421 protein-coding genes, 7 tRNA genes, 1 other RNA gene and 5 pseudogenes (1 of these 434 running past the window's edge) are annotated in these 461,373 nt (G+C 49.5%); 219 read left to right on the forward strand and 215 right to left on the reverse strand.

Annotated elements, in window-relative coordinates; genetic code table 11:
• On the reverse strand, nucleotides 1-117 hold the start of the coding sequence (locus SIB41_RS05470) for a TIGR04168 family protein (RefSeq protein WP_413361416.1). 729 nt of this gene lie to the left of the window's left edge; the window shows 117 of its 846 coding nt (coding positions 1-117); its start codon is at nucleotides 115-117; the stop codon falls past the left edge of the window.
• A gap of 64 nt (nucleotides 118-181) precedes the next feature.
• On the opposite strand from SIB41_RS05470, the gene nadA reads away from it, so the two are divergent.
• Entirely contained in the window at nucleotides 182-1,174 is a 993-nt protein-coding gene (gene nadA / locus SIB41_RS05475) for a quinolinate synthase NadA (RefSeq protein WP_413361067.1), read from the forward strand.
• A gap of 176 nt (nucleotides 1,175-1,350) precedes the next feature.
• Here nadA and SIB41_RS05480 read toward each other — a convergent pair whose 3' ends face one another.
• On the reverse strand, nucleotides 1,351-2,061 hold the full coding sequence (locus tag SIB41_RS05480) for an esterase (RefSeq protein ID WP_413361069.1): 711 nt from the start codon (nucleotides 2,059-2,061) through the stop codon (nucleotides 1,351-1,353).
• 928 nt (nucleotides 2,062-2,989) lie between these two features.
• Between SIB41_RS05480 and SIB41_RS05485 the strand changes: the two genes are divergently transcribed.
• A complete protein-coding gene (locus SIB41_RS05485) occupies nucleotides 2,990-3,781 on the forward strand; it encodes an ABC transporter ATP-binding protein (protein WP_413361071.1) in 792 nt (263 codons plus the stop codon).
• Nucleotides 3,782-4,417: 636 nt separating this feature from the next.
• Here the strand turns inward: SIB41_RS05485 and SIB41_RS05490 are convergent.
• Together SIB41_RS05490 and SIB41_RS05495 are read right to left on the reverse strand one after the other, a co-directional pair.
• A complete protein-coding gene (locus tag SIB41_RS05490; RefSeq protein WP_413361073.1) occupies nucleotides 4,418-4,729 on the reverse strand; it encodes a thioredoxin family protein in 312 nt (103 codons plus the stop codon).
• A gap of 318 nt (nucleotides 4,730-5,047) precedes the next feature.
• Nucleotides 5,048-6,799, reverse strand: a complete 1,752-nt coding sequence (locus SIB41_RS05495; RefSeq protein WP_413361076.1) for an ABC transporter ATP-binding protein — start codon at nucleotides 6,797-6,799, stop codon at nucleotides 5,048-5,050.
• Nucleotides 6,800-7,299: 500 nt separating this feature from the next.
• On the opposite strand from SIB41_RS05495, the gene trpD reads away from it, so the two are divergent.
• The 8 genes from trpD (at nucleotide 7,300) to SIB41_RS05535 (ending at nucleotide 17,411) form a co-directional block, all read left to right on the forward strand.
• On the forward strand, nucleotides 7,300-8,355 hold the full coding sequence (gene trpD / locus SIB41_RS05500; protein WP_063403933.1) for an anthranilate phosphoribosyltransferase: 1,056 nt from the start codon (nucleotides 7,300-7,302) through the stop codon (nucleotides 8,353-8,355).
• Nucleotides 8,356-8,385: 30 nt separating this feature from the next.
• The gene (gene carA, locus SIB41_RS05505) at nucleotides 8,386-9,525 is read left to right on the forward strand and encodes a glutamine-hydrolyzing carbamoyl-phosphate synthase small subunit (protein WP_413361080.1); all 1,140 of its coding nucleotides are present in this window, start codon (nucleotides 8,386-8,388) and stop codon (nucleotides 9,523-9,525) included.
• Between the two features lie 73 nt (nucleotides 9,526-9,598).
• Nucleotides 9,599-9,955 carry an STAS domain-containing protein gene (locus SIB41_RS05510; protein ID WP_081215514.1) on the forward strand — a complete coding sequence of 119 codons (357 nt, stop codon included), beginning with the start codon at nucleotides 9,599-9,601 and terminating at the stop codon, nucleotides 9,953-9,955.
• Nucleotides 9,952-10,359 (forward strand): Mini-ribonuclease 3, encoded by a 408-nt coding sequence (locus SIB41_RS05515; RefSeq protein WP_011130030.1) that lies wholly within the window; start codon nucleotides 9,952-9,954, stop codon nucleotides 10,357-10,359. The genes SIB41_RS05510 and SIB41_RS05515 overlap by 4 nt, the downstream gene beginning before the upstream one ends.
• A gap of 14 nt (nucleotides 10,360-10,373) precedes the next feature.
• Nucleotides 10,374-11,981: a 23S rRNA (guanosine(2251)-2'-O)-methyltransferase RlmB gene (rlmB, locus tag SIB41_RS05520; protein ID WP_413361083.1), complete on the forward strand. Its 1,608-nt coding sequence runs from the start codon at nucleotides 10,374-10,376 to the stop codon at nucleotides 11,979-11,981.
• 44 nt (nucleotides 11,982-12,025) lie between these two features.
• Nucleotides 12,026-12,322 carry a DUF1816 domain-containing protein gene (locus SIB41_RS05525; RefSeq protein ID WP_413361085.1) on the forward strand — a complete coding sequence of 99 codons (297 nt, stop codon included), beginning with the start codon at nucleotides 12,026-12,028 and terminating at the stop codon, nucleotides 12,320-12,322.
• A gap of 36 nt (nucleotides 12,323-12,358) precedes the next feature.
• Nucleotides 12,359-13,819: an Asp-tRNA(Asn)/Glu-tRNA(Gln) amidotransferase subunit GatA gene (gatA, locus tag SIB41_RS05530; protein ID WP_413361088.1), complete on the forward strand. Its 1,461-nt coding sequence runs from the start codon at nucleotides 12,359-12,361 to the stop codon at nucleotides 13,817-13,819.
• 76 nt (nucleotides 13,820-13,895) lie between these two features.
• Nucleotides 13,896-17,411: a DNA polymerase III subunit alpha gene (locus SIB41_RS05535; RefSeq protein WP_413361091.1), complete on the forward strand. Its 3,516-nt coding sequence runs from the start codon at nucleotides 13,896-13,898 to the stop codon at nucleotides 17,409-17,411.
• A 3-nt stretch (nucleotides 17,412-17,414) separates the two neighbouring features.
• Here the strand turns inward: SIB41_RS05535 and SIB41_RS05540 are convergent, their stop codons facing one another.
• From SIB41_RS05540 to SIB41_RS05555, 4 genes are all read right to left on the reverse strand, one after another.
• A complete protein-coding gene (locus tag SIB41_RS05540; protein WP_413361094.1) occupies nucleotides 17,415-17,885 on the reverse strand; it encodes a PAM68 family protein in 471 nt (156 codons plus the stop codon).
• Between the two features lie 36 nt (nucleotides 17,886-17,921).
• Nucleotides 17,922-18,191 (reverse strand): 30S ribosomal protein S15, encoded by a 270-nt coding sequence (gene rpsO / locus SIB41_RS05545; protein WP_011130024.1) that lies wholly within the window; start codon nucleotides 18,189-18,191, stop codon nucleotides 17,922-17,924.
• A gap of 58 nt (nucleotides 18,192-18,249) precedes the next feature.
• Entirely contained in the window at nucleotides 18,250-18,927 is a 678-nt protein-coding gene (gene ruvA, locus SIB41_RS05550) for a Holliday junction branch migration protein RuvA (protein ID WP_413361418.1), read from the reverse strand.
• A gap of 1,282 nt (nucleotides 18,928-20,209) precedes the next feature.
• Complete coding sequence (locus tag SIB41_RS05555; RefSeq protein WP_413361096.1) at nucleotides 20,210-21,124, reverse strand: DMT family transporter; 915 nt, start codon at nucleotides 21,122-21,124, stop codon at nucleotides 20,210-20,212.
• Nucleotides 21,125-21,346: 222 nt separating this feature from the next.
• On the opposite strand from SIB41_RS05555, the gene SIB41_RS05560 reads away from it, so the two are divergent.
• Nucleotides 21,347-22,159: a CsgG/HfaB family protein gene (locus tag SIB41_RS05560; protein WP_236069647.1), complete on the forward strand. Its 813-nt coding sequence runs from the start codon at nucleotides 21,347-21,349 to the stop codon at nucleotides 22,157-22,159.
• A 261-nt stretch (nucleotides 22,160-22,420) separates the two neighbouring features.
• Here the strand turns inward: SIB41_RS05560 and SIB41_RS05565 are convergent, their stop codons facing one another.
• The 5 genes from SIB41_RS05565 to SIB41_RS05585 all read right to left on the reverse strand — a co-directional run bounded on the left by SIB41_RS05565 (nucleotide 22,421) and on the right by SIB41_RS05585 (nucleotide 24,382).
• Nucleotides 22,421-22,798, reverse strand: coding sequence for a hypothetical protein (locus SIB41_RS05565; RefSeq protein ID WP_413361099.1), 378 nt, complete (start codon nucleotides 22,796-22,798; stop codon nucleotides 22,421-22,423).
• On the reverse strand, nucleotides 22,798-23,079 hold the full coding sequence (locus SIB41_RS05570; RefSeq protein WP_413361101.1) for a hypothetical protein: 282 nt from the start codon (nucleotides 23,077-23,079) through the stop codon (nucleotides 22,798-22,800). The genes SIB41_RS05565 and SIB41_RS05570 overlap by 1 nt, the downstream gene beginning before the upstream one ends.
• A gap of 119 nt (nucleotides 23,080-23,198) precedes the next feature.
• Nucleotides 23,199-23,531 carry a DNA methyltransferase gene (locus tag SIB41_RS05575; protein WP_413361104.1) on the reverse strand — a complete coding sequence of 111 codons (333 nt, stop codon included), beginning with the start codon at nucleotides 23,529-23,531 and terminating at the stop codon, nucleotides 23,199-23,201.
• A 384-nt stretch (nucleotides 23,532-23,915) separates the two neighbouring features.
• Nucleotides 23,916-24,167 (reverse strand): hypothetical protein, encoded by a 252-nt coding sequence (locus SIB41_RS05580; RefSeq protein ID WP_413361107.1) that lies wholly within the window; start codon nucleotides 24,165-24,167, stop codon nucleotides 23,916-23,918.
• Nucleotides 24,167-24,382, reverse strand: coding sequence for a CCRG-2 family RiPP (locus tag SIB41_RS05585; RefSeq protein WP_413361109.1), 216 nt, complete (start codon nucleotides 24,380-24,382; stop codon nucleotides 24,167-24,169). Before SIB41_RS05585 ends, SIB41_RS05580 begins: the two co-directional genes overlap by 1 nt.
• 640 nt (nucleotides 24,383-25,022) lie before the next feature.
• Between SIB41_RS05585 and dnaG the strand changes: the two genes are divergently transcribed.
• From dnaG to SIB41_RS05600, 3 genes are all read left to right on the forward strand, one after another.
• A complete protein-coding gene (dnaG, locus tag SIB41_RS05590; protein WP_413361111.1) occupies nucleotides 25,023-27,077 on the forward strand; it encodes a DNA primase in 2,055 nt (684 codons plus the stop codon).
• A gap of 345 nt (nucleotides 27,078-27,422) precedes the next feature.
• Nucleotides 27,423-27,677 carry a hypothetical protein gene (locus tag SIB41_RS05595; RefSeq protein WP_011130019.1) on the forward strand — a complete coding sequence of 85 codons (255 nt, stop codon included), beginning with the start codon at nucleotides 27,423-27,425 and terminating at the stop codon, nucleotides 27,675-27,677.
• A gap of 39 nt (nucleotides 27,678-27,716) precedes the next feature.
• Nucleotides 27,717-28,013, forward strand: coding sequence for a hypothetical protein (locus SIB41_RS05600; RefSeq protein ID WP_011130018.1), 297 nt, complete (start codon nucleotides 27,717-27,719; stop codon nucleotides 28,011-28,013).
• 428 nt (nucleotides 28,014-28,441) lie between these two features.
• Here SIB41_RS05600 and SIB41_RS05605 read toward each other — a convergent pair whose 3' ends face one another.
• Nucleotides 28,442-29,716 carry a Y-family DNA polymerase gene (locus tag SIB41_RS05605; protein ID WP_063403921.1) on the reverse strand — a complete coding sequence of 425 codons (1,275 nt, stop codon included), beginning with the start codon at nucleotides 29,714-29,716 and terminating at the stop codon, nucleotides 28,442-28,444.
• A 64-nt stretch (nucleotides 29,717-29,780) separates the two neighbouring features.
• Between SIB41_RS05605 and SIB41_RS05610 the strand changes: the two genes are divergently transcribed.
• Both SIB41_RS05610 and SIB41_RS05615 read left to right on the forward strand, forming a co-directional pair.
• Nucleotides 29,781-29,954 carry a hypothetical protein gene (locus SIB41_RS05610; RefSeq protein ID WP_413361115.1) on the forward strand — a complete coding sequence of 58 codons (174 nt, stop codon included), beginning with the start codon at nucleotides 29,781-29,783 and terminating at the stop codon, nucleotides 29,952-29,954.
• A gap of 291 nt (nucleotides 29,955-30,245) precedes the next feature.
• The gene (locus tag SIB41_RS05615; protein ID WP_413361118.1) at nucleotides 30,246-30,719 is read left to right on the forward strand and encodes a hypothetical protein; all 474 of its coding nucleotides are present in this window, start codon (nucleotides 30,246-30,248) and stop codon (nucleotides 30,717-30,719) included.
• 113 nt (nucleotides 30,720-30,832) lie between these two features.
• Here the strand turns inward: SIB41_RS05615 and SIB41_RS05620 are convergent, their stop codons facing one another.
• The 4 genes from SIB41_RS05620 to SIB41_RS05635 all read right to left on the reverse strand — a co-directional run bounded on the left by SIB41_RS05620 (nucleotide 30,833) and on the right by SIB41_RS05635 (nucleotide 33,246).
• Nucleotides 30,833-31,309, reverse strand: a complete 477-nt coding sequence (locus SIB41_RS05620; protein ID WP_413361420.1) for a LexA family protein — start codon at nucleotides 31,307-31,309, stop codon at nucleotides 30,833-30,835.
• Between the two features lie 181 nt (nucleotides 31,310-31,490).
• Nucleotides 31,491-31,829, reverse strand: coding sequence for a cupin domain-containing protein (locus SIB41_RS05625; RefSeq protein WP_413361121.1), 339 nt, complete (start codon nucleotides 31,827-31,829; stop codon nucleotides 31,491-31,493).
• Between the two features lie 345 nt (nucleotides 31,830-32,174).
• Entirely contained in the window at nucleotides 32,175-32,435 is a 261-nt protein-coding gene (locus SIB41_RS05630; protein WP_063421693.1) for a 2TM domain-containing protein, read from the reverse strand.
• Nucleotides 32,436-32,793: 358 nt separating this feature from the next.
• Nucleotides 32,794-33,246 (reverse strand): 23S rRNA (pseudouridine(1915)-N(3))-methyltransferase RlmH, encoded by a 453-nt coding sequence (locus SIB41_RS05635; protein ID WP_413361422.1) that lies wholly within the window; start codon nucleotides 33,244-33,246, stop codon nucleotides 32,794-32,796.
• Between the two features lie 193 nt (nucleotides 33,247-33,439).
• Between SIB41_RS05635 and SIB41_RS05640 the strand changes: the two genes are divergently transcribed.
• Both SIB41_RS05640 and SIB41_RS05645 read left to right on the forward strand, forming a co-directional pair.
• Nucleotides 33,440-33,661, forward strand: coding sequence for a hypothetical protein (locus tag SIB41_RS05640; RefSeq protein ID WP_413361123.1), 222 nt, complete (start codon nucleotides 33,440-33,442; stop codon nucleotides 33,659-33,661).
• Between the two features lie 719 nt (nucleotides 33,662-34,380).
• Nucleotides 34,381-35,181 (forward strand): gonadotropin-releasing hormone-like protein, encoded by an 801-nt coding sequence (locus tag SIB41_RS05645; protein ID WP_413361126.1) that lies wholly within the window; start codon nucleotides 34,381-34,383, stop codon nucleotides 35,179-35,181.
• Between the two features lie 545 nt (nucleotides 35,182-35,726).
• Here SIB41_RS05645 and SIB41_RS05650 read toward each other — a convergent pair.
• On the reverse strand, nucleotides 35,727-36,101 hold the full coding sequence (locus SIB41_RS05650) for a DoxX family protein (protein WP_413361128.1): 375 nt from the start codon (nucleotides 36,099-36,101) through the stop codon (nucleotides 35,727-35,729).
• 532 nt (nucleotides 36,102-36,633) lie between these two features.
• On the opposite strand from SIB41_RS05650, the gene SIB41_RS05655 reads away from it, so the two are divergent.
• Nucleotides 36,634-36,987 (forward strand): rhodanese-like domain-containing protein, encoded by a 354-nt coding sequence (locus tag SIB41_RS05655; RefSeq protein WP_413361424.1) that lies wholly within the window; start codon nucleotides 36,634-36,636, stop codon nucleotides 36,985-36,987.
• Nucleotides 36,988-37,722: 735 nt separating this feature from the next.
• On the opposite strand, the gene SIB41_RS05660 is transcribed toward SIB41_RS05655, so the two are convergent.
• The 4 genes from SIB41_RS05660 to SIB41_RS05675 form a co-directional block, all read right to left on the reverse strand.
• A complete protein-coding gene (locus tag SIB41_RS05660; protein ID WP_413361130.1) occupies nucleotides 37,723-37,923 on the reverse strand; it encodes a hypothetical protein in 201 nt (66 codons plus the stop codon).
• A gap of 269 nt (nucleotides 37,924-38,192) precedes the next feature.
• On the reverse strand, nucleotides 38,193-38,630 hold the full coding sequence (locus SIB41_RS05665; RefSeq protein WP_413361132.1) for a hypothetical protein: 438 nt from the start codon (nucleotides 38,628-38,630) through the stop codon (nucleotides 38,193-38,195).
• 22 nt (nucleotides 38,631-38,652) lie between these two features.
• Nucleotides 38,653-39,129 (reverse strand): pentapeptide repeat-containing protein, encoded by a 477-nt coding sequence (locus SIB41_RS05670; protein WP_063407051.1) that lies wholly within the window; start codon nucleotides 39,127-39,129, stop codon nucleotides 38,653-38,655.
• 232 nt (nucleotides 39,130-39,361) lie between these two features.
• Nucleotides 39,362-40,351, reverse strand: coding sequence for a DMT family transporter (locus SIB41_RS05675; protein WP_413361134.1), 990 nt, complete (start codon nucleotides 40,349-40,351; stop codon nucleotides 39,362-39,364).
• Nucleotides 40,352-40,935: 584 nt separating this feature from the next.
• Here SIB41_RS05675 and SIB41_RS05680 point away from each other — a divergent pair.
• From SIB41_RS05680 to SIB41_RS05740, 13 genes are all read left to right on the forward strand, one after another.
• Nucleotides 40,936-41,316: a YraN family protein gene (locus SIB41_RS05680; protein ID WP_413361136.1), complete on the forward strand. Its 381-nt coding sequence runs from the start codon at nucleotides 40,936-40,938 to the stop codon at nucleotides 41,314-41,316.
• Between the two features lie 251 nt (nucleotides 41,317-41,567).
• Nucleotides 41,568-42,923 carry an NADP-specific glutamate dehydrogenase gene (gene gdhA / locus SIB41_RS05685; RefSeq protein ID WP_413361138.1) on the forward strand — a complete coding sequence of 452 codons (1,356 nt, stop codon included), beginning with the start codon at nucleotides 41,568-41,570 and terminating at the stop codon, nucleotides 42,921-42,923.
• A gap of 149 nt (nucleotides 42,924-43,072) precedes the next feature.
• Entirely contained in the window at nucleotides 43,073-43,327 is a 255-nt protein-coding gene (locus SIB41_RS05690) for a hypothetical protein (RefSeq protein WP_413361140.1), read from the forward strand.
• Between the two features lie 310 nt (nucleotides 43,328-43,637).
• The gene (gene rsmA / locus SIB41_RS05695) at nucleotides 43,638-44,480 is read left to right on the forward strand and encodes a 16S rRNA (adenine(1518)-N(6)/adenine(1519)-N(6))-dimethyltransferase RsmA (protein WP_413361142.1); all 843 of its coding nucleotides are present in this window, start codon (nucleotides 43,638-43,640) and stop codon (nucleotides 44,478-44,480) included.
• Nucleotides 44,477-45,436: a 4-(cytidine 5'-diphospho)-2-C-methyl-D-erythritol kinase gene (gene ispE, locus SIB41_RS05700; protein WP_413361144.1), complete on the forward strand. Its 960-nt coding sequence runs from the start codon at nucleotides 44,477-44,479 to the stop codon at nucleotides 45,434-45,436. Before rsmA ends, ispE begins: the two co-directional genes overlap by 4 nt.
• Nucleotides 45,433-45,786 carry a DUF3082 domain-containing protein gene (locus SIB41_RS05705; RefSeq protein ID WP_011129998.1) on the forward strand — a complete coding sequence of 118 codons (354 nt, stop codon included), beginning with the start codon at nucleotides 45,433-45,435 and terminating at the stop codon, nucleotides 45,784-45,786. The genes ispE and SIB41_RS05705 overlap by 4 nt, the downstream gene beginning before the upstream one ends.
• Nucleotides 45,787-45,989: 203 nt before the next feature.
• Complete coding sequence (locus tag SIB41_RS05710) at nucleotides 45,990-46,973, forward strand: pyruvate dehydrogenase complex E1 component subunit beta (protein WP_011129997.1); 984 nt, start codon at nucleotides 45,990-45,992, stop codon at nucleotides 46,971-46,973.
• A 3-nt stretch (nucleotides 46,974-46,976) separates the two neighbouring features.
• A complete protein-coding gene (gene secD / locus SIB41_RS05715; protein WP_413361146.1) occupies nucleotides 46,977-48,464 on the forward strand; it encodes a protein translocase subunit SecD in 1,488 nt (495 codons plus the stop codon).
• A 3-nt stretch (nucleotides 48,465-48,467) separates the two neighbouring features.
• A complete protein-coding gene (gene secF / locus SIB41_RS05720) occupies nucleotides 48,468-49,547 on the forward strand; it encodes a protein translocase subunit SecF (RefSeq protein WP_413361148.1) in 1,080 nt (359 codons plus the stop codon).
• A complete protein-coding gene (locus SIB41_RS05725; RefSeq protein WP_011129994.1) occupies nucleotides 49,540-49,800 on the forward strand; it encodes a hypothetical protein in 261 nt (86 codons plus the stop codon). The genes secF and SIB41_RS05725 overlap by 8 nt, the downstream gene beginning before the upstream one ends.
• A gap of 1,196 nt (nucleotides 49,801-50,996) precedes the next feature.
• Nucleotides 50,997-51,236, forward strand: coding sequence for a Nif11-like leader peptide family natural product precursor (locus SIB41_RS05730; protein WP_413361150.1), 240 nt, complete (start codon nucleotides 50,997-50,999; stop codon nucleotides 51,234-51,236).
• Between the two features lie 522 nt (nucleotides 51,237-51,758).
• Nucleotides 51,759-52,832 carry a class I SAM-dependent methyltransferase gene (locus SIB41_RS05735; protein ID WP_413361152.1) on the forward strand — a complete coding sequence of 358 codons (1,074 nt, stop codon included), beginning with the start codon at nucleotides 51,759-51,761 and terminating at the stop codon, nucleotides 52,830-52,832.
• Between the two features lie 96 nt (nucleotides 52,833-52,928).
• Entirely contained in the window at nucleotides 52,929-53,249 is a 321-nt protein-coding gene (locus tag SIB41_RS05740; protein WP_011129990.1) for a hypothetical protein, read from the forward strand.
• A 17-nt stretch (nucleotides 53,250-53,266) separates the two neighbouring features.
• Here the strand turns inward: SIB41_RS05740 and SIB41_RS05745 are convergent, their stop codons facing one another.
• Nucleotides 53,267-53,539 carry a hypothetical protein gene (locus tag SIB41_RS05745; protein ID WP_413361154.1) on the reverse strand — a complete coding sequence of 91 codons (273 nt, stop codon included), beginning with the start codon at nucleotides 53,537-53,539 and terminating at the stop codon, nucleotides 53,267-53,269.
• Between the two features lie 54 nt (nucleotides 53,540-53,593).
• On the opposite strand from SIB41_RS05745, the gene SIB41_RS05750 reads away from it, so the two are divergent.
• Nucleotides 53,594-53,848 carry a DUF6439 family protein gene (locus SIB41_RS05750; protein ID WP_011129988.1) on the forward strand — a complete coding sequence of 85 codons (255 nt, stop codon included), beginning with the start codon at nucleotides 53,594-53,596 and terminating at the stop codon, nucleotides 53,846-53,848.
• Nucleotides 53,849-54,028: 180 nt separating this feature from the next.
• Nucleotides 54,029-54,334, forward strand: coding sequence for a DUF3104 domain-containing protein (locus tag SIB41_RS05755; RefSeq protein ID WP_413361156.1), 306 nt, complete (start codon nucleotides 54,029-54,031; stop codon nucleotides 54,332-54,334).
• 647 nt (nucleotides 54,335-54,981) lie between these two features.
• On the opposite strand, the gene SIB41_RS05760 is transcribed toward SIB41_RS05755, so the two are convergent.
• A complete protein-coding gene (locus tag SIB41_RS05760) occupies nucleotides 54,982-55,452 on the reverse strand; it encodes an ATP-binding protein (RefSeq protein WP_413361158.1) in 471 nt (156 codons plus the stop codon).
• Nucleotides 55,453-55,516: 64 nt separating this feature from the next.
• On the reverse strand, nucleotides 55,517-56,233 hold the full coding sequence (locus SIB41_RS05765; RefSeq protein WP_413361160.1) for a GUN4 domain-containing protein: 717 nt from the start codon (nucleotides 56,231-56,233) through the stop codon (nucleotides 55,517-55,519).
• A gap of 39 nt (nucleotides 56,234-56,272) precedes the next feature.
• Between SIB41_RS05765 and mnmH the strand changes: the two genes are divergently transcribed.
• From mnmH to SIB41_RS05785, 4 genes are read left to right on the forward strand one after another with little or no spacing between them, the layout of a single operon-like run.
• Entirely contained in the window at nucleotides 56,273-57,373 is a 1,101-nt protein-coding gene (gene mnmH / locus SIB41_RS05770; protein ID WP_413361162.1) for a tRNA 2-selenouridine(34) synthase MnmH, read from the forward strand.
• 25 nt (nucleotides 57,374-57,398) lie between these two features.
• Nucleotides 57,399-57,752 (forward strand): photosystem II reaction center protein Psb28, encoded by a 354-nt coding sequence (psb28, locus tag SIB41_RS05775; RefSeq protein ID WP_011129983.1) that lies wholly within the window; start codon nucleotides 57,399-57,401, stop codon nucleotides 57,750-57,752.
• Between the two features lie 34 nt (nucleotides 57,753-57,786).
• Nucleotides 57,787-58,869 carry an AI-2E family transporter gene (locus tag SIB41_RS05780; RefSeq protein ID WP_413361164.1) on the forward strand — a complete coding sequence of 361 codons (1,083 nt, stop codon included), beginning with the start codon at nucleotides 57,787-57,789 and terminating at the stop codon, nucleotides 58,867-58,869.
• Nucleotides 58,866-59,867, forward strand: coding sequence for an AI-2E family transporter (locus SIB41_RS05785; protein ID WP_413361166.1), 1,002 nt, complete (start codon nucleotides 58,866-58,868; stop codon nucleotides 59,865-59,867). Before SIB41_RS05780 ends, SIB41_RS05785 begins: the two co-directional genes overlap by 4 nt.
• 853 nt (nucleotides 59,868-60,720) lie before the next feature.
• On the opposite strand, the gene glnA is transcribed toward SIB41_RS05785, so the two are convergent.
• Nucleotides 60,721-62,142, reverse strand: a complete 1,422-nt coding sequence (gene glnA, locus SIB41_RS05790) for a type I glutamate--ammonia ligase (protein ID WP_011129980.1) — start codon at nucleotides 62,140-62,142, stop codon at nucleotides 60,721-60,723.
• 572 nt (nucleotides 62,143-62,714) lie between these two features.
• Here glnA and SIB41_RS05795 point away from each other — a divergent pair.
• Nucleotides 62,715-63,899: a pyridoxal-phosphate-dependent aminotransferase family protein gene (locus SIB41_RS05795; RefSeq protein ID WP_413361168.1), complete on the forward strand. Its 1,185-nt coding sequence runs from the start codon at nucleotides 62,715-62,717 to the stop codon at nucleotides 63,897-63,899.
• Here SIB41_RS05795 and SIB41_RS05800 read toward each other — a convergent pair.
• On the reverse strand, nucleotides 63,841-64,332 hold the full coding sequence (locus SIB41_RS05800) for a nucleoside deaminase (RefSeq protein ID WP_413361426.1): 492 nt from the start codon (nucleotides 64,330-64,332) through the stop codon (nucleotides 63,841-63,843). The two genes, SIB41_RS05795 and SIB41_RS05800, sit on opposite strands and share 59 nt — an antisense overlap.
• A gap of 102 nt (nucleotides 64,333-64,434) precedes the next feature.
• On the opposite strand from SIB41_RS05800, the gene SIB41_RS05805 reads away from it, so the two are divergent.
• Nucleotides 64,435-65,847 carry a pyridoxal phosphate-dependent decarboxylase family protein gene (locus SIB41_RS05805; RefSeq protein ID WP_413361170.1) on the forward strand — a complete coding sequence of 471 codons (1,413 nt, stop codon included), beginning with the start codon at nucleotides 64,435-64,437 and terminating at the stop codon, nucleotides 65,845-65,847.
• A gap of 87 nt (nucleotides 65,848-65,934) precedes the next feature.
• Here the strand turns inward: SIB41_RS05805 and SIB41_RS05810 are convergent, their stop codons facing one another.
• From SIB41_RS05810 to SIB41_RS05825, 4 genes are all read right to left on the reverse strand, one after another.
• Complete coding sequence (locus SIB41_RS05810) at nucleotides 65,935-67,533, reverse strand: YcjF family protein (RefSeq protein WP_413361172.1); 1,599 nt, start codon at nucleotides 67,531-67,533, stop codon at nucleotides 65,935-65,937.
• Nucleotides 67,530-67,844 carry a carbamoyl-phosphate synthase subunit L gene (locus SIB41_RS05815; protein WP_413361174.1) on the reverse strand — a complete coding sequence of 105 codons (315 nt, stop codon included), beginning with the start codon at nucleotides 67,842-67,844 and terminating at the stop codon, nucleotides 67,530-67,532. Before SIB41_RS05815 ends, SIB41_RS05810 begins: the two co-directional genes overlap by 4 nt.
• Before the next feature lie 253 nt (nucleotides 67,845-68,097).
• The gene (lspA, locus tag SIB41_RS05820) at nucleotides 68,098-68,595 is read right to left on the reverse strand and encodes a signal peptidase II (protein ID WP_413361176.1); all 498 of its coding nucleotides are present in this window, start codon (nucleotides 68,593-68,595) and stop codon (nucleotides 68,098-68,100) included.
• Nucleotides 68,592-69,164 carry a biotin transporter BioY gene (locus SIB41_RS05825; protein ID WP_413361178.1) on the reverse strand — a complete coding sequence of 191 codons (573 nt, stop codon included), beginning with the start codon at nucleotides 69,162-69,164 and terminating at the stop codon, nucleotides 68,592-68,594. Before SIB41_RS05825 ends, lspA begins: the two co-directional genes overlap by 4 nt.
• 56 nt (nucleotides 69,165-69,220) lie before the next feature.
• Between SIB41_RS05825 and SIB41_RS05830 the strand changes: the two genes are divergently transcribed.
• Nucleotides 69,221-69,460, forward strand: coding sequence for an NAD(P)H dehydrogenase assembly family protein (locus tag SIB41_RS05830; RefSeq protein WP_413361180.1), 240 nt, complete (start codon nucleotides 69,221-69,223; stop codon nucleotides 69,458-69,460).
• On the opposite strand, the gene SIB41_RS05835 is transcribed toward SIB41_RS05830, so the two are convergent.
• The gene (locus SIB41_RS05835) at nucleotides 69,457-70,824 is read right to left on the reverse strand and encodes a M16 family metallopeptidase (RefSeq protein WP_413361182.1); all 1,368 of its coding nucleotides are present in this window, start codon (nucleotides 70,822-70,824) and stop codon (nucleotides 69,457-69,459) included. The two genes, SIB41_RS05830 and SIB41_RS05835, sit on opposite strands and share 4 nt — an antisense overlap.
• The gene (locus SIB41_RS05840; protein WP_413361428.1) at nucleotides 70,728-71,924 is read right to left on the reverse strand and encodes a M16 family metallopeptidase; all 1,197 of its coding nucleotides are present in this window, start codon (nucleotides 71,922-71,924) and stop codon (nucleotides 70,728-70,730) included. Before SIB41_RS05840 ends, SIB41_RS05835 begins: the two co-directional genes overlap by 97 nt.
• 61 nt (nucleotides 71,925-71,985) lie before the next feature.
• On the opposite strand from SIB41_RS05840, the gene SIB41_RS05845 reads away from it, so the two are divergent.
• The 11 genes from SIB41_RS05845 (at nucleotide 71,986) to SIB41_RS05895 (ending at nucleotide 83,219) form a co-directional block, all read left to right on the forward strand.
• A complete protein-coding gene (locus SIB41_RS05845) occupies nucleotides 71,986-72,780 on the forward strand; it encodes a phycocyanobilin:ferredoxin oxidoreductase (RefSeq protein WP_413361184.1) in 795 nt (264 codons plus the stop codon).
• Between the two features lie 20 nt (nucleotides 72,781-72,800).
• Nucleotides 72,801-73,685, forward strand: a complete 885-nt coding sequence (locus SIB41_RS05850; protein WP_413361430.1) for an HlyD family efflux transporter periplasmic adaptor subunit — start codon at nucleotides 72,801-72,803, stop codon at nucleotides 73,683-73,685.
• Nucleotides 73,685-74,854 (forward strand): ABC transporter permease DevC, encoded by a 1,170-nt coding sequence (gene devC, locus SIB41_RS05855; protein ID WP_413361186.1) that lies wholly within the window; start codon nucleotides 73,685-73,687, stop codon nucleotides 74,852-74,854. The genes SIB41_RS05850 and devC overlap by 1 nt, the downstream gene beginning before the upstream one ends.
• A 42-nt stretch (nucleotides 74,855-74,896) precedes the next feature.
• Nucleotides 74,897-75,586, forward strand: a complete 690-nt coding sequence (locus SIB41_RS05860; protein WP_413361188.1) for a DevA family ABC transporter ATP-binding protein — start codon at nucleotides 74,897-74,899, stop codon at nucleotides 75,584-75,586.
• 37 nt (nucleotides 75,587-75,623) lie between these two features.
• Nucleotides 75,624-75,779 (forward strand): hypothetical protein, encoded by a 156-nt coding sequence (locus SIB41_RS05865; protein WP_011129965.1) that lies wholly within the window; start codon nucleotides 75,624-75,626, stop codon nucleotides 75,777-75,779.
• A gap of 102 nt (nucleotides 75,780-75,881) precedes the next feature.
• The gene (locus SIB41_RS05870) at nucleotides 75,882-76,814 is read left to right on the forward strand and encodes a glycosyltransferase family 2 protein (RefSeq protein WP_413361190.1); all 933 of its coding nucleotides are present in this window, start codon (nucleotides 75,882-75,884) and stop codon (nucleotides 76,812-76,814) included.
• Nucleotides 76,815-76,954: 140 nt separating this feature from the next.
• Nucleotides 76,955-77,674, forward strand: coding sequence for a 30S ribosomal protein S2 (gene rpsB / locus SIB41_RS05875; protein ID WP_011129963.1), 720 nt, complete (start codon nucleotides 76,955-76,957; stop codon nucleotides 77,672-77,674).
• Between the two features lie 82 nt (nucleotides 77,675-77,756).
• Nucleotides 77,757-78,413, forward strand: a complete 657-nt coding sequence (gene tsf, locus SIB41_RS05880; protein WP_413361192.1) for a translation elongation factor Ts — start codon at nucleotides 77,757-77,759, stop codon at nucleotides 78,411-78,413.
• A gap of 23 nt (nucleotides 78,414-78,436) precedes the next feature.
• Nucleotides 78,437-79,648: a hypothetical protein gene (locus SIB41_RS05885; RefSeq protein WP_413361194.1), complete on the forward strand. Its 1,212-nt coding sequence runs from the start codon at nucleotides 78,437-78,439 to the stop codon at nucleotides 79,646-79,648.
• Complete coding sequence (gene recG, locus SIB41_RS05890; protein WP_413361196.1) at nucleotides 79,597-82,137, forward strand: ATP-dependent DNA helicase RecG; 2,541 nt, start codon at nucleotides 79,597-79,599, stop codon at nucleotides 82,135-82,137. Before SIB41_RS05885 ends, recG begins: the two co-directional genes overlap by 52 nt.
• Nucleotides 82,138-82,460: 323 nt before the next feature.
• Complete coding sequence (locus SIB41_RS05895) at nucleotides 82,461-83,219, forward strand: M15 family metallopeptidase (protein ID WP_413361198.1); 759 nt, start codon at nucleotides 82,461-82,463, stop codon at nucleotides 83,217-83,219.
• Here the strand turns inward: SIB41_RS05895 and SIB41_RS05900 are convergent.
• On the reverse strand, nucleotides 83,174-84,970 hold the full coding sequence (locus tag SIB41_RS05900; protein WP_413361199.1) for an NADPH-dependent assimilatory sulfite reductase hemoprotein subunit: 1,797 nt from the start codon (nucleotides 84,968-84,970) through the stop codon (nucleotides 83,174-83,176). The genes SIB41_RS05895 and SIB41_RS05900 overlap by 46 nt on opposite strands.
• 96 nt (nucleotides 84,971-85,066) lie before the next feature.
• Between SIB41_RS05900 and glyS the strand changes: the two genes are divergently transcribed.
• Entirely contained in the window at nucleotides 85,067-87,232 is a 2,166-nt protein-coding gene (gene glyS, locus SIB41_RS05905) for a glycine--tRNA ligase subunit beta (protein ID WP_413361201.1), read from the forward strand.
• A 17-nt stretch (nucleotides 87,233-87,249) separates the two neighbouring features.
• On the opposite strand, the gene chlP is transcribed toward glyS, so the two are convergent.
• Nucleotides 87,250-88,656, reverse strand: coding sequence for a geranylgeranyl reductase (chlP, locus tag SIB41_RS05910; protein WP_011129956.1), 1,407 nt, complete (start codon nucleotides 88,654-88,656; stop codon nucleotides 87,250-87,252).
• A 109-nt stretch (nucleotides 88,657-88,765) separates the two neighbouring features.
• Here chlP and SIB41_RS05915 point away from each other — a divergent pair, with 109 nt between their 5' ends.
• The 7 genes from SIB41_RS05915 to ccsB all read left to right on the forward strand — a co-directional run bounded on the left by SIB41_RS05915 (nucleotide 88,766) and on the right by ccsB (nucleotide 95,264).
• Complete coding sequence (locus SIB41_RS05915; protein WP_063420122.1) at nucleotides 88,766-89,497, forward strand: M15 family metallopeptidase; 732 nt, start codon at nucleotides 88,766-88,768, stop codon at nucleotides 89,495-89,497.
• Nucleotides 89,498-89,642: 145 nt separating this feature from the next.
• Nucleotides 89,643-91,445 (forward strand): translational GTPase TypA, encoded by a 1,803-nt coding sequence (typA, locus tag SIB41_RS05920; RefSeq protein WP_011129954.1) that lies wholly within the window; start codon nucleotides 89,643-89,645, stop codon nucleotides 91,443-91,445.
• Between the two features lie 8 nt (nucleotides 91,446-91,453).
• Nucleotides 91,454-91,843, forward strand: a complete 390-nt coding sequence (locus SIB41_RS05925; RefSeq protein ID WP_413361203.1) for a DUF309 domain-containing protein — start codon at nucleotides 91,454-91,456, stop codon at nucleotides 91,841-91,843.
• A gap of 51 nt (nucleotides 91,844-91,894) precedes the next feature.
• The gene (locus SIB41_RS05930; protein ID WP_413361205.1) at nucleotides 91,895-92,332 is read left to right on the forward strand and encodes an LptA/OstA family protein; all 438 of its coding nucleotides are present in this window, start codon (nucleotides 91,895-91,897) and stop codon (nucleotides 92,330-92,332) included.
• The gene (gene lptB / locus SIB41_RS05935) at nucleotides 92,329-93,057 is read left to right on the forward strand and encodes an LPS export ABC transporter ATP-binding protein (RefSeq protein WP_413361207.1); all 729 of its coding nucleotides are present in this window, start codon (nucleotides 92,329-92,331) and stop codon (nucleotides 93,055-93,057) included. The genes SIB41_RS05930 and lptB overlap by 4 nt, the downstream gene beginning before the upstream one ends.
• Nucleotides 93,054-94,268 (forward strand): LptF/LptG family permease, encoded by a 1,215-nt coding sequence (locus SIB41_RS05940; protein WP_413361209.1) that lies wholly within the window; start codon nucleotides 93,054-93,056, stop codon nucleotides 94,266-94,268. Before lptB ends, SIB41_RS05940 begins: the two co-directional genes overlap by 4 nt.
• A 39-nt stretch (nucleotides 94,269-94,307) precedes the next feature.
• Complete coding sequence (gene ccsB, locus SIB41_RS05945) at nucleotides 94,308-95,264, forward strand: c-type cytochrome biogenesis protein CcsB (RefSeq protein ID WP_036915410.1); 957 nt, start codon at nucleotides 94,308-94,310, stop codon at nucleotides 95,262-95,264.
• Nucleotides 95,265-95,349: 85 nt separating this feature from the next.
• Here ccsB and rpe read toward each other — a convergent pair whose 3' ends face one another.
• On the reverse strand, nucleotides 95,350-96,033 hold the full coding sequence (gene rpe, locus SIB41_RS05950; RefSeq protein ID WP_011129948.1) for a ribulose-phosphate 3-epimerase: 684 nt from the start codon (nucleotides 96,031-96,033) through the stop codon (nucleotides 95,350-95,352).
• 212 nt (nucleotides 96,034-96,245) lie between these two features.
• Here rpe and glpX point away from each other — a divergent pair, with 212 nt between their 5' ends.
• From glpX to pgl, 5 genes are all read left to right on the forward strand, one after another.
• On the forward strand, nucleotides 96,246-97,250 hold the full coding sequence (gene glpX / locus SIB41_RS05955; RefSeq protein WP_011129947.1) for a class II fructose-bisphosphatase: 1,005 nt from the start codon (nucleotides 96,246-96,248) through the stop codon (nucleotides 97,248-97,250).
• Between the two features lie 31 nt (nucleotides 97,251-97,281).
• Nucleotides 97,282-98,592 carry a glutamyl-tRNA reductase gene (locus SIB41_RS05960; RefSeq protein WP_063397801.1) on the forward strand — a complete coding sequence of 437 codons (1,311 nt, stop codon included), beginning with the start codon at nucleotides 97,282-97,284 and terminating at the stop codon, nucleotides 98,590-98,592.
• Nucleotides 98,593-98,715: 123 nt separating this feature from the next.
• Complete coding sequence (locus tag SIB41_RS05965; RefSeq protein WP_011129945.1) at nucleotides 98,716-100,011, forward strand: glucose-1-phosphate adenylyltransferase; 1,296 nt, start codon at nucleotides 98,716-98,718, stop codon at nucleotides 100,009-100,011.
• A 176-nt stretch (nucleotides 100,012-100,187) separates the two neighbouring features.
• Nucleotides 100,188-101,606, forward strand: coding sequence for an NADP-dependent phosphogluconate dehydrogenase (gndA, locus tag SIB41_RS05970; RefSeq protein ID WP_413361432.1), 1,419 nt, complete (start codon nucleotides 100,188-100,190; stop codon nucleotides 101,604-101,606).
• A gap of 10 nt (nucleotides 101,607-101,616) precedes the next feature.
• The gene (gene pgl / locus SIB41_RS05975; protein ID WP_063397799.1) at nucleotides 101,617-102,327 is read left to right on the forward strand and encodes a 6-phosphogluconolactonase; all 711 of its coding nucleotides are present in this window, start codon (nucleotides 101,617-101,619) and stop codon (nucleotides 102,325-102,327) included.
• 347 nt (nucleotides 102,328-102,674) lie between these two features.
• Here pgl and SIB41_RS05980 read toward each other — a convergent pair whose 3' ends face one another.
• Nucleotides 102,675-103,055 (reverse strand): hypothetical protein, encoded by a 381-nt coding sequence (locus tag SIB41_RS05980; RefSeq protein ID WP_413361211.1) that lies wholly within the window; start codon nucleotides 103,053-103,055, stop codon nucleotides 102,675-102,677.
• 159 nt (nucleotides 103,056-103,214) lie between these two features.
• On the opposite strand from SIB41_RS05980, the gene SIB41_RS05985 reads away from it, so the two are divergent.
• Nucleotides 103,215-103,784: a CIA30 family protein gene (locus SIB41_RS05985; protein ID WP_413361213.1), complete on the forward strand. Its 570-nt coding sequence runs from the start codon at nucleotides 103,215-103,217 to the stop codon at nucleotides 103,782-103,784.
• 263 nt (nucleotides 103,785-104,047) lie between these two features.
• Nucleotides 104,048-104,443 carry a hypothetical protein gene (locus SIB41_RS05990; RefSeq protein ID WP_413361215.1) on the forward strand — a complete coding sequence of 132 codons (396 nt, stop codon included), beginning with the start codon at nucleotides 104,048-104,050 and terminating at the stop codon, nucleotides 104,441-104,443.
• 11 nt (nucleotides 104,444-104,454) lie between these two features.
• Here SIB41_RS05990 and ilvD read toward each other — a convergent pair whose 3' ends face one another.
• Genes ilvD through SIB41_RS06005 form a run of 3 tightly spaced genes read right to left on the reverse strand, consistent with a single transcriptional unit; the run spans nucleotide 104,455 to nucleotide 107,101 of the window.
• Nucleotides 104,455-106,125, reverse strand: a complete 1,671-nt coding sequence (gene ilvD, locus SIB41_RS05995) for a dihydroxy-acid dehydratase (protein ID WP_413361217.1) — start codon at nucleotides 106,123-106,125, stop codon at nucleotides 104,455-104,457.
• Between the two features lie 40 nt (nucleotides 106,126-106,165).
• Nucleotides 106,166-106,459, reverse strand: a complete 294-nt coding sequence (locus SIB41_RS06000) for a hypothetical protein (protein ID WP_011129938.1) — start codon at nucleotides 106,457-106,459, stop codon at nucleotides 106,166-106,168.
• A 24-nt stretch (nucleotides 106,460-106,483) separates the two neighbouring features.
• On the reverse strand, nucleotides 106,484-107,101 hold the full coding sequence (locus tag SIB41_RS06005) for a uracil phosphoribosyltransferase (RefSeq protein ID WP_063397794.1): 618 nt from the start codon (nucleotides 107,099-107,101) through the stop codon (nucleotides 106,484-106,486).
• Here SIB41_RS06005 and SIB41_RS06010 point away from each other — a divergent pair.
• A complete protein-coding gene (locus SIB41_RS06010; protein WP_413361219.1) occupies nucleotides 107,100-107,696 on the forward strand; it encodes a pentapeptide repeat-containing protein in 597 nt (198 codons plus the stop codon). The two genes, SIB41_RS06005 and SIB41_RS06010, sit on opposite strands and share 2 nt — an antisense overlap.
• A gap of 26 nt (nucleotides 107,697-107,722) precedes the next feature.
• Nucleotides 107,723-108,856, forward strand: coding sequence for a GTP-binding protein (locus tag SIB41_RS06015; RefSeq protein ID WP_413361434.1), 1,134 nt, complete (start codon nucleotides 107,723-107,725; stop codon nucleotides 108,854-108,856).
• A 24-nt stretch (nucleotides 108,857-108,880) separates the two neighbouring features.
• Here SIB41_RS06015 and SIB41_RS06020 read toward each other — a convergent pair whose 3' ends face one another.
• The 3 genes from SIB41_RS06020 to SIB41_RS06030 are packed head-to-tail and all read right to left on the reverse strand — an operon-like array spanning nucleotide 108,881 to nucleotide 111,839.
• Complete coding sequence (locus SIB41_RS06020) at nucleotides 108,881-109,735, reverse strand: glycine betaine ABC transporter substrate-binding protein (RefSeq protein WP_157859934.1); 855 nt, start codon at nucleotides 109,733-109,735, stop codon at nucleotides 108,881-108,883.
• A 50-nt stretch (nucleotides 109,736-109,785) separates the two neighbouring features.
• Nucleotides 109,786-110,640 (reverse strand): ABC transporter permease, encoded by an 855-nt coding sequence (locus SIB41_RS06025; protein WP_413361221.1) that lies wholly within the window; start codon nucleotides 110,638-110,640, stop codon nucleotides 109,786-109,788.
• Between the two features lie 56 nt (nucleotides 110,641-110,696).
• Entirely contained in the window at nucleotides 110,697-111,839 is a 1,143-nt protein-coding gene (locus SIB41_RS06030) for a quaternary amine ABC transporter ATP-binding protein (protein ID WP_413361436.1), read from the reverse strand.
• Between the two features lie 332 nt (nucleotides 111,840-112,171).
• On the opposite strand from SIB41_RS06030, the gene SIB41_RS06035 reads away from it, so the two are divergent.
• From SIB41_RS06035 to SIB41_RS06060, 6 genes are all read left to right on the forward strand, one after another.
• A complete protein-coding gene (locus SIB41_RS06035) occupies nucleotides 112,172-113,014 on the forward strand; it encodes a class I SAM-dependent methyltransferase (protein WP_063397790.1) in 843 nt (280 codons plus the stop codon).
• Nucleotides 113,015-113,058: 44 nt separating this feature from the next.
• A complete protein-coding gene (locus tag SIB41_RS06040) occupies nucleotides 113,059-113,886 on the forward strand; it encodes an SAM-dependent methyltransferase (RefSeq protein WP_413361224.1) in 828 nt (275 codons plus the stop codon).
• A 549-nt stretch (nucleotides 113,887-114,435) separates the two neighbouring features.
• Nucleotides 114,436-114,744 (forward strand): hypothetical protein, encoded by a 309-nt coding sequence (locus SIB41_RS06045; protein ID WP_413361226.1) that lies wholly within the window; start codon nucleotides 114,436-114,438, stop codon nucleotides 114,742-114,744.
• Between the two features lie 475 nt (nucleotides 114,745-115,219).
• Nucleotides 115,220-115,585, forward strand: coding sequence for a hypothetical protein (locus SIB41_RS06050; RefSeq protein WP_413361228.1), 366 nt, complete (start codon nucleotides 115,220-115,222; stop codon nucleotides 115,583-115,585).
• Between the two features lie 538 nt (nucleotides 115,586-116,123).
• Nucleotides 116,124-116,315, forward strand: coding sequence for a hypothetical protein (locus SIB41_RS06055; protein WP_413361230.1), 192 nt, complete (start codon nucleotides 116,124-116,126; stop codon nucleotides 116,313-116,315).
• Nucleotides 116,316-116,367: 52 nt separating this feature from the next.
• Nucleotides 116,368-117,078 carry an SDR family NAD(P)-dependent oxidoreductase gene (locus SIB41_RS06060; RefSeq protein WP_413361232.1) on the forward strand — a complete coding sequence of 237 codons (711 nt, stop codon included), beginning with the start codon at nucleotides 116,368-116,370 and terminating at the stop codon, nucleotides 117,076-117,078.
• Between the two features lie 409 nt (nucleotides 117,079-117,487).
• Here SIB41_RS06060 and SIB41_RS06065 read toward each other — a convergent pair whose 3' ends face one another.
• The 3 genes from SIB41_RS06065 to SIB41_RS06075 all read right to left on the reverse strand — a co-directional run bounded on the left by SIB41_RS06065 (nucleotide 117,488) and on the right by SIB41_RS06075 (nucleotide 120,390).
• Complete coding sequence (locus tag SIB41_RS06065) at nucleotides 117,488-118,000, reverse strand: hypothetical protein (RefSeq protein WP_011129926.1); 513 nt, start codon at nucleotides 117,998-118,000, stop codon at nucleotides 117,488-117,490.
• Between the two features lie 543 nt (nucleotides 118,001-118,543).
• Nucleotides 118,544-119,323, reverse strand: coding sequence for an SIMPL domain-containing protein (locus SIB41_RS06070; RefSeq protein WP_413361234.1), 780 nt, complete (start codon nucleotides 119,321-119,323; stop codon nucleotides 118,544-118,546).
• An 887-nt stretch (nucleotides 119,324-120,210) separates the two neighbouring features.
• Nucleotides 120,211-120,390, reverse strand: a complete 180-nt coding sequence (locus tag SIB41_RS06075) for a hypothetical protein (protein WP_413361236.1) — start codon at nucleotides 120,388-120,390, stop codon at nucleotides 120,211-120,213.
• Nucleotides 120,391-120,405: 15 nt separating this feature from the next.
• Here SIB41_RS06075 and SIB41_RS06080 point away from each other — a divergent pair, with 15 nt between their 5' ends.
• Together SIB41_RS06080 and SIB41_RS06085 are read left to right on the forward strand one after the other, a co-directional pair.
• The gene (locus SIB41_RS06080) at nucleotides 120,406-120,573 is read left to right on the forward strand and encodes a DUF4278 domain-containing protein (protein ID WP_071818067.1); all 168 of its coding nucleotides are present in this window, start codon (nucleotides 120,406-120,408) and stop codon (nucleotides 120,571-120,573) included.
• A gap of 256 nt (nucleotides 120,574-120,829) precedes the next feature.
• A complete protein-coding gene (locus tag SIB41_RS06085; protein WP_413361238.1) occupies nucleotides 120,830-121,240 on the forward strand; it encodes a hypothetical protein in 411 nt (136 codons plus the stop codon).
• A gap of 768 nt (nucleotides 121,241-122,008) precedes the next feature.
• Here the strand turns inward: SIB41_RS06085 and SIB41_RS06090 are convergent.
• Together SIB41_RS06090 and SIB41_RS06095 are read right to left on the reverse strand one after the other, a co-directional pair.
• Complete coding sequence (locus tag SIB41_RS06090) at nucleotides 122,009-122,287, reverse strand: hypothetical protein (protein ID WP_413361240.1); 279 nt, start codon at nucleotides 122,285-122,287, stop codon at nucleotides 122,009-122,011.
• 341 nt (nucleotides 122,288-122,628) lie between these two features.
• A complete protein-coding gene (locus SIB41_RS06095) occupies nucleotides 122,629-122,811 on the reverse strand; it encodes a hypothetical protein (protein ID WP_413361242.1) in 183 nt (60 codons plus the stop codon).
• Nucleotides 122,812-123,021: 210 nt separating this feature from the next.
• On the opposite strand from SIB41_RS06095, the gene SIB41_RS06100 reads away from it, so the two are divergent.
• The gene (locus SIB41_RS06100) at nucleotides 123,022-124,245 is read left to right on the forward strand and encodes a glycosyltransferase (RefSeq protein WP_413361244.1); all 1,224 of its coding nucleotides are present in this window, start codon (nucleotides 123,022-123,024) and stop codon (nucleotides 124,243-124,245) included.
• 297 nt (nucleotides 124,246-124,542) lie between these two features.
• Here SIB41_RS06100 and SIB41_RS06105 read toward each other — a convergent pair whose 3' ends face one another.
• Nucleotides 124,543-125,844, reverse strand: a complete 1,302-nt coding sequence (locus SIB41_RS06105) for a cation:proton antiporter (RefSeq protein WP_413361246.1) — start codon at nucleotides 125,842-125,844, stop codon at nucleotides 124,543-124,545.
• A 596-nt stretch (nucleotides 125,845-126,440) separates the two neighbouring features.
• Here SIB41_RS06105 and SIB41_RS06110 point away from each other — a divergent pair.
• From SIB41_RS06110 to SIB41_RS06125, 4 genes are all read left to right on the forward strand, one after another.
• On the forward strand, nucleotides 126,441-131,177 hold the full coding sequence (locus tag SIB41_RS06110; protein WP_413361248.1) for a 2-oxoacid:acceptor oxidoreductase family protein: 4,737 nt from the start codon (nucleotides 126,441-126,443) through the stop codon (nucleotides 131,175-131,177).
• Nucleotides 131,178-131,553: 376 nt separating this feature from the next.
• A complete protein-coding gene (purS, locus tag SIB41_RS06115; protein ID WP_413361250.1) occupies nucleotides 131,554-131,862 on the forward strand; it encodes a phosphoribosylformylglycinamidine synthase subunit PurS in 309 nt (102 codons plus the stop codon).
• 7 nt (nucleotides 131,863-131,869) lie between these two features.
• Nucleotides 131,870-132,523 carry a phosphoribosylformylglycinamidine synthase subunit PurQ gene (gene purQ, locus SIB41_RS06120; protein WP_413361438.1) on the forward strand — a complete coding sequence of 218 codons (654 nt, stop codon included), beginning with the start codon at nucleotides 131,870-131,872 and terminating at the stop codon, nucleotides 132,521-132,523.
• Nucleotides 132,524-132,529: 6 nt separating this feature from the next.
• Nucleotides 132,530-133,507, forward strand: coding sequence for a S66 peptidase family protein (locus tag SIB41_RS06125; protein WP_413361252.1), 978 nt, complete (start codon nucleotides 132,530-132,532; stop codon nucleotides 133,505-133,507).
• 59 nt (nucleotides 133,508-133,566) lie between these two features.
• On the opposite strand, the gene fba is transcribed toward SIB41_RS06125, so the two are convergent.
• From fba to hisA, 18 genes are all read right to left on the reverse strand, one after another.
• Entirely contained in the window at nucleotides 133,567-134,640 is a 1,074-nt protein-coding gene (gene fba, locus SIB41_RS06130) for a class II fructose-bisphosphate aldolase (RefSeq protein ID WP_063403851.1), read from the reverse strand.
• Between the two features lie 120 nt (nucleotides 134,641-134,760).
• Entirely contained in the window at nucleotides 134,761-135,870 is a 1,110-nt protein-coding gene (locus tag SIB41_RS06135) for a Gfo/Idh/MocA family protein (RefSeq protein WP_063403850.1), read from the reverse strand.
• A gap of 9 nt (nucleotides 135,871-135,879) precedes the next feature.
• Nucleotides 135,880-136,248 (reverse strand): hypothetical protein, encoded by a 369-nt coding sequence (locus tag SIB41_RS06140; protein ID WP_413361440.1) that lies wholly within the window; start codon nucleotides 136,246-136,248, stop codon nucleotides 135,880-135,882.
• Between the two features lie 44 nt (nucleotides 136,249-136,292).
• On the reverse strand, nucleotides 136,293-137,174 hold the full coding sequence (accD, locus tag SIB41_RS06145) for an acetyl-CoA carboxylase, carboxyltransferase subunit beta (protein ID WP_413361255.1): 882 nt from the start codon (nucleotides 137,172-137,174) through the stop codon (nucleotides 136,293-136,295).
• A gap of 187 nt (nucleotides 137,175-137,361) precedes the next feature.
• On the reverse strand, nucleotides 137,362-138,174 hold the full coding sequence (locus tag SIB41_RS06150) for a prepilin peptidase (RefSeq protein WP_413361257.1): 813 nt from the start codon (nucleotides 138,172-138,174) through the stop codon (nucleotides 137,362-137,364).
• A 385-nt stretch (nucleotides 138,175-138,559) separates the two neighbouring features.
• Complete coding sequence (locus SIB41_RS06155) at nucleotides 138,560-139,462, reverse strand: phosphoribulokinase (protein ID WP_011129911.1); 903 nt, start codon at nucleotides 139,460-139,462, stop codon at nucleotides 138,560-138,562.
• A 97-nt stretch (nucleotides 139,463-139,559) separates the two neighbouring features.
• Entirely contained in the window at nucleotides 139,560-140,633 is a 1,074-nt protein-coding gene (gene leuB / locus SIB41_RS06160) for a 3-isopropylmalate dehydrogenase (protein WP_413361259.1), read from the reverse strand.
• Between the two features lie 37 nt (nucleotides 140,634-140,670).
• Nucleotides 140,671-141,714 (reverse strand): UDP-3-O-(3-hydroxymyristoyl)glucosamine N-acyltransferase, encoded by a 1,044-nt coding sequence (gene lpxD / locus SIB41_RS06165; protein ID WP_011129909.1) that lies wholly within the window; start codon nucleotides 141,712-141,714, stop codon nucleotides 140,671-140,673.
• Nucleotides 141,715-141,770: 56 nt separating this feature from the next.
• Complete coding sequence (gene proB, locus SIB41_RS06170; protein ID WP_413361261.1) at nucleotides 141,771-142,856, reverse strand: glutamate 5-kinase; 1,086 nt, start codon at nucleotides 142,854-142,856, stop codon at nucleotides 141,771-141,773.
• Nucleotides 142,853-143,362 carry a YqeG family HAD IIIA-type phosphatase gene (locus SIB41_RS06175; RefSeq protein ID WP_011129907.1) on the reverse strand — a complete coding sequence of 170 codons (510 nt, stop codon included), beginning with the start codon at nucleotides 143,360-143,362 and terminating at the stop codon, nucleotides 142,853-142,855. The genes proB and SIB41_RS06175 overlap by 4 nt, the downstream gene beginning before the upstream one ends.
• A gap of 5 nt (nucleotides 143,363-143,367) precedes the next feature.
• Nucleotides 143,368-143,904 carry a DUF3727 domain-containing protein gene (locus tag SIB41_RS06180; protein ID WP_011129906.1) on the reverse strand — a complete coding sequence of 179 codons (537 nt, stop codon included), beginning with the start codon at nucleotides 143,902-143,904 and terminating at the stop codon, nucleotides 143,368-143,370.
• A 20-nt stretch (nucleotides 143,905-143,924) separates the two neighbouring features.
• Nucleotides 143,925-144,410, reverse strand: coding sequence for a Holliday junction resolvase RuvX (gene ruvX / locus SIB41_RS06185; protein WP_011129905.1), 486 nt, complete (start codon nucleotides 144,408-144,410; stop codon nucleotides 143,925-143,927).
• A complete protein-coding gene (locus tag SIB41_RS06190; RefSeq protein ID WP_413361264.1) occupies nucleotides 144,410-145,444 on the reverse strand; it encodes a hypothetical protein in 1,035 nt (344 codons plus the stop codon). The genes ruvX and SIB41_RS06190 overlap by 1 nt, the downstream gene beginning before the upstream one ends.
• Before the next feature lie 58 nt (nucleotides 145,445-145,502).
• Nucleotides 145,503-146,669 carry a F420-0:Gamma-glutamyl ligase gene (locus tag SIB41_RS06195; RefSeq protein ID WP_413361266.1) on the reverse strand — a complete coding sequence of 389 codons (1,167 nt, stop codon included), beginning with the start codon at nucleotides 146,667-146,669 and terminating at the stop codon, nucleotides 145,503-145,505.
• 81 nt (nucleotides 146,670-146,750) lie between these two features.
• Nucleotides 146,751-147,320 (reverse strand): thylakoid membrane photosystem I accumulation factor, encoded by a 570-nt coding sequence (locus tag SIB41_RS06200; RefSeq protein ID WP_011129902.1) that lies wholly within the window; start codon nucleotides 147,318-147,320, stop codon nucleotides 146,751-146,753.
• A 32-nt stretch (nucleotides 147,321-147,352) separates the two neighbouring features.
• Entirely contained in the window at nucleotides 147,353-149,029 is a 1,677-nt protein-coding gene (locus tag SIB41_RS06205; protein ID WP_413361268.1) for a DUF3685 domain-containing protein, read from the reverse strand.
• A gap of 71 nt (nucleotides 149,030-149,100) precedes the next feature.
• Nucleotides 149,101-149,565 (reverse strand): Fur family transcriptional regulator, encoded by a 465-nt coding sequence (locus tag SIB41_RS06210; RefSeq protein WP_063406673.1) that lies wholly within the window; start codon nucleotides 149,563-149,565, stop codon nucleotides 149,101-149,103.
• Nucleotides 149,566-149,630: 65 nt separating this feature from the next.
• Complete coding sequence (hisA, locus tag SIB41_RS06215; protein WP_413361270.1) at nucleotides 149,631-150,398, reverse strand: 1-(5-phosphoribosyl)-5-[(5-phosphoribosylamino)methylideneamino]imidazole-4-carboxamide isomerase; 768 nt, start codon at nucleotides 150,396-150,398, stop codon at nucleotides 149,631-149,633.
• 118 nt (nucleotides 150,399-150,516) lie between these two features.
• Here hisA and SIB41_RS06220 point away from each other — a divergent pair, with 118 nt between their 5' ends.
• The gene (locus SIB41_RS06220) at nucleotides 150,517-151,422 is read left to right on the forward strand and encodes an NAD-dependent epimerase/dehydratase family protein (RefSeq protein ID WP_197524593.1); all 906 of its coding nucleotides are present in this window, start codon (nucleotides 150,517-150,519) and stop codon (nucleotides 151,420-151,422) included.
• On the opposite strand, the gene SIB41_RS06225 is transcribed toward SIB41_RS06220, so the two are convergent.
• Complete coding sequence (locus tag SIB41_RS06225) at nucleotides 151,391-151,960, reverse strand: CDP-alcohol phosphatidyltransferase family protein (protein ID WP_011129897.1); 570 nt, start codon at nucleotides 151,958-151,960, stop codon at nucleotides 151,391-151,393. The genes SIB41_RS06220 and SIB41_RS06225 overlap by 32 nt on opposite strands.
• Nucleotides 151,961-151,992: 32 nt before the next feature.
• On the opposite strand from SIB41_RS06225, the gene SIB41_RS06230 reads away from it, so the two are divergent.
• Complete coding sequence (locus SIB41_RS06230; protein WP_041384304.1) at nucleotides 151,993-152,463, forward strand: CBS domain-containing protein; 471 nt, start codon at nucleotides 151,993-151,995, stop codon at nucleotides 152,461-152,463.
• Nucleotides 152,464-152,582: 119 nt separating this feature from the next.
• On the opposite strand, the gene SIB41_RS06235 is transcribed toward SIB41_RS06230, so the two are convergent.
• Nucleotides 152,583-154,112, reverse strand: a complete 1,530-nt coding sequence (locus SIB41_RS06235; protein WP_413361273.1) for a hypothetical protein — start codon at nucleotides 154,110-154,112, stop codon at nucleotides 152,583-152,585.
• A 744-nt stretch (nucleotides 154,113-154,856) separates the two neighbouring features.
• Here SIB41_RS06235 and SIB41_RS06240 point away from each other — a divergent pair.
• A complete protein-coding gene (locus SIB41_RS06240) occupies nucleotides 154,857-155,936 on the forward strand; it encodes a transporter substrate-binding domain-containing protein (RefSeq protein ID WP_413361275.1) in 1,080 nt (359 codons plus the stop codon).
• Between the two features lie 27 nt (nucleotides 155,937-155,963).
• Here SIB41_RS06240 and SIB41_RS06245 read toward each other — a convergent pair whose 3' ends face one another.
• Together SIB41_RS06245 and SIB41_RS06250 are read right to left on the reverse strand one after the other, a co-directional pair.
• The gene (locus tag SIB41_RS06245) at nucleotides 155,964-156,497 is read right to left on the reverse strand and encodes a hypothetical protein (protein WP_063420327.1); all 534 of its coding nucleotides are present in this window, start codon (nucleotides 156,495-156,497) and stop codon (nucleotides 155,964-155,966) included.
• A gap of 394 nt (nucleotides 156,498-156,891) precedes the next feature.
• Nucleotides 156,892-157,110, reverse strand: coding sequence for a ribbon-helix-helix domain-containing protein (locus tag SIB41_RS06250; RefSeq protein ID WP_011129892.1), 219 nt, complete (start codon nucleotides 157,108-157,110; stop codon nucleotides 156,892-156,894).
• Nucleotides 157,111-157,286: 176 nt separating this feature from the next.
• Between SIB41_RS06250 and SIB41_RS06255 the strand changes: the two genes are divergently transcribed.
• The 3 genes from SIB41_RS06255 (at nucleotide 157,287) to SIB41_RS06265 (ending at nucleotide 159,121) form a co-directional block, all read left to right on the forward strand.
• On the forward strand, nucleotides 157,287-157,892 hold the full coding sequence (locus SIB41_RS06255; protein WP_413361278.1) for a PCC domain-containing protein: 606 nt from the start codon (nucleotides 157,287-157,289) through the stop codon (nucleotides 157,890-157,892).
• The gene (locus SIB41_RS06260) at nucleotides 157,889-158,146 is read left to right on the forward strand and encodes a DUF6737 family protein (protein ID WP_413361280.1); all 258 of its coding nucleotides are present in this window, start codon (nucleotides 157,889-157,891) and stop codon (nucleotides 158,144-158,146) included. The genes SIB41_RS06255 and SIB41_RS06260 overlap by 4 nt, the downstream gene beginning before the upstream one ends.
• A gap of 90 nt (nucleotides 158,147-158,236) precedes the next feature.
• On the forward strand, nucleotides 158,237-159,121 hold the full coding sequence (locus SIB41_RS06265; protein ID WP_413361282.1) for a GNAT family N-acetyltransferase: 885 nt from the start codon (nucleotides 158,237-158,239) through the stop codon (nucleotides 159,119-159,121).
• 73 nt (nucleotides 159,122-159,194) lie between these two features.
• On the opposite strand, the gene SIB41_RS06270 is transcribed toward SIB41_RS06265, so the two are convergent.
• A complete protein-coding gene (locus SIB41_RS06270) occupies nucleotides 159,195-159,533 on the reverse strand; it encodes a c-type cytochrome (RefSeq protein WP_011129888.1) in 339 nt (112 codons plus the stop codon).
• A gap of 350 nt (nucleotides 159,534-159,883) precedes the next feature.
• Here SIB41_RS06270 and pstS point away from each other — a divergent pair, with 350 nt between their 5' ends.
• Nucleotides 159,884-160,867, forward strand: coding sequence for a phosphate ABC transporter substrate-binding protein PstS (gene pstS, locus SIB41_RS06275; RefSeq protein ID WP_413357614.1), 984 nt, complete (start codon nucleotides 159,884-159,886; stop codon nucleotides 160,865-160,867).
• A 167-nt stretch (nucleotides 160,868-161,034) separates the two neighbouring features.
• Here pstS and SIB41_RS06280 read toward each other — a convergent pair whose 3' ends face one another.
• Nucleotides 161,035-161,244: a hypothetical protein gene (locus tag SIB41_RS06280; protein WP_413361442.1), complete on the reverse strand. Its 210-nt coding sequence runs from the start codon at nucleotides 161,242-161,244 to the stop codon at nucleotides 161,035-161,037.
• A 26-nt stretch (nucleotides 161,245-161,270) separates the two neighbouring features.
• Entirely contained in the window at nucleotides 161,271-161,954 is a 684-nt protein-coding gene (locus tag SIB41_RS06285) for an SDR family oxidoreductase (RefSeq protein ID WP_413357616.1), read from the reverse strand.
• Nucleotides 161,955-162,259: 305 nt separating this feature from the next.
• Between SIB41_RS06285 and SIB41_RS06290 the strand changes: the two genes are divergently transcribed.
• Complete coding sequence (locus tag SIB41_RS06290; protein ID WP_413357618.1) at nucleotides 162,260-162,841, forward strand: rhomboid family intramembrane serine protease; 582 nt, start codon at nucleotides 162,260-162,262, stop codon at nucleotides 162,839-162,841.
• A gap of 283 nt (nucleotides 162,842-163,124) precedes the next feature.
• On the opposite strand, the gene SIB41_RS06295 is transcribed toward SIB41_RS06290, so the two are convergent.
• The 3 genes from SIB41_RS06295 to SIB41_RS06305 form a co-directional block, all read right to left on the reverse strand.
• Entirely contained in the window at nucleotides 163,125-169,940 is a 6,816-nt protein-coding gene (locus tag SIB41_RS06295; protein ID WP_413357620.1) for a beta strand repeat-containing protein, read from the reverse strand.
• Nucleotides 169,941-170,339: 399 nt separating this feature from the next.
• Nucleotides 170,340-170,993: an endonuclease III gene (nth, locus tag SIB41_RS06300; protein ID WP_413357622.1), complete on the reverse strand. Its 654-nt coding sequence runs from the start codon at nucleotides 170,991-170,993 to the stop codon at nucleotides 170,340-170,342.
• 162 nt (nucleotides 170,994-171,155) lie between these two features.
• The gene (locus SIB41_RS06305) at nucleotides 171,156-171,503 is read right to left on the reverse strand and encodes a phenylpyruvate tautomerase MIF-related protein (RefSeq protein WP_063413951.1); all 348 of its coding nucleotides are present in this window, start codon (nucleotides 171,501-171,503) and stop codon (nucleotides 171,156-171,158) included.
• A gap of 981 nt (nucleotides 171,504-172,484) precedes the next feature.
• Here SIB41_RS06305 and SIB41_RS06310 point away from each other — a divergent pair.
• The 3 genes from SIB41_RS06310 to SIB41_RS06320 all read left to right on the forward strand — a co-directional run bounded on the left by SIB41_RS06310 (nucleotide 172,485) and on the right by SIB41_RS06320 (nucleotide 175,350).
• On the forward strand, nucleotides 172,485-173,267 hold the full coding sequence (locus SIB41_RS06310) for a helix-turn-helix domain-containing protein (protein ID WP_413357624.1): 783 nt from the start codon (nucleotides 172,485-172,487) through the stop codon (nucleotides 173,265-173,267).
• Nucleotides 173,267-174,325, forward strand: coding sequence for an ABC transporter ATP-binding protein (locus tag SIB41_RS06315; protein WP_413361444.1), 1,059 nt, complete (start codon nucleotides 173,267-173,269; stop codon nucleotides 174,323-174,325). Before SIB41_RS06310 ends, SIB41_RS06315 begins: the two co-directional genes overlap by 1 nt.
• 446 nt (nucleotides 174,326-174,771) lie before the next feature.
• Nucleotides 174,772-175,350 carry a ferritin gene (locus SIB41_RS06320; RefSeq protein WP_413357626.1) on the forward strand — a complete coding sequence of 193 codons (579 nt, stop codon included), beginning with the start codon at nucleotides 174,772-174,774 and terminating at the stop codon, nucleotides 175,348-175,350.
• A gap of 105 nt (nucleotides 175,351-175,455) precedes the next feature.
• Here the strand turns inward: SIB41_RS06320 and SIB41_RS06325 are convergent, their stop codons facing one another.
• Entirely contained in the window at nucleotides 175,456-175,737 is a 282-nt protein-coding gene (locus SIB41_RS06325; RefSeq protein WP_413357628.1) for a hypothetical protein, read from the reverse strand.
• Nucleotides 175,738-175,747: 10 nt separating this feature from the next.
• A complete protein-coding gene (locus SIB41_RS06330) occupies nucleotides 175,748-176,344 on the reverse strand; it encodes a helix-turn-helix domain-containing protein (protein ID WP_063397747.1) in 597 nt (198 codons plus the stop codon).
• Between the two features lie 760 nt (nucleotides 176,345-177,104).
• Here SIB41_RS06330 and SIB41_RS06335 point away from each other — a divergent pair.
• A complete protein-coding gene (locus tag SIB41_RS06335) occupies nucleotides 177,105-177,275 on the forward strand; it encodes a hypothetical protein (protein ID WP_169189915.1) in 171 nt (56 codons plus the stop codon).
• A 457-nt stretch (nucleotides 177,276-177,732) separates the two neighbouring features.
• Here the strand turns inward: SIB41_RS06335 and SIB41_RS06340 are convergent, their stop codons facing one another.
• From SIB41_RS06340 to SIB41_RS06350, 3 genes are all read right to left on the reverse strand, one after another.
• Entirely contained in the window at nucleotides 177,733-178,839 is a 1,107-nt protein-coding gene (locus SIB41_RS06340) for a chlorophyll a/b binding light-harvesting protein (RefSeq protein WP_413357630.1), read from the reverse strand.
• Nucleotides 178,840-179,849: 1,010 nt separating this feature from the next.
• Nucleotides 179,850-180,383, reverse strand: coding sequence for a ferritin (locus tag SIB41_RS06345; RefSeq protein WP_011129874.1), 534 nt, complete (start codon nucleotides 180,381-180,383; stop codon nucleotides 179,850-179,852).
• A 525-nt stretch (nucleotides 180,384-180,908) separates the two neighbouring features.
• Nucleotides 180,909-181,592, reverse strand: coding sequence for a peroxiredoxin-like family protein (locus tag SIB41_RS06350; RefSeq protein WP_413357632.1), 684 nt, complete (start codon nucleotides 181,590-181,592; stop codon nucleotides 180,909-180,911).
• Nucleotides 181,593-182,060: 468 nt separating this feature from the next.
• On the opposite strand from SIB41_RS06350, the gene SIB41_RS06355 reads away from it, so the two are divergent.
• Nucleotides 182,061-182,318, forward strand: a complete 258-nt coding sequence (locus SIB41_RS06355) for a hypothetical protein (RefSeq protein ID WP_063413963.1) — start codon at nucleotides 182,061-182,063, stop codon at nucleotides 182,316-182,318.
• Nucleotides 182,319-183,393: 1,075 nt separating this feature from the next.
• Nucleotides 183,394-184,113, forward strand: a complete 720-nt coding sequence (gene msrA, locus SIB41_RS06360; protein WP_413357634.1) for a peptide-methionine (S)-S-oxide reductase MsrA — start codon at nucleotides 183,394-183,396, stop codon at nucleotides 184,111-184,113.
• A 426-nt stretch (nucleotides 184,114-184,539) separates the two neighbouring features.
• Here the strand turns inward: msrA and SIB41_RS06365 are convergent, their stop codons facing one another.
• The gene (locus SIB41_RS06365) at nucleotides 184,540-185,787 is read right to left on the reverse strand and encodes a TolB family protein (protein WP_413357636.1); all 1,248 of its coding nucleotides are present in this window, start codon (nucleotides 185,785-185,787) and stop codon (nucleotides 184,540-184,542) included.
• A 132-nt stretch (nucleotides 185,788-185,919) separates the two neighbouring features.
• On the opposite strand from SIB41_RS06365, the gene SIB41_RS06370 reads away from it, so the two are divergent.
• The 3 genes from SIB41_RS06370 (at nucleotide 185,920) to SIB41_RS06380 (ending at nucleotide 186,619) form a co-directional block, all read left to right on the forward strand.
• Complete coding sequence (locus SIB41_RS06370; RefSeq protein ID WP_169189876.1) at nucleotides 185,920-186,087, forward strand: hypothetical protein; 168 nt, start codon at nucleotides 185,920-185,922, stop codon at nucleotides 186,085-186,087.
• Nucleotides 186,088-186,117: 30 nt separating this feature from the next.
• Nucleotides 186,118-186,531, forward strand: coding sequence for a hypothetical protein (locus tag SIB41_RS06375; RefSeq protein ID WP_413357638.1), 414 nt, complete (start codon nucleotides 186,118-186,120; stop codon nucleotides 186,529-186,531).
• Nucleotides 186,532-186,545: 14 nt separating this feature from the next.
• Nucleotides 186,546-186,619, forward strand: a tRNA-Pro gene (locus SIB41_RS06380).
• 571 nt (nucleotides 186,620-187,190) lie between these two features.
• Here the strand turns inward: SIB41_RS06380 and SIB41_RS06385 are convergent.
• The 3 genes from SIB41_RS06385 to SIB41_RS06395 all read right to left on the reverse strand — a co-directional run bounded on the left by SIB41_RS06385 (nucleotide 187,191) and on the right by SIB41_RS06395 (nucleotide 189,499).
• Complete coding sequence (locus SIB41_RS06385; protein WP_236065991.1) at nucleotides 187,191-187,508, reverse strand: hypothetical protein; 318 nt, start codon at nucleotides 187,506-187,508, stop codon at nucleotides 187,191-187,193.
• Between the two features lie 868 nt (nucleotides 187,509-188,376).
• Nucleotides 188,377-188,715, reverse strand: coding sequence for a hypothetical protein (locus SIB41_RS06390; RefSeq protein ID WP_063419438.1), 339 nt, complete (start codon nucleotides 188,713-188,715; stop codon nucleotides 188,377-188,379).
• A 340-nt stretch (nucleotides 188,716-189,055) separates the two neighbouring features.
• On the reverse strand, nucleotides 189,056-189,499 hold the full coding sequence (locus SIB41_RS06395) for a hypothetical protein (RefSeq protein ID WP_413357640.1): 444 nt from the start codon (nucleotides 189,497-189,499) through the stop codon (nucleotides 189,056-189,058).
• A gap of 723 nt (nucleotides 189,500-190,222) precedes the next feature.
• Here SIB41_RS06395 and SIB41_RS06400 point away from each other — a divergent pair.
• Nucleotides 190,223-190,558 carry a hypothetical protein gene (locus SIB41_RS06400; RefSeq protein ID WP_205909572.1) on the forward strand — a complete coding sequence of 112 codons (336 nt, stop codon included), beginning with the start codon at nucleotides 190,223-190,225 and terminating at the stop codon, nucleotides 190,556-190,558.
• 1,551 nt (nucleotides 190,559-192,109) lie between these two features.
• On the opposite strand, the gene SIB41_RS06405 is transcribed toward SIB41_RS06400, so the two are convergent.
• Entirely contained in the window at nucleotides 192,110-192,316 is a 207-nt protein-coding gene (locus SIB41_RS06405; RefSeq protein ID WP_413357642.1) for a hypothetical protein, read from the reverse strand.
• Between the two features lie 834 nt (nucleotides 192,317-193,150).
• On the opposite strand from SIB41_RS06405, the gene SIB41_RS06410 reads away from it, so the two are divergent.
• The 4 genes from SIB41_RS06410 (at nucleotide 193,151) to SIB41_RS06425 (ending at nucleotide 197,446) form a co-directional block, all read left to right on the forward strand.
• Nucleotides 193,151-194,341, forward strand: a complete 1,191-nt coding sequence (locus tag SIB41_RS06410; RefSeq protein ID WP_413357644.1) for a tetratricopeptide repeat protein — start codon at nucleotides 193,151-193,153, stop codon at nucleotides 194,339-194,341.
• Nucleotides 194,342-194,722: 381 nt separating this feature from the next.
• Entirely contained in the window at nucleotides 194,723-195,367 is a 645-nt protein-coding gene (locus SIB41_RS06415; RefSeq protein ID WP_413357646.1) for a hypothetical protein, read from the forward strand.
• Between the two features lie 888 nt (nucleotides 195,368-196,255).
• Nucleotides 196,256-197,158: an oxidoreductase gene (locus tag SIB41_RS06420; RefSeq protein WP_413357648.1), complete on the forward strand. Its 903-nt coding sequence runs from the start codon at nucleotides 196,256-196,258 to the stop codon at nucleotides 197,156-197,158.
• A gap of 93 nt (nucleotides 197,159-197,251) precedes the next feature.
• Nucleotides 197,252-197,446 (forward strand): hypothetical protein, encoded by a 195-nt coding sequence (locus SIB41_RS06425; protein ID WP_041384296.1) that lies wholly within the window; start codon nucleotides 197,252-197,254, stop codon nucleotides 197,444-197,446.
• Nucleotides 197,447-197,690: 244 nt separating this feature from the next.
• Here SIB41_RS06425 and SIB41_RS06430 read toward each other — a convergent pair whose 3' ends face one another.
• The 4 genes and pseudogenes from SIB41_RS06430 to SIB41_RS06445 form a co-directional block, all read right to left on the reverse strand.
• Nucleotides 197,691-198,098 (reverse strand): DCC1-like thiol-disulfide oxidoreductase family protein, encoded by a 408-nt coding sequence (locus SIB41_RS06430; RefSeq protein ID WP_413357650.1) that lies wholly within the window; start codon nucleotides 198,096-198,098, stop codon nucleotides 197,691-197,693.
• Nucleotides 198,099-198,171: 73 nt separating this feature from the next.
• Nucleotides 198,172-198,591, reverse strand: a complete 420-nt coding sequence (locus SIB41_RS06435; RefSeq protein ID WP_063403280.1) for a DUF3119 family protein — start codon at nucleotides 198,589-198,591, stop codon at nucleotides 198,172-198,174.
• A gap of 236 nt (nucleotides 198,592-198,827) precedes the next feature.
• Nucleotides 198,828-199,336: pseudogene (locus SIB41_RS06440) on the reverse strand (DUF6790 family protein).
• Nucleotides 199,337-199,501: 165 nt separating this feature from the next.
• Nucleotides 199,502-199,951, reverse strand: a complete 450-nt coding sequence (locus SIB41_RS06445) for a GNAT family N-acetyltransferase (protein WP_236069638.1) — start codon at nucleotides 199,949-199,951, stop codon at nucleotides 199,502-199,504.
• Nucleotides 199,952-200,048: 97 nt separating this feature from the next.
• Here SIB41_RS06445 and SIB41_RS06450 point away from each other — a divergent pair, with 97 nt between their 5' ends.
• Together SIB41_RS06450 and SIB41_RS06455 are read left to right on the forward strand one after the other, a co-directional pair.
• The gene (locus SIB41_RS06450) at nucleotides 200,049-201,488 is read left to right on the forward strand and encodes a glutamate decarboxylase (RefSeq protein ID WP_413357653.1); all 1,440 of its coding nucleotides are present in this window, start codon (nucleotides 200,049-200,051) and stop codon (nucleotides 201,486-201,488) included.
• Nucleotides 201,424-202,383 carry a hypothetical protein gene (locus SIB41_RS06455; protein ID WP_413357655.1) on the forward strand — a complete coding sequence of 320 codons (960 nt, stop codon included), beginning with the start codon at nucleotides 201,424-201,426 and terminating at the stop codon, nucleotides 202,381-202,383. The genes SIB41_RS06450 and SIB41_RS06455 overlap by 65 nt, the downstream gene beginning before the upstream one ends.
• A 178-nt stretch (nucleotides 202,384-202,561) precedes the next feature.
• Here the strand turns inward: SIB41_RS06455 and SIB41_RS06460 are convergent, their stop codons facing one another.
• The gene (locus tag SIB41_RS06460) at nucleotides 202,562-203,092 is read right to left on the reverse strand and encodes a DUF2808 domain-containing protein (protein ID WP_413357657.1); all 531 of its coding nucleotides are present in this window, start codon (nucleotides 203,090-203,092) and stop codon (nucleotides 202,562-202,564) included.
• Nucleotides 203,092-204,345 (reverse strand): glutathione S-transferase family protein, encoded by a 1,254-nt coding sequence (locus tag SIB41_RS06465; protein WP_413357659.1) that lies wholly within the window; start codon nucleotides 204,343-204,345, stop codon nucleotides 203,092-203,094. Before SIB41_RS06465 ends, SIB41_RS06460 begins: the two co-directional genes overlap by 1 nt.
• Before the next feature lie 265 nt (nucleotides 204,346-204,610).
• Here SIB41_RS06465 and gorA point away from each other — a divergent pair, with 265 nt between their 5' ends.
• A complete protein-coding gene (gorA, locus tag SIB41_RS06470) occupies nucleotides 204,611-205,972 on the forward strand; it encodes a glutathione-disulfide reductase (protein WP_413357661.1) in 1,362 nt (453 codons plus the stop codon).
• Nucleotides 205,973-206,182: 210 nt separating this feature from the next.
• Here the strand turns inward: gorA and SIB41_RS06475 are convergent, their stop codons facing one another.
• Nucleotides 206,183-207,292 (reverse strand): calcium/sodium antiporter, encoded by a 1,110-nt coding sequence (locus tag SIB41_RS06475; RefSeq protein WP_413357663.1) that lies wholly within the window; start codon nucleotides 207,290-207,292, stop codon nucleotides 206,183-206,185.
• Nucleotides 207,293-207,699: 407 nt separating this feature from the next.
• Here SIB41_RS06475 and pyrC point away from each other — a divergent pair, with 407 nt between their 5' ends.
• Nucleotides 207,700-208,770 (forward strand): dihydroorotase, encoded by a 1,071-nt coding sequence (gene pyrC / locus SIB41_RS06480; protein ID WP_413357666.1) that lies wholly within the window; start codon nucleotides 207,700-207,702, stop codon nucleotides 208,768-208,770.
• A gap of 132 nt (nucleotides 208,771-208,902) precedes the next feature.
• On the opposite strand, the gene SIB41_RS06485 is transcribed toward pyrC, so the two are convergent.
• A tRNA-Leu gene (locus tag SIB41_RS06485) sits at nucleotides 208,903-208,988 on the reverse strand.
• A gap of 107 nt (nucleotides 208,989-209,095) precedes the next feature.
• Here SIB41_RS06485 and SIB41_RS06490 point away from each other — a divergent pair.
• The 3 genes from SIB41_RS06490 to trpA are packed head-to-tail and all read left to right on the forward strand — an operon-like array spanning nucleotide 209,096 to nucleotide 210,528.
• Nucleotides 209,096-209,302, forward strand: coding sequence for an NAD(P)H-quinone oxidoreductase subunit L (locus SIB41_RS06490; RefSeq protein WP_413361446.1), 207 nt, complete (start codon nucleotides 209,096-209,098; stop codon nucleotides 209,300-209,302).
• Between the two features lie 4 nt (nucleotides 209,303-209,306).
• Nucleotides 209,307-209,654, forward strand: a complete 348-nt coding sequence (locus SIB41_RS06495; protein WP_041384294.1) for a DUF3007 family protein — start codon at nucleotides 209,307-209,309, stop codon at nucleotides 209,652-209,654.
• A 46-nt stretch (nucleotides 209,655-209,700) separates the two neighbouring features.
• A complete protein-coding gene (trpA, locus tag SIB41_RS06500; RefSeq protein ID WP_413357668.1) occupies nucleotides 209,701-210,528 on the forward strand; it encodes a tryptophan synthase subunit alpha in 828 nt (275 codons plus the stop codon).
• Between the two features lie 134 nt (nucleotides 210,529-210,662).
• On the opposite strand, the gene SIB41_RS06505 is transcribed toward trpA, so the two are convergent.
• Nucleotides 210,663-211,034 (reverse strand): AbrB family transcriptional regulator, encoded by a 372-nt coding sequence (locus SIB41_RS06505; RefSeq protein WP_011129843.1) that lies wholly within the window; start codon nucleotides 211,032-211,034, stop codon nucleotides 210,663-210,665.
• Between the two features lie 102 nt (nucleotides 211,035-211,136).
• On the opposite strand from SIB41_RS06505, the gene SIB41_RS06510 reads away from it, so the two are divergent.
• A complete protein-coding gene (locus SIB41_RS06510; protein ID WP_011129842.1) occupies nucleotides 211,137-211,406 on the forward strand; it encodes a YciI family protein in 270 nt (89 codons plus the stop codon).
• On the opposite strand, the gene SIB41_RS06515 is transcribed toward SIB41_RS06510, so the two are convergent.
• Nucleotides 211,382-211,759 (reverse strand): c-type cytochrome, encoded by a 378-nt coding sequence (locus SIB41_RS06515; RefSeq protein ID WP_413357670.1) that lies wholly within the window; start codon nucleotides 211,757-211,759, stop codon nucleotides 211,382-211,384. The two genes, SIB41_RS06510 and SIB41_RS06515, sit on opposite strands and share 25 nt — an antisense overlap.
• A 404-nt stretch (nucleotides 211,760-212,163) precedes the next feature.
• On the opposite strand from SIB41_RS06515, the pseudogene SIB41_RS06520 reads away from it, so the two are divergent.
• A pseudogene (locus tag SIB41_RS06520) lies at nucleotides 212,164-212,565 on the forward strand (Nif11 domain/cupin domain-containing protein); the annotation flags it as partial.
• Here the strand turns inward: SIB41_RS06520 and SIB41_RS06525 are convergent.
• From SIB41_RS06525 to SIB41_RS06545, 5 genes are all read right to left on the reverse strand, one after another.
• On the reverse strand, nucleotides 212,528-213,058 hold the full coding sequence (locus tag SIB41_RS06525; RefSeq protein ID WP_413357672.1) for a phosphate-starvation-inducible PsiE family protein: 531 nt from the start codon (nucleotides 213,056-213,058) through the stop codon (nucleotides 212,528-212,530). The pseudogene SIB41_RS06520 and the gene SIB41_RS06525 sit on opposite strands and share 38 nt — an antisense overlap.
• Nucleotides 213,059-213,087: 29 nt before the next feature.
• Nucleotides 213,088-213,372 carry a hypothetical protein gene (locus SIB41_RS06530; RefSeq protein WP_413357674.1) on the reverse strand — a complete coding sequence of 95 codons (285 nt, stop codon included), beginning with the start codon at nucleotides 213,370-213,372 and terminating at the stop codon, nucleotides 213,088-213,090.
• A 5-nt stretch (nucleotides 213,373-213,377) separates the two neighbouring features.
• Nucleotides 213,378-213,695 (reverse strand): hypothetical protein, encoded by a 318-nt coding sequence (locus tag SIB41_RS06535; protein ID WP_063414013.1) that lies wholly within the window; start codon nucleotides 213,693-213,695, stop codon nucleotides 213,378-213,380.
• On the reverse strand, nucleotides 213,695-214,066 hold the full coding sequence (locus tag SIB41_RS06540; protein ID WP_011129836.1) for a YkvA family protein: 372 nt from the start codon (nucleotides 214,064-214,066) through the stop codon (nucleotides 213,695-213,697). The genes SIB41_RS06535 and SIB41_RS06540 overlap by 1 nt, the downstream gene beginning before the upstream one ends.
• A 110-nt stretch (nucleotides 214,067-214,176) precedes the next feature.
• Nucleotides 214,177-215,103, reverse strand: coding sequence for an RNA polymerase sigma factor RpoD/SigA (locus SIB41_RS06545; protein ID WP_413357676.1), 927 nt, complete (start codon nucleotides 215,101-215,103; stop codon nucleotides 214,177-214,179).
• Nucleotides 215,104-215,342: 239 nt separating this feature from the next.
• On the opposite strand from SIB41_RS06545, the gene SIB41_RS06550 reads away from it, so the two are divergent.
• Both SIB41_RS06550 and SIB41_RS06555 read left to right on the forward strand, forming a co-directional pair.
• The gene (locus SIB41_RS06550) at nucleotides 215,343-215,813 is read left to right on the forward strand and encodes a DUF2214 family protein (RefSeq protein ID WP_413357678.1); all 471 of its coding nucleotides are present in this window, start codon (nucleotides 215,343-215,345) and stop codon (nucleotides 215,811-215,813) included.
• 5 nt (nucleotides 215,814-215,818) lie between these two features.
• Nucleotides 215,819-216,451, forward strand: coding sequence for a peptidase (locus tag SIB41_RS06555; protein ID WP_413357680.1), 633 nt, complete (start codon nucleotides 215,819-215,821; stop codon nucleotides 216,449-216,451).
• Nucleotides 216,452-216,498: 47 nt separating this feature from the next.
• On the opposite strand, the gene hisIE is transcribed toward SIB41_RS06555, so the two are convergent.
• Nucleotides 216,499-217,167, reverse strand: a complete 669-nt coding sequence (hisIE, locus tag SIB41_RS06560; RefSeq protein ID WP_413357682.1) for a bifunctional phosphoribosyl-AMP cyclohydrolase/phosphoribosyl-ATP diphosphatase HisIE — start codon at nucleotides 217,165-217,167, stop codon at nucleotides 216,499-216,501.
• A gap of 1,064 nt (nucleotides 217,168-218,231) precedes the next feature.
• Here hisIE and SIB41_RS06565 point away from each other — a divergent pair.
• Nucleotides 218,232-218,717, forward strand: coding sequence for a 6-carboxytetrahydropterin synthase (locus tag SIB41_RS06565; RefSeq protein WP_063419415.1), 486 nt, complete (start codon nucleotides 218,232-218,234; stop codon nucleotides 218,715-218,717).
• Nucleotides 218,718-218,766: 49 nt separating this feature from the next.
• Here SIB41_RS06565 and clpB read toward each other — a convergent pair whose 3' ends face one another.
• From clpB to SIB41_RS06620, 11 genes are all read right to left on the reverse strand, one after another.
• Entirely contained in the window at nucleotides 218,767-221,358 is a 2,592-nt protein-coding gene (gene clpB / locus SIB41_RS06570; RefSeq protein ID WP_413357684.1) for an ATP-dependent chaperone ClpB, read from the reverse strand.
• 429 nt (nucleotides 221,359-221,787) lie between these two features.
• Nucleotides 221,788-222,003, reverse strand: coding sequence for a Nif11-like leader peptide family natural product precursor (locus SIB41_RS06575; protein WP_063397712.1), 216 nt, complete (start codon nucleotides 222,001-222,003; stop codon nucleotides 221,788-221,790).
• A gap of 198 nt (nucleotides 222,004-222,201) precedes the next feature.
• Nucleotides 222,202-222,561 (reverse strand): plastocyanin, encoded by a 360-nt coding sequence (petE, locus tag SIB41_RS06580; protein ID WP_413357686.1) that lies wholly within the window; start codon nucleotides 222,559-222,561, stop codon nucleotides 222,202-222,204.
• A gap of 34 nt (nucleotides 222,562-222,595) precedes the next feature.
• Nucleotides 222,596-223,597, reverse strand: a complete 1,002-nt coding sequence (locus SIB41_RS06585; protein WP_413357688.1) for an NAD-dependent epimerase/dehydratase family protein — start codon at nucleotides 223,595-223,597, stop codon at nucleotides 222,596-222,598.
• Nucleotides 223,594-224,652, reverse strand: a complete 1,059-nt coding sequence (hemE, locus tag SIB41_RS06590) for a uroporphyrinogen decarboxylase (RefSeq protein ID WP_011129824.1) — start codon at nucleotides 224,650-224,652, stop codon at nucleotides 223,594-223,596. The genes SIB41_RS06585 and hemE overlap by 4 nt, the downstream gene beginning before the upstream one ends.
• A gap of 109 nt (nucleotides 224,653-224,761) precedes the next feature.
• Nucleotides 224,762-227,032 carry a 1,4-alpha-glucan branching protein GlgB gene (gene glgB / locus SIB41_RS06595; RefSeq protein ID WP_413357691.1) on the reverse strand — a complete coding sequence of 757 codons (2,271 nt, stop codon included), beginning with the start codon at nucleotides 227,030-227,032 and terminating at the stop codon, nucleotides 224,762-224,764.
• 100 nt (nucleotides 227,033-227,132) lie between these two features.
• Complete coding sequence (locus SIB41_RS06600) at nucleotides 227,133-227,900, reverse strand: DUF3887 domain-containing protein (RefSeq protein WP_413357693.1); 768 nt, start codon at nucleotides 227,898-227,900, stop codon at nucleotides 227,133-227,135.
• Nucleotides 227,855-229,498, reverse strand: coding sequence for a CocE/NonD family hydrolase (locus SIB41_RS06605; protein ID WP_413357695.1), 1,644 nt, complete (start codon nucleotides 229,496-229,498; stop codon nucleotides 227,855-227,857). Before SIB41_RS06605 ends, SIB41_RS06600 begins: the two co-directional genes overlap by 46 nt.
• Nucleotides 229,488-229,754 (reverse strand): hypothetical protein, encoded by a 267-nt coding sequence (locus tag SIB41_RS06610; RefSeq protein ID WP_011129820.1) that lies wholly within the window; start codon nucleotides 229,752-229,754, stop codon nucleotides 229,488-229,490. The genes SIB41_RS06605 and SIB41_RS06610 overlap by 11 nt, the downstream gene beginning before the upstream one ends.
• Before the next feature lie 66 nt (nucleotides 229,755-229,820).
• Entirely contained in the window at nucleotides 229,821-230,225 is a 405-nt protein-coding gene (locus SIB41_RS06615; RefSeq protein ID WP_413357697.1) for a DUF4332 domain-containing protein, read from the reverse strand.
• Nucleotides 230,215-230,694 carry a Ycf51 family protein gene (locus SIB41_RS06620; RefSeq protein WP_011129818.1) on the reverse strand — a complete coding sequence of 160 codons (480 nt, stop codon included), beginning with the start codon at nucleotides 230,692-230,694 and terminating at the stop codon, nucleotides 230,215-230,217. The genes SIB41_RS06615 and SIB41_RS06620 overlap by 11 nt, the downstream gene beginning before the upstream one ends.
• Nucleotides 230,695-230,759: 65 nt before the next feature.
• Here SIB41_RS06620 and SIB41_RS06625 point away from each other — a divergent pair, with 65 nt between their 5' ends.
• Genes SIB41_RS06625 through SIB41_RS06660 form a run of 8 tightly spaced genes read left to right on the forward strand, consistent with a single transcriptional unit; the run spans nucleotide 230,760 to nucleotide 240,913 of the window.
• On the forward strand, nucleotides 230,760-235,196 hold the full coding sequence (locus SIB41_RS06625; protein WP_413357699.1) for a translocation/assembly module TamB domain-containing protein: 4,437 nt from the start codon (nucleotides 230,760-230,762) through the stop codon (nucleotides 235,194-235,196).
• Nucleotides 235,197-235,200: 4 nt separating this feature from the next.
• Nucleotides 235,201-236,115, forward strand: a complete 915-nt coding sequence (locus tag SIB41_RS06630; protein WP_413357701.1) for an ROK family protein — start codon at nucleotides 235,201-235,203, stop codon at nucleotides 236,113-236,115.
• A 34-nt stretch (nucleotides 236,116-236,149) separates the two neighbouring features.
• Entirely contained in the window at nucleotides 236,150-237,466 is a 1,317-nt protein-coding gene (locus SIB41_RS06635; RefSeq protein WP_413357703.1) for a glutamate-5-semialdehyde dehydrogenase, read from the forward strand.
• Nucleotides 237,433-237,846 carry a dihydroneopterin aldolase gene (locus SIB41_RS06640; protein WP_413357705.1) on the forward strand — a complete coding sequence of 138 codons (414 nt, stop codon included), beginning with the start codon at nucleotides 237,433-237,435 and terminating at the stop codon, nucleotides 237,844-237,846. Before SIB41_RS06635 ends, SIB41_RS06640 begins: the two co-directional genes overlap by 34 nt.
• A 21-nt stretch (nucleotides 237,847-237,867) precedes the next feature.
• A complete protein-coding gene (locus SIB41_RS06645; protein ID WP_413357707.1) occupies nucleotides 237,868-238,488 on the forward strand; it encodes an esterase/lipase family protein in 621 nt (206 codons plus the stop codon).
• A 58-nt stretch (nucleotides 238,489-238,546) separates the two neighbouring features.
• Nucleotides 238,547-239,248, forward strand: coding sequence for a hypothetical protein (locus SIB41_RS06650; protein ID WP_063403242.1), 702 nt, complete (start codon nucleotides 238,547-238,549; stop codon nucleotides 239,246-239,248).
• A 46-nt stretch (nucleotides 239,249-239,294) separates the two neighbouring features.
• Nucleotides 239,295-239,807, forward strand: a complete 513-nt coding sequence (locus SIB41_RS06655) for a hypothetical protein (RefSeq protein ID WP_413357710.1) — start codon at nucleotides 239,295-239,297, stop codon at nucleotides 239,805-239,807.
• A 20-nt stretch (nucleotides 239,808-239,827) separates the two neighbouring features.
• A complete protein-coding gene (locus tag SIB41_RS06660) occupies nucleotides 239,828-240,913 on the forward strand; it encodes an alpha/beta hydrolase (protein WP_413357712.1) in 1,086 nt (361 codons plus the stop codon).
• A gap of 850 nt (nucleotides 240,914-241,763) precedes the next feature.
• Here SIB41_RS06660 and SIB41_RS06665 read toward each other — a convergent pair.
• The 8 genes from SIB41_RS06665 to thrS all read right to left on the reverse strand — a co-directional run bounded on the left by SIB41_RS06665 (nucleotide 241,764) and on the right by thrS (nucleotide 253,497).
• Entirely contained in the window at nucleotides 241,764-243,365 is a 1,602-nt protein-coding gene (locus SIB41_RS06665; protein ID WP_413357714.1) for an NCS2 family permease, read from the reverse strand.
• A gap of 677 nt (nucleotides 243,366-244,042) precedes the next feature.
• A complete protein-coding gene (locus SIB41_RS06670) occupies nucleotides 244,043-244,714 on the reverse strand; it encodes a hypothetical protein (protein WP_413357716.1) in 672 nt (223 codons plus the stop codon).
• A gap of 138 nt (nucleotides 244,715-244,852) precedes the next feature.
• On the reverse strand, nucleotides 244,853-245,296 hold the full coding sequence (locus tag SIB41_RS06675) for a hypothetical protein (RefSeq protein WP_413357718.1): 444 nt from the start codon (nucleotides 245,294-245,296) through the stop codon (nucleotides 244,853-244,855).
• Nucleotides 245,297-245,300: 4 nt separating this feature from the next.
• A complete protein-coding gene (locus tag SIB41_RS06680; RefSeq protein WP_413357720.1) occupies nucleotides 245,301-247,448 on the reverse strand; it encodes a M3 family metallopeptidase in 2,148 nt (715 codons plus the stop codon).
• Nucleotides 247,449-247,451: 3 nt separating this feature from the next.
• Complete coding sequence (locus SIB41_RS06685; protein ID WP_063399344.1) at nucleotides 247,452-249,023, reverse strand: NAD(P)H-quinone oxidoreductase subunit 4; 1,572 nt, start codon at nucleotides 249,021-249,023, stop codon at nucleotides 247,452-247,454.
• A 56-nt stretch (nucleotides 249,024-249,079) separates the two neighbouring features.
• Entirely contained in the window at nucleotides 249,080-250,030 is a 951-nt protein-coding gene (gene thrB, locus SIB41_RS06690) for a homoserine kinase (RefSeq protein WP_413357722.1), read from the reverse strand.
• A gap of 14 nt (nucleotides 250,031-250,044) precedes the next feature.
• On the reverse strand, nucleotides 250,045-251,106 hold the full coding sequence (glk, locus tag SIB41_RS06695; RefSeq protein WP_413357724.1) for a glucokinase: 1,062 nt from the start codon (nucleotides 251,104-251,106) through the stop codon (nucleotides 250,045-250,047).
• A gap of 468 nt (nucleotides 251,107-251,574) precedes the next feature.
• Entirely contained in the window at nucleotides 251,575-253,497 is a 1,923-nt protein-coding gene (thrS, locus tag SIB41_RS06700) for a threonine--tRNA ligase (protein WP_413357726.1), read from the reverse strand.
• A gap of 470 nt (nucleotides 253,498-253,967) precedes the next feature.
• Between thrS and SIB41_RS06705 the strand changes: the two genes are divergently transcribed.
• Nucleotides 253,968-254,135, forward strand: coding sequence for a hypothetical protein (locus SIB41_RS06705; protein ID WP_413357728.1), 168 nt, complete (start codon nucleotides 253,968-253,970; stop codon nucleotides 254,133-254,135).
• 73 nt (nucleotides 254,136-254,208) lie between these two features.
• Here the strand turns inward: SIB41_RS06705 and SIB41_RS06710 are convergent, their stop codons facing one another.
• From SIB41_RS06710 to SIB41_RS06720, 3 genes are all read right to left on the reverse strand, one after another.
• The gene (locus SIB41_RS06710) at nucleotides 254,209-254,814 is read right to left on the reverse strand and encodes a glycoside hydrolase family 104 protein (protein ID WP_063414075.1); all 606 of its coding nucleotides are present in this window, start codon (nucleotides 254,812-254,814) and stop codon (nucleotides 254,209-254,211) included.
• A gap of 320 nt (nucleotides 254,815-255,134) precedes the next feature.
• Nucleotides 255,135-256,148, reverse strand: a complete 1,014-nt coding sequence (gene trpS, locus SIB41_RS06715; protein ID WP_413357730.1) for a tryptophan--tRNA ligase — start codon at nucleotides 256,146-256,148, stop codon at nucleotides 255,135-255,137.
• A gap of 3 nt (nucleotides 256,149-256,151) precedes the next feature.
• On the reverse strand, nucleotides 256,152-256,754 hold the full coding sequence (locus SIB41_RS06720) for a hypothetical protein (RefSeq protein ID WP_413357732.1): 603 nt from the start codon (nucleotides 256,752-256,754) through the stop codon (nucleotides 256,152-256,154).
• 220 nt (nucleotides 256,755-256,974) lie between these two features.
• On the opposite strand from SIB41_RS06720, the gene SIB41_RS06725 reads away from it, so the two are divergent.
• The 11 genes from SIB41_RS06725 to SIB41_RS06775 all read left to right on the forward strand — a co-directional run bounded on the left by SIB41_RS06725 (nucleotide 256,975) and on the right by SIB41_RS06775 (nucleotide 268,714).
• Nucleotides 256,975-258,342 (forward strand): YcjF family protein, encoded by a 1,368-nt coding sequence (locus tag SIB41_RS06725; protein ID WP_413361448.1) that lies wholly within the window; start codon nucleotides 256,975-256,977, stop codon nucleotides 258,340-258,342.
• A 157-nt stretch (nucleotides 258,343-258,499) separates the two neighbouring features.
• Complete coding sequence (gene psbA / locus SIB41_RS06730; protein ID WP_011129798.1) at nucleotides 258,500-259,576, forward strand: photosystem II q(b) protein; 1,077 nt, start codon at nucleotides 258,500-258,502, stop codon at nucleotides 259,574-259,576.
• 284 nt (nucleotides 259,577-259,860) lie between these two features.
• Nucleotides 259,861-260,724: a metal ABC transporter substrate-binding protein gene (locus tag SIB41_RS06735; protein WP_157859929.1), complete on the forward strand. Its 864-nt coding sequence runs from the start codon at nucleotides 259,861-259,863 to the stop codon at nucleotides 260,722-260,724.
• Nucleotides 260,724-261,521 carry a metal ABC transporter ATP-binding protein gene (locus SIB41_RS06740; RefSeq protein WP_011129796.1) on the forward strand — a complete coding sequence of 266 codons (798 nt, stop codon included), beginning with the start codon at nucleotides 260,724-260,726 and terminating at the stop codon, nucleotides 261,519-261,521. Before SIB41_RS06735 ends, SIB41_RS06740 begins: the two co-directional genes overlap by 1 nt.
• Nucleotides 261,518-262,387: a metal ABC transporter permease gene (locus tag SIB41_RS06745; protein ID WP_413357735.1), complete on the forward strand. Its 870-nt coding sequence runs from the start codon at nucleotides 261,518-261,520 to the stop codon at nucleotides 262,385-262,387. Before SIB41_RS06740 ends, SIB41_RS06745 begins: the two co-directional genes overlap by 4 nt.
• A gap of 225 nt (nucleotides 262,388-262,612) precedes the next feature.
• Nucleotides 262,613-262,909: a hypothetical protein gene (locus SIB41_RS06750; RefSeq protein ID WP_413357737.1), complete on the forward strand. Its 297-nt coding sequence runs from the start codon at nucleotides 262,613-262,615 to the stop codon at nucleotides 262,907-262,909.
• 22 nt (nucleotides 262,910-262,931) lie between these two features.
• Entirely contained in the window at nucleotides 262,932-263,651 is a 720-nt protein-coding gene (locus SIB41_RS06755; protein ID WP_011129793.1) for a class I SAM-dependent methyltransferase, read from the forward strand.
• Between the two features lies 1 nt (nucleotide 263,652).
• Nucleotides 263,653-264,810 carry an NAD(P)/FAD-dependent oxidoreductase gene (locus SIB41_RS06760; RefSeq protein WP_413357740.1) on the forward strand — a complete coding sequence of 386 codons (1,158 nt, stop codon included), beginning with the start codon at nucleotides 263,653-263,655 and terminating at the stop codon, nucleotides 264,808-264,810.
• On the forward strand, nucleotides 264,801-265,895 hold the full coding sequence (locus SIB41_RS06765) for a type III polyketide synthase (protein ID WP_413357742.1): 1,095 nt from the start codon (nucleotides 264,801-264,803) through the stop codon (nucleotides 265,893-265,895). Before SIB41_RS06760 ends, SIB41_RS06765 begins: the two co-directional genes overlap by 10 nt.
• Before the next feature lie 405 nt (nucleotides 265,896-266,300).
• The gene (locus SIB41_RS06770; RefSeq protein ID WP_413357744.1) at nucleotides 266,301-266,603 is read left to right on the forward strand and encodes a Nif11 family protein; all 303 of its coding nucleotides are present in this window, start codon (nucleotides 266,301-266,303) and stop codon (nucleotides 266,601-266,603) included.
• Between the two features lie 887 nt (nucleotides 266,604-267,490).
• A complete protein-coding gene (locus SIB41_RS06775; protein ID WP_413357746.1) occupies nucleotides 267,491-268,714 on the forward strand; it encodes a DUF4336 domain-containing protein in 1,224 nt (407 codons plus the stop codon).
• On the opposite strand, the gene SIB41_RS06780 is transcribed toward SIB41_RS06775, so the two are convergent.
• Nucleotides 268,704-269,054, reverse strand: coding sequence for a DUF760 domain-containing protein (locus tag SIB41_RS06780; RefSeq protein WP_011826503.1), 351 nt, complete (start codon nucleotides 269,052-269,054; stop codon nucleotides 268,704-268,706). The two genes, SIB41_RS06775 and SIB41_RS06780, sit on opposite strands and share 11 nt — an antisense overlap.
• A gap of 15 nt (nucleotides 269,055-269,069) precedes the next feature.
• Nucleotides 269,070-269,690 carry a signal peptidase I gene (gene lepB, locus SIB41_RS06785; RefSeq protein WP_011129786.1) on the reverse strand — a complete coding sequence of 207 codons (621 nt, stop codon included), beginning with the start codon at nucleotides 269,688-269,690 and terminating at the stop codon, nucleotides 269,070-269,072.
• Between the two features lie 89 nt (nucleotides 269,691-269,779).
• Between lepB and menD the strand changes: the two genes are divergently transcribed.
• The 7 genes from menD to SIB41_RS06820 all read left to right on the forward strand — a co-directional run bounded on the left by menD (nucleotide 269,780) and on the right by SIB41_RS06820 (nucleotide 276,858).
• Nucleotides 269,780-271,567 carry a 2-succinyl-5-enolpyruvyl-6-hydroxy-3-cyclohexene-1-carboxylic-acid synthase gene (gene menD / locus SIB41_RS06790; RefSeq protein ID WP_413361450.1) on the forward strand — a complete coding sequence of 596 codons (1,788 nt, stop codon included), beginning with the start codon at nucleotides 269,780-269,782 and terminating at the stop codon, nucleotides 271,565-271,567.
• A 5-nt stretch (nucleotides 271,568-271,572) separates the two neighbouring features.
• Nucleotides 271,573-272,466 carry a 1,4-dihydroxy-2-naphthoyl-CoA synthase gene (menB, locus tag SIB41_RS06795; RefSeq protein WP_063406170.1) on the forward strand — a complete coding sequence of 298 codons (894 nt, stop codon included), beginning with the start codon at nucleotides 271,573-271,575 and terminating at the stop codon, nucleotides 272,464-272,466.
• 21 nt (nucleotides 272,467-272,487) lie between these two features.
• Nucleotides 272,488-272,907 carry a L,D-transpeptidase gene (locus tag SIB41_RS06800; RefSeq protein WP_413357748.1) on the forward strand — a complete coding sequence of 140 codons (420 nt, stop codon included), beginning with the start codon at nucleotides 272,488-272,490 and terminating at the stop codon, nucleotides 272,905-272,907.
• 2 nt (nucleotides 272,908-272,909) lie between these two features.
• Nucleotides 272,910-273,065, forward strand: a complete 156-nt coding sequence (locus SIB41_RS06805) for a L,D-transpeptidase (protein ID WP_413361452.1) — start codon at nucleotides 272,910-272,912, stop codon at nucleotides 273,063-273,065.
• A gap of 59 nt (nucleotides 273,066-273,124) precedes the next feature.
• Nucleotides 273,125-274,624, forward strand: coding sequence for a glycogen synthase GlgA (glgA, locus tag SIB41_RS06810; protein ID WP_413357750.1), 1,500 nt, complete (start codon nucleotides 273,125-273,127; stop codon nucleotides 274,622-274,624).
• A gap of 120 nt (nucleotides 274,625-274,744) precedes the next feature.
• Nucleotides 274,745-275,461 carry a hypothetical protein gene (locus tag SIB41_RS06815; protein WP_413357752.1) on the forward strand — a complete coding sequence of 239 codons (717 nt, stop codon included), beginning with the start codon at nucleotides 274,745-274,747 and terminating at the stop codon, nucleotides 275,459-275,461.
• Nucleotides 275,461-276,858, forward strand: coding sequence for a UDP-N-acetylmuramoyl-tripeptide--D-alanyl-D-alanine ligase (locus SIB41_RS06820; RefSeq protein WP_413357754.1), 1,398 nt, complete (start codon nucleotides 275,461-275,463; stop codon nucleotides 276,856-276,858). The genes SIB41_RS06815 and SIB41_RS06820 overlap by 1 nt, the downstream gene beginning before the upstream one ends.
• Before the next feature lie 26 nt (nucleotides 276,859-276,884).
• Here the strand turns inward: SIB41_RS06820 and glmU are convergent, their stop codons facing one another.
• From glmU to SIB41_RS06840, 4 genes are all read right to left on the reverse strand, one after another.
• Nucleotides 276,885-278,225, reverse strand: coding sequence for a bifunctional UDP-N-acetylglucosamine diphosphorylase/glucosamine-1-phosphate N-acetyltransferase GlmU (glmU, locus tag SIB41_RS06825; protein ID WP_413357756.1), 1,341 nt, complete (start codon nucleotides 278,223-278,225; stop codon nucleotides 276,885-276,887).
• 454 nt (nucleotides 278,226-278,679) lie between these two features.
• Nucleotides 278,680-279,627 (reverse strand): MnmC family methyltransferase, encoded by a 948-nt coding sequence (locus SIB41_RS06830; protein ID WP_413357758.1) that lies wholly within the window; start codon nucleotides 279,625-279,627, stop codon nucleotides 278,680-278,682.
• The gene (gene aroA, locus SIB41_RS06835; protein WP_413357760.1) at nucleotides 279,602-280,927 is read right to left on the reverse strand and encodes a 3-phosphoshikimate 1-carboxyvinyltransferase; all 1,326 of its coding nucleotides are present in this window, start codon (nucleotides 280,925-280,927) and stop codon (nucleotides 279,602-279,604) included. The genes SIB41_RS06830 and aroA overlap by 26 nt, the downstream gene beginning before the upstream one ends.
• 147 nt (nucleotides 280,928-281,074) lie before the next feature.
• Nucleotides 281,075-282,640 (reverse strand): UbiD family decarboxylase, encoded by a 1,566-nt coding sequence (locus tag SIB41_RS06840; protein WP_413357762.1) that lies wholly within the window; start codon nucleotides 282,638-282,640, stop codon nucleotides 281,075-281,077.
• Nucleotides 282,641-282,704: 64 nt separating this feature from the next.
• Between SIB41_RS06840 and SIB41_RS06845 the strand changes: the two genes are divergently transcribed.
• From SIB41_RS06845 to sds, 5 genes are read left to right on the forward strand one after another with little or no spacing between them, the layout of a single operon-like run.
• The gene (locus SIB41_RS06845) at nucleotides 282,705-283,436 is read left to right on the forward strand and encodes a 2-phosphosulfolactate phosphatase family protein (RefSeq protein ID WP_413357764.1); all 732 of its coding nucleotides are present in this window, start codon (nucleotides 282,705-282,707) and stop codon (nucleotides 283,434-283,436) included.
• Between the two features lie 42 nt (nucleotides 283,437-283,478).
• Nucleotides 283,479-284,300, forward strand: coding sequence for a carbon-nitrogen hydrolase family protein (locus tag SIB41_RS06850; protein ID WP_011129774.1), 822 nt, complete (start codon nucleotides 283,479-283,481; stop codon nucleotides 284,298-284,300).
• 4 nt (nucleotides 284,301-284,304) lie between these two features.
• The gene (locus SIB41_RS06855) at nucleotides 284,305-285,399 is read left to right on the forward strand and encodes an N-acetylmuramoyl-L-alanine amidase (protein WP_413357766.1); all 1,095 of its coding nucleotides are present in this window, start codon (nucleotides 284,305-284,307) and stop codon (nucleotides 285,397-285,399) included.
• Nucleotides 285,396-286,202 carry a glutamate racemase gene (gene murI / locus SIB41_RS06860; RefSeq protein ID WP_413357768.1) on the forward strand — a complete coding sequence of 269 codons (807 nt, stop codon included), beginning with the start codon at nucleotides 285,396-285,398 and terminating at the stop codon, nucleotides 286,200-286,202. Before SIB41_RS06855 ends, murI begins: the two co-directional genes overlap by 4 nt.
• A 22-nt stretch (nucleotides 286,203-286,224) precedes the next feature.
• A complete protein-coding gene (gene sds / locus SIB41_RS06865; RefSeq protein ID WP_413357770.1) occupies nucleotides 286,225-287,196 on the forward strand; it encodes a solanesyl diphosphate synthase in 972 nt (323 codons plus the stop codon).
• Nucleotides 287,197-287,201: 5 nt separating this feature from the next.
• Here the strand turns inward: sds and SIB41_RS06870 are convergent, their stop codons facing one another.
• A complete protein-coding gene (locus SIB41_RS06870; RefSeq protein WP_413357773.1) occupies nucleotides 287,202-287,879 on the reverse strand; it encodes an HAD family hydrolase in 678 nt (225 codons plus the stop codon).
• A gap of 967 nt (nucleotides 287,880-288,846) precedes the next feature.
• Here SIB41_RS06870 and acs point away from each other — a divergent pair.
• Nucleotides 288,847-290,823 carry an acetate--CoA ligase gene (gene acs / locus SIB41_RS06875; RefSeq protein ID WP_413357775.1) on the forward strand — a complete coding sequence of 659 codons (1,977 nt, stop codon included), beginning with the start codon at nucleotides 288,847-288,849 and terminating at the stop codon, nucleotides 290,821-290,823.
• Nucleotides 290,824-290,835: 12 nt separating this feature from the next.
• Here the strand turns inward: acs and SIB41_RS06880 are convergent, their stop codons facing one another.
• Together SIB41_RS06880 and SIB41_RS06885 are read right to left on the reverse strand one after the other, a co-directional pair.
• Nucleotides 290,836-291,564, reverse strand: coding sequence for a DUF1350 family protein (locus SIB41_RS06880; RefSeq protein ID WP_413357777.1), 729 nt, complete (start codon nucleotides 291,562-291,564; stop codon nucleotides 290,836-290,838).
• Complete coding sequence (locus tag SIB41_RS06885) at nucleotides 291,561-292,022, reverse strand: peroxiredoxin (protein WP_063399568.1); 462 nt, start codon at nucleotides 292,020-292,022, stop codon at nucleotides 291,561-291,563. Before SIB41_RS06885 ends, SIB41_RS06880 begins: the two co-directional genes overlap by 4 nt.
• Nucleotides 292,023-292,063: 41 nt before the next feature.
• Between SIB41_RS06885 and SIB41_RS06890 the strand changes: the two genes are divergently transcribed.
• The 4 genes from SIB41_RS06890 (at nucleotide 292,064) to SIB41_RS06905 (ending at nucleotide 295,238) form a co-directional block, all read left to right on the forward strand.
• Nucleotides 292,064-293,011, forward strand: coding sequence for a 3'-5' exonuclease (locus SIB41_RS06890; RefSeq protein ID WP_413357779.1), 948 nt, complete (start codon nucleotides 292,064-292,066; stop codon nucleotides 293,009-293,011).
• A 362-nt stretch (nucleotides 293,012-293,373) separates the two neighbouring features.
• Nucleotides 293,374-294,033 carry an alpha/beta family hydrolase gene (locus SIB41_RS06895; protein WP_413357781.1) on the forward strand — a complete coding sequence of 220 codons (660 nt, stop codon included), beginning with the start codon at nucleotides 293,374-293,376 and terminating at the stop codon, nucleotides 294,031-294,033.
• 128 nt (nucleotides 294,034-294,161) lie between these two features.
• Complete coding sequence (locus tag SIB41_RS06900) at nucleotides 294,162-294,740, forward strand: peptide deformylase (RefSeq protein ID WP_413357783.1); 579 nt, start codon at nucleotides 294,162-294,164, stop codon at nucleotides 294,738-294,740.
• Between the two features lie 252 nt (nucleotides 294,741-294,992).
• Nucleotides 294,993-295,238, forward strand: a complete 246-nt coding sequence (locus tag SIB41_RS06905) for a hypothetical protein (RefSeq protein WP_011826536.1) — start codon at nucleotides 294,993-294,995, stop codon at nucleotides 295,236-295,238.
• A 337-nt stretch (nucleotides 295,239-295,575) separates the two neighbouring features.
• Here SIB41_RS06905 and SIB41_RS06910 read toward each other — a convergent pair whose 3' ends face one another.
• A complete protein-coding gene (locus SIB41_RS06910; protein WP_413357785.1) occupies nucleotides 295,576-295,863 on the reverse strand; it encodes a hypothetical protein in 288 nt (95 codons plus the stop codon).
• 840 nt (nucleotides 295,864-296,703) lie between these two features.
• Here SIB41_RS06910 and SIB41_RS06915 point away from each other — a divergent pair.
• From SIB41_RS06915 to SIB41_RS06965, 11 genes and pseudogenes are all read left to right on the forward strand, one after another.
• Nucleotides 296,704-297,987, forward strand: a complete 1,284-nt coding sequence (locus tag SIB41_RS06915) for a hypothetical protein (protein WP_413357787.1) — start codon at nucleotides 296,704-296,706, stop codon at nucleotides 297,985-297,987.
• Nucleotides 297,944-298,144, forward strand: a complete 201-nt coding sequence (locus SIB41_RS06920) for a hypothetical protein (protein ID WP_413357789.1) — start codon at nucleotides 297,944-297,946, stop codon at nucleotides 298,142-298,144. The genes SIB41_RS06915 and SIB41_RS06920 overlap by 44 nt, the downstream gene beginning before the upstream one ends.
• A gap of 81 nt (nucleotides 298,145-298,225) precedes the next feature.
• Nucleotides 298,226-298,357 carry a hypothetical protein gene (locus SIB41_RS06925; protein WP_413357791.1) on the forward strand — a complete coding sequence of 44 codons (132 nt, stop codon included), beginning with the start codon at nucleotides 298,226-298,228 and terminating at the stop codon, nucleotides 298,355-298,357.
• Nucleotides 298,358-298,591: 234 nt separating this feature from the next.
• Entirely contained in the window at nucleotides 298,592-298,798 is a 207-nt protein-coding gene (locus tag SIB41_RS06930) for a hypothetical protein (protein ID WP_413357793.1), read from the forward strand.
• Nucleotides 298,795-312,714: a clostripain-related cysteine peptidase gene (locus tag SIB41_RS06935; RefSeq protein WP_413357795.1), complete on the forward strand. Its 13,920-nt coding sequence runs from the start codon at nucleotides 298,795-298,797 to the stop codon at nucleotides 312,712-312,714. The genes SIB41_RS06930 and SIB41_RS06935 overlap by 4 nt, the downstream gene beginning before the upstream one ends.
• A gap of 332 nt (nucleotides 312,715-313,046) precedes the next feature.
• Entirely contained in the window at nucleotides 313,047-313,187 is a 141-nt protein-coding gene (locus tag SIB41_RS06940; RefSeq protein WP_413357797.1) for a hypothetical protein, read from the forward strand.
• Entirely contained in the window at nucleotides 313,184-318,445 is a 5,262-nt protein-coding gene (locus SIB41_RS06945; RefSeq protein WP_413357799.1) for an SUMF1/EgtB/PvdO family nonheme iron enzyme, read from the forward strand. The genes SIB41_RS06940 and SIB41_RS06945 overlap by 4 nt, the downstream gene beginning before the upstream one ends.
• A gap of 294 nt (nucleotides 318,446-318,739) precedes the next feature.
• Complete coding sequence (locus tag SIB41_RS06950; protein WP_413357801.1) at nucleotides 318,740-318,928, forward strand: hypothetical protein; 189 nt, start codon at nucleotides 318,740-318,742, stop codon at nucleotides 318,926-318,928.
• A 671-nt stretch (nucleotides 318,929-319,599) separates the two neighbouring features.
• Nucleotides 319,600-329,349: pseudogene (locus SIB41_RS06955) on the forward strand (clostripain-related cysteine peptidase); the annotation flags it as partial.
• A gap of 1,062 nt (nucleotides 329,350-330,411) precedes the next feature.
• Nucleotides 330,412-332,064: pseudogene (locus SIB41_RS06960) on the forward strand (leucine-rich repeat domain-containing protein); the annotation flags it as partial.
• 1,032 nt (nucleotides 332,065-333,096) lie between these two features.
• Nucleotides 333,097-333,756, forward strand: coding sequence for a dockerin type I domain-containing protein (locus SIB41_RS06965; RefSeq protein WP_413361454.1), 660 nt, complete (start codon nucleotides 333,097-333,099; stop codon nucleotides 333,754-333,756).
• A 224-nt stretch (nucleotides 333,757-333,980) separates the two neighbouring features.
• Here the strand turns inward: SIB41_RS06965 and SIB41_RS06970 are convergent, their stop codons facing one another.
• From SIB41_RS06970 to SIB41_RS07015, 10 genes are all read right to left on the reverse strand, one after another.
• Complete coding sequence (locus tag SIB41_RS06970) at nucleotides 333,981-334,196, reverse strand: hypothetical protein (RefSeq protein WP_413357803.1); 216 nt, start codon at nucleotides 334,194-334,196, stop codon at nucleotides 333,981-333,983.
• Nucleotides 334,193-334,984 carry a hypothetical protein gene (locus SIB41_RS06975; protein ID WP_413357805.1) on the reverse strand — a complete coding sequence of 264 codons (792 nt, stop codon included), beginning with the start codon at nucleotides 334,982-334,984 and terminating at the stop codon, nucleotides 334,193-334,195. Before SIB41_RS06975 ends, SIB41_RS06970 begins: the two co-directional genes overlap by 4 nt.
• The gene (locus SIB41_RS06980; protein WP_413357807.1) at nucleotides 334,971-337,418 is read right to left on the reverse strand and encodes a DUF3854 domain-containing protein; all 2,448 of its coding nucleotides are present in this window, start codon (nucleotides 337,416-337,418) and stop codon (nucleotides 334,971-334,973) included. The genes SIB41_RS06975 and SIB41_RS06980 overlap by 14 nt, the downstream gene beginning before the upstream one ends.
• Nucleotides 337,415-337,660: a hypothetical protein gene (locus tag SIB41_RS06985; protein ID WP_413357808.1), complete on the reverse strand. Its 246-nt coding sequence runs from the start codon at nucleotides 337,658-337,660 to the stop codon at nucleotides 337,415-337,417. Before SIB41_RS06985 ends, SIB41_RS06980 begins: the two co-directional genes overlap by 4 nt.
• Nucleotides 337,661-337,749: 89 nt before the next feature.
• Nucleotides 337,750-338,031: a hypothetical protein gene (locus tag SIB41_RS06990; protein WP_413357809.1), complete on the reverse strand. Its 282-nt coding sequence runs from the start codon at nucleotides 338,029-338,031 to the stop codon at nucleotides 337,750-337,752.
• A gap of 227 nt (nucleotides 338,032-338,258) precedes the next feature.
• Nucleotides 338,259-338,331: transfer RNA gene (locus SIB41_RS06995), tRNA-Ala, on the reverse strand.
• A gap of 61 nt (nucleotides 338,332-338,392) precedes the next feature.
• Nucleotides 338,393-339,016, reverse strand: a complete 624-nt coding sequence (lexA, locus tag SIB41_RS07000; protein WP_063395477.1) for a transcriptional repressor LexA — start codon at nucleotides 339,014-339,016, stop codon at nucleotides 338,393-338,395.
• 135 nt (nucleotides 339,017-339,151) lie between these two features.
• Nucleotides 339,152-340,108: an ornithine carbamoyltransferase gene (gene argF / locus SIB41_RS07005; RefSeq protein WP_413357810.1), complete on the reverse strand. Its 957-nt coding sequence runs from the start codon at nucleotides 340,106-340,108 to the stop codon at nucleotides 339,152-339,154.
• Nucleotides 340,109-340,162: 54 nt separating this feature from the next.
• Nucleotides 340,163-342,040 (reverse strand): ATP-dependent zinc metalloprotease FtsH, encoded by a 1,878-nt coding sequence (gene ftsH, locus SIB41_RS07010; RefSeq protein ID WP_413357811.1) that lies wholly within the window; start codon nucleotides 342,038-342,040, stop codon nucleotides 340,163-340,165.
• 997 nt (nucleotides 342,041-343,037) lie between these two features.
• Nucleotides 343,038-343,205 carry a hypothetical protein gene (locus tag SIB41_RS07015; protein WP_413361559.1) on the reverse strand — a complete coding sequence of 56 codons (168 nt, stop codon included), beginning with the start codon at nucleotides 343,203-343,205 and terminating at the stop codon, nucleotides 343,038-343,040.
• Between the two features lie 247 nt (nucleotides 343,206-343,452).
• On the opposite strand from SIB41_RS07015, the gene SIB41_RS07020 reads away from it, so the two are divergent.
• The 3 genes from SIB41_RS07020 (at nucleotide 343,453) to SIB41_RS07030 (ending at nucleotide 346,475) form a co-directional block, all read left to right on the forward strand.
• The gene (locus SIB41_RS07020; protein WP_413357813.1) at nucleotides 343,453-344,109 is read left to right on the forward strand and encodes an SOS response-associated peptidase; all 657 of its coding nucleotides are present in this window, start codon (nucleotides 343,453-343,455) and stop codon (nucleotides 344,107-344,109) included.
• Nucleotides 344,110-345,108: 999 nt separating this feature from the next.
• A complete protein-coding gene (locus tag SIB41_RS07025; protein WP_413357815.1) occupies nucleotides 345,109-345,867 on the forward strand; it encodes a potassium channel family protein in 759 nt (252 codons plus the stop codon).
• Between the two features lie 347 nt (nucleotides 345,868-346,214).
• A complete protein-coding gene (locus tag SIB41_RS07030) occupies nucleotides 346,215-346,475 on the forward strand; it encodes a hypothetical protein (RefSeq protein ID WP_413357817.1) in 261 nt (86 codons plus the stop codon).
• Nucleotides 346,476-346,624: 149 nt separating this feature from the next.
• Here the strand turns inward: SIB41_RS07030 and ribD are convergent, their stop codons facing one another.
• The 5 genes from ribD to SIB41_RS07055 form a co-directional block, all read right to left on the reverse strand.
• A complete protein-coding gene (ribD, locus tag SIB41_RS07035; protein ID WP_413357819.1) occupies nucleotides 346,625-347,719 on the reverse strand; it encodes a bifunctional diaminohydroxyphosphoribosylaminopyrimidine deaminase/5-amino-6-(5-phosphoribosylamino)uracil reductase RibD in 1,095 nt (364 codons plus the stop codon).
• Nucleotides 347,720-347,722: 3 nt separating this feature from the next.
• A complete protein-coding gene (locus SIB41_RS07040) occupies nucleotides 347,723-348,211 on the reverse strand; it encodes a DUF3122 domain-containing protein (protein WP_413357820.1) in 489 nt (162 codons plus the stop codon).
• Nucleotides 348,212-348,340: 129 nt separating this feature from the next.
• A complete protein-coding gene (locus SIB41_RS07045; RefSeq protein ID WP_413357821.1) occupies nucleotides 348,341-350,854 on the reverse strand; it encodes a GH116 family glycosyl hydrolase in 2,514 nt (837 codons plus the stop codon).
• 103 nt (nucleotides 350,855-350,957) lie between these two features.
• Nucleotides 350,958-351,542 carry a calcium-binding protein gene (locus SIB41_RS07050; protein ID WP_413357822.1) on the reverse strand — a complete coding sequence of 195 codons (585 nt, stop codon included), beginning with the start codon at nucleotides 351,540-351,542 and terminating at the stop codon, nucleotides 350,958-350,960.
• A gap of 459 nt (nucleotides 351,543-352,001) precedes the next feature.
• Nucleotides 352,002-352,274, reverse strand: a complete 273-nt coding sequence (locus SIB41_RS07055; protein ID WP_063403502.1) for a hypothetical protein — start codon at nucleotides 352,272-352,274, stop codon at nucleotides 352,002-352,004.
• Between the two features lie 89 nt (nucleotides 352,275-352,363).
• Between SIB41_RS07055 and cbiE the strand changes: the two genes are divergently transcribed.
• Nucleotides 352,364-353,659 carry a precorrin-6y C5,15-methyltransferase (decarboxylating) subunit CbiE gene (gene cbiE / locus SIB41_RS07060; protein ID WP_413357823.1) on the forward strand — a complete coding sequence of 432 codons (1,296 nt, stop codon included), beginning with the start codon at nucleotides 352,364-352,366 and terminating at the stop codon, nucleotides 353,657-353,659.
• Here cbiE and SIB41_RS07065 read toward each other — a convergent pair.
• From SIB41_RS07065 to pheS, 3 genes are all read right to left on the reverse strand, one after another.
• A complete protein-coding gene (locus SIB41_RS07065) occupies nucleotides 353,656-354,183 on the reverse strand; it encodes a DUF192 domain-containing protein (protein WP_413357824.1) in 528 nt (175 codons plus the stop codon). The two genes, cbiE and SIB41_RS07065, sit on opposite strands and share 4 nt — an antisense overlap.
• Nucleotides 354,180-355,088, reverse strand: a complete 909-nt coding sequence (locus SIB41_RS07070) for an NAD(+) kinase (RefSeq protein WP_063403353.1) — start codon at nucleotides 355,086-355,088, stop codon at nucleotides 354,180-354,182. The genes SIB41_RS07065 and SIB41_RS07070 overlap by 4 nt, the downstream gene beginning before the upstream one ends.
• Nucleotides 355,089-355,190: 102 nt before the next feature.
• Complete coding sequence (gene pheS / locus SIB41_RS07075) at nucleotides 355,191-356,198, reverse strand: phenylalanine--tRNA ligase subunit alpha (RefSeq protein ID WP_413357825.1); 1,008 nt, start codon at nucleotides 356,196-356,198, stop codon at nucleotides 355,191-355,193.
• A gap of 88 nt (nucleotides 356,199-356,286) precedes the next feature.
• Here pheS and surE point away from each other — a divergent pair, with 88 nt between their 5' ends.
• The gene (gene surE, locus SIB41_RS07080) at nucleotides 356,287-357,096 is read left to right on the forward strand and encodes a 5'/3'-nucleotidase SurE (protein WP_413357826.1); all 810 of its coding nucleotides are present in this window, start codon (nucleotides 356,287-356,289) and stop codon (nucleotides 357,094-357,096) included.
• A gap of 277 nt (nucleotides 357,097-357,373) precedes the next feature.
• Here surE and SIB41_RS07085 read toward each other — a convergent pair whose 3' ends face one another.
• From SIB41_RS07085 to SIB41_RS07105, 5 genes are all read right to left on the reverse strand, one after another.
• Entirely contained in the window at nucleotides 357,374-357,538 is a 165-nt protein-coding gene (locus SIB41_RS07085) for a Nif11-like leader peptide family natural product precursor (protein WP_413357827.1), read from the reverse strand.
• Nucleotides 357,539-357,569: 31 nt separating this feature from the next.
• Nucleotides 357,570-359,195, reverse strand: coding sequence for a sulfatase-like hydrolase/transferase (locus tag SIB41_RS07090; protein WP_413361456.1), 1,626 nt, complete (start codon nucleotides 359,193-359,195; stop codon nucleotides 357,570-357,572).
• Entirely contained in the window at nucleotides 359,117-359,302 is a 186-nt protein-coding gene (locus tag SIB41_RS07095) for a hypothetical protein (protein WP_413357829.1), read from the reverse strand. Before SIB41_RS07095 ends, SIB41_RS07090 begins: the two co-directional genes overlap by 79 nt.
• Nucleotides 359,303-359,324: 22 nt before the next feature.
• A complete protein-coding gene (locus tag SIB41_RS07100; protein ID WP_413357831.1) occupies nucleotides 359,325-359,756 on the reverse strand; it encodes a sulfatase-like hydrolase/transferase in 432 nt (143 codons plus the stop codon).
• A gap of 74 nt (nucleotides 359,757-359,830) precedes the next feature.
• Nucleotides 359,831-360,394 carry a DUF3611 family protein gene (locus tag SIB41_RS07105; RefSeq protein WP_413357833.1) on the reverse strand — a complete coding sequence of 188 codons (564 nt, stop codon included), beginning with the start codon at nucleotides 360,392-360,394 and terminating at the stop codon, nucleotides 359,831-359,833.
• 45 nt (nucleotides 360,395-360,439) lie between these two features.
• Between SIB41_RS07105 and SIB41_RS07110 the strand changes: the two genes are divergently transcribed.
• The 6 genes from SIB41_RS07110 to SIB41_RS07135 all read left to right on the forward strand — a co-directional run bounded on the left by SIB41_RS07110 (nucleotide 360,440) and on the right by SIB41_RS07135 (nucleotide 364,350).
• Nucleotides 360,440-361,372 carry a bifunctional riboflavin kinase/FAD synthetase gene (locus SIB41_RS07110; RefSeq protein ID WP_413357835.1) on the forward strand — a complete coding sequence of 311 codons (933 nt, stop codon included), beginning with the start codon at nucleotides 360,440-360,442 and terminating at the stop codon, nucleotides 361,370-361,372.
• Between the two features lie 175 nt (nucleotides 361,373-361,547).
• Entirely contained in the window at nucleotides 361,548-362,609 is a 1,062-nt protein-coding gene (locus tag SIB41_RS07115) for a thiamine phosphate synthase (RefSeq protein ID WP_413357837.1), read from the forward strand.
• On the forward strand, nucleotides 362,606-362,818 hold the full coding sequence (gene thiS, locus SIB41_RS07120) for a sulfur carrier protein ThiS (RefSeq protein ID WP_011129741.1): 213 nt from the start codon (nucleotides 362,606-362,608) through the stop codon (nucleotides 362,816-362,818). The genes SIB41_RS07115 and thiS overlap by 4 nt, the downstream gene beginning before the upstream one ends.
• 25 nt (nucleotides 362,819-362,843) lie before the next feature.
• Complete coding sequence (locus SIB41_RS07125; protein WP_063414575.1) at nucleotides 362,844-363,821, forward strand: DUF1517 domain-containing protein; 978 nt, start codon at nucleotides 362,844-362,846, stop codon at nucleotides 363,819-363,821.
• Nucleotides 363,822-363,949: 128 nt separating this feature from the next.
• Entirely contained in the window at nucleotides 363,950-364,117 is a 168-nt protein-coding gene (locus SIB41_RS07130) for a hypothetical protein (RefSeq protein ID WP_011129739.1), read from the forward strand.
• Nucleotides 364,118-364,182: 65 nt separating this feature from the next.
• Nucleotides 364,183-364,350, forward strand: a complete 168-nt coding sequence (locus tag SIB41_RS07135; protein ID WP_011826567.1) for a hypothetical protein — start codon at nucleotides 364,183-364,185, stop codon at nucleotides 364,348-364,350.
• On the opposite strand, the gene larB is transcribed toward SIB41_RS07135, so the two are convergent.
• The 4 genes from larB to era all read right to left on the reverse strand — a co-directional run bounded on the left by larB (nucleotide 364,344) and on the right by era (nucleotide 367,896).
• Nucleotides 364,344-365,027, reverse strand: coding sequence for a nickel pincer cofactor biosynthesis protein LarB (larB, locus tag SIB41_RS07140; RefSeq protein WP_413357839.1), 684 nt, complete (start codon nucleotides 365,025-365,027; stop codon nucleotides 364,344-364,346). The genes SIB41_RS07135 and larB overlap by 7 nt on opposite strands.
• Nucleotides 365,024-365,458: a TIGR03792 family protein gene (locus SIB41_RS07145; protein ID WP_011129736.1), complete on the reverse strand. Its 435-nt coding sequence runs from the start codon at nucleotides 365,456-365,458 to the stop codon at nucleotides 365,024-365,026. The genes larB and SIB41_RS07145 overlap by 4 nt, the downstream gene beginning before the upstream one ends.
• Complete coding sequence (gene trmD / locus SIB41_RS07150) at nucleotides 365,455-366,687, reverse strand: tRNA (guanosine(37)-N1)-methyltransferase TrmD (protein WP_413357841.1); 1,233 nt, start codon at nucleotides 366,685-366,687, stop codon at nucleotides 365,455-365,457. Before trmD ends, SIB41_RS07145 begins: the two co-directional genes overlap by 4 nt.
• Nucleotides 366,688-366,864: 177 nt before the next feature.
• Nucleotides 366,865-367,896, reverse strand: coding sequence for a GTPase Era (era, locus tag SIB41_RS07155; RefSeq protein ID WP_413357843.1), 1,032 nt, complete (start codon nucleotides 367,894-367,896; stop codon nucleotides 366,865-366,867).
• Here era and SIB41_RS07160 point away from each other — a divergent pair.
• Nucleotides 367,867-368,388, forward strand: a complete 522-nt coding sequence (locus SIB41_RS07160) for a hypothetical protein (RefSeq protein WP_011826571.1) — start codon at nucleotides 367,867-367,869, stop codon at nucleotides 368,386-368,388. The two genes, era and SIB41_RS07160, sit on opposite strands and share 30 nt — an antisense overlap.
• Nucleotides 368,389-368,520: 132 nt before the next feature.
• Here SIB41_RS07160 and SIB41_RS07165 read toward each other — a convergent pair whose 3' ends face one another.
• The 9 genes from SIB41_RS07165 to SIB41_RS07205 all read right to left on the reverse strand — a co-directional run bounded on the left by SIB41_RS07165 (nucleotide 368,521) and on the right by SIB41_RS07205 (nucleotide 376,702).
• On the reverse strand, nucleotides 368,521-369,372 hold the full coding sequence (locus SIB41_RS07165; RefSeq protein ID WP_413357845.1) for a bile acid:sodium symporter family protein: 852 nt from the start codon (nucleotides 369,370-369,372) through the stop codon (nucleotides 368,521-368,523).
• A gap of 53 nt (nucleotides 369,373-369,425) precedes the next feature.
• A complete protein-coding gene (locus tag SIB41_RS07170) occupies nucleotides 369,426-369,590 on the reverse strand; it encodes a hypothetical protein (RefSeq protein WP_413357847.1) in 165 nt (54 codons plus the stop codon).
• A gap of 21 nt (nucleotides 369,591-369,611) precedes the next feature.
• Nucleotides 369,612-369,905, reverse strand: a complete 294-nt coding sequence (locus tag SIB41_RS07175; RefSeq protein WP_413357849.1) for a carbohydrate porin — start codon at nucleotides 369,903-369,905, stop codon at nucleotides 369,612-369,614.
• Nucleotides 369,902-370,792, reverse strand: a complete 891-nt coding sequence (locus SIB41_RS07180) for an MFS transporter (RefSeq protein WP_413357851.1) — start codon at nucleotides 370,790-370,792, stop codon at nucleotides 369,902-369,904. Before SIB41_RS07180 ends, SIB41_RS07175 begins: the two co-directional genes overlap by 4 nt.
• 114 nt (nucleotides 370,793-370,906) lie before the next feature.
• Nucleotides 370,907-371,647: a Bax inhibitor-1 family protein gene (locus SIB41_RS07185; protein WP_011129731.1), complete on the reverse strand. Its 741-nt coding sequence runs from the start codon at nucleotides 371,645-371,647 to the stop codon at nucleotides 370,907-370,909.
• Nucleotides 371,648-371,723: 76 nt separating this feature from the next.
• Nucleotides 371,724-372,695, reverse strand: a complete 972-nt coding sequence (locus SIB41_RS07190) for a PhoH family protein (protein ID WP_413357853.1) — start codon at nucleotides 372,693-372,695, stop codon at nucleotides 371,724-371,726.
• Between the two features lie 8 nt (nucleotides 372,696-372,703).
• On the reverse strand, nucleotides 372,704-373,072 hold the full coding sequence (gene rpsP / locus SIB41_RS07195) for a 30S ribosomal protein S16 (RefSeq protein WP_413357855.1): 369 nt from the start codon (nucleotides 373,070-373,072) through the stop codon (nucleotides 372,704-372,706).
• A gap of 81 nt (nucleotides 373,073-373,153) precedes the next feature.
• On the reverse strand, nucleotides 373,154-374,647 hold the full coding sequence (gene ffh, locus SIB41_RS07200; RefSeq protein WP_413357857.1) for a signal recognition particle protein: 1,494 nt from the start codon (nucleotides 374,645-374,647) through the stop codon (nucleotides 373,154-373,156).
• Nucleotides 374,648-374,716: 69 nt separating this feature from the next.
• Nucleotides 374,717-376,702 (reverse strand): IMS domain-containing protein, encoded by a 1,986-nt coding sequence (locus SIB41_RS07205; protein ID WP_413357859.1) that lies wholly within the window; start codon nucleotides 376,700-376,702, stop codon nucleotides 374,717-374,719.
• Nucleotides 376,703-376,806: 104 nt separating this feature from the next.
• On the opposite strand from SIB41_RS07205, the gene pdhA reads away from it, so the two are divergent.
• On the forward strand, nucleotides 376,807-377,898 hold the full coding sequence (gene pdhA, locus SIB41_RS07210) for a pyruvate dehydrogenase (acetyl-transferring) E1 component subunit alpha (protein WP_063403366.1): 1,092 nt from the start codon (nucleotides 376,807-376,809) through the stop codon (nucleotides 377,896-377,898).
• A 61-nt stretch (nucleotides 377,899-377,959) separates the two neighbouring features.
• Here the strand turns inward: pdhA and SIB41_RS07215 are convergent, their stop codons facing one another.
• Together SIB41_RS07215 and SIB41_RS07220 are read right to left on the reverse strand one after the other, a co-directional pair.
• A complete protein-coding gene (locus SIB41_RS07215; protein ID WP_063399595.1) occupies nucleotides 377,960-378,901 on the reverse strand; it encodes an RpoD/SigA family RNA polymerase sigma factor in 942 nt (313 codons plus the stop codon).
• 112 nt (nucleotides 378,902-379,013) lie between these two features.
• Complete coding sequence (locus tag SIB41_RS07220) at nucleotides 379,014-380,615, reverse strand: NAD(P)H-hydrate dehydratase (protein WP_413357861.1); 1,602 nt, start codon at nucleotides 380,613-380,615, stop codon at nucleotides 379,014-379,016.
• 50 nt (nucleotides 380,616-380,665) lie between these two features.
• Between SIB41_RS07220 and mnmA the strand changes: the two genes are divergently transcribed.
• A complete protein-coding gene (mnmA, locus tag SIB41_RS07225) occupies nucleotides 380,666-381,895 on the forward strand; it encodes a tRNA 2-thiouridine(34) synthase MnmA (RefSeq protein WP_413361458.1) in 1,230 nt (409 codons plus the stop codon).
• Nucleotides 381,896-381,899: 4 nt separating this feature from the next.
• Here the strand turns inward: mnmA and SIB41_RS07230 are convergent, their stop codons facing one another.
• Nucleotides 381,900-383,375, reverse strand: coding sequence for an apolipoprotein N-acyltransferase (locus SIB41_RS07230; protein WP_413357863.1), 1,476 nt, complete (start codon nucleotides 383,373-383,375; stop codon nucleotides 381,900-381,902).
• 584 nt (nucleotides 383,376-383,959) lie between these two features.
• Between SIB41_RS07230 and SIB41_RS07235 the strand changes: the two genes are divergently transcribed.
• Nucleotides 383,960-384,583: a class I SAM-dependent methyltransferase gene (locus tag SIB41_RS07235; RefSeq protein WP_413357865.1), complete on the forward strand. Its 624-nt coding sequence runs from the start codon at nucleotides 383,960-383,962 to the stop codon at nucleotides 384,581-384,583.
• Between the two features lie 103 nt (nucleotides 384,584-384,686).
• Here SIB41_RS07235 and SIB41_RS07240 read toward each other — a convergent pair whose 3' ends face one another.
• The gene (locus SIB41_RS07240) at nucleotides 384,687-384,815 is read right to left on the reverse strand and encodes a hypothetical protein (protein ID WP_413357867.1); all 129 of its coding nucleotides are present in this window, start codon (nucleotides 384,813-384,815) and stop codon (nucleotides 384,687-384,689) included.
• A 71-nt stretch (nucleotides 384,816-384,886) separates the two neighbouring features.
• Between SIB41_RS07240 and SIB41_RS07245 the strand changes: the two genes are divergently transcribed.
• The 3 genes from SIB41_RS07245 to sodX all read left to right on the forward strand — a co-directional run bounded on the left by SIB41_RS07245 (nucleotide 384,887) and on the right by sodX (nucleotide 386,449).
• A complete protein-coding gene (locus SIB41_RS07245; RefSeq protein WP_413357869.1) occupies nucleotides 384,887-385,519 on the forward strand; it encodes an FKBP-type peptidyl-prolyl cis-trans isomerase in 633 nt (210 codons plus the stop codon).
• An 89-nt stretch (nucleotides 385,520-385,608) separates the two neighbouring features.
• Nucleotides 385,609-386,082 (forward strand): superoxide dismutase, Ni, encoded by a 474-nt coding sequence (sodN, locus tag SIB41_RS07250; protein WP_413357871.1) that lies wholly within the window; start codon nucleotides 385,609-385,611, stop codon nucleotides 386,080-386,082.
• A gap of 10 nt (nucleotides 386,083-386,092) precedes the next feature.
• Nucleotides 386,093-386,449, forward strand: coding sequence for a nickel-type superoxide dismutase maturation protease (gene sodX / locus SIB41_RS07255; protein WP_413357873.1), 357 nt, complete (start codon nucleotides 386,093-386,095; stop codon nucleotides 386,447-386,449).
• A gap of 20 nt (nucleotides 386,450-386,469) precedes the next feature.
• Here sodX and SIB41_RS07260 read toward each other — a convergent pair whose 3' ends face one another.
• The 6 genes from SIB41_RS07260 to SIB41_RS07285 form a co-directional block, all read right to left on the reverse strand.
• On the reverse strand, nucleotides 386,470-387,150 hold the full coding sequence (locus tag SIB41_RS07260) for a hydantoin utilization protein A (protein ID WP_413357875.1): 681 nt from the start codon (nucleotides 387,148-387,150) through the stop codon (nucleotides 386,470-386,472).
• Between the two features lie 652 nt (nucleotides 387,151-387,802).
• Nucleotides 387,803-388,708 carry an indole-3-glycerol phosphate synthase TrpC gene (gene trpC / locus SIB41_RS07265; RefSeq protein ID WP_413357877.1) on the reverse strand — a complete coding sequence of 302 codons (906 nt, stop codon included), beginning with the start codon at nucleotides 388,706-388,708 and terminating at the stop codon, nucleotides 387,803-387,805.
• A 63-nt stretch (nucleotides 388,709-388,771) separates the two neighbouring features.
• Nucleotides 388,772-390,241 (reverse strand): dihydrolipoyl dehydrogenase, encoded by a 1,470-nt coding sequence (gene lpdA / locus SIB41_RS07270; RefSeq protein ID WP_413357879.1) that lies wholly within the window; start codon nucleotides 390,239-390,241, stop codon nucleotides 388,772-388,774.
• Between the two features lie 5 nt (nucleotides 390,242-390,246).
• Nucleotides 390,247-391,074 (reverse strand): TrmH family RNA methyltransferase, encoded by an 828-nt coding sequence (locus SIB41_RS07275; RefSeq protein ID WP_413357881.1) that lies wholly within the window; start codon nucleotides 391,072-391,074, stop codon nucleotides 390,247-390,249.
• A gap of 31 nt (nucleotides 391,075-391,105) precedes the next feature.
• A complete protein-coding gene (locus SIB41_RS07280; protein ID WP_413357883.1) occupies nucleotides 391,106-391,354 on the reverse strand; it encodes a hypothetical protein in 249 nt (82 codons plus the stop codon).
• 36 nt (nucleotides 391,355-391,390) lie between these two features.
• Nucleotides 391,391-391,474, reverse strand: a tRNA-Leu gene (locus tag SIB41_RS07285).
• 158 nt (nucleotides 391,475-391,632) lie between these two features.
• On the opposite strand from SIB41_RS07285, the gene murA reads away from it, so the two are divergent.
• The 5 genes from murA to SIB41_RS07310 all read left to right on the forward strand — a co-directional run bounded on the left by murA (nucleotide 391,633) and on the right by SIB41_RS07310 (nucleotide 396,035).
• The gene (murA, locus tag SIB41_RS07290; protein WP_413357885.1) at nucleotides 391,633-392,937 is read left to right on the forward strand and encodes a UDP-N-acetylglucosamine 1-carboxyvinyltransferase; all 1,305 of its coding nucleotides are present in this window, start codon (nucleotides 391,633-391,635) and stop codon (nucleotides 392,935-392,937) included.
• Nucleotides 392,938-392,960: 23 nt separating this feature from the next.
• Nucleotides 392,961-393,042: transfer RNA gene (locus SIB41_RS07295), tRNA-Leu, on the forward strand.
• Nucleotides 393,043-393,050: 8 nt separating this feature from the next.
• Nucleotides 393,051-394,232, forward strand: a complete 1,182-nt coding sequence (locus SIB41_RS07300; RefSeq protein WP_413361460.1) for an aspartate aminotransferase family protein — start codon at nucleotides 393,051-393,053, stop codon at nucleotides 394,230-394,232.
• On the forward strand, nucleotides 394,233-395,474 hold the full coding sequence (locus SIB41_RS07305) for a bifunctional folylpolyglutamate synthase/dihydrofolate synthase (protein WP_413357887.1): 1,242 nt from the start codon (nucleotides 394,233-394,235) through the stop codon (nucleotides 395,472-395,474). It abuts the gene before it with no gap.
• Between the two features lie 21 nt (nucleotides 395,475-395,495).
• Nucleotides 395,496-396,035 carry a pentapeptide repeat-containing protein gene (locus SIB41_RS07310; protein ID WP_413357889.1) on the forward strand — a complete coding sequence of 180 codons (540 nt, stop codon included), beginning with the start codon at nucleotides 395,496-395,498 and terminating at the stop codon, nucleotides 396,033-396,035.
• 11 nt (nucleotides 396,036-396,046) lie between these two features.
• On the opposite strand, the gene SIB41_RS07315 is transcribed toward SIB41_RS07310, so the two are convergent.
• From SIB41_RS07315 to SIB41_RS07325, 3 genes are all read right to left on the reverse strand, one after another.
• Nucleotides 396,047-397,387, reverse strand: coding sequence for an FAD-binding oxidoreductase (locus SIB41_RS07315; protein ID WP_413357891.1), 1,341 nt, complete (start codon nucleotides 397,385-397,387; stop codon nucleotides 396,047-396,049).
• A gap of 496 nt (nucleotides 397,388-397,883) precedes the next feature.
• Complete coding sequence (locus tag SIB41_RS07320; protein WP_413357893.1) at nucleotides 397,884-399,137, reverse strand: amidohydrolase family protein; 1,254 nt, start codon at nucleotides 399,135-399,137, stop codon at nucleotides 397,884-397,886.
• Nucleotides 399,134-399,568, reverse strand: a complete 435-nt coding sequence (locus SIB41_RS07325; RefSeq protein WP_063403386.1) for a DUF4359 domain-containing protein — start codon at nucleotides 399,566-399,568, stop codon at nucleotides 399,134-399,136. Before SIB41_RS07325 ends, SIB41_RS07320 begins: the two co-directional genes overlap by 4 nt.
• Before the next feature lie 39 nt (nucleotides 399,569-399,607).
• Between SIB41_RS07325 and SIB41_RS07330 the strand changes: the two genes are divergently transcribed.
• The 6 genes from SIB41_RS07330 (at nucleotide 399,608) to ftsZ (ending at nucleotide 405,092) form a co-directional block, all read left to right on the forward strand.
• Nucleotides 399,608-399,680 (forward strand) — tRNA-His (locus tag SIB41_RS07330).
• Nucleotides 399,681-399,984: 304 nt separating this feature from the next.
• Nucleotides 399,985-401,427, forward strand: a complete 1,443-nt coding sequence (gene miaB, locus SIB41_RS07335; RefSeq protein WP_413361462.1) for a tRNA (N6-isopentenyl adenosine(37)-C2)-methylthiotransferase MiaB — start codon at nucleotides 399,985-399,987, stop codon at nucleotides 401,425-401,427.
• A gap of 40 nt (nucleotides 401,428-401,467) precedes the next feature.
• Nucleotides 401,468-402,529, forward strand: coding sequence for a D-alanine--D-alanine ligase family protein (locus tag SIB41_RS07340; RefSeq protein WP_413357895.1), 1,062 nt, complete (start codon nucleotides 401,468-401,470; stop codon nucleotides 402,527-402,529).
• A 48-nt stretch (nucleotides 402,530-402,577) separates the two neighbouring features.
• Nucleotides 402,578-402,988 (forward strand): hypothetical protein, encoded by a 411-nt coding sequence (locus tag SIB41_RS07345; RefSeq protein WP_063419611.1) that lies wholly within the window; start codon nucleotides 402,578-402,580, stop codon nucleotides 402,986-402,988.
• Nucleotides 402,985-403,794 (forward strand): cell division protein FtsQ/DivIB, encoded by an 810-nt coding sequence (locus SIB41_RS07350; RefSeq protein WP_413357896.1) that lies wholly within the window; start codon nucleotides 402,985-402,987, stop codon nucleotides 403,792-403,794. Before SIB41_RS07345 ends, SIB41_RS07350 begins: the two co-directional genes overlap by 4 nt.
• A gap of 194 nt (nucleotides 403,795-403,988) precedes the next feature.
• Entirely contained in the window at nucleotides 403,989-405,092 is a 1,104-nt protein-coding gene (gene ftsZ, locus SIB41_RS07355) for a cell division protein FtsZ (RefSeq protein WP_413357898.1), read from the forward strand.
• Between the two features lie 14 nt (nucleotides 405,093-405,106).
• Here the strand turns inward: ftsZ and ffs are convergent.
• Nucleotides 405,107-405,203, reverse strand: an RNA gene (ffs, locus tag SIB41_RS07360) — signal recognition particle sRNA small type.
• A 43-nt stretch (nucleotides 405,204-405,246) separates the two neighbouring features.
• Between ffs and panB the strand changes: the two genes are divergently transcribed.
• A complete protein-coding gene (panB, locus tag SIB41_RS07365; protein WP_413357900.1) occupies nucleotides 405,247-406,065 on the forward strand; it encodes a 3-methyl-2-oxobutanoate hydroxymethyltransferase in 819 nt (272 codons plus the stop codon).
• 73 nt (nucleotides 406,066-406,138) lie between these two features.
• Here the strand turns inward: panB and hemW are convergent.
• A pseudogene (gene hemW / locus SIB41_RS07370) lies at nucleotides 406,139-407,251 on the reverse strand (radical SAM family heme chaperone HemW); the annotation flags it as partial.
• Between the two features lie 49 nt (nucleotides 407,252-407,300).
• On the opposite strand from hemW, the gene SIB41_RS07375 reads away from it, so the two are divergent.
• From SIB41_RS07375 to SIB41_RS07400, 6 genes are all read left to right on the forward strand, one after another.
• The gene (locus tag SIB41_RS07375) at nucleotides 407,301-408,470 is read left to right on the forward strand and encodes a PIN/TRAM domain-containing protein (protein WP_413357902.1); all 1,170 of its coding nucleotides are present in this window, start codon (nucleotides 407,301-407,303) and stop codon (nucleotides 408,468-408,470) included.
• Between the two features lie 30 nt (nucleotides 408,471-408,500).
• Entirely contained in the window at nucleotides 408,501-409,172 is a 672-nt protein-coding gene (locus SIB41_RS07380; RefSeq protein ID WP_063403393.1) for an ATP-dependent Clp protease proteolytic subunit, read from the forward strand.
• Nucleotides 409,173-409,263: 91 nt separating this feature from the next.
• A complete protein-coding gene (locus SIB41_RS07385) occupies nucleotides 409,264-409,866 on the forward strand; it encodes an ATP-dependent Clp protease proteolytic subunit (protein WP_011826624.1) in 603 nt (200 codons plus the stop codon).
• 104 nt (nucleotides 409,867-409,970) lie between these two features.
• Nucleotides 409,971-410,966, forward strand: a complete 996-nt coding sequence (ilvC, locus tag SIB41_RS07390) for a ketol-acid reductoisomerase (RefSeq protein ID WP_413357904.1) — start codon at nucleotides 409,971-409,973, stop codon at nucleotides 410,964-410,966.
• Nucleotides 410,967-410,968: 2 nt separating this feature from the next.
• Nucleotides 410,969-411,961 (forward strand): adenosylcobinamide-phosphate synthase CbiB, encoded by a 993-nt coding sequence (gene cbiB / locus SIB41_RS07395; RefSeq protein WP_413361464.1) that lies wholly within the window; start codon nucleotides 410,969-410,971, stop codon nucleotides 411,959-411,961.
• A gap of 8 nt (nucleotides 411,962-411,969) precedes the next feature.
• Nucleotides 411,970-412,167, forward strand: a complete 198-nt coding sequence (locus SIB41_RS07400; protein WP_041374865.1) for a hypothetical protein — start codon at nucleotides 411,970-411,972, stop codon at nucleotides 412,165-412,167.
• A 10-nt stretch (nucleotides 412,168-412,177) separates the two neighbouring features.
• On the opposite strand, the gene SIB41_RS07405 is transcribed toward SIB41_RS07400, so the two are convergent.
• Together SIB41_RS07405 and SIB41_RS07410 are read right to left on the reverse strand one after the other, a co-directional pair.
• Entirely contained in the window at nucleotides 412,178-412,936 is a 759-nt protein-coding gene (locus SIB41_RS07405) for a sugar transferase (RefSeq protein ID WP_413357906.1), read from the reverse strand.
• 30 nt (nucleotides 412,937-412,966) lie between these two features.
• Nucleotides 412,967-414,199, reverse strand: coding sequence for a glycosyltransferase (locus SIB41_RS07410; RefSeq protein ID WP_413357908.1), 1,233 nt, complete (start codon nucleotides 414,197-414,199; stop codon nucleotides 412,967-412,969).
• A gap of 90 nt (nucleotides 414,200-414,289) precedes the next feature.
• Between SIB41_RS07410 and SIB41_RS07415 the strand changes: the two genes are divergently transcribed.
• Both SIB41_RS07415 and SIB41_RS07420 read left to right on the forward strand, forming a co-directional pair.
• The gene (locus SIB41_RS07415) at nucleotides 414,290-414,532 is read left to right on the forward strand and encodes a hypothetical protein (protein WP_011129688.1); all 243 of its coding nucleotides are present in this window, start codon (nucleotides 414,290-414,292) and stop codon (nucleotides 414,530-414,532) included.
• 78 nt (nucleotides 414,533-414,610) lie between these two features.
• Nucleotides 414,611-418,285: a hydantoinase B/oxoprolinase family protein gene (locus tag SIB41_RS07420; protein ID WP_413357910.1), complete on the forward strand. Its 3,675-nt coding sequence runs from the start codon at nucleotides 414,611-414,613 to the stop codon at nucleotides 418,283-418,285.
• Between the two features lie 108 nt (nucleotides 418,286-418,393).
• Here SIB41_RS07420 and SIB41_RS07425 read toward each other — a convergent pair whose 3' ends face one another.
• The 5 genes from SIB41_RS07425 to SIB41_RS07445 form a co-directional block, all read right to left on the reverse strand.
• Nucleotides 418,394-419,236 (reverse strand): DUF4912 domain-containing protein, encoded by an 843-nt coding sequence (locus tag SIB41_RS07425; RefSeq protein ID WP_413357912.1) that lies wholly within the window; start codon nucleotides 419,234-419,236, stop codon nucleotides 418,394-418,396.
• Between the two features lie 330 nt (nucleotides 419,237-419,566).
• A complete protein-coding gene (locus tag SIB41_RS07430) occupies nucleotides 419,567-420,211 on the reverse strand; it encodes a TVP38/TMEM64 family protein (protein WP_413357914.1) in 645 nt (214 codons plus the stop codon).
• Nucleotides 420,212-420,267: 56 nt separating this feature from the next.
• A tRNA-Ser gene (locus tag SIB41_RS07435) sits at nucleotides 420,268-420,352 on the reverse strand.
• A gap of 27 nt (nucleotides 420,353-420,379) precedes the next feature.
• Entirely contained in the window at nucleotides 420,380-422,536 is a 2,157-nt protein-coding gene (locus SIB41_RS07440) for a ComEC/Rec2 family competence protein (protein WP_413357916.1), read from the reverse strand.
• A gap of 126 nt (nucleotides 422,537-422,662) precedes the next feature.
• Entirely contained in the window at nucleotides 422,663-423,691 is a 1,029-nt protein-coding gene (locus SIB41_RS07445) for a Fe(3+) ABC transporter substrate-binding protein (RefSeq protein ID WP_413357918.1), read from the reverse strand.
• A 689-nt stretch (nucleotides 423,692-424,380) separates the two neighbouring features.
• Between SIB41_RS07445 and SIB41_RS07450 the strand changes: the two genes are divergently transcribed.
• The 5 genes from SIB41_RS07450 (at nucleotide 424,381) to SIB41_RS07470 (ending at nucleotide 427,899) form a co-directional block, all read left to right on the forward strand.
• The gene (locus tag SIB41_RS07450; protein WP_413357920.1) at nucleotides 424,381-424,560 is read left to right on the forward strand and encodes a hypothetical protein; all 180 of its coding nucleotides are present in this window, start codon (nucleotides 424,381-424,383) and stop codon (nucleotides 424,558-424,560) included.
• Between the two features lie 437 nt (nucleotides 424,561-424,997).
• The gene (locus SIB41_RS07455; protein WP_413357922.1) at nucleotides 424,998-425,438 is read left to right on the forward strand and encodes a DNA methyltransferase; all 441 of its coding nucleotides are present in this window, start codon (nucleotides 424,998-425,000) and stop codon (nucleotides 425,436-425,438) included.
• A gap of 491 nt (nucleotides 425,439-425,929) precedes the next feature.
• Nucleotides 425,930-426,154 (forward strand): hypothetical protein, encoded by a 225-nt coding sequence (locus SIB41_RS07460; protein ID WP_413357924.1) that lies wholly within the window; start codon nucleotides 425,930-425,932, stop codon nucleotides 426,152-426,154.
• Between the two features lie 743 nt (nucleotides 426,155-426,897).
• Complete coding sequence (locus SIB41_RS07465; protein ID WP_413357926.1) at nucleotides 426,898-427,563, forward strand: Fe2+-dependent dioxygenase; 666 nt, start codon at nucleotides 426,898-426,900, stop codon at nucleotides 427,561-427,563.
• Between the two features lie 96 nt (nucleotides 427,564-427,659).
• On the forward strand, nucleotides 427,660-427,899 hold the full coding sequence (locus tag SIB41_RS07470) for a hypothetical protein (RefSeq protein ID WP_413357928.1): 240 nt from the start codon (nucleotides 427,660-427,662) through the stop codon (nucleotides 427,897-427,899).
• A gap of 352 nt (nucleotides 427,900-428,251) precedes the next feature.
• Here SIB41_RS07470 and SIB41_RS07475 read toward each other — a convergent pair whose 3' ends face one another.
• Both SIB41_RS07475 and glyQ read right to left on the reverse strand, forming a co-directional pair.
• The gene (locus SIB41_RS07475; protein WP_413357930.1) at nucleotides 428,252-429,865 is read right to left on the reverse strand and encodes an iron uptake porin; all 1,614 of its coding nucleotides are present in this window, start codon (nucleotides 429,863-429,865) and stop codon (nucleotides 428,252-428,254) included.
• Between the two features lie 153 nt (nucleotides 429,866-430,018).
• Nucleotides 430,019-430,921 (reverse strand): glycine--tRNA ligase subunit alpha, encoded by a 903-nt coding sequence (gene glyQ, locus SIB41_RS07480; protein WP_063434946.1) that lies wholly within the window; start codon nucleotides 430,919-430,921, stop codon nucleotides 430,019-430,021.
• A gap of 205 nt (nucleotides 430,922-431,126) precedes the next feature.
• Between glyQ and SIB41_RS07485 the strand changes: the two genes are divergently transcribed.
• Complete coding sequence (locus SIB41_RS07485; protein ID WP_413357932.1) at nucleotides 431,127-431,804, forward strand: TVP38/TMEM64 family protein; 678 nt, start codon at nucleotides 431,127-431,129, stop codon at nucleotides 431,802-431,804.
• A 382-nt stretch (nucleotides 431,805-432,186) separates the two neighbouring features.
• On the opposite strand, the gene SIB41_RS07490 is transcribed toward SIB41_RS07485, so the two are convergent.
• Together SIB41_RS07490 and SIB41_RS07495 are read right to left on the reverse strand one after the other, a co-directional pair.
• Nucleotides 432,187-432,447, reverse strand: a complete 261-nt coding sequence (locus SIB41_RS07490) for a hypothetical protein (protein WP_413357934.1) — start codon at nucleotides 432,445-432,447, stop codon at nucleotides 432,187-432,189.
• Between the two features lie 126 nt (nucleotides 432,448-432,573).
• Entirely contained in the window at nucleotides 432,574-434,898 is a 2,325-nt protein-coding gene (locus SIB41_RS07495) for a tetratricopeptide repeat protein (protein WP_413357936.1), read from the reverse strand.
• Nucleotides 434,899-435,752: 854 nt separating this feature from the next.
• Between SIB41_RS07495 and SIB41_RS07500 the strand changes: the two genes are divergently transcribed.
• On the forward strand, nucleotides 435,753-436,193 hold the full coding sequence (locus SIB41_RS07500) for a hypothetical protein (RefSeq protein ID WP_413357938.1): 441 nt from the start codon (nucleotides 435,753-435,755) through the stop codon (nucleotides 436,191-436,193).
• A gap of 970 nt (nucleotides 436,194-437,163) precedes the next feature.
• On the opposite strand, the gene SIB41_RS07505 is transcribed toward SIB41_RS07500, so the two are convergent.
• From SIB41_RS07505 to hisF, 3 genes are all read right to left on the reverse strand, one after another.
• Entirely contained in the window at nucleotides 437,164-437,550 is a 387-nt protein-coding gene (locus SIB41_RS07505) for a hypothetical protein (protein ID WP_205909611.1), read from the reverse strand.
• A 42-nt stretch (nucleotides 437,551-437,592) separates the two neighbouring features.
• Complete coding sequence (ubiE, locus tag SIB41_RS07510; protein ID WP_413361466.1) at nucleotides 437,593-438,294, reverse strand: bifunctional demethylmenaquinone methyltransferase/2-methoxy-6-polyprenyl-1,4-benzoquinol methylase UbiE; 702 nt, start codon at nucleotides 438,292-438,294, stop codon at nucleotides 437,593-437,595.
• Nucleotides 438,295-438,439: 145 nt separating this feature from the next.
• Nucleotides 438,440-439,210 carry an imidazole glycerol phosphate synthase subunit HisF gene (hisF, locus tag SIB41_RS07515; protein WP_413357940.1) on the reverse strand — a complete coding sequence of 257 codons (771 nt, stop codon included), beginning with the start codon at nucleotides 439,208-439,210 and terminating at the stop codon, nucleotides 438,440-438,442.
• Between the two features lie 56 nt (nucleotides 439,211-439,266).
• On the opposite strand from hisF, the gene SIB41_RS07520 reads away from it, so the two are divergent.
• From SIB41_RS07520 to SIB41_RS07530, 3 genes are read left to right on the forward strand one after another with little or no spacing between them, the layout of a single operon-like run.
• The gene (locus SIB41_RS07520) at nucleotides 439,267-439,485 is read left to right on the forward strand and encodes a DUF2862 domain-containing protein (protein ID WP_041374878.1); all 219 of its coding nucleotides are present in this window, start codon (nucleotides 439,267-439,269) and stop codon (nucleotides 439,483-439,485) included.
• Nucleotides 439,486-439,495: 10 nt separating this feature from the next.
• Nucleotides 439,496-440,449, forward strand: coding sequence for a chlorophyll synthase ChlG (chlG, locus tag SIB41_RS07525; RefSeq protein ID WP_063403423.1), 954 nt, complete (start codon nucleotides 439,496-439,498; stop codon nucleotides 440,447-440,449).
• On the forward strand, nucleotides 440,446-442,422 hold the full coding sequence (locus SIB41_RS07530; RefSeq protein WP_413357942.1) for a transglycosylase domain-containing protein: 1,977 nt from the start codon (nucleotides 440,446-440,448) through the stop codon (nucleotides 442,420-442,422). Before chlG ends, SIB41_RS07530 begins: the two co-directional genes overlap by 4 nt.
• A 6-nt stretch (nucleotides 442,423-442,428) precedes the next feature.
• On the opposite strand, the gene SIB41_RS07535 is transcribed toward SIB41_RS07530, so the two are convergent.
• Nucleotides 442,429-443,784, reverse strand: a complete 1,356-nt coding sequence (locus tag SIB41_RS07535; RefSeq protein WP_413357944.1) for a 16S rRNA (cytosine(967)-C(5))-methyltransferase — start codon at nucleotides 443,782-443,784, stop codon at nucleotides 442,429-442,431.
• Nucleotides 443,784-444,185 carry an MGMT family protein gene (locus SIB41_RS07540; RefSeq protein ID WP_413357946.1) on the reverse strand — a complete coding sequence of 134 codons (402 nt, stop codon included), beginning with the start codon at nucleotides 444,183-444,185 and terminating at the stop codon, nucleotides 443,784-443,786. Before SIB41_RS07540 ends, SIB41_RS07535 begins: the two co-directional genes overlap by 1 nt.
• Here SIB41_RS07540 and trmH point away from each other — a divergent pair.
• Nucleotides 444,184-444,873 (forward strand): tRNA (guanosine(18)-2'-O)-methyltransferase TrmH, encoded by a 690-nt coding sequence (gene trmH / locus SIB41_RS07545; protein WP_063414443.1) that lies wholly within the window; start codon nucleotides 444,184-444,186, stop codon nucleotides 444,871-444,873. The genes SIB41_RS07540 and trmH overlap by 2 nt on opposite strands.
• Nucleotides 444,874-444,924: 51 nt before the next feature.
• On the opposite strand, the gene SIB41_RS07550 is transcribed toward trmH, so the two are convergent.
• From SIB41_RS07550 to SIB41_RS07565, 4 genes are all read right to left on the reverse strand, one after another.
• On the reverse strand, nucleotides 444,925-445,149 hold the full coding sequence (locus tag SIB41_RS07550) for a hypothetical protein (RefSeq protein WP_413357948.1): 225 nt from the start codon (nucleotides 445,147-445,149) through the stop codon (nucleotides 444,925-444,927).
• Nucleotides 445,150-445,212: 63 nt separating this feature from the next.
• Nucleotides 445,213-446,028, reverse strand: coding sequence for an ABC transporter permease (locus SIB41_RS07555; protein ID WP_063434945.1), 816 nt, complete (start codon nucleotides 446,026-446,028; stop codon nucleotides 445,213-445,215).
• A 43-nt stretch (nucleotides 446,029-446,071) separates the two neighbouring features.
• Nucleotides 446,072-446,917 (reverse strand): sensor histidine kinase, encoded by an 846-nt coding sequence (locus tag SIB41_RS07560; protein ID WP_413357950.1) that lies wholly within the window; start codon nucleotides 446,915-446,917, stop codon nucleotides 446,072-446,074.
• Between the two features lie 171 nt (nucleotides 446,918-447,088).
• Nucleotides 447,089-447,220: a hypothetical protein gene (locus SIB41_RS07565; RefSeq protein ID WP_268873944.1), complete on the reverse strand. Its 132-nt coding sequence runs from the start codon at nucleotides 447,218-447,220 to the stop codon at nucleotides 447,089-447,091.
• A 76-nt stretch (nucleotides 447,221-447,296) separates the two neighbouring features.
• Here SIB41_RS07565 and SIB41_RS07570 point away from each other — a divergent pair, with 76 nt between their 5' ends.
• Complete coding sequence (locus tag SIB41_RS07570) at nucleotides 447,297-448,628, forward strand: hypothetical protein (RefSeq protein WP_413357952.1); 1,332 nt, start codon at nucleotides 447,297-447,299, stop codon at nucleotides 448,626-448,628.
• An 11-nt stretch (nucleotides 448,629-448,639) separates the two neighbouring features.
• On the opposite strand, the gene lepA is transcribed toward SIB41_RS07570, so the two are convergent.
• Together lepA and SIB41_RS07580 are read right to left on the reverse strand one after the other, a co-directional pair.
• A complete protein-coding gene (gene lepA / locus SIB41_RS07575; RefSeq protein WP_413357954.1) occupies nucleotides 448,640-450,454 on the reverse strand; it encodes a translation elongation factor 4 in 1,815 nt (604 codons plus the stop codon).
• 807 nt (nucleotides 450,455-451,261) lie between these two features.
• On the reverse strand, nucleotides 451,262-452,752 hold the full coding sequence (locus SIB41_RS07580; RefSeq protein ID WP_413357956.1) for a malate:quinone oxidoreductase: 1,491 nt from the start codon (nucleotides 452,750-452,752) through the stop codon (nucleotides 451,262-451,264).
• A gap of 76 nt (nucleotides 452,753-452,828) precedes the next feature.
• On the opposite strand from SIB41_RS07580, the gene SIB41_RS07585 reads away from it, so the two are divergent.
• A complete protein-coding gene (locus tag SIB41_RS07585; protein WP_011129633.1) occupies nucleotides 452,829-453,074 on the forward strand; it encodes a NifU family protein in 246 nt (81 codons plus the stop codon).
• A 52-nt stretch (nucleotides 453,075-453,126) separates the two neighbouring features.
• Here SIB41_RS07585 and SIB41_RS07590 read toward each other — a convergent pair whose 3' ends face one another.
• Together SIB41_RS07590 and SIB41_RS07595 are read right to left on the reverse strand one after the other, a co-directional pair.
• On the reverse strand, nucleotides 453,127-454,116 hold the full coding sequence (locus SIB41_RS07590) for a DUF3137 domain-containing protein (RefSeq protein ID WP_413357958.1): 990 nt from the start codon (nucleotides 454,114-454,116) through the stop codon (nucleotides 453,127-453,129).
• Entirely contained in the window at nucleotides 454,116-454,622 is a 507-nt protein-coding gene (locus SIB41_RS07595) for a LemA family protein (RefSeq protein ID WP_413357960.1), read from the reverse strand. Before SIB41_RS07595 ends, SIB41_RS07590 begins: the two co-directional genes overlap by 1 nt.
• 1,107 nt (nucleotides 454,623-455,729) lie before the next feature.
• Here SIB41_RS07595 and SIB41_RS07600 point away from each other — a divergent pair.
• A complete protein-coding gene (locus tag SIB41_RS07600; protein WP_413357962.1) occupies nucleotides 455,730-456,134 on the forward strand; it encodes a replication protein in 405 nt (134 codons plus the stop codon).
• A 391-nt stretch (nucleotides 456,135-456,525) separates the two neighbouring features.
• Here SIB41_RS07600 and SIB41_RS07605 read toward each other — a convergent pair whose 3' ends face one another.
• Nucleotides 456,526-457,668: a fatty acid desaturase gene (locus SIB41_RS07605; RefSeq protein ID WP_063419704.1), complete on the reverse strand. Its 1,143-nt coding sequence runs from the start codon at nucleotides 457,666-457,668 to the stop codon at nucleotides 456,526-456,528.
• 893 nt (nucleotides 457,669-458,561) lie between these two features.
• On the opposite strand from SIB41_RS07605, the gene SIB41_RS07610 reads away from it, so the two are divergent.
• The 3 genes from SIB41_RS07610 to SIB41_RS07620 all read left to right on the forward strand — a co-directional run bounded on the left by SIB41_RS07610 (nucleotide 458,562) and on the right by SIB41_RS07620 (nucleotide 459,603).
• Nucleotides 458,562-458,810, forward strand: a complete 249-nt coding sequence (locus SIB41_RS07610) for a Nif11-like leader peptide family natural product precursor (protein WP_413357964.1) — start codon at nucleotides 458,562-458,564, stop codon at nucleotides 458,808-458,810.
• A 135-nt stretch (nucleotides 458,811-458,945) separates the two neighbouring features.
• Nucleotides 458,946-459,185 (forward strand): Nif11-like leader peptide family natural product precursor, encoded by a 240-nt coding sequence (locus tag SIB41_RS07615; protein ID WP_413357966.1) that lies wholly within the window; start codon nucleotides 458,946-458,948, stop codon nucleotides 459,183-459,185.
• A 166-nt stretch (nucleotides 459,186-459,351) separates the two neighbouring features.
• Nucleotides 459,352-459,603 (forward strand): Nif11-like leader peptide family natural product precursor, encoded by a 252-nt coding sequence (locus tag SIB41_RS07620; RefSeq protein ID WP_413357968.1) that lies wholly within the window; start codon nucleotides 459,352-459,354, stop codon nucleotides 459,601-459,603.
• Between the two features lie 17 nt (nucleotides 459,604-459,620).
• Here SIB41_RS07620 and SIB41_RS07625 read toward each other — a convergent pair whose 3' ends face one another.
• From SIB41_RS07625 to SIB41_RS07635, 3 genes are all read right to left on the reverse strand, one after another.
• Nucleotides 459,621-459,926, reverse strand: a complete 306-nt coding sequence (locus SIB41_RS07625; protein WP_413357970.1) for a hypothetical protein — start codon at nucleotides 459,924-459,926, stop codon at nucleotides 459,621-459,623.
• A gap of 138 nt (nucleotides 459,927-460,064) precedes the next feature.
• Nucleotides 460,065-460,241, reverse strand: a complete 177-nt coding sequence (locus tag SIB41_RS07630; RefSeq protein WP_413357972.1) for a hypothetical protein — start codon at nucleotides 460,239-460,241, stop codon at nucleotides 460,065-460,067.
• 76 nt (nucleotides 460,242-460,317) lie between these two features.
• Complete coding sequence (locus SIB41_RS07635; protein ID WP_413357974.1) at nucleotides 460,318-461,232, reverse strand: hypothetical protein; 915 nt, start codon at nucleotides 461,230-461,232, stop codon at nucleotides 460,318-460,320.
• Nucleotides 461,233-461,373: the final 141 nt, after the last annotated feature.

Genomic DNA, 461,373 nt, shown 5'->3' on the forward strand with positions numbered 1-461,373 from the left:
GACCAACTTGAGATCACCTTCGCTGAGATCACCTACAAACAACACAGCATCTGGCTGAAGTTCAGTCAGTAAGTTCTGATCATCAGGTGTCCATACACCATGGAGGTCTCCAACAATGGCGAGGCTCTGGTGTGACGTGGCAAATGTCTAGGCTATGGCCATACTGCCCTAGATGGTCCGAATGACCGCTGTTTGCACCGCCAAGACGGTCTCTCCAGTGCCATCAACTAGGAAAGAATTAAAGGGTGCCATTGCTGAACTACGCAAAAAACGCAATGCCGTGATCCTGGCTCACTACTACCAGGATCCAGAGATCCAAGACATCGCCGATTTCATTGGGGACTCCCTGGAACTATCACGTAGAGCTGCTAGCACAAATGCTGATGTAATCGTGTTCTGCGGGGTTCACTTCATGGCTGAAACAGCAAAGATTCTGAGCCCGGAAAAAATTGTATTGCTACCAGATCTCGAAGCGGGGTGCTCCCTTGCTGATGACTGCCCAGCCGATGAGTTTGCTGCTTTCAGAGACAAGCACCCAGACCACATTGTGGTGAGCTATATCAACTGCACAGCTGCTGTTAAGGCCCAAAGCGATCTGATCTGTACAAGTAGCAACGCTGTAGAACTTGTAAATCAATTACCGAAGGATCAACCAATCCTTTTTGCTCCAGATCAAAACTTGGGCAGATGGGTTCAAAAGCAGAGCGGCAGAAAACTGACGATCTGGCCTGGACGCTGCATGGTGCATGAAACATTCAGCGAAGAAGCTCTACTGAAATTAAAAATCATGCACCCCGAGGCAAAGGTAATAGCCCATCCGGAGTGCCTAGAAAATTTACTAGAGTTGGCGGATTATATTGGCTCAACGAGCAAATTACTTGAATTTACCGAGATAAGTTCATGCACAAAATTTATCGTGCTAACAGAGCCAGGAATCCTACACCAGATGAAATTGAAGAACCCAAAAAAAGAATTTATGGATGTTCCAGGTATTGACGGATGTAGTTGCAATGAATGCCCATATATGCGATTGAATACATTAGAAAAGCTATGGAGCTGCTTAAGCACAATGAAGCCATCAATAGAAATCGAAGAGGGGGTACGTCAAAAGGCTTTTATTCCTATTCAACGAATGCTAAACATGAAAGAAACACAGGAGGCTAGTGAACATTAATTGTTCACTGTAAAGCTGAAGGTCAACACAACAAGAGAGAACTCTGAGAAATAATTCTTATTAGTTTTATGATAGTGTGGAAAAAACTAGCCAATACTGCGAAATGAAAAGAAGACAAGAATATTTAATTATTTAAGTATTCAGGAAAATACTACGGAAACTAAAGCCTTCATGCCTTAGGCATATCCCATAGCGGAAGGCCACCATTGTTCTATTCGCTCTATTGAGCCATACCAAGTAGCGCCAAAGAGGCCTCCGTGGGCTGTGTCATTGAGAACAAGATTTCGAGATTGAGTAAGAAGTGCGGAGCTGACAGGGACTAAGCCGTCTCCCTCTAATAGAGGATCATCTGAGATGCTGCGATATGAGTTAGCTGCGGTATACCTGGCAAACTGGCTGGCATTTGGACTATCGAGTGATAATCGACCAGCAGTAGAAAAATAATCTACATGATCAGCATAAAAACAAGCTGGATAGAGAGTATTAACCTGGGACCGCAGAGGGGTGGCACGAACAGCTTGATGCGGACTACCTAGTGTTATAAGTCGATTGCATGATTTATGTCCACTATAAACACGACCAGAAAAGGGATGATCTCCGAGATAAAGGCGAAGCATGACACCACCCGAACTATGACCTATAAGTGTCACCTTTCCTGTATGGGATCGAGACTGAAGGTCTTGAACAATTGCGTCCACTCGATCAAGGAGTCTGCGCCAACCAATGGACCATGAAGTGAGCAGCCAGTCATATTTAGAAGAAGGTACGACATTTACAATCAAACCTTGATTGTTCTGAATCCAGCTAGCCAAAGAGGCATAGGCCTCATCTGTGATCAAGAAACCGCCTAGGATTAAAACAGGTTGATTGGGATCAACAGTTTGCATGGAGTAAACTTAAGACGCAGAGGGAGTGATGCATGAGATAAGATCACAATAGCAAACTGGATAAAATATTTAAACAGATGAGGACAGTAGAGTATAAGTAAACATAGAAATAAGAATAAAAAATCAAAGGCAATCAAATTTGATCGTGGTAAAGGCCAAGGGTTGCACCTCCAAATATTAAAATAGCGATAATTAGGGGGAAGATCATAAAGCTTTTATCGTGAAATGGGAGTTGAAAGATTAAAATCATAAATCCAACCAAAGCTGAAGTAAAATATCCAATAGCAGAAGCCGTGAGTAGGAAATCTGAGATTGGGAGACTCAGGCCAGGAACGGCTAGAATCCTACGAACAGACTTTAAACCATAAACAAAAGTAAGTATTGTGATAAGCAACATTAACCCTAGCAAGATCCACCATAAAGACTGTTGATTATAAAGAATCAACCATGAATAACAAGAAAGGAAGAATGTGGTCAAAGTAATGAGGCGATAGAAAACTGTCTGTTTCATTAGTTGACTTTATTTTCAAACATTCTATGTGAAAAGAAGAGAATATTCAAATACAAGTTAAATTCAATAGAAAGGTATCCTTAGGATATTATCGCATGGATAAGCAGGTAAAGCTTTGTAGATAGAAGTCATATGGCGTTCGGATAAGAGCTACATCTCTAAGGGAATGGAGTGAAAAGGTTATAATGTGAAAAATGATGTGGAAGAGAGAGTAAAAAGCAAATAAAAAATTGCCTTACCATACAAATGGTAAGGCTGTTAAGAGAATGGCTTATATAACTATGTGATTATAGCGCGAGCTAGAAGTCAAAGATTATTTTTGCATAGAAACAACTAAGACAGCAGTTGCTTGACTGAAAAGAAAGAAAGAAGATAATGAAGGGGCAAGGGAGTTTTAGAAATTTTGCTCTAAAGCTAATGAAAGATGAAAACCCATGGCTGGAAATTAAGGACGTAGAGGCCTGGCTTGGCCCTACCCAAGTTTTTAGAAACCTCTCCTTAACATTGAAGCAAGGAGAAAACACGGCAATCCTGGGGCCAAATGGATCTGGCAAAACAGCACTGGTAAAATTAATCACACGAAATATATATCCGATCGTAAAAAGGGGCTCTACGCTAAAAATCTTTGGTAATCAAACAATTAAGTTAAATCAGCTTCGTTCGCGTATAGGGGTGGTTTCCACTGACCTGGAGGGAAGAACACCAGATTATATTAGTGCTAAGGATGTTGTGTTATCTGGACTTTATGGCTCAATAGGAATTAACCGTAACCGTAGCCCGAACGAAAAAGAGATCAAAAAAGTACAGAACCTTATTTCAGAGCTTGGACTTGAAGACATCGATGTAAGATCATTCGGTCAATTATCAGATGGAGAAAGGAGGCGACTATTAATCGCTAGGGCAATGATAAATGAACCTGAAGTTTTAATATTAGATGAACCTACAAATGGACTGGATCTAAAATCAAGGCACCAGTTACTAAAATGCATTCGCAGCTTGTGTAAAGGCAAAACTACGATCATTCTAATAACACATCGAGTAGAAGATATAGTAAAAGAAATTGAAAGAATCATATTCCTAAAGAAAGGAGCAATCATTCGCGATGGAGAGACTAATGATCTACTACAATCAGAACCACTAGAAAAACTCTATGAAACACCGCTTGAAATTATTTATGTAAATGGATATTATCAAATCATTCCGGGTTAGTTTGTAAACATTTAATGGCATATAATAATGTTTTTTAGCATTAAGCTGCTTATAAAATAACAGGAACGCTATATTATTAGAGTTTAAATAAGTAATGAGGTTGTTTTTTTGACAAATTAGATTAGAATTTAAGCGATCAAGCCATAATTAATATAATTAATAAACTTATGATAAAGATTGCTAGTATTGTCTGCCAGCGTAATCTAAATGTTGAACTTAAGGTAGTCCTTCTTGATAGATGACGTTGCCTATTACTAGTATTTGCCCCTAATGGAGTTCCACAGTTCATGCAAACCAACCGACCGGCAAGCGAACGGTCGGCCCTAAACATAGAGCCACCACAAGATCTACAGGATTTAGAGCTCATAAATTAATATAAAAGAGTCAATAATAAAGGTTATCGATGGAAGAAAAGAAATACATCAAAGAGAGATTTTATTACAGAGGGAGAAAGACAAATGACATGGACATAACATACAAAAAGAAAAGTACATGTGAAGAATTCGGCTAACCACAACGTGAGTTTACTAGTGATAAGCTAAAAAATAAATAAAAGTTCTAATTGTCATGTAAGGCAAATGCATATATCTAAGTAGCTAACAAGATAAGTATCAATTATTAAATAGAGTAGATGTATCAGTTGATTTCAATTGAGGACAGTCTGTTGCGAAAATCTCCCTTTGGCATTCCTCCTTTAAGTTCACCATGGATTGTAAATTCGCCTTCTGGATCACTAACGATCAGGTAAGTAGGCCACCCCATGCCTACTTTATTTGGGTATTGGGCAAGAAGCAATCGCCGGTAGCGGCGATAAACATCTGTATCCTGAAGCATGACATTCACAAAGGAATAGCCAAGCTCATTACTGACTGACTCATCGTAATGACTCATACGGTGACAAGTGCCACAATCCTCTGAGCTGAACTTTAAAACTGTGATTGATCCCATGATGCTCGGTTGACAATGAGTAGCTACATAATAGGCTACCATAAAATATAAAGTTAAGTGAAATGCAGGTTTACCAAAAATTTCTTAAATTAAGGAAAGCCAAATCAATGGTGGCTAATCATATTAAGGTAAAATGATTTTATCATCACGACTATCTAGAGCTTAATTTGCATAGCTCTATAGTCTAAAAGAAAATAGCAACACTACCAGTCTTATTAGAGCACTGTGCGTTAAAAAATCATTGGATTTATATTAGCAAAGTGCAAACTGTCTTTCCATTGTTATGAGCCCATATCATTGATAAAAGCTTTAATTTGCTTAGGCAACGGCTTCCATTTGATCACTAGCTTGCTCCCGTTCCCAAAGGCTGCGGTATGGTCCCTGGACAGCAAGTAAGTCAGTGTGATGGCCTTGTTGCACCAGCCGTCCTTGTTCGATCACAAGAATTCGATCGCAGGCAGCGGCCGCAGAAAGCTGATGGCTAATCATCAGGATTGTCTGATTCTGTTGGGCACGAATCGAACTCAGGATTGACGCAGCTGTTTTGTTGTCCACACTGGCTAGAGCGTCATCAAGAACCACAACAGGAGCCTCCACTAGAAGTGCTCTGCCAAGAGCAGTTCGTTGACGTTGCCCGCCACTGAGAGTGATGCCTCTTTCGCCTACAAGCGTTTCCAATCCATCCGGGAAGCCCCTGATGTCATCCATCAGTCGGGCCTGCCTAGCAGATTTTTCAACTCGCTCCATAGAGGCCTGAGGATCGCCGTAACGAAGGTTGTCGGCGAGGCTGCTGGTGAAGAGATAGCCCTCTTGCGGAACAAGTGCCACATTGCTTCGCAGATCCTCGAGCAGCAAATCATTGACATCATGGTTGTCAATGAAAAGTTGCCCCCTTGGAACTTCCACCATCCTTCCGAGAGCTCTTGCCAGGGTCGTTTTCCCACATCCCACTGGCCCCACCACGGCGACGAGTTCACCTGGATTGATCACAAAGCTCAGTCCCGACAGCGAGTCGGTCTTGCTTTTGTCATAACGAATCCGCAGTTCACGTGCTTCGATTCGACCTTTGAGCGGCGTCTCCAGGCTTAATGGTGTGGTTGGGTTGCGAATCATCGGGATACGCTGCAGAAGCTCTTCCACACGCTCCAAGCTCACCTGTCCGGTCTGGAACGTGTTGAGGGTGAAACCAAGTAGTGCAGTAGGAAAAACTAAGCGCTCTACAAAAAGGATCAAGGCCACCAATCCGCCGATGCTGAGGGTGCCTTGTTCCAGTTGACCGCTGCCAAGTGCCAAAAGTAGGAGCAATGAAACCGAGGAGATTCCACCCAGCAAGGGGAAGAGGGTGCTGCGAGTTCGTGCCAGGCGAATAGCACTATCTTTATAGGTATTGTTTCGCTCAGCGAAGGCATCCTGTTCAGGTTGCTCCTGGCCATAGATCTTGATGGCACTTATGCCTGAGAGATCCTCCTGGATCAGTTCGCTGAGACTTGATAGAGCTTCCTGCTGGCGTTTTTGTTGCCGCATCATTCGCCCCCCAAACAGGCGCACAGTGCCAAGCATTACTGGATAGAGAGAGATCGCGGCCAGGGTTAAGCCTGGGTCGATGGCCAGCATCGCGGGAAGAGTGAAGCAGTAAGCCAACACAGTGTTGGTAAGGCTAAGAATCGCGAAGCCAAGTAGACGACGAATGTTTTCAACATCGCTGGTTGCGCGGCTGATGACTTCACCACTACCGGTCTCCTGCACCCAGCCTGGTTCCTGCCTAAGCATGTGGTCAAAGATGCGCTGGCGCAGGTCCACCTCCACTTGGCGACCGACACCGAAAACCAGTTGCCTAGACACCAAACGCACGATGCCCATGATGCTGGCGAGAATCACAATCCAGCTGGCCTGACGCATCACGTCAGTGATGGCAAAGCCTTCTTGGAGATCATCAATGATGCGCCTCACCTCTAGGGGGATGATGACGCTGACAATGTTCACCACCACGAGAGCCATTGCACCCATCAGCACAGTGCGGCGATGGGGCTTTAGATAACGACCAATGAGATCGAGGCGAAATGCTGCCATGCAGGTATCGCTACATGGTTCAACCTATGCAGCCAGTTTGATGAGCGAGCCTAGAGGGATTCTTGAAACATTGCGATCACAGATCCTTAGCTAATGCGCATTAGAACCATCCAATCCAGGTGAATGCTGGCGATTAAGTAACGTTGCTGCTCACTAACGAACGAGCTCCGGATGTCAATCTGGTCTCTATGCCCTGATTGTTGATTCGATTCATCGTCCTTCAGGGGTGCAAGATTTTTAGTGTGAATGTCTCAAGATCCTTAAGTTTTTGGGATTGAATGACGCAGCGCTAAATGCCTGAGACCTTTAGCCTTGGCGCTAGTTGCAGCAATCAGAAATTCGTTCCTATCCAGCTTCAATAGCGCCGTTTGGATGGATCAGAGGTCTTTCTTGCTGTTCTCTTGTAGAAATTCTCGCCAGTAGCAAAGTTTTAGGGGATAGTGGTGTTGTCCCCATCACCCAGCCCGGAGTGCTTTGCACCCGGGTTTTTTTCTGCTCCGATGCCTACTTCAGCTACTGCCTCTTCCTCTTGGTCGCAAATCCTCGAGATGTTGCTCGAGGGACAAAACCTTCCTGAGGTGGAAGCAACTGCCTTGATGGAGGCTTGGTTGGCGGAACAACTAACCCCTGTGCAGACCGGTGCGTTTCTAGCGGCTTTGCGAGCCAAGGGGGTAACAGGAAATGAGTTATCAGGCATGGCCCAGGTTTTGCGAGGTGCTTGTCCCTTGCCTTGCCCATTGCCAGACATCCCTATGGTCGACACTTGTGGAACAGGTGGCGACGGTGCAGACACCTTCAACATCTCAACCGCAGTGGCGTTTACTGCTGCCGCCTGCGGGGCGAATGTGGCTAAGCATGGCAATCGCAGTGCAAGTGGCAAAGTCGGTTCAGCAGATGTTCTTGAGGGCCTGGGTCTACAGCTCAAGGCCCCTCTTGTCTCCGTGGTGGAGGCCCTGGTTGAGGTAGGCGTCACATTTTTATTTGCCCCAGCCTGGCACCCCGCTTTGGTCAACTTGGCCCCGTTGCGGCGCAGCCTTGGAGTGCGCACCGTGTTCAATCTTCTGGGTCCACTGGTGAATCCTTTGCAACCAAATGCCCAGGTTCTCGGGGTAGCTAAGGCTGAGCTGCTCAATCCAATGGCGGAAGCATTGCAACGGCTTGGCTTGCAGCGGGCCGTTGTTGTCCATGGTGCTGGAGGCCTTGATGAAGCGTCTTTGGAGGGAGCCAATGCAATGCGTTTACTTGAGAATGGTCACTTGCGACAAGCATCGATCGATTCGGCAGAACTCGGGCTTACTAGAGCTCCTTTGCAGGCTCTCCAGGGTGGTGATTTGGCAACAAATCAAGCGATTCTTTCCGCTGTACTTCAGGGAGGTGGCACCGCCCCTCAACGGGATGTGGTGGCATTGAACACAGCCCTAGTGCTCTGGGCTGCTGGCCTACAAGATGATTTACGAGCAGGTGTTTCTACTGCAAAGACTTGCCTGCAGGAAGGCCTCCCCTGGCAACGGCTAGAAGGGCTCCGCATGGCACTTGATCATCAAATTGGAGAATGAGACTGCGATGACTTCGGGATCCTTCTGCTGATGATTGCTTCATCGCGAAATTCGGCGCTCTTGATGCTTGCTGATGGCACGGTGCTTGAGGGGGAGGCCTTTGGTCATCGCGGTAACGCGATGGGCGAAGTGGTTTTCAACACCGGCATGACGGGCTACCAGGAAGTCCTTACGGATCCCAGTTACTCCGGTCAGTTGGTCACATTCACCTATCCAGAGTTGGGCAACACAGGCGTAAATCTTGATGATCAAGAATCATCCCGGCCTCATGCAAGGGGTGTCATCGCCCGTCAACTCTCCCCAACGCCAAGCAGTTGGCGTTGCCAACAGTCGCTGCAGACTTGGCTTGAGGAGAAAAGAGTTGTTGGTATCTCAGGTGTTGATACCAGGGCGCTTGTGAGACATCTGCGCGAGGTCGGAGCCATGAATGGGGTCATAAGCAGCAATGGTTCCACCCCTAAGCAGCTGATGGAACTGTTGCAGCAGGCTCCATCGATGGAGGGATTAAACCTTGCAGATCAGGTCTCAACGAAAGATCCATACCGCTGGAGATCAACTTGTGCTGTGGGCTTTGATCAAAGGTTGAAGCAACAAATTGATTCGCCCTATCGCGTTGTCGCAATTGATTTCGGTATCAAGCGGGCCATACTCGACCGTTTGGTCGCTCACGGTTGTGAGGTCACCGTCCTGCCGGCCAGTTCAGATTTAGCCACCGTATTGAGTTCACAACCCGAGGGCGTGTTTCTATCTAATGGACCTGGTGACCCTGCTGCCGTGACTGGTGGCATTGCCCTGGTTAAAGATCTTCTCAATAAGGTTGATATCCCCCTGTTTGGCATTTGCCTGGGTCATCAGATTATTGGGCTTGCCATGGGTGGCCGTACTTTCAAATTGGCCTATGGCCATCGCGGGCTCAACCATCCCTGCGGCACAACGGGGCAGGTGGAGATCACCAGTCAAAACCATGGATTCGCACTTGACGCCTCGTCTCTGTCACAGGTCAGCGTGGTTGTGACCCATCTCAATCTCAATGACCGCACTGTTGCCGCGATAGCGCATCGGGATCGACCTGTTTTTGGTGTGCAATACCACCCGGAGGCGAGTCCTGGTCCTCATGATGCAGACCACCACTTCGCTCACTTTGTTGAGCTGATGGCAGATCGTCGCTGAAGCGTGGTGCGGATCACTCAGTATCACTACACTTCGTGCCATTGCGTCCCGGGGGACTGGTCCCATCACAGAATTGCAGCGACTGACCGTTTCTCTAAGAGGGGGGTTTGAACGTCGGCAGGGTTGTCTGGTGTTCCAGTTCACTGGCCAGCTAGACGCTTATTCCGAGAAGCAGTTCATCACCTACGTAGAGGATGTGCTCTTGGCCAATGCTGCTCCTTTGGTTATTGACCTGAACAAGATTGACTTTCTTGACTCTTCTGGCCTAGGGGCTTTGGTTCAAACTGCCAAGAAGTGCACCGATGCCAAACGGTCATTTGCCCTGGTGGGCAATGCAAGGGTCGTCCAAACTGTGAAACTTGTGCGGCTTGAGGATTTTCTCCACCTGGCAGTTGATCTGCGTACGGCTTTAAATCAGTTGAAAGCTTGAACAATTGGATTCGTAGTCAGTCAGCGATTGGCGGTGCTAATGAACTGGGACCGTTGCAGTTGGCTTGGCTTGGTGATGCTGTTTGGGAATTGCATCAGCGTCTGCGTCATTGTTACCAACCTGGCAGATCTGAAGATCTACACCGAGCTGTTGTTGACGAGGTTAAGGCCGCTGCTCAGGCAGAAGCTCTGCTTCGCTTAGATCCGCATCTTTCAGATCTTGAGAAGGATTTGGTACGGCGAGGTCGTAACAAATCCGGACGAGGACCACGCCGTGGAGATGCAGCGACCTACGGCAAGGCCACAGGGTTTGAGACAATGGTTGGCTGGCTCTTTTTGCAGAATCCGGCGCGGCTTGCGCAGCTCTTGGATCAACTGGAGGAGACCGAACACGACTTGCTATAGCTTCTTCTCTTCTTATGAGCTCCCGCTTTGATCGCCGTTCAGGCAACCCCCCTCGTGGTGGTCGTCCTAGAGGAGGTCGTCCTGGTGGGATCCGACGGGATGGCGATGGGGTTTCTGGTCGATCTGCTTACGGAAGCCGCTCTTCCGGCAGCCGCCCATCGGGTGGTCGTTCCTCTGGACCGCGAGGGGTGTATCGCTCCAGGCCTGATGGAGAAGCTGGTGATAGCTCTTCAAAAGTATTCAATGGTGAAGGCTCTGGGCAGGGCCGTTTTAACCGTGATCGTTCTCGCTCTGAGCAGGGGCGTTTTAGCCGGGATCGGCCTCGCTCTGAACAAGGGCGTGCAAGTGAAACTGACAGAAAAGAGGCTCGTCGATTTCGTGATGAGAGACCATCACGACGTCGCAGCGATGAACGGCAAGGGCGACGTCCCTCCTTGGGAGAACGTTCACGTCCTGCAGACAGGCAGTTGCCTTCAAAAAGATTCGATCCATCTACTTCGGATCGCGTTCCAGAGGCAGAAACATTTGGACCTGCTGCTGCCGATGATTTGCTTTGGGGACGTCATGCCAGCCAAGCTGCTCTGGAAGCTGGGCGCCCGATTCATCGCATCTGGTGCACATCAGATTTACGAAGCGCACCAAGGTTTTTGCAATTGCTTCGTGAGGCCAAATCCTCAGGAGTACTGGTGGAAGAAGTTACCTGGGCTCGTCTCGGTCAACTCACAGGTGGTGCTGTGCATCAAGGAATTGTTCTGCAAACTGCTGCAGCGGAGACCCTTGATTTGCAAAGTCTGATCGAGGGATGTGCGGGTCTTGGGGAATCGCCCCTTTTACTTGCCCTCGATGGCCTAACGGATCCCCACAATCTTGGCGCCATTATTCGATCTGCAGAGGCTCTTGGCGCCCATGGAGTTGTTCTCCCACAACGACGAAGTGCTGGTCTCACTGGTTCGGTGGCCAAGGTTGCAGCAGGCGCTTTGGAGCATCTACCAGTAGCGCGTGTCGTGAATCTCAATCGCTCTTTAGAAGCACTGAAGCAGGCGGGATATCGAGTTATTGGCCTGGCGGAGGAAGGGGACATCACCCTTCCAGATGTCGATCTAGACGGACCTTTAGTGATCGTAACGGGATCAGAGAAGCAGGGGATCTCTCTCCTAACTCGTCGCCATTGCGATCAGCTTGTACGCGTTCCATTACGGGGGGTTACTCCCAGTCTGAATGCCTCTGTTGCTACTGCGATGTGTTTATACGAGGTTGCCCGTCGTGGCTGGATGAAGGGGGTTCATGGCCAAACTCCATCCCCCAGGATCGTGCGGCCTCAATGCCCTTTGCCGGTCATCTCTTGCGACTCCATTTCCGTGGAGTCAGAACCCACTGCCAAGACCAATCATTCGCCAATCAATCAGCCAGATGAGATTGAGCGGTTTGGGGAGGCTTTGCCGTCCAGCTTGGCTAACCAGCAACTTTGTTCCAAAGATGATGAACCACCGATGGATCGCCAAATAGGGGATTTGCAGGCAGAAAGAACTTCGATTGAGGATGAGGATTTGCTGACCAGTCAGGATTGCAATTTTGACGTTCGTGAGGATCAATCACCTGATGAAGAGAGTGTTCAGCGTTGATCCAAAATTTCCTTGGCAGCCGACAGCGGAACACCAATTGGAACATGACGAGGCAAAATAATGCTCATCCGCAAACCTCAATCATGGGCTCATTGATTAGGCCCCTGCGTAGCCTCGTCAATGGCTTTGGTTTGGCTTGGTGGGCCAGGGTTGAAACCCGTGAACCAAATGTCACCTATTGGTTCGGCCCTTTTTTGACCCGAAAGAATCTTGAGGTCAAGCTATCGACCTTCGTTGCGGATCTCTCTTTTGAGGGACCTGCGTCTGTGAATCACACCCTCGTGCGTTGTCGTCGCGTTGAGCCGCTGACGATCGCAGTCGAAGGCTGGTCAGACGGCTGATAGCGTCGCTGCTGCACAGCACAGCACCGCAAGCCGATGGCGATCGCTGAATGGCGTCAGCAACTAAAGCTCGGCGAGGTTTCCGCCAGGGAACTCACAGATCACCAACTTGCTCGTATCGCAGTGGTGGATCCCACTCTGCACGCTTTTCTGGATATCACAGCAGATCGAGCTCGTGCCGATGCCGATCGCATCGATGAGGCCTTGGCTGCGGGTGAGTCTCTGCCACCTCTGGCTGGTGTGCCTTTGGCAATTAAGGACAACCTCTGCACGAAAGGAATACGCACCACCTGTTCCAGTCGAATGCTGGAAACCTTTGTGCCGCCCTATGAATCCACCGTCACTGAGCGCCTCTGGCAGGCCGGTGCTGTGCTTCTCGGGAAAACAAATCTCGATGAGTTCGCCATGGGTAGCTCGACCGAGACATCTGCGTTTGGGGCTACATCCAATCCCTGGGATATCACCCGTGTGCCGGGTGGCAGTTCTGGTGGCAGTGCAGCAGCTGTTGCGGCAGGTGAATGCATGGCTGCCTTGGGTTCGGATACTGGGGGCTCAATCCGTCAGCCCGCTTCATTTTGTGGAGTCGTAGGCCTTAAACCCACCTATGGCCGTGTCAGTCGTTGGGGTTTGGTGGCTTTTGCCAGTTCTCTTGACCAGGTTGGACCATTCACGACCAACGTGGCCGATGCTGCTGAGCTTTTACAAGTGATCGCAGGATCTGATCCTCGTGACTCCACTTGTCTCAATGTTGCTGTGCCCGATTATTGCTCTGCCCTTTCGCAACCAATGTCTGGGGTACGCATCGGCTTGATTCGTGAGTGCTTTGACCAAAACGGCTTGGATGCGCAAGTGAAGAGAACAGTTTTGACAGCGGCAGAGAAGCTGCAATCCTTGGGAGCGGAACTGGTTGAGGTGAGTTGCCCACGCTTTAGCGATGGCATCGCCACCTATTACGTGATTGCCCCATCGGAGGCTTCGGCCAACTTGGCGCGTTACGACGGGGTGAAGTACGGCTACCGAGCTGAAGGAGCTGATGCTCTAGCCGCGATGACAGCCCGAAGTCGCGCAGAGGGTTTTGGTAGCGAGGTGCAGCGACGCATCCTGATCGGCACCTATGCCCTCTCGGCTGGTTACATGGATGCTTACTACAAGAAAGCCCAGCAGGTCCGCACATTGATCCGTCAAGATTTTGATGCGGCATTCCAAACGGTCGATGTGCTGCTGACACCCACATCACCTACCACTGCATTCCAAGTCGGTGCCCACGCTGATGATCCACTTGCCATGTACCTGGCTGACCTGCTGACGATCCCAGCCAACCTGGCTGGCTTACCTGCCATCAGTCTTCCCTGTGGATTCGATGACGATGGCCTTCCGATCGGGGTGCAGTTGATTGCAAATGTGCTGGAGGAGTCACGCCTCCTACAAGTGGCTTTTCACTATGAGCAAGCAGCAAACGTGATGGCAAATCACCCGCAGGGAAACTTCATTCCCTAAACGATCTATTGCACTAGATGCAGCGTTTGGCTACATGAACAACCCTGCATCTTGCGCCTCCTCCTAGGCTGGGGGCATGGCATTCGTTCCTCTTCACAACCACAGCGACTACAGCCTTCTGGACGGAGCTACACAGCTTCCCCAGATGGTGAAGCGAGCCAAGGAGCTAGGCATGCCCGCTCTGGCACTCACCGACCACGGTGTGATGTATGGCGCCATTGAACTGCTGAAGCTTTGCAAGAACGCTGAGATCAAGCCGATCATCGGCAATGAGATGTATGTGATCAACGGGTCTATTGAGGATCCGCAACCGAAGAAGGAGCGTCGTTATCACCTGGTGGTGCTTGCTAAGAACGCTGTTGGCTATCGCAATCTTGTGAAACTCACCAGCATTAGCCATCTGCGTGGCATGCGCGGCCGAGGCATCTTTGCAAGGCCATGCATTGATAAAGAACTGCTGAAGGCCTATAGTGAGGGGTTAATTGTTGCCACCGCTTGTCTTGGTGGGGAGATTCCTCAAGCCATCTTGCGCGGTCGCATTGATGTAGCAAGGGATGTGGCCCGTTGGTACCAGGAGGTCTTTGGCAAAGACTTCTATCTCGAAGTTCAGGATCACGGCTCGCCGGAAGACCGAATCGTCAATGTAGAGATTGTGAACATCGCCAAAGAACTAGGGATTGAGCTGATTGCGACCAATGACGCCCATTACCTCAGTAAGAACGATGTGGAGGCCCATGACGCCCTGCTTTGTGTGCTGACAGGCAAGTTGATCAGTGATGAGAAGCGTCTGCGCTACACAGGTACTGAATACATCAAGTCTGAACAGGAGATGGGACGGCTATTCGCCGATCATCTCGAACCTGATGTACTGCAAGAGGCTATTGCCAACACAGCAGCCGTTGCCGAAAAAGTAGAGGAATACTCAATCCTCGGTAGTTATCAGATGCCTCGTTTCCCGATTCCTGAAGGACATAGCGCCGTGAGTTATCTACACGAGGTCTCTGAGCAGGGGCTACGGCAAAGGTTGAAACTGGCAACGACAGATCCAATTGATGACCATTACGGCGAAAGGCTCACCTATGAGCTGGGCGTGATGGAACAGATGGGCTTCCCCACCTATTTCCTGGTGGTATGGGATTACATCCGCTTTGCACGTGAACAGGGCATTCCAGTAGGACCAGGGAGGGGGTCAGCAGCTGGCTCACTCGTGGCATATGCCCTTGGTATTACCAACATTGACCCTGTTCAAAACGGATTGTTATTTGAGCGATTCCTTAATCCTGAGCGTAAGTCGATGCCTGATATTGACACTGATTTCTGTATTGAACGTCGTGGTGAGGTGATCGACTATGTCACGCGTCGTTACGGCGAAGACAAGGTTGCTCAAATTATCACTTTTAACCGAATGACATCCAAGGCCGTCTTGAAGGATGTAGCCCGGGTGCTTGATATTCCCTATGGAGATGCCGATCGACTTGCCAAGCTTATTCCCGTAGTAAGGGGAAAGCCTGCAAAACTAGCTGCGATGATCGGCAGCGATTCGCCGAATGCTGAATTCCGTGAGAAGTATCAGAACGATCCAGTAGTTACAAAATGGGTCGATATGGCGATGCGCATTGAAGGTACAAATAAAACCTTTGGCGTTCATGCCGCTGGAGTCGTCATTGCTGCTGAGCCCCTAGATGATCTTGTACCCCTTCAGCGCAATAACGATGGACAGGTAATTACTCAATACTTCATGGAGGATGTGGAGTCGATGGGGTTATTAAAGATGGATTTTCTTGGGCTCAAGAATCTCACCATGATTGACAAAACACTTGAGCTTGTTGAAGTCAGCAATGGAGAGAGAATTGATCCTGATCAATTGCCATCAGAGGATCCTGAAACTTTTGCCTTACTTGCAAGAGGAGATCTTGAGGGCATCTTTCAACTTGAATCGACTGGGATGAGACAGATTGTGCGTGACCTTCGCCCCTCATCTCTTGAAGATATCTCCTCAATTTTAGCTTTGTACAGACCAGGTCCTTTGGATGCCGGATTGATTCCAAAATTTATCAATCGGAAACATGGTCGAGAGGCAATTGATTTTGCTCATGCTGCCCTTGAACCAATCCTTAAGGAGACTTACGGGATCATGGTTTATCAGGAGCAGATCATGAAAATTGCCCAGGATCTTGCTGGCTATTCTCTGGGCGAAGCTGACTTGCTACGGCGTGCAATGGGCAAGAAAAAGGTTTCAGAGATGCAGAAACATCGCAGTATTTTTGTTGAAGGAGCAAGTCGAAGTGGTGTTGATCAGAAGATCGCTGATGAGCTTTTCGACCAAATGGTTTTATTCGCCGAATATTGCTTCAACAAGAGTCACTCAACAGCTTATGGCGCTGTTACTTATCAAACTGCCTATTTAAAGGCACATTATCCAGTTGCCTATATGGCGTCATTACTGACAGTCAATGCTGGCGCTAGTGACAAGGTGCAGCGCTATATCTCGAATTGCAATGCGATGGGAATTGAAGTGATGCCGCCAGATGTGAATGCTTCAGGGATTGATTTCACCCCTGCTGGTGATCGCATCTTGTTTGGTCTTTCTGCTGTGAGAAATCTTGGCGATGGTGCAATCAGGCAGCTAATTGCCAATCGCGATGGTGATGGCCCCTTTGTCTCCCTTGCCGATCTCTGTGATCGTCTGCCCTCCAATGTTCTGAATCGTCGCGGGTTGGAATCTCTTATTCATTGCGGAGCCCTAGATGCCATAGACCCTGAATCGAACCGGGCCCAGTTAATTGCCGACTTGGAGCTTCTGATCCACTGGGCTGCTTCTCGTGCCCGTGATCGACTCAGTGGTCAGGGCAACCTATTTGATCTTGTAGCTGGAGCAGCAGACGAGCAAACGTCTGCTGAGCTGAGCACTGCACCCAAGGCAGCACCGGTTACCGACTACCCACCGACTGAAAAGCTGAGACTTGAAAAAGAGTTGGTTGGTTTCTACCTTTCGGATCACCCTCTCAAGCAGCTCACTGCGCCAGCTCAATTGCTAGCGCCCATTGGTCTTGCCAGCCTTGAGGATCAGCCTGACAAGGCGAAGGTCAGTGTGATCACGATGCTGACGGAGATGCGCCAAGTCACAACCCGCAAGGGCGATCGCATGGCAGTTCTCAAGATTGAGGATCTCACCGGTAGTTGCGAAGCTGTGGTGTTCCCCAAGAGCTATGCCCGTCTATCAGATCACCTCATGTTGGAAGCGCGACTGCTCATCTGGGCCTCTGTTGATCGTCGCGACGACCGTATCCAATTGATCATTGATGATTGCCGCGCCATCGATGACCTACGACTGCTGTTGGTGGAGTTGATGCCTGATGAAGCCTGTGACATCACTGTGCAGCACAAGCTTCGGGAATGTCTCCATCAGCATCGCCCAGCCAAGGATGAATTTGGTGTGCGAGTGCCCGTGGTGGCAGCGGTTCGCCAGGGTCCCCAGGTGCGTTACGTATGCCTAGGTCATCAGTTCTGCGTTCGAGACGCTTCTGCTGCACTCAGTTCCCTTCAACAGCAGGCATTCAAAGCTCGATGCAGCGACCGACTATTTGTCTGATGTTTATCCGGAATCCTTTGGCTTGGTCTCTGATTTTGAGCCAGGTTGATTAGCTTTGCTTGAATCGCGCATTCTTCCTATGTTGCGACCAATGTGTTCCAGTCCAAGCAGGCTGCCTGGGGCATCTTCCCAGCTGGCAGATAGAACCCCATAACTCAGTCCTATCAAGCCAACGAGGAAACAGGCTGCTGAAGTGATCAGCGTGATGAATGGTGAGATATCAGCAATGCCACGGCTCACAATCAGATAACTAACTACAAAAACACCCATCCCTGCAGCTGTAGGCAGACCCGAGGCGAAGATCACGCGCCGCAGCATGCGATTTGCCACTGGCTTTGGAATAGCCTGCTGACTGCTGGAAGTCGCTTTTGGTTTCTTGATCTTTGGCGATTTGGATCCCTTTTGGAGCAGGCTTTTGTTGGCCGTTCCGCTCTTTTCTGGCTCGAAAGGCATAGCTTTGCTTCGTTCGGCCATCTGCTTAAGAATTAGAGGGAAATCGCCAAAAGGGATTTAACCGCGGATGCCTAGTTTGGTGATCAGGCCGTTGTAGCGCTGTTCACTTTTTCCGCGTACATAACTAAGCAGGCGCTTGCGACGACCAATCATCTTGAGCAGTCCCTGACGGGATGAGAAGTCGTGCTTGTTCTCCTGCAGGTGCGAGCTGAGCTTTGTAATCCGCTCGCTAAGCATTGCCACTTGCACCTCCACAGACCCCGTATCGGTGCCATGGGTTTGGTTGGCATTGATCAGCTGTTGCTTTTCTGTTGTATCGAGCGACATGCTTGGCGTTTTGCCCTAAGAGACCAAAAAAACAATCTAACTCTTTGAGGACCATTGTTTAGGCAGCTTCCTGACTAAGCCAGCGCAGGCTTGCTCTCAGCCAGGCGTCAGTGTCGTCGATGGTGGGGACAGACTCAGGCATGTCACTGGCTCCTATTGCAGCACCGCTGGCCACAGCCCTTATGGCACGGCGTATTTCAAGATCTTCGTAGCCAAGGCCCCCGAGGGTGATCTGTAGCTCATGCAGACTTGAATCCTTGAGCTGATGCGAATCGATCACACCATTGTCCCCCAGGGACATTCCAGGATCACGACAACTAAATTCAGCCAACTTTGTGCGCAATTCCACCGCAAGACGTTCGGCAGTGCGCTTGCCTACACCTTGAGCCTGACAAAGCTTGCGTAGGTCTCCCTGCACAATCGCCTCTACAAGTTCTCCGGTCTGACATTCCTCTAGAAGAGCGAGAGCCATCTGGGGCCCCACGCCGCTGACACCAATCAAGGTACGAAACATGTCCCGTTCTCGTCGTTCCGGGAAGCCAAACAAGCTGGATCCATCATCACGCTGCACCTGATGGATCCAGAGGATGAATGTGTTTTGCCCGTGCTCCATTTCGCTGAGATGGCGCGGTGCAATCTGAACCTCGTAACCAACACCAGCACATGCCAGAACGACTCCTTGCCGAGTCCCTTGCTGCCAGGCTTCTACCTTTTGCCCTTGCAGCCAGCCAATCATAAGGTTGCTCTTGATGTCATCCATGCTGCCTGATCTGTCCAGCCTCTGCTTGATTGTTCGAGGATCTGCTCAGAGCTTCTGGAGCTTGTTTTGCTTTGCGTAACCGGTCTAAAACTCAATTCCTGCAATGGTTATCAGTAGCCTCGCCAGTGGATGTCCGCCAGAAGCCTTGGTCCTACAGATTGAGCTGCTGCAAACCGCTATTACCAGCCTCCTAGATCTTAAGAGGAGGAGTTCAGCAGATAGGAGTGGAGTGCATGTTGACAAGCGAGATAAGAGTCATCTAAGTGAGAATTGGGTCTTGGGGGGTAATGGGTGACTTTGCTTAACAGCTACCTAGTGATTCACTACCTGCAGAAAGTTCGTTAAATAATTTCTAGAGCATTTTTTAAAAAGGGTAAATTGTATCTGCCTGTCTATTTATGACCATCTTCAGAAGAGAAGCCCAAACTGTCTACTCAAAGAAGAACTAGAACCTGAATACCGTTTCACCTATAGGCTTGACGAGGTTAGACAAGCTCATCTACTGAGTAAAGCTAGACTCAATAGACCCCATTGAATTTGGAAAAGTATAATCTACAAGTTCTGGATCTCTCTTTCAGGCTTTCACCCTTCTCCTTATTCCAACCTTTACCCTTAATGATTGAGTCTTTTGCGGGATGATAGCTATACAAGACCTCTAGCTTACTTCTACGCTCGTTTATCTTGTGGTCATTTATTGATACTGGGATTTGAGTTAAAATCCATGCAACCAATAAACCCATAAAGATTCCGTCTCTTTTAGATACAGGTCACTAGATTATCTCCTCACATGGCCTATCATTAGAAGACCTAGCAGAAACACCTAATGACAGACGAAGAAACGAGGAACTCTCAGTACTGGGAAGAAAGATCCGAGGAACTCTCAAATGAAGTTGAAAGGTGTTAGTGGTGGAATAGATAGTGTTCCATTTGAGCTAAAATCTAATGCCCAAAAAGATTCAGGGACTTCAGCAAAGAAAGCATTAGAGGACTTGGATGGTCAAGTTAAGAAAGATTCTGGGTTCAAGACCCACGGTGGGAGTAGTTTCTAGGTTGTTCTGACCCCATTTTAGGACCAGGAAAAGGGTTACTAGACTCCCCTACCAGCCTTGACTGCCTACGACACGTTTCGACGTCTTAAAAGTGACGACTCCTAATTCTCATCAGGTTCTCCTAGGCGTGCACTTATAAGGTGTTTTTACAGAAATTGCCACCCATCGTTTACAACTCCATCAACAAGACTGATGTCGCTATCTTGTTTTCATTTTGATTGCTTTGGGATATTTTCTTGTCTGCTTCTGAAGCTGATGAGTGTTGCTCCCAGTACCAACAGAGCTCCAATCACGAACCAGCCATCAACAGGTTCAGCAAACAGCAGTACACCCCAGAGAGTTGCGAACAAAACTTGGAAATAGCCAATTGAACCTGCTGTAGCTGCTGGTAAAAGAGTTAATCCCTCGGTAATCCAGATTTGCCCAAGTTGGGTAAATAGGCCAATACCCAGTATCCAGAGCCAATCGATTCCAAGTGGCAAGACTCCCTGATTCCCGAGGAAGAGCAAGGCTATTGGTACTGATGTCAATGGAAAGTAGAAAACGATCACAAGTTGATGTTCCTGCTTGGAAAGCTCACGTACGCAGACGTAGGCCAGAGCTGTAAATAGAGCACCAGAAAGTGCAATAGAGACAGATAAAGGGGAGTAACCGGTGAAGCTTGTGCCAAGCCATGCGGGTTTTAAAACCAGGGTGATCCCCAACCAACCAAGAAATACTGCTATGCCAATACGAGGATGGATTCTTTCTCTTAAAAACATCCATGCCGCTAACGCAACAAAAGTTGGATAGGTGTATTGCAGAACAGTTGCTGTGGCAAGGGGTAAGGACGCCAAGGCGTCAAATACACAGAACAATGCCGCTGTGCCCAACAGCCCTCGCAATAACAACAACCTTTTACGGTGTCCCCAGGGGGAAACCCCAACCCGACTGAGCATGAACCGAGTAATTGCCAGGCTGATCAGAGATCTTGCAAATAAAATTTCTGCGACAGGCAAACGACCACCAAGGTGTTTGACGCAAACGGTCATCAAGCTGAAGGCCAGAGCGGCGAGCAGGAGTGATTTGAATCCACGCCATTGGCTGTTTGTCTGCGCTTGGTTGTTACCCTGCATCGACATCATTCATCTCATCCGCAGAACTGAGGCAATGGCATAGTCAACAACACAAGAGAAGAGGCCATCCCTGAAAGCCATTGCAGCAAGGAAAGACCAGCAACAGGATTGAGATCGTCATGTCATTCCAAATTGGTGATGGCAAGTCGCGTTGCTTTACGAGAAGCAACCCACTCTCCTAATTCTTTTTAAATTGCTCGACTGTAGAAATCTCTAATGGATTCAAAAGCCGTGAAACTCTCCTCCTTTGGTGTTGCAGCAGCAGTGGCTTCCTTTGTGTTTGTTCCAGTAACCGCCTGGGCTGGCCCAACGGTTTCTGTACCTGACTTTAAAAACCAGGTAGGCAGGTTGTCTTGGTGGAGCCCGCGTGTGAGCCGTCAGCTCGCGGATGCTCTTTCCAATGAACTAGCCCTTGCTGGTGGACTAACAGTCGTGGAACGGCAGAATCTCAAGGCCGTCCTCTCAGAGCAAGAGCTTGCCGAGTTGGGGATTGTGCGAAACGACGGAAACGCCGCACGTAGCCGTCAAATGCGTGGCGCCCAATATTTGATTATGGGGCGTGTGAGTGGCTACGAAGATGGGGTTGAAACAAAGCAATCTGGAAGTGGGATGCGCTTTATGGGTTTTGGAGGCTCGAAGACTGTTTCGGAATCCAAGGCTTATGTTTCCATCGACCTACGGGTGGTGGATTCCTCCACTGGAGAGGTTGTCGGTGCGCGAACAGTAGAGGGGCGTGCGACCAGCACAGCTAAACAGAAAGGCTCCGGCGGATCTTTGGCTCCCTTGGCTGGGCTTGTAGGAGGTGCAACCGGAGCAAGAGGGGCAGGGGCCTATGGCCTTGCGGCTGCAGGCACTTTTAGTTATGAAGAATCATCCAGCGAAAGTAATCGCACTCCCGCAGCAAAAGCCATTCGCGCAGCTCTCATTGATGGTGCTGATTATGTGAATTGCCTATTGGTGATTCGTGATGGCTGTTTGGCGTCTTATCAGCAGCAGGAATCAATTCGACGCTCTAATACACGTGATGTGCTCCAACTCGATTGATCTCGATCAAAGTTTTGTCGTTTTGCGGCAGGGCTGATTACGCCGTTTGCGCTGCCAATACAGAGAGGACGATTTTGAAGAGGTTTTGAGTTCTTATTGATCTCCTTTTCTTCAGTCTACAATTGGGATCCGAAGGGATAATACCCTTCAATCCCAACTCTGTCCCAACCAGACCTCTAGGACCTCCTACTGACTAAAGATCTGAAGTTCTATTCATGACAGACAATGATAAAGGTTTGATAGGTAAAAGTTATCAGTGGATTACTTTTTATCCTGACAATCCCTATTCTCCAATTCCTCTATCTTCTTACGTCTCTTGAAATAGTATCCCAGTTTCCTTATCTTATCATCAGTCTCATCCTTATCTTCGTTTGAGTTACCATACTGGACACCTAAAAACCAAAAGATAATGGGACTAAACCCCAATGTCTCCCAGTAGTAGAAGACACAGAAGAGAGTAACCCCAACACTAAACAACATCACCCCAATAGACACTTTATTCCTGTTTTTTAATTCCTTCCACAATTTACTAGGGTCTTGAAATTCAGGTGTTATAGAACCTTTTGTCAATTCCTTCACATAATAGTCATTGTTCTGTTTCCTTAGTCTGTCAATCTCTTCTCGAATGTCATCGACCATCAGTCACCTCCTTTATCAACACTTGGATTGACCATCAATCTCCACCTTAACACTTCCTTGTGTTTCTCCTTCCCTCTTTGAACGAACCAACCATAACTACAACCAAAAAGAAAGAAGATAAGTTTAGTGATTCCTAACTCCTCCCAACTATAACCAATGAAGAATAAAACAAGGAGTAGGATGAACCACTTCATATAGTTATAAATCCTAAGTTCATTTTCTAAATCTCTCAACTTCTTCTTTTGTTGATGAGGAGAAAGATGAAGAGGTGGTTCTGTCATCAGTCATCTCCTGATGGTTGTTGGTTATTAGTTGTCCAATCTATCGTTTGAATAAGTCTTTGTCTTTTCTCCTCTATCTTTTCCTTCTCCTCATTAGTCCTCCTCCATTCCTTATCCATCTACTCAACCAATCCAAATTCCTTCAACCATTCATAAGTAATCCAATCTTCCTCCTCCTTTGATTGGTTTAGACATTCATCAGTTTCGAGATAGGGATTGATGACAATATTGTAATCAGAAATAGTTATAGTTACCGTCATCAGTTTATCTCTTATCTTAATGTTGATGTAACTACACTCATCAAGAACACGAAACAACAAACGAAGATTACCAACGAGACTCCTTACACCAACAGAGACTGATCCCTCATCGAATTCCATCCCTTTACTACTTTCAATAATCCTGTCCCGTTTTTCAGTTACCCAATCCTCTCTATGATTCATTTCTCTCATTCCAATCTTTTACTGTTCTTTCTTCAGTGTCAGTCATTAGGTGTCAATCCTCTCAAAATAGTCTAATCATTTCTAGAGGATTCAACCAGAAAATAATTTCAAACGAAAAGAAGGTTAGTGACGCAAGAAAGGTCCACGACTATTACGACCACCTTCAATGTTTAGAAAGTGTCTACAGTGTCTGGTCTCGTCAAACAAATCCTTCATCTTCTTGTCCCACTGTTTTGTCTTTCTCTCCCGTTGGTAATCAAAATAGTTCTCTATGTTATCTCTACAAACATTTATCTTATGGTTCCTTACTGACTGTGGGATTTGAGTAATTATCAAGACAAGGAAGAGACCCATATAAATCCAATCTCTTTTTGTTATTGATGAGTTCATTGGTTATTTAGATTGGCGTAGGTTGTTGAGACAAAACTGGCCAGGATCGGGTCCTATTACTATTGAATCCCAGGGATTGGGTCCTATTCCCTGTCTTGACTTCTTCCAATCTTTGAGTGACATCCCAGAACCTGAACCTTCTGGACCATTTCCTTTCAAATTAGTCCCTTCACCAGGAACCATTATTCCACCACTAACAATTTTCAACTCGTCTGTTGAGAGTTCCTCGTTGATGTCTTCGTTTGGCTTAGTCATTAGGAATAACTAGTGATGATGACGTCTTTCAGTTTATATCCATTCCTCTTCTTCCAATCTTTGAGTGTCTCACCAGAACCAGAACCTTGTGGAGAAGGAGAAGGAACATCAGAAGGAAGAGTGGTTTTTACTTCACAGTTCATAAGACCACCACTAACACTCTTCAACTCATCAGTTGATAGTTCCTCGTTGATTTCTTCGTTGGGTTCAGTCATTAGGTGTTAATACTCTAAAATTAGTCTAATCATTCTTAGAGGTTTATACCAGAAAAAATAAAATAAATCTCTGAAGGGTCTTATCATATGTAGTCTGACCATTTTTACTCCGTAGTCCCCCATTCAGAAGTTAGACATACCGTAGAAAAAGGTTCTAATACCTAAACATATCCCGTTCCATTCCAACCTGACTCTTCTTCTGTCCCAACCGGACCTCTAATCCCTCGTACTGACTAAAGATCTGAAGTTCTCTCTGAACTCAATAGTGGTTTATACAGTCTTTTCACAATGATTCAACTCTATTCTTAGTACAATAGTACTGTGAGTATCCTATTTCTTCCGTTGATGGTTTCCTAGCCTCTGTTTATCGTGATCGGTCTCATATTCGTCCACTCCTGTTCAATCATGACCACCTAGATCAAACTTATAGAAACCTGTTCACCACTTAATTCACACAAACTCACTGGTACATAATTAGATTTATTCTAACTCTGTTCCAACCTCTAAAATCATCAAAATCCTAGCTATGTAAAGAAAGTCATCAATTCTTATTGATCTCGGCCTTGCTTGTCGTATGGATTGATTTTGCTGATCATGTTCTCTTCTCGACCTCTCACGGCGCAACCAGCAAAATAAGGTCATGCCCGTCCCCCGTCTTCACCCGCGCACGATCGAGGCCGTCAAGGAGCGTGCCGACATTGTTGATGTCGTTGGCGAACATGTGGTTCTAAAAAAAAAGGGCCGTGAATTCGTAGGGATCTGTCCGTTCCATGACGACAGCAAACCATCGATGACGGTCTCGCCAGCGAAGCAGTTTTATTACTGCTTCTCTTGTGGAGCTGGTGGAAACTCGATCAAGTTCCTGATGGAGTTTCAGCGCCAGAGTTTTGGTGATGTGGTGCTGGAGCTTGCTCGCAAGTATCAACTACCTGTTGAGACGGTCGAGGGGCCCCAGCAGGAACGACTACGTCAGCAGCTCTCTCGTCGAGACAAGCTTCATCGTGCGCTTGCATTGGCGGCCGGTTGGTTTCGTGGCCAGCTGCGTACGCCAGTTGGTGCAAGTGCGCTGAATTACCTCACTGAGAAGCGGGGCCTTAGTGAAGTCACCTTGGAATCCTTCGGACTTGGCTATGCCCCTGAGCAATGGGATGGTTTACTCAAGCACCTCCAGCAGGTGGAAGGTTTGTCTGCTGAATTACTGGAAGCCGCCGGGCTTGTTGTGGCGCGCAAGGGGGGAGGAGGTTTTTACGATCGTTTTCGTCATCGTGTGATGGTGCCGATCCACGACCGCCAGGGAAGGGTGATTGGTTTCGGTGGACGCAGTCTTGATGGCTCAGAGCCGAAGTACCTCAACTCTCCTGAGACAGACGTGTTCGAGAAAGGCAAGCATTTGTTTGGACTGGATCGAGCGGCGAATGCCATCCGTAAGGATGACCGGGCTGTGGTAGTCGAAGGATATTTCGATGTCATTGCATTGCATGCTGCAGGTGTCACCAATTCAGTGGCCTCCTTAGGCACTGCTTTGAGTAGTCAGCAGATCACCCAGATCTGCCGTTGCAGCGAAGGGAAGCGGATCGTGCTTAATTTTGATGCTGATGGAGCCGGTGTTCGTGCTGCGAACCGAGCCATTGGCGAAGTTGAACAACTGGCTTTGCAAGGCCAGTTGGAATTACGAGTGCTTCATTTGCCTTCTGGCAAAGACCCCGATGAATTTCTCAAAGATCATGGTGCTGGCGATTACAGGGCTCTATTAGATCAGTCACCTCTTTGGCTTGATTGGCAGATTCAACAGGTGTTGGAGGGCCGTGATTTAAGTCAAGCGGATCAGTTTCAGCAAGCAGTGAGTGGCCTGGTTGCATTGCTCGGCAAGTTGCCCCAGTCGGCCGTACGGACCCACTACCTGCAACAGGTTGCCGAACGCTTGAGCGGTGGGCAGGGCCGGTTGGCCTTGCAGTTGGAGGAAGATCTGCGCCAACAAGTGAAAGGGCAGCGCTGGCATGGCCGCTCAAGTCGCCATGAGCAACCTGGCGAGGCCAGTCAACGGGAGCGCAGCGAGGCGGAAATCCTGAGGTTATATCTCCATTGCTCAAATCATCGGGCTGCCATTCGCAGGGAGTTACGACAGCGAGAGCTGGAGGATTTTGCCTTACAACATCACCGTTTGCTTTGGGCGGCGATCACTGATTTGGAGGAAACCAATCTTGGTGCAGGACGTTTAGAGGCGATCAGTCGTGGAACTGACTCTGGTCATGATTTGGAGGATATTGAGTTACCACGGCTGCTTACCGATCAGTTGCTCCTGGAGAACAGTGCTCTAGTCGCTCGTCTTACCCCGTTATTAGAGCCTGGCGAGGTTCATTTGGCGGCTATGGCTAAGCCACTGCTTCAGCTCCGGGGCACAGCAGCGGCTCTAGAACGCCAGAAATCCCTCAAGCGTTGTCGTCATCTTCTTGAGGCCTGGGGTGGTCAGCGTCTTGAAACTCTTGAGCGTTGTATTGCTGCTTTGATTCAAGAAGAGCGACAGCAACCTACTGAATCAGTCGATATGGAAAAGCGTATCGAAGCAATGTTTGAGGAGCTCAACAGCGATGCGTTGCGTTTCCAGGAGCTTTATTACAGCGAGCGCAAGCATATTGGTCACTTAGATCAGCAGCGGTGTGGTGGCTTCTCAGGCCAGGATGTCATTCCGGCTTAGGTCATCAGTCTGTGGATGCGCTTCACAAGCCAATCGGCGATATCAAAGAACTTGTTGTCTTGATTGACCATCACGATTCCTGCTTGCATCTTGTCGCTGATCTTTTCTAGCTTTTGAATGCACCGCTCAGCGAGGCTTTACCATCTACATTTCAGTCCATTAGCAACAGCTACGCAGGTCAGCGAATCCTTTGTAGGGCTGTCAGATAAGGCGTCAAGTTGTGGAGCTTAAAGATGAAACTCACTTGTCATTCTAAGCAGATGGTTGTCTCTACGGCGGTGTACTGAGGCCTTTTAACTGCAGCATGGCTCTTTAAACTGATGATCTCTTCTTAAATTTGATGGCATGAGCTTCTACGAAGCGATTTGGCACGGTGAGGGCATTGGTGATGGAGGTGATTTAGAGGAGTCTCTCCAGGCTTATATCGTGGTAAAACCTGAAGATGGCGACTGGACAGAAGCCTGTGCGAAGGACGGGGCGAATCCGCATGTGGATCACTACTCTTCCTTCGACGCTTATCTTGATAATGCCGATGCAATCGAGACGATTCCGGTAACCCCGGCGATGATTGCAGGAGCTGTACAACAACTTTCCTCATGATCGCTGTTTTAATCCAAAGGTTGCTGCGATTAGCCTCTGATGAGTGACGTCCCTATTGCCTTTGCTGGTTGCACGCCGGTGAATCATCTCTGGCCTCAGCTTGTTGAACGGCTGGGAATGGATAAATCAAAACGCGCAGTGCGTCAGGCGCTTGATTTGCAGGGCATGCAAGGTCATGCTGCAACTTTGCCGGTGCTTTTGGTTGAAACTTGTGGGGTCGCCTTGGCTAGTACTGAACTGCTGCGTCATCAGACCGGCCTCGCTTGCCATGGTGAGCGCATGGTATTGCTGTTGAATCGTCGCGAAGAGGAGGTGCAACTTCTGCAGCAATTTTAAAATGCATGCACCCCCTAATGATCAAATAACAAAACCTCTCTTCTTCATTGTATATCTGTAGATCAGTTACTCTGCCTTGAGATTATTTTAATGGCGTTCAGTCACCTGTGCAGACTTTGCGGTAAATCTGTTGAGATTACTGAAGCATTTGCCAAGAGTATTCAGCGAACGGGATGGTCTTCAATAATTTGCTCTACTTGCCTGGCTCATGAAACCACGCACTTGTTGCCTTCTAGGCCATCAGCCAGGCTCTCATTTGTTCGTCTAATAACCAAGACTTTTTTCATAGTAACTTTTCTATTTATCCTCACTTCTTTCTTCTCTGCATGGCGCATTCTTTATGGATTGGAGATGTGGATGGAACCGAGCAAATCAAATCCAGCCCAATCCACTAACTAATGAGATCTGTTGACATTCAATTCTAAATTTCAGGCCAGCACCAACGGCACGTCATTGAGGCGAGTTGTGGCCGCGCGGCTGAGTTGATGACGACGCATGCTCCATCCTGGCTGCATGCCACAAACAGCCCAACTCACGGTTCCGCTGCCGTAACGGTGATTAAGTCGGTCGACGGTGTTCATTAGTCGATCGCGACGATGCTGCTCATCGGCATGAACTGCTACCAACAGGTGTTGTTGCAGATGGTCTGCGCTCTGTAGGTTTTGCATCAGCACCCCGGCTTTGTTTAAGCGGCGATGGGGCCGGTAGATTCGCTCTACTAGTGGCAAGGCTGCTGCTAGCAAGATTGCAGTGTCGTTGCTTGGCAAATCCAGTTGGATGGTAGCGGCTTGGCTGTAAAACGATGGCGCAAATGGGCTGGTACGTGTGAATACGGTGAGGATCCCGGCCCGTTGCTGTTGTCGTCGCAGTTTTTCACTGGCGCGCACCACGTAGCTTGCGATTGCCTGACGTAATTCCTCTAGGTTGGCGATTGGTCGGCTAAAACTGCGGCTAACGCAGGTTTCCTGTTTTGATGTTGGGGCTAGGGCTAGAGGAAGGCAGGCATAACCTTGTAATTCTCGTTGTAGGCGTATGCCTACAACGCCGCAGCGGGCATGAAGTTGGCTCCGTGGCATATCGCGCAATTGCCGGGCATTGGTTACGCCTCTAAGTCGGCACCAATGGGCCAACTTGCGACCGATGCCCCATACATTTTCGATAGCGACGCTCTCGAGCCATGTATCTGGATCACTAGCGGTGAGTAGGTTGAACACTCCAGCGTGAGCCGGTATGGCCTTGGCCAGGTGGTTGGCAAGTTTGGCCTGACCTTTACTGGCGCCAAGTCCGATTGCTATCGGTAGGCCCAGGTTGCGATGCACCTGGGCCCGTAGTTGACGGGCCCAGGGCTTTAGGTTGTCATCAGAGGGACCATTGATGTAAGCAAAGGCTTCATCAATCGAGTAAATCTCCAGCTCCTCACAATGGGCTTCCAGCAAGCTCATCAGTCGTTGGCTCATATCGCCGTAGAGGGCGTAGTTGGAGCTGCGCACGACAACGCCAAGTCGGTCCAATTTGTGACGGACCTTGAAATAGGGCGTGCCCATGCTGATTCCGAGAGCACGCGCTTCGGAGCTGCGAGCAACAATGCAGCCATCGTTGTTGGAGAGCACGACCAGAGGACGACCGATCAGCGAGGCGTCAAGGCTTTGCTCACAGGAGGCATAGAAATTGTTGCCGTCGATCAGAGCCGTGACCCGAGACATGGCACTGAAGAGAAGCGAGCGAAACCATACCCTATCCTAGTACAGAGATACTAGCGCCTGTTTGATGGCGAGAACGTGCTTTGCTGTGAGAGCCAGTCGCAATGGTTGTCGTCAATGTGGCGAGGAGAATGTCAATGCAGACTGGCGGCCAATCATTACTTTGATTGGTTGTTTGGCTGCATTGGTCTTGCTTGGCTGCATCAAGGTTTCCAACCTCAAGCCTGTCGTTGTGACCTAGAAACCTTTTGCGATAGAGGATGCTGGCTCAATGGCCGGCTAGGCGTAGCTGAATCCCTAACAATGTCTACAAAAAGTCGTCTATGACGTCTTAGCTGAACCTGGCCACATAGGTTGATTCCATGTTATGAGCAACCGCATCGGTCGGGTCTTTTGTAAAACCAACAAGACCAAAGGATTTGCAATGGCACCAACTCTAAGCAAGCATCAGAAAGATATTATGCAGAGAATCAATAAGGAAACCTTCTCTGAATGGCTATCAAGAGGAGATAGGCAAGAGATCAGAGAGTTGATGGAAGAGGTCTGGATCGAATGGCTTTGCAAGGAAGATGATCAGTTCCGCGAACGTTACTATGAGCTTCAATCACAGGGTGATTGCGAATGGCTCAATATCAGAGAAGAAATCTTAGCTGTGCATGGCCATGTTGAGTCTCCAGAAGGAGCCTCAGAGCTTCAGCAAAAAGCGATTAAAGCCAATGGTATTAAACACTTACATGATTGGTTTGCATTTGTAGATGAATGTGTTCACGAGTATCTGGAAGATCTTGGCTGGGCAAGGGGGCCGGAGGAGAAATCCCTGAATTACTCCCACACCTCTGTTTCTGATTGGGTTTCCGATCAAGAGGCAAATGAACAACAAGAAAGGCGTCAATGGCTTGGTCAGTTGACCGACACGTTATGGGATTTCAAAGGCTCCTCTCATTGTTATTGGTCTGATCGCATCCTTGCCTTACGCGATCTGGGTGAACAAAAGTCAGCCATTTGATCCACCAAACTTGCCTATCTCTATATACGATTTAAAGGCAATATCTTTAAAGGTGAGCAACAACACTATTGCTATGCCGGGCAGCCTTATTCATCGTCTTGCCTATTTTGAGCCTATTCATGTAGGCGTTGTGTTGAGTGGGATATTTGCTGCGCAGGGTTGAGGCTATGAATGGAATGCACTGCCACACCCCAGATTTGCACGTCACCGAAGCGGGCCAGATCCAGCGGTGGGTAATTGGAATGGGCGGCTTCTAGACGCAGTACACCACGGTGGCGGACAAGTTGTTTGAGTGTGAAGGCACCATCAAGAATCGCCACCACGATGTGACCGGGGCGTGCATCTAGGCTGCGGTCGACAACCAAGAGGTCGCCATTGTGGATGCCAACACCTGTCATTGAGTGGCCGCTAACACGCAGGAAGAAGGTGCTAGCCGGATGACGAATCAACTGTTCGTTGAGGTCGATACCGATCTCGATATAGTCCTCAGCAGGGGAGGGGAAGCCTGCCGCCACGTGCTCACTCGCTAATGGCAGGATCTGCTGCTTCCGCTCGGAGCGCAAATGAAGAAGAGGCTCGCTGAACTCCATCGCGACGTCGGGCATCAACCTGATAGTACACCCGTTCCAGTGGGTTGATTTTCTGATTTGGCTTGATAGGGGTGTGTCCCCAGGCGGTAGCAACCTCTTTACAGGATCGCTCGTGCTTGATCGAGCTGCTCTGTAGCACCTGCCAGCTTTTAAGTTTTAAGCGCTGTCTAAGGAACCTTTCTCAAAGGGCTTTCGTTTTCACCTGAACAGTCATCGGAAGATGCTTGCTGCCTGCATAAAAAACGAGAACAACAGTGTCTTTTGGACCAAGACTTTTCCCGGTATGAACTGTATTCACTGTCTCAATCAGCGCAGCTCCCTGATTGAAAAGGCGTGTCGTTCCATCTTGAAGAGTTAGCTGAAGCGTGCCTTGAAGGATTACTCCTGCACTGATAACTGGGTGGGTATGCAATGGCAGGGTGACTCCGGCTGGAATCGTGATACGCAGAACTGTGATTTCAGCGTTGCTGGTTGGATAATCGGGAAGAAAGTTTCCATCCCATTGCTTAGTGCTTTTCACAAGTGTTTCAATCTTAATACCAAGATCCTTGCTATATTTAGCATTATCATGTGCATTTAAGGACGTTGATAAAATGGTCGAAACCACAATAATTGCCAGTGGCGCAAGCAATAGTCTTTGCATGATCAATTAAAAAGGTGTAGACGCAAGAAGATTAGGGACTTAGCGTCATAGGCTGCATCAATGAAACACGTTTGATAGTCATTAGCTGGTCAGAGAAAGATTCGATCGCAGAAGCATTTAGGTCTTAATATTCCTCAAACCATAACTCACTTATCATTCTGGGCATTCACTTAACTGAAGCCAATTGAAAAAGATAGGTGTATATAATAGTATTGATTTAAATCAACTGCGGCGCATCTCTGCCTCGATCTCTTCTGTGCTGAAGTCTCTCTCTGGATGAGCAAGCTTCCAAGACTGAACAGCAAGAGAAATGCCCCATCCAAAAATAGGCCAAATGGGCCAGAAGTAGCCCATGCCAGTTACCAACCAAATAACAATCAGAGCAAGGTTCACAGTGAAATAGGTTTGAACCTGTCTCTTCAGTGCCCTTTTCTTCCTGAGTTGTGATAATGCTTTTTTGCGCAAAATTTCGTCATCAGGCATATCAAAAGACCTCTATTGATCATTAGATGGACAATAACCAGCTTAAAGTCAACTGCAAGCTTGGTCAGTTCAAAGTAAATATTAGTGACATGAACTTGAACAGCATCCTATTTTGAGGTTCTAATATTAGTTCGTTAACTAAGAATTAACAGACGCCCAGGCTGGCAACTGATAAAGAATGGGAGGATGGTTGGATTTCATTCTGGAGAGAGTGTTGTGGCATATATTACTGAAGCAATCTGACATTTGAGAATCCTCATTGTCTTAAACTGATTTCCTTTTCAGTGTGCTCAAGAGTGATCGCATTAATCGAAAGCAGCTGTTTTATCAGTGATCGCAATTCAGATCTGCAGAATCGTTAGCTCCTGTGGTATTTACCTCCTTGCAGGATGGTCTTTGCTCGGTAGAGCTGCTCCACAAGCAACAAGCGAGCAAGTTCATGAGGAAGCGTCATCGCAGACAAACTGAGCTGCCATTGGGTTGAGTTTTTCAGCTCTGCTGATAGCCCATCAGCGCCACCAATCACAAAGGCAAGACGTTGAGAGCCATATTGTTCAAGGCGTTTAGCAAAGGACACTGAAGTCAGCGCTTCCCCTTCTTCGCTAAGAGGAACCAGCACTTCGTTGCTATTGAGTGCGGCCCTGATCGCTTCCGCTTCTCGCGGCATAGATGCATCACGAACCTCTGTGATAATCAAGCCTGGTAGGCGTTTTTGATACATCGCTAGGCCGTCTTGGATCCAGCCTCTGCGTACCTTGCCAACGGCGATGATTCTAAACGCACAGTTTCTCAAGAACCGTTGCAGCAACATCACTCTCCATGATGCTCGGTTATAAGCGCTGTTCAACAGATCCCCAGAAGAGAATGTTACTTGAAGTGCTTCAGGCGCAATCCCGCAGAGCGAAGCAGCGCATAGAAGGCCGGCAGTGGCGCAATCGATTAGGACAAGTCAGAACAGCATCTAATGGTTTGCTAAAAGGTCGATATCGTCTACGGGGAGAAGGGTGAGAAAGCTCTGGGTGCAGTGGCAGGAGCTCTATGCGAAGGAGTGGTCACAATGGTTGGCTTGGCCTTTATTTGCAAATGGGATCTGGGTGATGCTCGCCGGAGGCAGCAGTGGCTGGTTTTTGCCTGTTTTTTTAATCTGGTGGGTCGCTTGTGATCACACAGTCCCTCCCTGGAGGAAATGGCGAAAGAAACAACTGGCAAAGAAGGAAAGGAAGTAGACAGCCACATCAAGCGCTCTCCATTCGCAAGCGGAGTATTCCCTGGAGTTAGAGATCGATGAGCTAGGTCACACTTTCATTTGAACGAGATCACCTCCAGAGCGAGTGATCAGCGAGAAGCTAAATGCATCGAAGGCAAACAACCTTCTCAACCAGAGTAAAACAATGTCCATGGAACGCCACGATCAAGAACTAAGCCTTTATCAACTGAAAGCCATCTCTGCAGGCATTATTCTTAATAATTATATTGGTTTAGATATGGATCTAACTGTAGACAGATGCAATATGGGAAGACCTTCGTGTCATAAGCTGCCTAGCACATGGAAGCATCCTCGGTACAATATTCAAGGCAAAGTACATAAGCGATATGAAGAGTGGACGGCAATTAATTTGAATTAGCGATTGGTTATTGAGATGATTACAAAGGATTCATCTTAAGCAAAAAAAAATTACAGGGAGTAGAGTTCAAAGCAAGTAGCAAATAAATCCAATTAGATTTAAAAATAAAAGGAGCCAATCCTTAGCAACACTTATGGAATAGATTCATGAAGAATTGATGCACCAATACAGTTTTAAAAAACAGACATTTGGGCATAAACCCCTGATATCAATAAAGCTCAATAGACCATTGGATAAAGATTAACATGAATGATTCAACTGTCTCTAAACTAGTTATTCTTATTTTCGCTTGATAAGAGTAATATTGATATCGATAGGCGATGAACTGGTTAGAATCAGCATCGAGCAAATTAATTGCCTGCATAAAGATAATAAAACTAATGGTAATAGAAGTATTTACAAACAAGGCCATTCACATAGTTCTCAAACATTTTCTCAACATCAGTGGTAGAAGCTGTAATCTATTGTCAAGCCAAAAGGCACCTATGACAGCAAGCATCATGAAGCAAGAAGACTTCCTGTTTGACCACTTCAGACTTAGTCAACAACAATTAATCTCTTATAAGATTTTCTGGGTTGATCGTTGGTTAAATTATTGTTGGGATGATGTGCTGGTAAGGATCGGTGGACTTGACCTTCCTTCTATTGGCAGAGCGTATAAATCTCCCCCTCCAGCACAACTACTGCTGTTGTCGAATGGCCAGAAAATAGAACTTTTTGACCGAAATAAAGACTACCTCTTGAGATCTATTCTTGAGGATAGTAGAGGAGATATTGGCGCGATTGATTTCAATAGGCAGTGGCTTTCTGAAAACTCTAATAATAAGGAATTAGAAGCGATTGCAAAGCAATGGCATGCTTTTCTAAAAGAAGAATGTAATGACGTGATTGAAGAACAAGAGAATGAGGGCATCAGACTAATCACATCCTCATTACCTTTAACAATAAGAAATTTAGAATTTGCCAAGCAAGAAAAAGAACAACACTGGGATTGGGAAATAAGCAACGGATTGATCATGCTTACTTGTAGCGAAGATCATTTTAATAACACCGTCAAGCCTTATTTAGATAGTGGTCAGGCAGACTACCTGGATTCTAATTCAGGTCCTGTACTAGGTTGATTCGACTGATCTGGCAAACTAAATCAAAAGCATTAGTATTTATCATGATATCAAGTCAATAAAAAAGCAGGGATCAAAACCACGAAGCATTACTGAAAACCTAAAAGAGTGGTTAAAAGTGAAGATCATCATGCCAAAATAAAGAATGGGTCAACAAAGAAAGGATTGGCATATGGTTTCAATATGTAGTCTTACCATTAAAACAAGCCTTTTGAATAAACAAAACAGATCTCGCCTGCTAAATTAGACGGGAATAAGAATAAGATTAATATTAAGAGATTCATGTTTATAGTACCTGAACTTGCTGTGACAGAGTTGATCATCAGGCAGAACAAGACACCTTTAAATTAAAAATTAAATGCTTAAGACTTTTAAGCATAGAGCTGCTAATAAGGCAGACTGATGTTGTCGTTAAAGCTATTGGATAGTTTCTATTCAGCAAAGCTATATAAGCTTTTATTTAACCTGACCAGATAAAAAAGAGTTATTAATATGAATAATAGATGAACAACAAAAAAGCCATACTTTAATGTTCATCAGCAAAATTATCTTTCGATGAATTTTGGTCTGGTCAAGGCCAGAGCAAGGCCACCAATTAAACCAAGATTCATAAATAGTGCTTTAGGCTGAAAGGGGAATGCATGGAAGATGACTGTCGTAGGCACAAGAAAAATAAGTAATAGTGATGCTCCAAGTTTTTGACTCTGGCCAAATAGAAGAAGTACTGAGCCAACAATAAGGCAGGCAATTGCTGCCAACAACAAGAAGGGTGCTAATGATTCAGGGATCCCTTGCCCTGAGATTACTTCAACTACTGATGAGAACTTGGTAATCTTTGACGGAACTGCGACAACAAAAACAGCGGATAAACAAAGCCTGCCGATGAAATCAACTAACTTCCATACATGTGGTTGAGGCATTGGTCTGATTGGTTCTTTGCTAATTATCTACGAATGATGTTGTACTGGCCTAATTGGTGTGGATTCCTTACAAAAAGGCATTCATGAAAGCAATCCTGATGGATTGAGAGCTATCTGCAATGAACATGAGCGAGTTCAAGACTAGACGCGTCTACTGATTTGATCACTCAACGCGTTTGGTCATCAGAGACAGCTAAAGGCTTGGATGAAGCACCCACTAGATCCAATCTCTGCAATTACAATGGTCTGATAGCAGCAAGAGCAGTGGAAGGAGTACTCTTCAGCAAAAGATGAACAACCTACAGGCTGCTAAGAGGCACAGTAATGTCATGAATATGATCTTCTTAGACTTGACTGTGAGACACTGATGTGATTCCCTTTAAGGGTTGGCCATGGTCTCAGTGGTAAACCTTGGTAAGGCAGATTAATAGTGATTGCATTACATCAAACTGCAATAAAGGATCATCCGTACCAATGGCGATCAAAGTGGAACGAGATGAACGAAACTCACATCGAAGCCAATCATTTAACAATGAATCAGCCCACTCCAACCCCTATTTCTGCAAAGGATCTGCATCGCTGGTTGAGCGACTCCTCCTCTCTACCAATCTGTGTGGATGTGAGAGAAGACCAGGAGCTTGAGTTAGCCCCATTCCCAGCCGATGTACTGCATTTACCGCTGAGTCGATCTTCTGATTGGATCGAAACTCTGCCTCAACTATTACCAAACGACCGTCCTGTCGTCTTGATTTGCCATGCTGGCATACGCAGTTGGAACTTCGGCACCTGGCTTTTAGAGCAGGAGATTAGTTATCAGGTCTGGAATCTAGAAGGCGGAATCGACGCGTGGAGCATCAATGTCGACTCAAGCGTGCCCCGCTATTAAGCAAGGGTTCAAAACAAATGCAAAGCTCGTGATTGATATAGAACTACGCTGACATTTATTCGAACCTAGGAATTAACTAAAGAATTATCAGCTTACTCGATCTGTACAGATGTTGAAAAGTTAAAAACCGGTCTGATCACTATCTATGCTAGGAATAGCCATGCAAAAAGACGAAAAATTATAATAGCTCATCTAGAAAGATGGGCAGTCATCAATTGCAAATGTTGGCAGGTGAAGACCATCTCAAATTGACAATCAGGATGGAAAAACCATTTTTGAGCTCAAAGAGAAGTCTAATTTGCGGGTGAAGCGGTTGATTGAACAAGATTGGGGATATAAAAAGGATCCGACCTATTCATAAAGACTTAGGTAGAAGAGACTGAAAGGATTATATCTAAATGAAGAGCCTTAGAAAACGATAGGTTGAATCATTCTTGGCATGTCTGCACAAGAAATTATTGATTTATCACATAAACAATTTGTCATTAGTGATTCAAAGAAAATCTTCCTGCCCTCTATAATCTTTATAGGCTAAGATCATAGTTTTAGGAACTTAGTCATCAACATCATGCAGCGACATTATTATTAGTGAATGGGCTTTCAAATCGATCTATTGCATTGTCTGCTTGCCTAGCATTAACAGCAACGGCAAAAGGTGACCGCCTTTCAGATTGGCATCTCCACAGGCAAGTGTTATTGCTTTGACGATGGAAGCAGCTGAAAGACTTAAATAAACTAGAATGAGTCTTGATTCCAATTCTTAATCAAACTGCCGAAAAACTCCCTTTGGCCTGTAGTGAGTTCAAATTGTTTCTTTACGGGGGTTGCTAGGGACATCCGCATTGATGGAATTGCTGTTACCGCTAAAACTGCATCAAGAACGACACGAAACAATCCAGTGGAAACGAAAACAATCAAACCAGTCTTTGACTTCATCGGTTAGGGTTCAAATGAAAAGAGGTAAAAGAAAATCTCAAAGCAAAGGTTCTGGAGTTAACAATTTAGATCTAAACCCTTTTCTGCTCTAGATCAACCCTTCAGATGAAGGGTTCTATCGTTGAATGTTGCCTTCTCTCGTTAATGAGACTTTTACCTAAGCCCTCTTTGAAGATGCCCTTTGCATCGATCATTGTCTTAAGAAAAGATATGCAGGCTAAGCACTTTCTTCACGGGACTTGATCAAGCCGGATTTAGTTCTAAGACGATCAAATCTCGTCTTCGTCTTCGTCTTCGTCTTCGAGAAGCAGCTGCCCGAAAGCAACATAAAGACTCTCCTCTGTGCTGCCAGGCTTCAGCGGGGGTGTCTTGGCAACGGTCGTTATACCTTTTCTGGCGGAGGAGGATCTGTCGAGGGGGTTCATTTCGCCTTGTTGTTGGCGGACTCCTTCAGCCGACTCCTGAGTCTGACGTTTGGCTTCGGCGGCCTTAAGGCGGGCCATCAAGTGAGGAGGAACTGTGCCATCAGGGCTCACCTGCATCAATTCCTGGAAGAGGGCCTGGGGATCGTCTTCGGTTTCGATGCGATGACGACGTTTGCTTGCTCGAGGCTCTGCTGTACTTGAAGCAACTGGTGTTGGCAAGGGCCGGGGTAACTGGCGACCCAGTTCACGTAGACGTTCAAGACTGCGGGGATCAAAACTCATCGGAGTGGTTGGCGTGGAGTATTTAGCTGCAGCCCAGGCTGTCTGCCGTATTGCGACCTGTGATCGGGTTGGTTCCCTCCGCCACCTCACAAAGCGTTGTGAGAGCATCGCCTCGCAGGGGCACATTGGTGAAGTCGGCACCTGTAATGGTCACGTTTTTGAAGCGGGTGTTGAAGGCGAAGGCGTCCTCAAGCACTGCATTGGTGAGATCAGTTCCATCAAATATGGCGGAATCAAGTGTGGAGTCTCGCAAGTTGGTGTTGCTGAGGTTGGCATCGTGAAGCTTGGCTCCAAAAAGGGTGGATCCTTCTAAATCACTCCCAGATAGATTGGCCTCTCGCAGGTTGGCAAGATTAAATGTGTCACCTCGCAGATCTTGGTTCGAGAAATCTGCATTGACCAACACCTGTTGGGAATGATTCATGATTGCCCAACTGGGTTGCAATGGCAATAGAAGTAGAAGGGCAGCAGCAGAAAAGCCAAGTAGTCGAGCGAACATTGGGTTAGGGGTTAAATAGTTAAACCATAGGTCCATAGGTAGAGGAATGATGGCTCTTGAGAAAGAAATTTGCTGAGCTACGCATCCGCATCCCCATAAAAGCTTCTACGAGTGCTATCAACATTTACCCATGAATCATCCAAGTAGATAATTTATCAGGTTAATCGAATAAAATAAATCCTATAGCCAATACCAAAAAAATAAAAGACTGTTTAAGGATTTACTATTGAGATTATTGCCTACCTACTAATTTACGGGTTGGCTTCCACTCACTCGCAAAGACTGCAAGCGCTAGAATCAACAGAGAAGCATAGGCACTTGCTGAAAGCTTATTCTGCAGGAAAACAACCCCTAGAAAAACTCCTACTAAAGGAACTAGATAGTTAACGAAGCCGGCAAATGTAGCTCCAGCAAGACCAACAAGACGAACATACAACACATAAACCAGACCTCCAGCAAAAGCACCCTGAGCAACCATTGCTAGTACCGCATTACTCTCTATAGGGTGATGTGTCAAAGGTTGGCCAAGCAAAAGCAGTAAAGCTCCTAACTCGATGGCACCACAAAGGAGTATATCTCTTGCTATTTTTATCGGAGTACCCATCTCTGACAGGGTTCTAATCAATACAAGACTAATGGAAAAGCTGAGTGCAGCGGTTAAAATTGCTGCACTTCCAAGTAGGCTGTTGCCTTGTTGAGACTGGCCAACCTGAGGCCATAACAACACAACAACACCTGCAAAACCAAGGGCAATACCAATAAACTTTCCTCTCGTAACTGGCTCACTGCGAACAAAAACAACAACTAAAATAAGAGTAAAGATTGCTACGAGTGACATCAGGATCGCGGCAATAGCACTGTTGACATGTTGCTGACCCCAGACAACAAGGAAGAAAGGAAGAGTTGCTTCAAAGAAGCCAATCATAATGATTTGACGCCAATAACTTATCTTTGAAACCGGATTATCATGAGCTTCAGGCAAGATCAACAAGAATCCACTCAGTGTTAGGAAGCCAATCGTCGCTCTAAGCCATGAAACTGCTTGAGGAGTGAAGACTTCTAGAGCAAGATCATTAAGTAAGAACTGAGATCCCCAGATTAGAGCAATTAAGATGAGAAGTACATATCGAAATCGAGATCCCTGGATTTGATTTGTCTGTCCCATCGAATTTCTCTCTATATATTTTATCATTCTACTGCCATAATAAGCATCCCAGTTCATCTGCTTAAGGCTTCTTAGCTCAATCACTTGAGCATGATCAATAGGGTCATCTGCAAACCATTTGCTTATTAGCCAAAGCTTGTAATAACAACAAGCATAAGAATACCGTTATTCAACTTATCTTATTTACAAATTTAGCATTGAGGTTCATTCATGTTGCTTTGCATTAGGACTTAACTCGAACTGCTGCCAGCAAAATTCCTCAATCGCTTCAATTTAGAAATCCCCAAATGGAGATAACTCTTCAAAAACAAATCGTTCAATCAATTCTCTGATAAATATTTTTTTTCAAATAGTCTCAAAGATGCAATTCTATCAAACAAGGCAATCTCCCGGCGAATCAAAAAGTGGATTGAATAGATTTTAAATAAAGCACAATCTAAACCTTGTCAGCAATAAAAAATCACTAGTCTTGCCTGTCATATTGAGTTTAGCTGTAAAGTAATGATTCTACCTATCACTTTAATAAGCAATAATTGGGGCATCATTCTCTTGAACTTTTCGCGTTGAATTCATACATGCTGCTTTGTGTGTTGGTACAGCATCGATGCATGGGTGGAATTCTCATGTGAATGCAGCAGCAAATGATGGATTCAACCGGGAAGGGGTGTTGGGGCGAAGAGCGGGTGTTACGCCTCCTACAAAGACGCGGATGGCAGTTGGTGAGCCAACGTTGGTCATGTCGCTATGGCGAGTTAGATCTTGTGGTTGAGAAGCAGCAACGGCTGCTGGTTGTGGAAGTAAAGTCTCGTCGTTCTCGTGGATTAGATCATTGGGGATTGTGTGCCTTTAACAAAGGAAAGCAACTGCGATTGATGCGTGCGATTGGATGTTGGCTGGCAACTCATCCTTACTTCGCTGAACACAGCTTGGAGTTGGTGTTGGCATTGGTGCCCTTACCGCCGAGTCAAAACACACTCAATTGGATTCGAATTGACGACCTTGACATTGATGCTGCTGACTAAAGCAACTGTATTCTTCATCTCTTGAAGACAGATTGCTGACAGTTCCTTAACTTCCTCAACTGTTTGCTATGCGGATAAAATGCATCATAAAACTGGATCAAGCTGTTGTCTGTTTATTGCCAAGTTTTTCATGATTCCTGAGAATGCCTTGGTCATACTTTTAAGCTAATCTGGATAATATTCTGTATTAAAGTCACTTTAGGCGCTTGCCATGAAATCATACTAAATGACTTCTTGAGAAAGGACAGCTGATGTCTGATGCTACTAGCCATGAGATAGATCATTTCATGAAAGGTCTGATGAAGAGAAATCCTGGAGAGCCTGAGTTTCATCAAGCCGTCCATGAAGTTGTTGAAACTCTAATTCCTTTTATTCTTTCCAACCGTGTTTACAAAGATGCACAGATTCTGGAGCGGATGACGGAACCTGACCGCGTCGTCATCTTCCGAGTCTGCTGGGAAGATGATTCAGGCAATATCCGCACAAATCGAGCATGGCGTGTACAGTTTAATAATTCCATTGGCCCTTATAAAGGTGGAATACGTTTCCATCCCAATGTCACCTTGAGTGTACTGAAATTTTTAGGTTTTGAACAGACCTTTAAAAACAGTCTTACTGGTCTGCCGATGGGTGGAGGGAAGGGTGGATCTAACTTTAATCCTAAAGGTAAAAGTGACCGAGAGATAATGCGATTTTGTCAATCTCTGATGATTGAACTTCATAGACATATTGGTGAAGACACAGATGTACCTGCTGGTGATATCGGAGTCGGTTCTCGTGAAATTAGTTATATGTTCGGTCAGTACAAGCGCCTTGAAAATCGGTTTAGTGGAATCTTGACTGGCAAGGGGCTGTCATTCGGTGGAAGTCTTGTTCGTACTGAAGCGACGGGTTACGGATGTGCTTATTTCTGTGAAAATATGCTCAATCATATAGAGGACTCTCTCGTTGACAAAATATGTTCCATCTCCGGTTCTGGAAACGTAGCCCTCTACGCAGTTGAAAAGGCCATTGAACTAGGAGCCAAAGTTGTTACTCTTTCTGACTCAGATGGTTTTGTACACGTCCCAAACGGCATTAATCTCGAGATGCTTGCGTTTGTCAAAGAGCTAAAGACTGTTCGCCGTGGGCGAATCCATGAATTTGCTAACCACTACAAAGGCGTTGATTTTTACGCAGGAAAGCGTCCATGGAATGTTCCCTGTGATATTGCCTTCCCTTGTGCTACTCAAAATGAGATTAACCGTGCAGATTCACAGGAACTGATCAACAATGGTGTCAAAGCAGTTGTTGAAGGTGCGAACATGCCAACCAATCTTGACGGCATTCATGAATTTCGTCATGCAAAAGTAATACTTGCTCCTGCCAAGGCTGCAAATGCTGGGGGTGTCGCAGTCTCTGGCCTTGAGCAGAGTCAGAATGCATTGCGTCTATCTTGGAGTCGTGAAGAGGTCGATCAACGCTTAAAGTCAATTATGTTGGAAATTCACTCCAAATGTGTTCAGCATAGTCATAAATACGAAGACTACACTGATTACATTACAGGAGCCAATATTGCAGGATTTACGAAAGTTGCTGATGCAATGCTGGCTTATGGAATTGTTTGATTTTATATCAGTGAATACATATGATTATGTTCGGCTGAGGTCGAATCAAAAGGGACAAGCAAAGTTTCATGATTTTTACACTCTGTGTATCGGGTTGATGATGATGATAGAACTTTAATGATCTCTCTTTTTCGTTGTGCCTGCATAGATTGCAAAAAACCAATAAAAATACAGATTTCCTTGAAGTCGTTATTAGATGTGACCGTCAATATCGAAACACACTCGATTGGATTCAAATTGACGACCTTGACATTGATGCTGCTAATAAAAGCAACTCAATGGATCAACAGGGTTGTGTTGATTTTTTTAGCTTGAATCAGAATTGGACGGTAAAACCAGCAGAAGCTCTCCAATCGATATTTCGGTTGGATGAATCCCAGATTTCAACGCCACCACGTGCATAGACCTTGAATCATGTGGAGCCAATGTTGTTAGTGGTGTAATCGAGCCCGGATTCCAAAAGCACTCCATTTTGATCGTCTTGGTGGGATGAGCAGGAAAGGGTGTTGTCGGTCTATAGATGAAGCCAATTGTTTGAGCTGAGTTGTTTTGATGCCAATCAAGAATCCATGCAGTGCGCAGACTTGGAACAATCAGGGATCTATCGCCGCTTTTGATTGGAACAGCGAGTTTGACTCCGAGTTTTGTCTGCAGCTTTTTTTGATCTTCAATCAATTGCGCCGCCCTCTATACCGATTGGTGCAAAGTTGAGGGATGGCCTTTTCCGGACATCACGCTCGCAAGCGCTTTGCTCAACACTGGCTAATCGATGCCGCTGTGTTGACTCAGATTCTCGATGCAGCTGATATTCAACCAGATGATCGTCTGCTGGAGGTAGGTGCTGGTCGTGGAGCACTCACTGAAAGGTTGCTGGCCTCTTCTGCCTCTGCTGTTCATGCTGTTGAACTTGATCGCGATCTGGTCTCTGGGTTGAAGCAGCGTTTTGCGGATCAAGCCCGCTTCAGCTTGCAAGAAGGTGATGTGTTGTCTGTTCCATTGACTCTTGCTGATGGCCGTGCTGCGACCAAAGTGGTGGCCAATATTCCCTATAACATCACCGGTCCTCTGCTTGAGCGTCTTCTCGGTCGCTTGGATCGACCTGTTAATCATCCCTATCAACGCCTTGTGCTTCTTTTGCAAAAGGAAGTCGCTCAACGGATTCGTGCCTTGCCCGGGCAGAGCTGTTTTAGTGCTCTAAGCGTGCGCCTGCAGTTGCTCGCTCGTTGCACAACTGTTTGCCCAGTGCCGCCGCGCTCTTTTAAACCGCCGCCGAAAGTTCATTCTGAGGTCATCTTGATTGAACCTCTTGCTCCTGAACAGCGCCTTGAGCCACTGCTCGCCAAACGTGTTGAGTCTTTGCTGCGTCAGGCTTTTTTGGCCAGGCGCAAGATGCTGCGCAACACTCTTGCCAAGGTTCTTCCTGCTGCTGAACTGAATGCTCTTGCTGATGATCTTGGCATCAGCCTTCAGCAACGCCCCCAAGAACTGTCCCCTGCCACTTGGGTGGAATTGGCGAGGGGTTTGAATCGGGCGGATCTAGTAGACCCTGAGCCATGAGCATATCTAACCCTTCAGCTGCTTCAGAGCATCTGGTTAGCGTCTCGGCGCCAGCCAAGATCAATCTCCATCTTGAGGTGCTTGGCCTGAGGTCTGATGGTTTTCATGAGCTAGCGATGGTGATGCAGAGCATCGAACTCGCTGATCAACTTCATTTCCGCAATACCGCTGATGGCAGCATCAGCCTTCGCTGCGATGATTCCAGCCTCAGCACTGCTGGCGACAATTTGATCGTGCGAGCTGCGCATTTATTACGCGAGCGCTCAGGGTTCTCTGACCTTGGTGCCGCGATTGAATTGCAAAAACGCATCCCAATTGGAGCTGGTCTTGCGGGCGGCTCAAGTGATGGTGCAGCAACACTGGTGGGGTTAAACGGTCTCTGGAATCTCAATTTTTCTCAGGGTCAACTTGAAGGTTTTGCGGCTGAGCTTGGCTCCGACATGCCCTTTTGCCTGGCAGGTGGAAGCCAATTGTGTTTCGGCCGTGGGGAAAGGTTGGAATCGCTACAAGCGATGAAAGCATCAATGGCCGTGGTGTTGGTGAAGGATCCATCAGTGAGCGTTTCAACCCCCTGGGCTTATGGACGCTGTAAGGAACTTTTCAGTAGTCGTTATCTTTCAAAGGAATCTGATTTTGAGCAACGTCGTCAGCAGCTCAGAGAATCTTCTTGGCTGAATCCTTTACGGGCTGATGATCCGCCACCTCTGCGCAACGACCTTCAGGAGGTTGTTGCACCCGAAGTTTCGGCTGTGCAAACCACATTGAAGTTGCTCACTGATTTGCCTGGTTCTCTTGCAGTATCGATGAGTGGATCTGGTCCAAGCTGTTTTGCCCTTTTTACTGACGTTGCTTCAGCTCAGGCTGCACTTCAGCTCCAACAGCCTGCCTTCGCCGCAGCTGGTTTAAGCAGTTGGTGCTGCGCGTTCCGCTGTGAAGGCATCAAACTGGAAGCATGAGCGATTCCAAAAACAGCTCTTTCGAGAAGGCAGATGCAGAGTCATCCAACACCTTGGCAGAGACGCCTGCGACACCACGTAAGGGCCCGCTCAGTTTTCTTTCTGGGGCGATCACCAGTGGACTTTTTGCCTGGCTTTGCCTGATTTTGAGCCAGAAGACAGTGACTTATTTCGCTCTTCATTCGCCTAATTACAGCTCTGCGATTGCCCAAAGCATTGCTTCGGGGTTTAAAACCCTGATCATCGGCATGTGTTTTCTAGCCACATTCAGCTTTGCCTTCATTGGTTTTGGACTAACCCTTGTGTTTATTCGCAGTTTGTTTGCTGGCAAGGAGCCAGATGCTGCCTAGCTTTTGTGGGTTGACAGCCTGATTGCCGATTCAGGACTTCTACAGATGACGCCTCACGATCTTGGTCAGTTGGTGCTGTTGCTCTCTCCTGGTCTGTTGCTGTCCGTTTTGCTGCTTTCAGCATTTGCCGCAGGAGGCTAATGCTGCTCAGGCTGAGATAGCTTGGCCTCTTCCACCGGCATGGCCGGGATTGCAACGAAAACGTGTCAGGGACGCTTCTCTTTAATGCTCTTCGAGATGCCATCGATGAAGAGATGGCCAGAGATTCGCATGTTTGTGTGATGGGAGAGGACGTCGGCCAATACGGCGGCTCCTACAAGGTCACCAAAGATCTCTACGAGAAATATGGCGAGTTGCGGGTGTTGGATACACCGATTGCCGAGAACAGTTTTACGGGTATGGCCGTTGGCGCCGCCATGACTGGCCTACGCCCGATTGTGGAGGGCATGAACATGGGTTTTCTGCTGCTTGCTTTCAACCAGATCTCCAACAACATGGGAATGCTTCGTTACACCAGTGGCGGAAATTTCACAATTCCCACCGTGGTGCGTGGGCCTGGTGGTGTGGGGCGCCAACTCGGTGCTGAACATAGTCAGCGACTTGAGGCCTATTTTCACGCTGTGCCTGGGATCAAGATCGTTGCTTGCAGCACGCCAACCAATGCCAAGGGCTTGATGAAAGCCGCGATCCGAGACAACAATCCAGTTCTCTTTTTCGAGCATGTGCTGCTCTACAACCTGATTGAGGAGCTCCCAGACGGTGATTATGTCTGTGCCCTAGATCAAGCAGATCTGGTTCGTGAGGGTAAAGACGTCACGATTCTCACCTATTCCCGTATGCGTCATCACTGTCTCAAGGCTGTTGAACAGTTGGAGGCAGACGGCATCGATGTGGAATTGATCGATTTGATTAGTCTCAAGCCCTTCGATATGGAGACCATTGTTCGCTCCATCCGTAAAACCCATCGGGTGATTGTGGTTGAAGAGTGTATGAAAACTGGTGGGATTGGTGCTGAGTTGATTGCGCTGATTACTGAGCAGTGTTTTGACGAACTCGATGCTCGCCCAATTCGCCTCTCCAGTCAGGACATTCCCACTCCATATAACGGCAAATTGGAGAATTTCACGATCATTCAGCCTCATCAGATTGTTGAAGCGGCTAAGCAGATTGTTCTTAAGGGGCTTTGATTGATGGCACGTCAACAAGGCTGGTTTGCGCTCATTCTTGCTCTTGCCATTGCGGCAGGTTCTGTCACTGCAAGCTTTCCGCTTGAGTTGGGCCTTGATCTTCGTGGTGGCAGTCAGCTCACTCTTGAAGTGCAGCCCGCTGGTGAGATCACTCGCGTGAAATCGGAGCAGCTAGAGGCGGTCAAAGCTGTTTTGGATCGTCGCGTCAATGGCTTGGGTGTTGCCGAATCCACCCTGCAGACCATTGGTGACAATCAACTGGTGTTGCAGCTTCCAGGAGAACAGGATCCCACCAGGGCTGCCAAGGTGCTTGGCGAGACGGCCTTACTTGAGTTTCGAGCTCAAAAACCTGGCACAGAACAGGAGGTTCGCGGCCTTCAGCGCCTAAAACGACAGGTAGAGAACATTCTCAAGTCCAAGCAGGAGCGTGCGATATCCGGAGAGTCTCCCTCTGATGATGAACTCGACAAACAGCAACTTGTTGAAGCGCAGCAGGCCTTTGGTTTGCAAGGCAGTGTTGGCAGTGAGGTCGAGCAGCTGGAACAGTTGAATGAGAAAGTCAGCATCAAGATCGCTGAACTCTTCGAGCCCACGTCCTTAACCGGGAAGGATCTGGTCACAGCTGGGCGTCAGCAACAGCAGAACGTTCCTGACAGCTGGGAGGTGACACTTAGCTTCAACCGAGAAGGCGGAGATCAATTCGCCGAGCTAACACAATCAATTGCTGGCACAGGTCGTCTACTTGGCATCGTTCTTGATGGAAGGTCGATCAGTGAAGCCAGCGTCGGGGAACAGTTCAGAGCCGCTGGCATTACTGGTGGTGCGGCCACGATCAGCGGTAATTTCAATGCTGAAGATGCCCGCGACCTGGAAGTTCAGTTACGAGGTGGTTCGTTGCCATTACCAGTAGAAATTCTCGAGGTTCGAACCATTGGTCCCACCCTTGGTGCTGAAAACATTCGCCGCAGCTTGATCGCAGCGCTCTCTGGTCTCGCCTTGGTGGCTGTTTTCATGGTGGTTGCTTATCGCCTTGCGGGCTTGGTGGCGGTGTTGGCATTGAGTCTTTATGCCCTGTTCAATCTCGCTATGTATGCTCTGATTCCTGTCATCCTTACCCTGCCTGGGATTGCGGGTTTCATCCTCAGTATTGGCATGGCAGTGGATGCCAATGTGCTGATCTTTGAGCGTGTCAAAGATGAATTGCGGCGTGGAAACACCTTGATTCGCTCGATCGAGACTGGATTTTCCCAGGCTTTGTCGTCGATCGTTGACGGCCATCTCACCACTCTGATTAGTTGCGCAGCGCTCTTTTTTCTGGGTACGGGTTTGGTTAAAGGTTTTGCCGCCACCCTCGGCATCGGTGTTGTGCTCAGTTTGTTTACGGCATTGAGCTGCACTCGCACTCTGCTGCGTTTTTTGATGGGCTATCAGGCTTTGAGGCGACCTACCAACTTTTTGCCTGCCAAACAGTTGCCTTCTTCTCTCGCCTGATCCATGGCTGTTTCATCATCTTCAGGAACTCGTCAACGCCCACTGAGATTTGAACTTTGTCGTCAACGACGACGAGTTTGGGGAATCTCAGGGCTGTTTGTGGTTTTGAGTTTGGTGGGATTGATCCTCTGTTGGCTGAACCCTTCCATTGGTGCTCCCCTTCGTCCAGGACTTGACTTCACTGGTGGAACTCAAATCCAACTGGAGCGCAGCTGTAGCAAGAGCTGTCAGTCGCTGAAAACCACAAGTGTTGAAGAGGTTTTGGGGGCTCTTGAGTTACCCGCTAACAAAGACAAGGTTGCTCCAAACCTCTCACGAGCCAGGGTTCAGCTTCTTGATGGAGGTCAGTCTCTAGTCTTGAGGTTGCCCTTCCTCTCTGCTGCTCAGGGGCAAGCTGTCATCAAGGCAATGGATCCTGTAGCGGGTCCGTTTCAGAGTGGTGGTCAATCGGTCGACACCATTGGCCCAAGTCTGGGAGGCCAATTGCTGCGCAGCAGCTTGATTTCTCTTTTGGTGGCGTTCACGGGAATCGCTATCTACATCAGCCTCCGTTACGACCGTCGATATGCCCTTCTGGCCCTTGTGGCCCTTGCCCATGACGTGATCATTGTTTGTGGGATATTCGCTTGGCTGGGCCTGTTGATAACGCTTGAGGTGGATAGCCTCTTCGCGGTAGCGCTGCTCACCATTGCCGGCTACTCGGTCAATGACACTGTGGTGGTCTTTGACCGGATTCGTGAGCGCAGTCGCGAAGACAACTCACTGCCACTGACGGAACAGGTTGATCGTGCCGTATCCGCGACCCTCACAAGGACCCTCTACACCAGCGGTACGACCCTGCTGCCTCTGCTCGCCCTGATCCTCTTTGGCGGTGCAACGCTCTACTGGTTTGCGGTTGCACTTGCTCTTGGAGTGGTGGTTGGTAGCTGGTCGAGTATCGCTCTAGCCCCTTCATTGTTGAGCCTCTGGCAAGGCAGTGGTCCTCCGGCAGCGCCTTTATCAGCCCCTGCTGCTGCTCCACAACCGCCGTTGTCTTCCTCCCAGCCTCCGCTTGAGGGAGGAGATACGATTTCAGATGGCTGAAAGGGCCCGCTCCCGTGGCCTATCTGGCGATCGTTGGTTGCCCGTTCTTCTTTTGGGTCTGTCTCTCTGGGATTTACGAACAGAGTTTCTCTTGCTCTGGGAGCATTTCACCTTTACACAGTTGATTTTTGCTGTTCGCCATCACTGCCTTGCTGTGATTGTGCTGTTTTGCAGTCCTTCGCTTTGGCGCCGATATGGGGTCTCGCGGCGGCGTTCAGATGCCGGCGGCAACATTAAAGGTCCAATTGAATGATGCAAAGATTAAGGCTTGGATGTTCTCTTCTAGAGGTTATTGATACTACTTAGAATTCGTGTTAGCGAGTTAAGAAAAGGAATAATGTCCTCAATCAAAAGACTGATTTTGCAACCTTTCATCTCACTATGAAGGCTCCAATGTTGGCAACTGTTTTCCAATCATTATGCTCGTTGTCCCATTGAGTTGGGCCGGCAGTATTACCGCTGAATCAATTGGAGTCGGAACAACGCCATCGAGCGAGCCTGGCTGCAAATACATGCAGATGCAACGGTCAGTGGGGAGAAGTGCACCACAATCGAAGCCGGGCTTGGCAACACTCGTTATCGCTGCAGAGTGCACTTTACCGATCCTCAATGAAGAGAAACTAATGTTATCTGAAATCGCGGTGATTAGTTCGGGTTGAGATCATTAAGTTGAGCAGGAAGAAGGCATAGATAGCAATGGCAGTTTCAGCCTATGCCGCTGTATTCATCGTTGTGCAAGGCAGCTAAAAGGTTCCCTTCGATGATTTCTATTTCGGCTTAGCAGCTCAAGTAGGTTTTGATCCCCAAAGGTGTTAGCCAGTCAACTGCCGATCTGACTTGCCAGCTTGATCCATGGGGCCCGTGGGATGCCCCTCTGCAAGAGATGGCCTCTCTCATGAAATCAGCAAGGGCGGCTTCTGCACTGATGGGCTTGTGTAGCCATTCAGATCTGGCTTGAAAGCAAAGTGACAGCTGGAGTTGACAAGGCAACACTGGCACGCTAGTACATGTGTACCGCACTCAATTCATGGCGCCTGTTTCGTCTCCATATGCCACCTTCAAAGCTGAAGATTGGTCGGATGCATCACCTCAGCCAATTTCTCAATGCGCGAGAATGGTTAGCCACAAGATCCACAAGCGCCTAACTGCAAACGTTTCTCATGCAACCACAAGAATAGGAAATCAGCCCCAATGGTGTTCTTTCATTCAAGGAGACCTATTTCAGGAAAGTCTTCAACATTGAAAAAGGGATGAACTCCACAGAAGCTCAATGACAGAGCTTCGCAGGAAGCTAAGCAAAGCAGGTTTGCACTATTTCTAAGCACATCGGCCAGCCAAGCAAGATATCAATAGCAAAATTCTCTGTAAACATGAACAACTTATATGATTCTCTTCGAGAGTATTTCCCATTTATAGTAAAATCATTGTCTTCTTCATTCTTTGATCAGCATGCCAGAGGAGGATCTTAAAGCGTTGCTTTCCAAAGTTGCATCAGATCCGGTGCTTCAGCAGAAGCTTGAAGCACAACGTGTTGACACTCATTGGTTTGTGGTGCTTGCCAAAGAAGCTGGATTCTCTATCACAGTGGACAACCTCAAAAAACAAGCTCAGGCTTTAGAAAGTAAAGACCTTCAGGAGGCTGATGGAGTGCTCAATAATCAAACTGCAGACGAGCGTCCCTGGCTATAAAATTGTGGACGAGTAGCAATTTAAACTGATCTAGCCAAAGAACCTTTCGCGATTTGGCTCATCTATTCATTCCTTCTAATATCAACCGAATGCTCTATATAAGCTTACAAAGCTATTCACTGCAACGCATCACAGACATTATTGATATAGCCTTTGACTTGCATTATTCATTAACATCAAGGCCTGTGCCTTTAAGATGCATTTAGATCGCCAATCTTCTTTCTAATAGCATCAATCACAAAGGCCAATTGATTAGCAAAAAATCAATAGATGCTTCCAATGACTAATACGAAATATCCTTATGATTAGGCCTTTAGCCATTGGTCATTCTTCGTAACTGGATCCTGATCTGTTGGATTAATCAACAAGAAATTAGGCTCAAAGCAATCACAAGCGAAAGCTTCGCGAAGCATTTCATATGCATTGTCATAGATCCTTAATTGAATTGGCAAGGCTTATAATCTGAGATCTCAGCAATTGCAAGGCTGATCCGTTGACATAGAGCACACCCAAATCAGGTTCATGGCGCAGCCAAGCCTCACCAAGTTCGCTTATCAAACCCTGCAGCAGAGCAAGACTCTTGCGGGCCTGGCCCACAAGGAATTGAGCACAAAGCTGATGGAATTGCTGGCACCTGATGCGATGCCAAGCATTGAACCGATTCCGCGAGAATTGCTGATGGAGCTGCGCAGCTCAATGTCAGCTCTCGAGCAACTTGACTGGCATGAAGCTGAACAAGGCATTTATCCAAAAACGCAGCTCTTTGAAGCTCCGTGGTTGGAATGGGCGAGCCGTTACCCCTTGGTCTGGTTAGATCTTCCCTCGACATGGCAGCGGCGCAAGGCACGCAATATTCATGATCTGCCAAACGATGTCGATTCAGAGATCTATCCCGATTACTACCTGCAAAACTTTCATCATCAAACCGATGGCTATCTAAGCGACCACTCTGCAGAACTTTATGACCTGCAGGTAGAGATTCTCTTTAACGGCACTGCAGACTCCATGCGGCGCAGGGTTTTAGCGCCTCTCAAGCGCGGGCTGAAACGCTTCCAAAGCCGCAGCTCCGCCAGTCTTCGGGTGTTGGATGTCGCAACTGGAACCGGTCGAACCCTGCAACAGATTCGCAGCGCCCTACCCAAAGTTGAACTGCTGGGGTTGGATCTATCAGCAGCTTATTTACGTGAGGCCAGCCGCTCGCTCAATAGCCGCAATGGAGAACTCGCGCAACTGGTGCGCGGTAATGCTGAACAGCTGCCGTTTGCTGATCAAAGTGTGCAAGGCATCACGTGCGTTTTCCTGTTTCACGAATTACCGAGCTCGGCCCGGCAAAATGTTCTTGACGAATGCTGGCGCGTGCTCGAACCAGGCGGAGTTTTGGTCCTAGCAGATTCTGTACAAATGGAAGACTCGCCCAAGTTCATCCCTGCCATGGAGAACTTCCGGCGGATATTTCATGAGCCGTACTACCGCGATTACATCTCCGACAACATTGAGGCACGTTTCCAAGCAAGCGGTTTTGAGGGCATCGCTGCCGAGTCTCACTTCATGACACGAGTTTGGACTGCTTTCAAACCGCTCCAAAACAAAGCTTAAGCGGGTTTCCTGACACTCGGTAGTTCAATCGAGTCTCACAAATAGGGTGCTCTTGTTAGATGCAAAATCCGGTGTATTTTTTCCTGAAGGGACAACATGAGTAATCCCTTTCAACTGCGGTGGTTACAGGGCTGGACCTTCCAAATTGTCTTAATGGAAGGCAAAGTGCAAGTCGAGGCTCAAGGGTTTGGAATTTGCCTGCGAACGGCATTACTTCACGGTGAAAGCCCCTCAGCCGCTGCAGACCGACTGGTCCTTGCAGAAGATCAACGACGGCAATCTCTTCGTAATGCTTGGATGCGCGGTCAACAGACGTCAAACCCTAGCGAGATGCCACTGCCTCCTCTGGAGCATGCCATTCCAGATATCTCTAAGTCACTTGTAGTAGTCGAGCAGGATCTACTAACAGCCGTTTGATCTGAATTCAAACGCAATTACCCGCTCTGGCTGAGCCACCAGCCAAGGGCAACTCCAGGTCCACCCCAACGCAAGGCCCGCCAAATCCACTCGCTAGACCACTTAGGCCGCAACCATTGCTCTGAAGGTATTTCCAGTATCTGACGCGCGAGCTGACTCCTCTGTTTGCTCCGTCTTGCTGCCAGCATCTTGGAAGATCGTTTCAGTCTGTCCTGGCGCTGCCCCAAAAGCACCAACCTTGACAGCCCATGCAGCCAACGGAGTTGAACCTGACGTGGCCGTGTCACCATTCAGACGGCTTTTACTATCACAAGCAAAATAGACCAAGTGAACCGCTGATAAAGATGGGAATCAAACAAGCTGAGTGGCCAATTGAGGTGCAACGCCAGGCCATGGATCTTCATGCTCAATTAAGCCTCAATGATCACAACTGGCATCAACAAAAAGGAGATGCCGACCGCAGAGCTGCAGAGCTTCTTGCTGGAGCCTTAGTCCAGCTGCTTCAAGGTGGAGAACGCTCTGATGTTGAGGCCCTTACCGATCAAAGCCTGCGTTGGCTAAGGCGCGAACTGAAAGCTCCTGGCTGCGGCAGGGATTAAGACGGTTGTTGCAACAGGAATGGCCTTTGCAGCAATGGTCCGGCTTCACCCTCAAACTTTCATCAGCAATTCCCATTCAGGCCGATGGCTGGGCCTGCAGCAATCGAAACAACACACAATCACTCAACCAGGCAAAGCGCGATAACCATCGCTAGAACAGATGTACTGGCATGGAGCAGGTTGGCGTCGCTATCGAGGGCCGCAGAAGTAGGTCCAGGCTTTTTGCCAGAGGAATCAATCTTCCTTGCTGTTACCTGTGGAGATGTGGTGATCGTTCAAGAGAGTGAAGGTCCTGCAGCAGATAACTGGTGGATGGGAGAAATTATCCATATCGTGTCTGGAGCCAGGAGCCTGGAACCGTCCCTCTTCCAGGTGGCATGTATCGATACAGGTGTAATCAAAACCATCAATGCTGATCAAGTCACAAAAGTGGTCCGATCAATGAGATCTCAACATCAACAAAACGCATGCATCAGCGAGAAGTGAGCACCTTGTTCAAACAGCAGGCATGATGAATTCATCTCTTTTAAAAAGAAGAAAACAAGATGAAACAACGTTTGATCAATTTGCTCATATTATGGAGGGGAACATTTTAAAAAACGTTGGCAGATTGAATCATGAAGGTGCTATTTCATGCTGAATGATCGAAATTTTACTTAGGCTATTTTTGCATTCATACGACTCTATGGAAATGATCACAGAAGAGATGATTACTTTACTTTTTGCCGATTAAGCCTAACAAAAGCAAGGCCTGGATAGAGAAAATAGTTCTCTGTTTAAAAATATTGGAAGGCCACTTGCCAACATCAAGCTTACTTTCAAAAAGTCCATTAAGTCCATGCTTAGTCTCTATTAAAAAAAGCGTTTAGCCGGCTATAGCCTTGCAAAAAATACCAATTATCCAGATGGAAGGCCTTCTTCAAGTAGAAGTGGTCTATCGATGAATAAAGCTGTTAAAGCGCTGAAATACTGATTAAAAAGCGAGAATCAGGTGGACACTACTTTCACTGTCAATTGAAACAATGAATTGATCCACCTTCTTGTTTAATCAAAAGGCAAATGCACCTCGGCTTCGCTTCTAATTATTAGCTCTTATGATTAATAGCATTCAAGTTTGTACGCTGTCAGCAGTCTCAACTGCTTTTGGGACGTCGACAGGCTAGTTGTAAGCGATTGCCGCGCTGGCTCCAGCGCACATCATCAAAACACTGATAAATCAGAAACATTCCACGTCCACTATTGGCTTCAAGTTGAGCTGGAAGGCAACCAACTCGAGCATTGAGCGGTACACCGATCCCTTCATCCTGGATCTGCCAAATCATCCAGTTAGGCGTAAAGATTCGACGAACTCGCAGAGATTTGCCTGGGTCTCCGCAATTGCCATGTTGCACCGCATTCACCAATGCCTCCTGCAATCCGAGCTGTAGGCGATAGCTGGTGTCCTGACAGGCAACAGGTTCAAGCAGGATCTCCAGCAAAGGAGTGAGCTGCAGAGTTGAAGGAAGAATGAAATCAGCCCAACGAAACAGCGGGGCCACCCCTTGAGGGCTAACGCTGAATAGAAGCCTAGAAGCTGCCCGTGACCAGGAAGGCATCAGGACCATTCGGACCTGTTTTGACCATAACCCTTCGCGTGGTCTAGGCCGGTGCCTCAAGCTGAAATCTGCTCTAAAGGCGGGCTGTAAGTGATGGATGATGCAGCACCGCATCCATTAAGCGCACACCCCGTAGCTGATTAATTAAAGGCATATGCCCCTCAGGGGCAGAGAGAGACCAGGTAAAGGAGCCTGGATAACGTGTCCATGTTCCATCCTGTTTCCAACCAATACGAGCCCAGAGGCTGTGATACCTGCCATCGAGAGCGTTCAGCAAGCGCGCTTGGGTCGTAAACCCAAACCTTCCTTGTGAATATGCGATCCAGAGACGATCGATTGTGACCAGGTCGAGGCCATTGATCGCATGCACCTCACTGAAGTACACGTAACCACGCTGCTCGGCTCCAGGTCCTGCGAGCTTGCGCAGCGTTGCACTGGTGAAGCGGTCCGCCTCCTCAAAGTTTTCGGCTAGCAGCTCGCGTTGCAAAGGCTCATAGTCGATCCCCACAGCTGATGGGGTCGAGAACCAGCCACTCGACTCGCTGCTCAACAGGCTGGGCAAAACCTGCGACTGATGACGCTGAAAAACCTGCAGAATCCATCCTGCAGCCCAGTCGTCTCCCTCTGGGTCAAAAGAGGCAAGAGCTGCTTGAGCTAATGCAGCCAGCTCTTCTGCCCGTTCTTCAATCGTTGTCACCAAGCTGAGCCGTTGACGCTTTGAACCACTGGTGAATCGTTCCAGTAGTTCTTCAACGCTCTGGTTGGTGGAGGGGGTGGGACCGGAGATCATGGATCGAAACCGGCTCTTCTGGCTCGGCGCTGGCCCACTATGTCAGGAATGGGTACCCATACTCCTTACTCGATCGAAAGATTCCGTCAGGCCAATGGTCCTGTTGTGGACGTTCGCAGCCCAGCTGAATTCAATAAGGGACATTGGCCAGGTGCGATCAACCTTGCTCTCTTCAGCGATGAACAACGGGCAGCGGTCGGCATCACTTACAAAAAAAAAGGTCGTCAGCAAGCGATCAAGCTGGGTCTTGAGTTCACAGGCCCAAAACTGTCAGGGCTTGCTGAAGCCCTGTTGAAACTGAGCAGAGATCCAGCCACTGAATCAGAAAACACCTCTGCATCTGATCTACGCATTTACTGCTGGCGAGGAGGCATGCGCTCTGCGAGTGTTGCTTGGCTAGCGGGTCTTGTGGATCTCAAGCCTTTGCTTCTGGAGGGTGGATACAAGAGCTATCGGCGATGGGTGCTGCAACAATTTGAGCAAACCTGGCCTTTGCGATTACTCGGTGGACGAACAGGCACGGGCAAGACTGATCTGCTCATTGCCATGGCACAACGAGGGGTCGCTGTCGTCAACCTTGAAGGTTTGGCGAACCATCGGGGCAGCAGCTTTGGTGGGTTGGGCTTACCCCCACAACCAAGCACTGAACATTACGAAAATCTCCTTGCCGAATGTTTACAGCGCTGTCAAAACAGTTCTGCAGATGAAATCTGGCTGGAAGCGGAAAGTTCACAGGTGGGTCGCTGCAGAATCCCCCGAGCACTTTTCCATCAGATGCAAATGGCACCAGTACTGGAGATCAACCGTTCACTTGATGAACGGGTTGCTCAACTGGTTGATGTGTATGGCCAGCATGGCCGTGAGTCTTTGCAGGAAGCGACCCAACGCATCAGCCGCCGTTTAGGCCCACAACGCACACGACAGGCCTTGGATGCGATCGCTCTTGAGAACTGGGACCAAGCATGTCGCGCCATGTTGGATTACTACGACCGTTGCTATGACTACGAACTAAGCAGGACCCCTCAAAGACAAAGCGTGGATCTTTGCGGACTGAACACAACCAAAGCCGCTGAGATGTTGATTGAACGAGAGCTTGTCAGATCAAGCCCCAAGCCACAGCTGGTTATGAACTCAACGTAAGATCCATATCTTGTCGTAGAGATCAATGGCTAACGCGAACAAAACTGCGGCAATTCAGTTCACACGTGGTGTTGATGAACCTGTCGTTCCTGACATCAAACTGACACGCAGTAGTGACGGCCGTACCGGCAGAGCTCTTTTTGTCTTTGATCAGCCAGAGATCATGGCCCCGGAAACATGGGCAGGTATCACCGGCATGTTCATGATCGACGAAGAAGGCGAACTCGTGACACGTGAGGTGAATGCACGTTTTGTGAATGGCAAACCAAGCGCACTTGAAGTCACCTACATCTGGAAATCAGAAGCGGATTTTGAACGCTTCATGCGATTTGCTAAACGCTATGCAGCTTGCAACGGTCTGGGCTACTCCCAAAACTAAGGGGAGAATGCAAAGGCTGGCTGCCTGAACACGGGTGAAATTCTCCCAATGGCTGGCTCTGGCTGCACTGATGGCCACGGGTGTGCTGTTTTGGAGCCTTAGAGAGGTGCTGATCCACCTCTTTGCAGGCATTGTTCTTGCCATGGCTCTCTGCACTCTGGTGGGTGAGCTGCGCACAAGGAAACCCATGCCTCGCAGCATGGCTTTACTGATCTGCTTGGTCGCTCTTGCCCTTGTTGTTGGCACTGCCACAGCAATTGTGGTTCCTCCTTTTACAGAGCAATTCCACCAATTGCTTTTACAACTTCCTTCAGCAGCGAAGGAACTCTGGAAGCTGGCCATCGGCGCCATCAACCAAACCTCTGCAATGGTCTACGGAGTTGACAACAACAAGGGTGGCTGGGAAGAACAGCTGTTTGCAAATGGGTTAAACGCATTACCAGATGGTGCAAGCTTGGCCTCAGGAGTGAGGGAAGGCCTGCAAGGCCTTCTAGGCCTTGCAGGCAACCTCGGCAGCGGCTTGGTGCAACTCCTGTTTGTGTTGACAATGAGCTTGATGGTGGCGGTGCAACCGACGGCATACAGAGATGTAGCCATCTCGTTATTGCCTTCGTTTTATAGGCGACGAGCCCGCTCGATCCTGAGCCAATGCGGAGATGCGCTGAGCAGCTGGATGGTGGGTGTACTGATCAGTTCCTTTTGTGTGGCCCTGCTTGCCGCAATCGGCCTTTCACTACTTGGGATCAAGCTGGTGATGGCGAATGCCTTGCTTGCTGGGATGCTCAACGTGATCCCAAATGTAGGGCCTACCTTGAGCACGATCTTTCCGATGTCGGTAGCGCTACTTGATGCACCCTGGAAAGCAGTCGCTGTGCTTGGGCTCTATGTGGTGATTCAGAACCTGGAAAGTTATGTGATCACTCCATCAGTGATGCATCACCAGGTGAAATTGTTGCCCGGGCTGACTCTCACAGCCCAGTTTGTCTTCACAGTGGTGTTTGGTCCTCTTGGCCTGCTGTTGGCGCTGCCACTCGCCGTCGTGCTGCAAGTGTTAATTCGCGAGGTGGTCATCCACGATTTGCTTGATCCCTGGAAGAAAAAGCGATTGGCGCCATGAATGCCCGCACCCTTCTTGTCGCACTCACTCTGGTGGTGCTGGCTTTGCTCACCTGGCAGCTGCGTTGGGTGTTGTTAGTGCTCTTTGGAGCAGTGGTATTAGCAGTAGCACTTGATGTGCTAATTGAGAAACTTCAGGACCGCCTCTCCTGGCCTCGTCCCCTTTCGCTAGCAGTGGTGCTGGTGGTGCTGCTGCTTGGCGGTGCCTTGGTTTTCCAGCTGCTGGTGCCTGAGTTGATCACCCAGGTTCAAGAGTTGGGCAATCTCGTACCCACCCTGGTGACCAAGCTGAAATCGATGCTGGTCAGCAACCCGCGACTGATGAATCTGGAAGAGTCTTTTGCCGAACAGTTCAGCTGGGATCGGATCCAACCCTTGGGCTCGCAATTGCTTGGTGTAGCAGGCGGGGCCGCCAACAGCCTGATTCAGTTGTTGTTGATGAGCTTGCTGGCTGTCTTGCTAGCGCTAGATCCTGTATCCCATCGCCAAATGGTGATTGCTGCAACGCCTCGGCCTGCGCGACAGGAGATGGCTGAATTGCTTGATCAATGCCGTTTGGCTCTTGGTGGCTGGCTTGCTGGGATGACGATCTCAGCAAGCAGCGTGTTTGTGCTCACTTGGGCAGGGCTTGCACTGCTCAAGGTTCCTCTGGCCCTATTGAGTGCATTGGTCTGTGGCTTACTGACCTTCGTCCCCACCATTGGGCCAACGGCCGCCTCCCTGCTGCCATTGGCCATGGCCCTGCTTGTTTCCCCCCTACTAATGCTGCAAGTTCTGGTATTGCGGCTGATTTTGCAGAATCTTGAGGCGTTTTTGCTCACCCCGCTGTTATTGCGGCGTACGGTCAACCTGCTTCCCACCGTGGCGTTAATGGCTCAACTGAGCTTGGGCGCCTTATTGGGTCTACCAGGGGTGTTGTTGGCTTTGCCACTTGTGGTGGTTTTGCAGGTAGGAATGGAGCAGGTGGTTGTTAAACAGATCATGGATCGTTGGGCATAATCATCCAACAATATTCGCTTGATATGAGGCTGTCATTTATTGATGATTGGCAACAAGTCAATCACGACTGTAACTTAATGCTGGACGATTTTATGTCCATAAGTTTTTTGGATTTACAGATGTACTTGGTATTGCATTTAGAATTAACCACTTGCACATCCCTGAGCCAGGAAGGTGAATAACAACAACGGAGCCTTTCTCTCTTGAATTGAGAAAGTCTTTTTGTTGGATTGCATCAAGGAAATAGGCGTAAGCAGACACAGAATAGACATACAACCACCCTTCTAGACTAGACAGCTTGATACATTTGAAGTTTGAATGTAGTAATCCAAAAGCTCAGCAAAGCCAAAATCTACTTGAAGCCGTAAAGTTGTTCACATAAACAACCGTATACGCAGTATTGGATGATTTATTAGCAGTTTATGCCATTGACTACGAAGACGTTTCTTCTGAAGCTTGGCCATTACTTAATGGTTGCAAATCATAAGAGTTCATGGGATTCCACTTAGCCATTTAGCTTGAACTAAAGGAATAAGTACTCCATCCAATCTTCTGCTGCAAGATGCAGTTGTTATTAATTTTAGATGGCTTGCTATTTACACACTAATGCTAGCAATTAAGTATCACAACATGCTGTCAATGCATGTCCCACGCATAAACATTTACAGCCAATAAATTCTAATTCCTTTCCATAGCCAAAGTGCATCGGGGGAAATTTCTTTAAAACAAGCAATATTTTCCTGAATGCTAAGTCATTAAAAAGTCCCCGCTTAGCTGGCGGGGACTTGAAAATTAGTTTAAATGAATAACTTTCCCTATTTTTTCAAACAGATGGTGATCTTTTCACCCAACCTCATGCGTCGTAATACATGGTGAACTCATGGGGATGAGGTCGTTGACGCAATTGCTGCACCTCTTCGTATTTGATGTCAATCCAGTTGTCAATGAAGTCTTCAGTGAAGACTCCCCCTTCCATGAGGTAGTTCTTGTCTGCATTTAACGCTTCGAGCGCACCATTAAGTGAAGCTGGCACTGTGGGGATGCTGGCAAGGCGTTCTTCTGGTAGTTCAAATAGATCCTCATCGAAACCATCGCCAGGGTCAATTTGGTTTTTAATGCCGTCAACGCCCGCCATCATCATTGCGCTGAAAGCTAGATAAGGATTGGCCAAGGCATCGCCTGGGCGGAATTCAAGACGCTTCGCTTTCGGGTTTGGGCCAGTGAGCGGAATGCGAACAGCTGCCGACCTATTGCCCTGGGAATAAACAAGGTTTACAGGAGCTTCAAAACCTGGCACCAAACGCTTGTAGCTATTGGTTGTGGGGTTTGTGAAAGCCAGGAAGGAGGGAGCATGCTTGAGGATGCCGCCGATATACCAGCGAGCCGTCTGTGACAAGTTGGCGTAGGTCCCTTCTCCAAAGAACAGGGGTTGGCCTCCTTTAAAGAGGCTCTGGTGAACATGCATCCCGGTGCCGTTGTCGTTGAACACCGGCTTGGGCATAAACGTTGCCGTTTTGCCGTATTTACGTGCAACATTCCTGACGATGTACTTGTAAATCATCACGTTGTCCGCAGCTTCAATCAGCTCAGCGAACTTCATCCCCAATTCATGTTGGCCAGCACCAGCAACTTCATGGTGGTGCTTCTCCATCGGGATTCCTAATTGCCCCATCAGCAGCAGCATTTCGGAACGGATGTCCTGGGCGGTGTCGTTGGGTGGAACCGGAAAGTAGCCTTCTTTTAGTTGGATCTTGTAGGCAAGGTTGCCGCCTTCTTCAATGCGACCGCTATTCCAAGGGGCCTCAATCGTGTCAACGCTGTAGAAGCAGCCACCTTCGCCGGAGTTGTAGCGGACGTCGTCAAAGATGAAAAACTCTGGTTCAGGGCCGAAAAAGGCAGTATCGGCCAGGCCGGTGCCGGCTAAGTAACCGAGGGCTTTTTGGGCAAGCGCCCTGGGGCATCTGGCATAGGGCTCGCCGCTACGAGGTTCCCGAATGGAACAGATCAAGCTAAGAGTCTTGTGGCGATAAAAGGGGTCGATCCAGGCCGTACTGGCGTCGGGCACCATATCCATATCTGATTCGTTAATGGCCTTCCATCCACGGATGGAAGATCCATCGAAAGCCAAGCCATTCGCAAAGGCTTCCTCATCAATCAAATCCGAACAAACGGTGAGGTGCTGCCACTTGCCGTGCAGATCAGTGAACTTGAGGTCAATCAGTTCAATGCCCTCGTCCTTGATCTGGCGGAGGACGTCTTGGGGTGATTTGCCCATGGCGAAGATGAGGCCGAGCCGGCGATAAGAGAGCGACCGTAATCAGCCGCATGGCATCCTTTTTGTAGCAACAGGTACCTTCTACTGAAGCCTTGTTTCCTTTCTGGGTGGATTCCGTAACCGTTTCTGTCAGCTTGAGCTGATCTAAGGCTGGGTGAACTTTATGGCTGGATCACTGATTTTGATTGTTTAGCTTCTATATCCCTCAACTCGTCCAAGTCGTCCATTCGTCCTCAATGGCTTATCTCATCACAGGGTTGATTGGTTGCTACAACCATTTTCGTTCAGCCTTCGCTCGATCTGCATGAACGGTTTTGAAGCCTGCTTTCAGTCAATGGGCATCAGTATTGAGCCAATCACGGATCAGGCTTCAAAGGGACTTTGCCAGACGAGCTAGCGTTTTTTTACTTACTTCCCTTCTGCTGCCAAGAGACGCAAAAAAAAATAATCAGTATTTTTTAATTGCCCTCGCTATTGATTGACCTGCTTGGTTGCCGTTGCAATCCCTCAAAAAAGTCCCGGGGATGAAGGGTGACTGCTTAGGCTCTAGATAATTGAACTAACCAAGGGCCTTGGCGACGACGCAAACCCTTCCCCAGGTTGACCAATCTCATAAGACGGTTCTCGAACCGATTGCCACGCCTACCCGCTTGCTGTTTGGGCCTGGACCCTCAAATGCCGATCCCAAGGTGCTTCAGGCACTTGCGCGCTCTCCGATTGGCCATCTTGATCCCCTTTATCTGGAATTGATGGGTGAGGTTCAGGAGTTGCTCCGCTACACCTGGCAGACCGACAACCGTTTCACACTGCCGATGAGCGGTACTGGTAGTGCTGCCATGGAGGCGACCTTGGCCAATACCATTGAATCTGGTGACACGGTATTAGTTGCGGTAAACGGTTATTTCGGCAATCGCCTTGCCGATATGGCTGCTCGATATCGAGCCAATGTTCAGTTGATTGAAAAACCCTGGGGAGAAGCCTTTTCCCTTGCAGAACTAGAAGCAGCTTTGATCGAGCATCGCCCAGCAATTCTGGCTCTAGTGCATGCAGAAACATCCACTGGCGTTTGTCAGCCAATGGATGGTGTCGGCGATCTTTGCCATAAGCACGATTGCCTCTTACTGCTTGATACGGTCACCTCCTTAGGCGCTGTGCCGGTTTTTCTGGATCAATGGAAGGTTGATCTGTCTTACAGCTGCAGCCAAAAGGGGCTCAGCTGCCCTCCTGGTCTTGGCCCTTTCACCATGGGGCCCCGCGCCGAAGAAAAGCTTGCCGCCCGTAGTAGCAAGGTGCCCAATTGGTATCTAGACGTGTCGCTGCTGAATCAATATTGGGGAAGCGACAGGGTTTATCACCACACTGCGCCGGTGAATATGAACTTTGGGATGCGTGAAGCGCTGCGATTACTTGCGGATGAGGGTCTTGAAAACGCTTGGGATCGTCATCGCTGCAATGCCGAAGTGCTCTGGGCAGGGCTCGAGAGTCTTGGTTTGGAGTTGCATGTACCTGAAGCCTTGCGTTTGCCCACACTCACAACTGTTTGCATTCCTAATGGAGTTGATGGCAATGCCTTCCGTCTGCATTTGCTGAATGAGCACGGCATTGAAATCGGCGGCGGCTTAGGAAGCTTGGCTGGCAAGATCTGGAGGATTGGCTTGATGGGATACAACTCCACCCCTAAAAACGTTGAGCTGTTGCTCAATCTGTTCGAGTCAGAGTTACCTCGTTTTCGTGAAAACGTTGCCGTTGCTGCTTGAACCAGGCTTCTAGCTGCTGCCTGGCTTCAACTTCCATCACACCGCCAAGAACACGCATTTTATGATGAGCACTGGGGTGTTCCCCCAGATTGATTGTGCTACCAAGTCCGCCTCGTTTGGGGTCGTGTGCAGCAAAGATCACCTGACCCATGCGCGCTTGTGTTAGTGCTCCCGCGCACATCGGGCAAGGTTCCAGAGTGACAATCAGGGTGCAGTCATTAAATCGCCAATCACTTCTGAGCCAGGCAGCCTGTCGGAGTGCAATCAGTTCTGCATGGCCTAATGGATCACGTCCTCGATGCCTTTGGTTGCTGCCATGTCCGATACAGCGGCCATCGGCATCCAGCACTACGGCACTCACAGGAACTTCTCCAAGATCGCCAAGTTGTTTTGCTCGAGTCAGTAGCCGCAACATCCAATAGCGGCATTGCATGTTGGTTAGTTCAAGAGGTTTCGCTAAAGGCACCGCTAAGTGGCAGCTCCTGATCAAACAATGCCATCAGGAGGGAGAATGGAACTTGTATGACGAGCGTTATTGGCTGGCACTTCCCAGATAAGGCCGACTGCGACCTTGGCGCCCTTTGCCAAGCCTGACCGCTTCGATCCAGAACTGCAGACTTTTCTGGAGCAGGCCAGTGCTCGACTTTGTCAGTGGTTCGCAACAGCAAGCAATCGAGGCCCCTTACCAGCGCTTAGTGCTTTGCCTGATGTGGCGCCGCCGCCTCAAGGTCTTTCAGTTGATGCCTTGCTGGACGATTTGCAGTTGGTGATGGAAGGGGCTTATCAGCCTTCCCATCCAGGTGCTTTGGCTCATCTCGATCCGCCTCCTCTAACGGCATCCATCGCTGCCGATTTGATCTGCGCAGGGCTAAACAACAATCTTTTGGCCGAGGAGTTGTCACCCAGTCTTTCGCGTTTAGAGCGAGAGATGTGCCGCTGGTTTGCTGAGCGCTTGGGACTGCCGTTGACGGCTGGTGGTGTGGCAGCCAGTGGTGGCAGCCTCAGCAACCTCATGGCGATGGTGATAGGTCGCCAACAGGCAGATCTTCAAGATGATCCCAGGGCAGTGGTGCTTGCAAGTGTCGACGCCCATGTGTCACTCGCTAAGGCCATTCGGGTCATGGGATTGGCTAGCGATGCCTTGCAGACGGTGCCTGTCGATCAAGAGGGCTGCATGAATCTCGATGCCCTAGAGCATCAACTGAAAGCTCTCCGCGCAGAGGGGAGACCATGCTTAGCCGTTGTGGCGACAGCAGGCACGACTGTCCAGGGAGCTGTAGATCCCTTGGTAGCAGTAGCAGAGCTATGCAGACGCGAGCAGGTCTGGTTGCATGTCGATGGAGCCATTGGAGGGGTCTTTGCTCTAACAGCAGCCACTGCCTCTGTGGTTGAAGGAATCTCTCTAGCCGATTCGATCACAGTGAATCCTCAAAAGTTGCTTGGGATCACTAAGACATCATCCCTATTGCTAGTCGCGAACCAATCCCATCTTGCTTCAGCCTTCTCGACTGGCTTGCCCTATATGGAACCAGCCTGGGGTGACGGTCATGGAAGTGAAATTGGCCTTCAAGGAACTCGGCCAGCAGAGGTGCTCAAGCTTTGGTTGGGTCTGCGTCAACTCGGGGAGCAGGGAATTCAGTGCTTGCTGGAGGGGGCAATTCAGCGTCGTCAGTCGCTCGCGCGTCAACTCGATGCATCCAGGTTCATTCTTCTCAGCGGACCATTGCATCTCATTGCCTGTACCCCTAAGAACGCCGATGCAGATCAAGCCTCAGTCTGGTCATTAGCAACTCGGCAAAGCTTGCTGGAACAGCAGTTGATGGTGTCAAGACCCTTGCATCATGGTCGTCATTTCCTCAAGGTGGTCTTGGGCAACCCCCATACGCAATCGATTCATCTCAATCGGTTGGCAACTCTGATGAATCAATCTTTGCTGGGTTTGCGCTAATGGCTTCATCACCCCCACGAGGGCGCTGGGTGGCGATTATCACGACTGTTTTATCAGTAGCTATTGGATTGTTCTACCTGGCTTTGATCACAGTTCTGGATGCCCGAGGTCCGATGCGTCCGCCACCCCCCGAGGCCCTGGGCGTGGCGGGAGCTGTCGCCGTTTCTCCCGCTGAAGAGGCTCAACCACCCGCCGCAGGGCTGTCGTGAGAAAACGTTCCAGCGAAGATTCCCGTCGATTGAGATCGTAGTGACGTTGCACCACTTCCTGCATACCGCCATCCCCCCAGTCTTGATCCTGCTGGAAGTAGGTAATGAAACTGGCTCCAGCAACGCGTGTGAGCCAAGCAGCAGCGACCCCTTGTACCGCTCGGCCCAGCAACAGGGTGGGCAAGTTGACACTGAGAGCTGTGCCGATGATCGCCACTCCACCTTTAACAATGCCAAGTCCTGCCAAAGTGCGTCCTACTGATACCGCCAGTTCTTGTGCTCGGTTGCGAGTGAGTTGAACTCCATAGACCCGGGCGACCTCCATCACCATTTGGGCATTCACCGCTGCCGTCCCCAATAGATCCACTCCTGGGAGGGGAGTTGCAGCGACAACACCACCACTAATCCAGCTGTAACGATCAACACACTGACGCGCTTCATGCTGGCGTTGTCGATCCAGCAGCTGGCGACCGGCATCTCCCAGATGGCGACATTGCAGCAGAATGTTGTCTGCAAGCAGTTCTTCACCATCGGCATGTAGCACTGACGCAAGGCGACGCAGCAGGTTGTCGACCTCAGCAGGAGGCTGCAAAGGTCGTTTGCCGGGCCGTGGCAGAGACTGGGGTGCAGCGCTACAGGAGATCACATCCTCAGCTTCAAGCAAGCCCTTGCATCGCCCTCTCAACTGCGCCAAAAGCCGTCGTTCCTCTTCTTCACCGCGAAGATCGCATTTATTCAGAACTAGGAGCAATCGTTTGCCGAGATTGGCGAGGTTACTGATGACCTCCAGCTCTGAAGCGCGTAGATCACAATCCACAACCACCACCATCAGGTCAGCTCTACTGGCTCGTTGCCTTGCTTCCTTCTCTCGGCTTAAACCGGCTCTGCCTGCTTCAAGAATTCCTGGGGTGTCAGCCAGTTGAAGGCCTCGATCAAGTCCCTTTAAACGCAGTCGATAAATCTGGCTACTGGTTGTGGATCCCATGGGTGCACCAACCTCACCCACCATTTCGTTCAGGAGTGCTCGGATCAGAGATGTCTTGCCGCTGGAACCAGTCCCGAACACCACCACCATCAGATCACCACGGGCCAGTTCATCAGCCACCCTTTCTCTCTCTTGCTTAAGCCCTTCTCGAGTGACCTCGTCTTTGAGGCGTTCAAGCAGGCGATCAATGTTTTCAAGACTTTGCTTGGCTGCTTGATGACGGCTACTTGGAGGGGAAAGGGGCCGTTGATTGTTTTGAGCAGTTTCTAAGTTCTGACGCTTAAAAGCCTTCCACCAAGGCCATCCAACCTGATAGATCATCAAGATGATGAGGCCTGCTGTTAGTAACAACACCGGGCCTAGCAACCAGGGAGGTAGTAGGTAACTCAAATCCCAGAGCAGGTTCCTCACCACTTGCACTAGAACTCCGATGACGAGCAAGACCACCAGCGCGCAGGCGGTCCATAGGAGCAGCCGCTGACGGGAGATCATTTGTTTGTCATGCTTCCGCTGGCCTGCAGGTTCAATGGTCTTTGACCAGAGAGACAGCGTCTCGGATCTGGAACAGTTGGCATCATTGCTGAGCCAGAGACCAAGAATTTGTATCCGCAAGGCTCATGGCCGATCAATAGCAGATCTCTGGCATTAATGGTTGTGCCGGTCTTGCCATCTTCCATATCGCCAAGAGACCTATTGCACTGGCCCAGTTGATCACAACCATTTAAGGCATGCTCTGAATCTGCCCAGACCAGCAATTGTGATGCTTTTGCTGGCTGTATGCAGGAATGAGGCGAATAGGTCATTCAATCTTTGAGGATCGTGAAATCTTGATTTGATCGGCGTCGCATCATTCCAGCTCTCGGCCCCTCCTCCAACGCCAACAACGTGCATTGGTGAGTTTGAGATCATCTAGAGACCAAATGTTTGTCTTGATGATCAAGTAAGGCAAGCTCCATCCTTACGTTTCCACTAAAGCGGCAGCTATCGCTTTAAAGAACAACTTTTCGATCGGGTTGACTGATCTAATTGATGATCACTCCAGTCATGGCATAACGCTTAGGTGTGTTGTTGTCCATGGCGTCTTGTCAGGGCATCGATTCCGAAGCAAATCACGGCCAAATTGATCGCCACATCGGCTCCATTGAAAATCGGAAAGTCCACCGGTACAAGTTGCAGAAAGTCGGTGACGTGCCCTAGACGCCATCGGTCCAAGCCATTGCCGATCGTTCCGCCGAGCAGAAAGGACATTGCAAGGCCTTGCCATATCGGCATCTGCCCTGCTCTCCAAATCCAGACCATCAAACCAATGGTCACAGCCAAGCTGAGCAGGCCTAAGAGGAATGTTGCTCCATTGAAAAGATTAAAAGCTGCGCCTGTATTGCTGATCAGACGCAACTGCAATAGCCCAGGAACAAAAGGGAGTACGAAGCCTGAGTTGAGTTGTTGACGGGCCCAGCTTTTGCTGATCTGATCAATGAGCATCAGCAGGATGCTGATTAGCAGCATTGCCCTGCGTGATAGTTGACGTTGCTTCAGTATTTGAGGTTGATTCATTCAACAAACAGCAGGTTTCGCAATGGCAAGGCAAGTACACCAACGCCTGCACAGAGGACTAGTTGAGCGGGTAGGGGCCCAAAGGTATAGCTAAATAGCAGTTCTGGAATGCGATCAGGCCATTGGTATAGGACAGATCCGATAAGCAGATTGAGTACGCCGCAAAGTTGCAGCATGATCAGTCCCGCGATTGCTGCAATCGTCAGGCTCATTACATCATTCATGCCTGGTTGCTGGGCCAGACGACCACTGAGCCAAGCAGCTGGAACGAATCCAGCCAGGTAGCCAAAACCTGGTGTCAGCACATAATTGAGGCCTCCACCACCATGAAATACGGGTAGGTCAACGAGGCCAATGGTGAGATAGGCAACTGCAGCGATGACTCCAGCACGCGGACCGCATACGAGTGCACACAGCAATAGAGCTGGCACCTGCCAAGTACTTGGAAGCGTTAACACGTGCGGTTGTAAGTCAAGGCCAGGCAAGAGCAGCGCAGCAGGGATCAACCCTCCTACAAGGATCATCATCAGGCCGGCGAGGGCGCCGCTCCAGGTAGCCAGGGCTCGCAAAAAGGGTTTTCAGCTAGCTCCATCCTGCAGTAGGAGAGAGGCATTGCTCATTTCTGATGGAACCGGTTATTGGTCAACAGGTCCGTTTAAAGGTGCCCTTGCCTTATCTAAAGACCGCGGATCCCATGCCAATGCTACGGCCACCGGATTTGGTCTCCCCAGAAGAGCTTGGCGAGATCGTTGGACTGCGTGCCAAGGACATTTGTGTTGTGCGATTTCGTCATGGCAGCTTTCTGATCCCACTGGATCGCCTGATCTTTGACCTTTCAGATGTTGATGGCGCAAAGGGGGATTAAGAGCTTTGAACCACTTGCTTTTGCCAATCCTTGGCAAGGATTTGAAGGCTGTTTTCTGGGCCACAGAGACTTAGCAAGGGCATTCTTAGATGTCGTTGAGCTACCTTTTGCAGAGCGCTTCCATCAAGATTTTTGATTGCCTCCAAGCTGTGCTGGTCATAGTTGGCTGGCAGCCCTAGTCCCCGCAATTGGGCTCGGCGTTCTGCGCGTTGTCCAGTGGTTTGAGCTCCATGTGCGAGTTGACCATGGAATTTTGCGCGTGCCAGTTCAATGTCTTCTTCTGATATCTCTTGCTGGCTTAGTTCCCACCAGCTATCTAGAAGCAATTGAAGGGTGAGTTTTGCCTTGTCTTCGCTTGTTGAGGCATGGAATATAAATGGAGCGGCACACTTACGTACCGGGTGATGAGTGCCTACGTCGTAGGCCACCCCGTGTTGCTCTCGTAGACGCCTGAACAGCAAGCTCGACATGCCTAATCCCAGGTGGCAGTTCAGTAGACGCAGTGCTAGATCGTCTTCATGGCCATGCGCAAGGGTTGGCTGTCCAAGCATCATCACCACCTGACTTGTAGGTTCAGGCTGAAGACAAATGTTGGATTCGATCTGAATGCTCTCTGTTGAGATCTTGCTCGATTCAGACGTTCTCGCTTGCTGAGGTGGCTGATTGGGCCAGCGCTGGAAAGATTCCATTGCCTCCAGCCGCTGTTCAAGATCCTCTGGAAGGGTCCCAGAGAGGGCAAACACAGGTGATTGTGCTGTTAGCCCGTCGATTAGCGAAATTAATTGCTGTCGACCAAGTTGGTTGAGATCCTCGCTAAGGCCAAGGGGATCGTGGCCGTAGGGGCCACTGCCGTAAGCCATCTGCCTCCAGCCGTCAAAAGCCACGTGAAATGGGTCTTCTCTTTGTCTTTGCAAGGCCTGAAGACTGAGATCCCTTTCCAGCGTTACTTGACTTGAATCCAGATGCGGATCTATCAGCATCCAGCCAAGTAAATCAAGGAGTCGTTCGGCATCACGATCTGCACATTTGAGGCTAATTAGCAATCCGTCTTCGTGGGTATCGCAGCGCAAACCTGCCCCACACCCTTCAACGAGATCGGCTAGAGCAAGGTGGTCATAGGGTCCACAGCCCCTGGTCAAGAGGGCTCCGAGCAGTTGATGAACTCCCCGTTGCCCTTTTGGGTCAGCACCACTGCCGCCTCCAACCCAGAGCTTGGCGGCGATAACTCCCGGTGCGGCGATTGGATCTAAAACCACATCGAGAGGATTCATTCGTCTGCTTCCATCGGTCTGGCAACAAGGGTGAAGCTCCGCTCTGGTTGCAGTAATGGAAGCATTTGCTCGAGAAGTCGAGTCGGCGTCCATGCAGACAGGTGATCAAGTGGTGCCAACAAGGATTGAGGACGATGCCAAAGAGCTTGACTCCCTGCCAGGCCGGCTACTTGACTGGGAGCTTCAAGGCTGAAACACAGTCCATTTGAAACCAGTTGGCTAGCTCGTTCGATCTCCTGATTCTTGGGTGTTGATTCGAGGCTCGTCTGCAGTAAATGGTGGATTTCCTTTTCCACCCTGTCCAGCTGCGTCTCGTTGCAGCATGCTTCTAGCAATACAAGGCTGCCTTGTTCCAACACGGTTACATCCATATCGATCGATTCCACGATTTGCAATTCCTCTCTGAGGTGATGCACCAGTCGACTGCGACGTCCTTCCGCAAGCAGGGTGGTCGCCAGGTCAGCTCCCATCACCATCTCTTGGTTTGAGGCAGGGGGCATCGGCCAGGTCATCAATAGCCGGGTGGATTCCAGCCTGGGGACTTGAATTTCTCGTCGCCCTTTTTGAAAGCTGAGCGTTGGAGAAATGGCAGGATCAATGTCCTCCATCGTTTGGTGATTCAACTCAGCCAGACGGCTGTTGTTCAAGATTTCTTCCAGGCCTATCGGAATGGCACCCGCAATTGCTAGGCAACAGTTCGGGCCTCGATAGCGGCGGCTGTGGAACTCCCTCATTTGCTCGGGAGTACTTGTTTTTAGGCTTGCTTCAAAGCCAAGGATGGCTCGGCCGTAGGGATGATCTTCGCAGCATGCTTCGAGAAGCTGTTGGAGGACTTGATCATCCGGTTGATCTCGATATTGGGCAATTTCCTCCAATACGACGTCTCGCTCCATGGCATAGGCCTCTGAACGCAGAGCTGGAGTTAGAACGAGGTTGAGTAGTAGATCAAGTGCTGCCCTGGCTGCCTTTGGTGGTACAAGAACGTGAAAGTGGACGTCATCGAAACCTGTGGCGGCATTGCTGCTGCCTCCAAGCGCTTCGATTTTGCGATCGAATTCTCCCGCCTCCATCTGTGAGCTTCCCTTGAACACCATGTGTTCAAGAAAGTGGGCTAGTCCTTCCTCTCCTTTTTGTTCGCTTGAACTACCTGCTTTGCACCAGAGGTCTAAACAAGTCAGTGGTGCATCTGGCATGGATGCCAGCACGCAGCGGGTCTTGTTCTTTAGAGCCCAGTGTTGAAGACTGGGCTTAGGGGTGGAGCGTGTCAGAGGTGCATGTCAAAGTCCCATTCTGATCCTTCTTGCCATCGTGCTGCCTTTTCCCTCCACAAGCGGCCCGGCAATTCATCCGTTAATCGAGTCGTTGGCAGCGCGGATAAGGCAGCGCAGGGCGCAGTTACCGGAGCTCAGTCCATTTGCACTGGATTCAGTGATGGAGTCAATCAGCGGCCAGCTTGATGGAGAGGAGCTGCTGATTAGCAATGAATTGCATCGTTGTCGGGGGATGCGCAAGTTGCATTTGGAGATAGCAAGGCTGGGAGGGGGACTGCAAGTACTTCATTGCGTCTTCTTTCCCGATCCTCGCTTTGATCTACCAATTTTTGGAGCCGATATTGTTGCTGGTCCTGCCGGTATTTCGGCGGCCATCGTGGATCTTTCGCCTGTAGGACTAACAATGCCAGTGGCCCTACTCCATGGCCTTGAGTCACTGCCCATTCCTACGTTTCAACAGGTGAGGGAATTGCCTGAATGGGGATCCATTTTCTCGCCATTTGTCCAGTTCATCCGTCCAGCTAGTAGCCAAGAGGAAAGCTGGTTCGTGGATTTAGCAGATGGCTATCTCAAAGCTCTTATCTCTAGCGTCATTGACGCGACTCCCGATGCTTCTGATGCGGCATCTACGATCCAAAGGCATAAGAGCCAACTCTCCTATTGCATCCAACAGAAACGCAACGACAAGACACGTGGAGTGCTGGAGAAGGCCTTCAATCCTCAATGGGCGGATCGATACATCGAGGAAATCTTGTTCGAGGATCCACCTCCCCTTTAAGCAGCAAAACCTGGAGATGGTTGATAACCGGAGGTATCTGCCTTGTTGTAGCTATTGGTATCTGGAGCCTTACGCGTCGGCCTGAGACACCTCCAGAAAGTCCTGTGCTGGTTCCAGCTGCCAGACCAATTGAAGCTGTTGCGGCCTTGGGGCAACTTCAGCCCGCTGGTGATATCCGTCGCTTGGCCGCCCCTGCTAGCGGGTTTGGTGGCACTCCACGGGTTGCCAAGCTCAGTGTTCGTGAAGGTGATGCCGTTAAGCGTGGTCAGGTTCTAGCAGAGTTCGACAACCGACCTAAAACTTTTGCTGATCTGGCAGCTGTCCAAGCTCGACTGGAGACCCTCGAGGTTCAGTTGCGAATGCAGCGGCGGGAGGTCACTCGTTATCAAAAAGCTGCCCTGGTTGGAGCTTCATCTCTGGTGGATTTGGAGGAAAAACAGGAAGAACTCGTCAAAATCGATGGCCAACGTCGGGAGGCTTTGGCTGAAATCAGCGGACTTGAGGCTGATCTCGCTGATAGTCAATTGAAGTCTCCCCTCGATGGTGTGGTGTTAAGAGTGCACACTCGCGTCGGGGAGCGTCCAGGTAGTGATGGCGTGATGGAAGTTGGCGCCAATCAGACCATGGAAGCCTTGATCGAAGTTTATGAGTCGGATGTGAATCGAGTGAATGTTGGACAAGTTGTTCGCTTAACCAGTGAAAACGGTGGATTCGATGGGACTTTGATGGGTCGTGTGGAACGCATTAGCCCCCAGGTTCGTCAGCGCAATGTGCTCTCAACTGATCCAACTGGTGATGCAGATGCCCGCGTAGTTGAAGTTCGGGTCAGTCTTGACCAGAACTCAGCTGCTCGGGTGAGAAGTCTCGCGGGGATGAAGGTGATCGCTCGCTTTCAGCCCTCGTGATGTCTGACTTTTGGCAACGGCGGAGGATCCCTCTGGCTTGGTTGCTACTGAGTCGTCAACCTTTACGGCTTTTGGTTGCTTTGGCAGGAATCTGCTTCGCCGGAATCCTGATGTTCATGCAATTGGGTTTCCGAGATGGTTTGTTCGATGCCAGTGTCACCGTGCATCGTCTCTTTGATGCTGACCTGGTGTTGATGAGCCCTCGCTCGATGAGCTCGATCAGCATGAGTGGATTTCCAAGGCGTCGCTTGGTGCAGTCCATGGCACATCCAGATGTTCAGGGCATCACGCCTGTGAACTGGAATTTTTTGCTTTGGAGAAATCCTCAAACCCTCACGACTCGCCAGATTCTTGCCTTAGGTTTCGAACCGGGGGATTCGCTGTTCACAGATCCTGAGCTTGCGGCCAAGGCAAAAGCACTCACAAGTCGTGGTCGAGTTTTATTTGATCAACGATCTCGAAATGAATTCGGACCTATTGCCAAGTGGTTAGATGAGGGCCGAACTGTTGAGACTGAGCTCGCCGGGAAAAGGGTTCGGGTAGCGGGATTAGTCAGCCTGGGGCCATCGTTTGGAGCTGACGGCAATCTGCTCACCAGCAGGGAAACATTCCTTGAGCTGTTACCCAGCAATCCGCCTGGAAGCATTGAAATCGGTTTGCTAAGGCTGCGACAAGGGGCAGATCCAGATGCTGTGGTTCGATCTCTCACGGCGAGTTTGCCCAACGATGTGAAGGTCTTTACCAAGGAGGCTTTCATTGAGTTTGAGAAGAATTACTGGCGAAGCAGTACTTCCATTGGCTTCATTTTCAGCCTCGGTGCAGCAATGGGTTTTGTTGTGGGGTGCGTGATTGTCTATCAAATCCTCTACACCGATGTCAGCGATCATCTGCCTGAGTACGCCACTCTGATGGCGATGGGTTATCGCTTGAAGACTCTTCTAGGCGTGGTAGCTCGTGAAGGGATCTTCCTGGCAGTGATGGGATATGTGCCGGCCTATGCCGCCGGCCAGGCCCTATACGCCTTGGTACGCAGTTCGACAAAATTGCCTGTGGCAATGGATCTTCCGCGTGCCGTGCTTGTTTTCAGCCTGATCCTGGCGATGTGCATGGGCTCAGCGGTGCTGGCGATGCGCCGATTGGTCGATGCCGATCCTGCAGAGATTTTCTGATGGGTCTTTTCTCTTTCAATCATTCGATCAGAAGACATCGCCATGAATGAAAAGCTCATGGTTGAAGTTCAGGGTCTCAGCCACTGGTTTGGCATTGGTGCAATGCGACGTCAGGTGTTGCAGTCCATTTCTCTGCAAATAGCCCCTGGCGAAGTGGTGTTGCTCAGCGGGCCTTCAGGCTGTGGCAAAACCACCCTACTCACTTTGATCGGAGCGCTCCGCACAGTTCAAGAAGGAGATGTATGCGTGTTCGGCCATCAGTTACGTGGATCAGATCGTCGCCTTCGCCAACGGCTTCGATGTCATATCGGCATGATTATTCAGGGCCACAATCTTTTGCGGTGTCTCACAGCTGAACAGAACGTGCAGATGGGAGCTGATTTGTTGCCAGGTCTGTCTTATCGGGCTCGCCGTGATCAGGCTCGCTATTGGTTGAGGGCTGTGGGGCTAGTCGATCACCTCAGCAAACTGCCCCATGATCTTTCTGGCGGCCAAAAACAACGAGTCGCAATTGCACGTGCGCTGGCGGCTCAACCTCAGCTATTGCTAGCCGATGAACCCACAGCAGCCCTCGATAGCGTCACAGGAAGGGAAGTGGTAGAGCTGCTTCAACGATTGGCCCGAGAACAGTCTTGTGCGGTGTTAATGGTGACCCATGATCCCCGCATTGTTGATATCGCGGATCGATTGGTGCAGATGGAAGATGGACGCCTGATCTCCTCTCTTGGTTAGGTTGGTTAAAGATCTCTAGTTTGGAAGTTTTAACAGCATGGCCAAGCGCAGAAACCTCAAGAAAGAAAAGCAAGAGCGGAATCGCTCCTATGCCCGCAAATTCAAGAAGCGCAAGCTACGCAATGACGGCCGAGGTGAGGGAGCTGGTAATGGTGTAACCGGAACTGCCAACAACGGTGGTGCTGCCGACTAATCCCATCGACAGACTTTTTCAATCAAGAGATGGGGGGCATTGATGGGCCCCCTTTTTTCATGTCTCTAGGCTGTTGCTTGTCAGCAGCAGATTTGGTTGCGAATGTTCGCAAGCGTCGTGATACCCACCTACAACCGTCGATCGATTCTTGAGAAGTGTCTGTTGGCTCTCGAGCAACAGATCCTTTTCTCTGAGCTAGATGGTTATGAGGTGGTCGTGGTGGATGACGGCTCCACGGATGGCACACCGAGCTGGCTGAGGAATGAGGCGTCTCGCTTTCCACATGTGCGCATGGTGGAGCAAGATCATGGGGGCCCGGCAGAGGGGCGTAATCGCGGGGTAGACAATGCCCGAGGTGATCTCATTGTTTTTATCGATAGTGATCTCGTTGTCACCGAGTCGTTTCTCGCCTGTCATGCGAGAGCTTTGCAAAAAAGTTGGCAGCAACGCGGTGATCGACTTTCTTTCACCTATGGCGCGGTGATCAACACGGCAAATTTCGAGCAGCCCACTACAGAACCTCACAAATTCCAGGACAACTCATGGGCTTACTTCGCAACAGGCAATGTAGCCATTGATCGAGAGGTACTTGAACGTTCTGGACTATTCGATACCAATTTCCGTCTGTATGGCTGGGAGGATCTAGAGCTGGGGGAACGACTTCGACAGATGGATGTTGAGTTGGTGAAATGTCCCGAAGCAGTTGGTTATCACTGGCATCCTGCCCTGCGTCTTGAGCAAGTTCCTGACCTGATCAGAGTTGAGCGGGAGCGGGCCAAAATGGGCCTGATCTTTTATCGCAAGCACCCGACGCGACGGGTGCGTTTCATCATCCAATTCACCTGGCTTCATCGGTTGTTATGGGAGTTGCTTACGCTCGGTGGATTACTTAATGAGCGCAGCCTCAGGCCTTTACTTGGCTGGTTGATTCGCAACGGTCATCAAGGTTTGGCAATGGAGCTCTTGCGTTTACCCCTGAACCGAATCGGGGTACGCGCTCTCTTCAAAGAAGCAGCACTAACAGGGCTGCGCTGAGCTGTCGCTTTGATAAATTTCAATGGTTCTTTCATTCCGCACACCTGTCCGTTTCGGGTGATGAATGAGTCGACCCATGCCTTTTGGCTGAATCGTCTCGCATACCTGGCAGGTGGAGGCGAACCCGAAACCTAAAACCTATGGCTGTTGTCACGCTTTCAGAAATGATGGAGGCGGGCGCCCACTTTGGGCATCAAACCCGTCGCTGGAATCCAAAGATGTCGCGCTACATCTATTGCGCGCGTAATGGAGTCCATATCATTGACCTAGTGCAGACCGCGATCTGCATGAACAATGCCTACAAATGGACTCGTTCTTCCGCCCGAAGTGGAAAGCGATTCCTGTTTGTTGGTACCAAAAAGCAGGCCTCTGAAGTGGTGGCGTTGGAAGCCACTCGCTGCGGAGCTTCCTATGTAAATCAACGTTGGCTTGGTGGCATGCTCACCAACTGGACCACGATGAAGGCTCGAATTGATCGATTGAAGGATCTGGAGCGGATGGAATCCAGTGGTGCTATTGCCATGCGACCCAAGAAAGAAGCTTCCGTTTTGCGTCGCGAACTTGAGCGACTGCAGAAGTACCTCGGTGGTCTCAAAGGGATGAGACGGTTGCCTGATGTCGTGGTGCTAGTTGATCAACGCCGTGAAACCAACGCTGTGCTTGAAGCCCGCAAGTTGGACATTCCCTTGGTGTCCATGCTTGACACCAATTGCGATCCTGACCTTTGCGAGGTCCCGATCCCTTGTAATGACGATGCCGTTCGTTCTGTGCAGCTTGTGCTGGGCCGACTGGCTGATGCCATCAACGAAGGCCGTCATGGCACTAATGACCAAAGAGGTGCTGACGACAGCGACGATTGAGTCCATTTACAGCGCTAAGTTCTCGCCGCCGTCCTCCTCATCTGGTCGGCTGCATCCCTAATACTCCTCACCCCAATTACCCATGGCGGACGTATCAGCCAAAGTTGTCAAGGACCTGCGCGACAAGACCGGCGCGGGAATGATGGACTGCAAGAAAGCCCTTGCAGAGAGTGACGGAGATATGGTCAAGGCGAGCGAATGGCTGCGTCAGAAGGGTATTGCCAGTGCAGAGAAGAAATCTTCTCGCATTGCTGCTGAAGGTGCCATTGGTACTTACATCCACACCGGAGCCAGGGTCGGGGTACTTCTTGAATTGAACTGCGAAACTGATTTTGTTGCTCGTGGTGATTTGTTCCAAGGGCTTTTAAAGGATGTCGCTATGCAAGTGGCGGCCTGCCCGAATGTCGAATACGTGAGCACAGAAGAGATTCCTGTTGATGTCGTTGAAAAGGAAAAATCTATTGAGATGGGTCGCGATGATCTTTCTGGCAAGCCTGAACAGATCAAGGCAAAAATCGTTGAAGGACGAATTGGCAAGCGCCTTAAGGAACTGGTCTTGCTTGAGCAACCCTTTATCCGTGACAGCTCCATGACGGTTGCGGAACTCGTCAAGCAAGTTGCTGGCAAGATTGGAGAGAATATCAAGGTTCGCCGCTTCACCCGCTACACCCTTGGGGAGGGGATTGAAGTGGACCAGACTGATTTCGCTTCGGAAGTAGCGTCCATGAAGACTGCTTAATTTTGGCTGCGGAGAAGTAGAGATTGCAACGCTTCGAGCCCGATCAGCAGATTGCCGCACTAAAAAAGCAGAGTCAGCGCTTGTCGCTGACTCTGTACCACGATTTAGCTCTCTACCTGCAATTATTACGTAGGGAACTGCTTAATGTTGTCCGTCAAGCCCTGTTCCTGTTGATAACTGATCGGGATCAGAATCGTCTGAGTGGGCTTTCGGACAAAACAAGGGCAGCTTTTCAAGATCAGGTTGAGCAATTGGTCTGTCATTGCTGTTCCTTATTGACTGTCGAGCAGTTGATGGATCTGGTTCGCCAGATGGAACGTGAACGCCAGAGAAAGAGCGATCAAAACAGGCGTGAGCTGTTGTTGGCTTTTCGTTCTGAACAGGACTCCATGCAAGAAGCTGAGGGGTCCATTCACCTAAGCCTTGATCCTCCACTCGAGCATCCTGATCGTCTCGGCAGCATGTTGACTTTTGATCATGATCCCCAAAACGCAGGCTTAAGCGAAGGGTTGGCTAGTAATGAGGATGTCGTTGAGCCTGATTTAGGCAAGGGTGATCAGGCTCAACTTGACTCTCAGGAGTTGGAGTTGGCCTCAGAGGACTCAGAACCGATTGGCGGGCAGAAGGGTGATCTTGATGTGCTTCGCTCTCTCTTTGTCATGGCTGGAGAGACCATGGCTACAGAGAATATCTTGACCAGTGAATTCAGCGATTTGCAGCCTGTTGACAGCACCCTGTTTCACAGTGGTCTTGATGAGGAGCAGGTTTTTTTGCCCGTGAGCCCCCTTGAACTAGCACGTTGGCTGGAATCTCTTGATCGTGCCCTCGCTCGTAGATTGCGCAATCTTTCCCATGCTCTCAACGTGGAAATGTTGCGAGCCGGAATTGTCAACAGCCTCTTACCAATCAGCTTGCTTGATGCTGTGTTGAATGGTCAGTTGGAATCTGAACCTGTGGCATCCAATTTGCTGAGATTACGCGTACCGGTATCAACCAATCCAATGGTCCTAGAGGGCATGGAGATCATTTGCGTTCTTCTGCGCCCATCCGAATTGGAGTTTGACGACCCGCGTTTGCGACGTTGTCGGGCTCAACTCAAGCGACATCGCCGTACCTTGCTCAAAATGGTTCGACAACAGCGGCACTGGCAACGTCGCGCCATGGCTCAGGAGGTAAAGCAACAGTGGTGGCAGAGCCCTTCCGCCAATCCTCCAACCAGTCCACCCAAGGCCTGAGTACGGATCAGTCGCAGCATCTACTCAGCTGGATGCGCATTCTGCAGCAAGCGTTAACCCTGGAGGCTGAGAACGGTTTTAAGAATCTTGAGGGACGTCAGGAGAATTTTCATGCATTCTTGGTGCGTCAGTTAACAGACCCACCCTCTGGATTGCTGCCTACTAAAAGTCAGGCTCGTCTCGGCCAACTAGCTGAAGCCTTTGCGAGTTATCCAGACAGCTCTGAATCGGCGCGACGTCGATTGGTGACGGACTCAAGACAGCTTCTACATGGCATTCGCCAGGAATTGGAACCACCAACGCCAATAGGCCCTCCCAGACTCAAGCAGGGGGGAGCTGAAAGGAAACGGCAGATTCCTTTACCTAGTGGGAACCGCTCTCTGACGTTGGAAAGCCCACTGTCAGAAGTGAAAGGAATCGGCCCAAAACTTGCTGAACGCTTTGCCGGGCTTGGATTACTGCTCGTCAAAGATTTGCTGCAGTACTACCCCAGGGACTATGTGGATTATTCCTCGCTGCGGCGTATCCAGGCCCTAGAGGCAGGGGAGGCGGCCACGATTGTGGCCACAGTGAGGCGTTGTCATGGCTTCACCAGTCCACGCAACCCAAATTTGTCCATTCTTGAGCTGCAGCTTCAAGACCCAACTGGTCGGCTCAAAGTGAGGAGATTTTTCGCTGGTCGGCGTTTCAGCAGCCCTGCTTACCTCAAAAGCCAGTCACGCCTTTACCCGCCAGGAGTCACTGTGGCCGTAAGTGGATTGGTCAAAGGGGGGCCTTACGGAATGAGTTTTCAAGACCCTTTGATTGAGGTCATGGAGAGTCCACATTCGCCGTTGCGATCGCAAAGCATTGGCCGCTTATTGCCTGTGTATGCCCTCACTGAAGGCCTTACGGCTGACCGTTTTCGTGATCTGGTACGGCAGGTTTTACCTTTGGCAGCAAGTTGGCCTGAATCCCTGCCTGAACAACGTCGTCAGGCATTGCGTTTACCCAGAAGAAGCGATGCCTTGGTCGCAATTCATCATCCAGACGATCAACACACATTGAAGTCTGCTCGACGTCGATTGGTCTTTGACGAGTTTCTTCTATTGCAGTTGGGGTTGTTGAAACGGCGAGCAGAGCTGCGCAGTTGTTCTGCTCCTGTATTGCAGACGGCAGGGCGGCGAGATGGCCTTGTGGCTCGCTTCCTGGAGCTTTTGCCATTCCCTCTCACAGCAGCTCAACAGCGTGTGTTGACGGAAATCGAAGCTGACCTGGTGCTCTCGGAACCAATGGCGCGCCTCATTCAGGGAGATGTTGGTAGTGGCAAGACGGTTGTCGCCATAGCAGCCCTGCTCACAGCGGTAGAGGCTGGCTGGCAAGGGGCTTTCATGGCACCCACTGAGGTCCTTGCCGAGCAGCACTACCGCACATTGTGTTGTTGGTTGCCTCAGTTGCATGTCAGCGTCGAGTTACTTACGGGGGCAACCACTCGTATACGTCGCCGTCAGATCCTTGATGATCTCGTCAATGGATCCTTGAAAATACTGGTAGGCACCCATGCCTTAATCGAAGATCCTGTTGCCTTTTCAAGACTGGGGCTGGTGGTGGTTGACGAACAGCATCGCTTTGGAGTGAAGCAACGCAACAGATTGTTGAACAAGGGGCTCCAACCTCATCTTTTGACGATGACAGCAACACCCATTCCTCGCACACTGGCACTTTCGTTGCATGGGGATTTGGATGTGAGTCAGATCGATGAATTACCTCCCGGTCGTACCCCCATTCAAACTCAGATGATTAAGGGCTGCGATCGGGATCAGGCCTATCAACTCATCCGTGATCAAGTGTCTCGTGGCCAGCGCGCTTATGTGGTGTTACCGCTGATCGAGGACTCCGAGAAACTTGATCTGCGTTCAGCAGTTAAGGTTCACACCCATTTATCAGAACAAGTATTTGAGGAGTTCACGGTTGGATTACTGCATGGACGTTTGAGTAGCTCAGAGAAGCAGGGCGTGATTCAATCCTTCGCAGCGGGTGATTGCCAGGTGCTGGTCTCTACCACTGTGGTGGAGGTAGGCGTGGATGTACCTCAAGCAAGTGTGATGGTGATCGACCACGCGGATCGCTTTGGGCTAGCCCAATTGCATCAACTGCGAGGTCGTGTGGGACGTGGCGCAGCGGCATCCCATTGCGTACTCATCAATGACAGCACAAACCCATTAGCAAGGCAGCGACTTGAAGTCCTTGTGCGCTCCAGTGATGGCTTTGAGATTGCTGAGATTGACTTACGCTTGCGAGGGCCAGGGCAGGTGCTTGGCACCAAACAGTCTGGATTGCCTGATTTGGCCCTGGCCAGCCTGGCGGATGATGGGGCCGTGCTTGAAGAGGCTCGTGATGAGGCTCAAAGACTGCTCAGCGAAGATCCAAACCTGACTGACCACTCTCGGCTCAAGGAGTTGCTGGAGGCACAGTGGCAGCACCTGAGCGGAACAGCCCATCTGAATTGAGTCCATTGATTTTTCCACACACTTGAGACTCGTTTGAGTCTTAATACTCAGAAATCACGAGTCGATGTGCTTTCTGCTACCTCAGTTGCCGAAGTCGCTTCCGGTGCAGTCATTGTCGTTAATGCCTATTTTTTTTGGCTAGTACCGCAAAGGCACTGTGCTGCAAGAGATCTCACTGAATAGCTGGCAGTAATTTTTTGATTGTTTGATTTTCAACTGTTTGTCAAGGTTTTACTTGCTTGATGTTGGTTCGCTGTACCAATTTCCAATCTCGCAGCATCAACGAGATTTGCTTTGTGGAAAACTAGGTTATCGCTGTGGAAATGTTGTCGGCGCGAACTTTTTTCCTGCTGCGCCCTTGGAGTGATAGGCCCATTCGTGATTGCGGGGAGTGCCTCAATCAAATCCCTCTTTCATTGCCCCGATTGGAGCCACATCCCTATGCATCCTTAGGTGCCCCCTATGGTGTAGATGCTGATCCCTTTCGGCTGCGTCAGAGTGTGATTGATCGGCTGCTGAGTGCTCAAGATGAACTGCAGCAAGAGCATCCAGAACTTTGCCTTGCCATTTTTGATGCCTGGCGACCGATTCCGGTTCAAGCTTTTATGGTCGAGCATGCCATCGCTAAGGAATGCCTCAAACGCAAACTGAAGCGCGACGACCCTAGTCAGGCCGAGGAGCTGCAAAGGGTCATTGATGATGTTGGCAGGTTTTGGGCTCCGCCCAGCCTCGATCCTTGTACTCCACCTCCTCATAGCACTGGAGCTGCCGTGGATCTCACCCTTGCTGATAGCCAGGGAACAGCTCTGAATATGGGTAGCGAGATCGATGCTATTGGCAGCATTTCAGAACCGGATCACTACCGCGAAGCTGCGCTCGATCAGCCTCAATCAGAGGCTTACCTCTGGCACAACAGGCGAAAAGTTTTAGCAGAGGCCATGGGTAAAGCTGGGTTTTCTCAGCACCCGAATGAGTGGTGGCATTTCAGCTATGGAGATCAACTCTGGGCGTGGAGAACGGGTGTCGCTGAAGCAATCTATGGAGCCTGTCCTTTACCAGACAGCAAACCAAGGACGGCTTGATCGCCAAGTTTGTTGACATGATCTCCGAGGCTGCGTCGACCACCAGCTTGCTTCCAGCTCAGCAATAGGGGCTCAAGCGTGCTCTCGAGTTGATCGAGGGGCATCCGCTGTAGATAGGGTTTGGCAAGACGTTGCAGATTTGGGGTGCCTCCCAGCCAGAGTTGATATTGATCGACACCACTTCCCACTAGAGCAAGCTCGGCCATATAGGGCCGAGCGCATCCATTGGGACAACCTGTCATGCGGATCAGGATCGATTTAGTAATTTCAAGACGTCGCAGCTGAGCATCAATTCGCTCAAGCAAGGCAGGCAGGGTTCTCTCTGCTTCGGTTACCGCCAGACCACACAAGGGCAACGCAGGGCAAGCCATTGCATGCCGTGCCAGCATCGCAGGAGCCTCTGGGGCGCGGATGCCTAAAGCGGCTAGAGCTTTGCGCACACTAGATCGTTGTGACGTCCCGATATTGCAGAGCAATAGATCCTGATTCGGTGTTAGGCGAATTTCAAGTTGAAAGGTCTCCACCAGTTGGCGGAGTCCTTTCTTTAGATCTCCTTCCAAGCGACCAGAGAGCAGTGGCAAACCAACAAACCATTGGCCAAAGCTTTGCTGATGCCAGCCCAGATAGTCCTCAAGTTTGCTCTTTGGTTCAGGCCTTAACGCTTTGATTGGATGAAGGAAGTATTTGCTCTTGAGTTCCTGTTTAAACCAGCTGATCCCCTGATCATTGAGAAGATATTTCATGCGGGCATGACGCCTTGTCTTTCGGTCTCCGTAGTCGCGTTGCAAGGCCAAAATCGACTGCACCAAATCCAATACATGCTCTGCAGCCACATAGCCAAGAGGATCAGCTGTGCGGGCGAATGTCTGTTCATTGTTGTGGGTTCGCCCCATGCCGCCACCCACATAGACATTGCAACCCTTGATTTCACCGTTTGCAGCAGTAAAGACAACTAAACCGATGTCATTGGTAAGGAGATCAACTGAGTTATCGCCTGGCACGGTGACAGCGCACTTAAATTTGCGCGGCAAGTAGGTCGTGCCATAGAGAGGTTCCTTGGCATCTCCACTGAAGACGTTGCCCTGATGCTGGCGGGTACGAACTTTTTTCACTCTCCTGGAGGGGCGGATGCGGTAGGTCGCACTTCCATTCACCCATAGGTCCAGATAGGACCCCTCCGCTGCCGTTGGGCTGAGAACATCGGCGATTTCATTGGCAAGTTGTCGGGCAGCTGGATAACCACCTTTCTCATAGGGAGCTGCTGGTGCCATAACGTTGCGAGTGATATCACCACAAGCCGCCAGGGTTGATCCCATTGATCGGATGATTGTGCTGATAACTTCGCGCAGGTCCTCCTTGCGGACCCCATGAATCTGGAACGCCTGGCGGGTAGTGGCCCGCAGGCTCCCATTGCCAAGGCGATTGGACAGATCATCTAAGGCTAAAAACAGTGCTGGTGGAATACGTCCGCCAGGGCTGCGCAGACGCAGCATCATTTGCCAATCCTTACCCGCACTTTTCTGGCGGTTATCTCGGTTGTCCTGTTGATAGCTTCCGTGGAATTTGAGCAGCTGAACGGCGTCGTTGCTGAAGTGATCACTGCTGTTCTCAAGTTCAGCAGCCAGGGGGTCTAGTAAGTAGCAGCTGTCAGCCTTGAATTGTTCAAATTTGCTCAGCTCTGCTCCACTGGCGAGACAAGCTGCGAACTTGAGATCTGCCGCTTGGCCAGATGTTGTCTGCCCTTCGGTCACGGCGTCAAAATTTTCCTAATACACCGTAGCGAAATGCACACGACCTGTTGAGCTGCTCCCTTCAATACAGTTGGGCGGTCTTGATTGCTCGCCTCCGTGTCGACCCTTCTAGTGGAGATTGGGACTGAGGAGCTGCCAGCTGATTTTGCCCGGCTTGCCTTACCCCAACTGGAGCAGATGGTAAGTCGTGACTTGCAAGGTCTGCGTCTTAGCTACGGAATGATCCAATGCACGAGTACGCCAAGGCGACTTGTCGTGCTGGTTGAAAACTTGGCCAGCGCTACTGCTGATCTAGAGGAAGTACGCAAGGGTCCACCGGCTGGCCAAGCTTTCAAAAATGGTGTGCCAACCCAGGCAGCCGCTGGCTTTGCCAAACGCTGTGGGCTGAAACCAGAGGATCTCGAGATTCGGGAGACCCCGAAGGGACCTTTTGTGTTTGCAACCGTGCTTGAGCATGGGCGTTCTGCAATGGAACTACTAACAGACCAGATCCCTGAGTGGATAGGTAGCCTTCAAGGCCGACGTTTTATGCGCTGGGGCGAAGGTGAAAGGCGTTTTTCTCGTCCGATTCGTTGGCTTGTGGCCCTGCTCGATGAGCAGATCATCCCTGTTTGCCTTGACGGCAGCGACCCAGAGATTTGTGCAGCGAACCTGAGTCGGGGCCATCGACTTCATGATCAAGCTGTCATCATTCCTTCTGCAGACAGTTACGTACAAACCCTCGCCAAGGTTGGTGTAGAGGTCGATCGGCAAAAACGTGGCACCTTGATCCGTCATGCAATTGATACGGCTGCTGCTGGTCTTGAGGCATGCCCTGATTGTCCTGATGATCTTTTCGAAGAGCTCACCGACCTAGTGGAAGCACCTCTGCTTTTAGAGGGAGCCTTCGCCAAGTCATATCTAGATCTACCCGCTGAAGTGCTCAGCACAGTAATGAGAGTGCATCAGCGCTATGTGCCCCTTTACCGTCTTGATGCTGTCAATGACCCTCTTGCTCTCGATGCCAAGAGCAGTCTTCTGCCCAGATTCCTTTGCATCAGCAATGGGCTCGCGAAGGCAAGCGATCCTGTAAGACGAGGCAATGAGCGGGTGCTCAAAGCCAGGCTGGCTGATGCAGAATTCTTTGTCGAGGCCGATCGATCTTTAGCCAGCATCGAGCGGCGCAAAAAGCTAGCGCATGTGACCTTTGCCGAGGGCCTTGGTTCTCTGCTCGATCGAGTTGAGCGCATGGAATGGCTCACTGATGTGCTTGTTGAGCTGCTGGATCTTTCTGCTGAAATTTCTGTACAAGTGCGTCGAGCCGTCCATCTCTGTAAACACGATCTGGTTAGTCAGATGGTGGGCGAATTTCCCGAGCTACAAGGCGTAATGGGAGCGAAATATTTGTTAGCGGAAGGAGAGCCTCGAGAAGTAGCCCTTGCCGTTTTGGAGCATTACCTGCCACGTGGGGCAGGGGATGCTTTGCCCGAGTCGGAATCGGGAGCAGTGCTTGCCCTTGCCGAACGCCTGGAATTGCTTCTCAGCATCTATGCCAAGGGTGACCGTCCTAGTGGCTCCTCAGACCCCTATGCCTTGCGCAGGGCCGGCAACGGTCTTTTGCAAATCCTTTGGTCGAAGGGTTGGCGGCTGAATCTGCTCGCCTTATTGCAACGAGCGACGAACCATTGGAGCAAGCTCCTACCGCATCTCAAGGTCACACCATCCACCTTGGCGGCTGAGCTGGGTGAGTTTCTTCGCCAGCGGATGCTCAGCCTGCTGGAGGAGGCAGGAACCGATACTGATCTAGCTCAGGCGGTTGCTGGTGAAACAGTTTTGATCGATCGTCTTCTTTCTGACCCTGCAGATGCGCGAATGCGAGTGGATCTACTCGTGAGGATGCGCCGCACGGGTAAGTTGCTGGCGGTTCAGGCTGTTGTTACCAGAGCGGCACGCTTAGCAGAGAAAGGGGACCTACCAGCAACCGTACTGAGTGCGGCTGAGGTCGTTGATCCTGGTTTGTTTGAAAAGCCTAGTGAGTTGGAGATGTTGAAGGTGCTCGAGGCTCTTGAACCAATCACCAAGGATTCCTCAAGTGAACGCTACCGCCATTTAGCAGATGGCCTGATTGCTGGCTCGGAAGCTCTCGCAGCTTTTTTTGATGGTGATCAGAGTGTGATGGTCATGAGTGAAGATCTCGCTGTACGCGCAAACCGTCTCAATCTGCTTAGCCTTTTGCGCAACCAAGCTGGTGAGCTGGCCGATTTCAGCCAAATCAGCGGCTAAAAGTGGTTGTTTCAGGCTTAGGATTTGTTTGAAACAGCAGGGTCACGTTCTTCTTGTTCTGATGCCAAATTTTGCTTGGAGGCATCTTTGTTGTTGTCTACCTTGATACCGCCGGTGATGGTTTTGATCTCCAGCATGGCATTCACTTCTTCGTCGCTACGCACAGCACTGGGAACAGGTTTATAGCTTGTTTGGTTACGGAAAATTCCCCGTGCGAGTGCATCCACAGTTAGCAGTGTGAGTTTGATCTGTTGCCATGGATTCATCGCAACAACTTTTTTGTAAAGGTAACTATCAAAGGTGAGGCGTTGCACATCCATGTCATCGCACATGGCGACAAAGGCTTCTCTGGCAGTGTCATTCGAGTAGAAGATGGCTTGGAGTATTGACAGAACGATGTAAGTAGAACCGTATTTACGATCCCATTTTTTCAGATATTTCTTGAGATCAGCTTCGGAGGGGATTAATTCACCAGACCGACTCGATTCCACGATCTGTTCAGCACACATGCGGCCACTTTTGGCAGCAAAGTAGATGCCTTCGCCAGAGCTTTTGGTGACGTAGCCCGCTGCATCTCCAACAAGAGCCATGCGGCCAACAACCCTGCGTGGACGAGGATGCTCAGGAATCGGGTGGGCTTCAACTTTGATTACTTCTCCATGAACAAGTCGTTTCTTAGCCCGTTCGCGTACTCCTTTTTGCAAGCTTTTTATTAAGGTCTGATTTTTCTGCATGGTGCCTGTGCCAACGGCAACGTGGTCGTACTTGGGGAACACCCAACCGTAGAAATCTGGTGACACATCAGTGCCTACATACATTTCAGCAAGATCTTCGTAGTAAGCCATTTCTTCATTTGGCAGCTTGATGCGCTCTTGGAATGCAATGGCCACGTTGTAGTCACCGGCATCCATGGCAGTTGCTACACGGCTGTTGGCTCCATCAGCGCCAATAATGAGGTCAACCTCGAGGCTTTTGGCTTCACCAGTGGATTTACCAGTTGAATAGTCGGAATAAGTGATTGTGTATGGACCTTGACGATTAGAGCCAGTGTCGATTTTGGTAACGAGTCCATTAATCAAGTTAGTTCCGAGGCTGGCGGCGCGATCTCGCATAAAGGCATCCATGACCTCTCTGCGGCACATGCCGATGTATTCACTCTTGTCGTCTGGGCTGTAAACCTTGTCCAGAGTGATATCCACCTCACGGTTTGATGGAGAGATCATTCTCATGTTGCGGACCTTGCGGTCGATGATCGACTCGGGCAGGTCGAATTCATCCACCATGCAAAGAGGAATCGCTCCACCACAAGGCTTGGCGTTATCGAGTTTGCGTTCGAATAGCCAGGTCTGGATACCTGCTTTGGCAAGAACTTCTGCGGCGCAGGATCCACTGGGACCACCACCGACAACGGCAACACGCAGCATGTTCAGATCCGCTCCGCGGAATCACTTAAGTAAAACTTACTTCCCTGAAAGAGATTTTGGGGCCCCCTGGCGCCCCCCCTTACGATCTATATAACTCTGCATCAACTTCGTGGCTCGAGCAATCAACGCTCGACGCATCAGCCGAGATGACATTCCCGTTGCTCGTCGGTCGCGTCCTCAGAGACGGGCAAGGGGTGGTTCATTGGGATTATTGGTGGCTTGTTTGATGGTGTTTGGAGGTTCCATCACAGCTGTGTTGTTCGGCCCGTGGCTATTTGCTGGGCTTATGGGTCCAGCTCCTGTTGAGGGCATCCAGGATCGTCCTACTGCTGACGGACGTCTGCTCGGACATTTCCCTTATCCAGAAGCCTCAGTACAGGATCGAATTCTCATGCAGCCTGGGATTGAGCTTCATCACGAAGCCGCTGATGCATTGAGTTCCATGCGTGCTGCGGCTTCAGCAGATGGTGTTGATTTGAGGCTGTTGAGTGGCTACCGCTCTCACGACCTACAAGAGCGAATCTTTTTTGATATCAAATCAGACCGGAACCAGACAGCAGCCGAACGGGCCAAGGTCTCTGCACCTCCAGGGTATTCCGAACACAGCACTGGCTATGCCATTGATCTTGGTGACGGGACGATTCCTGAAGCGAATCTGTCTGAAAGCTTCGAAGCCACGAGGGCGTTCCGCTGGCTACAGGATCATGCTGCTAGTTATCACTTTGTCCTTTCCTTTCCCCTTGATAACCCACAGGGGGTGACTTATGAGCCTTGGCATTGGCGATTTGAGGGTTCAGCTTCTGCTCTGAGACTCTTTGAATCGGCTCATCAACTGGAATGAATGAACTGAAGAAGTTTTTTTCGGTCTTAGAAGTTTTGATTAGCTAGCGGAAGGGGCCTAGAAGTTAAGTCGAATATCAAATTGAGATATCCTTCCGCCACTACGCCTGTGTGCGTTTCCTTTTCCGTTTGAAAGTCTCTGACCCATGAGTGCCCAGGCCAAGGCGATCCGCAACATTGCAATTATCGCTCACGTGGATCACGGCAAAACAACCTTGGTGGATGCCCTGCTCTCTCAGTCCGGGATCTTCCGAGACAACGAGGCTGTACCCACATGTGTCATGGACTCCAATGATTTGGAAAGGGAACGAGGCATTACGATCCTTTCAAAGAACACGGCCGTTACCTACGACGATACGCGGATCAACATTGTTGATACCCCTGGTCATGCCGATTTTGGCGGTGAAGTTGAGCGGGTGCTTGGCATGGTTGATGGCTGTTTGCTGATCGTTGACGCCAACGAGGGGCCTATGCCACAGACGCGTTTCGTGCTCAAGAAGGCGCTTGAGCAGGGATTGCGGCCGATTGTGTTCGTCAACAAGATTGATCGTGCGCGGGTGGATCCTGAAACCGCTGTCAACAAGGTGCTCGATCTGTTTGTTGAACTCGGTGCAGATGATGACCAATGTGATTTCCCGTACTTGTTCGGCAGTGGAATGGGTGGTTTTGCCAAGCCGGATATGGCAACTGAAAGTCAAACAATGAAGCCACTATTTGATGCCATCCTGCGTCATGTTCCACCACCTGTTGGAGATGAGAACAAGCCTCTTCAGCTACAGATAACTACTCTCGATTATTCAGACTTCCTGGGCAGGATTGTGATTGGTCGGGTCCATAACGGGGTTATCCGTAATGGTCAGAGTGCTTCGTTGATTAAGGATGATGGCAGCATTAAACGTGGCCGAATTAGCAAACTACTCGGTTTCGAAGGATTGCAACGGATTGAGATACAAGAAGCCGGAGCTGGTGATCTTGTTGCTTTAGCCGGTTTCGATCAAGTCAATATTGGCGAGACCATTGCCTGTCCAGATGAACCAAAGGCTTTACCTCTAATCAAGGTGGATGAACCCACTTTGCAGATGACATTTGTCGTCAATGATTCACCCTTTGCTGGCAAAGAAGGCAAATTCGTCACTAGCCGGCAGCTGCGAGATCGTTTACGCAAGGAATTACTCACCAATGTTGCCCTACGGGTTGAGGACACTGATTCCCCTGACCGTTTTGCGGTTAGCGGACGTGGTGAGCTACACCTGGGCATCCTTATTGAGACCATGCGCCGCGAGGGTTTTGAGTTTCAGGTAACCCAGCCTCAGGTGATCTTCCGAACGATTGACGGCACTCCTTGTGAGCCCGTTGAGACCTTGGTCATGGATGTACCAGAGGCAGCAGTTGGCTCCTGCATTGAGAAGTTGGGGGTGCGTCGGGGTGAAATGCAGAATATGGAAACCGGTAACGACGGTCGCACCCAGCTTGAATTTGTTGTTCCTTCTCGAGGGTTGATCGGTTTTCGTGGTGAGTTTGTACGTGCTACCAGGGGGGAAGGAATTATGAGCCACTCTTTTTTTGAATATCGCCCAATGTTGGGTGAGTTTGATGCTCGTCGGAATGGTGTTCTGATTGCTTTTGAGCAGGGCACTGCGACCTTCTACGCACTCAAGAATGCTGAGGGTCGAGGTCAGTTCTTCATCTCTCCAGGTGTCAAGGTTTATAAGGGGATGATCGTTGGCGAAAACAATCGACCTCAGGATCTGGAGTTAAACGTTTGCAAGGCCAAACAACTCACAAATATGCGCTCTGCTGGTGCAGAAGAACTCGACACCTTGCAGACACCTGTTCAGATGACCCTTGAACGTGCTCTTGAGTACATCGGTCCAGACGAGATGCTTGAGGTCACTCCAGAGTCCATTCGGTTGCGCAAGTTGCCTGCCAAGAAGATGGCCAAACGCTAAAGCTCTTGATGGAGAGATTTCAGCCTACTGATCTGATCAATGATCCACGTTTTCTACTAGCCGTGGAGCTTTTTAATCAGGCCGATTGGTACCCCGCTCATGACGCCTTTGAGGAGCTTTGGCATGAGACATCCGGTCAAGCACGCCAGACCATCCAAGGGGTACTTCAGGTTGCTGTTGCCCAACTTCACTTGCAGCGCGGAAATCGTCGCGGAGCAACCCTTCTTTATGGTGAAGGCCTCGGGCGTCTAAAAGCTCTAGGAACTCCAAGCCTGGGTCTTGACCTTGATCAACTCTGCATCTGTGTGGAGAATCGCTTGCAACGGCTTCAGCAGGGACAGAATCCCGACGATTGCACTGTCCCAGGCCTGATCTATGACAGCTCATTTCCTGAGTAAATTAACCATCAAGATTTGGATTGTTCCGCTTTGGCTGCTCTTGTTCAAGTCATGACAAGGAGTTTGCAAGTTCATCTCGCCATAGCGACAGCGTTGGTTGGAATATCTACCCCTGCGGCTTTAAGCCAGGAGGGCAGCCCGTCTGCTCCGGTAGAAGATGGCGGATTGATCACGATCGAATCAGATATCCAAAACGCAGACAGCGTCACAGGGGTTTTCACCGCCATCGGCAACGTTCGCATCGTTTATCCAGCCCGAGGCATCGTTGCTACCTCTAGACAGGCTCAGTACTTCAGCAAAGAAGATCGTGTGGTCCTTAGCGGAGATGTTGATGTGATTCGGGACGGGGAAAATTCCATGCAGGCTGAGCGAGTTGTTTATCTACTCGAAGAGGAGCAAGGGGTAGCAGACCCACGCACTGGTACTCAAGTGTTCACTTCTGTGCAACTTAATTCCAACAAACAGGCAGAGGGACCTTTGGCCCAATGAGTCTTTGTTTAGAGCAGGTGGCGCTCTCCGTGGCAGGGCGTCACCTGGTAAAAGATGTCTCCTTGCGCCTTGATCCAGGCGAGGTTGTTGGCTTACTTGGTCCCAATGGTGCCGGCAAGACAACAACGTTCAATCTTGTGATCGGTTTATTGCGTCCTGATTACGGGCAGGTGCAACTTGATGGGCAGCCAGTGGCGGATTTACCGATGCCCAATCGAGTTCGTCTAGGTATCGGTTATCTCCCTCAGGAACCAAGTGTGTTCCGACAGCTCAGCGTGCGACAAAACCTTGAGCTTGCGCTCTCTCAAAGTCATTTAACAACTCATCAGCGTCGGGAGCGTCTCGAGCAGTTGGTTGAAGACTTTCATCTCAACTTGTTCTTGGACCGTCGTGGCTATCAGCTTTCCGGTGGCGAACGACGTCGCTGCGAGGTAGCACGTGCCTTGGCGGTAGGTCTAGAAGGTCCTACCTACCTCTTGCTTGATGAACCCTTCGCAGGTGTTGACCCCATGGCAGTGGCAGACCTCCAGGTTTTGATTCATACCCTCCGTGAGCGTGGCATGGGCATCCTGATCACTGATCACAATGTCCGTGAAACCCTTGCCATCACTGACCGCTCTTACATTCTTACGGAAGGCAGCATTCTTGCTTCAGGCCGTTCTGAAGAAGTGGCAAACAACCCCTTGGTGCGGCGTCACTATCTCGGGGAGGGTTTTCAGCTTTGAGCAAATGGCGCCTTGGAAAGTTGAAAGACGTTGATTCTTGGCCTTGGAAGTGGTGGCGCTGGGCTTCGTCCAAGTGGAGGCTGATCCCGCTGCTGGATAGATGGCTTTTAGGTGAGTTGATACCCGTATTGCTGTTTGCCATAGCGGCCTTCACGGTGGTTTCCGTCTCAGTCGGGGTGATGTTTGATTTGGTGCGCAAGATTGTTGAGTTTGGATTGCCTCTGCATTTTGCATTGCAGGTTTTTAGCTTGAAGTTACCTTTCTTTCTGGTGATTTCTTTTCCGATGGCCACCTTGTTGGCCACCTTGTTGGCTTATAGCCGTCTTTCTTCTAACAGTGAATTCACGGCTTTGCGCAGCCTCGGTGTAAGCACCAGACGAATCGTTGCTCCAGCATTGGCATTGGCATTATTGATGACAGGACTAACTTTTATCTTCAATGATGTCATTGTTCCAAGAACAAATAGTAGTGCTGAGGTGACGATAAAGCGTGCTCTTGGAAAAGCAATTGCTACAGAGAAAGGCAAACATGTTGTTTATTCCCGATTCGGAACGATTACTGGTGCTGCAGAAGCTGAAGAAAGGAATCAAGGGCTTTCTCAGTTGTTTTATGCAAGGGAATTCCTTAAGGGAGAAATGGAGGATGTCACAGTGCTTGATTTGTCTCGTCTTGATTTTACTCAGATGTTGAAGGCCGAGAGGGCTATTTGGAATGAGCAGGAGGCGATGTGGGAATTTTTTAACGGCAATATTCTTACTCTCACACCAAGTGGTAGTACCACTTCGGTTGAATTTGATCGCTATCTCTACCCCCTAACATCAGGCCCAATTCGTGTGGCCAAACTCCCTAAAGATGCCAACAACATGACTGTTGCACAGGCCATGGAGGCCGCAAGTATTTATACCGATGCTGGTAACCGTAAAGAGGCCAGGCGTTTGAAGGTGCGTATCCAAGAAAAATTCACTTTCCCGATGTCCTGCCTGGTGTTTGGCCTGATTGGCAGCAGCCTTGGTGCAAAACCTAATTCTCGGACCAGCCGGACCCAGGGATTTGGCATCAGTCTCTTATTAATTCTTGCTTATTACACGCTTAGCTTCAGCTTCAGTTCTCTTGGTGTTACGGGAACTTTGACACCTATGTTGGCCGCGTGGATCCCTGTTTTTATCTCTTTGGCAGGTGGCGGTCTGTTGCTGCGTCAGGCCAGTCGTTGAACTGCAGCGGCAGAATAAGAGAGTTGTCGCAGGGACCTGGTGTTTGGAGTGACGTTGGCTGAGCTTTCCGCCTCGCTAGGGGATCCTGTTTTGGCTCTTGGTTTGGCTGCATTTGCCCTACTTCTGTTGGCCATACCAATCTCTTTTTGGATGGTTTCAGGAGGTAGCAATTCTGCTGTTGTGACACTTCTGGTGGCTCTTGCCAATTTGGTTCTTACCGCTCAATTGGTTTTGCGGTGGTGGCAGTCGGGTCACTTCCCGATCAGCAACCTTTATGAATCCCTCTGTTTTCTGGCCTGGGCTTGCACACTTGCGCAGCTATTGGTGGAGCGTTCCTTGTCTTCCCCGATTGTTTCAGCTGCAGCTACACCAATGGCTTTGCTTTGTGTGGCTTTTGCCAGCTTTGCATTACCAGAAACTCTTCAGGAGGCATCTCCTCTAGTACCAGCTCTTCGCTCCAGTTGGCTTGTGATGCACGTGAGCGTGATTATGTGCAGTTACGCTGCCCTTCTTGTTGGTTCTTTCTTATCAATGGCGGTTCTATTTACTGATCGCCAGCAAACTTTGGAGCTACGCAGCAGTTCAATTGGAACAGGTGGATTTCGTCAGGCAAAGCTAGCCACATCTGCTATGGATCAGAATGATGGCCTGCGCCTGAGTTCAATCAACTTGAGCCGCACTGAACAGTTGGACAGCCTTAGTTATCGCACGATTACGGTTGGCTTTTTGTTGCTCACGCTTGGCTTGATCAGTGGTGCCGTTTGGGCCAATGAGGCCTGGGGGAGCTGGTGGAGTTGGGATCCAAAGGAAACCTGGGCTCTAATTTGTTGGATGGTTTATGCGGCCTATCTGCATACACGTTTCAGTCGTGGCTGGAGCGGGCGACGTCCGGCTTTAGTTGCCGTGGCAGGCATCGTTGTGATCGTTGTTTGTTATATCGGTGTGAATCTGTTAGGGATTGGTTTGCACAGCTACGGCTGGTTCTTTGAAGCCTAATCTTGTGATATTGATCTGTTCTTATTAGCAACAATCCCCACAAGACTAATAGGCAATAGATGCAGTTATTGCTGCATCTATTACTTCAGACCACAACACCTTCAGGACGTTTGCTATTACGGATGCCTCGGATAGCTTCGGCGTAGTCGGGCTGATTGAACACGCCAGACCCGCTCACAATCGCATTGGCGCCAGCTTCGATCACTTTCCAGGCATTGTCGGCCTTGATCCCTCCATCGACTTCGATCCAGGGATCGAGACCCTGTTCGTCGCAAATACGACGCAGCTCGCGGATCTTTTGCACTTGATTGTCGATGAAGCTTTGCCCACCGAAGCCTGGGTTGACGCTCATGATCAGTACTAGATCACATAGCTCCAGGCAGTACTCAAGGGTGTCCAGAGGTGTGCTTGGGTTGAGTACTGCTCCTGCTTTCTTACCGAGATCCTTGATTTGCGCAAGGTTGCGGTGAAGGTGTGGGCAAGCTTCAACCTGCACATAGATGTGATCTGCACCTGCTTTTGCGAAATCTCCTACATACCTTTCTGGTTCCACGATCATCAAGTGGACATCTAGGGGCTTACTGGTCACAGGCCTTAGTGCTTCAACGATCAGAGGACCAATCGTGATATTTGGCACGAATCGGCCGTCCATGACATCCACATGAATCCAGTCTGCGCCGGCTTGATCTACAGCCTGCACGTCTTCTCCTAGGCGGGAGAAATCGGCAGAGAGGATCGAAGGGGCGATTACCAGGGGCTTCGTGCTCATCGATCGGGGTTAGGGAGTGGGCGATTCTAGGAATCGGCTGTATGGGCATTCTCGTTGTTGCCGGCACTGATACAGTGAGCAGCGCTTTAGAGCCGAGAACCCCTGCGGCATCGGGTCCTTTCACATGATCAGCGTATAACGCTGACCCGTGAATTCAGTCCAGCCCTGCTCGTTTCTTTGGTCGTCACACCCATCCCCACCGCCGCATACCAGTGGATCGCACTCTTATTCAGGAAATTCTCGAGGTCGTTGAGCAAGCTGCCATTGCGTCGGCACATCTGACTGGTCTCGGCAAGAAAGACGAAGCCGATGCAGCAGCTGTTGAAGCCATGCGCAAGCGGATGGGACAAATCCAAATGCAGGGTCGCATCGTCATCGGTGAGGGGGAGCGCGACGAAGCCCCGATGCTTTATATCGGCGAAGAGGTTGGCAGCGGCAGCGGCCCAGGCGTTGACTTTGCCGTCGATCCCTGCGAAGGCACCAATCTTTGCGCCAACAACCAGCGAGGTTCGATGGCTGTACTGGCCGCCTCTGATCGCGGTGGCCTTTTCAATGCTCCTGACTTTTACATGAAAAAGTTAGCGGCCCCTCCGTCAGCAAAAGGCAAGGTGGACATTCGCAAATCTGCCACCGAGAACATCAACATCCTTAGCCAGTGTCTTGGGCTTGCCGTGAGTGAACTCACCATTGTCGTGATGGATCGAGCTCGTCACAAAGGCCTGATTTCTGAGATACGTGCCACTGGTGCACGTGTTCAACCCATCTCAGATGGAGATGTTCAAGCTGCCATTGCCTGTGGGTTTGCCGGCACCGGCACCCACTGTCTAATGGGCATCGGTGCTGCTCCTGAGGGTGTGATTTCAGCTGCCGCAATGCGTGCTCTCGGTGGTCACTTTCAGGGCCAGCTGGTGTATGACCCCGCCATTGCTCAAACCAGTGAGTGGGCCGATTACACCAAAGAAGGCAACATTGCCCGCCTCAATGAGATGGGCATTACTGATGTTGACAAGATCTATGAAGCCGAAGAACTGGCTTCCGGCAAAAATGTTGTTTTTGCGGGTAGTGGGATCACTGATGGACTGTTGTTCCATGGAGTTAAGTTCGAGCCTGACTGCACACGCACTAGCAGCTTGGTGATCAGCACTCTTGACAACACAGCTCGGTTTACCAATACCGTGCATATCAAGGATGGAGCTAAGAGCATCGCTCTGAGCTAACCATCCAAGACAAGATCTAAGGGACGTCTCCATGCACATTGCCGTCGTCGGCTTAAGTCATCGCACGGCGCCGGTGGAAATCCGTGAAAAGCTCAGCATCCCTGAGCAAACAATGGAGACCTCCCTGCAAACTCTTCGCGGCAACGATCAAGTCCTTGAGGTTTCGATCCTTAGCACCTGCAATCGGCTTGAGATTTACACCTTGGTTCGTCACCCTGAACGAGGTATCTCCGCCATCAGTGATTTTCTAGGCCAACATTCAGGTTTGGCAACGGAAGATCTTTCCCCCCATCTGTTCAACTTTCATCACGATGAAGCAGTAGCCCACTTGATGAGGGTGGCTGCGGGTCTGGACAGTCTGGTTTTAGGAGAAGGGCAGATCCTTTCCCAGGTGAAGAAGATGGTGCGATTGGGGCAGGAGCACAAATCCATGGGCCCGATTCTTAACCGTTTGCTCACTCAGGCAGTGAGTACTGGCAAACGAGTTCGCAGTGAAACCAATCTGGGTACGGGGGCTGTCTCAATTAGTTCTGCGGCTGTGGAGTTAGCCCAACTGAAACTTGGCCAGGCGCAAGGAGAAGATCAGTTGATGACTCTGGAATCTGAGTTGGTCGCAGTGGTGGGTGCGGGGCGGATGAGCCGACTACTGCTTCAACATCTTCAGGCGAAAGGTTGCTCTGGGGTGATGTTGCTGAACCGCACGCGGCAACGAGCTGAGGATCTATCGGCTGATTTCCCTGAGCTCCCCGTTGAGTGTCGCCCCCTTGATGATTTGAACCATTGTCTAAGTACCTGTTCATTGGTATTTACCAGTACGGCTGCTGATGATCCGATTGTTGATGCATCTCTGCTCAAGCAGCTCAAGCGCCGCAGTTTTCTTCGTCTGATTGACATCGGCGTGCCGCGCAACATCGCCTCAGATGTGGTCGATGTACCCGGTGTTGAGTCCCATGATGTGGATGATTTGCATGAGGTGGTGTCTCGTAATCAGGAGGCCCGCCAACAGATGGCCAAAGAAGCAGAGGTTGTGCTCCAAGAAGAGACGCGTCTGTTTTTAGAGTGGTGGGACAGTCTTGAAGCTGTTCCAACCATTAATCGCTTGAGGGCGACCCTTGAGGCTATTCGTGCAGAGGAATTACAAAAAGCGCTCAGTCGTATGGGGCCTGATTTCTCTGCTCGAGAGCGCAAAGTCGTTGAGGCTTTAAGCAAAGGAATCATTAACAAAATTCTCCATACCCCAGTCACTCAGCTACGGGCTCCTCAGGCTCGTCCAGAGCGGCAACAGGCTCTGCGTGTGGTGGCGAGTTTGTTTGAGTTAGATCCACCACTAGAGGATGGGTAGTTCTATGACAAATTCTGGTTGCGTCTTGATTTGCAGAAGTCTTGTTGGATCTTCGCAGCAGACAGCTTTAGATGGCCAACCGTCCGGTAAGTTTGCTGCGCAACGCCGATTTGCGGGGGCAGCATGAAGCGTGTTTTGGCCATCATTCTCGGGGGAGGAGCTGGAACGCGCCTCTACCCCCTCACCAAGATGCGGGCCAAGCCGGCCGTACCTCTTGCAGGCAAATATCGTCTGATTGACATCCCAATCAGCAACTGCATTAACTCCAGCATCAACAAGATGTATGTGTTGACGCAGTTCAACAGCGCTTCTCTGAATCGGCACCTTGGACAGAGCTACAACCTCAGTGCTGCCTTTGGTCAAGGTTTTGTAGAAGTTCTTGCCGCACAGCAGACCCCAGAAAGTCCTTCATGGTTTGAGGGGACTGCGGATGCAGTTCGTAAATATCAGTGGTTGTTTCAGGAATGGGATGTTGATGAATATCTGATCCTCTCTGGTGATCAGCTCTACCGTATGGATTACAGCCTTTTTGTGGAGCACCATCGTCGCTCAGGTGCTGATCTCACAGTGGCGGCTCTTCCCGTTGATGCAGAACAGGCTGAGGGATTTGGTCTCATGCGAACGGATAGCGATGGCAACATCCAAGAGTTCCGTGAAAAGCCCAAGGGTGAATCCCTCAAGGCCATGGCCGTCGATACCTCTCGATTTGGCTTGTCAGCTGAGTCAGCAAGGAACAAGCCCTATCTCGCCTCAATGGGGATCTATGTGTTCAGTCGCGCCACTCTCTTCGATTTGCTGCATAAGAACCCTTCTCACAAGGATTTCGGCAAGGAGGTGATTCCTGAGGCTCTAGCTCGAGGAGACCGGCTGCAAAGCTATGTGTTCGATGAGTACTGGGAAGACATCGGCACGATAGGAGCTTTTTATGAGGCAAATTTGGCTCTCACCCAGCAGCCCAATCCACCTTTCAGTTTCTATGACGAGAAGTTCCCGATCTATACAAGACCCCGTTATCTACCGCCAACAAAACTGGTCGATGCGCAAATCACGGAATCAATTATTGGAGAGGGATCCATCCTCAAATCCTGCAGTATTCATCATTGCGTCCTTGGTGTGCGAAGCCGAGTTGAGAGCGATGTGGTCCTGCAAGATTCCCTGGTGATGGGCTCTGATTTCTATGAATCATCCGAGGAACGCACTCTTCTAAGACAAGGAGGAGGCATCCCGCTCGGCGTTGGCCAAGGCACCACCGTGAAGGGTGCGATCCTCGACAAGAACACACGCATCGGCAACAACGTCACGATCGTCAACAAGGATCACGTTGAGGAAGCCGATCGTGCTGATGAGGGCTTCTACATCCGCAATGGGATCGTGGTAGTGGTCAAAAATGCCACCATTTCTGATGGCACCGTGATTTGATGCTGCCCGAGGCTGAATCAACACAAGATCCAAGTAGTTTTTTTGGAAATTTTGGTGATGATCTCTACGGTTTCTTATCTACAGCGAGGATGGTTCAACCCTGACATAGCCGTACAGATCACAGCAGATTGGAGTTGCTGTGGTCACACTGACGCCAGTTGATCGTTTCACTGGCGATGTCCAAGGCACATTTCGGTTTGATCGGTCTTGGCGTGATGGGCGAAAACCTTGTGCTCAATGCAGAGCGCAATGGTTTTTCTAGTGTCGTTTACAACCGCACCTACGCCAAAACAGAGGAGTTCCTTAAAGGGCTTGGGTCTGATAAAGCCATTCAGGGTGCCAAGGACCTTCAAGATTTCGTCGACAAGCTCGAACGACCCCGTCGAATTCTGATGATGATCAAGGCAGGTTCGGCTATTGATGCCGTTATTGAGCAGATCTCCCCTTATCTGCAGGAAGGTGATCTACTCATCGATGGTGGAAATTCAGAATTTCGTGATACCGAGCGACGTGTCGCCGAGTTAGAGAGCAAAAGCTTTGGATATATCGGGATGGGTGTCTCCGGTGGGGCTAAGGGTGCACTTGAAGGGCCGAGCATGATGCCAGGCGGAACAAAAACCTCCTATGAGGCGATTGAGAGCCTTGTTTGCAAGATGGCTGCCCAAGTGGAGGATGGTCCCTGTGTGACCTACATCGGTCCTGGAGGTTCTGGGCATTTCGTTAAAACCGTCCACAACGGGATCGAGTACGGCATTGAGCAGATTCTTGCCGAGGCCTATGACCTGATGAAGCGTGTTGGTGGCATGACCGGTACCCAGATGGCTGATGTCTTGGCGCAATGGAATGCCTCAGAAGAGCTCTCTTCTTATCTGGTTGAGATCACCGAAGTGTGTTTGCGCACCAAGGATCCTGACGATGGAAGTGACCTGGTTGAGAAAATTATGGATCAGGCAGGCCAGAAGGGAACTGGTCTATGGACCGTTGTCAGTGCCTTGGAGTTAGGAGCTTCAGTGCCAACCATTTACGCCTCTCTGAATGGCCGTGTGATGAGCTCAATGAAGCCTCAAAGAATTACCGCTGAGCAGATTTTGCATGGGTCAGCGATCAAACCATTTGATCTTGGTAGTTCCGCAGATGGCATGGCACCGCTCATGGACGCCGTCGTGTTGTCTTGCATGGCTAGTTACGCGCAGGGCATGGAGCTACTGCGTATAGCTTCTGCTGAATACAACTACAACTTGCATTTGCCCTCCATCGCGCAGATTTGGAAGGGTGGCTGCATCATCAGGTCCCGTCTGCTGAAGCGCATCCAGGATGCCTTTAATGCTGACCCTCAGCTTTCCAACTTGTTGATCGATCCTTGGTTCGCTGAGCAAGTGAACCGTCGCCTGCCGGGCCTAGCAAAGGTGGTAGCCGGCGCAGCTGAAGCCGGTATCCCAGTGCCTTGCTTCAGCAGCACGCTCGATTACATCAATAGCTATCGCACGGCACGATTACCACAGAATTTGGTGCAGGCCATGCGCGATTGCTTCGGCTCACATACCTACCAGCGGGTTGACAAAGAAGGAACCTTCCATACTGAGTGGCTGGACTGAGGAGATCGTGATGACGACCTACAAAGTTGAGCGAGCGAGCGACCCTGAGGATCTGGCACGTCGCGCCGCCCAGAGGCTCGCATCACATATTGATCTGGTACTTGATCAGCGTGATCGCGTTCAGATCGCTCTCTCGGGAGGGAGCACACCCGCTATTGCTTATAGGCTGCTTGGTCAGGAGAGACTGCCGTGGGATCGAGTTGATGTTTTTCTGGGGGATGAGCGCTGGGTTGATGCCAGGGATGACGCCAGTAACGCCCGCATGCTTCGTACGACACTTCTTGCTGAAGGCCCAGGATCGCAGGCTGCGTTTCATCCCGTGCCAACGGTGGAGCTGCCAAACCCTGAGGCCAGTGCCGAGGCCTACGCGAAGCTCGTGCAGGAAACCTGTGCAGGTGATCCGCCGGTGTTTGATCTAATGGTTTTAGGACTTGGTGAAGATGGCCATACAGCCTCTCTTTTTCCAGGAACGGATGCCCCCGCCGTTGTTGATCGCTGGGCTACTGTCGGTAAAGGGAAAGGTCTAGAAAGAATCACTCTCACCGCACCGGTGCTCAGCTCTGCACGCGAAGTGATCTTTCTTGTGAGTGGTGTAGGGAAGCAGGTTGCCCTGAAGCGCTTATTAGATTCTGCTGAATCAGCTGAACGCACGCCAGCCCGCTTAGTTCAACCTCGTTCACCGATTTTGGTCTTGGCAGATGAGGCTGCCTTACTCGGATAATGATGCACTCTTGAGAAGTGTTCTTGTTCATTATTGCTTGCTTTATCTTCCAATATCTACAAATATAAATTCAGCATAAATTGCAGATCAATGACTTTACTTGCATCTAAAAATGTCAAAGACATCAAGGTCAGCATTCTTAAGGCTTTATTACAACTTGGTTGCAACAATGATTTCTTACAGCTGTAGCTACTTTAGCCAGTCTTTGGCTGGCGTAATTGATCCGTGATCAGGTGAAATGTCTCATCTACACAATCAGTCCAGCCCAGGGCGTTGCGCAAGGAGTTCAACTGAACATTCAACTAAAATAACCGCTTAAAGTATTAATTTCATTCTCTAGAGTTATCCTAGATATCGTGATTAACCTCAAAAGAGACAATGAATTTGGACATCATATGGACCAACTTTTTAGAGATGGTGTGTTTGTTGAAGGAATCAACAACCTCGCTACCACTTGAAACCAATAACCAACAAATTACGAACTCTTGATCAGTTTTCCCAAATTTCTGGACGCGCAAAAGCAGACCGAACAGCACAGCATGAAGCCCATAAAGAACGCCTTGCTCAGCGGAAGCACGATCACCAGTGTCCTGATGGGATGTTCTCAGGTCCAGATTGCCCTCTCGGCCCAGACAGTGAAACCGGAGGGGATAATCACGAATTCGATACACAGCCTGTTTGTACATCATTGGGTCCTTGCCATTAAGAAACCTCCGCTCATCAGCCAAAGCCCGCCTTAGAGCAGTTTTTTTTAAGAAGTATTTAATGCTCAGGCATTTCATCGATATCTAAATAATGCAATTCTCTCAAGGATCAATGTCTAAGCTTAAAGAAATGAATGATGAGCCAAGAGAAAAACTATAAGGTAAATAGATTGTTGGCAAATCATGGATCTAATGCCCGAAGCCTCTGTTCAGGTTCAACTGAACGACTTCAACTCCTGGTCTAGCTTGAACGACACAATTATGGGCGGATCCAGCCAAGCTGCCTGTCGAGTGGCCTCCGAGGGCCTGATCCTAGAAGGAGAACTTGTTGAACAGGATGGTGGCTTTGTCAGTTGCCGTTCACCCCTTTTGACCCCCCCTCTTGATCTTTCCAGCTATCGAGCCTTACAGGTGGAGGTGAATGGAGACGGTCGCACCCTAAAGCTTGCACTCGGCTCTCGTAGTGGGCTCTTTGGCCTCACTGAGCGTTTTTATGGTGGTTTGCGATGGGTCGCTCAGTTGCCGACTAAGACTTCTGGTACTACATCCATTGAGATCCCATTCAGCACACTGAAACCTACGGTGCTTGCCCAGCCTTTGGCTATGCCTCTGCGCTTGATTCGCTTTGATGCATCAAGTATCAACCAAGTGCAATTATTGCATTCTAAGTTTGGTCAGCCAGGAGAACTAAACCCAGAATTCCGCCCTGGCCCAATTCGAGTTTTACTGCGCTCGATCAAAGCAATTCACTGATTCATTACAAATTTTTTAGTCTTCAAAATGGCCATATACATTCAGAGGGTTTGGTATTTATTTACCTAATCAAATTCAGGCCCTAATCAAATGTACTATTGAATCCATTCGGGATAGATCATCAATTCAGCATAGTGATTGACTTCCTTTCAATAGTCAAATCTTGCTTAGAAATAGCCTAAGATTTTTTCACCTCCTAGATTCAGCTGAGAGCCTTGACAGGCAATGAAATCCAACAGACTGCGCAAAATTGGTCGGTCCTCGTGGCCTCAGCGGCTGATGTCTGTTTAAAGCCCTGGATTCATGCTGTTGTGCTCACAGATGTCGCTGATGTCGATGATCAGAAGCCTGGATCTACGCTCGATCTAATATCGGCTCAATCTGTTGATCTCATTGTTCGTATTGAATGCCGAAACCGAGAAGGTGACCGCCTTCCAGAGCATGACCTTGAACTTGAGATCTATCGCAGCGGCAACGATCTAAATCTGATGTTGACTTGGTGTGAATTGCCTGACCGTCCAATGCTTTGGCAAGGGCAGCATCCCGTGTGGATGGATGGCAACAGTGGCCAACGCTGTCAGCCGCCTGTGGATGGAGCACCATTGGAAGCGTTCGCTCGTAGGTTGAGAGCACTGCTGGTTTTGCCTGAGCAGAGCTAGTTGATCAGAGTTCAGGGCTGGTCGGTGACAGCACCATTGCTGGCGCTACTCACCATTCGGGCGTATTTACCGAGAACTCCTGTTTGATAACGCGGCTGTGTTTTTTTCCATGCGCTGGAGCGACGCTCCAATTCATCCTTCTCGACATTGAGTTGGATCAGCAGTTGATTGGCATCGATGGTGATGCTGTCGCCTTCCTGCACAAGGCCAATCATGCCGCCTACGGCTGCTTCCGGTGCCACATGGCCCACCACCAAACCATAGGTACCTCCGCTGAAGCGTCCATCTGTGATCAGGGCCACCTTGTCGCCAAGGTCTTCACCGACGATGGCAGATGTAGGAGCAAGCATCTCTCGCATTCCAGGCCCGCCAACCGGGCCTTCGTTACGTATGACGACGACATCTCCCGCCTTCACCTTGTTGTTGAGAATGGCAGCAAGGCAGGCCTCCTCGCTTTCAAAAACCCTTGCAGGTCCAGTAAGTACAGGGGTTTTGATCCCGCTTATCTTGGCCACGCATCCTTCGCTGGCCAGATTGCCTTTAAGGATCGCCAGGTGCCCCTTGGCATAGACCGGTTTCGAGAGGGGATGAATGACGTCTTGCTCTGCTGAAGGCTCGGATGGCACATCCTTGAGCAGTTCTCTCAAGGTTTTACCTTCCACATTGCGGCAGTCTCCATGAAGTAAGCCTGCATCAAGCAACTGTTTCATCACTTGGGGAATGCCTCCTGCGTTATGCAAATCAACAGTCACGTAACGGCCGCTGGGTTTTAGATCACAAATCACCGGTACACGCTGGCGGATGCGCTCGAAGTCATCGATGCAAAGGTCTACGCCTGCGCTACGGGCAATCGCAAGCAGATGCAGAACTGCATTGGTGGAGCCGCCCACTGCCATGACAACGCTAATCGCGTTTTCAAATGCGTTCTTGGTGAGTAGATCGCGGGGACAGATATTTGCCTTAATGGCATCCACAAGCACTTCAGCACTACGGGCTGCGCTATTTGCTTTTTCCTCATCCTCTGCAGCCATCGTTGAGCTGTAAGGCAAACTCAATCCCAATGTTTCAATAGCGGCTGACATCGTGTTGGCTGTAAACATGCCACCGCAACTTCCTGCTCCTGGGCAAGCGTTCTTCTCGATAGCGGTGAGTTGCTCCTCATTTATCTTGCCACTGGCATGCTGACCAACAGCTTCAAAGGCACTGACTACAGTGAGGTCGCGGTCAGCCAATTTTCCTGGTTTGATCGTTCCGCCATAGACAAAGACACCTGGGATGTTCATTCGGGCCAGGGCGATCATCGCTCCAGGCATGTTTTTGTCACAGCCACCGATTGCTAGTACGCCGTCCATGCTTTGGGCGTTGCAGGCTGTCTCTATCGAATCAGCAATCACCTCGCGACTTACCAGGGAATATTTCATCCCTTCGGTGCCCATAGAGATGCCATCACTGACGGTGATGGTGCCGAACATCTGGGGCATTGCACCGGCCTGGCGGGCTGCTTCTTCTGAACGTCGCGCCAGGTCATTAAGACCGATGTTGCAAGGAGTGATCGTGCTGTAGCCGTTGGCTATACCGATGATTGGTTTATTGAAATCTTCGTCGCCAAAACCCACTGCGCGAAGCATGGCTCGGTTGGGAGAGCGTTGAGTTCCCTTTGTGATGGCGGCGGATCTGAGCATGGTGGCGACTGGGGCACTCAGTCGCCAACTTACCGAGCTCTTAGGTCCGCGCCCCTAGATCTTCAAGCTGTCTACGCACATCTGCAATGGCGGCATTGAGTTGTTCGACTCGATGTTCCAGGTGCTGGCTGTTGTTCTGGGGATGCGAGATGGCCTCCAGGGCCTCTGATCCGTCCTGCATGCGAGGAGCGTGAAGCATGGCGCGTTGGTGGCGACTGCGTTGCCGACGCTCTGCCTCAGAAAAAAGCCACCAAGCAAGTCCTGCAGCGCCGAGTACGGCTCCGCTGATCAAGGAGGTGAGGCTGCCGGTTGCCGGCTCACGATGCTGGCCCATAGATGCTGGATCAGTTTTGAAAGTCTAGGTCGTACCTGCAGTTCTGGTGTTTAGTCGCAAAACCGGATTACCAATGCCTGGACTGATCTCACCATCTTCTGTGAGGTCGGGGTCAATGCAAGCGGTGTGAATCGTGAGATTGGGCATCATTTCGCCAAGTTGTTTGAGGCCTGGACTTGATGCCAGAACAGTAATCACCCTTAGCCGGCGAGCCTCGATTTCTTGTGTCTGCAGAAGCTTCAGGATGCCTAGTAAACGCTCACCACTAGCAATCTGATCCACAAAAACAATCACCCCAGCATTGGTTTCGATGTTATCGGGCACCCCGCCAAGACATAGCTGTGAACTGGGCAATACACGTCGTGCTCCTTGCCAAAGATCAAGGCCCCCGGGCAACAAGGGAATGCTCAGCAATGGCACATTGGACTCGACCACCGTGCCTTCTGTTTCTGCTTGGGATGTGGTTACCATTTCACGGCGGTGGGGCAACCAATCCCGCAGGGCTTCATAGGTAAGCCAGCGACCAAGTTCCTCCAAGCCTGTGGCATAGAGGGCTGGCGGTGTTGTGGTGTTGCGCAGCAATGTGAGCCAGTGGGCGATCAGTGGATGGGGGGGGACCACTACCCTTAGGGTCATTGGCATGACGCGTGAATTGGCCGGCAATTGCCATAACGTGACTGCTCAAACTACTGGCTCATTGCAATTTTCTAGTTTCATGAATCTCTCTCCCTGTTGGTGGAACCGTTGTCGAGCAGTGTTGCTTAGTGGCCTTGTGATTCTTGTGTTGGGTTTAACAGAGTCACCTGTAATGGCAATCATCCCTCCTGAATTCAGAGGAGGCCAGGCCATTGAAGAGATCTCCAAAGACATGCACGGACGTGACCTCAAGGAGCAAAACTTTCTCAAGGCTGACCTGCGCGGCGTTGATCTCAGTGAGGCCGATCTGCGTGGTGCGGTGTTTAACAGCAGCCAGCTGCAAGAAGCTGATCTGCAAGGAGCTGATTTGGAAAATGTGGTGGCTTTTGCTAGTCGTTTCGATGGAGCCGATCTCAGGGGAGCCAACTTCACCAACGCCATGCTGATGCAGAGTCAATTTAAAGATGCCCTAATTGAAGGAGCTGATTTCAGCAATGCTGTGCTTGATCGTCGCCAGCAGAATGAGCTTTGCGCCAGAGCAAACGGCACCAATGCCGCTAGCGGGTCTCAAACTCTTGACAGCCTTGGCTGTCGTTCTTAATTCCCAACCTGCATAAACCTGCCTTGATTGCAAAGCGTCTACCAGTCACTGTTTTGACTGGTTTCCTTGGAGCTGGAAAGACCACCTTGCTACGTCATCTGCTCACTCATGGGGGGCAGCGTTTAGCGGTCATGGTCAATGAATTTGGCACGATTGGTCTTGATGGCGATTTAATCCGTAGCTGTGGCTTTTGTCCGGAGGAGGAATTGGATGGTCGAGTCGTTGAACTCAATAACGGTTGTCTCTGCTGCACGGTGCAGGAAGACTTTTTACCCACCATGGAGACCTTGCTGAAACAGGCGGATAAGTTGGATGGAATTATCGTTGAAACCAGTGGCCTTGCTCTTCCTCGCCCCCTCTTGAAAGCGCTCGACTGGCCTGCCGTACGCACTCGAGTTTATGTGAATGGAGTGGTCACAATGGTGGATGGTGAAGCCCTCGCAGCGGGTAGCCCCGTTGGTGATCCTGCCGGGTTGGAACGGCAGCGAGAGGAGGATCCAAGCCTTGATCATCTCAGTGCTGTTGAAGACTTGTTCACTGATCAGTTGGAAGCTGCTGATTTGGTATTGATCAGTCGAGCGGATGTTGTCTCCAATGTCGACCTCCGCAAGCTCAGAAGCGAACTTGCTAAAAAGGTACGCCTTGGCACGTCAATGATGCCCATCAGTCATGGCCAAGTTGATCCAGCTGTGGTGCTAGGCCTCAGTACGACAGAGAATAGCGACCTACAAAAGAGCTTGCCTAAACAATTTGGCGACGACCTAATCGACAATACTTCCATTGATGTCGATCATCATGAAGATGATCATCATCATGACCACAACCATGTGGAGATGGTGAGTGATGCGGTGCGCTTTGAAGGTTCTGTTGATCGGGCTACGGTTGAAGCACTTCTGCCTGAGTTGGCAACACTTCATCAGGTTGTACGCCTAAAAGGTCGCTTATGGCTACCGGGCAAAGCTTTACCCCTTCAGCTACAGATGGTTGGCCCAAGGCTTAGCAGTTGGTTTGAGGCTGCTCCAGAGAACGCCTGGCATCCTGAGGAGGCGGGCGTTGATCTGGTGGTGCTTAGTTTTGAAAAGCAAGCAGCTGAAGCGATTCGCTTTGGTCTTGAAAGCTCTTTGATGTCAGATATTGTCCAAGAGAAGTCAACTGATTAATCAGCTCAAGGGCTTAGCGGGTGGTTATGGTTTGGCTTCTCTATCTTTCGGCTCTTGCATAGTGCCGTTCATCCAGTAGTCGATTTGATTGCGGTTGTTGGCTATGTAATTATTAACGGCTTCCTCTGTTGAGGTGTTCTGAGCATCCAATAGCATGGTATCCAGCTGACCATCGGACAGCTTGAAGCGGGTGAAAAAGGCGACCACTTTGGGATGGTCTTTGTCCAGCCCTAGGCGTGCAATGGCATGGATGCCTTCTTGGCCACCAAAGACACTCTTGGGATCCTTCAAAAAGCGAAGTTTATAGCGGGCAAACATCCAGTGAGGGGTCCAACCAGTTACCACGACCCATCGATCGTCATTGATAGCCCGATCGAGAACGGCTGTCATTGCGGCACCACTCGCTGAAATCAGTTTCAGATCCGATAGGTCATAAGCAGTTAGCGCTTGCTCAGATGCCTGCATCAGCCCTGATCCCGGGTCTATCCCTTGAACTGTGTTGTTGAAGTCGTTAGCAATTTTCGGGTCGCTCAGATCGCCAATGGAGCCAATCCGTTGTTTTGGCACATAGTCAGGGACTACCCAGCCAATGCGACCTGAGTACATCGTGCCAAGATCTACAACTCGATCGCTTACTTTTTGCCAGTATTTATCGTGTGTTTTTGGCAGCCATGCCATTAACATCAGATCGAGCTTCCCGCGAGCAACAGAGTCGTACTGAATACCGATATCTGCCATAACTCGTTCGACAGGCTGCTCATAGTGGCTTTCGATTAGTTTTTCAGCCATCAGGCTTACTACGTCAGCATCAGCCCAGGCAGTCCAGCCGATGCGCAATTGATCTGGTTTGGCATTCGAACATCCCGACAACCCAGTCATCAGCACTCCAGCGATAACAAGGCTTAGATTTCGCAACTTGTTAGACATTTTCATGAGGAAGTCCAGAGGTTAATAAAGGCTTTAAAGCGCTGCGGCAATGACTTTCTCGAAAAGTTTGAGGCAGCCAGGCTTTGTGTGAGTCGATCCAGGATTACAGCCAGAATTACCACGGCGAGCCCTCCCTCGAAGCCAAGGCCTACATCAAGTTGTTGGATGCCTCTGAGCACCACATCACCTAGGCCGCCCCCACCAATCATTGATGCGATCACAACCATCGATAGCGCGAGCATGATGGTTTGATTAACACCAGCCATCAAGGTTGGTAAGGCGTTTGGAAGTTGCACTTTCCAGAGCAATTGTCGTTCTGAGCAACCGAAGGCGCGCCCGGCTTCGATTAGATCAACAGGGACTTGTCTTATGCCCAGGTACGTCAGGCGTACTACGGGTGGCATCGAGAAGATCAGCGTTGCGATAGTGGATGGGACAAGCCCTGTGCCGAAAAACATCACTGCAGGAATGAGATAAACGAATGCCGGCATGGTTTGCATCAGATCCAATACTGGGCGGGTAATCGCCCAGATGTGTTGGCGACGGGCAGAAAAAATGCCGATCGGGATGCCAATGATTAGTGCCAGTAATGAGGCTGCAATAACTAGGGCCAGGGTTGAGATCATTGGCGGCCAAAGCCCCATGAACAAAACGAGGTTCAGACCAAGAAGGCTGAGAATGGCGAAGCTCAAACTCACTCGCCAAGCTGCGAGTATGGCGATCAGGGGAGCTAGCAGCCAGGGCGCTGGTACGGAGAGGATCTGTTCGATGGCTCCGGCTAACCCATTAATTGCAGAATCAATTACTCGGAAGATTGGTTGCGCATGATTGAGCAACCAGTCCACGAATCTGCTCATGCCCTCGCCTACAGGGCCGGTACTGACGGTTGCAAAAACTTGGTCGTTCACATCCATCATCTCAGGATCATCGAGCGCAAAAGTCGTCGTGGACTAATCACGCCAATGAGGCGCTGATCTGATCCAATCAGTGGAACTGGATACGGGGCGTTGGCAACAGATTTCATGGCATCGCGAATGGTGGTCTCGGCGATGAGAGCTGGACCAGTTTCAGCTGGAATGATTTTGCCGTTCTTTTGAAGAACACCTTTGAAGATATTTTGATCGTCCACGATGTACGTGGGTGCTTCTATTGCTGTAACTCCTTCTATCTGCAGCTGCCGCAAATCTGATTGATTGATTAGGCGAACGGGTGATTCGGCAACGGTATCAACAGTGATCACAGAGGCAGCATCAACATCTTGGAAGAAATGACGAACTTGCTCATTGGCGGGTTTGCAGAGCAGCTCACGTGGCGTTCCACATTGCAGAACTTTGCCTTCTTTCATTAGAGCGATGCGATCACCAAGCCTTACAGCTTCGTCTAGATCATGGGAAATAAAGACGATCGTGCGGGGACTCTCTGCCTGAAGTTCCAGCAGTTGTTCTTGCATCTCGCGCCGAATCAGAGGATCAAGAGCAGAGAAGGCCTCATCCATGAGCAGGATTGGAGGATCAAGTGCCAGGGCTCTGGCCAGGCCAACTCTCTGTTGCATGCCGCCAGAGAGCTGTTGAGGCAGCCTGTCGAGATCCTTACCAAGACCAACACGCTCAAGTGCTTCCCTGGCCTTTTCCAGCCTTTTTTGTCGCGGAACTCCCGCAACCTCAAGGCCGAAGGCCGCATTGTCAAGTGCGGTTCGCTTGGGGAAGAGCGCAAAAGATTGGAAAACCATGGCCATTTTGTTGCTGCGAAGCTTTTGCAGTTCAGCAGCTGCCAACTGAGTGATCGGCTGGCCGTCAACGGAAACCTCACCGCCAGTTGGGAGGATTAGGCCATTGATCATGCGTAGCAGCGTGGACTTTCCTGAACCCGAAAGGCCCATCACCACAAAAATCTCGCCACTAGAGATCGACAGCGTTACATCGCGTACGGCAGCCTTAAGACCGGTTTGATTATGAAGTTGCTCCGCATCCATGCTTTGACAGTGATCGTCAAGCGCACGTTCAGGATGCTCACCAAACACCTTCCAGACTTGGTCGATGCTGATCCGGGTCATCATGTCTGACACCGACTGTATTTACAGACTATGACTGCTTGCAGGCCGTACCAAGACACCTATGAAGTCAAATGAATTGTCTATCTTGAATCATCGACTGAAAGCACTTATTGCCAAAGGGATTTGATGAATTTTTAGGCGTTAAGGGAACTGATGTGATGTCATTAGATTTTGATTAACAGACATCCATAGAATCATTCGCTATGATTGCGTACGGGAATTGCATAAGCTGTAACGCAGCCTTGCTCAGACCAATGCCTTTCTAGCTGATTCGGGCCTTTCCCGACCTCAAAGATATGGCGCATCAAAAAAATCTTCGGGAAGTTTGAATCTGCATGACTTTGACTCAACATTCGCAAAAACCCTGCCAAGACGATCTGCAAAACTTTGGTGATAAACCGGAACAAGTACGTGATACAGACCATTATCAGCAGGAATATGTTGAGGATTTCACAGACAGATGGGATCGACTGATTGATTGGAAGGCGAGGTCCGAAGCTGAAGGCGATTTTTATATTCGAATCCTTCGTGAACATGGCGCACGTTCCGTGCTCGACGTTGCTACCGGAACGGGATTTCATTCGGTTAGCTTGTTGAAGGAAGGGTTTGACGTCATCAGTGCAGACGGAAGCCCTAATATGTTGGCGAGGGCCTTTCAGAATGCTCGTGATCATGGTCAGTTATTACGCACTGCTCAGGCTGATTGGCGTTTTCTAAATAGAGATATTCATGGAGAATTTGATGCTGTGATCTGTCTGGGCAATTCCTTCACCCACCTATTTCGAGAGCATGATCGACGCAAGGCTCTAGCTGAATATTACGCAGTACTTAAGCATAATGGAATCCTGATTCTTGACCACCGAAACTATGACCGACTTCTCGATCAAGGTGTAGCGATTCGTTCTGGGAAGGGAAATGTTTATTGCGGGAAGGATGTCAATGTCAGCCCTGAGCATGTTGATGAAGGGTTAGCGCGTTTTCAATATTCCTTCAGTGATGGCAGCACTTATCACTTGAATATGTTCCCCCTAAGGCAAAGCTACGTAAACCGACTTATGACCGAAGTTGGATTCCAAAAGATTACATCTTTTGGAGATTATTTACCTGGCCATCAAGACCCAGACTTTTATGTACATGTCGCTGAGAAGGAATACAAAGCAGACATTAAACAAAACTGATACGTGATATTAAAGACTTCAGCAAAATACAATCCTAATCAATCATGAATTCATCATCATCAACTGTTGCTGCTAATTATTACGACAGCAGCGATGCAGATCGTTTTTATGCCGAGATTTGGGGAGGTGAAGACATCCATATCGGCCTTTACGAGACTGCCGATCAACCCATCGCTTCGGCAAGTGAGCGCACCGTGCAAGCACTTATGGAGCTTGCAACTCAACCTCCAGCTAAAGGTTGCGTCGTTGACCTTGGCTCTGGTTATGGCGGAGCGGCACGACGTATCGCCAAGCAATGGCAGGTCAATGTGCATGCTGTCAATATCTCTGCCGTTGAGAATATGCGCCATCGAGATCTCAACAATGCTGCTGGATTGGCCAAGCTCATCGAAGTACATGATGCATCATTCGAAGAAGTGCCATTGCCCGATGGCATAGCAGATGTGGTTTGGAGTCAAGACGCCATACTTCATTCCGGTAATCGCCTCCAGGTAATGAATGAAGTGTCAAGGCTTCTTAAGCCGGGGGGGGTGTTTGTCTTAACAGATCCAATGGCATGCGACGGCATCGAAGCCAACGCCCTTCAACCGATTCTTGATCGTATCCACCTATCAGATTTGGCATCTCCTGATCGTTACCGAATCTGGGCAGAGGCTTCAGGCATGACTAGAGATGTATGGCTAGAACGCACAGAAATGCTTGTGAGGCATTACACGCGGGTTCGAGAGGAACTACGTCGACGCCATCAAGAGCTTGCAAGTGTGATTAGTACGGATTATTTGAGTCGCATGGATGCAGGTCTTGGTCATTGGATTGAAGGTGGGAGTCAGGGGAGACTTTGCTGGGGCCTAATGCGTTTTACAAAGCACTAACTTAGGCCTTAACATCAATTCTTACTTTGTTTTATAGTGAGTCATATCAAGAATCTATCTTGGTGATTAATCGACAGGCAAGCCGATCCTCCTCAACTAGCATAAATTCCATCATTGATTTACCAGAAGTATCCCTTTAAATCCTCCAGATAGTTAAAAATATGTGAATTCAGTTATCTAGTCGGATCAGATCATTATGGGAAAGGTCGAAGCGGTCCAGGCGATGAAGCAAGCAGATTTTTTTAAGTAGCAACCTCTTATTGAGTACCAATCTCGATTGTCGAGCTCGGAGAGTGATGTTAAATGGTTGTTGATCGTCTATGGATCCTTCTCTAGGTCTAGCGATGCATTGGAAGAACTAGATTTTCCTGAATGGGACGACGAGTAATGCCATCCTCTCCACACCCTATCGAGTTGGCCATTGTGCTTGTCAATGGTTTGATAGTGCCCATACAACGCTTCTCGAGGGTTATCAAGCCCTTGCTAATCATCCTTCGTCCAGCTTGGTTAGGCTTACAACCTCTGCTCTTGATTCTGCACCTACTCCTGGTGTATTCGATGGCTCTGGTTATAGCCCTGGCCGAATGGCTGCTTGGATTTTCATTCACAGTCGATAGCAGTAATGCTCAAAGCGTTGATTCGACAGCCGAGCAGACAGATAATTCACAATCAATGGTGCTTGGCATTCATCCATCAGAGTTAAAGACAGAAGATGCATCTCAACACGAGATCGATCGGGCTAACTGTCCTGATGAGAATGAATTCAAATCAAACTCTTTTCATCCAGAAAGCAAACCCTTCTTCTTAAATCTAGAAATCAAGAGAAGAGAACACACGGTAATGATTATCAGAAGTTAATTATCACCAGCTGTAAAGCATGGAATCTCCTCTACGCAAGTGCGAATAGAGAAATATAACCCTTAACTAAGAGAAGCAAGTCTCTAAAGCCAGATTCAGCTCTAGCAAGAAACGAAACTCCAGACTTCAAACACATAAAAGGTTAAAACTTTTAAAAGATCAAAGCCAGGGCTGTCGCAAAAACCTGGCCTGGACTTTAATCGAGCCAGTATCCTGCTGCTCTGTGGTAAAACATCAAGGACATGAGTATTCTAAAATTGATTCAATCTTATTCCAAAAGCCAGCAGATTCCCTCTTACTCATTGATCGTTTCAAACCCTATCCAACTTCGACCTTCGGGCCAAGATTGAGTGCGTATTCTGATGATTCTCAATTACTCCTGAAGAATTAGCTTTATATGATTTCTTCAGGTCAGGGCCATGAATCCTAGATATATTGAGTTGATCCCAATATGCATACGAACTAGAAGCTAACAATGGAACTTTCAATTAAACAGAGTGGTGTCCTTCATGGAATGCTCACTGGCACAGCAATTTCGATAGGGATTATTATTTTCGGAATTTTGCTAAATCCGTTTAATTTCCATTCCAATCTTGCACTCTTAGAAAAAAGTTCTGTTCTGTTTAAATCACTAATCATTCTTGCTCTCTGCCTTACTTTTTCGATTGGCCGTCTTGCAAAGCATCGCTTCTTTAGCCCAGACGAGCTGGATGGAAAAGGTCTTAGAACAGATTCTGATCGAGCCATCCTCCTCCAGTATCTTCTTCAAAATACCCTTGAGCAGTCGGTCCTAGCAGCATTCGTTTATGGCACTTGGACATTCGTTATGCCCTCAGCATGATTGTCTGTCGTACCGCTAGCAGCATTGTCTTTTGCACTAGGGAGAGTTCTCTTCTTTGCAGGCTATCGACGTGGTGCGGTAGGAAGAGCGCTTGGTTTCACGATGGCTTTCTATCCTTCGGTTTTGATGTTGATCTGCACTGTCTGTTTTTTGCCCCTCTCTGCCGTTACTCGTGGTTGCTAAGGTGAAACTGTCACTACTTTCAGCCTCGGTAAAATGAACTAGTGTGATTCCGATATGATGCTCTTGATTCTTTAGCCGATAAACATACGTAGCACTTTTATCATTTCTGATTCTGCATCGAGTTACTACATGTAAGGATCTTCTTAAGTTGAATTTCGCCATCTCGTCATTAGAGGAAAGTGAAGCTTTTGACTCAGCCCTTAACTCTGGGTTCAAAGTTAAAACTCTTAGTCATTCGAATTGATTGATCTAGCCGACTCCCGGCAGCATCAAAACCTTTCAAAATCAGAACAGCTGATCACTCCCTAGTTGAGTTGGCTTTTTACTCAGTATTGTTAAAGGAGAAAAGAAACTAATGAACAACCAACTTCTGCGATTCTCACGTTTTGGACTTCGGGGATTAGCCATCACCGCAAGCACGCTTGCGCTTATCGACCTGATTAAACAACAATGGTTCCCCGCGACCGCTTGCTCCGTTGCATGGGCTTTGATTGCCTGGGTGGAGCAGGATTTCATCAAAAGATTTTCAGATTCTGCAGAGTTATGAGCATCATGAGAACTCCCAGCAATAATGTTTTTGGATTTACGACCATTCAGGAATGATGCGCACCATCTTGATCAGTGGTGCCAGTCGAGGTATCGGCCGAGCAATTGCCGAACGAATGTTGGCTGATGGCCATCGTCTTAGCCTTGGCCTACGGGACCCTAAATGCCTAATTGGTAGCTCACTTGACCCGGCAATCGCTGGTTCTGAACAAGTGTTCCTACATCCCTATGAAGCTCAGGACGTTAACGCTGCCGAAAGCTGGGTATCGGCAAGCTTGGCTCATTTCAATGGCTTCGATAGTTTAATTCACTGTGCAGGCATATTTCATCGCACGCCCATACGGTTTAATGATAACCAGCAGCATGAGATTGATCAGCTCTGGCAGGTGAATGTCATGGGCCCATGGATGCTCAGCCGCGCTGCTTGGTCTCAGCTTGAATGTCATGCTGAGGCGCGAATCATTGTGTTGGTGTCAATGAGTGGCAAGCGCTCCAAGGGCCGCTTGGCTGGCTACACCGTAAGTAAGTTTGCTCTGATGGGCCTTTGTCAGACCATGCGTAACGAAGGATGGGAGCAAGGCATCCGCGTGACAGCGATTTGTCCAGGTTGGGTCAATACCGATATGGCTGCCAGGGTTAAGTCTTTGCCCAAAGAGGCGATGACTCAGCCTGATGACATCGCCTCTTTGAGCTCAAATTTGCTACAGCTACCTAACAGTTGTGTACCGTTTGAACTGAGCATAAACTGCACACATGAGATCTAAACTCTTAGTAGAGTTGATGAGACTTTGTTATTGGCAAAGAAATGACGAGCAAAACTTTCCAAACCACTTCGATAATATGGATTCTTTGCGATAAGAATCGTAGACATAAGGATAAGAACAGGAATGTACTCTCACTAATTGGCAACAATTAAAGATAACAAAGTGGGCAAACAAGACAATCTTTACTTGAGTTTAACTTTTTATTATTGATTCTAGTCTGCTTCTGTTTAAAAATCACTCATACTGAAGAAGTTCAGGGTCTCGCGGTCTAGATATGGCGGTGAGCGAAAGATCAATGCGACTAACAAACTTTCCTTCATTGGAGATGTCTAGACAGGAGGTTCATGAGGGTGAGGCTTCTGCAGAAGCCCAGACAAATGAAAGCTTGCGTAGAAGTGCTCGTTTTGATTTAAAAAAATTGAACATCAGGCTGATCACCATTCAGAAAGCGACGTAGATTCACTCCGGCTTCCATTGATGCAGCATGAAGCTCAGCTCGCTGCATTGCATCAAGACCATCCCAGAACGCGTTGAACAATTCAATAGAGGCGACACCCATGCCGACCATACCCATGATTGAGAGTGGGAGGCTCAACCAAGGGAACACCAGTAGCAATACACCCAACAAGACGCTGACTGCGGCACCCTGTTTAACGGATTCCCAGACAGTTGTACTTATCATTTGGATTTGTACGGTGCGGCTGATCGCACCCCGCTTGCGCAATGCTTCGGTTCTTAATCCGCTCAGAAGAGTTTGGTAGATGGCATAGACGGCCATCCCGCCGAGCGTTGACTCGGCAACGATTTCGCCACCATTGATGGCTCCTCCATTGAGGTTGATATCAATCGATGTAAGGCCTGCAATCGCCGCGATCTCTAGTCCTGCTCGTGGGATGCGGAAGGGATCTCGTTCGCGGGTCATGGCCGTAGCAATAAGGTAGTTATGCTTATCATCAGTGTAGGTAACTGATGATGCACCCAATCATCATTGGGATTGATTCATCCTGCTCAATATTGTTGTGTAATTGCATTATCTTTAGCATTGAATTCAATAAAATTCCCTGAAACTGGCTGGGGTGAAGGCTGAGGACGATCGTTCAAGACTATTGGCAATTGGCTGGCAATGGTTGCCCTGCATTGAATAGATTCTCTTTTCAATTCTAGATCATTAGAAAAAAACATTGCGAATGATGCTCATATTTACTAGCTAGTACTGGATCATTTAGCAAGCATGCAATCAAATTCTTGACAATCCCTATCCTGATCATGCAATGTACTGTTTTGGCTCAAGCATTACAGAACTTTAAATAAGACTCTTCATTTCGAATCAGGCTATCAATGAAAAAGAATAAAAAATCACTGGCAATGTATTAGCACAATCCATGGAATTACTCATTTTAGTACAATCAGCAATCTTATTATTATTAATAAGATAAAACCTCAACTCTATAGACTTATTCAGTCTTCATTCAACCCGAAATGTTACCCCCATAACCGCGGTGATGTCTTTTTTGATTGTGCTGGTATCGTATGATCCATAACTACTCATTTGTGTAGAGTTAGGCACTGTGATCTGGAATGTGCCGGTATCGGCGTTGGTAATTGCGCCAATACTCGAGCCTGCCTCCTGGGCAATAGCCTTTGCACGTTTCCGTGCATCACGAGTAGCTTTTGCGAGCATGTCAACTCGCTTGGCTGCAAGTTTTGTAAAAGTGTAGGAGGGTCGATTAATTGAAAGAGGTACCCCTTCACCAATTAGGGCACTGATCTTTCCTGAAATCATGTGGATTTTTTTAACATCCCAACTTCCGATCAGAACAGCTTGAGTTGTCGTCCAAGTTGTTGATAGAAGTTCTCCCGTTTTTGGATTGCGAACTTGATCTTTATTAGACCTAACAGTTCCTAATTCTATCTCATCAGGATTGACCCCATTAGCTTTTAGAAAGACAATCGTTTTTTCTAGCGATGGTTTTAGCAGCTGATAGGAAGTCTGCTGGTTGTAACCAGTTTGTTTAACATTTACAGACCAATCGACATAGTCGCTCGTAATCCGCTCCGTACTGGCTCCGGTGACAGTAATTGTGTCATTACTACTGCGAATTCCCTTCACTAAGATTGAAGATGCCGCGACGATGCCGCACACGAAAACAGCCGTTGCAAAGACCAGTGGTGGAGTGCGTCGCAGCAGCTGCCAAGTATTATCAGTACACTTGCTTAGCAAGCTTCGACTTTGCGGTGAGGTCATAACTGGCTGACTCTATTGAGGCATCCTAATAATTTTCGTGCCAATGGTTAGTCAATTTTCTATTAAATTAACCTTGTTAGACTTGCACGAGAATGTTGATAGTCACAATAATCTGATTCGCTTGTTGATATTTTTCTTTCTTTAATCCCATCCACTCCAACGCCCCTCTTCTTTCTTTTTTGAAATTTGATGCATGCAAAGCGACCGTTAGATCTTTCATTCCATTTTATGTGTGCACAGTTCAGTAATCATTTTTTATTGGTTTGTTCAATTTATTTATACGTTACTATGCTTATGACTCTTGATATTTATACTTTTGGCAATCCCAAAACTTGAAAATAAATACGTAGCTCAGGGGAATAGTGAATACTGATCAGGATGATCGATACATTCGGCACGTTCGCTTGGTGCCTTGATTACAGCTTCTTCCCCAAGCAGATGCGAAGTTAGCCATGGACGGCGTCCAATCCCCTGGGTCCGGAAACCAAGGGGATTTTTTATTGTGATTCTCAGTTTTTCTCGTCTCATTTAGGAGAGGTGCTCATTAGGACTGAGCTGAATGCCGGCCCGCTGAGGGAGGCCAGCAGAGCCTGCTGCCTTACTGACGATTTCAAGTATTTCTACTGTTGAATCTTGTCACTAATTCTTTGGTTGAAATATGCCCAGTTCTCATTCACTCTGATTAGCTCCCTTTTAAGGACCAACACACATTCGATCAAGAAATCAATCGCGAAACTTGCTGTAAGTTCTGCAAGGATGCTTACCCCCATTCATCCATACCCGTAAAGATTTGTTGCGACCACGGCCCGATAAAAGTCATGAATGGTCGCTTCGGTAATGACAGCTTTAGAGAGAATTCAGACCGAATCTAGATTTCCAGAACAGCTTCACAGTTGTAATCCAAAGCGAAGAGGCGCCATCCATGCAGGATTTTGTATCCGCATGAACAACCAACCCTGCCGCGCAGAGTGCATAATTGTTTTGTAGCGATAGCTACCAAAACGTTCACCCTGATCATTGCAGGGCGCAGTTCGAGCCAAGCCATGGAACGGGGACTTGGACGTCATTTCGGACTCTGAATCATGACCACGCTTCTTTATCGCGGCCAGCAGTATGCCCAGCACAAAGAAGTTGCACCTAAGCAACTCGTAGAACTGACATACCGCCGCACTGTCTACGCAAACAACAAGCTGAAAGCAGCCCAGACCCATCCTGTGCTCACCTATCGCGGACAGGAGTACCAGAAGTAATTCATTTGGCAATCACTTCTGAAAAACCCTTTGACTTCGCCCCGCTCGTCGGGGCTTTTTTGTGGTCTGAGCTTGTCTAGCGCCTCTCAACTGTTTGCAGCTTTGTTGCAAAGCTTTTTCGCAATCATCAAGTCATCTTGTTTCTACTTCTCAGTACGGGACTTGTGGATGCCAGGATTGCTTGACTTGGTTTTCCACCAAGTCACTGCGAGTGTCATCAGAACCTGCTATCTCCAGGGGGTGTTCCAACGAAGCCATGAGTCGTCAACTCGCCGCAGGTCTAACCGTCATATTCCTGCTAGCACTACTGGCCACTAACCCCTCATTGAGCGGTATCCCCATCTATGGAGATACGTCTCTGCTTGAGTTCTGGGTGAAGAACATCGCTTTGGCGATGCCCCCAGCATTCACCCTTGGCATGTGCACAGTTCTTCTCTACAAAGGCTTCCGCTACCCCAGAGGAACAGTTTTTACCATCCTTGGTCTGCTTCAACTTGTATTTGTTGGATGGCTTATTTGGCTAACGTTTCAAGCAGGAGTTGTCTGGGTGTCTTTACCAATCATTCTTTTGGCTGCCTTTATGGGGCCAAAGTCAGCTAGAGCAACTTGGAAATGGCTCGGCGTTGATCGCTATTACAGAATCAAAGCGGAACCAGATGCCGATTGATTGAGCTTCTTTTTTATCTTGTATGTTGGCAAGCCTCCCCAATTATCACTGGACCATGCCCAGAGCTGGCCGCCCTCACATATCCCAGTAAGCGAGGTTGGTTTCTCCTCCTGCAAACCAGCTGATTCGAGATACAGCAATGAGTATTACTTACGAGAGCGCAAGGCTATTGAGCGCGTTTTGATTTGAACTGAGCAAGGTATACAGGCCTCCAGACCGACAGCTGGGGGCTCTTTTTTGACTAACCACTACAGCTGGTAGCTAACAGACCGCTTGGTGGGCTATGAATGGTAATGACTAAGGTCTTGTCAAAATGCTGTTTGGCTTTACTAAAAAGCAGCTCTTGGGCTGGTGGCTTTTAACAACTGGAGCCAAGGTCACCTTAGGAATTTGGCTATTTGGTCGAATGGGCTGGGATTTGCCCTGGTAAAAAACCATAGATAGGCCTACCAAGGCTTTTCAGATCTGTTGATTCAACAAGATAGTCCTTAGCTGTATGCATTTAGATTTGTGTGTCAACTTTCTGCATAGTGAATTAATTTCCAGAATCTTTTTTTTCATTCACATCGACTGAATAAACAAGAATGAAGTAATTAGTTTGTCGCTTAAACCAAAGTGCTGTTTCCGCTTTTCATCAAGCATTTCCCCTTAGTTACTTCTCAGTTTTGATAAGATCAACAAGGAAGATGCGATGCTGAATTTCCTTTCTTGTTTTAGGCAAATACTTCCATTTGAAATAATGATAAGGGGTGGCTTAGGCATCATGCCTTAGCTATTTACCTCAACAATGTCATAGTATTCTCTTTCATCCTCATCGCAACAGCTGAGATCAGCATAATATCTTTCCAAGACAGTATGTGCCTCGTCATAGCTGGAAAAATACCTACCAGCGATCTCATCTGATTGGCCGTCACTTCGTATTATTTGAAAAGTGTTGGCCAGCTTGTTGTTGTTGCCCATCTCGGCCACAAGTGCTCGACATTCAGCATCAACTCCCTTTTTTGTTGCCCACTCTGCAATTGCGCTTTTTTTCTCGTGAAGTTGCAACAATTGCATTGCGATGCCACGTAGGGTGTCAACCTCCTGACACTCCTGGATTGTTCTACGCAATTTCTCGGTCTGAAACTGCATCACAGTGCTTGGCTCAATGGGCTTCTCGACTGACAATGCGGGACACCCTGCGCAAAGGAACCTCAGCCATTGTGGCACCTGCTTGTACGTGCATGCATAGAAACATCGGCATATAGGCAAGCTCGTAAAAAGTCGGCTTTGATTATTACCAACAAAGAATTTACGAGCAAATACACCTAATATTAGAAAATTATATTTTGCTTTTGCAAATAAAAGCAATCAGCAAACATGGATTAGTAAGTCTTATTAAGGCAATCTCAGTTCTTCGCCTTAACTTCGTTATGCAGTCTTTCAAAGGGAAGGCCTGCAGTATTTGAGTTGGTATTCAACTGCGCATTGACTTCTGTAAAAGCTGATTTAGCAACAGTTGTTACAAAGCCAATCGCAATGCTGAGTGTGATGATCTTTTCGATCTCTAATTCAAATTTATTTGTTGTCATGGGTTTGACCAAATGATGATCATTACTTCATTGATACAATGATTATCTATGACTTTTATCAGTTAGTTAGTGACTGTGCTCATGGCGACCTGTGATTTTGATTACAGAGTTAACTGGTCATTCCAGCTTTCACCGCAAATGCCTATGGAACTGATTTCCGCGATTACTCCTTGAGATGATTTGATAGAAGGACTTTTTAGGGAAACAATTTTGTTGATCCTTACTTGGATCTTGATTGTCTTTGCTGCAGGAGCAGCACTCGGCTTATTACTGCTGCTGTTCAGTCTAGTACGTGTGTTCCAAAATGCTCCAACCTTAAATTCCAAGCAGTTTCAGCCTGGGCAGCCACCTACTAGCAAGGGGGAAACCCTCAAGAGAACGGAGCTCACAGTGGTTGTTCCTGCTTATAACGAGGCCACCAACATCAAGGTGTGCCTGAGCAGCATTTTGGCCAGTGATCCACCCTGCAATAACTGGAGAGTGTTGTTGGTTGATGACGGGAGTACTGATGAAACCGTTCAAGTTGCAAGCGCTGTTGCCTCAGTCTTAAAGCTCGAGGAAGGTCGCTTTACAATTTTGAACGCCGGACCAAGACCCTTGGCGCAGCGTTGGGTAGGCAAGAACTGGGCCTGCTCACGTGCAATGGAGCTTGTAAGTAGCACCTGGGTGCTGTTTGTAGATGCAGATGTGGAGCTTCACCCAGAAACCCTCAAGCGTGCACTGAATCAGGCAATTGAGGAAGAAGCAGATCTGCTGAGCCTGGTACCACGTATTAACTGCAGCTGCTCTGCTGAATGGATGGTGCAACCGATCATGGCCTGTCTTTTGGCTGTAGGTTTTCCGATTAAAGCCGCCAATGATCCAGCTGAATCAACAGCATTTGCCGCTGGACCATTTATGTTATTTCGCCGATCAACATATGAGGAGATTGGTGGTCATCGTGCACTGGCTGAGGTGGTGATAGAGGATCTGGCTCTAGCTCGTAGAGTGAAAAGCGGGGGCTTTCGACTGCGTTATCTGCTTGGGTTAGATGCATTGCAATTGCGGATGTACGACAATTTTCCTGCGCTTTGGGAAGGCTGGAGCAAGAATTGGTTTCTTGGCCTAGATAGCAGTGTCGTCAAAGCAATCGGAGCATCAGCACTAGTGTTCTGGATGTTCACAGGCCCCTGGCTAGTATTGTTGCTGATCATAGTTTGCCTGCTCTGGATCCCTTTTTATGGGGCACTATTAATTGCCTTTACTTTTTCAGTAATTGGTGTATTACTTCAGTTCATTCTACGTCTTTGGACACGTCAAAAATTCGAGGTACCATTAACGAATTGGTGGTTGATGAGTGCAGGTGGCATCCTTATTGGCTTGCTTGGACCAACTTCAGTTTGGAGAACACTGACTGGACGCGATTGGACCTGGAAAGGCCGTTCCTTGGCTTAAGAAGTGTTAGCTAGCCATTAGTTAGGCAAGTCGCATCAACTATTAATTATTACTAGAATTAAATTCATTCATCTTCCAGCAGAACACTCAATAGGCTCATATTTCTATCATTCATTATCTTTGACAATTCCAAGCACTAATGATATTGACAGGCATGTCATTCAACCATCTCCAGCCCTAATCCTGAGCATCATTACTGTAGATACTTTCATTTCAATATATCGTTCATTTGACTAGCTTGTCCTTTTGGGCTTTCGTCTTTTTTGTTTAGTCTTTATAAACTCAATCTTCTTTACTTCAGCCTGCATGGCTTCTTTCCCAACGGCCGTAGAACATCGAAAACCGGTTAGCTGTAATGCCATGGGCAATCACACTCAAAACAATGGTGACCGTTGTGGTGGTAAGAATCGCTTGTGCGCTTGGAAGCGCCGCGTCTACCACCATCACAACAAACACAATGCTGGCTAAACCTCTTGGCCCAAACCAACCAACGAAGAGTTTCGTCCAGTGATCAAGTCCAAGGCCGCTGGTTACTAAGGCAACGGGAAGAACGCGCACTAGTGTCAGGCTTAAAGCCCCATAGACCACACTTGCGACTGTGATGTGGCTCCAGGCATCCGGCACCATGGCACTGCCAAATAAAACCCAGGTCAGTAGGGCCAACATGTCCCCCATTGCCAGGGAAGCCACCATCTCACCGTTCTTGAGTTCTTTGCGACTGCAGATCCCATAAAAAAGACCAGCGATGAAACAGGAAATGAATCCGCTCCCATGAAGGGTTTGGGCGAGGGTGTAGGCACTCAGAGCCAGGGCCACTGTGATCAAAGGCCTCCAATCCTCAGCAATCCATTTGCGTTGTTCTGCCTGATCCCTTAACCAACTACCCAATAATCCAACAAAGGCTCCTATCACGAGGCCGAGACCTATTTCACTGACAAGCAGCTGGGCAAAGCTCTGCAATGCATCCTTCGGTCCATTGAACTGGTCAAGATGACCAGTTGATATACCAAGAAAGCACAACAACATAGGAACACAAATTCCGTCATTGAGGCCACTTTCAACATTGAGGTCTTCGCGGATAGCTTCTGGTACTTCGAGGTTGGTGGTCACCGCTTCGCCAAGTGCCGCATCTGTTGGAGCGAGCACCACAGCAAGTAGTGCTGCTTCAATCAGGCTTAGTTCAGGCAATATCAATCTGGCCACCACGAAACCCATCAGAATGCTGAGTGGCAGTCCGAGCAGCAGCAGGCGCATTGGCAGGCGGGCACTGTTACGTAACACTGTCCAGTCCAATGCTGCTGCATCGGTAAACAACACGAGACCCAATGTGATCTCTGCCAGACGCCTTAGCAGTGCTGAATCCAATGAGATGTTGAGCCAGCCCAGGTTGGCAGGGCCAAGAACTAAGCCCAGCGCAACAAAGACCAGTGGTCCAGAGACTGCTGTCCTGGACAATCGTCTTGAAAGCAGGCAATAGGCGAAGATCACTAAACTGATCACTGCCAGGTCAAGGTCGCTGTGGAGCACGGCTAGTGGTGAGTTTGAGTCCCCTTGATGCTGCCCATAATTCGGGTGTAGATCTCGAAATCCACCATCCATGTTCAGATCTTGTTGGTGGAATTTCTGTGAAACCGATTCAGGCCCCTTGAGCGGTTTGCCTCGATGCTTTGCTACTGACCTTCAAAAGAGGTGGTCTGTTTCAACCAATCATTCAATAGGCCTTGATGAAGGCGCTATTGCGAAGGCAAGGAACGACAGAAATGTTGATAGCTATGGGTTTTGATGAGCGGCAAGCAAGCACAGGACTTTGTACTTTTAGATGCAATATAGGACTATTCCCTAGTCATACCAGGAGGTCTCATGGTGTGGTGTACTTGAAAACAACAGAGTCAGTACCTGAGAACCTCTAAAAACAGAATGAGGCAACATCCCCTGTTCTCCCAGGTGATGCAGCCAGGAAGAACAGTTCACTATCTTTAGGGGTTGATAGCAGAGACCCCAGCTCTTGAAAAAATCAAGGCAAGCCTCAAGACTGACATTGGCAAAACGGGCGAGGCTTAAGCTTTTTTAGAATCGACTCGTTGGGGCCTGAGCTTCGGTGTTCTTTCCCTCTCTTTGATCAAGTGCTGCAATCTGTTCACAGATTTCAGTAGATTTTACGCACACAGCAGATGTTCCATCGTTGATTTCTACGTATGGCAGATCAAACCGTAGAACAGGAGATAGTTCCAGCAGTACTGGGGGGTGATAACCCCAAGTATCCAGGAATTCCGGTGACGTGTAATGGCAATCATCTTGTCACCAAGTGGGTAGAAACGCGCATTACAGAAGGAGGTGTCTATTACCCAATTACACCCTCAACAGAGGGGGGTGAAATATATCAACAGTCTTTTGCAGAAGGGGCTCTTGATGTATGGGGAAACCAAAAGTTATCTGTTGAGGCAGAAGGTGAACATGCAGCGCAAGGCGGTGCTACTGCGGTAGCGATGACTGGCAAGCGCACAGTTAACTTCACATCTGGACAGGGAATTGTATATGCAATGGAGCAGTATTACCACGCACCAGGAAAGCTCTCGACGATGGTTTTGGAGGTTGGAGCTCGAGCCCTGACCAAGCATGCACTTAATGTTCACTGTGGCCATGATGATTTCAATGCAGCTCTAGATACTGGATGGACGATGTTAATTGCTAGAGATGCACAGCAAGCTGCAGATCAGGCAATTATTCTTCGTAAATGTAATGAATTAGCCTTAAATCCAGGAATGAATATTCAAGATGGGATGTTGACCACCCATTCTGAGCGTACTTATCGAGCCCCAGAAGCGGATCTATTACGTGAATATCTGGGTGCACCAGATGACCAGATAGATTGCCCTTCACAAGCCCAAAGAGAACTGTTCGGAGTTCGGCGTCGCCGAGTCCCCGAAATGTTGGATTTAAAGAATCCGGTGCTTTTAGGTCCTGTTCAAAATCAAGAGCACCATATGAATGGTGTCATAGCACGTCGTAATAATTTCAATGAACCAATTCTTAAATTCCTTGAGCAATGCTATCTAGAGTTTGCTCAGTTAACAGGCCGCAACTACGGGCTTATTCAAGAATATAAAACCGAGGGAGCGGATACAGTCTTTATTTCTCTTGGTTGTGCAGCTGAAAATATTGAAGCGGCATGCGATTACCTAAGTGAGCAACGCAATGCCAAGGTTGGTTCTATTCATATAAATGTTTTACGTCCCTTCCCTGAAGCGGCAGTAATTAATGCTTTGCGTGGCAAAAAGAATGTCATTATTTTAGAACGAACAGATGAAGGCTTGGCTGGTGATAATCCATTAGGTCGAGACATCCGCACTGCTCTAAGTAAAGGACAGGAGTCTGCACAGTATGGAGGCATGATGCCTGCAATAACACTTGAGCAAACACCAAGAATTTTTCGCGGAAGTTATGGGCTTGGCTCTAGAGATTTTCGACCAGAACATATCATCGGAGCTTTTGAATATGCCACTGGGGGGATTGCCCGGAAAGACGGCAAAAGTGCAGCTGATGGCGAAGCTTATTTCACACTAGGTATTGACCACCCCTATAGCGTGGTTTCTAAAGACACACCATCGCTATTACCGAATGGAGCGATTGCTGTTCGATTCCATTCGATTGGAGGCTGGGGAATGATCACCACGGGTAAAAACCTTGGTGAAATTATCGGTAAGTTTGGGCAAATGATTTCCGAACGTGATCCAACCTATGATCAACATGGCCAATTAGAAGAGAAGCTCTTCATTATGGCCAACCCCAAGTATGGCTCCGAAAAGAAAGGAGCCCCTACTAATTATTTCCTAACAGTTGCGGCTGAAAAGATACAAGTGAATTGTGAGCTCAATCATGTTGATGTAGTGCTCTGCTGTGACCCCAAAGCATTCACACATACTAATCCGCTTGCGGGTTTAAATAAAGGCGGTTGTCTTGTATGGGAATCAAGTGAGCCCGCGGCTGAAGCCTGGGAGCGAATCCCCTCAAAATATCGCAAATTCATCAAGGATAACGGTATTCGTGTATTTATTCTGCCTGGATTCGATATCGCTCGAGAAGCAACAACTCGAACTGATCTGCAATTAAGGATGCAAGGAAACTCCTTCCTTGGTGCATTCTTCAAAGTTTCAACCTTTTTGCAGGATCACGAGATTAGTGAGGCCGCGTATAAAGAGGTTGTTCGCAACCAATATCAAAAGAAGTTCGGGCGCTTTGGTGACGCGGTAGTTGATTCAAACATGAAGGTTATGGCTGGTGGCTTTGAACGGGTTGAGGAAATTGCTTATGGAAAAAATAAGGATGTAGACACTTCAAGCATGCGCAACCCCATGCTTGCACCAAAGGATGCTGCTCTCATTGAGATTCCAGCAACTGCAGGTTGTGCTGCTAGTGGTTGTTCGTCTTGTTCGATGCCTGATGGACAAGCCAATAGGTCACCATTCCAAACACTGCAGAAATTTGATTCAGAATTCCGAAACGACTTGGGCTATCACCAACCATCAGGTGCTTTTGCAAGCTTATCTGTTATGGGACCTGCCAGTGGCGCGACACAAAGTAAATATGTAGCCAGGCGCGAAACCCCAATTTACATCGCAGAGAATTGTACTCAATGCATGGAATGTATCGCTGCCTGTCCTGATACTGCCTTGCCTAATACAGCACAGGATGTAAGTACAATTCTTGTCACTGCCATACGCAATTATGTCACTGACGAGAATGCATCGAAGCAACTTCTGAAGGAGGTGCCTGGATTAGATCAACGTTGCCACGAAAAAATGAATGACAATGTTGCATCCAAAACCAAACAGCCTTTTAAAACTATTCTAAGTAATGAGTTAGATGAGCTTACATCAATCGATGAAGCCTCACGTAGGCAGCTAATTGATATTGTTGACAAGTTACCACTTGCATATAACAACACCCCTAGTATTTACAAAAGTCTCGAGAAGAAGAATCCTGGTAGTGGGGGTATCTTTTCTATTTTTGTTAGCGACCTCTGCAAAGGATGTGGGGAGTGTGTTCAGGTTTGTGGAGAACATGATGCCTTGCGAATGAAGCAGGATACGCCTGAACTTAATGCCGATCTTACAACTGCCCAAGTTTTTAGCCGCTTATTACCAGATACCAGTCAAAAGTTTCTTGGGCAATATCAGTCTGAATCACCAGAGTCTTCACTTGAATCAGCCCTGCGGAAGCACTTGATGGTACGGAGTAATTACGAGTCTCTTGTCTCTGGAGACGGTGCTTGTGCAGGTTGTGGTGAAAAAAGTGTGCTGAGGGCTGCTGCTTCTATCACAGAGGCATACATGCGACCCATTTATCACCAAAAAGCGGAGCGCTTACGCAAAAAAGCAAAACTATTAGAAAAATGTGGTGTCACAAGGTTGGCAACTCTAAAGACTCAAGATGATGATGAATATAGTTGGTTTAAGCGTTCTGTAGCCCATGCAGTAATGGGTCTTGGTGGTGAAAACGAACATGATACAACTCTTCGGCTCAATAGATTTGGTGAGATCACTGACCAAGAAGTCATCACAGCTCTGGTAACAGTCCTCAATCAGGATGCCTTTAATCACTGTGATCTACAGGCAGTTGATGGACGTATGGCAAATGGAATGTGCACGATGTATATGGGTGCTCACACTGGCTGCAATACGGTTTACGGCTCTACTCCTCCCTCCAATCCTCATCCATACCCCTGGATGAATTCCTTATTTCAGGATGGCGCAACCATTAGTTGGCTGATAGGAGAATCTGCTGTCCTCAATCATGCACGTCGATCTGTAACTCCGGAACGACTTGCTACAGCACTTCTTGATCGTGACATCAATGTTTGTAGTGAGCGTGAATACTTCGAGCTAACTCATCTTGATGACTCACTCATGACTGATCAGGAAATACGTGAGTTACCTAAAGTTTGGGCGATTGGTGGAGATGGAGCTATGGGCGATATAGGCTTCCAAAACGTTTCAAAGGTCGTCTTGCAAAACCGTCCCAATGTGAAATTACTGATGCTTGATACGCAGGTCTATTCCAACACCGGTGGTCAAAACTCCGACAGCTCTAACATGTTGGGTGGATATGACATGAACCAATTTGGTGTTGCTTCGCAAGGTAAGCTCGTGGAAAAGAAAAGTGTTGCAGAAGCATTTACAACTGGCCATGGTTCGCCATTTATTGCCCAGGTTTCTATGGCAAATTCAGGAAAAATGTATAAGGCCATGCTTGATGGACTTGAATATCGTGGTACAGCCTTTTTCCAATGCTATACATCTTGTCAGCCAGAGCATGGTATTGGTGACGACATGAGTGCCTATCAAGCTCGTATGATTCGAGATAGTCGTGGAATGCCTGAGTTTATCTATAATCCTCGCGCTGGCGAGACCATCCAGGAAACTTTTGAGCTCAAGGGTAACCCTTCAATCAATCGAGACTGGAGGGCAGCTAAATATCAATCAGATGGAAAGCCATATAATCTCACTGTTGCTCACTGGGCTCTTACCGAAGCACGTTTTCGCAGACACCTCAAAGAGATTCCTGAAGCACAAGTTGACGAGTTTATACATATCGACAATATGCTTACTCTAATTAGGCAGCAAGATGTTATTTACAGAAATGTATTCAATGAGAATCATCATGCTTATGTGCCTGATTGGGGTGTGTATTTCAAGGCTGAAATCAATGGCAAATTTAAGTATTATGCGGTTAGTCGTCAGATGGTTCTCTTCCATATAGAGCGCCGTAAATCATGGCGGATGATGCAAAGCCGTGCTGGGCTGCACAATGAAGACTATGCAGCACAGAAGATCATATTGCAGAGGCTGGATTCTGGTGAGTTCACTCGAGATGACTTAATTAATCGAGGCAGAGAGTTGATGAATGAACAAATTCAACAACCCATCCACTAGCCAATCTCACTTCAGCCAAGCCTTATCTATATTATTGACAAAATAGAGTCCCACAGAGTATTTCTAGCCTTGTTTTGCCAGAGACTTCTCCCATACTTAGTCAAACAATCCATATCCTCTTGTAAGTTAAGACTTCGTCAGAAAGTTTTACTTGCCATTAGCCAGACAACTAACAGTCAGGGTCATTAAAGACCATTCAGCTCATCTTGACTTTGGCTGCATAGTCATGCTCAGATAACTATTAATTTTTGCGTTGTATTTCTCCTACACCTGCATTGTTTTGATCGTTGAATCAAGCATCACCATTCACCACGCAAGCAGTGCGGGCCTAGTGGCCTAGGTTTTAAACGCGCTTTCATCCTTTAAAGAGGGTGCCATGAGCTGCGAAGATTTCACAATCCACTTCCTCCAGACCGTGCCGCGATTTCATGCCCGCGTTCTTGTCAGTCTGCGTCCTTCAGTGCTTGACCCGGCTGGGGAGGCTGCTCGATCTGCTGCCAATCGCCTTGGGGTGGAAGGCATCAGCAAACTGCGGATCGGAAAGTTTGTTGATCTTGAACTCGAGGCTGATAATGAAGCGGAAGCACGCAAGCAGCTGGAACTGCTCAGTGATCGCCTGTTTGCCAATCCCGTGATTGAAGATTGGAGTCTTGAGCTTCAGCCGGTTCCTACAACCACCGCTTAATGCAGCCATGAGTATTGGTGTTGTTGTCTTCCCTGGCTCAAATTGTGATCGCGATGTGCGCTGGGCAGCGCAAGGATGCTTGAACATCCCAACGCGCTTTCTCTGGCATGAGACCCGTGATTTAAATGGTCTTGATGCTGTTGTGCTTCCAGGCGGGTTTAGTTATGGCGACTACCTCCGTTGTGGTGCAATTGCCCGTTTTGCGCCGGTGCTTGAGTCGCTGGTGGAATTTGTTGCACGTGGCGGCAGGGTGCTCGGCATCTGCAATGGCTTTCAGGTTCTGACTGAACTAGGCCTGCTCCCTGGAGCTCTAACCCGCAATCGAAGCCTTCATTTCATCTGTGAGGATGCTTTGCTCACTGTGGAAAGCAACCGCACGCCTTGGCTAATGGGTCATCAACGAAAAGATTCTCTCACCCTGCCCATTGCCCATGGTGAGGGTCGATATCAGTGCAGTAACGAAACCCTTTGCCAGCTACAAGACGATGACGCTATCGCCTTGCGCTATGTCAATAATCCCAATGGTTCAGTGGCTGATATCGCTGGAATTACAAACAAGACTGGCAATGTGCTTGGCTTAATGCCCCATCCTGAACGGGCTTGTGATCCTGTGATTGGTGGTGTGGATGGCAGAGGATTATTGCAATCACTGCTTGGCTGATTCACGATGCGACGGCGCTCGCTGCTGATGGGGCTTCCGGCTGCTATAGCAGCAACCTCGGCTTGGCCAAAGCTGGGGCGAACATTGACCCCAGCCTTTCATGCCTCGACACCTTTGGCGGCGCCAACACCACTTCGTGATGGTTCACGAATTCGGGCGGTCAATACTGGTACGTGGATCGATCCTCAAACAGACTTTTCTTTTTTAGTTGAGCGTTGCAAGGCGCAGGGGTGGCTCCTTGAATTGCCTCCATCGTTGCATCGCCAATGGCATTGGTTTTCTGGCACAGATGCCCAGCGCCGCGCTGAACTAGAGGCCGCGTGGAGGGATCCTCATGTTGATGGAATTGTCTACATCGGCTCTGGTTGGGGTAGCGCAAGGGTTTTGGAGGACGGGTTCCATTTCCCACGACGCTCCCTTTGGAGCCTCGGCTTCTCAGACTCCAGTTCTCTGTTATTGGCCCAGTGGGGTGTGGGATCTCGCGGCGCCATCCATGGGTCGATGACTGGGTCTGACGAACAATGGCAACGAACGGTTGGTCTGTTGTCTTGTCAATCTGTAGCCCCGATATCAGGCATTGGGGTCATTCCAGGCATTGCTGTAGGCCCTTTAGTGGTAACCAATCTCACCGTGGCCACACATCTAATCGGAACACCCTGGTTCCCTGATTTGCGTGGTGCCGTATTAGTGCTCGAGGATGTAGGTGAAGCACCCTATAGAGTTGATCGCATGCTCACACAATGGGGCAGCGCAGGGCTGCTACGAGATGTTGCGGCGGTAGCTACAGGCCGTTTCAGCTGGAAAGGGGAGATTGTCCCGGGAGACTTCTCAATGGTCGGCATCCTTGAGGAGCGTCTTTCTTCTCTTGGCGTGCCAATTGTCAGTGATCTTCCTGTTGGTCATGGCCAACCGAATCTTGCCTTGCCTCTTGGAGCAATAGCGCGCCTCGACGGACGCAATGGATCTCTAATGTTGTTGTCCTAAGCCATATTTATTAAAAAGGGAGGCCTCGCAGCCCCCCTCAGCGATTCATTTGGCCTTAATCATGCAGCAACAGCGGTTTTTGGATCAAGCTGCCCTTTCTCATAAAGGGCTGAGTAATAGTTGATATCACGTTGCTTAATTTTACTGGCATTGCCGGCACACCAAAACTGCTGATAGCGATCAAGACAGACCTGCTTCATATATTTACGCGCAGGTTTGTTGAAGTGGCGTGGATCGAAGTTGGCAGGATCAGCGACAGAGGCTTCACGCACAGCAGCTGTGAAAGCCAGGCGATTGTCGGTGTCGATATTGACCTTACGCACGCCATTGCGAATCCCTTCTTGGATCTCTTCGACAGGAACGCCATAGGTCTCAGGGATTGCACCTCCGTATTTATTGATCATTTGCAGCCATTCCTGGGGAACGGAAGAGGAACCGTGCATCACTAAATGGGTGTTAGGGATGGCCTTATGGATTTCTGCAATTCGACTGATCGCTAATACTTCACCAGTGGGTTTGCGCGTGAATTTGTAGGCGCCGTGGCTGGTTCCAATCGCGATTGCTAAAGCGTCAACTTTGGTTTTAGCGACGAAGTCGGAGGCCTCAGCTGGGTCGGTGAGCAGTTGGCTGTGGTCGAGCTTGCCTTCAAATCCGTGGCCGTCTTCGGCTTCACCCATACCTGTTTCCAAGGAGCCCAGGCAGCCCAGTTCACCCTCCACGCTTACGCCAATGGCATGGGCCACGCCTACGACTTCTTTTGTGACAGCAACGTTGTACTCGTAGCTGGCAGGTGTCTTGGCGTCTGCCTCAAGAGAACCATCCATCATCACAGAGGTGAACCCGTTGGCTGCAGCACCAAAGCATGTTGAGGGGCTATTCCCGTGGTCTTGATGCATCACAACCGGGATGTCTGGATAAGTCTCAACGGCGGCGATGATCAGATGTCTTAAAAAGATTTCACCTGCGTAGCTTCGAGCACCGCGGGAGGCCTGCAGGATCACTGGGCTATCAGTCTCGTAAGCCGCTTCCATGATGGACTGCACCTGCTCGAGGTTGTTCACGTTGAAAGCAGGGATGCCATAGCCGTTTTCTGCGGCATGGTCAAGCAGAAGCCTTAGCGGAACGAGGGCCATAGAGATCTCCGTAGTGTCAGTAGGGGCCAGTTCTCAAGCAAAGAGTCCTGGACCTGCGGCCCCGGACTTTATAAGACGATGGTCAGAACTGTCACCTATCCCTATCAGGCTTATTTATTTTCAGAGTGTCGATTGGATTTCAAGTCGCTGTCCTGATCTAGCTGAATCCCTTATTTTGTCGCATACCTGTTGGCTGGCCCATCCTTCCGCAAGGCCTGGCAGCATTGGCTGGCCACTGCGCATGCTCTCGGCCCACCAGCCTTGAAGCCTCGCTACAGGGGCGATGCGACCATCAGTCCATGTGGTGGGGAACGCTAGATCCAAATCAGCGCTAATGCTGCGAAGTGGCTCACCGGCAGCTGCTGCCCAGAGGCCAAAGCCATGCACATAGTCTTTCTGGTTGTCACTGCCAAGCAAGAGGCTGCCGTTGCTGCCGTAGATCTCCAGCCAGCACCCTCTTCCCTGGAGGGCAATTGCCGTGAGGCTCACCTGTGCAGGTATTTCAGGCCTCTCATTTCCACCCAGCTTTAACTGAGCCAGGGTGACGTCTTCACTGCTCACATCACGCAGTTCGCCACTAATTGGATCAGGCCTTGTTTGAATCGAGGTGGATAGCAGAGCACTCACCTGGCGAGTTGGCCCACACAACCAATGCAGCATGTCCATGGCATGAGTGCCTAGCGCCCCAATCACGCCGCCACCTGCCTCGGATTGGGAATACCAGTTCCATGGTCTTGAAGCATTGGCGCGACTACTCATTAACCAGTCAAGTTTCACCAGCCATGGCGTTCCCACGATCCCTTGATCAAGCAAACGCTTGGCTTGCATAAACAACGGCACAGCACGGTATTCAAAGTCCACGGCCACGCTCAATCTTTGCTTGATGGCCAGTCGTTGCAGTTCAGCGACTTGATCGGCATGCAACGCGACGGGTTTCTCCAGAAGCAAATGTTTTCCAGCTTTCAATGCTTCGAGCGCCAATTCAAAACGCGGGCCTGGTGGTGTTGCCAGAATCACGGCCTCGATCTTTGGATCAGTCAATAGGGCTGACCAATCGCTATAGCCGATAAGTTCATGCTGGTTAGAAGCTTTTTCTAGTCGCTCTCTGCGTGGATGCCATAGGGCAACAGGCTGTAGGTCTGGATTGGCTTTTAGTGCCGGAAGATGAACGCTTTCACCGAAGCCAAGGCCGGCAATAGCAACACCAATTGGTGGACGAATTGGATTCATGATTGATATTTACGTCACTTCTGCAGTGCAAACCTCATCGATGACTGCATCGATGAGCTCATCGCCATCAGAGGGTTTCCATTCTGCGCGGAAACGATGCAAACCATTCACCGAGGTATCCCTGAAGAGCTTTTGATCGCAATCCACATGCATCAAATAGAGGCTGCCATTTTGTTGCTTCTCGCCTTCTCTGAGCGCTGGAGTAAAGCGACTAAGCACGCTGAGATTGCCATCCTTGTCGTAATGAAGGCTACCTATATCCCACCATTGCTGTCCAGCTTCAGTAGCGGGGACTTCCTTCCATTCGACTGGGCCAGCGCTTGCGATTTCTACTTCGAGAAAGCCGTAAGGCATAAAAAGGGTTAGCAGCAGGAGCATGAAACCCTGACCTAGCCAGAGGCAGAATCGGAATAGAGATTTGCTCATTTACCCGCAGCCTTTTTCGCTTTACAGCCATGCAGCAGCAAGAGTGAGGCCAGCGTTTTACGAAGTTGCGTTCGAGGCACGATCGTGTCTACGAAGCCATGCTCTTGCAGATATTCGGCAGTCTGAAAATTGTCGGGTAGTTTTTCCCGCAAGGTCTGCTCAATGACCCGGCGTCCAGCAAAGCCAATCAGAGCCTTCGGTTCCGCCAGAATTAGATCACCAAGCATGGCAAAACTTGCAGTCACACCACCGGTAGTTGGATGAGTGAGTAGTGGGATGTAGAGCAATTCAGCCTCTCGATGTCGTTGAAGAGCACCGGAAATCTTGGCCATTTGCATCAGGCTGAGCATACCTTCTTGCATTCGAGCTCCGCCTGAAGCGCAGACAATCAAGAGGGGTAGACCTTGGGCTGTTGCCCGCTCCACCAGTCGGGTGATCTTTTCGCCAACAACTGATCCCATAGAACCGCCCATGAAGCGGAAATCCATCACCGCCATGGCCATCGGCATTCCTTCGACTTGGCAAAGACCTGTGACGACCCCGTCCTTCATGCCTGTTGAGGCCTGGCTTTCTCTAAGTCGATCGGCATAGGCACGGCGATCTTTAAATCCGAGTGGATCTGTAGGGCTGAGGTTGCGATCCAGTGATTTAAAACTTCCTTGATCAGCAATCAGGACGATCCTTTCGTCGCTATCGATGCGGTGGTGGTAACCGCAGTTGGAACAAACACTTGCATTGGCATGAAGATCCTTGCGATAAACCACCTGACCGCATTCGGGGCATTTGACCCAAAGGCCATCGCTTTCTTCAGTTTCCTGGCTCACCTTGCCAACGAACTGACCCTTGCGACGATCAGCAAACCAGTCGAATAAACTCATCCTTTTAAATCAGTGTGAGGACGGGTGACTTCTCAACTGGCACAAGGCTTCTCGGGCAGTCATAAGGATGGATCAAGTGTCCATGCTTATGTCCAATACCGCAAATTAAGAAGTGGTGATTCATCCAAATCTAAAGCGCGCTTGATTCACTGACAGTTGGCATTTTTTTCTAGCAGCCGTTGGTCTATTAAAGACCCATTAGGTTGAGCCAATGTTGCCACCACCAATCTGATCCACAAAGCCATACACCCCAGACCCCAAAGGCAATGAAAGGCCCGAAGGGAAAAGGCTGGCGAGGTTGTAGCTGACCAGCAAGCCGACCGATGAGACCAACCGCTGCGCCGCTGATGATGGCCAGGGTCATGGCCATAGCCACCCCATTCAGTCCTAACCATGCTCCAGCCATGGCCGCCAATTTGGCATCACCAAGCCCAAGGGCCGGCTGGCCAATCAGCTTTTTGGCAAGGAAGCTAAGCCCTTCCATCGCAATTAAGGCTGCTGCTGCTGCTAGTAAATGGTCGAGTAGCAGGCTTGATCCCTTACTCCAGCCGAGTGAAACTGCCGCTGTCGCGGTGAACGCCAGGCCTAACAAAAGGCCAGCCCGACAAAGTGATTCTGGCAACCACATGTGATCGAGGTCGATGAGGACCAGTGGCAACAGCACACTGACAAGCACGACTCCAGCAAAGAGATTGAACAAGGAAGACAACTCGCCCATGCTGGTTGGAGCTGCCAAGGCAGCCGATACCCAAAGCCCGGCGCTGAGACTCTCCACCGCTGGATAACGCACTGGAATGGTGGTTCTGCAATCACGACAGCGACCGCCCAGTTGAATCCATGCGAGTACTGGGATGTTGTCGTGCCAACGCACACCACATCCACAACGTGGGCAATGGCTACCAGGCCAAATCAATGATTCCTTTCGGGGAAGCCGCCAAGCCATCACATTGATGAAGCTGCCCATACAAGCTCCGATGATCGCTAGATAGATCCAGAGCATTAGCTGCGCCTAGAGATGGCGATGTTTCTTGCACGGGTTTGACGGGAGCGCATCGGGAGGGTGCGCAGGAGCTCTAGCTTGAGAAATTTTTCTTTTGGAAGCAGAACCGGAAGATCAAAGACAACGCGTCCTTTCCCATTGTTTTCATTCAGAACAACACCAATGGGTTCCGTGCCAGTGATGGTGTTGGAGAGATAGTTGAAATAAATTTGTCGTGCTTTCTCAATCAGTTGGCCGCTGTTGAACCGATCGCAGCGTGCTGCCTCGGTTGATCGGGGAGCGGCTGTTGCAATTACAAATGAGAGGTTGGAAATAGAAATAGGATTAACTGATTACTCAGATAATCCCATCATAGTTGTTTCTTGAGGTAACTAAATTATTTTGTTTATGAGAGTTTGTGTTTGTCTTCAATCAGGCGATGAATGATCGGGGTCAAAATTAATTCCATTGCAAAACCCATCTTGCCTCCGTTCACCACGATGCTTGTCGGGCTCGACATAAACGAGTCATTAATCATGTTGAGCAGATCTCCAAAGTCGATGCCCCATTTTTCGCGAGCACCTTTGCGGAAGTGAATGATCACAAAGCTTTCATCCGGCGTAGGGATGTTCCTACAAATGAATGGGTTCGAGGTGTCCACAGTGGGCACTCTCTGGAAATTGATGTCTGTACGGCTGAATTGTGGACAGATGTGGTTGATGTAATCAGGCATGCGGCGCAGAATCGTATCCACAATTGCTTCTGCGGAATAGCCTCGCTCGGCATTGTCGCGGTGGATTTTTTGTATCCACTCAAGGTTGGTGATTGGTACCACCCCAACCAGTAGGTCGGCGCAGGCTGCTACGTCGTAGCCATCACCAACGACACCACCATGCAGTCCTTCATAGAAGAGAACATCCGTGTTGGTTGGAATTTCCTCCCAAGGGGTGAACTGACCGGGGTCAAGTTTCGTGCCTAGGCGGCTGTTATGTTCTGCTGCCTCTTCAGTGCTATGCAAGTAATAACGCTTCTTGCCACCCCCTGTTTGACCGTAGGTGCGGAAGAGCTCTTCCAGCTTGTCGAATAAGTTCGCTTCTGGGCCGAAGTGGGAGAAGTTTTCACCCTTGGCCAAGGCGTCAGCCATGGCTTCCTTCATGGCCATCCGCTCGAAGCGGTGGTAGCTATCGCCCTCCACAACGGCGGGCGTGATTTTCTCTCGGGAAAAAATGTGTTCGAAGGCCCGCTTTACGGTGCTGGTTCCGGCTCCAGAGGACCCTGTAACGGCGACAACCGGGTGACGCTTCGACATCGACGCAGACAGGACAGGCCCAGAGATTTTGGCAGGTCATGGAGCAAACAGCTCAATTTGGCAACATCAGCATTTGCTTATCAGAGTTCTCGATCCTTTAAAGCGCTTGCAGCAATTGCTCACCCATCTCTGCGCAGCCCAGTTGGGTGCAACCCTCACTCATGAGGTCACCTGTACGGAAACCTGCCGCGAGAACACGCTCTACTGATCCTTCAAGAGCCGTGGCGGCATCGTTTTCCTTTAAGCCAATTCTCAGCATCATTGCTGCGCAAAGCACCATTGCCATTGGATTGGCCAGGTCTTGTCCTGCGATATCGGGTGCGGAGCCATGCACCGGTTCGAACAGTCCTGGTCCTTCGCTGCCGAGCGAAGCTGAGGGCAGCATGCCAATCGAACCGGTAAGCATCGCTGCTTCGTCACTAAGGATGTCTCCGAATAGGTTGCCGGTAAGCAGCACGTCAAATTGCCTGGGGTTGCGCACCAATTGCATCGCGGCATTGTCCACATACATGTGGCTGAGCTCTACATCTCCATAGTTGGCAGCCAAAGCATCGACACGATCACGCCACAGTTGACTGACATCAAGCACGTTTGCCTTATCTACTGAACAAAGCTTTCCGCTGCGATCGCGGGCAAGCTCGAAAGCGACCTTGGCGATTCGATCCACCTCAGTTCTGGAGTAGGTCATTGTGTTGAAAGCGCGCTCATCCCCATCGGCCTCAATCCGCCCTTTCGGTTGGCCGAAATAAATCCCACCTGTGAGCTCACGCACCACCATTAGATCAACGCCTTTGATCACATTTGCTTTCAGGCTGCTGGCATCGATCAGGGCCGGCAAGATCATCACCGGCCTCAGGTTCGCAAATAGTTTCAGTCCTGCCCGAAGGGATAACAAGCCTGTTTCCGGCCGTTGCTCCCTGGGCAGGGCGTCAAAGCGAGGGCTACCAATTGCTGCAAGGAGCACCGCATCACTGGCTTGACATGCCTCAAGGGTGCTGGCGGGCAAGGGCGATCCGCTTGCGTCTATGGCAACCCCACCGATGGGGTGTTGCTCGAAATTCAGCTTGAAACCGTGTTGGTGGCCTACTGCATCAAGTAACAGCTTTGCTACAGCAGTGATTTCAGGACCGATACCATCACCAGGCAGCAGAACGATGCGGTGCTGGCGCATGTGGAGAACTCCAAAATGGCTTGTGCCTCCTGTGAGGTTACTGAGGTGTATCTCTTGTCAGCTTCCTCAACATTTTGGCCATCTCCGGTAATTTGCTGAAGGTGGCGGAACAGCGCAACCAGAGGCGATTTGGAATCGCGGGATAGCCGCTGACAACTTCCCCCGCTTCAACTTCGCCATGAATACCGCTCTTCGAGCTAGCGATGGCACGATCGCCGATTACAGCGCGATTAGCGACTCCAACCTGACCGGCGAGGATTACACCTTCACCCAGGCGAGCACCGCCGGCAATCCCCACCTGTGAGGCAAGGGCACATCCTTGGCCTGTAACCACCCCGTGGCCGATTTGCACGAGGTTGTCAATTTTGGTCCCAGCGCCGATGCGAGTCTCACCCACCGATGGACGGTCGATGGTCGACCCGCAGCCCACTTCTACACCGTCTTCAAGAACCACCAAACCGGTTTGGGGCATCTTTCTCCATCCATTGGCGGTAGGTACGAAGCCGAAACCCTCTGATCCCACAACGGCATTGGAGTGCACAACGCAGTTCAGACCTAGCCTGGAACCAGGCTGAAGAACAGCATTGGCATGAAGTTCATTAGCTTCCCCCACCACCACATCTTCGTAAATCACTACGCCTGGATGGACCACGCTATAGGCACCGATACGGCTGCCATCACCGATGACGACGTGCGCACCGATTGAGATCCCTTGGCCAAGATGCACTTGATCTCCGATCACGGCTGTGGGGTGAACACCTGCCTTGGGCCGCGAGCGTGGATGCAATTGTTCCAAGGCTTCAGCGAATGCCAGGCGAGGATCTCGCAACACCGCAAAGGCCAGCCCTCTTTGTTCAGCAATGACACGTAGATCATCCTGAGGTGGAATCAATACGGCCCCAACCTTGCTGTGGCTTAGCTGAGTGGTTAGTGCATTGCCCTGTTCCAGAAAACTGAGCTGATTGGCCTTTGCTTGATCGAGAGATGCGCCGCTAAGCAGTTCAGGATCTTCAGCTAGCTGGTGGTCCTGCAGCCCAGCGCTTCCTTGTTGGAGGGAGGCGATCAACTGGCTGAAGCGCATGTCAAATCACTTTTCGGCGGATCGTAGGCGTGATGTGTTGGTGATGTTCAATCAAGTCACGCGTTGCGGAGAACCAACACGTCCCTATGCACCACGACCGGTGAACGATTCGTGCTCATTTGGGTCTCAATGGCCTCGCGCAGTTCTTTGCTACTCAAGGAACACAGGCCTCGAGCGAGCTCATTACCTTCGGGATTAATTAGTCTTACCGGCTGGTTGGCTTCAAAGTTTCCTTCCACCTCTTTAACCCCCACCAAGAGCAGGGAGGCGCCACGATGTTGAAGGGCATCGCAGGCGCCTTCATCCAGCTGAAGGGTCCCTAAGGGCTTCAGAGCATGGGCCAGCCAGCTCTTGCGATTGCCGAGAGGTTGAGGGTGAGGATGAAACACCGTGCCGCTCCGTCTTCCTTGCAGCAACCCATCAAGCACTTGAGGATCGCGGCCATCAGCAAGAAGAACGGTGATGCCACTTGCGGTAGCGATGCGAGCTGCCGCAAGTTTTGTAGTCATGCCCCCAGTGCCCCAGGAACCTCCCTCCCCTGCCGCGACTTCCAGGGCAGTCAGTTCATGGGGATGGTAAACATCTGAGATCGGTTCGGCAGAGGCATTAATGCGGGGGTCTGAGGAATAAAGGCGATCCACGTCGGTGAGCATGATGAGCTGATCAGCCTCCACTGCGGTTGCAACGAGAGCTGAAAGGGTGTCGTTGTCGCCGTATCGCAATTCTTCCGGAGAGAGGGCGTCGTTCTCATTCACCACCGGCAGAACGCCCCAGTCGAGCAATTGCTTCAAGGTGCTAGAAGCATTGCGGTATCGCTGCCTCGAGCCAAGATCTGAGCGGGTAAGCAATACCTGAGCCACGGTGTGACCCCTTCGGCTCATGGCAGCCTCATAAAGAGCCATGAGTTGTCCTTGACCGATCGCCGCCGTCCCTTGGAGAGCCACCACATCAACCGGCCGTTGGCTTAGCCCTAGACGATTACAACCAAGACCTACGGCGCCACTTGTTACGAGGACAACATGATCCCCCCGCTTGAGGCTTGCTGAAAGGCAGGCGCTGTAGCTCTCAATCACTTCGGCGGTGGATTGCTTCTCATTGCCTCTCAGCAGGCTGGTTCCCACCTTCACCACCCACAGACTCATGTCTGTGGGGCCCCTAACCATGCGGCAAGTTTTTGTTCAAGACGCTGAACTCTGTTGTTTTTGCAGGGGTAGCCATCGGCGCGTAGTGGTCGAACTAGAACGGTATAGAGATCAAGACGGTTTCCGGCTAGCACGTCAGTGAAGATTCGATCTCCCACAATGGCAATCTCTGTAGGTTTGCACTGGATCTGATTGAGTACCTTTCGCAGTCGGGCTCTGCGAGGTTTCGCTGCACTGCAGGTGAAGGTGAGATCTAGTTGCTCAGCTACCGAACCGATACGTTTTCGAGAGGGATTGTTGCTGAAGAGGTGAAGTAACAGATGGCGTTGGGCTTCCTTAACCCAGCTTGTAACGGATAGCGGTAATTCAATCTCACGCCCGGGCAGCAAGGTGCGATCAACGTCAAGGATCAGGGCCTGCAGGCCCTGATCCAGCAAGTGCTGGATCGGCAGATGGGGAAGGGTCAGGCCGGGTGCCCAGTTTGGCTGAAGCCAGTGTTGGCTCATCTGATCTACAGCTCCCTATCTTCGAGCTCGACTTCAATACGTGGCTGAACTTGATCGAATTCCTCTCCTTCGACAAGCTTTGCTTGACCGTCGGTCATGCGAGCCACAACGAAGAAGGGATCCAGAGGGATATAAAGGCCATACTCCTGCTCTTGAACCATAAAACTAACGAGTAATTCATATGTCTCGGAGTCGTCATCGGTTTCCTCATCTTCCAATTCCTCTGGATCGGGTTCATCTAGTTCACCGTTCACAGTGAGTGTTACAGCTGAACGAACAAGAGTGAGGTCGTGTTCTTGCAGCACGACATCGGCCACTGAAAGGATTGGTTCACTGCTGGCAATCGTTTCGATCAGTTCAGGATCGTTGCCTTCGCTGAGGCGGAAGAGGGAGACGGGGGTGTCGACCGGTGTGAGTAGGGCGTAATCCTTGTCATCAAGGGGAATGAGTTGCTCGAGAAAACAGAGCAGATCCCGCCCTTCATCATCTCTTACTAAGACCGTTGGCACCTCGCCATTGATGTTTGGACCCGGGGCAGTCATTGGAGCTGAGGTTGATTTGCTCAGGATCCACTATCGCTGTTCACCTGACTCACTGGATGGGCCGCCACGTGGACCGGTTTCAGTTCGGGACCTTCTCGCAACCACTGCTCGAGCAGAAGTGCTGCCGCAGCGCTATCAAGCTGGCCACTTCGATCGCCTTGCAAGTTGTAGCGTTCAGCAGCAGCCCAACTACTGCTGTGTTCATTAACCAAAGCGAGAGGCAGCTTGAGAGCTCTCGCCAAGCGTTGTCCATAACGCTCATAGTGTCGTGCTTGATCTGTGGGCAGACCTTTGGCATCGAGCGGCAAACCCACGACCAAACCTTCTACTTTGCGACTAGTGCAGTGCCACTGCAACACTTTTAGGTCTCGTTCGAAGCTTTTTCTCTGCAGAGGTGGTAGAGGACTCACCGTGATGCCAAGTGGATCGCAACCTGCTAGGCCGATGCGTCTTTTCCCCAAATCCAGACTAAGCATGGATTTGGGGCTGGGTTTTGTTGCCGTCATTAACGTCGGCCCAGGATTGGAGTAGGCAGAGGTGGGTGCTGGGGTTGCAGTCGCCCCAGCATCGATTGCAGTGGTCGAGCTCCAAGAAGCAACTTGTTACTTACCTGGCGACGCCAAAGACTGCGACCAAGCAGCAACTCTTCTCCCGCACGCTTCCATCTCAGTTGTTCGAGAAGAGTATTGAGAGGCTCGTCTTCGCTGGTGGTGATCAGTCGGAATGTTTTGGACATGCTCGTAAGGTCAGCTAAAACTTTTGGCAGAGCTTGTGACAGTCGAGGGTCCCAGCCGACATCGCGCATCAGTTCAAGCACTGTTTCTGAGTTTGTTCCAGGATGGCTAACCAGACCTGCAATGGCCGTACTCGTTGCGCCGCCCTGGGCAAGCAGCACGCCACTGCCCGTTTGGTTTTGGTCAAGTAGGTCGATCCATTGTCGATCGACGATCTGGCGGAGATGGCCAGATCCTCCGGCTTTTTCCAGTGGCCAAAGCAAGGAGGCTGTTCGACGGCTCAGCTGTTGCCAGCTGAGCTCAGCAGGCCAAGTTGGTATCGACTGGGCCATCAGTGAGGGTGATGTCCAACACTGGAAGAGCTTGAGAGGTTGAAAGCCGAGCACTCTGGCTAGTGCCAGCTGATCGGTGTCATTGGCGGGGCAGCGCAAGATCCAGCTCTGTGCCCGCTTACTGCCTTGCTGGATGGCATTTGTTAAAAGGTCACGGCTCACGCTTTGGTTGCTGCATTGCCGCGGCGACGTTATGAGCTCCGGTGAGGTCACTGACCAGCACGTGCCACGTCGGTTGTAGGGCCTAATCACAACAAAGCCGACCAGATTTTTCTGCTCAAGAGCAACTAGGCAACTTGGCTGCCTAGTTGGCAACAAGCTTGGAAGTTGTTGTTCAGCTCTTGCCAGCCAACCGCGCCAAAGCATGGTCTCTAGCCAGTGCATCCGACCAGCGTGTTCGCTGGCATTCAGCATGGGGAAGTGGCTCGCTCTGAGGGACATCACCTGAAGGGGGCTGCTGGATGCCTCGATCACGCCTCGACCAATGCCTTCATTTGAATCTTATCCAGCTTGACCATGTCTTCCATTGTGGTCAATTGGGTCGGACCAAGACCAGAGGCGTGCGTTCATTGGCATTACCGGCTGGGTTCGGACGCAGAGCTTTCTTGAGAAGGGTTTCATCGCAACCATCACTAGAGGCCAGAACCTTCACCCGGCCGAGATCATTGACATCAACGATGGCAACGCCAACTCCCAACTCAGCGGCTGCTTGTCTGCAGAGCTTTGTTGGCGCGAGGGGCCCAAGCACGATCGTTTGATCGTATGGAGGAGTGGTTCCTGTGATGTCATCAATTAGACGTGCCTGTTCGCCAGCAAGTCGATAGAAGCCTCCTTTGATACCTAGTGTTTTCAGAATTAGGCCAACGATCCATGCCAGTAGCACTCTGGTTGGCCCTACCAGATTAATTAAGCTCTGTAGCCCACAAGCAGTAGCAAGACTGCTTGTGGGATGAAAGGCTCGGCAAAGGAACCGGGCGAGCCATCCAGGGTTGACTGTGCTCGGGTGGTGATAGCGCCCTTGCATAATCGCCACCGGGGTTTCCCCGATCGTGAGGACATCTCCGGGGCGTAGATGCGGCTTGGCGTAGTCACGCAAGATCTCAACAGTGTTATCGAGGGTGCCAAGCAAATGGGTTTTCAGAGGTAACACCTCACAGCAATCGCCAGCTTGGAAGCTGACTTCAGAGGGTTGGAGAGGTTCTGGCTGATGGAGTGGCACCAGGACACCTTGACGACGCTTCAGCCGACCAAAGGGGCCGTAGTTCACCCAGTTGACATCTACCCAAATGCTGTCAGCACTGGTTTTCAAATCGCTGTTTTTGCTGTTCTGCAGGCGCAGGTTCACCTGCACCCTCGTGCTTTTGTGGCCTTTGACAATGTAGGCCGCCCAGTAACCATCATCGCGAGCCTTTTCATCTGGATGATGTGGGGTGATCTTTGTGCTCAACTTGACTTCACTTAGATCGGCTTTGCCAAGCAGAACAGGGTTAATTTGCAACTCAGGCACCATCACTTCCATGCGCGGATGGGGGTTGCTGATCTCCAGCCAGATTTCTACATCAAGATCAGAGTTGCTTTGCTTGACGTTGAAGTCGAGCGCCTTGAGGCTCAGAGGGGAGGCGGGCCTCAGGAGATGCCTCAGTTCGAGCCAAAACACACCAAGACCCAGCAGTAGGAGCAGCTCAAGCAGGCAAGTCATTGGAGCAGCCGGCTTACTAGACCGGGGGACCTGGCGCGCAGCGTAAAGGGTGGTTGATGCTGATAGCAGTGCTTTAGCGCCTTATTCTTTCACCATGAAGCTGTTGTACTCATTGAAGCTGTCGATTTTAAGAGAATCAATTGGTTTACTTAGGCCTGTAGCAGTACTGATTGCATCATTGATTTCATCGAGTGAAACTTGGCCTTCTTGATCGAGTAGCACCTCACCTTGACCATCGATCACCACCACTTGAGGGATGCGTCCATGCCAGTAATAAGACTCTTCATGGGGATCGTTGCTTGTTCGTCCTTGAAACTCGTCTGTGGTCAATGGGATCAGATCAATGGAATCTCTCCATATCAAGTTAATTGTTGAAACCACAGGCGAGAAAGCCTTACAGACGGCGCTGTCATCGAGATAAAACACGATCACACTTGTGCGCTTCTCCCTAAGGGCTTCGGGAAGGTTTGTTGCTTGCCCGTAACCCAATGAACCATCACCCGCATAGATCGGGAAGATGTTGCCGTCGTAGGCATCGTCATCTCGGATGGCTTGGACTGGGGGCACCATCAGAAGAATGGCCAGACCCAAGCTCAGGAGTGCTTTGAGCAGATGGGTCATGGGCAGTACACGGAGATGTTTAATGCTCATTTTGGCGCTTGATTGCCTCGAAAGTATGGGAATTAGCCACCTCTCAGGCTGCGTCCCATTCCCTGCGCGATTCCTCGTCCAACCAGACCAATAGCACGGCCTAATACCTGCGTAAGCACGACCACCATGAGATCACCGATGCGTTTGATCAGGGATTGCATTGAGGGTGCCAGAGCATCGCGAGCTTCGAGCAATAGAGCAACTTGCTGCTGCCACCAACCAAGCTGGCTGAGTTCTTCATCACGAGGTTCGGTGAGCAGTAATGGCTCGATAATGCCGTCTCGCAACCTGTAGAGGAGTCGTTTACTTTCGTAGAGCTGGATTGGTCTTTGAATCCAGTTTTGCCAACGGGCCTGACTATTGAGTTGATTACGCAATCGCTCGAGTTCTCGTGTGGAGATCAAGTGCTGGTTCAGTAGGAAGCGGCGTAGTTCGGGCCACTCACCACAGGTTCCGAGAACTTCGGCACTGATTATTTCAGCGGTTCGTACGAGCCAGTTACCCACCAACATTTCGAGTTGCAGTAAGGCACGAGGGGAATCTGCCGGCAGCAGCTGCCCCTCAACAAGCACGGGTCTGTCGAGCAGCAATGGAGCCAGCATTCTCTGGGGATCTGGAAGTTCTTGATCAATTCCCTTGAGATCGGCAGTGGCAAGCAATTGATCTGCCACTGGTTTGAGTTCACCACCTCGAGGAAGTCTGACGTAATTACCTGCCATAGATCGCAGGGCTTGTTCACGTAGTTCAGATTCGAGCGTCAGCCAGGAGTCATTGAGTGGGGTCTCGGTACTGTTGGGTTGACGCAGTTTTTTCAGCACATGATCCAATTGGTTCAAAAGGGCACGGAGTAGGTCACGACGTCGCTCAGGATTGAGGCTTTCAATCGCTAGCAGGCTGCCTGTTGAATTTCTGAGTCCTTTTTCTACGGAATCGCTAAGCCGCTGACGGATCGCCCCCCATACCGCCACTGCGTTCCGTTCACTGAGGCAGATAACCGTTCCGGCAGCTTCTGCTGAGATCTGTCTTGAAGCATCGAAATCGAAATTGATGCGTGCCTTTTGGGATGGCCGATTTGGGGGGAAAGGGTTGCGTAGACCCACTTGCAGCGGTCCCCAAATCCATAACAAAAAATCTCTTGCACTACGGAGTTCCCGCTGGCGCCCTTCCATCAAAAGACGAAACAGTTCATTTTTGGGCGGTGGGTTGAGGAATGCTTCGATCAACCTCAGATCGTTGTCGATCTGCTGGAGACCACTCACCAACAGCCACTGACCAAGCCCCATCGTTGCTTGGGGAATGCTGTCTTGGGAGACGGGGGCAGCATTGAGTCTCACAACTCTGCCACCGCCACAAAGAGTGGTGATGGCAGCCTGCAATGTGGCCAGATCGGGGTCTTGAAGTAGGCCTGGACAATCGAGGCTCAACAACTCGTTTGCATTGAATCGAAGCTGGGCCGGAAGGATCAGCATTACTGGCGCAGGTTGCCAATGCTCCTGAAGTCTTTTGAGTTCCAGTTGCAATGTGCTGAGAGTTTCGAGACTCTCAACCGACAAGATCACTAGGACTGGATGACGGCTCAGCTGGTCCGTCCGCAGAATGACATCCAGGTTTGGGTTTGCACTGCTGAGCTGCAACGCTAAGGATTCACCGAGCAGATCGGGAGCCAGCAACAGGATCTGAGTGGATGTGCTGTCCGCCAAATTCACCACGGCACAAGGCTTATGCCATCAAGGTAACGAGCGTTAGGCAAATCCTCCAGTCCGTTGAGATCTTGATGTTTTTAGTCGTTGTTATTACATGCTGGCCGACCGCTGAGTTGAAGGGTGTAGGAGTGAATGCAGTAACCAGTTTTGGCCTCGATTTGATCGAGCAAATCCTCAGGGAGTTCTATATCAAGGTCTGTGATGTTGCCGGTCTCTATGCAAGTGAGGTGGCTATGAGGATCGCTTCGGTAGCTGTATAGGCGACCATTGGCTCGATCGAGACATTCGATCAATCCTGCTGATTGAAGTGCCTCCAGGTTCTGATAGACGGATGTGTGACCAATGGACCGTCCACAGGTGTTGAGCTTTTGAAAGATATCGCGAGCACTGAGATGAGTGGCTTCGCTCCAGAGGAGATCCAGCACCATGCGCCGCTGACGGCTTAGTCGCATCCCAAGCCGCCGGCAGCGTTCGAAGGCTCCCTGCACTCCATCTTCATCCCGCTCAGCACTTGAGCCGCTGATTTTGGGAGCGGTGTGCATCACAACTGAAGTGATAATGAATTCAATTTACGGCTCCAGCAAGGTCAATTCATAGTCCAAGGTCCTCATGCCATCAGTGGTTTGCTAGTTGGTGGGTCCTGCAGTCGGCCATCGCCAATGGCTCGGATTGCTTCTTTTAGATCCACCTTGCCGTCGTAGAGAGCTCTTCCCACAATCACCCCACTCACTCCATAGGGTTCAAGAGCCAGCAGACTAAGTAGATCGGCCATGCAACCCACGCCTCCGGAGGCGATTACTGGAACGCTGCTGGCGTTTGCCATTGCACGTAGTGACTCTAGGTTCGGCCCTTCAAGGGTTCCATCAGTTGCAATGTCTGTGCTGATGATTGCGGCGATACCGGCAGCATTGAAATCTGCAGCTAAGTCTGTTGCATTCACCTCGCTTTGGCTAATCCATCCTCGCGTTGCCACCTTGCCGTTTTTGGCATCGATGCCGACGATAATCCGACCGGGATTCCTTTGGGCAAGCTGTTTCACTAGCTGGGGTTGCTCTATTGCCACGGTGCCAAGGATGACTTGTTCAAGGCCGTAGGCGAGGAGTTCTTCGGCTCGTTCGAGAGTGCGCACACCACCCCCGAGCTGGACAGGAATATTGAGGGCTGAGGTAATAGCTCGCACACAGGAATCGTTGACCGGCTCACCAGATTTGGCGCCATCGAGATCCACCAGGTGTAGGCGAGTTGCCCCCTGCTTCTGCCAGCTAAGGGCTTGATCAACGGGGTCCTCGCTAAAGCGAGTCACCTTCTCGTAGTCCCCCTGGTGAAGTCGCACGCACACGCTGTCCAGTAGGTCGATGGCTGGGATGATCTCCATGATTGGCAAAGAACGTTGCCTTAGACCTCCATCCTGCAGGGCGAAGGGCCTTCAGTTGCTGATCGAACGCGCTTCAATATGCGCGTTTGATGATTCAGCTGTTTTGAAGATTCTGATCATGGGGGGAACCCGATTTGTCGGCAAGCCTCTGGTTACTCGACTTCAGGCCCAAGGCCATGCGCTCACGTTGTTCACACGAGGCCGCCATTCTTTACCAGATGGTGTGGAACATCTCAGTGGTGATCGAACCACTCCTGAGGGGCTGAGTCGTCTTCAAGGCCGAAGCTTCGATGTCATCGTCGACAGCTCAGGGCGCAAGCTTGAAGACAGTCAAAGGGTGGTGGCCTGTACAGGAGAGCCAAAGCATCGTTTCCTCTATGTCAGTTCCGCTGGCGTCTATGCAGATTCCGAAGAGTGGCCACTGAATGAGGAGAGTGCAACCGACCCGAACAGTCGTCATGCCGGCAAGGCTCAGACCGAATCATGGCTGCTTCAGCAAGGAATTCCCTTTACCAGTTTCCGACCTACTTACATCTATGGTCCTGGTAATTACAACCCAATTGAACGTTGGTTTTTCGATCGTATCGTCCATAATCGACCGGTTCCTTTGCCACGAGATGGCACCACCATCACCCAATTGGGGCATGTTGTTGATCTGGCTGATGCCATGGTTCGTTCCCTTGAGGTGGAGACAGCAACGAATCGCATTTACAACTGTTCCAGCAAGCGTGGTATCACCTTCAGGGGCTTGATTGCAGCGGCAGCAAGGGCTTGTGGCAAAGATCCAAATGCCGTTGAGCTTCGTTCTTTTGATCCTTCAGGCCTGAATCCCAAAGCTCGTAAGGCCTTCCCGCTAAGGCTGAGTCATTTCCTTACCGATATCACCAGGGTGGAGCGGGAATTGGCCTGGCAGCCACGCTTTGACCTTGAGACTGGCCTCGAAGATAGCTACTGCAACGACTACTCCTTGAAGCCAACGGCTGAACCAGATTTCAGTGCCGATCAATCCTTGATCGGGGTTTGATGTATGCCACCGCAGAGCTAAACGCCAGGATCAGAGATGGCCAGAACAACCACCAGCCCAGGTGCTGCATATTTAGGCAAAAGTTGTGGCTTCCCCAACTAGGCGGCCACAACAACAGCAGCATGCTTAGGAATTGAAGGATCGTCTTTGCTTTACCTCCCCAAGAAGCAGGAGCACCAGATGAGGCTTGAGCACGCCAACCGGAAATCAGTAGTTCCCTGGCCAGCAGTAACCAGATCGACCAAACAGGCAAGGCCTCGTTGCTGGCCAACCAGATCATTGGTGCTGCTAGAAGAAGCTTGTCAGCAAGCGGGTCCAGGCGAGCGCCCCAGCTACTACCACCACCAGCTCTGCGGGCCAGCCAGCCATCGGCGGCGTCGCTAAGCCCTGCCAGCAACAACAACACCCATGCCAGAGCAGGCTGACCCAATTGAAGCAACAACACCAGGGGGAGACCTGCGACAGACCTCCCCACGGTTAGAGCATTTGCCGATCTTCTCAGTGTTGATGGTGAACCGAGGCGGGATGGTGCACTCACAGGCTCAGAATGAATGAACTTGCATGTGATTCATGGTGCTCCAGCAGACGGTGAAGGATGTCATGTCAACGCCGGTTCTCAGTGTCGTGCCAGCCACATCTCTGCAGGAGGCTGTTCAACTACTGAGTGATCACCACATCAGTGGCCTGCCAGTTGTCAACGACGATGGCACGCTTGTGGGGGAACTCACTGAGCAAGATCTGATGGTGCGCGAGAGCGGCGTTGATGCTGGTCCGTATGTGTTACTGCTCGACAGTGTTATCTACTTGCGCAACCCCCTTAACTGGGATAAGCAAGTTCACCAAGTGCTTGGTACCAGCGTCAACGACTTGATGCGCAGCGACACCCATACCTGCAATGAAGCACTGCCATTACCAAGGGCCGCTGCCATGCTTCATGACCGCAGTACGCAGCGCTTATTTGTAATCAACGATCAGCGCAAACTTGTTGGGGTGATTACCCGGGGTGATGTTGTTCGAGCTTTATCAATGCAGGGTGACTAGTGCCTATCGAAGCTCGCGAATATGCAATAGCCAATATTGAGGCGTAGGGAATTGAACACGATTCAAATTGGCAAGTCCTTATCGGTAGGAGCCTGCTATGAAAACGATTGATTGAACTGTTAATTGATCAGTCCTACCTCTGATGCAGACAGCGGTGGTGGAGGTAATAGCGGTAGTGGTGGAGTTCCGATCAGTGGGGGAGGCTCGATTTCGTCTGGATTGTCATGGATCGGGTCTCTTCGTTGATGGATCTCCTGGCCTGGAGGCAGGGCCTTGCCTTCCCGAAGCAACAAAGGTGGTGGCAGATCAGGTGGAAGCAGGGGGGTGCCCCATTCCAGATCCGTTCTCAAGGGGTCGTTATCTTGAAGATTCGAAGGTGAATCAAACTTTTCGGGCATTTCGAGCAATACCAGTGGATCTGCCGTAATCGGCGGTTCCCGCAAAGGAGCTCGATCACTATTACGAGCCAGAAAAGTGCTTTGGCTATCGCTGGGAATGGTAGTGCCGGGCTTGGGCGCCCAGATCATCCTGGCGATGGGCTCCACACCTTGCTCGATCAATCGATTCAGTCCAGCTAGGGCCCTGTCGAACAGTCTTCCGCCCGGCCATTGTTGGCAATTAACTCCATTGCAGTCTTGCGCCCCATCAATCCTGGGGCTGAGAGAGGCTGCCAAGGTGCCCTGAAGTTGGAAGCGCCGTTCACTGAGCCTCAGGAGATAGGGAACATGCACAAAGCTTGTGACACCACCGCTGATCCAATTGGCGTCATCCTCCGTAAAGCCCTTGACGCCTGGAATGATCAAACGACTCTTGGAGGCATGGTCTGGCATGTAAGCCGCCACAAGGCCACGGCTGCGGGCTAAATCCTTGCTCTGTTCAAGGGTTAACCCATCTCTGCTCATTAATACCTCTATACGCCCGTCTTGTCGCAGGCCCATGATCATCCTGATGCGAGGAAGGTAGTAGCGGATCCGCTGGCCCATGCTGATGCTGTATGCGCCCTTGTAGCGAGGAGGAGGCGCTTCCAGATCGTTGTAAATGCTGTGTAGTCCACCGATAAAGGTGTCGTAGGTGGAGGCACGATTGGCTGTTAGTTCTCCGTAACCGAAGTCAACTCTGCCGTTGTAGCGAATGCCTATGTAGGCGCGTTGGATGGAGGCAGCGCGGTTACGACTTCTCCAGACGCGTTGACCCAACTTGAGATCTCCAAGGGGAACTGTGATCTCTTGGCCACCAATGTCGACATGCCTCTCGTACATCGGACCAGAGACAAATGCCAGTGAAGAGGAGTCCTGGAAAGCGTCCTGTTCTCTATCCCAGCCTTCAAGAAGGCCGAACTTCACTTTACGTGGATCAAAATCGAGTGCGTACGCATCATCGTTTGGTCGATAGCGAAAGGGAGCATTCACTTGTCTCTTAATGCTCTCTGGGACGACTTGACTTGGGTTGAAACGTTCGGGTGCTTTCGGAGCCAGAGCCACAAGACCAGCAAAAACAGTGAGCGGCAACCCCATCACAAGTAAGCGTTTGGATAGCTGAGATCTCCTACGCTGAGGCCGCCGTCGCCGCCTTGGCGGAGAGGCTGTGCGACCAGCACGTCTAAGTGGGGCTGCCTTTGCTTTGGTTGTAGCTGTTTTCGTTCGGGGCAAGTAAAAAAATGGCTACCTTCACCATCATCAAATTCAGCTAAAGCTCACTGCATCAATGGCTTCCCGTCAACTCCCTAGATGAAAGAAGTCGTTAGTGAATGGCTTCTTACTCAAAAATGAAACAGGCAAAAACGTTCGAGCTTCAAACCTTCTCTACCAGAATTTATAACCTTCTCATGATTCCAAAAGGGTTTTCTGTACTGAATTTTGATCGCTTTCAAGCCTTTTCATAGTCAATGCTTGTTAGCCGTATTTTTTCTGCATCCGTTTTCTATTCCTAGCAACATCAATGTTGCTTAGGGAAGAATTTGGCTTGGCTGGCTTTGTCATGCCATCGAAACGCGATCAATCTGTTTGACCTAGTTACACCGTCTGATGCTGTCTTATTCAAAGGTTGTGGTTGCGTGAGGAAACCATCTGCAAAACTTGCAAGCACTTAAGGCTTACAAAAGGAAATAGCAAAACGCTCATCAGGGCTGTTGATCGCAATCTAAGATGACCTTTGCATTCGTAGCTTCTAGATGACTCTTTTTCTGATTAGTGCCCTGGTTGGATCCGTTCTGGCAATGATTTTGATCGTTCGTCGCCTTGAACAGAAATAAGCTGGTGCTTGTCTCTCCTCTGAAGTTCTTGCTCAGACTGGTCTTACAACCTTTCTTGTCTTGGTGGTGTGGATAAGAATCGTACGCATTCCTATGGCAGCCTTAGGTGAGATGGGCTTTTCAGTTCGTGTATAGGCGATTGATGAGCGGCATGAATTTAAAGAGACGGCTCTCCGTTGCTGCCTTGATTGTCATGGCGACTCCGTCTCCCCTTCAGGCAATGGCTTTGAGGGTTGGAGTGAGTGGTTCGCCACCATTTGTGGACAAGAAAGCTGGTGTATATGAGGGAATTAGTGTTGAAGTTTGGCGACAAATTGCCAATGCAGAGAAGCTTGAATACTTTCTCATTCCATATCCCAACATAGATTCGAACATCAAGGCTGTGGCTGATGGAAAGATTGATTTAGCCATCGGGCCTATCAGCATTACGCCAGATCGAGTAGCAAGAAATGGGATTGAATTCACGCAACCTTATTTCTATGCAGAGGAGGGTGTTTTAGTACCATCACAGCCACCCGGACTGTGGGAAAGGATCAAGCCTCTCTTTGGTGTCGCTGCTTTATCTTCTATCACTTTCTTGCTCTTTACACTCTTCTGTGTAGGCAATCTGATTTGGCTTGCAGAGCGAAAACGCAACCCTGAACATTTTCCGCCTCAATATATAAAGGGTCTAGGGAATGGGCTTTGGTTTGCCTTGGTTACACTCACAACCGTAGGTTACGGAGACCGTGCACCTTTAACGAAAGCAGGAAGGTCTATAGCAGGGGTCTGGATGGTAATTTCGCTAGTATCAGTGTCGACAATTACTGCAGGATTGGCTTCGGCATTTACCGTCTCGCTATCTCAGACGCAATTGCCTGGGGTCATGAAACCATCGGATTTGGATGGTGAATTAATTGGTGTAGTTACTGGCACCACAGGTGTATCTTTAGCCAGATCATATGGTGCACGGCCGTTTCCAGTACCAACCCTTAAGGAAGCCATTCATCTAATCAAGAGAAATAAAGTCTCAGGAGTGATCTCAGACACACCTATCTTGAGTTATTATATGAAAAACAATCCAGACAAATCTCTGACATTAGCACCTTTTAGACTTTCCCTTCAGACCTATGGATTTGTCGTGCCTAGTGATAGTCAATTGGAACGTTTGATTAATATTGAACTCCTTCGTCTTGAACGCAGTCATCAAGTTAAAGCGATAAGCGACAGGCTTTTGAAATAATTCCTCTAATCTAATACTCACAAACATTTAGTTTTGCAGCTGACACCTCAGCACTGCTAGCGCTTCATCGGGTAGTCCCAAAAATTGATCCAGCCATGCGGCTCCACTGAGTGGCACGATGGCGACGCCCACAAGTACGGCATTGCCATCCGCATCAAGTGCCTGTCCTTGTACATGATGGCGCTGACTCTCAACCTTTCCACTGCTGAGGCATGTATTCACAGTCAGATCAGGAGCAGTGAGCCAACTGCCAACTGTGAAACAGAATTGCGCTTTAAACTGAAGTGATAGTTCACCACTATCGGGCGCGAAAGACCCTTCAAGCTTTTGGGTTGTAATGCTGATGTTCAAACCAGGAGGCATTGGCAAGCCAAGTATCTGTGTTGTGCGCCAGCTGAGAGCAGGAATGATCAGGTTTTTTGGATCAAAGCGAAGACTTCTCAGCCCATCTTGATTTAAAGGCCCTAGCAGGCCGTCTCCACCTCCACCTCTAGCGTCATAACTAAAAGCTGGATAAGCACCGATGGCTAGACGACATCCTTTCTGGCTGGTAAGATGCATTACGGAGGACAAAATAACAACTTGGCAGATCCCCACATTGACAGAGGTTAAGAGCAGGTGTATTCAGATCAACTTATAAAATTAATAAGCGCTGCCTACATTGACTCTCCATAGATGCAGTATTTAATTAGAACTATTTTACACTGGATGACTAAGTCGATCAACGATCGACTCAAAAGATTCGAAACAAATCATTGCCGCAGAAGCTATAAAGATACTTTTATCTCAATATTATTTTCATAGAGATTGAGACTATAAACATCCAGTAAACCGCCCCTCCAACTCATCAATACAGCAAAGACGAACCAACAACACTATTTAGTCAACCTTCTAATACTGCACTTACGTCAGCATCTAAACAGTCAAGATCCTCGCTATTTAGTAGAACTGGTCGTCACCCGTCTAACTGACGATGACGACGCAGTCCATCTTCAATCAAGAACGAGGCAAGGCTGCTACAGCTACGGCTTTCTGCAAGGGCATGCTGCTTGAGCCGATTCATCAAACCCACCGGCAGGGTCACATTGAGGCGTTCCGACTGAGCAGAATCGGCCACCATTGCTGCACTTGGAGCCTCTTGAGAGAATCGTTGGCGCTCTTGCAGCTCGGCCATTGGGTTCTGCAGTGACGACACTTTGACGTCTTAGCTTGGCATCAATAGTTCAGCAATAACTTGCCATTCATGCCCACAAGCTCTCTATGGCAATCTTCGAGTCGTCTATCGATCAGCTCTGAGGACCGGTATTTACTGTTGACTTCTTAATCTCTGCTTTGTCGAAGGAGAACTCCATGCGATCGCTGCCATTGAAGCTTGCTCCAGGCAGCGACCTGCTGATAAGCCTTCAAAAAATAGCTCAGGAACAGAACAGCTCAGGTTTTGTTCTTGGTGTGGTTGGCAATCTTTCGCGTGCAGCATTTCAGTGTCCTGGTCAGTCAGGGCCTACTGTCCTCGAGGGAAACTTGGAGATCATCACTCTGAATGGCACAGTTTCTCCCAATAGTGTGCATCTGCATCTAAGCCTCTCTGATAGTGCCTGTCAGGTATGGGGTGGCCATCTTGAACCAGGAACCCTTGTGCTCAAGGGTGCTGATCTGTTGGTGGGTTTATTAGATCAGTCTCTCCCACAAGAGCCTTCTGATCCTTCTAAGACACCAAGGGTCGAAATTGCTGTTCTGCCTGGTTGCCCTTGGTCGACCAGAGCTCTGCGGATGCTTGGTTCTCTTTCCATTCCGCACACCGTTAAGAGCATCGACAATGATGCCTCTTTCAAGGCGTTCAATCAGCGTAGTGAGCTCAATACTTTCCCTCAGGTGTTCATCGATGGTGAGTTGATTGGCGGTTACGATGAACTATCGAAAATGCATGCTTCTGGCCAACTAGAGACACTGCGATGAGTAGTGATCAAGGCAAAGCAACTACAGCAAACTTTTGGGATGAAAAACCCTGGTGGTGTCAACCCTGGAGCATTCTGCTCACAGGTGTTGCTTGTGTCGCTGTCAGCTGGTGGTGGCCCAATCTGCTTTGGTTTACTGTTCTGATCGCTATAGGCGTGATCGGATGGTGGGGCTTGTTTCTCGTGCTAGCCCCAGGGATCTATCGCCAGCAGATTCAGCAGCAACTTTCGGAACAAGATCAAATCTCATCCTGATGGATCTCAATCTTTAAATATCACGCCCCATCATTGGATCAATCTCCAAACCAGCTTGGTCCTGAAAAACATCTCGTTAATTGCTCCGTTATGGCCTCGCTGCTAAAGATCCGGCCGCTGCAACGCAATGACATCGCTATGGTTACGCAATGGGCCAGGGCAGAAGGCTTTGCTCCTGGTGTTGGTGATGTAAGTATTTATCGTCATACCGACCGTCAGGGATTATGGGTCGGTTGGCTTGGCAATCAGCCTGTCGGTTGCATTGCTGGAGTTCGCTACAACGCCGCCTATGGCTTCATCGGATTGTTCCTTGTCATTCCGGAACATCGAGGTCATGGGTATGGAGTTGAGCTATGGGAACATGCTCTCGAGCATCTCGTTGATCTTCCTTGCGTTGGTTTAGAGGCTGCATACGATCGAATTGACGACTATGCCGGATGGGGTTTTGCAATTTCATCGCCGACAACTCGCTGGCAAAGGATTTGTGATGGCAACCTGATTGACGACGATGACTATTCCAATGGCGCAGGGTTGCAACTGCTTGAGGGTGATTCGATTCCCGCGATGGCTGTTCAGTCTTATGACGCCATACGTGAACCCAGCCCCCGCCCTCACTTCCTTTCCGATTGGCTTCAGCATCCTGCCGGTAATGTGTTGGCACTGGTAGATGGCAACGATTGTTGCCATGGATTTGGCAGGATCCGGCCTTGTTTATTACGTGATGGCGAAGGCTGGCGGATTGGGCCGCTATTGGCTGATAGTCCGCAACTCGCGGAGCTGTTGTTGAAGCGTTTGATCCAACGCCATCCAGGTATGGTGATCTTGGACGCACCTGGAGGAAACTCTTCGGCAGAGCCCCTGCTGAAACGACTTGGCTTCAGGGCTGTTTCTCAAACTTTGCGCATGTATCGCGGAGAACAACCATCTATTCCTTTAGACGAGGTTTATGGTTTGGCCTGCTTGGAGTTGGGCTAAAAAAAATCCTTCAATCAAGCTGGTTAATAAACCAGCTTGATTGAAGGATTTGAATCGATTGATTGACTTTTAACTACCAACCACTGCTGGCTTGGGCTTCAACATAGGCTGCTACATCAGCTATATCTGCTGCACTGAGGACGTCTGCAAAAGAAGGCATGCCGCCTTTACCGTTGGTGACCTGGGCAACAATTGCTTCTTCATGCCCTGAGCCGTAGTTGCTTAAGGTTGCTTCTAGGGCGGCTTTTTGAAGGGTCTTTGCAGGATCTACGATGTTGCCACCGCCAGCGTGGCATGCGGCACAAGTAGACGAGAAGACTTGTCCGCCATGGGCCGAGTCAGCAGCCATCACCCAAGAAGGAGCTGCAAAGCATACGGTGATAGCAAGGAGAGCTGAAAGTAGCCTACGCATCAGAAGCAGGTATCAACGCCAACCATTGTTGGTGATCAAATGGGCATTGAGCTCTTTTGGATAGAAGCTGTTATTAATTCAAATATTCACCGAAAGACCAACTCCTTGTTGATCTTTGCAGATCAAGGCGAAGCCTTGCTTGGCTAAGCAAGGGGGCAGGAATCTCCCTTTGATAGTTCAGTTGCTGGGTTTTTGCCTAGAGCAAAGAAAAGGGTTCTACTGGGTAGAACGTTCTTATCTCCCTTAACCACTAACCGATTCATCAAGATCTCCTAGTCAATTGCTGACTTTTTCCCATCAAAGGGCATTTCTTATCTAGTTATGGGTTGATGAAATCCTTCAGGGGCCCCATGTCGTTCTCAAAGAAGGCCCTTTTGCTCCTTTCTGTGGTCGTTCTCGGTGTTGGCATCACGGCTTGCAGCACCTCAGGGTCATCCGGCCGTCTCAGCGGAGCTGGTGCAACCTTCCCTGCAAAGATCTATACCCGTTGGTTCTCTGAGCTGGCCACGGCTGGGGGGCCACAGGTCAACTATCAAGCTGTTGGCTCTGGATCTGGTCGTAAAGCCTTCATTGATCAGACCGTGAGCTTCGCGGCATCGGATGATCCGATGAAGCAGGAGGATATTGACAAGGTTCAGCGTGGCTTGGTGCAAATCCCCATGGTGGGAGGCACCATCGCCTTTGGCTACAACCGCAACTGCGACCTGAAGTTGACCCAACAGCAAGCGGTTCAAGTTGCTCTTGGCAGCATCACTGATTGGAATCAACTCAATTGCCCTGCAGGCAAGATCACTTGGGTGCATCGCTCTGATGGCTCTGGCACCACCAAGGCATTTACCAATTCCATGCAGGCCTTTTCTAAACAATGGACCCTGGGAACCGGTAAATCAGTGGAATGGCCAGCAGGGGTGGGCGCCAAAGGGAATTCAGGTGTTGCTGGTGTGATTACAAACACACCAGGTGCCATCGGCTATGTGAATCAGTCATTCATCAAAGGAGAGGTCAAAGCTGCTGCACTTGAAAATCTCTCTGGCGAGTTCCTCAAGCCAAGTGTGAATACAGGAGCTGCTGCCCTCAATGGCATCCAGTTAGACGCCAATCTCGCTGGTACCAATCCAAACCCCACAGCCAAAGGGGCTTATCCGATTGCCACTCTCACCTGGTTGTTGGCATACAAAACTGGTAATGGCAGCAACCTTGATGCTCTTAAAACAACCTTTGACTACATGTTGAGTGATGAGGCTCAGGCGCAAGCTGATGGTTTGGGATTTGTTCCCCTTCAAGGCAAAATTCTGGGCAAAGCTCGTAGTGCCGTTGGCTTGGTCAGCAAGTGATCAAATCACTAGATTCAATTAACTGGTCTTTTCCCAATCATTAGAAGTGGGGGGCTAATCAATTCCTTTAGAAATCTGCCTGTTCCGTTGGCCTATATTTTTTCTCGTTTAGAAGCCAATATGTTGTGATCCAATGCTGATTAATTAGGCTTAACCACTGGTAGGTATCAAGAGCCAGATGCATGGTTACTATGGTTTCTTTTACGTTGTTTCTCCTCAAGAAGTTCGCTTTCAAGTTGTTCAATCAGCTTGGTAACAAGTGCCTGAAACTCAGGTTGGCAGCCTCGAAATGCCGCCTTGTGACGAATGGGTTCGTTACGAGTGCGCAGGTCGGTAAGCATCAGCTGCAAGGCATCAATTTTGGCATTGGTGTTCATGACCAGACTCTCCTCATATGACGACACTATGACGCCAGAGCATTGATATTTTTAAGTGCTTGTTGCATTGTGATTAGCTTCAGATCAGGGTTGCTCGTGACCTCAATAATGCGGCCAATTGACGAAGGAGTCTTGAGGGCTTCGATACAGCAACGCGCAACTAATCGTCTTGGAATTCTAGCGTCTTCCTGACAATCGGCCGCTGTATAAAGGATCCCTTCTTTCTCCAGGTTCTCTTCTCGATCGTTCAGGCCACCTGGTCTGATCACAGTCCAATCGAGACCGCTTTGCTCAAGTGCCTGTTCTCCTAGACGTTTCCAAACCAAGATCAGACCAAAAAGGTTGAGTGGATGCAGCCATCGTCCGGCACAGAGCGAACTAACCAGAACAACCCTTTTGACGCCAACCCTTTGGCAACTGGCGATTTGATGTCTTACTCCTAAGGCATCCACCCGCGCAGGGCCGGTTAGATCTGCAGAGGGTCTGGCTCCTGTTGCGAGCACAAGCGCGTCGCAGCCTTCAAGTGCTTGATCGAGGGCTGTTTCATCTGCCAATGACAAGCGCCGTAGATCGCATTGGCTCAAATTGGCGGGCAAAAGGGAGCTTGGACGAAGCAACAGGCGCACCTGATTCCCTTTCTTTAGGGCTTCCTCGGCAACTCGATAGCCGGTTTTGCCAGAGGCTCCACTGATGGCCAGCTTGATGCCCATGTCGATTTGCTGAAGATTGCACAAGGTCTAGCGAAAATATATATAGAACGCTGTTGTTTGATCAATGCTCTAGCTTCAAAACGCTTGGATTTTCGCCTTAGCAATTCGATTCATCACTGGTAGAGCCATCATTCAAGCCTGCTGGAGAACCGTTCTTAGGTTCGAAATGTCAGGGAAGATCAGCTTTCATCGCACATTATTGATCTGCACCTCTGCTGATTACTGCGATGCCTTAATGGAGTTGTAGGGAAGTTGCAGCACAATAAAATGGTGAATCATGCAATTGTCATTTCAAAGCATCTTGAGTGAACCAATCCAAACGCAAACAGATACCGACCTTTCGGTTATTACTCCCTCTCATCATTGTGGGGATTGCTTGGCTGCAGGAGAGTATTGATCAGCTATTTTTTTCGGGGAGTTGGAATCTGCCATTAGGGCCTGGTATGCCTTGGTGGAGTGTACTTACAGCTCCATTTAGCCATGCAGGTTTTGGCCATCTGATCTCTAACACAATTATGTTTTTACCTTTGAGCTGGTTGGTGCTAACCAAGGGCTATCGTGATTACATTGCTGTTTTGATCGCTGTTGTTGTGATGGAAATACCTGTTTGGTTGTTTTGGCCTAGGGGCAGCCATGGCATGTCGGGCGTTATTTATGGACTGCTTGGTTATCTCCTGCTAATCGGTTTTCTTGAGAGCAGTTTCTGGGCGATTATTCTATCAATAATCTGCCTGATTCTTTTTGGCAATTATTTAACTGCTTTAATCCCTGGAGTTTCTCCAGCTGGAGTCAGCTGGATCGGGCATGCTAGTGGATTTCTTGGAGGTATTTTTGCTGCACTTGCAATTTCAGGGGTACCATCAGAGAATACAACATCTCGTTATTGATATAGAGAGAAAAGATGAAAATACTTACGATGCCTTTGCTAACTCAATGCATCTTGCATTCATTATTCAATTTCACAAGTCATTTAGACAAGCATAGACTCGACTCACTAACTAAAGACTTTGTCGCCAATTCGCTTGTTTTTACTTTTTAAAATCAGCATAAAAATAGATGCCTTGTTGGTCAAGACATCTATAGCTAGAAACTTTTCCACTTATTCAGAGGCTGAGTCTTCTCAAGCCTTGTAGAATCAAGATTACCCTGCTCTGTTTGCTACAGAAAGCCTTAAACTACCAATTCATCTGTTGCACCTCCTAATGATTGTCCAGAGGTTGCCATCGGTTCAGCAATCATGATTGGATTAGAGCCTGATGACGTAGTTTCTAGAGTCGATGCTGTTCCAGCCATGATTGCCTCTACTTCCGGGGAAGCCTCAACAACTGTGAAGACACCTTCTTCAAAAGTTGTTGATGCTGTCCAAAGGTTGTTGACTGCAGTGCCTTGACTAGATGTCTCAACAGAAATTGTTGTTGATTCAACCGCAATATTAGTGATTGAATCGAAACCATGTTCAACTGGCTCAACATCAATTTCGACAATTGATGTTGCTACTTCTTCGATAGGCTGATTAATGATCAAATCAGCTTCAAGCACTTCCAATTCAGTATTTTCACCGGTTGGAATTATTACTTGAATATCCACCTCAGAATCAACATTATTGTTGCCAAATAGAGCCATGTCTACATTCTGAAGCGTGCTAAGAACAACGCTCGACTCATCGCCTGCGATGCCATCCACATCGAAGCTTACGATTGTGTCATCTCCATCCTGCATCAGGCTGACATAACCGCTAGAGAATGCATTTGAACCGTCATAATTTATAGCCAGATTATTCAGTAGCTCGTCGAAGTTGAGGCTATCACCATGATCGCCAACCTCGAAATCGGTAATGATTAAAGGAGTGTTGGAGCTGAACGATGGGACGGAATCAGCAATGGTCTCATTCACAATATCTATAATCAGATCAGTTGTGAATTCAGGAACAGTAGGTAAAGTTATTTCGGCAACCAAATCCTCACCTGCAGGACCTGGGAATGGGACTGGATCTATTCCAACAGGCGATGGCGATGGCAAGGGTTCGGCACTTAACCATGAATTACTAAACAGACTATTGTAGTAATCCACAGTAAAGATAAGTTTGTCGGAACCAGCACCTGTGATGTAGGTGATTCCATAACCACCATGTACCTCTAGTTCATCTTCACCATCTCCGCCATCGAATACGGCGTTGAAGGTATTTTCACCATAAAGTTGGACAATATCATCGCCACTAGCACCCAGGATTGTGCTATTTACTGTTCCTCCCTTGATGCTTGCGAAGTCCTCTCCTTGACCTAGGTAAATAATGCTGTCTTTAAGACCAACAACATTTGTTTCTCCACTACTGCTGAATGCAGATGCGCTGATTTCAACTTGATCATCACCTTTCCCTAAATTAAAGATACTCTTGACAGCGCCAATAGCTTCAACAAACCCCCGACCGAAACCAGTCGCATTAGCATTGATTTCTAGGCTGTCATCACCACTACCTGTATCGATGGAGCTGTTTTCAGCCCCGTAGGCAGGATCCCAAACATTGGAGTTTGTAGTGGCATTAATTTCAACGTTGTCATCACCAGAACCTGTATCCAGTGCGCTATCACGCATGCCCCAGGCATTGGTGTGACCACCATTGGCGCGAGCATTAATTTCAACTTGATCATCTCCAGAGCCGGTATCGAGGCTTGATGAATCAAGACCAACTGCTTCTGCATCACCTCCTCTACCAAAGCTGCGCGCAGATGCATTGATTTCAACGTCATCATCACCACTACCTGTATCGACATCGCTGTCTTTAAGACCAAAGGCCTGAACCTCTCCGAATCTTGTTGTTGCTCTGGCGTTGATTTCTAGGCTGTCATCACCACTACCTGTATCGATGGAGCTGTTTTCAGCCCCGTAGGCAGGATCCCAAACATTGGAGTTTGTAGTGGCATTAATTTCAACGTTGTCATCACCAGAACCTGTATCCAGTGCGCTATCACGCATGCCCCAGGCATTGGTGTGACCACCATTGGCGCGAGCATTAATTTCAACTTGATCATCTCCAGAGCCGGTATCGAGGCTTGATGAATCAAGACCAACTGCTTCTGCATCACCTCCTCTACCAAAGCTGCGCGCAGATGCATTGATTTCAACGTCATCATCACCACTACCTGTATCGACATCGCTGTCTTTAAGACCAAAGGCCTGAACCTCTCCGAATCTTGTTGTTGCTCTGGCGTTGATTTCTAGGCTGTCATCACCACTACCTGTATCGATGGAGCTGTTTTCAGCCCCGTAGGCAGGATCCCAAACATTGGAGTTTGTAGTGGCATTAATTTCAACGTTGTCATCACCAGAACCTGTATCCAGTGCGCTATCACGCATGCCCCAGGCATTGGTGTGACCACCATTGGCGCGAGCATTAATTTCAACTTGATCATCTCCAGAGCCGGTATCGAGGCTTGATGAATCAAGACCAACTGCTTCTGCATCACCTCCTCTACCAAAGCTGCGCGCAGATGCATTGATTTCAACGTCATCATCACCACTACCTGTATCGACATCGCTGTCTTTAAGACCAAAGGCCTGAACCTCTCCGAATCTTGTTGTTGCTCTGGCGTTGATTTCTAGGCTGTCATCACCACTACCTGTATCGATGGAGCTGTTTTCAGCCCCGTAGGCAGGATCCCAAACATTGGAGTTTGTAGTGGCATTAATTTCAACGTTGTCATCACCAGAACCTGTATCCAGTGCGCTATCACGCATGCCCCAGGCATTGGTGTGACCACCATTGGCGCGAGCATTAATTTCAACTTGATCATCTCCAGAGCCGGTATCGAGGCTTGATGAATCAAGACCAACTGCTTCTGCATCACCTCCTCTACCAAAGCTGCGCGCAGATGCATTGATTTCAACGTCATCATCACCACTACCTGTATCGACATCGCTGTCTTTAAGACCAAAGGCCTGAACCTCTCCGAATCTTGTTGTTGCTCTGGCGTTGATTTCTAGGCTGTCATCACCACTACCTGTATCGATGGAGCTGTTTTCAGCCCCGTAGGCAGGATCCCAAACATTGGAGTTTGTAGTGGCATTAATTTCAACGTTGTCATCACCAGAACCTGTATCCAGTGCGCTATCACGCATGCCCCAGGCATTGGTGTGACCACCATTGGCGCGAGCATTAATTTCAACTTGATCATCTCCAGAGCCGGTATCGAGGCTTGATGAATCAAGACCAACTGCTTCTGCATCACCTCCTCTACCAAAGCTGCGCGCAGATGCATTGATTTCAACGTCATCATCACCACTACCTGTATCGACATCGCTGTCTTTAAGACCAAAGGCCTGAACCTCTCCGAATCTTGTTGTTGCTCTGGCGTTGATTTCTAGGCTGTCATCACCACTACCTGTATCGATGGAGCTGTTTTCAGCCCCGTAGGCAGGATCCCAAACATTGGAGTTTGTAGTGGCATTAATTTCAACGTTGTCATCACCAGAACCTGTATCCAGTGCGCTATCACGCATGCCCCAGGCATTGGTGTGACCACCATTGGCGCGAGCATTAATTTCAACTTGATCATCTCCAGAGCCGGTATCGAGGCTTGATGAATCAAGACCAACTGCTTCTGCATCACCTCCTCTACCAAAGCTGCGCGCAGATGCATTGATTTCAACGTCATCATCACCACTACCTGTATCGACATCGCTGTCTTTAAGACCAAAGGCCTGAACCTCTCCGAATCTTGTTGTTGCTCTGGCGTTGATTTCTAGGCTGTCATCACCACTACCTGTATCGATGGAGCTGTTTTCAGCCCCGTAGGCAGGATCCCAAACATTGGAGTTTGTAGTGGCATTAATTTCAACGTTGTCATCACCAGAACCTGTATCCAGTGCGCTATCACGCATGCCCCAGGCATTGGTGTGACCACCATTGGCGCGAGCATTAATTTCAACTTGATCATCTCCAGAGCCGGTATCGAGGCTTGATGAATCAAGACCAACTGCTTCTGCATCACCTCCTCTACCAAAGCTGCGCGCAGATGCATTGATTTCAACGTCATCATCACCACTACCTGTATCGACATCGCTGTCTTTAAGACCAAAGGCCTGAACCTCTCCGAATCTTGTTGTTGCTCTGGCGTTGATTTCTAGGCTGTCATCACCACTACCTGTATCGATGGAGCTGTTTTCAGCCCCGTAGGCAGGATCCCAAACATTGGAGTTTGTAGTGGCATTAATTTCAACGTTGTCATCACCAGAACCTGTATCCAGTGCGCTATCACGCATGCCCCAGGCATTGGTGTGACCACCATTGGCGCGAGCATTAATTTCAACTTGATCATCTCCAGAGCCGGTATCGAGGCTTGATGAATCAAGACCAACTGCTTCTGCATCACCTCCTCTACCAAAGCTGCGCGCAGATGCATTGATTTCAACGTCATCATCACCACTACCTGTATCGACATCGCTGTCTTTAAGACCAAAGGCCTGAACCTCTCCGAATCTTGTTGTTGCTCTGGCGTTGATTTCTAGGCTGTCATCACCACTACCTGTATCGATGGAGCTGTTTTCAGCCCCGTAGGCAGGATCCCAAACATTGGAGTTTGTAGTGGCATTAATTTCAACGTTGTCATCACCAGAACCTGTATCCAGTGCGCTATCACGCATGCCCCAGGCATTGGTGTGACCACCATTGGCGCGAGCATTAATTTCAACTTGATCATCTCCAGAGCCGGTATCGAGGCTTGATGAATCAAGACCAACTGCTTCTGCATCACCTCCTCTACCAAAGCTGCGCGCAGATGCATTGATTTCAACGTCATCATCACCACTACCTGTATCGACATCGCTGTCTTTAAGACCAAAGGCCTGAACCTCTCCGAATCTTGTTGTTGCTCTGGCGTTGATTTCTAGGCTGTCATCACCACTACCTGTATCGATGGAGCTGTTTTCAGCCCCGTAGGCAGGATCCCAAACATTGGAGTTTGTAGTGGCATTAATTTCAACGTTGTCATCACCAGAACCTGTATCCAGTGCGCTATCACGCATGCCCCAGGCATTGGTGTGACCACCATTGGCGCGAGCATTAATTTCAACTTGATCATCTCCAGAGCCGGTATCGAGGCTTGATGAATCAAGACCAACTGCTTCTGCATCACCTCCTCTACCAAAGCTGCGCGCAGATGCATTGATTTCAACGTCATCATCACCACTACCTGTATCGACATCGCTGTCTTTAAGACCAAAGGCCTGAACCTCTCCGAATCTTGTTGTTGCTCTGGCGTTGATTTCTAGGCTGTCATCACCACTACCTGTATCGATGGAGCTGTTTTCAGCCCCGTAGGCAGGATCCCAAACATTGGAGTTTGTAGTGGCATTAATTTCAACGTTGTCATCACCAGAACCTGTATCCAGTGCGCTATCACGCATGCCCCAGGCATTGGTGTGACCACCATTGGCGCGAGCATTAATTTCAACTTGATCATCTCCAGAGCCGGTATCGAGGCTTGATGAATCAAGACCAACTGCTTCTGCATCACCTCCTCTACCAAAGCTGCGCGCAGATGCATTGATTTCAACGTCATCATCACCACTACCTGTATCGACATCGCTGTCTTTAAGACCAAAGGCCTGAACCTCTCCGAATCTTGTTGTTGCTCTGGCGTTGATTTCTAGGCTGTCATCACCACTACCTGTATCGATGGAGCTGTTTTCAGCCCCGTAGGCAGGATCCCAAACATTGGAGTTTGTAGTGGCATTAATTTCAACGTTGTCATCACCAGAACCTGTATCCAGTGCGCTATCACGCATGCCCCAGGCATTGGTGTGACCACCATTGGCGCGAGCATTAATTTCAACTTGATCATCTCCAGAGCCGGTATCGAGGCTTGATGAATCAAGACCAACTGCTTCTGCATCACCTCCTCTACCAAAGCTGCGCGCAGATGCATTGATTTCAACGTCATCATCACCACTACCTGTATCGACATCGCTGTCTTTAAGACCAAAGGCCTGAACCTCTCCGAATCTTGTTGTTGCTCTGGCGTTGATTTCTAGGCTGTCATCACCACTACCTGTATCGATGGAGCTGTTTTCAGCCCCGTAGGCAGGATCCCAAACATTGGAGTTTGTAGTGGCATTAATTTCAACGTTGTCATCACCAGAACCTGTATCCAGTGCGCTATCACGCATGCCCCAGGCATTGGTGTGACCACCATTGGCGCGAGCATTAATTTCAACTTGATCATCTCCAGAGCCGGTATCGAGGCTTGATGAATCAAGACCAACTGCTTCTGCATCACCTCCTCTACCAAAGCTGCGCGCAGATGCATTGATTTCAACGTCATCATCACCACTACCTGTATCGACATCGCTGTCTTTAAGACCAAAGGCCTGAACCTCTCCGAATCTTGTTGTTGCTCTGGCGTTGATTTCTAGGCTGTCATCACCACTACCTGTATCGATGGAGCTGTTTTCAGCCCCGTAGGCAGGATCCCAAACATTGGAGTTTGTAGTGGCATTAATTTCAACGTTGTCATCACCAGAACCTGTATCCAGTGCGCTATCACGCATGCCCCAGGCATTGGTGTGACCACCATTGGCGCGAGCATTAATTTCAACTTGATCATCTCCAGAGCCGGTATCGAGGCTTGATGAATCAAGACCAACTGCTTCTGCATAACCACCACGGCTGCGCGCAGATGCATTGATGTTTAGGCGATCAGCGCCAGAACCTGTTTCAAGGCTGGAATCATCAAGACCAACAGCTTCTGCGTCACCTCTATTGGTGCGAGCAGATGCATTGACATTGGCTTGATTGCCAGTGAAATCAATATTACTGTCTTCAATACCTGTTGCTTGAGCATTGCCACCGCGGCCTGCATTAGCACTTGACCTGATATTGAGCCGATCGGTATTAACCTCAATATCTTGGTTGTCAAGAGCTTTAGACTCGGCGTCTTGCCATGGCATCCATCGTCTTGCGCTGTCGAAGAAGTTTGTTGACGAAGTCATTTTCTTGAATTGATAAATGTGCGTTTAAAAAGGGCTTACCCTTCGTCAATAGGTTTTCTTGTTTGAGACATTTACGTTGTGATTCCATTCACCATGAGCTGTGAGCTTCATCACAGGCCGATGATGTATAAACGAGAATTGGTCAGAATTTAAAAAAGCCCAAGGGCTTATCATCTATTGGATACTTTGAAAAATTCCCAATACACATTGCCTGGAAATTATGTTCAAGTACATTTTGGATTAGTATTAAATAGTCAGCATGCCAAAAGCTTCTTCCTGTCTAAATAGCAGCTTTGTTACAGATTTAAAACTAACAGAAGATATCTAAGGATCAAAATCAATTCCTTTTATGTAAATTAGATTAAAATAGATTTATCATGATTGCTGTCAGATGGAAAATCATGGTTTGTTCCAAATCACTGGTCTAAGTCGCTTCGGATAAAGTTCTTGACACAAGTCACAAGTTGTTCCATCGCAACCTCTTGCTGTACAGTGCTCTCTTCCATAATAAATAAACTGAAGATGTAACTTGTTCCATGCAGTCTTGGGGAAAATTGATTTGAGATCTTTTTCAGTCTGAATTACGCTTCTTCCATTAGACAAACCCCATCTTTGGGCAAGTCGATGGATATGAGTGTCCACTGGAAAAGTAGGCACTCCAAATGCTTGTGCCATGACAACACTTGCTGTTTTGTGGCCGACACCAGGGAGTGACTCTAGATCAATAAAATTTTGTGGAACGCAAGACTCAAAACGATCAACTATAATTTCTGAAAGTTTGTGGATATTTTTGGCCTTTTGATTAGCCAGGCCTAATTGTCGAATAAACCCTAGGATCTTACTTTCCCCTAATTGAAACATTTCTTCTGGAGTTGGTGCTGATTTAAATAGGGCCGGTGTTACTTCATTTACTTTCTTGTCAGTGCATTGCGCACTTAAAACGACTGCAACCAACAAAGAGAAATCGTCACTATGGATAAGAGGAATAGGTGGATGAGGATAGTACTCATTTAGTCGGCGCATAATCGTTAGCGCACGATCATGTTTTTTCACTCGCTTTTCATTTCATTTAGAAGTTTGTCTTTTGGGTTCTGGCTTACATACAGGTGATAGGATTCTAAATGCCAAGTAATATTAGACGCCTATACGAACCAAAGCATTCGCTTGATATTTTTTTGTTATTGAATGATTGTCTACTCATGAAACAGGATCACTTCAACCGAAGGTACTTCCGTTCCAACCCCAGAGTCGAGCAGGGACATCCTCAAAGCCGATATAGGTTCGATCAGCTGGAATACCAAGATTTTGCTCGATGTGGCCACACACGAGTTCGCTCACTTCTTGCGTACGGCTACCATCGAGAGCTCCAATGCTTTTCACCTCCACATAGCAAGTCGGTTCAGTATTTCCCGAAAATGTCATTGGCACACCACATTGAAGAGATGTCATCACATATTTCTCTGGTTTCCCCAGTAGCTCGGCAAGCTTGCTAGAGAGTTCTTGCAGCAGTGAGTTGGCATCAGCTACAGCTGGAACTGATGCTTGGATGTTGATCAAGGGCATGGACGCAATTGCCTTTTAAGAAGTCTTTAGGAAACTATGCCATTTATCTCGATGCTTAGCTGCTAAATCAGCTACGGCATTCACTAATTGTTGGACTACAGTAAACCGAGCAAAACATTTCAACTTCAAGGTTAACACAATCTATGGAACAAAAAAAAGAATGGGTCGTCAAACGGGATGCTAAATCTTCTAATTTATCATCAACAATCCTTGCATTCATTGTCAATGGTGATTATATTTAGAATAGCAAAACTCTTGCATTAACGCATTTCCCTAGGGCTAATTAAATCTACAGAAAAACCATTTCATCCTTTTTCTGAAACTAAACTTGCAGATCTATTCAACACACCTCTATAAAGCCTTCGCTGTATACTTGATAGATATCAAAAGCGAATACTGTTATTCATTGTATTCATCATCATAAACCTTGAAGACACGATGCTCTGCCTGCATGAATGTATACTTCAATCCATATTTAAAGTGCTAATGACAGGCAATTCCTCGCCAATGAATCTGACTGCGAATATGGTATTTATAGCAGTTATTGAGTTCTTCTAGCACCCACAGTTATCTAGCTAGCTTTACAATAGGGTTAGTCAAGTTGATCATTATAAACAGATAATTATTTGACATAGATGCCTGCCATTCTAGCGATCTTTAATTGCTTCTATGGAGACAAAATCCTTGTACAGATCATGCATTCTGCTCGCTATAAGTTATTTTTCATGAATAACATTTGAAACTATACGGCTTGACTTGAATCCAAGCAGCCCCATGAACAGGATGACTGGCCTTTTGTTTGAACCAAAGCCTGACTCTTGACCAAAAAACCAACACGCTCATTTTTCTGCTTTTTTTGCTACTACACCCCCAACCAAGCGACCCGAATCAATAGCTACCTCTAGATGTAATAAATATCACGCTCCAAACAAGCATTGATCAGTGCTTGATGGGTGAGAATGATTCATCTGCTTGTGACAATTGTCATCTATTGGGGTCGCTGTTGACTCAAAAATCTCTAGTAGATGCTCGGATCTATCTGACAGCAATGGATCTTGGAAACCTGCCACACTCATCACCCTTGGTTCTGCCACCAGTAGTTATGGCGAGGAAGAGTTCCCTTCCCTCCGTCAACCATTACACAATGCGTCTTGTCCGATAACAGTCAGTAGTCAACTGGAATCGCTGGAATCACTTCAACTCACAGTAGGGCAGAGCATTCTGCTGTCCTCTCAGACGGATCAATCTCGCTACGTGCGGCTGTTTTTTCAGCAGGGCATTGCCAGGATCTCAGGCTCTTTCGGAGATCATTTTCCTGATATCACTTTGGCCTTTTGTGGTGATTCTGAATCTAGTTGGCTTCGATTACCCGACGGCAGTAACTTTTTACTTGAGGCACTCACGAATAGTTCAATTGGCCTTCATTACGCAGACAACTGCCCGAAAGAGCAAGATCTCCTATGGGATTGGCTATTTGATTTTCATCTTGTCAGGCATCCAGTCGGAGCCGAAGCAAGGTTAGTTGCTCTTTTAAAGCTTCTGATTGGTCGCTTTGGCATCCGTAGAAGTGAAGGTTATGAATTGCCCTTTCCCCTTGGCCATGCACGCATGGCCGAACTGATTGGGGCCACGCGCTCCACTGTTACTCGTCAGATCACCTTGTTTCGGAACAAGAATGATCTTCAGCTGATTGAACCTGGCGGGACTTTTCTGCTCTCGGCACGACTTATCGAATCCACCCCAGCTATGGATATACGATTTTGATTACTAACCACTTGCAAATCAAGGGCCTCTGGTATCACTACGGTGATGGATCAGCAGAAGGTTGGACACTGCAATCCATCAATATGAACCTCCAGAGAGGTGAGCTCGTTGGTTTGTTGGGACCTTCCGGTTGTGGCAAAACAACCTTGCTGCGATTGATTGCTGGATTTGAACAGCCTGTGCGAGGGACGATCTGCATCGATGATCACGAGGTCGCAAGCTCACGGGGAATGCTGCCACCCGAGCGCCGCAGCATAGGCATGGTGTTTCAGGATTATGCTCTTTTCCCCCATCTCGATGCCTGGCGCAATACCTGTTTTGGTTTACGCCGCGGCCAAGACACCAGCCGAGCAGAATGGCTGCTTGAGATGCTTGGCCTAGCGGATCTTCGCAACCGTTATCCGCATCAGCTTTCTGGAGGCCAACGCCAACGCTTGGCACTGGCAAGGGCATTGGCCCCAGGGTCATCACTCGTACTTCTTGATGAACCCTTTTCCAACCTTGATGTTGAGGTACGTCTGCGTTTGCGCAGCGAGCTTGCAGGTGTTCTTCAAACATGTGGTGCCAGTGGTCTGCTTGTGACACATGATCCTCAAGAAGCCCTGGCAATCTGCGATCGGGTTGCGGTCCTGCGCAATGGTGAGCTTCATCAGTGCGCATCACCCTCTGATCTGGTGCAAAAACCAGCCACACCTTTTGTTGGTCGTTTTGTGCTCCAAGGGAACCTGCTTCCTCTCAACATGGGTGGCGAACATTGGCTGACGCCGATTGGTCCTCTCTCAAAACCTACGGAACCGAACGCTGCTAAGGCAACAGAGTTAATGGTCGATGATCAGGCTCTTCAGATTCAGCAGGATCCCAGAGGCGAGGCTCTGATTCAAGGTCGCGAGTTTCTTGGTAGTCACTGGTTGTTGCGTGTGGAGCTTGGAAATCACACGTTGCGTGTACGTCAACCACTTGAACGTCCTGTCAAGACAGGCGAGCGCTGCTTTGTCGCCTTCCGCGCGGGACAAAAAGGCCTTCTTTTCCCCGGAGCGATTCCATGCCCACTTTGTTGAGGGCAATGCTTGACCTCCAAGGCCTAACAAGTGGTGCTCTCAATCACTCAACAACTATTAAGGCTACAATTTTATCCTGACACAGTTGTACTAGCCATCAATAACCCCTTTTCGCAAAGGAATGGGTAATCAGCCACGGCTGCATACACATTTGCCACCTTTCCACTTCGAGCACTTCCGCTTTTTGCAGGTTTTTTTCTTGTTTTGAACGGGCTCAAGACGTCGCAGACGACTGTCCGCCATGTCATTCCCCAAGGCCTTGGCCATAAAGACCTGCGGTAACTCCGCAACTGAGACTGATTCTCATTATATGGGGTCCAAATCGCACCTGAAGAGACCTTTTCAAGATGTAAAAGGGCTTGTAGCATTCGTCACATCACTCTATGCACATTTGCCTGGTTGCTAATCCATCCTCGCCACTCTGTGCAATCTCTACAAGACAAATCATGGCATTGCCTAGCAGTACTAAAGCTGTAGCCCTTACCACTGGTCCTGCAGGACGTGCAATCGCTCAGTCAATGGAAGCTTCTCTGGTTGAGGCTCTCCATCAGCATCTAACCATGGAGAGAAATGCTAGCGCTGCTTACTTTGCTATTGCGATTTGGTTTGCTGAGCGCGAATTGCGCGGCTTTTCCCATTACTTCAAGCAAGAAGCTATTCAAGAACAGGAACATGCCGCCCATTTTGCAGATTACCTGATTGCTCGTGGACAAACTGTTGTTCTGCAGGATATACCTTCACCCCGTCAGGAATGGATCTCTACAGATGAAATCATGGCTGCCTCATTCCAGATGGAGGCAGACGTAACAACCTCACTGCATCAGCTTTATGCAATGGCTGAGAGAGCTTCTGATATGCGCACGACAGTGTTCCTTGATCCACTAGTCGATAATCAAGTCGACTCTGAAAATGAGCTTGCTCACCTCTTGGGTCGGGTACGTTTTGCCCAGAATCAGCCCTCTGCAATGTTAATTATTGACGGCGAATTGAGCGATGGAAAGCATTCACCTGCAAAGCTGGCCTAGTAATCGCAATCTACAATCTGTAGCGATACATCAGTATCTAAGTAAAACACTAATTAGCATTGTCTGTTAATTGTTACTAATAAAATCAGAACTTTTCTCTTGAAGTCAACAAGTTCTCATATCAAGTGTTCTGCTGCTGATCTCAAGTAGAAATTCAATAGAGAGTTTGTCGGCCAGCCCATTATACTGCATTTCATTGGCTATTTTAGATAATGCTTGACGCCGATTTATGAGCAGCTGAAATTCTTTCTTTAGACGGTAAGATAGATTCTCATCATTACATTTAGCCATAGCCTCTAGCAATGAGCTACAGCGATGACGGATCCCATCAACCTCTCTACAGAGACTGGCGATAACGCTGTCTGATGTCGTAACTAGGTCTTTCATTCACTCAGAGCTATGAGGCGGCAAGAGGTGCTGATTCAATTAAGGCTGGGGCCAAGCGCAAGATGGGTTCTCCGCTGGGAACGTTTAAAAGATCAGCGGTCCTTAGCCTGGAGATCAGTCGAGTGGAGGTCACACGCGTAGATCCGATGAGTTCACCAATTCGCTCATGGGTGAGTCGGAAGGGGAGATCACACCAGTCGCCACAGCGTCGCCCTAAGCGGTTAACAAGCAGGGCGAGCAATGCCTGGAGACGCTGTTCTGCATTACCTAAATGTCGAATGCGAAGCAGCTGCAGGGTCCATTCGTTCACCGCATCAAAGTCATGCCCATCACGGATTTCAGCATCGCTGCGAAAACATAATGGTGTAAGTGCTTCAACACAGACACCTTCACTGCACAAGCGGTCGGTACGTAGTTGGTCGCCTTCCTGAAGAAAAGCGAGAGTCATTCCTTCAGTTTCTTCGCATGGGCAGTAAACGCGGGCGATACCCTCAACGACTTCGATACAAGCGCCGCCTGAACGAGCGGCGGGATCGATCAGGATGGATTGCCCTGTTGGCATCCGCACTGCTGGGACTGGATCATCTGGCAGGAATCGGAAGCTCATATGAAGCCTCTCAAGTGCTTTTTGAGAACTCTTCGCAACCTATACGCTTAACGGTGCCTTTTGCAAGCGATTCTCAATAGCAATAGTGCTGTTGCGAGGAATCTGCACTGCTGATTGATACTTGTGTAAATTTCGACACCATCCGGGGTGCTGTTTGGCCCGCTGGAGCCGTCAAGTTATCACCTGCTCACTTGCACATGTTGGAATTTGTGGCAGAAGCAGAAGGAATCAGTCGCTAAGACGCAATAACGGCATGCACTACAAATGTATAGATGATGTAAATCCTGGCCATTGAAAGAGTTGCCAATCCTGGGCGTAACTTGGATGGAAGAAGAACATATCACAAGGAAATATAAATAGAATTTCGTGAAAGCATTGATGCTACTGGTGTATGCAATGACTTAAATCGTGCGTCAGTTATCAAGCTGCTTATCATTCCAGGCGTGCATGCCATAAACTTTGCCTGTTTATGGCGATGATCTGGCAGAGTGATTTCAAATATGATTGACACTGAGATCGCAAGCCTGCTTGATTACAGTTAATGAATAGAATGTAGCAAAAGCAAATTGATATCGTTTTTTGGAGACAAGGGAAGCTCTATCAATGGAGTGATTAGGAGACAGAGAAGCGAAAACATAGCGACTGTAAAACCACACATGCAAGAGGGCCTATCTAGATATTTGGCTTGGTTTAATGTTTAAGTTTGCAGTGCCTCAAACGAGTTATTTTAGCTAGAATTAGACAGCATTTTAAGTCAACGATGTATACAGCTCCCTTTGCAGCGGCAGTAGAGCTGACACCAATAACCATTGGCGGAATTGTCTTGCTTGGTGTTTTGGTATTGGCCGCCGATATTCATTTATTAATAAGACAGCAACAACAAAGCCGCCTACGTAAAATGGCTCCTAATCAAGAAGCTAGAGATCAATAAGTGGCAGAGACAATCGGTGCCAAACCCTTATGGCCAAGGGTCTATTGTAAATCGATCACATTAAGTCAGTGAAACAGTCGTTTAAGCAGAGTTCGTGAAAAGGAATAGCAGCACTCAACCTAGATCCAAAACAAGAAAAGCTTAGTTTCGATAGCGATTAGACCATATCAATGGCTTGTTATAGATGTTTGTTTTAGATCATTATTGAATCAGAGACACCCTATGCTTTGACAAATTCCATTTGCGTTGGCTGGCCAAAATCGCAAAATTGAAGATTAGGGTTTACGTATTAGAAGCAGTATAACTAATGGGAGGCAAGTCGAAAATTAGAACAATCAGAAGTTGAAGTTTGCTGAGCAATATATGTTCAAATTGACAACCATAGGCTCAATAAAAAAGCCCTGCTTAGGCAGGGCTCCTATTTTGAGATAAATCGCAGTGTTAATTTGAAGCTAGTTTATGTGGCGCTATCTGTCGATGTTGATGGCACGGTCGTACTTTTACCTGGGTTAAGACTAATTTCATTGCTTTCTAGCTGATCGAACAATTTTTCAACACGCTTGAAGTCAAAGCCCATCGCTCTCAATCCATGCCAGAAATGACCCTGAAGATAGAAGAATCCAAGGTAGAAATGGAAGTTTGAAAGCCATGAACGGGCTGAATGTACGTCTCCACCAAACAATGGATCCGTATCTGAGAAATAGGGAGCGAAGTTCAATTCGATATTGAGAGGACCACCATAGAGATCAGTTGGATAAATTGTGGTGTTCATAGAAGCCCAGAAGGCTGCCACAAAAGCAATAAAGGCTGCACCTGCTAATGAGGTAGAAAGCACAAATTCAGCAGACAACAGTCCTTTTCCTTTGAATTCAGTGTATTCCCCAAATGGCTTGCTGAAAATATGCCAAACAGCACCAGCACTCAAGAAGAAGGCCAAGAATGCATGACCACCCATCACATCTTCCAAACTGCTAATCGTAAGGAAATCAATCTGGTGATTCCAAACCATTGACAAGTCAAGGTTGTATTCGACCTTACGTACAACACCCATTGCTGGGTCATAAATTCCATGGTATTTAGCCCATTCAACAAATTGAACGCAGCCAAGACCTAGGAATAGCAGGTGATGTCCAAGTATGAAGGTGAGCCTGTCTGGATCATCCCATTTAAAATCAAATTTGTTGGGTCTGGATCCTTGCGGGTATTCTCCCAAGTCCTCCTTGTATCGAAAGGAGTGAAGCATCGCACCACCGGCATAAACGGCCGAGAAGATGAGATGGAAGACTGCGACTACAAGCATCCCATAGGAGTCAGTAATCACACCGTTCTCTATGCCACCAATACCAAGGCCTGCTAGGTGAGGAAGAACTACAAATCCCTGGTCACCTATTGGCAATGCGGAATCGTAACGAGCTAGCTCAAATAGGGTGTTGGCACCAGCGCCGAAGCAAATTAATCCTGTGTGGCCAATATGCGAGGCAATGAATCGGCCTGATCGGTTGGTCACACCACTGTTACCCGCGTACCAGGCGTAGGTAACGTCTGTTTTCCCGTAGGTTTGCACGAGAATGAACTTGTTTAGGGCAAATAAAATCTATTTGTATCGCGACAGTTCGACGTTAGGTGTACACAGAACTCTACATACTTGAAGAGGTAAAGTGTGATTTAGACATGATAATGTGCCGTAGTATATGCATGATTAAGCACGATCATTAGATACATCAAAGACCTGTCAGAGGATACTCTAGAGACAAGGCATTAATCACATAGGCGAGAGTTCAGCGATACATTATCAGGTGATATTTACTACAAGGTATCAAATTTGCTTCGCAGTCAACAAATCCCAAAAGCTGAATTACTATTGGTATCACTGGCTTTTGAGAAATCCTGACAGAACCGAAGCAAGCCATCGCTGGCGCTTTGTTGTATGTATGTATTTGCATGATGGATTGGCTCACCTAGGATTAAGTCTCATTTCGAATTGCACAATGCAATCCTGTGATTGGGATTACTTGAGCTAGTGATATATGGACTTTGTCTGGATTCATCAATGGATTTTGGAACCCTCTCAGCAGTGGTGTGTGGAATCATTGGCTCGGCCTGCATTGCTATTTTTATCATCGGCGGTAAAGCCGATAATGATGGACAAGGAACCAATATGACGTGAACTCTGCGTTGGCATCGATTGTTAGGAAGGGCAGAGTTGTCACTCTGCCCTTTTTTTAGTATTGGTTTTAATTACAAGTAGAAGCAAAGAACTTGTAACTCATTAGCTTAACTTAAAGCAAGATTGGCATTTGAAAATTTTCTAATGTAAATAATATTTGCTAAAAAAATTATTGTCGGGACGCGACTTTTCAGAGCTTATCTAAGAGGATAATCATTTTTGTAAACATTTTATAGCTAAAGGATATTGCTTGAAACAATGCAATAGTTTCCATGCCAGAAGAAGGCCTTGTACAGCTTTTATTAATACCAGATTATTGCAATGGAATTGATTGCGAATGAAACTACAACAAACATTGGCAGAAAATATTTTCTAGTATTATTAAATAGTGATAATAAAACTTGGAATTAATTCTCAGATTGTTTTAATCCAGTAAGGCCACCCTTGACAGTTGTCAAGGCAGTTCCATCAAGAAACTGTTGATCCAAAAGAAGTAGCGCAGCAGTGTTATCACCAGCCAGGCGAAGGCGCTTACGCACGAAACGAGCTTCCGCTTCCTCTTGTAACTGTTCTGCAATGAACCAATCGAGCATGGCGGTCGCACTACGCTCACCAGCTTGTTCAGCTATGGAATAAATACGGTTAATTGATGCTGTTACATCTTTTTCTAGCTCGTAAACCTGATCAAAGAGATCCTGGGTGGACCCCCAATTGCGTTGTGGAGCTTCAACCGCGGGAAGCTCGACCTGCTCATCGCAATCAACAAGGTAAGCAATAAGTCGATCTGCATGACCACGTTCCTCTTGGCTCTTAATTTGCATGTACGAGGAAAATCCGGCTAAATCCTTCTCGCGAAGCCAAATTGACATCGCTAGATAGGTATGACTTGCCTGAAACTCACAGGCCAAATGAAGGTTGATCGCCTTGGTTAGATCATTCATGCTCAGGTTTAACGTTTAAGGCCATCATTGGTGAAATGTACTTGGTTAAATGAGAGTGCTTATTCATGCTAATAGAGAAGTTCTGGAATGCAGGACACTTGTGTAGTTAATTTATAATATACATACTATCGTTCATTTAAGATTAAACAAGATTCAGCCAACTTTCAGTCGTGGCTTCTGATGATTAGAATTTTTGCAGGATTTGAAGAATTAATTTATTTGATAAATCTTCTGATGTTGCCTTTTTAGCAGATGGGCAGGGGGGGGATTAACCTATAGATGTTTGGACGTAATAAGGATTATATGTATAGTTTATTGCTATTTAACCTCAAGGCACTGAATAGCATAGCGGTGCCAATAACATCTATTGATTGTAACTGATACTAAATAGTTACTAGACATTTTACAACGCTTGCTCAAGTATCATGCATATTATTATTGTTGTTTTCTATATACTAGTCGCCATATCGAAAGCTGGCTAGCAAGTGTGAATCATTAGAACATTGGAGTTGATTTTTATTCATATTAATTCTTATCTAGATATTGGCCTAGGAAAGAAAGGGGTTTGGCCATTGTTTCTGAGAATCCGAGGATCCCCTTGTCTTGGTGGCTATATAAAAGTTTGTCGTCACAATCTAGTAAATAAGTACCGCCCCGTTGTGTAATGAAGTCGTCACGAGGTAAGTAAGTACCCAAGTTACTTAGCACTTCTATCATGTTTCGCAGTCGAATAGTGGCGAGTTCAAATGGTCTTTGAAAACCCTCACCACCAGCTCGCCTGAAAAAGGATCCTCTTACGGATGGGAATGGGGAGATGTTGATGGTTTCGTTGTTCGCGATTCGCTGGGGTGCACTACGATCTCCTGTGTAGCCACGTAGTACTTCAGACAGAGTGCCTGGAGAACCAATGCCTGCGCACATTAAAAACAATGCAGGCCAAGGGCCACCAAGTGTTTTTAGTCCGCCATAGAGACCCAGTGCTCTGTGGAGTGTCGGTTCCTCATCGACCAACATATTTTGTTTAGGAAAGCCAGTAAAGGTGCAGAATCTTTCAGCACTCTCAGCATTGCCTATGCCTATGGCCAAAGTGGAGATCCCAGCAGCCCTTAGCCTTGGCATATCAGCTACTAGCGCTTGAGCATATTCGAGGCTGTCAAAGTCACCTAACTGGGGAAGCAAAATAATAAGTCGATATTTTCCTTTTTCCATGCCTGGCACCTGACTCAGTCTTTGAAGCAGTGGAAGGGGTGCTTTTACTGTGCACACGTCGTTAGGATTGTGAGATTAGTTTGCGCCTCAATAAGCGTACTACTTCTTGTTCATTCTAGAAACATCCTTCTAATTATATGAAGCAGGAAGGCTTGGTTTCATTTCTGAGATTTCCCTATTAGCTAAATCAGGCATCCATAGATTCTATGGACATCATAAAGTTGAAGCTTACAACAGAAGCGTGCTGGTTCATTAAAAACGATAATAAGCTTGGGCAATAACTTAAAAGAAGATCTGTCTGTCAATCTATTAAATAGTGGGAACAAAGATGGTGTCTTCAACCCACACCCTGATTACCTAGAGCCATTGCTATCAAAGGGTTCACACCTCTCAATATGATATGTTTCAATCGCAAGACAAGCGGGGGTTAAAAGGCTTAACTGTAATTAAGAGTATAAAGGCAATGACATGACAGTCAACACTCCATACTCCTTGCGTTGTACTCTCACCTTTGGAGACATCTATGGCCAAGTCTTGGCCTGGATGGCAGTGATCTTCGTAAGCCTTGCAGCAGGCCTGGGTCTAATGGGCTCGAGCAGGCCTCTGTTCGCTCTAGTTGGCGTTGGTTTGATCTTGGTATTAAGCCTGCCCTTCCTCCTGTTCGCCTTCGTAACGACCCTGCTCAACCACATCTCTCTGGAGCCCAAAGAAGCATCCCAAAGTTAACGATAATCAGTAATGTGTGTTTCCAAACTGATCAACCTAGAGGTTTATAAAGGTAAGCCTATCAATTAAGATCCGAAGACAAAAATATTCTAAGTATTATGCCTTGAGCCCACATCAAGGCAGCTATCAAGGGCTCTGCTTGGATCTCACTAAAAACACAAAGGTTGCTCGTATAGTATAAAGTAAATCCACTACTGGCTTCAGCAAAAGTGATCCACCTCTGCTGTCAAATCAGGGGCCATTTGGACGAACAAAAAAAATTAGAAAGCCGATGACAGAAAAACTTCTGCCTTAACTATTTCAAATAATGTTTCAAATCATCACTAGGAAGACTCCTTTTAATTTTATTCCCAACATCAAAAGAAACGCGAATGGGTCAGTCTCACAATCTCTAGTCACAAGCGTTCATCAAACCGTAGCCAAGCCAAGTGACAGAGGTTAAGCGATCCAGAGACTCTGTTCGGAGAAGACCTGAATGGGAAATCAAAAGGGTCAATCAAGCCAATCTGTTATATAAATCAACCTGGAAGCAGAGGATAAAATGATTTAATTTAAAACAAATAAAATCACAAAATCAAAGGATTGAAGCCGCAAGCCCCTGAACCCTTGATTACAAGAATGTGGATACAGATTGCTCTGATGGTGGAAACTTAAATATCTAGTTCACGCATTGAAGCAACAATGAAATGCATTGCAGAGGTTTCTCAGCTCATATTGGAGGGTTTGTCGCTAGCAAATAAGAAGATAGCCCGAACCGAATGGCAGCCCAACAGCTGTTAGCAGAGTTTTTGACCAGATCAAAAAGTCATTGAACTTTAGCTAATTATGAAAGTCAATCTGCACAGTGTATAAGTGCAAGAAATTGTCAAAGAAGATATTGTATGTTCACATAATTGAGGTAGCGATGGGCATTCTGAATCCATCTGATCTAAACAAGATTGGCTCTAAACTGTTGAAGATGATCCTTATTTTAGGCTTACCCTCCCTCTTTTTGTGGTTCGTGACAGGGCTCCATAACCACCTGCATCTAAAACCAAAAGGAGTTGCCTATGGTTAGTAATCTTGCCTGAATTTGATGTTCCCATCGTGGTTAACCCCAAAGGCTTCAAAAGAGGCTGCATTTCCCTCAGGAACTGAGCAGCACGCCGTTCTAGGTACAAGGCTGCATGACCCGCTAACCACAGATCAGGAAGATGCTCTGTTTGCTTGTGGCTGCTTTTGGGGAGCCGAAAAGGGTTTCTGGAAATTGCCTGGGATCATCACCACGGCAGTGGGTTACGCCGGTGGTCATCAAGAGCAACCGACCTATCAAGAGGTCTGCTCAGGACGTAGCGGACACACTGAAATCGTACGGGTGGTGTGGAATAAATCCGTGATTGACTACAGCGACCTCCTCAAATTGTTCTGGGAATGCCATGACCCCACACAAGGAAATCGCCAGGGTAATGATCGAGGGAGTCAATATCGATCGGCGATTTACACCACCACCATTCAGCAGATGGAGCTTGCGCAGGCCAGTCGAGACAGCTTTCAGCAACTCTTAAGCAAGGCTGGTTTTGGAGCAATTACAACTGAAATCAAAGCCGATCAACAATTCCATTATGCCGAGTCCTATCACCAGCAATACCTAGCAAAACCCGGAAGTAGACCATACTGCTCTGCAATGCCTACTCAGGTTGCTCTAAATAATTTTCCAGGTGCAAACTTTAAATTACCAGTAAGTGTCTGGCAAGAATATGATTGGTCAGTTAGTCATTGCGTTCTAAGATCTGGAAATGAAAGAATAAATCTCTAGAAATAGCACACTTAAAAGGTAGAATCTCAAACCAAGTCAATTCAAGATATACAACCAAAGCTTCAACTATACGCAAAAGGAGGCGTCGAGTTGGGTAAACTTTCCTGCAATTAAAGAGTCATCAACCGCATAGACAAGGCAATCATTGTCAACTTTTCTTCGGGCAACAAAGTCTTATGGCTAGATCAATATCGAAGTCAGTTAAATAGCGGGAAAGTTAGTCGAAGCGTACTCAAATATTTAGATGATCGTAACAGACAGGCCATAGGCAAATTACTAGCATCTCTAGATCCATGGCATTCTAAGAATCTTGGCAGTAATTCTATTTACTTATTGACTATACCTCTAGTACCGGACTTGCTTCGCCATTGCATAGATGAATTTTGGATTGTCTTACCAATTGGTTCAAACCTTCCACCAAGTTGTTTAGAAAGAAGGGAGACGCAAACCATCACGGGCGCGTAACTCAATGCTTTCCATTGATGAAAGCTTGTATTTATCAAGTGAAGGGTTAACTGAGAAGATTTTTTGGCCATTTTTATGATTACGATTCCATATCCAATACTGTGGTGAGTGGGTATCGGAATATAAACTCACTAGCCATGTCATTGAATCGGCATCATCATTAATGATATAGAAATGACGATCTTTAGGAAGTTGTTTAAGAGCACTCAGATCATTCACAAGTTCCTGATCTATGATAATCTTACGACTGCGTAAGTCAGTTTCAATCAAAATTTGTGGAGCATCAGTTTTAGGGTCTGATAGTTCAACTCCAAGTGTTCCACTTTCAGACTGATACACGAGCTCATAAGGGCAATCTTCTTTACAACTCTGCAGATCTTCGGTGCGCCAGCGCACCAAGCAAGGCAAACCATCTTTGATATTCAGCAACCCATACAACCAAGTTGCATTTCTATCAAACCCAAAAGGTGCTGATCCAGCCTGACTTTCTTCAAAGCTGAAACTTAAAAATGGTTTCCAATCTTTTTGGCCAGGCAGACGAAGGTCGTAAGTATTGCCACCATCTGGTTGTATCCGGTTTCGCAGAACCAACTGCCAATCACCGTCAATCCAGTCGACAGAGACCAAATGGCCATCATTGGCTTCATACAGTAAGCGACGCTTACCAGTCTCTAGATTGATTACCCAGAGATCTTGATAGCGAGGATCGCGATCATTTAGGCCGATGACCAACTCGTCGGGGACATCTTGGTCATCACCCCAGATAGCAGCTTTGACACCCTTACCTGGTGTGAGATCAATCGCCTCGATAGTCGTTGGATCGATTCGAATCAAAACAGTGTTTTCATCGCCATAGCTGTCGCGGCTAGTGATTAGATATCGACCATCAACGCTCCAACTAGCAGCCCTAGTGGGACGATTCGTGTTGTTTGTAAGCAAACGTGGTTTAAATCCCGCTTCAAGCTCTTGAGCCCAAAGATTAAGCACTCCCCGATGGGGCTCCAGAAAAACAATCTGTTTACCATCTGGACTCAAGCTAACCCCACTCACCTCAGGGTTGCCAAACAAGACTTCACGTGGAATCAGCGGGACCTCCCCCTGAGGGAGGGTATCTGCAAAAGCAGGAGAGGAAAGTCTTATCGGTAAAGAAATAATGGTTAACAGGCATTGCAGCGCTAAAGTTGCTCTAGGTAAAGAAAATCTTCTCATTGATCATTAATGGTTTTTTGACCAGTGTGACCAGAATTACTCATAAAAAAAGACAGCCGCTTTCAAATAACATTTCCCACTACAAATTTCATATAACCTACAACTCAGCAAGCAGATCACCAACATGGAGCAATGAAGCCACCCTTGCCAGATCGATTGGTAATGCTTGCCTTAGCTGCCACTCTGATGATTGTCTTCTGCCTGATCTTCTCCTTGAGGCTTGCCGGTCAACAGGGGAAAGAACCAGCTCTACAGTGGCGGGAGGCCCCAGAGCCAACTTCAGAATCCTTACAGATCTAACCACCCCTGCCCATCTGAGCCCTTGTAGAAGTGGCAAAGTGGTCAGGATTCAGCATCAGGTTGCTGATCTTGCCCTCACCATCAGACCAACAGCAGCCACGCAGGTTTCTTCCGCTCCCTAAGGGCTTGGTTGAGCTCTATGGGCTCATCGCAGTTCTGATGGTGGTCATTCCCGAGTGGCTTGCTGAGGTCAGCTTGAACATGGGAAACAGCACCAGCGAAGCTCAGCTTCCCATGAGGGCGCGCGCATGGAGAACGTTGCCGGAGCTGCAATTGGCAGCAATGAACCTTGCTGAATTGAGACAGCTGGCGCATCAGCTCAAGCTATGGGGCTACGCGAGCGAAAGCCGTGATCAGCTGTCAAGGCGACTCTTAAGGCGGTTGAGCAGAAGATTGCCTTCAAAACGGATTAGATCGGCCACTAGGCAACGTAATACCCTGTGATAGCTTGCCTAAGCCGGGGCGTGGCGCAGCTTGGTAGCGCACTACTTTGGGGTAGTAGGGGTCGTGGGTTCAAATCCCGCCGCTCCGATTCCGTGCATGACTGAGATCTCAGTCTTCAGGCCACTTCTCATTAGAGAGGTGGCTTTTTTAATTCATCAACATCTATATAGATTTTGTCAATGGAATTATTCAAGAGTCAATGAAGAATCCAAGCAAAATAACCATAGAGTCATAGCATAATAAAACATTGCAAGCGACGCTTGTTCTGCTATCAAGACCGTTACTCGCCTATTAGTTACTCAATCTGCAATAGCTAACCGCAATAGCAAGCCAACCAACCCATGATTAGACCGTTAACGAGTCCTGTCATCAACAAATTAAAAGGATTGATCCAAGCTTAAACAATTGATATCCTAGAAAGAAGCTACTCAAAGGCTAGATTTTAAATCAAATAAGCACTAAAAAAGGCAACAATATATTTCCGAAAGCACGTTTACCTAAAGGCTTAAAAAGTATTACCGCCCATTGATTGAATGGGAGCGTCTATCCTAAGACCTAAAGTAATATCAATCTTTGAACGTTTTATCAACGAGTATTGCACAATAAAAAATAAAAAGGGTTGCCAGAAAAAAATTTTTTTTTGGTGTGACATCAACGATTCATGACCGTTGAGAGCAATTGGGCTCCAAACCAGTTGATTGGAACCTGGTTGCAACTGAATAGCGATGCAACCAACGATTAACCCGTCGCCGCTGGCTAGGTGGAACCTCCTCAAGCAACTGGGACAACTCCAAGGCACCCAAACGTCTGAGTTCCCTCACATCCACATGCCAAAGGGCCTCAGCCTCACGGATCAAACGCGCCCAAGTTCGTACCTGCTGCCACTGACGCAGCCGCGATCGTAGTGGGTCAACTAGAAGTGAACGACTGAAAGTCCACTGCCTAGAGCGTTGATGGTGGCTGGGTAAAGCATCCATGTAACTACCTTGACGAATTCAAAGCCGATCCATGCAAAATCACCAGTGCGCTTCGGAGTTCTGAAGCAAATCAGCTCTTTCCATTCCAACAAGACAGCCTCGACTGTTTTTCCATCGTTTAAGAGGGCGGAGCAAGATCAACGCCCACGTGCAATCCACGGGAAATACAGTGCGCAAAGCCGTTGCAGTAACGGTCTAGAAGTCTTCACATCACACTCTGATGCAATGGCAAGCTGTTCTCGATTGTGCCGTCGCTCAAGCTAGAAGTGTTGATAGCGGGCTAAGAGAAGCACATCACAAGCTCGCGGATAAGGCTTATAGGCCGTGCTTGCAATCAAAGAATGCATCATGTTGTGGGTCGATTAGCTGTCGCTGAGGGTCAAGCAGAAAAAAACAGGTTTAAGTAGAATTTTTTTATTTGATTAACACTCAGCAGCGATGAACGTTTGGCAATTTAATTGCAAGTCATTGTATTTAGCTTGCGGCAAAATAAAATAATATTGTGATGATGACAAATACCAGTCATGCATTGAAGACGTATGACATTAATCATGGTTATCAATGGAAAGGCGGAACTCGATTGGGTGAAGTGAATCAATCGCAGAAGAAGGCAAGCCGAGCTTGCTGCGTTAAAGATTCCAAATGTTTAGTGGCGGTAAGCGAATGAAATGGCTTGAAGTTGAAACTGAAGAGGAGGCAGAAAATTAATCATTGGCAGCTAATTACAGCTACGTGGCAAGAACCTAGATAGGGCTGACGGGTGTGAACGAGAGTGTGGATAAATTATTGACGAGAGCCCGAACAGAAGTTTATGGATGCATGAGCATCTCCTATAAGGCTATCTACTTATCACATAGAGACAAAGATATCATTTAACAGTGAAATTATTGAGGTAATTTGCGATGGCAAAGTTAATCACGATTGCTTGGGTCCTTTCGTCTTTACTTAATCCTGACAAAGCCAGATCAGATTCAAGATCCGCAGAGACCAATTCGAGAGCCACCTTGACCTCTGGACGTTGCTGAAAATCACGAAATTCATCGGTAGCAGTACTAATCAATTCTTCGACATCAGTTGATAAGCCCATTGATTGACGTTGGAGGAGATAGGCTTGTATCTGCTGATAAATTTTTACAGAAATTGGAACATTTCCCCATGAAGCACGCAGTCTATCTTTGCTAATCGCGAACTCTTTATCCTTAGACATTTTAGGCTCCTTCAGGGATTCTATAATCAAACATACGCATCATGGGCCCTATAGATGATAAATGGTGTAGTGATTTCATAATAGCAGCCTATTTGTCAAACTAAGCTGAATTTTAGAGTGCTGGTAAAGATTTGGCCTACAACAAGCAAACACAATGGCTTTGTTAGGCTCTTATAAACCTAAAAGTAGAAATTTAATGATTGTGAGTCTCGCATCTATAGACACTTTCCCTAATTTTAATCAGACACTGCAACTTGCTCTATATCAATGAATACATCCTAATAGCCGAGCATGATGGAATCTATCCGGTTTTTGAGCTTGACAAGCGTCTTCTTAAGAACTATGTATTTTGGCTATTATTGATTAACGAAGACGGGTTAAAAGGCTTGGCTTGAGATTGTCTAGGACCTTGATTTGCCAGGCTAAGGATAGAAGTATTAAGTTCTAACTCGGAAACTCCAATATTATCTCCGCATGTCTCAAAAATATTCGAGGCGATGAATGAAGCCATATCTTCTTTTGGAACAGCCATTACTTCCTTTAAAGCACCTGAGCGCATTAAGCTACTTATCATTTGACGCCCAGCAACTAAGGCAGCTTGATCTGCAGGGCTTCCGTCTGAGATCGCAACACAGTACTTATCGGAGAAAGTCTCGCCCACCTCAGATACCGCAGGTGAAAGCTCGAAGTCGTCTGCGAAGGCTGGTGAGGGACTGAGAACAGAAGCGAAAAGAAGTATTGCACCAAGAAAGATGGACAAGAAATACTTAGACAAATTACGCATCTGGCTTATGACCTCTTTTAGGTCTTTACTAACTCAAAGATACCTGACCATGGGCCAACTAAACGCCTAACAGGAGAAGCTGAAGCGATTATTGATATAATGCTGAGGGCAAAGCAAATCTTTTCTTTCTCCTTGAATGCGATTGCAACAAACTTAGGTAGTGCTGCGCATTCCACTATTTGAGCATCAGCTTGAGCAGATCAAAAAAATTGTTGGTCCTGTCAAAACCTGGTTACACTGTTCTCATTTGTAGTTTATTTGTTCAGAACGCCTGCAAAAATAGCGGCTTTAATTGCTGAGCTAATCAAACAGCAAGAGAGTGCATAGACATCAAGACTGTTGCCAATGTCATTAGAGAAAAGAGCATCGATGTTGATCTAAAAAATTGAACGGCGCATTGGCTAGATTGCGACAGTCGATCATGTTGCCGCTAGGCAATAAAGAAATTTCAACCTAGCCAATCTATTCTTGATGCCTTTCTTTTTTACTTCTTCAATCACTACTCAAAGAGATAGGCTCAACCAAAGCCAGCTATTGCCAGTCATTTGGATTAAAAGCGTTGATGCAGCCGCTAGAGATACATTGATCAACACATTTGCTCGCATCGGCGATGGATCATGGGTAGAAAGACCTATCAGTCATTGCTTTATCTAACCGCTGATTAACCTTTAAAACCATCATGCTTATGCCAGATTAAGCTGAGTGTACTATCGGAAATCTAAAATGTTGGCTGAATTCAAAACTCTATTCGAGCTTAGCCAAGAGGGATACTTTAAAAAGCTGATGGAATCAGCCAGAGAGTTATTAGATGTCCCCGTAAATACTTTTAGCAACAGCACAGTTAGCAGTCAAATCGTGATTGGAATCATCGCAATTGTAATCCTTGGTGTTATCATTTTACCGTTCGGAGCAACCGAAGCTTCGATCAAGGCTTGTCAAGTCAACACAGACAAAAAACTCATCAAAGTTGGCGGCTCCGTAATCGTTGTAATGACCTCACTTAGTGCAATACTCTACCTCGAAGTTTTGAAGCTTTATGGAGTGTTTAGCAGTAGCTAAAGATTGAGACCTCCATCTAGGCAACGAGCCATTAAAAAAATCCTTATGTTTATCACTAGCCTTAGAGAATGCATGTCTTCTTAGCAATAAGAAGGTTGATGTTAATTGATTGGAACTAATGAAAATATTGAATGCCATCAATGAAACACTCTGGATTCTTTTGATTACTGTGCAAGCCTAAGTCATGTTCTCCTGCAAGCAGTTGAGCCTATTTGACTGGAGGGGCAGAAATCATGATCTATCAGTAGGGTTCCGATCTCTGCGATCTGCCCAAAAGATTTACTTATGAAGATTGAAGAGGCAGAAGCGCTCTGAACAAATTTGGCATAGATTCGCCAATGGGTCTTAATGACTTTCGCCTCGCTTTACAGTTCTTTGGCGTAAGCTTGTCAACCTCTTTCACCCCAAATTGCATCTACATCCATGCCTACTTAAATACCCAGGATTTGAATTCGCGGACAACTTTTTAGCTAGACAGCTATCGAAATAGTGTCCCTAAGTTGCCAAACCATCAGACCACGCGTCACAACCAGAAAAAGGGATAGAAATGCTATTCCAACACATAAAGGGCAATGTGGAAATCCCACTCAGCACTTCGCCAACTAATCAATTATTAGCCAGAGATTCAAAATTGTCCGTGAATAATGACACATTGATACTTTAAGGGCCAGTTCGTCGATCTCCCAATGGGGTAGCAACGCCAAAAATCACCCCTAAACGTGGCTCCAAAACAGCGCTGAGCTTGCTCGGAATCTTGTAGAGAGGATTCTTTCTCTATTCAGGGCCGTCAAATCCATTGCGTTAAAAAGGGCAACCGTGTCGGATTCCCCTCAAGTCCAGGACTCATTTTCAGGGTATCTGCGTCCTTGTACCCATTGATATTTAGCCAGGAGGGGAAGATGGCGGCATGAGTAAAAACACTTGTTCAGACAGTAAAACATCGATCCTATGCAGCCAAATCAAGTCATAGCAATAGGTTTGCTTTTCACTCAAAGCACTCAGGGTGCAAGCTCACACCAATGAGTGAAAGAAATCATCAGCTTAATCATTGATCGCGGAGATGGTGCGTTCATCGGGGACAAGCAGCCTCCACAACCCACACCGTCCAATGAACTTCAAATCCGCCCTTGCTGCGTTCAGTAGCAATGATTAGCACAACATCAGCACTGTCCATCAGAACTCCAGCCCAAGCAGATGATGGTTGCGGTCGCGCTTGGCGCTATTCCAGCAGTTACCGAGCCTGAGTAGTGAAGCGCAGACTGAGACCTGTTTATGTTCCTGTATCACGCCCTTATTCCCCCATTTACGGTCATTCGATTTATAGACCCGCCTAGCGCGGGTCTTTTATTAGAGAACTTTTAGGCCTACCTACAGATGGGGCAGACCTTTCAAAAGATCTTGGATGGGTATCGCGGCTCAGTAAACGTAACCTGGAGAAGATTGGCTGTTGCGTATCACAGGTTCAACAACGCATGGTTGAAAGGTCCGGTGGAAGGACCCGTCTGCCAAGTACTTTCGTCTTGGCCTATTCCCATGCTACCCGCGGCATACTTATTTGCCGCCGTTGCAGATCTGGAATTGCTTCCAATTGGTCTCGAGTTGACCATCAGGGTCTACCGTTAGTTCATGCACACAGCGATGAAAGAATCGTGACTGCTTGGCAATCGGTTGAATCTGAATCGCGCAGTAGATGGTTGAGAAGGTTGGTACGCCTGTTGCAAAGATCGCTAAGGAGGGATAGAGGTGATAACGAAACATCTCACGTGTTATGAGCTTATTGGCCTCGAGATCGGCAATAATTGGTTTAGATGATCAATTGTGGATTCGCGTTTAGCTGGTTTACACACCATCGGCTTCAAAACATCGCTCTATGTCGTGATCCAGCACTAGAGGGGCTGTTCTGACGAGGAAGGAAGATAGCCTATATAAAGACGGGTAGAAAAGATAACTATGCTGCAAGGTAAGACGAAAGGCCAGTCAAGAAAAAGAAGATCCCCCTACCGAGCAGAGGGTTGGCAAACAAACGTTGCGATGGTCAGCAGAGCGGGAACTATCATTGAGCACTGTTCAAAACATTCAACGCGGATTACACCAACATTTTCCTTGCCACAAGTAATACGATGATCCTCTTGTTGCAGAGATAAAGTCTCTATGGATAGGACGGCATCCAATGATTCAAAATATTTCACTTAAGCATATTCGAAAACAACTCATCAAAAGTATAATCATGCATGATTTGTAGCTGGTTATAAAGTCAAATATGGCAAGCCCAATAAAGGCAACCAAACTAGACCTTTGTTGAATAGATTCAAAATAAATGCCAAAAGCATTTCTATAACTTAAATAATTTATTTCTGCATTGGTTGGTCCCTTGCAAAAAGATGCTTTCTAAAATTCAGAGCCGCTGACGTAAATGATTGGCCATCTTCAGTGCAGTGCTTGTTGAACTATCATTAATAGACTTAGGTTCGAGCAAGCACAGAGTTGGCGATTGCCATGCCAGTCCTCAGAATGATTGAGTTAAAATACTGCCAGAAGTTTGGTTATGGCGGGTAGAATCCGAATGAAGTGGCGCTAGAGACTCCTGAAGCCATGGCAAATGAGTCGTCCAATCATTCCGCATCTGGGAAAAGTGCAAATGACTACTTCAAAGATGGTGAAAAAGAATTTCGTTTAAATGATTACCAAGGGGCAATTGATAGTTACAGCAAAGCAATTGACATCAATCCAAATAATGCCATTGCATACAATAATCGAGGGAATGCAAAAGATGAACTAGGTGATTATCAAAGCGCACTAAATGATCACAACAAAGCAATTGATATCAACGGACTCGATGCCAGCTTTTACATCAATAGAGGTGTTGTTAAGAGGCACTCGAATAACATCAAAGGGGCAATCGATGACTACACGAAAGCTATTGAACTAGACCAACAACATGCAACTGCCTATTACAATAGGGGGGTTGCTAAATTAAATCAATGCGACCACAAAGGTGCCATAAATGATTACACTAAGGCTCTTGCCCTAGATCCAAAACATGCAAAATCATACTACAACAGAGCGATTAGCAAAAACAATATTAATGATGTCAAAGGTGCGATTTCTGACTACACAAAGGCAATTGAGGCCATGCCTCTTTTTGCCTTAGCCTATTACAATCGTGGCAATTTAATGGATAGGCTGGGCCGAAGGCAAGCAGCGGTTACTGACCATGAGAAGGCGCTAGAGATAATGCCACAACTTATCACTGCGATGAACGAGCGTGCTGAAAATAAAAACTTAGTTGAGAATAAGGTTGTAAATGATATGAGGAATGAAGAAGACAGAAATCATCAAGATGCATTTTATTATTACAGCCAAGGCAATGCTGAACAAAAGCGAAGCAACAATCAATCAGCGATAGACTATTATACAAAGGCGATAGAAGTCAATCCAAACTATGCCGAGGCATACAACTACAGGGGCCTTGCTAAATACAACCTTTGTGACTATCAAGCCGCACTTGATGATTACAGCAAGGCAATAGAAATTAACTCGACATATGAAGATGCCTACATTGGATGCGGTCTTGCAAAGTCTGCATTAAGTGATTATCAAGGTGCAATTGGAGCCTATGAGAGGGTACTAGTCATTAACCCTAAGAATGTTGCAGCCTATAGAAATCGTGGTATTGCCAAAGAATTGGAGGGAAATCTAGAGGGTGCTTGTTCTGATTGGAAGGAAGCCTCCTCTCTAGGAGATGCAGATGCTGCAGAATGGGTGAATGCACAATGTTGTTAAGGTACCCGCTTCTGCCAACTGTGGAATCACAAAAAAGAAGATTGGAATAGCCCATAAATCCTTCTTTCAATTTAACGCTAAAACCATGTAAATACATGGTAATACCTATGATAATGCTTAAAGAGCTTCTCTTGCTGCTAGATACTCAGCCATAGTGGGAAGCTAGATTAATATGTAGAATCAGAACAGTCTTGTTATTGGCACATGCGCTGATAAGACAATTTACCTTGAACCCAGGATACAATTATGCAATAAACTGTTTAAGAGACTGTATCCCTACGAACAAAAGCACCGGAAACGCAACCTTCAGACAAAGCCATTCTACGGTATAAATACTTATTCCAGATAGCGAGAACGGTTAACAATTACATTTGCAATCACATGCCTGAGCCCATCCTAAATGAACTAAGCAATACAGTACAACAATGTCTTGCTTGTATATCCAATCAGAATAAAGGTGAACCAAATATTGAAAAGGTTGATCTTGATTTCTGGCTTGACCCAAATTCAGTTATTTTCATGACCTCCCCTGAAACGGAGGACATCTATTGTGCAAAGCTTGAGGATTTGGATACAAAGAGTGAATTGCTTGAGATAATCCTAGATGAGGCTATTATCTCTACTTTTCTAACAACCGAAGATTTAATTCTAGTACTTGCTGCTCAGGACTCAGCAAATTTATATGATGTCAGGATTGCCGCTATTGATAGATCTACTGGATGCGCCCTAATTCGCACTGAGAATCTTTTTAATAAAGACATTCTGGAGCGTAATATACTTAAGACTATTGGAGACTCCACAGAACCATCAAAGCATTTCTGGCTGCATCGCTACTCCGATAATAAATCATGGCAATTTAGAAAAGTTGCCTACAAACGAATCTCATATCCTGGCAATAATTTTCACAAAAGATTTATTAATAATTCATACCGTAGACTTCAGTCTTTTGTGTTGGATATCGAGACACATATCCTTGCTAAGTTTAATGAAGTCGAAATACAGGAGGATGAAAATTCTGAACCATAATTCACCAGCCGGTTAGCTAATCTGGTTTGATTCAACAAGCAGCACATCATTTTGTATGATCCTGATTGCTGACTTTATTTTTTCTGGCTCTCCAAATGAATAGCAGGGGTATCCCTACAAGCATTAGCCCAGTGTCTGCCAATAAGAAGTTGTTCCATAAATCCATTGGCACTTTTCATTTTGCTGCACAATTTTAAATCAAAACGATAAAACTCGTGCTAAATTATAATCTTGATCAAAACAAAGGCATGGAGTAGCTAAGACCATCCCATGGCGTTGCTAAAAAGAAGCTTTATTTTCATCTAGATCAGTAAAAAAATGAGTGCCCAAGCGTTTGAACGAAATCGAGCCGAGATCGCAGTAACAGTAAGGTTAATTATAACCTACAATTTTCAATCCGACAAAGAACATTTTTCGTAGCAACTTACTTGAGACCATTTCAACCCAAAACTGAGTGCAAGTTTAAGTGGGCTTGATAGATGGTCTACATCGAAAATATCGATATTTGCTAGAAGAGAAATAGAATCACTTGTCTTATATGTTCTGGTCTTGAATATCCTTGCAGCCACGCATGAGTTGTGTGGTTAACTGGCAAAGCTTCCGGCAATATAGAGATTGAGGTGTTATGCAATACAACAATATCTTATCTTAAGATTCCATGAATATTGAACTTATGGCTAAATCAAGCAAAAGGATGTCTCCATCATTGGCAAAGAAACGTTTACAATCGACTTTCCGATATTGCTTGCCATCCTTATGGGGTCAATTAGCGAATTGAGAAGGGCCGTGTAAGCATTTAGAAATTACAGGCCCTGCTCAAGATGCTATGAAGCAGCTTAGGATTCAATGTTCTACTTTATGGATCACCACTGATAAGGGAGCCACCTGATGAGTTGGAAAGTTGCAGATATCCCTGATCAAAAAGGAAGGGTTGCATTAGTAACAGGTGCCAATAGTGGCCTTGGTCTTGAGACAGCCAAGGCATTGCTTAATAAGGGTGCCAGAGTCATTATGGCTTGTCGCTCACTACCCAAAGGTGAAGATGTACGCCAAGTTATTCGCGAGAGCAATGATTCCAAAAAGCTTGATCTGATTGAGTTGGATCTCGCTGATTTAGCGAGCGTTAGGCGTGCAGCTGAGCAGGTAGAAAGCCAATACAGCCGAGTGGACCTTCTAATTAACAATGCTGGAGTGATGGCTACTCCAAAGACCCTCAGCAAACAGGGTCTGGAGATTCAGTTCGCCGTTAATCATCTTGGCCACATGGCATTAACACTAAAGCTCCTACCCTTACTCGCAAAGCAACATGGAGCAAGGGTTGTTACCGTCACTTCTGGCGCACAGTACATGGGTCGAATCGCATGGGACGATCTTCAAGGCATCAATCACTATGACCGCTGGGCTGCCTACTCACAAAGCAAGCTTGCGAATGTGATGTTCGCCTTAGAACTCGACAAGCGAATGCGCCAGACAGCAAGTGGGATCGCATCATTGTTGGCACATCCAGGTCTGGCACGCACTAATTTGCAGCCTAAATCTGTTGCTGCGAACAAATCCTGGCAGGAAGGCCTTGCTTATCGGTTAATGGATCCCATGTTTCAGAGCGCTGCAATGGGGTCCCTACCACAATTACATGCTGCAACCGCGCCAACTGCTCAAGGCGGCGAACAATACGGACCTAGATTTAACTTTAGGGGTTACCCAAAGCTTTGCCGCATTGCCCCATTGGCACTTAGGGAGGAAGACCGTCAAAGGCTTTGGAGCATCAGTGAAAAACTTTTAGAGATTTGAACTTGCCATTAACAAGTATTTTAACGCTTTCCTTGGTTTAATCTGTCACTTTTGACTCTCAGAGCTATGATCTAAGGGCAGTGAATTCCGCCCATGCCTGAAGAGCCAATTGAGAATCCTTCAGACAATCCAGTCATAGAAGCTGAGGCTGATGAAAAAGTAGAAGCTGAAAAGACTATTCAAATCCCAGAGGGCTCTAGGGTGGTAACAATAATTATCGACAAAGGAGAGGTAACTGAAAAAGTGTATCAATCACCCGATGGAGATAGGATAATCGTGAAGTACTAAAAATATTCAGATCAAACTCCCTAAAGGTTCAATCCTTGCAACTCAATCAGGGAAATATTGGTGACCATTTCAAAAGGAATAGATGTAGCTATAAAATCATAAATATCCAATAAATTCCAAGGCTATAGCTTCTTGAAAGCAATGACAATCAAATTTACTGCCTGAAAGTGAAAGCAGTTAATATCTTGGCTTGATTATATTGAGTGAGCGTCTATATTTTACACAGTCAAGCACCTGTATTCATTTAATCAGGATCTAATGGTATTTGCTTATAAGCCAGTGCTGTACGCCGGGCCAGCCTTAGAAAAGGATATATTAGCCTCGAGCGAAATGGTGAAGACATCAAAGTCTTAAGAACAGATAATAGCGCAGCGGATGGTTCCATTTTTTGACATAACCACTGAATGGCCTCAGCTCCATGAAAAGCCTCATCACCTACGATTAATATGGCTCCATCTCTAAGATCTAAGCCTCTAGATTTTAAATTATCTCGTAAAGGCTTTTCTGCTCGTCCATCACATATCTCCAAGCCCTGAACACCACTACGTAACTCACTCAGTTCTGCAAAGTGGAGACAAAAAGGACAGCCGCCATCATATATCAGTAACGGAATTGATGAGTAGCTTTCAAACAATGGTGTTTGCAGTTTCATGCATTCATCTGAAGTTTGTGATTGAGGAGGTGAAAGGTCACTGCCCAGAATCTTATCAATCTCCTGGATTATTTTAGTCCGATTCTTTAGGCACTTCGAGAGTTCCCACTCGAAGCCTCAACTGTTCTAAAAGCATGACAGGGTCAAAAAGGATCGGCAGCAGATGAGGGCTCTTGACTTCGCGGAAGAACAAGATGCCTGGTATTTCCGGCAAGAACATTCGCCAGGCCAGCCAATTGGCAAATGGGAAGCGGCGTATCTCCTCGTCTACTCGCCATATCACGAGATCTTTGTCGGTTAACTCCAAACGCAGCAGATAAGCTTGCACAAGCAAAAATACTGCGAATCCGCACACCACAATCGTCGCCCAAGGATGGAGAGGGAGCGGTAGCATTGCTAGGCCAATAACGTACACCAATACAGGTAAGCGGATGTTTGGTTTGAGAATTACGCTCTGGCTTTGATCAGGCTGGCTTTCAGGTGTCGATGACATTACTACTGAACTGAGGTTGTTATTAGGTTTTTGCCTCTACCTCTTTTTAGATGATTTTCTGTAAAAAGAGTTTTAGAAGGTTTTTTTTCGTTATGATTTTAAGCTCCATCGTCAGCAGACTGAGAGCTTATGAAAGCTCTGCCACATCCTCATTTCCCTAGGATTAGCAACGCGATGTCAGCAGTGTTCTTGAAGGGAGCGCAGCTTGCAACAACGAATCGAAAGTGTTTTTTGGGCTAAGGTTTTAGTCGGGTTCGTTCTTCGCGAGTTAGCCACAACAAGATCACCATCAGGATTGGCATTAAAAGGTCTGTAAACAAAAGTGTTCCAACATTGGAGGGAGCATCATTGGACTGGACAACCAGCGAATAAACATGCGCGAGCCCATCGACGAGGAGCCAGCTGGCATAGGCAACGATCGAGGCAACCAAATTGTCACGACTTCGCTGCCAGAAGCGACTCAACCCAAGGATGCCAATGGTGAGATGGCGAATGCCACTTCATTCTGGAATGGGCGATTAGGCCAGCCGATCTGCTCGGCGATGAACTGGCCAAACGATATATACATTGCGAATCCATACAGTCCCCCTAGACCCATGACCCAAAAAGCGATCCAGAGCAGGGTTGCTTCCGACCAGCGACTGACGTTCCAACTACGGCGAACCTGCAGAGCCCCGCATAGCAAAGCAATCAATGCGATCCAAAGATTGATATGGCCAAAGATCAAACGGACCAAGTGATTCATCGGATAAATTATTTCCCTCGGGATATTTAAAAAGCATGTTGTGAGAATCTTTTAGAGGGATATAAGCCCAAAGAAGCAAACTTCTGCATTTCAAGATCGTTTACCAAGACTGCAACCGTCTATGGCTTGATTGGTCTGATAGCAATCGGTTTGATGGAACTCTTTTCAGCCAAGCTCCTTGGCGAAATGGTGAAACACTATGTTGAACCCTTGTTTTGCATAAAAACGATGGGCTCCAAATCGCTCCACTCCTGCATCTAGATGGATCTGTCTGCAACCCGCATCCCTTGCGATTGCCTCCAAGTAGCGCAACATCTGAACTGCCAGACCCTGCCCCTGATAGGTGGGGTTCGTCACAAGATCTCCCAAATAGAAGTAGGTGCCAAGCGATAGGGAAGAAGCCAAGCGATATCCCGCCAGGACTGCCAATGAAGAGAGTTGCTTCTGATCAGTTGGATTGAGGTCTTGAAAGAGACCCAAAAGCACATAGCCATGGTCATTGCGTTGCAGCCCAAGACGGCTGATGAAATCAGCTTTGCCGAGTTTCGGATGAAGGTGGCGGATCAGGCCATAGGCCTCATTCAACTCCGAAGGGGTGTTGAGTTCATGGATCATCAACCGACTCAGTTGTTTGTTATTGCACCTCCCATCTTGCAAGGCTTCCTTGCTCAAACAACGTCGTTAAGGTCATACATAGAAACAAGAAAAAAGCATGGCCCTGCATCGTTCCAATCCCCGCTCCAACGATCTGGAAGAACATGCCATTGGGGAAACCATTGATGCATTGGTCTCACCGTTACCACGCACGACTTTCCCGCAAGAGTGCCGTCCTGCATTAACAACATTTAATTTGCTCAAGGAGGAATTATTGCTTGATGGCAACAGCAAACAAAATCTGGCCACCTTCTGTCAGACCTATGAAAGCCAGCAGGTGGCTGAGCTAATGGCCCTCGCGGTTGACAAGAACCTGATCGACAAGGACGAATATCCCCAAACCGCAGAGATTGAACGCCGTTGTGTTTCGATGATGGCTGATTTATGGCATGCCCCCGGTGAAGCTGTGGGCTGCTCCACCATCGGTAGCAGTGAGGCCGCCATGCTGGGTGGCTTGGCTGCGAAATGGCGTTGGCGTGAACATCGCAAAGCGGCAGGTCAGTCGATCGATCGCCCCAACATGGTTTGCGGCAGTGTACAAATCTGCTGGACGAAATTTGCCCGCTACTGGGACGTTGAGTTGCGGGAGGTGGAGATGACCTCCGGCGAGCTCTGCATGTCTCCAGAACGAATGCTGGAGCAAGTGGATGAGAACACCATCGTTGTTGTACCTACCCTGGGCGTCACTTATCACGGCCTGTATGAAGACGTACAAGCCATCAGTCAGGCCCTCGATGAGCTGCAACAGCGAAAAGGACTCGACATTCCTATCCATGTGGATGCAGCCAGCGGTGGCTTTCTTGCTCCTTTCTGTGCCCCTGATCTAGCTCCCTGGGATTTCCGCTTGCCGCGCGTGAAGTCAATCAACTCCTCTGGCCATAAGTTCGGCTTAGCTCCTCTGGGTGTGGGTTGGGTTCTTTGGCGTGAGTCCCGTGATCTACCGGAAGGATTGGTTTTCCATGTGAGTTACCTAGGAGGCGATATGCCAACGTTTCAGATCAACTTCTCGCGGCCAGCGGGGCAGGTGATCTCCCAGTACTACGACTTTGTCCGCCTAGGTCGCGATGGTTATCAAGCCATCCATGGAGCGAGCTATGCCAATGCTCAATATGTTGCTCAAGAACTCAAAAAGCTAGGCCCATTTGAGTTGATAAACGATGGCAACCCAGCAGGTGGCATCCCCACGGTGGTATGGACATTGCGAGCCGACCAAGAGCTTGGTTTTAACCTTTACGACCTCTCTGATCGACTGAGATTACGTGGTTGGCAAGTGCCAGCTTATCCATTCACAGGTGAGCTTGCTCATCAAGCCTTTCAGCGGATCTTGGTAAAACGCGATTTCTCACGTGAAATGGCTGATCTCCTACTTACCGACATCCGCAACGCCATAACTCATTTCGAGAGTCATCCTGTCAAGATCAGTCTTAACGCTAATGAAGCAGCGTCTACTAATCATCTCGGCCGTTCAATGGTTGAATGCCGTGATGCGCATGGATGATGCCCCACTATTGGGGGCTTTGAATTTAAAGCGGGAGCATCCTCCAAACCTTCAGTCGCATTATTCAAGTCCATGGGGCACGACAGCTTGGCGGGAAGATGTGCCTGTTAGCGACAGACCGCATCATTTAGAAGCTCATTCACCTTGGGGGCTGTGGACAAGTCGTCGTCTGCGAAAAGGCCATGGACCGCTGGAGCAAGGAAAGTATCGAACCTTGGCTCCGAAGCATATGGTTCAAGCATTACTGCGTGGAAAAGACGTCCATCGTCTTGAAGTGCGAACGGCCGTGGCGTTCATCATTGGTCCGCTGTTGTTCGTTATTGGCAGTGTTTTGCTGATCAGCAAACTTGGCTCGGGTGCAGCGCTCTTGGCAATTGGCTCCGTTTTTTTTACGGCAGGAGGTTGGTTTCAGTTGGAACAAGCTTTGTTGGTGAGCCGTGGTTTGCTCAATCGGAAGCAGCGCTGGGGCTGGTGTGGAATTTGGTGTGCGCTAACGCAAAGCATTGGCACCGTTCTTTTCAACATTGAGACATTTTCAACCTGGGGGTTACCTACGCTGAATGGAGCACCATGGCTAATGCTGGAGGTTGCTCCCAACATTCTCGGGTCCGTGCTGTTTGTTATTTCGGCGATCTTCGGGCTTCTTGAGGTTGGTCATGGCTGTCTCTTCGTCATACAGCCGCACCATCTTGGTTGGTGGGTGGCTGTTGTGAATGCACTCGGATGTCTGTGGTTTATGCAAGCAGCCATCGCTGCTATCCCTGTAGATTTATCCATAGCCGCTGTGCTTGATCCTCAGGTTGCGATCCGAGCAACCTTATTGGGAGCCTTAGCTTTTACTGCTGTAGGTGTGCTGAGCCTTGCCGAGTGTAGTGAGGATGAGGTTAAAAGCTAAAATTGCATCTAATAGGGTCTTATCTCTTTGCTGATGATCAATAAAGCTTGTCTTACGACATAAAAAATCAACTCCTAACTAGAAATTAAAGGGATTTTTTCTTTGAAAGAATAGGTTTTTATTTCTGGAATGCCCCTATTAAGAAGATCTGCGTGCTGTCTAAATATCCTGTGGAGTTTCAGAATTGCCTTTGTGAGAAAACACTCATCTGTACAACTCCTACATCCTGGGGGATGGGATTAGGGCCCCAAGGGATGGCAGAAACTGAATAAACGTACAGGCCTGCGGGTGGATTAGTCATCACATTGAAAGCCACAGTGACCTTGGATCCGGGCGGAACAGCTTCCTGAAAGTTGATAGCGATCGATCGATTGCCGTCCTCAAAATTGGCAGATACCGGCACGGAGGATCCACGCTGACGTGGAATTCCTAAAAATGCCTTTGGTTGAATAGGACCGTAATAGAAAGCAGGCTGGACACCGCGGATCTGTTTTAAGCTGATTCCGCCGAGACCAGCGTCTGCTCCTTGTGGTAACTCGATCACGAAATAGAACTTTGCTCCACCTTCAAATGCATAGCTGCTGTAGTTAATTAGTTTTGCCTTAGTCGGCACTGCCACAAAAGATGTCTGACCATTGATCTCAAGCGCTGGCGAATGGATTGGGAACAGCAAAAACGCCGCAGCCAATGCTGAAGGGATCACATGCATCAGCGCGTCAAGAAAGGCGTGGGATTCTGATCAAAGCGATCGTGAATCGGAATTGGATCACCCATCTCAGGGCTATCGAGCTGGGCTGTTTGTTCAAGGGCTTGACGCAGCCTTCGAGCTGATAGCAGTGGCATGTCTCGCGGGACTGAGATGCGATCCCTGAGGTAGCGCAATCCTCTAGCACTTCCTGGATCTGGTGAGCAAGAGGCCCCTAAAGCCATTCGTGTGAGCGTGGCCCTTAAGGGTTGATCAAAGCGAATAGCTCCAAGAGGGTTGAGCTCCAAAAGTCGTTGGCGATGCTTCAACACCCTTGACAGAGCAAGACCCTCGGGCCGGGTCTTTGAGTTATCGGGATCAGCCCAACAGGTTTCCAATTCCGCAAGGCCTGCACCACAATCAATAGCTTCTGCCAGTTCTTGTTGTTTTGGATTAGGTGCAACCCAACATCCACCCATCTGAGGTGGTAAGTCGTGGGCATGGGTATGGAAGTCACCCTGCGTACCTCGATACACCTCCAATTCTTCGAGAGCCTTAAACCACTTGTGGATGGCGGGATGTTCTTCCCGCAGGCTGAAACCTTTGTAATAAGCCAATGAGGCATTCATCCTTTCTACATAGGGGATAAACACCACATCAGCGCTTCCTGGGCATGGGCTGGTTGGTGTATTGCTAGCTGGATCCAGCCAAGGTCCTTGTTCTGCTGACAGCTGCTGTTCCATCATCCGGGCTTTGATCTGAAATTGTTCTCGGCCAGCCTGTTCCTGCCTCTGATTCAATCGAGCTGTACAAAGCCACCGACACCAGGCTCCAAACAGTTGCCGTTCCAGATCCCGCAACTTAAGGGTGCGCGGGTCCTCCAACCGATGACCTAGAGGACCAAAGGCATGCTCTAGAGCTAACAAGATCTGATCACTTTCCGTAATCAAGCGACCATCAAGCTCAAGGGCAGGAAGCATTCCTGAAGGCACTTTTTTCTTGAACCAGGCTTCCTTTTGCCCATAGCAGCGCATGGTGACTTTGCGAATCCTGTAGGGGATCTGCTTCCATTCGAGCCAAAGCCACACCTTCTGGCAGTAGGGGCACCAGGCGTGATGGTCCCGATAAAGAGTCACCCTTAAAGCTTTTTCAGATTGCCCAAACAGGCGCAAGGTGGCTTGGGCATTGGTGGGGCCATTGATTCGATCAGCCTCCGGCACTGTTAGCTCTGCTAAGGCCTGCCAGTCAAGAGCTTTTGTCGACGCTGCAGCAGGCATAAATCCTTGGTTTGAAGCCGCATCATCATGCCTGTTTCGAGTGCCTTTAGGTGCTTGGACAAGAGGTTCTCAATTCAAATCAAATGATCAAACATTGATGTTGGATAAGCCACGAGTTTCGGCCAATGCTCGATTGCAGAGGATCCACAACTCGTTGTTCTGAATGAGTCATGACAGGTTTACTGATCATTGTCGTCACGATCCCTGAGTAATCCTGGCGTTGCTTTCTTAAGGAGTTGACAATGGATGCAGTGATCCTCGTCTCTTGGAGCATCCTTTTGATCTGATCGTGCTTGGCGCTGGCTCTGGTGGACTAGCCGCTGCTAAGCGAGCCGCAAGCCATGGTGCCAAGGTCGCCATCGTTGAAGGTGACCGTGTTGGAGGGACCTGCGTCATTCGCGGCTGTGTACCTAAGAAGCTGTTGGTGTACGGATCTCTTTATCGGGAACAGCTTGAAGTTGCCCCCAGTTTTGGAGTTGAGTTGAGTGATGCACAGATCAATGCGGGGGTGTTGCTAGCCAATGTTCGTCAGGAAGTGGATCGTCTCAATACTCTTCACATTGACCTGCTAGCCAAAAACGGTGTTGAGCTTGTGACGGGATGGGGGAGTTTTACGAGCCCAAACAGCGTGGCTGTCTCAAGGAACGGAGCCATCGATGCTTCACAGGAACTTCACGGCGATCACATTCTGATCGCGGTCGGTGGGCGTCCCCATCGTCCTGATATCCCAGGTGCGGAGTTGGGCTGGGTTAGCGATGACATGTTCATGCAAAGCAGCTTCCCCGACCGAGTGGTGGTGGTGGGGGCTGGATTTATTGCCTGTGAATTTGCCTGCATCCTCCATGGCCTTGGCGTCGAGGTCATCCAACTGGTGCGAGGGGATCACTTGCTGCGTGGCTTTGATCGGGAGCTCTCCACTGCAGTACAGGATGGAATGCAGGAGAAAGGCATTGATCTGCGTTTTTGGGAAAATCCAGCCGCTCTAAAAGGCCAACCTGGCGATCTCGTCTTGTCAACCCAGAGTGGGGAACGCTTCTCTTGTGGGGGCGTTCTTCTTGCTACAGGACGACGACCTTTTTTGCAAGGACTCAACCTTGACGCTGCTGGGGTTGTTTTAGAAGGTCGACGTATTTCAGTGGATGCCAACCAATCCACAAATATCCCTCACATCTTTGCTGTTGGTGATGTAACAGACCGCATCAACCTCACCCCTGTGGCAATCGATGAGGGCAGGGCATTCGCCGACAGTGTTTTTGGACAGAAACCCCGCCAGGTCAATCATGACCTCGTTGCCAGTGCTGTCTTCAGCCAACCAGAGCTAGCCACAGTTGGACTCACTGAAGAGCAGTCGATTGATCGCTATGGCAAAGATCAAGTCAAGGTCTACCGCGCCCGCTTCCGATCCATGGCTCAGGCCTTGCCGAAGCGAGGGCCCCGTTGTCTTCTCAAGTTAATTGTGGAACGCAACACTGATCGAATCCTTGGTTGTCACATGGTGGGGGAACATGCTGCCGAAATTATTCAGATGGCAGCTATTGCACTTGGAATGGGGGCTACAAAGGCAGACTTTGATCGCACCATGGCATTACATCCCACCGTTTCTGAGGAGTTTGTCACCATGACTTAGGGAGTATTGCTAAAGATAAATTCCATCCATCCTTTTAGTCGATCACTTGCGCCATTTGAGTCGTCCAGGCAAGGCCTTAGGGGATCTGTTACGGCTCGGCAAACAATGATCTTGGCGATGTATATGCTCTAATGTTCGTGTCAAATGTTATCGGTATCTTCGAATCAATTGACTCGATTAATCTTCATCTTCAGCAGGATACTTGATAGATCAATCAACACTTTGGGTTATTTGTTCTTTGCGAAGTTGACGCCAATACAACAAGGCTTGAAGCACGATCATAACGAGAATAATCGGCAGAACAATGCAGAGCATTGTCAATCGAAATCCATCCTGCCAAGTGGGTAGGGTGCGGGGGAGAACTTGATCGATCACATAAAAAACGTAGAGCCCTACGAGGATCCCTCCTTCAAGCCGGTTAATACGTCCCCTGGTCCAAAAAATTGGCATGCAGGCAAGCGTGGTAAGCACCATCACAGGTAGATCTCGCTCAATGATCAAGCGATCGACTTGCAGCCCAGCCCCACCAGAGACCAAGGCACAACTGCTTAGGACCAGAAGTTGATTGAGCAAGCTGCTGCCCACCACATTGCCGATCGCAAGATCTGTGCGGCCTCGTAGAGCAGCCACCAAAGATGTAAACAATTCCGGCATTGAGGTGCCAGCAGAGACGATCGTGAGCCCGATGACGGTCTCACTCACTCCTAAGAGTGAAGCAGCATCGCTTGCACCTTTAACCAGCTGATTCGAGCCGACGGTCAACAACAGGATGCCAAGCAAAAGGCGTATACAAGCTTTGATCCAACCGCCATTGGCAGTTTCGCTATTGATCTCCGGCTCAGCCTCCACCATTCCATCCGGTTCCTCCCGGGCCGTACGGATTTCCCATACAGAATTGATCACGAGGGCTATCAAGAGGGCTACTCCGGCCTGCCATGTCACACGACCTGCTGAAGCCATTCCCCAAACGGCTGCAGACACCGCTAGTAGCAGAGGAACATCACGTCGCACTAAACGACTCTCCACCCTGAGTGGCAGCACAAGGGCACTGCTGCCAAGCACCACCATCACATTAAAAATATTGCTACCAACCACATTGCTCACGGCCAGGGCATCGGAGCCCTTCAGCACTGAACTCACACTGACAAACAGCTCGGGGGCACATGTGCCCAAGGCCACCACAGTGAGACCGATCACAAGCTCGGGTATACCTAAGATCAGCGCAAGGGCGACGGAACCCTGCACAAACAGTTCTCCCCCCCCAAACAACAGGCCGATTCCTGCCAGCACTTGTAAAGCCGGTTCAAGGAATTGCGGCATGTGATCCGAACGGACTAAAGGGATTCTGCATCTGAACGCAAACCATGACCCTCTCTCTCAAAAATCATGGTTGTTTGCGCAAGACGATCTTAAGGTTTTGGTCTTCATACTTGCAAGATTCGCTGTTGCTCAATCGGACCAACGCTGATTCTCAGATGTCGCTCTACTTAGAAAGCGTATCGCTGCAAAAATGCTTCTATCAATGATCTTGATTTTCGCTTCTTGCTCTTGTGCGCTGGCCAAGGCTCTCTCCTGAGAACACAATGTCATTGTCTGTTCTCAGGAATGACTGAGCCATAGCGTCGAAAACATCATCTTTGGCAGCACTTCCAGAAAGGAGGTATCACAGCAAATTTATTTTTGGGTCTTGCTTCGGTGCTGAAATCTCTACACCTCATTCTGGGTTGATGACTTTGGATTCTTTGCCCGACCAACTCATTTTGCGTCAACCGGATGACTGGCATGTCCATCTGAGGGATGGTGCCATGCTGCATGCGGTGCTAGGCAGCACAGCTCGGGTGTTTCGACGAGCAATCGTGATGCCCAATCTCAGGCCACCAATCACGAGTGTAGAAGCAGCAAAAACCTATCGCGACCAGATTTTGGCAGCACTTCCTGATGGTGTTCCGTTTACGCCATTGATGACGGCCTACCTCAACGAAAGCTTGGCTCCAGATGTTTTAGAACAAGGGCATCAACAGCAAGTTTTCATCGCCGCCAAGCTTTATCCAGCCCATGCCACAACTAATTCCGAGCAGGGGGTCAGTGATCTAAGAGCGATTAACTCACTTCTAGAGACGATGGAGAAAATTGGGATGCCATTGCTCGTTCATGGTGAGGTGAGCGATGTCGATATCGACATTTTTGATAGAGAAGCCTTTTTTATTGAGCACCACCTGGCACCACTAATAGGGCGTTATCCAAATCTTCGTGTCGTGATGGAGCACATCACGACGCAAGAGGCAGTTCAGTTCGTGGAAACAGCTGGGCCGAATCTGGCAGCCACTATCACTCCTCATCATTTACATATCAACCGTAATGCAATGTTTCTCGGTGGTTTTCGTAGTGATTTCTACTGCTTACCAGTAGCCAAGCGTGAACGCCATCGACTCGCCCTGCGTCGAGCAGCGACAAGTGGCAAACCATGCTTTTTCCTTGGCACTGATTCGGCACCACACCCTCGCTCTGCAAAGGAGAGTGCTTGTAGTTGTGGTGGCATTTTCAATGCTCATTATGCGATGGAAAGTTATGCCGAAGTCTTTGAGCAGGAAGGAGCACTTGATCGTCTTGAGGCCTTCTCCAGTGAATACGGTCCAGCTTTCTATGGCTTGCCCCTCAATAACACCTCAATCAAACTGATACGAAGAGCTCATGTTGTACCAGCTACTTTTAGCGGACAAACGAACGCAGATTCTTCTGAACACTTAGTTCCATTTCATGCTGGCGAACTGTTGGGCTGGTCTGTTTCGGTTGATTGATAAAGCACGCATCGGAGCGCATGAATTGCACCATTGCTCGAGCTGGCAATCAAGGATCCGATTGGGGTCTGGCTAGCAACTTGAATCTCTACGCAAATGGGGAAATATTTGGCTCGTTGCGATGATCACCAGTGGGGGCAGGGGGACTTGAACCCCCACGTCCTTTTCAGGACAAGCGATTTTAAGTCGCTTGCGTCTACCAATTCCGCCATGCCCCCGGCAATGGCTGGGCCAAGGCCCGCAATGGCATCCTAGATTTATACCAAGCAGTTTGCTGACAGTGTTTCTACAGGCCGTCACCAGTCCAATCTCGATCAACTCGCTGATGGTGCTAGCTGCCTATGCCTTGTTAGGCGGCCTCTATTTGATTGTTGTCCCTTTGCTCCTCTATTCCTGGATGAACAAACGGTGGCACTGTATGGGCAAATTCGAGCGTCTAAGCGCCTATGGATTGGTGTTCCTGTTCTTTCCCGGTTTAATTCTATTCGCGCCTTTTTTGAATCTTCGCCTTACTGGGCAAGGAGAGGTTTAAACATATGACGCGTGCCAAGGTCATTCAGCTGGGCTTTCTTGTTTTGATACTCGGGGGGATCGCTTACAGTGTATTGAGATTTACGGGCCTGGATAGCATTTCTGCCGGTATCGCTGCTCAATCACTTCTTGTTGTGGTTGTTGTCGCCTGGACGGGATCATATCTACTTCGAGTGGTTTCAGGGAATATGACCTTCATGCAACAACGGCGACGTTATCAACAGGCCTATGAAAATCTATCAGCTGCTGAACTTCAGGCTCGCTTCGATGCATTACCTGATGCTGAGAAAGTTTCCTTACTGAAGGATATTGAGGATGAGAATCCTAAGCAACAAGCCCCCTCTGACCCATAGGTTCTAGGGCCTTTGCCCCCCTCACGCCTTCTTCTAATTGATTGCTATGGCAGATTTCTTGGCACCTAAACCCAATACACACGCCACAATCAGCAGTCGCTTCCAACGAGTACAAGCTGAGGGACGCCTTGCACTCATGCCATTCCTAATGGCTGGTGATCCTGATCTGGAAACCACTGCTGAGGTATTGCTCAGCCTGGAGCAATCTGGCGCGGACATGATCGAGCTGGGCATTCCCTATAGCGATCCTCTCGCCGATGGTCCGGTAATTCAGGCAGCTGCTTCTCGAGCACTGGCTTCTGGTACGACACCAGCTCGGGTCTTGCAGATTTTGATTGACTTGCGGGGCAAACTTTCCATTCCTGTGATCCTATTCACCTACACCAATCCATTGTTCAACTGGGGTATGGAGCGTTTCTGTGATGAAGCTGCTGAGGCTGGAGTTGCCGGTCTTGTGGTCCCAGATCTTCCACTCGAGGAAGCTGAGCGCCTTTCTCCCTTGGCTTCTGCTCGTGGACTTGATCTGGTTCTTCTGGTGGCTCCTACTACACCTGCGGAGCGTATGGCAAGGATTGCAGAAAGCAGCAGGGGTTTTACCTATTTAGTAAGCGTGACGGGAGTTACTGGCGAACGTTCTGTAATGGAGGATCGTGTTCAATCCTTGGTGCAGCAACTCAAGTTGTCCGGCTCCAATCCTGTAGCAGTCGGATTTGGAATTTCTGGGCCTCAGCAAGTACGGCAGGTGCGAAGTTGGGGTGCTGATGGAGCCATTGTTGGCAGTGCTCTAGTGAAACGAATGGCTGCTGCGGCCCCTGGATTCGTTGCTCAAGAAGCGGGTCTTTTCTGCAAGGAGCTGCGCAACGCTGCTGGATGAGTTTTAACTTGCTCATATCTATCATCCTGCCTTAAGACACAACAAAAAAAAGCCCTGGAAGATTTCCAGGGCTTGCGTGATTCAAATGAGGTTGGAACGATCTTCTCTGAATCTCCCTTGGCTCAAAATATGAATCAATCGTCGTCTTCGTCGCTTCCTCCAGCGGGAACTAGGCGAATCTGCTTGCGTCCAAGCTTGATTTCAAACTCATCGCCAGGCTTGAGATCAAGTAAGGCTGTATAGGCCTTGCCAATCAATAGATTGCCATTGCCCTGAACAGTAGCTACATAACTAAGCTTGCGTCCACCCTTACCGATACCTGCGACACCAGTTATACCAAGGCTTACACCTTTAGCTTCTAGTAGAGCTTCGTAGAAAGCAGTGAAATTAAGGCGTTCTCCACCATCCTTCTTCGTGGAGACATAGCCACAGGCGCGAACAAGATCGGATTTGCTGACATCACCCAGGTCTTTGACTTTCGTGAGGAGGTCGCTGCCGGTGAGCATGATTTGTAAAAAGAAAATCTACTTCAACAACATAGCGTTTAGTTACCCATTTGTGCCATCCTTTAAGAGACAAATTTTAGCGATGAGTTTTACGCAGCAGACATGGCACGATTTGTTCTTTGGGGTACTTACTGCGAGAACGCACTTGAAAAGCGAAGCCCTTTTCGTGAAGAACACCTCAATAGGCTTACCACTCTTAAGAAACAGGGCATTCTGATCACTCTTGGTCCAACAGAAGGGAGCACTCATGTTTTTGGGATTTTCGAAGCCGCAAGTCTTGATGTTGTTAGGAAGCTTCTAGAGCAAGACGTTTACTGGAAGGAAGGAATATGGACCTCTCTTGAGGTTTACCCTTGGGTCCAAGCATTCTGAGCTTGAGCCCATATCCAGGCCGCCACGAGCTGATCTCCACTATCGCCGAGAACATCCTCGTAGCCAGACATTTGCCCGATTCCTTCTCGAGCCACTCTGGCGATTGCTTGAGGATTATCTAGACTATTGCGCTCTAGTGCTTTGAGCCTAAGGGTTTTGTTACGTCGGATGATATTGCCACCATTTACATGACACCCTGAACAGTGTTGCTTGAATAACGATCCTCCAGCATCGGTATCCAATGCAATGGTGCCAATAGGATGGATCAAGAGTGTAGAGATCAGGATTAATAATCCTGCAGTTTGGCCCCCAAGTTCAAGTACAAGTCGCCTCAGACGAATCTGTAGGTTCATGCAATCATCAGCAGTAACGCCTAAGTCTGCCGTAGTGATCTGTTGTGATCTGCTGATACCGCTTTAACAGTTGCGCATGGGCTTGGCACCCCCGTGAAAGAGAGGACTGGGGTATCACAAAGGCCTCGAGCAGATCCCGAGCCGAATCAACTGCTGTTCACTGCTCTCATAGGCTCGCTGATGTAAGGCATGGAAATAGGTTGTGAATCCTCGTCAAAGGTTTTCATGGTTGAGTATTTCTATGCGTGTTGTGATGATCAAAGCGGATGAGGCAACCAAAAAAATTTCGCTGATGCCTTGAACAATTTGTTATCAGCATCATTAGTTGGAAATGAATTCTGGAGAAATGGATGGCAGAACAGGATCTCTACCGATTCCTCGACAAGGTGCAACAGCTTCAAGAAATGATTCAGTCGCTAGAAACTGTCCCTGGCCGACGAGAGCTGCTAGCCGCTTGTGGAGATCACAACCAAGTGGTGAAGTTAGCTCGATCTTGGGGCTTTGAGATTGGACGCCGTTGGGGTGAACTTGAGCCTGACGAGCAGCTTTCTTCCGATGCCAATCTACTAACGCGGCCATTACCTCCACAAGGACAGGAACAACAGCATCTTCTCCACGCTGGTTCAAATTGGCGCCTAGAGCTAATTCTCTCTTGTGCTGCATCTAGTCCAGAGGGGTTCTGGTATGACCAGGCTGATCACGAATGGATTGTGCTAATGAAGGGGAGTGCACGTATGCAACTGAAAGATCCCGATGTGTGGGTTGATCTCAGCGTGGGAGATCAGCTGCATTTGGCCCCTCACCGTCTGCATCGTGTGGAACGAACTGATCCTCACCCTGGGACAATTTGGTTGGCTTTGTTCTGGAACGAGCAGAAAGCTCCGGATCAATTATCGCTCTCTTAACCAGCCAATAAGCCCCGGCCAAAGCTATCGAGGCAATCCCCAGTCCAGCCAGTAACTGAGGTTTATCATCAGATCCTGGTGGCAACACGATCACTTTGCGCGCCACGGCTGTCAGCGCTGTAACAAGCACCAGCTCAATCTGTACAACGTGGCGGCGGAGATAACTGGTGACGTTCTGAAGCACTTCAAGAGCAATCAGCACAGTTAACAGATCACCAAGAACCTTGATTAAGTCATCCCCAAGCCAGCTCTGCTGTGAATCAACGAACAATTCATTGCCAACATTCACGATGAGCTGTATCAAGGCCGCAATGATCACAACAACGGTGATCAATGTGAGAATCTTGACAATTACTCTTTCTCCCCAATCCACTAGATTGAGGAATGAAGGCATTGCCCGCTTGAGGCGGCGCAAGGCGGATCTCAGTTATTGAACGGATTGTAGGAAGGCCGAGCCGGGGTATCGCCGCTGGGATTCTCAAGTTTGGTATCGCAGGTAATGGATCCATCGGCCTCTTCAATGCAGTTGCTGGGCACGACTTTGCTGTTTTCACCTGTACGGCTGTTCGGTCCAAGTAGCCAACCCTCCGACTGTGCCTGCAGGCTTAAAGGAGCAGCTAATTGCAGACTGGCAGTCATTCCTAGGAAAGTCACAAGTAAGGGAAAACGCATGATGAAACAGTCATTCAGATCCACTTTGCCTGTCATCTGATTCAGCTGCCGCAGTCATCGCGGATTTCTTGCAGAAGTAGGTCTAGTTGGCTGAAAGGATCGGCATCTTTTTGGTTGTCAGATTGAGATGATGCATTCGTTCCAACCCATTCGGCTTCAATTTCACATAGACGTGCCGCCACCCGTGGTATTCCTCCCAGGCGATGTTCACGTTCCAAGACCTCAAGCAAGGCAGGCATGCGAGTCGATACAGCCTGAAGGCTTCGACGCAGGTCTGCCTGGGTACGTCCCTGCTGCTTCAACCAATCCTTCAACAGGAGGGTCAGCTCATCTTCAACTTGACCAGACCACCCTGACATCAGCCGCCAACTGGAAACCACCGATCTAGTTTGCGTCGGGCACGATCACGAATCTGGGGGGTCATGTGATTGCTCCAGAGGCCTACGACTGCGGTAAGTGCAACAAGGTCATCACTAAATCCTGCGACAGGGATCAAATCTGGCACCAAATCAATGGGCATGATGAGGTAGGTCAGTGCAGCGAGCATGGTGAGTCTGGCCTGTGCAGGTGTTGATGCATCCAGGAGCATTTCCAAAGCTTCTAAAGCCGGCCTGGCAAGGCTTCGCCCAGCCTGACGCAACACCTTTTGAAACAGACTCTGGTCAATAACGGAACTTTCCAGCACCGTTGCATCGACGGTGGTGTGAGTTGCGGTGGCCTCATCAACCATTGTTTGTCGGCGCCGATGTCATTCCATTGTTACCTGATTTATGGGGATTCATAAGATGAACTCCGCCCCTTCTTGGGGCGGATTCCCTACTTTTCAGTGAGGTTTATCGCTTAGAGGGTGCTTTCTGCCAAACCACTCTGTATTCCTGTTTTGCGAAGTTTTCGCAGTGCCCTTTGTACCACCTGCCTGCAGTATTCGCGGCTGCAACTCATATGTCGTGCAACTTCTGCGAGGGTGCGCCATTCATGAGATCCGTCGAGTCCAAAACGAAGTGTGACCACCATCCGTTCTTTAGGAGTGAGATTCGCACGATTGAGCAAAGTCCATACCGATGCAGTTCTTTCCGCCATTTCGGCACGCTCAATCGGAGGGATCTCTTCGCTGGGAAGAACATCCGCAAGTTCTGAAGGATCGGATTTTGACTTCACAACTCCTTGAAGGCTCACTGTCACACTGCGTAATTCACAAGCAAGCAGATCTTCCACTTCGGCCATCGGCAGTCGCATGTTTTTTGCCAATTGCTCAGCAGTGGGAGGCAAGCCGTTGCTCTGCATCAGTCTTGACTTTGCTGCCCTTAATTTGGTTAGCTTCTCATTCACATTAACGGGAATTCGTATCGTCCTGCTCTGGGTGGATAGTGCCCTGTTAAGCCCCTGGCGAATCCACCAATAGGCATAGGTCGAAAATCTATGGCCACGGGTTGGGTCATATTTCTCCACTGCTCTGGTAAGTCCAAGCGTGCCTTCTTGAATCAGATCGAGAAGATCAAGACCCTTGCCCTGGTAGCGCTTGGCAAGATTCACTACAAGTCTTAAATTGGCAGTGATCATCTGATTTTTGGCTTTCTCACCACGACGAATGGTGAGGCGCTGATCATCTGAGTATTCGCATTCGGGCCCTGCTCCACCAGCAAGATGGCAGCGGTCAGTAAGCGCAATCATGGCCTGAACCTTCCGACCCATTGTCAGTTCCTGTTCAGGTGTCAGAAGTTGGTGGCGCCCGATCTCCCCAAGATAGGCACTTAAAGAACTCACCATATGGAACTCAACTCTTAATTGAACCTAGAGCCAAAGTGTTTCCATCCTGACTGCGTAAGGAAGAGTGCAGAATTAACTTTTTATGCGTTATTAAACAGTTTCTTCAGGATGTCGTATTGCTTTGATTGATGCAGACCCCCTCTCACCCTCTTCTTCTATTGAGATAGCCGTTCATTGAGCTTGATGTCGCTAGCGTCAAAGCGAATTTCATTCATCCCATCCACTTGGGAGTCGTCCTCATGCCTGAGATTGTCAACAATGCTGGAATTGCCTACGTCCACTACCTGAGCTTCATGGTTTGCTTTGCTGCCTTGGTGCTTGAGCGAAAGCTGTTGAAGACTTCCCCAAACCGTGGAGAAGCCACGGCCATGGTCATCACGGACATCGTTTATGGCGTAGCAGGCTTGGCGCTATTGATCAGCGGCATTCTGCGGGTGTTGTATTTCGGCCAAGGGAGTGACTTTTATACTCAAAACCCTTTGTTCTGGTGGAAGGTAGGAGTCTTTATTGTTGCGGGGACTCTTTCGCTTTATCCAACTGTCACCTATATCCTCTGGGCTATTCCACTGCGCAAGGGAGAACTGCCTGAAGTGAGTTCCTCGTTAGTGACTCGCCTCGGTTGGTTCATCAACATCGAAATCGTTGGATTTGCATTCATTCCCCTTTTGGCAACCCTGATGGCCCGCGGCGTCGGCCTTCCTTCTCAATAATCCAAATGGTTCCAGATCCCTGTCCACCAGCGCAAGACGTGCGTGTTTTAACTGGTGGGCTCCAATTACCCGAGTCCAGAAATGGGCTCGGGTATGTCGACAAATTAGCGACCACCAGTTTTGGTTATCCAAGCCTGCCTCATTGGTGTGTATGGGTTGAACCAAACCCCAAAGGCTCTGTTGCGGGCCATCGCTGGTTAAAGCGATGGGCCAATGCTGTTGATGCTGCATTCAATAGCTGGTCTGAAGTGATTCCACTAACGAGGGTCACTGAGATTGAACGCGCTCATGTGTTGGTGTTTAGAAAACGCCCTCCGCTGCGACAGCTCCCCTCCGGTTGGCGTGCCAGCAATGGCCGCAGTCTGCTGACGATCGTTGAGGCTCGACGCAAAACAGCAACCCAACTTGAGCCAAAAGTGAAGGTCATGGTTTCACCAGAACTAAGAGCGCCTGTCCTTCAAGCCACAGCCTTGCATGAGCTAGGTCATGCTTTTGGCCTATGGGGGCACAGTGATCATGCTGGCGATGTCATGGCCGTATCCCAGGGGGCAGTGCCTGTCTTGACTGTTTCCAAAAGAGATCGGCTCACACTTGAGTGGATCCGTTCACAATCCACCAACTTTGGGCAACCACGTTGATTGGAATTTCACTAAAAAGAATCACTCAATCAGCCACAGTTCAGCATTCAGTTTCGACGCGGTGCTCCACGTCTATTAGCGAGCACCTCAAGCACTTCTCTCCAGTTCACACCGTGGTGGGCAAGAGCGACTTGCAGATGAAAGAGAAGATCAGCTGCTTCATTAGCAATTGCCTTCGCATCGTCGTCTTTGCAAGCCATCACAAATTCCGCACTCTCCTCACCAATTTTTTTAAGGATGCGATTGTCACCACCTTCTAAAAGCTTGTTTGTATAACTGTTGGCTTCGGGTGTGGTGTGGCGTTGATCAATCACCCGAAAAAGTTCACTGCATGCATCCATCGGAGGTGGAAGAGTGAGTGAGTCTCCCTGCGAATGCTGGTTTACCTCTGCGAAGAAACAGCTTCGGGCTCCGGTATGACAACTGACCAAACCGGTTTGTTCGATACTGAGTAAAAGCACATCAGCATCGCAGTCATAACGAATTCCCTTAAGGATCTGCGTATGACCGCTCGTGGCACCTTTATGCCAAAGCTCCTGACGCGAGCGGCTCCAGTAATGAACTTGGCCACTCTTTAATGTCTGCTCCAAGGCAGTGCGATTCATCCAGGCCATCATCAGAACGGCTCCATCAAGCCAATCTTGGGAGATCGCTGGAATCAAACCAATATCGTCAAAACAAAGTTGGTCGATGAAGGCGGGGCTGAGGGGTTGCATTCGTCCTCAAGGAGCGCAGGAGCTGCCGTGCAATCATCCCTCAGCACCAAACTAGTCATCAACTGCTTCGCTCTCGCATGATCCGCCCCTCCTAAGGCCTTTTAACCTGGGAGCGGATGGAACAGTGCATCAGCATCTCGAATGCTATGAGTGCTGATTAGAAATTTCACCCCTAGCCATGACTAGGGGGCAGGATCAACAGACACCAGAGACATCAAGAGGTGATGGGTGGGCTTACGGACTGATAAGAGCTACTCAAAGCATTCAGTCTCAGTATCAAGCAGATGGCTTGTCTCAGGCTCAGATAGAAGGGGAAGCTTCCAAATACTGATAAGTTGAATTTCAATGGCTATATCATCGATAAAGCTCTGAACAGACACCTTTCCGATTTTATTTCTACTGATGTATGGAAACAAGCTACATCGATCTTTAACTGGCAGCAGATCCAAGCAAATAAATTCAATCAATTCTTGCTCTCTTCTTAGATCTGAGCAATTCAATTCTCCAGATTTAGTACTTGCCAGTTCTCATATCTCCTTTGTCACCAGGCAACGCCATCCAAGATATTGCCACCAATCACAGATCTAATGTTGCCAAAAGGAGCCTGACCTGGGTTTCCGCTAAAAGAACTTGCCAATTGCGGAAAACATCAAATATCATGCTTCTTCTTGCAATCGGATTGGAGGCACCAACTTGAAAGCCTTGATCAGAAATCAATGGATACCCGCAGTCATGCAGAAATGTTGCCTGAAGAATTTTTGTTCAATTAGATATACTTTTGCAAATGAGTTGATGATCAAACCCAAGAACCTTGACTCTAAATCATAGAATTTAGAGTGAGTCTTTAGATCTTGCCTCTAGAGTACATTACCCTAGGCAACTCCCTTCAATGGAAAGCATTTACAATGCATTGCCTTGAAGATTGACTTCTATTGAAACATGATTTTGTTCGTCGCCTAAGCTGATCCGTATAGTCACATAGATCGAATCACGACATCAAAGTCACTCTCTACACATAATCTCAAAACACACGCCAACTGCAGTAACTCTCTGGATGAACGACCGTGACTAAGACACTGAAGAATGCTTACACTTGTAGCAAGAATTTCTCTGGATATCCTTGCTGTCATCGTCAATGGCGTCATCCAGGACACTGTCGATTTGTGCATGGCTATAGCCGCAGTTTTACCTTTTGGTTTGCAGCTCAAGAGCTTGATCCCTACGGATTTGTCGTCGACTTTTCCAGTCTTCGGGATCTGGAACAACAACTCAACAACCAATTCGATCACACCTTCCTCGCCAATGCTGATGATCCGCTCCTGTCTCAATGGCAGAGCCTGAATGATCAAGGCGCTATTGATCTAAGGGTGATGGACAACGTAGGCATGGAGTCCAGCGCAGAGCTGGTTTGGCAATGGGCCAATGCCCTTCTGCTTGATCGAGATGGTGGGCGCAGCTGTTGCTGGCGGGTAGAAGCGCGTGAGAATGAAGCCAATGCAGCTTGCTATGAAGCAACACCTACGTGGTTTGAGACGAAGACTCTGCTCTGATCAATTTGCTCGATCGACTCCACTAATGGGAGCGCGAAGGGGATAAGCATTAGCGAAAACTCAGACGCTCCTGATCCACATCCACATGCACAATCTGACTATCTCCATAAAGGCCCGCCAGGATACTTTTGGCTATTGGAGTTTCAAGCTCGCGTTGTATCGCTCGCTTAAGGGGTCTAGCCCCATAAACAGGGTCATAGCCAGCATTGGCGAGCCAATCAGCTGCTGTATCACTGATCTCTAGGCCAAGCTTGCGCTCGCAAAGACGCTCACGCAGCCGATTGACCTGAAGGGCAACGATCTGACGCAATTCCTCGCGCCTGAGGCTATGAAAGATGATTGTTTCATCCAGGCGGTTGAGAAACTCAGGCCTAAAATGAGCGTGCAAAGCATCATGAACCCGCCGCTCCATTTCCCCGTATTGACTATCATCGCCTCCCAAGTCGAGAATCGACTGGCTGCCAATATTACTGGTAAGAATTAGCACCGTATTTGTAAAATCAACTGTGCGACCCTGACCATCGGTGACACGTCCATCATCAAGGATCTGTAACATCACATTGAACACATCTTGGTGTGCCTTCTCCACTTCATCGAACAGGATTACCGCATAAGGGCGTCTGCGTACGGCTTCGGTGAGCTGTCCACCGGCCTCATAGCCGACATAACCCGGAGGTGCCCCAATCAGTCTGCTGACACTGTGCTTCTCCATATACTCAGACATATCGATTCGCACCAAAGCCGCCTCGCTATCAAACAGTTGAGAGGCCAATGCTTTGGATAGCTCCGTTTTACCGACACCAGTGGGGCCTAGAAATAAAAAACTTGCAATCGGGCGGTTGGGATCACTTAAACCTGCCCTAGAACGCTGAATCGCATCCGCAACAGCTTGCACAGCCTGTTCTTGGCCAATCACACGTTGGTGGAGTTCTGCTTCAAGTCCAAGCAGCTTTTCCATTTCCGACTGCACAAGCTTGGCGACGGGAATCCCGGTCCATTTAGCGATGACATCAGCAATATCGTCTTCCGTAACCTCCTCTCGCAGCAGTGATTTATCGCCTGCCTCTCCATCTTGGGCCAGGGCAGTTTCTTTCTCGCTGAGTTGTTTCTGCAATCCCGCCAGAGTTCCATACTCCAGTTCAGCTGCCTTGTTGAGGTCGTAGCTGCGCTTGGCTTGCTCAACTTGCAATTGCACCCGTTCGATTTCTTCTTTGAGCGAAGAAAGGTCGTCAATCGCACCTTTTTCTTGTTGCCACTGTGCATTGAGGGCACTTTGTTGCTCTGCTAATTCAGCAAGTTCGCGTTCTAGTTTTTCCAACCTTTCCTTGCTAACGGAGTCGGACTCACGTCCTAGGGAAAGCTTCTCCATCTCGAGCTGCACAATCTTGCGATCGATTTCATCAATTTCCTCAGGCTTGGAAGTGATTTCCATTTTCAGCCGTGCAGCAGATTCATCCATCAAATCGATGGCTTTATCTGGCAAAAAACGATCGGCAATATATCGGCTACTGAGCACAGCTGCAGCAACTAGGGCGTTATCAGCAATGCGCACACCATGATGCACTTCGTAGCGTTCTTTGAGACCACGCAGGATGGAGATCGTGTCTTGCACTGTAGGTTGATCCACAAGCACTTGTTGGAATCTTCTTTCTAAAGCGGGGTCTTTTTCGATGTGCTGTCGGTGCTCATCGAGGGTCGTTGCACCAATGCAGCGCAGTTCCCCTCGAGCCAGCATTGGCTTAAGCAGATTGCTGGCATCCATTGCCCCACCGGTCGCTCCAGCACCTACAACAGTATGGATTTCATCAATAAAAAGTACGATTTGTCCTTCAGAGGCGGTAACTTCTTTGAGCACCGCCTTGAGTCGCTCTTCGAATTCACCTCGATATTTCGCCCCTGCAATCAAAGCACCCATATCAAGGGCGATTAACTGTCTGTTCTGAAGGGCTGCAGGTACATCGCCATTAACAATCCGCTGTGCGAGGCCTTCAACAATTGCGGTTTTTCCCACCCCTGGCTCCCCAATGAGGACAGGGTTGTTTTTGGTGCGCCTACTAAGAATCTGAATCGTGCGTCGAATCTCATCGTCCCTTCCGATGACAGGGTCGAGTTTGCCTTCGCGAGCAGCAGCAGTAAGGTCTCTGCCATATTTTTCGAGAGATTCGTAAGTTCCTTCTGGGTTCTGATCGGTCACCTTCTGGTTTCCGCGTACCGCGTCAATTGCAACCTTTAGTTTGCCGGCATCCACGCCCGCTTGATTGAGCAACTTGCGGCCGCAACGATTGTCCCCGGCCAATGCAAGTAACAGATGTTCAATCGAGATGAAACTATCGCCAAAAGCTTGCTTATGTTTCTCAGCTTGATCGAGAAGATCATTGACTCCCTTGCCCAGATAGACAGAGTCTGGCGCAGCCTGCAGAGTGGGCTGTTCTTGCAGGTGTGCCTCCACGGCTGTTTGCAAGTTGCCGATCGACACACCTGCTTTTTCTAGGATTCTTCCTGCCAAAGCATTTTGCTGGAGCAGTGACAACAACAAATGCTCTGTTTCCAGTTGCTGGTGCTTGCGTTGTTGGGCAAGTTGTTGGGCCAAAACGATTGCTGCCCAGCCTTTTTCGGTAAATTGATCCGCCGTAGGTTGCATGTGGTCTTTTACGTTGATTCAACCGTATGTCGACTAACCATTAGCGCCAAGCGGTAAACCGTTCTGATTGGTACGGCTCTTTCGGCAGAGTGTGGTAAGCACCACCAAGAGACAAATCAAACCTCATTGCTGAATTCGTCATCAACAACTGTCATCTATGCATTAAGGTATTTAATTATTGGTTTAAAGAAGCCTATAGATCAACCATCTATGCACGATTAGATCATCTCTTCATGGCTTAAACTTTTAGTATTCTCTTGATCCAAATACAACAGCCTACCCAACATTTAGATTATCCTTTACTCTAAGGAAAATGTATTACTACTGACACCAATCATGCTTATACCTTAATTCAACATAAGCACCGTAACCTTCAACCATTTCACCAGCAAATATTTAAAGACTTGTAGCCACTTTCATTCAAGCCAATCATTTGCGAATTGGAGAGATTCTACTTTTTCTAAACCAATCCTCTATCTGCTGTGACTCAGCCTCATTTTGAAGATCGCAAAGCTTGACAGGAAAACCATAATCTTTAGCTAGATCTATTAATTCCTGATCATTAGAGCAATTCTTCAACTGGCCTCGTAGCGTTAAACTGTGCTCAGCGGCATGGAGAAGATCAGACAGGCCCTCTCGTGTCATTGCATCATATACATTCTTAGTTTAATAATATATCCAAGCTTTGACGCCTGCAAACCAGCGAGAAACCTATGCAGACTTGCTTGAGTGATCAAACCTATATCATCCAATAATAAAAATGTAGAAACAAAAAAGAATAGTTACCTCAGGCTTGATATTTTTAGGGTATTTAAAATCTACTTATTGGTCAGTCAGCTTAACTCAGTTAACAGTAACCGTTCCAACCATGCCAGCGCCACGATGGGGCTCACAGTAGAAATCATAAGTGCCAGCTGTTGTGAATGTTTCTTCCCAAGATTCACCCGGAGCAAAGGCTAGATCAGAGTGACTTAACTCATCGTGGCCTTCAAATACAGCGTTATGTGGGGCGAGATTATTATTGACGAACTTGATCGTGTCTCCTTCTTGAATCGTTATAGAGCTGGGTTCGAAAGCAAGCATGCCTGAATCGCTGCCTAGCTTCACTTCAGTAGTGGCAGCCTGAACGGAAGAAACTCCAAGCCCAATCACCAAAAACAAGGCGCAAGCAGCTGCTGCGATAGAGCGAACCATTGAGGCCATGAGGGCTTACATCATTTCTATGAACACTTTAACCCTAATTGTGAACTTTTCCGCGCTGCGGCAGCCCTGAATCTGCTAACACGGCTTCAAGTGTGGCTGCATGGCTGTGACCTCCGACACGTTCTGGTGTCGTAATTGGATCATGCACAAAGTGCCGTTGTTTGATACTGAAGCGATCCCAGGCATTGATTTCGATCGGTAGCACCTTGATCAGAGCCTCAATCAGCCAACCCCAGAGGGGTAAACCAGGCGTCTGCCTGAGCCCACGCCAGCGACAAAGAGTCGCTATAGCTTGATTCACAGAGATTGCGGGTTGACCCATAACCAAACGCCGAACAGCTCCCTGCCCAGCCTCTCGATTGGGAAGTTTGGGGGTCTTTGCCAAGTGGCCACATATGCAAGCAATATCAGCTGCATGAATGAAATGAAAGCTGGCATCAGCCCTTAGCCAGCGTGCCAGCCAAAGCCAGCGGCTTGCTTCTTCTAACCCTTCAGTGAGATAGCTGGTAGGGAATGGGCTCGTGCCATCGACCCTTCCCCCGAAAACGAGCGTAGGAAAAACAGCCACGATCCGATCAGCCAACGGATGGTGCTCAAGGTCCTGGAGGCACTGAGCCTTGGTTTGAATGTATTCAGTGCCATACGCAAGAGCTTCTGGCAATGGCTGAAGATCCCGATTGAGGATGCTTGCCGTAGAGAAATAGGTGATCTGCTCAAGAACCTCTGGATTGAGAAGCCCGAGCAGAGTTTTAACAGCCACAACATTCACTTGATGGGCTCGCTCTGGATCCCCCCAGGCCGTTGCCGTATGAATCACACGGCTGACCGTGGCTAGCTGATTAGCAAAACAATGGGGATCACGTAGATCTCCAACCAGCAGTTGAACACGTGGGTGTTGCGCTGAGATGGCCGTGAGTTTGGCCGGGTCTCTGAGCCAGAGCAGTAACTCGGCATCGGAGTTTTCAAGTAGCCAGGCGGCTGTGTACTGCCCAACACAGCCGCTGGCTCCTGTGATCAGGATCCGGGCAGGAGTCAAGCGGCAGATCCGATCAGATTGTCAACAGTCTTGCCAGTTTCGAAAAACACCTTGGCATTGTCCTCAGGTGTTCCAGGCAGGATGCCATGGCCGAGGTTGAGGATGTGCCGGCGACCTCGAGCCTTACGAACCGCATCGACAATTCGCTCTCGAATCGCTTCTGGTGTTCCAAACAACAGGCCAGGGTCAACATTGCCTTGCACACCTAAGTGCTCGGGAAGTCGAGCGCAGCCATCGGCCATATCAACAGTCCAGTCAAGAGAGATGATATCGACACCTGTGCGCCCCATTCGTTCCAACACTCCAGCGCTGCCGGAGATGTAGAGAATCATTGGAGTGTCGGGATGAGTGGATTTCACCAGGTCTACGACTCTTTTTTGATAAGGCGCTGCAAAGGTGTCGTAGTCGGCCGGGCTTAGCTGACCGGCCCAGGAATCAAACATCTGCACGACCTGGGCGCCGGAATCGATTTGATAACGCAAATAAGTGGCAATCGATTCAGCGAAATGGTTGAGCAAACGATGCAGAAGATCTGGCTGCTGGAAAGCCATCGCCTTGATCACGGCGTAATTCTTGCTGCTTTTGCCCTCAACCACATAGGCCGCAAGGGTCCAGGGAGCCCCCACAAAACCCAGCACAGCAGCCTTATTACCAACACTCTCGCGCAGGCGTCCGAGTACCTCGCCTACAAAAGGCATGGTTGCGTTTGGCTCCAATGGCTGAAGAGCCTCAATTTGGCTGAGGCTGCGAATCGGCTTTTGGATGAGGGGGCCCTTGCTTTCAACGATGTCGAAATCGATGCCCATGCCGGGCAAAGGAGTGAGGATGTCTGAGAACAAAATCACCCCATCAGGCTGGAATGCTTCAAAGGGCTGCATCGAGATCTGGTAAGAGAGATCAGGATTTTCAGAACGCTCTCGAAAACTGGGGTAACGGTCCCGGAGATCCCGGTAAACCTTCATGTAGCGACCCGCCTGGCGCATCATCCACACAGGGGTCCGCTCGACCGACTCACCACGCGCAGCGCGGAGCAATAAGGGCTGGGAGTCGCTCATTACAAGGGTCAGGATCAGTCAGAAAACCTACCTGAAGGCCGTTGTTGTTCAGGCCATCAGTGATGTTGAGAACGCAGCTTCGTCACATGTTCATTGGCTTTGGCTGCACTCAAAGACTTCGCTTCGGGTCATGACGGAAGACCAGCACGCTCAGCGCTGGTAGACAGAGTTCAAGAGACTGCTCATATCCATGGATATTGAATTCATCAGTGTTTTTACCGCCCATATTGCCGAGGTTTCTACCGCCGTAACAAGAGCTATCTGTGTTGAAAACTTCCTGATAATAGCCACTGATCGGCACGCCAATTCTGTAATTTGAATGACTTTGAGGTGTGAAGTTGGCGACGACGACAAGCCAAGTTCCGCCACTACTTTCACGGCGCATAAAGCTGATTACAGAATGACGATTATCATTGCAATCAATCCATTGGAATCCATATTGATCAAAGTCATCTTTCCATAGAGAAGGCTCGGCTTTATAGAAAGTGTTGAGGTCATCAACCAATCTCTGCAGACCCTTATGAGGATCATGTTTCAACAGCTCCCATTGCAGATCTCCCCATACATTCCATTCCGATCGTTGTCCAAATTCCATTCCCATGAAGATAGTTTTCTTGCCAGGATGGGTCCACATATAGGCAAGCAATGCACGAACATTTGCAAATTTCTGCCAGTCATCTCCTGGCATCTTATGGAGAAGATTGCTTTTACCATGGACAACCTCATCATGACTAAGTGCCAGCATGAAGTTTTCGGTGTAGGCATACCAAATAGAAAAAGTGATGTTGTTCTGGTGAAACTGCCTAAACCAAGGATCTAACTCGAAATAATCGAGCATGTCATGCATCCAACCCATATTCCATTTAAGATTGAATCCCAGCCCGCCCATATCAGTGGGCTGAGTAACCATGGGCCAAGTTGTTGACTCCTCCGCAATTGAAAGCGCTCCAGGGAAGTGCTGGAAAAGAACGTGATTGGCCTGTTGGAGGAATCGAACTGCTTCTGTATTTTCTCGCCCTCCATCTTCATTGGCAATCCATTCTCCATCAGGTCGAAGATAGTCGCGATAAAGCATCGAAGCCACCGCATCAACACGAATACCATCAATATGGAATTGCTCAAACCAATACACAAGATTGGCAACGAGAAAGTTGCGAACCTCGTTGCGGCTGTAGTTGAAGATCAACGTGCCCCATTCCTTGTGTTCACCAATGCGTGGATCAGAATGTTCGTAGAGATGGGTTCCATCAAAGAAGGCCAGGCCATGACCATCCTTAGGGAAATGGCCTGGAACCCAATCGATGATCACACCTAAACCTTCGGCGTGGCAGCGATCAACAAATGCACGGAATTCATCCGGACTTCCAAATCGGCTGGTGGGTGCATACCACCCTGTGACCTGGTATCCCCATGAGCCATCAAATGGATGCTCTGAGATTGGCATCAGTTCAATGTGGGTGAATCCCCGATCTTTCACGTAGGGGATTAACTGGTCGGCTAGTTCGGGATAGGTCAGGAGACGAGCTCCAGGCTTCATGTCCGCAGCGGGTACCGGCGCCCGGGGCGTGCCATCCAACTCGATAAACGGTTCATCTGTTGCTGCATGAATCCAGCTGCCTAAATGCATTTCATAGACAGAAATTGGCTGATCGAGAGCATTACGACAATCCCGTTGCCGCATCCATTGCTCGTCCTGCCATTGATAGCGATCAAGCCTCGCGACTACGGAGCTTGTCGCTGGGCGCACCTCGTGCTGGAAACCATAGGGATCAGCTTTCTGATAGCAATGGCCTTCCTGCGTTCGGATTTCGTATTTATAAAGGGTCCCTTCTTTAAACCCAGGAATAAACAGCTCCCAAAGGCCTCCCTGGCGACGCTGCATCGGATGATGACGGCCATCCCATCCGTTTAATTCTCCGAGAACAGCCACACTGCATGCATGGGGTGCCCAGAGGCAGAACATCACTCCCTCAACACCCTCACGCTCCATCAGGTGGGCGCCCATGCGTTGCCAAATGTGGTGATGGTTGCCCTCCGCAAAGAGGTGACGGTCCATCTCCCCCATCCATTCATCGTGGAAGGCCCAGGGGTCGTGCTGCTCATGCACGATTCCTGCGCGTTTAACCCGCACCTGGTATGTGCGGCCGGGATCTTGGTTGAGAGCTGCTTCGAAGATCCAGGAGTGATTGGGCGTTGTCATGGCAGTCGTTCTGCCATCACAAAGCAGCTCTACTTGGCTTGCCTCCGGCATCCAGATGCGCACGATCCATTGCCCCTCATGGGATTGAGGGCCCAACAGCGAGAAAGGGTCATCGTGGCGACATTCAGCAAGTCTTTGGCCGTCTTGAACCACCCAGTCGAGGGCAACACTGGTGGTCATGGGGCAAAGACATCAATGGCCGGGAGCTTAGGTCGATTCATGGACCGCAAGGGAAGACTGAGCACCAGAGGGAGCAGTTGAATCAGCGAACGCTGATCAATCAGACCAGATCAGCTGAGAAATCCACGTTGATGATCTCCCCTTGACTGTTGAAAATGACAAAAAGGTTGTCTGTTAAATCGCCAAACTCAATGGTCACTAGAACCAGCTGCTGTTCCCCTCCTTGGCTGGCAACAATTGCATCTTTCACCTTTTGGAAACCGCCGCTGACGCGATTGAGTTTTGTCCACTTGCGTTTCAAGTCTTGTGGTTTCAACTCCTGTTGAAAGCTCAGTTCAAGAAAGGAACGCGCAGCGGTCCAGCGAGCAGAGACCAAATCGTCAACGAAATCAATGGCCGATTGCTCGATCGGCAATGCTTGACCACTCCATTTCCATGCGATCAATTTCCCTTCCTGATCGAGAACCATGATCAACGGGACGTCTCCATCGATGGTCTCAACCATCGCGTCGACAGTGGTGTCGTCTATGCCTGGTGAGACGTCGACAATGCGACTTGACTTGACTTGAGGGCGCCTTTTCAGACGTTGTTGGATTCGTTCAGTGGTGGTGGTGCTGCGCAGAGATTCTGAAAGTTGGCCATAGATGGTTTTGGCGTCTTGCACCACTAATGCCTTGAGCAGGATTTGCGCTGTTTTTGTCGCCTCAGCAGGGCTCAAAGTGGTCTTTTGAATGGTCTCCTGCGCTGCCACAGTCGGAAGGGTTAGTGCACTCAGGCCCATGGGCAATCCAAGGGATAGGCTCAGCAGGCAAACAGACAGCTTCAAAACTCTTGGGGCAAATCGAAAACTATTTTGCCGGAGTTCCATGACAAAAACCTCAACTTGGATCCATTGAGCTGCAGTGTCATGGTCACCACTTGGCAATGGGGTCCTGGAGGGCCACAAGGATGACGATCGTGGCCTGGGTTGACACCAATGGCCGGCCAAGCTGCACCTGCGAGAGATAGGCGCAGATGTTCTCCTCGCTGCAGGTCTGCAAGTATTGGTTGAAGTTTCACCTTGCGCGGCAGCATGCGCAGGGCCTGCTCTCCTTGCACACGCAGAAAACCTGTTGAGAGCTGCTTCACCTCGCTGTGGTTGCAATTAACAATGGAGAGGGCAACGCAAAGGTCAAATCCCGGTTGATCTGACTGCACGGTCAGCTGCAGTAATGGGATCCCATTGAGTTGGAGAGGTTCCTGCAAAGCAGTGCTTGTGAAGGTAGCCACATCGGCGCGCTGATCCAAGGCGCTGCGCTCAGCAACTCCTGGTTTTGGGCTGAGATGTCCTCCCACTGCTTGAACCGGTCGCCAAGGGTCATGAACCACATAAACCACGCCGCCACCTTTCTTGTTCTGATGCAGGGTGCCTTCTGAGGGGTCCAAGCAGGCCATCCCTCCACTGACAAGACTCCAGCTGACATTGGCTGATGTTGTGATCTGGGTGGGGCTTGCAAATGTCTGCCAAGAACAAGACGTGATATTCCAGATCCGCCCATGGGGTCTTGAATTAGTTAAGGCTTTCGAAGATTTCAGATGGCGATCAAAGAACTCCAGCTGAAGTTGCTGTGCATCAGGCCACCACTGCAGGTGAGTCGCTGGACCGATATGAAGTTCTGGGCTACCACCTACTTGGCTTGATCGTTGATAGAGATCAAGCAGGCCATTCAAATGGGGATCCCACCAGCCACCCAGAAGCAGCATCGGTTGACGAAGCCAGGAATCCAAGGGCTTGTGTACAACCCAGCCGTGATCGTTTTGGTTCGCTTGATGTAGCCATCTAAAGCTCATCCCATCGGGATCGTGGCGTTTCAGAAGTGCCGGCCCCTCATACAGGTAGCTGTCGTCTTCCAAACTGCGGCGAAGCTCTCTCCATGCTTCCCAGTTGCCACAGCGACGAGCTTGTAGTGCTGCAAGTTGCAGCCCCCAGGCCAAGCCAAGATGCCACCAGTGAGCACCCCCCTCACAACTCCAATGGTTGCGCTCATCAACTCCTGCCATCGCTGGTGCCAGACAATCCGGTGGCGGCGTCCCAGGTTCGGCAAGCAGCTGTGTTAGGCCCTGATAGGAAAACCCATAGGTTCCAAGGCGGCCATTGCATTCTGGTAACTCCCGAACCCATGCATGCGTCTGACTGGTATCAGCAGCTTCTTGCAGGAAGCCATTGAAGTGGCCTTCGGAATCCCCTTGACCACGTACGTCCTGGACCACGACCAGATATCCGTGACTTGCCCACCAACCAGGATGGATGTAAGTCACAGTTGAGGCGAGCGCACGTCCGTAGGGCTGACGCATCACGAGAGCAGGCCAGGGTCCCTCACCTTTCGGGATCCATAACCTGGCAACGAGCTTGACCCCGTCAGAGAGTGTCAGCCAGGCATCGTGCCAGTTCACGGATCCAGAGCTCGTTCGACCTTCAACGCACATCCGGGCAGTTCATTCCAATCACATAGGTGGCCAGAATCTCAGCGTTATTGGAGCTGAGATTGCGCTGGCGGGCAACTTCTGAGATCGCTTGAGATGAATAAGCAGAAACCCCTTTGGTATTGAGAGCCTTAAATTGACTGCACAATTCGCGCGCTTCGCCTGGGTTGTTTTTGACGCTTTCAAGAAGGCTGGACTGCGCCTTGACATCCGAAGCACTGGCAAGGGCTACGACGATCAGCGCTGGCAAATAGCGCATTGCTCCCAAACATGCACGCTGTCATCATTTGAGACACTCTTGTCGGGATTGTGGGGCTTCGCTAGGTCAGTTCTGCAGTTGCCTCGTGCGAGCAAGCTGGATCCAGCGATTGGCCATAGCAAGGTCCACGCTCGATTGTCGATGGTTATTGAGTTGGCGTTGTAACCGTCCCGTCTGATGCACGACATCCTGAGGAGTCGCAGCTGCCAAAGCGGCTGCAGTGGCTAGCCCGGAGTGGATCAGCAAGGCAGCATCCGCCAGTTCTAGATCCAGATCACAAACAAGTGCCGCCATGCCTCGCAATCGTTTCAGGTTGCGGGTCGTCGCAAGCCCTCCCTTAGCAAGTCGGTTGAGTTCCTGTTCCTCAAGGCGTTTCAATGCGCTCCATGTTGTGATCCCTGCGGCCACGAGCAGGGCTTGTTCGTCACGAAAGCTTTGAGGTAAATCTCCCAGAGGTTGATCAACCTGCATCACTTTTTTCGGCTAATGGCAGCGTGATGTTCTGACGCAAGTCGCGTATGACTTCGCCGAGGATGACGGGTTGACTGACACCCTCTCCAACCGATTCCAGCCTGCGTAGCCGCACATGCACCTCACTGCCGTTATATCCACCGCGATGGATGTTGCCTGCTAGTTGCTGCAATGTGGCTTCAACCGCTTCATCCGGAAAGTCATCGGGGACCTGGGCGACAACAAGGTCCGTGCTGTTGTCAAACACCACGGGTACCACCAGAGCTCCTTCCACCTTGAGGGGGGGGGTATAGCTCACGCCAAAAGCCCAACAGCTTGCCAAAAGAAGAAGGTTGAAGCTGGTCACTCCCACCAGCCGGAAGCGTTGTCCCCAACGAACCAAGAAAGCAATCAGGGTCATTAGGCTTAGGGCTAGGCCTGACCAGGCAAGCCATCCGGTTGCGGTTTCAATTAGCTCTGGAATGGACATGGACTGGTGAACCTCAAGAGAACTACTTATATTTCGCACGCTCCCAGGAAGGTTGACTCAAATCGATGGGAGAGAAGAGTCAATCCTTGGCTAAAGGGCGATGGAAACGCCCTGCTGTTCTACTGCTAACGAGCAGCTTGGTTGTTTGGGTTGGCGCCGATCGAGTTGTTGCGGCCCTTCTTGAACGTCTGCGTCCGCAACTGGAGCAACAGCTTTCAAAACCTCTAGGCCATCCTGTCAAAATTGGTGCCTATCAGGGCCTGCGGCCCTGGGGTATGGCCATTGGTCCCACTGAAGTGCTGCCTGGAAGTCATGACGATTCCACAGCATCGCTCTCTGGTCTAACCATCAGCCTTGCCCCAATGGCCAGCCTGTTCCGTTTGCGACCCGTTGCCGTACTCACCCTTGAAGGATCACGGTTAACGCTACGTCGTAATCACAAGGGTTTCTACTGGGTCCCTGGTCCATCCAAAGGCGATCCTCCCCCAAAGGTTGATCTTCAGCTGCGGTTAACTCAGCCCGCCAGGGTCCGCATCGAACCGGCAAACTTGGAGTTCACCGCCACCACACGGGCAGACCTTCAGCTGGCGGAGGGATGGGCCAATGGGTCTGTCCAATTTGTATTGCCAGATCGTGGAAGATTCTTCCTAAAGGGCCGTGGGCGCTGGGATCGTTTAGAGCTTCAGGCCCATGCTCGTTTGGACCAAATCAGCCTTGAACCATTGCAGGGGCTTTTGCCGGGAACGCTGCCCATGCAAATGCAGGGTCAGATTGGCGGTGACCTCCAAGTGAGTCTTAAGCAGGGACGCATGGGCTGCAAGGGAGCCCTGTCATTGGTTCGATTCCAATTAGAGGGTGGTCCCCTCAAAAAGTCACTCTCATCTCGTGAAGCCAAGATCAACTGTCGTCAAGATCGTCTTCAGTTACCTCTCAGCCAGTGGCGTTACGGCCCTTGGACAGCGTCTCTCAAGGGAGGTGCTCGTCTCAATCACTCCTACAACCTCGACCTCAAGGTCAACCGGCGGCAACAAGGGCATGCCTTCCAAGCCCGGATCAATGGACCTTGGCATGAGCCCAATCTGCACGCCAGTGGCCGCTGGATTCTTGCCCCAAACATCCCCGTTGATGGTCCGCTGCAACTGAACTTGCAGATGCGCACCAACTGGCGCAATCCCAAGGCCTTCAGGGCCGTTATTGACACTTTTGATGTTCGTGGTCCAGGTCTTCAGATCCGTGCAAGAGGTCCCCTCTATCCCGAGTTAGGGCTGAACACCCAGCGCCTGGAGTTTGCAGGACCTGCATGGCAGCGCATCCCTGTGCTTGCTGATCTTCTCGGCAGCCAAGCCTTGATCAAAGGCAAGCTTCAGATTGAGGGCCCTTCATCGAGCCCCCAACTTCAGCTAAGCCTTGCTCAGCAACGTAATCCATTGCTGGAAACCTGGTCTCTGCGAGCGGGGTGGTCAGCAGATTCCGGTTTGCTCCGCTTAAGGCAGTTCAACAGTCCCCTGCTCAAAGTTGTGGCGGACTTGCCTCTCTCAGTAGATCAAGGACGCCTACGCAGTGGAGAACTGCAGGCCAATCTGAATTTGAGTCCTTTCCCTTTAGCTCGTGTTGGTCCGCTTCTCGGCACCTCTTTAGCTGGAACCCTTGCTGCTTCAGGGCAGGTGAGAGGGCCATTGTCGGCCCTTCGTCCAAATCTTTCCCTCCGGATGGTGAATCCAGAGGCGGGAGGGTTGCGGTTGTTGGAAGATTGGCAAGGGAACTTAGCCGGACTCCCTGCTGGGGGTAGCACTCTGCTGATGGAATCAGTGGGGGCGGTGATCCCTGGGCAGCTCTCATCTCGATTGGGACGCGACTGGTTGCCACAGGAGTTGGCGATTAACCGTGGCGATGGCCGTCTCTCGCTAAACGGCATCCCAGCTCACTATCGCTGGGAGTTGAACAACTTCAAAGTGGATGGGATTGAGGCGGCCCTGTCTTCAAAGCAGCGATTTGAAGGCGTTTATGGTCAACTCAGCGGATCAGGCAGCCTGGGTCTTCAGCCACTGGCCATGGAAGGCCAAGTCACCATCAGCAATCCAGGGTTGATGGGTCTGCAATTTCAACAGGCTTTGCTTCAGGGGAGGGTTGCCAACCAGCGCTACAAGCTGACTGGTGAGCTGCTACCAGCGGATACAGGCCAGATCAATCTTGCAGCGGGAGGTCGCCTTGGTGGCGAACTCTCTGCTCAGGCAAAGGCACGCGGTCTAAGCGCGCGTTGGCTGATCTCTAGTGCAGAGCAACTTTCTAATTTTAATGATGTTCTTCCAGCTTCGATTGGGCGAGCCCAAGATCTGGGCACTCTGTTGATGCAAACCTTGGGCAGGTCTCTAGACGATCAGCTCAAAGTCTTGGCAGCGGCGCAGGCTTCCGTCAATCGTTTCGACCAGCAAAATCGTCGTAGCAGGATCATCAATCCAGAAGATCTACGTGGGCAGATGGATGCGGTGATCGATCTGAAGGGTCCCGATCTGTCCAAGCTCAATCTGGGGCTAAAGGCCAGCGGTCATCTCTGGACAGAAGGTGAGGATCAGGATCACGCCCTACAAGTCAAACCCATTTTTGCCTCGATTCAAGGACCTCTGCATGGTGGGGAAGGGTCGTTTTCACTGCTGCACGTTCCCTTTTCTCTGCTTTCGTTGGTTGCACCTCTACCTCAAGCACTGCGGGGCGCTCTGGGACTTTCGGGTCGATACAACCTCAGACGGGGAACCCCTGAGATCACAGCTGATCTAGTGATGGAAAGCGCCAGATTGGCTGAAAGCTCATTGAGCTTGGACAAAGGGCAGATTCTCTTGAATGATGCCCTCCTAAACCTCGACTTGGCGCTGCGAAGCTCTTCTTCCAAAGAGGCGGTAACCATTACCGGTCAAGTGCCTCTTGATCCCTCCTTGCCGATAGACGTCAGGGTTGAGAGCCACGGCGACGGCCTACATTTTCTGGCTGATTTTGCTGAAGGTGCGGTCGCCTGGAAGGGCGGTAACTCCGACCTCAAGTTGTTGTTTAGCGGCAGCCTTAGCGCTCCTCAGGCGAATGGATTTTTGGTGGTGCAAAACGGCGAATTCGTCGTCATGGAACAAGTTGTCAAAGGGTTGGAGGCTGCCATGTTTTTTGACTTCAATCGCCTTGAGGTGCAGCGTCTCAAAGCAAAGATTGGTTCAAAGGGCATCTTGCAAGGTGCGGGATCCATTGCCTTGCTTCGCCCTGCACCTGAAGACCAGCCCCTGACGATCGAGATCAGTAAGTCCCGTTTTAAGTTGCCAAAGGCTGATGTAGGGGTGGCCGCCAAGCTCAAGTTCACGGGTGCCTTACTGAAACCCTTGATTGGCGGTGAGCTCACGATCAAAGAAGGAACGATCTCACCCGCCGGCTCAGGGCTTCTGCGACCGATCAACTCTGCCATTCAATCCACCAAAAGGCCTGGAGCCGGAGAAGCGACAGCAACTTCTAGCAGCCCCAAAGTTGTTAATGCCAACACCCTGCTTGAGGAGCAGTGGGATTTTAAGAAACCCTTGGTCTTGCTTGGACCAGATGTAGAGGTCAGTCGGAGGAAGATGTTGAGCTCGATGATTCCCAACATCCCCTCTATCAGCTTCGACAACCTGCGTTTAAAGCTGGGGCCAAATTTGCGCATCACTGCTAATGCGCTGGCCAATTTCAGTACAGAAGGATTGCTCAGTTTGAATGGCCCCCTAGATCCAAAGCTTCAGGCTCGTGGTGTGATTCGGCTACTGAATGGGCGGCTGAATCTGTTTACGACGTTCTTCAGTCTTGATCAGCGAGCTGCGAATGTCGCTGTGTTTACTCCTTCTTTGGGCCTAATCCCTTACGTTGATGTCGCCATGAACAGCCAGGTCTCCGACAGCATCAGCATCGGCACCGACAGTAATGCCGCATCAGCGAATGTATTTGACACCAATGGAACAGGTACTCTTGGAGCCGGAGGACAGTTCCGCTTGATCAAAGTGATGGTGAAGGCCGAGGGACCTGCAAATCGTCTTTTCCAAAACATTGACTTACGCAGCTCGCCGTCACTGCCTCGTGCTCAATTGCTGGGGTTAATTGGAGGAAATTCACTGGCAGGGTTATCGGGAGAAGATGGTCGTGCGGCACTAGCGACTGTGATCGGTCAATCTCTTCTCACGCCTGTTCTTGGATCAATCTCTGATGCTTTCAGTCAACGAATGCAAATTGCCCTTTATCCTGCATACGTCTCGCCGGTTGTGACGAGTCAACAAGAGCGCGTTTCTGGGCAAGTCCCACCCACTCTCGAGTTAGTCACAGACATTGGTATTGATATCACTAAGCGACTTAACGTTTCTATTTTGGCGACACCAGACCGCAACGATATTCCTCCGCAAGGCACCCTTACTTATCAAATCAGTCCCAGCATGAATCTCTCAGGTTCTGTAGACAGCCAGGGAATTTGGCAGAGCCAATTGCAATTATTTTTCCGCTTTTGACCAGTTGGCAACCGACTTAGCTCAGTTCATCGGTGTCGATTTGGGAGGTACCGCGATCAAGTTAGGTCGATTTGATCAGCAGGGCCATCTGTTGGCAGAAACCGAGTTGCCAACCCCTCAACCCTCGGTGCCAGGTGCTGTCACAGTTGCTCTTTGCGAAGCTATCGAAACTGTTGATCCAAACCATCATGCTGCATTCGTGGGAGTGGGCTTGCCAGGACCAATGGATGCTGAAGGGCGAGTCGCCAGGGTCTGTATAAACCTGCCTGGATGGCTGGAGGTTCCTTTAGCCGACTGGTTGGAACCACGACTGAATCGGCACGTCACCCTAGCGAATGATGGCAACTGTGCTCTCGTTGGTGAAGCATGGCAGGGCGCGGCCCAAGATTTTCAAAACGTCGTTCTGCTCACTCTTGGCACCGGGGTAGGTGGGGGCGTCATGCTTGGGGGTCAATTGTTTGTCGGTCATAACGGGGCTGCAGCCGAGCCTGGTCTGATTGGGGTGGATTCGGAAGGTCCTAGCTGCAACAGTGGCAACCAAGGCTCCCTAGAGCAGTACGCCAGCATTAGCGCCCTTCAACGCCTATGGGCTGGGGACCCAGAAGAATTAAGCGAACGAGCTGCTTCTGGCGATCGCGAGGCTCTCGAGATCTGGGAAACCTATGGCCGCAAACTTGGGGTGGGAATCAGTTCTCTCGTCTATGTTTTCACCCCTCAGCTGGTGCTGGTTGGAGGAGGTCTTGCAGGTGGAGCAGTTCATTTCCTACCAGCGGTCCGTCAGGAAGTAGAGAAGCGGGTACAAGCTGTAAGCAGGGAGGGTTTGCAGATTCGCTCCTGTGCCCTTGGTAATGGAGCTGGTCGCCTGGGGGCAGCTCGACTTGCCTTTCAACGTCTCTTAAGTGTCGGCAATGCCCCTTGAGGAGTGATGATGAGCACAGCTGTGCCGCGCTGTGATGACAACTTCTCCTGGAGTTCCTGAGTCTTCCGCCCAGTTGCTGCGACTTGCAGCAGAGGTACGGCAAGCAGCCATGGCTCTTGGGCAAAGTGATGACAACCAGCGGCGTAAGGCCCTGATGGCAATGGCCAATGCTTTGCTGTCAAGCTCTGAGCAGATCGTTAGGGCTAATCGACTCGATTTAGAGAAGGCTCGAACTGAGGGACTTGCTTCTGCCCTGATGGCGCGGCTCAAGCTTGATGAAAGCAAACTCGATTCGGCTATCGAGGGGCTCAGGCAGTTGGCTCAGTTATCTGATCCCCTTGGTTTGCGTCAGTTGCATCGTGAACTAGATCAAGACCTTGTGCTGGAGCGCATCACCGTTCCTCTTGGAGTCCTGGGGGTAATCTTTGAGGCACGCCCAGATGCCGTGATTCAGATCGCTTCACTGGCGATTCGCTCTGGCAATGGCGCACTTCTCAAGGGCGGCAGCGAAGCAAGCCACACCAATCAGGCCATCATTAAGGCGTTGAAGAATGGTCTGGCTAAAACAGAGATCGATCCCGAGGCAATTGCCTTACTCACGACCCGTCAGGAAAGCCTTGCCCTACTTCGCCTTGATGGCCTAGTGGATTTGATCATCCCTCGCGGCAGCAACGAACTGGTGCGTTTCATTCAAGACAACACACGAATTCCGGTTCTTGGTCATGCGGACGGAATCTGTCATCTCTATATCGATGCCGCGGCGGATCTGAAGCAGGCCCTACAGATTGCAATCGATAGCAAGACCCAGTACCCCGCAGCATGCAACGCTATTGAAACTCTGCTCATTCATCAGTCCATTGCACCGTCGTTTTTAGAGCTTGCAATTCCTGCCTTTCATCAAGCCGGGGTTCGTCTGCTTGGGGATTCAGCGAGCCGGGCTTTAGGAGTAGAAGAGTCAGCAAGTGAAGAGGATTGGGCTACGGAATATCTCGATCTAATTTTGTCAGTGAAAGTGGTGCCTGATCTAGAGGGAGCCCTGGATCACATCCGTCGCTATAGCTCCCGTCACACGGAGGCGATTGTCAGCAATGATCAGGAGACGGCTGAGCGTTTTCTCCAAGCTGTCGATAGTGCCGGTGTTTTTCACAATTGCTCCACGCGTTTTGCCGATGGATTCCGTTATGGCTTTGGAGCCGAGGTTGGAATCAGTACTCAAACACTGCCTCCAAGGGGGCCGGTTGGCTTGGAAGGGCTGGTGACCTATCGCTATCGGTTGCGTGGACAAGGCCACATTGTGGCGGACTATGCCAATGGTGAATGCATGTTCACTCACCAGGACCTACCGCTGTGATCAATCGTCTCCCTTTTGGAGCCATTCATGTTAACGATGTGCGCTTGTGGGCTCACGTGGGTGTGCTTCACCATGAAAGACGTGAAGGGCAGTGGTTCAGCTTGGATTTCAGCCTTTGGCTAGACCTTGACAAGGCTGCCCTGGATGATGACCTCAATGCCACTGCGGACTACAGCTTGGCTATTGGTGCAATGCAACGACTCTCCTTTGAACTGAAGTGTTTCACCATCGAACACTTCAGCGAGCGATTGCTAGTGCTCTTGGAAGATCTCTACGGTCCTGTGCCAATGCGAGTGCTTGTGCGTAAATGTGCTGCGCCGGTGCCTGGATTTAGTGGCAGTGTGGCTGTTGAAAGGTGTCGCAATTGGCCAACACCCTGATCTTTGTCAAGGCTTTTCGCGATGTTTACGCATGTCGCATCAGTGGATAAACCCCGTCGACCATTGGTGCTTGTACATGGTCTTTGGGATACCCCGCATCTTTTTAGGCGGTTGGTGAAGGCACTCGAACAGCATCAGCTACCTCTACAGATCCCCCATCTGCCTCATCGCCTGGGAGCTGCTCCGCTTTTCAAGCTGGCGGAGACGTTGGATCAGCTCATCGTTGAGCAGTGGGGGGCCGAGACGGTTATCGATGTACTTGGATTCTCGATGGGAGGGGTGATCAGTCGAATTTGGCTGCAACAACTAGGTGGATCACGACGAACGCATCGTTTTCTGAGTGTAGGAAGTCCACAGCGAGGCACCCTCACAGCCCAGTGGATTCCCGCCTGTTTGTTTGCTGGTTTAGCGGATATGAAGCGCGGCAGCCCCTTACTGCGCAAGCTCAACGGCGATGTTTCAGCCTTAGAAGACATTGAATGCAGCAGTTATTTCTGTCGATGGGATGTCATGGTTGTTCCAGGATGGCAAGCCGTATTACCGGTGGGTGAGCAACAGGCCGTTCCAGTAATCACGCATCAACAATTGATGTCTCATCCGCTGGCATTGAAGTTGCTGATTTCAAAGCTTCTCAGTAATTAACTTGGCGAAGTCGATTTACCTGACCAAACTGAGCAAACACTCATAAACAGGCATACAAATGTGTTTCTCAGCGTCAGCCAGCTTTACGGCTGCAGCGGTCCTCATGCCCTTAGGGCTTTATACCCACCATCTTGCGTCTGAAGCGAAACGTCCCGGCTACAAACCTCTAGCCCTAGTACCGTTCTTCTTCGGGTTACAGCAATTTATTGAAGGTTTTGTATGGGTGGGATTAGGTCATGGAGAAACAGTAGCTTCACCGGTCGAACCTCTCACCTCAATTACTTCTGTTGGCTTTCTATTTTTTGCCTATTGCTTCTGGATGATATGGATTCCATGGAGCGCATACTCGATTGGGCGTCATTCCGAAAGTGAAGGAGTCAAGAGAGCCTTACGCTGGGTTTGGATTATTGGTTCCATCCTTGGAATCTCATTCTGGCTGCCTTTATTAATACATCCACCGTTGATCCAGCCAGGACTAGTGACAGGCGGAAGGATCGTCTACAACGTCAACACCATCTTCCATAATTTCATCAATACAGAGCCTATTGGAGAACTGATTTATTGGTGCTGGATTGTTATTCCTTTGCTAATTCTTAAAGACAAAGCCGTCAAACTCTTCGGAGCATTAATTGTATTATCTATCATTCTGACACTGTTTACATATAGCATGGCTTTCAATTCAGTATGGTGCTTCTACAGTGCTATTCTTTCAATTTTTGTTCTCTGGATCGTAAATCGTCCGGAGATGCGTCGTGCCTGATGCTCTTCTACAGGGCTTAAGCGGACTCAGCCAAGGCCTTGATTCCATGGCCGAAGTACTGCTTAAAATGGAGGCTGGAGTTGAATTGTTGCTGGCAGTTGGCCTTTCAATGTCAGCAGCACATTTCTTTTCTCTCCTTGCTAATCGTTTAGGTCCTGTTCAAATTGCCGTGCATTTATTATTTGATGCGCTAGGCCTAAGCCTAGCTTTTCTATTGGGGATTCTCTGTGACAGCTTGATCCTTACTTCTCTAAAGGATGTACCTTTACATCCGATTACTTTTGCAAACCATATACTACCAGCAATTTGGCCAGGATTATTTTACATTCTTGCCGGAGCTCCTTATATTAGTGATCTAATTGCTGTAACACTTTTCGCATGGATTCACCTCAATGTAGTTGTTTTATTAAAAGCTATTTATGGTATACCTCTCGAGCAAGGCTTGGTCATGGCCCTTCCTGGTTTTGCCTTGGCACTTGTTTTAATTGCGCTCTTGTTCGCTCAGAGGTGGAAATCAAGTTACGCCCAACTAGCACGAGAAGTGGCTCTTAATCATTGAGTTGGATCTGATCTGAGATCATGACTAAAACTAGATCTTCGCTTCGCCATCATCGTGTCCTGCTGCTTACAAGCCGCAGGACAGTTGTTGTTTTGATGCTGGCCTCAGCCATCCTTTTGTTCCTGTGCGGAGCTGTGATTCGTCGCGATGCTATTGCATTAGTAACCAGCGAATCGATTGATGAGCTCCTTAAGCTTGCGGCACTTCTGGTGATCATCTTGGTCCCTCTGTCAGGTATTTATTCAGTGATGCTTGACTTTGTCTTTTGGGAAGGGTGGCTTGATGGTCTTCCTAACCCAAGTCATCTATTTACTGAACGATTCCCGGATATTTCTGGACATCGGCATTACATCATTTACCTGGATGGCATTCATCAAAGTGAAGAAGACCATCCTCCACGGGTTAGTCGATTCCTCTCGCAACTAGAAGAAGGAATTGATCATGAGTCTATTTTAGTCAAAGGCATTGAGGCTTACACAATCATGCCTGTTGCACTGCGTTCAGATTCATACAGTCAGTGGTTCTGGCGAAGGTTATTTTCTCTACAAGAGCATCATCCCAATTCATTAGTTCGTTTTCTAAGCGCCTTTTGTGTACAAGCCAATAATGTGATCAAAGTGGGAATTTCCTCTGACCGCCGTTATGGCCCGGTGATGAATTATGAGCTTGCCTTGAAAATCGCCCGTCGTCTTGAATCGCTTGGCTTCCATCCCAGTAAGGCTGTGCGCCTGGTATTAGTGGGTTACAGCGGAGGAGGAGAGATGGCTATTGGGACAGCGGAGATCTTGCAACAACTTTGTCGTGTTCCAGTACAAGTGATCACTGTCTGTGGAGTGTTCAGTGGGAATGGTGCTTTAGAAGAGATCAATCGTGTGGCTATGGTCGTTGGCGGAAAAGACCCTGTTGCGGCTCTTGGTCAAGTGGCTTACCCAGGGCGTTCTCCACTGTTGCCATTGTCAAACTGGAATCGATGGCAACGCAAAAGGAAGCTGACTCGCTATGAAATTTCCGGCATGAACCATTGTGGTCACTCAGGACCATTCAGTGATGATTTCAGCTCTAAAGTCGTTGATGCAATTTGTTGTGAACTATGTATGACCAGATAAGCGCCTATAAAGTCAGTCTTTACATAGTTTTTTCGCATTAATACAAGTTGTTAGCACGACCAGACTTGCACACAATGATTGAAGATTGAAATTTTCAGGGAAGAAACTAGCCAACATGTTAGCCAACCAAGCTACAACCTCCCAGCCTTCTATCCCCTCATAAAGATATCTCTTGCGACTCCCAAAAAGACCCTGAAGACTTAGCTGCAGACAATAAAGGCCGCCAAAACCTTTCCAATGAAGCACTGAAAGGCGTAGCTGGTGAAACTCTTTCGGTGGCTGGGGCAGGTTAACTGCTCAATGTGTCCTCTCTATTGGCAAAACGAATCCAGGTTTCGAGAATTCCACTACCACACTAAGAAGTGCCTACCATTTTTCAGGATAAGATCTAGGGGATCAATGATGTTGTATTTCATAGAGACATGTAAATAATTTACAATTATAAGGTGGCTAGGTTTACTTTGATCTTGGCATTTGAACACTCATCCCAAGCGGTGTGCTGAGACTATCTCAAACTTAAAAGTAATTACTTAGCACTATAAATTCAGCCATGAACGTCTTAGCTCTAAACCAATACTTACAATCCCTCAAGCCTAATATCAGCATCTTCGTTCAAAACTCTTTCTCTCATAACTCCACCAATAACATTCTCAAGGTTATTATCAGAGAAGATCTGCATCCCTTCCACTGGGATCGAGTCATTCTCTTAGGCATCAGTCATCGTTGTAAATATTTTTTTGGCATCCATTCTACAAACGAAGAGGCGTGACATGCAGCAGCCTGGCAGAATTGATCCAGTAGTGTTATCTACGCTCATTTCTTTAACTTATGCATTTTGAAAACAGTTTTGTCAACCAGAAATCAATCTGCGCTGATGCAAACCGGCGAGCATGAACACAACTGCCATTAGTAGATAGCCCGTTGCCCAGGAGCTACCAACTCCCCAGCCAAGCTCCAGAACAGTATCGGCCTGGGTGAATCGCCAAGCGTGGATGATCCCAATCCATGAGGCTGCAGATGCGAGGAAAGAAGTAAAGCTTGCTGCTAAAAAGCGTTGTTCGATCACATAAACCAACATTGCCGCTAGCAGCATGGCGGTAATAATTTGTCCTTGCTCAAGGGCAAAAGCACCACTTGCCCATACATCAGCTTCTTGAAGCCTTCCTAATAAAGCTGAATTAAAAGGTTCTGAATTGCTTCCGGCTCCTCCTGCGCGCAAACCAGCCTTGATCAGAGATGCACCCCATCCTGCTAGTCCAGGAAGCAGGCCAAGAGCTACTGCCGGTGCATGGGTGCTAGGCGTGGCTTGAAAGGCTTGAGCAGCAATCACGATGCCGATATAGAGCACGATCGCCATGCCTGCCTCAATAGGTACCAACTCTGCGACCAAACCAAAAACACCTAGAAGACAAGCGCTACCCATTACCAAGCCATTTAGCCAGGAATAGCCAATGCGAGCCCCCATTTCCTTCCAGGCTGGATGGCCGATATAAATGGTTGTAGGAAAACAAGACCCCAGACCTGCGGCAGCCATTGTGCCGATGCCATCGATCAATAAAGAGCTTCGAACGCAATAACGATCACCTGCCGCCTCTGCGCTTTCGATGTTTTGAAGAGATCCCAGCACGTTGAATAGGCCCATTGGCACAATCACCCCTAGCCAGGGCAGCAGCTGGCCACGAGCATTCCAAAGATTGGCGATTTCTAGGTGAGGAAGGCGCAAGCCAATCTGACTTGCTTCCTGACTCCAACGGCTAGCGTCGCTATCGATTAATCCAGTACTCCAAGCAAGCCCCACGCCAATAACAACAGCAAGCAAGCCACCAGGAATGGGCAATCGCAAGCGTCCGTAATAGGTGACCAGAACAATTGCTAGTACTGTCAGCCCCACTACAGGTTGGGCATAGGTACGCAGCAGAAAGCCAAGGGCGATGTAGCCAAGAGCAATGCCGGCGAGAGTGGCAAGTAATGCAGCCCTAGGCAGCCAGCGACGCAGTACCCCTGCTGTAAAAGCCCCTACTGTTTCGATCAGCCCTGAGCCCAGGCAAGCCACCATCCCTGCTTGCCAGGAAAGGCGAACAGCACTTACCTCATCCATTCCCTGGCCCAATGCGGTGAGTTTCACAGGGAGCATTACCAAAAACACATACGCAAACAGGCTCACGGTGTTGATTCCGTAGGGCAGAGCTGTCCGATCACTACGTTTTTCGATGCTGGCAAGTTGATGAGCCTGATGCGCGTAGGCAAGGTTGCCTATCAGCAGGCTTATTCCTGTGGCAGGAAGGATTGTGCCGAAAACTAATTCATTCGGATAGCCGAGCACGTTGCGACATAAGGCAATTATCAAGAGGACTTGAATCAAGTTATCGAGGCCAAGTCCTAGGAATCCGTCGACATCTCCACGGACAAACCATTGCGGCCTCCAGTGCTTCTGCTTGAGATCTGAATGCATGGCAGTTGGGTAAGACCAGTTCAATCATGTCTTGCTACTTCCTGATGATGCAAGACAATGTCTTCTCAAAAGAGCCTTGCTTGTTATATAGGAGGCAGTTCAAGTGGACGATTTATGCTTTTTCAAGCTTCATGTCTGCTTAGTTAGCACGTGTACTTTTCGCAAGCACGATTCCCTTGATTGAATTGCCTTTAGCTTCTTTTAGGCATTAAAGGCTTAAATGAACTTGATGCTTAACCAATTCTATGCATCATGATCAAAAGCATCTACTTTGATTTCTCGTGACTAAGAAGCTTGATGAAATCCCCCCCAGAGCAAAGTTGTTCTTTCGATAGGCTTGTTAACTTCACTGATGTGGCAGTAGATCATCTGCTTGGCATTGACTCGCTCGGCTTCCGGTTGATCTATCTATAACTGAAAACGTGCATTGGCATCGCTTTAGAGATCCACTTCGCCGTTGAGGTTCCTCACAAGAGCAAATGGAATGTGGCTGGGTTGACAGCTTAAAAGCCTCTGCATTGCCTCTAATCGTGCAGAGCCTTGCAGGCTCAGATCCTGGGGCAACGTGTCAAGGCCCCAACGGTAGCGATCTACCACACTAGTGTTGATATAAAAAACCCTGATCAAGAAGGTTTCGAGGCTACGGCGTAGTCGTTCTCGCCATATTCCTCCGAGTGTCAGTGGAAATAAATGGGTAGAGCCGTTAAGGCATTGCTCCAGTAGTGCTGTTGAATCAATGCAATAGCCCAGGGCTCCATACCCCCCCCTAGATGTAGCTTTTGCGAGCTTGCCTCCATATTGTGCACCGCTGCGATTAATTCGGTGATCTCTATTGCATCGGCGAGGCGTTGCTGTGTCAATGGCTGACTGGGGTACGCGACTGTTCCATTGTGGCGATCGTTCTGCCAGGGCCGATGCAGGTCGTTCATCGCAGCCCAGCCATTCACACCTTCTATACCCTGGCAATACTGCAGTAAAATGGAATCATTGCCCTGTGGTTGCAGCTCAAGCTCGAAGCTGCAATGCGGCAACAAGCTGAGAATCTCCTGGTTGCGATCATCCTCTAGACCCGTGCGATATGGAATCGCCAAAGGGACCTGAAACCATCTCCCGCTTTCATTGGCTTGGCTAGCTCCCAGGCCGAAGCTGGCCACACTGGCTCTAATTCGTCCGCAACAGTGCCAACCCTGTCGGTTCAGCAACTCAATCAGTTGACGTCCTGACGATAGCCCCTCGAATAAGAAAGGTTCCGAGGGATGCAATGCCTCTGGTAGACGATTGGCAGCGAGGCAATTGAGCACCTGAGCCATGAGCTCATTCATGCGTTGAGAAGACTCGTTCTGAAGCATGACCAACCCCTCGTTGTGCCAGACCAGGCCACTACCGAGTGCCGTGAGGCCTTTCCCTAAAGCGGTTGGAGCAAGCTGTTTCGGGTCAGAAAATGCATCACTAGTGATTGGCTGGTTGGCCAGTAATCGACAGTTCTTTCAATTGCACGGCACCCCCACACCATGTCCTGGCTTTAAGGCAACTGAGGGTTGGCGCCAGAGTTCCAGGGCACTGGGCGGTTCGTTCTCCCGAATCGGCAGCAGATGCTGTAGGTCATCAGCCAACGCTGCCAACAGCAGAGGGCTTAGCAAACCATCTTCTAATAGGGTTGCAATCCCTCGTAGACGTTCAGGAAGAACGGCCGGGGCCATCCTCCAGCCTCTCGGCAGCATTCCTATCAGGGGGATTACACGGCGATGATCGAGATCACGCAACAACTCACTTAGCAAGTGTTCTCGGCTTATGCCGCGACGCAAGCTGCTTGTTTCAAGCACCTCCTCAAGTGCAATCAGTGGTGCCGTGTGGATATCGTCATGCTCGTCTTGGCCCCAGCTTTGTGATAACGCTAGGGGGTTCAGAGAGTGCGGTATCTCTTCAGCCATCTCCTCACTGATCCGCAGCGCTTGCGGCTAAGCCGGAATGGCGAATCAATGCCTCAGTGGTCGCTGGTCGTCCACGGAATTGCTCATAGACGTCTGCTGGGGAATGGCTACCTCCCAAACTGAGAACTGTGTCGCGAAAGCGAGCGCCAGTGAGTCGAACTTGATCTTCAAGTTCCAGACCAGCTTCCTCAAAGGCAGCAAAGGCATCAGCACTAAGAACTTCTGCCCACTTGTAGGAGTAGTACCCGGCGGAATAACCACCGGCGAAGATGTGGCCAAAGCTACAGAGGAATTGATCTTCGGCGATCGGAAGCATCACCGTGGTGGTCTGAGCAATCTGACGGCGCAGCTGATCTGGGGTCACGCCGAGATCTGGTGTCCAGCAACTATGCAAACGCAGATCAGTGAGAGCGAAGTGCACCTGGCGCAGAGTTGCCAAACCGGCATTAAAGGTGCGGCTGGAGCGCAATTTTGCGAACTCCTCCTCCGGAAGCGGTTCGCCAGTACGCCAGTGACGTGCCATCCCCATCAACGTGGTGCGATCGAGGCACCAGTTCTCCATGAACTGGCTAGGCAGTTCCACTGCGTCCCATTCCACGTTGTTGATTCCAGCAGCCTGTGGATACTCAACGGTCGTGAGCATGTGCTGAAGGCCATGGCCGAACTCATGGAACAAAGTCTCCACCTCATCGAAGCTCATCAGACTTGGTGTCTCTGCTTGCGGTGGAGTCTGGTTACAAATCAAATAGGCCACAGGAAGAATCGATTGGCCCTCGAGGCTTTTGCTGCGTGTCAGGCATTCGTCCATCCATGCCCCCCCTCGCTTGCTGGCTGGTCGGCTATAGGGATCGAGGTAGAACGCTGCCAGGTCTGAACCATTGGCATCCAACACCCGGAAATAACGCACGTCTTGATGCCAGATCGGAGCCTCGCCGTCGGCACTTTGAATGCGAATGCCAAAAAGACGTTCACAAAGTCCGAACAAACCTTCCAAAACCTGTGGCAGGGGAAACCAAGGGCGCAGCGCTTCTTGATCAAGGTCAAAGCGCTCTTGCCTCAGCCGTTCAGCCCAGAAGTTTACATCCCATGGTTTGAGCTGGCTGGCCTCTGGAGCTCCATGTTTTTTGGCACAGGCCTCGAGCTCAATTAACTCCTTTTGGGCTGCGGGTAAAGCGGCAGCACGCAACTCATCAAGCAACTGCTCGACGGCCTCAACGCCCTCGGCCATTTTGCTGGCCAGGCTGAGTTCAGCCCAGTTCCTGTAGCCAAGCCTTTGAGCTTGCTCAAGCCGAAGGCTTAGCAGCTCTTCAATCAATGGTTGATTGTTTAACTCACCTGCACTCGCTCTACTCACATGAGCCTTGTAGAGCGTTTCACGTAGCCCTCGATCTTTTGCATGGGTGATGAAGGGGATGTAGCGGGGCATATCTAGACCTAATCGCCAGGGACCCTGCTCCGCTGTAGGTTCTCCACCGTCTTCTCGGTGATCTCCGGCTTGCTTGGCTGCTAAGGACAAAACCTCCAAGGCCCTCTGCGGCAGTCCTTCAACTTGTGCTGATCGATTGAGGAGCAGGCTCCATCCCTGGGTTGCATCCAGGACGTGATTGCTGAAGCGGGTCGACAGCTCGGCCAGTTGTTCACTGGTGGTATTAAAAGCCTGCTGTGCGTCGTCATCGAGACCCACGCCTCGTTGATCCATGGAGAGTAATTCCGCGTTCAAAATCCGCTGTTGAGTCGAATCCAGCAATGGCCTTGAGGTCTGGTCTTTAAGCCGGCGCAGGGCACGATGAAGTGTTTGGCTTTGGCCCATAAGGTTTCCAAAGCGCACCACCTCTGGTTCTTGTGCAGCGTGAGCTTGCCGTAATTCGGAGGTATTGCAGACGCCGTTGAGATGGGAGACAACTCCCCAGCTCCAACGCAATTGCTCTTGCAGCCGATGCAGAGGAGACATGACTTGTTCCCAATTAATGCTCTTGCCAGACACCAAAACTTTGTCTATGTCTTGTTCCAGCCGGCTGAATTGTTTGTTAAGAGCACAGAGAAGTTCAGGCATGTGATCCTGAACTTGTTGAGCAGTAATGGCAGTGAAGTTTGGGATTCCTTCACCCTGGAGGAGGGCTGATGACTTTATTTCGTTCACAGCAACAGGCATTATTCAGCCAAGGGGTAGCAGGGAACCTTGGGCTACCAAGCTATGGCTAATCAGTCGATCAGCGAGAGCATTGGTTGAAGCCTCATAGAGATCGATGGCGACTCGAGGCCAAAATCCGATCACCAACGTGGGCACAATCAAACTGAGCCCAATGGTCAGCTCTCTGGGGTTGATGTCTTCGATCATTGCAAGGGCGGGAATCCTGGGCCCAAAAAAGACCCGTCGACACATCGACAGCAAATAGACGGGGGTAAGCACCAGTCCAATCGCCGCCAGCACGATCGTGATAACCCTGAATATTGAAGTGAATCCTTCCTGACTAATGATGCCAAGGAAGACGGTGATTTCACTGACAAAGCCGCTCATTCCTGGCAGGGCGAGGGAAGCCAGGGAGCTGGCCAAGAAAAAAGCGAAGGTGATTGGCAAGACCTTGGCCAGGCCACCCATATTGGGGATGGAGAGGGTCTGCGTGCGTTCGTAGAACGTTCCTGTGACGAAAAACATGGCTGCTGCAATCAGGCCATGGCTGATCATCTGCAGCATGGCCCCACTGATCCCGAGAGCATCGATCGCGCCGATACCCAACAGAACGAAGCCCATGTGGCTCACAGAACTGCAGGCAATTCGTCGTTTCACGTTGTCTTGAGCAAAGGCGTTGAATGCTCCGTAGATGATGTTGACTATCCCAATCACGATTAGGGCCGGCGCTAGCTGAAGATGAGCATCAGGCAGCATTTGCACGTTGAAGCGCAAAAGGGCATAGCCACCCATCTTTAGGAGTACCCCTGCCAACAGCATCGACACTGGTGCGTTGGCTTCTCCATGGGCATCTGGCAGCCAAGTGTGGAGAGGAAACATCGGTAGCTTTACGCCAAAGCCCACCAGAAAGCCCAGATAACAGAGGAGTCCAAGACTGCCTTCTGGAGATCGATTGGCCAATTCAGTGAGGTTGAGCGTGAACTCACCACCAGAAAGTGCCAGAGCGAGTCCGCTGATCAGAATCAGTAAAGACGCTAGAGCGGTGTAGAGAATGAATTTGGTGGCGGCATATAGACGTCTGCTTCCGCCCCAGATGGCAATTAACAGGTAGACCGGAACAAGCTCTAGTTCCCAAGCAAGAAAGAACAGCAGGAAATCTTGAGAGAGGAAAACCAGCCCCTGGGCAGAAGCCTGAACCAACAACAGGGCGAAATAAAGCCTTGTCTTGCTTTGCACCTTCCAGCTAGCTGCCACGGCAAGAAGAGTGATCAGCCCGCTAAGCACTACCAGAGGAGCCGAAAGGCCGTCTGCTCCTAGCGACCACTCCAGGCCAATGAAGGGAATCCAGCTAACCCGTTCAACCAGCTGAAGCCCTCCATCCTGACCATCAAACATGCGGCTAAATACAACCAGCATGAGCACGAAATCCACCAGCAGAAAGACCAGTGCAAAATTGCGTGGTGCCTGGGAGTTACTTGTTTCATTCTTTGGCAACAGAGGCATCAGCAGGGCACCCATTGCCGGCAGCAACACGATCAGGGAAAGCCAGGGAAATGAGGCCTGGGACGCAGCCGTCAGCGGCAAATTGGCGTCCATGGCAGGCAAGAGAATGCGAAGGAACTGATCAGCCCCGGGCGGGCGCTTGAGTATATCTACTCATCCTCAATCTGAGGTTGCCAGTGGCTTCCTCCTGACTGAATGCTAAGCAGTGGAGCCCTACTTGCTACACCCTCGGCCTCCCAAGCTTTTACCATTGCCTGACTGACTGCTTGCCCTTTATCCTCAGGGCAAAGAGCCAGCACGCTGGGGCCAGCTCCGCTGATGGCACAACCCCAGGCACCGGCATTCAGAGCCGCATCGCGAACATCCAAACCACCTTTGATTAATGGCCAGCGATAGGGCTCATGCAATCGATCGTGCATCCCATCTGTGATCAGGTCGCCGTTTCCTGTCCGCAGTCCCTGCAGCAGGAGCGTAAGGGCACCAAGGTTTTCTACGGCATCGCTGATCGGGATGTCTTTAGGCATGGCGCGCCTTGCCTCGCTCGTGCTTAGGCGAAGAGAGGGGATTGCTACAACGGCTTTCACGGAATTGATCCAGACACAACGAACCACCCGCCAGCGTTGCGAGGCTGCCTTGGCAGTCAAGCAAAGACCTCCCAGAAGAGAAGGAACCACATTGTCGGGATGTCCCTCAATGTCAATGGCCAGTTCCAACAGTTTTTCTTTGCTGAGCGGTTCGCCCACCAAGGCATTGGCTCCGACCAACCCTGCCACGATGGCACTGGCACTGCTTCCTAGGCCTCTTGCGGGGGGTACCGCAAGCCTCACTTTGGCTTCTAGTCCCACCGGTTCGAGCCCTGCGGCTTTCCACACCCTCTGGGCGGCGCGATAAATCAGGTTATTGGGCCCACCGCGTAGGTGGCTTCCCTCATTGCCTTCAATAATGAGTTCAAAGCGTCCGCTATCCCCTTCGATCCGCCGCATGGCAAAACGGTTGTTGAGGTCAAGGGCAGCGCCAAGGCAGTCGAAGCCAGGGCCAAGGTTGGCTGTGGTGGACGGTACGTCAACCACAATTCTTTGGCCGATACTCGGCTGCGCCATCCCTACTTGTCTACTTAGGTCAGTGTCCCACCTTGCTCAGCCAGCATGTGTGCTCTGCAGGCTGCACTGAACAGGCCCACCTCGGGATCGATCACTGCCATCACTGGCAATTGCTCTAGAAACGGACGGAAGCGACCCTTGTTGCGGAAGGCTTCAAGAAAGGTGCTTGAGAGAAGACCTGGAAGCTGCTTCGCAGCGGTACCCCCACCCACCCAGAGGCCTCCGACACAGAGTTCCTGCAGAGCTAAATCTCCCGCAGCAGAACCGTAAGCAGCGAGCCAGAGCTGTAAGGCTTCTTGAAGAATTGAATCGCCTTCGCTTGCGGCTTGACTAGCAAGAGCAGGCAGATCCAAATGGTCGCAATGATCATTAGCACCATGGCGCCAAGCATCGGCCAGATCTCGCAGAGGATGACCATCTGCGTCACTGTGCTGTAGGCGCCAGCGCGCCACGTGTCCCAGGCCGGTGCCACTGACAACACGTTCCAAGGAAAGGCGTTCGAGTTGCAAATCGGCCTTGAGCCACTCACAAAGTTGCCACTCGCATTCACTGCGAGGAGCAAATTCACGGTGTCCGCCTTCACTGGGCAGCGCCACCATCCCATCTTTTGTGGGCAGGCCACGGGCCATTCCAAGTCCAGTACCTGCCCCCAGAACTGCAATTGGTCCTTGTGCAGACAAATGCTGCTGTGGACGCTGAAGCTCCACCTGCTGCGCGTCGTTGAGAAAGGGTAGGCCGTAGATCAATACCCCAAAGTCATTAATCAGTTCCAAATGCTTCAGTCCCGTGGCTGAGCAAATGTCCTTCTCCTTCAGGCTCCAGGGCAGATTGGTGATACGTGCCTCACCATGGCGAACCGGTCCTGCAACAGCGATGCAGCCGTTATTGGGTTGCTCCATCTCCCCTGGCAAATGGGCGATGAAGTGGCTCAGCATGGGTTCAAGCGAAGTCCACTGATTGGATAAATACCTCCGCCGGTACTGTTGCTTGAGTTGCTTTTCGTCCCAGCTATAGAGCGCAAGCAAGGTTTTGGTGCCCCCCAAATCACCTGCAAGAAAGGTTCTCGGGGACTGCATAGTGATGACGAATGAGGCAAAGGGCTTCCCTCAGGCTGCATTGACAGCGAGAGATCTGCAACTTTTACGTTGGATAGATTGCTGATTAGCTCAAGGGATAGTGATTCCCATGCCTAGATCGGTTGGCAAGGACTCATTAGCAAGCTCTAATTAGCCCCCACCAGACTTGGCCCTGCTCAACACGGATTGAGATTCCCCACTGGTTTGATTGACGTTTCGCAAGACCAGTCATTTCTTTTGATGGTTGAGTAGTGCTTGCATCGGAGACCATAAAGAAGTTCTGATTCTGCGCAGAGCAGAAAGAGCCTGCTCCAACGAGAGAGCCAGAACGACCAACGAGAAGCAATCAGCTTCTCCTATCGCCAGGCCCAATTTGCCATTCAGCTTCTCATCCAGACGGAAGAGAGATTCACTCCAAAGCGAGGTATTCCTCAATTATTATTATCACCTAACTATTGACAACTTTTGTCAAGAGACACCTGATCTACCTTTAAGAGCAATTGCTTCATCCAGAAGTGATGTGAAGCTTTTCAAAGGCATGCTGCCAAAGTCCTTGCCCTCTCGAGTGCGCACAGCCACCTCTCCACTTTGCTGTTCTTTATCACCAATAATGATTAAAAATGGTACGCGCTGAAGAGTATGTTCACGAACTTTAAAACCAATTTTTTCATTTCTTAAGTCAACTTCAGTTCGATATTCTAGAGCTGATAACTTCTTGCAAACATCCTGACAAGCCTGAGCATTACGGTCTGTAATCCCCATCACTACCACCTGCACAGGTGCTAGCCAAATAGGCAGTCGTCCAGCATAGTGCTCGATCAGAATTCCGATAAAACGTTCAAAAGAACCCAGAATTGCTCGATGCAACATTACTGGTGTTCTGCGCTGGCTGTCTTCTGCTACATAAGATGCTCCCAAACGTTCCGGCATCGAGAAGTCAACCTGGATCGTTCCACATTGCCAAACTCTACCAAGACAGTCTTTTAAAGAAAACTCAATTTTAGGTCCGTAGAATGCACCTTCCCCTGGCAATAAGTCCCATGCAAGACCTTTAGCGTCCAATGCATCGGACAAGGCCTTCTCTGATTTATCCCAGATCTCATCACTACCAACACGCTTTTCGGGCCTGGTTGATAACTTTATAAGCACCGAGTCAAACCCAAATGATCTGTAAACCTCAAAGACTAGATCAATAAACTTAGAAACCTCTTCCTGAACCTGAAGCTCAGTACAAAAGATGTGAGCATCGTCTTGAACAAAATTGCGCACGCGCATGAGACCATGAAGTGAACCCGATGGTTCATTCCTTAAACATGAACCAAACTCTGCCAATCTAATTGGCAGGTCACGGTAACTTTTTAGGCCTTGATTGAAGATCTGTACATGGCAGGGACAATTCATAGGCTTTATGGCATATTCACGATTTTCAGATGTCGTTGTAAACATGTCATCTTTGAACTTCTCCCAATGGCCTGATTTCTCCCATAAGGAGCGGTCTACAACCTGAGGTGTTCGGATTTCTTGGTAGTCATGCAGGCTCAGGGTCTCGCGAATATATTGCTCTAAAACCTGATAAATAGCCCAACCCTTGGCATGCCAGAAAATCATCCCAGGAGCTTCTTCTTGAGTATGAAATAAAGACATTTGCTTGGCGATCCTGCGATGATCGCGCTTTTCAGCTTCTTCAAGGCGCCTGAGATAAGCTTTTAGCTCTTTGGAACTTCCCCAGGCGGTGCCATAAATGCGCTGCAACATTGTTTTATTTGAATCACCTCGCCAATAAGCACCTGATACTTTCATTAATTTGAAAGTGCGCAAATGCCTTGTGTTAGGCACATGTGGACCTCTACACATATCAGTATATTCTTGATGTCGATATAGCTTAATAATTTCATTCTCAGGAATTTCATCTACGATTTCGATCTTGTAGGGCTCGCATCGTTTTTCGAATTCCTTATGAGCCTCTTCCCTTGAAACTATTTCAACATTAACGTCGTAGTCAAGCTTAACCAGCTCTTTCATACGAGCCTCAATCGCTTCCAAGTCTTTAGGAGTAAAAGGCTGATCATAGGCAATATCATAATAAAATCCATCTTCAATAACTGGACCAATGGCCATTTTTGCTTCGGGATATAATTGCTTTACAGCATGACCAATCAAGTGAGCGAATGAGTGGCGAATAGTCTCAATTCCATCTTGGTCTTTCGCCGTGATGATATTGACTTCAGAGTCTTTCTCGATAGGGATACAGGTATCAAGCAATACGCCATTGACTCGGCCTGCGATAGCCGCCTTTGCTAATCCAGGCCCAAGGCTTTCGGCCACCTCCATAATGGTTACGGGTTGATCAAACTTCTTTTTATTTCCGTCTGGAAGTGTAATAATAGGCATGGCAAGGAGTTTTCTTTGATGAGTTACAATAGTGTTCTATTTTATCAGCTATATCATTAGCAATCCTTGCACCTCTGAATGCTGGACTAAAATATTTTGCACATTAGCAACAACGTAGAGGGACACTACGAAAAAGGAACATTGAATCAAATTTTCTGGCAAGTCCAACAAGCAAAATACCAGCATAGACTTCAATGGGAGCTTGCTTAGATTCGTCAGAGCTATTTCCTACGATCTCAAAATGGTTTTTTATACAGCCGATCTAACCGCCTAGGCGTTTTTGTAGGCGTTCTTGGCTGTCGTGAGCAAAAGATGTTGGCATTACCTGCCTACCCCCAGCACACATGGCTTTGATCGTAATCAATCCGAGAGACGCTTGATGCCTAACATTTTCTGCTTAGGGAATGGTCTGTCATGGGATTCGAGCTTTGCTGATAATCCAGCTACCAGCAGGCCCGTCAGCAAAACAAGTGGGCAAATCGCTTACTGCCCTGATCGCAATGCTCAGGGTCATGGTTGAGGGCATCGACTATGGCTTTGCTCGTGGCAAGAAATCTGCCGAGATTGTCTGCTTCTGTTGTGATCGTCATCCTTTTTGGATGTCTCTTTTAGAGAGTGATCCGCAAAGGGAACGCTAGGATTTGGTTGCAATCAAGGGATGTCTTTCGAGTAGAAGCACACAACTTCTTCTGGTTCTGAAGTTAGATGCTTTTAGCTTGCTAAGGCCTGCTGCTGCAGTTGACGCAAATTGGCTGAATAAAATTTTGCCAACTCTGCATGGCTCTTGACTGGCTGTCCATAACTGCTGTTGCCAGCCCAATTAGGAAACGAAGCCCATTCCGGTGCAAGACGAGCCATCGCGGAGTGCGTTAAACCAAGAGAATCTATTTCCTTGAGAGCACCGCGCTTGCTAACCAAGTGCAACGCTGCTTGATCTTGATGTTGTGGTTGAAAATTGGGTAAGTTCAGCTCCTTCGCTACTGCCATCCAAGTTGATGGCATGAATTGATAGGCCCCTGCTGCTGCACTGCTGTAGAACTTCACCACAACTCGATTGGGGTGTTGAGAGAGGTCCTCAAAGACACCCCCTCCAAACATTGTGCGATATCCGAGGTCTTTTCCTTCTTTCCAAGTGCCTTCTGCATAACGGATGGTGTTCAGAAGGGCTCGACGTTCGGGCGTTATTAAATAGTGCAGCTTTTGGCTTCCATTGCTTTGATAAGCAACGTTCACCCTAAAAGCATGTTCTTTAGGTAACTGAATGCGTTCAGCTTGCAAGGTCTGGCCAGTACCCATGAGAACACTCAGACTGATCATGGCGGAAGTTGCCGTGACCCAATTCGAATGATTCGATTGACTTGAAAAGCCAAACTGCAATGGGAACGAGCGAAGCACGTAAACCAACTAAACGGTTTGTCACATTGATCAATACCTCCCCCGTCTGGCGAGATGGTGACTAATACCCTTGACCCACACAGCAGAGTGTGCATAAGCCTGAAGCTGACATTGACAACGGATTCTGCGTCTCACGAGACCCTTGCTGATGACTAGAACTCGCTGCCTTCAGTACCACAAGGAGGCCTCGGCCATCACTAACCCCCAATGATTAGCCAAACTTTTCTTTCGGCTTGTATTGATTAGTTGGCTATCAAGAAGCCAAGGGCCTGGCGGACTCGTTGAAGGGTTGCTTGGGCGGTCTCTTCCGCTCTTGTCCTGCCTTGGTCAAGAACTCTGATGAGTTCAATGCGGTCGCCCATGAGTTGTTGATAGCGATGCTGTATCGGCTCAAGGGCTGACACCGTGGCGTCGGCCAGCAGAGGCTTGAAGGTTCCCCATCCCATTTCTGCGCATTCTTGGGCAGCTGCGTCTCTTCCGCGACCACTAAGAATGGCGTAAATCCCAAGCAGATTGTCAGCCTCTGGGCGGTCTGGGTTGCCAAATTGCAAGCCCATTTGGGGGTCTGTCTTGGCCCGCTTGATTTTTTTTGTGATCAGTTCAGGCGGATCAAGCAGTGTGATACGACTTCCTTCATTGGGGTCACTTTTACTCATCTTGCTGCGGCCATCGCTAAGGCTCATCACTCTTGCCCCCTCTTTAATGATCAGGGGGTCTGGAACTTTAAGGACAGGTTTCTCTTCACTACCGAAGCGAGCATTGATGCGCTGCTGAGCGATGTCACGGGCGAGTTCTAAATGTTGTTTCTGGTCTTCGCCCACAGGCACCAAATCAGCGTCATAAAGAAGAATGTCTGCTGCCATCAACACCGGATAGTCCAGCAGTCCCACAGAAACGTTGTCCCCCTGTTTGACTGACTTTTCTTTGAACTGGATCATTCGCTCTAGCCAGTTCAGAGGCGTAACACAGTTCAGCAACCAACAGAGCTCACTGTGGGCGGAAACCTGGCTCTGCACAAAGATGCTGCAGAGATCTGGATCCATCCCACAGGCCAGGTAGAGAGCGGCTGTGGAGAGGGACTCCTCGGCCAAACGTTCTGGATCGTGCGGAACGGTAATGGCATGTAAATCCACGACACAGACATAGGTGTCATGGCTGCTCTGAAGATCTACCCAGTTGCGGATGGCCCCCAACCAGTTACCCAGATGGAGGGCACCAGTCGGCTGGACGCCGGAAAGGACCCGCGGGCGCTGCATTAATCAGCCCTCACTAGGTGCATTGTCAGGTTCATGCTCTATTGCCTGCACTGGTTGAGTTTCAGCAGCCTGGTCCTGCTCTTGCTCTGCTGAGTGCAATTGTTCGCTTACAGCAGTCTGGGCCTGTTCTTGAGTTTGTTCTTCAGCTCGGTTTTGTTCACTTTCTAGAGCCTTCTCGGGCTCTTGAACCGATGGTTGAGGCTTGGCTGGCCGTGCGAAAGGATCAGGTCGAGCCCCTCGATGCATTGGCTGTCTGTCTCTATGAGAGCGATCACTACGCGTTCGCTGAGCTCCTTCTTCTCTTCGTCTGCCACCACTTGGGGCCTTGGAACGCTCACTGGCCACCAGTTCGTCCAATTGGCCGTCCTCCAACATCTGGCCAAGGGTGCGCAAGGCAAATCCCAGTACCGCCACTGTGGAGCGCAGTTGAAAGGCTTCCTGCAGGGCTCTGGCAGAGCGCATTTCGTTGTCGCTCAAACGGATTCGAAATCCGCCGGCTTCACGGTTCCCAGGACCGCGCCCACCTCGGAATCCAGCCCTTCCGCTCTCCCGGGCACCATCACCATGCCTTTCTTGTCGTTGCGGATCGCTGTAAGAATCAGTCATGGCCTACGGCCTTCAATCAGGCGCAAGTGTGACGCATCGTCGTCTTTCGCGACATGCCTGGGGTTCATGACGGGATTAAATTTTTTTTGATCTTCATCAGAGAAACGCTTCTTTGTGGCCCCATTTGAGGAGCCAAATGAACGCAAAGTCTTCTCTCAGCCATTAATTGAACGAAGAAGGTCACGTAGGCTGTTAAGGCTTGCACGACAGGTGGTGCCCCGTGAAGCTTCCAGCCCTACTGATCAATCTTGTGCCTCGCTCCCCTGCCTTAATTGGCCGGGTAGCACTCATCACAGGGTCCTTCGTCCTCGGTCAGTGGGTCTTCACTGATGTGATTCATCTGCCTGGCGGTGGTCTTGGCTTGATGGTTGCTGGTGCGGGCGTCTGGTGGTTGTCAAGGCCCTCAATACCGGCCCGTTTTGATGCACCAGATTCTGTGCAGGGCTGGATCCGTCGCTGCAAAGAGGTCCTTGATCAGTTTGAGGACCTAGAAGAGGGTGAGGACGATGTGGTTGCGCTTCGCCAACAGCGCAGCGAGGCCCTTGATGCCGTTCTACAGCGTTCCGAACCTCAAAAAGTTTCTTTTGTGAATTCCGGAGAGGGTTCTCTTGAGGATTATCCCGATGTTCAGACAGCCATTGCAGGATCCACTCCACTGAGCATCAGCTGGGCGCGGCCTCTCTCTCAGACAGGCGAGTCTTGGGTCTGGCCCGCAGTTCTACAAGAGCAGGATGTCTTGCTCTATGTCTTACCTTTGCCGTTGATGGCAGCAGACCTTCTTTGGTTAGAGAGGGTGCCAGCCAATCAACCCATCTGGCTGATCGTCTCTTGGCAAGATTCATCGACTTGGGTCGATCAGCTGCAGGCACTTCAAGCTCAGTTACCACAACGCTTGAGCGGACAGGTGCTTCGTTGGACAGGCAATCAAGACGATCTTTCAGAAGCCCTTGCACCGGTGAGACGTCTGTTAGAGCACCCTCAGCGAAATCTTGAGATCACGCGTAAGCGCATGTTGGGCAGTCTGCACCGCAATTGGCAAGCCGAGTTAGAGCAACTTCGCAGGCAGAGGTTCCTTGGACTCCAACAGCGCACTCAATGGTTGGTTGCAGGAGCTGTTTTTGCCTCTCCTTTACCCACAACGGATCTTCTAGCCGTGGCTGTGGTCAACGGCTTGATGATTAAAGAAATGGCGGGGATTTGGAAGTGTTCCTTGAAGCCAGAGGTTCTGCAGTTGGCAGCTCGCCAGTTGGCTGGGGCGGCTCTAGCCCAGGGAGTGGTGGAGTGGAGTGGCCAAGCTCTATTGGGCGTAGCCAAACTTGACGGCAGCAGCTGGCTTGCAGCGGGTACTGTTCAGGCGCTCAGCGCTGCTTACCTAACCCGTGTTGTTGGACGCTCAATGGCCGATTGGCTGGCATTGAACAGTGGCGTTGCTGAGCCGGATTTGGAAGCCTTAAAGATTCAGGCACCGCTGCTGGTTGCTAAGGCTGCAGAGCAGGAACGTCTCGATTGGTCCAGCTTTTCACAACAGGGAATCAGCTGGATCAAGGAGTTGGCTCGCCAACCAGGCGCCTCGCCGAACCCTGCGTAGGCTGCGCAAGCAAACTTCATGAAGTTTGCTTGCGCACTGCGTCGCAATGTGAGGAAAGCACTTGCAGCAAGTGAGCTTTGCTGCCCAATTTTTATATGCTATTGGCGAGTCTTCCCTAACCATGGGTTGAGCCTCGTTAACGTCCTCTTCATACTCAATGACCACCACCATTCGCAGTGGTCGCCTCAGTGGCTGGGAGTCCTTCTGCAATTGGGTCACCTCCACCAATAACCGCATTTATGTGGGTTGGTTCGGTGTCCTGATGGTTCCCACGCTGTTGGCAGCTGCCATCTGCTTCACCATTGCCTTTATTGCGGCACCGCCGGTTGATATCGACGGTATCCGTGAGCCTGTTGCTGGCTCTTTCCTTTACGGCAATAACATCATTTCTGGTGCTGTTGTTCCTTCCAGCAACGCCATCGGCCTGCACTTTTATCCCATTTGGGAAGCTGCTTCTGTTGATGAGTGGCTTTACAACGGCGGTCCTTACCAGCTTGTTGTGTTCCACTTCCTGATCGGCATTTGTTGCTGGTTGGGTCGCCAATGGGAACTCTCCTACCGCTTGGGCATGCGCCCTTGGATCTGTGTGGCCTACAGCGCACCGCTGTCGGCAGCCTTTGCTGTTTTCCTGATCTATCCCGTTGGTCAGGGTTCCTTCTCGGATGGCATGCCTTTAGGCATTTCTGGAACCTTCAACTTCATGTTGGTGTTCCAGGCAGAGCACAACATCCTCATGCATCCCTTCCACATGATTGGTGTGGCAGGCATGTTTGGCGGCAGTTTGTTCTCCGCCATGCACGGTTCACTGGTGACCTCATCGTTGATTCGTGAAACCACCGAAACCGAGTCTCAGAACTACGGCTATAAGTTCGGCCAAGAGGAAGAGACCTACAACATCGTGGCTGCCCACGGTTATTTCGGTCGTCTGATCTTCCAGTACGCCAGCTTCAATAACAGCCGCAGCCTGCACTTCTTCCTGGCCGCCTGGCCGGTGATCTGCATCTGGATCACCTCACTGGGTATTAGCACCATGGCCTTCAACTTGAACGGCTTTAACTTCAACCAGTCGGTTCTCGATGCCCAAGGCAGAGTTGTACCAACCTGGGCTGATGTGCTCAACCGCAGCAACCTCGGTATGGAAGTGATGCACGAGCGTAATGCTCATAACTTCCCTCTCGACCTGGCAGCTGCTGAGTCCACACCTGTGGCTCTGATTGCTCCTGCGATTGGCTGATCTGATCATCACCAATACAAGGTTTGGCAGCAGCTGAACCTCACAACCCCCTCTAAGGAGGGGGTTTTTTGTTGCTAAGTCGCAACTTCTTTGAAAAGCCTCTTTTTGGGCTCAGCAAGATTCCATACTTAGAAGCTTCAGGGAACATGAAATAACCCCTGAGAGTCCTTTGACGCGAACGGACCTATCACGTGTCTCAATTGATCTCTGGACGTCAAGCCGTCCGTTTTGTACTTGCCTTCTGCTGCCTTGCACTTCTAGGTGCCTGCACACCACCAACCAGGATGGCGAGCCAGTCTCAGGCCCAAGACTCAGGCAAACCTCTTGTGCTCACCACCTTCACGGTGCTGGCAGACATGGCACGCAATGTTGCCGGCGACCGTTTACAGGTGCGCTCCATCGTCAAGCAGGGCGCTGAAATTCATGGTTATCAGCCCACGCCAAGTGACCTGGCCCAAGCTGTTGGTGCAGATTTGATTGTCGAAAATGGCTTTGGGCTGGAACTCTGGGCGCGCAAGTTCACTGCCGCTGCTGGCAAGGTCTCAACGCTGACTCTTAGTGAGGGGATGGAGCCACTGTTAATTGAGGGGGATGCCTACGCAGGCAAGCCCAATCCTCATGCCTGGATGTCTCCGCAACGGGCGATGCAATACGTCGATCAACTGGTGAAAGCCTTTAGCAGGATTGATCCAGAAGGTGCCAAGACCTTTGCCATTAATGGTCGTCGCTACAAAGACCAGCTCCAAAAACTTGATGATGAACTAAGGACATCTCTGGCAACGATTCCAGCCAAACGTCGTTTACTGGTCACCTGTGAGGGAGCCTTCACCTACTTGGCAAAGGATTACGGCATGGAGGAGGCTTACCTTTGGCCTGTCAATGCCGAGAGTGAGGTCACACCTCAACGTATGGCCAAACTCATCGAGACCGTCAAGCTGCGTGAAGTGCCAGCGATCTTCTGCGAAAGCACTGTCAGCGACAAGGCTCAGCGTGAGGTCGCACGGGCTAGCGGCGCTCGCTTTGGCGGTACATTCTTTGTTGATTCTCTTTCGCAAGCCGATGGGCCGGCCTCGACCTTGCTCGATCTTCAACGACATAACGTCGATCTGATTCTGGATGAATTGGTACCAGTCAATCGCGAAAAATAATGGATCAGTGTCGTTCAATTCCTTTCGGCGATCGCCTGCGCATTGAGGCCGATCAAATTTGCGTGGATTACAACGGCGTCGTGGCGCTTTATGACGCCAGCCTGCATTTGCGGGCTGGCTGCATCTGCGGGCTAGTTGGAATGAATGGTTCTGGCAAGTCAACCCTTTTCAAGGCCCTGATGGGTTTTGTAAGACCATCACGAGGAACGATCCAAATCAATGGGCTATCAGTTCCCCGTGCCCAGCGCGATCAGGCTGTTGCCTACGTCCCTCAGAGCGAGGAAATCGACTGCTCGTTCCCAATAAGCGTCTGGGAAGTGGTGATGATGGGTCGCTATGGCTCGATGAATCTCTTACGCATCCCTAGGGAATCAGATCGATTGGCGGTTTGGCATGCCCTCGAACGGGTGGAGCTCCTCGACTTGAGACATCGCCCCATTGGGGCCCTCTCCGGCGGCCAGCGCAAGCGGGCATTCCTGGCCCGCGCAATTGCCCAGCGCGCCTCTGTACTCCTACTCGATGAGCCATTTAACGGTGTTGATGTACGAACCGAAAAGCTCATGGCGGAGCTGTTCCTTCAGTTTCGTCATGAGGGTCACACCATCTTGATCTCTACCCATGACCTCAGTCATGTGCGCGAGTTCTGCGATCTGGTGGTACTCATCAACAAGACGGTGCTGGCCTATGGCGAAACGGCAGAGGTCTTTACTCCAGAGAACCTCGCCATGACATTCGGCGGCATGGTTCCGAACGTCCTGAGCGGTGGTCCGACCTCCACGGAGGACTTCAAGCAATGACAGAGCTTCTGGCAACAGCGACAACGCTGTCTTGGTTATTGGAACCCCTTAGTCATGAGTTCATGGTGCGTGCCTTGGTGGTGAGCGCTCTTGTTGGAGGGGTATGTGGACTGCTCTCCTGCTACATGACCCTCAAGGGCTGGGCGTTAATGGGCGATGCGGTCTCCCATGCTGTGATGCCCGGAGTGGTTGTGGCCTATGCCCTGGGGTTGCCGTTCTCGATAGGGGCCTTTGTCTTTGGCGTGGGGTCGGTGGCTTTGATTGGCTTTGTAAAACAGAAGTCACGGGTCAAGGAAGACACTGTGATTGGCCTTGTCTTTACAGGTTTTTTTGCGCTCGGATTGGTACTGGTATCCAAAACCAGAAGCAACATCGACCTCACCCATATTCTTTTTGGCAATGTGCTGGGAATCTCAATAGCTGATATCCAGCAAACACTTTTGATTTCTGGAATTGTGGTGGCAATTCTGTTGGTTCTTCGCAGGGATTTTATGTTGTTCTGCTTTGATCCAACCCATGCACGATCGATCGGCATCAATACAGGACTACTGCATTATTTGTTGTTATCAGTGTTATCACTTGCTGCTGTTGCTGGTCTACAGACCGTAGGCATCATTCTGGTGGTTGCGATGTTAATCACTCCTGGCGCTACGGCCTATCTACTCACAGACCGCTTTGATCGGATGACTTTGCTCGCAATCCTCAGCAGTGCCCTTTCAAGTGTTCTAGGTGTCTACATCAGCTATTGGACCGATAGTTCCACTGCAGGCTGCATTGTGCTGGTGCAGACCGTTCTTTTCCTGCTGACTTTCTTATTCTCCCCTCGATACGGCATTTTGAAAGTTCAGCGTTCACTTGCTCCATAGGCGTGGCCGAACAGCGCAAGTCTGACTAGAGAGGACTTGATTTTCATGGGCCTCTTCAATTGGCTCTGCTCAATGTGATTTGAGAAACACCAATTGCTCAATACCTAATCTCTGTTCAGATTTAAATTGAGCAGCCACGTTCTGTTCATGATGTGCATTTTCAATAGAAAATCCACTGATTACGCCTGAGACTCCAGTTCAAACAATCACTTGACTTGATCAAGCGTGGCTTTGACTGCCGCTGCTGCCGCTTTGCGGCTGTGGTTGCAATTTGTTTGCAGGCTTTATCCCTTTGATGTCCCTAGGGATTTGTGCAAAGAGTCATGTTTCCTGCAATTGCACGTTGTCTACCTGAGCAATGAGTCCTCTCCTGTGCTCTCTGGCAATGTTCAGCAGCTTGTTGTTGAGAGAATTTTTGAGGCCTTGACCGGTTCGGTGGTAGGGCGCATTGCCTGCATCTACGGTTCGATCGAGATTAAAGATGATCTGACAATTTCCGCACCAGCCTTCTGCCTAAGTTGAGGGAACACCACGTTCGTGCCCGATGCCCTGGGGTGAGGCTCTCAACCGGCGTGATCGTCAACCGGAAGTCATGGATCAGCCAGGGCTTGATCCCACTGAACATGCCAGGGCCTTAAACGGCTTGCGTCGCATCAATGCCATCAGCCGCTGTTCTGCAGGTCTATTCCAATCCATTCAGGCTCTAGCCATCCGCCACCCCGAGACTCCCCTACGGGTGCTCGAGCTCGCCTGCGGAGGTGGAGACACAGCGATCGATCTTGCTCTTATGGCACAGCGCCAGGGCCTGAAACTCGAGATTCAAGCCTGTGATTTCAACCCAGAAGCCGTGCGTATTGCCCGTGCCAATGCATGGAAACGGAATGCCAAATTGACATTCTTCTCTGCCGACGCACTCTCCGAAAACGTTGATGATGAATGGTTCGATGTGGTGTTCTGCACCCTTTTCACCCATCATTTAGACGACAGCGACGTAGAACGGCTTCTCGCCAGAATGGCAACAAGGGCCCGCAGGCTTGTGCTGGTTAATGATCTGATCCGCAGTCGTCTGGGCTACGTGATGGCCTGGGCTGGAACACGTCTCCTGAGTCGCTCCTGGGTGGTCCATACCGATGGCCCCCTTTCGGTTCGTGCCGCTTTCCGTCCTGCGGAAATCATGGCTTTAGCCCGGCGCGCAGGTTTGGAGGGTGTTCAACTGAATCGCTGCTGGCCTGAGCGTTACCTGCTCAGCTGGGAGCGACATTGAGATGCAGGAGTCGTGGGATGTACTGGTGGTTGGGGCCGGTCCTGCAGGGGGACTAGCCGCCCTGGATTGCGCAAGGCGAGGATTAACGGTGTTACTTGTGGAAAAACGCGCTTTCCCCCGCTGGAAAGTGTGTGGTTGCTGCTTTAACAAACAGGCTCAGGCGACTCTCGCCTCTCTGGGGCAGAACGATCTCATCATTGATCGCGGCGGCGTACGACTGCAAACCCTTCGCCTCGGCCTGAATGGTCGTCAAACATCTCTAGCCATTCCCGATGGTTTTGCTCTCTCCAGGGAACGGTTCGATCAAGCACTGATGGACGCGGTCGTTGAAGCTGGAGCTTCCGTTCGCTGTCAAATGAGCGCCGGGGTCGAAGAAGTCCAGCCAGGCTGGCGGATTGTGCGGCTGAAGGATCAGCGCAGCGGTCAGCAGAACCACGTCAGGGCGCGTGTCGTGCTTGTTGCAGCTGGGCTTGCCCAGCGTTGCTTGCCCGAGCAGGATGCTGGCATCACCAGGATCCGTAGTCGTTCCAGGGTTGGGGCGGGTTGTGTTCTTGTTGATGATGAGAAGCACTACAGCGCAGGCGCCATTCACATGGCAATCGGCGAACGTGGTTATGTGGGTCTGGTGCGCCGAGAGGACGGTTTACTCAATCTGGCAGCCGCTTTCGATCGGCAGGCGCTAGCCCATGGGCAAGGAGCGGCCGGAGCGACCCAGGATGTGCTTGTGCAGGCTGGTTTCCCACCACCTGCTGCTCTGAGACAGGGGCGATGGCAGCTGACACCAGCTCTTAGTCGCGGCGCTGAAGTTGTTGCCGGAGAACGCTTTCTGGTGATGGGTGACGCAGCGGGTTATGTGGAGCCATTTACAGGAGAAGGAATTGCCTGGGCCCTCACTGCAGGTGCCGCAGCGGCACCATTCGTTGAAGAAGGCCTCCTGCGCTGGAGCCATGATCTGGAGAAACGCTGGACGAGAGAGCTGAAGCTGCGGATCGGTCGTCGCCAGCGGATCTGTCGCACTCTGGCCATGGTGCTGAGGCAGCCAAAGCCGACGAGGGCATTGTTTGAACTGAGCAGCCGCTGGCCGGCACTGTCTGAACGGATTGTTGCCAGCCTGAACCATGTGACGCTCCCCTCCGCCGGAAGTCAGCAATGCCTCTGACCATTCGCGGCATGGGAACTGCAGTGCCGGAACAACAAGTCAATCAGAGCGATTCCATGGCGCTTGCCGAGTTGGTCAGTGCCGACAGTCCCGAACGAGCGGCACTGGTCCGCCGGATTCAGCGACGAACTCAGGTTCAGAACAGGGGCAGCGTTCTGCTGGGAGACGACGCGAGTGAGCCGATCAGCAAGCGTTTGCCCTTCTACGGGGCCAAAAGCCCCACGACTGCCGCAAGGATGAACGAGTTTGATCACCATGCTTCAGCGCTAGCAATCAATGCATGCCGTCTTGCCCTCGATGAGGCCGAGCTAGCCGCTGATGTGATCACTCATCTTGTGACCGTTTGCTGTACCGGATTCAAGGCTCCGGGTGTTGACCTTGCTCTGATCGACCAACTTGAACTTGACCCCGGTGTTCAGAGGACCCATGTGGGATTCATGGGCTGTCACGGTGCCTTGAACGGTCTACGTGTGGCGCGGGCGTTCGCTGAAGCTGATGCCAACGCTGTAGTGCTGCTGTGTTCTGTCGAACTGTGCAGTCTCCATCTTCATTACGGCTGGGACCCCGAGAAGGTGGTTGCCAACGCCCTGTTCGCGGATGGAGCCGCAGCTTTGGTTGCTTCTCAAGCTTTGGCGCAATCGAAGCAATCTCTGACCCTGAAGGCTTCTGGCTCCACCGTGATTCCGAACACCAGCAGTCTGATGCATTGGCAGGTCGGAGATCATGGTTTCGCTATGGGTTTATCACCACAGGTGCCAGAGGCGATAGCTGATGCATTGCAACCTTGGCTGAGCAGTTGGTTGAGGGGCCATGGATCCGATCTGACTGAAATCCGCAGCTGGGCCCTCCACCCTGGGGGGCCGAGGATCCTGCAGGCCTGCGCCGACGCCTTGGCCCTCAAGCATGAGCACCTGGCTGAGTCCCGGTCCGTCCTTCAAGCTCACGGCAACATGTCTTCGGCCACCGTTCTTTTCATTCTTGAACGCATGCGTCATAAGGCTTGCAGCGGACCTTGCCTGGCACTCGCCTTTGGTCCCGGCCTTTGTGCCGAAGTGGCATTGTTCGATCTTTGCAACAGCAACTGAATTCGAACTTTGGATCAAAGTTCAGAGCTACTCAGTTCTTCTTTAATCGAGGATTCAGTGAGCGATAATGGAAGGAGAAACGAACAACGCAATTGATCTAATTGGATCTAAATAGCCAATAGAGTGTCCAACTTGATAGTGATGAAGCTCTGCTGTAACTAGACCATATCAACTGCGGCAACAGATCTCCTCAGACCAACAACGATTGCCTTGGCATTGGGATGTAAGCTTCGATCAAAATGCAATGGATAGCAAGAGAATCACGGGAGTTCACTTATTTCGTCAGGATCTTGCAGTCTTTTCATCATCATCGTTCATAGGCAGAGTTTTTATAATTATGGTTGGTTACGAAAGGTTGATATTGCACATGATCTTGATAGAGTAATTAATAATAGCAAGATTGCGATGCAAGCAGCACAGCTCAAAGTTTTTCTTGCAAAGCTCAAATCAGAGCCCTTGCTGCAAAGTCAATTAACCGCTGAAGGTGCAGATATAGTTTCAATAGCCAAAGTCGCTTCGCTTTTTATTGACTCAAATGAGTCCACGACAGAAGCTGTAGTCGAGCTCTCTGACCAGGAGATTCAGGAGCAGGTTTTTGATGCCCTCAGCAAAAGAAACAATCCCTCAATCAGCCCGATTATCATATGGGCAGCCTTGATTACAGTACTCTTGATTTTAGTTGGTGTCTTCTTAAATCTCAAATACTGAGCAATCTCTGCCAGCCCCAAAAAGCTCTATACTATTTAGGCTGAATTCATTATATCTCTATCTTTGATTAGAATTAACAGACTTGAGGCAGACATTCATCAACGAATTCTTCCTTAGAATCAACTATGCTAACCATGCATTTTAGGCCATTTTCTTTTGCAATTTTCGCATATCAATCAATGCTTAGATCAATAAAATGACTCTAAAAAGTAGCCTCAGGAGCAACAGAGTTAATGATTAACTTAATGGTAAATACCGGTACCTTCTTGTTGCTAACGCCTACGGGTTAGAATGAGAGTAGCAAATAAGTCAATAGTTACTATTCTCATCCTTGACACTTAAATCATTCCAGTATCTCAACCGACCCCTCCTTTCTGTTCAAACTATTTGAATGATTCTCAGGTTTTTACGTAGGCCTATGTATGGATAATGGTAGAAGCATTAGCTTTTATTTTGTACTTCTCGCCGCGAAGATTAGGCGACTGCATGTGCAAGCTTCGAGGTTTCAGCTTCTGCTCTAACCCATACGCCCATAATCACACGCTGGTCTTTTCTGGTTTAACAGGCTTTCCTTGACCTGCTGAGGGCTTTTGGTAAACGTTCTCTTTGCCGGAGTTAAGAGCCTTCCCATCAGTAGCGATATTGAAGAGCAGCTATATCAACCCCAGGCCATTCGGCCTGGTCTGGCTGCGCAGAGACAAGCCATGCCGCTCAGAGTGAACTCCTCTGAGATAATTAGCAAGTTGCCTCGGCCTCCTCGCGCTGTTGCGACGCATCCCGTAGTTGGGCGTCATCCAGGGACAGACTCGCTTGCTCGCCTGTTCTATCTCTAGCTTGTCCCTAAAACCAGTTGCAGAAGATGTTGACCACTTGCACAAACTGAGGACATGACTCCCGAGAATCAAGCTATTTCAGGTCAAGTGAGTGCCAATAAGACTGTCTCTTGGCTTGATCAAGAGTGGCCTTGGTGGCCGCTGTTACCTCTCTATCCCTATGGTCAGCGCCGCACCCTGGTCCGGGAACTAATACCCAATCAGATCTGGAGTTTTGAACAACTCCAAGGCCTCTATTACGTCGCTGTGCCTGTAAGGCTCACCGTGGTGAAGGTGCCAGGTGGGTTGATGTTGTTCAATCCCCTTCCTCCTACTCCCGAGTTGCGCCGAGCTCTAGCTGATCTGGAGGCCACCCATGGCAATGTCGTCACGATTGTGCTCCCCACCGCGTCTGGCCTAGAGCACAAACTGTCTCTACCGGCAATGGCACGAGCCTTCCCACAGGCAGAGGTATGGGTTTGTCCTGGTCAGTGGAGTTTCCCAATTTCCTTGCCTTCATCTTGGCTGGGCATTCCAGCGCGCCGCACCAAGGTGTTGCAGGAGGACGGCTTTCCCCATCCGGACAGTTGTACTTGGCTGCCTTTAGGCCCCCTGGATTTGGGGCTTGGCCGTTTTGAAGAGGTGGCTTGTTTTCACCGAGCTTCCGGAGCTGTATTGGTAACAGATGCTCTAGTGGGCATCGAGGCAGAGCCTCCAGCTCTGTTTGATCTAGACCCCACACCCTTGTTATTCCACGCCCGTGATCGGGGTGATCAACCCCTTGAGGATTCTCCACAAGCGCGCCGCCGAGGATGGGCCCGTGTGGTGTTGTTCGCGACCTATCTCAAGCCAGGGCCGCTTGTGATTCCTCCCCTGTTGGAAGTGCTGCGCAATGCCTTCAGGCCCGGAACACTTAGCCCTAAAGCCCATTTCGGCCTGTTTCCATTCGCTTGGCAGCCCGGATGGGAAGCTGCGGCTCAGGAGCGTCTCGGGAAGAACGGCCCGCTCCTACAAGTTGCGCCAGTGTTGGAACGGCTGGTATTTCCAAGAGCGAAGGACGTCTTATTGGAATGGTTGGATGAGATGCTGCGCCTGAAAGGGATGCGCTGGCTTGTGTCTGCTCACTTCAGCGACATCGTGGCCTTCAAGCCTCATCACGTTCGAGATTTAAGTGAATCTATTTCCAGACGCCCATGGGCTATCAATCAAGCCAGCTGGAGCTTTCTAGGCAGCGTTGATCAACGCCTGCTCAGCCTTGGTGTGGTGCCGAAAGATCCTCAGGCAGCCTTCAAAGATTGAGATCATCTGTGTCGACTGCCATCGCTTCATCTGAAAACAACGACTCTTCCAATTCCTTGCGTTGCTCCATCTGGCGCAAGAAATATCCAGTCATCATTGCTGATGCCAGCAAACTGGCGAGATTATCTCGACTGGCTGTGACCTTCACTTCAAATTGCTCACCTGGGAGCATGCCCAGCAGGCCCTGAACATTGTGGCGAATAATGTCCTGAATATCATTGCTGGCGGACTTGGCGACTCGCTGCAATACATCAGGGGATTGATCCTGAAGGTACTGAATTAGCCCATTACCGTCCTGGCAATCGTTGTTATCGGTGGTCAGGAACTCCGGGTTGAACATCCGGTGTGCTTTTCGTCACGATGTTGACCCTATCGCAGCTAGGTCGTTTGATCCACTCTTGCCTTGGGAGGGGAACCGTATTGGACCGAACCGATTGAGTGGCCAGTACCTCCAAATAGCTGTTCCGATCACAGCTTCTTCTGGTAATGGCCCCCAGAGATGAGAGTCAAGACTGGAATTGCGGTTGTCCCCCATCACCCAAAGTTCATGCTCAGGAACGGTCACCTTCGCCATCTCGTAGTTCATTGGTGCATCACGGCAGTCATCCTTGATGGCGATCTCGTTACGCAAGAGCTGACCATGATGAACTTCCAGTTGATCGCCCGGACGCCCCACCACGCGTTTAATCAAGGCCGCTTTGGGGTCGTAGCCAGCATCCAGTAGTGCGGATGGCGGGTGAAACACCACCACGCTGCCCAGCGGCAAAGGCTGTTCTTGTTGACGTGCAAGTCGAGGGCGAACCTTCTCAACAAGAATGCGATCCTTCAACTGAAGGGTTGGCAGCATTGAACCGGAGGGAATCCAGCGAGGCTCCACCACCTGCCAGCGCATCAACAAGGCCAGAACCACCCAGAGCAGCAGGCTGCGCCAGCTACCGCTTGCTTCTTTTCGAGGAGGAGAAGGTGTCGGGGTCATCGAAACTGATTAAGTCGGCCCTCGCCGGTCGGTATTGACCGAGAATCGCATTGGCTAAGGCTCAAGCTCTGTCTCTTGCTCACAACAATCTGTTGGTTTGCCTGAGCTTGCTCGAGGCATTTCATGCCTTGGGGCTGCGCCATATCGTGCTTTGTCCCGGCAGCCGCTCGGGTCCCCTTGCACTGGCTGCAGGAGGAATGGCACGTACCAATCGCTTGCGGCTTAGCACTGCCATTGATGAGCGCTCTGCTGCTTTCTTGGCTTTGGGTTTTAGCACTGCTACAGGCACTGCAGCAGCTGTAGTGACCACTTCGGGCACCGCTGTAGCCAACCTTTTGCCTGCAGCGGTGGAGGCTGATCGATCCTGTCAGCCCCTGTTGCTGCTCACTGCTGACCGTCCCTATCGACTCAAAGACTGCGGTGCCAATCAAACGGTGAATCAGGAGACTTTCTTGAGTCCTGCCTGTCGATGGATTGGGCAGGGCCCAAGAGAGGGGTTGCATCTTTTCAGTAAAGAAACGCTGGAATCATTCGCAGAGAAGGCCTGGCAACGAGCTCATCACCCCGCAGGGGCCGTTCATCTCAATCTGCCTTTTGAGGAGCCTCTACATCTCAGTGAAGAAGAGCAGAGGATGATCTGGAAGGGGTGGTCTCCCAAGATTCCACGTTCATCTCCGATCAAGCCAATCAATCTGGCAATGGCAGCTGAGGGGACTAATGGGGTTACCGATCAGGCTCCCTTTGCATTGGATCCTTTACGACCCGGCGTTGTGATAGCTGGTGCTTGGCGAGGCCTAAGCAAAGACCTCTTTGCTTTTCAGCAATCCTTGCGGGAGTGGCAGGCCTTGAGTGGCTGGCCCGTGCTGGCTGATCCACTATCGGCTCTGCCTTCAGACCAACCTGGTCTAATCCGCTCCTGGGAGCTGCTTTTGGCTGCTGGGCTTTTAGGCTCTCAGGAGCAGCTTCAAGTGCTGCGTCTAGGACCAATGTCAGCCAGTCGGAGCCTTGAGGCATGGTTGAAAAGCTTTGGTGACGGTCAGCTCCTGATTACAGAGGGAGACTCCCGTTGTCTCGATCCCCTTGGTTTGTCAGTGCAATGGAGTCATGGATTGACGAGCTGGTGGCAACACCATCACCATCGCTGGATCGATGCTGATGCCGCCTCTCAACAGGCAACCAAGGCTCTGCTGAGGAAATGGCAGATCAGCGATCGTTTTGCTCAGGAGTGGCTGGATCAGCAGTTACCCCTGCAGGGTGCCATCACAGAACCAGCCCTGGCTCGCTGGTTATCCCGTCTTCTGCCAACTGAGCTACCAATCATGTTGGCAGCGAGTAGTCCTGTGAGGGACTGGCTGGCTTATGCGGACAAGAGCTTATTTTCGAGACGATGCTTCAGTTTTCGAGGCGCGTCTGGTATCGACGGCACCCTTTCTTTAAGCATGGGTTTAGCGATGGCTCTTGGGCCCACTTTGCTTGTAAGCGGCGACCTGGCTCTCCTTCATGACAGCAATGGCTGGTTGCTTGCTCATCCCCAGCGCCCGCCTTTGGTGGTGGTGTTGATCGACAATGGTGGCGGAGGCATCTTCGAGCAACTTCTGGTGAAGACAGCTCCTAGCGAAGCATTTGAGCAGCTGTTTGCCATGCCTCAGGCGGTTGACCCTCTTGCTCTTGCAGGGGCTCATAACATTCCTCACCGTCAGGTGGCCTGTCTCGAAGACCTACCAGCAGCCTTGGAGTGGGGGCTCTTCCAGGCTGGACCTGTTTTGATACGTGTGTGCACGCATCGGCGTCAAGATTCATCGATGAGGCAACAGCTTCGCGAGGGATTGATGATGCATCTGCAGTCGATTTCCCAAAATGGCCACATTGATCTTTGATCCCGATGGCTATGGATTCCAATCGGTTTGATAGGAGGCCAAGACAGGTTTTGCCTGGCAAGCCCACGATCGAATGGGAACCCTGGGGTGAATATCAAGACGTCCTGCTCGATCGCAGTTCAGAAGGAATTGCCAGGGTTGCGATTGATCGTCCGGCCAAGCGCAATGCTTTCCGACCACGCACGGTGATGGAACTCTGTGATGCGTTTACCAGAATTCGAGACGACCAACGTTTAGGCGTGGTTTTGTTCACCGGTGTTGGACCTGCTGACGATGGCGGCTATGCCTTTTGTGCAGGTGGTGACCAAAGTGTGCGCGGCGACGGTGGCTACCTCGATGAGGAAGGTTTGCCGCGCCTCAATGTTCTCGACCTACAGCGCATCATTCGCAGCTTGCCAAAGGTTGTGATTGCACTTGTAGCTGGCTATGCGATCGGCGGCGGCCAAGTGCTGCACTTGTTATGTGATCTCAGTCTGGCGGCAGAGAATGCCGTGTTTGGGCAAACCGGTCCCAAGGTGGGCAGCTTTGATGGTGGCTTTGGTGCTGGTTACCTAGCCAGAGTCGTGGGGCAACGCAAGGCTCGTGAAATCTGGTTTCTCTGTCGTCAATACGGAGCTGAAGAAGCGCTGAAAATGGGGTTGATCAACGAAATTGTTCCTCTTGATGGTCTTGAAGCAGAGGGAGTGCGTTGGGCAAGAGAGGTGTTGCAGCACAGCCCCACAGCCATCCGCTGCCTGAAGGCCGCATTCAATGCTGAAACCGATGGCTTGGCAGGACTTCAGGAGCTAGCCGGCCAGGCCACCCATCTGTTCTATCGAACGGATGAAGCCCAGGAGGGGCGAAATGCTTTTCTACAAAAACGACGTCCAGATTTTTCAGGCTCAGGCTGGCTTCCCTAACCAGCCGCTCTAGGCAGCGTCATGATTGACGCATCGTTTGCTTTGGGGAAGGAGTTCTTGCTACCGCTTCCACTGCCGCTGCTGCCCTCCCTGATTCATGCAGCTGTTCAGGACTCTCTTCCCCAAATCGTCGCCAGCTTCCCCGTCGCTGTGATTGAACGTGAGGGGCGGCATCTGATCTTGGATCGGCGTAGCCGTCGGCTGCTTGTTTTGGAAGATGGCTCCTTAATTAAAAGCTTCTCAGTGGCGGTTGGCATGCCTGGCTGGGAGACTCCGACAGGTGAGTTTCAAGTTTTAAGCAAGACTCCCCATCCCATTTGGAACATCCTCAGAGCGGAAAGCGAATCGGATCTGGGCCGAACAATCCCCTTGGTAGTCGCTGGATCGGCTTCTATCAAGATTGCAACGGTAGAGACGCTCACGATGGTGATCGTTGGCTAACGATTGATGGCTGCGTCACGTCTGGCTTCCATGGAACACCCCACCGCTGGACTGTTGGCCGAGCCGTTTCCCATGGTTGTGTTCGGCTGTTTGAAGAGGACATCCAATCCCTCTATCGGCTGGTCAAAATCGGCACGCCGCTCAAGGTTCTCCCATGATCGTGATCTGATTGAGCTGATGCACATTTAGAGTCTCGCGGCTCTCGACTGACTTGAAAATGCGCGTGCTATTTGCTGCTGCGGAATGCGCGCCGATGGTCAAGGTCGGTGGAATGGGTGATGTGGTGGGCTCATTGCCCCCAGCTCTGGCCAAGCTTGATCATGATGTGCGCCTGATCATGCCTGGTTACGGCAAGCTCTGGAGCTTGCTGGATATCCCTACTGATCCGATTTGGCGGGGTCAGACCATGGGCAACGAGTTCGCCATCTATGAGACAAGTCATCCCAGCAATGGTTTGCCCCTTTATCTGGTGGGGCATCCAGTCTTTGATCCTGAAAGGATCTACGGCGGAGAAGACGAAGATTGGCGTTTTACGTTTTTCGCAAGCGCGACAACGGAATTTGCCTGGAACGTTTGGAAACCGCAAGTGCTGCATTGCCACGACTGGCATACCGGGATGATTCCTGTGTGGATGCATCAGGACCCTGAAATCAGCACGGTCTTTACCATTCACAACCTCAAATATCAGGGCCCCTGGCGCTGGAAACTTGAGCGGATGACTTGGTGCCCCTGGTACATGCAAGGGGATCACACCATGGCGGCAGCATTGCTTTATGCCGATCGGGTGAATGCCGTCTCCCCCACCTATGCCAGAGAGATTTGTACATCTGAATACGGGGAGAGCCTTGATGGCTTGTTGAACTACATCTCTGGAAAACTGCGTGGGATCCTCAATGGCATTGACCTGCAGGATTGGGACCCTGCCAATGACAAGTCTTTGCCAGCCACTTTCAATGCCGATGACCTTTCAGGTCGTGCTGTGAACAAGCAGGCCCTTCAACAGCGCATGGGGCTTGAGGTCAATCCAGACACCTATCTACTGGGGATGGTGAGTCGGTTGGTGGATCAGAAAGGGGTTGATCTTTTGCTGCAGGTGACAGAGCGGTTGCTTGCTTACACAGATTCCCAGATCGTCGTGCTGGGCACTGGTGAGCGTGGTTTGGAATCCGGCCTGTGGCAATTGGCAATTCAGAACCCTGGCCGCTTCTCGGTTTTCCTCACTTACGACGATGACCTAGCACGTTTGATCTACGGCGGCAGTGACGCATTTCTGATGCCGAGTCGCTTCGAACCCTGTGGCATTAGTCAGCTGTTGGCCATGCGCTACGGCAGCGTGCCGGTGGTGCGCAAAGTGGGTGGTCTTGTCGACACGGTGCCTTCCTACGACCCTATTCATCAAACCGGTACTGGATTCTGCTTCGATCGATTTGAGCCTGTTGACTTCTATACAGCATTAGTGAGGTCTTGGGAGGCGTTCCGTCATCGTGATTGCTGGCGTGAGTTGCAACAACGTGGAATGACTCAAAACTACAGCTGGGATCGCTCCGCTCTCGACTATGAGCAGATGTATCGGGATGTCTGTGGCTTTAAGGAGCCGTCTCCTGATGCGGCGGTTGTGGAGCAATTTTCTCTCGGCCAGGGTTCAGATCCTTCCCGTCAGAATCAGGACAGCAATGCGAAAAAAAGAACCAGACGCAAGAAGAAGGGGAATAATTAAAAAAAGAGGTTTAAACTTGGTTGTTGGTTTTGCAGATTTAGCGGCTCTTTTGCAGACGACCCCATTGCTGCGCCCCAATCTTTTCAATCTGCCGCTTGGTCGTCAGGGCTCCTGATCAGCATGGGAAAGTCGCCCCGGCCAGAGAAGCAAACGGGACAACTCCCAGTCCCCTATACCAATCCCTGGGTATCCCTGAGAGAGGGATTTCGTGATGTCTTCGCAGACCTTGGTCTGCGACTCAGGCAACTCTGGCGTCTCAACCGGCAAGGCGAATTCTCCACACCAAGGTTCTGGCCTTCTGCAATGGCACCAATATTCTGGCCATTGACACTTGCAACAGTACTGGTCTTGGGAGTGTTCCTCAGCAGTCTGCTGATTGACCAACCTGCAGCTGTGGCACAACTAGATCCTGCAGAGACGTATCCCAGCAATTCAGCTGCATTGGCTGTGATGTCTAGCCCCTCCACTGCGGAGTCAGAACCTGTTGCAACGTTGTCGGAGCCTTCTGAACTGGAATCCACACAACTTTCAGCGCCTTTAGCTGTACCTCTTCAGCTTGAGCCTCTCTTAACGATGCTGGCAGACAATGATCTCCCCAGTGGCTTGCTTCTTGCAGCCGAACCAAGACCCCTGGACAATGATCTTGTGTTGAGACTTAGTCCAGTTTGGAACAACCTCAATTCATCTCGACAGCGTGAACTTGCCGATCGTTGGCAGGCTCTTGCTGAACAGCTCGGTTATGACGAACTTCAACTTCAAAGCGAGGATGATCAACTGCTTGCCAGGACAGCAAGAGTGGGTGTGGGCATGATCATTTTCGATCAGGATTTGGCTTGATGAGACTGCGTCTGGGGCAGCTGGTCGAGCTTTGGGGTGCTCCGATGCATGTTCACGCATCTGACCTAGATCTTGACCAAGCTGTTGGTCCGATCTGCACAGACAGTCGTCAGTTGAGCGAAGGCAGCTTCTTTGTGCCGTTGGTGGGGGAGCATTTCAATGGCCATGCCTTTCTTGCTCAAGCTCTGAAGCTTGAGGCCCAGGCGGCTGTGGTGGCTCGCAAAGATCATCATCCAGTGCCCGAGAGTCTCCCCCATTGGATTGTGGAAGACACTCTCGAGGCTTATCAGCAACTGGGGTTGCTGCATCGCCGTCAGTTGAATGTACCGGTGGTTGCCGTCACAGGTTCAGCAGGAAAAACCACGACTCGGGAGTTGATCCGCTCTGCACTCACACCCCTTGGTGAGGTCTTGGCAAGTGCAGGCAACAACAACAACGACGTGGGTGTTCCGCTCACCTTGTTGCAGGCGCATTCAGATCATGGCGCAGTTGTGGTGGAGATGGGGATGCGTGGAATTGGGGAAATAGAACGTCTCTCCTGTTGCACCCAACCAGACGTCGCTGTGATCACCAATATCGGCAATGCACACGTCGGTCGTTTAGGTAGTCGTGCGGCGATTGCTTCCGCCAAGTGTGAGATCACCACTTGCCTGAAACCCAGAGGAGTGATCGTCATCCCAGCAGGGGATTCTCTCCTGGAAGATGCTCTTGAACGGATCTGGCGGGGGCGGGTGATCCGCGTGGCAGTTCAAGACAATCAACAATTAGAGCCACCAGAGATTGCAGATCTGCATCGAAGACCTCTACCCAAGGCTGATCTCGTTGGCTGCGTTGACCTGGCTAAGGGTGAACTATTGCTAGAAGGAAATGCCTACACCCTGCCTTTAGAAGGGATGCATAACGCTTGCAATTTGCTGCTGGCACTCGCAGTTGCCCGTGAATTAGATGTCTGCAAGGAATCGCTATCAAATCTAAAAGTAGACGTTCCTGGTGGCCGTAGTCGAAGGCTAAAAGTTGGCAACTTCACTGTTCTAGACGAGACCTACAACGCTTCGCCCGAAGCCGTGCAAGCAGCATTGGAACTATTAGCAATTCAACCGGGACGTCACTTTGCAGTCCTCGGAACCATGCTGGAGCTAGGAGACCAGAGCGTGGCTTTGCATCGCCAAGTTGCTGAACGGGCGGTACAAGTTGGTTTAGATGGACTCGTCGTCGTTGCTGCAGGCGCTGAGGCTGAGGCCATGGCAACAGCAGCAGGGTCCTTGCCGCATTTGGCCGTCGTTGCCAACCCAGAGCAGGCTGCTCAGCCATTGCAGGCTTGGCTTGAGGCCGGCGATGTGGTTCTGCTTAAGGCTAGTCGTGGTGTCGCTCTAGAGAAATTGATCCCATTGCTCTAAGAGGGCTAAGCCTTAATCCTCTCGTTTCACTGCCAACCATTTTTAATCAGTTGTTTGGAGCGGCCAAGGGCGAGAGCACCATTGGGAACATCTTTAGTGAGAGTGGAGCCAGCTCCTACTGTCACGTCCGACCCTAAAACAATCGGCGCCACCAAAACGGAATTCGCCCCTGTTTTGCTGTTATCACCAACCACGGTGAGATATTTTCTCACACCGTCGTAATTTGCAGTGATCGTACCGGCCCCGACATTGACATGGCGACCAAGTTGTGCGTCACCGATATAACTGAGGTGATTCACCTTTGAACCCTCACCAATTTGGCTTTTTTTAATCTCCACAAAGTTGCCGATACGGCATTGATCAGCGATGCCTGCACCAGGGCGTAGGTGTGAGAAAGGGCCAATAGCCACCTCATTTCCCACTTTGGCATCACATACAACGGAATGAAGAACGCTGACTCCATGGCCAAGTTCGGCATTCTCAATCAAGCTTCCTGGGCCAAGCTGGCAGCCATCGCCAATGTTGCAGCAGCCCCGCAAATGGGTTTGGGGTTCAATTACCACATCTCTACCGAACTTACAGTCTTCACTAAGCGTGCAGCTAGCAGGGTCAGTAAAAGTGACCCCTTCCTTCATCCAATGGTTACGTAGCCGTTCTTGAAGCAGCGCCTCACAGTTGGCAAGTTGGCAACGATCGTTGATGCCATTCACCTCATCGGGATCAGCCACCTCTACATGCATCGCAATAGGTAGCAAGGCCACAGTGTCGGTGAGGTAGAGCTCACCTTGATCATTATCACTACAAAGTTGGGGTAGTACTGCGGCCAATTTCTTCCAATTGAAGCAGTAGATGCCTGCGTTAGTGAGATTGTTGTGGCGCTGTTCGTTACTACAGTCGCGATGTTCAACGATGCTGCTTACGCGGCTTTGTTGATCTGAAAACACCCTGCCATAGCCCGTGGGATCTGCGAGTCGGGCTGTTAGCAGAGTGACGTCGGCACCACTTGAGCGATGTTCGTTCACCAAGTGTTCGATCGTGCTTGGTCGAAGTAATGGGACATCGCCATTGAGAACCAAGAGCTCGCCATCAAAGCCCTCCAATACAGGCAGTACTTGCTGTACCGCATGACCTGTGCCGTTCTGAGGTTGTTGAACAACAAACTCCAAGCCTTGCCAATCAGTGAGCTGCTGTTGCACCTCTTGCGCCTGGTGGCCAACAATCAACAAGCGCCGTTGAGGTTGAAGGCCCGAGCAACTGGTCAACACCCGCTCAACCAATGTGGAACCTGCGAGCGGTTGCAAGACTTTCGGCAAGCAGCTCTTCATGCGGGTGCCCTTCCCAGCAGCCAAGATGGCGACGGCAAGCATGGAGCGAATGGCGAATCGGCCGGAATCTAATTGAATTCCGACAACTTCACTGCAGTTAACAGCATTTAAGCAGGATCAGCTCAGCTTCTAGCGGTGATGATTCAGCCAGAAGAGCGCCAGAGAAGTTTCTACTTTCACTAGCACTGGCACTTTGCTGGCAATGAAGCACACGATGATCCCACATAAAAAGCCTCCTTATTCATGAGTCATTGTTCAAGCAATCCTATAGATCATGATCAACAATCTCAGGTCAAAGCAAGCTGCCAATCATTGGTATGAATCACCCAGTAAAAGAGGATCTATTAAATCAAACACTGCAACAACATCTCCTTTGGGATTAATCAGCTGTAAAGAATGAACTTGCGTTGAGTTGGAAGGATTCAAGAATGACTCTAAACAATCTCTTTCAAGTCTTATCTATTCTAATTTTTCACTCGTTTCTTCCTGACAAAAATCAACCATGCCTTTGCTTGGCTGTCCAACGGTGGTGCCAGGTATTGGTCGCCTCTAATCCGCAGAGTTGTTGTTCAGTGCTGCGCCGCCTCCGGATCACTTCTGCCTGATCTTCTCCAGTTGGATCGCGGTACGGAACGGCTGCGCGTGTATGTAGATGTTCATGTTCCATTGCAGTAAGCGCCCGCCAACCAGGCCCTTTCTCTCCAAAGCTGATCTTGAACTGCTTCATCCCCATAGTGCCACTGCTCCAACCTCCGCGCTCCCCGGGCACTTGCAGTAGCGAGAATAATTTCAGCCCTGCTCGCTGCAAGCTGGCACGTATGGCCGCTGCACGGCTGTAGGTCAGGAGCCTCCCACCTGGAGCTAATCGTATGGCCAGGCCATGCAGAAACTCTTCACTCCATAGCTGTGGGCAGCGACCTGGAGAGAAGGCGTCGTGAAGAATCAAATCAAACTGCTGATCTTGGGGTAGCTGATGAAGCGTTTGGCGTGCATCACCCCACAACATTGTTCCCCTGCTCTCTGGCTGATCCCAACCATCACAATCTCGGATTAAAATAAGTTTCTGGTGAACCGATGCTGACCAGGCACTACAGAACCCCGTCTGCGCCAAAGCGAGTTCCAGTGGTCGCCTGTCAATCTCTAGACCCCACCACAGCACATTCGGTGCTGGAGTTGGCATGGCATCCAGCACAGCCGCAGTGTTGTAGCCAAGACCCATGCATACGTCGAGGATCCGAAGAGTTTGTCCGCCACTAAAGCGCGTCAACTCTGCCGGTTGTGCGAATTTCGCGCATGCTTCATTCAGCGCTCCGGCGGAGTTGTGGAACGCTTCGTCGAAGTACTCACTATGCAGGCTAAAGCTACCATCCGCCGTTGGGAAAACAGTCAGTGCCCCCAAAGGGCGAGAGTGGCCGGCATTAGCGATGCAGCCGCTCAAGGTCATCCCAGAAGTTGGGGTAGGACACAGCCGCAGCTTCGCTACCCGTCAAGCGAGAATTGCCCTCCGCCAGCAACGCAGCCACCGCCAGACTCATGGCGACTCGATGATCCGTTTCACTATCGAGGTCTGTGCCTCGCAGTGTTCGTCCCCCTCGGATGGTGAGCCCATCGGCATGTTCGTCGATATCTGCTCCCATAGCCGTGAGCTGCCTGGTCATCACAGCGAGCCGATCGGTTTCCTTGACGCGCAGTTCACTGGCGTCAGTAATTTTGCTTTCACCATCACAGAAACAAGCAGCCACCGCCAGGATCGGCACCTCGTCGACCAGGCGAGGAATGATGTCCCCATTGATGCTGAAGGGCTTTAACGGTCCTTGCCTCACCCGTAGGTCTCCAACTGGTTCGCCGGCGACTTCATGGCGGTTGAGCACCTCAATGCGAGCTTCCATTTGCTGCAACACTTCCAGAATGCCGGTACGGGTGGGGTTTAAACCAACGTTTTCCACCACGAGCTCAGCTCCAGGAACAAGCGCTCCTGCGACAAGCCAAAAAGCAGCTGAACTGATGTCACCTGGCACGACAATATTTTGCCCATAAAGCTTTTGTCCTGGGCTCACTCTGATATGGCGACCCATCTCTCCACCCACTTCGAGATCAGCACCGAATGCCCGCAACATGCGTTCGCTGTGGTCTCTCGAATGGGCTGGTTCGATCACAGTCGTTGCCCCATCGGCTGTAAGGGCTGCCAGCAGCAGGGCTGACTTCACCTGGGCACTTGCTACAGGTGTACCGATGACACCACCACGAAGTTTCTGACCACTCACGGCAAGTGGTGCGAAGTCGCCGTTGGATCGTCCTTTAATTTTGGCTCCCATCATTGTTAATGGCTGGCCAACCCGATTCATCGGTCTACGGCGCAAAGAGGCATCACCGCTAAGCACGAAATGGCGGCCCTTGCGTGCCGCCAACAGCCCTAGCATCAGCCGAATTGTTGTGCCGGAGTTACCGCAGTCGAGTACATCTTGCGGTTCTTGGAGTCCATCGAGACCAACGCCTTCAACGCGAACTATTTGCCCGACATGAATCGGGTTGATCGTGGCTCCCATCGCTCTAAGACAGGCAGCGGTACTCATGGGATCTTCAGCAGGTAAAAGGCCCTCGATGGTTGTGACCCCTTCTGCGATAGCTCCAAATAACAGCGCTCGATGGGAAATCGATTTGTCTCCAGGGACTCGCACCGTTCCAGAAAGCCCAACACCTGCTCGAAGCTCACGTGACGATGAGGCAGTGCTTGTAACGCTCAATGGGTGTGGCCCGGATCAGATCGATCTTATGGGCAAGCGTTTGAGCTTATTTCCAATTTGTTTTTGTGCTGTGTAATTTGTCTCTTTTGGACCATCTCAACCAGCCGATATCTGCCGAGTGTTTTTTGGTAACAGTCCATTTTTAATTCAGGTCTTTTTGACCATCGCTTGACGACAAAGGCTCTCCATCACATAGCCGAACAGGCTTGGATCAGGTTCTTCGCTGCCCAAATCCTCCAGCCCCAACTCCTGCCATCGAGCATCCACCCTGCTTTCTAGATCTGCATCCCGGCTGAGTGGCTCGCCCCATTCATGGCGCTTCTCAGGGCCAATCTTAGTGGTGGCGTCGATGGCCATCCTGCCTCCAAGCCCTAGATGTTCGCTAGCGAAATCAAGGCTGTCGAAGGGGGTGTTCTCAAGCACAAAGAGATCCCTTTGCGGATCGACCTGTGCGGCGATAGCCCATACCACTTGGCGTGGATCTCTCACGTTGATGTTTGCATCTACCACGACAACGAATTTTGTATAGGTGAATTGGGGCAATGCACTCCAGAAAGCCATCGCGGCACGCTTGGCTTGTCCTGGATAAGACTTATCGATTGCAATCACCGCCAGCTTGTAACTGAGAGCCTCCATCGGTAGAAAGAAGTCAACAATCTCCGACACCTGTTGACGCAAGATGGGCGTGTAGATGCGGTTCAAGGCGATAGCGAGCATCGCTTCTTCCTTGGGGGGGCGGCCGCTAAACGTCGTGAGGAAAATCGGATCGCGACGTTGAGTCACGCAGTGGAAGCGCACCAATGGTGAGGACTCCACTCCTCCGTAGAAGCCCATATGGTCACCAAATGGACCATCCTCTAATTCCTCACCTGGTGTAATGGTTCCTTCCAGCACCACTTCGCTGTGGCTAGGGACTTTCAGATCCAGTGTTTTGCAGCCAGTGAGACGTACACCCTCTCCTGCATAAAGACCAGCAAAAAGCCATTCACTGAGTTGCACAGGAATCGGAGTTGCTGCGGCCATGATCAGCAGAGGGTGTACACCAATAGCAATGGCCACCTCAAGCTTCTGACCCATGGCAGCAGCTTTGCGTAGGTGCCTGGCTCCGCCGCGAACACTCAGCCAATGCACCGTCATGGTCTTTGGCGATTGGCGTTGTAGGCGATAGACCCCCACATTCGGCACTCCCGTCTCCGGGTCTTTGGTAATCACAAGACCCAGGGTGATCACACCACTTGCATCTCCTGGCCAAGGGCGGATCAAAGGCAGATTGTCGAGATTCAACGCATCTCCACGCAGCACCTGCTGATGGCAGGGAGGTGTGAGATCCAGGTCTGGTCGCGCTTTGATCAGATCCCAAAACACACTTGCAAACTGTCTGGTTTCTTGCAGACCCTTTGGCGGCTTTGGTTGCTGCAGCAGAGCCAAACGAGTTCCCAGATCCTCAAGTTGCTGAGCGTTGTCCAGGCCCATGCTCCACACCACTCGCTCCAAGGTGCCCATCAGATTCACTGCCACTGGCATCGATGAACCAATCACGTTTTCGAACAACAGGGCCGGCCCACCCAAGCCCAGCACCCGATCAGTAATAGCGGCGAGTTCTAAATCTGGATCTACGGGAGCAGTGATCCGCCTTAGTTGGCCACGTTGCTCAAGTAGGGCTAGGAAGTCCCGCATGTCTTGGGACGCAGGTCCGGGACGAAGCAGGGGCATGGTTGGTAAGACAGCCAGCAAAATGATCTAGTTACTGTGGCGCACGTCGTTCCCTATCGAGGCCATGCAGCTCGCTTATTTCCATGTGGCCGCGGATGTGCCTCAGGGGGCTGAGCCTGATGCTGCTGTCGTCATCGACGTTCTCAGAGCCACCACCACCATCGCCTGGGCTTTAAACAACGGTGCCGAAGCTGTTGAAACCTTTGCTGATTTGGACCAACTGAGGCAGAGCGCCGCTCAATGGCCGGAGTCTTCCCGTTTGATGCTTGGTGAGCGAGGCGGACAGCGCATTGAGGGATTTGATCTGGGGAATTCCCCCGTCGATGTGGTGCCCGAGCAAGTGGCTGGCAAAAGACTATTTATGAGCACGACTAACGGCACGCGCTCGTTGCAGCGAGTGCGTGGGGTTCAGCGTTTATTCACTTTGGCACTACCAAACCGCAAAGCTGTTGCAGACCACTTGTTAATGGATCCACCTGAGCAACTTTGGATTGTTGGTAGTGGCTGGGAAGGGGCCTACTCCCTGGAGGACTCTTTGGCGGCCGGAGCATTGACCGATTTGCTATTGGATGCTTTGGCTGATGAGGCTTGTGTCGTGAACGACGAACTCACTGCTGCACTAGCCCTTTGGCAGCAGTGGAAGCACGATCCAGAAGCCTGTCTTCGTCAAGCCAGCCATGGCCAACGCTTAATTGGACTTGGCGATCACGATGCAGATTTCAGATGTTGTGCTGAATTGGATCGGCTTTCTGTGGTTCCTGTTCAGGTCAAACCCGGAGTCCTTTGTGCCTCTTGAAACCACACTGCGATCTAAAGTTTCGCTCTCTGTTTCAACCCTGTGACCGACTTTCTGGCAGCCGCTTTGCAGCTGACGAGCACCTCGGATCCAGAGCTCAATTTTGCTGCTGCCGAGGAGCAGATCGAACTGGCTGCCCGCCGTGGAGCGGAATTGGTGGGATTACCTGAAAATTTTGCCTTTATGGGTGATGACGAGCGACGACTGGAGCTGGCACAAGACTTAGCTGAGCAATGCAGCCGCTTTCTGGTCACCATGGCAAGGCGCTACCAGGTGGTGCTTCTGGGCGGGGGCTTCCCTGTACCTTCAGGAGATAGCAATCACACGGTCAACAGAGCCGAATTGGTCGGTCGTGATGGTCAGCTGCTAGCGAGATACGACAAGATTCATCTCTTCGATGTGGATCTACCTGAAGGCAACACCTATCAGGAGTCGGCCACGACTACGTCTGGTCGTGAACTACCCCCGGTCGTGGATGTGCCAGGACTATGTCGAGTGGGACTATCCATCTGCTACGACGTGCGCTTCCCTGAGCTCTATCGCCATCTCGTCAGTGCTGGCGCAGAGTTATTGATGATTCCAGCAGCATTCACGGCTTTCACCGGAAAAGATCACTGGCAGGTCTTACTTCAAGCCAGGGCCATCGAAAACACCTCCTATGTGCTTGCACCTGCCCAGACAGGTCGTCATTACAGCCGTCGACAGAGCCATGGACATGCCATGGTGATTGATCCCTGGGGAACCGTCTTGGCTGATGCAGGAGTGAGTCAGGGTGCAGCCATTGCTCCTGTGGATAACTCGCACATTGGTCGCATTCGCGCGCAAATGCCAAGCCTCCAACACCGGCAGTCAGCACTGTTCTGAGCCAATGGCCTCGGCTCCATCCCGCCCTCTCATCCTGCTGGTGGTTGGTGCCTTGCAGATCCCTTTGTTTTTGGCAGCGTTGCCGGCCAGAGCGGCAAGTGCTTTAGCGGCCTGGGCACTTGGAAGCGACGGGGTGTTGCAGTTGCGTACATCAAGAGGGGCTCGTCTAGAAGCGTTCTTTCAACCAGCGGATGGGGCCCAAGGAGCAAAGGTCTGGATTGATTTTCCTGGAGAATTGAGCCGCTCCCGCAGCCTGAGGGGTAGCGGGCCGGTGCGTGCGATTCGTTTGGGGAAACCAACGCCTGGCTCAACTCGACTGGTGATTGAGTTCAAACCATCAATCTCTCTGAATCCAAATCAGCTCAAGCTGATAGGAACCTCTCCGGACCGCTGGAAGCTCAACTTCGAAGGCTTACCGACCCGCGGGCTTCGCCCTATCGGTGAAGGAGACCTGACAGCATCAACTTTGAGCCGATGGGCTCCTGGAATCCGGATTACACCCACACGGACGCCTATCAATGCCTCTGGTTTGCCGAATGTCCCCCGCGGGCGCTTTAGAGTTGTCATTGACCCTGGTCATGGTGGTCCAGACCCTGGTGCTATAGGGATTCGCGGTCTACGTGAGACGGATGTTGTTCTCGATGTTTCCCTTCAGGTAGCCCAGCTATTAGAAGCTCGAGGGGTGCAGGTCATCATGACCCGCACGGCTGATGTGGATGTGGATCTACCGCCAAGAGTGGCGATCGCCAATCGAGTAGGTGCAACTGCATTTGTAAGCATTCATGCCAATGCCATCAGCATGTCCAGACCACAGGTCAATGGAATCGAAACTTTCTATTTCTCTGATTCCCGTTCAGCCAGGTTGGCGTCTCATATCCAGCAACAGGTGCTGAACGTCTCCCCTGGGAGCCCCAACAGAGGGGTCAGACGGGGCCGTTTCTTTGTCATCCGGCGAACCACAATGCCCTCCGCCCTAGTTGAGACAGGTTTTTTAACAGGACGGCTAGATGCTCCTCGGCTGGCTTCAGCAGTCCATCGCCGCAAGTTGGCTCTGGCTATTGCTACTGGCATCCTCAACTATTTGCAGGGGGTCCGTTGAAGCCTCGCTTGGGATTATTTGATAGCGGCGTGGGTGGGTTGACTGTGCTCAGGCGAGTGCTGGAGCGCCATGGGCAGGTGCCTTGCCTCTATCTCGGTGATACCGCCCGAGTCCCTTACGGAAACCGCATGCCGCATGAAATCCGAGTGATCGCCAAGGAGGTTGTCCAGTGGTTACGAAACCAGCAAGTGACTGCGGTTGTGATGGCTTGCAACACCACGAATGCGTTGGCTTCTGATGTGGCTGAAGCGGTTGCGGGAGGGATCCCTGTCGTTAGGTTGATCGAGGCAGCAGCCAACATGCTTTCGGAAGAGCGTGTGGGAGTACTGGCCACTCCTGCTGCTGCTGCATCAGGCGCATATGGCAAACAAATTGAGATCTCTCGACCAGGCACGATGGTTATTGAGCAGGGATGTCCGGCCTTTGTGCCATTGATTGAGACTGGTCAACTCAGCAGCGAGGAGCTTTATCAGGCGGCGCGTGAGTATCTGAACCCACTCTTGGCTGCACAGGTGGAAGCAGTGGTTCTCGGATGCACTCACTATCCTCTTCTTGAACCGATCTTGCGTCAGATTTTGCCGCAAGATGTGCGCTTGATTGATCCTGCTATCGGTGTGGCGCGCGAGCTGGATGTTCTGTTGGGTAGCCCAACGATCCCATTAGGAACATCACTGTCGCTGACCTCTACACGGTTCTGCGTGACTGCCAATCCCGAGGGCTTTGCCACACGTGCTACGCCATGGTTGGGCGAGCGTCCTCAAGTTGAGTTGGTTTCACTGCAATGTCCTGCCTGCGCCTCGTAAGATCACTCCACCGAGGGAATCCATGGCCACCGTTACTGAGCTGCTGCAGCCGGTCGAGCTGGACCTTGAGACCCTGCTCACTGATCTGCGCAGCTTGATTGGTGCCGGTCATCCCATTCTTCAAGCAGCGGCAGAGCACTTATTCAGTGCCGGGGGCAAACGCCTTCGCCCGGGCATTGTGCTGTTGATCTCAAGAGCTTTATCTGCCGATGGTGATCTCTCGGCCCGTCATCGTCGGCTGGCGGAGATTACCGAGATGATCCACACGGCTTCTCTTGTTCACGACGACGTCGTCGATGAGGCTGACACTCGCCGAGGCGTGGCCACTGTTCATAGCCGTTTCAATCATCGCGTTGCGGTTTTGGCAGGTGATTTTCTATTCGCACAGGCCAGTTGGCATCTGGCTAATCTGGATAACTTAGCTGTCGTCAAGCTTCTCAGTCGGGTCATCATGGACCTCGCCGATGGGGAGGTGAAGCAGGGCCTCTATCGCTATGACACAGGCCAATCATTTGCGACATATCTGGAGAAGAGCTATTGCAAGACGGCTTCTCTAATGGCCAACAGTGTGCAGGCTGCCGGCGTGCTCAGTGGTGAGAGTGTTGAGCATCAGAAATTACTGCATCACTTCGGTCGCCAGCTTGGACTCGCATTTCAGGTTGTCGATGACATCCTCGACTTCACAGGCAGTGAGCAGCAATTAGGGAAACCTGCCGCGAATGATTTGGCCAGTGGCTATCTAACGGCACCGGCTCTCTATGCGCTAGAAGAGCATTTAGCTTTAGCTCGTCTGATTGAGCGAGAGTTCAGCGAAGAGGACGATCTTGATCAAGCCCTTGAGCTGGTGCGTAATTCGCAGGCCATTTCACGCAGCCGTCAGTTGGCTGAAGATTTTGCCAGGGAATCTCGTGAAGCCATCGCTTGGCTACCAGATTCACCTTGCCAGCGTGCATTAATGGAACTACCTGATTTTGTTTTAAGCCGTCTCTACTGAGCTTTTCAGAGTGCATCCCAAGCCTGCTGGAGATGGTCAAGAAAGGTTTTTAACTGGGCGATTTGACGAGGATTCTCATCGTTAAACTTGCCATCGCAATTGATGTGAACTTCGTTTTCGCTAAGCACCCAGACATGACACCCTGCGGCTAGAGCCGCCTGTGTGCCGGCCTGAGAGTCTTCCAATGCCCAACAGGCATTCGGCTTGACCGCCAGCCGCCGCGCGGCAAGCAGATAAGGATCTGGAGCGGGTTTACCTGCTGTAAGAGATCGATCATCGCCAAGAACTCGAGTCTGAATCAGTGCAAGCCAGCTGTGATGAATACTTTTAAATGCAACGGCATCTGCCGTACTACTGGAGGCCATGGCCATTGGCAGCCTGTGGTCGTAGCACCAGCGAACCAATACCTCCGCTCCAGGCATGGCTTTGGCCTGACTGAGCAGATGCTTTGCAATCGGCTGGCGCACGGCTAAGAGCTGTTCGATCCCTACCGGGGTGTTCAACCAGTTGTTGACCAGCTGAGCACAATCAAGCCGACGCCGACCTTTTAACATCGACAACTGACTTGTACTGAGACTGGTAGCAAAGACAGCCGCTGTTTGAGACCAGGCCTGAGCATGTAGAGGCTCAGTATCCAACAACACTCCATCGAGATCAAACAAGCAGGCAGCAGGGAAGGACATGAACCAATGCGCACCCTCTCGATTGACTTGATTAAAACTCAATATCCAGCTCAGTCATTTTCGAATGGATGCAAGTTGTCAATGGTTTAACAGGAGGTTGTGTGGCCCAGCTCATACTTCTAACACCTTTCCTATAAAAGTGGCTCACCTAGCAAGAGAGACTGGTCATCAGTCATGAAAAGAAGCAGCTATCGCATTTCTAGCTGAAAGCTGCGATTTTGCATTGAGAGGTATGCGCTACTTGGCTTGCGGCTTATTGGCCTATCAGAGGATCTTATCGTCAATCCAAAGACAAATCTGCCTGAAGCAAAAACAAACACTTATCAGACAAGCCAAGCATGATGGAATAACTTAAGCAAGACAATCCCCTTACTCAAAGGAATTTGCCATTCAGGGCATTAAACAAATCTCTAAGCTTCCACTCAACCGAAGTAGTGAATATGGCTACCAAGCAATCATGCAGATGAGATGTTTCAAAACATTCTGGAAGCACAAGACAGCCGACCTGACAAAAGTCGACAACTGTATATATTATCAGAATCCAGCTCAGAGGATGAATACATTTTTCAAGTTTATCAATCGCACAAACCAACTCAGCCTGCATCACTTTTACAATCGACTTTACGACCCAGTCACAAGTGTCATAGTGAAGTGATTCCGAGTTAATAGATTGCCCGCAGAGTTGTTCCATCGCTGTGCTGCTACCAGCATTCTTTTCACCATTAACAGGAATGTATTTTCTGACTATATTTGGCGGACTGCAAGCAGATAGGAAAAGACTTCAAAATTGATCATTTTGCTTTGTATTTTTATCTTATTTCAGATTTTTGCTCTTTCAATTTGTACTCATTTAGATGCCCTTCAAAGACGGTCGCTTCGGGGGTTCGTTTAAACAAGCGTGTCACAGCGCTGTAGTCCCTGCTCTTAATCGCTTGAATGCGGGAAATCACTGGTCATTGATTGCCTTATGTCCCCTGATCCATCCGGCACCATTAAGTCAGTCCTGCAGGAGCAGCGCGTCTTTCATCCCTCCGCAGAGTTGGCCTCACAGTCGATGGTTGGAAGCCTGGAAGCCTATCGTCGGATGGCAGAGCAAGCCAAAACTGATCCTGACAGTTTCTGGGGTGAAGCCGCTCGCACTGAGCTGGAATGGTTTGAACCCTTTGATAGCGTTCTCGATTGGTCAAATCCTCCCTTTGCGCGTTGGTTTGAAGGAGGCACGACAAATCTTTCCTTCAACTGTCTTGATCGCCATCTCAATGGGCCGAAGGCAAACAAAACAGCCCTGATCTGGGAGGGAGAGCCAGGTGATGTACGGCGCTTCACCTATCGAGAACTGCATGCTGAAGTGTGCAGGGCTGCCAATGCGCTGAAAGCTCTTGGCATTGGCAAAGGTGACCTGGTTGCCCTTTATATGCCAATGGTCCCAGAAGCGGCCATTGCCATGTTGGCTTGCGCCCGTATCGGTGCCCCACATTCTGTTGTCTTTGGTGGCTTTTCCGCTGAAGCCCTTAGAGATCGTTTGGTGGATGGTGAAGCCAAAGCCGTGATCACTGCTGATGGTGGTTTTCGTAAGGACAAGGCCGTTGCCTTGAAGCCGGCAGTGGATGCTGCATTAGCCGAGGGTGCCTGCCCCAGCGTGACGTCGGTGCTGGTGGTGCAACGCACGAAAGAAAGCGTGGTGATGGAAGCTGGTCGAGATCAGTGGTGGCACGAGCTTGTGTCAGCTCAATCTCAAGAGTGCTCGGCGGAACCCATGGCGAGTGAAGATCGCCTGTTTGTGCTCTACACCTCTGGCTCCACTGGAAAGCCAAAGGGCGTTGTGCACAGCACGGCAGGCTATAACCTCTGGGCTCACCTCACTTTCAAGTGGATCTTCGACATTCGCGACGAAGACGTCTACTGGTGCACAGCCGATGTGGGCTGGATCACAGGCCATAGCTACATTGTTTATGGGCCTCTTTCCAATGGGGCGACAACTGTGATGTATGAGGGGGCACCACGCCCATCCAAGCCTGGAGCCTTTTGGGAGCTAATTCAGAAACACGGGATCACGATTTTTTACACTGCACCTACGGCAATTCGGGCATTCATGAAAAGTGGTCGGGCTGTACCCGATCAATACGACATGAGCAGTCTGCGCTTGCTAGGTACCGTCGGAGAACCCATCAATCCTGAGGCCTGGATGTGGTATCGCGAGGTCATCGGTGGTGATCGTTGCCCAATTGTCGACACTTGGTGGCAAACGGAGACAGGTGGGGTGATGATCAGCCCATTGCCTGGTGCGACGCCAACAAAACCAGGATCTGCGACCCTTCCCCTACCAGGCATTGAGGCTGAGGTGGTTGATGCACAAGGCGAACCAGTAGCCGTTGACGAAGGTGGATATCTGATCGTGCGACGTCCTTGGCCAGGAATGATGCGCACCGTGCACGGAAATCCTCAACGCTTTAGAGAGAGCTATTGGGAATACTTACGCCCTAAGGATGGCAGTTTCATCTATTTCGCAGGCGATGGAGCTCGTCGAGATGGTGATGGTTATTTCTGGGTGATGGGCAGGGTGGATGATGTGATTAACGTTTCAGGCCATCGTCTTGGCACGATGGAAATCGAATCGGCATTGGTGAGTCACCCGGCAGTGTCTGAAGCGGCAGTGGTTGGAAGACCTGATGACCTTAAAGGTGAAGCGATCGTGGCCTTCGTCACCTTGGAAGGAAGCAGGGAAGTGAGTGATGCTTTGATTCAGGAGCTTCGTGTTCATGTGGGCAAGGAGATCGGCCCCATTGCTCGACCTGATGAGATCCGTTGCAGTGATGCCTTACCCAAGACCCGCAGCGGCAAAATTATGCGGCGTATCTTGCGGGCGTTGGCCGCTGGAGAGGAGGTCAAGGGTGATACCAGCACCCTGGAAGATCGCTCCGTACTGGATCGGCTTAGAGCCTGATCACGACCTCGTTCATGGGCTTGCCCAAGAAGAGATCGTTTCCACCAATTGATTGAGAGTCTCGGCCCGGGCGGAGTCATCCGCCCAGTCGCCGAGAAGGTTCTGCCGTAACCCTGCACTGGCTGGGGTGAGGTGATCGCCTGGAAGATGCAAGCTTTGTGTTGCATCTTCCACTCGCTGCTGGAGACTATGCAAAAGGCTTGGGCTCTGATCGAGGCTGTCATTCCCAAAACTCACCAATAAGTTCTGAGGTTGGTGGTAACTCTCGCGGATCAATCGCAATGTTTCATTAGGGCTTGGGCTGAATTCCGTGTAAAAGCCAAGCTTTGGTGCAAGTTCGCGAAGCATGGGAATCGAACGATCAGCCGTGAAATTGTTGAAGCTCAATGCCACCAAAGCCCTGCTGTTACGACCTCCATCTGGGGCTAGAAGATGCAACTTGCAGCCAAGGCTATGGCCCAAGCGAAGGGGTGTGGGAAGGGCTCCGACTCTGGCCTCAAGTTGTTGTCGACAACGACGCAAATGTTTCCAAGCTTCATTGGCCTGAGCCTGATGGTCGAAGCCTGGCACATAGCCCCAAGCATGAACCGCCAGATTGTGGTCAGCTAAACCTTCAAGCAATCGTCGGTAGCTGAGCTGGGGGCTCGCCGCCAAATAACTGCCCCCCACCATCTCGACCAGTGCGATTGGCTTAGCTGGCCATAGTCCCCAGACGTTGCCGAGGCGTCTCCATCTGGTCATCGTTTCTTTTTGATTTCCTCCACGACACGGCATGCCTCACGCATATGAGCAGGACCATCGAGGAGATTATTAAAAATATGGCGGATTGTTCCTTGGCCATCAATCACGTAAGTAACTCGGCTTGGCAGCATCCCAAGGGTGCGAGGAACTTCAAAGGCTCGCCGCAGTGTGTTGTCCTTGTCGCTCAGTAATGCATAGGGCAGGCCATGTCGTTCTGCAAATTGCCGATGACTGATGTCATCGTCTCCACTCACCCCCCAGACTTCAGAACCGAGTTTCTCAAAAACTGAGTAATTGTCTCGAAAGCTACAAGCTTCGGCTGTACATCCAGGAGTGTCGTCCTTGGGATAGAAAAACAACACGAGTACTTTGCCTTTGAGATCATTACTCCGCCGCTTGTTGCCATTTTGATCAACCAGATCAATGGCAGGAGCCTTATCACCAACTTGAAGGGCCATGCAGAAGCTCGCATCTATGGAGCACCCTAGAGAGCCCCTTGATGGGTGCGGGAGAATACAAGCAATCCATCGATGAACTCGGCGTGGGGGAAGCAAAGCAGCATCTCTTTGGAGCTGGTCAGTTGGATCTTCTCCCAGATCTCAATGCAGAAGAGGCAGTTGTCTCTACTTCAAAGGCTGTCACTCCTTCAAAGGCTGTCTCTACTTCAGAGGCTGTCTCTTTACCGCAACCTCATGCACCAGTAGCACTGCCTTCTTTGCATCGAGAAGCTTTGAGCTCACTGCCAGAGATGCTGCTGATCATCGATACGGAAACCACTGGATTGGATCCGAAGCGAGGTCAATGCCTAGAGGTTGGAGCCATCCTTTTCCATGCACCGCAGCGTGCTGTGCTTGCCCAGCATTCCTTTTTGCTACCTGTGGAAACCAATGCGGCTGAATCAATCAATCGCATCCCCGCTGAGGTCACTCGCTTGGATCAACCTTGGCGACAAGGGCTGGACTATTTGCAAGCCTTACTGGATGCCGCTGATCTGTTAGTTGCTCACAATGCTGGCTTCGATCGTCAGTGGTTCGGAAAGGATCAGCTTCCAGCTGTCTCCAAGCCCTGGCTGTGCACGATGGAAGACATCGCTTGGCCAGTTGATCGTCAGCTTCGTTCAAGGCCTTCTGTAAGAGATTTGGCTCTCGCTTATGGCGTGCCGGTATGGGCCGCTCATCGTGCTCTCACCGACTGCATTTATCTCGCCGAGGTGTTCGCCCGTTGCAAGGATCTCGAAACGCTCCTACTTCATGGGCTAGAGCCAAAGCGTTTGATGCGTGCCCAGGTGTCTTATGCACAAAGACACCTGGCCAAAGATGCTGGCTTTCGTTGGAATGATCCAATTCAAGGTGCCTGGACCCGAAGCTTAAGTGATCGAGAGGCCGCCAAGCTTGACTTCCAAGTGGTTGCTATTGATCAACAAGAGGAGCAGCCATTGAGTGCATAACGTTGCCTTCAATGTCGTCATCCGTTTAAGAAAAGGTTGAGCTGCCAAACATCCTTGATCCGAGAGCGTTGAATTCTGATTGATTCCCTTAGTCAAGAGCTGAACTCTCCCAACAGTCTTATCAGTTGCTTGCTGCCGCTGTCGCATAAGCGATCAAGCTTGCGAATTCTGGTTGGAAGGCAATTAGAAAAACTGCACTTACTAAGTAACGACGCTTTGTCGGGGATTAGAACAGCCCTAGGTCACAACCCCATTGAATAGCTACCTACGATTGTTTATTGAGCCATTCCGTTCCTTCCTGACAAAAACGATGACTCACCAAGCATGTCTACTTAGCTGCCAAAAATCAGGAGAATGCCTAGATGAATAACTCATCGATGGATCCCACTCCACGCTTGGTGAATGGTTCTAGCGCTGCACCTGCCACCCTGCTCTTAGCCCATGGGGCTGGTGCAGCAATGGATAGCCCTTTCATGACAGCGATAGCCAGTGGCTTAGCTGAAGTCGGTTGGCGGGTGGTGCGCTTTGAATTCGCATACATGGCTAAACAACGCATTAGTGGCAAACGCTCTCCCCCTGATCGAATGCCGAAATTGAAGCAAGTTTTCCTCGAGCAGGTCGAGAGCGAAGCTGCGCTTCGACCTGTAATCATTGGCGGTAAGTCAATGGGGGGTAGGGTCGCCAGTCTTCTGGCAGATGAACTCTCAGCCAACATGAACGTACTTGGCTGCATCTGCCTGGGTTACCCCTTTCATCCATTAGGGAAGCCTCAGCAGTTAAGAACTGAACATCTTGCCGTGCAAAAAACTCCGACCTTAATTTTGCAGGGCGAACGCGATGGGATGGGTCGACAAGGTGAGGTTGAAAGCTACGATTTGTCGCCAATGGTCTCATTGCAATGGATGCCTGCCGGAGATCACAGCTTCAAACCCACCCGAAACTCTGGACTCACTGAAGCCGACAACTGGACCGCAGCAGTGACTCACTCAAGTGATTTTTGCAAGAGACTGGTAAGCAGCTGAACATCAACAAAAGCCAAAACAATGAACCTGATAACTCACTTATCCATTGACAGAATCTTGCTCATCCTTATGGCTGGTTTTGTTGTGTTGGCGAAAACTACAGAAAAGAGAAAAGGAGGTTAATGATCATGGCTGTGAAGGAAATCCTGCGTATGGGCAATCCTCAACTGAGGCAAGTGTCCAATGTCGTCGATGATGCCTCTGATGAGCTGATCATTTCACTCATTAAGGATTTACAAGACACGGTGAAGGCCCATCAAGGAGCAGGACTCGCCGCACCCCAGATTGGTGTGCCTTTAAGAGTGGTGTTGTTTGGTGGAGGAGGCCCTAATCCCCGCTATCCCGAGGCCCCATCGATTCCACAAACAATTCTGATCAATCCTGTCTTAACACCAATCGGCTCTGATCTAGAGGATGGTTGGGAGGGGTGCTTGAGTGTGCCAGGCCTTCGTGGTCAGGTGTCGCGCTGGAGTCGGATTCACTACAGGGCGCTCAATGAAAATGGTTTTGAGATTGAGCATTGCCTTGAGGGCTTCCCAGCAAGAGTGATCCAACATGAATGTGACCACTTAGACGGGGTTTTGTTTCCCGACCGTCTGGTTGACTCTGCCTCATTTGGCTTCACAGGAGAGTTAGAAGCTGCTGGCATCATTGCGAAGCTTGCCAGGGCAGAGCAAAAAGCATCACAACAGAGCAGATCAGATTGAAAGATTAAATCTTATTCTTAAAGAGACAACGCCCCATCATTAGCCAAGAGCTAAACTGTGACAATGGTCAACATGAGGCTATTAATATGGACAGTTTTTGTATTTATCATGATGCTAGAAGTTGCTCCCAACGATGGACAAATTCTTGTGGGAACCTTTTCTGGATTATTGATCGGACTGTTAGTGCAAACGCTTAAAAGCTTAGACAACGCACAGTAAGATGAGAAATCAACAGCTGCTGACGACTTAGGAGTGACTAAATCCAGAGAACAGCTTGAACAATGGATGAGTGAGACCAACTCCCTCCTCCACAAAAGGCTGAGGAATAGAGCAATAAAGCGGCGCACTCTACGCGCCTTGACATTAACTAGTTTTATCCTGATCGTTGCGACAGAAATCGCACCTAATGCCGACGGCCAAGTTGTCTTTGGTGCATTTCTTGGCATAGCCCTATATCACTTCTCTATTGAATTAGAAAATTTAAAAGACAGTGAATAAAACCATCACTACTGGCTTACGTTATAAGCAACTACTGCGCATGCAACTATATACATAAAACTCCACTGACCATAGGCAAATTAATGACAACAACTCAATTAGCAAGAAAGTATTTTGCGGTTACCGTAAAAACCTGCAAGCCGATCATGCAGGTAGGCAATACAAAAATACAGACGACCAAGAGAACGGCATCTCTGAAGGCCTTGGCATCATTGCTATCAGCCTGATTGACTATCAGAAAAGTTGAATCATCAGCTTGCTTATCGATCAAAATAAAGCACTGGAGTTAGCACATTGCTATGAGATCCAAATAGGAACTTATTGCAAATAGCCACAACTACTTTCGACCACCTTGATGAAGATCATTCAATTTCGCAACAACTGATTGTTGCAACTTATCTTTTTTGCTAGCCAGCCAATCACTTACATTTGACTTCTCTTGCGGAGTAAGGTTCATTTTGTGCAAGTACTCCTTGGTAGCCTCCCAAACCAAAGCTCCAAATTCTTTTGAGTGCTTAAGCCGCTCAGCCACTTTTTCATGAATATCCTCGTCATTCAGCAGAGGATGGGTTTCCGTGGTTTCAGCAGAAATGTCGATGATGGGCTGATCAGATGAGGCCGGCATAGCAAGAACGAGCAATCACGGGTATGACTTCTAATGCAATTGTATCCTGTTAGCATTACTTTTTAGCACAGTCAAGCAACCTAGCTTAATAATGATTTCCCTTGATAAAAGCATCGAACATACAAGCAAGTCCGTGTTGCTCAAAACACACAATCAACCAACTAATCAAAGAGCTTGTTTTGCTAACATACTTTCTGAGAAATCCTCCTAGACGATCCTCGCAAATCCCAATTATGCCACTCTCTATCGATAGGTGAATGCGATTAACACAAGGACTCTCCTGTGGAAAAGGCAATCGAACTAACATCTAATCTCAGCACAATCAGTCTTGGTCAGACCAGCTGATACAAAAATGAGCAATTCTAGAAAGGCTCACTGGGGAAAGGATAGAACATCGACACAGATCAACTAAACCACTCGGCACCTTGCATCCAAACAGGACATAAAGCGATTGAAGAAATTGTTCAATCAGATCGAGAGCAAACTCGACCAAGGAGTTTTCATCGACAAGAAAGAACCCAATGACTACCTCGAAGCAATAAAGGATCGAACTCAGGAAGTCAAAGATGCTGGGATCAAATCCCCTTAACTCACCTGACTGGACTGGTTAGATCTCAATGGAGCCAAGGAGACTCGAACTCCTGCCCCCCTGCATGCCATGCGTCTCAGCCTCTCCCTCTCTTCCCAGGCATAGACGCTCAAAAGCATTGCAGCACAATGATTTCGAGAAATGCACCATTCACTTGCATGGGCAAGTCGGGGCAGATAAAGGCAAAAATCACACCTAGAAATCACACCAAAACACGGCATACTGAGCACTTGCATGCATGTCAGGTGTTCATGGTCAAAACAGCTCCATGGCTGAAGGACCTAAGGGGCACGATCAAACGGACCTATGGCCCTGGCTGGGTGCTGGAGGAACGGTCCGGTTACTTCAAAATTCAGCGCCGCGAAACCGGCAATGCAAGAAACGGCAAGCGTCCGACCATCACCACCCAGATTCGCTTCGCTCCAAGCAGCAGCACCGAGTTGCTTGTTTTGATTGGAGACCTGAGACGCAAAATGGCTGACCTAGGAATAGGTCTGTACGCGTCACATGCACTGATCAGCGTGTCAGCAGAGGACGAAGCCACTGGTGGCACGAATTGGAACGAGGTGGCCAAGCGTTATGAAGCCAACCGCGTTGGTACTGGGCAAGTCAAAGCATCGACCTACGAGAGAGAAGAACGGCGCAGGATCGAACGCACGATCGAACTGATCTATGCCAAAGGACGCGGAGCAGCAAACGACGGCCCAGGCGTTATGCGGAACTACACCAGCAAGTACTTAGCTGAGTTAAAGCTGGGCGGTGTTGGCAGAAAGCGAGCACTTTTAGATGTCTCGCGTTTCCTGCGCTTTGCTGTCAAAAAATGCGGAGCAGAGTCGGCCTATCTCCCCTTAGAGAGCGAAGATCTTGAAGAGCTGATTGGGCTTGCTGAAACACGCAAGGAAGACAAAGTACCGGTCAAGCCCAATCAACTGTTCGGGTTAATCGACAGCTTGTTCGATAAACCAGAACTACGTCTTGCCGTCACCTTGGTTGGACTCTTCGGACTAAGACCAGCAGAGCTAAAAGCGATGCGTGTGGTGGACGGAAAGCTCAAAGTCGGCAACGTCAAACGAAACCGCGCAACGGCCAAAACGCCAAAGCCTGATCGCATCGCCTACCCACTGGAGTTACCAGAATTGGCCGATGCTTCAGGGCAAGCACTGGCCCAGCTGGAAAGAGGACTAGTGAAGCTGCCGACTGGAATCCTTAATGCCCCTGACTTCAAAACCTGCGGTCATACGTTCCGGCAATACCTCGATCGCCACTCGTATTGGGCAGCCTTGGTCAAAGCCAACCCGGGGCTCTCGCCGTACAGCCTGCGTCACGGCTATGCCTACCGAGGAGCTATTGCTGGAATCCCTCTGCGCCAGCTCGCGGCATCAATGGGACATGACGTTCGCACCCATATGAAGCACTACGGCCAATGGACTGATGAGGCAGGTCTGGATGCAGCGTTCTGCGCAGCTAACGCCAGGGTGACGGCAGGAACTGGTGAAACAGAAAGTCGAGCAAGGCGAATGGCTAAGGCCCTATAGCTTCCGCGACACTTATTCTCTCGTTTACGAATCAATGCAGGTGCACAAGGCTGATCTTTGCGCAGCAATGGGCCACTCCGAAGAAGTTCACAACCGCAGCTACAGAACCACCAGCTTTCGCACAATGCGTGATTCGTTCAAGCAAGCCTTTGGCTAGTCAGCCAAATGAATAGGGATGACTGGAGCCCAATGATGGAAGACCTCAAGAGAGTGACTAGTAAATAAGTTCACAGCTGAGATGAACCACATTTGCAGATGTACGGCACTCGAATCACCAACAGCTGTGGGTGTGATCGGCGCTGATGGCAATAGCGACAGCAGCGATAACGACATTGCTGGCACTGAATTCCAGGATCCGCTCACCGGTTAACGGCCTCAAAGCCAACAACAAGGCTGCCAGGCAGAGGCAAGACTCAAAAGCCAAAAGGAAAAGGTTTAAAGGCAAAAAAGCAGCTCTCGCAAGCCTTTGAGCCAGCTCTTCTGCTAACTCACACTCAACGACATCACGGCTGTGAAGCGATAAGTCTTCTAGCTGGGGATTGCCTGAGATAAGCGTTTTCCCCTAGAAATAGGGTTGAAGTTGTGCTGATCAACCGCTTGTAAGGTGCAACCCCCCGTCACCACTGATCTTTTGGCCAGGGAGCTGAGCGGGCTCCTTGATGGTTCAGCCTGCTTGCAGATCAAGCTGCCAGCGCTGGGTGAGATAGAAGCAGCGCAAGGCCAAAGGCAAGCGAATGATCAAGGCCAAAGCCAAGGAAATGAGCCAGGGCGCGGTCTAGCGCTAAGCCGCTGGCGAGGCTTGCGGCGATGAGCAGCCTCGATCACAGCAACGAACAAGACGATCAGGCCAGCATCAATGCAGGCCAAGAAAGCTTTGCGGCTGATGGAGAAGCAACGAATAACAGCAATAGCAGCGCAACCAGCGTTAGTAGCAGCAGCGCCGATCCAGCGCTCAGCATTAACACTGTTGCAGAATTAACGGCAAGCGCAGGCGCACAGGTCGCAGCAAGCACTGCTAATGACGCACAGGCACCCAGCCCAGATGTATTTCTTGTTGGTCCAAAAGTAATATTTAGCGACGGCCTAGAGAATAATGACTATAAAATCAAGAAAGAAGATCTAGCCAAAGGATACCAAAACTTATGGGGTGATGATTATCGCCACCTGACCGTTGAGGAGCTTGAGGCAAGTAATAGTACGGTTACTGAAGAACATCAATACTATCTAATAACACCAGACTCTGGCTACACAGGGTCTATAGACCTGAATTATACAGTTAGGTATTCATCGAGTGTTACACCTACGCAAGCAAATAATTCATTCACAATCCTGGAAGACAATGAAAGCCCAATAATAACCAGAACATCACCAAATTCAGACGAACCAATAGCCCACCTAGATTTAGTTCCATTAAGTCTATATTTCAACGAACAAGTTGAACTGGGTTCTGGAAATATAACGCTCCAATCTGGCGATCACAAAATAGTCTTTGGAACAGAAGATTTTCGGTTGCAAGACATTCACTGGGGCTGGAGAATACCGAGCGGGGCAATATCCAGCAAGGCGTCTTCGTCTTGGCCGAGCGCCTATTTAAACACTGATCCGGAAAAGACTGGGCAAGGCGTACAGATAAAACTTGGGTCAAACTACCATGTCTTAATAGATGAAGGATTCTTTATAGACAAATCAGGCACAGCCTTTGCTGGTGTAAATGATAATACAACAATCACCTTCGAAACAGACGAACCAGATGCTGATGTTACTGCTCCTCAATTAAATACTGAAGATGCCCGACAACATCCTCGCAATAACTCAGTCACCAATACTGTTATCGATGACTGGGGATTTGTTGACTTCCGTTTTGATTTTTATTTTGATGAAAAAGTTAAAGCGGGTAGTGGTGATATCACGATTACCAATGGCTCCGATGACATTAGAACATACTCCGTTAGCGCCGAAGATGATGCCATTTTCAGAAATTCAGGCGATGCCTGGGACTCCTTCAGTACTTTTTTCCGCCTAGAGGATAAGACAGAGCCCTTAAAATATGGTGAAGACTATTACGTACTCTTTGACAAAGGAACCTTTGTTGATGAGTCAGGAAACATATTTGAAGGATTAGATTCTCCTACAGACTGGAAATTCAGTACAGAATTTTTGGATTTTCCAGCAAATGAAGGCACCAGTGCTGTAATTAACTATAACAAGGAAGATCTCTCGAAAAATAACCTCAAGCAATCAATATATGGCAGTAGTGATGATGATTGGTTCAAGATTGTAATTGAAGACAATGGAGAATATACATTTAGAATTGACCCATTAGACGGGGGGGGAGGGAACCCTTATACCTTAACGATTGATGATCAACAACTTGCCACTCAAGGGGGGGGAGGGTACATCAGTGAAAACACTGGTAATTGGTGGGATGGATACGCTAATCTCAAAGCAGAAACAACAAAATATCTTGAACCTGGCACACATTTCTTAAGCGTCGCCAGCTATGGATCCTGGGATTACTCGCTAACAGTTAGCGCTGATACGACAGCTCCTAGAGTGTATGTGGCAAGTACGGATTATAATTCCAATACAGTGGATCCTGAAAGTAGGTTTGAGTTAACATTTGACGATAAAATCTTCCCTGGTTCAGGCAATATATTAATTACCGATGAAAATGGAGAAACTGTAGAGAAGGTAGACATTACCTCTGATCAAGTAACTATAAGAAATAATATTTTAGCAGTTAAGCCCTCAACGACATTAAATGAAAATACAGCCTATAGGATTGAGTATGGAGAGGGAGTTGTATTAGATCGTTCAAATAATAGTTCTGCAGCTGAAAATGAATCTGCGATTAGTTTTAACACAGGAACAGCAAATAATTCTCCGGCAAATTTATCTCATGCATTAGCAATACCGAGAAGGTTGACTAATTATGATTACCGATTCAGCTGGATCAATGGTCTTAGCAAGGCGGCTTTATTCGGTGGAAATGATAGCTATCAAGAAGTTGCTCTCTGCTTTGATCAATCCTTAAGTCGGCTTAACGAGACCCCCATTGATGCGTTTAATATCGCAGTAAACGGAGAGCAGGTTCCTCTCAAGAGTTATCGGATTGTTGATAACGTCGTGTATCTAAAACCGGATGGCTATATTGAGATTGAACCTGGTCAAACCCTTGAGGCAGGCTATACACAGCCCGAGGGAGATGAATACCAGCTGCAATCAATTACAGGAGCAAATATTGATACGACTGCCAATAGAATCGTTTCAAATGATGTTGACTATGCAATTGAGCAAGGATCTGTTGAGGCTTTAAACAATTTTCGGTCAACAGGTTATCTACAACCAAATGACCGTAAAGTATATTCCTTTATTTACACAGGCCAGAGCAGTTCAGACATAACGCCAAACTCAAGATCACAGATCTCTAAAGCCTATTATGAATTAAATGAAGAGACTGGCCGGCACGAAATTGTCAAGGATGATATAGGTAAGCTGGAAAATGGCAAGCAATATTATCTTGTTGTAGCCGATGTAAATTATCAAAATGATCAGGCAATATATGGCTTAAACAATGCTACATCTAACCTAGAAGATCCATGGCTAGATGAGCGATATAAATTGGCGGAGTATAAAAACGTTAGTGGTGAAAAAGGCATCCCCTTCGTTATTGGTAACAATGTAAAGGCGGATCCATTTGATCAACTGAACGTTGGCAGATCATTTAAGCATGATCTTGGCAAGGTAACGGATCAACAAAGCTATGGATTAGCAGGGACGAATCCTTACTTAACGCTTTACCAAGATAAACCTGATAAGTACTTGTTGACCTTCGAAACGGATGCGACTGCAGAGCATTCGATTAATTTAATTAGAGATGTTTTTATTGAAGAGAATTATTTGTCAATGGAGTTGACAGATATTCAAGGCAACTCCGTAGCAAGCGTCTTTGAATATGGATCGAATGGTCTCCCAAACACCAGTGGAGACTTCGCAACTCAATTGGAATTAGATGGCATAACAGCAGGTAAGTATCTGCTGGAAATCAACCATTCAACATCAGCGGATGAAATAGAACTTTATGGCTTGCATTTTGATGCACCACCACCACTTACGATAGAACGGGCAGATGAAGAAGGATCTTCTAATGCCCTACAGCTTGGCAGTGTCGATGAAAACACAATACTTTTATCAAAAGCAATTAATGATGCCACTGATATTGATCGCTATAGATTCTCAATTGATCAAAATACAAAGGTAAACGAAGTTGTTCTAGAATTTGACCATAGCCAAGCTGACCTTCAATTAGCGCTACATCAAGCTGATCGTGATCAACCTATTTATACTTCAGAATCAGACCCTTATTTCTTAACTAAATACAATGGAAGTGAATTTATCATTCCAAAATCGTTTCCTGTTGCGGAATCTGATTGGATAGAATCGATTAGTTTAGCTAACTTGCCGCAAGGTTCATATGATCTGGTTGTATCAAGCCCAAATAATGAGGCTGGATTTTATGATCTTAGCTTTAAGCCAACAGCAAGCAAAGATAGCCCTGAATGGTATGAAAGCTACGATAGGCTCCTACAAGTCAGCCATGTTGGCCCTGATAATCCCCATGACAGCCCAAGCCTAAGATGGGATGTTGATGCAATCTATGGATCTGGAAATGATACATTAAAAGATGCAGTATATTTAGGAGAACTAAAGCCTGGGCAATCCACATTAGGCCAATTTTCAATCAATACATCAGATGATGTTGATTATTATATTTACAAACATCCTGATGATCGCGCGCTCAATGTTGATCGATTAGAAGTTAAATTTAATCGTGGCTCTGGCCCCTTAAATGTAATTGAAGGTGGTATCCGGCCCCATTCAAGTCAATCATGGATTTTGCAGGACATAGACAGTCAGCGCTATTACGCTGACACCCATCTTTCCGCGGATGGGATCATTGGAAATGGGCTTCAGTTAACCGGCCTTGACGATGATTCTGAGCTAATCCTCAACAACAACTCAAGCGATCCTTCTCGTGCACCTTCATATGGTGTCATCAGAGTTTCTGGAGTCGATGGTGCGACCAATTCATATACAATTGAAGCTCAGACAAGTTATAGTGATTTAGAAGTAAATCTCAAAAAAGACAAAGAAGATCAAAACAATGTGGAGTCGATTGTTGATTTAGTAATAACAAAAAATTATTTCAGTGATTTAAATCCAGTTGTTACAGGAAAAACAATAGACAATGCAAACGATATCGATAAATATAAATTTAGTTTATTGGCAGAAGGAACGCCTCAGGATTTTGTTTTTACAGATTTAGCCGGCCTTGAAGGGCAAGAAGTCAACCTGCTTGAAGCTGATGGAACAACATTCATAAAAGCAGCAGAATATGCCAAGACAACGACGCCGGGAAGTTATGGCCAGATTGAAATTGATTCAAAAAATATCATTCCGCTGTATGGGCTTGCCGCAGGCGATTATGTAGTCGAGCTCAAATCAGATGTTCCCACCACATATTCGATTGGCATTGGCGGACATTCAAATATAAAGAGGTATACCGAAGAAGACAAATTTGGAGCTGATATATACGATAGCAATAACTTAGGCAATCAGACATTAGAAAATGCTGTAGACCTTGGAGTGATCTCAGATGGCTTCAAGCTATCAAACCTAACATTACATTCAGCAGAAGATATTGATTATTATAAGTTTCAAGTTAGTGATACTACAAACAATAATGGAGACGCCTATACCAGCTGGCATAGTCTCAACCAGCTCAATCTAGTACAAGGCAATGTGCTTGGAAACAATTACAGCCGCCCGTATGGCGGACATGCAATCGGAGATTATTTCTATTCAGGAGGACGTGAAGATAGAGCTTTTAACCTTAGCCAGTTTAGAAACGATATTACAGAAATAACAGCATCTGTTACAGATGGGGCTGATATAAGTATCAGGATATTCGACGAAGATGGGATTGAATTTGGTCCTGGTACAGAAGTAGTAAGCCCTTATGCCCGAGGCGACATTAGTGTTGACGAAGACGGGAATAACTATCACCTGCCTTTTGTAGCCCCCATACGCTCTGTTGGATCCACACAAAGTATAACGCCAGATTCTTGGTGGCCAGAGGAATATCAACAACTTAAGGCAGGCAAAGACTATTATCTTGAAATAGCAGGAGATATGTCTCGTTTTTATACGGACCGATTTACAGGTGGCGAAGATAAAGAGCGTTATGAAATCGAATTTAGCCTGCCAGCAGGGCCATTGCCTCCTGATACTTTCTTCCCCGATAAAGATAGGTTTGAAGGCGATAATAGAAACGACACGCCAGAAACAGCAACTCCGTTAGGCGATCTTGTTAATGGATTCATTAAGGATCTAACATTTGATGGTGAAGAATTAGCCTTAACCCATAAACCACCAGATGATGGGCGCTGGGGTAGTGGTGGGTTCAGCTCGCATATAGATATAGGTAATGGGCAGGTCCTTAACCCTACAGGTAAGCCATTGGATCTGCATCCCCGCGATGCTCAAGTGCAGAATGCACTTGATCGCGAATGGAAGCATGATGTTGATGTTTTTACGTTCAATTTAGTAAACGATGCATCGGTTTGGGATTCGATTGATATTGTTGATTCAAGCAGTGACTTTGAATCAATAAGAAATACCGAAAGGTGGGTGCTGAACGAAGATGCAACTATTGATTGGGATAAGAGCCTTGAAAAGCAAAGAAATGCAGGATTACTTGGGTCTCCTGAAATATGGACATCAGACTTTTCAGAACGACTAAGTCACCCCGTACTACAAGTTTACGAAGGCACGATACCATTCAGTACCATCCCCTACTACTCCTTGCAACCATTGCCTGCGGGTGAGTATGGATTAGTCGTTAGAAGTGATCGTTTTGGAAATCATTTAAATAATTCTTCCTATGAAAATCTTGATTCATACGCCATAAGTATTAACCTGGATCAGGATGATCCTAGGATTGATCCAACGACTGGAATGCGCTATGGTGATAAACATGAAGCGCTAGCAGGCAACGATACGCTTGAAACGGCAACAGAAGCGTTCAATGCAGGTGATATATACCAAGGAGTTAATACATCAACCACTGGCAATCTGAATCACAAGCTAGACGACGATTGGTACAAAATTTCAATTGCAGACAGTACAAAAGAAACAGTAATTGTTACAGAGGGTGGATTAAAAGCCAATGTAGATACTTTCCTGCTCAATCAGGACAAACAGGTTGTAGCAGAAGGAGTACGTCTTGATAACTATAGGGCTGATCTTATAAATGAGAGAAGGCAAAAGTATTCCGATAGCACCACTAAATGGCTCAACTTAATTGGTGGGGAGCTACCCAAACCCAACATCGCTTATGATAACTTTATCACAACTGATTTAGATCCTGGTGATTACTATTTAAAAATACAACCTAATCAAGCTCAAAGAGTCATTGAAGGCGATAAGGATTTTGGAGACTATAGAGTTACTGTCGGGAACGTATATGCTGATCCACTTCCTGCCGATAGGTTTGAACATAATGATGTTTTATATGATGGTAGACCTCATGTTCCTTCCCCTCTTGATCCGCAAGCGACGCAAGCAATAACCCCGCTGGGGCTAATACATGAACATGAAGATGGAACGCCTGTAATAGTTGATGACCTAACACTGGAATTCCAGCATGAATTTGATCGGAATTTTTATTTACCACCTGATCCTGAATGGGAATTCAATAATCAATTCTCAGAATATAATAGGGCTTGGCGTAATAATAAAGGATCTTTCGATACTTATTCATTAACGCTTAATCATTGGCCAGATATTGAAGATCATATCACCATCAATTCTCTTGATGGTCGCAATACACCCCAAATACAATTAACTCATAAAGATTATTTTACTCGTACTCGAGGGCAAGCTGATTATCCTGACACACTCATAAATTATGGAGAAGCGGATGGAAGTGGCAGCATTATTCTTGATGGAAGTGGAAGTGGATATCTTCCCAACATAGGGAAAGGTACGTACATTCCTGAAAATCCATTACGTCCTGGAGAATATATTTTACAAGTAGGGCAAGGCCCGAGAGGAGACTATTCTCTCGAATTTAATGGGCCACCAAATCCAATTCAAGGAGATAAAAATGATCAACGCGATGTTTTTGACACAGCTGAGAATGCTGTAACGCTTGATCAATCATCTAATCAAACTATTTATGAAGACTCAACGATCCATTATGCACGCGATAAAGACTATTACAAGTTTATTTTGCCGCGAGATGGAGTTGCATCTCAATCAATAGAAATCGTTACTGAACATGAATCAACACAAAACAAACTTCAATTTGCTGGCGGTAGTGATCAACTAAATCTTGCTGGCTACTCGGCAGGAGAGCACATTATTAGTGTTGTTTACGATGAAGATCAAGGTGATTTCGGATCAAATCCGATTGCTTATTCTGTAATTGCAAACAACATAGCTGAAGATTATCATCTTTACGCAGATGACTTATATGAAACTCTTGAAGATGAAAATGGAAACGTAGATTTAGGCGTAGTTGATGGTATCCTTCGATTAGAAGATCAGGTCATAATATTAAATGATATCGATAATCGCGAGTTTACGCTTACTGGAGATGGCTCTACAGATCAAGGCATAGGAATCAGGTTCGATCGTCAAGATGGAGATCTCAAACTCGAGCTAGTACAAAAAGATAACCAACAAGTGATCAAGACAGCAGATTCTGTTGCTTATGCTCAACCAACTGACGATGAGTGGATTTCCCTTGAAGGCTTATCAGCAGGAACCTATCAGGCAAGGGTTTCAGGAATGCCTACGAACTATGATTTTGAATTGATTACAAGTTCAGACCATCTTAACTCTCAGCCTTATTATCAAAATAGCAGCATAGAAAATGCAGTCGCGATTACAGGCTCATTCGTTGATCAGATTCGCCATCATGAATACGAACCCAATACTGAATTGGGGCAAGTATATGATACTAATTCAATCGCATTAACCTCTTCAGCATTACGCAATAGCCAAGGCGAGCTTAAGAATTTGTCTTTTGCTGAAGACAATTTCACTGATTATTATAAGTTCTCTACAGTATTTAAATCTCGCCCTCATTGGCTTGAAGAAGAAGAGGATTACATACAAGTTGATTTTTGGGACCAACTAGGAAATATTGATCTTGAATTATTGAGTTCAGAGGGCGATGAAATCATTGATTATTCACACGGTTTTGGCAATAGCGAACGTATCGACTTATTGGATCTACCTGCTGATGACTACATCATCAAGGTTATAGGAAGAGGGCAAAACAACAACTATTCCCTTCATTATGATTTGCCCACCAAAAATCTCTTGCAAGAGGCTAATTTATATAATTCAACAACCCAAGCAGAGATAGAACGAGCACTACAACAACACAAAGATGATCTTGCCTACGAACCTGAGGCTACGCATAACGGAGAAGATTGGAATCGAATCCAATCACAACTCAAATCGTACTATGGAGTCAAGCAAAAAGAATATAACCATGAATTCAAGGATGTCTATGAAACTCTCGGCCCTGACAATCGAGAAGATTGGTACAAGTATACAATTACTGATCCAATAAGAGATCCCAGTGGGGCGGACGGTTTTGGGATAGCAGGAGATCTCACCGCTGGGATTGGCATTGATAGGGTTGGCAGTGATAGGAACAAGTTTGTGGGGCCTAGGCTAGATTACAACCCGAGGGATGGTGCCTTAAAGTTAGAGGCCTTTGAATTAAAAGCTGGTGATCAAAAATTAACCCCCTTATGGGATCCTTTCCTTGATCATAATCCATTTATTAATTCGCTCAATAAAGGGCCTTCGCAAGTATCCTGGCACAAGAAACAACCTGGCACATATTATTTCAAAGTTAGCAGCTACGATGAGGAATGGTCTGATGGAGTTAAAGACGTAACTCCATATAAATTTGATTTTATTACTGGCAGAAAAGAAGCATATTTTGATATCGACAGACGATATCAATGGAATGATGATATCAACATTGAGCCACTTGGCGATGTTTATGATGACCAACATTCAAATGATAGTTTTAATTCATGGCAGGATCCTGATCCGTTCAATTTTGATGATTATAATTTTGAGCTCGATCAATTAGCAGATTCCGGCAAATTTCAAGGCAAGCAGCAACTGACCAATACAGCGATAAACAACCTAAATGATAGAGATATTTATCAGTTTTCGATGCGTGAATCAGGCAAAGAGCATCACTATATCAAGGCAGAGTTTGATCAATGGGATATGGATTTGGATCTATACCTATATGATCAAAATAATCAGAAGTTTTTAGAAGCCATAGAAGGTGAACATGCCTTTAAGAATGGTGAAGAAGTGTTTGTCCCTGTCCAGGGGGCCATGATTGGATATTTTCCTCCTGATCCATTTTATATAGGCGGCTCTTTTAGTAATTCAGATAACGAAGAGATATCGCTCCATAATCTTCCTATTGGCGAATATTTCCTTTCGGTTAAACCTCGCCAGACTTTATACAATTCAGCTGACTATGATTTAACCTTTAATCTCCCTATAAAGACAATAACTGCTGATCCTTACGAAATTAATAACAGCCCAGAGACAGTCTTTGATCTAGGTGCATTTACAGGCCCTCGCCGCCAACAACAATTATCCATTCATGATAATAATGATGTTGACTACATAGGCTTTGAAACCAAGTATGACGGGCTTAAAACAGATTTCATTAAGCTCGATTACTTTCAAACAGATGGCGTATTGCAATTTGATTTGATCGACCGCGATAGCCAGCAACTGATCGCCTCTTCAACACAAAATTCTAGTGGATCGTTCTTATCTCTAGAAGATGTTGCTGCAGGCAAGTATTCAATTAAAGTTAGTGGTAATGATTTAGAGGGCCCTGATGTAGATAATCCTGAGTCAAATACTAATGACAAGGCTACAAATACTTATCAAATTGAATATCATTTGCCACTGGATCCAGATCGCAAGGATGCGTGGCAGTTCTTGTATTACTTTCCTGCTTATTCAGATATTGATATGCATCAGTCGATTAATTATTTGGAGAGTCAGATCCAGCAATTGCAATTATCCGATGATGTTAATTTTGCAGTGATGTGGGATCAACCTAATTGGGTTGACTTGGATGATAATTATGCAACAGGCTCTGGAGAGCAAATTAAATGGAATACTGTTGGCCGCTCCCTGCTGAGAGGCGATGACGCAACAGGTTGGATTTCATCTGATTTTGAAGTATTAGATGAAATGAGTATGGGTGACCCTAAAACATTAACTGATTTTATTAAATGGGCTAATCAACAAGCCCCAGCAGAAAATCAGGCCTTAGTGATTCTTGGCCATTCCAGTGGCCTTCAATCCATTATTTCTGATAATGAGGCTGGAGATCATCTCTATGTTGAGGAAGTTGCAGAATCACTTGAGAAACTCAAACAAGAGGAATCGATTGATCTTGAATTATTGAGAATGGATGGTTGCCTTACAGGCACCTTAGAATTGGCCTATGAGTTAAAGGATTCTGCCCAGGTAACCATCGGCAGTGAAGCTATCTCTGGAAAAGGAAGCGGAAGATATGCCACCCATGCTCTATCTCTGGTCGACTATCCGTATCAGATTGGAGCCCAACAATTAGCCTCTTCCATTGTTGAGGATTACAAGGCCGGATATATAGGATCTACTCTACATAGAAATACATTGTCTGCGATTAATACTGATGACTTGGATGTATTGGCCGCAAAGATATCTGCTTTTGTTGATACAACAAAAGACTTACGTCTTAATGATCGCAACCGTATCGAAGTAGCCAGAGCATTTGCTGCTGAATATAAAGGAGGATCTTATACAGCTGACCTCGGTTCATTTATGAGCGCTGTATACAGATCCTCTAAGTTGGATCAAACTGTTCGAGATGCTGCCCGAGAAGTTTCCTTGGCTGTAGAAGCGGCTGTTATCAACAGAAATGTTGATAACCAAGGAAGCCGGGGTATCTCCATTTTCTATCCGCAGGGCGGACAAGAAAATAACCTCACATACATTAATGGCCATTCAAAATTTATTCAAGATACTCAATGGGATCAATTTTTAAAAGCCCAAGCTGTTGCATCTGCAAATCCATCAGAATGGCTTGATACACCAGTTAATGATTGGTCTGCTAAAAATACCGTAGCTTCCGGAGCTTTTCATTTAGGCCGTCTCAGTGGCAATGATATTGATATCGACAGCTTGGCAATCGACGAAGGTCTGTCTAAATACTTTAAATTTACGCTTGTTAATACTGGAGAAGCAGAAACCGCGATCAAGCTCTTCAGCTTAGAAACTGTTGATGATTTGAAGGATCTTCAACTTAATCTCTACAGCACAGATGATCAAAGTGCACTTGAACTGCCTGAATCCGATGCTCATACTCTTAATTTGGCTGGCCTAGAAGTTGCCGAGTATTTATTAGAGATTAAAAATAATGGATTACCAATACCGAATGCCTCATTAAAATTCAACCTGCCGAATGATCCAACTCCATCATTTAATTACAACAACCTAGAAAACAAAGCGGCCAAATTAGGTGTGATTTCTGCTCCTACACTTGAGCTTGGCACAACCTCTCCTTCATCGGCAACAGAAGATGGCGAATGGCTTTACTACAACATAGAAACATCAGCGTTGTCGGGTATCCAGCAAAACATGAATGTCGAGGTGAATGTTGCTGACGGCGCAGAATATGAAGCCGTGATCCTTGATTCCAACAACAATGTTATTAGCACTGTTACGGGAATAGGCAGCAATAGCCTTGACTATTCAACTACGGGATCGGGGGAAGAATATACACTGAAGTTCAGGCAACTAAAGCCACAAGAAGCCTCGGCGCAATCAGCATTAGCCCCGCCAGGTGCAAGCTCAACCTTCTCGCTCTTGTTTACACCTGGAGAAGCTCTAGCGGCTGCTGTTAATGATGATGGAGAAGAACCCGTTAATGATGACAATGTTGAAGCCCAAACAGCAGATGTAAGAAGCAACCCTGCAATAGCCAGTAGCTGGGTAGAGAATCAAGCGCGAACACTCGATAGTGATATCGAGCTGGGTTATAGCCTGCATTTAAAAGAAGGAACAGAAGCAGAACAAGCCACAGCAAGAAAGCAATTAGCCGTTCTTGGTGATTCAGTTGATCTCAGTGATATCTATCAGCTAGACATCACAGCCAAGAGCCTGGCCGCTGGATACAACTTAGAAACAGCAGATATCACGATCAACTTTGATCCCTATCTGTTTAATGAGATCAAAGCCTCTGATATCACGATTGGCGGGCAGCTGCCCATCGCCAATGCGGTACGCATTGATAATGATGTGGGAACAATCCGGATTGCTGCTGCAAGTCTTGGAGATCTCGTTCCAGGAGATCTCTATGGAAACCATCTAGCCGATGCCGGAGCGAGCATCGGCTCAGATGGTGCTGTTTTGGCGTCGATTGATCTTGATTTCAATGAACTTAATCTTGCCGAACTCAATCAAAATTCAGATGGCAGCATTGACGATCTCAGCACACCGCTGTTCTTTGGCTTGAGTGCCAATCAAGATGAAACAGTCTTCTCTAAAGCTTTAGATGATGAAACTGGTTTTGTGAATCGCGATATTAAGAGCCTGCGTGATCTCGGCGGTGATTTAGCTGTTGATGGAAGCAAAGTCACCCTTTATGAGGCAACAATCAATCTAGAAGAGCAAGGCGATGGCTTGATCTTAAGTAGTGATTTAGATATTGGCTCTTATAACTCAAAACAAACAAATTTGCTTCGTTCAGGTGACACGATCTCAACAACAAGCACCTGGACCAATCTTGGCAATATCGAGGCGAAAAACATCCAAGTCACTGGCATCACCAACAGCAATGCACAGCTATTAGAAGATCAAAGTTATTTTGAATACAAAGGCATCGACGCGAACGGTGATCAGCTCACGCGCAACAGCCTCAACAGCGGCAGCTTTCGTTCAGACACAGGTGCATTCGACTCCACCGCGCAAGAATCTGGCCAGTTGCATGCAGCCATCAAAATCACTGGTGCTGCAGGCAATGTTGTTGATCTCGGCTTAGGCATTGCCAGCTTGAAAGCTGATGGATCAGATCTCTTTAGCAACCAAAAGGGCTCCAAAAACCTAATTACCTATCAAGGCGATCTCAATTACGACGGCCGCGTTTCAATGAAAGATCTGGCTTATCTCAATGCTGGTGCTGCAAGACAACAACAAGCCAGTGAGGATCCCGATGCAGTGGATGCAAATGGAGATGGCTTTGTTGATGCCAGTGTGGCGCGAGGCGTTGATGCCAACTTTGATGGCCAGATTTCGATGGAAGATTTAGCTGTCTTGGATGCCGACTGGGGCCAAAGCCTGCATCAACAACCAATCAATGGCGCCAATGGAACACAATCAAGCTTTACCGGTTCTGATCAAATCTCCTGGGATGAACTCGACAGCCAGGGCCTAACAGGCGATGCCGCCTGGGATAACCAAGCCTTTAAGGATCAAAATGCCCTAGAAGCGGCTAATGACTTTGTTGAATCACTGGAAAACCCAACAGCTGTGGGTGTGATCGGCGGAGATGGCAATAGCGACAGCAGCGATAACGACATTGCTGGCGACTATTTCCAGGATCCCCTTACCGCTTAGCGGCCTCAAAGCTAACAACAAGGCTGCCAAGCTGAGGGGCAAGACTAAAAAGCCAAAAGGAAAAGGCTTAAAAGCACTGAAAAGGGAACAAAGCAACCCACAACATCCACCCATGCACAATTCATCATATTAATACAATTATCAGATAGTCTTAATTGCGATGAATAAGTCTTCTGCCAAAAGATTGCCTAATCAATACTCTTTTCCTAGATCTATTAATGAAATTGTACCTATAAACGCCTTGTAAGGTGCGTACTGTCAACCACTCTGATCTTGCAGCCTGGGGCTCATGCGAGCTCCTTAAGAGATCAGCATGTGGGAGCAAGAGCCTAATGGCCGCGCGCGCGGCGGCTCCATGCCAAGCATTCCGAGCGCGAGTGCAGCAAGGAAGCAACCAGCCTGCTCATCAAGCTGAGGCGGATGTTTTGCAGCATCGGCATGCTTGTGCATTGCTGCGTGGCCTGCTGCGATGAGCAATCTCAATAACGACAACACACAGGAGCAAGCCAACATCAATGCAAGCCAGACAAGCGTTATTGATGCCAGCTCTGCTAGCGAAAACAACCCTGCTAGCAAAAACAACCCTGTTAGTGAGAACACCCCTGTTAGTGAGAACAGCCCTGATCCTGTTCTCAGCCCTAACCCTGTTGCGACGGCATCAGCACTAACCACCGGCGAAGAAGCAGATGAATCAACAAGCAATGCTCATCTCTCCTATGAGTATTACGTTTCCAATGATGGAGATGATACCAACCTAGGCACAATCGATGCACCATTCGCAACGATCCAACGTGCGATCAATCAAGTTGGAGCAGGTGATGTTGTTAATATCCGAGGCGGTATCTATCGCGAGAAATTATTACTAGAAGATATACATGGAACTGAAGATCATCGCATTACATTTCAAGGATACCAAGGCGAAGATGTCTTAATCTCTGGCGCCAAAGAAATCACAACGCCCTGGGTAATTCACGAAGGCAATATCTGGAAAACAACAGTTGATTTTGATGTCTCGCAACTGTTCATTGATGACAAAATGCTCACGGCTGCTCGTTGGCCAAATATCACGAAGGATTGGGACCAGCTCGATGATTCAAATGGCGCCAACCCAACGCCAGGTAGCTATTGGGACTTAGGCACAAGTGCGGAGATCAAGTCTGAACTTGAGGACAAACCTGGGCATTACGAGAACTTAGAAGAAAAGCATAGTCTTAGTTCGCTAGGTGTAAGTATTGAAGGCGCAATGCTTGTCCGCTATGGCAGGGACGTAACAGAGGTTACGCAGCATACGGCTGGTGAATCCAGTTTTGCAATTAACGGCACAGTTAATTTATCTGATACTGACTATTTAAAGGAGGATGGCAAAATATATTATTTCACTGCCGATATAGACCTTTTAGATCAACCAAGAGAGTGGCATTACGATAAAGACTCCGGCGAGCTTTATGCATGGTTAAAAAACAATGACGACCCAAACACACGTAGTATTGAAGCAAGAGGTTATACAACAGATAATTATGGTGATGAGGATGATATCCTGCTTGCGAATGATTGTTCTTTCCTGAATTTCGACGGGCTTACACTTCGGACAGGAACATTTAAATTGGACCGAACAACTGATATAGAGTTCGATAATTGTAGGTTCTTATATTCAGGCCATAACACTCATATGCTGGGCGCTGATGCTATCTATAATAAAGGAACAAAGTATGAACAGAATGCAAATCATTGGGGCAACGAAGCAGGAGGAGGAAGCAGCGGTGTGCCCGCCAACATTACCTGGCGCAATAGCGAATTTGCCTACTCCTATGACACACTATTGTATGAAGGGAATAGAGGTAGAAATTTTGTAGTTGATAATTGTTATTTTCATAATAAACCTTCTGGTGGTGGAGCTATCTGGTCAGGCGGTACAAAAGAAGGGAATGTTATTCGCAGAGTAACAGCACATACAATTGGGAAAGGAGGAATCGGCAAAGTTGGAAATGGTGATAATGAGGGAGCCCTTGTAGAACTAAACCATATCTACGATTACCACTTTCATGGCGATGATGCAGCAATTCAGGTCAATAGAGGTAGTGTAGCTGGCCTGGTTATTCGCAACAATTGGATTCACGATCTTCCCGGTCGGAACGGTATTCGCTTTGATGGTGACCCTGCCGGGATGCGAGGCACAGCCAATCACAACGTACTGTTTAATGTAAAACGTGGAACTCGTCTCAAGGGAGACCAACATACTGTTCTGAGTAATTTAGCAATTGACAATACTCATGTTGACATCAATGTTTCACATGACAAATTCTACGGCTATCTCGATCCTGATAAAAAATTTACTGATGATATTATTGAGCTCTACGAAAATAGAGCGGCAGGTCGACGGGAGGGGGAAGAGGCACACCAAGGCAATCATTATTCAATCGTTCACAATAATCTCGGCAACAACAACAACATCGCCCCTGTTATTAATCCTAACGACATCACAAATAATAGATCTAGGAATGATCTTGGTAATAATGTACGCAATCAGTTACGTGATCCTGATAATTTAGATTTTAGGCCTAAGCAGAATTCAGTACTGATAGATCAAGGCACTCATATTAGTGGATTTACAGATCATTTTATCGGTGACGCTCCAGACATTGGCCCCTATGAGTATGGAGATCTTGATTATTGGATTCCTGGTTATCAAGCGGAAAAAGCAAGTATGCCTATAGCGCCTAATGGATCGATCACGGTAAAACAAAATGCTGACTTAATGTGGCTGGAAGGACGTGAAGCCATATCTAACGATATTTACTTTGGCTCCAGCGTTGAGACTCTAGAGTTTCAGCATAATCAAGAAAATAATATTTTCACTCCCTCTAATTTAGAGCAAGGTCAAAAATACTTTTGGCGAATCGATACCGTTACTGATGATCAGCTGATTACTGGTGATGTATGGAACTTCAGCGTTCCAATTGCGCAATCCAAGCCCATCAACATTCCAACTGTTCTTGTTGAGGATGAAGGAAATGAAGTGGATTCAACAGGTTTCGGGGCTGTTTCCTATCCCTATTACATTGGCAAATATGAAGTAACAAATTCAGAATATACACAGTTCCTGAATAGCGTAGCCCAAACAAAGCGCACGGATGATAAACCACTTTATAACACCGAAATGGCAGAGGATGGTGGGATTATCCGCAATGGTGAAGATGGCAGTTATTCATACAACACTATCGAAGGGCATGAAAATCAACCAGTTAATTTTGTGAGCTACTGGAGTGCCCTTCGTTTCTGCAACTGGTTGACAAGTGGTAACACTGAAAAAGGCATGTATGAAGGGCTCGTTCATGGAGATGCGAATCGACGTGGTGAAGACGCATGGGCAAATGGTGGCGTTGCTCTAGCGAATGAGAATGAATGGTATAAAGCTGCTTACTACAGCGGAACAACTGACGGGGCCAATGGAGACTCTTACTGGGATCTTGCCACACAAAGCAACAGCCTAAGTTTAGATGAGTCCAACTATGGAACTCTCTCATCGCCTTCAGTATTGATTGACGTGGGAAGTTATCAAGATCATCCAAGTTACTATGGAACCTTTGACCAAACAGGTAACGTTAGAGAATGGCTGGAAGAAGAGACTGATAACAATAGCTTCAATTCAATTCTTCGTGGAGGGTCTAGTGGTGGCGATAAGAAACTGGTTAACCTCTATAAGTCTGGGCGTGTAATCAATAAACGCAAAATTCAAGATGCTCATACAGGGTTACGTGTCGTAAGTCTTCTGCCGATTGGATTTGATGAACCAGACTATCAAAATCAAGCTCCATCATGGATAGCGACCAGATGGTCACTTGGTGAATCTATAGCTGGCGAAAATTTCTCGACATCACTGATCCACTCTGTTTATGACCCTGAAAATGATCCCCTGTCATTTTCCCTACTTAGTGGACCCGAATGGATTGCTGTAGATGTTGATGGCTTAGTGACAGCAACACCTTCTGCAGAAGATATAGGTAGCCATAATGTGATGCTTCGAGTAACTGATTCCTCTGGATCCTTTGGCGACACTGAAGTGCCTGTTCCCTTAGTTGTCAACACCCTTGTAGAAACAAGAACCAACCCTGATATAGCGAGTAGCTGGGCAGAGAACCTGGAGCGAACACCCGATAGTGATCTAGAACTGGGTTATAGCTTGCATTTAAAAGAAGGAACAGAAGCAGAGCAAGCCGAAGCAAGAAAGCAATTAGCCGTTCTTGGTGATTCAGTCGAATGGAGTGATCCCTACAGGTTGGATATCACGGCCCAGAGTCTTGCCAAGGATTACAAGCTTGAAACAGCTGATATCACGATCGAGTTTGATCCTTATTTGTTTGATGAGATCAAAGCATCAGATATCACGATTGGCGGGCAACTACCCATCGCCAATGCGGTACGCATCGATAATGATGTCGGAAAAATCCGTATTGCAGCAGCAAGTCTTGGAGATCTAGAGGCAGGAGATCTCTATGGAAACCATCTAGCCGATGCCGGAGCGAGCATCGGCACTGATGCTGTTGTTTTGGCGTCGATCGATCTGAATTTCAATGAATATAACCTTGAGACACTGACTCAAAATTCAGACGGCAGCATCGATGATTTGAGCACGCCATTGTTCTTTGGCTTAAGTGCGAATCAAGATGAGACTGTCTTCTCTACAACTTTAGAAGATGAGAGTGGTTTTGATAATCGCGATATTAAGAGCTTGCGAGAACTGGGAGGAGATTTAGCTGTTGATGGAGAGGAGGTAACGCTGTATGAGGCGACAATTAATTTAGAAGAACAAGGCGATGGCTTGATCTTAAGTAGTGATCTTGATATTGGCTCTTATAACTCAAAACAAACAAATCTGGTAAGAAAAGGCGATACGATTACAGCCACAAGCCAATGGACCAATGTAGGCAATATAGATGCCAAAGGTATAGAGATTACGGCAGTTGCCAATGACAATGCAAGTTTAACAAGCTCTGGTTTCTATATCAGTTCACCTGACGACAGTCAAACATCAACAAACCTCGCGAGTGGAAGTTTTGTTGATGGCGTATTTGCGGAAGCAGGCCAAGAAACCGCGCAACTGGTTGCTGATATTGAAATCACAGGAGCTGCCGGCAATGTTGTTGATCTCAGCCAAGGCATCCTCAGCCTTCAAGCAACAGGCTCAGACGTCTTTGAGAATAAATTGGGCTCCAAAAACCTGATTACCTATCAAGGCGATTTGAACTACGACGGCCGGGTATCGATGAAAGATCTGGCTTATCTCAATGCTGGTGCAGCAAGACAACAACAAGCCAGTGAGGATCTCGATGCAGTGGATGCCAATAATGATGGCTTTGTTGATGCCAGTGTGGCGCGAGGCGTTGATGCCAACTTTGATGGCCAGATTTCGATGGAAGATTTAGCTGTCTTGGATGCCGATTGGGGCCAAAGCCTGCATCAACAACCAATCAATGGCGCCAATGGAACACAATCAAGCTTTACCGGTTCTGATCAAATTTCTTGGGAGCAACTCGATAACCAGGGAACAACAGGCGATGCGACCTGGGATAACCAAGCTTTTAAAGATCAAAATGCCGTAGAAGCCGGCAATGACTTTGTTGAATCACTGGAAAACCCAACCGCTGTGGGCGTGATCGGCGCTGATGGCAATAGCGACAGCAGCGATAACGACATTGCTGGCACTGAATTCCAAGATCCGCTCACCGGTTAACGGCCTCAAAGCCAACAACAAGGCTGCCAAGCAGAGGCAAGGCTAAAAAAGCAAGCAACAGCAGAACTAGCTCTAGGGCAGTAACTAACCAATCAAGCATCGATCAAAAGCCAAAAGGAAAAGGTTTAAAGGCAAAAAAGCAGCTCTCGCAAGCCTTTGAGCCAGCTCTTCTGCTAACTCACACTCAACCACATCACGGCAGTGAATCGATAAGTCTTCTGGCAGGGGATTGCCTGAGATAAGCGTTTTCCCCTAGAAATAGGGTTGAAGTTGTGCTGATCAACCGCTTGTAAGGTGCAACCCCCCGTCACCACTGATCTTTTGGCCAGGGAGCTGAGCGGGCTCCTTGATGGATCAGCCTGCCTGCAGATCAAGCTGCCAGCGCTGGGTGAGGTAGAAGCAGGGCATGGCCAAAGCCAAAGGGATGAGCATCGCCAAGGGCACGGTCTAGTTCTAAGCCGCTGGCGAGGCTTGCGGCGATGAGCAACCTCGATCACAGCAACGAACAAGACGATCAGGCCAGCATCAATGCAGGCCAAGAAAGCTTTGCGGCTGATGGAGAAGCAACGAATAACAGCAATACCAGCACTGCTAACACGTCTGCTGCCAATAGCGCCGGCCATGACGCCTTGGCAACAACGGCTATGGCAGAACAAAGCTCTGTAGCGGGGCAAGCCGGAGATGCGTCCAATGGGGGAAACATTGCGCTAGGCCTTACAACGCCGAGCTCGGCTGCAGCGTTAACGAACAATCTGTCAACCGAATTCTCAGCAGTTTCTGTTGTCGCTGCATCTGAAGCCAGCCCAGAAGATACGACACCACCTCAGCTAGACGTTGATCGACACTTTTGGGGACCTTATAATGAAGTTTGGCTAGATAGCAGATACCCCAACAACCGAAACTTTGAGACAATTGAAGTCAAATCTCTGGAAGAGGAAGGATTTGAGCTTACATATACGCCAGATGATTTTTACTTTAACTTTTATTTTGACGAGCCCATTCAGTTAGGAGAAGGCTCAATAACGATTACTGGAACAACAGCAGATGGGAATGGAAACAATGAGACTAACTTAGAAATACAAAACGCGGGGGAATACGCTGGATCAACAGGCAAATATATATCAAATGTTGATTCGATTGGAAGATATCAACTTATGGTTAAACCGTTTGACACCCTCGACCCACATTTGTCGCTTCTGGAGCTGAGCCCTAATACAGAATATCGTGTTTCAATCGGCGAGGATGCAGTAAGAGATGAAGCTGGCAATAGTTTTCCAGGTTTTGACGGGAATATATTTACATTTAACACTTCAGAAACAGAAATAGTACTAGATACAACTGCTCCAACGGTGGATAATATAAAAGCTTCTGGGAACTGGTTAAGGTACGACGGTGAACAAGTTCACGCGATCCTTCCGGGAACAACACCTTGGTTTCGATTCTCCTTCACTGAGGATGTCGTCGCTGGTGAAGGAAATATAACAATCACCAATGGAACAGATGTAACACGGCAAATCTCAGTGGCTGAAGAATGGCCTTCTTATAGTGGAGATGATTTTAACCTGGACGCTGGCAGAATTGAGCTCAGCGCTGGAGAAGATTATTCCATATTGATCGATGATAATGCATTCAAAGATCCTGCAGGGAACTATTTCGCTGGTATATCAGACCCAACAAGCTGGTCTTTCCATGTTGCTGCTGCTGACTTACCTGCAGACAGCAGCACCACAGCAGTAATTAATTACGACCATGATCTAGATCAGAACGCTAATCAGATTAAGCAGTATCTTGCTCAAGATGATATTGACTGGATCAAGTTAGAGATTAATGACACCAGAGACTACTCAATTTCTCTAGAGCATCCTGGCAATTGGCAAACAAACAATAACCTCCTGAAGCTTCTAGATGATCAAGGCCAAGAGATCGCTCAACAAGCAGCTAGTAGTCCTAAACTTGGGCTTGATCGGTTAGCAACAATTGAAAGACGACTAGATCCTGGAACCTATTACGCAAGCGTGCAAGCCGAAGGCTTGTATGCGAATAAAGGTTTGTATACTGTTTCATTAGCAGCGGATAAAACTTCCCCAGATCTTTATTTAGCAAGCCCACAACTTAACGGCACCGATATTGATCCAAGAAGCAAAATTGAACTCAGCTTTAGCGAAAATATCAAACGTGGTGTCGGTAATATTAAAATTTCAAATGACAAAGGTGATACAAGGCTGATCGATATCATTGATGATGCGGATCAAGTCACCATAAAAGACAATCGATTATTTATCAAGCCAACAACAGCCCTGGATGAGTCGAGCCAATATAAGATTGAGATTTTAAAAGATGTAGTTACAGATAGGGATGGAAATAGTTCATCTTTAGCAGGGCAATCTGCTATAGAATTCAAAACAGGAACAACTCCTGGTTTGCCGCCACAGTTAACACATGCGGCAAGCATTCCGACAGACTATACAGGAGGAACTGAAGCATCAAATGATTACCAGGAGGTGATACTCTATTTCAATCAAAATCTAAGTCGAGAAAACCTAACACCTGTTAGTGCATTTACAATTAAAGCCGATAATGAAACCATCGAAATTGATAATTATCGCATCCTTGGCAATACAGTTCGCTTAACACCCAAGACAGCTATTGAATTGGGTAAAACAATTCAAGCAAGCTATGAAGCTCCAGAGCAAGAGAACAACAAACTCCAATCTGCTGCCGGAGAAGACATAAGCACGGTTTTAGATTTTAATGTAGGTAGTGAAATAACATATGCGCAAGATCAAGGAGCAATTACTCCGTTAACTGGTGATCGGATTGAACACCGTTTAAAAGCAAACAGCAGACAAGTTTATTCTTTTACCTATTCAGATGGGCAAGAATTTGCTGAGATTTCACCAAATGCCAAATTACAACCATACGATAGCAGTGGTAATTTTATTGCAAATTCCAACCAATCAGTATCACAAACTTATTACGATAGCAGTGGTAATTTTATTGAGCATGAAAGCTCTAGCTCAAATTTTACAAGCAAGCTAGTAGATGGCGAAACATATTATTTGGTAGTTGGAGATGTTAATTATCAAACAGATCAATCGATTGCTGCTCTTAACAGCAGAAATTACAATAGTGATGAGATAGGCACACCATTTTACATAGCAGCGAACGCCAATAATACAAAACCGAACAACGCCTATTTACACGACTCAACAAATAGCCAGTTTATCGATTTAGGCAAGGTATCAGGCGACTTTTATGTTGGCGGCTCAGCGAGTTCACCGCAAATAGAAACTTTCCGAACAACCCAGACCTCCAAGCCTCACAATTTTGAATTTTATCTAGAGACGGACGCAACATCTGATCATTCGATTACAGCATATTCATCAGATTTTTCAGATAGAACTGTAAGGTTGGCGTTATATGATGCGTCACATAATCTATTAAAGACAGAATACGCAGGAGACAAGAAAGAAAATGAATATTCTAAAAATACTTCCTTGTCATTAGATGGTATCAAGGCTGGAGCCTACTTACTCAAGACATCATCAGAGTTGGGGGCGATGGGTAACGCAGCTCCGCCAACTTACAGCCTATATTTTGAAACTCCTGATCCTCTTTCCAGTGTTCTTGCGAGCCAGCAAGATGAAGATTTAAACATAGAAGCTGTAAATCTTGGCGAAGCAAATATTGGCTTAACAACCTCATTTAATGCGATTAATAGCAGCAACGATGTTGATCGTTATCGATTCAATATTGAAGAAAACTCAACAGCAGCAGATATTAATTTGATTTTTGATAGAGATCAAACCAATCTGCAACTCGGGCTCTATTTAGAAAATGCAGTTGATCCAATTGTTAAAACCACAGCAATCCCCGAAAATCGCACTGGCTCGCGCCTAAAGAGCGAAGGCGATTACAGTTTCTCTGGTTTAAGAAAACAGGCTGAATGGCAAGGAGAGTCGCTATCCATCGATAAATTAATTCCAGGAACTTATGATCTTGTTGTTTCAAGCCCTACAGAAGAAGTTGGCTATTATCAACTTGAATTTGAAAATAATCATGTTTTAGCAACCACACCTGATCAATATGAACAGGGTTTGGGTAATGACAATCCAGAAAATGCAGCGTTGCTCAACATTTTAACTGAAAAAACTAGTATTGGAAATCTCTCTATCGACTCTGCTGATGATGTCGATTACTTTGACATTAATTATTCCCATCCATTCTCATTTGAAGATATATCAGTCAAATTTGCCCATGGATCAGGTGATCTAAAACTTGAGTTCTGCCGTGAAAATAACGGATCGGTTATTAATAGCATCTCTACGTACAATGATAATGAGTCAACAGTTAATGGCAAGAATCCATCGTCGATGATTTCAGGGTTGATAAAAATATCTGGCGTTGATGGAGCAACGAATACTTATACACTTGAAATCGATAGCAAACAGGATCTACCGCAATACTCGAATACTTATAGCAAAACTTCTAAGGATAGAGATGGTAATGATCAGCTTGGTGTAGCAGAGCAAATTGTTGATTTGTCTCTATCGAGAGACGACAAAATGATATATAACAAAACTCTTCATGATAAGGATGATGTAGATGCTTATCGATTCAGCTTGATATCTGAAGGTACAGCTCAAGACTATATCTATACCAATCTTCCAGGCTCTAGAGGCCAGGATATCAATCTATATCAAGAAGATGCTTCAACATGGATCAAATCAGCGATCTCCGTTGGTAGTGGAGTAGCTAGTTCAGCGGATTACGACACAACCATTCCCTTGGCTGGGCTTGCGGCTGGCGATTATGTTGTCAAGCTAAGCTCATCAACACCTACTCATTACAAGATAGGAATAGGCGAGCAAACTGAAAATATAAAGCCTTTCATCGTTGAGGATTCATATGATCTAGATCAAGCCACTAATGACACATTCGCTACCGCTGTTGATTTAGGCGTTTTAAAAGGCCATTACAATCTACCTGGCCTTACATTACATTCTCAAGACGATATCGATTATTTTAAATTCCAAGTTGAAGAGCGAACCCATTTTGATTTTACCGAAATACATTTAACGAGAGATCAAGATGGTGGCTATCTAAAGTTAGGTCTACATGATGAGAACCAACAACCCTTTGGTGCAAGGCCGGGGAGTTCAGAAAGTGGTGAGTATTATTTCAATGAACCAAAAGATAAGATCCACCAAAGTTTATCTCCTGAAACCGAAGTTTATGGCTTTGCGGATGAATTCATGGGTTTTTACGATCATGCTTTCTTCCCAGGAACTGATTATTACTTAAGTGCTTATGGGGTTCCAATCCAACAAAAAAATACTGAAAGCTCATATGGTGGAGTTGAGCACATCTATAAAGACGTTAGCTATGAATTAGATCTCTTTTTACCGCCTACAACTCTTCCAGATACTTTGTATCCAGAGAAAGACCAATACGAAGGAGAGAATAGAAATGATCATAAATCAACCGCTACCCCCCTAGGTGAAATCAATAGCGATGTTGTCTTAAATGATTTGACATTTGATATCGAGCATTTGACTATCAACACAGGAGAGCCAATGTTGAACTTTGGCGTACCAATGCAGAGCCAAGGGATTTATAATCGCCGCTTTGAGATTGATGCATTTACATTCTCATTAAAGGGTGATCAGCATTTGAATGACAGTATTTACGTCACCCATGATGGAGGGTGGCGCTTTAGTAGTGGGGATAGTACGTATGAGAGAGAAGAACGTTTGGACCATCTAGTAGCAGAACTTTGGAACGAAGACTTTACACAATCGATATCAAAAGATGGTTATAAGGATGGTCTTTCATTATTTGGGCTGCCAGAAGGTGACTATGGCCTGGTCGTTAGATCTTTATATAATCCACCCGCCGAGTGGCATGATAGCTTTAATCAATACAATATCGAATTTGATACCTCCAACTATCTTGAGGATGGAAGCCGAGCAGGAGATCAACATGAAGGAGCAACTGGCAATGACAGATGGCAGGATGCAACGCAGCTAAATAATAAAAAAATCTGGCAGGGATCTGAATCAAGAATTGGAAGCAGATCTCCAGTATCTATAAGAGGCAGCCTGCATGACAAGCAGGATGACGATTTCTACAAATTTACAATTGCTGAAAATGAAAGCTATCAATTAGGTGACCCAAACCAAATAGCTCACACTAATATCTCCATTTCTAGCGAGCAGGATATCGACTTATACGTGCTTAATTCAGATCAAGAGGTTGTATCTGAAGCTGAAGAGGTTCTACGGTTAGATAAGACAGCGGCAACCACAGATGTATTCGGCAATCGATTGATACTGCCTAAGCACGACATCAAGTTTGGTTTAGAACCTGGTGATTATTATCTAAAAGTCCAGGCTGATCAGGTTGATCGAACCTTATCAAATAATACGCAGACTGAGCTAGCAGACCATGGTGATTACAGGCTCGACATCAACCTTCATTATTCCGAACCATTATCAATTGATGACTATGATGCTTCAGAAGTAGGCCGTAATGATGTCCACTACTGGGATGATCTAAATCTAGACAAGGCTACAGACCTAGGCGTTATCAGTAATAATATAGATGGTACTAGTACCATCTATTCTGCAAATCTAGATCAAGGCCTTAAGCGTGGTGATTCTCACATCACTGGCCTGGACCCAACCGGCAACGGCGTTGGAGATTATGATACATATTCATTCACTCTTAACCATAAATTTGAAGAAGATGGATTTATCAAAGTTACCTCTCCTGAAGGGTATGAGTCTCCTGGATTCACTCTGATCAATGAAGACTTTCGTTATGACCCCAGTAAATTTATCGGCGGAGATAAAACGAATCATCCTCGTGTCGAGCCGAAAGCAAATGGAAGAGCACATTCTTACCACGAAGGAAACCATAATATTCTCTGGGGTACCCACGGAATACATAATGATTTTCGCGGTGGCAACATTTATTCTAATTTTGGTCCACCTGGGCCAGGCGAATACCTTCTCTCTGTAGGCCCAGGGAAGAGAGGAGACTATACAATTGAAATTAATGGCCCTCCAAACTCTCTACTAGGCGACATCTATGATCAGCGCGATGTTTTAGATACGGTCGCTAATGCCATTGAGATAGATCAATCTTCAAATAAAGATATAGTCATCAACGATTTAACCCTTCATTATTCAGAGGATAAAGACTATTTTAAGTTTACTCTAGATCGAGAAGGTTTACCAACTGATTCCATAAAGCTCTCTTCTGACAATACAAATATTGGTGGAAATGTAAGCACTAGTATATTTAAAGATGAAGGATATTTGAATCGTTATGGAGATGTAGTATACACCCGTGTCACCAACAATGATCGACATATTGAGGATACAAAGCGCGGGGGGCTTGCTGGCTACCAGCCTGGTGAATATATAATCCAAGTTAACTACAACGAGCCAGACAATGAATATTGGGCTGTTGATTCAAACTACCAATTCGAACCGATCACATATCAACTTGCGACCAATATACCCTATTTTGATGACTCGTTATCAGCAGTTAATTTCGATGAGAAGTTAGAAGGTTTAGACGAAACCATCGATATCGGGCTTGTTTCTACGCATACGCAATTGCTGGATCAGACTATCTCTTTTAAAGATATAGATAAACGCGCATTCTCTCTTGATACTGCTGGCACAAAGAATCAAGGCATTGGCATTACCTTTGAGCATCAAGAAGGAGACCTTCAGCTTCAACTCATCAGGCCATCAGATCAGGCTGTGCTCAAGTCATCTGATATCTCTAGTCAGTCTAAAAATGCTAACCATGAGTGGATTTCTCTCGATGGTATTGAAGCTGGCAACTATCAAGCCTTGGTTTCTGGTGTCGCTAATCAATATGACTTTGAAATCATAACTGATAAAAATAGTATCCTAACAACTTCTGGCAGACAGAATCATACGATTGCCCAAGCACAATTGCTTACGGATTCAAAAGACGAACAGTTGAATAGTGAATCTTACTTAACTGATAATCACCTTTCGAGCAATGATGGGCAAAATCTAAAGGGCGAGATTTCTCAACTCTCCTTTAGTAATGATAATTTTATAGATTACTACAAGTTTTCTACACCCTATCGCTCAAGCAGCCGATGGGAGCCAGAAAAGAACTTTGTTGAAGTTAATTTCTGGAATGACCTCGGTAATGTAGACCTTGAGCTACTGAGTGGAGATGGTGAGGATATTCTTGAATATTCCCATGGTTTTGCCAATACAGAAAGAATTGAACTTGTTGATTTACCAGCTGATGACTATATCCTCAAGGTTATTGGTAGAGGACAAAACAATAGCTATTCTCTTAACTACGAACTACCAGTTGTTCCCTTCACATACGAAGATACCTTAAACAATCAAACAACAAAAGAAGATATAGAACTTGCCCTCTCAGAATTCTTAGCCGATAAAGCCTTTACTCCAGCCACTAGATTTGATGGCCCGGAATGGCATGAAGAGATCCTTCCAACATTACCTGCTAATTCCGGTGGGCTTCAAACAGGTCCAAGTTGGGAACCAGTCAATGCAACATTAAGCCCTGATAATAAAGAAGACTGGTATCAGATCGATGTAACACATCATTTTCAGTCAGGCGCAGCGCTTAATTATGATCCGAGGGATGCCAATGTCACGCTCGAATTATTTGAAAAACTTCCTGGAGAGGCGGAGCTTACCCGATTCCTTGGCTTTTCAGGAGGGACGGGTAAAGAGCTCCTCACATTCCAAGCACGCGGCCCGGGTAGTTATTACTTCAGAGTCAGCACTGATGATACTACAAATACTACGCCCTACAGTATGAATTTCTTCTCAGGTAGAGAAAAATATTTTACTGACGAATATAAAAATAGAAATATAACGACAAGCGATCTAAACTTTCCAAAGCCTCTCGGAGATGTCTATGAAGATCATGGTACGAATAATTGGTTTAATAGTGAATATGATGAATCCGCATTTAATTTTGATGCTTTCACCTATGAACTTGATAATTCATTAGCATCTGGCCAATTTGTCGGCAAGCAGGAGTTAACCAATACAGCGATTTCTAGTCCGATTGATTTAGATCTTTACCAATTCAATCTGCGCGATCATGCCAATGAGAATCATTTTATTCAAGCAGAGTTTGAACAATGGGATATGGATTTAGACTTGTTTCTGTTTGATCAAAACAATCAAGCCTTTAGAAGCAAGCTAGAAGAGATATGGATGGGAGGCAACTGGTTCAAAGGCAATATATTTCAAAGCACAACCGGTCCCAATGGCGAAAGACAGGGTCTATATTATTCCAAGGATTCACTTAGTAATTCCGATAATGAAGAAATCAATCTCGACGGCTTACCAGAAGGTGAATATGTGCTGCTCGTATTTCCAACAAGACCTTATTTGTATTCAGCAGACTATGATTTAAAGTTTAATCTACCTGAAAAAACTATATCTGCTGATCCCTATGAAGTTAATAATAGCCCTGAAACATTGTATGATCTTGGGGCTTTTACTGGCCGACGCAGTCAATACAACTTATCGATTCACGATAGCAATGATGTTGACTATATAGGCTTTGAAACCAAGTATACCGGCGCAGCAGGTGATTATATTAATCTCGATTATTTTATTAATGATGGAGAGCTGCAGTTTGATTTGATCGATCGCAATAGTGACAGCAGCGATCAAGAAAGCATTGTTAAATCTTCTACTCAAAAACCTTTCGGATCTAATCTCTCTCTAGAAGGGGTTGCGCCTGGTCAGTATTCAATCAGGGTTAGCGGAGTTGATTTAGACGAACCCAATTCAAATGGTAATGATAAAGCTACTAATAATTATCAAATTGACTATGTTTTACCAACAAATCCTGATCGGAAGGATGCATGGACAATCATGTATTACTTCCCAGCCTATCAAGACATTGATATGCACTATACAATTAATCTTTTAGAGGCTCAAATTAAGCAATGGGATTTACCTGATGAGGTGAATTTTGCAGTCATGTGGGATCAGCCGGATTGGGTTGATTTAGATGCTAATTTTGCTACCGGTTTAGGTGATCAGCCAAAGTGGAATACAGCGGGCCGTTCTTTAATTCAATCTGATAATACAACAAAATGGATCTCCTCTGATTTTGAAGTATTAGAGGAAAAGAATATGGGCGATCCAACCACAGTTACTGAATTTATTCAATGGGCCAATCGTGTCGCCCCTGCCGAAAACCAGGCCTTATTTATTCATGGCCATTCACTTGGATTGGGATCGATTATTACTGACAATGAAGTCAACGCACCGCTCCATGTAGATGAATTAGCGGCATCCCTAGAGCAACTTAAAACAGATGAATCCATAGATCTGGAATTATTGCGAATGGATGGATGCCTCACCGGCACCCTCGAGTTGGCCTATGAATTAAAAGATTCTGCACAGTTTACGATCGGTAGTGAACAGATATCAGGAGCCGGAAGTGGAAATTATAGAACCCATGCACAATGGTTAGATAGATATCCTTATGAAGCAGATGCTCGTGATCTTGCTTCGAGCATGATTGAAGATTTTAAGATCAATTATTCACAAGGCTCTAATTTTCAGAATACCTTATCTGCAATTGATACCAGCAAATTAACAGCTCTTGCAGATTCTCTTTCTGCTTTTGTCGACTCAACTGATGGCTTGAGCCCTAAAGACCGCCACCGTATCCATGTGGCGCGCTCATTTGCTCCTAGCTATGGCAAGGGTGCGAGTGCTGGTATGACAGTTGATCTTGGTCAATTCATGCGTTCTGTAAGCAACGCCAGTGAATTGCCTGAATCTGTAAGAATTGCAGCTCAAAATGTTGTTGAATCCGTAGAAACTGCAGTAATCAATAAAAATTATGATGCACAGAGAAGTGATGGCATTTCCATCTCATTTACTACTGACCCTCGGCATTCTAAGTTTAATCAAGATACCCAATGGCATCGTTTCCTTGAAGGGCAAGCCGAAGCAGCAACTGGCGATTTTCTTTTAACTCCTGTTAATGATTGGTCGGCTGCTAATAACCTTGCTGCGGAGGCATTTAATTTAGGCCGCCTCAGTGGTAATGACATCGATATCGATAGCTTGGCAGTAGACGAATCAACCTCAAAGTACTTTAGATTCACTTTGGTTGATGCAGCAGCCGACGATACAACTGTAGAACTCTCCTCGCCAACAGAAGATCTTTCTGACTTGCAAGTACTATTATGGACCAATAACCATAGTGAAAAATTACTTGATTCAGCCGATTCAAATGGCCAGAAGATTCATTTGGTTGGTCTAGAAGCTGATGATTATTTACTAGAGATCAAAAATAATGGCGCACCAATACCAAATTCCTTACTAACCCTCAACCTGCCGAATGATCCAACTCCATCATTTAATTACAACAACCTAGAACACAAAGCTGCCAAATTAGGTTTGATTGCTGGCCCTGAACTCACACTTGGCACAACCTCTCCTTCATCGGCAACAGAAGATGGCGAATGGCTTTACTACAACATAGAAACATCAGCGTTGTCGGGTATCCAGCAAAACATGAATGTCGAGGTGAATGTTGCTGACGGCGCAGAATACGAAGCCGTGATCCTTGATTCCAACAACAATGTTATTAGCACTGTTACGGGAACAGGCAGCAATAGCCTTGACTATTCAACTACGGGATCGGGAGAAGAATATACACTGAAGTTCAGGCAACTAAAGCCACAAGAAGCCTCGGCGCAATCAGCATTAGCCCCGCCAGGTGCAAGTTCAACCTTCTCGCTCTTGTTTACTCCTGGAGAAGCTGTAGCGGCTGCTGTTAATGATGATGGCCCAATAGTAGAAACAGGCTCAACTCTTAATCAGTCAGAAGCGATAGCGCTCATTTTAGATCAAGGCAATCAAGTCACTATTCCAGAAGGGTATGGATCGATTGGTGATAGTGCATTTAAGGATAGAGATTTGGCGAATGTTGTCATACCAGATAGTGTCACAGAGATTGGTGATAATGCATTTTTCAATACTCAACTAACAACTGTTGAGATACCAAATAGTGTCACATCGATTGGTGATAATGCATTTTTCAATACTCAACTAACAACTGTTGATCTTGGCAATAACATCTCATCAATTGGTAATAATGCTTTTCAAAACACACAATTGACGAGTGTAGAACTCGGTGATTCTGTTCAATCTATCGGCGATTCTGCATTTATGGACACTCCATTGGCGAGTGTTGTGATTGGTAATAGCATCACAACGATTGCTAATAACGCATTTAGGAACACTGAGCTAACGCAAGTTGAGATACCAGGAACCGTCACATCGATTGGTGATAATGCATTTATCAATACTCAACTCGCGAGTGTTGTCATTCCAGATAGCGTTACCTCGATTGGCGAATCTGCATTTGCTGGCACCAAGCTAACGAGTGTGGATATTGGTAGCGGCGTTACATCAATTGGTCCAAATGCATTCTATAATACTCAACTTGCGAGTGTAGTGATACCAAATGGTGTCGCAACGATTGGTGATAATGCATTTTTCAATACTCAACTAACAACTGTTGAGATACCAAATAGTGTCACATCGATTGGTGATAAAGCATTTTTCAATACTCAACTCGCGAGTGTTGTAATTCCAGATAGCGTTACCTCGCTTGGCCGTCATGCATTTGCTTCCACCAAGCTAACGAGTGTGGATATTGGTAGCGGCGTTAGATCAATTGGTCAAAATGCATTCTCTGATACTCAACTTGCGAGTGTAGTGATACCAAATGGTGTCACAACGATTGGTGGTGGCGCATTCTTAAATACTCAACTCGCGAGTGTTGTCATTCCAGATAGCGTTACCTCGATTGGCGAATCTGCATTTGCTGGCACCAAGCTAACGAGTGTGGATATTGGTAGCGGCGTTACATCAATTGGTCCAAATGCATTCTATGATACTCAACTTGCGAGTGTAGTGATACCAAATGGTGTCACTACGATTGCTCATAACGCATTTAGGAACACTGAGCTAACGCAAGTTGAGATACCAGCTAGCCTCACCTCGATTAACGATAATGTATTTAAAAGCACTAATCTATCGAGCGTTGTTATTCCAGATAGCGTCACGTCGATTGGTCGTGGCGCATTCTCTGATACTCATCTAACAAGCGTTGAAATCCCTAATAGCGTCACAGAGATTGGAGAAGGAGCATTTGACAATACTCAACTAACCAGTGTTGTTATTCCAGATAGCGTTACAAGGATTAGTGATGGCGTCTTTAGAGATACTCCACTAACAAGTGTTGTAATTGGCAAGAACGTCATATCAATTGGAGATGAGGCATTTTCAGGCACGCAACTAACGAGTGTTGTTATTCCATCTACCGTCACAACGATTGGAGATAATGCATTTCAGAACAGTCAACTGACGAGTGCTGTTATTGGTGATGGCGTCACATCGATTGGTGATAATGCATTTTCAAATACTCAACTAAAAACTGTTGAGATCCCAGCTAGCGTCACGTCGATTGGTGATGGTGCTTTTGATGGCACGCCCCTGACGACTGTTTTTGTTCCAGAAGGTTTTGAGATCGATGCCAGTGCTTTTGATTCTTCTGTTGTCATCACAACAATCGGAACCGGGCCTGACATCAGAACCAACCCCGACATAGCAAGTAGCTGGGCAGCAAATAAAGCCAGAGCAGATTTTGATGAACTAGAGCTTGATCTCGAACTTGGCTATAGCCTGCATTTAAAAGAAGGAACAGAAGCAGAACAAGCCACAGCAAGAAAGCAATTAGCCGTTCTTGGTGATTCTGTTGATCTCAGTGATATCTATCAGTTGGATATCACAGCCAAGAGCCTGGCCGCTGGATACAACTTAGCAACAGCAGATATCACGATCAACTTTGATCCCTATCTGTTTAACGAAATCAAAGCCTCTGATATCACGATTGGCGGCCAGCTGCCCATCGCCAATGCGGTACGCATCGATAATGATGTGGGAACAATCCGTATTGCTGCTGCAAGTCTTGGAGATCTAAATCCAGGAGATCTCTATGGAAACCATCTAGCCGGTGCCGGCGCGAGCATCGGCTCAGATGGCGCTGTTTTGGCGTCGATCGATCTCAACTTCAATGAATATAACCTTGAGACACTGACTCAAAATTCAGATGGCAGCATTGATGATTTGAGCACGCCACTGTTCTTTGGCTTGAGTGCCAATCAAGATGAAACAGTATTTTCTAAGGATCTCACCGATGCTGCAGGGTTAAGCAATCGCGAGATCAAAAGCTTGCGTGATCTCGGTGGTGATTTAGCTGTTGATGGAACCAAAGTCACCCTGTATGAGGCAACAATCAATCTAGAAGAACAAGGCGATGGCTTGATCTTAAGTAGTGATCTTGATATTGGATCTTATAACTCAAAACAAACAAATCTGGTCAGAACAGGTGATACGATTACAGCAACAAGTGAATGGACCAATGTGGGCAATATTCAGGCCAAAGAAATACAAATTACTGGCCTAACTAATGCCAATGCAAGTTTGGCAAGCTCTGGTTTCTATATCAGTTCACCTGACGATAGTCAAACATCAACAAACCTCGAGAGTGGCAGCTTTGTTGATGGAGCCTTTGTGCAAACGGGGCAAGAAACAGCGCAACTGGTTGCTGATATTGAAATCACAGGAGCAGCAGGCAATGTTGTTGATCTAAGCCAAGGCATTGTCAGCCTTAAAGCTGATGGATCAGATCTCTTTAGCAACCAAAAGGGCTCCAAAAACCTAATTACCTATCAAGGCGATCTCAATTACGACGGCCGCGTTTCAATGAAAGATCTGGCTTATCTCAATGCTGGTGCTGCAAGACAACAACAAGCCAGTGAGGATCCCGATGCAGTGGATGCAAATGGAGATGGCTTTGTTGATGCCAGTGTGGCGCGAGGCGTTGATGCCAACTTTGATGGCCAGATTTCGATGGAAGATTTAGCTGTCTTGGATGCCGACTGGGGCCAAAGCCTGCATCAACAACCAATCAATGGCGCCAATGGAACACAATCAAGCTTTACCGGTTCTGATCAAATCTCCTGGGATGAACTCGACAGCCAGGGCCTAACAGGCGATGCCGCCTGGGATAACCAAGCCTTTAAGGATCAAAATGCCCTAGAAGCGGCTAATGACTTTGTTGAATCACTGGAAAACCCAACAGCTGTGGGTGTGATCGGCGGAGATGGCAATAGCGACAGCAGCGATAACGACATTGCTGGCACTGAATTCCAAGATCCGCTCACCGGTTAAAGCAAAGCAACAATAAAGCTTGTTGTAAGAAACATCCTTTTTATATCCAAAAAATATATTTAACTGGCTTGGCCAGTGCACTTTTGAGCTACAAATAGTGCAAGGTCTTGCCTTCCTATTCATACAACCCAATCAATAACCTTAAATATTCATAGCCGCCTAAAGATTGTGCTTATTCAAGGGTCAGATAAGAAACGAGTCATGATAGGGCCTATAACTCTCAATCAATAATCACCTAAGTAGGCAAAGCTGATGGATTCAGTTCGAACTGCGGTCAAATGAATATTTCCATGACCCCATGCTAAGGCTGCGAAATCCAAGGCAGTCTCAAGTGGAGTTAGAGGAGACCCCCCTCCCTTTAGGTTCTTCTGGAGTGCATTAATCAAGGTGGCCTCCCAGCCCTCAAAATCGCTAGCGGCAGGCCGTTGTTCGTGGTTCACCAGGCCGCCAACACTGTTGATACTCCTGTGATTAATTCCGTTTTTGCTTCTGAGATAGTTCGCCAACCGATTGCTACACCGCTGAGCCTTGGCGCTAACGCTAGAAATTGATCTCGCACCCTGCGGCAGCGATCAAATTGTTTGCTAGTTACATCTGTAACCAGAACCACTTCACCTGCCGCCTGTTGTGCTCTTAGCCGATGAAGTCCACCGCGTGCTCGTTCAATATCGGCTTGTAACACCTCCTGCGATGGAAGCTCAGGTGGCATAGCTAATTGCACGGGCGGCTCTGTTTCTTGATATACATCTGCATTTCTTTGTGCTTGATCACTTGCAGCCTGCAAAGTGCTGTTAATGCTTGAGAGCATTAAGCCATATGCATCCCTACTCTCAAGCAGCTGTGGTGCAATCGATTGTGCCCAACTCTTCATTAGTTTCTCAAGCAGAGCGAATACTTCCTTCTCTGCATTCTGAATCTGCTCGGCATTACAAAACTTTCTTTCCTCTTCCTGCAGCTGTAGCAATAAAGAGCGACTTTGCCACCAGAGTCTTTTACGACGCTCTAATGCCAACTCCTGCCGGGGACTGAGTGACCTGTTATCGGCTTGCTCTAATTGACGCCAAGTGATCAACAAACGCTTTAGATCCACTTTCGCTGGACGTCCAGGTTGAATGCAGGCCTGCAATCTTGGTTCGGCCTGCGCAATCCGTCGAAAACTGGTGAGTGGTAGCCCAAGGAGACGAGCAGCTTCTCTAACGCTCACCACTTGGCAATCAGAACTGCTCATTAAGAGATCCCTCTACCTGCTCCAGGCGTTTCATCGCCCTCCGGCACTCTGTGCGGCTCAGGTTCAATTGACGGTCAGCGCACCATTGAAGAATCGAATTTTCGTTGCCGCATCCAGCATTCATCGCGGCTTGCACACGTCCGGTGCACGTACGCGGTGGTGGGTGTGGAGGGTATGGAGGGTTATTTCCGCCACTTTTCTCTATAGGGACAGAAACAACATTCTTAGACCCATTGAACTGAGGCTGCCCTGAACTATCCATACCCTCCACCCTCGGCCCAGAACCATTGCATTGACTGCCATCTAGCGGTGGTGGGTTGGCCTCTGAACGATCCACCGGTGAAGGGTTGGACCCACCACCACTGCGCTTCATCCCAAAGAAGTCAGCCCAATCAACGTCCTTAAGCGGCTTGATGTCGTACATGATGCAGTGTTTGGTGGAGCGTTTGTGGAGGGTTTGCCGGTAACCCTCCACCCTTCTCAGCTTTTTACCGAACCTGGTATTACTCATCGGCTTACGTCCTTCTGCCTCGCACCATTCGCAAAAACGGTCATAGAGATTCAGCCCGGGAATTTGATGAATTCCATCCGGATAAGTATCAATCAGGAACTGCAGCCAGGGGTTGGCATCAAGCTGTGCATCGACTGACGCCGCTCCAAGGCTTTCCACTTCGCCTGCACTTGCAAACGCCTGCGCCATCTCCCCCTCGCTCATCGACATTGCCCACTGGTAAATCCCAGGTAGCTCTTCCATGAGCTTTTTCTTGAAGTGCGGATCCTTTTTGCTGACGGAAAATGGGATAGAGAAAGTAATAATCCTGCGGGCCATTCCCTCCACGCCACCATCATCAGCAACACGCGGCTGATCGTTATAAAAACGCCAGATCACGCAGCCCAAGCGGGCATCGCACTTGTTCTTGTATTTGATCCAGATCTGAACCGGTTCATTGCTAACGATGCTGTTGAAGCATCCTGGATCCTTCACGATGCCGGAGCTATCGAAATCAATCGCGGCCTTCTTATTCAGCAAGCTGGCCAATGAGTCCGGATCACCGAACATTTTGGATCTGAGAGTTCCAACGCCATGACTCCCGCCATTCAGCGCGCGCAACACCTCTGATGTCACGCCCTTGCCGCATCCCTTGGGGCCGCCAACATCAAAGGCGACTTCATAGGGAAAGGCCGCATCAACCGGCTTAGGACAAATCGTCCAACAGAATGCGGCCCGCAGCACATTCACAACAGCTGGATCGGGTGTGCCATCAGCTTTGGTGTACGTCTTCTCGATAAATGTCAGCCACTGCGGGCACTTTGCCTCCGGCTCGTAGTTGAACGGGAAACAAAAGGTGAGCCAATCGGTTTGACGATGACCAGGCAACAGTTGATTAGTGATTAGATCAAAAGTGCCGTTGGCAAAGGCCACCAAATTTGGGTTATCCCATTTCCTGGTCTCTAAATAGGCCGTGATCTGGTCATGGATTGAGTTCATACGGCCATTGCCGCGGGTATGAAAGTCGTGTTCATCCATCAGCTGATGGATGGGCCTCATGAGGGGCTTGCGGTCTTCCATCCGGCTCCAGTGGGTGCCAATCCACTCGTACGTGCCAAACGAAGGATGTTCGGCGTAGTGCTCTTTTAAGACCGTGCTGAATGGTATAGCGATGTAGTGAATGTTGCTGGGTTCTGGAGTCCAGGTAAAAGTAAAAAGGTACTTTTTCTTCTGTTTATCCCGGCGCCATTTACCAGAAGGTTGTGCAATCTTGACCAGCCGATCAAAAGCCTCGAGCCCGTGTCGCACGATGAAATCATCAGCGCCATTCTTGTAACCATTCAGTTCACAAGGAAGCTGAATAACTTTGGGAATAAAAGGACGATCAGCTTGCTCCGCGAGCCAGGTGCAAAGTGCAGCGAGTGCCACTCGAATCTTTGGATTGAGAGTCAAATCTGAGTCAAACACCACATACACCTGCCGTTTCCAATTAATTTCCTCGAGTTCAGGAATTGGCTGTGAGTCTCCCGATCGTTGGTCTTTCCAGCACCAAATACCAGACAAACCAATGGTTGGAAAGTGATTGAGATTCAGGCAATCAGTCTTCTTCTCTCCCTCAGTAATGAATAGGTCCTTCTCTGTTCCAAGGTGGCCTTTCGGGAAGAGTGGGCTGAAATAAGGTCGGCACCCAGCTTTTGCAGAACTGAGGTACTTAGGAGATCCTTCCTTGGATCCGTATGGCTTCAGGCGATAGAAGTCCTTGCCGTTGTGCTGATAAGGCTTGTCATCAGGGTCGCGATATAGAACAACCCACCCATCCTTCTTATGTCCAGCAAGTACCTTTGCCTCTTGAGCAGTGACGCTGCAGTAGCCGAGTCGATCATGTGTCTCTGGAGGTAGACCAGAGTCAATAAGCTCCTGGACAAGTTGGGGATCGTTAATCATGATTCTTCCCCATAATGTTCATCAAGAGATGCCCATGTGTTGCGGATCCAGATCGCAGCCGCAATCACACTGGCTTCATCAAGTCCGCCTCGTTCTGAGGACAGCGCAACCAAACAACGAGCAATGTGCGTCATTGTTTCTCTGCCATGAGCCGCAAAGGGATCAGGATTTATCCCTTTCTCCTCTGCTTCCAAATCCATCTCGCACAGGCGTTCAAGCACCAAATCCTGTGCGCTGGTCATTGGATGAAGGACATGCTCCTGAAATAGAATAAATAAATCGACATCGGGGCTTTTGCTATTGCTGTAGGGAGGGTCTTTTTTTTGCACGATCATCCCTCCTTACGAACCCGAAGGCCGTGCTGATTAAAAGCATCTCGGCAACTCTGAACATTCCATACCAAAGGAGAATTTCGATATGGACCGAGAACATAGTGACGGCCAATCTCCAAGAAACCTCCATTGCTCTCACGACGACGGTGAAGCGTGTCAGGGCTGACTCCCAATTGCAAAGCAGCAAAAGAAGTCCTGATCCAATCAGACATAATTAAAAACAGGTTGTGTTTATTACTCGCCGGAACCGCTTCAGCCAATACGGGAGCCAACAGTGACAACTGCCGGGATGAATCTGAGCCGGCTCTCGGATACCGCCGACAAAAATTTTGAGGCTTACTGAGGTGTTAGTTACCGGTTCAAGTAACTGCTAAGAACCTACTGCTGACTTTCTAGGGTGCAAGCCAAGCAGTTTTCACACCAAAAATCACACCAAACAGCGGTATCGCCCGCCGGAGCGCTAAGGTCAAACATTGAAAAACCCAGTCAGAGACTGGGAAATACTGAGTGGAGCCAAGGAGACTCGAACTCCTGACCCCCTGCATGCCATGCAGGTGCTCTACCAGCTGAGCTATGGCCCCATAAACGCCGGTAATACTGGGCTCGTACCGCCGTCAAAACAGAGCTTACAACGGCAAGGCCTCAAACCTGACGCCAAACAGCCACCAGCTTGCCCTGCACCTGCACCTGATCGGCTGGCAACTCAATCGGCTCATAGGCGGTATTGGCAGCCTCAAGCCGCACCGAGGCGCCGTTGCGGTGAAAGTGCTTCAGCGTGGTGCCACTTCCAGGCACAAGTGCACTCACCACCGTTCCATCTCGCAGCCGCGAAGGCTCAGGCACTGGCTCCATCAGAACCACATCGCCATCTGCAATGTAGGCATCCACCATCGAATCACCATTCACGGTGAGCGCAAACAGGCCACGGGTCTCCAAAACTGGTGCAAGATCTAACCGCTCCTGAACATCATCAAACGTCTCCACCAACCCACCAGCGGCAACTGCCCCCAACACCGGAATACCGGACACCAACCCACCAAGCAGCTGCAAGGTACGCGCCTGCCCTTCCTGCCAAGTGATCCATCCCTTCTGCTGCAAATGTCGAAGCCGACTCTGCACCGGCGCTGGTGAGCGCAGACCCATGGCCTGCATCATCTGTCGAATCGAAGGGCTGTGGTGATGGCTGCCGATGTAATCGGCCAACCAGTCATAAAGCTCTTGCTGGGCAGAAGTAAGCAACTCAGGAGAAGAGGCAGCCAAGGGCAACGCGTTGATTCGTCAATACATGTGTACCTATTGGCACTGAATCTGGCAAGGGTTTCAACACCAAACAGTGCAGCCGCAAGAACATCCTGAGTTGACCAGAATGCTCAAAACCAAAAGCAGCAATCCAGCCTGGAACTAGAGACCACCAAGCACGGCCGCAAGCAAAGCTTGTTGAACATGCAAACGATTTTCAGCCTGATCGAAGATTCGACTGGCCTCTCCTTCCATCACGCCTGAACTGATCTCTTCCCCTCGATGAGCCGGTAGGCAGTGCAACACGATCGCGTTGGGATCTGCCTGAGCAAGCAAATCCTCATTGAGACAAAAACCACGAAAGGCCTCTTCCCGCTGCGACTGTTCCTGTTCCTGTCCCATCGAGGCCCAAACATCGGTGTACAACACTTGCGCACCTCGCACTGCATCAGCTGGATCTGTCATCACTTCAATACGAGCATTAGCCACTGCCAAGTTGCGGGCCTGATCAATTACCTCAGGCAGAGGCTCAAACCCATGCGGGCAGCCAATACGAACGTTGACCCCCAAGAGAGCGCCGCAGAGCATCAAAGAATGAGAGACGTTATTACCATCGCCCACATAGGCCAAGGTCTGGCCGGTTAATGAGCCGAGAGCCTCTTGAATCGTTAGGAAATCAGCCAATGCCTGACAGGGATGCTCCAAATCAGTCAAGGCATTGAGCACCGGAATCGAAGCCCAATGGGCGTAATCCAGCAGTTCCTGCTGAGCAAAGGTCCGCACCGCTATCACATCACAGAAACGACTCAACACTCTCGCCGTGTCTTCAAGGGGTTCGCCCCGGCCCAATTGGGTCACCTGAGGATTGAGATCCACCGTTTGCCCGCCAAGGCGAGCCATCGCGACCTGAAAGCTCACTCGTGTGCGCGTCGATGCCTTGGTAAAAATCAATCCGAGCACTCGATTTCCCAAATCAATGCGGCGATCACCGCTCTTGAGCTGACGGGAAAGCTCAAGCAAGGCAACCGTCTGCTCCACAGTGAAATCAGCGCAGGAGAGAAAGTCTCGACCCTTGAGGTCAGCAAGTACGGCTGCAACACCTTGGGGATTGTCAGCCATTAGGGGAGCTTCAAAGAATCTTTATCGGAGACCAGCCCCCCTGCCGTCAAGCCTTCAGGCAATAACAACACCTCTAGGGAGAGCGCTGGAATCGAGCATCTCGATCAGCTCATCGCCTTCGATCACTTCCTTTTCGAGGATCTTCTGGGCGATGGTCTCCAGCAAGGTGAGGTTATGCCGAAGAATCGCAAGGGCACTCTCATGACCTTGATCCACCAAACTCCTCACCTCCTTATCGATGGCCTGAGCAGTGGAATCACTCACAACTCGGCGTGGATTGTTGTTACCACCAAGGAAACGCCCCCCACCTTGCTTGTCATAAGCCAGAGGACCCAAAATATCGCTCATCCCATAAGTCCCAACCATCTGCTCAGCAAGGTCAGTAGCGCGCTGTAGATCATTAGCAGCACCAGTGGTGATCTTGCCAAACACGATTTCTTCTGCTGAACGCCCTCCTAACAAAGTGGCAATCTGACCTTCAAGGTCTTGCTTGGAATTGAGGAAACGCTCCTCAGTAGGCAACTGCAAGGTGTAACCAAGAGCACTCATCCCCCTTGGCACGATTGAAATCTTGGCGACCTTGCTGCCTCCAGGCATCAGGTGTCCAACGATGGCGTGCCCAACCTCGTGATAGGCCACAACCTTCTTCTCGTCATCCTGGAGCACTCGGCTCTTCTTCTCAAGGCCTGCCACAACACGCTCGATGGCTTCGTTGAGATCTTGCTGTTCAACCTCTTTTCGCTTGCCACGAGCTGCCAACAAGGCCGCTTCATTAACCATATTGGCCAGATCAGCTCCAGCAAAACCGCTGGTCGCCTGAGCGATGCGGTCTAAATCAACCCCTTCCGCCAATTTCACTTTCTTGACATAGATCTCGAGAATCGTCTTGCGGCCAGAGAGGTCTGGGCGGTCCACAAGGACCTGTCGGTCAAAACGACCAGGCCGGAGCAGGGCTGCATCAAGGACCTCGGGCTGGTTGGTCGCGGCCAACACGATGACGGGCTTATCGGTGGACGAGAAGCCATCCATTTCCGTGAGCAGCTGGTTAAGGGTCTGCTCACGCTCATCGTTGCCTCCTACTACACCCATTGAGCCAGAACGGCTCTTACCAATGGCATCGAGTTCATCGATGAAGATGATGCAAGGAGCCTTCTTCTTGGCCTGCTCAAACAGGTCCCTGACGCGGGCCGCACCAGCGCCGACAAACAGCTCCACAAACTCCGAGCCAGAAATAATAAAGAAGGGAACCTCTGCCTCCCCAGCAACGGCCTTGGAGAGCAAGGTCTTACCGGTACCAGGCGGGCCCACAAGCAGCACACCCTTAGGTATGCGCGCACCTATTTCTGTATATCGCTCAGGTGTTTTGAGAAAATCAACTATCTCAGTTAGCTCATCCTTGGCCTCATCGACCCCTGCCACATCGGCAAAGGTGACTCTGGACTCTTCATCAGGCACATAAACCTTCGCCTTGCTCTTCGTGAAACTAAGAGCTCCCTGGGCACCACCACCACCCATGGAACGCCTGGCAAAAAACTGCAGTACAAGGATGAAGATCAGCGGGGGCACAACCCAGCTGAGGATGGTGGAGAAAACATTGGGCTTCTTAGGCGGCGCTGCTGCAAATTCAACTCCTTTGCTTTCCAAGCGTTGGGGCAGATCCATATCGAAGATCGGCGTCGTGGCCAGCAACGACGGTGCTCCCTCCTCAGGATTGGCCAGTTCGTAACGGATCTGATCCTGAGTGATGAAGGCCCGCTTCACGGCGCCATCGTCAACCTGATCAATAAATAGTGAGTAGGGAACCCTCGGCACCTGTGCAGCAGGATTGGGTAAGAAGCTGCTGAAAAGCAACAAAACACCGAAACCGATCAACACCAAATTGACGATGCCAAAGCGTCGATTCGGTTTGTTGTCATCCTCACGGATCGCCATCGAAAAAAATTGATTTCCGGGCTGTCACGCTAAGAGGATCAATCTGCAAGCGCTTGCCTTTACTGGTGTGAGAACCGAACGTCACCACAAACGAAACGCTGCTGGCTGCCTTGAAGACATCAATGCATCGTTGTCAGTAGCTACTAAGACAAAGCCTTTTTATTAAGGGTTTTTAGGAGTTCACTGCCAATCAAAGGCACTTACTTATTTCCCCCAAACCAAGCCATTAACTGCCAGCTGAATAGTAGTGAAACCGATGCTGCAAAGGCAGTTTCAAGGCAACCAACGACACCCCTAGGGCAAAAAGAGAATCTTGCAGTGCATTGGCACCACAAGTCTTGATGTCAGCCCGCTTCTGAAAAGCTCTGCCTGAACAATCAATTTAGTTTCTCTAGAAGCAAGACATTTTCTTTAGCCATGAGAGCAAACCAATGTCATGAAGGTATTTTCTCTCAGGCAATTGCGCCTAAGCGATGCAACTTAGGTGCTTTATTATTTTTAATCAAACATCCAACCCCCAAGAAAGTGGGCTAGGGTTCATTAAACAAAAGGGAGGTATTCGCTTCACCGTGAAAACCTAAACCGCGCCTGGCTACTACCGCAACCAATCGGCTGCATTCTCCTGCAGGCATTCACAAATCCATGTCCTGCAGCGACAAGGCAACCCCAATAAGGTAATTTCTCACGGGCGTGTATATAGCGAGTAAATGCTGATATCTCTATGCAGGAATATCAAGAATAGAAGTCATCTTGACTTCTCAGAAAGGCCAGTATCGATACAAACTTTAGGCGTTGAAGCATCAACAGGTCGACCCTGAAGTCCATTGATCTACGCAACGAAAAAACTCACCGCCATGAAGTACCATCCATTCTACGTAAGCGCAAAAGGCGGGACAATTCAGTGTTTCGAGGGCGACAGAGGACGCCTGTTTCGAATTTGCTCAAGATCTCAATGCCTTTATTGCGAAGGGCTGCACTCAGCAAAATCACATCTTGACTATTTAGAGAGCTCTAAAGGTCTTCCTGCAATGCTGCTGCCTCCATCTTCTCCTCTAGTTCCAGATGAGCTATGGCCATATCCACCACTTGCCCTGCTGATGGATACGGCAACAAACGTCTTAATCGAGAACGACTCTGCCAGCCCTTCAGGTATCACTGAAAACACGAAGTCAAATCATGAGTTTTCATTAGAATCAGAGCAAACTTGGGATGCTGTTGAGACTTACTTTGAATGCATTTCAACCTGCTCACTTGATGACGGCGAATGTCTCACCAGCTGTGTTGAGCAGCTAAGAGAGGCTGACGAGTAAGCAAATTACATATCTCGACCATCTATCAACGCAAACAGACAAAGCAGATCAACCGAAAGGCCTTATCAGACACAATCAAGCCCTGGGAGCGAGAGAGGAACCATGTGTGGCTGCTATAGCCTCACCACCCCAAGGGACACTCTGCGAAAGGTCCTGGCGCCTTGGCTAGCCAACAGCTCTTCGTCAACATGGCTAAGCCACTACGTCCCTCGCGCTGAAATCCACCCAGGCGAGCCTGTGCTCGCGCTAAGAGAGCATCAAAGACATGCGGATGCAACCCATTTCCTTTGGGGCTTTTTGGCCAGCTGGGTGAAAGATCCCTGGCGAGGCCCAAGGCCAATCAACGCTCGTGCCGAAACCATTGCGGAGAAGCCATCTTTTCGCTCAGCTTGGCGTCATCACCGCTGCCTATTACCTAGCGATGGTTTTCATGAAAAAGGGCAACGCATTCATCGGTGCAATGGTGAACCGTTCTGGCTGGCGGGGCTCTGGGATCACTGGATCGGGCCCGATGGCAGCGAAGTAGAAACCTGTTGCGTCATCACCACTCGCGCCAATGCCTTAGTGCGTCCACTGCACACGCGGATGCCTGTCATCGTGCCAAATGGCTTAGAAGAGGCCTGGCTGGAAGAAGGGGATGCCACCCACTTGCATGCACTTGAAAGATTGCTTAACCCTTGGGATCCACATGATTGGTGTGTGAGCCGAGCCCCCAACATGGCTTCAAGGACCAACCCAAATCAATTACAGCTGTTCTGATTGACAAAAGAAAACTGATAGGAATCAACCATATAAACCGACACATAAGTATTAACTTTAATCAGTTCAACAGCTGCTAGGACAAACAATCAAAGAGAGTCAATAGCAACAATGAAAGCAAAGCGTAGCAAGCGCAATAACTGAGCTAGATAGATATTGATTACAAACATAGCAACAACAGCGGGAAACTACTTTGAGGATCAAATAGAGTTAACGAATTAGGATGAACACTGACTCTGCATATAACGATATATTTTGCCATAACCCACACTAGGGTTTGCATCATAAAGCAACTGGAAACAACTAAATTCTTGATCCCAGAAAAACAGCAGCAACGTCAAATCGTGTGAAATCATTTTCAAAGGATCCATAACCCCATATTTCTTGTGCCTTTCAAAGGAAGTAACGATCACAGGCATAGAAACTTTCTAAAGCATCAATTAACTGAGAGTTAAGATCACCACGACTCAATATCAAGAAGGAATCATCGTCATAATCTTTTTTAACATCTTCGACCTTTTATTGTATAGATTGAACAGTGCCATGATGCCAATGCTTCACCAACTCGCCGATCTGGTTCATCGCTAAAATCGCATGACAGAGAAACCGAAAGAGTGATCGAACATCGCCACATCATCCTTCCAGCTGATCAACAGAGCAAATGCGTCCATCGTCAAGAAATTGGGTCCAAAGCCGCCAGTCATGCAAGAAACGGAGATCTTCGCTAACAAAGAGTGAAAGATGCCTTCAAAGAATATCTATACTTGCTCTAAGCAAAAGCCCTACCGAAACCAATACGAAATAAAGTCTCTCAAAACCAAAAAAATACTCCAAGCTAGTACCGAAGCCTTATAAAAGCTGTGATACGGAGTCTCTCAGGGCTATTGTGAAAAAGTTCATGACTCAAATCGAATAATCATCTAAACCGTTTCTTCTCACTAAGCAGGTGCTTGACAAACGCATCGCTACACTAAGCATTTTATGAGCTGATTGTTTCAGGTGACTACTACACCACGGCAACGAAAACATCAATATCGAGACAGGCTTTATCGCCTCTTGCTCGCTTTTACCCTGTTGCTATTGGCAAGCTTTGCGATACCGCAAGTTTATTGGCCTGCTCCAATTTGCTATTCAGTAATCGCAATCCTTATCACCAGGTTGCTGGCGAGAAAAATCAAACACCATGTCTGGAGAGAACGGCTCTATCAATGGCTGGGATGGGCAGCATTACTGAGCCTATGGTTCTGGCTACTCACGCCAAGTCACTGGACCTACAGCGGTATTCCCCTGATATGGAGCTGGATTTTGTTCGTGGGCTGGAGCTTAATTCGACTGATTAAACAGCTGAGTCGTGAGCGCCAAGTCAGCGAAATGGTTTTGATGGGAGCAGCTGCTGGATACTTACTCTTAGGAATCAGCGCCGGCCTTGTGATGAATGCCTTGTATACGGTTGAACCCAACAGCTTTGCGCTCCTGGATTTACCCAACCAAGCCATCACCAGCAACAATCACAGCGTACTGAATACGCCTCATAAATTTGCCGAGATCAACTACTTTGCCTTCGTGTGCCTAACCACCGTTGGCTTCGGGGGGATCAAGCCGATTCTGCCCGCAGCAAGGATAGTGAGCGTTTCCACCAGCATTGTCGGCCCTCTTTATCTAACGCTGATGATGGGTGCTCTGATCAGCCGGTTTTCAAATAATCCAAACAATCAAATACAACAAACCAAATCAAACCAGAAAGGACCCCCGCCTTAAGCAAGCAAGAGCTCTTAGTATTAGAATTAATTTGATCACACTTTCCAAGAATTCCGTTGTCGACAAATGGACTTTAATGCAAAGCAAATGCACCTTTAACGGAACAGGTCAGATCAATTAAATGATTCCATAAAAATCTAACTCATCTTAACCAAACCTTCTACTACTCTTAAGCAAAGATGGCCAAAGTACATTCGTCACGACAAAATGACGCTTTTGACACGGGTAGTCTCATTAGACAATTGTAAATTTTATAGGGATTGCAATTATTACAAGAAACACCAATGACAAGCAGAGTTAACCAAATGATCCGACATAAGATTGACGACAATTTGCTCGATTCCAAGGTGAAGTTCTTCGAAGAACGCCGTCGGCTTATTGAAGCATTCTACAATGATACATTACCATACACTGAGGTATTAGAAGGCAAGAGAGATAGCATGGATATTGTAAAAGCAAAAATTGTAGATGTGTTCCTTGAAGACATTAAAGACTTAAAGTTAGAAACGTCTAGACAGACAAAGGGCCAAGAGCTTAACAAAAACAGGGCCATTGACTTCACTAAGTTAGTAAAAGATCAAGTCATGCCAAGATCACTGCTGAAATGATTAATTGAATATTTTGCGGCAAAGATTTATTCACTTCTAAAAATACTAGCCTATTAAAATCAACATACCTGGAGCCAAGACTTCAAGGGATTAAGGCTCCAATGTATCTCAAATGTTCATAACGTAAGGCGTAGATTTCAACATATTGATTACAAGATGAAGCTAATAATCCAATCGTCACCCAACTGTTGAAATTGCCCAGATTCTAGCACTAGCACCTGGTTCATTCTGGTAAAACCAAGATCAGCTAATGGCGTTCTTGCAGGCAAGCCACCCAACAGCTTGGGAGCCACCACCACCGCCAATTCTTGAACACAGTCTTGCTGCAGGGCTGAGGCTGCTAAGCCTGGCCCGCATTCCCACAGCACACGATTGCAGTCTTGTTGAGCTAAGGCCTGCAGCAACTCAAGCGGTTCAGAGGCAGGCAAAGCAAGTAGCTCAGGCCCCTCAGGCAAATGAGCCAACTGTTCATGGCCAGGCTCTAGGCCATGTGCAACCAGGGTCTGAGCCACTGCAGTGTTCCAAAGCTGAGCTTGTTGAGGCAAATCAAGACTGCGACTCAGCACCACCCGCTTTGGTTCGGGGTCAGAGTGCCCACGACTGGTCAACAACGGATCGTCCGCACGCACAGTGCCGCCGCCAACGATCACAGCATCACATTGGCCACGTAAGCGATGCACCCAGCGACGCGCTTCACCACCACTGATCCACTGACTGGCGCCATTGGGCAGAGCCGTGCGTCCATCGAGGCTCATCGCCCATTTGAGAATCCCCCAGGGGCGCCCAGTAGAAACCCGATGCACAAAAGCCCGGTTCTGATGTGCTGCTTCCGGCTCCAACACAGCAGTGATCACCTCCAGCCCGGCATCACGCAAACGAGTGATGCCGGCCCCAGCCACGCGTGGGTCTGGGTCCTGCATTGCCACCACAACTCGGCGAAGTCCAGCAGCGATGACGGCCTGCGTGCAGGGAGGCGTGCGGCCTTGATGGCAACAGGGTTCCAAAGTGACCACCAGGGTGCCACCGCTGGCCTGTTCACCAGCTTGTGTGAGAGCGCCTACCTCAGCATGAGGTTGCCCAGCGCGGGCATGAAAACCCTCTCCGACAAGCTTGCCAGCCTTGTCTAGAACAACAGCCCCAACAAGAGGGTTGGGACTGGTGCGACCATCTGCTAGCGCAGCCAACTGCAACGCCCGCCGCATCCATGGCAGCCAAACAGCACTTGCAGAGGGGTTGAGATTCATCAACTATTGAGAAGCCTGCGGCAATGAACGCCATTCGCCGACGACATAAGGAGGCACAGGCAGTTCAGTAAACACCCCGGCGAGCTGCAAGCGCAGCGGGCGATTGTTGGTTAAATCATCCAGCAAAGGGTTGAGATCGAATTCTGCTGCTGCTTCACGGCCATCCTCCGCCAATTGCGGACTGGCCATTGTGATGTCATTCAAGGCCCAGTCGCGGCGACCGGCATGCACGAGCAGTGCGGTTGGATGATTGAGACGAACCTTGCCGGGATAGCCAACAATCCTCAACACCACTGGCTCACCTGGCGGGCCCTGGCGGTAAGCCACCACCTGCCAACTGTGATACTCGAGATCACGCAGGGTCTCAAAGCTGCGTACAAATAAAGAACTTTCATCACTTTCATTGGTCAACACCTGCGCCTGGGCAAGAGATGGGCTGAGCAGCAAAAGCACAACGGCCACAAAGAAGCAAGCCAAAGCCCTCTTCAGCATGAAAAGGCCAGGCCATCGATGCGATGCAGAATTCCCTGCGCTGGCCATGACCTCAAAGAAGGTCTTCACAGCGTATGCAAAAAACCATCGCTGCCGATAGGACATCCCGCACAGATTGACGCCAATAACTCACCCCTCAGACCCTGCCCGTTCGGCACCTGGAATCAACTGCCAATCGGTATGCGTTGCCCAAAGGGCCCAGATCGCCATTGCACGCAAATAGTGGCAAGCCCTGTAGGTCTTCACTGCAGTAATCGCTTCTGGGGTGCGGAACTGCAAACCACCGCCATACACCTGATTGACCACCGCTGAACAGATGGCTGTAGCCGTCGTTGCATCGCCCATCAGCCGGTAGTAGGCCGCCAATCCGAAGTTGATGCCAGTCCATACCTCCAAGGGATGGGTTCCCTTGGGATCAAGTGGCATGCCATCACGGCACAAACCATTGGCAACTCCTAAACGGCCGCCTTCAAAACCTTCAAAACAGGCCTCTTTGACTGCATTCAGACTGCTGCGACTGCGTTCATCAGCAACAACAGAGGGCAGCCCCAGCAAGCGAGCATAGAAATCGCCGCAGAGTTGATCAGCCATTACCACCGGCGTACCACTCTCAGCATCAATCTTGTAGTACTCCCCATTCCAAAGCAGCCGATCGAAGTTGGCCCGTGATTGCTCAAGCCAACCGCTGAACTGATGTTGCTCCTCTGCCGTATTGAGTCCTAAGTCCAATTGCAAGCGCTGTGCCATGGCTAGAGCAGCCTCAAGAGCTGCAATCCAAAGAGCACCGCAATAGGCACTCACGCCTTGTAAAGGCCAATCGTCAAAGGTCTGATCCGGAGCACCACCGTTATCAGGCAGACCATCGTGATTGACATCAAACCGCTTGAGATAACTCAGGGCTTGCACTACCGCCGGCCAGCATTCAGCCAAGAAGCTCAGATCTTCACCATTCGGTGAGAGAAGAAACGTTCGCCATACCTGCAACACATAATCACTGGCCAGATCTTTCCAGAGATTGCAATCCTGATAAGCGGTGTAGTTGGTGGCATCAAACGGCGACTCATTCGGTGCTCCCAGATCATGGGGGGTAGCAGCCGCCCTCTTGCGGGGGGCCTCGACCCGGCCACGCCCCTGGGTGAAGTACCAGCCAATTGGTCGTGGCGTGGCATCTGCCGCTGGAATGGCTCGAGCAAAACTACGCAAGACGGCCTTATCAAGCTCAGGCCACAACTGCAGCAGAGCCAAGGAGCCATAGAGGCGCACATCAAGACTTTCGTACCAGGCGTAGTCGAAGCACTCAAGAACCCCAAAGCGACCCACCGGATCTCCTGGACGGGCTGCCGTCCAAAGGCTGCCACCGCTAGCCAAGTCGTAGAGCTCATTGAACAAAGCCATTCGCAAGCGCTCCGGCAGATCCTCACGCGCCAGCACCGGCGCCTGCCAGGCATCAATCTGCTCACGCCAATCAGGCCAATCACGCAAGGCCTCGGCAGCAAGTGCCGCAGCCCCCTGCCCATCACTGCCGTGAAAGTCGGTGTAACGGCGCAAATCGCGAACGCCTGTAGCGAAAGCCGTCACCGGTAGATCCCAAGTGATCACCACAGGGATCTCAAGACTTTCGCCAGGCGCCAGGGTGACCTTCACCGCTAAAGCAGCACTGATCTGCTCGCCCGCCAAGCTCTTGTGCGTGTCATTGCTGTTTGCAATGGTTCCTTCACTTGCGAAGGAACTCCACAATTCGCTGCCATCTCCGCTGGGATCCCAACGGCTACAACGCATCACCTCCACACCAGGCAGATGATCAGGAACAGCCAAACACCACTGCCCTTGCCCCTCAGCCAAGGGGTCAGCTCGCTCACCCTCCATCAAGACACCAATCAGCCCTGGCTGATCAATCCAACGATTGCACTGCCCCTCGCCACGGCCGATAGCAGGCACATAACTGTGTTCAGGGCTGCCGTCATCGCGGAAATGAACGCTGGCGGAGGGATCGGTGTTCGTAAACCAGCCACATGTGTTGCGCCAACTCAGCAGCAGCGACAATTCCAGAGTTTGCGATGTGGGGTTCTGCAGCTGCCAACGAAACACGGCAAGGGGGTAGCTGGTGCGTCGGTAATCACCAGGAAGGATTGGACTGAACGCCTCACAAACCAGCTCAGCCGAGAAGACTCCGTTGTAATGGGTCCAACTGAGCGGATAGCGGGCTGAATAGCTACCAGTCGTGCGTTGCGCTGTACTGGCTGGATACCAGCTCCAAGAGGGGAGAGGCTTGTCTAGCTCAGGCTGAGAGTCATCGGTTTGTGGCGCTGTAGCCAGCGCATGAGCACGCACCTGATCGCCCTGCCGCTCAAACAAAGCGAACTGGCAATCAGGAATGCTGCCCTGCCAATGCTCACCACCATCAAGATTCCAGAGATTGAAATCACCGCGCGGGCTACGCCCGATACAACCGGCCCCGAAACCTCCCAGGGGCATCCCATGCCAGGGCCCATCATCGAGATTGCTGGCATAACGAACCGTGTATGGCTGTTGCCAAGGCAATCCGAAAGCACGGCTCCAGCTAGCGGCAGGCACACTCCAAGGCTTCAAGCTCGATCCACGCTTCAATAAGGATCTGAAAGCTGAAAAGCCAAAAAGGGCCATGGGGCAAGAGATGATGCGCCCAGCTTGTCAGCAGATCAAGCGCTCAGCCAGAGCCATCAAGGCATCGTTTGAACCTTGATGGCATAACAACGGTTTCTATAGCTCAGATAAAGTCAACAACATGAGCGGCTAAGAACTCAACCTTATCCACATCCAGCAATGTGGTGTGAATGCCATCTGCTGTGAGCAATAAGTCATCTCCGACTTGCGTCAAGGAAAGCTCAACTCCATCAGCAAAAGAGATGCGATCGTTTTCAGGGACTGAAAAACCGATAATCACATCATTGCCGCCACTCAGCTTGTAGGTATCAGCGCCTCGGTCACCTTTGAGATGGTCATCTCCAGACCCGCCATCAAGCCGATCATCACCATTGCCTCCAGTAACTTGATCATCTCCACTGCCCCCTAACAAAACGTCATCGCCACGACCTCCAAAGATAACTTCATCTACAGATGTTCCAGTTAAGGAATCATCATCAGAATCAATGATTCTTGGTTCACACAAGCTCTCAGGAAGAACACCAAAGAATGATTTCGTATAAAGCTCAATACCATTAACATCACCACCTTTGTATGTGATGAAGAGATCAAGTTTCCCGCCATTCTCATTTTTAAAACGGCCTACAGAATCACCTTCATCAAGACCATCATATTCACCAGAGAGATCTCCATCAACTTTGGCAATCACAAAGGAATCACCAGCAGAAAGCTTAAAGCCATCAATTAGCGAAACATCGAGATTTCCTCCGAGTTCTAGATCACCAGCAATTTCAATCCAATCGTGTTCTGTTGCTATTCTATCTCCATCTCCATGGTAAGTACCACTTAGTCCTATCTCCTTGGAGCCATCTTTCTTGTAAATGACTATGAATGAATACTTTATCTAATCCAATAAAGATTATCATCTGCCGCTTTAATCATCTTTCTAACTTTCCTCAGTTGATCTGTTGCTTCATCAGCTCGGTAGCGGAAGCAATCACCTGCCCCCATACAAAGGCCTAGGTTTTCTTCTCGATCAAAACACCTAACAATTCTAAAAAGAAACTTCACAGCCCCCGCTTAAGAGCAATGATCGGCCTGTAATTAATTAACTCATCAATTTATAAATAAGGGCCCTACCCCCAAGAAGAGCCCGAACCCTTACGCCCTACTCAGCATCCAACAAAGCATCGATGGTGACGGCAGAACGAACCAAGGCCTGGTAGCGCTGCAGAACACGGCGATTGCGATCCAACCAGCGCGCTGGATCATGAGCTTGCGCTGAACTTGCTGCAACATCAAGGCGAGGGGCTTCGCCATCAAGCAATTCCAGCTCGTCCTGCTGCTGAATCAAGGCAACCACCAACTCATGCAAACGCCGACGGCGATCAAGCACAAACGCATCCTGTTCCTGTTCCGTGTTCTGCACCTTGCCCGCCATCTCGTCCGCCATCTTGCCGGCCAACGCGCTGTTCACCATTCAAAGCAACGACAAGTCAGCCATACAACCTCTCAGCCGAGAATGACAACATGCCCGCCTCAATCAGCTCCGCAGCGATCCACGTCATCGGCACCGATGCCGCAGGCTTAGATCACCTTGCTACTCCATTGCAAGAGCTGGTGCTCTCAGCCCAAGGGCTGGCTGCACCCCGTCGCCTATTGCCGCAACTACCGAGCTGGTGGCAGCAGCAGCAAACGGATCAGCCTTTGCCAGAACTGATCGCCAGCGATCAACCAGAGGCTCTAATCACCTGGTTGCGCCAGCTGCCAGGCACCGCCGTCGTGCTCGCGAGCGGCGACCCGCTCTGGTTCGGCATCGGCAGGCGACTACTCGAAGCATGTTCTGCTGATCAGCTGCACTTTCATCCAGCTCCTTGTTCGCTGCAACTAGCCTTTGCCCGGATTGGACGCCCTTGGCAGGATGCCGCCTGGATCAGCCTGCATGGCCGTGACCCGGCCCCCTTGGCTCAAAAGCTGCAACAACGCCCCGCAGCTCTAGCTGTACTCACCGATCCCAGCCGCGGTGGAGCCGAAGAGGTGCGTACGATTTTGCGCGCTTCTGGCCTAGAAGCTGCCTATGCAATGTGGCTTTGCGAACAGCTCGGACACGCCAATGAACGGGTGCAACGGCTGACGCCACAGGATGCCTTGCCATCGGATCTTCATCCCCTACACATGCTGGTGCTGCTTGCCGAACAAGCTGCTCCACCAAGAGATCCAGGCGAACTTCCATTGTTCGGTCTTGAAGATGGCTTGTTCCTGCAACACGACGATCGCCCTGGGCTGATGAGCAAACGGGAGCTTCGTGTTCAGCTCCTTTCAGAGTTAGAGCTACCAGAACAGGGCGTGCTCTGGGATTTAGGTGCCGGAGTTGGCAGCGTGGGCTTAGAGGCCCTACGCCTGCGCCCACAACTGCAATTACTAGCTGTTGAAAAGCGTGGCGGCAGCGCAGCGCTGATTAAGACCAATGCTGCCCGGCTTGCTGTTCAGCCTGCTGCAGTACTTGAAGCCGAGGCCCTCAGTCTGCTGAATGGAACTGATCTACCAGCAAAACTCAGCAACCCCGATCGGGTGCTCCTAGGCGGTGGCGGGCGCCAGCGAGCTGCTCTCCTCAAGGCCGTATTGCAAAAACTTCAACCACATGGAGTCGTCGTGATTCCACTGGCCACAGTCGAGGCCCTCTCAGAACTCAGGCCTCTACTTGAAGCCTCAGGTTTCACAGTAAAAGTGAGTCAACACCAAGCCTGGAGAGGCCTACCGCTGGCAGACGGCACACGCATGGCGCCGATGAACCCGGTGATGATCCTCAAAGGCACGAGGCCTTAAGGCTGCCAATCAACAGGCTTCGGCAGAGGTTGAATCTGCACAACATCACCAACCTTGATGGATAGCCGTGCTGCCTCCCCAGCCGCCAACTCCACCACTCCAGCTGCCGGCAGCTTCGGGCCATAACTCGGGCAGGGCAAATGCGGGCAAACAGGTACAGCCGCCTCAATCGCAATCACGCGACCCTGATCAACAAACACCATGTCAAGCGCAGCCAAGGTGTTGTGCATCCAAAAACGCAATCGCCTTGCAGGCTGAAACGGAAACCACATGCCCTGGCCTGATGGCAAGGCAGGGCGCTGCATCAATCCCAAGCGCTGTTCCTCTGCCTTATCCGCTACCTCCAACAACAAACAAGTACCGCTTTTCAGGCACCATTGAGCCTCGAGAGGCAAATACTGAGGCGGGAGTTCTGCCCGCAGCCAAATAGTTGAAAGAACGCTGAGACCTACCGCCAGCCCTCCCCAGAGCAAAGGGAACCGCAATCTCTTCCCCCACGGCAAGCAGAGGGCCCTAAAGGTCATGGTCGATCAGGTTTGGCGACGTGGGGCAACCCCCAGCCCAACTTGTTGCGCAACACCTGGAAGAACTCGTGATCTGCCAAACGCACAAATCTCACAGGATGATCACTACGACGAATCAGTACTCGGTCTTCCGGCCACACATAACAACCCGCACTGCCATCAACCACCATCATCAATCGGTCCGCCGTCGCTGGAAACACAGTCACTGGCTCCTGGTCACTAAAAACCAGCGCTCTTGACGCCAGCGAATGAGGAGCAATCGGTGCAAGCTGAAGCACCGGGCACTCAGGTGTAATCACCGGGCCTCCTGCACTGAGTGCATAAGCCGTTGATCCAGTAGGAGTTGAAAGGATCACTCCATCAGCAGAGATATCCACCGGCGCATGGCGACCGATGGCGACCTCGAAGTGACACATGCTGGTGAGCGGTTCACGATGCAAGGCCATTTCATTCAAAGAGAGTGCCTCCCAGCGGCACTGATCACCACGCAACACGCTCACCACCAGGGTGCAACGCTCCTCAATCGTCCACTGCTTGTTAAGCACCTGCTCAAGCACCCGATCGAGATCAGCCAAATAGGCCTCCGCCAGGAAGCCAAGGTGTCCGGTGTTGATGGTGAGGATTGGCACCTGCACAGGAGCTGTCTGCCGTGCCGCGGAAAGCACGGTGCCATCGCCCCCCAGGACGATCGCCAGTGCCATCGAAGCATCGAATCCCTCAGGTACGCACGCGTTGTAACCAAGCAGGCGCAAATGCTGATCTGGATTGGCAAAGCCAACCATTCCGCCAGAACTACTTGCTCTGACCACTTCGATACCAGCCTGTTCAAGCCGCGACTGAAGGGTCAATGCGGTCTCTACCGCCAACTCTTTGCCGTCATTAACGATCAGTCCGACACAGGGCACCGATCGAATGAAGCAAAGAACGAGCTCACTTTATGGGGATTCAGCTGTTTTTGGATGATGCAATACGGCGATGCTTCATCCAGTACACGATCGGCTATCGACTCAAAACTGCTCAAGGAAGCGCAAATCACTCGTATAAAGCCTGCGAATGTCGTCGATGCCATGACGCACCATGCAGAAGCGTTCCACACCAAGGCCTGCCGCAAACCCACTCCAGCGCTCTGGATCAAGCCCGAGGCCCTCTAACACTGCTGGATCAACCATGCCGCAACCCATCACCTCCAGCCAGCGCCCACGCCACTGCACATCCACCTCAGCCGATGGTTCGGTAAAGGGGAAATAACTAGCCCGAAATCTCACCGGCATATCGCCAAAGAATGCCTTGAGGAAGGCCATCACCGTGCCGCGCAGATGGCTGAAATCAAGGCCTTCATCAATGGCCAACACCTCAACCTGATGAAAGACAGGCGAATGGGTCGCATCCACTGCATCACGCCGATACACCCGGCCTGGCGCCACAATCCTTACCGGCGGCGGATTCTCTTCTAGATAGCGAATCTGCACAGGAGAGGTGTGGGTACGCAGGAGCAGATTGCCGCCTAGATAGAACGTGTCCTGCATGTCCCGAGCAGGATGGTCCTCGGGAATATTCAAGGCGGAAAAGTTGTAGTGATCGGTCTCCACCTCCGGGCCTTCAGCCACCCGATAGCCCAAACCACAAAACAGATCCACGATCTGCTCAGTTGTTGTAATCAAGGGGTGGCGATGGCCCACAGGAATGCCACTGGCAGGCGCAGTGACATCAATCGTTTCCCGCAGCAGCCGATCAGCCAAGGCTGCCGCTTTTACCACCTGCAACCGTTCCCCTAGCAGGCTTTGCACCTGTGTTTTAAGCACATTGGCGCGCTGACCAACAAGCGGTCGCTCTTCACTAGGGAGCTTGCCCATCGCCCCGAGAACACCAGACAAGCGACCTTTCTTGCCCAACAGGCTCACCCGCAATTGCTCCAAGGCATCCGCATCTACGGCAGCAGCAATAGCAGACACCGCCTCAGCCTCGAGGGCATCAAGCTGGTCGGTGAGCTGCTGCAAGGAGATAGTGGCGCTCACTGAAAAAAGATCGCAGCCGCTGATTTTAGGCAGTCATCATGCTTTAGGCAGTCATCATGATTAAGTTCCCCGCAGTGGATACGAGGAGATGACTCCGTTGCGAATTCTGATTAGCAATGATGACGGAGTTTTAGCTGAAGGCGTCCGCTGCCTAGCCGCTGCCGCCGCCAGCCGCGGCCATAGGGTCACAGTGGTCTGTCCCGACCATGAGCGCTCTGCTACCGGCCATGGCCTCACCATCCATACCCCCATCCGAGCCGAACGCGTCGATGAGCTCTATGGGCCAGGTGTGACGGCTTGGTCCTGCAGTGGCACGCCGGCAGATTGCGTCAAACTGGCCCTCTCGGAACTCTTGGCAGAGAAGCCCGATCTAGTGCTCTCTGGGGTCAACCATGGCCCCAACTTAGGAACTGATGTGTTCTGTTCAGGCACGGTGGCCGCAGCCATGGAAGGCACCCTTGAGGGATTGCCGGCGCTTGCGGTGAGCGTCGCCTGCTTCCAATGGAGGGATTTCCAGGCTGCTGCCGAATTAGCGATGGATGTTGCAGAGAATGCATTGGCAGACAACTGGCCCAACAACCTGCTGCTTAACCTCAACATTCCCCCCTGCCATCCAGAGCAGATGGGATCACTGCGCTGGACTCGCCTTTCAATACGCCACTACGAGGAACAGTTCAGTCGACGTATCGATCCGCACAGCCGCACCTACTTCTGGTTAGCAGGAGAAGTGGTGAAAGATCTTGAGACCGCCGGCGATGGTCCACGCGACTGGCCCAGCGACGTGGCCCAAATCGAAACAAATGCCCCCTCCTTGACACCCATCCAACCCGATCTGTTTTGGCGCGGTGATCTTTCTGCTCTACCGAGTTTCAGTATGAATGGACAACTGATTTACTAATTAGGAAACAATGAAAATAGTTACTGCGCCCAATCAAGACAAGCCATGGGGAAACATCAGGCCAGAACTTTACAGAGTCAATTAACTTCAGTGCGATCCATTTAACTCATTGAGGTCTGGCTGTCACTCAGTAATATCGGACTCTCCAAGCGGGATCTGAAACCTGACACTGCAACGTCTCCAAACAACGACGTGCCACAAAAGAATTGTTCATTTCAAACGACCAGAAACCATCCAACTGCTTGCACTGAGCAGCGATTAAATCAGCTCGGCAAATCTAGAATCCTGCCTTTTGAGCAACTTCAACAACCCGATCCAAGTCTACATCTAAAGGAGTGTGTTGATCACCCCATTGCTCAATCGAGCAGCCCTCTAACTGCTCAAGCAGCTCAGGATCTTTTCGGGCCTTAGCAATAAAAGCCTCAACCGGAGATGAAGTCATCGCCAAAACAAAAACAGGTCATCCATCGAAACTAAATGGAGAAAGCAAGCTGGTCAGCAACCCACACCACATCTCCACCATCCCAAGCGATCCCGATATCACCGATCTGATAATCATCAGGAACAAGTCGATACTGGATAGTGGGGCCATTGGTTCCTAGAACAACTGGGGTCTCTAGGTAATTAACGTTGGTATCGCTAACGAAAAGCTCTAAAATCTCCACACTTTCTCCATCAGCAGAACGCCCTACAACGGCATATTCATTACCAAAGCGCGTGGTGAAAGCAATTTCCAGAAGCTTTTTATCGCCTTCCAGGTCAAAGAACTGAATCAATGGATCACCAAACCCATAAGCATAAGCATAAGCATAAGCATAAGCATAAGCAGGTTCACCCTTTAGATCATTATCCGATCGATACTTGATGCCTCCATTATAAAAATAGATCTCCGGAGCAGATGGATCATCAAGACTAGTCACGATCACTTCTTCGCCCGTAACGGGATCAAACCTTCTAAGCGGCTGAAGGCGCTTATCTACAGCATCCTCCAAAGCATTGGATAATTTTTTAAGATCATTTAATTGCTTTAGACTAGGCTGATAACCTCCATATACAGGGTCAAGATTTTTCATCTCAAGTGGTGTTGGCGAATACGATTCCAAAGAATTAAATATATTAGGAGCCCCACCATCGAAATAATCATTACCATCAGGAGCTATATCGTAATATTCAGAAAACCAAACTGTATCTGCGTTCCACGTATCCGAAGCCCTATTTATTGGATCATAATCTTGACTGTAATAACGATTATACTTATAATCTTTTGTAAAAATTGATTGGATTCGATTGCGGCCGGGCAAAGATCCATGAATGGAACTATTCGGCAGTCCTGTGGCAGGGTCATTACCAAACCAAATATCATCAAATGTAAACAGGACATTATCCTGAACATTAAGACGTTTATATCGATTCCCAGCGCCTTTTTCAGCCGCACTAAGGATTGAGGAATAATCAACTCCTCTTAAATCAGCATCATCGATAAGCTCTTGAGAAACCCCCATATAAGAAGCAATGGTTTGCAAAAAATCAACATGGGAAACTAGTGCATCAGAAGACTTAGCATTTCTCCCAAAAAGCTTGGGATTGGAATAAGTCAACAAAACATTATTCGTTTCTTCATACGCATTAAACATTTTCTGCGTCATCCCACCATGGGCCATCGACATATCTCCATGGTCAGTCGTATTTACAATCAATGTATCTTCTAACAAGTCATCGTCTTCCTGAAGCAAGCTCAAAACCTCTCCAAGCTGCTCATCAGCTTTACGGGTAAGGTTAGCCAGGAAATTCAGATAATTTAACTGCAACTCTTCACTGTCTAGATTTTGCTGTCCTTTATTTGAGGCAGCTTCAAATGTAGTCTGAATCGGCGGTTTATTGTTCTGACTCTTAACTTCATTGACTGTTGGTGGCAAAGCTGTAATCCCCGCATCTAGCCATGTTTCACTGGCGTAACCACCATGATCTGGATTGTCAATCCAACTTTCAGAGTTATAAGCAAGAACATCATGAGGATTGACTAACGAAACAACCATGACAAATGGTTTTTCATCTCCATCATCAATCCTTTGACCAAGCCAATTCTTAGCTCGCTCAATGTATTTAGAATCCCAATCAGCAGATCCACCACCATAATTCCTGTCACTGGAATCACCACCCGCATCTTTTCCTTCCCAATCAGGAACAGCAGGCGTACCGTCCCCAAAACCATATTCATCTAAATTTGTTTAAGCAATCGAGGAAGGCCTAACAACTTCTCCATCAGTGCCGATAATCTCATTAAGGGTTAAAGATTTTTGGAGATCTTGCTTGCCAAAATAAACTGTGTCATAACCAGCCTGGCCAAAGAGGCTCCCAAGGTTAGGAAGCTGCGGATCTAACTGAATCTGGTTCTGAATGATTTCGTTATCAAGATGGTTTTCATCTAAAACATGTTTAACTTGATGCTGAGAAGGGAATTTTCCAGTAAAAAAAGTAGACCTCGAGGACGTGCACATCGAAGTACTGGCATAAGCATTTGAGAATGACAATCCATTATCCTTAAGCCAATTCGTCGTAGGCAAAAAGTCAGCTTTCCACTGCTCTGGGGACCACTGAGTTTGAACTTGATCACGAATAAAAACGAGAAGATTCTTAGGAGACTCAGACTTAGCAGACACTAAAAATCTTCAATATATTATCAATGTTAAGCAGAAACTTTCTTGTTGATCTTAAGAAAAAAGAAATTTGCTCTTCATCTTGTGCGATAAATCCTCTGCAACAACCAAAGTGAAAAGATCAGACCCACCAAATGCGCAAATAACACTTGGGTGTTGCTCAGAACCGAAAGCATCTCCAAGGAGGTGATCGGGTAATTATCTAATGCAGAACGCCCTGCACCAATCGAGATTCCCGGCGCTTGCATCGACGCCTGTACAAACAAACTTCCAGCCAACGATTGATAGCCAATGGAGGAGAACACCAACCCGAGCAGATCAACAATCACGCCCCGTTTGAGCAGACGGCTGGTCTCACCACGACTGGGGCGAACAGCACTGTTGAGAGCCCTACCGAGGCGAACGATCAGCCAACCCTGCCAAAGGCTGTAGAGCAAAAACAAGAACGCCAAGCTTGTCAGTGACAAGCCAGGACCAAGCCCTAGTGCTCGCTCAGAGTTGCGGGCCAAGCTGCTGCCGATGTTGTTGAACAACAGCACGCCAACGACAACAACCCCAAGGATTGTCTGTATCCAAAAACGAATCCATCCCATGCGGCGCAACCCGAGCGAAACCATTTGAAGATCGAGAGGGTCAGCCATCCGAGTTTTTGCGGCGGTCGTTCAAACTTGCCATCTACGCGCGCCATGTGCACGGCCACCTTGATTCCTCTCTGCCCCCCTCAGCAGGCAAGAACCCCGACAGCGCTTGCCCTCGGTAGTTTCGATGGCCTTCATGCTGGCCATCGCCGCGTTATTGAGGCTGTTGTAAACAATGCGCCTGGCGTGCCAACGGTGGTGAGTTTCTGGCCCCATCCCCGCGAAGTGCTCTATGGCGAACCACGATTACGACTGGACCTGCCTAGCGAAAAAGCCTGCCTCCTCGCTCCGCTTGGTGTCGAACAACTTGTGCTGGTGCCCTTCGATCGTGCGCTGGCATCCCTCAGTGCCGAAACCTTTGTAAAGCAAATGCTTATCCACACCCTCAAAGCAGAGCGCATTGCCGTTGGGGCCAACTTCCGCTTTGGACGTAATCGTGAGGGCGACACAACCACCTTGCAACAACTCGCCGCAGCCGCCGGAGTGGAAGTGATGGTGTTGCCAATCCTGGAAGACACAGAGGGGCGAATGAGCAGCAGCCGCATTCGCTCCGCTCTGAGCGAAGGCGATCTACAGGCAGCAACGACCCTGATGGGCCGGCCCTATCGCTTCCTCGGCCGTGTCGTCAGCGGCCGCGGCCTTGGGCGAAAACTGGGCTGGCCTACAGCCAACTTGCAAGTTGATGGGCGCAAATTCCTGCCAGGCCTTGGGGTCTATGCCGCCTGGGCATCAGTCAAAGATAAAAGCGAACCCCTTGCTGCCGTGATGAATTTGGGCCCCCAACCCACAGTGGATCCAACATCGCCCTCCGCCGTAGAGGTCCATTTGCTGGATCAGCAAATGGACCTGGAAGGATGCGAGATCTTGGTTGAACCGATCCAGAGACTTCGAGGCCAGCAACGCTTCGCAAACCTTGAAGAACTCAGCAGCCAGATTGGCCGCGATGCAGACCTAGCACGCAGCAAATTGAAGGCCCGATAAGCCAGCGTTAAAAGGCAAGATCAAGCAGGGGTGGGATAAGCATTCGTCAAACCCCAAACAATGAACACCCCGATCCCACCTAAAAGAACAACCCCCCAGATCAGAACGTTCATGGTGCTATCTGAACCACTGTTGTCCATGATCGGAATGGGGATGCAATTGTGCCAAGACTGCCATGAAATCGATGCCTTTCGCCCCGATCGCAGATCTACGTGTGGCTCAGCTGATCGATGCCAACCTCGATCGAGCTCGGGAAGGATTGCGAGTCGTCGAAGACTGGTGCCGCTTCGGCCTAGATCGTGAAGAGCTTGTGGTGACTCTCAAAGACTGGCGTCAGCGACTGGGTCGCCATCATCACGACAGCTACAAACAGGCACGCTCCACTGCTACAGATCAAGGGATCGGCCTCAGTCATCCTGCTCAACAAGAGCGACACGAGCCATGGCATGTTGTGGCAGCGAACTGCGCACGCGTTCAAGAAGCTCTACGCGTGCTTGAAGAGTTCGCCCGTCAGCCAGATCCTCAGCTGGCTGCCAGCGCTGCTGCAATCCGCTATGGCCTCTACGACCTAGAGGTGACCGTGCTGCAGGCCAACGCAGGCAAAAAGAGACGCCAACAACTACAGGACTGCCATCTTTGCCTGATTACGACATCACAATCCGATCTAAACAGCAACGATCTGCTCAGGACAGTGAACGCAGCATTAGTCGCTGGCATCGACATGGTGCAATACCGCAATAAAGAAGCTAGCGACTTGCAACGACTGACTCAGGCAAAAGAACTGGCCAGCCTATGCAGAAAGCATGGGGCGCTATTCATCGTTAATGACCGAATCGACTTAGCCCTTGCGGTGGACGCCGATGGCGTTCATCTCGGCCAGGACGACCTCCCCACAGACGTAGCAAGGGGACTGATCGGCAGCGAACGACTACTGGGTCGAAGCACCCAATTCCTTGCCCAGCTTCAAAAAGCTGAAGCAGAAGGTTGCGACTATCTAGGAGTGGGACCTGTCAACAGCACAGCCACAAAACCGGAACGACAACCAATTGGGCTTGCCTATGTGAAGGAGGCATCTAAAGCCACCCAGCTACCTTGGTTTGCCATTGGTGGCATCAACATCTCAAACCTAGAAGCAGTACGTCAAGCCGGAGCAAAGCGAATCGCTGTGATCGGAGCGATCATGAATTCCAAAGATCCTGCCGCTACCAGCCTTCAACTACTGGAGGCTCTGAGATGAAACTGATGGTGAATGGTGAAATCAGGGACATCGAACCAGAACCGATGCCAACCTCGCTGGCGGCCGTGATCGAACAGCTGGGCTACCACCCTCGCCTTGTCGTTGTGGAGTTCAACGGCACGATCCTGACACCAAATCACTGGCAGGAGCAGCTGGTGCAGGAGATGGACCAACTTGAAATCGTCACTATCGTCGGCGGAGGTTCCTAGAGTTCAGACCAACCGCCGCAACGTTTTGGCCAGCTTGCCAAACCTTCCCTCCAGACGCACGCTCAGCCGCTGGCTGACGGCTCTATTGCTGCCGCTCCTGGTAGCAGGCTTGATTCTGGTTCAACCCGAGCCAAGCCATGCCGCTCGTGGTGGACGCATCGGAGGAGGAAGCTTCCGTGCACCCTCAATGCCACGCAGCAGCGGTGGTATGCGCGGCGGCTATGGAGGAGGTTATGGAGGTTACGGCGGGGGCTACCGCGGAGGTGGCATCGGTTTTCCCTTCCTCATTCCCATATTTGGTTTCGGTGGCGGCGGCCTTTTTGGCTTCCTAATTCTTATGTCGATTGTGGGCGTTCTGGTCAATGCCGTACGTGGTGGTGGCAGGGGAAATGCCGCCCTTAATGGTTCAGGCGAACTCGCTCAACGGCCCACTGCGGCTGGCCCCGTCACCATGCTGCAATTGCAAGTAGGGCTTCTGGCCAGCGCCAAGGCTCTGCAGGAAGACCTGCGCGAGCTTGCGGCCTCAGCGCAAACAGGCAGCTCAAGCGGGCTGCAACGGGTTCTGCAGGAAACCACCCTTGCCCTTCTGCGTCAGCCAGAGCTCTGGGTTTACGCCAATGTAGAAACCGGCAGCGTGCCGTTTGCTTCCGCAGAATCCACATTTAACCGTCTTTCGATGACCGAACGCAGCAAATTGCGAGCGGAGGTGACATCCAACGTTGCCGGTGAACGACGAACTGATGAGCTTTCAGAAAAGAGCGCCGGCGAGGCCGATGCAGCAAATGAATACATCGTCGTCACGATTTTGGTTGCATCCAGCAGCCGCATCAAACTGAGTGAATCAATCAGCAGCGAGCAGCTACGAGAAAGCCTTCGCATCCTTGGATCCACCTCTTCAACTGATTTGATGGCCCTGGAGGTGATCTGGCAACCCGAAGGTCGAGGTGATGTTCTGAGCGCAGAAGAGGTTGTGACGTCCTACCCCAACCTGCAGCACCTCTGATTGCATACCCCGATCAAGAAGGTCCAAAGAAAGGTCTTCACAAAATCTTCCACAAAGAATGATCGTCATGAACCAAACACAAGGCCTAAGTATTGATACCTTGATTCGAACACATTCCCGCACCCACCTTGTCTGCCGCGTCCCGACCTGACCCCCGTGCAATGGAATGGCAAACCAATGGTGAATTGGCTCGTGGTGATCTATTTGAACTAGTTCGCCGTTTGCGTGATGTTGAATTGCCAAGTCACAGCAATGAACTATGGCGACTTGGTGCCAAATACGAAGAAACAGAGTGAATCCCGGCACTCCCCTTGCGCGATTCAATTAGGTACCCCATCGTTCGCTCAATCAAGAAAAATGCATGGGTTCACGTTCGTTGCATTGGGTGAATACACCCGTTTTGGCGGAAGCCCTAATGCGCTACGAACAGAATCGCTTGCCACGATCAATGAAGCTCTGGGTTGAACAGCTACTTGAACTCAGCCCCCAGGATTCTCACCAGTTGCTGTCTCACGATCCTGATTATTGATTGACAGCTACTTCGCCTTTGATAGCTACTTTAAGGATACGCAGTGCCGCCATAGCAGCTCCATAGCCATTATCAATATTCACCACCACCAGACCAGGTGCACAACTGGCGAGCATTCCCTCAAGGGCTGTACGGCCTCCTGCACTGACCCCATAACCCACTGACACGGGAACACCAATCACAGGCTGTGGCACAAGCCCTGTCAACACAGTCGGCAGTGAACCCTCCATGCCTGCGCAGGCAATCAGTACCTTGGCTCGTTGCAGCCGTACCAACTGATCGAGAAGCCTTTGCAAACCAGCAACACCCACATCCAGCAAGAGTTCACTCTGGATGCCATGCCAACGCAACGCCAAAGCGGCTTCCGCCGCTATAGGCAAATCACTGGTACCACCACTAAGCACCACGACCTCACCAAGTGCAGGCAGCAAGATCGCCGGATCTCCGAGTGTGAGGCAACGAGCCTGAGCATGAAACTGCACATTGCTAAGCAGATCTGCCACGGCCGCCGCCTTGGCTTGATCAACCCGCGTAACCAAGGCCAGTTCACCCGCAGCCTCAAGACGACTCAGACATGCTGCGATCTGTTCACTGGTCTTGTGTTCACCAAAGATCGCCTCCACCATGCCAAGCCGCTGCCGCCGCTTTAAATCCAGCCGTACCTGCGGCTCAGTCACTGAGGCACCAATTCGCCTTCAAATTGCAGCAAGAAAGGATGACTACTGGCCTGACCTGTGGCCTCACGGGCCAGCTGTTCAAAGCGTGCCTGGACCACATCCACCTCAGCCTGTGGAATCGATTTCCACTGTTCTCTGCTGGCCCAACGAATCAGCAAGATGCCCTCCTCCTGTTCAGCGTCCCAAAAAATATCCCGCCCCAGATAGCCACTCTGCTTCGCGAGCCAGGGTTCCCAACTGCCCTGCTCAGCTTTGAGCCAAGCCTCCCGTGCATGGGCCGGCACCTTGATGCGCAGATGCTCGACGACAGCAACGTCATCGCCGCCATCAGGATCATGACGAGCGGCAATCGCGACATCAGGATGACCGGACAACATCACTAGAAAGCTAAGAACAAAGGAAATCAACCTAGACAAGCTTCTGCAATTCATGTCAGGCCTATCTGCTGCAACAGTGCGACTGCCTGACTACTCATCCCCTCCTCTCGACCTTCCGGTCCAAGCCCTTCATTGGTGGTGGCCTTCACACCCACGGCATCCAATTCCACCCCCAACCGTTGTGCCAGGTTGCTGCGCATCGAATTGATGTGAGGCTTGAGCTTGGGACGCTCAGCCACCACCACAGCATCCACATTCAAAATCTGCCAGCCGCGATCTCGTACCAGAGCCACAACCTGCTCAAGCAGCATCAAGCTATCGGCCCCTTTCCAGCGGGGATCATCCGGCGGAAAATATTTACCGATATCGCCTAAAGCAAGAGCCCCAAGCAAGGCATCCATCAGCGCATGAACAAGAACATCAGCATCGCTGTGACCATCGAGCCCCAACCCATCGGGATGATCAAGTGTCACGCCACCAAGAATCAAGGGGCGGCCGGGCACTAAGCGATGAATGTCATACCCGTTGCCGATACGAAACTGCATGGAGGCAGAACCATGGGACTCCATTGTCAGTGTTGACGATTGTTGCTGATCAGACCAGCGAACATAGAGATCCGGACGACGCATCTGCGTACGCAGCTGCCGCTGTTGCTGTCGCCATAGAGCAATCGCACCATGATCACCACTGCGCAACACATCTGGAACAACCATGCCGCGAAAATTCGCTGGCCTTGTGTAGTGAGGATGCTCGAGGAGAACATCGCTATGACTCTCATCCTGCAACGACTCTGCCGTTCCAACAGTTCCCGGTAACAACCTCACCACCCCATTGATCACCGTCATGGCTGGCAGCTCACCACCGGTGAGCACAAAATCCCCTACAGACACCTCCTCATCTGCCAAACCTCTGATCCGCTCATCAAAACCTTCGTAATGACCGCAGATCAGCACAAGCTGATCGTGTTGCACTACCCAACGATGCAAATCCTTCTGGCATAGCGGTTTTCCCTGAGGGGTCAGAAGCAGTACCCGCCGTCGCGACTGAACAGGAATCGCCTCAAAAGCAGCAAAGACTGGTTCTGGCTTGAGCACCATGCCAGCACCACCGCCATAAGGCTGATCATCAACCTTGTGGTAGCGATCCGTGGTGTAATCGCGGGGATTATGGGTGTGCAAGGCAGCGATACCAGAGGCAAACGCACGACCAATCACCCCGAGTTCACCAAGAGGAGTAAACGCCTGTGGCACCAAAGTCACTACATCGAGGCGAAAAGGCGCCATCTCCTTCAGGCTGCTAAATGGGAGAACCAACGGATCTGCGCACAGACACTAGGCAAGCTCATCCGCTGATCAGAGCACCCCTGAAGAAATAACCTCAGCCCAAAAGACTTTAAAAAAGGGTTTGGAAGATCAATCATTCATCAATCCTCTCAGCCGCCCATTTGAAACGGGCAATAATCACTTGCCCTCAAAACCAAGCTCCGCCAATCGCGCTGGTTTAGAGCGCCAATCAGGCACCACCTTCACAAATAATTCTAAGTAAACAGGACCATCGATCAAGGTCTGCATCTGCAAGCGCGCTCCCTGACCAATGGTCTTCAACATCGAGCCTCCCTTGCCGATCAGGATCCCCTTCTGGCTCTTGCGTTCCACCAGCACGGTGGCCAACACAGCCGTCCTCCCCTGTTTGCCAGGACGTCCATTTGCAACATGCATCTCTTCAACCCGATCAATGCTCACCGCCACGCTATGGGGCACCTCCTCACGGGTATGCATCAGCACCTGCTCGCGAATCAGTTCAGCCAGCAGCACCCGCTCCGGCTGATCACACACCATCTCAGCTGGATAGAGCTGGGGGCCTAGTGGCAGCTGCCCCACTAAAGCTTCTACAAGCCCATTGCATCCCTCACCACTAATCGCACTGCAACGTATGAGCGGCCAAGCAGAGTCTGCCAACAGCTGCCGATAAGCCTCCTCCGCCGGATCGTGTTGCTGCTCAGCAACACGATCCCACTTATTAAGAGCAACTAACACAGGCAGATCCTGCTGGCGTAGCAGTTCCACGATAAAAGCATCACCACGGCCGGGTGGTTCACAGCCCTCAAGCAGAAGCAACACCAGGTCAACCTCACCAATGGCTGCACGAGCGCTTTGCACCAGCCGTTCACCAAGCAGATGGTGAGGTTTGTGAATCCCAGGGGTGTCCACTAGCACCATCTGAGCCTCGGGGGTGGTGACGATGGCCCGCAGCCGATTGCGCGTTGTCTGCGCCACAGGAGAAGTAATCGCCACCTTCTCTCCCACCAACTGATTCACCAAGGTGGATTTGCCCACATTGGGCCTGCCAATTAAAGCGACAAAACCGGAACGATATCCCTCAGGGAGAGACTCCATGGCCTCAGGCGACATGACCTGGCTCAATGTGGCCCCATAGCCTGACTGAAAGCATGCATAACATCCATGAGCACCCCAGCACCAAGCTTTGAACAAGCGATTGAAATCACCGCTCAGTGGCTGAGGCTATGGGAAGAGGGCGAACTCAGTGATGAAGTCCTCGCCGACCGGGTCTCGGAATTGGTGGCCAGTCGTGATGGCGCCCGTGGATTCTTTGTGGTGAGCCTGGCAGGGGATTCCCCACTGATGGATCGCCTCCCCGAAGCCCTGGTGATGCAATTAAGGGCTGCTGGAGACGGTGTCGTTGACCTGACCGTCCGCAACCTAGCGATGAGCACGGCGATGGCCATGCACCATCAACGCGCAGGCGATATGACACAGCAGGCTGGATCGAAGAGAGTGACATCCCGCTGCACTGAACTACTGCGTCTGCTCGAACCGAAGTCCGTCAAAACAAGACTGGAACAACTGCTTGAAGCTGTTGAGCACACCCGTGGGGAAGATGTCGCCTTCCTCAATCGCTGGGGTTATGACGACGAGCAGAAGCAAGCCATTACAGCCTCAATCGAGGCCATCGCAGAAACATGAATGGCTTTAGCAATGGCTGATTGACTGGCCTGTTAATTTGTCTATTGATCTAGTTATCAGGTTGGGCTCAGCTTGATAGCAAACAGTGGAAATAAAACAGTGGAAGTTAAAAGTGGAAATAACAGAAACAGCTCAAGTTCCCATCGCCAACCGCTTGCGCCAATTCAAGAAAGGAATCGAAAAAATAATTGTGAGCACTAAATAGGTCAGGATCGATAGTTTGAGTTCAAGAATCTGCGGAGCATTGATCTGGGCAAGCAAGAGTGCCAAGCATGGATTTCGCATGGAGGTCACCAGTGAAACAGTGGTTCGCTCTTTGGGGTCCGGCCCCGCTAGCAGATAACCGATCAGCAACGATGCGATCACCATGACGGCCATCAATGCCAACGCCAGCAGGTTCTTGCTGGCGAAAGGAATGAGTAAGGGAAAGGCCTTAACAAGAATCACCACCAGGACCAGCAGCAGCAAATTGGCAAGCTTGTTGAAGAACGGCTCAGCACTTTCGGACCAAGCTGGTAACCAGCGGCGTAGCAACAGACCTAACAACAACGGCAGGATCTGAACCTGGCCCACATTCATCGCTACATGGATAGGCCTGATCTCCCAACCTTGCCCTTTAAAGACAGTCGTGAACAACTCAGCCATCAGGGGAATTGAAATAATCGCCGCAATCGCCACAACCATCTGCAAGTAGCCAGCCATCTGAGCATTGCCGCCTGCTTTTCCCGCTTTGCGCAGTGTGAGCGGAGCACTTGGGCAAACCGCCATCAGAGCAATCGACAATCTCGCAGGCTGAGATAACTCAAAGCTGAGCGGAAGCCAGAGAATGATCATCGCTACCAACGGCACCAGCACGCAGGTGCCCAGCAAGACGCGCAGCAACAATGCTGAGCGGTTTCGGATCAGATCAAAGTGGTTGTCGCGCAGGTTGAGCCCTAGTGCGAACATGATCAGGAATAGTGCTCCAGGAATCAGTCCGTCCATCAATACAGTTGTGTGTTAAAGGGACAAAAGAGAAGCCATAAGAACGAACAAATTCAGCCGGTCTGAGCGCCTTGAATGAGCAACACCAAGGCAACTGCTCCGATCATGATCAGGGCAGTCGCCGTAGCCGTCGTGATCGAAAATTGATCGGGATAGAAATACTCATCCCGTTTGATCTGGCGCAAATTAAGGCGATGCTGACGTGTTGAAGCCGCCATCGCCGATGGCCAATTCACCAATCAGAAAGAGAAGCTCATCGGCAGACCGAGCACCAAAGGATCATCCACATCGCCCTTGCCCATCGGATTGAAGATGTATTGAACCCCCGGCTGAATCGAGACATTGCTGCCGAGCATGAACTGATAACCCAATTCCAGGGCTGATTCCCAAATCGGTCCATCAGGGATGTCTCGGCTCCAGTTGGCATTGGCCAGTCCGATTACAACGGCATCGTGAGGGCGATTGCGGAACAGACCTTTGCCGACCCAGCCCCCTGCATAAGTGTTGGGAACATCCTGGACGCTCTGAGTCAAACCACAAGTTGCATTGTCCCAGAAACTGCTGGAAGATCGCCAGCATCACGCCGGTCCAGATGATCGGCAGCAGGATGGTGTGGCCGATCGAACAGTTCACTTAACTTGCCTTGATGGGTGTTAACGAGGCTGCTCTGGATCCTGGCAATCACCTGATCTGCAGGTTCATTCAGCGTTTTTTCAATCACCGCTTTCGCACGCTGCGTCAAACCTTTCTGCACGAGATAGCGAGGACTCTCTGGAATGCCGGTCACCAGTACTGCGTAAAGAGCTGCGGGAATGATTTCAGGCATGAACATCCAGCGCCAGGCAGCTAGAGGACCGATCACTGAAACGGGATTCTGATCAGAAGTAAAAAGAACAATGACGTAATCGAACAGCAACGCCAGGAAAATACCGATAACAATCGCCAGCTGCTGTAGTGAGCCAAGCTGTCCACGCATTGATGCAGGAGAGATCTCGGCGAGATAAGCAGGCGCCAACACACTGGCGAAACCGACGGCCAGACCACCAACGACCGGCCAGATGATCAAGGTGGTGATCGTTGGGGCAAGAGCAGAGCCGATGGCACCAGCAAGAAACATCAGCGCAGCAACCAGCATGCTGTTGCGACGACCGAGTCGATCGGACAGCCAGCCAGCGGTGAACGCTCCCAAGGCGGAACCCAGCAAAGCTGAGGCCACCGCAAAACCGAGGGTTTCCTTGGAGACGGTGAAGGCGGTACCGATCTCACCGACAGCTCCATTGATCACTGCCGTGTCGTAGCCAAAGAGAAACCCTCCTAAGGCTGCTGAAATTGCGATCTGAAGAATGAAACGTAAACGTCGTCTCTTATTCCTCTGATCAGAAAGCTGATTAGAGGGGTCCAAAAGCTGCTTATTTGCCAACTGCAATGCAGCCCTGATTTACAAGCCGGCAACCAGTACCGCAACAGATCTCAACTGAATCAAGCGACAAAAAAGCCCCGCCTGTGCGGGGCTAAAGAATTCTTCTCGCTGAGTTCAGTTACGTCGACCGCCACCTTGAATGGCAATGATTAGACGTAAAATGAAGATAAACAGGTTGATGTAGGTGAGATACATCCCTAAAGCACCTGAAAGGTACTGATCATCCGTGTAGGTGCGAGGCATCGTGTAGAAGTCCACGAAAGCCATGCCTACAAAAAGCACCGTGCCAAAGCCGGCGATCATCAATTCGAAGGTGCCTATCGCGAAAACCTGCGGAGCAAAAATGCTGCCAATCAGTTGCACCACCATGGCGATGATCAGGCCGATCAGACCAAGACCAACCACTCCTGAGAGGGCCTGACCGACGCTGTCGCTCATGCGCCTACCAACAACCGAGGCAATCGCAAAGGTGAGACCAGTCGCCAAAGCGGCGATACCGATAGAGGCCGCACCAGCAACGGCAACAGCCTGAAGAACCAAACCAGTGAGGGTGAAACCCGTCAACAGGCTGAAGGTGGCCAGCAGGGGTAGAGCGGTGGCGTTATTGCCTTTTTTTGCTGCATTCTGGGCAACAAAGAAAAGGATGAACCAGGGGATGATCGCAATCAGCGATAAGGGTTGGAAAGCTTGCCAACCCATCGATTGAACAGTGGCGATCCCTCCCAACACGCCACCGGCGGTGAGCACCATGCCACCACCCACATAGGGCAGGGCCTTGTTAACGACATTGGGGCCAACCAAGGCGCTGGATTGCGCCTCGCGAATGGCCTCCTGGAAATTGCTGCTTGCCGGCATGGCTCACCAGATCACGTAACCCCTTTACTTTGCCATCAAAAAAAAAGTTTGCTGAGTTTGTTGAGTGCGGGTCTCCCTATCGTTGATCTCGGCGTGCATAAGCATCCACAACCCGTTGCACCAGCGGATGACGCACCACATCTGCAGAAGTAAGGCGACAGACAGCGACACCATTGATATCAGCGAGCACCTCAGCAGCATCCACGAGACCGCTGAGCTGACCCGGTGGCAAATCCACCTGGGTGGTGTCACCCGTGACAACCATGCGCGAACGCTCCCCAAGCCGAGTGAGCACCATGCGCATCTGAGCCGGCGTTGTGTTCTGAGCCTCATCAAGGATTACAAAAGCCTCATCCAAGGTGCGCCCCCGCATGTAGGCGAGAGGGGCCACTTCGATCACACCCTTCTCCAGCAATGTGGTTGTTTTCTCGGCTCCGAGCAAGGCGTGAAGAGCGTCATAAAGCGGACGTAGATAAGGATCCACTTTCTGCTGGAGGTCACCGGGAAGAAAACCCAATCTTTCACCAGCCTCAACCGCTGGCCGAGTTAACACCAGGCGCTCAACCTTTCGCTCACTGAGCATGCGCACTGCCAACACTGTGGCCAAAAAGGTTTTACCAGTTCCTGCAGGCCCAAGAGCGAAGGTGAGATCGTGGCGCTCCATCGCCTCGACATAAGCCTTCTGGCGCAATGTCCTCGGCCTCAGCAAGTTGCCTCGCTGACTGCGGGCCAACACCTGATCAGCCAATTCCGCATGAGCATCCCTACGGCCGGTATCAAGAGCCGTGAGCGCCGCTTGTAAATCAACAGCTGAAACTGCCTGGCCTTCTTGCCACAGAGGTCGGATCAGCTCAACCACTGCTGCAGCACGTTCCAATTGAGCAGGGCGGCCGCCGATCACAAGCTGAAGCCCCCTAATCACAAAAGAAGCCCCGGTCAAGGCCTGAAGGTGATGCAAGGTCTGTTCACCGTTGCCTGCAAGAGCTAGCGCAGCGTCAGTATCGGGAAGATCCAGAACGAAGTGACCCTCTGAGGTAACTCCGGCCATGCAACAACTCAGGCTTCTGTGTTGTCAGCAGGAGTTTCCTCAGCATTTGCTTCTGCAGCTTGTTTGGACACATTTTTTGCAGCAGCCTTACGAGCTTCAGCCTGCTTGGCCTTACCAACAACCTCAGCAGGACGAACGGTCTTTTCGATCAGCCCGCCTTTCTCCAACAAAGATCGAACTGCATCAGTGGGCTGAGCTCCCTGACTAAGACGCAAACGCAGTGCCTCAGTGTCGAGCCGCGTTTCCTTCGTGCGAGGGTTGTAAAAGCCAAGCTCCTGCAAAGGGCGACCGTCTCGACGAGAGGTGCTGTTACAGGCCACAAGGCGGAAACTCGCTTCCCGCTTCTTGCCAAACCGCTTCAGGCGGAGCTTGATCATCGTGGCCCTAAGTTCGTAAAAGGTGGATGGTTCAGCGGTGTTTTACACACACGCCAAACAACAACCATAACCTGCGGCCAATTACAACTCTCCAAATCCCTTCTTCTTTTTCACCGGTCGCTGACGCCTGGGGGAACCACCACCGCGACCACCTGAAGCTGGCTCTGGCATGCCTGCGCCTCCCATGCCAGGCATGCCACCACCAGCCCCCCCCATACCGGGCAACCCACCACCCATTCCAGGCATTCCAGGCATTCCAGGCATTCCAGGCATTCCACCGCCCTTACTCATCTGCTGCATAAAGCCACGCATTTTCTGAAAATCAGCCAAAACTTTGTCCACGTCAGCGGGGCTATGGCCACTCCCACCAGCGATACGACGGCGACGAGAAGGCTGTGAAGCAAGCAATTCAGGCTGATTGCGCTCATCAGCAGTCATCGAGCCAATCATGGCCTCGATGCGCTTGAGCTGCTGCTCACCCTGCTTGAGCATGCCGTCATCCAGCTTGTTCATGCCCGGCATCATCTTGATCAAACCACCGAGAGAACCCATCCGTTTGATCAGTCGCATCTGTTGCAGGAAATCGGAGAAATCAAACGAAGCTTCCTGCAACTTCTTCTGCATCTTCTCAACATCAGCAAGCTCCACCTCCTTCTGAGCTTTCTCCACCAGGGTGAGCACATCGCCCATACCGAGGATGCGGCTGGCCATCCGTTCCGGATGAAAAGGCTGCAAAGCCTCAACCTTTTCTCCAGTACCGATGAACTTGATCGGCTGACCACTCACCTTGCGAATCGAAAGCGCAGCCCCACCGCGGGAATCACCATCCAGCTTGGTGAGAACAGATCCAGTGATACCAACCTTGTCGTGGAAGGCTCGAGTGAGTTCAGCCGCCTCCTGACCAATCATCGAATCCACCACCAAGAGCACTTCATCGGGCTCTACGGCAGAACGAATTCGCACCATTTCCTCCATCATCTCTGTATCGATCTGCAGCCGACCTGCCGTATCCACTAACAAGGTGTCAAAACCTTCCTCACGAGCCTTGGCAAGTCCTGCTGCCGCGATCTGCTCAGGTTTGACATCGTCTCCGAGGCTGAACACATCCACTCCGATCTGCTCACCCAGGGTGCGGAGCTGATCAATGGCCGCCGGCCGATAGACATCAGCAGCCACCATCAGTGGCCGCTGACCCTGATCTTTGAGGTGAAGTCCAAGCTTCGCTGTTGCAGTGGTTTTGCCAGCCCCCTGCAATCCAGCCATCAGCACCACTGTTGGTGAATCTTCAGCCTCAGCCATGGGAGCGTTATCACCACCCATCACCTCCACCAGCTGCTGATGCACCACCTGAACAAACTTCTGATCAGGAGTCACACCTCGCACCACTTCCGCACCAACTGCCTTCTGCCGCACCTCCTCGACAAACTCGCGCACGACCTCAAGACTCACATCAGCCCCTAAAAGGGCACGTCGCACCTGCTTAAGAGCATCCTCAACATTGGTATCGCTGATCTTTGCCTGGCCTCTCAGCCCCTTAACTGCATCTTCAAAGCGGGCTGAAAGTTCTTCAAACATGGTGCCTACGTGCCAAGGGCTTTGAGCTCATCGTAAAAAGCAATGGCTAGCCATTAGGCAGAACAGTGATTATTTGCCGCTGATGTATTCATGCAGGCGCCAACGATCGGGATCACGACCAAGGATGTAGGTAACCGAGAGATCTTTTTGGGGCGTTTGGTCAACAACCTTGCCGGCAGCATCAACGCGTTGATCGCGATAGGTCACAACGGCATTCAGCTCAATACGCTGCGGCGTTCGACTCACCACCTCTACAGAGCTGATGCTGGCCACAACCTTCTGGGTCTGAGCTAAAGCAGCATCCCTGGCACGCTCTTGCGCCACGCGCTGCACCAATGGATCTCTTGCGACCTCAGGCAGTGCATCACTCTTGCCACCGGCAAGCACGACTGCCTTGTTGCTGAGCCAGGCCTGAAGCAGGCCTTTGAGCTGTGCCTGATTCGGCTGCTCCAAAGTAAGCGGCTCAACCACAGCGCTGACAGGGACTTGAGGCATGAGGACCTCCTCTTGCAGTGTGGCTGTAGGAGGTGCTGTGACTTGAGGCTGATCAGCAGCCGTACTAACTGAAGGGCGAGGACGTTGGCCAAACAAACTGAAGCCTGTAAAGGCTGCAATCAGGGCCGCAAAGACAACCGAACCGATCAGCACCGGCCGCGTCGGACGTGGCAGATCTGCTAAAAGATCACTCCATGCAATGCCATCGCTGGCAAACTCATCAGAGCTCTGGTCAGCTGCAGGTTGACCAACATCAGGCCCACCAAGAGAGAGGGGCAAAATCCCATCGGGATCAAGAGGCGCCCAAGGGAACGGTTGCTTCACAGACGATCCTGAGAAGGCCTTACCTAAAGAAGAAGCACGATTTTCGCTGCGTTCCAGGCGCTCCACATAGGCCTGAACATCCCGATCAGCAAACCAAGCCTCTAGATCAACGGCCTCAGCATCCACATCCCTATAACCGGGAAGAACGTCCCCTCGCAGCCAAGAGCGGCAGTACTCACAAAAAGCAGCCAATTCATCGCCAGGGTGGCTGTTAAGACAGTCCTTAACTCGAGGATCTGTACTGCGCAGAAAGCGCTCCTGAGCGCGGCCCACATCTCCGAGCAAGAGGTCTAAGCAACCCAGCATCGGCAACGGGTCGCATCCATCCAGTTGAAGCCTCTCTAAGTGCTGCCGAGCTTCCTGCACCCGTTCAGGCTTCCGACGCGAAAATCCAACAGCAGCAAGAGCCAACCCACCAAGGAAACCCGCATCTGCTGATCCGGCTTGCTGCCAGCGCAGGAAAAGATCAACCTGTTCCTGAACAGTTAAAAACTTTCTGATCTGCTTGAAGAAGTTGTCAAATTCGGACTGATCAAGACCCCCAGGTGCAGGCGATGGGGCCGTTCCCTCAAGGCCTCCTCTCTGGCTCACAAAGTTGTCAAGTAGGCGCAGCCCTTCCTGGTGAGAAACCTGATCACCAAGATCCCGACTCAATAAGTCGAGAATGCGATAGGGCAGAAGGGCCTCTAAATCGTTCTCAAGCTTGTGGCACTCTTCGGAGAGCTTGCCCATCCGCTGCAGCAACTGGATCCCGTCATGCAGAAGAGACGCTGCTGCTTCATAACGCCGTTGTTCCTGTTCCTCAGCGGCTGCAGCCCGACAGGCCAGTGCCAACAACAAAGCGAGGTCAGCTTCTCGTTCGCTACCTAGCGTCGGGGACTGGGGCGGTTGCAATCCCTTAGAGGCGAGATGAAAAACCTCATGAGAAGAATTCGCTTCAAACAGCAAGATCAGCCCTGCCACCTCTCTACTAGGTGACACATCAAGACCGGCGGTCTCGCCGGGATGATCACGACTGAGCTCCAACAAGGCAGTCTCATAGGCCTGACGCCGTGGCGGATCAGTCAGCAAATCTGCTGAAAGCCGCAACAATTCTGCCCGCTGAATTAAGACCTCATGGGTGAAACCTTGGTCAGGGCAGCGATCCAACCTCAACTCCAAGGCCCGCAAAATCGCCTCACTGTCTGCCGAAGGACTGACACCCAGCAAGCGGAAATGATCTATTGGCAGGTCCACCAGCTGCGCAGCGATTGGCCTAAAACTCTAGACATTGGAAGGGATTTTGCCCATTCCTAATCAACGGACCATTACAGTCGTGACTCGAATGACGGTCGTCTGTCATGAGCCAGAAAACCTCCGTGAGCTCAGGCCAAACCACGGCAAAACCCCTGGCAGCCGGCCGCCATGGCGAGAGAATCTCCACGCTAATCAGCTCCAAACGCGCCAAGGTTGATCGTCAGATCGGCCTAGAACTCTTCCGAGACATGACCCTTGGGCGACGCTTCGAGGACAAATGTGCCGAGATGTACTACCGGGGAAAAATGTTTGGCTTCGTTCACCTCTACAACGGCCAAGAAGCCGTTAGCACAGGTGTAATCGGTGCAATGAAACGCCAGCACGATTGGTTTTGCAGTACCTATCGCGATCACGTTCATGCCCTTAGCGCCGGTGTACCCGCCCGCGAAGTAATGAGTGAGCTCTTCGGCAAGGAAACCGGCTGTAGCAAAGGTCGTGGGGGCTCCATGCACCTCTTTTCGCAAGAGCATCACCTCCTAGGAGGATTTGCCTTCATCGGCGAAGGGATTCCCATCGCCCTGGGGGCAGCCTTCACCAGTCGCTATAAGCGGGATGCCCTGGGTGATGCCAGCAGCAATGCTGTAACAGCAGCTTTTTTTGGTGACGGTACCTGCAATAACGGCCAGTTCTTTGAGTGCCTCAACATGGCGCAGCTTTGGCAGCTGCCAATCCTGTTCGTTGTCGAGAACAACAAATGGGCCATTGGCATGGCCCATGAGCGAGCCACCAGTGAACCGGAAATATGGCAAAAAGCTGCTGCCTTCGGGATGGCTGGCGAAGAGGTTGACGGCATGGATGTTCTCGCCGTAAGAGCTGCCACTCAGAGAGCAATAAAAAGAGCCAGGGCTGGCGAAGGTCCCACCCTGCTGGAGTGCCTCACCTATCGATTCCGTGGCCATTCTCTTGCTGATCCAGATGAACTACGCGCCGAAGAGGAAAAGCAATTCTGGGCAAAACGAGATCCCCTAAAGGCTCTTGAGAAGGATCTCACCTCTGAATCTTTGGTGAGTGCTGAAGAGCTACGCGCTATTGAAAAAGAGATCGATGCAGAAGTAAATGACTGCGTGGAGTTTGCCCTTGCCGCAGCCGAACCAAACCCCAACGAACTCACTCGCTACATCTGGGCTGAAGATTGATAGCCCTCTTGAGCACTAAGTACTGGAAGCAAGCAAAGCCAACAAGATAAGTAAGGCAGTTTCAGATCCCGTTGGGCACTCTACGCGTGAGGTTACGCAGCTTGCGCAAGGCCTTTAATTCCACTTGACGAACACGCTCACGCGAGACTTCCATCAAGCGACCAATCTCAGCCAAGGTGTGGCGATCATGGGTTTCAAGACCAAAACGGAGCTTAAGGACATGCTGCTCCTGCTCACTGAGATGGCTGAGCCAACGCCCGAGCTGCTCATGATGAATACGCTGCTCCACCTTGTCGAGAGGTTCCCCAAGAGAGGAATCAGCGATCAGATCACCAAGAAAACTTCGTCCTTCTTCGCCATTCACGGGCGCATCCAAACTGCTGGTTGTTAGCGCCTGACGCAGTAAAGAATCGAGTTCATCAACAGGAATATCCATTGCTTCAGCGATCTCGGAGCGACTGGGCATTGCTCCAAGCTTGTGAGCCAAATCCAGAGAAACCTTTCGAATTGTGGTCAGCCTTTCACTGAGATGTACAGGAAGGCGAATCGTGCGCGACTGGCACGCAATCGCACGTGTCATGCTCTGACGAATCCACCAAAACGCATAGGTCGAAAACTTATAGCCACGGGTTGGATCAAACTTTTCAACAGCACGCTCTAAACCAAGTGAACCCTCCTGAATGAGATCGAGGAGTTCCAGTCCTTTGCCTTGATATTTCTTGGCAACACTCACAACAAGACGAAGATTGGCCTTCATCATGCGTTCTTTGGCACGACGACCAATGCGAATCATCCGACGTTGATGTGTCGTAAACTCCTTATCATCAGGCGCAAGCGAGCCGTCTTGAGTGAGACTCATCATCGTCTGAACTTGATTGCCAAGTTCAATCTCCTCAGCAGGGGTAAGAAGAGGTATACGCCCAATCGTTGTGAGATACCAGCTGACAGGATCAGAACTTCTACGCCTCTGTGTTTCTGCTGATTTAGGCGCTGCTGAAACCATTTCAACGGCTCCTGATTTATTTGGAATGAAATTTTCCTACAAATTTCAGCAAAACCCTGCAGCTTTAAAAAAGCTTTCGGATTCATGCAGGGAAATCGAGATAATTAGGTATTTATCGTTTGCATTCATACCCTTTGAAGTGCCCTTGATCACATTCATTTGATTGCAAGCTAATCGTGAGTTCTGCAAGGGACTGAGCGATAGACCTTGCTGAACTGCCTTGACGGCATCGACGTGCAGCCTCCGCATGAAGCAACGCCACTACGGCCAAAGACTCACCCTGGCAATGGCAAGCCTGAGCCTTAGCAGCATCCATAGATCCCAAGCCAGCTGCATAACCAGCCAACAGATCCCCGAGCCCAGTACGAGCAACCCAACTTGCTGTCTCTGCTAGCTGCCAGGCGGCACCAGATGGATCCGCAACCACACTGTGTGCTCCCTTGAGCAGCACAGCTGCTCCACTAAGCCGGGATGCTTCCAAAGCCGCATCAAGAGGTTGCCGAGCTTTGAGCTGCGGAAACAATCTGCTGAACTCACCAGCATGGGGAGTAAGCCAGGTATGCCCTTGGCGCTGCTGTAACCATTGCCATCCATCAGTAGCCAGCGCCAATCGATTCAGACCATCAGCATCCAAAACCAACAAGCCTGCAAAGCGCTGCAACGGTTCTGCCAGCACTGACCAAGGTTCTCCACCTCGACCTAAGCCTGGCCCAATCAACACGGCATCGAAACGGCTGAGATCATGACTCGCCAACCAAGGAGCAACGGCCATGCCACCTGCCGCAGAACTCTCAAGCCCGGCCGCCAAAACAACTTCAGGCGCCACTTGCCAAAGCTGATCGGCTACTGCAACAGGCACAGCGGCTTGAATGCTGCCTGCACCGCTAGCAATAGCACCCTGAATGGCCAGGAAAGCCGCCCCAGGGTAATCATCACTACCAGCAATCACCAACACCCGCCCTCGTTCATATTTCATCGCGCCTGCTGCTGGATGCTGCCAGGCAAGGGTGGCCACATCCGCAGAACAGAGCCGCCGAGGTTGCGACTGTGGTAACTGCTTCAACAAGGTCTCCGGCACGCCCATATCAACCCGCACCAGGCGGCCAACATGATCGATCGCCGCATCCTGAATAAGGCCTTGCTTGAGCAACCCCACAGTGAGCGTCGTCATCGCCACGGCAGCGCCGCCTGGGAAAGGGGTGCCGGAATCTGAACACAGCCCTGCAGGCACATCCAAACTCACCAACTTGCCTGGCTGGCAGCGCTGACGCGCCTGCAACAACGTTGCCAACGCTTCAGGGAGTGGGCGGGATTGTCCCAGCCCAAACAGAGCCTCGATCCAAATAGGCTCACCAGCAACATCAGGAGCGTGATCTAGTTGCTGAATGCCAAGCGATTTAACGTAAGTCCAATGCTGGGCCGTTAATGGTTGACGGATCGGCAAAGGTGCCCAGAGCTGGACCTTCCCCCCTGCAAGATGCAACTCCCTGGCCACCACCAATCCATCACCACCGTTATGGCCAGGGCCCACCAACACCACCACACCATCTACCAACAACTCAGGGTGTTGGCGAAACCAAGCCGCCATCGCCTGGCCTACTTTTTCCATCAAAGCAGCCACCGGCAAGCCGTTGGCAAACATCTCCTCCTCGAGAGCTGCCATCTGCGCAGCAGTAACCAAAAGATGATCAGCGTTCGCTGGTGGCCAGGACAAAACTGGAGCGCATGGGACCTCACTATGAAGACATCATTGCGGTAACGCCTATGCAGCCGCCAATCCCAGCCCCCCTTAAGCATGTGTCTCGAACACCAGCCACACCAGCAGTTGCAAAAGCCCTGACACGTTTGCAGTGTTGGCCAGGCGAGCAGCGGGTGGCGGTAGGTCTCTCTGGAGGTGTTGATAGTTCCCTCAGCGCCGCCCTACTCGTGGAAGCGGGCTGGCAGGTGGAAGGTCTCACTCTCTGGCTGATGAGTGGCAAGGGCGCATGCTGCAGCGATGGACTTATCGATGCCGCCGGCATCTGTGAGCAACTCAAAATCCCTCATCATGTGGTGGATTCACGCGCCACATTCCAAGCAGAAATCGTCGACCAACTCGTACAGGGCTATCAACAAGGAGTGACACCGTTACCTTGCTCACGCTGCAATCGCTCGGTGAAATTTGCGGCAATGCTCAGCTGGGCTGAAAAAGAACGCCAGTTACACCGCGTTGCCACAGGGCACTATGCCCGTATTCGCCATCGCGAGGATCCAGAACCTCAACAAGCCTTACCAGGGGATTCCATTGGACGGCACCAGCTTTTACGTGGTCTCGATCAGAACAAAGATCAGAGTTACTTCCTCTATGACCTTTCTCAAGATGTGTTGGCAAAGGTGATCTTTCCCCTAGGGGAGCTCACCAAAGCAGAGACCAGACAAGAAGCAGAGCGTTACGGCCTACGCACAGCCAAGAAAGCAGAAAGTCAGGATCTTTGCCTTGCTGATCACTACGGCTCAATGAAAGCCTTCCTTGACAATTATCTACCTGCCAAACAAGGCGAGATTGTGCTGCAAGACGGCAAAGTCGTGGGTGAACACGATGGGATCGAACATTTCACCATTGGCCAACGCAAAGGCCTTGGTGTGGCCTGGCGAGAGCCTCTGCACGTGGTGCAACTAGACGCGGCAGCAAATCGAGTCATCGTTGCACCTCGAGCAGAGGCGGGGCGCGACAGCTGCGTTGTGGGTGCAGTGAACTGGATTTCGATGGCACCGCCAAGCAGCGCCATCAATGTGGAGGTGCAAGTGCGTTACAGAAGCGGACCCGTTGCCGCCCAGCTCACCCCTATCGAAGCCACAGCAGAGGACATTGCCGCCGACCGTCCTCACCGCTGCAGACTGACCTTTAAAGAAGAGCAATTCTCAATCGCACCTGGCCAGGCTGCAGTGTTTTATGCCGCTGACGCAGTCCTCGGCGGTGGCCTTATCCAACAGCTCAACACAGCATCAAGCTGATCAGCTAGGAGCGAACACGCGACCAGCCCAGCCCAACCACTGCAAAGAGCATCAAGCCGATTAAAGGTGCCTCACGCCAGCGGGTGTAACCGCTGAGGCCTTGATGGAGATGCAGATCCGCCAGGCCAACCCCCTCCGTAAAAGGAGCCAGCAGTTGCTGCTGCTTGCCTGTCGCCAAAACCAAAGCAGAGGGGCCTGTGTTCGCAACGCTGAGTAAATCACGGGCGGTTTCGATGCTGCGCAGCTGTGCCAAAGCAATGAACTGCCGCTGCAAGGCCAAGGGATAGGGATCAAGATTGGCTACCGCCAACAACCATTGCGCTCCATCAGCGACGGCCTGGGCTAAAGCAACCCCATCACTGAGCTCGTAACAAATGGCCACGGCAGCGGTAGGACCTGGCCACTGCAACAAGCGCGAAGCAGCACCAGGTTGAAGACCACCAACAGCTGATAAGCCACGAAAAACACCACCAGGCAAAGCCGGTAGCCATTCCCCCAGCGGCACCAAACGGTGTTTATCAATGAATGCGGAAGCCAGCCTTGCGCCGCGATCTACCACCAACAAAGCACTGCGTTGCTGACCGCGCAGCCAGCGAAAACCACCGCTGAGCAGGGGAAGCGGAGCAGGCCTGAGCAACACCTCATCAGGGGGGAGAAGGCCTTCTGGAGCCACCAACCAGGCAGCATCAAGATCATCAGCACGATCGAGAGCTTGTTGAAGAGCCTCGGGAAGGCGACGTTGCTGCGCCTCAGAAAACTTGCTGCGTGTAGGGATGGCGGGCTGCCAAGCCGCAACCGAGATCGGTGCTGATACATCTGATGAACGCAACAAACTCCAGCCAAAACCATGGGCCAAGAACAAACACAGAAGCCCCACAAGCAAAGAACGACGCCAACCAACTCCACGACGCCAGGCCAGCGCCATACGCCCTAACCACCAACCGATCAGCAACTGAAGCGTGGCTAAACCTCCAGCCCCAAACCAGCGGGCCAAACCAGCCAAGGCTCGATCACCGGGCAAAAGGCTGCCGCCAACGCCAATCCAAAACAAGGGTGAACGGGCCAACAGCACTTCCGCTAGCCCCCAGATCGATGCCATCAGCAGGGCATGAAACACCTGAGCGCGGATGCCTGCTTCGCGCGTTGTCAGATGAGCAAGCCAGATTGCCAGCCAAGCCCAAAGCCCCACAAGCACCGCTGCTGCTGCACCGCAAAACAACCAAATTGATGCGGCGACAGGAAAACTCAGGGGTGCAGGCACGCCAACCCAAGTGAGTGGATGCAACGCCAACAACCAGCGATGGCTGAGCAGCACAGCCACCAAACCCCAAAGAGAGGCTGCAACTGGAAAGCGACACGCCGACCAAAGCAAGGCCAGGGCCGGTGCCATCCAAAGCAGCCCCCCCTGGGCAAGAGCAATCCCTGCCAAGACACCACCAACCGCCCCCTGCAACAGCGCTAGGGATCGGTCATTGCCCATGGTCAACACCAAACACCAAAGCCATCTTGACGCGATCGGAGAACGTCCACAGGTTGCGATGGATTGAACCAAACCTTTCCAGCTACTGTTGCTACCGGGCCTTGGCAAAACGAGCTTTGTTGTTAATCGCCTCAGTCATGCCGTGAAGAGATGGAATGAAGCTCAAGTAACATTCAGCATGTGCAAGTCACTCCGTTAGCTGGATAGAATGAGTTAGGAAAGAAAAACATCTTGAACATTCGTGAGCAACAGGATCACGCAAACTGTTCTTTGATCTATTCAGCCACTTTAGGCACTACAGCAGGTTTACGGCAGATGAACAATAGAATCACAACCTAGCTTATTTGATCGGTACCGCTGGTTTCGATATGCCTTTGGAAGACGTTGCTCTTGGTGCCCACATTAAGGTTTTCACCTGCCTACAATCAATTAGCAGTTAGCCCTTTAAGCTCATATTTAACTCCTTCATATGATTAAGCCAAATGAATCAACAGACCAGCATTTCGAGTCTGGACTTTGACGGTGACTATGGCCTTCAATATCGATCTTCCATTCGTGGCTAAATTGCTGGTTACGAAACATTTTTGGAGTTAGCAGCAAGCTCCGTAAAATCGCAATGTCAAAAAGCGAGGCATTGTCTTGTAATTGGCCCAGGTGCTGGAGAAGAACTAACGCTTTTACTGCAAGTACTTCCAAAAGCTCAATTTACTTTAGTGGAACCCAGTGAACAGATGCGTTCGTTCTGCATGAAAGAACTAGAAAAAATCAATGCGACTGCACGTTGTTCTTGGATACCAAGCAGCTTGACCAAAGCCAGGCAGGGGTTAACCGCCAAATCATTCGACGCCGTAATCGCTCTCAACCTCATGCATCTTTTCCCGCCAGCGGAACAGATAGAAGCATTTGATCAACTCAGTTCCCTTGTCGCACCAGGGGGAGCAATGTTGCTAAGAAGCTACAGCGAAGACCAGAACAAGCTTAGTAATGATCTAATCGTTTCCATCGCTACAGAACGTCTACGCATTCGAGGGTTTAATGAGGAACAAATCAAAATGATTCTTTCAGCTCGCAATCAATCAGTATTTTCTTTTGACCCCATTAATCTACCAAGTAATCCTAAGATCAAAGATTTGGGAGTTCCGTTGCAAATCATGCAAGTAGGCTTGATTCGGATGTGGCTATGGATACGAGCATCAACAGGTGCTTAAGCAAAGAGTGCTCCCGTCTTTGTGGTGTGAGTGGTTGTGGCCGTAACCATCAAATTGAATCAACGACAACGCCACGGATATCTAGATCAGAGGCAGAACAGCACTAGCCCGGCCAAAGACCGGCACTCAAGAGCTGCTGAGCAATCCCTTTGGACTTTGGGTCAGCCAGCAAAGCCATCGCCATGCCGCTCAACCCAGTAAAAAAACCTGGCAGCAAAGGCAACTGAAACATCAGAAATCACCCAAGCAAAGGCGAAGGCTGCATCTCCTGCCAGAATCATGTTGATTGATCATTGAGATTCAGTGCGCGACATCTTCATCAGTGCAGCCGTCTTTGTGGTGTGCGTGGTTGTGGCCTTTGTCAGCCAGATCGTGTCACCCTCAGTTGTGGTCGCCGACAGCAATGTGAATGCCGTTCAGGCAGAGGTGCGAACTGGCGAGCCAGCTGCTTTGAGCATGGCAGTGCTTGAACTCGACCCCGACGATCCCAACCCAACACTGTTCAAGATGGCGATCAACGGCTCCAAGGCAGATGCTGCTGAAATCGATGCCGCGCAAGCCAATGCCTCAGCCCTTGGCGGCCCAATCGAAGCAGAACCATCCCAACTAACAGCCAGTGGTCTGAGCATCACTGACCTCAAGATCGGCGATGGCCCGGAGGCCACAGCAGGCCAAACCGTTTCCGTGAACTACCGCGGCACACTGGAAAACGGCCAGGAATTCGACAGCAGCTACAAACGTGGGCCGTTCGAGTTCCCCCTCGGTGCAGGGCGAGTGATCAAAGGCTGGGATGAAGGCGTTGCTGGCATGAAGGTGGGCGGCAAGCGCAAGCTGGTCATCCCCCCAGAGCTTGGCTATGGAAGCCGCGGCGCAGGCCGTGTCATCCCTGGCAACGCCACGTTGATTTTCGAAGTCGAACTCCTGGGCATCAAATGATCTAAAGGCTCAATAGAAAATCAAATCAAAAGCAAACCCAATTAGCAATCAGCCTGGGTAGGCTCAGTTTGGCTTTCTCTACCTGCCAGATGTTGCGCTCGGCACTTTCCACACTTCACAGCAACCTGCCGGCCTCTTCGGTCCAGGCTCACTGTGATGGCCCTTGCGGCGTTTACGATCCCGCCTCGGCAAGAGTCTCAGCTGAAGCCGTCGTATCGATGACCAAAAAGCTGCTCGAACTGCAGCCTCCCTCAGGCAACGATCCGGCTGCTTGGGCGGCTTACAAAAACACCTTCTCCCGCTTCGTCGCCATCAAGGAAGAACAAGCTCAGCAAACCAAGAACGAGCTACTGATCCTCTGGACGGATTATTTCAAGCCAGAGCATCTGGCAACTTTCCCGAATCTGCATGACATCTTCTGGAAAGCGGCCAAGCTCTGCAGCGCCTGCAAGGTCAACATCGATCAAGCCAAGGCAGATGAACTGATCAAAGCTGTGGAAGCCATTCACACGATGTTCTGGAAATCCAAGGGTCGCAATGACGCCTGGGTGAGAGCCAGTTAAGCCAACAAACATGATGCCAACAGCGAACTGGCGTTCGCTGTTCCTGCTGCTTTCAGGTCTTCGTCGCCACGCTCGTGTCGATGGAGACTCAATGAGCCCCAGCCTTGCCCCTGGCGACCTGGTGATCTTTCAACCGATCACCAGCTATGACAGTCGGCTCAAGGCTGGTTGTGTTGTGGTTGTCCGTCATCCATTGAAACCAGCCACCCTGCTGATCAAACGCCTGATTGCAATCAACAATTCCGGGCTGGAACTACGTGGTGACAACGAGCAAGCAAGCACAGACAGCCGACATTTCGGTTTAGTGAATCGCGACAGCCTGCTTGGCATCGCTGAATGCGTATGGCGTGTTCCCTTTAGCGCATAATAACCCAGCAGATTAGGCAATCAAAGAAGCTGAGGGGATGTTTTCTGCAACCAAAAGAAGCCCGTGATGATCGATAGCCCACCGGTTGATCCAACCAGCAAGGGCAAGGCACGACGCCCCACACGCAATGTGGCTAAGGAAATCGCACCAACAACGGCAACCATCGCTGCGATGGAACCCAACAGATAAGCCGCCATATAGATCAAAGCCCCAAGAGGAGGCAAGGCCAGCGCGGGAATCACTGCAATTAGATGGCTGGCCCCAGCCAAGCCATGAAGGAGGCCAAGACTGCTTGCTGCATGAGCATGTCGCCCGTGCTGGTGTCGCCCACGCAGATGCAGGTGCACATGTTGATGGTCATGGGCGTGACCATAGTTTTGCTGATGCGTGTGCTGATGGGTGTGGATATCCAGGCCAAGAGCAGTACGAATCGCCATCGCTCCAACCACAAGCAACGCCACTCCCACGCAGAGTTCGGCCCAGGAGGACATGCGCTCGATATGAACAAGGTCTTTCAAAACAATGGCAATGGTTGAAAGAACCAGAACACCTGTTGAATGGCCAATCCCCCAAGCAAGGCCACTGCGTAATGCCGTAGCCGGCTTACGTAATGCGCTCGGTGCGATGGCAACAAGATGATCAGCACCACCCACCACATGAAGGGCTCCAGCAGCGAAGCCCGTGAGGATGCTGATCAGCATGAAATCGAAACAGTCAAGAGGAAGTCTGACGGATTGAGGGTGGAATTGCGCTGATGCCACTGCTGAACAGATCAAGCGCTATAAGCATTGTGGGCAAACTCTGCTCATGCATGGGCCTTGAGCTGTTCATCGCGCAGAGAAGCAAGGAACTCAACACAACAGTCGCTTGCATCTTGATCCGCAAATAAGCGCTGCAAACGCTCGTTAATCAGAGATCTCATCTGATTATCAAAGTCGTCGTCTGCAAGCAAGCGCACTGATTTCTCAACATGATCCGCACGTAAAGAGGCAATCAGCTAAGGCAACTCAAGAACATCGAGCATTGCCAATGTGTGTCGTCATCACATCAAGGCTGTTGAATCGAAAAAACAGGACCACCCCCTGGAAAATGCCTGAAATAGTTAGAAGATCAGACACAGAAGGATGACACCTATGAGAAACAAACAGAATTAACGCAACAAGGAAGCAGAGAAAGATCTCGAGAAACCGCCAACCAAAACAAGGACCTTAAAGACACTCACCAAGACCTCAACCAAGCTCGTCTTGAGCTCAAAGAGCAACGGCTTATTCTTAACTCACAGCAAGCTCAGATCAACCTCTTAGTGTGGCAATACATCGCAACGATTCCTCAAACAAAAGAGAAAAAAAGTGATCAGCTGTTGCTCGTTCCTTCGTCTCCAATCATCAGCTGCTGTAAGCCAGCACAAACATCCGACTGACGCATCAGGGCTTCTCCTACCAACACAGCTTCAGCGCCTACTGCCTGAACCCTGTCCAAATCAGCGCGGTTAAACAAGCCCGATTCACTCACCAACAGGACACCCTGCTGCTGCAATCGAGTAGCGAATTGCTTGCTCAATGTTTCAGTGGTTTCAAGGTCTGTCTCAAAGGTGGTGAGATCACGATTATTGATGCCAATTAGTGAGAAACCACCAAGGTTGAGAACCCGTTCAAGTTCCTCAGCATCATGCACTTCCACTAAGACAGTGAGTCCAAGACTGTTGGCCACCTTGCTCAAATACGTCAGATCCTGATCAGAGAGGATCGCCACAATCAACAAGGCAGCATCTGCACCTGCAGCACGCGCCTGATAAAGCTGATATGGCGTCAGGATGAAGTCCTTACATAGCAGTGGCAGTTCAACCGTCTGGCGCACCTCAACAAGCACCTCAAATCCACCCTGGAAAAAGCTCTTATCGGTCAGCACAGACAAGCAACTCGCACCACCTTCCGCATAGGCATTGGCGATCAAAACAGGGTCAAAGTCCGCACGGATCACACCTTGACTTGGGCTGGCCTTCTTCACTTCAGCAATCACTGCCGGAGCCAGCGAAGCTTGACGCAAGGCAGCAATGAAATCTCGAGGGATGGGCAAGTCTGCGATCTGAGATTTAAGCGTCTCTAGAGGTACGCGCTGTCTTGCCGTCTCAACTTCACGGTCCTTCTCCCAAACAATCTTCTCAAGAATGTGGCGCGGCTCAGCATCGGCGTGGGGAATGGCGTACTGCAAATGCGCCACCTTGACGCTTGGATTGGGCGGACGTCTGCGGATCTCCATCGGGTGATAGTGCAATTAAAAACAGTGAACCGCAGGGCTAAGACCTGCTTGAAGAACAGCGGCCTAGGAAGCACTGGCCGATGCAACAACCGCCTTAGCCAGCTGTTTGGCCGCCTGTTTATAGGCCACTTCCACCACTTCACTCAGGGTGGGATGGGTATGCACTTCCGTGGCCAATTGAGCAACGCTCTGACGTCGTGCCACCGCATTGGCTACCTCCTGGATCAAATCGGCGGCGTGCAATCCATAGATATGAGCACCAAGAACTTCACCATTGTCTTTGCGGAACAACAACTTCATCAATCCATCACTCTCCAACTCTGCTAGTGCTTTGGAATTGGCCTTGAAATAGCTGCGCACACTCCCCAACTCAAACCCATCCTTGGCGGCAAGATCTTTGGCATCAGCTTCACTCAACCCCACTGAACTGATCTCCGGATGAGTGAAGGTCGCCGCTGGAATGCTGCGGTAATCAATCGTGCGGGAGTGGCCCTGAATGTTGTCAACAGCCAGCGTGCCCTGTGCTGCTGCTGTATGGGCCAACATCAGCTTGCCAGTGACATCACCGACGGCCCAAAGATGAGGCAGCGGCTTTCCGTTGACCAATACCCTCATGCTGTCGTCAATCGGCACAAAGCCGCGATTGGTCTCCACACCAACCGACTCAAGATTGAGCCCCTTGCTACTTGGCACCCGACCAGTAGCGACGAGCACCGCATCCACCTCCAAGCTATCCACCAGCTCACGGCTTTTCATCTCCGCCAGTTCGATCCTTACCGGGCAGCCAGGGATCACCTTGCTAGCCAGCACACCAGCACGTGCATCGATGTCACGTCCTTCAATCAAATGCCGAGCTGCCATCTTGGTGATGTCTGGATCAAAGGTTGGCATGACCCGATCCAACGCCTCAATCATCGTGACTTCACAGCCGAGAGCCGTATAAACATCGGCAAATTCAAGGCCGATATAACCACTGCCGATAATTGCAATCCAACGCGGCAGCCATTCCAAGTTCACGGCTTCATCACTGGTAAAAACCGTGCGTCCATCGGTTTCAATCCCAGGGGGCACAAATGGATCAGAGCCTGTGGCAAGGATCACATCCCTAGCAGTGAGCAGCCGATCCACTCCACTTTTCTCTCTCAAGCCAATTCGCTGGCTTCCCTCCAATCGTCCATGGCCACGCAGGATCGTGACACCAGCCCGCTGCAGCGTTTTGGTGAGGTTGCTACGAATCGTGGCCACCAACTGGTTGGCATGGTCAGCAATCTTCTGGCGTTCAAAACGCACCGGTGCAGCATGGATCCCGAAACCAGATAGATGTTCAGCATCAGCCAGCTCACGCACCCTTCCACTGGCAGCAAGCAATGCCTTAGAGGGCACACAGCCTCGATTCACGCAAGTGCCGCCCATCTCACCTGATTCCACAATCGCCACATTGAGGCCATCATCAGCGGCATGCTTGGCGGCATCAAAACCGCCATAACCCGCACCGATCACGATCACATCGAAGTCGAAACTGGCTTCGCTCACCCGAACTACTGCGTGGAGAAGGTCATTGTGGCTCGTCGCCGCTCAAGCAATATTGGCACCGCCACCGCAGCCACGTTGAGCGACTCAACTGCTGCGCTATGCGGCAAGGTGACGCAATCAGTACAACACGCCTGCAGACGCGGATGCAGGCCGGATCCCTCATTGCCTAGCACCAACACAGTCGGTTTTCTCCAGTCCAGCTGCCAATAAGGCAAACAAGAATGGGCTGCAGAAGAGCCCGGCACCATGGTGGCCACGACCTGTAAACCGCGACTAGCAGCACATTCAAGCTGCTCAGCCAACTGCTCCACGGCCTCCTGCCCTGATGACCCGAAGCGCTGATAGGGCAACTGCAGGATGGCCCCCGCCGAAGCCCTCAGCACTTTTGGGCTAAGGGGATCCGCCCCGGACGCAAGCCAAACCGCCTCCACCTCTGCCGCCAAGGCTGTTCGCAGCAAGGTGCCAAGGTTGCCAGGATCCTGCAGTCGATCCAAAGCCAACACAAACTTGGCTTGATTAACAGCCTGCGGAAGAGAATCAAGGGGCACAAGGCTGGCGACACCATCTGGGCTGACTGTCGTCAACGAAGCCTCCAAAACACTTGGGGTGACCTGATGAATCAAGGTTTCTGCAGGCAAAGCCTGCACAAGATCCCCATGACGCTCCAGCCAAAAGTTGGTCGCCACAATCTCTTTAGGACGGTGTGTGGTTCGCAACACTTCCTGAAGCAGATGGGTTCCCTCAAGCAGCAGCAAAGCCTGCTCTTGACGGCCTTCGCTGCTAGCGAGGAATTTCAATCTCCGCACCAGAGGATTGCGGCGACTTGAAATCAATAGCGAGGCATGAACTCCGATCTACAGAACCTCAGAATGTTGCTTGCTGACGCACCTTCAATCCTTCATTCAAAACAATCTGTTCACCATCAATATCAAGACCATTCACTGCTGCGATTTCACCCTTTAAGCCTTCAGCAGCAAGACTTTCAATCATCTTTTTGATGACTTGATCTTCCACAGTGAAACTGTCTAAATCATCAGGAGTGAGACGCTCAAGGAAGCGACCTACTTTTGCAGCCACCAACTCCGAAGCATTGGTAATCTTGAGTACAATCATGGATGCAGCTTGAGGTCGATTACTCATTCAAGATAATGCGGATGGGGAGACTTGAACTCCCACACTATTACTAGTACTAGTACCTGAAACTAGCGCGTCTACCAATTCCGCCACATCCGCTTGCGTGCGTCGCGAAAGCGACATGATGACGATAAGACATCGACTGACTGCCAGCTTTATCTCAACGCGGCAGTTTTGAACCAGTTTGAGGTCTGGACGTCTAGACTGTCTCAAGTGTAATTGTCAATATGTCTTCGTTCAAGAATAATTAACGGGACATGCCCGCAGCGTTATCCATATCTCAAGAGATTCTCAAGCCGCATCTGGAGATTCAAGGCGGACATACTCTTTCCAGAGAGCTGAAAGTCAGCGGAGCCAAGAATTCTGCCCTCGTGCTGATGACCTCAGCCCTTCTCAGCGAAGGCCCTCTTGAGCTGCACAATGTCCCCCAGCTCACAGATATACAGGGGATGGCAGACATCCTCGCCTCCTTGGGGGTACGTGTAAAACGGAGTCAGGAGACCGTTTGGCTGCAGGCTGATGACCTTCATCACGCCGAACCTCCCTACGATCTAGTCAATGGCCTTAGAGCTAGCTTTTTCTGCATTGGCCCACTGCTAGGACGACTCGGTCACGCCAAAGTCCCCCTGCCGGGTGGTTGCCGCATCGGAGCCCGGCCTGTTGTTGAGCACATCAGAGGGCTTAAAGCTCTCGGTGCCATAGTGAAAGTTGAGCATGGCGTTGTCACAGCTTCAGTACCAGGAACATCACGGCGACTGAAAGGGGCTGCAATCGTGCTCGACTGCCCAAGTGTCGGTGCAACCGAGACCATTCTCATGGCAGCTGTGTTAGCGGAAGGCACTAGCACCATCGAAAACGCTGCCCAGGAACCTGAGGTTCAAGACCTGGCCAAAATGCTCAATGCCATGGGTGCTCGTGTAAGCGGTGCTGGTGGTCCAATCATCACCATCGAAGGCGTTGAACGTTTACACAGCTGCAACTATTCGGTGATCCCTGATCGCATTGAAGCAGGGACCTTCCTGATCGCAGCGGCAATCACCCGCTCGATTGTTCGAGTCTCTCCAGTCATCCCTGAGCATCTCAATGCCGTGCTCCAGAAACTGAGAGATTGCGGCTGCACCCTTGAGATTGACAAGCAAGGAATCACGCTGATCCCTGGAGATCTTCATGGCGTTGACATCATCACCCAACCTTTCCCAGGTTTCCCAACGGACTTGCAGGCCCCCTTTATGGCCCTGTTAACCACAGCCAAAGGCACAAGCGTGGTGACAGAAAAGATCTACGAAAACCGCATGCAGCATGTCGCTGAGCTGCAACGAATGGGCGCTTCGATTCGTCTTCAAGGAAACACGGCTGTGGTCGAAGGCATCCCCCAGCTCAGTGCTGCACCAGTCAGTGGTAACGACTTAAGAGCCGCAGCGGCGCTCGTGTTAGCAGGTCTTGCCGCACGCGGCATCAGTCAAGTTGATGGCCTCAACCACCTCGATCGCGGTTATGACGGGATTGAAACCAAATTGAATGCATCTGGAGCCCATATCCTTCGGCATCAGCCCTCAGGATGACCCTGGCATAACATCACCTCCACGGGAGCGTGGCGGAATTGGTAGACGCACTGGATTCAAAATCCAGCGCCTTCGGGCATGTGGGTTCAAGTCCCACCGCTCCCACTGCTGTGATGGGCACCTACAAACGCTTTCCCGTCACTCTGTTACGCGGGAAAGGATGCTGGGTATGGGATGACAATGGTCGTCAATACCTTGACGCTGTTGCCGGTATCGCGACCTGCTCCCTCGGTCACAGTGACCGAGCCCTGCGCCGCTCTCTTGGCCAGCAGCTGAAACAACTTCAGCATGTTTCCAATCTGTATCGGATTCCTGAACAAGAGGCTCTTGCCCATTGGTTAGTAGAGAACAGCTGTGCAGACAGCGTGTTCTTCTGCAATTCCGGTGCAGAAGCCAACGAAGCCGCCATCAAGCTGGCTCGCAAACACGGGCATCGCCGTCGCGGCATTGATCGGCCAATCATTCTCACCGCCAATTCCAGTTTCCACGGCCGCACACTTGCCGCCATAAGTGCCACAGGTCAGCCCAACTACCACAAAGGTTTCGAACCCATGGTTGAGGGCTTTGAATTTTTCCCGTTCAATGACCTCCAAGCCTTCGAGCAGCAGCTAAATCGCCTCGAAGCTCAGGGGCCCTCTGTTGCCGCCGTACTGATCGAACCACTGCAAGGTGAGGGTGGTGTCAATCCAGGCGAAGCAAGCTTCTTCCGGCGCCTTAGAGAACTCTGTAGCCAGCATCAGATCCTGCTGATCTTTGATGAAGTTCAGGTCGGGATGGGCCGTTGTGGTCACTGGTGGGGGTATCAGCAGCTTGGGGTCGAACCAGATGCCTTCACCTTGGCCAAAGGACTCGGGGGAGGCCATGCCATCGGAGCGTTGCTTGTCAAACATCACGCTGATCTTTTCGAACCAGGTGACCACGCCAGTACTTTTGGCGGCAATCCCTTTGCCTGCAAGGCAGCTCTCACAGTTGCCAAGGAGATCGAACGACGGGGTTTGATCTCAAAGGTCCAGCAACGAGGCGCACAGCTTCGCGAAGGCCTCACTGACCTAGTGCAACGTTTCCCGAGGCAACTCAAAGGGGTAAGAGGCTGGGGGCTACTGCAGGGATTGGTGCTCCAAGACGAAAGCACATTCACAGCCCCAAATGTCGCCCAAGCCGCCCTTGAAGAAAAGCTACTGGTGATAGCAGCAGGCCCAAAGGTTGTGCGGATGGTGCCGCCGCTGGTGATTAAACCAAACGAAATCCGCCAACTGCTCCAACGTCTGGAGGCCACCCTGGCGCACTTCCGCTAAGTGGACAAACCCACAAGTCCAAGCAGGGAAGATTTAAGCGATCTAATCCCTCGTTTTGATCAGCGGGGGATGGATCTTGGCCTTGAGCGCATGCAACAAGCACTGCAGGCCATGGGAAACCCCTGTGCCTCTATTCCAGCCATTCAGGTTGTAGGGACCAATGGCAAAGGATCCATCGCCAGCTTCATTGCCAGCAGCCTTAAGGCCGCTGGCATTCGCGTGGGTCTGACCACCTCACCTCACCTCGTGAGCTGGTGTGAACGAATCAGCAGCGATGGTGAGCTGATCTCAATCGTTGAGCTACGCCAACGACTCACCGCCCTTCAACCCCTTGCCCAAACTCACCGACTCACCCCCTTCGAGCTGTTGATGGCCACGGCTTTTGATCACTTCAGATCCCGCGAGGTAGAGCTGCTTGTGCTTGAGGTGGGCCTCGGAGGACGCCTCGATGCCACCACAGCTCATCCATACAGACCAATCATTGCCATGGCCAACATCGGCCTCGACCACTGCGAACACCTTGGTTACAGCCTGGAAGAGATAACAGCAGAAAAAAGCGCCGTCATCAGTCCTGGGGCTGCTGTCATCAGTGCTCGCCAACAAGCTGAAGTGGCGAGCATTCTTGAAGACAAGGCAAAACATCAACAGGCCCGCTTGCAATGGGTTTCACCCCTCCCAGAACACTGGGACTTGGGACTACCAGGAGTCTTGCAAAGGCAGAACGCGGCGGTAGCCAAGGGTGCTCTGGAATCCCTGGCCCCACTTGGCTGGCGACTCAATCAAGACGTCATTCGCACAGGGCTAGCCCAGGCCTACTGGCCTGCACGGCTGCAGACCGTTCACTGGCAAAGCCAACCAGTGCTCATTGATGGTGCCCATAACTCACCAGCAGCCGAACGGTTGGCCCAAGAGCGGCAGCAGTGGAGCAATCAAGAGTTTGGGGTTTGCTGGGTGCTTGGTCTACAGGCCCACAAGCAAGCACCAGCCATGCTTCGCCATTTACTCAAGCCAAGCGATCTGGCTTGGATCGTGCCGGTGCCGGAACACTGCAGCTGGACGCAGCACCAACTCGCAGCACAATGCCCGGACCTATCAAGCCAACTCCAATCTGCTGACAATGTTGAACAGGTCTTCTCCATCCTGCTCAAACAGAATCGATGGCCAAATCCACCTCCAGTTGTAGCTGGTTCCCTCTATTTATTAGGTGATCTTCTCGCAAAGCAAACCATCAAGGCAGAGTGAAAGGATGCTGCTGTAAAGCCGATGCCGAGCTCGTTGTCGCAACGTCAAAGCCTGATGACGTTTCTGGGCTGGATGCTTTGCCTGCTGATCGCTATCCCTGCGCAGGCTCTCGACACCAGTTCAGGGGTTGGGCTACAGGATCGGGCTCTATTCCAAGAACGACTGGACTACACCCTCACCAACCAAAACGGGAAAGACTTCCACGCACAAGACCTCTCCAACTCATCCTTCGCTGGTGCCGTTGCGCGAGCTGCCGACTTCAGCAACAGCAATCTGCGTGGCGCGATCCTCACCCAAGGAACCTTTACCCAATCAAACTTCAGCGGCGCTGACCTCTCTGATGCACTGATGGATCGTGTCGACTTCGTCGATACGGATTTGCGCAATGCCATCCTCAACGGCGTGATTGCCTCCGGCAGCAGCTTCGCAGGAGCGCAGATTGATGGTGCCGACTTCAGCGATGCGCTACTCGATCTTGATGACCAGCGCCGCCTTTGCCTTGATGCCGACGGCATCAACGAGATCACCGGCATCGCAACCTTCGAGAGCTTGAATTGCTGAACGAATGGCTGTTACAAGTAGCCCCTCAGCTTGCCTGGATTGAGCACGCCCTTGGGGTCATAACGACGCTTGGCCGCCACCTGATCGGCATCAACAACCCCAAGCCCGCCATCCTCAACAGTGATCACATGCGGGTTGAACACAACAGCCCCAAGCTGCCGGCAATCATTCATCAGCTGCTCCAACAACTGCCGGCCGCGCCAGCGGACGATGGGTAACGCCGCCAGGCGTTGAACACCCTGCTGGCGCACCGCCTCCAGATGCCAAAGAAGATCATCTCCCCATTGCTGCTTGAGAACCTGCATCGCAGCCAACTCAGGCTGTGGCAAAAGCATCTGCAAGTAGGTCCAGTCGGGATCGACAGCACGCATGTGCATCGTGGTGTGGTTCCAGGTGAGCTCACGCAACCCTGTGCCACCCCGATCAGCTTCTGGCCCCCATACCTTGCAATGCGCTCCTGCCGCTGCTGCAAGACGCTTCAGGGTGCTAACACCATCGGGAGCGACGAGTAGCAGCAGGCGATGCTGACCATTAGAAGCACCACACCAGTGAGGCAGATGATCGACGATTGGTCGCTCATGCAAGCTACAGACATGCAGATCAACCGCTGCACGAGCACAGCGGAGAGCAAGGGCCACGGCCTCTGACCAATCCTCACAATCAATCATCACTTCCTGCCAGGGCACAGCCGGAGCGGTAGCCAAGCTCAAGGCCGTGATGATGCCATTGCTGCCGTAAGCATGATTGAGGGCCTCCGATCCAGTCGCATCCAACTGCAACTGTTGGGGCGAATCCTCAGCGGTCACGACCTCCAAAGCCAACAGATGGCCTGGATCCCGCAAGAAACCCCAGCGCACAGAACCAATCCCGCCCGAGCCGCCAGCCACGAATCCACCCACCGAAGCACTTCGCCAGCTAGATGGCAGCAAACGCAGCTGCCGACCATGGCGAGAAAGATGTTGATCTAGATCCCGCAGCAAACAGCCCGACTCCACCGTCACTACTCCCGTGTCGGGATCGAGATGCCGAACCTTAGAAAGTGCGCCCATCAGCATGACCACCCCCGCCTGGAGAGGAACGCACTGGCCGTAGTTCCCTGTTCCTGAACCTCGCAGGGTTAAAGGGATGCCATGCCTCGTGCAAGCACCAGCCACAACAGCCACCGCCGCCACGGTATGGGGGCGGACAACAACATCGGCGCAACAGCCCTCCAGCTGCTCACGCAATACAGGAGAGAAGTCATAGGCATCCCTTGAAAAGCGCTTCAACTCAACCGGCGCATCAATGAGCTCCAAATCAGCAACGGCCGTCAGCTCGGCATAACAATCGGCAAGGAGTCTGGTGCTGGTCATCGGCCAAACCGCTAAGACAAATTGATAGCGGTAATCCATCGACAGAGCAAACGTTAATCAACCAAGCAAGCCTCCTAAGGGGCTAAATCTCTAGACCTAGCAGCTCATTCAACTTTAAAAATATAAGACAACTAGCCCCTACCTAAATCTCGAAAGCCACTACTAGTGACTAGATCTAAACAATATCTCTACCCGTAGAACTATAGTTACATGTGCAAGTTCCACAATCAATACCAGTTTCTCCGTTAAAGCCCATCAGCCTTTAAAGGCTCACAACTTATAGAGCAAAATCTTCTCTTTCAAAAAGGTTTAACACCTTGAATTCCGCCATTACCACGAAGCCATGCTCCCTTCAGTGTTGCAAATAAATATCTCTTAATTAATCCTTCCATCGCTCAAGCCAAGGATCAAAAAACACTAATGTTAAATAGCAATCCAAAAGACTTCAACATTCAAACAATAAATCACCTGCTCCTTCTTGATTGAGGAAAGACGCTTATTGGCCTTGGTCTTGCAGCCAGTTTCCATCAACAATCACCTGGCGGCGGGGTGGAACAGCTAGGGCCTCAGCCCAGCTGCCAGCCTCCAAAAGCAGCAGGTTGGCTGGGCTGCCTGGCTGCAATGTTCCCTCCCAAGATAGGTTCATCACCCTGGCCGCCGCTGTTGTGAAAGGAGCCAGCCCTAAGCGCTGCCAAGGTGCCAGATGAGCCAAAGGCAACGAAAAAGCCATCAATGCCAAAGGGTCAAAGTTGCCAACCGGGAACCAGGGATCTTGAACGTTGTCGCCTCCCACAGCCACCGTTACCCCTGCCAGCTGGAGTTGATGGATGGGTGCCAGAGGTCGCTCCACAGGAGTACGACGAGGTTGCTTCGACAACAACCAGCCATTGGTCAGCGGCAGAGACACCACATTGAGTCGATGATGCGCCATCCGATCAGCCAAACGACGCACTGCTCCCGGCGGCAACAACCCCATGCTGCTGGCATGACTACAAGTGATCGGCACTGTGATTGACATGCGATCAAGCACCAGCAGCAGTTGCTTTAAGCCAGCCGCAGGATGGCTTTGCGACTCATCAATGTGAAGGTCAATGCCACAGCCCAAGCGATCGGCAAGTTGCAGCATCTGCCGCAATGAATCTCGCGTCTTCCCCGGATCAAAAGGGGGCACAACCACACCACCCAGCAGACCTCCTACCCCTGCGACCCGACCCGCTAGCTGATCGCCTTCGCGGGTGCTCCAGTGCTCAATCGGCACCAGAGCGACCCATTGCAACTCCATCCACTCTTGCCACTGACGCTGTAGATCCAGCAAAGCCTCCCAGCTGCTATCGGTAGCTGGACCAAGGCTGTCGACATGACTGCGCATGGCTCTCAAGCCATGTCTCAACGCAAGCTTGAGAGATCTCTCAGCACGCTGCCTCACCCCAATCAACGTGCGGGTTTGACGCTCCTTAAAGTTCGCAACCATGGCACCGCCATAGGTGCCCTGCAGGTTGGGAAACTCAAGCCAGGTGAATGCCTTGTCGAGGTGAGCATGGGGCTCTGCCAACCTCGGCAAAAGCAGCCGCTTCGGCGAAAAAACATCAGCATCAATCAGCTCAAAAGAGCAAAGGCGCCCGTCCTGCCAACAAATGCGCAGAGGACATAGACCCTCAGCGGTGACCCGTGCTGATAAGACATCCACTTCCCGTGTCAACAAAACACGCGGCACCCAAGCCTCTAGGCATCCCTTGCGCTCCTGGCTCACTCCACATTGCCCGGATCCGTCCGAGTCTGAATGGTCAGGAAACGCCCAGCGCCCGCAATAGTTCTCACGGTATAGGAGGGCAGACGCATCTTCGGGAGCAAATTCCGACCATCCAACTTGGTCGTGTAAAGACTGCCCAAACCAAAATTGAGTCTTGTGGTGAACTCTCCTGCAACGGATGCCAGCACCGGCTGTTGCGCTGCGATCAGCTCTGGACAATTTCTAATCCAAAGCCTCAACACCATCGGCAGCCCCTTCTGCTCACATAACTCCTCAGTCGCAAGTTCCACCAACTGATCACCTGCATAATCGCTGTAATCCTCCATGGAAGGGTTGGTCCAAACCAACACCGCACCACAACCTGCAAGGACTAAAACACCAGCCAGCCATGGTCCGGATGGCCAGCAACGTTGATCAAATGGGTTCTGCAGGATGGCTTCAAGGCGAATTGGTAAATTCTTACCGACGCGGCGGGCGTCGCCAAGTGGTTAAGGCAGCGGCTTGTGGCGCCGCTATTCGGGGGTTCGAATCCCCTCGCTCGCCCTCAACTTTTCCATGGCTTCACAAGAGTCAAAGCCTCCACAACGAGCAAGCCCCAACTGCAACGCCTAGAAGCTCTTCGAAGCCTGCTAAGCGGTGTGATCGCCGCCCTTCACTGCTAAAAGAAGGCCAGCTGATCATCAATGCCAGCCAAATCAAGCTGAATACGAGTGGCAAAAAGCATCTCCCAGCAATGCTGAAGACACTCCAACGGCTGAGCAACTCAAGTAAATAAATAGCGCTCACGACCTCATCTCCAAATCAACACAATCCATCAGGGCTCGACACACTGAAGGAGTTGATGAGATTGTTTCGATCGTTCGCTTCGCCTCTTGCCTTGGTCGCCACCTCCGCCCTCGCTAGTAATCCGGCAACAACCGCACAGCATCAAGGCAGTTTCTGGATTCAAACCTTCGGTTGCCAGATGAACAAGGCCGATTCAGAGCGCATGGCCGGAATTCTTGAGGCGATGGGATACCACGAGGCGCCAGCAGAACTAGAAGCTGATCTCGTGCTCTATAACACCTGCACAATTCGCGATAACGCCGAGCAGAAGGTTTATAGCTACCTAGGACGCCAGGCCCGCCGCAAACGAACACACCCCCATCTGAAGCTGGTCGTTGCCGGTTGCGTAGCACAACAGGAAGGAGAAGCGCTACTGCGACGAATCCCTGAACTCGACCTTGTGATGGGGCCCCAACACGCCAACCGCCTTGAAGCCCTACTCACACAGGTGGACAATGGTCAGCAGGTTGTCGCCACAGATGACAACCACATTCTCGAGGACCTCACCACAGCTCGACGGGACAGCACAATCTGCGCCTGGGTCAATGTGATTTACGGCTGTAACGAGCGTTGTACCTATTGCGTGGTGCCCTCCGTTCGGGGGAAGGAGCAATCAAGATCGCCAGAGGCGATCCGACTGGAGATCGAGGGCCTAGCCGCCCGTGGATTTCGGGAGATCACATTGCTTGGCCAGAACATTGATGCTTATGGACGCGATCTGCCCGGGATCACCCCTGAAGGCCGCCGCCAAAACACACTCACCGATCTTCTCCATCACATTCATGACGTGGAAGGAATCGAGCGCATCCGCTTTGCGACAAGCCATCCGCGCTACTTCACGGAACGATTGATCGAAGCTTGCTTTGATCTACCCAAAGTGTGCGAACACTTCCACATCCCTTTCCAAAGCGGTGATAACGATGTGCTTAAGGCCATGGCTAGGGGTTACACAGTGGAGCGTTATCGACGCATCGTGAACAGAATCCGGGAGCTTATGCCCGATGCCGCTATCAGTACTGATGTGATCGTGGCCTTCCCAGGCGAAACCGACGCCCAGTTCCAAAACACCTTGAACCTCGTCGAGGAAATGGGTTTCGACCAGGTAAACACCGCGGCTTACTCCCCCCGTCCAAATACGCCTGCAGCCACCTGGAGCAACCAACTCCCCGAAGCGGTGAAAGTTGAGCGACTCAGGCAACTCAATGCGCTGGTTGAACGCGTAGCCCTGCAGCGCAATAGCCGCTACTCCGGCAAGGTAGAGCAGGTGCTAGCCGAAGGGGTCAATCCCAAAAAACCACAACAGCTGATGGGACGCACCCGCACCAACCGGCTCACATTCTTTGCGGCCGAAGGCCCCCAAGGTTGCCGCTATAGCCCAGGCGATCTCGTCGACATTCAGATCAATAGTGTGCGTGCTTTCTCCCTGAGCGGAACCCCTTGTGAGCAAACCAGAAGTCGGCACTGATACCTTTGGTCGCTAACAACCAAGGCCTTGCAGGATCTCCATGCCTTCCTCCCGCACCTGTGTAGGCGTGGTGTTCGGCGGCGCGTCCGAGGAACATGCCGTTTCAATCCGATCAGCCATCACAGTGGTCGGTGCCCTACGCAGCGAAGTGAACAACAATCGCTTCGAGGTCATTGCGATTTACATCGACCAACAAGGCCGCTGGTGGCCAGCATGCGTGGCTGAAGCAGTGCTGAAGCAAGGTCATCCCGCCAAACCGGAACAACTGTCGACGCCCCTTGCCCCGCAGGGCTTTACCAAACTGCCTGATGGGAGCGAAAGGGTACAGGTCTGGTATCCCGTTCTGCATGGTCCCAATGGCGAAGACGGCACCGTGCAAGGCCTGTTCACCCTGATGGGAAAACCTTTTGTGGGTTCAGGCGTACTCGGCTCTGCCCTCAGCATGGACAAGTTGGCCATGAAAGCCGCCTTCGCTGCAGCAGGGTTACCCCAGGTGCCTTACGTCGCCGTTGATGCCGCAGATCTCATCGAAACTGAATCGCGTCAAGGCGTCGCCAAACACTTGGAGGCCAAACTCAAATACCCATGTTTTGTCAAACCCGCCAACCTGGGTTCTTCAGTCGGTATCAGCAAAGCTCAAAACCGCAACGAGCTGCTTATCGGTCTCGACAAAGCTGCCAGCCTTGATCGGCGCATTGTGGTGGAGCAGGGAGTGAGCGCAAGAGAGCTTGAATGCGCTGTGCTAGGCAAACGTGAGCTGCAAACCTCTGTCGTAGGGGAGATTTGCTTTGATGCGGACTGGTACGACTACGACACCAAATACAGCGAAAATTGCAGCCATACGCTCATTCCAGCGGCTCTACCAGAGGGAGTTGAAGCACAAATCCGCACACTGGCGTTACAAGCCTGTCGCTGCGTAGCCGCCCATGGCATGGCCAGGGTCGACTTTTTTTACAACGCTGCACGCAATGAAATTTGGCTCAATGAGATCAACACCCTGCCAGGCTTCACATCTCAGAGCATGTATCCAATGCTCTGGGAGGCTTCTGGTGTAACGCTCGAAGAGCTCGTGAGCCAACTTGTGATCACAGCGGGAGAATAAACAAGTTCCAACTTGATGGCATTCCGGACTTCCATCTTTGACCTGCCAATGATTCACGGTCTGCTCTGGTTCCCCCTGCTCCTGGTATTTGTGCTTCTCACTGCTCTCGGGTGGCTAGAGAGGCGGCGGCAAAACCTCTTCCGCGTCTGGGCTGAGGACTCTGAGCTATCCAAACTTGACGGCTCAGGAGCTGCTCGACTGAAACAAGGCATGCTCAGCTGGAGCAGCTTTGAAGCAGGCCGTTTTCAAGAGCAGGGCAACTTTGAAGTCACCAAATTGGAGATGCTGGAACTGATGGCCCTTACCTCAGGGGAAGCCCCTCTCACCCAAGAATCTCAGGGCCGTTGTCGACTTCGGCTAATCGGCAATGGCCAAGAAATGGATGTGCCCTTTGCCGATGCAGAACAGGCTCGCCGTTGGCTGGATCAGCTGATGGCCCGGGCACGCTGTGACCTGTGAGATCAGCCACCCCTGATCGACGGCCTGCAAACGGCCCAGGGGTAGAGAGGCGGCGCCGGTTGCGCCAACAACGCCGCCGAGAGCAACTGATCTACCTCTGGCGAATGTTGACATTCATCTCTATTGCCGCAGGCCTGGGATGGGTACTACTCAGCCAAGGATGGAGCCTCAACAACGCGAAGCAAATCCATGTGCAAGGCAGCCGCAACATCCAAACAAACACCGTGATCAAGGCCGGTGAGCTCCACTTCCCCCAGCCACTTCTTGGTTTCAACCCCAAAGAACTAGAGCAGACCCTGCTGCGCAAACTGCCGCTCAACTCGGTCGTCGTGCAAAGGCGCCTACTCCCTCCAGGAATCGATGTGGCTCTTCAAGAACGAAAACCAGTTGCTTATGCACTACGAAAACGCGCCTATGGCCAAGAGCAGGGCATGGTCGACAGCACTGCGATGTGGATACCACTCAACGTGGCAAAACAAGGCGAGCGTCCCTCTACAAACTTGACTGTGGAAGGCTGGACGGCCAGCAAACGGCAAGCCATTTCCCAGGTACTGGAGCAACGAAATCAGCTTGGCAGCCCCCTAGAGCGAATCCTCGTGGCTCCTAATGGAGAGCTCAGCCTGCAAACCAAGACCCTTGGCCTGATCCAGCTAGGCAGCAATAGCACCCTGCTGAAGGAGCAACTAGAAACTGTGGCCCAATTGAGCAAAACCCTGCCGTCAAGTTTTCGCCATAAACCAGGCACAACCATCGACATGAGCGATCCCTCCAAACCGGAACTGCAAATGCCTCAACCTTCTAAGTGAGGTCAATCGTCTTGCAAGGCATGCCAAGCAAAAGAAATGCCAGATGAGCTGAAATCGCCAAATGTCCTTTGCAGAGATGGCGCAAAAAATCAACTGTGTTGAAACTTTCAGCGAAAAGCTCCAACAGGGACATAATGCATCAACACCTCAATGATTCGACATCGACAATGGAGATGGCGATCAAAAACATGTCCATGTCCACCTCCATGGAGACCGCAGGGATCCTTCCCAGCCAATCAGCTCGCATTGAAGTAATTGGCGTCGGCGGAGGCGGCAGCAATGCCGTCAACCGCATGATTCTCAGTGACCTCGATGGTGTGAACTATCGGGTCATGAATACGGACGCTCAGGCCCTGCTTCAGTCTGCAGCCAGTAACCGCGTGCAGCTGGGTCAGACCCTTACGAGAGGGTTAGGAGCTGGAGGTAATCCCAGCATCGGTCAGAAGGCGGCGGAGGAATCTCGAGCAGAACTGCAACAAGCTCTGCAAGGAGTCGATCTCGTCTTCATCGCCGTTGGCATGGGTGGCGGGACCGGCACTGGGGCCGCTCCAGTGGTTGCCGAAGTTGCCAAGGAAAGCGGCGCACTCACTGTGGGCATCGTCACCAAACCCTTTAGCTTTGAGGGACGTCGTCGCATGCGACAGGCCGCTGAAGGCATTAGCCGCCTGGCCGATCATGTGGACACCTTGATTGTGATCCCCAACGACCGCATTAAAGACGTCATCTCCGAAGCTCCGCTTCAAGAAGCCTTCCGAAGTGCAGATGACATCCTGCGTATGGGTGTTAAAGGCATCAGTGACATCATCACCTGCCCTGGCCTTGTCAATGTGGACTTCGCCGACGTGCGTTCGGTGATGACCGAAGCCGGCACGGCCCTGCTGGGGATTGGTGAAGGTTCAGGACGTTCCAGGGCGATAGAAGCAGCCCAGGCTGCCATCAGTAGTCCGCTACTGGAAGCGGCCCGCATCGACGGAGCCAAAGGTTGCGTCATCAACATCAGCGGCGGTCGCGACATGACCCTTGAGGACATGACCTCCGCATCGGAAGTGATCTACGACGTGGTCGATCCAGAAGCCAACATCATTGTTGGGGCTGTGGTGGACGAAAAACTCGAAGGTGAAGTTCACGTCACCGTTATCGCCACAGGCTTTGAAGGCAACCAGCCTTACCGGAGCGAACGCTCAATCAACAAGATTGCGTCTCAATCGATCTATAGCCAGCCTGAAGCCAACGAATCAGGCGCACGAATTCCCGAATTCCTGCGTAAGCGTCAACCTCGCAACGATAACGAGATCTAACCTTCGTCCATGAGGGTGACCCGGAGTCCACGCCTGTCACGAGCATCCCGTGTGGCTGCTCCCTTCCGGTCCTGACCAGATTTAGGCGTCGCGGCCGCATGGGTCCGAGTCAACACGATGCTAGCAATGGACCCTCGAGGGCCTGGAGAAGCAGATGCGCCCCAGCGAATTAACTCAACTCAAGCAGGATGGGCGAGTGATCAGCATCCTCACAGCCTGGGATGGCATAAGCGCGGCCTTGGTTGAGGCCGCTGGAGCCGATGTGGTTCTCGTAGGAGACTCGCTAGCGATGGTGGCACTGTGCCATGCAACCACCCTGCCTGTGACAGTGGAGCAGATGCTCCACCACACCCAAGCGGTGGGTCGGGGTTTCACTCGCCCTCTGCAACAACAGCCCCTCGTCGTCTGCGACCTCCCATTCCTGAGCTACCAATGCGGAGAAGACAAGGCTGTAGCTGCAGCTGGAAGCCTGCTCAAGCACTCCTGTGCAGCCGCAGTGAAGCTAGAAGGAGCAGAGCCAGAGGTCCTCGCAGTCATTGAGCGTCTGGTGCGGATGGGGATCCCAGTCATGGGGCATTTGGGCCTCACTCCACAAGCAGTACATCAGCTCGGCTACCGCCGTCAGGCGGAGGACCCTCGCAGCCAAGCGCAAATGCTGCAACAAGCAAAACAACTTGAGCAAGCGGGCTGTTTCGCCCTGGTGGTCGAACATGTACCGAGTTCCATCGCTCGATGCCTGAGTCAACAACTCACCATCCCCGTAATCGGTATCGGCGCTGGCGAAGATTGCGATGGACAGATAAGGGTCACCGCTGACCTGTTGGGACTGACTCCCAGCCAACCCCCCTTCAGTCCGCCATTGATCCAAGGTCGCCAGCTTTGCGTAGAAGCCCTTCAAGGTTGGGTGAAGCAACTGCATCAGCAGGCAGAGACTGCCACCACAACAACATCTCCACCAGAACCTGATTGCTGATGGCCATCCCCTCGGGGTCACTGAGCTGCCACCGTCTTCCATGCAGCTCTAACCAGCCCCGATCCAACGCCGCCTGCCAGCGCACCTGCAACGAAGGCAATAGAGCGTTGCACTGCTCATGAGTCCAGCCCCAAGCCCTACTGAGGGCCTCAAGATCAACTCCCTCACGGCAACGCAAACCCACCAACAACTGTTCATCCAGAGGTAATGGTCTTGCCTGAGCCGCAACTAGAGAGGAATCCAGCCCTTCTGCCTCCTGAACCTCAATCCAGTTGTAGTAACCATCCCTTGTACGCGGACGAGCCAACCTCTCGCCCCAGGGCGCACTGGTCGCACCCTGACCAAAACCCCACCACCCTGCCCCACTCCAATACACGCGGTTGTGGCGTGAGGCGTGCCCTGGTAAGGCGTAATTGGAGATTTCATAGCGGCCAAATCCTGCTTGACGAAGCAAGACACTGGTGGTCTGCATCTGCTCAGCTGCTAAATCATCATCGGGCAAATCCAACTCCCCCCGCCGCTGACGCCAAGCAAATACCGTGCCTGGTTCAACAGATAACTCGTAAATCGAAAGATGAGGTGAACCAGTATCAATGGCCTCAACAAGCTGTTGCTTCCATGCCACCAACTCCTGTCCTGGCAGGTTCTGGATGAGATCCAAACTCCAACTTTTCAGCTCTCCGCACTGATGAGCCTGATGCAACCATCCGCAAGCCTCCAGTAAGTGGTGGCGACGATGACGGCGTCCAAGCGTCTCGAGCACGGCATCATCGAAACTCTGCCCCCCCAAGCTCACCCTGTTGACACCAGCCGCTAGCACGGCCTCTAGGTAAGCCTGATCGAAACTAGCTGGATCCATTTCCAGTGTGATTTCTGCACCAAGCTGAATGCCAAACCGTTGCCGTAGCTGATCCAACAGGGCACCAATCTGAGCTGAGCTGAGCAGAGATGGTGTTCCACCGCCGATGTAAACCGTGGCCAGCGTTGGTCCAGGCTTAACAAGCGCAATCTCCCGTTGCAATAGCTGCAGATAAGACTGAATCGAGGCGCTGCCAGAGCCCTTAGCCCCATTGGCATGATCGCCAAGAGGCACGACAGCAAAATCGCAATAAAAGCAACGCCGATGGCAGAAAGGAATGTGCAGATAGGCACTACGAGGTGGCAACACAGCAAGACCGTCTCTCATCAATCAATCCGCAAAGGTGCGGACATCTGCCCGGGCCAAGCTCCAGAGGATGATGCATGCTGCCTGCATCTGGAGCGAGCAGACACGATCTGACCCCATGGTTGACCTGCTCATCCTGGTGCTGTTTCTGATCTCTGGCGCGGCCACTGGCTGGCTTGGAGTTGAGCTGTTGCCCGAACGGCTTCTGGAGCAAACGATCAACATCGATCGGCTGAGGTTGGTCCTGAGTGGGTTGAGCGCCGGCTTTGGACTTTTGGCTGGATTCTTCTTCCAGCGACTGCGGCAAAGGCTGATGCAGCAGGTTCGCACCATGCCCACCGACCTCTTGGTCAGTCGAGCCGTAGGCCTCATTCTTGGCCTACTGGTTGCCAATTTGCTGCTGGCACCAATCCTGCTTTTGCCCCTCCCATTTGAGGTGGTGTTGGTGAAGCCTCTGGCCGCAGTACTGAGCAATGTGTTCTTTGGGGTCCTTGGATACAACCTGGCGGAGGTCCACGGCCGCACCCTGCTACGCCTGTTCAATCCCAACAGCACCGAGGCGTTACTGGTCGCCGATGGGGTTCTAACACCTGCCACTGCAAAGATTCTCGACACCAGCGTGATCATCGATGGCCGCATTCATGGACTACTGGCCTGCGGACTGCTGGAAGGTCAGGCAATCGTGGCCCAAACCGTGATTGATGAACTTCAACAGCTGGCCGATTCAAGCAATGCCGAAAAACGAGCCAAAGGTCGGCGCGGTTTGAAGTTGCTCACTGAATTACGCGAAACCTATGGCAGACGGCTGGTTTTAAACAGCACCCGATACGAGGGATCGGGCACTGACGAGCGACTGCTCAAACTCACCGCCGATACAGGCGGGATGTTGGTCACTGCCGATTACAACCTCGCCCAAATCGCCAAGGTCAAAGACCTCAAAGCCATCAACCTCAGCGAAATTGTGATCGCCCTGCGAGCTGAAGTACAACCCGGCGACGAGCTCAAACTCAAGATCGTCAAACAGGGCAAGGAAGACAACCAGGGGGTGGGCTATCTAGAAGACGGCACGATGGTGGTGGTTGAGGGCGCCAGAGAGGCCATTGGACAGCGGCTACCCGTTGTTGTCACTGGAGCGCTGCAAACCCCTACCGGCAGGATGGTCTTCGGTCGCTTCGAGAAAAATCAGCCAACCCGCAAATCAAGTAAGACCAGCGAGCGCCCACCGGCTAACCCTCGCTAGTCTCCAAACTCCGCCAAAGATGTGCTGCAGATGACGGTGTCCGCTCCCTACTACGGCGAATCAACCGTGATGCGTACACCGCCTCCGGATTTGCCATCGCTACTTCTCAAGGAACGCATTGTCTACCTCGGACTGCCCCTGTTCTCCGACGACGATGCCAAGCGGCAGCTGGGCATGGATGTGACCGAACTGATCATTGCCCAACTTCTCTATCTGGAGTTCGACAACCCAGAAAAACCCATCTACTTCTATATCAACTCCACTGGTACCAGCTGGTATACGGGTGATGCCGTCGGCTTTGAAACCGAAGCTTTTGCGATCTGTGACACCCTGCGTTACGTCAAACCCCCTGTCCACACCATCTGCATCGGCCAAGCAATGGGCACGGCAGCGGTGATTCTCTCGGCAGGCACCAAAGGCCACAGGGCTGCCCTTCCCCACGCCTCAATCGTGCTGCACCAACCTCGCAGTGGTGCCCAAGGTCAAGCCACCGACATTCAGATCCGTGCCAAGGAAGTGCTGCATAACAAGCAAGCCATGCTCAAAATTCTTGCCAGCAATACAGGCCGCAGCATTGAGCAGTTATCAAAGGATTCTGATCGGATGAGTTATCTCACCCCTGGGGACGCTGTCGAATACGGCATCATCGATCGGATTCTCAGCAGCCGTAAAGAGTTACCCAGTTCAGAGACACTGAACTGATCGATCCACTGCAACCCTGGACTCAACCCTTCCAGGCTCTATCTCAGATCATTCCTAATCCAGTTCTGATTTCCTCCTTTCTTTTTTCACCATGCCGATCGGTACCCCAAGCGTTCCCTACCGTCTTCCCGGCAGCCAGATGGAGCGCTGGGTCGACATCTATACCCGCCTGGGGGTGGAAAGGATCCTGTTCCTTGGCCAAGAAGTCAGTGATGGTGTTGCCAACAGCTTGGTAGCCCAGATGCTCTACCTCGATTCGGAAGACAGCACAAAACCGATCTATCTGTACATCAACTCCCCAGGTGGATCAGTCACTGCTGGCCTGGCGATCTACGACACGATGAAATACGTCAAAAGTGATGTCGTAACAATCTGCGTGGGCTTAGCAGCTTCGATGGGCGCCTTCCTTCTCACTGCAGGAACCAAAGGGAAAAGACTCGCCTTGCCCCACAGCCGAATCATGATCCACCAACCGCTGGGTGGAACCAACCAACGACAAGCCAGCGATATCGAAATCGAAGCGCGTGAAATCCTGCGCATCAAAGACATGCTCAACCACTCCATGGCAGAGCTGACAGGTCAAACCTTTGAAAAAATCGAAAAAGACACCGACCGCGACTACTTCTTAAGTGCAGCCGAGGCCAAAGACTATGGCCTCATCGATCGTGTGATTGCCCACCCGAACGAAGCCTGATGCGTTGATTGCACTGACAACCGAGAAAGACTATTGAGCCTTCAGCCAAAGCCATGGGGCACTTGCGTAAGCTCTGACCTTGCCCTGAACGCAATCCAGCCAGGATGGCCCAGCTCTTCTACGACCCCGATGCCGATCTCGGCCTACTCAATGGCAAGACCGTCGCCATCATTGGCTATGGATCCCAGGGCCATGCCCATGCCCTCAACCTCAAGGACAGCGGCGTAGATGTGGTAGTGGGCCTATATGAAGGCAGCCGCTCCGCCGAGAAAGCCCGCACCGATGGACTGGAAGTGCTCAGCGTCGCTGAAGCCGCCGCCAAAGCGGACTGGATCATGGTGCTACTACCGGATGAATTCCAAAAAGATGTTTATGCAAAAGAGATTGCCCCTCATCTGAGTTCAGGCAAAGTGTTGAGCTTCGCTCACGGCTTCAACATCCGCTTCGGGTTAATTCAGCCGCCAGCTGATGTCGACGTGGTGATGATTGCTCCCAAGGGGCCTGGCCATACCGTGCGCTGGGAATACCAAAACGGGCAAGGAGTACCAGCCCTATTCGCAATTGAACAAGATGCCTCCGGCCAAGCACGTGCACTGGCCATGGCCTACGCCAAGGGCATCGGCGGCACCCGAGCGGGCATCCTCGAAACCAACTTCAAGGAAGAAACCGAAACCGACTTGTTCGGCGAACAAGCCGTGCTCTGTGGCGGGCTCTCAGAGCTCGTCAAAGCAGGCTTTGAAACCCTTGTAGAAGCTGGCTACCAGCCTGAGCTGGCCTACTTCGAGTGCCTTCACGAGGTGAAGTTAATCGTAGATCTAATGGTGAAGGGCGGCCTCACTGCCATGCGTGATTCAATCTCCAACACTGCCGAATATGGCGACTACGTGAGTGGGCCAAGACTGATCAACGCTGATACCAAAGCTGAGATGAAGCGCATCCTCGCTGACATCCAAGACGGCACCTTCGCTAAAAACTTTGTCGCCGAATGCGAATCAGGCAAACCTGAGATGAAGAAGATTCGCGATCGCGATGCCGCCCATCCAATTGAGCAGGTCGGCAAAGGTCTCCGCGCCATGTTCAGCTGGTTGAAAACAGCCTAACCCTGGCCATTCTGCTAGTCATCACTGCAGCAGGTCTCGACCTGCTGATCGGTGATCCACGCTGGTGTCCACATCCCGTTGAGTTGATGGGAGCTGTGATCAAACAGCTGCGCCATTTTGCTGAAGCGATCGCCGGGAATCGCCCCGTGCTGCTGCGTGTTGGCGGCGTTCTGATCACCGCTGTGCTGATCAGCGGCAGCGGTGCACTGGGTTGGGCAATCGAACGCCTCGCCCTGCAGGAGAGCATCGCCCCAGCCTGGCTCGGGATCCCCCTGCTGGTGATCGCCCTGGCCAGTGCCCTCGCCGCCGGCAGCCTCCGCCACAGCATCTTGAAGGTGTTGAAGGCGCTACCTACAGATGCGGGAGGAGACCTGTCTATCGCCCGTTTGCAGCTGAGCTGGATCGTGGGACGCGATGTATCCCAGTTGAATGAGCAGGAGATTCTGCGGGCTACCGCTGAAAGCGCAGCCGAAAACGCCGTGGATGGAGTGTTTGCACCGCTGTTCTGGATGCTGATCGGTGCTGGCCTCTGGCATGTCTCCAATGCATGGCCAGGCCCTCTCGCTCTGGCCTGGAGCTTCAAGGCCTCCAGCACCCTTGATTCGATGCTGGGCTATCGGCAGGGAAAACTGCAATGGCTGGGCACTGCCGGAGCACGACTCGATGATCTACTCACCTGGCTCCCCTGCCGCCTGGTGATGCTCACCCTTCCTCTAATCAGCAAGCCTTGGCGCCAGCTGCCTGCTCTGGTGATGGCAGCGGAACAGGACGGAGCATTGGATCACTCTCCCAACGCCGGACGGTCCGAAGCGATCTATGCCCACTGTGCCGAGGTGCGAATGGGCGGACGCAACCGATACGGCAGCCGATGGGTGAACAAACCCTTGCTGGCAATCGATCAACCGCCAGCAGACCAAAATGCTCTGCAGCGCATCCTGGCACTCACCAGTTGGCTTGAACTGGTCTGGATCATGATTGCGCTGGTTCTGCTCTAACCAAGCCAATGCGAATGATCACCATCACCGCCACGGCTCTGCTGCTGCTGTCGGTGCAGATCCCTGCTCAGGCAAAAACCACCAGAACCTTCAGCGGTTCCAATCCCGCCGAAGTGGAGAAGAACGCTCGTAAGGCTGGTTACAGCTATCCGGAAAGCGAGATGAAGTGTTCAGCTCGTTGCAACCAGCGCTGGGCACGAGACTGACCCCTTCGCCTCAGTAGGCACCGCGATCCATAGGCAGCAACAGCACACCAAAGGTGCGCAGAATGATCGCTAAGTCCAACATGAATGAACGCCCCCGGGCATAAGCAAGGTCAAGGCGAACCCGCTTGGCATAGCTGAGATTATTGCGACCACTCACCTGCCACAGACCAGTCAGCCCAGGGCGTACAGATGCAACTTCATGCATAAACTCCCCATAGCGTTCAAGTTCTTTATCAACGATTGGTCTGGGACCAACCAAACTCATTTCACCCCGCAGCACATTCAAAAACTGAGGCAGTTCATCAAGACTGGAACGCCGCAAAAATCGACCAATAGGTGTGATCCGAGGATCCTTACGAAGCTTAAAATCACGCTCAAACTCAGCCCTCATCGAAGCAGATTTAACAAGCAAATTTGCAAGGATGTCGTCGGCATCTGCTCTCATCGTGCGGAACTTGATACAGCCAAAGTGTCGATAATTACGACCTACCCGTCGCTGCACATAAAAAACAGGCCCAGGTGAGCTGAGTTTGACCAGCAACGCCAAAAGGAGAAAGACAGGAGAGCCGAGGCTGATCACAGCAAGGGAAAACACCACATCTCCAGATCGTTTAATCGATCTCCCCAAGCGACTTTGCTGACCAATCAAGGCATTCGCAGGCAACGTTGAGGCTGGAGCTGAAAGCACCTCAAGATGACGACGAGAAGCCCCTCGGCCCAGGGCTCTACTACCCCCATGAAACACAAAGCGCCTGGAGGCCAATCTCATGATCTCTCCAAGCGGCTCCCCTACTCAAGATCAGGATCGAAACTCTAAAAGCTCCACAGGGTCACTCGCAGCAACGGCACAGGCCTGCTGATGTTGTTGCCAGGCCTGACGCAGTGCAGTCTCAAAACGCGACGCAAAAGCTTCCGGACGGAATTGTTCTGCGTGAAGGCGTACAACTTCAGGGGTCAACTGCTGCCAAAGCTGTCGTTCCTCAAACCAGGCAACCGCCTGCGCGACTGATGCGACTGTCTGTTCAGGGAACAAGACCCCTGTTGGGTAAGGCCTTCCAGCCGCCGCACAACGCACGGTATCGAGTAAGCCACCCCTCCCCAAGCCAATCACTGGGGCCCCCGCTGCCATGGCTTCCACTGGTGCAATTCCAAAGTCCTCCAAAGCGGCATAAACGAAGGCTCGGCAACTTGCCATCAAGGCCTCAACCTGCGCCTGGGTTTGACGACCTAGCAACTGCACTGTGGGACCTGCCAACTCTTCTAGGAATGTCCGCTCCGGTCCATCGCCAACCACCAACAATGGCAAGCGCAATCGATTGAAGGCCTCAATCACAAGATCCACTCGCTTGTAAGGGACAAGGCGACAAACACAGAGGTACACATCATTGCGAGGCTGATCCCAGCGGAAGCGATCCACCTTCACCGGTGGATGCACCACCTCTGCTTCACGCCCCCAAAAGCAAGCAATCCGCCGCGCTGTAAAGCGGGAATTGGCCAAAAGATGATTCACGCGCGCACCACTGAGCTGATCCCACTGCCTGAGAACATGCAATTGCCAACGGATCAAGGGCCCTAAACCGCTTTGTGCCAAGGCCGAGCGACGCAAATAGGCATGCATCTGATCCCATGCATAACGAACGGGAGTGTGCACGTAGCTCACATGGAGCTGCTCAGGAGAGGTGAGTACCCCCTTGGCCACAAGATGGCTGCTGCTGATGACCAAGGGGTAATCACCCACATCTAACTGCTCAATCGCAAGGGGCAATAAGGGCAGGTATTGCTGCACATGGCTCACCCCCCAGGGGAGATGTTGAATCGGACTGGTCTGAATGGCGCGACCTTCCAGCCAGCTTCCTGGCCTAAGGCTTTCTCCATCAACCAGAGCTGCCAAGTCTGGTTGACAGCCCAATCTGAGCAACAGAGCATCGATAGATTGCACGACCTGCTCAGCACCCCCCACGGCACGGGGCGTGAACCACTCATGCACCAAAGCAATCCGTTTGGGCAAGTCTTCTGGGGCCTTGCCAGCCATAGCGGATTGATCCTCAGTTCATCACGAAGTCTCTCAGCCGATTGCAGCAAGAGTGCTGCGTTCCGAAGCTGGGTTAAGCCCACTTAAAGCATGCCGATCAATTCCCTCCTTGAAGATGCCCTCAATCAACCTGCGATTGGTGAAACTGGGCGCTTTCGCTGGCATGCCACTCCCGTGGGCATAGCAGCTTTATGTAGACAACAAAATGCCCCACTCACCCCCCCCTTTGAAGATGCACTACAAGAAGCTCTTCAAGTCGGTTTGGACCTAAGTCGCGAAGAGAGAGAATTCCACCAAGTCAGCCAAGGCCTTGTGCTTCTGTTTCACTCCTGAACGCCAGGCCTAGTCAGCAACTCCCTCAAGGCTCGATAATGAAGGAACGATGCTCTGCCAAGCCACTGGCTCAATTGCATGCCTTGGCAGTTCTGGATCGATCGCGGCGGAACCTTCACAGATCTTGTCGGAATCAACCCCGCTGGAGAATGCATTGTCCGCAAGGTACTCTCGGAACAGCCAGACCAGCCTGGTGATCCAGCCGTCCGAGCGATCCGGGAGGTGTTGGAGCTCAAAGCAGGACAACCAATTCCCATCGGCTTGATTGAAGAAGTGCGCCTCGGCACCACCGTGGCCACCAATGCTTTGCTTGAAAATGCAGGAGAAGCGGTTCTTCTCTTCTGCAATCGTGGTTTCAGAGATCTGCTCCGCATCGGCGATCAGCATCGGCCTGAATTATTTGCTCTACAGATCCGCCGCACGCCCTTCCTGGCACGAGCCGTGATCGAGGTGCCAGGCCGCCTCGATGCCAAGGGGCAAGAAATCGAACCGATCAGCTTCGATGCAGCCCTAGAAGATGAAGTGCGGCGGCATGCCAAAGCAGGCTTGAAAAGCTGCGCCATTGCTCTACTACATGCCTACCGCAACCCCAAACACGAACTGCACTTGCAGGACTGGTTAAATCAGCTGGGATTTAACTCCGTGGTTTGCTCCCATCAGGTTTGCCCCCTGCCACGCCTGGTACCCAGAGGACAAACCACCCTGGTGGAAGCAACTGTTTCACCAGTACTTTTCAAGTATCTAAACCAAGTCCGCAAGGAGCTCGGGCCGTCAACACGTCTCCGCATGATGGGCTCAAGCGGTGCATTGCTGACACCTAAATGGTTACTCGCTAAAGACACAATTCTCTCCGGACCGGCAGGGGGGATGGTTGGTGCTGTCGCCGCAGCACGAGCATCAGGCCTCGCCCAACAACCTCTACTGGGCTTCGACATGGGCGGAACCTCCACCGATGTGTTCCATGTTCCTGCCGGGCAACAGGAGGAAGACTGGCAGCGCAGCCCTGAAACAGAGGTGGCGGGCCAGCGCTTAATGGCGCAGAGGTTACCAATCCACACCGTGGCAGCAGGGGGTGGATCAATCATCAGCAGTGAGGGCGAACGGCTACAGGTTGGGCCTCGCTCAGCGGGTGCTGACCCCGGACCAGCCTGTTACCGCCGTGGCGGTCCACTAACGATCACGGACGCCAATCTCTTGCTGGGTCGCCTACAGGTGAACGAATTTCCAGCGCTATTCGGCCCATCGGCGAACCAGCCCCCAGACTTATCAGTTGTGCAAAAGCGCTTTAGACAACTAGCGGAGACGATCGGCAGCACACCAGAAGACAGCGCAGAAGGTGCCTTAGCAATCGCGATCGAACGCATGGCTGATGCAATCCGACAGGTCTCGTTACTACGCGGTCATGACATTCGTGGAGGCGTGCTTGTGGCCTTCGGAGGAGCCAGTGGGCAACATGCCTGCCGGCTAGCAGCTCAGCTAGGACTGAAGAGAGTGCTGTTTCACCCCTTAGCGGGCGTGCTCTCAGCCCATGGAATGGGCCATGCCCGTCAACGTCAATTACGCGAAAGGTCTGTGCGTGAACCCCTTAACGAAGACTTATTGGACAAACTTCAACAGCTCATCAAGCTGGAACAGACGCAAGCAGAACAACTCCTACAGGAATCAGGAGACCTTGCAAGTGCTGTTGATTCAGCTCCACCAAAGCGTTGGGCCCGCATCGAACTGCGCTATGCATCCAGCGAACAAGGCTTGATGCTCTCCCTGAAGCCAACAACTTGCATCACGGATATACAAAAAGCATTCGCGGTCGCCCACCAACAGCGCTTTAGCTATATCCCTCCTCACAACCAGCCTTTAGTGGTGGAAAGGCTCGAAGTCGCAGTAGTAGCCCCTGCATCCCCAAGCGATCAAGGCCGATCAAGACTAGGTGACGTCCAACTGCATACGCCTCCACCACGGGGCGAACATCAACATGCTGAGGTGCATTGGCCAGATCTTGGCTGGCAGCAGGTGCCCCTCCATCATCGCGATCGTCTGATCGCAGGGTCTGTACTAGAAGGGCCAGCGCTGGTCTTAGACACTACAGGTTGCATCGTGCTAGAGCCTGGTTGGCGAGCAAGCGTGGATCAACAAGGAGCTCTTGTACTCGATGCCATCGCTGCAGATTCAGTGATTACAAGGCAACCGGTAGCACTGGCCAAGCAAACGCCCGATCCAGTGTTGCTGGAGTTATTCCATCATCGCTTCATGGCCATCGCCGAACAGATGGGGGAACGACTACGTCAAACCAGTCGTTCAGTGAACATCCGCGAACGGCTGGATTTCTCTTGCGCCTTATTCGATCATCAGGGTGCACTCGTCGCCAATGCCCCTCACATTCCCGTTCACCTTGGCTCGATGGGTGAATCAGTCGCCGATCTTCTGGCACAGATTGACGCTGGCGAACGCGAACCACTGCGCCCAGGCGAGACAGTACTCAGCAACGATCCCTTCCACGGCGGCACCCATCTGCCAGATATCACAGCAATCACACCTGTGTTCACCACAAGCGACAAACCAAGCTATTTCGTCGCCTGTCGTGCGCATCATGCCGATGTTGGTGGACTCACGCCCGGCTCGATGCCGCCCTTTAGTCGAAACATCAAAGACGAAGGACTCCTCCTCCGTAACGTGTCTTTTGTGAGCGATACTCACCACGACCGCAAGAGCTGGGAGCAAAGGCTTCACAGCGGCAACATGCCGCCACGAAACCCAGCCGAATTGCTCGCCGATCTACAAGCGCAAGTCGCCGCCAACCAGTTAGGCGTTCAAGAGCTGACGGCTCTTGTCGCCAGCACAGGTGATCGACAAGTCAACAGATACATGGCCTTTGTACAGGCCAATGCGGCCGAAGCGGTGCGCAAGGTGATCCAAACATTGAACAATCGCGCCTTCTCAGTAGAGCTCGACAATGGCGCAAAGCTTTGCCTGAAGATCTCAATTGATAAGCATCAGCGCACAGCAAAGGTTGATTTCACTGGCACCTCAGCCCAGGGCTCTGACAATTTCCAAGCTCCGCTGGCCGTAACAAAAGCAGCGGTGCTTTATGTCTTCCGCTGTTTAGTGAGGGAGACGATCCCACTCAACGCCGGTTGCTTTGAACCACTTGAACTGATCGTTCCCAATGGCTGCTTGCTCAACCCACACCCACCTGCAGCAGTCGTAGCAGGAAATGTGGAGACATCCCAAGCACTCTGCAATCTATTGTTCGCGGCCCTAGGGGTTATGGCAGCAAGCCAGGGCACGATGAATAATCTCAGCTTCGGCGACAGCGAACATCAGTATTACGAGACGGTTGGCGGCGGCAGCGGTGCTGGCAAAGGGTTTGATGGTGCTGATGGCATACAGACGCATATGACCAATTCCCGCCTCACCGATCCAGAGATCCTTGAGCAGCGCTATCCAGTACTGCTGGAGCTCTTTGCGTTAAGGCATGGTAGTGGCGGCCTTGGGCGATGGCGTGGTGGTGATGGGCTGTTGCGACAATTTCGCTTCTTAGCGCCAATGACAGCGTCGATTCTCTCTGGATCGAGACGGATTGCACCATTCGGGCTATCAGGCGGCCTGCCGGGGGCGTTAGGAGCAAACCAACTTGAACACGTCAATGGGAAAAGAGATCCGCTGAAAGGATGCGCAACGATCAACATCGAAGCCGGAGAGGCGTTGCTGATCTGCACCCCAGGCGGTGGAGGCTTCGGCTCACCGCGTGACTAACCCTTATTAGCGATTCATCAACTCATCCACCTGTCGCTGGTCTGTATGAACCAACGATTGAACCAATACAGATCAGAAGCAACAATGAGCGAAGAAATCACCAACCGGTCAGAACCAATCAGAATCAGAGGCATTGTCGGGATCATTCTGCTGAGATTCACGGCGGCGGCGTAAAAACTGTCCACGACCACTATCCAACCATCCAGAGCCAGAATCATTCCTCAACCGCCTGGAGCGATCGGAACGACCATCCCCCTGAAGAGTCTCCGAGCCAATCCCAAAGCTGGGGTTATTTGAAATTGCACGCTGATACATCTGCTCGTGCATTCCGTCATCACCAAAATCAGCAACTTCAGCAACAGACGAAGTCGGAGAAAAAGGTTGGGCGGCTACGTCTTGCTCCTGGTGGAAAGAGCTATATGAGCGATCAGAACTCTGCTCTGAAGGATCGCTTTGCGGAACGTATACCGGTTCTGAGAAAGCTAGCGACAGCCAACCTCCCTTAGGAAGCTGATAGCCGAGCTCAAGAAGATATTCACGGCCACCCATCGGCACAGGAAGGAACCACTCATGAGCCTTGCTATCGACAAGAATTTCTTTGATGGCGTGCCTACTGATCAAGGCATCGGCGTGGCTGTAGAGATCGACCAGCCGCAGACATAGGGCTTTTGCTTTTGTTTTTTTTGCCCGTTGCTGATCGGCTTTGCTGATGCTCCAGCTGCAGCGTGCCCACTTTGAGTCTTTGGGCTGCAGTGAAACATAGCTTGAATCCTGGACCCTATCCTCGGTCCTGCTGGGCTGCTTAGCAGTAGCCTGTGGCGTGGCCTTGGACGACCCCCTTGGTTTAGTGACAAAGGCTTGAAAGCGTTGCTGGATTCCCTGAACCAGGCTTGAGACCCCTTTATTAGTGGACTTTTCTTGGCCTGTCACAGGGAGGTCAGCAGAAATCAAGTCAAATCATTTAGGCCATTTTTGCCTTGACAAAAGCTTTTGCCAGTATCTCCTGACATATGCAGAACAAAGCTCGGCCCGAACAAAAGCGTAAGAGCCCAGCAGCAATCAAAACCTTTTGTTCATGCCAATCTCTAGCAAACACTGCTGAACGGCCAAAAAACGGAGAGAGCGTCCTCGCAGTTAGGGAGACGAGAGAACAAAGTGGCATCCATGGTAAGAATTGGCTCAAAGTGGTTCAAAAATCCATGCAAATTGAACCATCTCTACTAAGATTGTCTCTAAAGACTAATGTCAGAAAAAATAGTGGAAACAAGGCTATTTTGAATCCTATTGATTAGTACTAGAGACCTTCTTCTTAGTAAGACCAGCGACACTAGCAAGTACAAACATCCCAAGCAGAGCAGCTCCAAGCATCAAACCAGCCCCCTGACTTACTCCAGCACCGACAGCGACAATGATGGAATCACTAATCAAGAGACTTACAATTAATGCTGGAGTAAAAAGACGCCAACGCGTTCCACCTATCCCAATGGCGTAGCTCAGAAAATCAAAAAGTCCAGTCATTAAGAGACCGGTCATCAGGAAAAAATTTCCCTCCAGTTGATTTTGATTGAAGCCTTCGATTCTCTTCATTGCTTTCACTCCAACCAAGCGGCGAACAGGCTCTCTTCCATAGTTTCTAGCGATAAAGAATGCTGCTTGACAAAAGATAAGATCAGCCAAAACAATTGTCACATATCCTGTTTTAAACCCCAATAGAGAACCTGCCAAAAGTGAATATGCAGAGCTGGGCAAGGCAGGTAAAATGATACTAATCCCTCGAAGTAGCATTATCCCCAAAGGAGCCCAGATGCCCATACTTTCCACCGCATTACGTAGCGGCTCAATGCCATATGTCTGTATGAGGTAAACCAGAAAAACAAATGCTCCAACCCAAAATGTAATCAGAAAAAACTTACGCAATTTATTCATTTTGAAATACCTCGAGCAATTTTCATATTTTGCACCAGAGACGAAGAATCAAGCAACGGAGAGGGTGGGATTCGAACCCACGGACGGTTGCCCGTCAAACGATTTCGAGTCGTTCGCTTTCGACCACTCAGCCACCTCTCCAAACGCCCGTAAAGACGCAAGGCAACTTTAAAACGCTGAGGCCACCATGCTCAGGGAGCCGCTGGCTCTACCACTGACCCAAAGCCGCCCTGCAGTGTGTTGTAGCAACCATCGCCGCTCAAGAGAGGTTGGCACAAAACCAAGCCATACCCCTGTCAAACCCTCTGATTTAACTAAAGGCTGACACTCCACGCCATCCAATCCCTGACGATCACGCCAACTCCAATAGGCTTGACGCGTTGGCAGCAGATGCCAACGCAAACGACCAGCTCGCAACTGCAAACTCTGCTCTGCTGCAGCGATTGGTCTCACCTCCAGGCCAGGACTGACTAACCGCTGTCCAACCTGCAAAGGCATCACACCCTGATGCTCAGCCAACACGGCATGGGCCAGATTTCGCCAACAGGACGCCGCCTCACTGGCAACCGGATCCAAGACCATCGCCCAATCAAGACGGGCATGGCCAAACGCTTCACTCAGCCGACGAGCCTGCCAACAGCTACGACCATCTCCATGCGTACTAACCAAAACAGCCCGCCCACGATGCCTAGCTAGTAACCATTGACGACTGCGCTGATGCACCACCACGAATCCATCGCCCATCTGTACAACAGCCTGCGATAACGAACAAACCAACAAGGCAACCACTCCCCAGGGACGCCAATGACGCAATCGCGTGACCAACCAAGGCAGCAATCCCAACACCAACAACAACACCAACCAAGGCTGGGGATGACCGGTGAACAACTGCGCCATTGGCCAAGTGCAGATCCAACGCACCAGAGCAATCAATAACCCAGCCAACTGCTGGATCGGCCAACTGATCCAGTTCAGCAATGGAGTCAGCAAGCCAGCAGGCAAGAGCAAACACAACCAGGCCAACGCCATCGCTGAGAGGGTGAGCAGCACCAACAAAGGAGCAGCCAGCAGATTCGCCAATAGGGCATAGACAGGAGTGGAGCCAAAATGAACAATCTGTAGTGGCAGCGTCCAGACGATTGCGGCCAAAGGAACAGCCAGCGCCGGTGCCAACCCTCGAAGCCATGTAGGTAAACGCTTGGAGAAAGCCTGCTCTAGGGGCCCTGCTGTGACGACCAATCCGGCAGTAGCTGCCGCACTCAATTGAAAACCAATCGAACGCGCCCAGGCGGGATTCACCAACAGCATCAGCACCAACGTCGCTAGCAACACCCCTAGAGGACGACTGCGGCCTCCGCCCTCATTAATCAACAACACCGTGCTACCCATCAACACAGCTCTCACAACCGACGGTTGTGGTCCGGCCAGCATCAAAAAGCTAATCAGTGCCGTTGCAGCAAACGTCAAACGGAAGGGCCTTGGCAGCAACCGAGCAATCCCCAGCGACGCTCCCAACAGCACAGAAAGATGAAAGCCCGAGGCCGCCAAGGCATGGGAAAGGCCAGCAACGCGGAACGCCTTAACCAAATCAAGCGGCAGATCAACTTGGGCACGACCCAACACCAAAGCCGCCAGCAATCCTCCCGAACGTGGACCTGCCAGTTGCTGTAAGCGCAAGGCGACCTGACGGCGAGCATCAGCGATCGGCGTCCAGGGACGTTGCAACACCTCAACCTGATCACCCCAGAATTGGCTCCAACTTCCCTGCTGCTGAAGCCGCTCCGCTGGCCCAGGCAGTAGCGAATGAGGCCCGAGAGCCGGAGCGCGCAACTGACCATGCACACGGATTCGCCAACCCTGCTGCAAAAGCTGAGGGCAAGGTCTTAGCTGAACTTCACTACGGCCATGCCTCGGCAGGCCATTGATCCGGTTCACCGCCAACAATGCACGGCAACTATCAGCCACAAAGCTGCTATCACGAAGCAATCGGCTATCACTCAGCAGCCGCCCTTCGAGGCTGCTTCGAAGCGGAAGGCGCGAGGAACGATCAAAAGAACCGGCACTCGCCAACAAACGCACAGGGTCCAAAGGTCCAGGTCTCGGCTGCCCCAACCAGCAAGCCCATGCCAACAACAATGGCAACATCAACGCCAATGCTGTAGCCCTGCTTTGGGTAATGCCGAGACGAATCAAGCAGAAACGAGCCGTGATCAGCAACACAACAGCAACGACAACCATTGCTTGAGAAGGAAAGGGCTGGGCACCAAGCACTAGTGCTGTCAGGGCCAAGCCTGCAACAAGCAAAGGCGAAGAAAACCCTCGCAAACAAACTCAAACGACTATCTCGAGAATTCCCCTCTCTGCACTTCGCAGTCTGCAGGGTTCGAGGAAGAGCCTGGCAAAAGATCTCCCTAAGAAGATCTCTAGCCCTGAACCCACAAGCCTAAAACCCTATTTCCAACCAGATTGAGCCATCAACTGAATCGCCTTGGCATTATTCGCTCCGAGCTGGCTAATCGTGACCCGATCGGGGCGGAAAGTGCCGAACTTTTTGAGTTCTAACGACGTGCCATAGCCATTCAACGGATGTTCATAGGTGGGGCCAGCCATGCCTTGACTGCCATCAGGTGAAGCAAGAAATTCAAGCAGCTGAATCGCCTCCTTCTTATTCTTTGCATACCTAGCCAACCCACCAGCACTGACATTGACGTGGGCAGGATCAGGTGTGATAACCGTGAGCTTATTAGCAAGAACCTTGTCTTTCGATCCGCTCACACCAGCACGCATCCGCGCAACATAGTAGTGATTAACGATGCCAACGCCACAGATGCCTTGTGACACAGCTCGAGCCAGGGAGACATCTCCTCCAAAGTAAGGCTGGGAAACATTAGAGATCATTCCCTGCAACCAACTCTTGGTTGCCGCCTCACCGCGCAACACAAGCTGATCAGCGACTAAAGATTGGTTGTAGACGTTGTTGCGCTTGCGTAGACACACCTTCCCTTTAAGTGAGGGGCTAGCCAGATCGGCATAAGTGCGAATACTGCCAACGTTCACCTTCGATGGATTGGCAACAATCACCCGCACGCGACGGGTCAGGCCATACCAACGACCTTGCGGATCGCGATAGGCACTAGGTACTTCGCTATCCAATTTTGCTGAGCGCGCAGGTTGCAAAAGGCCCTCTTTTGCTGCATTACTAATCCGTGCCGCATCAACAAGGATGATCACATCTGCCTGAGAGTTTGCCCCCTCTCGTTTAAGACGCTCTAACAATGAAATACCAGAAGATTCGATCAGCCGAACCTTGATCCCTGTTTGCTCAGAAAATTTCTTATAAATTTGACGATCAGTGTTGTAGTGCCGACCTGAATAAACACGTACTTCTCGAGCCTTCGCAACACCGTTTTGGCTGAATCCAGTGCCAAGGGCGAGAACGGCCGCCAAGCCTGAATACGTAAGACGCGCCTTCAAACCCATTGCCAACAAACCATTAACGTTGCAAGCCTCACCCTATTGAGAGCACTCAAGGCCTCCTTGCGCATTCCATACCAGCCGCTGTAACAAATGATGCAGTAACGGCCCGTGAGGGCCAAAGCGCTGATAATGGGATTTCCTCAGCAATTCTTATCATCTGCAATAGAACTAAGGGAAATGGTTGCTTATGGGGCTAGAGCATAGTTGGCATAGTGGCACGTCAGAACCACTCAGAGAGGAATTGAGACCTGGCCGGAGTTCGTAAAGGATAGAAGGAAAATCCATGAGGCCGATCGCGACGGATCGAAGCAAGAAAAGTAGTATTAGTACCTATAGGATGATAACTGAAAATATCCGTAGTCAAGTAGTACCTGTCGGAACTTTACAGACGACTACTAACAAAAAAGTATCCGGAAGGGAAGTGGAGTTGTAGTTAGAGTAATTACTTAACAGGGTTATAAATATCCAGTGGAAAGTATGTATATGCACTCTTTTTGACAGTATATCCAACATCCGAAGGTGGTAACACGTGGTAAGAATTGACCAACTACATACGCAAGACGCTTCAGAGGTTTATTTTATTTTTTCTAGTAGAGACCTCTATGAAGCATTAGACTACCCTCAGAGTATTTACACCTATAACTAATCCAAAAGAAAAAGAAGAAATCAACGAGGAGCTATCAACTGAAGAGTTGAAGAGTGTTAGTGGTGGTGGTGTTTGGAGTGATAGTCCGTTTATAAGCGCTTTTAAAGAAAATGGTCCAGAAGGTAAGGGTTGTGGGATGACACTAGATGATTACAACAAGAGACTTGGATTAGATGCTGGTCCTATAAATAAAAAAGAAGTTGGTCCGATAACTAGAGAACGATAATCTCAATGAAATACAACCACTGAAACAAACACAGACCTAATCAACTAATGAAATCATCACTGTCTAAAAGAGATGGGATTTACATCGGTCTATTCCTTGTTTTGATTATTACTCAAATCCCACAGTCAGCAAGGAACCACAAGACAAATGTTTACAGAGATAACTTAGAGAACTATTTTGATTACCAACGTGAGAGAAAGACAAAACAGTGGGACAAGAAGATGAAGGATTTGTTTGATGAGACAAGACATTGTAGACACTACCTAAACAATGAAGGTGGGGCTAATAGTGGTGGTCCCTCCTTCCGTTACTAACTTTCTTTTCGTTTGAAATTATTTTCTGGTTGAAGCATCTAGAAATGATTAGACTATGTTTAGAGTATTGACACCTAATGAGTGACCCTGAAAAAAGAAGAGTAAAAGATTGGAATAAGAGGAATGAATCATAGAGAGGGTTGGGTAACTGACAAACGAGACAGGATTATTGAAAGTAGTAAAGGAATGGAATTCGACGAGGGATCAGTCTCTGTTGGTATGAGGAGTCTCATTGGTAATCTTCGTTTCTTGTTTCGTGTTCTTGATGAGTGTAGTTACATCAACATCAAGATAAGAGATAAACTGATGACGGTAACTGTAACTATTTCTGATTACAATATTGTCATCAATCCCTATCTCGAAGCTGATGAATGTCTAAACCAATCACAGGAAGAAGAAGATTGGATTACTTATGAATGGTTGAAGGAATTTGGATTGGTTGAGTTGATGGATAAGGAATGGAGGAGGACTAATGAGGAGAAGGAAAAGATAGAGGAGGAAAGACAAAGACTTATTCAAACGGTAGATTGGAATAATGAAGAATCACCATCAGGAGATGACTAATGACAGAACCACCTCTTCATCTTTTCCTCATCAACAAAAGAAGAAGTTGAGAGAGTTAGAATTTGAACTTAGGATCAATAAGTCATTGATGTGGTCCATTCTAATCCTTGTTTTATTCTTTTTTGGTTGTAAATGGGAGACGTTAGGAATTAATCCGATTGTCTTCTTTCTTCTTGGTTGTAGTTACAGTTGGTCTCTTGAAAGAGGACAAGAGAAACACAAAGAAGTGTTGAGGATGAGATTGATGGTCAATCCAAGTGTGGAAAAGTAGGCCAAAATATGGGACTCATAAACAACCACCTTATATGACTTACCACTTGTTGTATTATATAGATGATCTTCCTACGAAACTAAAAACTGACTTGTCTTTGGAGAAGGGAGAGGAGATGTTTCACTTCTATGTTGATGACGATGACTTCAATGATGAGGCTATAGAGTTAGTTGAGGATGTAACCAACAAAGTCATTCGTCATTATGATCCCAACTAACTTATGAGTTACTTACTCAATATCTACGATACTCCTGGACACCCTCCTACAAACCACGAGAAGATTGAAAATCTGGAGGAAGGTATCCGTGTGTTTAATAAATACGTTGATGATGACGATTACAAAGATTTCGATATGGAGTTGATAACAGAAGAATATGATGAAGTCCGATACTATGATTCAACTGAAGGAGAGGTTGAAACATTTGATAAAAAAAGACATGAGTGATCTATGCTTACTATTCTCTCGGGCAATACAACTGTTGGAACTGTGATACTTGCAGGATCGATATTTTTATGGTTCTACCTGTACAACAACAGCAAGACTGACGAAGACTGATAGGATTAATAAATCTGAATTCCTTCTAACCACTCCTTTACTTCCTTCACCTCTTTCTTTAGATCCTTCTTTGACTTCTTAGGAGTCAGTGTAGAAGTAGGTCTAGATAATGGTAGCATATCCTGCCTATGTTTAGACGATAGATTACTCGTGGATTTTGATTTAACTACTTGCCTGAGTATCTATACCTGTTGGTGTCTAAGTAGAGCCTTAGGTGTTAGTTGAAGAACAGGTGGTATTGATAGTTGTTTACTCTCCTTCCACCTGTTCACTTCCTCCATAGAAGTTTTTTTGTAAGGGGGTGTGAGATAATTTCTTATTTGATTGACCTTGAGTTGTTGACCTTGACCCTTGAGTTGGTTGGTAGATCATAAGGTTTATTATAGTTTGTTTGGGGATGGAATAGTGGGATAGTGGTATCGATCTAGCAAGACAAAAAAGACCACAATTCTTTATAAACTGCTCGAGACTCCCACCGTTCATTCACTAAGAGATTTGGATAAATTTTGTCTCGTATAGAAGAATTGGACTTAGACCTAAGATTAGGAAGTTTACCGTTTTATTCATACGAGTCCTCCATAGTTTTATAACGTCGAGGTATTGGTTATTGTGGGATTTACCCGGCAATCTCTATGGAGCCTCTGACCCATCCATTGCTTGACGAGGCAACTGTGAGCCAACTGCGTGCAACTCTCTTGGCTGACGAAACATCATGGCAGGACGGACGTAAAACAGCGGGATATCAAGCAGCCGAAGTCAAAAACAACCTCCAGCTGGATCGCAACTCAAAAACCGCCAAAGAAAACAGCCAACTAGTGATTAAGCAGCTTGAATCGGATCCGCTTGTGAAGAGCTTTGCCTTACCAAGGCACATCCACGGGGTGATGTTCAGTCGATCCGGTATTGGCCAGGGCTATGGAATGCATGTCGACAATGCGTACATGAGCTCAGGGCGTAGCGACCTCTCCTTCACGCTATTTCTCAGCGAACCCGAAAGTTACGACGGAGGAGCTCTCTGCATTCAAACCTTGCAAGACAGCAAGCAAGTGAAGCTGCCAGCAGGCCAGTTGATCATTTATCCCAGCACAAGCCTGCATGCCGTGGAAACAGTCACTGCTGGTGAGCGGCTGGTTTGTGTTGGCTGGATCCAGAGCTATATCAGGAGCAATGAAGACCGCACCATTCTGTTTGGCCTCAATGCTGGTGCCCGCGCCCTTCTTGCCGAACATGGCCGTTCACCAGAACTGGACTTGATCTTTCAGGCGTACACCAACATGCTCAGGCGCCTCGGCAACTGAAGCCTGAATCATTTGATACTAGATGAAGTATCGAATCGCCAAACAATGGTTGCGTTGGGGAGCCAAAATGTATGTAGATTCGCTTATCTGCAAAGCATGAGTAAAAAGTCTCCTGTAGCAATATTTCTTGCAGCTTCTGCTCTGCTGGCCGCAAACGCACTACAGCCAAATCTTAGTCACGCTGGTGAAGGCGATATGGGAGGACTGAAGGAGTGGACAACTGATCAAGACATCGATGCTGAAAGCAAACCTGATGAAGACGCCAAAAAAGCTGCCAAAAAGGCAAAGAAATCAAATATTTGCGTCCCGATCGGCGAAGGAGAAAACTGCTGGTAAACCTATTCTGAAATAGTTTTCACGAAAACCACTTTAAACGAAGATAAACAAGCTCAATCAAAGGCTCCTTCTGACAAGGAAGAAGCCTTTTTTATTAAGGCTAGTAAAACTAATCTACTCAGAAAAGAGGCAATATAATCCCCGAAGAAGAAGAAAGAAGTAATTTCAGTTTCCTATTACTTTGACCGTAGATTTATTCAGAAAAGAACCAATGCATATTTCCTTGTTGAAGTGTTCTGCATTGCTCTCTTCAGCTTTGAATGACTTGCAAAGACAAAAAAAGGCGCCCGCTCTAGGGACGCCTTGATGTTCTAACGAACCAAGAGGGGAGTGATCCCCTCCCTCGCTAAGATCAGAACTTAAATGTTGTTTGAACTAGGCCACCGAAGGTACCGAAAGTATCAGCTCCTTTGCCACCGTACTTTGTAGCTGTTCCTGTTTTCTCTCCAAACGGACGGCTCAGATAGAAAACAGCTGGTGTCACAGAGATGTTATCTGTGACCTGGAACTTGTACCACAGCTCGAACGCCATGTTGCCGTCATCAGGAGTGTCATCACCCTTCTGTTGGGTCACCCACTGAAGCTCAGAGACTGCAGCGCCAAGGGTATTGCCCTCAATGAAGGCATCCTTCCACATCATGCCTGCGAACCAAGCCATGCTTTGCTCGCGGGTGCCATCTGCTGCCTCATCTGGCAGGTTGTAATCAGTGAAGTCGTAACCAAGGCTGAAGGAAGGAATCAAGCCTGGCTCATCTGGCTGCCAAAAAGCTCTAAGCGCGACTCCATTGGAATCAGCACCGCAAGAACTTGTGCCTCTGCACTTGCTATAGACGCTGGAACCACCATCTGACGTACCAAAGCCTTGAGTCATGCCTTGTTGGGTGTACGCATAAGCCGCAGAAACTTGCCACTGAGGATTGCCGTAATCGACCTTGGCGAGAAACTTACCTTTGGAATTACCGTTTCCTATACCACCATCAGAAGGATCACCATTTTCGCCTTCTTTGGCCACATAGTTGGCACTAATGCCAAACCTGGCATCCATCGGATCGTCGACTGGCGACTTCCAGGCCAAACCTAAGCCTTGCCCTGTACTTGCACCGTAAACACCATAGTTACCACCCAACTTGAAGGCTTTCAAGATTGGCTGGTATACTGATGGTGCACTACCAAGCATGTAGTAGTTTTCAATCTTGGCACCAATCCAAGCAGTGAAGTCGTCACCAATCGGGAATGTGTACCAAAGCTTGTCGACTTTAACGACATCTTGATTGTTATTGGCAACATTCAAGTAGGCGGGCTTCACGTAACCCTTGCCACCAAATGCACTATCTGCAAAGTTACCTGTCTTCAGGCGAGTATAGAGAAGATCCTTACCCGTGAAACTGGTGTTCAGATCTAACTGCAGAGTGTAGTTGAAACTAAGTGCGTCAGTTCCAAGGTAATCACCATCAGAATCCTTAAGCTCATCGGTCTCATCGCCGGTGTAGCTGGTTCCGCCAAGAACCATATGAGCCTTTCCAACAAGCTTGGTTGTTGTCGAGAACTGAGTGGCTTCGAGTTCACCAACGCGGGCTTCTAGGCCATCAACACGGCCCTTGAGGATGGCGAGCTCCTGCTCGAATTCGTTGAGCAGACGACGCAGTTCGTCGGTGACTTCAGTGATGCGATCGAGGCATGCATTCAATAGAGCAGCCGCTTCAAAGCGGGTCATTGCTCTGTTGCCCAGGTAGCTACCACTTGGATAGCCAGCCACACAGCCGTAGCGCTCAATCAGGTTGCTCAGCGCCTGATAAGCCCAATCGGTTGGGTAAACATCTTGGAATTGGGAGATGCTGGTGACCTGCTCGCTGGAGGCCGAATAATCGGACACACCTTTGATGTCTAGGTCTGCGGCATTAGCAGCCATAGGAGCCATCAGGCCCAAGGCAGCAGGTGCCACCAGCAATTGCTGGAAGAGTTTCATTTGGTTCCTCACACAAAGAGCCCAAAACATGGGCCAGCACAAGATAGTAAAAAGATCTGTGTTCACAACGGACACAATTAACAGCCCTAAGTATCAATTGATACACGCAAAGTCAGGTGCGCGAAATCAGGCCCTTGAATTTTATTGAGCCATTTAAGATTGCAATGGCTGGTCTAAAGCAAGTGCCTTGTTATTAAGCAAGGGGAATCCCATTGCCTCTCTTTCTGTTAACCAAGCCTCTGCCACCCCGCGAGCCAAACTGCGAATTCTGCCAATCGTGGCTGTTCGCTCCGTGACCGAAATCACGCCACGAGCCTCCAGTAGGTTGAAAGTATGGCTACATTTTAGAACGAAATCAAGTGCGGGTGCTGGGAGCTGCTTTGCGATCAGGTCTGACGCTTCCGCTTCATAAAGATCGAACAACTGTTTAAGGCGACTTGGATCCGATGATTCAAAATTAAAGTCGCACTGACCCTTTTCTAGAGAAAGCCAGATATCGCCATAGCTTCGTTTGTTATTCCAGCTGAGATCCCAAATATTCTCAACATTCTGTAAATACATGGCCAGTCTCTCAATGCCATAGGTGATCTCGATCGGCACAGGGCTGCAATCAAGACCACCACATTGCTGAAAATAAGTGAACTGTGTAACCTCCATACCATCAAGCCACACTTCCCAACCAACCCCCCAGGCTCCAAGAGTGGGTGATTCCCAGTTGTCTTCTACAAAGCGAATGTCATGTTCCGCCGTACAAACTCCTAAAGCTTCAAGCGATGCAAGATACGTCTCCTGAATACCAACTGGAGAGGGCTTGATCAATACCTGATATTGAAAATAGTGTTGAGCGCGATTGGGGTTGTCGCCGTAGCGACCATCGGTGGGCCGACGACAGGGCTCTGGATAAGCCACAGCCCAGGGCTCTGGTCCAATAGCGCGCAGAACGGTATGGGGACTCATCGTGCCGGCACCCTTTTCCGTGTCATAAGGCTGCAACAGCACACAGCCCTGATCAGCCCAAAAGGAATTCAGGGTCGTGATGATGTCCTGGAAGTGCACTAGCGTTGTTCTGAGGAGCTTTGATCGTAATTGTATTGTATTCCTACTTATCCATTACCTAAGCAAAAGCTTGTTTAATTCGAATAGGCTCGAAAACATGTAAATGCTATAGTCAGTTAGTTAAATCCACTAAAAAGTGATCAGAATACAGCTCAATCGGACGAAATACTCTTATTTAATAATCAGCATACTCATAGTAGCTCTAATGATTTATATTGCTCAATTTCTAGATGTGTCAACGATAGGAAGTTGGCTAAAAGCTATCGATGGCGGAGTTGAATCGATAGGGCTATGGGCAATTGGGATTATTTTTGCCCTACGGTCAATAAGTATCATCATTCCAATACTTCCTGGCACATACTGCTCTGTTCTCTCTGGTTATTTCTTTGGATTCCAACAAGGCTTGTTGGTTATTTTCTTAGCAGATCTGGTCGCTTGTTGTTCATGCTTCACCCTTTCCAGGAAATTTGGCAGAGCCGTAATTGAGAAACTCGTAGGCAAGAATCTGATGAATCGTGTTGAGAATTTTAGCAAAAAACATTTAGAGCAAAACTTTTTCTTGATGACAAGTTTTTTAATGTCGAATTTATTTGATTTTGTTTGTTATGGCTTAGGACTTACAAAAGTTACATGGAAAAGGTTTCTGCCTGCATTATTCCTTAGCATCATAATATCAGACGCCCCATTTGTTGCAAGTGGATATGCACTAAAACGCCTTGGAGGTATTGAAATCCAAGAAATTATTAATGGGAATATAAAGGCACTCCAGGGACAACCTCTAGCAATATTCATTATCTCTATCACGATAATATTTTCTCTGGCAATAATCAATATAGTCCGACAAAGAAGACAAGATAATATCAAAAGAACAGCCAGTCAATGATTATCTCTTAAAGAGAGAATCATTAAAATTGCTTCTGTCAGTATCTCATTTCGAGATCATCAAATTAGAACTAGGCTAAGGCTCGTTTATAGCCTTTTGATGTCATAGTCCGATTAGATTAGAAGAATGCGAATCGCAGAAAGTCATTATTCTATTCTCCAAAGTATATCTGCTTGCAGTAACTCAATCAAAGAATGGCAAACACCTAAAGAAATTAGAGCTATAAAGCTATAGAATTTTCAAGATATAAAACAGTAAAAAATTCAAGGAAGTTCTATTGAGCAGTATTTACACTACCTGATTCAAGCAGCCTTGGTGAATAAATCAACAACGAGCGAACAAAAAATCCGCTTTTAAAGCAAACAGCTAGATTAAGACAAGACTATTTATTTAGCATGTATGTAAAGTATCCAATAATTGCAATATTAACACCAATTAATCCAAAGAAAATCAACAACGGGTTCTGCATTCCCGCTGGTGCCGATAATTGTAGGCCTAAAATATTAAGCACCTCTTTTTTAGGCATATCTTTTTCTTCTTTATCAGTTGCGAGCAAATATGGTATTCCAAATCTATTTTTTGGCGGCTCGAAGGCTTCCGTTTGGTCGTTACTCGAACTTGCATTGCTCTCAGAATCTTCCATGATCATTGTATTGATTATGATCCAAGATTATACCATTAGACTGGTTGCGAGGCAATCCACTCATATAAGCATGGTGTTCAACACCAAAATGATGAATATTTATGCAGAATATTTAGGCATAAGCCATTATCTTTGATTCGTCCAAAATTGGTACATTTGTCGAAAGGTTTTGGGATTGGCATGTTCATACTGTTGCCAATAGCCGAGGTCAGTCTGCATTGAATCAGATGGATAAGCTCTGCCATAATCTTTTTTAACAATACTGGGTAACACAAAACCTAAGAATCTAAGTTCAAATTGGTCAAGCAGCGATGCTATCATCTCTAGTGAATAACGATGTTCCATAATATGAAAACAAAGATCTCTACACATAGAAGTTGTGTAAAAGTCTGGCCAGTTTGAGATTGAACTAATCTTCGGATATTCACCATTAATTAGTTTATTCCTAAATAGACGAATGCCTTCAATACTAGCCTCAAAAGATTCAGATTTAATAATTTTCCTAGCCTCGACAATATCTTGACGTGCTAGCTCACTATAAAATCCTAATTTGAGCATTCCATCGGCTGCGAGTATTTTGAGTAGAGATTGCAGACCTTCAGAGGGATCCTTCATATGATGGAGAACACCCGTACATTCTATGAGATCAAACTCTTCATTTAGTTTTGGAAGATCAAGAATATCCATCTCAATAAATCTTATATGCTCAATTCCATATTCATGAGCCTTACGCTTTGCATAAGCGATACTAGAAGAGCTGAGATCGATAGCAGTTAACTCAGAGTTAGAATAAGAGAGAGCATCGAATATTTGCTGTCCGGTTCCACAGCCAGCTATTAAAACTCGAGATCTCTGCTTAGGCAAAATGATTGATACCCGATTAGGGCTTATTTCGTTGTTAATCGCTGAAGATATAGTTTGAATATTTTCACGTGAATAAGAAGCATATCTCCAACGCGGATAAGGGTGCTCTTCATACTGCTTTTTAACCTGAATAGAAGTACCATCATCTATAGATCCATATTTAGGAATAGATGCTGCAAGCTCATGTTCGCGTTCTGGTTCAACGAGTTGCATTATTTTTAAATTATTTAATTTCTCATTTGCATCGATGAATCCTCTTAATGAAGGGAACTGTTCACAAAGATGAGTAATGGGTATATAACAAGCTAAGATGGAAAGAGTTTTCAGATCAAAGTCACTTCTCAAGCAAGAAAGTTTAAACTGTTCGATTGCATCCAATTCTTGCTTGCTACATGTAAAAATATATTCATTAAGGAAACACTGCTCCGCAAGAGCAATAGTCAAGTCAATAATCCTTTTATTAAAAACATTATTTTGGATTGAAATACATATTTGCTTGCGTATATTAGTCAAAGCCTTCTCCCAGGCAATTGTGGTGAATAACATCAAGCCAAGAGCACTGATGATCTCATCATCAGCAAGAATATTTTGAAAAGATGGGTGGTCAAATAAATTATGATTAATGCCTGAAATGTTGTCTAGTGTTTTTTCAGAGATCAAGAGATTAATTGCTGAAAATAGATTTTTATGTGCAATATCATTTCTCTTTAATAGGCCACGAAGCAAAACTCTAGACTGTCGTTCAGGCAAGAATGAAAGATCAGATTCCTCAAGCATAGAGTTAAGAAGCAAATATGATGATTGCTTTTGTGGGTAAAGCTCAATTTCTCTTGTTACATGAAATACAGCCTCCTCAATTCTGCCAAGGTCCTTTAGAATTATAGAAAGGTTTAAATTGACATCAGGCAGATCGGCTTCTAGGTGCATTGCCTTTCTTGTATTCACTTCTGCATCAGTTAAATCACCTTGGTCTTGCAGGATACCACCTAGATTCAGATAAATACTTGCTGAATCATCTTGCAATTCAATTGCCTTGCGTGTTGTATATTCAGCTTCATCTAGTTTGCCTTGATTCTGTAGGATCTGACCAAGATTAACGTATGCATCAGCCAAATCTGGCTGAAGTTCAATGGCCTTTCGGGTTATATCTTCTGCGTCAGTTAGTCTTCCTTTTTCTCGTAAGACTAAACCCAAGTATGAATAAGCGTTGGCAAGGTTAGGCTGTATAACAATCGCCTGTCGGATCGCCACTTCAGCATCATCTAACATTCCTATCTGAAAGAAAAGATATCCCAAGTTTGCATGTGAAAAAGCATGGCCTGGAAATAGTTTGATGCTTTTCTTATAGATGTTTATTGCCTTGTCAATCTCTCCTTGGGATTGACAGATCAATGCGAAATTAGAGAATACATCTGGATCACTTAAACCACTATTAATAAATTCCTGATAGGCTTTTTGTGCCTCATTTATATTGCCTTGTTGGTGATATTTAAAAGCGATAGCCTTGATTTGATCAGGCGGTATTCGGGCAAACTTCTTGGAGGGTTGTTTGTTTTTTATTTTTTTCTTTTCTCCAAATCCTTTCATGTTCGCAACGAGATATTCTTCTTTAATCTAATCGCCAAAGAAATTCTTGAACCTTGAAGGTAATAGCATGAAATGATGGACTTTTTTGATAGGCAAGAGCTCGTCAAAAGAAGGGGCAAGAATCCTTCGACCTCAGAAGAACCGAAAATGTCATATTGAGGTTTCTTCAAGGAGATCATCGACAATTAAAGTCTGCCAATTCATTAACATGAATGCGTCAATCGCATGACATAATTCCCAAAAGCAACAGTCAAGGCATTGAAGCAAGTATTCCCCTTACTCCCCTTATTGATATGGACAGTACCTGTCCCATCCAAGGCAAATGAGTTCAAGTGCCCAGGAGACAACAACTATGAGCTTAGCTATTGCGCCTCACAAGCCCTTAAACGATCAAACAGCCATTTAGAGTCTCAACTCAAAGATTCGACCTTTGAAGCCTGGAAGAGTGCGATCGGGGAGGTTTGCGCCGAAGCATATGCTCCATATAGCCAAGGTACGATCTATCCGTTAATGCTCATGAGATGTAATGAGAACTTAAACCAAACTCTTCTTGAAGAAATGAAGGGACTCGGCGAACGTCAATAGAGAAAAGAAAAGCATAAGATTTTGCAAGGTATCTATCACCCGCTTTGATGTAGGCTATAAAGCTCTATTAAAGAGTATTAGGGAGGGAGGAGGAAAACTATGAGCGGCCTAAATCCGTGAGCTAGCTTATAACATAAATGATAAGTTCAAAAACCATTTGATATTTGTATTGACAAGGACTTGATAGGGGTGCAATGATTTATCTACTCATCACACCAGTTTTTGGTGATCAGCTCTAGTGCTACGAGTAGGATGATTGATGGAATTTGATGATCCTCATGCCAAAACCAATAGAGTTCAAAGAATTCTACGAGCTTCTCAAGGCAGCAAAGAATGGTAACAAAAAGGAGAGAGAGAAGTTAGAGTGGATCTTGGCAGAATATGAACATGCAGAAGGCTCTGAAAGTGCTTACGATGAATTAGGGCAGGTTTTTTGCCATATAGGGGTGATGGGTCTATATGACTACGCTGGTAGTGATGATATTCAATTTATTAGTCGCTTAGAAAAATCTGTATGGGATTACCTAGAAATCAGAATGGGAATGAGCTTAACTCAACATATGGTAGAAACAATGATAGAACATGCTAAGCAACATGAATTATCAACAAAAATGTGTGAGAAATGGGATATATCTAGAGAAGAGCTGGCGGAGAACATCGAGGATTTAGCAGTTTATGTTGCCGAGGGCATCATCGAAGTTATCGATTAGGGCATGTTATTGATATCATTGAAATCCTTTCTCTTCATGATTCAATCAGCTCATAAGTGCAACAGAGCCATTTGTTCTGAACAAGAGTTAATATGCAAACAACTAAAGAACTCTCCTCAGCGTTGACCATACTTTGGGATGGTTGATCCTTTATTTATCACTCAGAATTCCCAAAAGTCATCGCATCTTTTGCCAATTAAATGATGATGACAATAATCTTAGGGCCATGGAGATTAATTTAGCCTATGCCGCCAACACATTCAAGCTCAGAGCATAACTTAAACACCTTTCTGACAAGGTGTTCTGCTTCAAGAATGAGCTAAGGCTATTTTTAGCACAATTTATTCACTGCAATAAGGTTTTTTATCTCTAACGAAAAAGCCAATAAAATATCTTTTTTGCTATTCACAAGCATTCTGTTCACACCAACACCAATTGACGCGAATCAAGATGAATGACGCAGCAAGGTCGCTCCAGGAGATTGTTTTGCCATCACATGCACCAATTAATTTGGCCTACTAAATGGCCAAATCCTGCAAGCAGAAGTGATTGCTATCTTTCATGATGGTTATTTATAGTGATTTCAAATGATCTTATAGATATCACAGGCGTGGAAATGGAAGTCTTGTTATCTTTATTGCAATCAGCCTATTCATGCCAGATTAAAGTTTGCTTCTGCTCCTCGAAACAGGAAGATTTTGCTAATTTAGTTTGGAAGCTTACTTTGGGGAAGCGGCAATTTTAAGTTGCGAAGATATTCCGATCTTTTAACCTGGCAGAGGTTTTCTTCGCCTGTCTTCGCCTGATTTAAGAATGTAAAACACCTGAGGGTGAAAGCTGATTTGAAACGAGGTAAAAAGCCTGATCTCTCTGCCTACAAGTCAACTACTAGTTAAGCCAAATAGCAGACATGCTCATGCTCAAAAAAGGCACTTCCCTCATCAAGGCCTTCCTTGATGGCGTGAATAACTCAACTGCTAAGAGCAAAACAGCGATCGAGGTGTGCAACAGCACCATCACGGTTCGAGTGACTGCCGTTCAGACCCATCATTCCCAGCCAAAACCTGTCATCACCCTGAAACACCAGCACAGGCTTAGCTCCCCCACCATCATGGTCATCAAGGAGTGCCATGCACAACCGTTCAACCACAATCTGACCATTGGGGCGTGCCCGCACCATGCGCAACAAAGAATCCACCTGCGAAAAGGGCACAAAGGTGGCCTGCTGAGAATCAGTCACCAAGATCAAGCCATCAAGCCACTGCACCTCCAAAAGCAAGTCCTTAATTGAGGAGAGAAGAGAAGGGAGAGGGAAGGCCACAGCGAACTGCGTCTTAATATTTTCTTCATAAGTCATCGATCCGTCTTTTCGCAAGAGTCTTTTTGCTCGATCAGCGCCTCAAGCGGTAAGCAGCAAGGCGCCCATCTGTCCCGCAGCCAGAGGTCGATGGCTCGCTGCGGCAAATCCCGCGTCCCGAGCCAGTCGCTCCTGAGCCTCTCCCTTTGGGAACTGCTGCAAACTGGCCTCCAAATAGGCGTAATGCTCGCGCAGACCCACCTGGGCAGCCACCGGCACCACCAACCTTCGCAGATAAAACCGCTGAAAACGTGCTGCCAAGGACCCCTCGCCCATGCGATTGAAATCAAGGACGCCTGCCCGAGCACCAGGCCGCAAAAGGCGTCGAAGCTCTATTAACCCAGCGCCTGGATCCGCCAAATTGCGCAGGCCATAAGCCATCACAGCACCGTCAAAACGATGGGAAGGCAAGCCAGTATCCAGAGCATCTCCCTGCAACCAGGAGAGGGGCAACCAGGGCTCAACCGCGGCGCGGCGCCTTGCCACGGCAAGAGGCGCCTCAGCCGCATCTAGCCCCAACACAGACCCTCCAGGTCGCAACCTGCGGGCCAATGCCAGTGCCAGATCACCAGTACCGCAGCAAAGGTCAAGCCAATGTTCACCAGGAAGCGGAGACAACCATGCCAACAACTGGCGTTTCCAGATGCGGTGCAAGCCAAGACTCAACAAGTCGTTAAGCCGGTCGTAATTAGGAGCGACCGCATCAAACAACTGCTCCACCGCCTGGGGGTCACCAGGCCTCATCAGAAGATCCCATCCAGGGGCCTGAACACTGCTTGGAGCAACTGCTGCGCCCAAGGGTGATCGATCAGCAACACATCCAAAAGCACTCTTGCGAACAGAACTTCTGCCAAATTTAGGAGTGTGTTGCTGAATACAAAGAAAAGCCTCAGGCCTCAAGAGGCCGAATCGACAAACCTCGCATCAGCAGATCAGTCTTAATTTGCTCCACACTCAGCACGCCATCGTGAAGCAGAGAGGCCAACAATGCAGCTGAGGCCTGGCCAACCGTGAAGGCTTCTGCGATGTGATCCAGGCAACCTGCACCTCCCGAAGCGATCACAGGCACCGGCACCGCTTCCACGACTGCTCGCGTGAGCTCCAAGTCATAACCAGCCTGAGTTCCATCTCCATCCATTGAGGTCAACAGGATTTCACCAGCACCAAGTTCCGCTGCCTGCCGAGCCCAGCTCACAACATCCAAACCGGTGTTTTGGCGGCCACCCTTGACAAAAACATCCCAGCCCGAGCCCTTAGGACGACGTCGAGCATCGATAGCCACCACAATGCACTGACAGCCAAAACGGTCGGCTCCCTGCGCTACGAGATCTGGATCCCGCACCGCAGAGGAATTAAGACTCACCTTGTCGGCTCCGGCCCGAAGCAACTCTGTGATGCCATCCAAAGAGCTGATACCCCCTCCAACTGTGAATGGAATGGTCACGGCCTCAGCAGTACGTCGAACTAACGCCACCAGCGTGGCCCGACCTTCATGGCTGGCGGCGATATCAAGAAACACCAACTCATCAGCTCCAGCCTGGCTATAGCGGCAGGCAAGCTCAACGGGATCACCAGCATCACGAAGGCCCACAAAGTTCACACCCTTCACAACGCGACCATCAGCCACGTCAAGGCAAGGAATCAAACGAAGCGCGACCATTGGGATAAAGCAGTGACGACTGTTAAGGTTGCGCCACCTTCTAAGCCTTGCAGGCCATGTCCCAGGCTGCCACTTCCTACAGAATCGGCTCCAAGGTCCGAGTCTCTCGCGTTCGTGATCGCATTCCAGCAAAACTGGTAGAACTGCTCAAGAAATCTGACGTTGGCAGGGTCACCGGCTACAAAATGACTGACGGCATGGGCATTGGCTTGGTCGTAGAACTTAGCGATGGCACTGTCAGCTGGTTCTTTGACGACGAAGTTACCTCCGCCTGAGACGCCTGCCGTGAGCGACGCTCGCCAACTCCTTGGCATCAAAGGTGCCACTGGCACAACCAACATCTGGAAGCTGCGTCTGCAGCTCATGAAGCCTGTCACATGGATCCCACTGCTCTGGGGTGTGATTTGTGGAGCCGCTGCCAGTGGTCAATACCAATGGCGCCTACCAGATGTGCTTGCAGCCGCGGCCTGCATGGTCATGAGTGGCCCGCTTCTAACCGGTTACACCCAAACCATCAACGACTACTACGATCGCGAGATCGACGCAATCAATGAGCCCTATAGACCGATTCCCTCCGGGGCCATCCCGCTGACACAAGTCAAGCTTCAGATCTGGATGCTGCTTCTCGGTGGTCTTGCAGTTGCCTATGGCTTAGATCGTTGGGCTGAACACACCACTCCCGTTGTGCTGTTTCTTGCCCTAGGCGGCTCATTTGTGAGCTTCATTTATTCAGCCCCACCTCTCAAGCTGAAACAGAACGGTTGGATAGGAAACTACGCGCTTGGAGCCAGCTACATCGCCCTGCCATGGTGGGCTGGTCAGGCGCTGTTCGGACAACTGACTTGGACTACAGCACTACTGACACTTGCCTATAGCTTGGCTGGTCTTGGTATTGCCGTCATCAACGATTTCAAGAGTGTAGAGGGAGATCGAGCCCTCGGTCTTCAATCCCTGCCAGTTGTCTTTGGAATCAAAAAGGCCAGCTGGATCAGTGCAGGAATGATCGACATCTTCCAACTCGCGATGGTTGTTGTTCTGATCGCCATTGGCCAGCATTTTGCCTCAGTAGTTTTGATCTTATTGATCATTCCCCAGATCACATTCCAAGACATCTGGTTACTGCGTGATCCCCTGGCCTTTGATGTGAGATATCAGACCAGTGCTCAACCGTTTCTAATCCTTGGCATGCTGGTTACTGCTCTAGCCATAGGCCATAGCCCATTAACACAGGGGATGTGACTCGCAAGCGCCGTCACTGGATTGTTATTTCAGTTAGTGCTGTCGCCATCGGGTGTGTCGCAGCCTTGGCTGAAAGGACTCTCACTCATGCCTTGGATTCGGTTCTTCCCGATGCCCGGCGGATTGCCAACTTCAACCGGCCAGGCACCATCACGCTGCTCTCCACTGATGGGCAGGTGATCCAAAAGCTTGGTCCCGCGACCCGCGAGAAGGTTGAGCAAGACAAGATGCCTCTGCTTGTGGAGCAAGCCTTCGTAGCGGCAGAAGACCGCCGCTTTTACTACCACAATGGCTTGGATATCTGGGGTATCAGCCGAGCCCTGGTGACAAACCTCCGCCAGGGTTCCGTGAGGGAAGGTGCCAGCACCATCACTCAGCAACTTGCTCGAACCGTATTCCTGAGTCAGGAACGAACCCTGCCGCGCAAACTCAAAGAAGCTGCTCTGGCCTACAAGCTGGAGCGACAGCTCAGCAAACAGCAAATCCTTGAGCAGTATCTGAATTACGTCTACTTGGGCTCAGGTGCTTACGGCGTAGCCGATGCAGCCTGGGTGTACTTCTCTAAATCCCCCAATCAACTCACGCTGCCGGAAGCCGCTCTAATCGCTGGCATGCCCCCTGCTCCCTCAGTGTATTCACCACTGGTCAACCAGAAAATCGCCCTAGAACGCCGCGCAATTGTCCTTAAACGAATGCAGCAGGCCGGATTTATCTCTGCCAGAGAAGCCGATGCAGCTCGCAACAGCCCCCTCAATCTCAAGCCAGCGATCCCGAAGTACTTCAACAGCAGCGCACCATTTTTCACCAGCTGGGTAGCCCAGCAACTCCCCACTCTGCTCACCCCCGAGCAACTAGAAGTGGGTGGACTCAAGATTCACACCAGCCTCAATCTGGCTTGGCAAAAGCAAGCCCAAGAGGTGATCCGCAAATACGCCCCCGGGAACACAGAGGGTTCCATGGTGTCTATCGAACCAAGCACCGGTGAAGTGCGGGTGATGGTAGGAGGCAAAAACTTCAATACCAGCCAATTCAATCGAGCAACACAGGCTCTGCGTTCACCTGGCTCCACCTTCAAGCTTTTTCCCTATGCAGCAGCCATCAACGCCGGCATTAAGCCAGAGGACAAGGTGGTGGACGCGAAACGCTGCTGGAGAAGATATTGCCCAAAGAACTTCGGCAACAAATACCTGGGATCAGTGGCACTCGCTGATGCCCTGAGATACTCCCTAAACACTGTTGCAGTCCAACTACTAGACAAGGTGGGCTTTGATGCCGTGATCAGCATGGCCAATAATCTTGGCATCGGCACCACTCGCCCATTGGGCAAGTACTATCCGCTCGCTATTGGGGCCTACGAGCAAACAGTGCTCGACATGACGGCAGCCTATGCCGCAGTAGCCAACCGGGGCATTTACATGAAGCCCACGCCATTTGAAGAGATCCGAGGCCCAGACGACGAGGTGATCTGGAACCACAAGTTCGAAGGCTACAAAGGTCGTCGAGCCCTCGATAGCGACGTAGCAGACACCATGAACTGGATGCTCCAGCGCGTTGTTAGCGGTGGCACTGGAGCTGCGGCATCCCTCGGTGACCGGCCGGTGGCGGGCAAAACCGGCACATCGGAAGGTGCCCGTGACCTCTGGTTCATTGGCTCAATACCACAACTAACAACCGCCGTATGGTTTGGCTACGACAACAACCGAAAGACATCTGGCGGCAGTGGTGATGCTGCATGGGCCTGGAAGCAGTTCATGACCAAGATCCAAGACAATTTTGAGGTACAACCCTTCCCACCAAAACCAGTGATGAACCGCACCTTTAGGCCACCAGGCAAAACGAGGAGCAAACCAAAGAACGGCACCGAGGATGCTGCCAAAGACCAAGATCAAACCCAGGGCCCTCCGCCCAGATACATCGCACCGCCAGGGGGACCACCGCTCAATGAAAACTTCGAGCCAATGCCTTTTCCCTGATCAGACTCAACTGAGATCCAACACGGCTGAATAAAAACCATCACCACCATGCTCAGGATCAGGCCATAGTTGCTGTTCCTGAGACAAGCTCAATTCAGGATGCCGACCAAGGAAGGACTCGATCTGATCAAAGTTCTCGGCCGGATGGATGGTGCAAGTGGCATAAACCAACCGGCCTCCAGAGCTAAGCAGAGGCAGAAGGCCTTCCAGCAGCTTGGACTGCAAGATCACCAGCCCCTCAATCTGCAACGGAGTGACTCGCCAACGTGCGTCCGCATGACGGGCCAAGGTACCTAAACCAGAACATGGCGCATCCACAAGAATGCTCTGGAAAGAGCCTCGCCAGCTTGGCTTCACCGCCAACAGATTCGTAGCATCTGCGACTAGAGCATGGAGGCAGTCACCCCCCAAGCGAGCAGCATTATCCGCCAAGCGCTTGAGTCGGCCAGCGGAACTATCCACAGCCCACACCTCTCCCGAACCACCCATCAGCTCAACAAGATGAGTGGCCTTACCCCCTGGTGCTGCGCAGGCATCAAGAATCCGATCCCCAGGCTGCGGCTTCAATAGCGGTGCGACCAACTGTGCAGAGCGATCCTGCACACACCAATGTCCTTGCTGATAGCCAGGCCACTGGCTTAGGTCACCAGCACTACCAGTCACCATCAAACCATCAGGGCAGCTCTCGATCGGAGTGCTCTCCACTCCAATAGCCTCAAGCGCCAGCCTTACGTTCTCACGGCTTGTACGACGTCGATTGATGCGCAGATCAAGTGTTGGCACCTGGTTGCTGGCACGAGCAAACAGCTCAGTTCCCACCTCGCCTCGCCAAACAAGTAACTGCTCCACCAACCACAACGGTAGAGATTCCGCCTGCGCCAACCGAGCGGCAGAGTCCTCCGGCTCGAGGAGCACCATGCCGGCATCGCGTGCACGCAATGCCGCCCGCAAAATGCCATTCACCACCGGAGCCAATCGGGCAAGATTGCCGGTCTTAGCAAGTTCAACGCTGGTGTTCACTGCCGCTGCAGGTGGAATCCGCTGCATACGCAGAATCTGATAGAGCCCCAAATGCAGCAACCAGCGCAGCACTGGTGGCTGTTTGCAAGCAGGCACCTTGCCAAGACGATCCAACCAAGCATCGAGCCATTGCCGCTGACGGATTGCGCCATAAGCCAATTCCATCACCAGGCCACGGTCGGCACCGCTCATGGGGTTCTGACGCAGAGCTCGTTCGAGAGCGACATCTGCATAGGCCCCTGCCGCCACTGCCTGTAACAGCTCCCATGCCACCCGCCGCGGCAGCAGTCCCGGTACAGGTACAGATCGATCAGCGGCAGCAACGGAAGAAGAAGACAACATCAATGGTTGTCCTGGGCTGAGATGAACCTTCCAGAGCTAACGCCTTCCTGAGCCATTCCCAACAAAAGGCCCTGATCACTCAACTGCGGCCGCCAAAGATACCGTCGTAAGGGCAAATGACCCTCGGCATCCACAAGGATTCCTTCAGCGATCAACATCTGCCGCTGCATCCAGTCAGATCCTTCGCGGCTCAAACTCATCGAAATCATCCCTTTCGCATTCACCACTCGATGCCAAGGAACCTTGGATGGCAAAGGTAATCGACGCATAGCCCAACCCACCTGACGGGCACATCCATAGGCACCGATCATCTCGGCAATCTGACCATAGGTCGCTAACTGGCCGAAAGGGATGAGGGACACGGCATCCCATACCCTCAAGTCAAAAGACGCTTGGCCCATGCCTCTGCTGCCTCGCCGATTTGATCGTCTCAAGGCTGTTCTGGATTGCCGAATGGCAGATCTGACGGTTCTGCTTGAGCACGTAGAAAAGCCCCACAACCTCTCAGCCATTCTGCGCAGCTGCGATGCGGTGGGTGTCCTGGAAGCCCATGCAGTGAACTATTCAGGACGCCTGCCCACCTTCAACAGTACCGCTCAGGGAAGCCAAAAGTGGATACCGCTCAAGGAACACAGCAGCATCGAAGTTGCCGTCAAGGCCATCAAGGACAGTGGCTTTCGCCTTTATGGAACCCATCTAGGTGGAAACGCACGCGACTACCGAGACTGCGACTTCTGCGAACCTACAGCCTTCGTCCTGGGAGCTGAGAAATGGGGCCTTAGTGAGCTGGCGACGCCATTGATGGATGAAGGGATCTTCATCCCAATGTGCGGCATGGTGCAGTCGTTGAATGTTTCGGTAGCAGCAGCAACCTTGCTATTTGAGGCCCTACGTCAACGACGGCTGGCTGGTATCGCACCTCAAGCCGGTGAAGGCCTAGAACCAGCGCTTTATCAACAGCGCCTATTTGAGTGGGCCTATCCAGAAGTTGCAGCATGGTGCCAGCAGGAAGGCAGGTCATATCCAGCCCTTAACGATCAAGGCGAAATCCAAGGAAGCCTCCCCCGCAACGTGAGATTGCGCTGTTAAGCAACCAGCTAACACTCAAAATGGCATCTGAACATCTTTGCTTGCCTGCGATCAATTGATCCCAAGTTGGTTTTGACGTGCCGCGGGAAGACGCAAGCCAATCAGCAAGACAATGCTTTCCAGCAAAATGTTTTGGCCTATAAACAGCACAACCATGGCCAAGCCGATCGCTAGCATCTTCTGAAGCAGACCGATCACATCATCAGGATTTCGGCGCCCGGAGACCCAAAGGAAGATCATCAACGTCAGCAAGATCAATGTGATCCACCAGGGCATGGCTTGAAACAAAGACTTCCCTCAGTGTGGCCCTCCACAGGATGCAATGGGAGTGATCTGAAATCAGGCAGTCGACTCATCGAGACCACTCACCCATGCCTCCAGCCCCTCACCAAGGAATGAGAGTCCCAGCACCAATACGAACATGGCCAAGCCTGGATAGAGAGCAGTCCACCAAATCCCAGTTGGCACTGCTGCCAGAGCCATATTCAGATCACTCCCCCATTCAGGCACAGTTTCCGGCAATCCAAGGCCGAGAAAACCAAGGCCACCAAGCACCAAAACCGCATCAGCAGCATTCATGGTCAGCAGGACTGGCACGGATGTGATCACATTGCGAAGCAGGTATTTGCGCAAGATCCAAATGGGGCCAGCACCGAGGGAACGGGCAGCCTCCACAAACAGTTCTGCTTTCACCTGGGCTGTTTGGTTACGAACCACGCGGAAGTACTGGGGCACATAAACAACACAAAGGGCTGCGGCCGCATTGGGAATACCCCGTCCAAGCAAAAAAGCCAAGACCACAGAAAGCAAGAGCACCGGCAAGGTGTAGAGGGTGTCCATCACCAACACCAACATGCGATCAATTGCACCTCCGAGGTAGCCACTCATCATCCCTAGTGGCACCCCCACCAACACAGCCAAGGTCACCGCAAGAAGAACCACCTGCAAAGCCACGCCGCTGCCCTCCATGGTGCGAACACATACGTCCCGTCCGAGACGATCAGTTCCGCACCAATGCCCCCATGAAGGAGGCGCATAAATGGGATTATCAAGACCAGCGTTGGCCTCAGGCAAAACACCCACCATCACCAACAAGGGGGTGATTAAGGCCACCAACAGATAGATGGCAACAATCACCATCCCCCAGCGCGCCATGCGAGTCGACAAGGTCACTCGTGACAGACGCAAAGACGAAAGGTCAAAGCTCACTGCTGAGGAAGGAGACAGAACAGTCTCTGCATTGTTGCTGGGGCGGCTGACAACGTTGCAACTCAATCACAAAGATCGCTCCGCCATCAGCAGCATTCTCAACCCAAACGTGGCCTCTCATCCGCTTCATCAACGAGCGCACGAGGGCAAGACCAACGCCACTGCCAGGTTGTTCTGCCGTGTTACTACCGCGCTGAAACTGCTCAAAAATCAGCTCCTGATCAGCCTCTAGCACCCCTGGGCCATGATCTCGAACTTGCAATCTCACATGCTCATGAGTGCTACTGCAACTCAATTCAACGCACTTATCTTCTGAACTGTACTTAAAAGCATTCTCAATCAAATTGCCAAGACACTGCACGACCCTATCGTGATCACCAAAAGCCCAGGTCTGATCCATACCGTGTGAACTCGATTCCATTTTCAAACGAGTCTCATGATCACCTCGATTCAGCAAAAACACCTGCTCTAAAGTCTCAAGTACGGAAAAAGGCTCTGACGTAACTACCAGAGCTCCAGTCTTCTCACGTGCAATATCTAATAAATCAGTGATTAACCTTCCGAGACGACGTGTCTCATCATCAATGATCGTCAATTGATGCCGCTGATCTTGGTTCAGATTGCCCGATTGACTTAACACCCTGGAGCTGTAACCAGTAATCAAAGTAATCGGTGTGCGCAGCTCATGGCTGAGGGCATTAGCAAACTTGCGCTGGCGATTCCAAGACTCGGCCAAACGATCCAAGAGGGAATTAAATGAACTAGCAAGAGGCTTAAGTTCAAGAGGTTCATGCTCTAGCTCGCAACGATGATCATCCAGCGATCCTGATGACACTGGTTTCTGCGACAGCAGTTAATCGATGTCTTCAGACAATCCTCAGGAAACATTCACAGCTGATTGAGAAAAAAAGACCTCAAACCTGTCATCGTCAAACTGTCAAAAGCCATAGTTCTATGGCACTTGATTCATGAAACTGCTAAAAAGCCTTTATTATCACCGTCGGTCTTATCCTTTGCCCAGCAATGGCTTTGGGATGTCGGAAGCCGTCGTTGCCGCGGGAGCAGGCATTCTGCTAATCGGAGCATCCTCATTAGCGCTGCGCTCAACGCAGACATTAATGGATAGAGCTGAACGCAAGGCAACCCTACGGCAAAACACAACCAATGGTCTCCGCCTGCTGCGATCAGAAATTGAACGGAGTATTCACATCCTGGTGAATAACAGCGAAGCTGTACAAACTGGAATGGAGCATACAGACATGGCAAATGAACAATATCAAGAAACTCTCCAACAATGTGGGCTGCTCGCAGAAGCTCGAAATCAAGTGTTCAAACCAGTCTTCGGCATCAAGATGGCTGAACTGAACACCCCAGTTCTTTATGGGCTAAGTATTAATTCCAATAAAGCAGGCTTCGCACTGATGCGATGTGGTGCGCCACTCAGTCTTGATGGACGCTATAACGAAACAGAAGATTCATTTATTGCCAAAGTAATTGAAGATATCGGAGTAATGAAATGTACAAAACCTGAAGGTGAATGCGAACACTTAACAAACAATGAGGGTGAGAATAAAAGCCTAAGAGAAATCATTGATGGCCTTGATGTCACCTTTACAGCTGACAGCACACCAATACGCAAGTTTATGGAACCTGCTCTTGGTGTGATGACAGATAAACAACGCAAACTGATCAAATTTATTGATCCGAACCCCAACAATGATCCTGAGAAATTTGAAACTGAGAGTTATCTTGAGGCGATCAGCGCTGCACGCACAGTCACCAGATATCCACTTTATCTCGCTGCATTCGCAAGAGCAGACAAACGTATTGAGAACTATGGTGATGATGACAATAGTGTACTTAATGGGGCCTACTTCCGCAATGTAAAAAGTAAAAACATCCGCTTCCTTGTAGACGGTTCAGGTTCCATGAGTGCTTGCATCCTTTGGGGTAGTACTTATGGCGAACGGAAAACATATTGGAGTGGAAGTTACTATTTCTCGTCACGCCAGAACTGCTCATTGACCAGAATGGAATCACTCCAAACAGAACTCAGCAATCTACTTGCAGCACTTTCTCCAGACACAAAAGTCAGCATCCAGTCCTTCAGCTCACCAGGCCGTAAAAACCACAGAGCTTGGGAACAGTCAAGAGATGGCTTGGTTAAGATAGGAGATGATGGCATGCGCGAATCCGCAATTGCATTCGTTAATTCACTGGATAACGGTCGCCCCACTAAGTGGGGCGGAACCTATCCCTGGGAAGGCTTAGATGCCTCTTTCAAAGATAACGAAACAGACACACTTTACTTCCTCTCAGATGGAGAGCCTAATGCCGACCGCATGGGTGGTAGCTGGCAGGCCAATGATCATGACCCTACAGTCACCCACTATTCAAACTACAACAACACACGAGAAAAAGTACTCAAAACAAACACGATAGCCCTTGGGTTAGAGTCACCTTGGATGGAGAAATTATCAGCCAAAACCACAGGGGATTATCTACAAGTCGATAAGGATTACGTAACAACCAATTCCAGTCAATAAAAAGATCACAATCAACTTTCTTGATTTAGTTTCAACACAGCCATGAATGCTTCCTGAGGCACATCTACTTTACCCATGGCCTTCATCCGCTTTTTACCCTTGGCCTGCTTTTTCAGCAACTTTTTTTTTCTTGAGATGTCTCCGCCATAACACTTAGCCAGCACATCCTTGCGCATGGCACTGATGCTCTCACTAGCGATAATGCGACTACCAATTGAAGCCTGTAAGGGAATTTTAAACTGTTGTCTTGGGATCAGCTCTTTGAGCTTCTCCACCAGACCCTTACCAATGCTATAAGCCTTATCACGGTGTGCAATCGTGGTAAGTGGATCAGCCTTCTCTGAATTGATTAAGACATCCAAACGCACCAGATCATTGCGGCGATAGCCAATCAAGTGATATTCCATTGAGGCATAACCCTTGGTGCGACTCTTCATCTGATCAAAGAAATCCGTTACCACCTCAGCCAAAGGCAGCTCATAAATTAAGGTAACTCTCTCAGTGGTGATGTACTTCATATCAATGTATTCACCACGTCGTTCCTGGCACAAACCCATCAGAGTGCCGTTGTACTCATTGGGGGCATAGATCTCCATCCGTACATAAGGCTCCTCTATTGATTCCCGCTTCTGCGGATCTGGCAATGTTGCAGGGTTATCCACCGTCAACATCTCTCCATTAATCATGTTCACCTTGTAGATCACTGAAGGAGCAGTAACAATCAAATCCAAGTCGTATTCACGTTCAAGCCGCTCCTGCACAATTTCCATATGCAGGAGTCCTAGAAAGCCACAACGAAAGCCAAAACCCATCGCACTGCTGGTTTCAGGTTCATACTTCAGTGCTGCATCTGAAAGCTGCAGCTTGTCAAGCGCTTCTCTTAAATCTGGATATTGATCTGCATCCGTAGGGAACAAGCCACAAAACACCATCGGCTTTGCCTCGGTGTAACCAGGCAGCGGCTCATCTGCTGGGGCATTGAGGAGGGTAATCGTGTCTCCAACCCGTGCATCAGCAACCGCCTTGATCGAAGCCGCCAGATAACCCACCTCCCCGGCATGAAGTTCATGGACCTCACACTGATCTGGTGACATCACACCGATCTCATCAAGCTCATAACTCTTCTTGCTGGCCATCAGCAACACTTTGTCCTTCGTACTAATCCGGCCACTGATCACCCGGAAATACACAATCACGCCTCGGTAAGAGTCGTAGTAAGAATCGAAGATCAGCGCCTTCGTTGGCTCATCGAGGGTATCTGCAGGGGGCGGGATCCGATCCACCACCGCCTGCATAATCTCTGGTACGCCTAAGCCTGTTTTGGCAGAACAGGCAATTGCTGTTGAGGTGTCAAGACCAATGATCGCCTCGATCTCCTCTTTAATCCGTTCTGGATCAGAGCCCGGCAGATCAATCTTGTTGAGCACAGGAATAATCTCTAGATCGTTTTCCAGCGCTAGATAGACATTTGCAAGGGTCTGGGCCTCAACACCCTGACTGGCATCCACCACCAACAGGGCCCCTTCACAGGCCTGCAAGGAGCGGCTCACCTCATAGGAGAAATCAACATGGCCAGGGGTATCAATCAGGTTGAGTACATAGCTTTCGCCATCGGCAGCCGTGTAATTCATCCGAGCAGCCTGGAGCTTGATCGTGATGCCTCTTTCCCTTTCCAAATCCATGTTGTCGAGAAACTGCTCTTGCATATCTCGACCAGCAACCGTGCCAGTGTCCTGCAACAGCCTGTCAGCCAAAGTCGACTTGCCGTGATCGATATGGGCAATGATGCAGAAGTTCCTCAAGCGAGAAACGGGAACGTCGGTCATGCGTTGGCGAATTCCCCTCTCGGGCGCTTTGGAGTCAGAATCAAGATTCTAAGGATCTTGCTGATCTGACCAGCCATGAAGAATGCTGGCAGCCATCTCATCAGGCCCATTGCTGTATGAGTGTATGGAGGAATTTTGCAACATCTACAACCTAGTTTGCAACATCTACAACCTAGATTTACTCAAAAGCATCAGATATTCTTTACTGGGACACTGATGCTTAAAGCATATGCATCCCTATCACAGATGATCTCGATAGTGTCAAAAGCCAGTAAAGCAAGAGACTCTCTTTAAAGAACTAAAGCAAAACTAGCAAAATAGCGCCTTACGGCCCAAGCAACAATCCTAACAACAATATTCACAGCAACAGAAGTCAACATATTCAAATTGAGAACGGCTTTGCAATAATCATACAAACAAGAGATATTCAACTAGCAGGATCTATAGCGATCAACTTATACAGACGAGAGTCAAGTATTAAACAGAGACTGAAGATCACAGACCTCAAATTGATGAGCAAAAGCGAGGCAAATGTCATCTCTGTTGATCAAAATTCTCATACAATCCAAAGGATGAGATAACAAATCGATCAGCCAACCCTCACTCATTTTCAAGCCTTAAAAGCCCGTTCTCGAAGGAGAATCGCAGAACGCACAAGCGTCTAAACACTGGCCAGTAAATCATGAATTATTCACATAAGACCCATTGAAAAAAAGACCTCAAAGCCAGGGTTTTAAGCTTCTCCTGCCCCCCCACTTTAGAGCCACTGACCAATTATCACAACATCAAAATCAGACCATCTTTTGATCAAGTAAAACTGAGTAATGTATTGCTACGTATGCGCATCTGCCTCAGCAGTAAGGGATCAGAATTAGGGTCATGGCCATAACTCGGCAACAATTTTTGCAATCGTTGTCGCCAAGATTCACTTGCCATACGCTCGCTCCAGCAACGCTGCAACACTTCCAGCATGACCGTCACCGCTGTACTAGCCCCAGGCGAAGCCCCTAATAAGGCAGCTAGGGAGCCATCTTCAGCGGATACCACCTCTGTACCCATCTGCAACCGCCCCCCTTCGGCTGTGCGTTTGATGATTTGTACTCTCTGTCCGGCAACTGAAAGCGTCCAATCATTCAACTGCGCATTGGGAAGAAATTGCTTTAACGTTTCAAATCGATCTTTCTCACTCTGCTGTAGCTCTGAGAGGAGATAAGTGACTAAATCAAAGTTTTTAAAGCCCACCTCCAACATGGAGCGAAAATTGCTTCGCCGTACCGAACGCAAGAGATCCAAGCGGGAGCCTTGCTTGAGGAATTTGCTGCTGAAACCCGCATAAGGCCCGAAAAGCAACGAGCGGCATCCATCAATCCAACGGCTATCAAGATGTGGCACAGACATTGGAGGAGCACCCACCTTCGCCTTGCCATACACCTTGGCGTGATGCCTTGCCGTTAAACCTGGCTCAGAGCAGACCAACCACTGTCCGCTCACTGGAAAGCCTGCATAGGCAGCTGCCTCTGGAATGCCAGATCGCTGCAACAAAGGCAAAGCCCCCCCCCCTGCACCGAGAAACACAAAAGGTGTCTGCACAGAGCGACTTCCAGAAGAATGCTTGAGATCAAGATTCCACTGGTGCTTGCCGAGCCGGTGCAAATGAACGACTTCGCAGCCGCAACTCAATTCCAAAGCTCCGCTGGCTTGCAATGACTTCACATAGGCCCCTGTCAGCAATCCGAAATCCACATCCGTACCCCGCTTAATGCAGGTTGCAGCAACAGACTCTGCATTGGCTCGCCCTTCCATCACCAATGGCATCCATTCGGCAAGCTCAGCGGCATCAGTACTCCATTGCATGGAGGCAAAGGCAGGCAGCGCACTCAATTGCTGAAAGCGCTGATGCAAGAAAGCCAAATCAGCATCGCCAAAAACCACACTGATATGAGGGACCAGATGTAGAAATTGCTGCGGTAGCAACTTGCCCTTTTCCGTCAACGAAGCCCAGAACTCCAAAGAGCGCTCAAAGGCGGTATTAATGGCCAACGCCTTAGCAGTAGCCACGCTGCCATCAGGCTGACGAGGTGTGTAATTCAGTTCGCAATTAGCCGCATGACCAGTGCCTGCATTGTTTTCTGCCGCACTGCTCTCAAGACCCGGCGCCTGCAAACGCTCGACCATCAACAAACTCAGCTCAGGATCGAGTTCATGCAGCAGGGCCGCCAAAGTGGCACTCATAATTCCAGCCCCGACAAGTACCGCGTCGTAGCGAGATTGGGATCCAGCAACATCAGAGACGGCCACAACTTGAAAGCACCCCTGCTGGCAAGGTTATGAGCGAACCCCCTAGGCTGGATAGATCCAAACGTGCAGAGCATCCATGAGTACAGAAGCCATGGCCCTCACCAACGAGAACGTGGAAACCGTTCTCGATGAACTAAGGCCCTTTCTTATGGCAGACGGCGGCAATGTAGAAATCGTAGAAATTGATGGTCCTGTGGTGAAAGTGCGTCTTCAAGGAGCCTGTGGCAGCTGCCCTAGTAGCACCATGACCCTGAAAATGGGTATCGAACGCAAGTTGCGCGAAATGATCCCCGAAGTCAGTGAAGTGGTGCAGGTGCTTTAAAGGCTGTAACCAGAACAACTCTTCCGCATGAAAATTTTTAGCATTTAGAAATTCATGGCTTCGTCCAAACACGACGGTTGAGATTAAGTTCTTCAACCACACCTATCGCCATCGCCATGTCGTCCACATAGCTCTTGATCAGTGTCTTGCTCCAAAGAGTGCGAAAAACTCTGGCCTCGAACATGTCATGGTCGCTCGGGATAGCCACATAAACGTTCTCTCCACAAAAAGAAAGACGAAGTTTTTGTCCGGTTCGCTGCCGAAATGAAACAATCCGCTCCATAAGGTTCGGGGTGAGAATGTATCTTGCTTCATTTTGATCATCCCCGTAAACCACAAAATACTTCTCGAAAGCAGGGTCTTCCAGAGTGATCAGTTCGGGATGTCGGCCAATCTTTTGAATATTTTGAAAAAAATTTCCAACACCCCCAAAAAGACGTTCGGCTACATCTGGAAGCACCACAGTGGTGCCTTTAATTTGCTTATTGAAGTCTGCGACGAAAAACAAACCCTTGAAAATCGTGTGCCATGAGGTGTGCGTGGCTCCATCAGAATCGGTACTCTGAGACTGATATTCCGCATGAACCTCGCTGAACTCCATACGGGTCTTTCCCAAAGTACCAAAAACCCGATCCTCGCCACGGTAACGATCAGGAGCAGTATTAAATAACCCACTTTGCACAAACTGAGACTTAGACACCCGACCGTGTGGATCATATTGAAGAGTTGAATCAAAGAAGTTGACGATCGCTGTAATAACCTGCAGCTTGAACTGCGTCTTATATTGCTTGGTCAGTTGCCTGTAGACGATGGCAAAGACAACCACCACTACGGGAAGCAAAATAAAAGCTGCGATCTGCGGGATCAGCTGAAAAGCCAGCAGAATGACAACAGCAATTATCAACAAAACGATTAAGAATATAATCTTCAATATTTTCTGCAGAATGAGCTTTCGTTTGTCTTCAAATATCCGTAAAACTGGCATGATCTCCTGGCGGAAATAAGAAGGATGACCAGCAAAAAAGGATCTTTGATTGACCATTAGTCAGCAAATAGTTTAGCCGCGTTAGGGTTCTCTCTTTCGATAGCAGGCATTTCAAAAAGAGGGCGGAGTCGATAGCCGATCAGCCCAGCCAAAAGATTACTAGGAAACATTTCAATGGCATCGTTGTAGTCAGTGGTTACGGCATTAAAGGTACGTCTGGCGGCAGAAAGCTGCTCCTCGATCTCATTCAAGGATCCCTGAAGAGCAAGAAAATTTTGGCTAGCCTTAAGATCTGGATAACTCTCAACTGCAACCATGATTGACTCCATGGCCTGGGAAAATTGATTTTCCAGCTCAACCCGGCCACGGGTGCCCATCCTTCCACTCTGAGCCATCCCTCGAAGCTCGGTTAGCTTGGCGAGGGTATCTTGCTCATGCTGCATATACTGATTCACTGTTGCAATGAGGTTCGGGACAAGGTCATATCGCTTCTTGAGCTGAACATCTACAGATGCAAAGGCGTTTTTAACTCGGTTCTTTTTCGCGACTAGTGAATTAAACATCACTGCCACTACAACAAATATTAGCAAGATTGCTAACAGGAAGAGGACAGCGCTAGGTAAAGACAAAAGGAAAAGACAACTGTTTTAGTATTAACATCCCTAACATAGGAGGGCAAGAAAAAGTGAAAAGTTAGAAGAAATGTAAGAAGTCATAGAGCTGGAGCCTTGATTGGTTAGGATCAATTATTACCGTTCATAGAAAAACATTCCATGCCCAACGAAGAAGGGGATCCCCGTGACCAAATGCCCAACCTCTCTCCGCTACCGACCTCAAAAGAATTGCTGCAGCTTCCTCTGCAAATAGTAGTGTCTTTTATAATTTTGGCCGCATTATCCTATCTAATTGGCATGGGAGGAATAGTGCCAAAATTCGGTTTATAAAACAAGCAGAGAAGCACGACGAACAAATATTCATTTTTTTCATTAAGCTTATCAACCTGTACATTGTTCATCAAAATAGGCGCCAAAGGGGAAATGTCTACTTCTAAACACGATGGTGACCTTCAAGCATTTTTCTATTTTTCCTAAGAACTTCTTGGGAAGTACTAGGATAACTTCGAAATACAAAAAACCATGAGAAAAGATCAATCGCGAAGTAAGCTCATTTCCTTAGATGGCGAGTCTTGGGTAAAAGTGTAATGTGATGGTGGTCATGAATATCTAAAAGGGGATGAGCCAGATCATCTGAGATGATGAACTTACAGTACCCCAAAAATCAACATAACATAAATTAAATAATAAGAACCCTCAAGGGTCAGGTTCTAGTGTAAATAAAAAGGATTATGAAAAGTGCTGTGAGGTCAAATAAGATCGATTTCCCTTGATAAAATCTTAAAAATCTTATGGACTTATGAAACTACTGGCAGATTAGTATTAAACCAATAACCAACCCTAAAGAAACTATCGAAAAGAATGATTCGAAGATAGTGAGAGAGGGAATGCTTCTAGTGGTGTCAAAAACCACACCCATAAGACGAAGCCATCTCAGGCCACCTTGGTGAATCATTCTCTGATGATGACCTGGGAGAGGTTTATGGTGTAGCAAGTAGGTTAATATCATGAGAAACACCTTAGAACAAACACTTACTTTCTCCCCTTTGACGAGTTATGACTAAGGACAAAACTGACTTGGAAATTCTTTTGTCTAAGGATGAAGGCATTGAACCTCCTGATGAAGATGATGGTAGTTGGAGATTTGACTATATGGATGATAAGGTTATCGAAGAGCTGATGAGAGTTGGCATCACCAAACAGACCTATGAGATTTTTCTAATTGACGTCTTTAAAGACAAACAGTCCTTCATAGATGAACACCTAAATGGTGACACCTCAATAGTAGATATTTATTCAAATAATGATGAGATGTTTAGGAATAATTATCAAATAGGTTGTTACTGGGTGGACAAAAACCTGAACGACACCCACTATGGATTCAACTTTCCCTTTGTTGTTTTCTACCATCAACAACACAGAAAGGAAGAATGGACACGTTACGTCTCCGTAGATGATTAATTACCGCTTCATATGAATCATCGTAGCCCTGGCTAGGGAGAATCCTATGATCAGATATTACATAAAATTCTATTCACTCAAATGCACTACAAAGCAATACATGGTCTTGATGTGATTCATAGAGACATCTGCCCTGCACTCGCTAACAAGATCTAATTTAACGAGTGGGCTTTATTTCAACAGCCTAAGAAATCTGTTGCAGTGCAATCCTTTTCAGAAATAGAGCATCAAGCCCATAGCAACAGCTTTACAAACATTATCCACAGATTTCAGGGGTAATCCCTATAAAAAAGCCATGGAGTATGAGTATCTATTGGCTATAGATACTCAGTAAACAACTGACTGGATAGATATTAAGCCAGTGAATGGATCTTCTTCGATCCACATTCTCTCACCAAGGATTTTTCCATAGATAGCGCCCACTGTTCTCTTCCCGCGTGACAGCTATGCAATTAGTAGAAATAAGCCAAAGAGCCTGAAGAATTGGCGTGGGATTGTAAAGGTATACCTTTGGGAAAGCATTTTTTAGGGCAATAGTGGCTTTGCCTGCATGGTAATGAGGCATCCAAGGTGCTATGTGATGAATGGCATGAGTAGAGCCTATCTTGTGATGGAGGAAGTCAATTACTTTTCCATATGGCCTATCAATCGATAGGAGTGCACCTCGCAATTGGGAAAATTCTGAACTGCCAAGGTGGGGAACATCAGTATCAGTATGATGCAACCAAGTGTAGGTCACTAACCAGATATTAACTACTAACAAAGGAGCTATATAAATTGCGAAAACAGTAACAAAGCCATCATGCAGGCTCCAGGCAATCAAAGCAAACAAAGTAAGGCCTATCCCCCAATCGGAAAGCCATACTTTATTGATCCATTTTTTTGTCCACAATTTTTTAGAGAAAGGTGCGATCGGCCAGAAGTGATTCGATAGGCCATATTTTGGGCCTCCCGTCTTCCCAGTAAGCAAATAGGCTGGCCAGCCAAAAATCAGATGAAGCACAAGCTGAAATACACCATATTGAAATTTTCCTAATTTGCCTGCTATGGCAATATCTTTTTCTCCACCAGCTTGCTCATCAATTCCATTGCCACGAATAACCAAAGGCACGTGGGTCTCACCATTGGCGATATGGTTTGTATAAGTATGGTGAACTAAATGTGAACGCTGCCATGAGAAATATGGAACAAGAAGGATCGAATGCAACACATATCCAACGAATGTTTCTAATTGCCTATTTTTCGAAAAAGCACCGTGGCCGCATTCATGTGCGATGACCCATAAGCCCATTGCTGTTGTGCCAGATACAAGCCAGTAGAGAACCCAAACAGGCAATATTTCCACACTAAGAGGAATGGAAAACCCTATAAAAATTACAATGGCCTGTATAATCAGAGATTGCGCTAGATAAGCAAGGGAAGTATTGGTGCTGCAATTCAAGCATTGATCAGGCAAAACAGCCTTAATTGCAGCCAGATCAGGTATATCGGCTTTGGAAACCTGAAGCGCCTTTCCATTGAGGCCAGACATCATGATCTCTTTAGCAGCTTTTTGTCTGAAAAATGTTTTTTCATGACTGTCTGAATGATCTTGCAATGACTATGATTAGAAAGGGCACATTCGATAGGATAATTGATACAATCCCTGATTGCCGCTTTATGGGCAACTCAAGATGAAGGAGAACCATCTTACTTAGCTTATGAGCCAGAACGCTCCTTCCTTCGCCTCACCATCAGCAATCTAGCTCTAAGTCAATTTATTTAATTTAAAGCAATAGGTCATCAGTAGACAGTGTGAGAGCGCATATAAATATCAAAAAGCTTCAATGACTATTGCTATTTGAAAAGACTTACCTATTGCCCCTTTAAACGATGTTTCTCCGATTGTGGCCCCTCACATCCATAGAGATAGCACGTTGCCGCATGTAGCTTAGACGGGCCTTAGTAATGGAGTGCAGAACCTTCCTGTACTACACGTAGGCCAACAGCAATATCAATACCAATCCAATAATGCTTAGAGATCTCTGCCCAGCACTTGCTAACAAGACCTACTTCAACTAGAGAGCACTACCCCAACAGCCTCTAAGATCTCTTGCAGTGCAGGGCTTTTCAGGAATAGAGAATCAGACCTATACCAACAGCTATACCAACGTTTTCCGCAGATATCAGAAGAAATCCCTACAAGAAAAAATCCATGAGAAATAGGAGTTTTTGAATATCAAGCAGGCTCCTTCGCTATGGTGGTCACGACTCTACGCACCTTGCTCGTCCTAACAGATCACGTCTCAAGGAAATAGATGTGCGTTGCAGAGGGGCTATGGGGACAATGAGGCGCGCTTCTGATCGTTAAATGGCGTGAAAGATTTGTGTGATTTTTCTCTCTGTCTCCTGCTGACTGCTAAATATAAAATATAAATCTAAAATCCAATGTCAGAAGAACAACTGAAGGCATTCATCGCCAAGGTTCAAGGCGATACTTCACTGCAGGAACAGCTCAAAGCAGAAGGCGCTGATGTTGTTGCTATTGCAAAGGCTGCTGGGTTCACGATTACCACAGAAGACCTCAACTCTCATCGCCAAAATCTGACTGATGATGAGCTGGAAGGTGTGGCTGGGGGGGGTTTTGAGATGAGCTTCGCTGTTGATGAGCTGTTGAGTTTAGCTTGTTGCCTATAACGGCCACAGCCTACACACTCAAAGCCCTTGCATTAGCAGGGGCTTTTTATTTCTTCAATGACTTCCCTATTCGCTTAAAACGCCATCCGATACCTAGTACATTAAACATACAAACAATAATCAATTTCTAATCCAATGTCAGAAGAGCAACTGAAGGCATTCCTTGCCAAGGTTCAAGCAGACACTTCACTGCAGGAACAGCTAAAGGCAGAAGGCGCTGACACTGTTGCTATTGCAAAGGCTGCTGGGTTCACGATTACCACAGAAGACCTAAACTCTCATCGCCAAAATCTGACTGATGATGAGCTGGAAGGTGTGGCTGGGGGGGGCTGTGGCTGTTGGTCCAAGTTGGTAAACACTTTGGACGGCATCTAGTGCCACAATTACAATTACACTAACAATTACTGCTAAAAGCCTACATACTCAAAGCCCTTGCATTAGCAGGGAGATTTTTATTTCTTCAACGACTTCCCTATTCGCTTAAAACGGCATCCGATACCTGGCACCTTAAACTTATAAACAACACCCAATTTCTAATCCAATGTCAGAAGAGCAACTGAAGGCATTCATCGCCAAAGTTCAAGCCGATACTTTACTGCAGGAACAGCTCAAAGCAGAAGGAGCTGATGTTGTTGCTATTGCTAAGGCTGCTGGGTTCTCGATTAGCACAGAAGACCTAAAGCCTGCTCGCCAAACCCTTTCTGATGCTGAGCTTGAAGGCGTGGCTGGCGGCACAGACATGAGTCTTTTTACTGAAGTATGTGTCTGTGATCCGACTTGGGATTGTGACTAGGATGACTCTAATAGAAACTAGCCAATCCTTACGTTATTCAACCAGTCCAACATTTCCTGCTTCTGCTTTTTAAGTTCAGCTGACGAAGGCTTACCAGGTTTAGTTGGATTAGGTTTTGTATACGGAGCTTCTAATCGGTTAGCTCCTTTTTTATGTGTTGGCTTAGGTATCTGTTTGATTGGTTTGTTAATGGTAAGTGGTTGTTGCGCTTGTAGTTCCATGTGTTGTAGCTTTTCTATTTCAGGTATGAGTAGCTGTTGAACTTTGAGTTGTTGTCTTGCGTTGGGTTGGGCTTGCTTGGGGCGTAATGATTGAGTAGGCATTTATTGATAAGTTTAAGGAGTGAAGGAAGTTGTATTCAAGATGGTGGTTCACTCGCTCGCTTTGCTCGCTCGTTCACCGCACGATCAGCAATAGGGAGCTAAGGAACTGTTGTGTCTCTCGTGAATGGTGTGTGGTCCTTATGAGCAGAGCAACCTCTCAAGCCTGTTCATCAGATGAGTGTGATGCAGGTAGAGGTGTTTGATTGTCTCTGTGTCTTTGACCTCTTGTGCTTCTAACAGCATCTTCTCGTAGATGCCGACTTTGCTGAGCATGGAGCGGCAAAGCTTTTCTTTGGCTGTCGTGAGTGTCGTCATGGTGTTGGTATGTCTATGTTGTCTTTCCTCTTAGAGTAGGGGGGTAGGTGTCTTTTTCATGTGTTTGCAAGGGTTTTCAGTCAAGAGCATCAAAGAAGCGCTTGATGATTAGCTCTTCTGGTGTCGTTGATGCTTTAGGTCTTTTAGGAGTCAGCTGTAAGGGGGTAGGCGTTAGTTGACCTTCTTTGTCTCGAGTCTCTTCTCTAATCCCCTCTAGCCATTCATCGAGCATCTCATCTGTCATTTCAGGTTCTAAGGCTTCTGCTTGTTTTCGTTGTTGCTCTTGTTGCCAGATCTCAGTTGCGAGCTGCTCATCCCAAATCTGGTAAGAGATCATGATGCGGAAGATCTCCTCTTCTTTTTGATTGAGAGCTTCTGTGTCTTTGAAGTCATTGATGATCTGATCGATGAGATCGTCTGCATCTAGCTGCAGCATGGCGTCGATAGTCGTTAGCTGTGCTTGATCGCCAAGCTGCTGCATCATCAAGCCTCGTTGTTCGTAGAGCTGCTTGTCTTTTTCTTGGCCCAATGCTTCTGCTTGTTGGTAAGCAGCTTTGGCTGATGCTTTGAGCTTTGTGAGCTTGGATGGCTCGCCTTTGTGCGTTTGGCTCCATTGCTTAGCCAATGAGTCTTGAGAGAGCTTGGGAGTGTCTTGCAGCTTGGTGATGGTTTCATCTTTGATGGCTTTAGCGAGCCAGATGATTGCAAGCCTGAGGATTTCTTTGTCTGTGAGTTCGAGTTGATCAGCTAAGCAGATTGCCTGATGCTTTTCTGCTTTAGGAAGACTCACCCAGAGAGGTCTAGAGCGCCCTGTATGGCCGTTGTTTGTTGTTGACGCTCTTGCGCATCTAGAGGCGCTTTGCAGGACCTTAAAGCCGCTTCTAGAGGCCTCGTGCAAGGCGATGCGAATGGCTTCCCTTTGATTACATTGAAGCGAGTTAATAAGACCTTCTAGCATTTGATCTTCTTGCGCAGATAGAATCGTTGTCATGCGTGCTGCACACTTTTGAGTTGATTTAATGATTGGATGCTTTGAAGAATCAAAGCGATGCTGCTTGATGGGAAAGAAGGTCTTGGATTTTGATGTTGTATTGAACTTGTTTCGGTTATTGTTGGCCATAGTTAACCTTTA

Origin of the sequence: Prochlorococcus sp. MIT 1201 (genome assembly GCF_047303415.1) — a bacterium.
Classification (GTDB): Bacteria; Cyanobacteriota; Cyanobacteriia; order PCC-6307; family Cyanobiaceae; genus Prochlorococcus; species Prochlorococcus marinus_D.

Bases quoted from the DNA above. Each gene is read 5' to 3' on its own strand.
- nadA (WP_413361067.1), top strand. From the start codon at position 182: ATGACCGCTGTTTGCACCGCCAAGACGGTCTCTCCAGTGCCATCAACT.
- SIB41_RS05480 (WP_413361069.1), bottom strand. From the start codon at position 2,061: ATGCAAACTGTTGATCCCAATCAACCTGTTTTAATCCTAGGCGGTTTC.
- SIB41_RS05485 (WP_413361071.1), top strand. From the start codon at position 2,990: ATGAAAGATGAAAACCCATGGCTGGAAATTAAGGACGTAGAGGCCTGG.
- SIB41_RS05490 (WP_413361073.1), bottom strand. From the start codon at position 4,729: ATGGGATCAATCACAGTTTTAAAGTTCAGCTCAGAGGATTGTGGCACT.
- SIB41_RS05495 (WP_413361076.1), bottom strand. From the start codon at position 6,799: ATGGCAGCATTTCGCCTCGATCTCATTGGTCGTTATCTAAAGCCCCAT.
- trpD (WP_063403933.1), top strand. From the start codon at position 7,300: ATGCCTACTTCAGCTACTGCCTCTTCCTCTTGGTCGCAAATCCTCGAG.
- carA (WP_413361080.1), top strand. From the start codon at position 8,386: ATGATTGCTTCATCGCGAAATTCGGCGCTCTTGATGCTTGCTGATGGC.
- rlmB (WP_413361083.1), top strand. From the start codon at position 10,374: ATGAGCTCCCGCTTTGATCGCCGTTCAGGCAACCCCCCTCGTGGTGGT.
- SIB41_RS05525 (WP_413361085.1), top strand. From the start codon at position 12,026: ATGACGAGGCAAAATAATGCTCATCCGCAAACCTCAATCATGGGCTCA.
- gatA (WP_413361088.1), top strand. From the start codon at position 12,359: ATGGCGATCGCTGAATGGCGTCAGCAACTAAAGCTCGGCGAGGTTTCC.
- SIB41_RS05535 (WP_413361091.1), top strand. From the start codon at position 13,896: ATGGCATTCGTTCCTCTTCACAACCACAGCGACTACAGCCTTCTGGAC.
- SIB41_RS05540 (WP_413361094.1), bottom strand. From the start codon at position 17,885: ATGGCCGAACGAAGCAAAGCTATGCCTTTCGAGCCAGAAAAGAGCGGA.
- rpsO (WP_011130024.1), bottom strand. From the start codon at position 18,191: ATGTCGCTCGATACAACAGAAAAGCAACAGCTGATCAATGCCAACCAA.
- ruvA (WP_413361418.1), bottom strand. From the start codon at position 18,927: ATGATTGGCTGGCTGCAAGGGCAAAAGGTAGAAGCCTGGCAGCAAGGG.
- SIB41_RS05555 (WP_413361096.1), bottom strand. From the start codon at position 21,124: ATGATGTCGATGCAGGGTAACAACCAAGCGCAGACAAACAGCCAATGG.
- SIB41_RS05565 (WP_413361099.1), bottom strand. From the start codon at position 22,798: ATGGTCGATGACATTCGAGAAGAGATTGACAGACTAAGGAAACAGAAC.
- SIB41_RS05570 (WP_413361101.1), bottom strand. From the start codon at position 23,079: ATGACAGAACCACCTCTTCATCTTTCTCCTCATCAACAAAAGAAGAAG.
- SIB41_RS05575 (WP_413361104.1), bottom strand. From the start codon at position 23,531: ATGAGAGAAATGAATCATAGAGAGGATTGGGTAACTGAAAAACGGGAC.
- SIB41_RS05580 (WP_413361107.1), bottom strand. From the start codon at position 24,167: ATGACTAAGCCAAACGAAGACATCAACGAGGAACTCTCAACAGACGAG.
- SIB41_RS05585 (WP_413361109.1), bottom strand. From the start codon at position 24,382: ATGACTGAACCCAACGAAGAAATCAACGAGGAACTATCAACTGATGAG.
- dnaG (WP_413361111.1), top strand. From the start codon at position 25,023: ATGCCCGTCCCCCGTCTTCACCCGCGCACGATCGAGGCCGTCAAGGAG.
- SIB41_RS05595 (WP_011130019.1), top strand. From the start codon at position 27,423: ATGAGCTTCTACGAAGCGATTTGGCACGGTGAGGGCATTGGTGATGGA.
- SIB41_RS05600 (WP_011130018.1), top strand. From the start codon at position 27,717: ATGAGTGACGTCCCTATTGCCTTTGCTGGTTGCACGCCGGTGAATCAT.
- SIB41_RS05605 (WP_063403921.1), bottom strand. From the start codon at position 29,716: ATGTCTCGGGTCACGGCTCTGATCGACGGCAACAATTTCTATGCCTCC.
- SIB41_RS05610 (WP_413361115.1), top strand. From the start codon at position 29,781: ATGGCGAGAACGTGCTTTGCTGTGAGAGCCAGTCGCAATGGTTGTCGT.
- SIB41_RS05615 (WP_413361118.1), top strand. From the start codon at position 30,246: ATGGAAGAGGTCTGGATCGAATGGCTTTGCAAGGAAGATGATCAGTTC.
- SIB41_RS05620 (WP_413361420.1), bottom strand. From the start codon at position 31,309: ATGGAGTTCAGCGAGCCTCTTCTTCATTTGCGCTCCGAGCGGAAGCAG.
- SIB41_RS05630 (WP_063421693.1), bottom strand. From the start codon at position 32,435: ATGCCTGATGACGAAATTTTGCGCAAAAAAGCATTATCACAACTCAGG.
- SIB41_RS05635 (WP_413361422.1), bottom strand. From the start codon at position 33,246: ATGTTGCTGCAACGGTTCTTGAGAAACTGTGCGTTTAGAATCATCGCC.
- SIB41_RS05645 (WP_413361126.1), top strand. From the start codon at position 34,381: ATGAACTGGTTAGAATCAGCATCGAGCAAATTAATTGCCTGCATAAAG.
- SIB41_RS05650 (WP_413361128.1), bottom strand. From the start codon at position 36,101: ATGCCTCAACCACATGTATGGAAGTTAGTTGATTTCATCGGCAGGCTT.
- SIB41_RS05655 (WP_413361424.1), top strand. From the start codon at position 36,634: ATGAATCAGCCCACTCCAACCCCTATTTCTGCAAAGGATCTGCATCGC.
- SIB41_RS05660 (WP_413361130.1), bottom strand. From the start codon at position 37,923: ATGAAGTCAAAGACTGGTTTGATTGTTTTCGTTTCCACTGGATTGTTT.
- SIB41_RS05665 (WP_413361132.1), bottom strand. From the start codon at position 38,630: ATGAGTTTTGATCCCCGCAGTCTTGAACGTCTACGTGAACTGGGTCGC.
- SIB41_RS05670 (WP_063407051.1), bottom strand. From the start codon at position 39,129: ATGTTCGCTCGACTACTTGGCTTTTCTGCTGCTGCCCTTCTACTTCTA.
- SIB41_RS05675 (WP_413361134.1), bottom strand. From the start codon at position 40,351: ATGAACTGGGATGCTTATTATGGCAGTAGAATGATAAAATATATAGAG.
- SIB41_RS05680 (WP_413361136.1), top strand. From the start codon at position 40,936: ATGATGGATTCAACCGGGAAGGGGTGTTGGGGCGAAGAGCGGGTGTTA.
- gdhA (WP_413361138.1), top strand. From the start codon at position 41,568: ATGTCTGATGCTACTAGCCATGAGATAGATCATTTCATGAAAGGTCTG.
- rsmA (WP_413361142.1), top strand. From the start codon at position 43,638: ATGGCCTTTTCCGGACATCACGCTCGCAAGCGCTTTGCTCAACACTGG.
- ispE (WP_413361144.1), top strand. From the start codon at position 44,477: ATGAGCATATCTAACCCTTCAGCTGCTTCAGAGCATCTGGTTAGCGTC.
- SIB41_RS05705 (WP_011129998.1), top strand. From the start codon at position 45,433: ATGAGCGATTCCAAAAACAGCTCTTTCGAGAAGGCAGATGCAGAGTCA.
- secD (WP_413361146.1), top strand. From the start codon at position 46,977: ATGGCACGTCAACAAGGCTGGTTTGCGCTCATTCTTGCTCTTGCCATT.
- secF (WP_413361148.1), top strand. From the start codon at position 48,468: ATGGCTGTTTCATCATCTTCAGGAACTCGTCAACGCCCACTGAGATTT.
- SIB41_RS05725 (WP_011129994.1), top strand. From the start codon at position 49,540: ATGGCTGAAAGGGCCCGCTCCCGTGGCCTATCTGGCGATCGTTGGTTG.
- SIB41_RS05730 (WP_413361150.1), top strand. From the start codon at position 50,997: ATGCCAGAGGAGGATCTTAAAGCGTTGCTTTCCAAAGTTGCATCAGAT.
- SIB41_RS05735 (WP_413361152.1), top strand. From the start codon at position 51,759: ATGGCGCAGCCAAGCCTCACCAAGTTCGCTTATCAAACCCTGCAGCAG.
- SIB41_RS05740 (WP_011129990.1), top strand. From the start codon at position 52,929: ATGAGTAATCCCTTTCAACTGCGGTGGTTACAGGGCTGGACCTTCCAA.
- SIB41_RS05745 (WP_413361154.1), bottom strand. From the start codon at position 53,539: ATGGTGACACGGCCACGTCAGGTTCAACTCCGTTGGCTGCATGGGCTG.
- SIB41_RS05750 (WP_011129988.1), top strand. From the start codon at position 53,594: ATGGGAATCAAACAAGCTGAGTGGCCAATTGAGGTGCAACGCCAGGCC.
- SIB41_RS05760 (WP_413361158.1), bottom strand. From the start codon at position 55,452: ATGGTCCTGATGCCTTCCTGGTCACGGGCAGCTTCTAGGCTTCTATTC.
- SIB41_RS05765 (WP_413361160.1), bottom strand. From the start codon at position 56,233: ATGATCTCCGGTCCCACCCCCTCCACCAACCAGAGCGTTGAAGAACTA.
- mnmH (WP_413361162.1), top strand. From the start codon at position 56,273: ATGTCAGGAATGGGTACCCATACTCCTTACTCGATCGAAAGATTCCGT.
- psb28 (WP_011129983.1), top strand. From the start codon at position 57,399: ATGGCTAACGCGAACAAAACTGCGGCAATTCAGTTCACACGTGGTGTT.
- SIB41_RS05785 (WP_413361166.1), top strand. From the start codon at position 58,866: ATGAATGCCCGCACCCTTCTTGTCGCACTCACTCTGGTGGTGCTGGCT.
- glnA (WP_011129980.1), bottom strand. From the start codon at position 62,142: ATGGGCAAATCACCCCAAGACGTCCTCCGCCAGATCAAGGACGAGGGC.
- SIB41_RS05800 (WP_413361426.1), bottom strand. From the start codon at position 64,332: ATGCAATGCCGCTATTGGATGTTGCGGCTACTGACTCGAGCAAAACAA.
- SIB41_RS05810 (WP_413361172.1), bottom strand. From the start codon at position 67,533: ATGATCTCCCGTCAGCGGCTGCTCCTATGGACCGCCTGCGCGCTGGTG.
- SIB41_RS05815 (WP_413361174.1), bottom strand. From the start codon at position 67,844: ATGACCTATTCGCCTCATTCCTGCATACAGCCAGCAAAAGCATCACAA.
- lspA (WP_413361176.1), bottom strand. From the start codon at position 68,595: ATGAATCAACCTCAAATACTGAAGCAACGTCAACTATCACGCAGGGCA.
- SIB41_RS05830 (WP_413361180.1), top strand. From the start codon at position 69,221: ATGGAACCGGTTATTGGTCAACAGGTCCGTTTAAAGGTGCCCTTGCCT.
- SIB41_RS05835 (WP_413361182.1), bottom strand. From the start codon at position 70,824: ATGGACGCCGACTCGACTTCTCGAGCAAATGCTTCCATTACTGCAACC.
- SIB41_RS05840 (WP_413361428.1), bottom strand. From the start codon at position 71,924: ATGCCAGATGCACCACTGACTTGTTTAGACCTCTGGTGCAAAGCAGGT.
- devC (WP_413361186.1), top strand. From the start codon at position 73,685: ATGTCTGACTTTTGGCAACGGCGGAGGATCCCTCTGGCTTGGTTGCTA.
- SIB41_RS05860 (WP_413361188.1), top strand. From the start codon at position 74,897: ATGAATGAAAAGCTCATGGTTGAAGTTCAGGGTCTCAGCCACTGGTTT.
- SIB41_RS05865 (WP_011129965.1), top strand. From the start codon at position 75,624: ATGGCCAAGCGCAGAAACCTCAAGAAAGAAAAGCAAGAGCGGAATCGC.
- SIB41_RS05870 (WP_413361190.1), top strand. From the start codon at position 75,882: ATGTTCGCAAGCGTCGTGATACCCACCTACAACCGTCGATCGATTCTT.
- rpsB (WP_011129963.1), top strand. From the start codon at position 76,955: ATGGCTGTTGTCACGCTTTCAGAAATGATGGAGGCGGGCGCCCACTTT.
- tsf (WP_413361192.1), top strand. From the start codon at position 77,757: ATGGCGGACGTATCAGCCAAAGTTGTCAAGGACCTGCGCGACAAGACC.
- SIB41_RS05895 (WP_413361198.1), top strand. From the start codon at position 82,461: ATGTTGTCGGCGCGAACTTTTTTCCTGCTGCGCCCTTGGAGTGATAGG.
- chlP (WP_011129956.1), bottom strand. From the start codon at position 88,656: ATGCTGCGTGTTGCCGTTGTCGGTGGTGGTCCCAGTGGATCCTGCGCC.
- typA (WP_011129954.1), top strand. From the start codon at position 89,643: ATGAGTGCCCAGGCCAAGGCGATCCGCAACATTGCAATTATCGCTCAC.
- SIB41_RS05925 (WP_413361203.1), top strand. From the start codon at position 91,454: ATGGAGAGATTTCAGCCTACTGATCTGATCAATGATCCACGTTTTCTA.
- SIB41_RS05930 (WP_413361205.1), top strand. From the start codon at position 91,895: ATGACAAGGAGTTTGCAAGTTCATCTCGCCATAGCGACAGCGTTGGTT.
- lptB (WP_413361207.1), top strand. From the start codon at position 92,329: ATGAGTCTTTGTTTAGAGCAGGTGGCGCTCTCCGTGGCAGGGCGTCAC.
- rpe (WP_011129948.1), bottom strand. From the start codon at position 96,033: ATGAGCACGAAGCCCCTGGTAATCGCCCCTTCGATCCTCTCTGCCGAT.
- SIB41_RS05960 (WP_063397801.1), top strand. From the start codon at position 97,282: ATGCACATTGCCGTCGTCGGCTTAAGTCATCGCACGGCGCCGGTGGAA.
- SIB41_RS05965 (WP_011129945.1), top strand. From the start codon at position 98,716: ATGAAGCGTGTTTTGGCCATCATTCTCGGGGGAGGAGCTGGAACGCGC.
- gndA (WP_413361432.1), top strand. From the start codon at position 100,188: ATGTCCAAGGCACATTTCGGTTTGATCGGTCTTGGCGTGATGGGCGAA.
- pgl (WP_063397799.1), top strand. From the start codon at position 101,617: ATGACGACCTACAAAGTTGAGCGAGCGAGCGACCCTGAGGATCTGGCA.
- SIB41_RS05985 (WP_413361213.1), top strand. From the start codon at position 103,215: ATGGATCTAATGCCCGAAGCCTCTGTTCAGGTTCAACTGAACGACTTC.
- ilvD (WP_413361217.1), bottom strand. From the start codon at position 106,125: ATGCTCAGATCCGCCGCCATCACAAAGGGAACTCAACGCTCTCCCAAC.
- SIB41_RS06000 (WP_011129938.1), bottom strand. From the start codon at position 106,459: ATGGGCCAGCATCGTGAGCCGGCAACCGGCAGCCTCACCTCCTTGATC.
- SIB41_RS06010 (WP_413361219.1), top strand. From the start codon at position 107,100: ATGACGCGTGAATTGGCCGGCAATTGCCATAACGTGACTGCTCAAACT.
- SIB41_RS06005 (WP_063397794.1), bottom strand. From the start codon at position 107,101: ATGCCAATGACCCTAAGGGTAGTGGTCCCCCCCCATCCACTGATCGCC.
- SIB41_RS06020 (WP_157859934.1), bottom strand. From the start codon at position 109,735: ATGACTGGGTTGTCGGGATGTTCGAATGCCAAACCAGATCAATTGCGC.
- SIB41_RS06025 (WP_413361221.1), bottom strand. From the start codon at position 110,640: ATGAGCAGATTCGTGGACTGGTTGCTCAATCATGCGCAACCAATCTTC.
- SIB41_RS06030 (WP_413361436.1), bottom strand. From the start codon at position 111,839: ATGATGACCCGGATCAGCATCGACCAAGTCTGGAAGGTGTTTGGTGAG.
- SIB41_RS06035 (WP_063397790.1), top strand. From the start codon at position 112,172: ATGACTTTGACTCAACATTCGCAAAAACCCTGCCAAGACGATCTGCAA.
- SIB41_RS06040 (WP_413361224.1), top strand. From the start codon at position 113,059: ATGAATTCATCATCATCAACTGTTGCTGCTAATTATTACGACAGCAGC.
- SIB41_RS06050 (WP_413361228.1), top strand. From the start codon at position 115,220: ATGGAACTTTCAATTAAACAGAGTGGTGTCCTTCATGGAATGCTCACT.
- SIB41_RS06055 (WP_413361230.1), top strand. From the start codon at position 116,124: ATGAACAACCAACTTCTGCGATTCTCACGTTTTGGACTTCGGGGATTA.
- SIB41_RS06060 (WP_413361232.1), top strand. From the start codon at position 116,368: ATGATGCGCACCATCTTGATCAGTGGTGCCAGTCGAGGTATCGGCCGA.
- SIB41_RS06065 (WP_011129926.1), bottom strand. From the start codon at position 118,000: ATGACCCGCGAACGAGATCCCTTCCGCATCCCACGAGCAGGACTAGAG.
- SIB41_RS06070 (WP_413361234.1), bottom strand. From the start codon at position 119,323: ATGACCTCACCGCAAAGTCGAAGCTTGCTAAGCAAGTGTACTGATAAT.
- SIB41_RS06075 (WP_413361236.1), bottom strand. From the start codon at position 120,390: ATGACGTCCAAGTCCCCGTTCCATGGCTTGGCTCGAACTGCGCCCTGC.
- SIB41_RS06080 (WP_071818067.1), top strand. From the start codon at position 120,406: ATGACCACGCTTCTTTATCGCGGCCAGCAGTATGCCCAGCACAAAGAA.
- SIB41_RS06085 (WP_413361238.1), top strand. From the start codon at position 120,830: ATGAGTCGTCAACTCGCCGCAGGTCTAACCGTCATATTCCTGCTAGCA.
- SIB41_RS06095 (WP_413361242.1), bottom strand. From the start codon at position 122,811: ATGACAACAAATAAATTTGAATTAGAGATCGAAAAGATCATCACACTC.
- SIB41_RS06105 (WP_413361246.1), bottom strand. From the start codon at position 125,844: ATGGATGGTGGATTTCGAGATCTACACCCGAATTATGGGCAGCATCAA.
- SIB41_RS06110 (WP_413361248.1), top strand. From the start codon at position 126,441: ATGGCAGATCAAACCGTAGAACAGGAGATAGTTCCAGCAGTACTGGGG.
- purS (WP_413361250.1), top strand. From the start codon at position 131,554: ATGAGCTGCGAAGATTTCACAATCCACTTCCTCCAGACCGTGCCGCGA.
- purQ (WP_413361438.1), top strand. From the start codon at position 131,870: ATGAGTATTGGTGTTGTTGTCTTCCCTGGCTCAAATTGTGATCGCGAT.
- SIB41_RS06125 (WP_413361252.1), top strand. From the start codon at position 132,530: ATGCGACGGCGCTCGCTGCTGATGGGGCTTCCGGCTGCTATAGCAGCA.
- fba (WP_063403851.1), bottom strand. From the start codon at position 134,640: ATGGCCCTCGTTCCGCTAAGGCTTCTGCTTGACCATGCCGCAGAAAAC.
- SIB41_RS06135 (WP_063403850.1), bottom strand. From the start codon at position 135,870: ATGAATCCAATTCGTCCACCAATTGGTGTTGCTATTGCCGGCCTTGGC.
- SIB41_RS06140 (WP_413361440.1), bottom strand. From the start codon at position 136,248: ATGCTCCTGCTGCTAACCCTTTTTATGCCTTACGGCTTTCTCGAAGTA.
- accD (WP_413361255.1), bottom strand. From the start codon at position 137,174: ATGAGTTTATTCGACTGGTTTGCTGATCGTCGCAAGGGTCAGTTCGTT.
- SIB41_RS06150 (WP_413361257.1), bottom strand. From the start codon at position 138,174: ATGCTCTGGATCTATCTAGCGATCATCGGAGCTTGTATGGGCAGCTTC.
- SIB41_RS06155 (WP_011129911.1), bottom strand. From the start codon at position 139,462: ATGTCGAAGCGTCACCCGGTTGTCGCCGTTACAGGGTCCTCTGGAGCC.
- leuB (WP_413361259.1), bottom strand. From the start codon at position 140,633: ATGCGCCAGCACCGCATCGTTCTGCTGCCTGGTGATGGTATCGGTCCT.
- lpxD (WP_011129909.1), bottom strand. From the start codon at position 141,714: ATGCGCTTCAGCCAGTTGATCGCCTCCCTCCAACAAGGAAGCGCTGGG.
- proB (WP_413361261.1), bottom strand. From the start codon at position 142,856: ATGAGTCTGTGGGTGGTGAAGGTGGGAACCAGCCTGCTGAGAGGCAAT.
- SIB41_RS06175 (WP_011129907.1), bottom strand. From the start codon at position 143,362: ATGAGCCAACACTGGCTTCAGCCAAACTGGGCACCCGGCCTGACCCTT.
- SIB41_RS06180 (WP_011129906.1), bottom strand. From the start codon at position 143,904: ATGACTGCCCCGGGTCCAAACATCAATGGCGAGGTGCCAACGGTCTTA.
- ruvX (WP_011129905.1), bottom strand. From the start codon at position 144,410: ATGACGGCAACAAAACCCAGCCCCAAATCCATGCTTAGTCTGGATTTG.
- SIB41_RS06195 (WP_413361266.1), bottom strand. From the start codon at position 146,669: ATGACTTGCCTGCTTGAGCTGCTCCTACTGCTGGGTCTTGGTGTGTTT.
- SIB41_RS06200 (WP_011129902.1), bottom strand. From the start codon at position 147,320: ATGAGCATTAAACATCTCCGTGTACTGCCCATGACCCATCTGCTCAAA.
- SIB41_RS06210 (WP_063406673.1), bottom strand. From the start codon at position 149,565: ATGCACACCGCTCCCAAAATCAGCGGCTCAAGTGCTGAGCGGGATGAA.
- hisA (WP_413361270.1), bottom strand. From the start codon at position 150,398: ATGGAGATCATCCCAGCCATCGACCTACTGGACAGCGTGTGCGTGCGA.
- SIB41_RS06220 (WP_197524593.1), top strand. From the start codon at position 150,517: ATGGGGGGAACCCGATTTGTCGGCAAGCCTCTGGTTACTCGACTTCAG.
- SIB41_RS06230 (WP_041384304.1), top strand. From the start codon at position 151,993: ATGGTGCTCCAGCAGACGGTGAAGGATGTCATGTCAACGCCGGTTCTC.
- SIB41_RS06240 (WP_413361275.1), top strand. From the start codon at position 154,857: ATGAGCGGCATGAATTTAAAGAGACGGCTCTCCGTTGCTGCCTTGATT.
- SIB41_RS06245 (WP_063420327.1), bottom strand. From the start codon at position 156,497: ATGCATCTTACCAGCCAGAAAGGATGTCGTCTAGCCATCGGTGCTTAT.
- SIB41_RS06250 (WP_011129892.1), bottom strand. From the start codon at position 157,110: ATGGCCGAGCTGCAAGAGCGCCAACGATTCTCTCAAGAGGCTCCAAGT.
- SIB41_RS06255 (WP_413361278.1), top strand. From the start codon at position 157,287: ATGCGATCGCTGCCATTGAAGCTTGCTCCAGGCAGCGACCTGCTGATA.
- SIB41_RS06260 (WP_413361280.1), top strand. From the start codon at position 157,889: ATGAGTAGTGATCAAGGCAAAGCAACTACAGCAAACTTTTGGGATGAA.
- SIB41_RS06265 (WP_413361282.1), top strand. From the start codon at position 158,237: ATGGCCTCGCTGCTAAAGATCCGGCCGCTGCAACGCAATGACATCGCT.
- SIB41_RS06270 (WP_011129888.1), bottom strand. From the start codon at position 159,533: ATGCGTAGGCTACTTTCAGCTCTCCTTGCTATCACCGTATGCTTTGCA.
- pstS (WP_413357614.1), top strand. From the start codon at position 159,884: ATGTCGTTCTCAAAGAAGGCCCTTTTGCTCCTTTCTGTGGTCGTTCTC.
- SIB41_RS06280 (WP_413361442.1), bottom strand. From the start codon at position 161,244: ATGAACACCAATGCCAAAATTGATGCCTTGCAGCTGATGCTTACCGAC.
- SIB41_RS06285 (WP_413357616.1), bottom strand. From the start codon at position 161,954: ATGGGCATCAAGCTGGCCATCAGTGGAGCCTCTGGCAAAACCGGCTAT.
- SIB41_RS06295 (WP_413357620.1), bottom strand. From the start codon at position 169,940: ATGACTTCGTCAACAAACTTCTTCGACAGCGCAAGACGATGGATGCCA.
- SIB41_RS06305 (WP_063413951.1), bottom strand. From the start codon at position 171,503: ATGCCCTTGATCAACATCCAAGCATCAGTTCCAGCTGTAGCTGATGCC.
- SIB41_RS06320 (WP_413357626.1), top strand. From the start codon at position 174,772: ATGGCATTGCCTAGCAGTACTAAAGCTGTAGCCCTTACCACTGGTCCT.
- SIB41_RS06325 (WP_413357628.1), bottom strand. From the start codon at position 175,737: ATGAAAGACCTAGTTACGACATCAGACAGCGTTATCGCCAGTCTCTGT.
- SIB41_RS06330 (WP_063397747.1), bottom strand. From the start codon at position 176,344: ATGAGCTTCCGATTCCTGCCAGATGATCCAGTCCCAGCAGTGCGGATG.
- SIB41_RS06335 (WP_169189915.1), top strand. From the start codon at position 177,105: ATGTATACAGCTCCCTTTGCAGCGGCAGTAGAGCTGACACCAATAACC.
- SIB41_RS06345 (WP_011129874.1), bottom strand. From the start codon at position 180,383: ATGAATGATCTAACCAAGGCGATCAACCTTCATTTGGCCTGTGAGTTT.
- SIB41_RS06350 (WP_413357632.1), bottom strand. From the start codon at position 181,592: ATGGAAAAAGGAAAATATCGACTTATTATTTTGCTTCCCCAGTTAGGT.
- SIB41_RS06355 (WP_063413963.1), top strand. From the start codon at position 182,061: ATGACAGTCAACACTCCATACTCCTTGCGTTGTACTCTCACCTTTGGA.
- msrA (WP_413357634.1), top strand. From the start codon at position 183,394: ATGTTCCCATCGTGGTTAACCCCAAAGGCTTCAAAAGAGGCTGCATTT.
- SIB41_RS06365 (WP_413357636.1), bottom strand. From the start codon at position 185,787: ATGAGAAGATTTTCTTTACCTAGAGCAACTTTAGCGCTGCAATGCCTG.
- SIB41_RS06370 (WP_169189876.1), top strand. From the start codon at position 185,920: ATGAAGCCACCCTTGCCAGATCGATTGGTAATGCTTGCCTTAGCTGCC.
- SIB41_RS06385 (WP_236065991.1), bottom strand. From the start codon at position 187,508: ATGGATGCTTTACCCAGCCACCATCAACGCTCTAGGCAGTGGACTTTC.
- SIB41_RS06390 (WP_063419438.1), bottom strand. From the start codon at position 188,715: ATGTCTAAGGATAAAGAGTTCGCGATTAGCAAAGATAGACTGCGTGCT.
- SIB41_RS06395 (WP_413357640.1), bottom strand. From the start codon at position 189,499: ATGCGTAATTTGTCTAAGTATTTCTTGTCCATCTTTCTTGGTGCAATA.
- SIB41_RS06400 (WP_205909572.1), top strand. From the start codon at position 190,223: ATGTTGGCTGAATTCAAAACTCTATTCGAGCTTAGCCAAGAGGGATAC.
- SIB41_RS06405 (WP_413357642.1), bottom strand. From the start codon at position 192,316: ATGTTTCGTTATCACCTCTATCCCTCCTTAGCGATCTTTGCAACAGGC.
- SIB41_RS06410 (WP_413357644.1), top strand. From the start codon at position 193,151: ATGGCAAATGAGTCGTCCAATCATTCCGCATCTGGGAAAAGTGCAAAT.
- SIB41_RS06415 (WP_413357646.1), top strand. From the start codon at position 194,723: ATGCCTGAGCCCATCCTAAATGAACTAAGCAATACAGTACAACAATGT.
- SIB41_RS06420 (WP_413357648.1), top strand. From the start codon at position 196,256: ATGAGTTGGAAAGTTGCAGATATCCCTGATCAAAAAGGAAGGGTTGCA.
- SIB41_RS06425 (WP_041384296.1), top strand. From the start codon at position 197,252: ATGCCTGAAGAGCCAATTGAGAATCCTTCAGACAATCCAGTCATAGAA.
- SIB41_RS06430 (WP_413357650.1), bottom strand. From the start codon at position 198,098: ATGAAACTGCAAACACCATTGTTTGAAAGCTACTCATCAATTCCGTTA.
- SIB41_RS06435 (WP_063403280.1), bottom strand. From the start codon at position 198,591: ATGTCATCGACACCTGAAAGCCAGCCTGATCAAAGCCAGAGCGTAATT.
- SIB41_RS06445 (WP_236069638.1), bottom strand. From the start codon at position 199,951: ATGATCCATGAACTCAACACCCCTTCGGAGTTGAATGAGGCCTATGGC.
- SIB41_RS06450 (WP_413357653.1), top strand. From the start codon at position 200,049: ATGGCCCTGCATCGTTCCAATCCCCGCTCCAACGATCTGGAAGAACAT.
- SIB41_RS06455 (WP_413357655.1), top strand. From the start codon at position 201,424: ATGAAGCAGCGTCTACTAATCATCTCGGCCGTTCAATGGTTGAATGCC.
- SIB41_RS06460 (WP_413357657.1), bottom strand. From the start codon at position 203,092: ATGCATGTGATCCCTTCAGCATTGGCTGCGGCGTTTTTGCTGTTCCCA.
- SIB41_RS06465 (WP_413357659.1), bottom strand. From the start codon at position 204,345: ATGCCTGCTGCAGCGTCGACAAAAGCTCTTGACTGGCAGGCCTTAGCA.
- SIB41_RS06475 (WP_413357663.1), bottom strand. From the start codon at position 207,292: ATGCCGCAATTCCTTGAACCGGCTTTACAAGTGCTGGCAGGAATCGGC.
- pyrC (WP_413357666.1), top strand. From the start codon at position 207,700: ATGACTTTGGATTCTTTGCCCGACCAACTCATTTTGCGTCAACCGGAT.
- SIB41_RS06490 (WP_413361446.1), top strand. From the start codon at position 209,096: ATGGTGCTAGCTGCCTATGCCTTGTTAGGCGGCCTCTATTTGATTGTT.
- SIB41_RS06495 (WP_041384294.1), top strand. From the start codon at position 209,307: ATGACGCGTGCCAAGGTCATTCAGCTGGGCTTTCTTGTTTTGATACTC.
- trpA (WP_413357668.1), top strand. From the start codon at position 209,701: ATGGCAGATTTCTTGGCACCTAAACCCAATACACACGCCACAATCAGC.
- SIB41_RS06505 (WP_011129843.1), bottom strand. From the start codon at position 211,034: ATGCTCACCGGCAGCGACCTCCTCACGAAAGTCAAAGACCTGGGTGAT.
- SIB41_RS06510 (WP_011129842.1), top strand. From the start codon at position 211,137: ATGGCACGATTTGTTCTTTGGGGTACTTACTGCGAGAACGCACTTGAA.
- SIB41_RS06515 (WP_413357670.1), bottom strand. From the start codon at position 211,759: ATGAACCTACAGATTCGTCTGAGGCGACTTGTACTTGAACTTGGGGGC.
- SIB41_RS06525 (WP_413357672.1), bottom strand. From the start codon at position 213,058: ATGCCTTCATTCCTCAATCTAGTGGATTGGGGAGAAAGAGTAATTGTC.
- SIB41_RS06530 (WP_413357674.1), bottom strand. From the start codon at position 213,372: ATGACAGGCAAAGTGGATCTGAATGACTGTTTCATCATGCGTTTTCCC.
- SIB41_RS06535 (WP_063414013.1), bottom strand. From the start codon at position 213,695: ATGTCAGGGTGGTCTGGTCAAGTTGAAGATGAGCTGACCCTCCTGTTG.
- SIB41_RS06540 (WP_011129836.1), bottom strand. From the start codon at position 214,066: ATGGTTGATGAGGCCACCGCAACTCACACCACCGTCGATGCAACGGTG.
- SIB41_RS06545 (WP_413357676.1), bottom strand. From the start codon at position 215,103: ATGGTGAGTTCTTTAAGTGCCTATCTTGGGGAGATCGGGCGCCACCAA.
- SIB41_RS06550 (WP_413357678.1), top strand. From the start codon at position 215,343: ATGCCTGAGATTGTCAACAATGCTGGAATTGCCTACGTCCACTACCTG.
- SIB41_RS06555 (WP_413357680.1), top strand. From the start codon at position 215,819: ATGGTTCCAGATCCCTGTCCACCAGCGCAAGACGTGCGTGTTTTAACT.
- hisIE (WP_413357682.1), bottom strand. From the start codon at position 217,167: ATGCAACCCCTCAGCCCCGCCTTCATCGACCAACTTTGTTTTGACGAT.
- clpB (WP_413357684.1), bottom strand. From the start codon at position 221,358: ATGCAACCTACGGCGGATCAATTTACCGAAAAAGGCTGGGCAGCAATC.
- SIB41_RS06575 (WP_063397712.1), bottom strand. From the start codon at position 222,003: ATGACACGAGAGGGCCTGTCTGATCTTCTCCATGCCGCTGAGCACAGT.
- petE (WP_413357686.1), bottom strand. From the start codon at position 222,561: ATGGCCTCAATGGTTCGCTCTATCGCAGCAGCTGCTTGCGCCTTGTTT.
- hemE (WP_011129824.1), bottom strand. From the start codon at position 224,652: ATGAGCGACTCCCAGCCCTTATTGCTCCGCGCTGCGCGTGGTGAGTCG.
- glgB (WP_413357691.1), bottom strand. From the start codon at position 227,032: ATGACCACCAGTGTTGCCCTCGACTGGGTGGTTCAAGACGGCCAAAGA.
- SIB41_RS06600 (WP_413357693.1), bottom strand. From the start codon at position 227,900: ATGGAACTCCGGCAAAATAGTTTTCGATTTGCCCCAAGAGTTTTGAAG.
- SIB41_RS06605 (WP_413357695.1), bottom strand. From the start codon at position 229,498: ATGTGCGTTGAAGGTCGAACGAGCTCTGGATCCGTGAACTGGCACGAT.
- SIB41_RS06610 (WP_011129820.1), bottom strand. From the start codon at position 229,754: ATGCGCTATTTGCCAGCGCTGATCGTCGTAGCCCTTGCCAGTGCTTCG.
- SIB41_RS06615 (WP_413357697.1), bottom strand. From the start codon at position 230,225: ATGCAGGTTGATCAACCTCTGGGAGATTTACCTCAAAGCTTTCGTGAC.
- SIB41_RS06620 (WP_011129818.1), bottom strand. From the start codon at position 230,694: ATGTCCATTCCAGAGCTAATTGAAACCGCAACCGGATGGCTTGCCTGG.
- SIB41_RS06625 (WP_413357699.1), top strand. From the start codon at position 230,760: ATGGGAGAGAAGAGTCAATCCTTGGCTAAAGGGCGATGGAAACGCCCT.
- SIB41_RS06635 (WP_413357703.1), top strand. From the start codon at position 236,150: ATGACAACTTCTCCTGGAGTTCCTGAGTCTTCCGCCCAGTTGCTGCGA.
- SIB41_RS06640 (WP_413357705.1), top strand. From the start codon at position 237,433: ATGCATGTTCACTCACCAGGACCTACCGCTGTGATCAATCGTCTCCCT.
- SIB41_RS06645 (WP_413357707.1), top strand. From the start codon at position 237,868: ATGTTTACGCATGTCGCATCAGTGGATAAACCCCGTCGACCATTGGTG.
- SIB41_RS06650 (WP_063403242.1), top strand. From the start codon at position 238,547: ATGTGTTTCTCAGCGTCAGCCAGCTTTACGGCTGCAGCGGTCCTCATG.
- SIB41_RS06655 (WP_413357710.1), top strand. From the start codon at position 239,295: ATGGCCGAAGTACTGCTTAAAATGGAGGCTGGAGTTGAATTGTTGCTG.
- SIB41_RS06660 (WP_413357712.1), top strand. From the start codon at position 239,828: ATGACTAAAACTAGATCTTCGCTTCGCCATCATCGTGTCCTGCTGCTT.
- SIB41_RS06665 (WP_413357714.1), bottom strand. From the start codon at position 243,365: ATGCATTCAGATCTCAAGCAGAAGCACTGGAGGCCGCAATGGTTTGTC.
- SIB41_RS06670 (WP_413357716.1), bottom strand. From the start codon at position 244,714: ATGCTTCAGAACGAGTCTTCTCAACGCATGAATGAGCTCATGGCTCAG.
- SIB41_RS06675 (WP_413357718.1), bottom strand. From the start codon at position 245,296: ATGGCTGAAGAGATACCGCACTCTCTGAACCCCCTAGCGTTATCACAA.
- SIB41_RS06680 (WP_413357720.1), bottom strand. From the start codon at position 247,448: ATGCCTGTTGCTGTGAACGAAATAAAGTCATCAGCCCTCCTCCAGGGT.
- SIB41_RS06685 (WP_063399344.1), bottom strand. From the start codon at position 249,023: ATGGACGCCAATTTGCCGCTGACGGCTGCGTCCCAGGCCTCATTTCCC.
- thrB (WP_413357722.1), bottom strand. From the start codon at position 250,030: ATGGCGCAGCCGAGTATCGGCCAAAGAATTGTGGTTGACGTACCGTCC.
- glk (WP_413357724.1), bottom strand. From the start codon at position 251,106: ATGCAGTCCCCGAGAACCTTTCTTGCAGGTGATTTGGGGGGCACCAAA.
- thrS (WP_413357726.1), bottom strand. From the start codon at position 253,497: ATGCCTATTATTACACTTCCAGACGGAAATAAAAAGAAGTTTGATCAA.
- SIB41_RS06710 (WP_063414075.1), bottom strand. From the start codon at position 254,814: ATGATCAGTCTGAGTGTTCTCATGGGTACTGGCCAGACCTTGCAAGCT.
- trpS (WP_413357730.1), bottom strand. From the start codon at position 256,148: ATGCAGCGCCCGCGGGTCCTTTCCGGCGTCCAGCCGACTGGTGCCCTC.
- SIB41_RS06720 (WP_413357732.1), bottom strand. From the start codon at position 256,754: ATGACTGATTCTTACAGCGATCCGCAACGACAAGAAAGGCATGGTGAT.
- psbA (WP_011129798.1), top strand. From the start codon at position 258,500: ATGACCACCACCATTCGCAGTGGTCGCCTCAGTGGCTGGGAGTCCTTC.
- SIB41_RS06735 (WP_157859929.1), top strand. From the start codon at position 259,861: ATGGCGAGCCAGTCTCAGGCCCAAGACTCAGGCAAACCTCTTGTGCTC.
- SIB41_RS06740 (WP_011129796.1), top strand. From the start codon at position 260,724: ATGGATCAGTGTCGTTCAATTCCTTTCGGCGATCGCCTGCGCATTGAG.
- SIB41_RS06745 (WP_413357735.1), top strand. From the start codon at position 261,518: ATGACAGAGCTTCTGGCAACAGCGACAACGCTGTCTTGGTTATTGGAA.
- SIB41_RS06755 (WP_011129793.1), top strand. From the start codon at position 262,932: ATGCCCTGGGGTGAGGCTCTCAACCGGCGTGATCGTCAACCGGAAGTC.
- SIB41_RS06760 (WP_413357740.1), top strand. From the start codon at position 263,653: ATGCAGGAGTCGTGGGATGTACTGGTGGTTGGGGCCGGTCCTGCAGGG.
- SIB41_RS06765 (WP_413357742.1), top strand. From the start codon at position 264,801: ATGCCTCTGACCATTCGCGGCATGGGAACTGCAGTGCCGGAACAACAA.
- SIB41_RS06770 (WP_413357744.1), top strand. From the start codon at position 266,301: ATGCAAGCAGCACAGCTCAAAGTTTTTCTTGCAAAGCTCAAATCAGAG.
- SIB41_RS06775 (WP_413357746.1), top strand. From the start codon at position 267,491: ATGACTCCCGAGAATCAAGCTATTTCAGGTCAAGTGAGTGCCAATAAG.
- SIB41_RS06780 (WP_011826503.1), bottom strand. From the start codon at position 269,054: ATGTTCAACCCGGAGTTCCTGACCACCGATAACAACGATTGCCAGGAC.
- lepB (WP_011129786.1), bottom strand. From the start codon at position 269,690: ATGACCCCGACACCTTCTCCTCCTCGAAAAGAAGCAAGCGGTAGCTGG.
- menB (WP_063406170.1), top strand. From the start codon at position 271,573: ATGGCTATGGATTCCAATCGGTTTGATAGGAGGCCAAGACAGGTTTTG.
- SIB41_RS06800 (WP_413357748.1), top strand. From the start codon at position 272,488: ATGATTGACGCATCGTTTGCTTTGGGGAAGGAGTTCTTGCTACCGCTT.
- glgA (WP_413357750.1), top strand. From the start codon at position 273,125: ATGCGCGTGCTATTTGCTGCTGCGGAATGCGCGCCGATGGTCAAGGTC.
- SIB41_RS06815 (WP_413357752.1), top strand. From the start codon at position 274,745: ATGGGAAAGTCGCCCCGGCCAGAGAAGCAAACGGGACAACTCCCAGTC.
- SIB41_RS06820 (WP_413357754.1), top strand. From the start codon at position 275,461: ATGAGACTGCGTCTGGGGCAGCTGGTCGAGCTTTGGGGTGCTCCGATG.
- glmU (WP_413357756.1), bottom strand. From the start codon at position 278,225: ATGCTTGCCGTCGCCATCTTGGCTGCTGGGAAGGGCACCCGCATGAAG.
- SIB41_RS06830 (WP_413357758.1), bottom strand. From the start codon at position 279,627: ATGACCTTGAGCGGCTGCATCGCTAATGCCGGCCACTCTCGCCCTTTG.
- SIB41_RS06840 (WP_413357762.1), bottom strand. From the start codon at position 282,640: ATGCCCCTGCTTCGTCCCGGACCTGCGTCCCAAGACATGCGGGACTTC.
- SIB41_RS06845 (WP_413357764.1), top strand. From the start codon at position 282,705: ATGCAGCTCGCTTATTTCCATGTGGCCGCGGATGTGCCTCAGGGGGCT.
- SIB41_RS06855 (WP_413357766.1), top strand. From the start codon at position 284,305: ATGGCCTCGGCTCCATCCCGCCCTCTCATCCTGCTGGTGGTTGGTGCC.
- sds (WP_413357770.1), top strand. From the start codon at position 286,225: ATGGCCACCGTTACTGAGCTGCTGCAGCCGGTCGAGCTGGACCTTGAG.
- SIB41_RS06870 (WP_413357773.1), bottom strand. From the start codon at position 287,879: ATGTCCTTCCCTGCTGCCTGCTTGTTTGATCTCGATGGAGTGTTGTTG.
- acs (WP_413357775.1), top strand. From the start codon at position 288,847: ATGTCCCCTGATCCATCCGGCACCATTAAGTCAGTCCTGCAGGAGCAG.
- SIB41_RS06880 (WP_413357777.1), bottom strand. From the start codon at position 291,564: ATGACCAGATGGAGACGCCTCGGCAACGTCTGGGGACTATGGCCAGCT.
- SIB41_RS06885 (WP_063399568.1), bottom strand. From the start codon at position 292,022: ATGGCCCTTCAAGTTGGTGATAAGGCTCCTGCCATTGATCTGGTTGAT.
- SIB41_RS06890 (WP_413357779.1), top strand. From the start codon at position 292,064: ATGGGTGCGGGAGAATACAAGCAATCCATCGATGAACTCGGCGTGGGG.
- SIB41_RS06895 (WP_413357781.1), top strand. From the start codon at position 293,374: ATGAATAACTCATCGATGGATCCCACTCCACGCTTGGTGAATGGTTCT.
- SIB41_RS06900 (WP_413357783.1), top strand. From the start codon at position 294,162: ATGGCTGTGAAGGAAATCCTGCGTATGGGCAATCCTCAACTGAGGCAA.
- SIB41_RS06910 (WP_413357785.1), bottom strand. From the start codon at position 295,863: ATGCCGGCCTCATCTGATCAGCCCATCATCGACATTTCTGCTGAAACC.
- SIB41_RS06915 (WP_413357787.1), top strand. From the start codon at position 296,704: ATGGTCAAAACAGCTCCATGGCTGAAGGACCTAAGGGGCACGATCAAA.
- SIB41_RS06925 (WP_413357791.1), top strand. From the start codon at position 298,226: ATGAACCACATTTGCAGATGTACGGCACTCGAATCACCAACAGCTGTG.
- SIB41_RS06935 (WP_413357795.1), top strand. From the start codon at position 298,795: ATGAGCAGCCTCGATCACAGCAACGAACAAGACGATCAGGCCAGCATC.
- SIB41_RS06940 (WP_413357797.1), top strand. From the start codon at position 313,047: ATGGCCGCGCGCGCGGCGGCTCCATGCCAAGCATTCCGAGCGCGAGTG.
- SIB41_RS06945 (WP_413357799.1), top strand. From the start codon at position 313,184: ATGAGCAATCTCAATAACGACAACACACAGGAGCAAGCCAACATCAAT.
- SIB41_RS06975 (WP_413357805.1), bottom strand. From the start codon at position 334,984: ATGAGCAGTTCTGATTGCCAAGTGGTGAGCGTTAGAGAAGCTGCTCGT.
- SIB41_RS06980 (WP_413357807.1), bottom strand. From the start codon at position 337,418: ATGATTAACGATCCCCAACTTGTCCAGGAGCTTATTGACTCTGGTCTA.
- SIB41_RS06985 (WP_413357808.1), bottom strand. From the start codon at position 337,660: ATGACCAGCGCACAGGATTTGGTGCTTGAACGCCTGTGCGAGATGGAT.
- argF (WP_413357810.1), bottom strand. From the start codon at position 340,108: ATGGCTGACAATCCCCAAGGTGTTGCAGCCGTACTTGCTGACCTCAAG.
- ftsH (WP_413357811.1), bottom strand. From the start codon at position 342,040: ATGGCGATCCGTGAGGATGACAACAAACCGAATCGACGCTTTGGCATC.
- SIB41_RS07020 (WP_413357813.1), top strand. From the start codon at position 343,453: ATGTGTGGCTGCTATAGCCTCACCACCCCAAGGGACACTCTGCGAAAG.
- ribD (WP_413357819.1), bottom strand. From the start codon at position 347,719: ATGAATCTCAACCCCTCTGCAAGTGCTGTTTGGCTGCCATGGATGCGG.
- SIB41_RS07040 (WP_413357820.1), bottom strand. From the start codon at position 348,211: ATGCTGAAGAGGGCTTTGGCTTGCTTCTTTGTGGCCGTTGTGCTTTTG.
- SIB41_RS07045 (WP_413357821.1), bottom strand. From the start codon at position 350,854: ATGGCCCTTTTTGGCTTTTCAGCTTTCAGATCCTTATTGAAGCGTGGA.
- SIB41_RS07055 (WP_063403502.1), bottom strand. From the start codon at position 352,274: ATGGCGGGCAAGGTGCAGAACACGGAACAGGAACAGGATGCGTTTGTG.
- cbiE (WP_413357823.1), top strand. From the start codon at position 352,364: ATGCCCGCCTCAATCAGCTCCGCAGCGATCCACGTCATCGGCACCGAT.
- SIB41_RS07065 (WP_413357824.1), bottom strand. From the start codon at position 354,183: ATGACCTTTAGGGCCCTCTGCTTGCCGTGGGGGAAGAGATTGCGGTTC.
- surE (WP_413357826.1), top strand. From the start codon at position 356,287: ATGACTCCGTTGCGAATTCTGATTAGCAATGATGACGGAGTTTTAGCT.
- SIB41_RS07085 (WP_413357827.1), bottom strand. From the start codon at position 357,538: ATGACTTCATCTCCGGTTGAGGCTTTTATTGCTAAGGCCCGAAAAGAT.
- SIB41_RS07105 (WP_413357833.1), bottom strand. From the start codon at position 360,394: ATGGCTGACCCTCTCGATCTTCAAATGGTTTCGCTCGGGTTGCGCCGC.
- SIB41_RS07110 (WP_413357835.1), top strand. From the start codon at position 360,440: ATGTGCACGGCCACCTTGATTCCTCTCTGCCCCCCTCAGCAGGCAAGA.
- SIB41_RS07115 (WP_413357837.1), top strand. From the start codon at position 361,548: ATGAAATCGATGCCTTTCGCCCCGATCGCAGATCTACGTGTGGCTCAG.
- thiS (WP_011129741.1), top strand. From the start codon at position 362,606: ATGAAACTGATGGTGAATGGTGAAATCAGGGACATCGAACCAGAACCG.
- SIB41_RS07135 (WP_011826567.1), top strand. From the start codon at position 364,183: ATGGGTTCACGTTCGTTGCATTGGGTGAATACACCCGTTTTGGCGGAA.
- SIB41_RS07145 (WP_011129736.1), bottom strand. From the start codon at position 365,458: ATGAATTGCAGAAGCTTGTCTAGGTTGATTTCCTTTGTTCTTAGCTTT.
- trmD (WP_413357841.1), bottom strand. From the start codon at position 366,687: ATGGCGCCTTTTCGCCTCGATGTAGTGACTTTGGTGCCACAGGCGTTT.
- SIB41_RS07160 (WP_011826571.1), top strand. From the start codon at position 367,867: ATGAGCACCCCAGCACCAAGCTTTGAACAAGCGATTGAAATCACCGCT.
- SIB41_RS07165 (WP_413357845.1), bottom strand. From the start codon at position 369,372: ATGGACGGACTGATTCCTGGAGCACTATTCCTGATCATGTTCGCACTA.
- SIB41_RS07170 (WP_413357847.1), bottom strand. From the start codon at position 369,590: ATGGCGGCTTCAACACGTCAGCATCGCCTTAATTTGCGCCAGATCAAA.
- SIB41_RS07185 (WP_011129731.1), bottom strand. From the start codon at position 371,647: ATGCCGGCAAGCAGCAATTTCCAGGAGGCCATTCGCGAGGCGCAATCC.
- SIB41_RS07190 (WP_413357853.1), bottom strand. From the start codon at position 372,695: ATGGCCGGAGTTACCTCAGAGGGTCACTTCGTTCTGGATCTTCCCGAT.
- rpsP (WP_413357855.1), bottom strand. From the start codon at position 373,072: ATGATCAAGCTCCGCCTGAAGCGGTTTGGCAAGAAGCGGGAAGCGAGT.
- ffh (WP_413357857.1), bottom strand. From the start codon at position 374,647: ATGTTTGAAGAACTTTCAGCCCGCTTTGAAGATGCAGTTAAGGGGCTG.
- pdhA (WP_063403366.1), top strand. From the start codon at position 376,807: ATGAGCCAGAAAACCTCCGTGAGCTCAGGCCAAACCACGGCAAAACCC.
- SIB41_RS07215 (WP_063399595.1), bottom strand. From the start codon at position 378,901: ATGGTTTCAGCAGCGCCTAAATCAGCAGAAACACAGAGGCGTAGAAGT.
- mnmA (WP_413361458.1), top strand. From the start codon at position 380,666: ATGCAGCCGCCAATCCCAGCCCCCCTTAAGCATGTGTCTCGAACACCA.
- SIB41_RS07230 (WP_413357863.1), bottom strand. From the start codon at position 383,375: ATGGGCAATGACCGATCCCTAGCGCTGTTGCAGGGGGCGGTTGGTGGT.
- SIB41_RS07240 (WP_413357867.1), bottom strand. From the start codon at position 384,815: ATGTTTCAGTTGCCTTTGCTGCCAGGTTTTTTTACTGGGTTGAGCGGC.
- sodN (WP_413357871.1), top strand. From the start codon at position 385,609: ATGTTGCGCTCGGCACTTTCCACACTTCACAGCAACCTGCCGGCCTCT.
- sodX (WP_413357873.1), top strand. From the start codon at position 386,093: ATGATGCCAACAGCGAACTGGCGTTCGCTGTTCCTGCTGCTTTCAGGT.
- SIB41_RS07260 (WP_413357875.1), bottom strand. From the start codon at position 387,150: ATGCTGATCAGCATCCTCACGGGCTTCGCTGCTGGAGCCCTTCATGTG.
- trpC (WP_413357877.1), bottom strand. From the start codon at position 388,708: ATGGAGATCCGCAGACGTCCGCCCAATCCAAGCGTCAAGGTGGCGCAT.
- SIB41_RS07280 (WP_413357883.1), bottom strand. From the start codon at position 391,354: ATGATTGTACTCAAGATTACCAATGCTTCGGAGTTGGTGGCTGCAAAA.
- murA (WP_413357885.1), top strand. From the start codon at position 391,633: ATGCCCGCAGCGTTATCCATATCTCAAGAGATTCTCAAGCCGCATCTG.
- SIB41_RS07300 (WP_413361460.1), top strand. From the start codon at position 393,051: ATGGGCACCTACAAACGCTTTCCCGTCACTCTGTTACGCGGGAAAGGA.
- SIB41_RS07310 (WP_413357889.1), top strand. From the start codon at position 395,496: ATGCCGAGCTCGTTGTCGCAACGTCAAAGCCTGATGACGTTTCTGGGC.
- SIB41_RS07315 (WP_413357891.1), bottom strand. From the start codon at position 397,387: ATGACCAGCACCAGACTCCTTGCCGATTGTTATGCCGAGCTGACGGCC.
- SIB41_RS07340 (WP_413357895.1), top strand. From the start codon at position 401,468: ATGCCTTCCTCCCGCACCTGTGTAGGCGTGGTGTTCGGCGGCGCGTCC.
- SIB41_RS07345 (WP_063419611.1), top strand. From the start codon at position 402,578: ATGATTCACGGTCTGCTCTGGTTCCCCCTGCTCCTGGTATTTGTGCTT.
- ftsZ (WP_413357898.1), top strand. From the start codon at position 403,989: ATGTCCACCTCCATGGAGACCGCAGGGATCCTTCCCAGCCAATCAGCT.
- panB (WP_413357900.1), top strand. From the start codon at position 405,247: ATGCGCCCCAGCGAATTAACTCAACTCAAGCAGGATGGGCGAGTGATC.
- SIB41_RS07375 (WP_413357902.1), top strand. From the start codon at position 407,301: ATGATGCATGCTGCCTGCATCTGGAGCGAGCAGACACGATCTGACCCC.
- SIB41_RS07380 (WP_063403393.1), top strand. From the start codon at position 408,501: ATGACGGTGTCCGCTCCCTACTACGGCGAATCAACCGTGATGCGTACA.
- SIB41_RS07385 (WP_011826624.1), top strand. From the start codon at position 409,264: ATGCCGATCGGTACCCCAAGCGTTCCCTACCGTCTTCCCGGCAGCCAG.
- ilvC (WP_413357904.1), top strand. From the start codon at position 409,971: ATGGCCCAGCTCTTCTACGACCCCGATGCCGATCTCGGCCTACTCAAT.
- SIB41_RS07400 (WP_041374865.1), top strand. From the start codon at position 411,970: ATGCGAATGATCACCATCACCGCCACGGCTCTGCTGCTGCTGTCGGTG.
- SIB41_RS07405 (WP_413357906.1), bottom strand. From the start codon at position 412,936: ATGAGATTGGCCTCCAGGCGCTTTGTGTTTCATGGGGGTAGTAGAGCC.
- SIB41_RS07410 (WP_413357908.1), bottom strand. From the start codon at position 414,199: ATGGCTGGCAAGGCCCCAGAAGACTTGCCCAAACGGATTGCTTTGGTG.
- SIB41_RS07415 (WP_011129688.1), top strand. From the start codon at position 414,290: ATGCCGATCAATTCCCTCCTTGAAGATGCCCTCAATCAACCTGCGATT.
- SIB41_RS07420 (WP_413357910.1), top strand. From the start codon at position 414,611: ATGCCTTGGCAGTTCTGGATCGATCGCGGCGGAACCTTCACAGATCTT.
- SIB41_RS07430 (WP_413357914.1), bottom strand. From the start codon at position 420,211: ATGAATAAATTGCGTAAGTTTTTTCTGATTACATTTTGGGTTGGAGCA.
- SIB41_RS07445 (WP_413357918.1), bottom strand. From the start codon at position 423,691: ATGGGTTTGAAGGCGCGTCTTACGTATTCAGGCTTGGCGGCCGTTCTC.
- SIB41_RS07455 (WP_413357922.1), top strand. From the start codon at position 424,998: ATGAATCATAGAGAGGGTTGGGTAACTGACAAACGAGACAGGATTATT.
- SIB41_RS07460 (WP_413357924.1), top strand. From the start codon at position 425,930: ATGAGTTACTTACTCAATATCTACGATACTCCTGGACACCCTCCTACA.
- SIB41_RS07465 (WP_413357926.1), top strand. From the start codon at position 426,898: ATGGAGCCTCTGACCCATCCATTGCTTGACGAGGCAACTGTGAGCCAA.
- SIB41_RS07470 (WP_413357928.1), top strand. From the start codon at position 427,660: ATGAGTAAAAAGTCTCCTGTAGCAATATTTCTTGCAGCTTCTGCTCTG.
- SIB41_RS07475 (WP_413357930.1), bottom strand. From the start codon at position 429,865: ATGAAACTCTTCCAGCAATTGCTGGTGGCACCTGCTGCCTTGGGCCTG.
- SIB41_RS07485 (WP_413357932.1), top strand. From the start codon at position 431,127: ATGATTTATATTGCTCAATTTCTAGATGTGTCAACGATAGGAAGTTGG.
- SIB41_RS07490 (WP_413357934.1), bottom strand. From the start codon at position 432,447: ATGGAAGATTCTGAGAGCAATGCAAGTTCGAGTAACGACCAAACGGAA.
- SIB41_RS07495 (WP_413357936.1), bottom strand. From the start codon at position 434,898: ATGAAAGGATTTGGAGAAAAGAAAAAAATAAAAAACAAACAACCCTCC.
- SIB41_RS07500 (WP_413357938.1), top strand. From the start codon at position 435,753: ATGATCCTCATGCCAAAACCAATAGAGTTCAAAGAATTCTACGAGCTT.
- SIB41_RS07505 (WP_205909611.1), bottom strand. From the start codon at position 437,550: ATGACTTATGAAGAAAATATTAAGACGCAGTTCGCTGTGGCCTTCCCT.
- ubiE (WP_413361466.1), bottom strand. From the start codon at position 438,294: ATGAGGCCTGGTGACCCCCAGGCGGTGGAGCAGTTGTTTGATGCGGTC.
- hisF (WP_413357940.1), bottom strand. From the start codon at position 439,210: ATGGTCGCGCTTCGTTTGATTCCTTGCCTTGACGTGGCTGATGGTCGC.
- SIB41_RS07520 (WP_041374878.1), top strand. From the start codon at position 439,267: ATGTCCCAGGCTGCCACTTCCTACAGAATCGGCTCCAAGGTCCGAGTC.
- SIB41_RS07535 (WP_413357944.1), bottom strand. From the start codon at position 443,784: ATGTTGTCTTCTTCTTCCGTTGCTGCCGCTGATCGATCTGTACCTGTA.
- trmH (WP_063414443.1), top strand. From the start codon at position 444,184: ATGCCTCTGCTGCCTCGCCGATTTGATCGTCTCAAGGCTGTTCTGGAT.
- SIB41_RS07540 (WP_413357946.1), bottom strand. From the start codon at position 444,185: ATGGGCCAAGCGTCTTTTGACTTGAGGGTATGGGATGCCGTGTCCCTC.
- SIB41_RS07550 (WP_413357948.1), bottom strand. From the start codon at position 445,149: ATGCCCTGGTGGATCACATTGATCTTGCTGACGTTGATGATCTTCCTT.
- SIB41_RS07555 (WP_063434945.1), bottom strand. From the start codon at position 446,028: ATGGCGCGCTGGGGGATGGTGATTGTTGCCATCTATCTGTTGGTGGCC.
- lepA (WP_413357954.1), bottom strand. From the start codon at position 450,454: ATGACCGACGTTCCCGTTTCTCGCTTGAGGAACTTCTGCATCATTGCC.
- SIB41_RS07585 (WP_011129633.1), top strand. From the start codon at position 452,829: ATGAGTACAGAAGCCATGGCCCTCACCAACGAGAACGTGGAAACCGTT.
- SIB41_RS07590 (WP_413357958.1), bottom strand. From the start codon at position 454,116: ATGGTCAATCAAAGATCCTTTTTTGCTGGTCATCCTTCTTATTTCCGC.
- SIB41_RS07595 (WP_413357960.1), bottom strand. From the start codon at position 454,622: ATGTTTAATTCACTAGTCGCGAAAAAGAACCGAGTTAAAAACGCCTTT.
- SIB41_RS07600 (WP_413357962.1), top strand. From the start codon at position 455,730: ATGACTAAGGACAAAACTGACTTGGAAATTCTTTTGTCTAAGGATGAA.
- SIB41_RS07605 (WP_063419704.1), bottom strand. From the start codon at position 457,668: ATGATGTCTGGCCTCAATGGAAAGGCGCTTCAGGTTTCCAAAGCCGAT.
- SIB41_RS07610 (WP_413357964.1), top strand. From the start codon at position 458,562: ATGTCAGAAGAACAACTGAAGGCATTCATCGCCAAGGTTCAAGGCGAT.
- SIB41_RS07615 (WP_413357966.1), top strand. From the start codon at position 458,946: ATGTCAGAAGAGCAACTGAAGGCATTCCTTGCCAAGGTTCAAGCAGAC.
- SIB41_RS07620 (WP_413357968.1), top strand. From the start codon at position 459,352: ATGTCAGAAGAGCAACTGAAGGCATTCATCGCCAAAGTTCAAGCCGAT.
- SIB41_RS07625 (WP_413357970.1), bottom strand. From the start codon at position 459,926: ATGCCTACTCAATCATTACGCCCCAAGCAAGCCCAACCCAACGCAAGA.
- SIB41_RS07630 (WP_413357972.1), bottom strand. From the start codon at position 460,241: ATGACGACACTCACGACAGCCAAAGAAAAGCTTTGCCGCTCCATGCTC.
- SIB41_RS07635 (WP_413357974.1), bottom strand. From the start codon at position 461,232: ATGACAACGATTCTATCTGCGCAAGAAGATCAAATGCTAGAAGGTCTT.